The following is a 453,144-nucleotide window of genomic DNA, read 5'->3' on the forward strand; positions in this document are numbered from 1 at the left end:
CCGAATCGGTCACCGGGCGCGACGGCCACCGTCGCGCCTGCATCCGCGAAGCCGCGCCCGAATGGCGCCAATGGCTGGCCCGCACCGAACTGTAGGCCGGCTTGTCGGGCCGTCACGGGCCCATACTCTTTCTAGCCCGCATCTATGAAAATCCTGATTTCCACCGACATCGAGGGCGTGGCCGGCGTATTTCACGCCGAGCAGACGCGGCCGGGCAACGGCGAATACGAACGCGCGCGCGCCTGGATGACCGGCGAGGCCAATGCCGCCATCGAAGGCGCGTTCGACGGCGGCGCCGACGAGGTGCTGGTCAACGATTCGCACGGCGGCTTTCGCAACCTGTTGCCCGACGCGCTCGATGCGCGGGCGCGCGTCGTGCTGGGCAAGCCGCGTTACCTGGGCATGATGGGCGGCCTGGAAGAATCCTGCGACGCGGTCTGCCTGGTGGGCTACCACGCACGTTCGCAGGCGCGCGGCATACTGGCGCATACGATCAACAGTTTTGCGTACGCGCGCGTATTCATCAACGGCGTCGAGCTGGGCGAAGCCGGCCTGTACGGGGCGCTTGCCGGCGAACTGGGCGTGCCCGTGATCATGGCCAGCGGCGATGATGTCTTCATCGAAGAGACTCGGCCGCTGTTCCCGCGCGCCCGCTGGGTGCAGACCAAGGTGGCGCACGGACAGGGCAGCGGCGTGTCGCTGTCGCCCGCGGCCGCGCGCCAGGCCATTGCGGCCGCGGTCCGGGACGCCGTGCGCGAGGCCGGCCAGGCGGTTCCCCTGCGTATCGCGCCGCCTATAGAATGCCGGTTGCAGACACAGAGCACGGCGTTGGCCGATCTGTTCTGCATGTGGCCCACGCTCGAGCGCGTGGACGGCGTGACCTTGCGCTTTACCGTAGAAAGCATGCAGGCCGCCATCCGCACGCTGAATTGCCTGTCGGCCATGTCGTCCATGTTGCGCTGAGGAACCCCATGTCCCCCACCGATACCCGTATCGCCAGGCTCAGGCAGGCCATGCGCCGCCGCGGCCTGGATGCCTGCATCATTCCGTCGGCCGACCCGCATCTGTCCGAATACCTGCCGGCCCGCTGGCAGGGGCGCGAGTGGCTCAGCGGGTTCACCGGATCGGTGGGCACGGTGGTGGTCACGGCCGATTTCGCCGGCCTGTGGGTCGACAGCCGCTATTGGGTCCAGGCCGAGGCTCAACTGGCCGGAACCGGCATGCAACTGATGAAAATCGCCGCCGCGAACACGCCCGGCCACGTCGAATGGCTGGCCTCGCGCCTGCGCGCCGGCCAGCGCGTGGGGGTGGACGGCAACGTGCTGGGGCTGTCGGCATTCCGCGCCTTGTGGGCCGCCCTGCAGCCGCTGGGAGCCAGCCTGGACATCCTGGCCGACCCGCTGGCAGATGTCTGGACGGACCGTCCCGGCCTGCCCGACGCCCCGGTGTATCCCCACGAGCCGCCTTATGCCTGCGCCAGCCGCGCCGACAAACTGGCCCGGTTGCGTCAAGCCATGCGCTCGCACGGCGCGGATGTCCACCTGGTGTCCACACTGGACGACATTGCCTGGCTTCTGAATCTGCGCGGCGCAGACGTGCCCTACAACCCGGTGTTCCTTGCCCACGCGCTGGTCGGCCCGGACCACGCCACGCTGTTCGTGGGCGACGGCAAGATCAGCGCGGCCCTGCGCGCCTCGCTCGCCGCCGACGGTATCGACGTGGCTCCGTATGGGCTGGCGGCCGAGGCGCTGGGCTCACTGCAGCGCGACCAGGTCCTGCTGATCGACCCGGCGCGCGTGACGTGCGGGGTGTTCCATGCCATGGACCCCGAAGTGCCCCGCATCGAAGCCATCAACCCCACCACGCTGTTCAAATCGCGCAAGTCCGAAGCCGAGCTCGCGCATGTGCGCCAGGCGATGGAACAGGACGGCGCGGCGCTGTGCGAGTTCTTCGCATGGTTCGAAGACAGCCTGGGCAAGCAAGTCATCAGCGAGCTCACCATCGACGAGCAGATCACGGCGGCGCGCGCGCGCCGCCCCGGCTACGTGTGCCCCAGCTTCGCCACCATTGCCGGCTTCAACGCCAACGGCGCCATGCCGCACTACCGCGCGACACCGGAATCGCATGCGGTGATCGAAGGCGACGGCCTGCTGCTCATCGATTCCGGCGGGCAGTATCTGGGCGGCACCACCGACATCACGCGGGTAGTCGCGGTGGGGCGGCCCAGCGCCGACCAGAAGGTCGATTTCACGCTGGTGCTCAAGGGCATGATCGCCCTGTCGCGCGCCGCGTTCCCCCGCGGCACGCCGTCGCCCATGCTCGACGCCATTGCCCGCGCGCCCATCTGGCAGGGCGGGGCGGAATACGGCCACGGAACCGGCCATGGCGTCGGGTATTTCCTGAATGTGCACGAGGGCCCGCAGGTGATTTCGTACCGCGCCGCCCCGGGCCCCCATACGGCCATGGAGCCGGGCATGATCACCTCCAACGAGCCGGGCATCTACCGGCCGGGCCGTTGGGGCGTGCGCATCGAAAACCTGGTGGCCAACCGGAGCTGGCTCGAAAACGAGTCGGGCGAGTTCCTGTGTTTCGAGACGCTCACCCTGTGTCCCATCGACACCCGCTGCATCGACGCATCGTTGCTGCGGCCCGACGAAATCGCCTGGCTGGACGACTATCATCGCACGGTCCGCGAGCGCGTCGCCCCCCTGGTGCAGGGCAGGGCGCTCGACTGGCTGCAGGAGCGCACGCGGCCCGTGCAGGGCTGAGCCGCCGGCCCATTCGCCTTCTGTTACGCACCGGTCATCCGGGAAAACCCCTGAGCCGCCTCACGGGCGGCTATAATCCAAATTTCCCGCATGCGCCCCCTGTCCCGGGCGCCAATTACGATGACCAAATACGTATTTGTCACCGGCGGTGTGGTGTCTTCCCTGGGCAAAGGGATCGCCGCCGCGTCCCTCGCCGCGATCCTCGAATCGCGCGGTCTGCAAGTCACCCTGCTCAAGCTCGACCCCTATATCAACGTCGACCCCGGCACCATGAGCCCGTTCCAGCACGGCGAGGTGTTCGTCACGGAAGACGGCGCCGAAACCGACCTCGACCTGGGCCATTACGAGCGTTTCATCTCGGCCAAGATGCGCAAGGTGAACAATTTCACCACCGGCCAGATCTACGAATCGGTGCTGCGCAAGGAACGCCGGGGCGACTACCTGGGCAAGACCGTGCAGGTCATTCCCCACATCACCAATGAAATCCAGGACTTCGTCGCCCGCGGCGCCGATGCGGCCTGGAACGGCGCCACCGATGTGGCCATTGTCGAAATCGGCGGCACCGTCGGCGACATCGAATCGCTGCCCTTCCTGGAAGCCGCCCGCCAGATGAGCCTGCGCCTGGGCCGCAACAACGCCGCCTTCGTGCACCTGACCCTGGTGCCCTTCATCGCATCGGCGGGCGAACTCAAGACCAAGCCCACCCAGCATTCGGTGCAGAAGCTGCGCGAGATCGGCATCTATCCCAACCTGCTGCTGTGCCGGGCCGACCGTCCCATCCCCGACGACGAGCGCGCCAAGATCTCGATGTTCTCCAACGTGCCGCTGGACGCCGTCATCTCGGTGTGGGACGCCGACTCCATCTACAAGATTCCGGCCATGCTGCACAAGCAGGGCGTGGACAACATCGTCTGCGAGGCCCTGGGCCTGACCCCGCCGCCGGCCGACCTGTCCATGTGGGACAACCTGGTCGACGCGCTCGAGAACCCGCAGCACACGCTCACGATCGGCATGGTGGGCAAGTACGTCGACCTCACCGAATCGTACAAGTCGCTGTCCGAAGCGCTGGTGCACGCGGGCATCCATACGCGTTCCAAGATCAACATCGAATACATCGATTCCGAAGACATCGAAACCCGCGGTACCGACCAGCTCAAGCATCTCGATGCCATCCTGGTGCCGGGCGGCTTCGGCAAGCGCGGCACCGAAGGCAAGATAGCCGCCATCCGTCATGCGCGTGAAAACGGCGTGCCCTACCTGGGCATCTGCCTGGGCATGCAGCTGGCCGTCATCGAGTTCGCCCGCCATGTGGCCGGCCTGGGCGGCGCCAACAGCACCGAATTCGATCCGTCCACGCCGCATCCCGTGGTGGCGCTCATTACCGAATGGATGGACCGCGAAGGCAAGCTCGAAAAACGCGATGCCGGCTCCGACCTGGGCGGCACCATGCGCAAGGGCGCGCAGCGCTGCCCCATCAAGGCGGGCACCCGTGCGCAGGCCATCTATGGCGACAACGTCAACGAGCGCCATCGCCACCGCTACGAGGTCAACAACGTGTATGTGCCGCGCCTCGAAGAAGCGGGCATGGTCATCAGTGCGCGTACGCCCACCGAAAACCTGCCGGAAATGATGGAACTGCCCACGCATCCCTGGTTCGTGGGCGTACAGTTCCACCCCGAATTCACCTCGACGCCGCGCGACGGTCATCCGTTGTTTTCCAGCTTCATCCAGGCGGCCATTGCCCATCAGGGCCGCAAGGAGCCCTGAATGAAAGCCTGCGGTTTCGACATCGGCCTGGACCACCCGTTTTTTCTCATTGCCGGCCCGTGCGTCATCGAGTCGCGCGAACTGGCCTTCGATACCGCCGGCCGCCTGAAAGACATCACGGCGAAACTGGGTATCCCGTTCATCTATAAAAGCTCGTTCGACAAGGCCAACCGCAGTTCGGGCAAGTCGTTCCGGGGCCTGGGCATCGACGAAGGCCTCAAGATCCTGGCCGACGTGCGCGCCCAGCTCGGCGTGCCCGTGCTCACCGACGTGCATGAAACCGAGCAGGTGGCCATGGTGGCCTCGGTCGTCGACATGCTGCAGACGCCCGCCTTCCTGTGCCGCCAGACCGATTTCATCCGGGCCTGCGCGGCCACCCTCAAGCCGGTCAACATCAAGAAGGGCCAGTTCCTGGCGCCGCACGACATGGTGCAGGTGGCGCAAAAGGCCCGCGACGCCGCCATCGAGGCCGGTGGCGACGGCAGTAACATCCTCGTGTGCGAACGTGGCGCTTCTTTCGGATACAACAACTTAGTGTCCGACATGCGCTCGCTGGCTATCATGCGGGAAACCGGCTGCCCGGTCGTCTTCGACGCCACCCATTCGGTGCAGTTGCCGGGCGGGCAGGGAACCTCGTCGGGCGGGCAGCGCGAATTCGTGCCCGTGCTGGCGCGTGCCGCGGTCGCGGTGGGAATTTCCGGGCTGTTCATGGAAACCCATCCCGATCCGGCCTGCGCGCTGTCCGATGGTCCCAACGCCGTACCGCTGGACTTGATGCCGGGCCTGCTCGAATCACTGGTCGAACTCGATCGCGTCACCAAACGCAACGGCTTCATCGAAAACCAGTTCATCTGAACTGATGCCGCCGTCAAGACTCTGTTTATCGTTCTGGGAATCAAAAAATCATGAGTGCAATCGTCGACATCATTGGCCGCGAAATCCTCGACTCGCGCGGTAACCCCACCGTCGAGTGCGACGTGCTGCTCGAGTCCGGCGCGATGGGCCGCGCCGCGGTGCCCTCGGGCGCTTCCACCGGCCAGCGCGAAGCCATCGAACTGCGTGACGGCGACAAGTCGCGCTACCTGGGCAAAGGCGTGCTGCGCGCCGTCGAGAACCTCAACACCGAGATCTCCGAAGCCCTGATGGGCCTGGACGCCCAGGAACAGACCTTCGTCGACCGCACCCTCATCGAACTGGACGGCACCGAAACCAAAGAACGCCTGGGCGCCAATGCCATGCTGGCCGCCAGTATGGCCGTGGCCCGCGCGGCCGCCGACGAGTCGGGCCTGTCGCTGTACCGTTATTTCGGTGGCAGCGGCCCCATGAGCATGCCCGTGCCCATGATGAACGTCATCAATGGCGGCGCGCATGCCAACAACAACCTCGATCTGCAGGAACTGATGATCCTGCCGGTGGGGGCCACCAGCTTCCGCGAAGCCCTGCGGTGGGGCGCCGAGGTCTTCCACGCGCTGAAGAAGCTCATCCACGCGCAAGGCATGTCCACGGCCGTGGGCGACGAAGGCGGTTTCGCCCCCAATGTGGCCAACCATGAAGCGGCCATCCAGCTCATCCTGAAGGCCATCGCCGAAGCCGGCTACGAGCCCGGTTCGCAGATCGCGCTGGGCCTGGACTGCGCCAGCTCCGAGTTTTTCCGCGACGGCAAGTACACCCTGGCCGGCGAGGGCGGGTTGTCGCTCACGTCGCAGGAATTCGCCAACCTGCTGGCCACCTGGTGCGACAAGTACCCGATCATCAGCATCGAAGACGGCATGGCCGAAAACGACTGGGAAGGCTGGAAGCTCCTGACCGACCAGCTCGGCAAGAAGGTGCAGCTCGTGGGCGACGACCTGTTCGTCACCAACACGCGCATCCTCAAAGAAGGCATCCAGAAGGGCGTCGCCAACTCGATCCTCATCAAGATCAACCAGATCGGCACCCTGACGGAAACCTTCGCCGCCATCGAGATGGCCAAGCGGGCGGGCTACACCGCCGTGGTGTCGCACCGGTCCGGCGAAACCGAGGATTCCACCATCGCCGATATCGCCGTGGCCACCAACGCCATGCAGATCAAAACCGGCTCGCTGTCGCGCTCGGACCGCATGGCCAAGTACAACCAGTTGCTGCGCATCGAAGAAGAACTGGCCGAAGTGGCTTCGTATCCGGGGCTGGACGCCTTCTACAACCTGCGTTAATCGAACCGGGCGCCTGGCGCCCGGCCCCTGCGGTCCGCCGCAATAGTCAAGGGTGTCTGTCTATGCGCCTGCTGTTCCTGGTGCTGCTGGTTCTGGTGGTCCTGATCCAGTATCCGCTCTGGCTGGGCAAGGGTGGCTGGTTCAAGGTATGGGACCTGCAACGTCAGGTGGCGGCGCAGCATGACATCAACGAAGGCCTGCGGGCGCGCAATGCGGCGCTCGAGGCCGAAGTCCGAGACCTGGCCACGGGCGTGGGCGCCATCGAAGAACGCGCCCGCAGCGAACTGGGCATGATGCGCGAAGGCGAGGTCTTCGTGCATATCCTGCCCCCGGGCAGCCCGGTGCCTCCCCAGGCCCAGCCCGCGCCGTCATCCGGCAAGCCGGCTGCGCCGCGCCGCTGACCTTCCCGTCACGGCGGCTTTCCGTTACAGCCTTCCGCACCGTAGCCTACGGCTTCATGCCGTACGGCGGGCGCAGCGTGCCAGTCCACCGGATGCGATTGCATTTCGATGCGCAGCTCCAGCCGCAGCGCCAGCAGGCCTTTGGCCAGCCAGGGGCGGGCGCAGGGCCCGGCCGCGTCCGCCACCGTGCGCAGCAAGGTGCGGGTCAGGGGAGCCAGCGGCCTGTGCGGGTAGGTCAGGCGCAGCCACAGGGTGTTGGCGTCGTAGATGGTATGCCCGGCGATGGCCCCGCGCGAGGCATGATGTTCGGCCTGGTAATCGTTGCTTGCCGCGATGCGGCCCGCGGCGCCGGGCACGCGCAGCCCCGCCCGCGCGTGGGCCCGTACGGCCTCGGGGGCGGGCTGCAGAATAGCGATGCGCCAGCCGTGCGCGGGGCCGCCGTCCTGGGTTGGCGGCACGCCGGCCGCGTCGGCGCCCGCGTGCGATGCAAACGCCCGCGCAATGACTTCGGGGTGGCCGTGGTGCAGGGCGCCCGCGCGGGCGGCTTCGACCAGGGCCACATAGGTGCGCTGCCACGCCAGCTGCCAGTGCGTGGCTTCGATCACCAGCATGGCAAGCAGCAGCAGTGGCGGTGCGGCAATGGCAAATTCCACCAGCGCCGCCCCGCGGCTGGGGCGGCGAACGGCGCGCAACCGTCGGCAATGCGAACGACGAACAACACAGGGCATGGCCGCCAGTGTGCGCCGCCGCTGCCGCGCCGTCGATTGTGGCAATTACGCCAGGGTGTATTGCTCCTGGCCGAAGGCCGGCCGCCTGCCGCCTAGTGCACCGTGGGCGGATCCTGCTCGGGCATGGGGCGCGCCGGGGCAAACAGCCCGGAGCAATCGACGGAATCGAACTCGTACGGCTTGCCGCAGAAGTCGCAGGTGACGCGCACGGTGCCCTCTTCGGCCAGGATTGCCTTGATTTCGTCTTCGCCCAGCGTGCGCAGCATGCCCGAAACGCGTTCGCGCGTGCACGTGCAATGCCAGCGCACGTTCGCGGGTTCGAACGTCAGCAGCGTTTCTTCCCAGTACAGCCGGTGGATCAGCGTGTCTGTGTCGGTGTGCACCAGCTCGTCGGGCTTGAGCGTGTCGGCCAGCAGGGTGGCGCGCGCCATCGTTTCGGCCGCATTGCCGCCCTGCGCCGTGCCGCCATGGTCGGGCAGGCGCTGCACCAGTAGCCCGCCGGCGTGCTCGCCGTTGGCTTGCAGCCACAGGCGCGTATCCAGTTGCTCGGACGCTTTCATGTAGTGCTGCAGCACCTGCGCCACGGTGTCGCCTTCCAGCGGCACGATGCCCTGATAGGTTTGCTGGCCCGGCACTTTGCGACGCGGGTCCAGCAGCACGATGAAGCGGCCCTGCCCGTCGGCATTGAGCAGGCTTTGCAGGTCGCCATCGGCGGGCACTTCGTGGCCGTCGCGCACCTTGACCGTTGCGCGCAGGCTCAGGTCGGACTGGCATTCGACGACCAGCAGCGCGATCGGCCCGCTGCCCTGGATCTGCAGCACGAGCGAGCCTTCGAACTTGATATTGGCCGCCAGCAGCGTGGCGGCGGCCATCAGTTCGCCCAGCAGGCGTTGCACGGCGGGTGGGTATTGATGGTGTTCCTGGGCCTGGCGCCAGGTTTCGCTCAGGCGCACGGCCTGCACCCGCACCGTGCGGTCTTCGAACAGGAATTTCTTGAGTTGATCGGTCATACAGGAATGTTAGCCGATCAAAAGGCCCGCCGCGCGGGTTATCCGACGCGTTTCAGGGCCTGCTTGTAATGCCTGGCGCGGGCCTCGTAGACGCGGTTGTTCTGTTGCATGTCGGCGATTTCTTCGGGGCTGAGTTCGCGCACCACCTTACCCACGCCGATGACCAGCGAGTTATCGGGAATGATGCGGCCTTCGGGAATAATGGCCCCGGCGCCCACCAGGCAGTTGCGACCGATCACGGCGTTGTTCAGCACAATAGCCTGCATGCCGATCAGGGCGCCCTCATGGATGGTGCAGCCGTGCAGCATGGCCTGGTGCCCCACGGTGACACGCGGGCCGATGGTCATCGGGCAGCCTTCGTCCACGTGCAGCACGCTGGATTCCTGGATGTTGGTGCCTTCGTGCACCACGATAGGAGCGTTGTCGCCGCGGATCGCCACGTGCGACCAGATGCTTGCGCCGGCATGCAGCGTGACATTGCCGATGATGTCGGCGCTGTCGGCGATATAGACGCTGGGGTCGATGACGGGCGTGTGATCGTCGAGTTGATAGATGGCCATGCAACTGTCTCCGGTAGTGGTCAGGCGTGTATGCCCGCCTGCGCCTCTTCGCGCTGGCGCAGCACCCTGCGCTGGATTTTACCGGTGGTGGTCATGGGAAGCTCGGCGATGAACTCGATCTCTTTCGGATATTCATACGGGGCGAGCCGGTCTCGCACGTGCTCTTGCAGCGCCTGCTTGATCTGGTCGGGGTCGCGGTCGGCGTATTCGGCCGTCAGCACCACGTATGCCTTGACCAGCGCGCCGCGCTCGGCGTCGGGCTTGGGCACCACGGCGACATTGGCCACGGCGGGATGCCCGAGCAGGCAGTTTTCGACTTCGCCCGGGCCGATACGGTAGCCGGCCGATTTGAATACGTCGTCCGCGCGGCCGGCGTACCACAGGTAGCCGTCGGCATCCACGGTGGCAAGGTCTCCGGTGCGGCACCAGTCGCCCGTGAACTTTGCCGCGGTCGCGGCCTCGTTGCGCCAGTAGCCCAAAAACAGGATAGGGTCGGGAAAGCCGTGAATGTCGTAGCGGTTCAGGGCGATTTCGCCGATTTCACCGGGCGCTACGGGTTGGCCGGCCTCGTCGATGACGGCCACCTGGTGGCCGGGGTACGGGCGGCCCATGCTGCCCGGCTTGGCGGGCCAGCGCATCCGGCTGTTGCCCACCAGGTAGTTCATTTCCGTCTGGCCGAACATTTCATTGGGCGTGATGCCCAGCGCCGTGCGGCACCAGTCGAACACGGTTTCGCCCACGCTTTCGCCGGCGCTCATGATGGACCGCAGCGCCAGCTTATAGTGGCTGGCGGGTTCGGGCACGGCTTTCATCATCATCTTGAGCGCCGTGGGAAACAGGAAGGTGTTGGTGACCTGGTAGCGCTCCATCAGCTCGAATGCGCGTTCGGGCGTGAAGCGCGCCCGCGTGCCGACGATGGGGTGCCCAAAATACAGCGTGGGCAGCAGGGCGTCCATCATGCCGCCCGTCCAGGCCCAGTCGGCCGGCGACCAGAACACATCATTGGGCTTGGGAAACCAGTCTTGCGAGGCCACGAACCCCGGCAGATTGCCGATCAGCACGCTATGAGGCAGCAGGGCGCCCTTGGGTGCGCCGGTGGTGCCCGATGTGTAAAGCAGTATCGCCGGATCGGATGAACGGGTGGCGACCGGCTTGAATTCCCCGGGCTGGCGGGCCAGCAGGCTGCGCCAGGGCAGCACGCGCTCGTCGGCAAAGCCGATGCCGATAACCTGGTGCAGGGCAGGGCAGGTATCGCTGATGGAAAGCAGATTGGCGCTGGATGCGAAATCGACGATCGCGACTCTGGCCTCGGAATCGCGCAAGCGCGTCTGCAGCGCCTCGGGGCCGAACAAGGGCGACAGGGGCACCACAATGGCGCCGACGCTGTAGATCGCCATGTGGGCCACGGCAGTTTCGGGCCGTTGCCCTAAAACCACACCCACCCGGTCTCCACGTTCGACGCCCATCTTCACCAGGCCATTGGCCAACTGGTTGGCGGCCTCGGCCAGGCGAGCGTATGTCCAGACTTCCCGGTTGCCGGCCTCATCTTCGTAATAGATGGCGATGCGACGGGCGTCGGCACTGTTGGCGGCCCAGCGGTGGCAGCATACGTCCGCAATATTGAATTGGGATGGCACCAGCCAGTGGAATGTTTGGTAGAGCGCGTGATATTGGTCGTTCATGGCCCTATGTTGTTAGCGCGCCGGCGAACTGTCCACAGGGAAAGGCCGCCTGGGGCCGGGGTGCCCCATATGCAAGCATGACCTAGAGGGCCGCAGACTGCAACATTCCCATGCCGCTAAAGGGGACGTATAAGGGTTTTTACGGGTGCCGGTCCTGGCGGGTCAAGGCCGATGGTAGCGCTGGCAGCGCCAACGTCCGGCGACGTGGACGGGCGCGTGCCGGCCGCTGGCGGTGGCGGGCGCTCCAGTCCAGCAGCATCAGCTCGCCGTCATGGGCTTCGGCCAGGGCCGACAGGCTCTCGACCCAGTCGCCATCATTGCAGTAAAGCACCCCGCCGACGTCCCGCAGTTCGGGTTTGTGGATATGGCCGCACACGACGCCGTCCAGGCCGCGCCGGCGGGCTTCACCCGCCAGGGCCTCTTCAAAATCGGTAATGAAGGCCACGGCGTTCTTGACCTTGTGCTTCAGATATTGGGATAGCGACCAGTAGTGCAGGCCCATCCGGTGCCGCATGCGGTTGAAGTGGTGGTTCAGCCACAGGGCCGACTGGTAGAGCGTGTCGCCCAGGTGCGCCAGCCATTTGCTGTGCTGTATCACGCCGTCGAATTGGTCGCCGTGCAGCACCAGCAAGCGCATGCCCCGCGCGGTGACGTGAACGTCTTCGTCCAGGATCTCGATATCGCCGAACGCATAGCCGATGAACTCACGGGCGAATTCGTCGTGGTTGCCCGGCACGAATACCACCCGGGTTCCGTTGCGGGCCTTGCGCAGGATGCGCTGCACGACATCATTATGGGCGCGCGGCCAGTGCCAGTGCTTGCGCAGCTGCCAGCCGTCCACGATATCGCCCACCAGGTAAAGCGTATCGGACTCGTTCTGTTCCAGGAAGTCGAGCAGGAAATCCGCCTTGCAGCCGGGCGTGCCCAGGTGCAGGTCGGATATCCAGAGCGTGCGCCAGTGTGTGGCGGACAGGTCGCTCGCGGGGGTGTCGGCGTGCAATGAGCTCATGTCCGGGATGTAACCACCCCGCCATGACTGCCGCGTGACTTTCCGGTGACGGTGTTGTGACAGATGCGAAGCCGGCGTGCCACAGCCGGCCCTGCCGCGGCCCTAGCGTTTGCGGGGCGGCGCGTTGCGCAGGCGCGTTCCCAGCAGCCTGTCGTGCATGAACTGGCCGTCGGGGTCGAACCAGGACCATACAAAGGTCATGAACGGCGCCAGCACAATGAACATGTCCACCGACTTCCATTGTGTGGCCGCCGATGCGGCGGCCACGATGCCCGCGCCCACCAGCACGAGCGGCCATGCAAGCAGATAGCGCGCGACCAGTCGCGGCACCGACGGGGGGCGGCCGTCGCGGTCCACCAACTGGATGTTCCAGGTTTTCATGGGCAGCGTCTGGCCGCTGCGGCGCCAGCACACCAGGAAATAAATGCCGATGGCCACGAACAGCCAGGCTTGCCGCGCATGGCGCAGCATCAGTGCGTGCTTGCTCTGGGTCAGCGTGTCGAACAGGTATCCGGCAAGGAAAACCACGCCGAACAGCAATACGGCTTCGTACATCATGCAGGCGAATCGGCGCAGCCTGCTGGGGGTCGACGGGGTAGGGGTGTGGGTCATGGGGGCGTATTATCCCGCATCCGGGCGGCGCGCCCGGGCGAAAAAAAACCCACCCGTTGCGGGGTGGGTCTTAAAAGGGGCTGTTGCAGCCCCCAAGGGGAAATCGTTACTTTGCCGCGGGCTGCCTCAGGCGGCCGATTGCGCGGCCTTGGCGCCTTCGCGAGCCATCAGCGACTTGATGCCCAGAGCCAGTTTGCGCAGGCCGGATGCCAGGGCGCGCATGGGGCGGGGGCGGAACTGTTCTTCGATGGCTTGCAACATCAGCTGACGTTCGAGTTCGTCGGTCAGGCGAAAGGTATTCGGGTTGATCACGATGGTTCCAGGCTTGCTAAATTCGTGTGCGTTCGGTGACGCTACGGGTTAACCCGAATTTTAGGGTTAACCCTGAATTTATGCAAGCCTTTAGTGCGGTGTGCACTGAACTGGCGCTCATCATGCACCGGCTTGGCGTTTTGTGGCTTGACCGCAACGGTATCAAGCCCGTATTGCTGTTTTTTTACAACGCCGTGGGCGGGCGATCCCGATAGCTCGAGGCCACGAGTTCGAATCCGAACAACCGGCAGTCCAGCGCGCCGTTGTACAGCGGAATGCGGCGCAGTGGCTTCAGGCGCAGGTGCTGCGGCAGATCGCGGTCGCTGGAAATCACATGCAGCTGCCAGCCGGCGTATTCGCGCTTCAGGTGCGCCGACCATTCGCGCCACAGGTCCGATTCGTCGCTGGGCAGCCGCTCGCCGTATGGCGGGTTGGTGACGATCCACCCTTGCTCGGCGGGCGGGGGCGCCGAGCGCGCGTCGCCTACCTCGAACCGGATGCTGTCGGCCGTCAGCCAGGCGCGTTCTGCATTGCTGCGGGCGAAATCGATGGCGCGGGGGTCGAGGTCATAGCCCACCAGCGGGGCGTCCAGCTGCGGCAGAATGCGGCTGCGGGCATCGTCTTTCAGGTCTTGCCAGCGGCGTGCATCGTGATCGCGCAGGCGCTCGAAGCCAAATGGCCGCGAGATGCCCGCGGGCACGCCCAGCGCGATCCAGGCCGCTTCGATCAGGATCGTGCCGCTGCCGCAGAAGGGGTCGAGCAATGCCCCCGCCGGGTCCCAGCCGGCCAGCGCCAGCATGCCGGCCGCCAGGTTTTCGCGCAGGGGCGCTTCGCCCTTGTCGAGCCGCCAGCCCCGCTTGAAGAGCGATTCGCCCGACGTATCGAGATACAGCGTGGCGGTATGGCCGGTCAGGAACAGGTGTACGCGCGCATCGGGACGCACGGTGTCGATACTGGGCCGTTCGCCTTCGCGTTCACGCAGGCGGTCACAAATGCCGTCTTTGGCGCGCAGATTGCAATAGTGCAGGCTTTGCACGGGGCTTTTGATGGCCGAGGTGTCCACGCGCAGAGTCTGCTCGGCGCCGAACCAGCGTTCCCAGGGTACGTCCCGGGCCAGGTACAGGATGTCGTCTTCGTGCGAGATTTCCTCGTGGGCCACCTGAACCAGGATGCGGGTCGCCAGCCGCGAGTACAGGTTGGCGCGCTGCACGCCGGCCCAGTCGGCGCGGAAATGACAGCCGGCGCGCCCGGCCCGGGCATCGGCAAAGCCGAGCGCCTGCATTTCGGCGGTCAGGGCTTCTTCCAGGCCCTGCGGGCAGGGCGCGAAGATGTCGAAGGTTTCCGGCTCGCGCGCTGCGCGCGGCTCGCGCCGCCGTGCGCCGGACGGCCGGTCGCCGGTTTCGGGGTCGCGCGGCCCGAAGGCGCCCGAGCGCGGCGCGCGTTGGCTATCGTCGTGCGTACCGCGCTGGCCGGGCGCCTTCCCGGCGCGCGCGGAGAATGTGCCGGACTCGGCCCGTTGCTGCGGCGCCGGGTGGGCCAGGGTGCGCCCGGTTTTCTCTTTGGCGAGCTCCATCTGGGCTGCCGAGCGTGCGCGCGCGCCGCTGCGCGTGCGTTTGCCGCGATCGCCCGCGGCATGGGCGTCGCGGGCTGTTTTCTTGACCGTCAGGGTCTTGCGGCGGGAGTGATCATCAGAAGGCATGCGAATCCGGGCCGGGGGGCCGGGCAAGGGGCGTCAGAAAGGCTTGAGTACGACCAGCAGCACCACTGCCACCAGCAACAAGACCGGAATTTCGTTGAACCAGCGGTAGAACCGGTGCGAGCGCGTGTTGCGCCCTTGTTCGAACTTGCGCAGCATCCCGCCACAGGCATGGTGGTAGCCGATGATGAGCAGTACGAAGAACAGCTTGGCATGCATCCAGCCGTTGCCGGGGCCCATGCCTATGCCATAGCCCACATACAGCCACAGCCCCAGGGCGATGGCGATGACGGCCAGCATGGTCGTAAAGCGGTAAAGACGGCGTCCCATGGCCACCAGGGTGGACTGCACGGCGTGGTCCGGCTGCTGGGCGAGGTTGACGTAGATGCGCGGCAGGTAAAACAGACCCGCGAACCAGGACGTAACGAAAACGATGTGAAAGGCCTTGACCCAGAGCATGGCGGCGCGTCCGATACAACGAAAGGGAATGGGTGCATTGTAGTCAAGGATGGGGCCTTGCCTGTGCTGCCCCGCCGCCCAACCCGCCGTGCCCGGCCATTCCAGGCAGCGCAGGGCTGCGGGCCTGCATGCGGCGGCCGCCGTCGGTGTGCGGGTCAGATGACGTACAGGTCTACATATTCATGCACGGCCATGGCTTCCAGGGTGTGTTGGTCCAGGGACGCGTCCAGGATGCGGGCCTGTTGGCGCGGCGGGAAGATGCGGGCCAGGTTGGTGCGGAATTTGGCTTCCAGCAACGGGATGCCTTCCTGGCGGCGGCGCCTGTGGCCGATGGGGTATTCGCAGACCACTTCGTCCAGTCGGGTGCCGTCGTTGAATTCCACGGTGAGCGCATTCGCGATGGAGCGTTTGTCGGGATCGTGATAGTCGCGGGTGAAGGCCGGGTCTTCTACGCACACGATCTTGGCGCGCAGGGCGTCGATGCGCGGGTCGGCGGCCACGTCGTCTTCATAGTCGGCCGCGGTGAGGCGGCCGAAGAGTATCGGCACGGCCACCATGTATTGGATGCAATGGTCGCGGTCGGCCGGGTTGTCCAGCGGGCCCTGCTTGTCGATGATGCGGATGCAGGCCTCGTGTGTGCGGATCACGATGCGCTTGATTTCCGCAGGCGACCTGCCGGCGACGAGCAGGCGCGCGTGAATGTCCATGGCGCATTCCACGGCGGTTTGCGCATGGAACTCGGCCGGATACGAAATCTTGAACAGCACGTTTTCCATCACGTAGCTGCCATAGGGCCGCTGGAACCTGAAGGGCCGACCCTTGAACAAAACGTCGTAAAAGCCCCAGGTCTTGGCTGTGAGCACAGAGGGATAGCCCATTTCGCCGGTGCGTGCGATGAGCGCCAGGCGTACGGCGCGGCTGGTGGCGTCGCCCGCCGCCCAGCTCTTGCGGCTGCCGGTGTTGGGAGCGTGGCGGTAGGTGCGCAGGCTCTGGCCGTCGACCCAGGCCAGCGAGACGGCGTTGATGATTTCGTCTCGCGACAGGCCCAGCATCTGCGCCACGACAGCCGTGGATGCCACCTTTACCAGCACGACGTGGTCCAGGCCCACTTTATTGAACGAGTTCTCCAGCGCGATGCAGCCCTGTATTTCATGGGCCTTGACCATGGCGGTGAGAACGTCGCGCATGGTCAGCGGCGGCTTGCCCGCGGCCACGGCGTTGCGCGAGAGCCAGTCGGCGGTGGCCAGTATGCCGCCCAGGTTGTCCGAGGGATGGCCCCATTCGGCGGCTAGCCACGTATCGTTGAAGTCCAGCCAGCGGATCATGGCGCCGATGTTGAAAGCGGCCTGGACGGGGTCGAGCTGGAACTGGGTGCCAGGCACCTTGGCGCCCAGCGGCACGGACGTGCCGGGCACGATGGGGCCCAGGAGCTTGCGGCATGCGGGGTACTCCAGCGCTTCCAGGCCGCAGCCCAGCGTATCGATCAGGCAGTTGCGCGCGGTTTCGCAGGCCGGCTGGCTTTCGACCTGGTAGTCCAGCACGTAGTCGGCGATATCGGCCAGCACTTGGTCGGGTTCGGGACGCAGGTTCGATTCAATGACGGACATGGCGGCTCCTGGTGCAGGCTGCGCGCCGCGCGCCACGCGACGGCAGGCTGGTGGTCACGAAAGCAATTGGATGATTGTTGACAATCTAGCCCTGAAAGTACAATCTGACTATAATTTCCCGGTCTCCATCCGTGAAATTGTCGACATGGACGCCCAAGTCGCAGTATTGCGCCCTGCCGCCGAATCTGAATCCGAAACCCTTGCGGACCACGTTTTCCGCAAGATCCAGGCGGCTATCGTCAAGGGCGAGATCGCGCCGGGCACCAAGATGTCCGAGCCCGAGCTCGCGCGCACCTACGGTATCAGCCGCGGGCCCTTGCGCGAGGCCATTCATCGGCTCGAAGGGCAGCGGCTGCTGGTGCGCATACCCCATGTGGGCGCGCGGGTTGTCTCGCTCAGTCAGCAAGAACTGTGCGAGCTGTATCAGATACGCGAGTCGCTCGAAGGCATGGCTTGCCGACTGGCCGCCGCGCGCATGACACCCGCCGGCGCAGACGAGCTACGCCGGGTGCTCGAGGCCCACGAGCGTGACGAGGCCTTCCAGGCCGGCCGGGGCTACTATCTGCAAGAGGGCGACTACGATTTCCATTACCGCATCGTGCAGGCCAGCGGCAACCAGATGCTGATCCGCCTGCTGTGCGACGACCTTTACCAACTGGCGCGGATGTATCGCATCCAGTATTCGGCCACGCCCAACCGCCCCCGCCAGGCGTACGCCGAGCATCACCGTATCCTCGACGCGCTGGCCGACGGCGACGGGGAACTGGCGGAACTCCTGATGCGCAGGCATATCCGCGCGTCGCGTCTCAACATTGAACAGCAGATCGCGCAGGGCAACCTGCCGCGTACGGAAGCATGAACACCAAATACCGCAAGCCCCTGCCCGGCACCGACCTGGACTACTTCGATGCACGCGCCGCCGTCGAGGCGCTGGCGCCCGGCGCTTATGATGGCCTGCCCTATACGTCGAGGGTGCTGGCCGAGAACCTGGTGCGCCGCTGCGACCCTGCGCTGCTCGACGACGCCCTGCGGCAGCTCATCGAGCGCCGGCGCGACCTGGACTTTCCGTGGTTCCCCGCGCGGGTGGTGTGCCACGACATTCTGGGCCAGACCGCGCTGGTGGACCTGGCGGGCCTGCGCGATGCCATCGCGGAAAAGGGCGGAGACCCGGCCAAGGTCAACCCGGTGGTGCCGGTGCAGTTGATCGTCGACCATTCACTTGCGGTGGAGCACGGAGGGTTCGAGCCCGACGCATTCGCCAAGAACCGGGCCATCGAAGACCGCCGCAACGAAGACCGTTTCCATTTCATCGAATGGACGCGCAAGGCATTTCGCAACGTTGATGTCGTGCCGCCGGGCAACGGCATCATGCACCAGATCAATCTCGAGCGCATGTCGCCTGTCATACACGCACAGGGCGGCGTGGCGTTTCCCGATACGCTGGTGGGCACCGACAGCCATACACCGCATGTAGACGCCCTGGGCGTCATCGCCATCGGCGTGGGCGGGCTCGAAGCCGAGAACGTCATGCTGGGCCGCGCGTCATGGATGCGCCTGCCCGACATCGTCGGGGTCGAGCTCACGGGGCGGCGCCAGCCGGGTATCACGGCTACCGATATCGTACTGACGCTGACCGAATTCCTGCGCAAGGAACGGGTAGTGGGCGCCTATCTCGAGTTCTACGGGGATGGCGCTTCGAGCCTGACCCTGGGCGACCGCGCCACCATTTCGAATATGGCGCCCGAATATGGCGCAACCGCCGCGATGTTCTCCATCGACGGCCAGACCGTCGAATACCTGAAGCTCACCGGCCGCGACGACGCACAGGTGCGGCTGGTGGAAACCTATGCCCGCACGGCGGGGTTGTGGTCCGACACGCTGGCCAATGTACAGTACGAACGCGTGCTGCGGTTCGACCTGTCCAGCGTCGTGCGTACCCTGGCGGGGCCTTCCAACCCGCACCGGCGCCTGCCGGTGTCCGACCTGGCCGCGCGCGGCATCGCCGGCCCGGTGGCGTCGCAGCCCGGCCTGCTGCCCGATGGCGCGGTCATCATCGCCGCCATTACCAGCTGCACCAACACCAGCAACCCGCGCAACGTCATTGCCGCGGGGCTGCTTGCGCGCAATGCCAATCGTGCGGGCCTGGCGCGCAAGCCGTGGGTCAAGACTTCCCTGGCGCCGGGATCGAAGGCGGTGGCTCTCTACCTTGAAGAAGCCGGCCTGACCGCCGAGCTGGACAAACTGGGCTTCGGCATCGTGGGGTTCGCCTGTACCACGTGCAACGGCATGTCCGGCGCGCTCGATCCGGCGATCCAGCAGGAAATCATCGACCGCGACCTCTATTCCACGGCCGTCCTGTCCGGCAACCGGAATTTCGACGGACGCATCCATCCCTATGCGAAACAGGCTTTCCTGGCTTCGCCGCCGCTGGTGGTGGCCTATGCCATTGCCGGCACCATCCGCTTCGACATCGAGCAGGACGTGCTGGGCGTCGATGCCGACGGCAAGCCGATATGCCTGAAGGACATCTGGCCCAGCGACGAGGAAATCGACGCGGTGGTGCAGGCCGCCGTCAAGCCAGAGCACTTCCGCAACGTCTATGAACCCATGTTCGGTATCCGCAACGAGCGCCGCGAGGCCGTCAGCCCGCTGTACGACTGGCGCCCGCAAAGCACGTATATCCGCCGCCCCCCGTATTGGGAAGGCGCGCTCGCCGGCGAGCGCACGCTGCGCGGCATGCGTCCGCTGGCGCTCTTGGGCGACAACATCACCACCGACCACCTGTCGCCGTCCAACGCCATCCTGCCCGACAGCGCCGCGGGCGAATACCTGGCCAGAATGGGCCTGCCCGAAGAAGATTTCAATTCGTACGCGACGCACCGGGGAGACCACCTTACCGCCCAGCGCGCCACATTCGCCAATCCCAAGCTCTTTAACGAGATGGTGCGCGATGCCGATGGCAAGGTCGTGCAGGGGTCGCTGGCGCGCGTCGAGCCCGACGGCAAGGTGATGCGCATGTGGGAAGCCATCGAGACCTACATGCAGCGCAAGCAGCCGTTGATCATCGTGGCCGGCGCCGACTACGGCCAGGGCTCGTCGCGCGACTGGGCCGCCAAGGGCGTGCGCCTGGCCGGCGTCGAGGCCATCGTGGCCGAAGGTTTCGAACGCATCCATCGCACCAACCTGCTGGGCATGGGCGTATTGCCGCTGGAATTCAAGCCGGGCACCAACCGCAGCACGCTGGCGCTGGACGGCACCGAAACCTACGACGTGATCGGCGTTCGACAGCCGCGCGCCGACCTTACGCTGGTTGTGCACAGGCGCAACGGCGAAACGCTGCAGGTGCCCGTAACCTGCCGGCTCGACACCGCCGAAGAAGTCTCCATCTACGAAGCGGGCGGCGTGCTGCAGCGCTTTGCGCAAGACTTCCTCGAAGCCGAGGCGGCCGCCGTCGACCAGAAGGCGGGCTGATCAGGCGGGCACGCCTGCACACGCGGTTACTTCGAAACAGATCAAGAATGGTTCAGATTATTCAGGACGGCAACATGGCCCATGCTCCCCAGATCAGGATACCCGCCACCTACATGCGCGGGGGCACCAGCAAAGGCGTGTTTTTCAAGTTGACGGACCTGCCCCACGCGGCGCAGGCGCCCGGCCCCGATCGCGACGCCTTGCTGCTGCGAGTCATCGGCAGCCCCGACCCGTATGGCAAGCAGATCGACGGCATGGGTGGGGCGACGTCCAGCACCAGTAAAACGGTGATCCTGTCGCGCAGCAGCCGGCCCGGGCATGATGTGGACTATCTGTTCGGCCAGGTGTCGATCGACCAGCCCTTTGTGGATTGGAGCGGCAATTGCGGCAACCTGTCGGCCGCGGTGGGCCCTTATGCGATCGCCAACGGACTGGTGGACCCCGAACGGGTGCCTCGCGACGGCGTTGCGGTGGTGCGCATCTGGCAGGCCAACATCGGCAAGACGATCGTCTCCCATGTGCCGATGTCGGGCGGGCTGGTGCAGGAAACCGGCGACTTCGAGCTCGACGGCGTGACCTTTCCGGCGGCGGAAGTGCGGCTGGAATTCATGGACCCGGCCGACGAAGGCGAAGAGGGCGGGGCCATGTTTCCCACGGGCAACGTGGTTGACGAACTGGATGTTCCGGGCGTGGGCAGGTTCCAGGCCACGTTCATCAATTCCGGCATTCCCACGATTTTTCTGCAAGCCGAGGCGCTGGGCTACACGGGCGCCGAATTGCAGGACGACATCAATGGCGATCCGGCGGCGCTCGCGCGCTTCGAGGCCATAAGGGCGCACGGCGCCTTGCGCATGGGCCTGATCAAGTCGCTGGAAGAAGCCGCCGCGCGCCAGCACACGCCCAAGGTGGCGTTCGTGGCGCCGCCGCGCGACTACACCGCGTCCAGCGGCCGGCGCGTCGCGGCCGGCGACATCGATCTGCTGGTGCGGGCGCTGTCGATGGGCAAACTGCATCATGCAATGATGGGCACGGCCTCGGTGGCCATTGCCACGGCCGCAGCCGTGCCGGGCACGCTGGTCAATCTGGCCGCCGGCGGCGGCCAGCGCGATGGCGTGCGGTTCGGCCACCCGTCGGGCACGCTGCGCGTGGGCGCGCAGGCGAACCTGATCGACGGCGAATGGAAAGTCACCAAGGCCATCATGTCGCGCAGCGCGCGAGTCCTCATGGAAGGCTGGGTGCGCGCGCCGTGGTCGCCTGCCAGCGGACCGGCCACGGCCTGAGCGTCAGGTGTCGGGCTCTTTGGGCGCTTGAGCGTCAGGTGTCGGGCTCTCTGTGCGCCTGCGTGGCGGGTGGCACACGTCCTGTGTGGCTGCGTGTCTGGCACCTTGAGCGCCAGTACGCTGCGTGTCTGACACCTTACGCGCCAGTGTGGTGCGTGTCTGGTGTCAGACACCCTGCGGGAGTCAGACACCAGAGGGCATACCGGCGTCCCGCACCTGCCGGGCGCCATCACACCGGTGTCTCTGGAAGGGCGTCTGACGTCTTTAAGCGCCAAAACGCCGGTGTCTGACTCCCGAAGGGTGTCAGACACCTTTAACACTGCAAGAGTGCCAGACACCTCTAGACTCCAGACACCTTCAAGCCCCCAAAAGACCTGTCCTTCAAAACAAAAAAGGCCTGGGCATGCGCCCAAGCCTTTTCTTTTTTCGCGAGCGGCTTATTTGCGCTTGTCGAGCGGCACGTACTTTTGATCTTCCGGGCCGACGTAGTTGGCGGTGGGGCGGATGATCTTGTTGTCGATGCGCTGCTCGATGATGTGCGCCGACCAGCCGGCGGTGCGCGCGATGACGAACAGCGGCGTGAACATCGCAGTGGGCACGCCCATCATGTGATAGCTGACGGCCGAGAACCAGTCCAGATTCGGGAACATCTTCTTGGCGTCCCACATTACCGTTTCAAGACGCTCGGCGATGTCGTACATCTTGGTGCTGCCCGCCTTCCTGGACAGCTTGCGCGCGACCTCCTTGATGACCTTGTTGCGCGGGTCGGACACCGTGTATACCGGGTGGCCGAAACCGATGATGACTTCCTTGGCCTCGACGCGGCGGCGGATGTCGGCTTCTGCTTCGTCGGGCGAGTCGTAGCGCTTTTGCACTTCGAAGGCGACTTCGTTGGCGCCGCCATGCTTGGGGCCGCGCAGCGCGCCGATGGCGCCCGTGATGGCGGAATAAATATCCGACCCCGTGCCCGCGATGACGCGGCTGGTGAAGGTCGACGCGTTGAACTCATGCTCGGCGTACAGAATGAGCGAGGTGTGCATGGCGCGCACCCAGTCGTCGGACGGCTTTTCGCCGTGCAGCAAGTGCAGGAAGTGCCCGCCGATGCTGTCGTCGTCGGTCTGGACGTCAATGACGCGGCCGTTGTGGCTGTAGTGATACCAGTACAGCAGCGCCGACCCCAGATTCGCCATCAGCCGGTCGGCGATGTCGCGCGCGCCCGGGACATTGTGGTCGTCTTTTTCGGGCAGCACGCAGCCCAGCACCGATACGGCCGTGCGCATGACATCCATGGGGTGGCTGGACGCGGGCAGGGTTTCCAGGGCGTCCTGCAATTGCGCGGGCAGGCCGCGCAGCGCGCGCAACTTTGCCTTGTACGCTTTCAGTTCGGCCTTGTTGGGCAGCTTGCCATGCACGAGCAGGTGGGCGATTTCCTCGAATTCGGCCGTGCCGGCGAAATCCAGAATGTCATAGCCGCGATAGTGCAGGTCGTTGCCAGTGCGGCCAACGGTGCACAGCGCCGTATTGCCGGCCACCACCCCCGACAGTGCAACGGACTTCTTGGGCTTGAACCCGGTTTTCTCCTCGGCTTGCGCGCTTTCTTTCTTGGCGGCGGGCGCGCTTGGTTTCTTTTGCGAGGTGCTCATGTCTCTGACTCCTTGCCCATGCGGGCGTCGATGGCGTAAAGAATGCCGGTATAGCGGATTTACTTCGCTTTGCCTTGCTGGAACAGCGCATCCAGTTGCGCTTCGAACGCGTGATACTCGATACGGTCGTAGAGCTCGTCGCGAGTCTGCATGGTGTCCAGCACGTTCTTCTGGTGGCCGTCGCGCCGAATGGCCTGATAGACATTCTCGGCCGCCTTGTTCATGGCGCGGAAGGCCGACAGCGGGTACAGCACCATGCCCACCCCCACGCTGCCCAGTTCCTGCACGGAAAACAGCGGCGTCTTGCCGAATTCGGTGATGTTGGCCAGCACGGGCACCTTTACCGCCTTGACGAAGCGGTCATAGGTGGGCAGGTCGTAGGCGGCCTCGGCGAAGATCGCGTCGGCGCCGGCCTCGACGCAGGCCAGCGCGCGCTCGATCGCGGCGTCCACTCCGTGCGACGCAATGGCGTCGGTGCGAGCGATCAGGTAGAAGTCGGAGTCGGTGCGCGCGTCGGCGGCCGCCTTGACACGGTCGGCCATTTCCTCGGTGCTGACGATTTCCTTGCCCGGGCGATGCCCGCAGCGCTTGGCGCCAACCTGGTCTTCGATGTGGCAGGCCGCTGCGCCGAACTTGATCAGGCTTTTCACCGTGCGGGCAATATTGAATGCCGACGGCCCGAAGCCGGTGTCGATGTCGACCAGCAGGGGCACGTCGCACACGTCCGTAATACGGCGCACGTCGATCAGCACGTCATCCAGCGTGTTGATGCCCAGGTCGGGCAGGCCCAGCGAGCCGGCAGCCACGCCGCCGCCGGACAGATAAATGGCGCGATACCCCGCACGCTTGGCGAGCAGGGCATGGTTGGCATTGATGGCGCCGATGATCTGCAAGGGGGATTCTTCGGCCAGGGCCTGGCGGAACAGGGCGCCGGGGGATGCGGGTCGGGTCATGGGTCAGTCTCCGAGTAAGACACAGACGCTCGCTCGGGCGCCCGGCCTGATTGTTATAGCGGAAAGCGCCGCGTGCCCGGACGGGCCCGGGGCTGCGCCATAAATCTGGGCCCTTGCCGCCGGCAGGCAAATCGGCCGGGAAAGACACAGGTTTATTGCGTAGGCGGCAGGAGCCTGACACCCGGGGGTGTGAGGCTCCTTTATACAGAGGGAAGCGCGCAGCGCTTCGGGTTACTTCAGCAAGTCTTTGACGCCGTCGCGCTCTTCGAGCAGTTCTTTCAGCGTGAAGTCCAGGCGCTCGCGCGAGAAGGCATCGATTTCCAGGCCTTCGACACGCTTGTATTCGCCGTTTTCGGTAATGACGGGCACGCCGTAGATGATGCCTTCGGGGATGCCGTAAGAGCCATCCGACGGGACGCCCATGGTGACCCACTTGCCGTTGCTGCCCAGCACCCAGTCGCGCACGTGGTCGATGGCGGCGTTGGCGGCCGAAGCAGCCGACGACAGGCCGCGGGCCTCGATGATGGCCGCGCCGCGCTTGCCCACCGTGGGGATGAACTCGTCGCGGTTCCAGGCGTCGTCGTTGATCAGGTCTTTGAGGCTCTGGCCGTTGACGGTGGCGAAGCGGTAGTCGGGGTACATCGTGGGCGAGTGGTTGCCCCACACGACCAGTTTTTCGATGTCGGCCACGGCCTTGCCCGATTTGGCCGCCAGTTGCGACAGCGCGCGGTTGTGATCCAGGCGCAGCATGGCAGTGAAGTTCTTGGCCGGCAGGTCGGGCGCCGACTTCATGGCGATGTAGGCGTTGGTGTTTGCGGGGTTGCCCACCACCAGCACCTTGACGTCACGGCTGGCCACATCGTTCAGGGCCTTGCCCTGGGCGGTGAAGATCTGGGCGTTGACGCTGAGGAGGTCTTTGCGTTCCATGCCGGGACCGCGCGGGCGCGCGCCCACCAGCAGGGCGACGTCGGCGTCCTTGAATGCGGTGCGCGGATCGCTGTGCGCGGTGACTTCCTGCAGCAGCGGGAACGCGCAGTCATCCAGTTCCATGATGACGCCTTTCAGCGCTTTCTGGGCCTTTTCGTCGGGAATTTCCAGCAGTTGCAGAATGACCGGCTGGTCTTTGCCCAGCATCTCGCCCGAGGCGATGCGGAACAGCAGGGCGTAACCAATTTGGCCGGCGGCGCCGGTGACGGCGACACGCATGGCGGGCTTGGACATGAAGGTTCTCCGTAATGAGGTCGGTGAGAGAAAAAATCTCGCCAAACAGTGTAAACGCTGGGCACGGCTGCGTGCCGCCGGAGGGCCGGCAGATTGCTGTGAATCCTAGATGGATTTTATGAGCGCGTCAATTGCTCTTATATCTTATATAAGACATAAGACGTTGGACAATCAAGGCGGCGTTGTGCCACAATGATGCGTTTGCCCGGTACCCCGAAACACGGGTCTTTATCCGGCCCGCGCAGCGCGTTGCGCGCCGCCGCACCGAACAAGCACACTCGAACACATCCATGGCAGACCCCAGGCCCGATCCCGCCCCTCGCAATCGCGCCGCCCGCACCGCGGGCGAGGGGGCGGCGTTCAGCCCGCTGTATCGCCAGATCAAGGAATTGCTGGTGCAAAGCCTGGAGCGGGGCGAATGGAAACCCGGCGAACTCATCCCCAGCGAAATCGACCTGGCCGCACGGTTCCAGGTCAGCCAGGGCACCGTGCGCAAGGCCGTCGACGAACTGGCCGCCGAGCACCTGCTGCTGCGCCGCCAGGGCAAGGGCACCTTCGTGGCCACCCACCACGAAGCGCGCGTGCGCTATCGCTTTCTGCGCCTGGCGCCTGACGAAGAAGGCGAAGGCGGGCGTGCCGAAAGCCGTATTCTCGAATGCAGGCGCATGCGCGCGCCGGCCGAGATCGCCCGCGCGCTCGAACTGCGCGCCGGCGAGACCGTGGTCACCATCCGCCGCCAGCTTTCCATGAACCACCGGCCTACCGTCATCGACGACATCTGGCTGCCCGGGGCGCTGTTCCGCACGCTTACATTCGAACTGCTGGCCGCCAACAAGGCGCCGCTGTACGGCCTGTTCGAAACGGAGTTCGGCGTGAGCATGGTTCGCGCCGACGAAAAGATCCGTGCCGTGACGGCGCCGGCCGACATCGCGACGCTGCTGGGCGTCGAGTCGGGCACGCCGCTGCTGCAAGTCGACCGCGTGTCGTATACCTATGGCGACCGTCCGGTCGAGGTGCGCCGCGGCTTATACGTTACCGATCACTATCATTATCGCAATAGCCTGAATTGATGAGCTTTTTTCCTACGATTTGATACCGACCCGATCTCTGGGCGAAAATAGCGTGTTTGCCCGCAAGGGCGATGCGAATTTCGCTGTCACGAATCCCTAGCACCGTAACACCGAGGCCGTCATGTCCGACACCGCTGCCAAGCCACGTCCGCAGTTCCGCAATATCGGAATTGCGCAAATCGCCCGCTATCGCCTGCCGCTCGCGGGCAAGCTGTCCATCCTGCACCGCGTCAGCGGCGCGCTGCTCTTTCTCTGTCTTCCCTTGGTCATCCTGCCGCTGTTCGCGGCCAGCGTGACCTCGCCGGACAGCTTTGCGCAAGTGGCCCAATATGCCGGCCACCCGCTGGTCAAGCTGGTGGTGCTGGCCCTGGTGTGGAGCTACCTGCACCACTTCTGTGCCGGCATCCGCTACCTGATGCTCGACCTGCACATCGGCGTGGACAAGATCTCGGCCCAGAAAAGCGCCGGCGTGGTTTTCGGCGTCAGCCTCGCGCTGACCCTGGTGTTCGCACTCAAATTGTTCGGAGCTCTGTAAATGGCCGCTTCCAAGAACTATGGCCCCACCCGCCTCGTCGTGGGCGCCCATTACGGTGTCATCGACTTCATCGCCCAGCGCATTACCGCGGTCATCATGGCCATCTATACGCTGGTGCTCATCGTCGGCATGCTGGTGATGCCGTCCTTCTCGTACGAAAGCTGGAAGGCGCTGTTCACCTTCCGCGTGTATGCCATTCCTGTCGGCCAGATCCTGGCCACCCTGTTTTTCCTGGCGCTGGCGTGGCATGCCTGGATCGGCGTGCGCGACATCTGGATGGACTACGTCAAGCCCGCGGGCGTGCGTATGCTGTTGCAGGTGTTGACCATCCTCTGGCTGGTCGGTTCGGTCGTTTATTTCGCGCAAATCCTCTGGAGTATCTAAGCCGTGGTCTCTGTCATGAATTCATTGCCGCGCCGCCAATTCGATGTGGTGGTGGTCGGCGCCGGCGGAGCCGGCATGCGTTGCTCGCTGCAACTGGCCCAGGCAGGCCTGTCGGTGGCGGTGCTTTCCAAAGTGTTCCCCACGCGTTCGCACACCGTGGCTGCGCAGGGCGGCGTCAGCGCCTCGCTGGGCAACATGAGCGAAGACAACTGGTACTGGCACATGTACGACACCGTCAAGGGGTCCGACTGGCTGGGTGACCAGGATGCCATCGAGTTCATGTGCCGCGAAGCGCCCAACGCGGTGTACGAGCTCGAGCATTTCGGCATGCCGTTCGACCGCAACGCCGACGGCACGATCTACCAGCGCCCCTTTGGCGGACACACGGCAAACTTCGGCGAAAAGCCGGTGCAGCGCGCCTGTGCCGCCGCCGACCGTACCGGCCACGCCCTGCTGCACACGCTGTACCAGCGCAACGTGGCCGCGCGCACCCAGTTCTTCGTCGAATGGATGGCGCTGGACCTGCTGCGCAATGAAGCCGGCGACGTGGTTGGCGTCACGGCGCTCGAAATGGAAACCGGCGACATCTACATCCTGGAAGCCAAGGCCACTGTGCTGGCTACCGGCGGCGCCGGCCGCATCTGGGCCGCGTCCACCAATGCCTTCATCAATACGGGCGACGGCCTGGGCATGGCCGCGCGCGCGGGCATTCCGCTGCAGGACATGGAGTTCTGGCAGTTCCACCCCACCGGCGTGGCCGGCGCGGGCGTGCTGATCACCGAAGGCGTGCGCGGCGAAGGCGGCATCCTGCTGAACAAAGACGGCGAACGCTTCATGGAGCGCTATGCGCCCACCCTGAAAGACCTGGCGCCGCGCGACTTCGTGTCGCGCTCGATGGACCAGGAAATCAAGGAAGGCCGCGGCTGCGGTCCCGATGGCAGCTACGTGGTGCTCAAGCTCGATCACCTCGGCGCCGACGTCATCAACAAGCGGCTGCCGTCCATCCGCGAAATCGCCATCAAGTTCGGCAACGTCGACCCCATCAAAGAGCCGATCCCGGTCGTGCCCACCATTCACTACCAGATGGGCGGCATCCCGGCCAACTATCACGGCCAGGTGCTTTCGCGCGTCAACGGCGAAAACCAGATCGTCAACGGCCTGTACGCCATCGGCGAGTGCGCCGCGGTGTCGGTGCACGGCGCCAACCGCCTGGGCACCAACTCGCTGCTCGACCTCATCGTGTTCGGCCGCGCCACCGGCAACCACATCGTGTCGACGCATCTCGAGCGCCAGCATTCGCACCAGCCGGTGCCCAAAGAAGCCGTCGATTTCTCGATGCAGCGCGTGGCCAAGCTGGAAGGCCGCACCTCGGGCGAAAAGACCCAGGACGTCGCCAACGCCATCCGCGTGTCCATGCAGCGCCACTGCGGCGTGTTCCGCACGCTCGAACTGCTCAACGAGGGCGTAGGCCAGATCGACGACCTCGCCAAGCAGGCCGAGCACATCTATTTCAAGGACAAGTCCAAGGTGTTCAACACCGCCCGCATCGAGGCGCTGGAACTGGCCAACATGACCGAAGTGGCGCGCGCCACCATCAAGTCGGCCGCCAACCGCCACGAAAGCCGCGGCGCGCATGCGCTGGACGACTTCCCCAACCGCGACGACGAGAACTGGCTGAAGCACACGCTGTGGTATTCGGAAGACAGCCGCCTCGAATACAAGCCCGTTCAAATGAAGCCCCTGACGGTCGAGTCCTTCCCGCCCAAGGCGCGTACTTTCTAAGCAGGATGCTGCGATGAGCACCAAAAGAATCGTCAAATTCGAGATCTACCGCTACGACCCGGACAAGGACGAGCGCCCCTACATGCAGAAGCTGGAGGTCGAACTCCAGCCCACCGACAAGATGCTGCTCGATGCGCTCGTGCGCATCAAGAACGACGTGGACGACAGCCTGGCGCTGCGCCGCTCCTGCCGCGAAGGCGTGTGCGGCTCGGACGCCATGAACATCAACGGCAAGAACGGCCTGGCCTGCACGACCAACCTGCGCGAGCTGAAAGAGCCCATCGTGCTCAAGCCGTTGCCCGGCCTGCCCGTCATCCGCGACCTGATCGTGGACATGACGCACTTCTTCAATCAGTACCACTCGGTACGGCCGTATCTCATCAATGACACGCCGCCGCCCGAGCGCGAACGCCTGCAATCGCCCGAGGCTCGCGAAGAGCTCGACGGCCTGTACGAGTGCATTCTGTGCGCCTGCTGCTCGACGTCCTGCCCGTCGTTCTGGTGGAACCCCGACAAGTTCGTGGGGCCCGCCGGCCTGCTGCAGGCGTACCGTTTCCTGGCCGACAGCCGGGACGAGGCCACCGGCGAACGCCTGGACAACCTCGAAGATCCTTATCGCCTGTTCCGCTGCCACACGATCATGAACTGTGTGGACGTCTGTCCGAAGGGCCTGAACCCGACCAAGGCCATCGGCAAGATCAAGGAACTGATGGTTCGCCGCACGGTCTAGTAAAACAACACAGGGACACCATGAGCAGCCTTACCGAACTCGACCGGACACGCCTGCGCTGGCGGGCGCGCCGGGGCCTGCTCGAAAACGACCTGATCATTACCCGGTACCTGGACGCATACGAAACGCAGCTTACCGATGACGACGTCAAAGCGCTGACACAGTTGTTCGAGCTGGGCGACAACGACCTGCTCGACCTGCTGTTGGCGCGCAAGGAGCCCGAAGGGCAGCTTGATACGCCGCGGATACACGCCATCATCGGGCAAATGCGTGCACTCTGATTATTTTTGAGGAAACAGCGATGAACCTGTCTGACAAGAAAGCAACACTATCGTTCTCCGACGGCTCTGCGTCGATCGAGTTCCCGGTCTACAAGGGCACGATCGGCCCGGACGTCATCGACATCCGCAAGCTCTACGGTCAGACGGGTATGTTCACGTTCGACCCCGGGTTCATGTCGACGGCGGCCTGCGAGTCGGCCATCACCTATATCGACGGCGACAAGGGCGAACTGCTGTACCGCGGCTACCCCATCGAACAGTTGGCGGTGAACTGCGACTTCCTCGACATCTGCTACCTGATCCTGAACGGCGAACTGCCCAACGGCGGCCAGAAAGCCGATTTCGACTCGCAGGTCACGCACCACACGATGGTGAACGAGCAGCTGCACTTTTTCCTGCGCGGCTTTCGCCGCGACGCGCACCCCATGGCCGTCCTGACCGGCCTGGTGGGCGCGCTGTCGGCCTTCTACCACGACTCCACCGACATCACCAATCCGCAGCATCGGCACATTTCGGCCATTCGTCTCATCGCCAAGATGCCGACGCTGGTGGCCATGGCGTACAAGTATTCGCAAGGCCAGCCTTTCATCTACCCGCAGAACGACTTGTCGTACACCGGCAATTTCCTGCGCATGATGTTCGCCACGCCGTGCGAAGAGTACAAGGTCAATGAAGTGGTCGAGCGCGCGCTCGATCGCATCTTCATCCTGCACGCCGACCACGAACAGAACGCCTCGACCTCCACCGTGCGCCTGTGCGGCTCGTCGGGCACCAACCCCTTCGCCGCCATTTCGGCCGGCGTGGCCTGCCTGTGGGGCCCTGCCCACGGCGGCGCCAACGAAGCGTGCCTGCAAATGCTCGAAGAGCTGCAGGCCAACGGCGGCGTGGCCAAGGTCGGCGAGTTCATGGAAAAGGTCAAGGACAAGAACTCGGGCGTGCGCCTGATGGGCTTTGGCCATCGCGTCTACAAGAACTACGATCCGCGCGCCAAGCTGATGCAGGAAACCTGCAAAGAAGTACTGCAGTCGCTGGGCCTGGAAAACGACCCGCTCTTCAAGCTGGCCATGGAGCTCGAACGCATCGCCCTGGAAGACGACTACTTCGTGCAGCGCAAGCTGTACCCCAACGTAGACTTCTATTCGGGCATCGTGCAGCGCGCCATCGGCATTCCCACCTCGCTGTTCACCGCGATTTTCGCGTTGGCCCGCACGGTGGGCTGGATCGCCCAGTGGAACGAAATGCTGTCCGATCCGGACTACAAGATCGGTCGCCCGCGCCAGCTGTTCAGCGGCGCTGCGCCGCGCGACGTGCCGGCCATGGACAAGCGCTGATCCTCCCGGATACACGCCCCATCAATAAAAAACGCCCGCAAGGGCGTTTTTTATTTGCGGCCGATATCGGATGATTTCGGCCGCGGGCGCCAAGCCGATGGCTACATGCCGATGCCGCGGGCCATCAGCACGGCGAACAGCGGCAACAGGACGAACAGATGTGTTTCCAGCATGACCCATCGACGGGCCTTCTTGATGTCGAGGTCGGAGGGGGTGTAGCCGGGTTGCTGTCGTTCCTGCTTGCGCCAGCGCAAGAACGCCAGGGTCGGCGGGATCGAGCACAGCCCGATCACCACGAAGAGCGTGATCTTGGCGTGGAACCACGGATTGCTCATGTAGAAGGCGGCGCCCTTGGGGCCTGCCATCAGGCGCAACAGGCCGGTGACCAGCACCGCCAGCGCGGATACCAGGTACCAGCGATCGTACAGCGCGAGGCGACGTATCGTGTCGGGGGCCAACCCGGGGCGCAGCAGCACCGCCTGGGCGGACATGATGACGATAAGCACGAAAATCGCCAGGTAGTGTATCCAGGCGAGTAAAGCGTCTTGCAACATGACGGCTCCGGTGGAAAAGGCTAGTGGCTTTTTAACATTGCGCGGGCGGCATGCCTACCGCTGCCCGTCATGAAAAAACAGGGAGCCCGTCCCGGGCTCCCTGTGTATTGCGAGGCGCGCCGCGCCGGGTCAGCGCAGTTGGCCCGCGGCTTCCTGTTGCGCATCCACGACGGCAAGCGCGGTCATGTTGACGATGCGACGCACGGTGGCGCTGGTAGTAAGGATATGCACCGGACGGGCCGCGCCCAGCAGGATCGGCCCCATGGCGATGCCGTTGCTGCCGGTCATCTTCAGGATGTTGTAGGTGATATTGCCGGTATCGAGGTTGGGCATGACCAGCAGGTTCGCACGGCCCTTCAGTTTGCTGTCCGGATAGGCCAGCATGCGGATTTTCTCGGAAAGCGCCGCGTCCGCATGCATCTCGCCGTCGACCTCGAGATCGGGCGCGCGCTCTTCGATCAGGCGCCGGGCCTGGGCCATTTTCTGGGAAGAAGCCGTCATGCGGCTGCCGAAGTTGGAGTGCGACAGCAACGCCACCTTGGGCACGACGCCGAAGCGCAGCATTTCTTCGGCTGCCTGCACGGTGATGTTGGCGATTTCTTCGGCGTCGGGATTTTCGTTGACGTGCGTGTCGGTGACGAACAGCGTCTGGTCGGGCAGCATCAGCACGTTCAGCGCCGCGTAGGTCTGGCCCGGCTTGCGGCCGATGACTTCGTCGACATACTTGAGCTGGTTGTCGTACTTGCTTGCCACGCCGCACAGCAGGGCGTCGGCGTCGCCGCGCCGCAGCAGCATGGCGCCGATCAGGGTGTTGTGCTTGCGTATCATCGCCTTGGCGATGGCGGGCGTGACACCCTCGCGACCCTTGAGCTGGTAGTAGGCGTTCCAGGTTTCGCTGAACCGGCTGTCGTCTTCGGGGTCGACGATCTCGATGTTCTGGCCGGCCACCAGGCGCAGGCCCGCCTTCTTGACACGCATCTCGATGACCGCGGGGCGGCCCACCAGGATCGGGTAGGCGAGCTTTTCGTCAACGACGGTTTGCGCCGCGCGCAGCACGCGTTCGTCTTCGCCGTCGGCGTAGATGACGCGCTTGGGCGCCTGCTTGGCCTGCGCGAACAGCGGACGCATCAGTTGGCCCGAGTGGTACACGAAGCCCATCAGCTGCTGACGATAGCCTTCGATGTCCTGGATGGGGCGCAGGGCAACGCCGGAGTCGGCGGCCGCCTGCGCGACGGCGGGCGCGATCTGTACGATAAGCCGCGGGTCGAAAGGCTTGGGAATGATGTATTCGGGCCCGAAGGACAAGTCCTGGCCATCGTACGCGCGGGCCACCTCATCGTTCTGTTCGGCCTGCGCCAGTTCGGCAATGGCTTTCACGCAGGCGAGCTTCATTTCCTCGGTGATGCGGGTCGCGCCTGCGTCCAGGGCGCCACGGAAAATGAAGGGAAAGCACAGGACGTTGTTGACCTGGTTGGGGTAGTCCGACCGGCCGGTGGCGATGATGCAGTCGGGGCGCGCGGCGCGCGCGACCTCGGGACGGATCTCGGGTTCGGGGTTGGCCAGGGCCAGGATCAGGGGGCGGTCGGCCATGGTCTTGACCATGTCGGCCGTCAGTACGCCGGCGGCCGAGCAGCCCAGGAACACGTCGGCGCCTTGCACCACGTCGGCCAGCGTGCGCGCGTCGGTCTTTTGCGCGTACCGCTGCTTGTTGGGTTCCATGTTGGCGTCGCGGCCTTCCCAGATCACGCCGCGCGAGTCGACCACGTAGATGTTCTCGCGCTTGATGCCCAGGTGCACCAGCAGGTCCAGGCAGGCGATCGCCGCGGCGCCCGCGCCCGACACGGCGAGCTTGACCTGGGTGATGTCCTTGCCCACGACTTTCAGGCCGTTCAGGATGGCTGCCGACGAGATGATGGCGGTGCCGTGCTGGTCGTCATGGAACACCGGAATCTTCATGCGATCGCGCAGCTTCTTTTCAATGTAGAAGCATTCGGGCGCCTTGATGTCTTCCAGGTTGACGCCGCCCAGTGTGGGTTCCAGCGCCGCGATGATGTCGACGAGCTTGTCCGGGTCGGTTTCGGCGAGTTCGATGTCGAACACGTCGATGCCCGCGAACTTCTTGAAGAGGCAGCCTTTGCCTTCCATGACCGGCTTGGCGGCCAGCGGGCCGATGTCGCCCAGGCCGAGCACGGCAGTGCCGTTCGTGATGACGCCCACCAGGTTGGCGCGCGAGGTGTACTTGGCTGCGGCCTCGTCGCCCTGGTCGAAAATCGCCATGCAGGCGGCGGCTACGCCTGGCGAATAGGCCAGCGACAGGTCGTCCTGGTTGGCCAGCGTCTTGGTGGGCATCACCGAGATCTTGCCGGGTGTGGGGTGGGCGTGATAGTCCAGCGCCAGTTTGGTAAGCGTTTCGTCCATGCTGAGGTAGGCCTTTGCGGCAACAAGAAAACAAGGCGGGCGGAGGCGCCCGCCTTCAAAAAATGCAAGGCATCTATTTCAACAGAAAGCGGCCCCGCATTTTGCTGCAACGCAGCGTAATCCGGCGCCGTGGCGGGAGTCGCGCTACGCCAGCCAGGGCGGCGTGGCGCGCTCGGCGGCGCCCAGTTTTTCGCGCAGCGCCTGCCTTGCGCCCCGGAGCGTGGTATCGCGGTCCGCGAGCAGGTCCAGCGCCTGCAGCACGATCCAGTCGGCGCCCACTTCAAAAAAATCACGCAGGCGCGCCCGGGTGTCGCTGCGGCCGAAGCCGTCGGTGCCCACGGTGCGATAGGGCGCGGCGATCCATGCTCGGATCTGTTCGGGCACGGCGCGTACGTAGTCGCTGGCCGCGACCACCGGGGTGTCGCCCGGCAGACAGTGTTCCACCCAGCCTGGCGCATCGCCCAGCCCCAGCGTGCGGGCCCGTTCGCTGGCGCGCCCGTCGCGGGCAAGTTCCGAGAAGCTGGTCACGCTCCAGACCTCGGCGGCGATATCGTAATCTTGCGCAAGACGCTCGGCGGCCTGCAGGGCTTCGGCCAGCATGGGCCCGGCGCCCAGCAGCCGGACGCGGGCCCCGGGCGCGGCGCGCACGCGATGCATGCCGCGCAGGATGCCCGCCCGCGCGTCGTTTGACGGCAGGCTGGGTTGCGGCAGGTTTTCGTTGGTGACGGTCAGGTAGTAGAACTCGTCGCATTGCTCGTGCAGCATGCGGCGCATGCCGTGTTCCAGAATGACCGCGGCCTCGTAAGCGTGGGCGGGGTCATAGGCGCGGCAGTTCGGAACCGTGGCGGCGACCAGGTGGCTGGAGCCGTCCTGGTGCTGCAGGCCTTCGCCGCCCAGCGTGGTGCGCCCCGATGTGGCGCCTATCAGGAAGCCGCGCGCGCGCTGGTCGGCCGCTGCCCAGATCAGGTCGCCGATGCGCTGGAACCCGAACATCGAATAATAGATATAGAAAGGCAGCATCGGCAGGCCGTTTACCGAATAACTGGTGCCGGCCGCCGTCCATGATGAAATGGCGCCCGCCTCGGTAATGCCTTCTTCCAGGATCTGCCCATCCAGCGCCTCGCGGTAATACAGTACCGAGCCGATGTCTTCGGGTTCGTACAGTTGCCCTTGCGCCGAGTAAATGCCGATCTGGCGGAACAGATTGGCCATGCCGAAGGTGCGCGCCTCGTCGGCGACGATGGGCACAATGCGCGGGCCCAGGGCTTCGTCCTTGAGCAGCCCGCCCAGCATGCGCACGATGGCCATCGTCGACGACATTTCCTTGCCGTCTGCTTCCAGCGCAAAGCGCGCCCATCGGTCGGCAGGCGGCGCGGCGAGGCCGGGCGCCTTGCTCTGCCGCCGCGGCACATAGCCCCCCAGCGCGGCGCGCCGGGCCTGCAGATAGCGCAGTTCCGGGCTGTCGGAGGCAGGCCGGTAGAATTTCAGCGCCAGGCAGTCGGCATCGGTGATCGGCAGCGCGAACCTGTCGCGGAAGGCCAGCAAGGCGTCGTCGTCCAGCTTTTTCTGCTGGTGCGTGGTCATCTTGCCCTGGCCGGCCGAACCCATGCCGTAGCCTTTTTTTGTCTGCGCGAGGATGACCGTGGGCTGGCCACGATGCCGCACGGCGCGGTGATACGCCGCGTAGATCTTGACGATGTCGTGCCCGCCGCGCCGCAGCCGGTCGATGGCCTCGTCCGACCAGTCGGCGACCAGCGCGGCCAGCTCGGGGTGCTGGTTGAAGAAGTGCGAGCGGTTGTAGGCGCCGTCGTTGGCAGCGAATGTCTGGAACTGGCCATCGACGGTGCGTGCGAAGGCGCGGGCCAGCGCGCCCGTGGCATCGCGGGCGAGCAGGGCGTCCCAGTCGCCGCCCCATACCAGCTTGATGACATTCCAGCCCGCGCCCGCATAAAGGGTTTCCAGTTCGTCGATGATGCGCCCGTTGCCGCGTACCGGCCCGTCCAGGCGCTGCAGGTTGCAATTGACCACGAACACCAGGTTGTCGAGCCTTTCCCGCGCGGCGAGCGTCAGCGCCGCGATGGACTCCGGTTCGTCCATTTCGCCGTCGCCGAAGATTCCCCACACCTTGCGGTCGGAGGCGGGCGCGAGCGAACGGTTTTCCAGATAGCGCAGGAAGCGGGCCTGGTAAATGGCGTTGATCGGCCCTATGCCCATGGAGCCGGTGGGAAACTGCCAGAAATCGGGCATCAGCCAGGGGTGGGGGTAGGACGACAGGCCGCGCAGGCCCCGCGCTTGGGCGGTGATCTCCTGCCGGAAATGGGCCAGGTCTTCTTCGCCCAGGAAACCTTCCAGGTAGGCGCGGGCATACACGCCGGGCGCGGAGTGGGGCTGCAGGTACACCAGATCGCCCGGGGAATCGGCGACGGCGCCTCGGAAAAAGTGATTGAAGCCCACTTCGAAGAGGTCGGCCGCCGACGCATAGCTGGCGATGTGGCCGCCCAGTTCGCCGTGTGCCTGGTTGGCCCGCACCACCATCGCCAGCGCGTTCCATCGATTGATGGACGCGATCCGCTCTTCAAGCGCCAGGTCGCCCGGGAAGGGCGGCTGCTCGTGCGCGGGGATGGTGTTCAGGTAGGCGCTGCGCGTCTGCCCGGCCGCGCGCACCCCCGACGCCGCGGCCTGGGCCAGCAGCTCATCCAGTACGTAGGCGGCCCGGGGCGCCCCTTGCGCCCCTACCAGCGCTTGGAACGCTTCTTTCCACTCGGCGGTTTCGGTGGGGTCAATGTCTTCTGGCATGGCGTCGAGCATGGCGGTCGGAATCTCCTGTGGAGGGTCATCCTATCGCGTTCGCCGTGACATAAGTATTCGAAAATGTGAGGCCAGGCCGGGCTGTCCGGCATAATATTCGGCAAATAATTCGATTCACAGTCAAAAATGCCCAACAAACTGGATCAGACCGACCGCCGCATCCTGGCGATCCTGCAAACCGATTCCAGCCTGACCAATGTCGAGCTGGCCCGCCGGGTGCACCTGTCGCCGTCTCCGTGCCTGGCGCGCGTGAAGGCGCTGGAGGCGGCCGGCGTCATCCGCGGCTACGTGGCCCTGGCCGATCCGCTGCAACTGGGCCTGAGCCTGAACGTGTTCATCCAGGTCAGCCTGGAAAAGCAGGTCGAGACCGAGCTCGAGCGTTTCCAGAATGCCATGGCCGAATGCCCGGAAGTCATGGAGTGCTACCTGATGACCGGCGATTCCGATTACCTGTTGCGCGTGGTGGTGCCGGACATGCAGGGGCTGGAGCGTTTCGTGGTGAATCGCCTGTCGCGCATTCCGGGCGTGCGCAACATCCGATCCGGCTTCGCGCTGAAGCAGGTCAAATATCAGACCGCGCTGCCGTTGGGCTAGCGCAGGCCGGCAGGGCGCAGGGGCGTAGAATCGTCGGGTCGTCCACATAGAGGCTGCCCGACCCATGTCCGCTTTCGACCGAGTTCCCGATTCGATCACGTTGCCCGAACTGACCGTACGCGGCGTGATCATCGGCGCGCTGATTACCGTCGTATTTACTGCATCGAACGTGTTCCTGGGGCTGAAAGTGGGCCTGACCTTCTCGTCGGCCATTCCGGCGGCGGTCATCTCCATGTCGGTGCTGCGGCTGTTCAACAACGCCAACATCCTGGAAAACAACATGGTGCAGACGCAGGCCTCGGCCGCGGGCACCCTGTCGGCGATCATCTTCATCCTGCCGGCGCTGGTCATGATGGGCCACTGGCAGGGTTTTCCTTTCTGGCAGACCCTGGGCATCTGCGCGGCAGGCGGCATGCTGGGGGTGATGTTCACGATTCCGCTGCGCCACATCATGGTCGTGCAAAGCGACCTGCCTTACCCCGAGGGCGTGGCCGCCGCCGAAATCCTGCGAGTGGGCAGCAGCGGCGCGCCCGCGCAGGCGGACGCGAGCGCCGATGCCGGCCGGCCCGCTGCCGAAAAACCGGCCGCGGCCCCTACCGGCATGGCCGACATCCTCAGCGGCGCCGGGGTGGCGGCGGCCGTCAGTTTCGCCGTCAACGGCCTGCGCGTGCTGGGCGACAGCGTCAGCATGTGGCCCACGTTGGGGGCGGCGGTGTTTCGCCTGCCCATGGGCTTTTCGCTGGCGCTGATGGGCGCAGGCTATCTCATCGGCATTGTCGCCGGCCTGGCCATGCTGACCGGGCTGGTGATCGCCTGGGGCATTGCGGTGCCGGTGCTGACGGCGACGGGCACGATGGCCGCCGGGCAGTCCGTGGCCGACTACGCCACCGGAATCTGGAGTTCGCAGGTGCGCTTCATCGGCGCAGGGGTGATCGGCGTGGGCGCCATCTGGACGCTTGCCACGCTGTTTGTCCCGATGATGCGCGGCATCCGCACGTCGTTCGCGGCGTTCACGGCGGCGGGGCGGCTGGCCCAGGCCGATGCGCCCCGCACGCAGCAAGACCTGCCGGCCCGCTGGATATCGCTGGTGACGCTGGTGCTGGTGGCCATTCTGGTGGCAACGTTCATGGCATTCCTCAGGCCCACGCCGGCGGCCCAGGGCCACGTGGGCATGCTGGTGGCGTATTCCGTGGCGTTCGCCTTCATTTTCGGCTTTCTGGTGGCGGCGGCATGCGGCTACATGGCCGGGCTGGTGGGCTCGTCCACCAGCCCGATCTCGGGCGTGGGCATCGTGGCCATCGTGCTGGTGTCGCTGCTGATGCTGGCGCTCGAAAGCGCCAACGGCATCCTGGCCACGCCCGACGGCACCCGCATGGCCATCGGCCTGGCCATTTTCACGACCTCGGCCGTCGTGGCGGTGGCCTCCATCTCCAATGACAACCTGCAGGACCTGAAAACCGGCTGGCTGGTCGGCGCCACCCCCTGGCGCCAGCAGGTGGCGCTGCTGATCGGCTGCGTGGTGGGCGCGGCGGTCATTTCGCCTGTACTGGAACTGCTCTACAACGCCTATGGCTTTGCCGGCGCGCTGCCGCGCCCGGGCATGGACCCCGACGCGGCCCTGTCGGCCCCGCAGGCCACGCTGATGCTGGCGATCGCCCAGGGCATCTTCACCCACCAGCTGAACTGGCTGATGATCCTGATCGGCATGGCCACGGGGGTGGGGCTCATCCTGGTAGACCAGGTGCTGCGGCGCACCTGCAAGGTGGCGCGCATGCCCGTGCTGGCGGTGGGCATCGGCATCTACCTGCCGCCCACGGTAAGCGCCCCGCTGGTGGTGGGGGCGGTGCTGGCGTGGTGCATCCAGCGCGCCGTGCAGGCCCGGGCTCGCCGCACGGGCCTGCCCTACGAAGCCTGCGCCGAGCCGGTCAACCGGCGCGGTACCCTGCTGGCCTCGGGCCTGATCGTGGGCGAAAGCCTGGTTGGCGTGCTGATGGCGGCCATCATCGGCGCGACGGGCGAAGAAGCGCCCCTGGCCATCGCGGGTCCGGGCTTTGCCACCGCGGCCTCGTGGCTGGGGCTGGCGGTGTTTGCGCTGGCGGCTGGGCTGTTTTACCGGCGCGCGCTGGCCGCCCGGCCGGCGCGCCCCTGAGCCCGCAGCGCGCGGGGCCGGCGTCGTTTTCGCGTCACAGCCGGCCGCGCGCCGATCGCGTTCAATGCCGACCGATGCCGGCATCATCGCGGATGTTGCGACGGGCCATGCTGCACCGGAATGCCGGCATGCCGCACGGTAGGGCTCTTGCGGCTGCGCGACAAGACGCCGCAATACGTAAGGGTTATACTTTTGATCCATACGGCTTTCAAGGCTCGTACGCGCCTTCTGCCCCTGCTATCCGCCTAACGGGAAGCCCGTGTCGCGGAAGGTTTTCCTGCATCGCATCGAGTGAAGCACTCGTCAAGGTGAAGCAATACATGTCTTCCGAAATAGAATCCCTTTCCACTTCTTATCTATTCGGCGGTAACGCTCCGTACGTCGAAGAACTGTACGAGGCTTATCTCGACAACCCCGGCTCGGTGCCCGAAAACTGGCGCGAGTACTTCGACCAGCTGCAGCATGCGCCGGCTTCTGACGGTTCGGAATCCACCCGCGACCAGGCGCACGCGCCCATCGTCGAATCGTTCGCGCTGCGCGCGCGCACCAATGGTTTCGTGCAGCAGGCCGCGCAAACCGACCTGTCGATGGCCAGCAAGCAGGTGTCGGTGCAGTCGCTCATCGCCGCGTACCGTTCGCTGGGTTCGCGCTGGGCCGAACTGGACCCCCTCAAGCGCCACGAGCGCCCCGGCATCCCCGAGCTCGATCCCGCGTTCTACGGCCTGAGCGAAGCCGACCTCGACCAGACCTACTCGGCCACCAACACTTACTTCACGACCGCCAGCACCATGACGCTGCGCGATATCCTGAAGGCCTTGCGCGACACCTACTGCCGCAGCATCGGCGCCGAGTTCATGCATATTTCCGATCCGGCCGCCAAGCGCTGGATCCAGGAACGCCTTGAAACCACGCTGGGCGCGGCTACCTTCACCGCCGACGAAAAGCGCCACATCCTGCAGCAGCTGACCGAGGCCGAAGGCCTCGAGCGCTACCTGCACACCAAGTATGTCGGCCAGAAGCGTTTCTCGCTCGAAGGCGGCGAAAGCTTCATCGCCGCAATGGACGAAGTGGTGAACCATGCCGGCGAAGCCGGCGTGCAGGAAATCGTGGTGGGCATGGCGCACCGCGGCCGCCTGAACATGCTCGTGAACATCATGGGCAAGATGCCCGGCGATCTGTTCGCCGAGTTCGAGGGCAAGCATGCCGAAGGCCTGACCGACGGCGACGTGAAATACCACAACGGCTTCTCCAGCGACATCTCTACGCGCGGCGGCCCCGTTCACCTGTCGCTGGCGTTCAACCCGTCGCACCTGGAAATCGTCAACCCCGTGGTCGAAGGCAGCGTGCGCGCGCGCCAGGAACGCCGCGGCGACCACAAGGGCAAGCAGGTATTGCCCGTGCTGGTGCACGGCGACGCGGCCTTCGCCGGGCAGGGCGTGGTCATGGAAACGCTGAACCTGGCCCAGACGCGCGGCTACGGCACGGGCGGCACCGTCCATATCGTCATCAACAACCAGATCGGTTTCACGACGTCCGACCCGCGCGACTCGCGTTCGACGCTGTATTGCACCGACGTGGTCAAGATGATCGAAGCGCCGGTGTTCCACGTCAACGGCGACGACCCGGAGGCGGTGGTGTTCGCCACCAAGCTGGCGCTCGACTACCGCCTGGAGTTCGGCCGCGACATCGTCCTGGACATCGTCTGCTTCCGCAAGCTGGGCCACAACGAGCAAGACACCCCGTCGCTTACCCAGCCGTTGATGTACAAGCGCATCGGCCACCATCCCGGCACCCGCAAGCTGTACGCCGACAAGCTCACCGCCCAGGGCGTGCTGGCCGAAGGCGAGTCCGACCAGATGGTCAAGGACTACCGCCAGCTCATGGAAGACGGCCAGCGCACCATCGAGCCGGTGCTGACCGACTACAAGAGCAAGTACGCCATCGACTGGTCGCCCTTCCTGGGCGCCAAATGGACCGACCAGGCCGACACCGCGGTGCCGCTGGCCGAGCTCAAGCGCATCGGCGAGCGCATCACCACCGTGCCCGAAGGCTTTACGGTGCACCCGCTGGTCAACAAACTGCTGAACGACCGCCGCAACATGGCCAAGGGCGAGATGAATCTCGACTGGGGCATGGGCGAACACCTGGCCTTCGCCACCCTGGTGGCCTCGGGCTACGCCGTGCGCATCACCGGCCAGGATTCCGGCCGCGGCACGTTCACGCACCGCCATGCGGTGCTGCACGACCAGAATCGCGAGCGCTGGGACGACGGCACGTACATCCCGCTGCAGAACGTGACCGACGGCCAGGCCCCGTTCACCGTGATCGACTCGGTGCTTTCCGAAGAAGCCGTGCTGGGCTTCGAGTACGGCTATTCCAGCGCGGAACCCAACACGCTGACCATCTGGGAAGCGCAGTTCGGCGACTTCGTCAACGGCGCGCAGGTGGTCATCGACCAGTTCATCACGTCCGGCGAAGCCAAGTGGGGCCGTCAGTCGGGCCTGACCCTCATGCTGCCGCACGGCTATGAAGGCCAGGGCCCCGAACACTCGTCGGGCCGCATCGAGCGCTTCCTGCAGCTGTGCGCCGACAACAACATCCAGGTGGTGCAGCCGACCACTGCATCGCAGATCTTCCACCTGCTGCGCCGCCAGATGATCCGGCCGTTCCGCAAGCCGCTGGTCATCTTCACGCCCAAATCGCTGCTGCGCAACAAGGACGCGGGTTCGCCCCTGACCGAACTGGCCGGCGGCAGCTTCCGCACCGTCATCGGCGAGGTCGACGAGTCGATCGACCCGGCCAAGGTCAAGCGCGTGCTGGCCTGCTCGGGCAAGGTCTACTACGACCTGGTCCACGCACGCCGCGAGCGCGAGGCCGATCACGTGGCCATCGTGCGCGTCGAACAGCTGTACCCGTTTGCCCACAAGTCGTTCCAGGCCGAGCTGAGCAAGTACGGCAAGGCTACCGAAGTCATCTGGGTGCAAGACGAACCGCAGAACCAAGGTCCGTGGTTCTATATCCAGCATCATCTGTACGAGAACATGTCCGAAGGCCAGAAGCTCGGCTATGCCGGCCGGGCGGCGTCCGCTTCTCCCGCTGTGGGCTACCTGGCCAAGCACCAGGAGCAGCAGAAGGCCCTCATCGAGCAGGCGTTCGCGTCCAAGCACAAAGGCTTCGTACTGACCAAATAAGGTCGGCCGGCTTCGAACTCATCTTTACTGGAACCTATCACTATGGCTATCACTGACGTCGTTGTCCCCCAATTGTCCGAGTCCGTTTCGGAAGCGACCCTGCTTACCTGGAAGAAGCAGAAGGGCGCTGCCGTCGAGGCAGATGAAATCCTCATCGAAATCGAAACCGACAAGGTCGTGCTCGAAGTGCCGGCGCCCGCCTCGGGCGTGCTGGCCGAAATCGTCGAAGGCGACGGCAGCACGGTAACTTCGGGGCAACTGATCGCCAAGATCGACACGGCGGCCAAGGCCGAAGCCGCGGCTGCTCCCGCCGCCGCGGCGCCCAAGGCAGAACCGGCCGCCGAGAAGGCTGCTGCGCCTGCCGCGCCTGCCTCGTCGTCGGCCGCGGGCGTCGCCTCGCCCGCAGCATCCAAGATCTTGTCCGAGAAGGGGGTGGATCCTGCCTCGGTAGCAGGCACCGGCCGTGATGGCCGTGTCACCAAGGCCGACGCCCAGGCCGCCAGCGCGGCGCCCGCCAAGGCCGCCGCTGCGCCCGCGCCGGTTTCGATGTCGCTGGACGGCCGCCCCGAACAGCGCGTGCCCATGAGCCGCCTGCGTGCGCGCATCGCAGAGCGGCTGCTGCAGTCGCAACGCGAAAACGCCATTCTCACGACGTTCAACGAAGTGAACATGCAGGCTGTCATCGACCTGCGCAACAAGTACAAAGACAAGTTCGAGAAAGAGCACGGCATCAAGCTGGGCTTCATGTCGTTCTTCGTCAAGGCGGCCGTTGCCGCACTGAAGAAGTTCCCGCTGATCAACGCCTCGATCGACGGCAAGGACATCATCTACCACGGCTACTTCGACATCGGTATCGCGGTGGGTAGCCCGCGCGGCCTGGTCGTGCCCATCCTGCGCAATGCCGACCAACTGTCGATTGCCGAAATCGAGAAGACCATTGCCGACTTCGGCAAGCGCGCCGCCGAAGGCAAGCTGGGCATCGAAGAAATGACCGGCGGCACCTTCTCCATCTCGAACGGCGGCGTGTTCGGCTCGATGCTGTCCACGCCCATCATCAACCCGCCGCAGTCGGCGATCCTGGGCGTGCACGCCACCAAGGAACGTCCGGTGGTGGAAAACGGCCAGATCGTCATCCGCCCGATGAACTACCTGGCGCTGTCGTACGATCACCGCATCATCGACGGCCGTGAAGCCGTATTGGGTCTGGTGGCCATCAAGGACGCGCTGGAAGACCCGCAGCGCCTGTTGCTGGATCTGTAATCCGGCACGGCTCAGGGCTAGGGGCAATGATTGCTACTGTCGCGGCGGGCCGGATCGCACCGGTCCGTACGCGGCAGGCCCCGCCGGCTTTCTTCCGCCTTTTCCCCTCTGCGTCCGGCCGCGCGTGCGGGCGCGACGCGCATGGGCCGGCGCGCCCCGACCAGCCACAAGCGTCTCTTCAATCCCCCAATTTCCGAGAACATCATGTCCAAACAATTTGACGTCGTCGTCATCGGTGCCGGCCCCGGCGGTTATATCGCCGCCATTCGCGCCGCTCAACTCGGTATGTCCGTCGCTTGCATCGATGCCTGGCAAAACGGGCAGGGCGGGCCGGCTCCCGGCGGTACGTGCACCAACGTCGGTTGCATTCCGTCCAAGGCGCTGCTGCAGTCTTCCGAGCATTTCGAACAGGTCAATCATCACTTTGCCGACCACGGCATCGAGGTCAAGGGTGTGTCGCTGAAGCTCGATACGCTGATCGGCCGCAAGAACACGGTGGTCAAGCAGAACAACGACGGCATCCTGTATCTGTTCAAGAAAAACAAGGTCACCTTCTTCCATGGCAAGGGCGCCTTTGCCGGCAAGGCTGATGGCGGCTATGCCATCAAGGTGACGGGCACGGCCGAGGAAGACCTCGTCGCCAAGCACGTGGTGGTGGCCACCGGTTCCTCGCCGCGAGAGCTGCCGGGCCTGCCCTTCGACGAAAAAGTGGTGCTGTCCAACGATGGTGCGCTGAACATCGACGCCGTTCCCAAGAAGTTGGGCGTGATCGGCGCGGGCGTCATCGGCCTGGAAATGGGCAGCGTGTGGCGCCGCCTGGGCGCCGAGGTCACCATCCTGGAAGCCATGCCCGAGTTCCTGGCGGCGGCCGACCAGCAGGTGGCCAAGGAAGCGCTGAAGGCCTTCGCCAAGCAGGGCCTGGACATCCAAATGGGCGTCAAGCTCGGCGAAGTCAAGGCAACCGCCAAATCGGTCACGGTGCCCTATACCGATGCCAAGGGCGGCGAACAGAAACTGGTGGTCGACAAGCTGATCGTCTCGATCGGGCGCGTGCCGTACACCGGCGGCCTGAACCCCGACGCGGTGGGCCTGAACCTGGACGAGCGCGGCTTCATCCAGGTAGACGACCATTGCAAGACCAACCTGCCCAACGTATGGGCGGTGGGCGACGTGGTGCGCGGCCCCATGCTGGCGCACAAGGCCGAAGAAGAAGGCGTGGCGGTGGCCGAGCGCATCGCGGGCCAGCATGGCCACGTCAACTTCGATACCGTGCCCTGGGTCATCTACACGTCGCCCGAAATCGCCTGGGTGGGCAAGACCGAACAGCAGCTCAAGAAAGAAGGCCGCGAATACAAGGCCGGCAGCTTTCCGTTCATGGCCAACGGGCGCGCGCGCGCCCTGGGCGACACCACCGGCTTTGCCAAGGTGATCGCCGACGCCAAGACTGACGAAGTGCTGGGCGTGCATATCGTCGGCCCGATGGCGTCCGAGCTTATTTCCGAAGCCGTCACCATCATGGAATTCCGCGGCGCCGCCGAGGACATCGCCCGCATCTGCCACGCGCACCCGACCTTGTCCGAGGCCGTGAAAGAAGCGGCGCTGGCGGTCGACAAGCGCACGCTGAACTTCTAAGGCGTCGGGCGGCAGGCGCCAGGCGCCGTGCGACGCCGGCCCCAGGGCGGCGCCCGCGGCCCGCGCCGGCCCGCACCCGGGGCGGGCTCTACCCCGGGCGGGCCATACCCGGGGGGCCGCGCCGCCCGCAGCCGCGCTTCGGCGCATCCCGTTGCCATGCCGGGTTTCATGCAGCGTGCATGACAGAACCCTTTCTTGTGTAGCGCCTGCAATCCGCGCGCCCCGGCGCCAATTTTTCAGCTGTGTGTTGCGACATGAACGTCCGCGAATACTACGAACATGCCCTGGCCCAACGGGGCTACCAGTCCGATGCGGCGCAACGCCACGCAGTGGACCGGTTGCAGGCCTACTACGACGACTGGGTCCGCTTCAAGTCGATGCGCTCGAACGCGCTCAAGAAGCTGTTGAACCGGCCGGACGTGCCGCGGGGCGTGTATTTGTGGGGCGGTGTCGGGCGGGGCAAGAGTTTCCTGATGGACGCCTTCTACGCCACGGTGCCGGTGGTACGCAAGACGCGGCTGCATTTTCACGAATTCATGCGCGGCGTGCATCGCGAGCTGGAAAGCGTCAAGGGCATGCAGGACCCGCTGGACGAGGTGGCACGCCGCGTCGCCAAGCGTTACCGGCTGATCTGCTTCGACGAATTCCATGTGTCGGACGTGGCCGACGCGATGATCCTGTATCGGCTGCTGCTCCGCCTGTTCGAGCTGGGCACGTCATTCGTCATGACATCGAACTACGAGCCGTCCACGCTGTATCCGGACGGCCTGCATCGCGATCGCATCCTGCCCGCCATTGCGCTGATCGAAAAGCGCATGGACATCCTGAATGTCGATGCCGGCATCGATTACCGGCGCCGCACGCTGGAACACGTACAGTGCTACCACTCGCCTTTGGACGAGCAAGCCCGCCAGGCCCTGCAGCAGGCATTTGACCGGCTGGCCGACACGCCGCCGCAGGAGCCCCTGCTGCACATCGAGCATCGTGAGATCCGCGCCGTCGCCCTGGCGGGGTCGGTGGTGTGGTTCGACTTCGCCACCCTGTGCGGCGGGCCGCGATCGCAGAATGATTATCTGGAACTCGCCAACCGCTTCCACGCCGTGATTCTTTCCGATGTGCCGCGCATGGGCCCGCGGCAGGCGTCCGAGGCGCGTCGCTTTACCTGGCTGATCGACGTGTTCTACGACCACAAGATCAAGCTCATCATGTCGGCCGAATGCGAACCGGAAGAACTCTATACCGAGGGCGCGCTGGCCAATGAGTTTCATCGCACCGTGTCCCGTATCCTGGAGATGCAGTCGCGCGAATACCTGGACGAAGAGCGGCGCCTGACCGTCGGCCTGTAGGCGGCGCCCGGGCAGGGCTCGAGGCGCGCTGGCGATAGAGATTGATAATAAGATTGGTTATCAATTACTATCTCGGTTTTGTGTTTCCAGCCGCCCGCCGTGAAAAGCTCTATGTCTTGCGGGGCAGCCTCGCCCGCGCCGGTATCCGTGGATGCGCTCTATCGCGACCATCAGCCCTGGCTGTTGCGGTGGCTGCGCGGCAAGCTGGGCAGCCCCTTGCGCGCCGAAGACCTGACCCATGATGTGTTCGTGCGGATTCTTGCCGGCCGCAAGCAGGTGGACGCCGGCCAGGCCCGGCCATTGTTGCGCACCATCGCGCACGGGCTGCTGGTGGACCACTATCGCCGCGTCGGGCTGGAGCAGGCGTACCTGGAGTACCTGAGCCGGCTGCCCGCGCCGCAGCAACCGTCGCCCGAATTGCGCGCAACGCTCGTTCAGCAAGTCATTGCGCTGGACCGCGCGCTGGCGCAGCTTCCCGACAAGGTGCGGCGCGCCTTCGTGCTGGCGCAGATCGACGGATTGCCCTATGCCGACATCGCGCGCCGGCTGGGCGTATCGCTCAGTTCGGTGCAGCAATATATGACCCGCGCGTGGACGGCTTGCTATGCCTGCCTGGACGAGTGACGCCGCGTCGCCGGACCCGGTGGCGCGCGAAGCCATCGCGTGGTGGGTCCGGCTGCAGTCGGGGCAGGGCGGCGCCGCGACAGAGCAGGCATGCCGCCGCTGGCGCGCAGCCGACCCGCGCCACGAACAGGCATGGAGCCGGCTGCAGCGCCTGTCGGGCATGCTGCGCGAGGTTCCTTCGGATCTTGCCCACGCGCATTTCATCCCGCCGCCGCGCTCGCGGCGCACCGTGCTCAAGGGGCTGGCCGGGCTGCTGGTGGCGACCGGTACGGGCGCAGCCGCTTATGAATGGACGCCCTGGCAACGGTTGATATCCGACTACAGTACGCGCGTCGGCGAACGCAGGCGCGTGATGCTGCCCGGCGAGATCCGTCTTGATCTGGCCAGCGACAGCGCCGTATCGGTGCAGATGCTCGGCCAGCGCCGCCAACTGGCGTTGTTGCGCGGGCAAATGGGGGTGCGCGTGCCCGGGTCCGACGGGCTGCCGTCGCTGACGGTGCCCGCCAGCGACGGCGCCCGGGTGGTTGCCGAACACGCGCATTTCGGTATGCAGCGCGCCAGGGCAGGCGTGCGCATCGACGTGTATGCAGGCAGCCTGCAGCTGATCGACGCCGATGGCGCTATCCGCACCCTGCGTGCCGGCACTGCGCTGTACCAGCAGCGGGGGGCGTGGCGCGATGCGCCGCCCGAGGCAGGGCAGGGCGCATGGGCCGACGGCATGCTCGTGGCCAACGGCGACCGGCTGGATTCGGTGCTGGCGCACTTGGCGCGCTATCGTCACGGCAGCCTGTCGGCCAGCCCCGATGTGGCCGACCTGGCCGTATCCGGCGTGTTTCCGCTGGATGATACCGATCGGGCGTTGACCATGCTGCAACAGAGCCTGCCGATAAGCGTGGTGCGTTGGGGCGCGTGGCGTGTACGCGTCGAGCCCGCACACAGCGGCGGCAGGCGGCCGGCATGAGCAATTTGTTGCAATTTTTCCGGCGCCGCGGCTGCAGATTGTGTGCGCTCGTACGGAATGACTCCTGCAACCCTTAACCTTGCAGGAGTCATCGCCTTGTTCTTCCTAGCTTCTGTGCCCGCCGCTTCGATGCGCGGCCGCACATTGCGGTTTCCCGTAACCGGCACGCTGCCCGCGCTGGTAGTGGCGCTGGCCGCCTGCGGGCTGGGCGCCCTGCCCACGCCGGCCATTGCACAACCCGCCACGGCGTCGGTGCGCCATTACGCGTTGCCCGGCGGGCCGCTGGGTGAGGTGCTGACAGCCTACGCGCGCCAGGCAGGCGTGCTGCTTTCATTCGACACGCGCATGGTGGCGGGGTTGAACTCGGCGGGGCTGCAGGGCAGTTACACCGTGGCCGCCGGCTTTGACGCCATTCTGCAGGGCTCGGGCCTGCAGGCCCGGCCGGGAGAAGGCGGCTGGGTGTTGCGGCGCCTGCCATCAACCGGAGGTACCGTCAGCCTGGCGCCGGTGCTCGTGCAAGGGCAGGGTGAAACCGGCACAGGCCAGACGTATGGCGTCGTGGCAGAAGTGACCCGGTCCGCGACCAAGACCGATACGCCGTTGCTGGAGACGCCGCAATCGGTGTCGGTGATCACGCAGAGCCAGATAGCCCAGCAGGGCGCCAACACCTTGAACCAGGTGCTGCGCTACACCCCTGGCGTGGCAGTAGAGACCCGCGGCGCAACCGCCACGCGCCTGGACCAGTTCACCATTCGCGGGTTTTCGGCCACCACTTATCTGGACGGCTTGCGCGTGTTTGGCGGACGCGATGCGTTGCCGCAGGTCGATGCGTACCGGCTGGAGCGCGTGGACGTGCTGAAGGGCCCGTCGTCCGTCGTTTACGGCCAGGGCGGACCGGGCGGCGTGGTCAACCAGATCAGCAAGCGCCCCGTTGATGGCCAGATCAATGAAGTGGGCGTGGAGTTCGGCACGAATTCACTGCTGCGCGGCATGGCGGATGTGGGCGGCCGGCTCGATGACGAAGGCAAGTTCCTGTACCGCATCGTCGGCGCGGGCTATAAATCCGACGGGCAGCAGCATTTCACCAAAGAGCGGCGCTATTACGTGTCGCCGTCGTTCACGTACCAGCCATCGGCGGATACGCGTCTTACGGTGCTGACGCACTTCCAGCACGATCCCGACATGGGCGCGTATGGCTCGCTGCCCGCAATGGGCACGGTATACGAGCTGCCCGACGGCAGCCGCTTTTCGCGCAGCTTCTACGACGGCGACAAGGGCTTCGAACGCAGCGACCGAAAACACTATTCGTTAGGCTACGACATCGAGCACCGCTTCAACGACACGTTCAAGGCAAGCCAGAATTTCCGCTACGTGAACGCCGATGCAAAGTACCGCAGCATCTACAACAGCGCCTGGGCCGACCCGGGGGTGTACCGCTATCTGCAGCGCGGCATGATAGGCACCGACGTGGAGTTCGAGGCGCTGACGCTGGACAACAACGTGCAGGCCGATTTCAACACCGGCCCGTTCGCCCACAAGCTGCTGCTGGGCTTTGACTACCAGCACATCCGCACCGACACGAAGTCGGCATCGCGCTGGGGCGTGTCTGATTTCAACCTGGATACCTGGGATCCGGATTACGACATGGGGTACGAGTTGCCCCCCTTTACCACCGACCAGCGGCAGAAGCAGTACCAGACCGGCCTGTATCTGCAAGACCAGATCAAGCTGGGCGGCCTGTCGGTGTTGCTGGGCGGGCGCTACGATTGGGCCCGCACCACGTCCGACAGCACCAACCTGGCCACTGGCGTGCGCACGCACTCTCCGCAGCGCGCGCAGGCGTTCACCGGGCGCGCGGGCTTGCTGTATCTGTTCGACAATGGCGTGGCGCCGTACTTCAGCTATTCGGAATCGTTCGAACCGCAAAGCGGCACGGGCTGGAACAACCAGCCGTTCGATCCGGTCGAGGGCGAGCAATACGAACTTGGCGTGAAGTACGAGCCGCCCGGGTCCCGCACGCTGCTGACCGCCGCCGTGTTCGACCTGCGCCGCAAGAATCTCACCACCACCGATCCTGATCCCACGCATATCTGCGGGGGCGGGCGTTGCAGCATCCAGGCCGGCGAGGTGCGCACGCGGGGCCTGGAACTCGAGGCCAAGAGCGAGCCCATCGACGGGCTGAGCGTGATCGCATCGTACAGCTGGCTGCACAACGTGTATTCCAAAGACAACCCCAATGCGGCCGGCATCAGCCTCAAGGGCTCGCAGCCGGTGGCCGTGCCCAAGCACCAGGCGTCGGCGTGGGTGCGCTACGAGCTGCAGCGCGGGCCGCTGGCGGGCCTGGGCATGGGCGCGGGCGTGCGCTATCTGGGCGAAACCTGGGGCGATGCGGCCAACACGTTCCGCGTGCCCGGCGCGACCTTGTTCGACCTGGGCCTGGATTACGACCTGGGGCGCAATCAACCTGCCTTGAAGGGCTGGCAGGTCAGTCTCAATGTGGCAAACCTGTTCGACAAGCGCTATGTGGCCTCGTGCATTGACGAGAACTGGTGCTGGTATGGCTACGCGCGTACTGTGAAGGCCGCAGTGCGTTATCGCTGGTAGGGCATATGACGCGAGATCCGCTGTGAGACCAGAGCCCGGCGCCAATCTGGCGCGCTACCGGTGGGCCGTTGCATCCCGTACGGCCGCCGCCGTGCTGGGAGGCTACGCACTGGCCTCGGCCATGGCCGGGTGCCTGGCGGTGTGGTTGCCGATGGCGCGCGCCGATGCGGTGATCACCGGCATGCTGGTGGCATTTGTGGCGTATGCCGCGGGTGTCATCTGGGTGTACGTTGCCCGCAATGCATGGCGCGCCTGGCTGGGCATGCTGGGGCCCGCGGCCCTGCTTGCGGCGCTGTGCTGGCTTGGCCGGCTGACGGGAGCGGCATGATGGGAGCGGCATGATGGGCCGGCATGACGCAACAGCGCGACGCATCACCGAGCCGGCGGAAAGCCTGCGGCAGGCCATGGCGTGGCTGCATACCTGGGCGGGACTGATTTTCGGCTGGATATTGTTTGCCATGTTCCTGACCGGCACCTTGGCATTCTTCCGCCCGGAAATCACTCATTGGATGCAGCCCGAAACGCCGGCGCGCCCGGACACGGTGTCCGCGGCGCGCGCGGCCGATGTTGCGCAGCAGTATCTGCAGCAGCATGCCGCCGGTGCGGCGCGCTGGTTCATCACCTTGCCCACGGCACGCGAGCCGCTGTTGGGGCTGGGGTACCAAGTGCCCCGACCGGCGCCGGGCGAACGCGGCTTCAAGCGCGTCAGGCTCGATCCCGCCACGGGCCAGGTCGTGCAGGCCCGCGAGACGCGCGGCGGCGATTTCTTCTACCGCTTTCACTTCGAACTGGAAATGGCGCATCCGTGGGGGCGCTGGCTGGCCAGCGTCGCGGGCATGTTCATGCTTGTGGCCATTATCAGCGGCGTCATCACGCACAAGAAAATCTTCGCCGATTTCTTTACTTTCCGGCCGCGCAAAGGGGGGCAGCGAGCCTGGATGGATGGCCACAATGCGCTGTCGGTGCTGGGCCTGCCGTTTCACCTGATGATTACCTTCAGCGGGCTGGTGATCTTCATGGCGATGCTGTTGCCCGCTGGCATTGCGGCGGTGTACGAGAACCCCCGCGCCTTCACCGATGACATGTTCCCTGCGTTTGCCGCCGCGCGTGCGTCGGAGGCGAGCGCGCCGCTGGTGGATCTGGGGTCGCTGGTCACGCGCGCGCAGGCAGAGTGGCGGGGCGGCGAGGCAGGGCAGCTTGTGGTTGCCCAGCCCGGCAAGCAAGGCGCGGTGGTGTCGATCAGCCGGGCGTCCGGCGAACGCATCACGTATGCGCGCAGCGCGCCCAGCCTGCGTTATGACGGCAATGACGGCCGCCTGTTGGCGCGCCACGACGCCGACAGCGCTGCCCGCATCACGGCCGGCACGCTGATCGGATTGCACTTGGGCCTGTTTGCCGAGCCGTTGCTGCGCTGGCTGTATTTTCTGGTCAGCCTGGCGGGCACGGCCATGGTGGGCACCGGCCTGGCGCTGTGGGTCGCCAAGCGGCGCCAGAAAGCCGGCGGCGCCACCCCGCAGGCGTTCTCGCTGCGGCTGGTCGACGCCTTGAACGCGGGCACCATCGCCGGGCTGTGCGTTGCGGTGGCGGCTTACTTCTGGGCCAATCGGCTACTGCCCGCCGGGCTTGCCGGACGCGCCGCATGGGAAACGCGCGCCTTCTTCCTGGCATGGGCGCTGTGCTTCATCTATGCCTTCCTGAAACCTGCGCGCAGGTGGCCGGATCTGCTGGCGCTGGCCGCCGGGCTGGCTGCATTGTTGCCGGCCGTCAATGGCATGACGACCGCGCGGCACCTGGGCGTGTCGCTGCCGGCCGGCGACTGGATCATGGCGGGGTTCGATCTGGCCGCGCTTGCCGCGGCTGGCCTGCTGGCGTGGATGTGGCGCAAGGCGCGTCCGCTGCGCCAGCGCGCTGCACCGCGCGCCGCGTTACGGCCGGCGCGGCATCCCTCCACCCGAACGGGAGTCAGCCCATGATGAGCGTTGCCGCTTTCTGCCTGGCCTATGCGGGCTTTGCCGCACTGTGCCTGGGCATGGACCGTCACTATGAGACGGTGTTCGAGCGCGCCTTGCCGCGCCTGCATCGGACCACTTTGCGCGCCGCCGGCTGGGCTGCGCTGGCCCTGTCGCTGTGGGCGACGGCGGCGGTGTGGGGCTGGCGCTACGGCGTGGTCGAATGGATCGGCATTCTGACCATCGCCGGACTGCTGTTGATCTGGCTTGTGGCATACCGGCCGGCGGCGGCCCTGGCCGCCGGCGGCGCGTGCGCGCTGGCCGCGCCCATGCTGGCCTTGCTATAAGGCGGCACGGCCAGCTCCGCCGCAGGACGCGCTACACTGCGGAATTCTTCGCAACCACTGCAGTCGCTCCATGAGTACCCGCGTTCTCACAGGCATCACCACGTCCGGCACCCCGCATCTTGGCAACTACGCCGGGGCCATACGTCCGGCCATCGCTGCCAGCCAGCAGCCCGGCATCGACGCGTTTTATTTCATGGCCGACTACCACGCGCTGATCAAGTGCGACGATCCGGCCCGCGTGGCGCGTTCGCGGCTGGAAATCGCCGCCACCTGGCTGGCCGGCGGCCTGGACCCGGAAAGGGTCACGTTCTACCGTCAGTCGGACGTGCCCGAGATCCCCGAATTGTGCTGGCTGCTGACCTGCGTCACCGCCAAGGGGCTGATGAACCGCGCACACGCCTACAAGGCGGCGGTCGACCAGAACAATGCCAAGGGGGTAGAGCCCGACGACGGCATCAATATGGGGCTGTTCTCGTATCCCATCCTGATGGCCGCCGACATCCTGATGTTCAACGCGCACAAGGTGCCCGTCGGACGCGACCAGATCCAGCACCTGGAAATGGCGCGCGACATCGCCCAGCGCTTCAACCATCTGTATGGGCGCGAGTATTTCGTGCTGCCCGAAGTGGTCATTGAAGAACAGGTCGCGACCCTGCCCGGCCTGGATGGCCGCAAAATGTCCAAGAGCTACAACAACACGATTCCGTTGTTCGAAGGCGGCAGCAAGGCGTTGCGCGCCGCGGTGATGCGCATCGTGACCGATTCGCGCGAGCCGGGCGAACCGAAGGATGCGGACGCCTCGCACCTGTACACCATCTACCGCGCCTTCGCGACGCCGGAAGAGTCCGCCGCGTTCCGTACGCAGCTGGAAACCGGCCTGGGCTGGGGCGATGCCAAGCAGGCCCTGTATGACCGCCTGGAGGGCGTTCTAGCTCCCATGCGCGAGCGGTACCAGGACTTGATGGCCAACCCCGGCCGCATCGAAGATATTCTGCAGGCCGGAGCGCTGAAGGCGCGCAAGCTGGCCGTGCCGTTCATGCAAGAACTGCGCGAGGCAGTGGGCTTGCGCGCGCCCGCGCCGGCGGCGGCCAAGCCGTCTGCCAAAAAGGCGGGCAAGGCGGCGCGCTTTGTCAGCTTCCGTGATGATGACGGCGCGTTCCGGTTCCGTCTGCTGGCCGCCGACGGCCAGGAACTGCTGCGCTCGCAGGGCTACGCCAACCCCAAGGATGCGGGCGCCTCGCTGCAACGCCTGCAGGCAGGCGACGCCGCCGGCATGTTGCAGGCAGACGGCCTGACGTATGCGGCGATAGTGGATGGCGCGGCGGTGGCGCACGGCCCCGCGGCCCACAACCCCGAACAGCGCGACGCCCTTATGGCGCAGGCCCGCGAGGCGCTGGCCGCGCTGGCAGGGCGCTAACGCCCGGCGGTCGCCACGATGCGGCCGCCTTGCACCTGGAATCGCGGCACATTGCCCTGGCCCGCGATTTCCAGCGTGTCGCCCTCGACGTAGCCCACCACTTGGGGGCAGTCCAGCCATTCGGGGTTGATGAACGGAAAGTATTTCAGCGTGCCGGTGCCCTGGCTCGCGAATTCGAAGGTGGTGTTGGCCACCACTTCCGGATCCCACTGGCTGGCATCGAACACCATCGAGCAATGCGCGCCGATGCGATAGGTGATGCTTGCTCCCATGCTGGCAAAGCCCAGCGCTCCTACGTGCAGGCTTGCGCCATTGCGCAATTCGATGGTGCGCGAGCCCAGCCGCTGCAGCGTGATCAGTTTCGCGGCCACCGGTATGCCGTCCAGCACCAGGTGCGCATACTGGCCAAGCGTTATCTCCCCATACGTTGCACTGGGGCCGATGTTCTCGGCGTTGACGGTGTGCGATGCATTGGCGGCGAGCGCCAGAGTCGTGCTACGCATGGCGAGATCCGGTGTTATTGTTTTGATACAACTGGATATTTTCGCTTAATTATTTGGTTTTGGCTCTCATTTTTCGTGTATGTCCGCCTAGGGGTAACCCTGGGCGGTCAGTTCGACCGCCATCGAAGCATCGCCCGCTAATATCGGCCTACAGTGTCCGCCGACAGGAGCCTAGCCATGAGTTACCAACCCGGGTTCGCCGCCGTTGCCCATCTGCTGGCGGATCACGCGCGCGCAGCCATGCTGGCGGCGCTGCTCGACGGCCGGGCGCTGGCGGCCGGTGAACTGGCGCGCAGCGCCGGCGTCACCGCCCAGACGGCGAGCGCACACCTGGCCAAGATGCTCGAAGGCGGCTTGCTGGATGTGGAAACACAAGGGCGCCACCGGTATTACCGGCTGGCGGGCCCGCACGTCGCTCACATGCTGGAAAGTCTGTCCACCCTGCAGCCGCTTCCGCCCCAGGGGCGCCGGCCGGCGCTCAGCCCGAAGGCGCGCGAATTCCATTTCTGTCGCCGCTGCTACGACCATCTGGCCGGACAGCTTGCCGTGGCGATCACCCAGGCCCTGCAGGACCGCGGTTACCTGGTGGCGGCGCCGGACAGGCAGTTCGACCTGACCCCGGCAGGCGCGCAATGGTTCGCGGATATCGGTGTGGATGTCGACGCAGTCGTGCCCACGCGACGTGGGCTGGCGCGCCAATGCCTGGACTGCACCGAGCGGCGCCACCATCTGGGTGGGCCGCTGGGCGTGGCGTTGCTGGCCGCTCTGTGCGAGCAGCAAGTGTTGCGGCGCGCGCCCGACAGCCGGGCCGTCCGCGTCACGCCGCACGGCTGGTCATGGCTTGACCAGCGCCTGGGCATGCGGCTGCCGGCGTTGCCGCAGGCGGCCTGAGCCGCGCCTGGGCGCGGATGGCAACTTCTTCCGGGCGGACGCAAGTTTTACCGCCATGCCCCGCGGCGCGGGGCACGCGCGCGCAGGGCAGGGTGGCACTTGCCGGCGGATGCGCCGCCCTCAGGATGGGCTGCCGCCTTGCAATTCAGGGATGTTGCCGGGGCTCTCGTGCGCCTGCAGGCGGTCGTCGACGCGGTTCACGCCCGCCATGGCGCGCACGGCCGACAACAGCGTCTGGTGTTCCGCGGCAAGGATCTGCCCGCTCAGCGTCACGTCGCCCGCGTGCGCCGTTACAGTAATGGCGCCGGGATGGCTGACCAGCCGTCCCAGTTGGGCGCGCACACGCTCTTCGAGCTGACGGTCGCTGTCGGGGTCCGACAGCCCCATCCCGCGGCGCGCCGCGGCGGTGTAGCCGCGCACATGGTCCGTCGCGCGCTTGCCGTCGGCGAGCATGCAGTCCATGGCGTCGTTGCGCAGCGAAGTCAGTTGGTCGCACAGCAGGGCGCGCCGCCGGCGCCCTGACTGCGGGTCGAAGTAGTACATGGCCGTGGCGCCCAGCGCCAGCGTGGCAATGCGATTCAGGATAGTCACTTGCGTCCTCCGGTCAGGCTGAGAAAGGCCGGCGGCCAGTGGCCGGCCGGTTTCCCATGCTGCGCAAGTGATGTGCCCGGGCCCTGGAGGCCCGGGCGGGGAATCAACGCTTCAGGCGCGCAAATGCCTCGGCCATGGCGTTGTTGCGCGGCTCGGCGCGAGCCGCTTCGGCCGGGCCCCGCCGGCCCGCCGCGCGGGGCGCGCCACCCCGCGGCGCATCCGCGCCGCTGCGGCGCGCGGGCTGCGCGGCGTCATTCAGGCGCATGGTCAGGGCCACGCGTTTGCGGGCCGCATCGACTTCCAGCACTTTGACGGTGACGGTCTGGCCGACGCGCACCACGTCGCGCGGGTCTTTCACGAACTTTTCCGCCAACGCGGAAATGTGAACCAGCCCGTCCTGGTGCACGCCAATGTCGACAAAGGCGCCGAAGTTGGCCACGTTGGTGACTACGCCTTCGAGCACCATGCCGGGATGCAGATCGTTCAGGGTCTCGACGCCGTCCTTGAACTGCGCGGTCTTGAACTCGGGCCGGGGGTCGCGGCCCGGTTTTTCGAGTTCGGCAAAGATGTCGCGCACCGTGGGCAGGCCGAAACGATCGTCGGTGAAGTCGGCCGGCGATATGCCTTTGAGCGCGTCGCGCTGGCCGATGATGTGTTGCACGTCGGCCTTGATCTTCGCCACGATGCGCTCTACCACGGGGTACGCTTCGGGGTGGACGGCCGAGGCATCCAGCGGGTTCTTGCCATGGGGAATGCGCAGGAACCCGGCGGCCTGTTCAAACGCCTTTTCGCCAAAGCGCGGCACCTTGCGCAGGTCGTCGCGCGTGGGAAAGGCGCCGTTATCGTCGCGCCAGGCCACGATGTTCTTGGCCAGCAGCGAATTCAGGCCCGACACGCGCGCCAGCAGCGCCGCCGACGCCGTGTTGACGTCCACGCCCACCGCGTTGACGCAATCTTCCACCACCGCGTCCAGCGAGCGCGCCAGCTCGCGCTGGTTTACGTCATGCTGGTATTGGCCCACACCGATGGCCTTGGGGTCGATCTTGACCAGTTCCGCCAGCGGATCCTGCAGGCGGCGCGCAATGGATACGGCGCCGCGCAGCGTGACGTCAAGATCGGGGAATTCGAGCGCCGCGGTTTCCGATGCCGAATACACCGAAGCGCCCGCTTCGGACACCACCACCCGGGTGAGCGTCAGGTCGGGATAGCGGGCCATCAGGTCGGCGACCAGCTTTTCGGTTTCGCGCGATGCAGTGCCGTTGCCGATGGCCACCAGTTCAACCTGGTGGCGTGCAGCCAGCGCAGCCAGCGTGGCAATGGTGCCTTCGCGGTCGCGGCGCGGCTCGAACGGGTATACCGTGGCCGTGTCGACGACCTTGCCGGTGCGGTCGATCACGGCGACCTTGCAGCCCGTGCGTATGCCGGGGTCGATGCCCAGCACCACTTTGGGGCCGGCGGGCGCGGCCAGCAACAGGTCTTTCAGGTTGGCCGCGAATACGCGTATGGCCTCGGCTTCTGCGCTTTCGCGCAGGCGGCCGATCAGTTCGCTTTCAAAGACGGTGAGCAGTTTCACGCGCCAGGTCCAGCGGCATACTTCGCCCAGCCAGCGCTCGCGCGGCGTGGCGTCCAGCGCAAACAAGCCGTGGCCCAGCTTCAGGAAGCCGGCAATGCGCGCCACGCAAGGGTGCGGTGTCTGCGTTTCGAGCTCTGCTTCGAGGCCCAGGCGCAGTTCCAGCACGCCCTGCTGGCGGCCGCGCAGCAACGCAAGAATGCGGTGCGAGGGCAGCGTGCGCAGTGGCTCGCTGAAATCGAACCAGTCGCGGAAGTTGGCCCCTTCGGTTTCCTTGCCTTCGGCCACCTTGGAATAGAGCAGGCCGGTCGTCCACAAGTACTCGCGCATGTCGGCCAGCAGATCGGCGTTTTCGGCGTAGCGTTCGGCCAGGATATCGCGCGCGCCATCGAGCGCCGCCTTGGCGTCGTTGATGGACGCTTCGGGGTTGAGGTATTGCGCCGCCAATGTGGCCGGGTCGCATGCCGGATCGTCGAGAATGGCGTCGGCCAGCGGTTCCAGCCCTGCCTCGCGAGCAATCTGCGCGCGTGTGCGGCGCTTGGGCTTGTAGGGCGCGTACAGGTCTTCGAGACGTTGTTTGGTGTCGGCCGCCTCGATTTCCTGCTGCAGTTCGGTCGTCAGCTTGCCTTGCTGCGAGATCGACTCAAGAATGGTCGCCCGCCGTTCTTCGAGTTCGCGCAGGTAGCCCAGGCGCACTTCCAGATTGCGCAGCACGGTGTCGTCCAGGCCACCCGTGGCTTCTTTGCGATAGCGCGCAATAAAGGGCACCGTGGCGCCGTCGTCGAGCAGTTCGACAGCGGCGGCGATCTGCGACTGGCGGCAGCCGAGCTCGGTGGCCAGCTGGCCGAGGATGCGGGCATGGTCAACGCTGGAAGCGGCGCTCGTGGTGGCGGAAGTGTCAGACATGTATAGGGCTGCAAAGGGAAAACGACGGGCGGATTTTGCCACAAGGCGGCGCCGGCCCGTCCGCGGCGCGGCTATTTCGGGCACGGCGCAACCGGGCCCCAGGGTATCATTTGGGCCACTTCATCGCGCGCCGCACCCATGCTGGACCAGGATATTTCAGAATTTTTCGACGCCGACGGCCCCCTGGCCTCGGCGCTGCCCGGCTACGTGCCGCGGCGCGCGCAAGTCGAGCTGGCGCAAGCCATTCATCGCGCGATCGCCGACCGCTCGACACTGGTGGCCGAGGCGGGCACCGGCATCGGCAAGACCTGGGCGTACCTGGTGCCGGCCATCGTGGCCGGCGGCAAGGTCATTGTCTCGACCGGCACGCGCACGCTGCAAGATCAGCTGTTCACGCGGGATCTGCCGCGCGTGCGGGCTGCCCTGGCGGCGCCCGTGACGGCGGCCTTGCTCAAGGGGCGCGCCAATTATGTATGCCATTACCATCTTGAACGGCTGCAGGGCGACGAGCGCGCGTTGAAATCGCGTACCGAGATTTCCCAGCTTCGACAGATCCAGGTGTTTGCCGGCATCTCGAAAACCGGCGACCGCGCCCACCTGGGCAAGGTGCCCGAAGACGCGGACATCTGGCAGCGCGTGACTTCCACCCGCGAAAACTGCCTGGGCCAGGAATGTCCGCGCATCCGCGATTGTTTCGTGGTCAAGGCGCGCCGGCAGGCCCAAGAGGCCGACGTCGTCGTCGTCAACCATGCGCTGTTCATGGCCGACCTGGTATTGCGCGAAGAGGGCGTCACAGACCTGTTGCCCGAAGCAGACACGGTCATCTTCGACGAAGCCCATCAATTGCCGGATACCGCCACGCGATTCCTGGGCAGCAGCGTGTCGACCCACCAGTTGCTGGATTTCGGCAAGGCCCTGGAAGCGGCGGGCCTTGCCCATGCGCGCGAGGCCGCCAAATGGACCGACGTCAGCCGCCAGCTAGAAACGGCCGCGCGCGAACTGCGCCTGGTGTGTTCGCCGCTGGACAAGCTACCGGGCCGTAGGGCCACCTTCGAGGCCATGCCCGACGCCGAGCAGTTCGACGTCGCGCTGGCCGCCCTGCGCGCATCCGTCGAAGCTGCCACGCGGGCGCTGGCGGCGGTTGCCGAAAAGCACCCGGACCTTGCCGCCGCGGCGCGCGGTGGCGCAGACCTCGCGCTGCGCCTGGCGCGCTGGTCGCTGCCGGCGCGCGACAGCGCGGCCGACGCCGACGAAGGCTGGGGCCGCGACGACCAGGCGCCGGCGCCCCGGGACGACGACGGTCCGGCGCTGCCGGCGGCGCTGCTTCAGGCGGCCGAATCGCTGCGGCATTACGCGGGCCCGGCGGTACGCTGGGTCGAGCACGGCCAGCATCATGTGCGGCTGCATTCGGCGCCCTTGTCCGTGGCCCAGGCCTTCTCGCGCTTTCGCAAGCCCGGCCAGGCCTGGATACTGACCTCGGCCACCTTGTCGGTGCACGGCGATTTCCGGCATTACACCAGCCAGCTGGGCCTGGATGATGCGCGCACAGGGCACTGGGAATCGCCGTTCGACTACACCGGGCAAGGCCTGCTGTTCGTGCCGCGCGACATGCCGGAACCCCAGTCGCCGCGGTTCGCCGAGCGCTTTGTGCAAACCTTGATGCCGTTGCTGCAGGCCAGCCCCGGCGGCACGCTGGTACTGTGCACGACCTTGCGCGCGGTAGACCGCGTGTCGCTGCTGTTGTCCGAAGCCTTCGAAGAGCAGGGGTACGAATGGCCGCTGCTCAAGCAGGGCGAGGCGACGCGGCGCGATCTGCTCGAACGGTTCTGCGCGCTACAACATCCGGTACTGGTGGGCAGCGCGAGCTTCTGGGAAGGCATTGACCTGCCGGGCGATGTGCTGACACTGGTGGCCATCGACAAGCTGCCCTTTGCCCCGCCGGACGATCCGGTCATCGAAGCAAGGCTGCGCGCCTGCCGGGTGCGTGGCGGCAACCCGTTCGCCGAATACCAATTGCCGGAAGCGGCAATTTCGCTGAAGCAGGGCGCGGGCCGCCTGATACGCACGGAGCGCGATTGGGGGGTGTTGATGGTGGGCGACGCCCGCCTGGTAGAAAAACCTTATGGCAAGCGCCTGTGGCGCGGCCTGCCGCCGTTTTCACGCACCCGCGACCTGAACGAGGTGCTGGCGTTCTACGCGCGCCGCCAGGCAGCAGCGGCCTGAGCTGGGGCGTTGTCGCATGCCGGCCGGTGTCAGACACCCTGCGGGAGTCAGACACCAAAAACCACGCCGCCTGCCGCGCCAGGCAAAAACCACGCCGCATGCCGCGCCAGGTGTCAGACTCCCGCAGGGTGTCTGACACCGCAACGGAGTGTCCCCGCGCGCCGCATGCCGCGCCAGGTGTCTGGACACCGCAAAAACCACCCGCGCTGCGGCTTACTTCCAGGAGAACGGGTTCCACCAGCTTTTGTCCGCCAGCAGGCTCTGCTCGGTCATCGTGCTGTTGGGGAAGTTGGCGTTCAGGACGCGTTGCGCGTCGCTTTTCAGGTCGGTCATGCCCAGTTTGTCGTACGAGGCCACCATGATCACCAGCGCCTGCTCGGCCGCCGGGGCGCCTTCGAAATCGGTGATGACCGTCTGTGCCCGATTTGCGGCAGCCACGTAGGCGCCGCGCTCGTAGTAATAGCGCGCCACATAGACTTCGTTCATGGCGATCGCGTTGACGAGCCACGTAACGCGCTTTTCGGCGTCGGGCGTGTACTTGCTGTTCGGATAGCGCTTGATCAGCTCATTGAAAGCATCGTACGACGCGCGCAAGCCCTTGGGGTCGCGTTCGGCCGGGTCCTGGCCGGTGAGATTGCTCATGAAGGCGCTGGCGGGCGTGAAGTTGATCAGCCCCTTCAGATACAACATGTAGTCCGTGCCCGGATGGTTGGGATACATCTGCTGGAACCGGTCGATGGCGGCCAGCGCCTGTTCGTTTTCGCCGTCTTTCCAGTTGACATAGGCCAGGTCGATCAGCGCCTGCTGCGCATACACGCCGAACGGGTAGCGGCTTTCGATGGCGGTCAGCCGTTCGCGCGCTTCGCCCCAGGCCCCGGCCTCGGTCTCGGCCTTTGCATCGGCGTAGAGCTGCTCGGCGGTCCAGCCGGCGGTCTTGTCGTATTTCTGGCCCGAGCCGCTGCAGCCGGCGACAACCAGGGCAACAGTCAGCGCGATGGCAGCGCGCAGGGGCCATCCGCGGGCAGGGCGGTTCGAAAGTGCAGCGGTGCGGAAAGTCACGGGATTGGTTTCCTTGGTGTTAGGATGGCACGCTGAATTATATGATCTGTCTACATGTCCCATACAGACGCCCCGGAGGCCGCCGGCGCCAGCCTGGCGGCGGATGACGAACCGCAGTTCATCACCGTGCCGGCCGGCACGCGCGCCGACCGGCTCGACAAGGTGCTGGCCGCCTTGCTTGACGGCCATTCGCGCAGCCGGTTGCAAGGCTGGATCGAAGCCGGCTGGGTGCAGGTCAATGGCGCGCCTGCCAAAGTTCGCCAGGTTGTCGGCCCCGGCGACGTGCTGGCCGTCTGGGAACAGCCCGCACCCGAAAGCCTGGCCTTTGCGCCCGAGCCCGTCGATTTCACCGTCGTCGACGCAAGCCCCGACTGGATCGTGGTCGATAAACCGGCTGGCCTGGTGACGCATCCCGGCGCCGGCAACTGGCACGGCACGCTGCTCAACGGCCTGCTGCACCGCTACCCCGAATTGGCGCGGGTGGCCAGGGCCGGCATCGTGCACCGCCTGGACAAAGACACCTCGGGATTGCTGGTGGTGGCCCGCAACGAATTGGCCCAGACTCACCTGGTGCGCCAGTTGCAGGCGCGCACCATGGGTCGCGAATACCTGGCCCTGGTGCATGGCTGGATGGGCGCCGCCGGCCGGGTCGACCGGCCCATCGGGCGCGACGCGCGCCTTCCCGTGCGCATGAGCGTCGAGCGTCCCATCGCGCCCAAGCCCGCCGTGACCCACTACACACCGGTCAGACACGGCCGGGCGCCGGCCGGCGAGCCTATTACCGAACTGCTCTGCCGCCTGGAAACGGGCCGTACGCACCAGATCCGCGTGCACATGGCCAGCCTGGGGCATCCCTTGCTGGCCGATGCGCTTTATATGGGCAAACCCGCCGCGGGGGCGCAGCGCCAGATGCTGCATGCGCGCGCCCTGCATTTCGATGATCCCGGCGGCCGGGGCCCGCTGGGCTTCCAGGCGGCGATACCGGACGACGTGCGCCGCATACAAGATATTGTGCAATGGAACGACTGATGCAAATCCACGGCCTTCCGGTCATCACGGGCCCGCAATGGCCCGGCGTGCGCTACTTCTGCACGACGCGCGCGGGTGGCGTGGGCGCCGCGCCCTACGACACGCTCAACCTCGGCGCGCGCGCGGGTGACGACGCCGCGGCCGTGCACGAGAACCGCGCGCGCGTCCGCGCAGCAGTGCCGGGCGATCCGCTATGGCTGCGCCAGGTGCATGGCGCGGATGTCATCGATGCCGACGCCTGCTCGTCCGACGAGCCGGCGGGCGACGCCAGTGTCACGGCCATGCCCGGGCGCGTGCTGGCTATCCTGGTCGCGGATTGCCTGCCTGTGTGCATTGCCGACCTGGACGGGCAAGCGTTGGGCGTCGCGCATGCCGGCTGGCGCGGCCTGGCCGGCGGCGTGCTCGAAAACACCCTGGCCCGCCTGCGGGCCAAGACCCCCGGCGCGCGCGGCTGGCGCGCCTGGGTCGGGCCCGGCATAGGCCCCACGGCATTCGAGGTAGGCGACGACGTGCGTGCCGCGTTCGTCACCGGCGATGCGCAAGCCGCTGCGCATTTCTCCGGGCTGGCCGGCAAGCCCGGCAAATGGCTTGCAGACTTGCCCGCGCTGGCGCTGATGCGCCTGCGGCGAGCGGGCGTGGAAGATGTGCATGCAAGCGGCCTGTGCACCGTGTCCGATCCGCGGCGCTTTTTCTCATACCGGCGCGATGGCGCGACAGGCCGCATGGCCTTGCTTGCGTGGCGCGAATAAGCGCTGTTGCAGTGCGAGTGCAAGGCTTGTCATATGGGCCGGTTATCCTTGTATACCCGCATTGACAGCCCCTATGCCGCCATGCAACATCGGGTTGTCGCGCGGTCTCAACGCCGGGTGCGGCGCGCCACCCAGGCCCGTGCCCGACTATAAAATGGTGTCGAAGTGAACGCCCCTCTCTCCTCTGCTTGGCCCGTCCCGGTCAGCGTGGCGCCGGACGTCCTGGCAGACATCCAGGCCGAGTTCTCGCGCGACTGGCTGCGGGTATGCGACGAAGCCCGGCGCGGCGTGCTGGCCCCGCCCGCCGACCGCCGCTTTCGCGGCCAGGCGTGGGCCGCAAGCAGCCAGCATATCGTGCTGGCGCACGCTTATCTGCTGTCGGCGCGCGTACTGACACGCATGGTCGAAGCGGCGCAAGTCAGCGAGCCCCTGCGCAACCGGTTGCGGTTTTCGGTCATGCAATGGGTGGATGCGCTGGCGCCGTCCAATTTCCTGGCCTTCAACCCCGATGCGCAGCAGGCGGTCATCGACACGGCGGGCCGTGCGCTCAGCGACGGGCTGGCAAATCTCTGTAACGATCTGCGCAAGGGGCGTATCAGCCACACCGACGAAAGCCAGTTCGAGATCGGGCGCAACGTGGCCACGACGCCCGGCCAGGTGGTGTTCGAAAACCCGCTGTTTCAACTGATCCAGTATGCGCCGCAAACCGCCACGGTTTACCAGCGGCCGCTGGTCATCGTGCCGCCCAACATCAACAAGTACTACATACTCGACCTGCAACCCGCCAATTCCCTGGTGCGCTACGCGGTCGAGCAGGGCCACACTGTGTTCATGATTTCGTGGCGCAACCCCCTGGCCGCGGACGGCGACGGCATCGACACGGCTACGTGGTCGCAATACCTGGACGACGCGGTGCTCAAGGCGCTGCAGGTGGCGGGCGACATCGCACGCCAGCCGCAGGTCAATGCGCTGGGGTTCTGCGTGGGCGGCACCATGCTGGCATCCGCCCTGGCGCTGGCGCATGCGCGCGGCCAGCGTCCGGCAGCGTCGCTGACGCTGCTGACTACGCTGCTCGATTTCCACGATACCGGCGTGCTGCAGGTGTTCGTCGATGAAGCCCACGCACTGCTGCGGGAACGCCAGCTGGGGCAGGGCGGGCTGATGGCCGCTCGCGACCTGGCCACCACGTTTGCGTTCCTGCGGCCCAACGAGCTGGTGTGGAACTACGTGGTGGGCAATTATCTCAAGGGGCAGACTCCCCCGCCCTTCGACCTGCTGTACTGGAACGGCGACAGCACCAATTTGCCGGGGCCTTTCTTTACCTGGTATTTCCGCAATACCTACCTTGAAAATAATCTCAAGGTGCCCGGTCGGGCGCAGGCGGCTGGCGTGGGCCTGGACCTGACGCGGCTCGACATGCCGGCGTACCTGTACGGATCGCGCGAAGACCACATCGTGCCCTGGACGTCAGCCTATGCATCCACGCAATTGTTGCGCGGCCCGCAACGCTTCGTGCTGGGCGCGTCCGGCCATATTGCCGGCGTCGTCAACCCGCCCTCATCGGGCAAGCGCAGCTACTGGACCAACGACGCCCCGGCCCTGCCGGGCGATCCGGGCGCATGGCTTGCCGGCGCGCAAGAACACCCCGGCAGCTGGTGGCCCGATTGGGCCGACTGGCTGGCCGCCCACGCTGGCGCCCGGCGCAAGGCGGCCACGCGCCTGGGCAATGCGGAATATCGCCCGACGCAGCCCGCGCCGGGCAGTTATGTAAAAGTACGAGCCACGTAGCGGTCCGGCGGATCGCGGCATACGAGGCACCAGGCAGTATCGAGGCGCCCAGCGCGCAGGAGGAATGCACATGAGCGGGAAACTGGCATACGTGACGGGCGGCATGGGTGGTATCGGCACGGCGATCTGCCGCAGGCTCGCCAAAGACGGCTTTCGCGTCGTGGCCGGCTGCGGGCCCAGCCGCAACTATCAGCAATGGCTGGATGAGCAGGCCGCCCAGGGCTATACCTTCTATGCGTCGGTGGGCAATGTCGCCGACTGGGATTCCACCGTGGTCGCCTTCGAGCACATTACGCGCGAACTGGGTCCCGTGGATGTACTGGTGAACAACGCGGGCATCACGCGCGATGGCCTGTTCCGCAAGATGTCGGCCGACGACTGGCGCGCGGTGATCGACACCAACCTGAACAGCCTGTTCAATGTCACCAAGCAGGTGATCGACGGCATGGTCGAGCGCCAATGGGGCCGCATCATCAACATCAGCTCGGTCAATGGGCAGAAGGGCCAGTTCGGCCAGACCAACTATTCCACGGCCAAGGCCGGCATCCACGGCTTTACCATGGCGCTGGCCCAGGAAGTCGCCAGCAAGGGCGTAACCGTGAACACCGTTTCGCCGGGCTATATCGGTACCGACATGGTGCGCGCCATCCGCCCCGACGTGCTCGAAAAAATCGTCGCGACCATCCCGGTGCGTCGCCTGGGCACACCTGAAGAAATCGCGTCGATCACGTCATGGCTCGCTTCGGACGAATCGGGGTTTGCCACCGGAGCCGACTTCTCGCTCAACGGCGGCCTGCACATGGGCTGAACACCAGCAGCCGGAAGGGCGCCAGGCAGCCTTTCCGGCTTACACTTGTAATACTTCAAAGTTAAAAGAGATCGCCCGATCTCGGGGACCACCATGACGCAAGCACAAACCAGCGCCAGCCTACGCCTCATTAAAAAGTACCCCAACCGTCGTCTGTACGACACGCAGACCAGTACTTACATCACACTGGCCGACGTCAAGCAGTTGGTGCTGGCCAACGAAGACTTCCAGGTTGTCGACGCCAAGAGCGGCGACGATCTTACCCGCAGCATTCTTCTGCAGATCATTCTTGAAGAAGAAAGCGGCGGCATGCCCATGTTCTCGTCGAACATGCTGTCGCAGATCATCCGTTTCTATGGCCATGCCATGCAAGGCATCATGGGTTCTTACCTGGAAAAGAACATCCAGGCATTCATGGAAATCCAGCAGCGCATGGCCGAGCAGTCCAAGGGCCTGTACGGCAGCCAGTTCGGCCCCGAGGCCTGGGCGCAATTCATGAATGTGCAGACGCCCATGCTGCAGAACATGATGAATAACTACATCGACCAGAGCAAGAATCTGTTCGTGCAGATGCAAGACCAGATGCAGGACCAGACGCGCGCAATGTTCTCGAGCTTTCCCTTCACCCCGGGTAGCGGCACACAGGGCGGCGGCCGCAAGTAAACCGGCGCGGGCGCCCGCAACGGGCGCCACAGACGCGCACTGACCATCGCGCGGTTTGCGATATGTCAGGAGGCTGTCAGGGCCTTCACGATACAGTAATGAAAACGGTTCTTGTTTAAGGGCCGTTGTTCTTTCTGCATCATAAGGTTCTGTATATGTCGAAGAAATTGCTGGTGCTGGCACTGGGGCTGGTGTTGTCCGGCAGCGCCCTGGCCCTCGAATATCCCATCGGCGAACCTGTCCAGAAGGCCGGCCTGGAAATCGGCGCGGTGTACCTGCAGCCCGTCGAAATGGACCCGCCGGGCATGATGCGCGCCGCCCGGGATTCCGACGTGCACCTCGAGGCCGATATCCACGCCACGGCCGACAACCCCACCGGCTTTCCCGAAGGCGAATGGGTGCCATACCTGGTGGTCCGGTACGAAATCCAGAAGTCCGGCAGCGCCAACGTGCAAAAGGGCACGTTCATGCCCATGGTGGCCAACGACGGTCCGCACTACGGCGATAACGTCAAGCTCGAAGGCCCCGGAAAGTACAAGCTCAAGTACACCATTCTGCCGCCCACGGCCGACAAAATGAGCCATTTCGGCCGCCATACCGACAAGGAAACGGGGGTCGGCCCGTGGTTCGAGCCCTTCGAGCTCGACTACGAGTTCGTATACGCCGGCACCGGCAAGAAGGGCGGATACTGATCGTGCGCCGTCGCCACGCAATGCTGGCTGTGCTGGCGCTGTGCGCCAGCCTGGGGGGCGCGCTGCCCGGCGCGGCGCGCGCCGAGCTGCCCACCTTCAGGCTCACCTTCAAGGCCGACGGCACGTTCGAGCCGTCGCGCCTGGAAGTGCCCGCGGGCCGCTTCAAGATTGAACTGGTCAACGAAAGCAACGAGCCCGTCGAGTTCGAGAGCATTCCCCTGCGCAAAGAGAAAGTCATGGGGCCCGGGGTCAGTTCGTTTGTCGTGATCACCATCTCGCGGCCCGGCGAATACCCGTTCTTCGACGACTTCCACCAGGATGTGCGCGGCACGCTCGTCGTGTTGCCCAGGAACTGACCGGCCGCTTTCATGGAACAGGTACTTTTTATCGTCTGGCGCGAAAGCGTCGAAGCGCTGCTCATTGTCGGCATCCTGTATTCGTGGTTGCGCGCCAGCCCGTCGGGGCGCCGCGGCCTGCCTTACCTGTGGGGCGGTGTCGCGTGCGGCGTGGCGCTGGCGGTGGCGTTGGCAATGGTGCTGCTTGGCGTATCCGCGTGGCTCAGCGATGAGCAGCAGGAATGGTTCCAGGCAGGCATGTCCCTGGCCGCGTGCGGGCTGGTGTTGCAGATGGTTGTGTGGATGCGCGCGCACGGGCGCACACTGAAAGGCGAATTGCAGGCCGGCGCAAGCGCCTCTGTCGAACAGGGCAACTGGTGGGGGCTGCTGGTGCTGGTCATGATCGCGGTAGCCCGCGAAGGCAGCGAAACCGTAGTGTTTCTGTACGGCAGCGTGGCGGCGGGGCAGGGGGCCGACATGGCCCTGCTGGCGCTGGCGGGGCTGGCCGGTTTTGTCGTGGCGCTGTTCACATTCTGGGTGCTGCAATTGGGCGGCCGGCTGGTTTCCTGGCGCGCATTTTTCCGCGTCACCGAAATCCTGCTGTTGCTGCTGGCCGGTGCGCTGCTGATGGGCGGCGTCGACCGGCTGATTTCCCTGGGCGTGCTGCCCACGCTCATCGACCCGGTATGGGACAGCTCGGGCCTGCTCGACGACAGCAGCGGCATCGGCAAGGTACTGGCCGACTTCGCCGGTTATCGCGCCTACCCGGCGCTGATCTCGGTGTTGTTGTGGGCGGCGTACTGGGCCTTGGCATGGACACTGCTGCGGCGCGCCGGCCATGTGCCGGCCGCATCGCTCAGGCAGGCATGATGCCGCGGCGACAAGATGGGCCGGCGCTTGTGCCGGCCCGGGTACTTGAAGGTTGATACATGGCAGCCGCACTCGGGCGTTCTGTTGCCCGCTTCGCTGATTTCCTGCGCGACCACGCTCCGTTGCTGCGCAGGCTGCAATGGGGCATCGTCTGCATCTACGCCTTTCTGCTGGTGGTGCCGCCGCTGCTGCCGCTGCCCGGCAGCACTGCATCGGTGTTCAACCACCTGACTATCGTGGCGCAGTTTGCGTTCTGGGGCGTGTGGTGGCCCTTCGTGCTGGTGTCCATTCCTTTGCTGGGCCGCGCGTGGTGCGGCTGGCTTTGCCCCGAAGGCATGCTTACCGAATGGGCCAGCGAGCGAGGCCAGGGGCGCTCGATACCCAAGTGGATGCGCTGGGGCGGCTGGCCGTTCGTGGCGTTCGGGCTTACGACGGTCTACGGGCAATTGGTCAGCGTGTATCAGTATCCGCTGGCTGTGCTGGCGGTGCTGGGCGGCTCGACCATGGCCGCCATCGTCGTGGGATGGCGCTACGGGCGCAGCAAGCGCGTCTGGTGCAAGTACCTGTGCCCGGTAAACGGTGTATTCAACCTGCTCGCCAAGCTCGCGCCCTGGCATTTCAAAGTGGACGAACAGGCATGGCGGAATCCCGTCATCCGCATCGAGCCGGTCAATTGCGCGCCGCTGGTGGCAATGCGCCACATGAAGGGGGCGGGGGATTGCCACGTATGCGGCCGCTGCAGCGGGTATCGCGGCGCGATCACCCTGACGCCGCGCTCGCCGGAACACGAAATCCTGCATGTGGCGCAGGGCGATGCCTGGCAAACCGCGCTGATCTGTTTCGGGTTGATGGGCATCGCCATGGGGGCGTTTCTCTGGAGCGCCAGCCCGTGGTTCGTGACACTCAAACAATGGGCCGCCGTGTGGCTGGTCGAGCACGACATTCTCTGGCCCCTGCTCGACAACGCCCCGTGGTTCATCCTTACCCATTACCCGGAAATGAACGACAGCTTTTCCTGGCTGGACGGCGCCTGCATCCTGGCGTTTGTGCTGGGCAGCACGCTGGCGATCGGCGCCGCGGCATGGGTGGCGGCCTGGGCCGCCGATCGTGTCGCAGGCTCTGGCGCAGCCGGGCCGCGTCAGGCCGGGCCGCGCCAGGCCGGGCTGCACCGGCTGGCGCAGGCCTATATTCCCGTAGCCGGCGTAGGCGTGTTTCTGGGGCTGTCTGCCACCACCATCACGCTGCTCGGACATGAAGGCGTGCCCACCGCATGGGCCGATCCGGCGCGCTTCACCTTGCTGGCATTGGCCGTCGCATGGTCGTTGCGGCTGGCGTGGCGGCTGCTCGCGCAGCGGAAGGCGGCCTGGCCACGGCAGCTTGCCGCATGGCTGTTGATGGCCGCCGGTCTTGCACCCTTCTGCGCCGCGTGGGTGCTGTTCTTCGCTGTCTGGTAAATAGGCGTGCGCGGTATCATCCAATTACCGCCCGACCGTCACGCGCCATTCATGAACTACGCTTTCCGCCTGCTCAATGTCTTTGCCGAAACGACTTTCGGCGGCAACCCCCTTTGTGTATTCGAAGACGCGCGCGGCCTGACAGACCAGAACATGCTCGACCTGGCGCGGCAGTTCAATCTGTCCGAAACCACCTTTGTGTTGCCCGGCGCCCAGGCAACCGCCAGGGTGCGCATCTTTACCCCTGGGTACGAAATGCGCTTCGCCGGCCATCCCACCTTGGGCACCGCACATGTTGTGCGCGGCCTGACGCGAGCCGGCGACCAGCTCACGCTCGAATTTGCGGCCGGCGTCGTGCCCGTGCGCGCGCAAGGCGACCTGTGGACCTTCACCGCGCCTGCCGGCGGCGCGCCCCGTACTGCCGCGCCGGCATTGCCGGCGGCCGAAATCGCCAGCCAATTGGGCCTGCGCGCCGACGATCTGCTGGATGCACCCCTGTGGGTGGATACGGGCGCCGACCAGTTGCTGGTGCCGCTGAAGTCGGTGCAAGCCGTGCAGCGCGCACAGCCCGACAGCAGCCAGCTGCATCGTTGGCAACCCAGCAGCCTGGGACGCAAGACGGCTTATGTGTTTGCCTTTGATGGGGGCGCGTCAGCCGCCGACGGCATGCAGGTCGTGCATGCCCGCTACTTCTTCACTAAAGACGGCGGAGGCGTCGCCGAAGATCCCGGAACAGGATCCGCGTGCGCCAATCTGGGAGGCTGGCTGTGGGCGCACGGCAAGGCGCCCGCGCGAGTGGTGGTGCACCAGGGCGACCAGATCGGCCGCCCATGCCGCCTGCGTCTGCAAGTGAGCGCCGACGGCGAGATCCAGGTGGGGGGCAATGTGATCGAATTGGGCGGGGGAACCATCCGCCTGCCCAGGGAATAGGTCGATCGGGGCCGCGCAGTTCGGGCCACGTAGGCCGCCCCGCGCAGGCCGCCCCGCGTAGGCCGCCCCGCGTTACTGCTGCTTCCTGGCCTTGGACGGATCGACCTTGATGTCGTTGCTGACCTGCTTCACCCCTTCGATGTCGCGGGCCACGCGGGCAGCCTGTTCGACTTCGGCTTCGGTGCCCACCGTGCCGGTCAGGGTAACGACGCCGTCATTGGTTTCAACGGCAATATCGAGCGCGCTGAGGGTGTCGTCGGCCACAAACGCCGCCTTCACCTTGGTGGTCACCATCGCATCCGAGGCATATTCGCCCACCGACTGCTTGGGTGCCTCTGCGTCGGCGGCAAAGGCGCCGGCGCTGAACAACACGCTGGCGCCCAAGGCGGTGGCCGTCATCAGCTTGCGCGTTCTCATGACATTCTCCTTGTGGTTGCCGGGGGCCGAAGCGAGCGCCGTCTGGCGCTCGCGCCGCCCGGTTATTTCTTCCTGAATGCGCCGCTGAAGATGGACAAGAGCGCCAGGATCAGGAATACGAAGAACAGAATCTTCGCGATGCCGGCCGCGCCGGCGGCGATACCGCCGAAACCCAGTACCGCGGCGATGATCGCAATGACGAAGAACACAACGGCGTAATAGAGCATATCGGTTCTCCTGCTTGGTTACGGTCAGCGGTTGGCGTCGAAGAAAGCGCGCACTTCTTTTTCGGCTTCTTCCTTGGTCTTGCCATAGCGTTCCTGGATCAATCCGGCCAACTGTTCCGCGTTGCCTTCGGTGCGGGTCAGTTCGTCATCGGTCAGGTCGCCCCACGCCGCCTTCGCCTTGCCAGTCAGTTGCTTCCATTTGCCTGCAACGATGTCGTTGTTCATGGTGCTGACTCCTTGGTTGTTGAGCGTGTTTCTACCCTACGAGCGCGCACCACGAGTGTCAAACACCGCTGTAGGCAAATGTAAACGCCGCCCACTTCCGTCCCGTGCGGGCGTGCGTGCACGGTTTAAGCTGGAAGCGGAGTTACAGTTGAGTAAAGTTTTGAGCCGCTTTGACGGGCAGTCGTAACCTGCGCGAAACGGGCGGGCACGCGTGGGCATGCCGGCCCCATGTGTGCCGACGAGAGCCCTGCCATCACGTCAGGCGCGGGCGGCTGCGCCTGCTATGCGCTGCTGCAGATGCGCCAGCGCAGCCTGCACCTGGTCTACCAGCACCAGGCAAAGATCGCCCGGCGACAGGCGCGCCAGCGCCGTGTCGATAGCCAGGAACTCTCCGCGCACTTCATCGACACGGCGCGTGCGCGGCGCGTGCGCGAGGCCTTGCCGCAGCAGCGCCAGCACTTCGCCGTCGGCGCGTCCGCGTTGGCACTGGTCTTCATAGAGCACCACGTCGTCGAATGCGGCGCCCAGAATCTCGGTCTGGCGGCGCAGGTCTTCGTCGCGTCGGTCGCCTGCGCCGCTTATCACTACGCTGCGCCGTGCGGCGGGCAAGGCATCTACCGCACGTACCAATGCCTGGATGGCGTCGGGGTTGTGGCCATAGTCGGCAACGATGGTGGCGCCCTGGTAGTCGAATACATTGAAGCGGCCCGGCACGGTATGGGCATCGCTGACGAACGTGGCAAGGCCACGCCGGATGGCGTCCCATTCAATACCCAGCGACCAGGCCGCGGCGATGGCCGCCATCGCATTGTCGACCTGAAAGGCGATGGCGCCGCCGCGGGTCAGCGGGATGTCGCACAGATCGATGCGGATTTCTTCTCCTCCCTGCGCGGCCACGATGGCAGCCGCGTCGCGGTACACGACCCGATGGCCTTGCGCGCGGTGCGTGCCGATAAGGGGATGTGCGGCGTCGCTGGAAAAGAACGCTACGGAACCGGGGCAGGCGCCAGCCATGTCGGCCACCATGGGGTCCGTGGCGTTGAGTACCGCCGTGCCGCCGGCATGCACGTACTGCACGATGACCCGCTTGACGACAGCCAGGTCTTCGACGGTGCTGATATAGCCCAGCCCCAGGTGGTCGCCCATTCCAAGGTTGGTCACGATAGCGACATCGCAACGGTCGAAGGCCAGGCCCTCGCGCAGTACCCCGCCGCGCGCCGTTTCGAACACCGCCGCGTCCACGCCAGGGTGCGCCAGCACGCGGCGAGCGCTGCGCGGCCCGCTGCAGTCGCCCGTGTCGATGCATTGCGCGCCGATATATACGCCATCGGAATTTGTCATCCCGACGCGTTGGCCGGCCGCCGACAGCAAGTGGGCGGCAAGCCGCACGGTGGTGGTCTTGCCGTTGGTGCCCGCGACGGCCACGACGGGAATACGCCCATCTTCGCCTTCGGCGAACATGCTGTTGATGATGGCCTCGCCCACCGCGCGGCCCTTGCCGAACGAGGGATTCAGGTGCATCCGCAGGCCGGGCGCCGCGTTGACCTCCACCACGCCCCCATGCTGCGCTTCGAGCGGCAGGTGCACCGTGGTTGCCACGATGTCGACCCCGCAGATGTCGAGCCCCACCATGCGCGCAGCCGTCACCGCGCGGGCTGCGAGTTCGGGGTGCACTTCGTCGGTCACGTCGGTGGCCGAGCCGCCCGTGCTCAGGTTGGCGTTGTGGCGTAGCGCCACCAGCGCGCCGGCCGCAGGCACCGACTCGGCGCCGTAGCCTTGCTTTTGCAATGTCGCAAGCGCGATATCGTCAAAGCGGATTTTTGTCAGCGACGTGGCGTGGCCGTCGCCGCGCAACGGGTCGGCATTGACCTTGTCCACCAGTTCCCGGATCGTGTGCCGGCCGTCGCCCGTCACCTGGGGCGGATCGCGGCGCGCTGCCGCGACCATGGCGTTGCCCACCACCAGCAAGCGGAAGTCGTGGCCGGGGATATAGCGCTCGATGATCACTTCGCTGCTGATCCCGGCCGCCGCATGGAAAGCCGCGATGACCTGCTCGCGTGTTTCGATATTGACGGCCACGCCGCGCCCCTGGCTGCCATCGCGCGGTTTCACCACCACTGGCCCGCGCAGTTCGCATGCCGCTTTCCATGCGGCGTCGGGATCGGCCACGCTGCGGCCCATCGGCACGGGCACGCCGGCCGCATCGAGCAGCATCTTGGTCAGGTCTTTGTCCTGGGCAATAGATTCGGCGATGGCGCTGGTGGCGTCGGTTTCCGCCGCCTGGATGCGACGCTGGCGGCTTCCCCATCCAAGCTGCACCATACTGCCCTGCGTCAGGCGGCGAAAGGGAATGTTGCGCGCCAGCGCCGCATTGACAATGGCGCCCGTGCTGGGCCCCAGGCGCAGGTCTTCATCTAGCTCGCGCAGCCGTGCCAGCGCTTCGGCCAGTTCGAACGGCGTGTCGACCAGCGCGGCCTGCAGCAGTTGAGCGGCCTGTTCCATGGCCAGCTTTCCCACCGCTTCTTCACTGTATTCCACCACGACCTGGAACACGCCCGGTTCCACCGTAGCGGCCGTGCGCCCGAAAGTGACCGGGCAGCCGGCGTGCGCCTGCAGCGCAAGCGCGCAGGCCTGCAATACGTGCGCAATAGACAGCGGTTCGAGCTGGCCTTCCGGACGCAGCCGGCCGATCTGCGGAAAGCGCGCCCTGAGGCGGCCTTCGAATTCGGGCAGGTGTGCATCGACGTCGCATTCGACGTCGGAGCAATGGACGATGGCTTCAATAGCGGTATTGCGGCTCCACAGATTGGGGCCGCGCAGCGCCCGGACACGGTTGAGTTCCATGGGCGAGTCTCCTGGTGCGGTGTCGCTTGTTTATTGTTGTTGGATCCAGCGCCGCACGCGATCGATCGTGGGGCCGGAATTGGCTTCGTCGGATTGCAGCAATACGAAATCGCCGGGCCGGATATGGCCAAGCACCGTGTCGATGGCGCTGGCGTGGTCGGGTTCGTCGTGCACCTGCGGCCGCCGGCCATGTTGCCCGATCCCCTGGCGCAGCAGGGCGCGGGCTTGGCCCGGCGCACGCCTGCTGGCCACCGTGACGTCGTCGTACAGCACGATGCGGTCGAAGGCGCCGGCAAGCAGCCCGCCTTGTTCGATGAGCTCGGCATCGCGGCGATCGGCGCCGGCGGCGTATACGGCGTGGCGCCGGGCAGCCGGAAACTGCGCCACCGCATCCAGCAAGGCGCGCAGTGCCGACGCATTGTGCGCGGCGTCGACCACCACCGTGGCGCCGCCCCGCTCGAACAATGTGAACTGCCACGGCGCATCGGCCTGTTCGCTGTCGAACGCCTCGATACCCGCGCGGATGATGGCTTCGGGAACATCCAGCGCCCAGGCCGCCGCTACGGCGGCCAGTACGTTTTCCACCTGGAACGCCACGCGCGCGCCATGTGTCAGGGGCACGGACGCAATATCGGCCAGCGCCGCCTCGTGGCTGCCCGCGGCCAGCACGATGGCGCCCGCCCGCAGGAAGACGGCGCGCCTGCCCTGGGCGAGCTGCGCGGCGATGGCCGGCAATGCCGGGTCTCTGCCGAAGAAGATCACCTCGCCGTCGCACAGCGGCGCCATTTCGGCCACCGCCGGATCCTGGGCGTTGAGCACGGCCACGCCGCCGGGCAGCACCACGTCTACCTGGGTGCGGAATGCATTGGCCAGGCGTTCGGTGTCCTGGATGTCGTAATCGCCCAGGTGGTCGCCCTGGCCGATGTTCGTCACCACGCCCACCTGGCAGCGGTCGTAGGGCAGTCCCTGGCCCAGGATGACGCCGCTGTCGTTTTCGATGACTGCGGCGTCGACACTGCGGTTCACCAGCAGGCGGCGTCCGCCCGCCCAATTGGCCTGGTCGCCGCCCTGCACCAGGCGTGCGCCCAGGTACAGCCCTTCGCTGCAGGCCAGGCCGGTATGCCGGCCCGACAGCGCCAGCAGCCGCGCCAGCAGCCGCGCAACCACCGTCTTGCCATTGGTGCCCGTAATGCCCACCGCCGGGATGCGGCCGTCATCGCCCTCGGGAAACAGATGGTGCACGATGGCGCGCCCGACCGGGCGCGGCGGCCCGTCGGCCGGCCTCAGGTGCATCAACAGCCCGGGTCCAGCATTTACCTCGACAATGGCGCCGGCCTGCGCCGCCAGCGGCTGGGATATGTCTTCGGCCACCAGGTCAACGCCCGCCACGTCCAGGCCCACCACGCGTGCGGCCAGCACCACGTCCGCCACCGTATCCGGGTGCACGCGGTCTGTGACGTCGAAGGCCACATTGCCATTGCGCTGGATCAGCACGCGACGGCCGTCGGCCGGGATGCTGTCGGCCTGCAGGCCCTGCCGCGTCAGTTCCAGGCGCGCCGCCGAATCCAGGCGCACGACATTGAGAGGGTGGTTTTCGGTGCGGCCCCGGCGCGGGTCGCTGTTGATCTGCAGATCGACTAGTTGTTGTACCGTATGGCGGCCATCGCCGGTGATCCATGCCGGCTCGCCCGCGGCCGCCGCGACCATCCGGTCGCCCACCACCAGCAGGCGGTGCTCGTTGCCGGGCACGAAGCGTTCCACCAGCACGCCGCTGCCTTCCTGCACCGCAACCTCGTAGGCGGCCAGCACTTCGGCTTGCGTGGCCAGGTTGGTGAACACGCCGCGGCCGTGGTTGCCGTCGCGGGGCTTTACGACCACGGGCAGGCCGATGTCCTGTGCGGCCTGCCAGGCATCCGCCGGGCTGTCGACATCCCGCCCTTGCGGGACGGGCACGCCGCAGTCCGACAGCAGGGCCTTGGTCAGCTCCTTGTCGCGCGATATGCCTTCGGCGATGGCGCTGGTGCTGTCGGTTTCCGCTGTCCAGATACGCCGCTGGCGCGAGCCGTATCCCAGCTGCACTAGATTGCCCTCGAAGAGGCGGATGCACGGAATATCGCGGTCGTCGGCGGCGTCGACAATGCACGCGGTGCTGGGCCCCAGGCAATGCGTGTCGGCCACTTCGCGCAGGCGGGCGACGGCGCGTTCTACGTCATAGGGGCGATCCTGGATGGCGGCCAGCACCAGCTCGCGGCCATGTTCCAGCGCGGCGCGCGCCACGTGTTCTTCCCAGGCCCGCACCACCACCTTGTAGACGCCGCGCTCCGAGGTTTCGCGGGCCTTGCCGAAACCGCCTGGCAGGCCGGCCAGCGTCTGCAGTTCGAGCGTCACGTGTTCAAGGATGTGGCCGGGCCAGGTGCCCTCGCGCAGGCGCTGCAGAAAGCCGCCCCGCACGCCAGGGCTGCACCGGTGTTCGATCAGGCCCGGCAGCCAGGACGACAGCCTTTCGTACAACCCCGCAATGGTGTTGGACGGGTAGTCTTCAAGCGCGCCGATATCGACCCAGGCTTCGAGCACCGGCCGGTACGTCCAAATGTTCGGGCCGCGCAAAGCCACGACATCGCGAAATACAATGTCTTTGTCTCTCATGTTTTAGTTAGTGTTTGCGCGACGGCAGACAGGAAGCCCCGGGGAAAGAGCGGACGGGGATGTCGTGCGGGAAGCAGGGCCGAAGCGTGGGTCGGTTGGTATTCCTAGTATGGAAATGGGGTGTACCGGCTGCTACTATACGCCGCCTTTACACGCCAACAAACTTGCGCTGTTGTAAGGAAGGGACACGTTCGGCAGAGCCGACAACTCGGTCATGGCGGATCGCCATCCATGCAAAAAAAACCGCTTCAATCCGGCTGTTGCGCGCCGGGCCGGGTCGTCCCTCATGACGCGCTGCAAGCCCGCCTTGCGCCCGGAGAAACCGTGCTGGCGCGCCTGGAAACCGACCTGGACGAGCGCCTGGCGTTCCGCCCCGGGCTGGTGGCGCTTACCGGCAGCCGTATCCTCGCTTGGTCGGCCGACGACGGCGTGTGGCGCGATTGGCCGTGCGCCAGCGGCTTGCGCCTGCAGCTGCACGACCATGCGGGCGCCGCGACGCTCGAACTCTTCCAGGGCGCGGTCCGGTTGGCGGCCTGGCGGTTTACCCTGGCGCGCAACCCCGCCGCCTTGCGGTTGCTGGCCGCATTCGACGCGCTGCAGGCGGGTGGCGCGGGCGATGCACCCGCCTGTCCGGATTGCCATTTGCCGCTGCCGCCGGGGCAGGACGAATGCCCGGCCTGCACCCGGGAACCGGCGCAGCCTCCGTCGGGCTGGGCGCTGCTGCGGCTATGGCGTTTCGCCCGGCCATACCGGGGTACGTTGGCCGCCGGCTTCCTGCTGACCATCCTGGCCACCGCCGCCACATTGGTGCCGCCGTATCTGACGATGCCCTTGATGGACAGGGTGCTCATCCCGTTCCAGAACGGTGCGCCCATCGACTACGCGCTGGTGCGCCTGCTCCTGGCGGGGCTGCTGGCTTCGGCCGCCCTGGCATGGGCGCTGGGATGGGCGCGCACGTATATCCTGGCGTGGGTCAGCGAACGCATCGGCGCCGACTTGCGCACCACGACCTACGAGCACCTGCAGCAGTTGTCGCTGCAGTACTTCGGCGGAAAGCGCACCGGCGACCTGATGTCGCGCATCGGCAGCGAAACCGACCGCATATGTATTTTTCTGTCGGTGCACCTGCTCGATTTCGCCACCGATGTGCTGGTGATCGCGATGACGGCCGCGATACTCGTGTCGATCAATCCCTGGCTGGCCTTGGCCACGCTGGCGCCGCTGCCGGCCATTGTATGGATGATCCATGCCGTGCGTGACCGCCTGCGCCACGGCTTCGAAAAGGTCGACCGCATCTGGGCCGAGATCACCAACGTACTGGCCGACACGATACCCGGCATACGGGTGGTGAAGGCGTTCGCCCAGGAAAAGCGCGAGGTGCAGCGCTTTCGCGCAGCCAACCAGCGCAATCTTGAAGTCAACGACCGCGTCAACAGCCTGTGGTCGCTGTTCTCGCCCACGGTTACGCTGCTGACCGAAATCGGCTTGCTGGTGGTGTGGGTGTTCGGCATCTGGCAGGTGGCCAACCGGCAGATCACCGTGGGCGTGCTGGCTGCCTTCCTGGCCTATATCGGGCGCTTTTATACGCGCCTGGATTCCATGAGCCGCATTGTGTCTGTCACCCAGAAGGCGGCTGCCGGGGCCAAGCGCATCTTCGATATCCTGGATCATGTGTCCAGTGTGCCGGAGCCTGTCGTACCGACGAGCCTGGGCCGGGTGCAGGGCCGCATAGAACTGCGCCGCGTGGGCTTTCGCTACGGCAATCGGGCGGTCATTCATGGCCTGGATCTGTCGATAGCGCCAGGCGAAATGATAGGCCTGGCGGGGCATAGCGGGTCGGGCAAGAGCACGCTCATCAACCTGATCTGCCGTTTCTACGATGTGTCCGAAGGCGCCATCCTGGTCGACGGAACCGACATCCGCAGTCTGCGTATCGCCGACTACCGGCGCAACATCGGACTCGTGCTGCAGGAACCCTTCCTGTTCTTCGGCACGATCGCGGAAAACATCGCGTACGGGCGGCCCGACGCCACGCGCGCCGAGATCGTGGCTGCCGCGCGCGCGGCGCACGCCCACGAGTTCATCCTGCGCTTGCCGCATGGCTACGATTCGCTGGTGGGCGAGCGCGGCCAGGCGCTGTCGGGCGGAGAACGCCAGCGGATCTCCATCGCGCGAGCCCTGCTTATCGATCCGCGCATCCTGATACTGGACGAGGCCACCTCGTCGGTAGACACCGCAACCGAGAAAGAAATCCAGAAAGCGCTGGACAATCTCGTGCGCGGGCGCACCACCATTGCCATCGCGCACCGCCTCAGCACGTTGCGCAAGGCCGACCGCCTGGTCGTGCTCGACCACGGCCGGGTGGTCGAGCAGGGCCGTCACGAAACACTGATGGCCAGGCAGGGCGCATACTATCGCCTGTACCAGGCCCAGGCGCGCGGCGAGGCCGGGCTGCACGACGAGGCCGGCGAAGATGACCGCGCCACGCTCGCGCACTGAGCCGCAGCGGAATCCGTCATGACTTATCCCGCATTCGAGCTGTATCGCAACGAACAAGGCCGCCTGGTCTATGTGGCGGCGCACGGCCGGCCGCACGAGGGCGTGCAGGTGGTTCGTGCATTTCCGATCAGCGCGCCCGGCGATGGGGTATCCATCCTGGACGCCCAGGGGCATGAACTGCTGTGGCTCGACCGTCCAGGCGACTTGCCATCCGACACGCTGCGGCAAATCGAAGACGCGCTCGCCGGCCGCGAGTTCATGCCGGAAATCCGGCGCATCGATGCGGTGTCACGGGCGGCCACGCCCACCGTGTGGCAGGTCCGCACCGACCGCGGGCCCACCGAATTCACGCTGAAGGGCGAAGAAGACATACGGCGCCTGGCCGGCAACGCATTGCTGATTGCCGACAGTCATGGCATTCACTATCTGGTGCGCGACGTCGCGGCGCTCGACCGGCACAGCCGCCGGCTGCTGGATCACTTCTTGTAGGAGCGCCGGAACGGCGTATGGGCTTCCAGTTCGCCCATATAGCTGTTTATCGCAGCGCTCTCGCGCTCCAGGAAGTCCTCGACCGCCGCGGCGAACCGGGCATCGGCGATCCAGTGCGCCGACCAGGTGGGGGCGGGCAGCAGGCCGCGCGCCATCTTGTGTTCACCTTGTGCGCCGCCTTCGAAGCAGGCCAGCCGTTCTTCAATGCAGTAGGCGATGGACTGCGCGTAGCAAGTCTCGAAATGCAGGCCCGGCACGAACTCCAGCGCGCCCCAATACCGGCCGTACAGCGTGTCGCCGCCTTGCATGTTCAACGCCGCGGCAATGGGCGCGCCGTCGCGCATGGCGACAATCAGCACCAGGGCGTGCGGCAGCCGTGCCCGCAGCCGCTGGAAGAAAGCCTGGCTCAGATACGGCGGATTGCCGTGGGTGAAGTATGTGTGGCAATAGCACCGATAAAAGAATGCCAGCATGTCATCGTCGATCTGCGCGCCGCGCAGCCACCGGAAAGTCACGCCGGCATTGCGGACTTTCTTGCTGTCCTGGCGGATCTTCTTGCGCTTATCGTGGTTCAGCGCCGCGAGAAACTCGTCCAGGTGCGCATAGCCGGCGTTGCGCCAATGGAACTGCACGCCCTCGCGCACCATGTAGCCGGCCTTGCGCAATGCTTGCAGGTCGTCATCGTCGGGAAACAACACGTGCAGCGAAGATACCTGCAGGCCCTGTGCCAGTTCGATAAGGCCGCGCGCGAGTTCCAGGCGGTCCTGTGCGTTGCCGGCCAGCAGGCGCGGCCCGGCAACGGGGGTGAAGGGCACTGCGGCCAGCAGCTTGGGGTAATACCGCAGCCCGTGGCGCTCGAATGCATCGGCCCACGCATAATCAAAAACATACTCGCCGCGCGAGTGCGTTTTAAGATATAGCGGCGCAGCGCCGGCCAGCCGGCCGTCGCGTCGCAATACCAGATAGTACGGAGTCCAGCCCGTGGATGGCGCCGCGCAACCCGTGTCATGCAGGGCCGACAGGAACTCATGGCGTAAAAACGGCTGCGTGCCTGCCAAGGCATTCCATTGCTGCGCATCCACATGGGCCAACGAGGTTTCGATACCAAGACGGGCAGAAGAGCTCATGGCGCAATGATAAAGTGTAGGGCGGCGCAGCGCTCGCGCCGCCGCTGGACACCTTGCCTGCATGACCGCCCCGACTCCTTCCGATTCGCTCCGCCACCTGGCCCTGGCCGCTCTGGCCGAACGCAGTTGGCCCGCCAAGCTGGCTGCCGTGCGCGCCATCGGCGACGCCGCGCATGTCGATCCCGCCGCATGCCTCGACGCGCCGCCCGCGCTGCCCGGCCGGCCGGATATGCCGCCGTTGGTGCCGCCCTCGCAGGTCAGGCAAAGGTCGGTCCAATCCGTCGAAGGCCGGGCTGCCCTGCTGCACGCCCTGGCGCATATCGAATTCAACGCGATCAACCTCGCCCTGGATGCCGTCTGGCGCTACACCGCCATGCCAGCGGAGTTCTACCTGGACTGGCTGCGCGTGGCGCGCGAAGAAGCCTATCACTTCGAATTGCTCAACGATCACCTGGGTTCGCTGGGCTACGCCTATGGCGACTTCCCGGCCCATAACGGGCTATGGGAAATGGCAGAAAAAACGTGCGACGATCTGCTGGCGCGGCTGGCCCTGGTGCCGCGCACGCTCGAAGCGCGCGGCCTGGACGCTTCGCCGCTGATTCGCGACAAGCTGGCCGGCGCCGGCGATGCGGCCGGCGCCGCCATTCTTGAAATCATCCTGCGCGACGAGATCGGCCACGTTGCCATCGGCAACCGGTGGTATCGGCACCTGTGCGCGCAACGCCAGCTCGATCCGCTGGCGTGCTACGCCGAAATGGCCGAACGCTACGGCGCGCCCCGGTTGCGCGGCCCCTTCAACCTTGCGGCGCGGCGGCAGGCGGGATTCGACGAGGCCGAGTTGCAGGCGCTGCAGCAGGGCTAGCGCGCGTTACAGCACGATACTTACGCGCAGGCGCCGCGAATCTTTGCGGTATGCGCCTGCCTTAGAATCGTGCCCATGACACGTCGATACTGTTCCGCGCTTTGCCTTTCCGTCCTGATGGGCGGCCTGCATGCCGCTCCGGCGCCCAGCGGGGCCAGCGCCGCCGATACCGCTGCGTTTGCCGATTGTCTTGCGCAGTTGCGCGGCCAGGCGCTCCAGCAAGGCGTGTCGGCCGGCACCTATGATGCGCACACGCAGGGCCTGACGCCCGATATGAGCGTCATCGCGTCGCTCGATGCGCAGCCCGAGTTCAAGACCCCCATCTGGGATTACCTGGCGGCGCTTGTCGATGACGAACGCGTTGCCGACGGACGCCAGGCCTTGCAGCAGTGGCGGCCCGAACTGGACCGCGCGCAACAGCAGTTCGGCGTCGATCCGGCTACGGTGGCAGCGGTATGGGGCGTCGAAAGCAATTTCGGCCGGCAGCTGGGCGGTCGGCCGCTGCTGACATCGTTATCGACCTTGTCGTGCTTCGGGCGCCGCCAGGCATATTTCCGGGGCGAATTCTTTTCCACCCTGAAGATCATCCAGCAGGAACATCTCAGCCCGGATCGCCTGAACGGGTCCTGGGCCGGCGCCTTCGGCCAGACGCAATTCATGCCTTCGACCTATCTGCGCCTGGCCATCGATTTCGACGGCGACGGACGTCGCGATCTGGTCGACAGCGTCCCCGATGCGCTGGCGTCCACCGCCAACTTCCTGAAACGAGCCGGGTGGAAGCCCGACCTGCCATGGGGCTTCGAGGTGGTGTTGCCCGCGGGGCTCGATACCAGCGGCGCGGGCCGGCGCAACAAGCGGCCCATGTCGGCGTGGGCGGCCCAGGGCGTGGCGCGCGCCGACGGCCAGCCGCTGCCGGCGGGCGACATGCAGGCGGGCCTGTTGCTGCCCGCCGGCCCCCAAGGGCCGGCCTTCCTGGTCACGCGCAACTTCGACGCCGTGTATTCCTATAACGCCGCCGAAAGCTATGCGTTGGCCATCGTGCACCTGGCCGACCGGCTGCGCGGCGGCGGGCCCTTCGTACGCGCATGGCCCACCGACGACCCCGGTCTTTCGCGCGCCGAGCGGCGCGAATTGCAGTCGCTGCTGATCGCGCGCGGCCACGATATCGGCAAGCCGGACGGCATTATCGGCGCACGGACCCGGGCGGCGCTGCAGGCGGTGCAGCGCGAGGCTGGCCTGCCGGCCGACGGGCGGGCGGGCCAGAAAACCCTGGTGTGGCTGCGCAATAGTCCTGAGACCGCAGCCGCTAAGCCAGCGCCGGCGCCTTGAACACGTAGGCGTCCATAGACAGCACGCCATGAGTGACGCCGCCGTCCAGCACTTGCACTTCGGCGTGCGGCGCGGCGGCTCCGGCGGCGATGAGCAGCGGCAGATAATGCTCTGGCGTGGGATGGGCGCGGCGGGCCTGGGGCGCGGATTGCAGGTAGTTCACCAGGGCATCGCGATCGTGCGCCCGCACGGCTGCGCGCGCCCAGTTCGTGAAATCACGCACATACGCCTCATCCGCGCCACCGCTTTGCCGGAACTCGTACAGGTTATGTGTCAGGCTGCCCGATCCGATGATCAGCACGCCCTCGGCCGACAGCGGCGCCAGGTGGCGGCCCAGTTCGCACGCCGATGCGGGTTCGATCGACGCGGGAAGCGACAGCTGGAGCACGGGCACGTCATGGTCGGGAAACATGTGCAGCAGCGGCACCCAGGCCCCATGGTCCAGTCCGCGCTCCGGATCCAGCCGCACCGGGTAGCCGGACGCGCCCAGCAGGTCGGCGACGCGCGCGGCCAGCGCCGGGTTGCCGGGCGCGGGATACTGCAGCGCATACAGCGCCGCCGGAAAGCCGCCGAAATCATGAATGGTCTGCGGATGAAGCGCGGCGGTAACCGCCAGGTCCCGGGTCATCCAATGCGGCGACACCACCACGATGGCCTGCGGCCTGGGCAGCTGCCGGCCAAGCTCTGCCAGCAGGGGGCCGGCAGCGCCCGGTTCGATTGCGAAAGTTGGTGCGCCGTGCGATACAAAAAGAGTAGGCTGAGCTTGCATGATCGAAGTCCGTGATGTAGGTATGCCGGGATAGGTCCGGCGAGCAATGCCTTACTGTAATTGCGCATTGCTTCGAGATAAACAGCCCATTCGTGGACACATTGTTCCAATTTGGTGGTCAATATGGACCGGTTCGAAGAAATGCGGGTATTCACGGCCGTGGTCGAGGCGGGCAGCTTCGTCAAGGCCGCCGAAGCCTTGCGCATGTCCAAGGCGGGCGTTTCGCGCCATGTCACCGAGCTCGAGACGCGGCTGGGCGTGCGCTTGATGCAACGGACCACGCGCCGCCAGTCCCTGACCGAAGAGGGGCAGTTGTTCTACGAGCGATGCAAGGTGTTGCTGGCCGAAGTCGAAGATGCCGAAACCGAAGTCAACAGCCGCAGCGCCGAGGTAGGCGGCCTGTTGCGCATCAATGCCCCCCTGACGTTCGGCGTATGCCACCTGGCGCCGCTGTGGGCCGAGTTCAAGGCGCACCATCCCAGGCTTGTCCTCGATATCACCCTCTCGGACCGGCTCGTCGATCTGGTCGACGAGGGCTACGACGTGGCGGTGCGGATCTCCCAGTTGCCCGATTCCACGCTTGTGAGCCGCCGCCTGGCGTCCACGCGCATGGTGCTGTGCGCATCGCCCGATTACATCCGCGAGCATGGCATGCCGGAGCATCCCCGCGAGCTGGTGACGCATTCGACTATCGCCTACAGTTACTGGTCCGGCCGAGACGAATGGCGCTTCCATGGCCCCGAGGGCGAGGTCAGCGTCCGCATCCAGCCCATCATGCGCGCCAACAATGGCGACACCTGCGTGGCAGCCGCGCTGGCACGGCTGGGCATCGTTTTCCAGCCTACCTTCCTGGTAGGAGACGCCTTGCGCAAAGGCACGCTGCTGGAGCTGATGCCGCAATATCGCGGCGCCGAGCTCGGCATATACGCCGTATATCCCACCAGGCGGCATGTCCCTCCGCGAGTGCGGGCGGTGCTGGACTTCCTGGCGGCGCACTTTGCCCAGGCGCGCTGGCCCGATTAGCGGCGCGTGCTCAGTGGGGGCGGGCCGCGGCGGGCAGCGCCGCCGCGCGCAGATAGTCGAGCAGCTGCACGGCGTAGGCAGGCAGGTCGTCGGCGCGCAGCACGCACAGAAGCAAGTTGCGCCGCGCCCACGGCGCATCCAGGGGCACCGCCCTGATGCCTGCCTTGCGTGCGCAACGGCGGGCCGCCGCGTCCGGCACAATCCCCACGCCCACGCCGCGCCCCACCAGGTGGCATACGGCATCGAAGCTGCGCAGCCGTATGCGGGTGTTCAGCACAACGCCGGCGCGGCGCGCATGCTGGGCGATGTGGTCCTGCAAGGCGCTGCCTTCGGCAAGGCCGACAAAGTCCAGCCCGGCCAGGTCGGAAAGGGCCACATGGCGGCGCGCCGCCAGGGGATGGCCTCGCGGCGCTACCACCACCAGGGGGTCGGGGCGGAACGGGTAGGCCTGCAAGCCCTGTATATCGGCAGAATCCGCCACGATGCCGATATCAGCGGCTCCCTCGCGCAGCGCGTGTGCGATGTCCGTGCTGGTTTTTTCGTCTACGTCTGCCGAAACCCGGGGGTGCTGCAACAGGAAGCCGCCCAGCAGATCGGGCAGATGTTCACTCAGCGCGGCGGTATTGCACAAGAGCCTGACGTGCCCCTTCAGACCTTGGCCGAACTGGTCGAGGTCGCCGCGCATGCGATCTACATGGGCCAGTACGTTGCGCGCGTGATGCAGCAAAGCGCGGCCCGCGGCCGTGGGGTGCACGCCGTGCCGCTGACGTGTCAGCAGCGGCACGCCCAGATCCTGTTCCATGCCGCGCACCCTTTCACTGGCCGACGCCAGCGTCATGTGGCAACGCTGGGCACCGCCGGTTATGGTGCCGGCTTCGTATATGGCCAGGAACAGCCGCAGGTCGGTCAGGTCGAAGCGCATGCGGCGATGCTAGCACGCCAGTATCAGGTTTAGCCTGAGCCTGGATGCGGCACATCCGCATTGGCAGCCGCATGCCTGCAGGCAAGAATGGCCATCATCCGCCTATTTTCAAACGCGGCGCGGATGGCGCCGCCTACGCCTGTTCCATGAACTTTGCTGATTTTCTGCCGGGCTTCGCGCCCGGACTGCTGGCCGCCGTGGCCGCCGTGTTCTTGCTGGCCGGCATGATCAAGGGAGTGGTGGGCCTGGGCCTACCCACGATTTCCATGGCGTTGTTGGCGCTATTCATGCCCCCGGCCACGGCGGCGGCGCTGCTGGTGGTGCCGTCGCTCATTACCAACCTGTGGCAGGCGGGGCCCGTGCGCAGGCTGGCGCCGCTGCTGCAGCGCATCGGCACTTTGCAACTGGGCGTCTGCGCGGGCACGCTGGCGGGCGCGGCTCTCTTCGGGCCGCCGGCGGGCGCCTGGGGCGCTGCGGCGCTGGGCGCGGCGCTGCTTGCCTATGCAGGCTGGGGGCTGTTCGGCACGCCGCCCGCGCTGCCGGCCCGCGCCGAGCCCTGGCTGGGCCCTTGCGCCGGGCTGCTGACCGGTGTGATCACCGCATTGACCGGGGTGTTCGTGGTGCCCGCCGTGCCTTACCTGCAATCGCTGGGGCTGAACAAAGACGACCTGATCCAGGCCATGGGCGTGTCGTTCACGGTGTCTACAGTGGCGCTGGCCGTCGGCCTGTGGCTCAACGGCAGCTATGGCGCGGGGGCGGCGGGCGTCTCGTTTGCCATGCTGGCGCCGGCGCTGCTGGGCATGGCCGCCGGCCAGCGCCTGCGTCGCGTGCTGTCGCCGCGGATGTTCCGCCTGTGTTTCATGCTCAGCCTGGCTGCGCTGGGCGCCTACCAACTGGCCGAAGGTCTGCTGTCACGCTGAATCGCCGGCGCAGCAGTGGTATCTGCATCGCGAAACCGGCAAACTGGCGGCTTGGGTGTGGCCGGGAGAATCAGCATGAATCAAACGACAGACAGCCGCGCGCGGGTATCGGTGCTGGGCGCGGGACTGATGGGGCATGGCATTGCGCAGGCATTCATGGTGGCGGGGTTTCAGGTGGCCATCTGGGATCCGAACCCCGCCGTGCGCGCCGACGTGCCACGCCGTATTGCCGGTCACCTCGAGCTGCTGGGCCAGAGCCGGCCCGTGGACGTGCGCATCAGCGACACGCTGGAGCAGTGTGTCGAAGACTGCGACCTGGTCGTAGAGGCCGCGCCCGAAAAGCTCGACATCAAGCGCGAACTGGTGCGGGCCATCGACGCCGCCAATCCGCACTGCATCGTTGCCTCGAATACCTCGGTGCTGCGCATCACCGAAATCGCCGCGGGCTCCGCGCTGGCGTCGCGCATCGTAGGCACGCACTGGTGGAACCCGCCGTATCTGATGCCCCTGGTCGAAGTCGTGCATGGCGAACAGACCGACAAGCGCGTCGTACAGCGCGTCATCGCATGGCTGGAGCAGGCCGGCAAGATCCCGGTAGAGGTGTATCGCGACGTGCCGGGGTTTGTGGGCAATCGCATGCAGTTCGCGCTGGTGCGCGAGGCGGCGCACATTGTCGAACAAGGCATCTGCGCGCCCGAAACCGTAGACCTGGTGGCCCGCCTGACTTTCGGGCGCCGGCTGCCCGAGATCGGCCCGCTCAGAAACGCCGATTTCATCGGGCTGGACCTTACCAGCGACATCATGGACTACCTGGCGCCCTCGCTCAGCAATGTTGGGCAGGCGCCGCGCATGTTCCGCGAAAAAGTCGAAGCCGGCAATATCGGCGCCAAGTCCGGGCAGGGCACCTATGCCTGGCAGCCATCCGAGCGCGACGCCACCGAGCGCAGGCTGCTCGAACACCTTATCGCCGTCAGCCGGCAAGAAAAAACCGAGTAGCCGCCTTCCGGCACGGCGGCCGGGCGTTCAGAGATGGGCCTTCAAAGGTATGGCCGGGTCGGCCAGCACCGCCTGGTCGGGAAGCTGGTCTTTTTCCAGCAGCTTGCGCGCGGCAATATGATCGACCGGCGCATTGATCGATTCCACGCAAGCCAGCCTGCCCTGGGCGAAATGCAGTATCGAAAAGCTGCCCGGCTTGGCGCCGGGCCGCGTCACGCATTCGGCGCCCTGGGGGGCCAGGCCGGCCATCTGCAGGCGCAGGCTGCCCAGGTCGGACCAGAACCAGGGCAGGGCGGCGTAGGGCGCCGGCTGCTGTCCCGCCAGCAGCGCCGCGAGCGTGCGCGCCTGGTCGTTGGCATTCTGCACCGATTCCAGGCGCAGGCGCCGGTTCCAGCGGGCATAGGGAAAACTCACGCAATCGCCAATTGCATAGATGTGCGCGGCGGATGTCCGCATATGGCCATCGACGGCGATACCGTTATCGATGGCCAGGCCCGCAGACTGGGCCAGCGCGGTGTCGGGCTCGGCGCCGATGCCGGCCACCAGCAGGTCGGCGGCGTGCGTCTCGCCCTGGCAGATCAGCGCATCCACGCGCTGCTGCTGGCACAGGAACTCGATCGGCCCGCAATTGCGCTGCAAGGTGATGCCGGCCTGCAGCAGCGTGTTTGCGACATGCTCGGAAACATCGGGCGAGACCGCGCGGGCCAGCAGCCGGTCGGCCATCTCGAAGACCGTGACGCGCTTGCCCAGCGCCGCCGCGGTCGCGGCGATCTCCAGGCCGATGAATCCGCCGCCAAGCACGGTGACGGACTTTGCCTCGGCTAACGACACGCGCAGGCGCAGCGCATCGTCGATGGTGCGCAGATAGTGCAGGTTGTCCAACGCCGCGGGCAATCCGGGCAGGCGCCTGGGGCGGGTGCCGGTGGCAAGCACCAGGGCGTCGTAGGGCAGGACCCTGCCATCACTGAGCGTGACCTTGCGGGCCTCGGCATCGATATGTTCGGCGCGCGTGCGCAGGTGCAGGGTCATCCCCTCGTAGGCCGACTCGGGGCGCAGCAACTGGGGCTCGGCCTGGGGGTCTTTGAGGTATCCCTTGGACAGCGGGGGGCGGTGATAAGGCAGATGGGCCTCGGCGCTTACCAGGGTGACGCCGGTTCGAAGCCCGGCCTCGGCGAGGCTGGCACAAAGTTGCGAGGCGGCATGGCCGCCTCCCACGATGACGATACGCTGCATGAGGCCCGCTCACAGTGTGGAAAAAATAATACGCCGTATCTTTAGTCGATACGGACGAATTGTATATCGATGCGACATGTTGCGGTTCCGTCGGCCAAAAAATGCCCGCACAAGGCCGGGTTAACCCTTAATTTCCTTATTAATCAAGGGTTTTCCCGGTCAAGAAAATTATTGCCCGCGGCCTTTTCTCGGTTCATTATTTAAATACGGTCGTATCGTTGTGCAATACGATGATTGATTAGTCATCGAATTCGGATACCTGTTCGATATACAAACTAGGGGGCTTCCATGTCCAGGATTTCTCGTCGTCATATGCTCGGGTTGCTTGGGGCTGGCCTTGCGCTGCCGGTTCTGGTCAAAGCGCAAGACTCGTCGCCCATACGCATAGGCTGCATGTTGCCCCTGTCGGGTAACGGTTCCATCGAAGGCAATCAAGTTTTCAAGGGCGTCAAGTTCGCCGTCGCCGAAGCCAACGCCGCGGGCGGTGTGCTGGGGCGCAAGATCGAACTCGCGGTCGAGGACGACGAAAGCAATACCTCCAAGGGGGTGTTGGCGGTTCGCAAGCTCATTGAGCAGGAAAAGGTGCCTCTCATCATCGGCACTTATGCTTCCGCCGTGGTCGTTGCCAGCATGAAGGTGGCCAAAGAACTCAAGGTGCCCATGCTGACGGGCGGCTCCACCGGCGCGATCGCCACGGACGCCAACACGCCGGGAGATCCCTGGTTCTTCCGCTTCTTTGCCGACAGCACGGGCCAGGGTAACGACACCGCGAACGCGATCGTCCACAAATTCAAGGCCAAGCGCGTCGCCATCCTGCACGACACGACGGGCTACGGCACCGACCTGGCCCAGCAGACCTCCGACGTGGTGAAGGCCGCGGGCGGCGAGATCGTGGCCAAAGAGTCGTACAACATTGGCGACCAGGACTTCTCTACCATCCTGACCCGGATCCGCACCCTCAAGCCCGACGTGGTGTACATCGGCGGCTGGGCGGCGGACGGAGCCACCATCGTGCGCCAGGCCGCGTCGGTGGGCCTGCGTACCCAGTTCGTGGGTTCCGGTTCGATGCTGAGCGACGATTTCATCAAGCTGGCGGGCCCGGCGTCCGAGAACTTCGCGGTCGCCACCGCCTACGAGGCCAGCACGCCCAACAAAGTCGGCCGCGCCTTTGGCGAGCGCTTCCGCAAGGAATACGGCCACGACCCCGGCATGCTCAACGCCCTTGGTTATTACTCGGCAGCCATCGGCATCGAGGCACTGCGCCGCGTGGGCAAGCCCGACGGCGCCGCGATCCAGCAGATGCTGGCCAATGGTATGAAAGACTTCCCAATTGGCCTGGGGCCCGAAGGAACCACGGCGGACTTCAATGAAAAGGGCAGTGTCGACTATCCCTATTTCATTGCGATCATCAAGAACGGCAAACGCGTTCTCGACTATTGATCAATCGAGGCAGAAGCGATCGTGGACCTTCTACTGCAATATCTCGCCAACGGCATCGTCAACGGCAGCAACTATGTGCTGGTGGCTGTCGGGCTGACGCTGGTGTTCGGCATCCTGGGCGTCGTCAACTTTGCCCATGGCGAGTTCTACATGCTGGGCGCCTACACGGGGCTGATCCTGGTTATCAACTATGGCCTGCCGATCTGGGCAGCCCTGGGCGGCGTGCTGGTGGTGGCCATCATTCTGGGGCTGGGCGCCGAAGGGCTGCTGAACAAGATGCTCAAAGAGCGCGACGCAACCAGTTCCATTATTGCGTCGTTCGGCTTGGCGGTAGTGCTGCAGAACTCGGCCCTGATCGGCTTCGGTCCCAGCCCCATGCTGATGCAAACCCAGTACTCCACCATCGGCGTCGAAATAGGGCCCGTCTACCTGCCGCTGCAGCAATTGCTGATTCCGGTGGCCATGGTGGCGCTGATTTCGGTGCTGTACCTGGTGCTGCGCTACACGTGGACGGGGCGCAGCCTGCGCGCCATGGCCCAGCATGCCATGGTGGCCCGGATGTGCGGCGTGCGCGTGCAGCGGGTTGCCGTCATTACCTTCATCGTGTCGGCGCTGCTGGCAGGCATCGCGGGCTTCATGATGTCATCGGTGTACATGGTGTACCCCATCATCGGCAACATGATCGTGCTCAAGGCATTCACGGTCGTCATTCTGGGGGGCATGGGCAATGTGGCCGGCGCGGCCGCGGCTGGCCTGCTGCTGGGTATCGTCGAATCCCTTACCTCGGCCTACCTGGGCAACGGCTTGCGCGACATCGTCGGATTCGTGATCGTCATCGCCGTCCTGCTGCTGCGTCCGCAGGGTCTGTTCGGAAGGACGTTCCAACGCTCATGAAGAAAAATCTCTCCCTCCTCATTCTGGTGCTGCTGCTCGCGGCGGTGCCATTCCTTGTGCAGGGCAGCTATATCGTGTCGCTGCTGCTGCTGATGCTGGTGTACGTGATCCTGACGACCGGGTTGAACCTGGTCACCGGGTTCTGCGGGCAGTTTTCGTTCGCCCAGGGGGCGTTCTTCGGAATCGGCGCCTATACCGCCGGCATCATGTCGCGCGACCTGGGTACCGGCTTCTGGGTGCACCTGCCGGCCGGAATGATCATCACCGGGCTGTGCGGCCTGCTGCTGGGCGTTCCCGCGCTGCGTCTGAAAGGGCACTTCCTGGCTATCGTGACCATCGCCTTCCAGACCATCGTCTATCTGGGGCTGGTGCAGTGGACGTCTTTTACCGGGGGGCAGAATGGCCTGCCGGTGGAACCGGTGGGCGATGTCTCGTTGTTCGGCGCGCACTTGTTCACGATCGACGGCTTGAGGGCCAACTATTGGCTGATTCTGACGGCGACGGTCGTGCTGGTGGCGGTGGCCGAACGGCTGGTGAAGTCGCGGCTGGGGCGCGAATGGGTGGCGGTGCGCGATGACGAGGTTCTGGCCTCGGCCATCGGCCTGAACGCCACCCGTGCCAAGCTGACCGCTTTCGTCGCATCGGCGGCGTTTGCCGGCGCGGCGGGCGTGCTCATGGCCCACTACATGGGCAACATCGCCCCCGACGACTACACCATCTGGATATCCTGCACGATCGTGGCAATGATGATCATCGGCGGCAAAGGCTCGTTCTATGGGCCCATATTGGGCGTGGCGCTCTTGACCCTTCTGCCCGAGATGCTGGGCGACTGGGCCCGCTACCGCATGCTGTTCTTCGGCGTGCTGCTGATATTGGCCATTGCCCTGATGCCCGAAGGCATCGCGGGCCGCGTACGCAAGCTGCGCGCCACCAAGGAGGCCCAGGCATGAGCACTGCTCCCATTCTGGAAGCCCGAGGGATTCATCGCCGGTTCGGCGGCGTGGTGGCGGTCAAGGATGTCAGCCTGTCGGTCGGCGTCGGCGAAATCGTCGGCCTGATCGGGCCCAACGGTTCGGGCAAGTCCACGATGGTCAACCTGATCACGGGCGAGCTCGAAACCAATGGCGGATCGTTCCTGTTCGGCGGGCAGGACGTCACGGCCCTGCCGCCCTACAAGCGGGCACGCCTGGGCATGGCGCGCAGTTTTCAGATGATTCGATTGTTCGGCTCGCTGAGCGTCGAAGAAAACCTGCTGCTCGCGCATCACATCCGCATGCAATCCAGCACTCTGGACACCATCCTGGGACGCGCGCAGGCCGTCCGGGAAGAAGACGCGGTGCGGGCCAAGGCGCGTGAACTGCTGCAGTGGTTCGAGTTGGAACAATTCGCGAAACGGCCGGCGACCGACCTGTCTATCGGGCAGCAACGCATGGTGGAACTTGCGCGCGGGCTCATCAGCATGCCCAAGCTGTTCCTGCTCGATGAACCGGCGGCCGGCCTGTCGCCTCCGAATGTCGACAGGCTGATCAGCATCATCCGCAGGATGCGCGACGAATTCGGCATGAGCATTCTGCTGGTCGAGCACGATATGCGCGTAGTGCGCGAACTGTGCGACCAGGTGGTGGTGCTCGATAGCGGGGTCATGATCGCCCACGGGCACCCGGAGACCGTGGTCAACGACCCGGTCGTGGTCGAGGCTTATATCGGTTCAGGATGGAAGCGCCGTGCTAAAGCTTAACAATATCATCGCGGGCTACGGCCGCACGCGCATATTGCATGGCGTGACGCTGGATGTGCCCAAGGGCGGGCTGGTTGCGCTGCTGGGCGGCAATGGCACGGGTAAATCCACCACCCTGAAAAGCATCGTGGGCCTGGTGTCATTGCAGGAAGGCAACATCGTCTTCGACGGCAAGGACATCGACGACGTCCCGGTCGAGCGCCGCGCCGCCATGGGCCTGTCGCTGGTGCCGCAAGGCAAGGAAGTCTTCGCGGGCATGAGCGTCCAGGAAAACCTGCTGATGGGGGCCTATCACCGCCGCCGCGACAAGGCCGGCATCGCCGAAGACCTCGAAGGTGTTTACCAGCGCTTCAAACGCCTGCGAGAGCGCCGCAATGTGGCGGCCGGCATGCTCTCCGGCGGCGAACGCCAGATGCTGGCCATCGGCCGCTCGCTCATGTCGCGTCCTTCCATGCTGCTGCTGGACGAGCCGTCGGCCGCGCTGGCGCCCAGAGTCGTGGAAGAAATCGCCGAGGCGATTCTCGCCTTGCGCGAACTGGGCCTGACGCTGCTGCTGGTGGAGCAGAACGTCGGGATGGCGCTGGACATCGCGGACTACATCTATGTGATCCGCGGCGGGCGTATCGCTTATGAGCGCGAGGTCGGCGATGGCGTGGCCATGGACGAACTGCGCGAATTCTATCTGGGAGGTAAAGAGCATGTCTGAATCGCGCTTTCAGGGCCGCGTGGCGTTCGTCACCGGAGCGGCCTCGGGATTGGGCAAGGCCAGTGCCTTGAGGCTGGCCCGCGACGGCGCGAAGCTGATGCTGTTCGACCGCGACGCAGCCGGCCTGGAAGCGCTCCGGGCCTCATGCCCCGACGCCGTCACTTACGTGGGCGACGCATCGCTGGCGGCGGACGTGAATGCGGCCGCGGAACTGTCGCGCCAGACTTTCGGCCCCGCCGAGTTTCTCGTGGCCTCGGCGGGCATCAACGGCATTCCCAAGCCCGCCATCGACTACACCGAAGAAGAGTGGGACAGGCTCTTCGATGTCAACGTCAAGGGGGCCTGGCTGGCCGTCAAGGCGCTCGTTCCGCAGATGCGCGAGCTCGGCAAGGGGTCGATCGTGCTGTTCTCATCCACCGCCGGCCTGGGCGGTTCGGGCTTTCTGCCCGCGTACTCGGCTTCCAAGGGCGCCGTGGCGCTGCTGGCGCGCAGCCTGGCGCTGAATCACGCGCGCGAAGGCATCCGGGTCAATTGCGTATGCCCGGGCACCATAGACACTCCCATGGCGCAGGAAATGTTCGTGAAAGCAAGCGAGCTGGGAGGCGCCGCGCCGCCGACGGTCGATGTCATGCGTAACCGCATTCCGATGGGAAGGTTCGGCCAGGCCGACGAGATCGCCGACGCCGTCATGTATTTCCTGAGCGACGCAGCCAGCTACACCACGGGCGTGACAATGCCCGTCGATGGGGGGTTGAAGGCCTGACGGCCTGACGAGCAAGTTGATCCAGCACCAGTCCAGAAAAGGAACCAGGCCATGACCCAAGTCGCGGTTGCAGTCGCGGCTCCCGAGCTCGACATCGATCCTTACGACGATGCCGTGCTCGAGTCGCCGTTTGCCATGTTCGACCAGCTCCGCCAGGCGCCGGCGGTGTATCTCAAGCGCTACGGCGTCTACGCCATCGGGCGTTATCGGCAGGTGCGCGACGCGATGAAAGATTGGGAGACTTTCTCGTCTTCCGGCGGCATCGGCCTGACCGACGTGCGCGAGCCGGACACCTGGCGCGCCCGAAGTCCCATAGGCGACGTGGATCCGCCCGAACATACGCAGGTGCGCACGGTCATACAGCGCATTCTGTCGCCGCAGGTCATCCGTGGCTGGCGCGCGGGGTTCGAAGAAGAGGCCGAGCGGCTGATCGGCGAAATGGTCGAGAGAGAATACGTGGACGGCGTGCAAGACCTGGCGGAAGCCTATGTTTCCACGTCGTTTCCCAAGGCCATGGGTATTCGGCATACGCCTGAGCTGCGCGCGAACTGGTACCTGATGGGCGAGCTCAACTTCGATAGTCAGGGGCCGCGCAATGCCCGCTACCTGGCTACGCAGCAGCGCGCCGACGCGCTCATCAAGGATTGGCAGCAGGCCAGCATGCAGCGCGAAAGCCTGATGCCCGGCGGCTTCGGGATCAAGATCTTCGAGGCGGCCGATGCCGGCCAGATGGCGCCGGAGCTGGCTCCGTTGCTGATCCGTTCTTTCCTGCGCGGCGGCCTGGACACGACGACCGCCATGATTTCCTCGGTGCTGTATTACCTGGCCCGCGATCCTTCCCAGTATGCCCGGCTGCGCGAAGATCCCTCGTTGGCCCGCCCGGCGCTGGACGAAACCATGCGCCTGGAAAGTCCGTCGCAGACGGCCTACCGGCTCACCATGCGCGATGCGGTGGTGGACGGCGTGACGATTCCGGCAAACAAGAAAGTGATGCTGCAACTGGGTGCAGCCAACCGTGATCCGGCCTTCTGGGACCGGCCCGACGAATTCGACATTGCGCGCAACCCCGTGGGCCACCTGGCGCTGGGGCACGGCGTGCATATGTGCGTAGGCCAGATGATCGCCCGCCTGGAAGGCGAATGCGTACTCAATGCCCTGATCAAGCGAGTCGGCAAGTTGAGCCTGGAAGGGCCCACGACGCAGCGGCTGAATAACGCCCTGCGCAGTCTGAAAACCCTGCCGCTGCGCCTGCAGGCCTGAGGCGGGGCGCACTTACGGAGCAAGCATGGCCACGATGCGGCGGTTCGAGGGAAAGACCATTATCGTCACGGGTGCGGCGCGCGGTATCGGCGCGGCGACCGCCCGGCGGTTTGCCGACGAAGGGGCATCGGTGCTGTGGGTCGATGTGTTGCCCGAAGTCGTTGAAACCGCCCATTCTGCGGGCGGCGAGGGGCTGGCGGTAGACGTCGCCGCGCCGGAAGCGGGGCAGCTTATCGTCGCCGCCGCGCTCGAGGCGTTCGGGCGCATCGATGTGCTGGTCAATAATGCCGGCGTCGGAGGATCCCGGCGGCTGGAAGATTCTGACGACGCACTGCTCGCGCGCATCGTCGACATCAACCTGGTGTCGCTCATGCGCATCACGCGGGCCGTGCTGCCGCACCTGCCCAGGCCGGGCGGCAGCATCGTCAACCTGTCATCGATCTTCGGCCTGGTGGGGTACCCCGGCACCACCGCCTACGCTGTGGCCAAGGCCGGAGTGACCCAGTTCACGCAGCAACTGACCAGCGAGGTCGCTCACCAGGGAATCCGGGTCAACGCCATTGCCCCGGGCGTCGTGGTGACGCCGATGACCGAAGCGCATCTGCAGAATCCCAACTACGTCAAGCTGATGGTGTCTTCCACTCCGATGGCCCGCGTCTGCCAGCCCGAAGAGCAGGCCGCGGCGATTGCGTTCCTGGCCTCGGACGATGCTTCGTTTGTGTGCGGCGTGACCTTGCCCGTCGACGGCGGCTATTTGTCCGCCCGATACATTCCCAACTACTGATTCACGAGCGGCGTGTCGCATGCGCCAGGAGTACCAATGATGAAACATGACATGAGTGTCAAATGGCCCGGCGGAGCGCGTTGCGCCGTCATGCTGACCTTTGATTTCGACGCGGAAACCCTGTGGACGTCGCGCGACCCGGCCAACGCCAGGCGGCCGGGCATAGTCAGCCAGGGCGCCTACGGCGCCAAGGTGGGTGTGCCCAAGATCTGCGAGCTGCTCCATGAAGAAGAGGTCAAGGCCTCGTTCTACGTGCCGGGCTGGACTGCCGAACACCACACCGACAAGGTCGAGCTGATCCTGAAGGGCGGCCATGAGGTCGGCCACCATAGCTATTCGCATCGCTGGTCCGACGGCGACGACGATGCCGAGATCGAAGAAATGGAAAAGGGGCTGGAGGCGCTCAAGCGCACGGTGGGCGTGGTGCCCAAAGGCTATCGCTCGCCGGCGGGCGAGGTCAGCCCCTTGCTGTTCGAGCTGCTCAAGAAGCACGGCTTTCTGTATGACACGTCGCTGATGGACGATATCAATCCGTATCGCCACACAATGCCGGACGGCAGCAAGGGCGTCGTCGAGCTTCCGTGGCACTGGAGCCTGGACGACGCGCCGTATGCGCTGTTCTCGATCAAGAACCCCCGCACCATCTGCTCGAACGCCCATATGGCCGATATCTTCAAGGCCGAGTTCCGCGAAATATACCGGTGGGGCGGGCTGTACGACCTGGTGATGCATCCGCAGGTCACGGGGCGGCCGGGCCGCATTGCGCTGCTGCGCGAAATGATCCAGTACATCAAGACCTTCCCGGGCGTGTGGTTCGCCACCGGGGCGGAAGTCGCCCAGGCCTGGATCGATCTCAACGAGAATAGCCAGTAAGAGTTGATAATGACTGACGCCATCGCCGACACCCCCAGGCAGGCTCCCGAACTGACCCTCGACCCCTACGCCGAAGACGTGCTGCACTCGCCCTATGCGATGCACGCGGCCATGCGGCAGGCCGGGCCGGTGGCCTTCCTGCCCAAGTACGACATGTACGTCATGGGTCGCCATCGCGACGTGCACCCCGCCCTCAAAGACTGGAAGACCTATTCGTCCACCGGCGGCTCGGGCGTGGCCGACATCCGCAAGCCCGGCAATTGGCGGCCCGCCAGTGCCATCGTCGAGGTCGATCCGCCACGGCACACCTACGTGCGCTCGGCCATGCAGAAAGCGATGTCGCCCCAGCTGATCCGTTCTTGGCGCGAGACCTTCGCCAAAGAAGCGGAGCGCCTGGTCGACGAGCTGCTGCAGCGCGAATACGTAGATGGGGTCTACGATCTGGCCGAGCAGTATATTTCCACGACCTTTCCGCCGGCCCTGGGCCTGGAAGTCACGCCGGAAACCCGCGACAACCTGTTCCTGCTCGGGGCGCTCAATTTCGACGCGCAAGGCCCCAAGAACGACCGCTACGAAGCGACGCAGAAGCGCGCCGACGCAATCATGCCGTGGCACGACGCCATGATGCGACGCGAGAACCTGCTGCCGGGCGGTTTCGGCGACCGCCTGTACCAGGCCGTCGACGCGGGCGAACTCGAACCCGAACTCGCGCCGTTGCTGGTGCGGTCATTCTTGCGCGGCGGGCTGGACACCACCAGCAGCGCCATTTCGGCCGCGCTGTGGTACCTGGCCATGAATCCGTCGCAGTATGCGCTGTTGCGCGACGACCCCGGCCAGGCACGGCCCGCCCTGGAAGAGGCCATGCGGCTCGAAACCCCCATCCAGACGGTCGGGCGCCTGACGATGTGCGATGTCATCGTGGACGGCACACGCATTCCCGCCGACAGGAAGGTCATGATGTTCCTGGCGTCGGCAAACCGAGATCCCGATTTCTGGGACCGCCCGGATGACTACGACATGACGCGTTCCCGCCTGGGGCACGTCGCCCTTGGCAACGGTATTCACATGTGCATCGGCCAGATGATCGCGCGCCTGGAAGGCGAATGCATCCTGACGGCCATTGCCCAGCGCGTGCGCGAAATCAGTCTCGAAGGGGAGCCCGTGCGCCGCATCAACAATGTGTTGCGCAGCCTCAAGCATCTGCCCTTGCGTTTGAAGGCTGCCTGACCTCTCTACAGGAAAATTCTTCATGCCGAAAATAATCTTCATCGATGCCCAGGCGTCCAGCACCCAGGTCGAGGCGGCCAGCGGCGAGAGTGTGATGCTCGCTGCGCTGGGCGCTCATGTAAAAGGAATCCTGGGCGAATGCGGCGGCTCGTTGGCCTGTGCCACCTGCCACGTTTATGTAGACGAGGCCTGGCTGGATAAACTGCCTTCCGTATCCGACCTGGAAAACGAAATGCTCGACGCGACCGTCTGCGAGCGCCGCCCGAACAGTCGCTTGTGCTGCCAGATCGAAATGTCGAACGCGCTGGATGGCCTGACGGTCCGCTTGCCCGACGCGCAGATATGACGCTTCGACGCATCTGGCCGGCGCAGGCCCATTCAGCAGGAATGAACCATGAGCATCAAACACCGCTTCCCTCCTATCGATGACCGCCTGCTGCTGCAATCCGTATCCCGGACGCTGGACGTCCTGGAGGCCTTCGCCGAGAAGCCGGACGCTAAATCCCTGAGCGAGATCGCGGCGGCGGCGGGTATCAATAAGAGTGCCGCGCAGCGCATCAGCCAGACCTTGCTCAATCGGGGCTATCTCGAGCAGACCGAGCGCGGGGGCCTGATGCTGGGTCGTTTGTTGCTGGATAGGGCGTTCGATTACCTGCGATCCAATCCGCTGATCGAAAAGGCGGCGCCGATTCTCAGCGACTTGCGCACCACCACCGGCGAGCGCGTGGATCTGAGCCTGTTCGATGCCGAGCACGACAACCTGACCATCGTGTATGCCGCGCGCATGCAGAGCAAGCGCGAACGTTTCTACGCGACCTTGCCCGGAAGGCGCATGCCGACGTGCGTGGCAACGGGAGGGCGGGCCTGCATGGCCGCGTTGCCCGACGAGGTCGTCGAACAGATCATCGCCGACTCCGAACTGACGCTGATTACGCCCAAGACCCGGATAGATCGTGAATACATCTGGGAAAAAGTGCACGCCGCGCGCCGCGATGGCTATTCCTCTCAAGAAGAAGAAACGCTGTTGGGCGAAGTCGTGCTGGCCGCCGCTATCCGCGACCACGACGGCGTACCGGTGGGCGCCATTCATATCGCCGGGTCGCTCAGCGACTGGAACGCCGACGTGTTCTGCAAACGCTTCAGTCCACTGGCCATCGAGGCCGCTCGCGCCCTGAGCCAGTGGAATCCGCATCAATGAGCCAGCTACATTAAGGACAATCATGACGGAAAACGAGTACCAGGACCTGGATGGACTGGCCCTGGCGGACCTGCTCCAGAAAAAGGCGGTGTCGTCGCCGGAACTGATGGAGCATGCGGTCGCCTTGTCGCGTACGCGCGGCGCGGCGCTCAATGCCATTCGCTACGAGAAGTACGACGATGCGCTGCAATGGGCCCGGCAGTGGCGGCATCAAGGGCAGTTCCAGGGTATTCCTTTCTTGCTCAAGGACTCCAGCCTGGCGTCCGTGCGCTTGCCCATGAGCCTGGGGTCGAATCTGTTCACCGACACGTCGTTCACTTTCGACGCCACCCTGACGCAACGCTTCGAGGCCGCGGGGCTGATTCCCTTTGCGCGGACGTCGGTGCCCGAGTTCTGCATGGCGCCCACCACCGAGGCCGTGGCCAATGGCGCGGTAACGCTCAACCCCTGGGACGAAACACGTTCGGCCGGCGGCTCCAGCGGCGGGGCCGCCGCGGCGGTTGCCGCGCGCGTGGTGCCGCTCGCCCATGGCAGCGATGGCGGCGGGTCCATTCGCATCCCGGCATCGTGCTGCGGGTTGTACGGGTTCAAGGCAACACGAGGCCGCGTGCCGACCGGGCCGACCAAGGGCGAGATCTGGGGCGGAATGGGCACGGACGGTGTGCTGAGCCGCAGCGTGCGAGACACGGCCGCCGCCATGGACGCAATATGCGGCCGGGAAGCGGGCGCGCCCTATGACTCGGCGCCGCCGAACGCATCATTCATGTCGGCCGTCACCGAAGCCCGGCGCGCTCCGCTGCGCATCGCGGTCTGGACGTCGGCCTGGGACGGCATCCCGCTGGCGCCCGAGTGCCTGGATGCAGTCCGCTACGCGGCGAGCCTGTGCAAAGACATGGGCCACGAGATCATCGAGGCCGCGCCGCCGCCCCTGGACTACCAGCAGTTCTTCCAGTCGCACTTGCAGGTCCTGGAGGCGAACATCGTCGCCTCGGTGCATGCCCGGCTGGCGGGCCTGAAGCGCTCGCTGCGCGATGACGACCTCGAGCCGGCGATGCGCGACGGCTATGAACAGGGCTTGCGCCTGACCGCCGAAGACTATGTCAACGCGATCAACACGTTTCACCACGTGGGTCGCGTGTTGCAGACGGACATCGCCCGCTTCGACCTGATCCTTACCCCCATGCTGGCGCAACCGCCCGCGCCCCTGGGGTACCTGGCCATGCAAGGGCCGTTCCGCGAGTTCCGCTACAAGGTGGCTCAGTACGCGGTTTTCTCGGCCATCATGAACGCGTCGGGCCAGCCGGCCGCGAGCGTGCCGGTGTACTGGACCGAAGCCGGGTTGCCTATCGGCGTGCAGATCATGGGGCAGTTCGGGCGGGACGACCTGGTGCTGCGGCTGTCGGCCGAGCTCGAGCGCGCCGCGCCGTGGGCCGGCCGCATCCCGGCACGCTTCAAACAGGCGGCATGACGGCTGCGACCGGCCCGTTCTTGCGCCAGGTGTCAGGCACCCTGCGGGAGCCTGACACCGCCGTGCCCAAGTCCCAGATACCAGAGACACCAGGCGCCCAGCTCCCGCAGGGCGCCTGACACCGCCATGCGCAAGTTCGAGACACCAGGTGTCTGGCTCCCGCAGGGCGCCTGACACCGCTATGCGCAAGTTCGAGACACCAGGTGTCTGGCTCCCGCAGGGTGCCTGACACCGCAATGGTTTCCGACGCACGTCGCGTTCAACGATGGAATCCGTGCGAGCGCATGACCTGGGCGACTTTCGGCCCTTTCAGATAGAACAGAAACGACCTTGCGGCCATATTGTCTGCGCCGGAACGCAGCAGTACCGCGTCCAGCCGCAGGGGGTCGTACAGCGAGGTCGGCACGATCCACGCCGACCCGTGCTCGATACGGCTGTTTTTATACACATACGAAAGCGATACGAACCCCAGCTCCGTGTTTTCGCCGGATACGAAACGACGCGTGTCGGACACGCCGTGCCTTTCCACCAGCTTGCCCGCGATCGACTCGCGCAGCCCCAGCCTTTCGAGCACTTGCAAGGCCGAGCGACCATAAGGCTGCACATCGGGGCTCAGGATAGACAGGCGCTTGAACTGGTTGGACTTCAAGACTTCGCCCTGCGGGTCGACATAACCTTTGTGCGGCGACCATAGCGCCAGCACGCGCGTCGCATAGGTATAGCGGGTGCCGGGCACGGCCTTGCGTGTTGCCTCCAGGCGCGCGGGCAGCACGTCGTTGCCGGCCACTAGCACATCGTAGCGGGCGCCTTGTTCGATCTCGACGTACAGCTTGCTGGTGGGCGCCACGGTAAGGCGGACTTCATTGCCCGTCTTGCGCTGGAATTCTTCGGCGACCATGCGGATGGGCGCCGCGACACCGGAGGCCACGGCCACCCGGACTTCGCCAGCGTGCGCAGTCATGCCAAAGATGCTGGCAAGCATGGCGGCAATCAAATATTTGAGGCATGCGCTCATAGGGCGCGATTTGACCATATTCCGGCATCCATGCACATCCCGCCCGGCCAGGCCAATCCTGCGGGAAACGGCCATAACGGTGCGCTATTGGGCCGAATCGGGCGGGCGACAAAAGCGTCAAATCTTTTTTCGCGCTACTGACCCCTCACTCTTGGAGCATCTCATGAACGAACAGACGTCCGCGCCCGTGCCCATGCGCTGGCCCAGCGATTTTCCGGCCAAGCACTGAGCCGTTGCACGCGCGGCGCGTGCGCGTAGGATTTACACGCGCCGGGCAACAAAGGGGCATGCTGCCGCGAAATTCGGTGGATTCCGGGGCAGGCATGCGGTTTGCGCGGGGGCGCGGGTCTTCAGGCCCACCCGCGAGATGCCGTCATGCCCGATCGTACCGATCCGCCCCGCCGCCTGTTCCTGAAACGCACCATTGCCCTGGTGCCCGCCAGCGCGCTGGCCACTAGCGCCGCGCCGGCCGCCGCCGAAAGCCGCCACCCTGAACCGGCGCCCAAGGCGTCCCCCGCCAGTTCGCCAGCCTCGCACTATCAACCCCGATACTTCAGCGCCAGCGAATGGAAGTTCATCCACGCCGCATGCGACAGGTTGATCCCCGAGGACGATATCGGCCCAGGCGCGCTCAGCCTGCGCGTTCCCGAGTTCATCGACCGCGAACTCGAGGGCGGATTCGGGCATGCGGCGCGATGGTATATGCAGGGACCGTTCCGGGAAGACGCCCCGCCGGAGCTGGGCTACCAGTCGCGCCAGACGCCTCGCGAAGTCTATCGGCGCGCCATCGCCGCCATTGACGCCGAGTGCGAGCGTCGCTATGGCCGGCCCTTCGCGCAACTGGATGGGGGCGCGCAGGACCAGGTGCTCGACGCCTGTTCCACCAACCGGTTCGGGCCTGGGCAAGAGCGGCTGGACCGCTTCTTCAGTTTTCTTTGGCAGAACGTAAAAGAAGGCTATTTCGCCGATCCCATCCATGGCGGCAACCACGGGATGGGCAGCTGGCAGATGATGGGCTTTACCGGCGCGCGCGCCAGTTACCTCGAATGGGCCGAGCGGCACAACCAGCCGTATCCGCTGGGGCCGGTCAGCATCACCGGGCAGCGGCTCTGATATGGCGCAGCAACGAAAACCTGTCGATGTGGTGCTGGTGGGATTCGGCTGGACTGGCGCCATCATGGCCAAAGAGCTCACTGATGCCGGGCTGCAAGTGCTGGCGCTGGAACGCGGCGAGCCGCGCGACACCAACCCGGACTTTTCCTTTCCGCGCATTGCCGATGAACTGACGTATGCCGTGCGGCATCGGCTTTTCCAGGACTTGTCTCGTGAAACGCTGACAATACGGCACCGCATGGACCAGCAGGCGCTGCCGTACCGGCAATTGGGTTCCTTCCTGCCGGGCGACGGCGTGGGCGGCGCGGGCGTGCACTGGAACGGCGTGCATTGGCGAGCCTATGCCGAAGAGCTGCGCCTGCGCTCGCATATCACGGAACGCTACGGCGCCGGATTCATTCCCCCGGACATGACCATCCAGGACTGGGGCGTGACGTACGAAGAACTCGAGCCCTTTTACGATCATTTTGAACGGGTGTGCGGCACGTCGGGGCAGGCGGGCAACGTGCAGGGCCGCCTGATCGAGGGCGGCAACCCGTTCGAAGCGCCGCGCAGCAGCGACTATCCGCTGCCCGCGCTGGATGCCTTGTATGACAGCGCGTTATTCGCGCAGGCGGCCGCAGACCTGGGGTATCACCCGTTTCCGCGCCCGGCCTCGAATGCGTCCGCCCCCTATACCAATCCGTATGGCGTGCAACTGGGCGAATGCAGCTTCTGCGGCTATTGCGAGCGTTTCGGCTGCTACAACTATTCGAAGGCATCGCCGCAGTCCACCATACTGCCGGTGCTGGTGCGGCGCGACAACTTCGAGCTGCGCACGCAGTGCTATGTCACGCGGGTCAACCTGGACAGCGATCGCCGGCAGGCCACCGGCGTTACCTATATCGACGGCACGGGTAATGAAGTCGATCAGCCCGCGCAACTGGTGATCCTGTGCGCTTACCAACTTCACAACGTGCGGCTGATGCTGCTGTCGGGCATCGGCCAACCCTATGATCCCGTGACCGGTGCGGGCGTGGTGGGCAAGAACTATTCGTACCAGATCATGGGCAGTGTCGATCTGTTCTATGGCGAGGACAAGATATTCAATCCGTTCATCGGTGCGGGCGGCGCCGGGCACGTCATCGACGACTTCAACGCCGACAACTTCGATCACGGGCCGCTGGGATTCATAGGCGGCGCCTACATCGGCCCGGGCCGCACCGGCGGGCGTCCGATCCAGCAGCTGACGCTCCCGTCGGATGCGCCGGCCTGGGGGTCGGGCTGGAAGCGTGCCGTAAAGAATCACTACCTGCACACCATGTCCATCAGTACGCATGGCACTGTCATGTCGTACCGCGACTGTTACCTGGATCTGGATCCCACGTACCGCGACGCAATGGGCTTGCCGCTGTTGCGCATGACCTTCGACTGGAAAGACAACGACCTGCGCATGACGCGCTACGTGACAGAACAGGCTGCCCGCATCGCGCGCCACATGCGCCCGCAGAAAATGGAGGTGTCGTACATTCAGCCTGGCAGCCATTACGATACGCGGCCGTACCAGACCACGCATAACGTGGGCGGCGCCATCATGGGCAGCGACCCGCGCAGCAGCGCGTTGAACAAGTTCCTGCAGAGCTGGGACGTGCCCAACGTGTTCGTCATGGGGGCGGGCGCCTTTCCGCAGAACCTGGGGTACAACCCTACCGGCACGGTGGGGGCGCTGGCGTATTTCTCGGCGCACGCCATCCGTACGCAGTACCTGTGCAATCCCGGGCCCTTGGTGGCGGCATGAAGCGCAAAGGCATCCTTATCGCAGGGGCGCTCATTGCGGTGACGGGCGCCGGCGCCTTTGCCGCATGGCTGTTTCACCCCGAGCCCGGCCCGGCTGCCCCGCATATTGCGCCCGCGTTGCCGCCGTCTATGGGCGCAAGCGCGCCGGTCCAGTCACAGGCCATGCTGCTGCGCGGCCAGTATCTGGCGCGTGCGGCCGACTGCGCGGCCTGCCACACCGCCAGGGGAGGCACCCCCTATGCAGGCGGCCTGCGCATGAACACTCCATTTGGCGCAATCCATTCCACCAACATCACGCCCCATGTGGTGCATGGCATTGGCGCCTATACCTATGAAGAGTTCGACCGTGCCGTGCGGCACGGCATACGCCGTGACGGCAAGTATCTTTATCCCGCGATGCCGTATCCGGAATACGCCGGCATTTCCGATGAAGACATGCAGGCGCTGTATGCGTATTTCATGAACGGCGTGCAGCCCAGCGCCGAAGCCAATCTCGACAATGCGTTGCCGTGGCCTTTCAGTGTCCGGGCCGGCCTGCGCGCGTGGAACGCGTGGTTCAAGCCCCCGGCGCCGCCCGCGCCGGATCCCGGCCGCGATCCGGACTGGCGGCGCGGCGCGTACCTGGTGCGCACCCTGGGGCATTGCGGGTCGTGCCATACGCCGCGCGGCATGTTGGGCCAGCCCAAGGCCATGTCGGAGGAGGACGGCGCCGATTACCTGGGCGGCGCCGTCCTCGACGACTGGTACGCACCCGGCCTGGCACGGTCGCTGAAAACCGGCGCGCGCACCTGGACGGAGGATGACATCGTCACCTACCTGGAGACGGGCCGCACCGAACACAAGGCGGCGTTCGGTCCCATGAGCGAGGTCGTGCAGCACAGCACACAATACCTGACCGACGCCGATCGGCGCGCCATCGCGGTTTACCTGCTGTCGCTGCCCGTGCCCGAAGACGACGATAAAGACACGGAACGCCTTGCCCAGCCCACGCAGGCATCCAGTGAGCTGGCGAACGCGACGCCGCGCAGCCTGGGTGCGCGCCTGTACCTGGACAACTGCATCGGCTGCCATCGCGCCGATGGACAAGGCGATCCGCGCACCTTTCCCGCGCTTGCCGGCAATAGCGCAATCATCAGTGACGACGCCACGTCGCTGATCCACATCATTCTGGCCGGATCGGCCATGCCGGCCACCGAACGCGCGCCCACGCCGCTGTCCATGCCCGGCTTCGCCTGGCGGCTGAGCGATGCGGAAGTCGCCGAACTGGCCAGCTATGTGCGCAGCAACTGGGGCAATGGGGCCAAGCCGGTATCGGCAGACGAAGTGGCCCAGGTGCGACGCAGCACCGGGTTGCCCGGGGCCCGCTGAAACGTTCGGGCCGTTCCTAATCGCCGCCGTATCTCCAGATCCATCTACGCGTTTATCCCTATATTGTAAGTAGCGCGTGACACACTACTATGCAGTGCAGTTATGTAGCGCGTCACGCATTACAATGGATACAACTCTCTCGATACCCGGGTACTGCACCTTATGCCGGTCGCGCTGCGGCGCGGTGAACCATGTCGAGCGCGGCCGCTTGGTGGCGGTGACTCCCCTGACAACTCATCCCACGGGGGGCGCGCTATGCGCAAAGGGGCGCGCTGCGCCCGAGATGGTCGGCGGAACCGGCCGCTTGCTGCGACCGATGCGGCGCACCAACCCCCGCGGCGCCGCCGATCCCGGCTGGCGCGAAATCAGCTGGACGGATGCGCTGGACGAGATTGCCGCGCGGCTGGCCGCCGCCCGCGACCAGCACGGAGCCGAGAGCGTCGCCTTCGCCGTTACCACGCCCAGCGGGACCCCCATGGTCGACAGTTTCGAGTGGGTGGAGCGGTTCATCCGCTTGTTCGGCAGCCCGAACCTCATTTATGCGGTGGAAGTCTGTGGCTGGCACAAGGACTACGCCCACGCGCTGACGTTTGGCCGAGGCATCGGCGTGCCGGACCTCGAACATACCGAGACCGTGCTGCTGTGGGGCCACAACCCCGCTCGTACCTGGCTGGCCCAGGCGTCGCGCATCGGCGCGGCGCGGCAGCGCGGAGCCAAGGTCGTGGTGGTTGATCCCCAGCGCGAAGGTTCCGGCCAGCAGGCAGACCTGTGGTTGCGGGTGCGTCCGGGCTCGGACGCTGCCCTTGCCTTGGGCGCCATACGCCATTTGTTGCGCTCACAGTGCTTTGACCGCGATTTCGTCGCGCGCTGGACGAACGGGCCGTGCCTGGTCGACCAGCAGACCGGGGCCCTGCTTCGCGCGCGCGACCTGTGGCCTGATGCGTCGGCGTCGGCACGCGTGGTCATGAGCGATGGCCGTCCCGTCGCCCAGGAGCCGGGCGCCGACCCGAGTCAGGTTGAACTGTTCGGCGCTTGGCCTGTGCAGGGGCATGACGGCCGCCGCTACGAGTGCGTCACCGTGCTGCAGATGCTGGCCGCCGCGGTGGACCACTACACCCCGGACACGGTGGCGGCGCTGGCGTGGCTCGACGAGGCCGACATAGCGCGGTTCAACGCGGTGTTCGAGAACTCGCCCCGCCTGTCATACCACGCGTGGACGGGGGTGGGGCAGCACACCAACGCGACGCAGACCGAACGGGCAATTGCTACGTTGTACGCCCTGACGGGGGCGTGCGACCGCCAGGGAGGCAACCTGTGGACAGTGGCGCCTCCTTATCGGGCCGTCAATACCTACGGCGATCTGCTGCCGCCAGGCCAGCGGGCAAAGGCGCTGGGGCTGGACGAGTTGCCACTTGGGCCGCCGGGCATGGGCTGGATCACCTCGCGCGATTTCGCCCGCGCCGTCCTGCAGCACGATCCTTATCCGGTGCGCACGCTGATGAGCTTCGGCACGAACCTGCTTGTCTCGCAGGCCGACACCGAGCGAAATCAGCAGGCCTTGCAGGCGCTGGATTTTCACGTGCATGTCGACATGTACATGAATCCCACAGCCTCGAACGCCGATATCGTGCTTCCGGCAAGCATGCCGTGGGAGCGCGAAGCGCTGAAGCTGGGCTTCGAGATTACTCAACACGCGGTTGAACATGTGCAGTTGCGTCCGCGCGCGCTCAACGCAATGGGCGAGTCGCGCGCGGACTACGAAATCGTGCTCGAGTTGGCAAAGCGCCTGGGCCTGCAAGACGAATTCTTCGGAGGCGACATCGAGGCGTGCTGGAATCACCAGCTCGAACCCCTGGGCATCACGGTACAGACATTGCGGCAGCATCCCGAAGGGATGCGATTTCCACAGGCGTTTGCGTACCGGAAATACGAAGCGCCCGTCGCCGGGCAACCGGCCGGTTTCCCTACGCCCGATCGGCGGGTGCAGCTATATTCCGAAGCCCTGCACCAGATCGGCCAGCCGGCCCTGCCCGCGTACGTCGAACCGGCCGATACGCCGGCGGGCCGTGCTGGCGAGTATCCGCTGGTTCTCACAACCGCAAAGAGCGGTTGGTTCGTGCACACCTCGCATCGTTACGTGGCATCGTTGCGGCGTAAATCCCCAGAGCCGCAGGCCACGATCAGCGCGGAACTCGCCCGGCTGCGGGGGATTGCGGCCGGCGATTGGCTGCGGATAAGCACGCCGTACGGCTCGGCCCGTCTGCGCGCCCGGATCAGCGACGACCTTCATGCAGGCGTTGTCATCGCCGAGTTTGGCTGGTGGCAGGCCTGCGAGGCCCTGGGACGGACGGGCATGCCCATTCTGGGCCCGCAGTCCAGCAGCATCAACGGTGCGCTGTCTGATTGCCACCGCGACCCGGTCAGCGGCTCGGTGCCGTTGCGCGCCATCGCCTGCCGGATCGAGCGCGAGCACCGACACCCTGTGGATGGCTGGGCGGGTGAGCGCGCCTTTCACATAACCCGGAAGCGGATCTTGTCGCAAGACGTGGCCGAATTCCGGCTGTCGCCTTGCGACGGGCAGCCGCTTGCCGATTTTCTGCCGGGGCAGCACGTCATTGTGTCGCTGCCCGGCACGGGCTTGCGGCGCGCCTATTCGCTCACGGGGCCTGATCGTGCGCCCCCGTATTTTTCTATCGCGGTGCGCAGGGTGTGCGGCGGGCCGGGGCCGGATGGCCAGGTGTCCACCGCGTTGCACCAGTTGGAAGAGGGCGCGCGTCTCCTGCTGAGCACACCCGCGGGGGTATTCACGCCGCCCCTGGATACCCGACGCCCCGTCATCCTGATGGCCAGCGGCATCGGCATCACGCCGTTTCGCGGATACCTGAAGGCGCTTGCGCATCGCGACGTTGCGCCGCCGTCCGTATGGCTGGTGCATGCGTGCCGCGACGGCGCCGCGCACCCTTACGGCGCGGATCTCGTCCGGCTCGCCGCTCGTGTCGGCACGGTGCGCCTGCACACCGTCTACGCACATCCCGCCGAGGGCGATGTGCTCGGGCGCGACTTCCACCACAGCGGACAACTGGCCTTCGACTGGCTGGCTCCAGCGCTGGTCGCGCAGCGGCCGCTGGTCTACCTGTGCGGATCCGACGGGTTCCTGGATCACTGCAGACAAGCGCTGGCGGCGCGCGGCATTCCGGGGTTCGACATCTTCACCGAAACCTTTCATAGCGAAACGCGCGTGCCGCCCACGCTGCAACCGCAGCCTGTCCAGATCGCCGGCGACGGCCTGCACTACAGCTGGAAGCCGGCCGACGGTTCCTTGCTGGATGCCGCAGAGCGCGCCGGCGTGCCGCTGCCCAGCGGCTGCCGGGTGGGGCAGTGCGAAAGCTGCGCCATGCGCATTGTGTCCGGCCAGGTCGTTCACCTGAGCGGTTTCGATGGTCCCTCTGACATCTGCCTGACCTGCCAGGCAGTGCCGATTACTCCCCTGGTTTTGCGCAGGTAACCCTGTTTCTCCTTCTTATTGGAGCGCACCATGTCAAATGAGCAACTCATGGCCGGCACGGCCGTCGGAAGACAGCAGCCATCCGGCAGTTTCGTAGAACGTTTCTCGCAGGCCGTTGTCGCCTGGTCTGAAAAGTGGTTTCCCGACGCCTATGTCTTCGTCGTGGTGGCCTGCGCGGTTGTCGGCGTGGGCGCCATACAGCACGGCGGCGATCCCCTGGCCGTCAGCCAGGCATTTGGAGAAGGGTTCTGGAGCATTATTCCGTTCACAATGCAGATGGCGCTGGTGGCGATCACCGGCTATGTCCTGGCAATGTCGCCGCCGGTCGCATGGATGCTGCGCGCGCTTGCGCGCGTGCCGTCCACATCGCGCGGCGCGGTCGTCTTCATCGGCACGCTCAGCATACTGTTGTCGCTGGTCAACTGGGGGCTGAGCCTGATCTTCTCGGGATTGCTGGTGCGCGAGATGGCGCGCCGGACAGATCTCCGGCTGGATTACCGGGCTGCGGGCGCGGCGGGCTATCTGGGCCTGGGGTGTGGCTTCACGCTGGGGATGAGCTCCTCGGCGGCACAGCTGCAGGCCACGCCTGCAAGCATTCCGGCGTCGCTCATGCCGATTACCGGCGTAATCGAATTTTCGCAAACCATCCTGACGTGGCAGAACCTGGTGGTGGTAGTTCTGGTGACGGCCGTTTCCGCGCTGGTGTGCTACTTCACGACCCCCAGCGCCGAAAACACCAAGACAGCGCAGGACCTGGGCGTGGACCTGACCCAGGACAAGCTGGCCGCCGCGCAGCGCCAGCGCCCCGGCGACTACCTGGAATTCAGCCCCTTGTTGACCATTGCTGTGCTTCTGCTGGCCGCCGGCTGGCTGTACGGCAAGTTCAGCAGCGGCAATCCGCTTATCACCTTGTCGCAGCTGAATACCTATAACTTCGTATTCCTGCTGCTGGGCCTGCTGTTGCATTGGCGGCCCCGCAGCTTTCTGGAAAGCTTCGGCCGGGCGATGCCCAGCATCGGCGGTGTACTGCTGCAGTTCCCTTTTTATGGCGGCATCGGCTATGTGCTTACTAAAGTGGTGAACACACACGGCCACACGCTGTCGGATGCGATCGCGACGTGGTTTGTAAGCCTTGCACACGACAGCACGATATTCACCATCCTGGTGAGCATCTACTCGGCGTTCCTGGGCTTCTTCATTCCCTCGGCCGGCGGCAAATGGGTGATCGAGGCGCCGTACATCATGGACGCGGCAAACCAGATCCAGGCGCACCTGGGTTGGACGGTGATGGTCTACAACATCGCCGAAACGCTGCCGAACTTCATCAATCCGTTCTGGATGCTGCCGCTGTTGGGCATTCTGCGGCTGAAATCCAAAGATCTGGTGGGGTACACCGCCATGCAGTTCCTGGTGCATTTCCCGATCGTGATCGCCGTCGCTGCCATCCTCATGCACACCTTCACCTACATCCCGCCCGTCATCCCGGGTCAGTGACTTTTCGCTTTGCAGAGCCATGAATACACAGCATATCGTCAACGAACCCATTCTCGATTACCGGCCGGAAAGCCCGGAACGCAGGCATCTGGAGCAGGCACTCGAAACGCTGCGCGGAGGCGACGCGAAAGTCCCGCTCGTGATCGGGGGGCAACGCATGTTGGGCGCCCGATCACGCGTGCTGACATGTCCGCACGAACACGCGCGCGCGTTGTGCACGGTGGGTCAGGCCGATGCGCAACTGGCTGCCACCGCCGTGCAGGCCGCGCTACGGGCGCAGCCCGCATGGTCGGCCATGCCATTTAACGAGCGGGCCGCAATCTTCCTGAGGGCCGCCGAACTGCTTGCGGGGCCCTGGCGGCAGAAGCTCAATGCGGCCACCATGGCCGGCCAGAGCAAGACCGTGCACCAGGCAGAGATCGATTCGGCCTGCGAACTGATCGATTTTCTGCGCTTCAACGTGGTCTTCGCCGAGCGCCTTCAGCAGATTCAGCCTCTATCGGTAAACAGCGCCAGCAACTCGCTGGAATATCGGCCGCTCGAAGGGTTTGTCTATGCAGTGTCGCCGTTCAACTTCACCGCCATCGGCGGCAACCTGCCATGTGCGCCAGCGCTCATGGGCAATACCGTGGTCTGGAAACCCGCGTTTTCAGCGTCGTTGAGCAACTACCTGATAATGGAATTGCTCGAGGCGGCGGGCCTGCCGCCCGGCGTCATCAACTTCGTGCCGGGCGATTCGTCCGCGGTCTCTGCCGCAGTGTTGCGGTCCGCCGATTTCGCCGGATTGCACTTCACCGGATCGACAGCTGTGTTCGATGCCTTGTGGCAACAGGTTGCCCGGAATCTGCCGGAGTATCGAACGTATCCCCGGCTGGTGGGCGAAACGGGCGGCAAGGACTTCGTAGTGGCGCATGCCTCGGCCGATGCGCGGGAATTGGCCGTGGCGCTGTTGCGCGGCGCGTTCGAATACCAGGGCCAGAAGTGCAGCGCGGCCTCGCGCGCCTATATCCCGGCTACCCTGTGGCCGCGCGTCAAAGAGGCCCTGCTGGACGACCTGGCCACCGTGCGCATGGGTGACGTGGCCGATTTCGGGGTGTTCATGGGAGCCGTCATCGACCGCAAGGCGTACGAGCGCATCATGGGCCATATCGATCGCGCGCCCGCGCAGGGAAGCACCGTACTGGCCGGCGGCAAAGGCGACGACCGGGTGGGCTATTTCATCGAGCCGACGGTCATCCAGGTATCCGACCCCAAAGCCATCACCATGCAGGAAGAGATCTTCGGGCCGGTGTTGTCGGTGTACGTGTATCCCGACGAGCGCTGGCACGACGTCATCGAACTGGTGGATCAGACCAGCCCGTACGCGCTGACCGGCGCCGTCTTCGCCAACGATCGCCATGCCATTGCACAGGCGCGCGCCGGCTTGCGGCATGCGGCCGGCAACTTCTACATCAACGACAAACCCACCGGCGCGGTGGTCGGCCAACAGCCGTTCGGCGGCGCCCGGCGCAGTGGCACCAATGATAAAGCCGGCTCGATGCTCAACCTGCAGCGATGGGTGTCGCCGCGCACGATCAAGGAAACCTGGGTGCCGCCGATGCAATACGGCTACCCGTCCATGGGCGATGCGGGATAGCCCGGGGCAGGGTGCTGCCGGTCGGGGCCGGCCGGCAGCGCGTGACACACTACCTTGTGGGGTTTGCTAAAGTACGGGTCCAGGAAGTTCGCACCACACGGAGGTAGCTGCATGGCCCGGATGGCGCCGCCCGCTAATCTTAGGGAATCGGTAATCGCACAGTTGCGCTCGCAGATCGTCACGGGCGCCGTGGCGCCGGGCAAGATCTATTCGGTTCCCAGCCTGGCCAGCGAGCTGGGCATCTCGACCACGCCGGTGCGCGAGGCACTGCTCGAGCTCAGCCGCGCCGGCCTGGTAGAACCTATGCGCAATCGCGGCTTCCGTGTCCAGGAAATCACCGAACAGGACCTGGAAAACCATTTTGACGTGCGCGTCATGCTCGAGTCAGGCGCCCTGGTTGCCCTGGCGCGCAAAGGCCTTACAGATACCGGGCCGCTGGTGGCATTGGCCGACGATGTCGCCCGGGCGGTGCGGGACGAAAACGTGGGCGAATACATCGAAACCGACCGACGTTTCCACGAGGCGCTGGTGGCGCGTGCCGGCAATCCGCTGTTGACGCGCATGATCATGGACTTGCGCGCCGACATGCGGCTGTATGGCATCAATTCGGCAGAAGGGCGCGAGCGCCAGCGCGCATCCGTCGACGAGCACTACCAGATGATCGAGCTGGCAGCGCAGCGCCGATGCGATGACATCGCCGAACTGATCACGCGTCACATACAGTCGTGGAAACCGCTGTTCGCCACCGCCTTGCAAAGGGGGTCTGCCGACCGCTGAGCCGGCCCGGATGGCCCCGGCGCCGCTCCCGGCCCGCCGTGCCCCTGAAGCAGTTGCTAGAATGCGTGCCGGCTTTTTTTCCATACACCGGCTCGCAACCATGAATCAATCGTCTTCTCCCCGCCTGGGCATCCTGCCCGGGCTGATCTTCAGTTCCCGCTGGCTCCAGTTGCCTCTGTACCTGGGCCTCATCGTCGCGCAGGGCGTCTATGTATTCCTGTTCCTGAAAGAGCTCTGGCATCTCGTCACCCATACCCAGAGCTTTGGTGAACTGGACGTCATGCTCATCGTCCTGGGCCTGATCGATGTCGTCATGATCTCGAACCTGCTCGTCATGGTGATCGTGGGAGGCTACGAAACCTTTGTATCGCGCCTGCGCCTGCAAGGGCATCCCGACCAGCCCGAATGGCTAAGTCACGTCAATGCCAGCGTGCTCAAGGTGAAGCTCGCCATGGCCATCATCGGCATTTCTTCCATCCACCTGCTGCGCACGTTCATCGAAGCCGGCAACATCGGCGCGCCCGGCGCCCGACTGACCGAATCCGGCGTCATGTGGCAGACCATCATCCACGTGGTGTTCATCCTGTCGGCAGTCGGCATTGCCTACGTCGACAAGCTGATGGCCCGGCTGGGCGGCAACGGCCATGCTGCCCATTAACTAACGCGGGCGGGAGCAGGGCGTCTACCCGGCCACGAGTGCCGACAGGCGGCCGCCCAGGTGTCCGCCCGGGTCGGCGAGGTCCAGCACGATGTCCATATGGTTGCGTCGCGCGACAGGTACGAGTTCCGCGGGCTGGCCGGTTTCGCGCAGCTTCCGGTACAGGGCGTGCGCCTGTCTCGTGAACGGGGGCGTCTCGTCCATGCCGTAAGCGATGACGCGCAGGGGGCCTTCATGCTGGACCGCATCCATCGGCGTCCAGGTGCGCGCTTCGGCGTGCGTCATCTGCGCTTCGTCTTTGAGGAAACTGTCAGGAATGCCGGATAGGTCATAAATGCCACTGACCAGCAGCATGCCGCGCAACGAAGGAAGCCGCGTGCCCGCGGGTTCGCAGGTGCCCGTGGCGGCGAGATAAGAAACCAGATGTGCACCGGCCGAATGTCCACTGGCCGTCATCCTGTCTGGCGCGGCGCCGAATGCCTCGGCATGGTCCTGCAGCCAGCAGGCGGCGCGGCGCACCTGGTCCACGATCGCCGGCAGGCGCACGCCGGGCATGAGGTCATATTCGACGAGGGCTGCAATTCCGCCTGCCGCAATAACTGGCGCGGCCACCAGTCGGTAGTTCACTTTTTCTCCGGAGCGCCAATAGCCCCCGTGGACCAATATGTGCAAGGGGGCGCCCGCTTGCGGGCTGCCGGGAAACACCAGATCCAGCGTTTCGCGCTTTCCCGTTCCGTAAGGAACATCGGGGCGCACGGTGCAACGCGAGCCTAGCGCTTGACTGCGCTCGGCGAACTCCGAGGCGATGTTGTCGAAGTCGGGCACGAAGTCCCGGATGCGATAGGCGTCGGTGCCTGTCATTCCTGTCTCCGCAGCGTTCCGTAACCGATTGGGACGTCGAAGGCTAGAAGTCTACGGCGTAATACTTGGGTTCGGTGAATTCCAGAATACCCGTGACGCCGCCTTCGCGCCCGAGTCCGCTCTGTTTTACTCCACCAAAAGGGGCGGCGGGGTCGGACACCAGGCCGCGGTTGATGCCCAGCATGCCGGTTTCCAGTCGCTTCCCCAGCCGCATCGCGCGCGGAATATCGCGCGTGTACAGGTAGGCCGCCAGTCCGTATTCGGTGTTATTGGCCATGGTCACCATCTCGTCTTCCGTGTCGAACCGGTAAACGGGCGCCACAGGGCCAAAGATCTCTTCCTGTGAGATGGCGGCGGCGGCGGGCACGTTGACCAGCACGGTGGGTGGATAAAAGAAGCCGGGGCCCTGCAGCGGGGCCCCTCCGGTGGTGGCCTGCGCGCCATGGCGCACCGCCGACGACACCAGGCGGTCTATCTTCTGGACGGCCGCGGGCGTGATCATGGGGCCGCATTGGGTTCGCGGATCATAGCCGGCGCCGACCCGCAAGCGCGCCATGCGGGCGGTCAACCCTTCGACGAACGCATCGTGGATGCCAGCCTGCACATAGAAGCGGTTGGCCGCTGTGCAGGCTTCGCCGGCATTGCGCATTTTGGCCACCATTGCGCCGTCCAACGCCGCGTCAAGATCCGCATCGTCCATGATGATGAACGGCGCGTTGCCGCCCAGCTCCATCGAGCAGCTGATTACGTGCCTGCCGGCTTCTGCCAGCAACAGTCGCCCCACCGAGGTCGAGCCCGTAAACGACAGCTTGCGCACCCGGGCGTCCGCCAGCATGGCGTTGGTGAGCTCGCCCGGCGATTGAGTGGTCAGGACATTGACGACCCCCGGCGGCACCCCGGCCTCTTCGCCCAGCCGCGCCATTGCGCAGGCAGTCAGGGGGGTCTCCAGCGCGGGTTTTAGCACCACGGTACAGCCTGCCGCCAGGGCCGGAGCAATCTTGCGGGCGGCCATGGCTGCCGGAAAATTCCAGGGTGTGATGAGCACGGCTATGCCGATGGGCTCGTGGTCGACCAATATGGTGTGTGATCCGGAAGGTGTGCGGCGATACTCGCCCTGGATGCGCGACGCTTCTTCCGAATACCAGCGGAAGAATTCGGCCGCGTAGGCCACTTCGCCACGCGCATCGGCCAGGGTCTTGCCATTTTCCAGCGAAATCAGCGTAGCAAGGGCGTCGGCATGTTCGGTCATCAGATGGAACCAGCGGCGCAGGATCTCCGCGCGGTGGCGCGCTGGCGTGGCGCGCCAGCCCGGGGCTGCCCCCGCTGCTGCATCGATAGCCGCCGTGGCATCTGCGATGCCGGCGTCCGCGATCTCTGTCAGCGTATCCCCAGTGGACGGATTTACCACCGGAACGCCGCGGCGTGGCAACCACTGCCCGTCGATGTACAGGCCTTGGGAATGCAGCAGGGGGTCGGCGTAGCCGGTCAGTTCGGGCAAAGGCATGATGCGCGGATCTCCAGACGGTAAGTGCATGATCAAAAGGTCATCGCGTGCCGGCATAGGCGACGTTGATCAGGCTGCGCATGTCTTCCGGCGGCAGGGCACGGGGGTTGTTCTGCACCAGTCGCGCAATGCTGCAACTCTGTTGCGCTACCCAGTCGATGTCGTGTTCCGCCAGCCCAAGGTCGCGCAGCGTGGGCGGAATGCCGATGCGTTCAAAGAGCCCGGCAATGGCCGGAATGACAGCGTGCTCATCCGGCAGGCGCAGGGTCTGGGCGATCTGGCGCAACTCAGTTTGGATGGCGGGCGTGTTCCACGCCATGACGTATGGAATCAGGCAGGCCACCCCTGCGCCGTGGGCTGTATGAGTCAGCGCGCCGACGGGGTACTGTATGGCATGCGCGGCCGCAGTGCCGGCGGCGCCGAACGCCAGCCCTGCCAGGGTTGCGCCCATCATGAGCTTGGCGCGCGCCTGGCGGTCCGATCCGTCGCGGTACGCCGCTTCCAACCCTTCCCAAAGCAGCGCCATCGCACGCAATGCAAAGTGGTCGGACAAGGCGTTCTTGCCGACGAATACCCGCTCTTGCGCTATGCCTGGCGTGGCCTCGCGCGTGATCGCCGTAAATGCCTCGATGGCGTGCGTCATGGCGTCCGCGCCGGAAATCGCTGTCAACCCGGGCGGGCAGCTTAGCGTGAGCTCGGGATCGCAAAGCGCGACGGTGGGCACCAGATAGGGGCTGGAAATACCCACCTTGAGGCTGCGTTCGCTATCGGACAGCACGGCGACCGGCGTGACTTCGGAGCCCGTGCCCGCGGTGGTGGGAAGGGCGATGACGGGCCGTATAGGGCCCGGCACCAGATGTTCGCCGTAGTAATCCTGCGGCGCACCGCCATGGGCGAGCAGAGTGGCCACGCATTTCGCCATGTCCAGGCACGATCCGCCTCCCACGCCGATCACCACCTCGGGCGCAAAATCGCGTGCCGCAGCGGCGCTGGCCTGGGCCGACTCCACGGGGACATCGGGCAGGGTGCTGCTATCAACTCGTACCGCCAGACCTTCCTGTTCGAGCTGCGCGACCATACCGTGCAGATCGTTATCGGCGGCGAGCCGTGCGTCGGTGATAAGTAGTGCCTTACGCCCCAATTTGCGGGCGATGCGCCCAAGCGCGTGCCGCTGGCCGTAGCCGAATATCAGCTCGCGGGGCGCCCGGACGGTGCCGTGCAGATTCATGAATAGCTCCTCGGGTGGCAACACGTGACGCCGCGATACTTCCGGCGCAAAAAAAATCGTATATCGGATCGTATATGATATTTTATTTGACATCAAATATCATATCTGCAAAAATGCGGCCGCATAGAACGCAGTATCAGGAGATAAACGTGGGATATGCAGCAGAACGACTGAACAAGCCAGCCGGCTTGCGGCCTGCCAGCATGGTTGACAATGTGTACGAGCACATCTACCACAAGCTTATGGCGCTGGAGATCGCTCCAGGCGCGCGCATTCCCATCGATGTCCTGGCGCGTGAAATGGGGGTGTCGCAGACCCCGGTGCGCGAAGCGCTGAACCGGCTCGAACGCGAAGGCCTGGTGCGCAAGGAACATCTCATTGGCTATAGCGCCGCCCCGCAATGGACGCGCAAGCAGTTCGAGGATCTCTACGCCTTTCGCCTGTTGCTCGAACCCCAGGCTGCCAGGCTCGCGGCCAAGAACATGACACCCGAGGCACTGGAATCGCTGGAGCGGTCGGCGGCCGATATGGGTCATGGCGAGCCGCCGGTCGACCGCAACACGCGGTATTCGAGGTTTGCCCGGGCCGACGCGAACTTTCACGACGAAATCATGCAGATCGCCGGCAACGAGGTGATCCGCTCGACCTTGTTCAACCTGCATGTGCACCTGCACATTTTCCGTCTGATGTTCCATACACGCGTGACGCAGGAAGCCCTGCAGGAGCACGAGACGCTGCTTTCCGCCTTCCGGGCCAACGACCCCGACGCAGCGCATTCGGCTATGTACGAGCACATACTCCGTTCGCGCGACAGGCTTCTTTCGGCTTTCGAATGAACGCGCACGCGCCCCCGCCTTTCGCCGCGGCCGGCACCGTACCGGTCGGCCCCGCCTTGCGGGCCGACAGCCTGGGCAAGGTTTACGGCGCCATCACGGTGCTTGCGGACATCTCGCTCGAACTAAAGGCCGGCGAAGTGCACGCCGTAATCGGCGAGAACGGCGCCGGCAAGTCCACGCTGATGAAGCTGCTGTCGGGCCACGCTGCGCCAACTACGGGCCAGCTATTCATGGATGGCAAGCCCGTGGCGTTTCCCGACGCCGTCGCGGCCGAGCAGGCGGGGATCGTGCTGATACACCAGGAGATCCTCCTGGCGCCAGACCTGACGGTGGCGCAGAACCTGTTCCTCGGGCGCGAAGTCGTGCGTGGACTGTCTGTCGACGACCGCTATATGAACCAGCGCGCCGCGCAACTGCTTGCCAGGGTGGGATCCGCTGCGCGGCCTCGCGACAGGGTGGGGCAGCTGCCGCTGGCACAGCGGCAGCTGGTACAGATCGCCCGCGCTCTGCTGGACGAACGCAAGCTTGTCATTTTCGATGAGCCTACGGCGGTCCTGGCGCACGGCGAAGTTTCCGCCCTCTTGGACATCGTCCGCAGCCTGCGCCACCATGGCGTCGCGGTGCTGTATATCTCGCATCGCCTGGACGAGGTGCAGGCGGTGGCGGACACCGTTACTGTTCTGCGTGACGGCCGCCTGGTGGGCACCTGGCCCGCAGCAGGAATGGGCCAGCGCCAGATGGCCGAACTTATGGTGGGGCGTTCGCTGGATATGCTTTATCCGCCTCGCCGACAGGTGCCCGGCGCGCCGCCCATTCTCTCGGTCACCGGCTTGGAGGTCGATGGAGGACTGCGCGCCGCGTCCTTTTGTGTCAGGCCTGGCGAGGTGCTCGGGCTGGCCGGCATGGTAGGGGCCGGACGCACCGAGCTGATGGAAGGCTTGATGGGCTTGCGGCCTTCGCGCGCACAAAGGGTGGAACTCAATGGCCGCGAAGTCCCGCTGCGGTCGGTTTCCACGATGATGGACGCCGGGCTCGTCTACCTGACCGAAGACCGCAAGGGCAAAGGCCTGCTGCTGAACGAAAGGCTGGGCCCCAACCTGACCTTGCACGCGCTGGATCGCGTCAATCCGTCTTTCATTATCGACCGGCAGGCCGAGACCTCCACCCTGCGCAAGGCGGTCTCTGACTTCGATATCCGGGTCCGCGCCCTGACGCTCGAGGCGGGAAAGCTCTCGGGCGGCAACCAGCAGAAACTGCTGCTGGCAAAGGTGATGCTGGCAAATCCGTCTGTGGTCATCATCGATGAGCCCACTCGTGGCGTGGACATCGGCAACAAGAGCCAGATATACGAAATCATCGATGCGTTGGTCAGCGCGGGCAAGGCCTGCATTGTCATCTCGTCGGAAATGCAAGAACTGGTTGGCCTGTCGGACCGGGTTCTGGTGATGCGCGCGGGGCGCATCGTCGCCGAGTTCGCGGGCGATGACATCAACGAAGAGAACATTGTGTACGCCGCCACGACCGGTGGCATGGGAACACAAGGGGAGACATCACATGGCCACTGCGACCGCCACGATCGCCGCCAACGAAGGCGGCCGCCGCATCCGCTGGGCTGACCTGGCGCCATTCATCGCGCTGGCCGTCATCCTGATACTGGGCGCACTGATCAACCCAAATTTCATTTCGCCCGCGAACCTGGCCAACGTCGTCACCCGCAGCGCTTTCATCGCGATCATTGCGGTGGGCGCAACCTTCGTGATTTCTTCGGGCGGGCTCGACCTGTCGGTCGGTTCGATGATGGCGTTCGTGACCGGCATCATGATCATGACCATGAACGCCCTGGAACCGGCATTCGGCAATTGGGCCATTCCGCTGGGAGCGTGCATGGCCATCGTCGTGGGATTGCTCTGCGGCCTGTTCAACGGGCTGATCGTGACGGTGGGGCGCATCGAGCCATTTATCGTGACGCTTGGAACGATGGGAATTTTCCGCGCGCTGATCACCTTCATGACCAATGGCGGCTCGCTGCCTATCGATCGCAGCCTGCGCGAGGCCTACCGGCCCGTTTACTTCGGCAATTTTCTGGGGGTGCCATACCCGGTGCTGATCACACTGGTTGTGGTAATTGCGGGCGCGTTCCTGCTCTACCGGACCAAGTACGGGCGCCACTTGACATCGGTAGGCTCCAACGCCGAAGTCGCGCGTTTCTCCGGGGTCAACGTCAACCGCGTGCGCACAATGGCGTTTGCGCTGCAGGGCCTGTGCGTTGCGGTGGCCGCAATCTGCTATGTGCCCAGGTTGGGAGCCGCGACCCCCACTACAGGCCAGCTCTGGGAACTGCAGGTCATCACGGCCGTCGTCATCGGCGGAACACTGCTCAAGGGTGGAAAAGGCCGCGTCTTGGGCACGGTAGCCGGTGCCGTCATCCTTGAAGTCATTGCCAATGTCATGGTCCTGTCCGACCTGGTGTCCGAATATCTTATTGCCGCGGTGCAGGGGGCGATCATCATCATTGCCATGCTGGCCCATCGATTTACCAACAGCCGCTCATAAGGCGTAGTCCATAACGGAGGAAGACATGAAAGCAATCAAGGCATTGTCGGCCGCGACACTTGCGGCCGGCCTGGCGATGGGTAGCGCGCCGGCGCACGCCAAAGACGTCACGATCGCCGTTTCCATACCCGCAGCCACCCACGGCTGGACCGGTGGCGTGGTGTACCACGCCGAACAGGCCGCCAAGGAAATCGAGAAAGCGTTCCCCCACATCGACGTGGTCGTGTCCACGGCACAATCGGCGACCGCACAAGTGTCCGCACTCGAAGATCTGTCGGCCACCCGTAAGCTCGACGCGCTCGTGATTCTTCCGTTCACGTCCGAAGAGTTGACGGGGCCGGTGTCGCAGTTGAAGGCCAAGGGCACCTTCATTTCGGTAGTGGACCGTGGGCTTACCGATCCGTCAGTACAGGATCTCTACGTGGCTGGCGACAACATCGCCGTCGGGGCGAACACCGCTCGCTGGCTTGCCGAGCAGTTGGGCGGCAAGGGACAGATCGTCGTGCTGCGTGGCATCCCCACCGTGATCGACGACGAGCGTATCAAGGGTTTTTCGGACGTCATCGCCAAGACCGATATCAAGATCCTCGACATCCAGTATGCCAATTGGAACCAGGACGAGGCGTTTCGGCTGATGCAGGACTATCTGTCTAAGTATCCCAAGATCGATGCCGTCTGGGCCAACGACGACGACATGCTGCTGGGCGTCATCGAGGCGGTCGATCAGGCGCGCCGCACCGACATCAAGTACGCGCTGGGCGGTAACGGCATGAAGCAGGTCATCGAAATGGTCAAGGCCGGGGACAAGCGCACCCCCATTTCCACGCCGTATCCGCCCTCAATGATCAAGTCGGCGATGTACATGACGGCAAGCCAATTTGCGGGGCAGGCGCCCATGCGTGGTTCGTTCCTGCTGGATGCGCCGCTGATCACGAGCCAGAACGCCGACCAGTTTTATTTCCCGAAATCGCCGTTCTGATCTGAAACCTGCGTTCTGCCGCGGCGGGACGCGGCTTTCGAACCATCACCCATCAGGAGACAAGCTATGGGCAAGAAGATTCTTATGCTCACCGGTGAATTCACCGAAGAATATGAGATCTACGTGTTCCAGCAGGGCATGCAGGCGGTCGGGCACGTCGTGCATGTCGTCTGCCCGGACAAAAAAGCCGGCGATCGCATCAAGACCTCGTTGCACGACTTCGAGGGTGACCAGACCTATACGGAAAAACTGGGTCACTACGCCGACATCAACAAGACATTTTCGGAGGTCAATGTCGAGGAGTACGACGCGATCTACGCGGCGGGCGGCCGCGGCCCGGAATACATCCGCACCGATCCACGCGTGCAGGCAATGGTGCGCCACTTCCATGAAAGCGGCAAACCGATTTTCACGATCTGCCATGGGGTGCAGATCCTGATGGCGGTGCCGGGTGTCCTGAAAGGCCGCAAGGTGGCCGGCCTGGGCGCGTGCGAACCCGAGGTCACCGCCGTTGGCGGTACCTTCATCGACGTCAAACCTGATGAAGCATACGTAGATGGCAACATGGTGTCGGCCAAGGGCTGGACAGGCCTGGCCGCGTTCATGCGCGAATGCCTGAAGGTCCTGGGCACGCGGATCTTGCACGACTGAGCGCACTTCCGCTGCGCGCGCCGACCGCATCACCGCTCGGCATCACTCGCCTGCGCACGCGGATCGCAGGCCGTGGTTAAAAAAATAGCCAGCACCCCAGGGTGCTGGCTATTTACGACGGCAAACTGCGGAAATTCTGGTGGAGCCGGGGGGAATTGAACCCCCGTCCGCAAGCCCTCCGCAACCAGTTCTACATGCTTAGTCGGCCTATTTGGATTTAACCCTGGACTTAGCCAACCGACAGGCCGGACCAGGGCGATTCACGTAATTTAAGCCTGTGCCGTGTGACCCCAGCACAAACCGATTCCTTGTAAATGTCGCTGCTGCGGTTCGGGGTTGCCCCCTGGGAAGTTGCCTTCCCCCGCCTGACCCAAGGACAGATCAGTGCAGCGGCTCACCGATTAAGCGGCGAGAGCGAAACGCTCGTCGTTGGCGTTTGTAGTGTTCCAGTGGATTAACGAGCTTACTGGTGCTCGGCATGCCCTGAGTTGTTTCGCGACCCACGTCGAATCCGGATCGGCCCCAAGTAGTTCTATTGTACTCCGATCCGCGTGTCGGGGTGCGGCCCGGTCAGGCGGCGGTGCTCGCCGGGCGCTGCGTCGCACGGCGCGGCCGCACGGCGAGCAGCAGTCCCACGGCCATGGCGGCTACGACCAGGCCGGCCGCCGCCAGGCCCAACTTGGCCAGGCCGAAATGGTCGATCACATACCCGCCCGCCATCGCACCCAGGCCGATGCCGATATTGGCGCCCGAAATGTTCAGCGACGCGGCAAATGCAGGCGCGGATGGAGCCGACTTCATGACCCGCACGTGGCACACCACGAACAGCCCCGCCTGCGCGATTCCCCATATGCCCAGCGATACGGCGAGCATGCCAGGCGCCTGCATCGCCGACCCCAGCGCCGCCAGCGCGGCCGTCATCATGGCGGCAAACAGCAACGTCGCGCCCAGCGCACTGCGGTCGGCCAGCCGGCCGCCCGCCCAGTTGCCCAGCATGCCGATCGCGCCGAAGGCCATCATCGACCATCCCACCCACTGCCCATTGAAGCCCGCCAGGCGTTCGAGCATGTCGGCCAGATAGGTATAGGCCGTGAACATGCCGGTAAACACCAGCAGCGAAAGCAACACGTGTCCCGCGACCCGCGGGTCTCGCAGCACGCGCACCTGGGCTGCCAGCGCAACGGGCTGCGTTACGCGCGACGGGTCGGGAAAGAACGCCCATAGCAGTGCGGCCTTGGCAAATGCCGCCGCCGCCAGCACGCCGAATGCAATTCGCCATCCGAAGGCATCGGAGATCAGCACGCCCAGGGGGATGCCGAATATCGTGGCCGCGACGATGCCGAATGCCACCATGGAGACCGCGCGCCCACCCCGCGCCGGGCCGCCCAGTTCCATGGCGGTCGCGCTTGCCAGCGACCAGAACACGGGCAGCGCCAGGGCGGGCACGAAGCGCGCCAGGGCCATGACGCCGATATCCGGCGCCAGTGCGGCAAGGGTGTTCGCCAATCCGAACAACGCCAGCACGCCCACGAACAGGCGCTTGCGGTTCACGTTGGCCATCAGGGCCGTCAACAGGGGGCCCGTGGCGGCAACGGTGAAGGCGAACAGGGTAACCAGCAGGCCCGCCTGTGATACAGATACCTGCAGGTCGCGCGCCAGTGGCGGCAACAGGCCGACGATCAGGAACTCAGTCGTCAGTACGGTAAAGCCGGCTGTGGACAGCAAAAGAATAGGCAATAGCATTGCAACGTGACGCGGCACGCGGCCGCGCACAGAAAAGCGGGGTGGTGGGGAAGTGATGAAGACCTGGATGCCGGGATCCGGGCCACGCCGCGGAGAGAGGAGCGGCGGGCCGGCGGCAACGCATTGCGTCAAGGCGGTACTGTACTGATGCCAGTCAGTGAGATAAAGACGGCTGATTCGGCATGAGTGTTCGAACCGGATGAACAATGTGCCCGGGCGCCAGTATCGTGAACCGGCGCTTCGCGCGGTACGTGGCGAGCGTCAGCGCCCCTGGCTGGGCAGCAGCGGTTCGATCGCGCTCCAGAGTTGGTCGGGCGTATCGACGCAGGCCTCGGCGGCCCAGGTCGTGATGTTCTCGTCCTGGCCCAGGTAGCCGTACGCGGCCGCCACGGCGGGCATGCCGGCGGCATGGGCCGCCTGGATGTCGCGCAGGTCGTCGCCGACGTAGACGCAACGGTCGGTGGCGTAGCCGGCTTCGCGGGCCGCGTGCAGCAGCGGGGCAGGGTGGGGCTTGGCGTGCTCGGTGGTGTCGCCGCACACCAATACCGCGCTGTGCCGCGTCAGGCCCAGGAACTCGACGATGGGCAAGGTAAGGTGGGTGACCTTGTTGGTTACGATGCCCCAGGCCAGGCCCTGCGCGCGTATCTGCTCGAGCAATGCCGGTATGCCGGGAAACAATTGGCTGTGTACCGTGGAGCCGGCTGCATAGTCGTGCAGGAACTGCTGGCGGGCGGGCTCGTATTCGGGATGATCGGGCAGCAGGCCCAGCGCCACGCGCAACAGGCCGCGCGCGCCTTGCGACGCCACCGGGCGCAACGCTTCGTACGGCAGGGGTTCCATGCCGCGCCGCATGCGCTGGCGGTTCGCCGCGGCAGCCAGGTCGGGGGCGGTGTCGGCCAGTGTGCCGTCGAAATCAAACAGGATCAGGGCGCTCATTTGCGGGTGGCCATCAGGTAGTTTACAGAGGTGTCGTCGGTCAGGCGGTACACCTGGGTGATGGGGTTGTATTCCATGCCGCGCATGCCGACGGGCTGCAGCCCGGCCTGGCGGGCCGAGGCGGCCAGCTCGCTGGGCTTGATGAATTGCTCGTGGCTATGGGTGCCGCGCGGCAGCAGGCGCAACACGTATTCGGCGCCGACAATCGCGTACAGGAACGATTTGGCGTTGCGGTTCAGGGTGGAAAAGAACACCCAGCCGCCCGGCTTGACCAGTTCTGCGCAGGCGCGCACCACCGACCCGGGGTCGGGGACGTGTTCCAGCATTTCCATGCAGGTCACGACGTCGTAGTGGCCGGGCTGTTCGATGGCCAGGTCTTCCACGGGTACGGCACGATATTCAACCTGTACGCCGGATTCCAGGCCGTGCAGGCGCGCGACTTTCAGTGAACGCTCGGCCAGGTCGATACCGGTGACGCGGGCGCCGGCCACCGCCATGCTTTCTGACAGGATGCCGCCACCGCAGCCGACATCAAGCACGGTTTTGCCGGCGAGGCTGCCCGCGCATTCCTGGATCCAGCCCAGGCGCAGCGGGTTGATGGCGTGCAGGGGCTTGAATTCGCTTTCCGGGTCCCACCATTGGGCGGCAAGGGCGGCGAACTTGTCGAGTTCGGCCTGATCTGCGTTGACGCCGGGGCGGGCGGTGGCGGAGGCTTGGGTCGTCATGGGCATCAGGGCGCGCGGCGCCGGAATGAAAAAAGGGCCTCGCAAAGCGAGGCCCTTCATTGTAGCGGTTAGCGCGTCGATTAACGGCGGCTACCCACGACTTCAATCTCAACGCGGCGGTTCTGGGCACGGCCTTCACGCGTCTTGTTGGAAGCGATGGGCTGCAGTTCGCCCTTGCCTTCCGTGTAGATGCGGTTGGGGTCGATGCCGAGGCTGACCAGGTAGGCCTTGACCGAAGCGGCACGACGCTCGGACAGACCTTGGTTGTACTGTTCGGTACCGATCGAGTCGGTGTGGCCGACGGCGATGATGGTCTCGAGGTTGATGCCCTGGGCTTGCTGAGCGACTTGCTGCAGCAGCTGGCGGCCTTCCGGCTTCAGGGTCGACTTGTCGAAGTCGAAGAAGGTGTCGGCATTGAAGACAACCTTGGTGGCCATGGGCGTCGGCTTGGCGGCGGGCGCTTGAGCAACGGGAACGCCGTCGCAGCCGGGGATGCCGGTGGCGGGGGTCCAGAAGGCGTCGCGCCAGCACAGTTCATTCGTGCCGTTCATCCACACGTCGCCGAACGGATTGCGCCAGTTGTCCACGGTTTGCGCGGAAGCTGCACCGGAAGCCGTAATGGCGGCGAAGGCGAGCGCCAGAGCGAATTTGGAGGGTTTGTTCATGTTTCTCCTCGTTGAGCTTGAAGCTGGATAAGTGACTCGCAGCGAACCCCCGCCGCATATCAGGAAAACGGGGCCAGTATAGCAACGCCCAGAAAAGGTTCAAAGGATCGCTACTGGGTCTCCTGCGTGCTGGAAACAATGTTAAGGCATTTGATGACCTTTGGCTTCCTCGGAAAGCCGCATTGGTGCTGGATATGAGCTTTTCTTCCCTGTGTGCCGCAGGGATGTTGGTTTTTGACAACAGGCGTGTTCCGGCCGGTTTGTGCGACCCCGGCGACGGCTTCAAGGCCCCTGAACCGGGGCATCCGGTGATCGGGTGATAGAATTTCCTGTTTGCCCGGCTCGGGTTTCCCTCTTACTTGACTCAGTCGCTCTATATATATGGATTCCTTCGCCAAGGAGACGCTTCCGGTATCGCTGGAAGAAGAGATGCGTCGCAGCTACCTGGATTACGCCATGAGCGTGATCGTCGGACGGGCGCTGCCAGACGTGCGCGACGGCCTCAAGCCGGTGCATCGGCGCGTGCTGTATGCCATGCACGAGCTCAACAACGATTGGAACCGGGCCTATAAGAAGTCCGCCCGTATCGTGGGTGATGTTATCGGTAAGTATCACCCCCACGGCGACCAATCGGTATACGACACCATCGTGCGGATGGCGCAGGATTTTTCCATGCGCTACATGCTGGTCGACGGCCAGGGCAACTTCGGCTCCATCGACGGCGACAGTGCCGCGGCGATGCGGTATACCGAGGTCCGCCTGGCCAAGATCGCCCACGAACTGCTCGCCGACATCGACCAGGAAACCGTCGATTTCGGCCCGAACTACGACGGCAGCGAGCAAGAGCCGCTGCTGTTGCCGTCGCGCCTGCCCAACCTGCTGGTCAACGGCAGCTCGGGCATCGCGGTGGGCATGGCCACCAACATTCCGCCGCACAACCTGGCGGAAGTCGTCGACGGCTGCCTGTATTGCCTGCGCAACCCGGATTGCTCGATCGACGAGCTCATCGAGATCATCCCGGCGCCCGATTTCCCCACCGGGGGCATCATCTACGGCATGGCCGGCGTGCGCGAAGGCTACCGCACCGGCCGGGGCCGCGTGGTCATGCGCGCCAAGACCCACTTCGAAGACATGGAAAGGGGCAACCGGCAGGCCATCGTGGTCGACGCCATTCCCTACCAGGTCAACAAAAAAACGCTCCAGGAGCGCATCGCCGATCTGGTCAACGAGAAAAAGATCGAAGGCATTGCCGATATCCGGGACGAGTCCGACAAGGACGGCATGCGCCTGGTCATCGAGCTCAAGCGCGGCGAAGTGCCCGAGGTCGTTCTCAATAACCTGTACAAGAATACCCAGCTGCAGGACACCTTCGGGATGAACCTGGTGGCGCTGGTCGACGGCCAGCCGCGCCTGCTCAACCTGAAGCAGCTGATCTCGTACTTCCTGCAGCACCGCCGCGAAGTCGTCACGCGCCGTACCGTATTCCAGCTGCGCAAGGCGCGCGAACGCGGCCACGTGCTCGAAGGCCTGGCCGTGGCGCTGGCAAACATCGATGATTTCATCGCCATCATCAAGGCGGCGCCCACGCCGCCGGTGGCGCGCCAGGAACTGATGTCGCGTTCCTGGGATTCGTCGCTGGTGCGCGAAATGCTGTCGCGGTCGGACCTGGACGCCGTGGGCGGCCGGGCGGCGTTCCGCCCCGACGGCCTGCCCGAGAACTTCGGCCTGCAGGGCGATGGCCTGTACCGCCTGAGCGACATCCAGGCGCAGGAAATCCTGAACATGCGCCTGCAACGCCTGACCGGGCTCGAGCAGGACAAGATCGTCGGCGAATACAAAGACGTCATGGCCAATATTGCCGACCTGCTCGACATCCTGGCCAAGCCCGAGCGCATCACCGTCATCATCGGGGACGAACTGCAGGCCATCAAGGCCGAATTCTCGACCGGTACCAAGGATACCCGCCGTTCGGAAATCGAATTCAATGCCACCGAACTCGAAACCGAAGACCTGATCACGCCCACCGATATGGTGGTGACGCTGTCGCATGCCGGCTATATCAAGAGCCAGCCCTTGTCCGAATACCGTGCACAGAAGCGCGGCGGGCGCGGCAAGCAGGCTACGGCCATGAAAGAAGACGACTGGATCGACCAGCTCTTCATTGCCAATACGCACAATTACCTGCTTTGCTTCTCCGACCGGGGCCGGGTCTACTGGCTGAAGGTCTGGGAAGTTCCCCAGGGCACGCGCGGCTCGCGCGGCAGGCCCATCGTCAATATGTTCCCGCTGGCCGATGGCGAGAAGATCACGGTGGTGCTGCCGGTCAAGGAATTCAGCGAAGACAGCTTCGTCTTCATGGCGACCTCGCGCGGCACGGTCAAGAAGACGCCGCTTTCCGATTTTTCGAATCCGCGCAAGGCGGGCATTATTGCCGTTGCGCTGGACGAGGGCGATTACCTCATCGGCGCCGACGTTACCGATGGCAAGCACGACGTCATGCTGTTCTCGGACGCGGGCAAGGCCGTGCGCTTCGACGAGAACGATGTGCGTCCCATGGGCCGCAACGCGCGCGGCGTGCGCGGCATGACGCTCGAAGAGAGCCAGTCGGTAATCGCGCTGCTGGTGGCGCACGACGAATCGCAAAGCGTGCTTACCGCCACGGAAAACGGCTATGGCAAGCGCACGTCCATCGTCGAGTACACGCGTCACGGCCGCGGCACCAAGGGCATGATCGCCATCCAGACCACCTCGCGCAACGGCAAGGTGGTCGGCGCCGTGCTGGTGCGGCCGTCCGACGAAATCATGCTCATCACTACGGGTGGCGTGCTGGTGCGTACCCGCGTCAGTGAAATCCGCGAAATGGGGCGCGCGACCCAAGGCGTGACGCTGATCAGCGTCGATGACGGCAGCAGCCTGTCCGGCGTGCGTCGCGTAGTGGAAAGCGACGCCGACGTCGATGACGAAGACACCGACGCGACGGATGCCGGCGACGGCGAATCCGGCGCCTCGACCGAACCGACCGAACCTACGGAGCAATAATGGCTCGCCCCTGGAATTTCTCGGCAGGCCCGTCGGCCTTGCCCGAGACGGTGTTGCAACAGGTTGCCGCCGAAATGCTGGACTGGAACGGCAGCGGCATGTCCGTGATGGAAATGAGCCATCGGGGCAAGCATTTCGTGCAGATCTGCGACCAGGCCGAGGCCGATCTGCGCGAGCTGCTGAACGTGCCCGCCGACTACGCCATTATGTTCATGCAAGGGGGCGGCCTGGGTGAGAACGCCATCGTGCCCATGAACCTCATCGGGCGGCGGGGCGATCCGGCGGCCGATTTTGTGCTGACCGGCCATTGGTCGACGCGCTCGCACAAAGAAGCCGGCCGCTACGGCGACACACATGTGGCGGCCAGCAGCGGCGTGGCCACGACAATCGACGGTTGCGAGCAGGCGCCCTGGACGTGGGTGCCGCCCGTCGACACCTGGCAGGTGCGGCGGCACGCCGCCTATCTGCATTTCTGCAGCAATGAAACCATCCACGGCGTCGAATTCAACGACTGGCCGGACCTGGCTACGTTGGGCGCGCCCGATGTGCCCCTGGTGGTCGATGCGTCGTCGCACTTCCTTTCGCGCCCCATGGACATCACCCGGGCCGGGCTGGTGTTTGCGGGGGCCCAGAAAAATGCAGGCCCCGCCGGCGTCACCGTGGTGATCGCGCGCCGCGATCTCATCGGCAAGGCCTTGCCGATCTGCCCCTCGGCATTCGACTACGCCAACGTGGCGGCCGAGCATTCGCGCTACAACACTCCGCCTGCTTTTGCGATCTATGTCGCGGGGCTGGTGTTCAAGTGGGTCAAGGCGCAGGGCGGGGTGGCCGGCATGGAAGCGGCCAACCGCGCCAAGGCCGATCTGCTGTATGGCTACCTGGACAGCACCGGGTTCTACCGCAATCCCGTGCATGGCCCCGTGCGTTCGCGCATGAACGTGCCGTTCGTGCTGCGCGACGAATCGCTCAATGCCGCCTTCCTGCAGGGCGCCGAGGCCGCCGGGCTGATGCAGCTCAAGGGCCACAAGAGCGTAGGGGGCATGCGCGCCTCGATCTATAACGCCATGCCGCTGGACGGCGTGCACGCGCTGGTCGCCTACATGCAGGATTTCGAGCGCCGCCATGGCTGATTCCCTGCAAGACCAGCTCAAGCCGCTGCGCGAGCGCATCGATGCCATCGACGCGCAGATTCTCGAACTTTTGGGGCAGCGTGCCCGTGCGGCGCTGGAGGTCGGCGACGTCAAGCATGCGGCCGCCGCGGATGGGCCGGTGCTGCGTCCCGAGCGCGAAGCCCAGATCATCCGCCGGCTGCAGCAGATGAACCCCGGCCCTTTCCCCGACGACGCCGTCGGTGCTGTCTGGACGGAGATCATTTCGGCGTGCCGCGGGCTGGAACGCGGCATGACGGTCGCCTACCTGGGGCCGGCCGGCTCTTTTTCCGAACAGGCCGCCCATGAGCAGTTCGGCCGCGCGGTACGCTCGCTGCCCTGTCCCTCTTTCGACGAGGTGTTCCGGGCGGTAGAGGCGGGGCAGGCCGATGTGGGTATGGTGCCGGTCGAAAATTCCACCGAAGGGGCGGTGAACCGCACGCTCGACCTGTTGCTGAATTCGTCCCTGAAAATACTGGGCGAGCGTTCGCTGGACATCCGCCACTGCCTGATGACCCGCAGCGGCGCCATGGATGGCGTCAAGGCTATTGCGGCGCACCCGCAGGCGCTGGCGCAATGTCAGGCGTGGCTCAACCGCAACTATCCCGCCCTGGAGCAGGTGGCCGAGTCCAGCAATTCCGAGGCGGCGCGCGTGGCTGCGTCCGACCCGACGATTGCCGCCATTGCCGGCGAAAGCGCGGCGCCGGCCTGGAAGCTGCAGGTTGTGGCCGCGGGGATCCAGGACGACCCGCAGAATCGCACGCGATTCCTGGCCGTGGGCGAATTCCAGCCGCTGCCATCCGGCAAGGACAAGACCAGCCTGATCCTGGCCGTGCCCAACCGCGCGGGCGCCGTCTACGACATGCTTGCCCCGCTGGCGGCCAATGGCGTTTCGATGACCCGTTTCGAGTCGCGCCCCGCCCGCACCGGGCAGTGGGAATACTACTTCTACGTCGACGTGCTGGGGCATCGCGATGACCCCCACGTTGCCCGCGCCCTGGCCGACCTGCAGAGCCAGGTGGCCTTCATCAAGGTGCTGGGCTCGTACCCGGCACAGTAACTTCCTTGCGTGCGCGCATCCCATGACATCCGCTATCAAGCCGTTGATTGCTCCCGCTCACATCAGCGCGATTGCGCCGTATCAGGCGGGCAAACCCATTGAAGAGCTCGCACGCGAGTTCGGCCTGGACCCGGCCGGCATCGTCAAGCTCGCGTCGAACGAGAACCCCCTGGGCATGCCCGAGACCGCGCGCGCCGCGCTGGCAGGCGCGGCCGCCACGCTGGCGCGCTATCCGGACCCCAACGGTTACGACCTGAAGGTGGCGCTGGGGCAGCGCTACGGCGTGCCGATGAACTGGCTCACGCTGGGCAACGGTTCCAACGACATTCTCGAGATCGCCGCGCTGGCGCTGCTCGAGCCGGGCGCGTCCGCGGTATATGCGCAGCATTCGTTCGTGGTGTATCGGCTGGCCACGCAGGCTCGCGGCGCCCGCCATATCCAGGTGCCGGCCGTCGATTACGGGCACGACCTGGACGCCATGTTCGACGCCATTGCGGACGATACCCGCGTCGTGTTCATTGCCAACCCCAACAATCCCACCGGCACCTTTGTCACCGGCGATGATGTGGCGGCGTTCCTGGCCCGCGTGCGCCAGGCGCATGGCGAGCGCGTCATCGTGGTGCTGGACGAAGCCTATAACGAATACCTGGACCCCGACCTGCGCTTCGACAGCGTGGCCCTGGTGCGCCAGTATCCCAACCTGTTGGTGTCGCGCACGTTTTCCAAGGCCTATGGGTTGGCCGGATTGCGCGTGGGCTATGCCGTGGCGCAACCGGGCCTGACCGATCTGCTCAACCGAGTGCGCCAGCCGTTCAATGTGAACACGCTGGCCCAGGCTGCCGCCATTGCGGCGCTGGAAGACGCCGCGTTCCTGGCGCGTTCGTACGAATTGAACAAGGCCGGCAAGCAGCAGCTGTGCCAGGCATTCGACACGTTGTCGCTGCGCTATGTGCCCAGCTTCGGCAACTTCGTGCTGGTGCATGTGGGCGACGCAGCGCGCATCAATCTCGAACTGCTCAAGCGGGGCGTCATCGTGCGGCCGGTCGCGGGCGACGGCCTGCCCGAATGGCTGCGCGTCACGATCGGCCTGCCCGAAGAGAATCAGCGGTTCATCGCGGCGCTTACCGACGTTCTGGCAACATGACGCGCGCGTTGACCGGCACCACGGCCCATGTGGCGGAAAATCCGCTGATTCCGGTCCTGGCGGTGGTTGGCGTGGGCCTGATCGGCGGGTCGGCCGCGCTGGCGCTGCGCCGCGCGGGCCAGGTCGGGCGCGTGCTGGGCGTCGGGCGCAATGCCCAATCGCTGGAGCGCGCCCGGGACCTGGGCATCATCGACGCCGCAGCGACATTGCAGCAGGCGGCCGAACAGGCCGATGTCATTCTGCTGGCCACGCCGGTGGGCGGTCTGGGCGGCCTGCTGGCCCAGATGCGCCCGCACCTGCGTCATGACGCCGTGCTGACCGACGCGGGCAGCACCAAGGCCGAGGTCGTGGCGGCCGCGCGGGCGGCGCTGGGCGAACGGGTCGGCCAGTTCGTGCCGGGGCACCCCGTGGCCGGCGCCGAGCGCAGCGGCCCGGAGGCGGCCGACGCGGCCCTGTACCAACGCCGCACGGTCATCCTGACGCCATTGCCCCAGAACGCGCCCGCCGCCGTGGAGCATGTCCGGGCGCTGTGGCAGGCCTGCGGCGCCCACGTCATCGATATGGACGCCGGTGCGCACGACCGGGTGCTTGCCTCGGTAAGCCATATGCCGCACCTGCTGGCCGCGGCCTACATGGGCCAGGTGGCTGCCGCCGAAGACGCGGCCGGGCGCCTGGCGCTGGCCGGCTCCGGTTTCCGGGACTTCACCCGCATCGCGGCCGGATCGCCCGAGATGTGGCGCGACATTTTCCTGTCGAATCGTGACGCGTTGCGTGTCGAACTGGCGGCAGTAAGAGCGGTGCTCGATGAGTTCGAGCAGGCAATGGCGCGGGGCGATGGCCCCGCCCTCGAGGCGCTGCTGGCGCGCGCCGCCCAGGCTCGCCGCGATTGGCGCAAGGAGTAATGCAGCATGAGCGCAACCCCTTATCTTGATCTGCCCCGCGCGCGACGGGCGCGGGGGCAGGTGGCCTTGCCGGGGTCCAAGAGCATTTCCAACCGTGTATTGCTGCTGGCGGCCCTGGCCGGCGGGCGCACCGAGATTTCCGGCTTGCTGGATTCGGACGATACCCGCGTCATGCTTGCGGCACTGCGCCAGCTGGGCGTGGCGGTGGATGACGCCGGGCCGGGCAGGGTGGTGGTGACCGGCGCGGGGCGTTTTCCGGTGAAGCAGGCCGAACTGTTCCTGGGCAATGCCGGTACCGCTTTCCGGCCCCTGACCGCGGCGCTGGCGCTGATGAACGGGCAATACCGTCTTGGCGGCGTGCCGCGCATGCACGAACGGCCCATTGGCGATCTGGTCGATGCGCTGCGGCAGTGGGGCGCGCAAATCGACTACCTGGCCCACGACGGCTATCCGCCGCTGCAGATCGGCGCCGGCCAGGTTCGCGCCGGCGCGCCCGCGCGCGTACAGGGGGCCGTGTCCAGCCAGTTTCTGACCGCGCTGTTGCTGGCCGCGCCCGTGCTGGCGCAAGGTAGCGACACGCCCGTGGTCATCGAAGTCGCTGGCGAACTGATCTCCAAGCCTTACATCGAAATCACGCTGAACCTGATGGCGCGCTATGGTGTGCAGGTACAGCGGGATGGCTGGCGCAGCTTTACCGTGCCGCCCGGCGCAGCGTATCGCAGCCCGGGTGCCATCGCGGTCGAGGGCGATGCGTCGTCGGCGTCGTATTTCCTGGCGCTGGGCGCCATCGGCGGCGGCCCGGTGCGCGTCACGGGCGTGGGCGCCGACAGCATACAGGGCGACGTGGCGTTTGCCCGCACACTGGCCGACATGGGCGCGCAGGTGGAGTTTGGCCCCGACTGGATCCAGGCGCGCGGCGTGCAGGTGGGCCAGGGCCAGCGCCTGAAGGCGTTCGACGCCGATTTCAACCTGATCCCCGATGCCGCCATGACGGCGGCCGCCCTGGCGCTTTATGCCGACGGCCCCTGCCGCCTGCGCAATATCGGCAGTTGGCGCGTCAAGGAAACCGACCGCATACACGCCATGCATACCGAGCTTGCCAAGCTGGGCGCCACGGTAGAATCCGGGCCCGACTGGCTGCGGGTGACGCCGCCGGCCCCCGGCTCCTGGCGCGACGCGCACATCGGCACGTACGACGACCATCGCATGGCGATGTGCTTTTCGCTGGCGGCCTTCGGCCCGGCGGCGGTGCGCATCCTCGACCCGGGCTGCGTAAGCAAGACCTTCCCCGATTATTTCGACGTATACGCCGGCCTGGTGTCCGGCGAGCCCGATCGCCATGACGACTGAACCTTCTGCTCGCGCCAGCGCCGTGCCGGTAATCGCCATCGACGGCCCCACCGCTTCCGGCAAGGGCACCGTCGCCCATCGGGTGGCCCGGGCGCTGGGCTGGTCGGTGCTCGACAGCGGCGCCCTTTATCGCCTGACCGCGCTGGCCGCCATGAACCGCGGGCTGCCGGCCGAAGACGAGCCGGGCGTGGCGCGCGCGGCCCGCGAGCTCGACGTGCGTTTCGAAGGCGCGCAAGTCTATCTCGACGGCGTCGAGGTGGCCGACGCCATCCGGCAGGAGCAGGTCGGCAATTTCGCGTCGCGCGTGGCCGCGTATCCCGCAGTGCGGCTGGCTCTGCTCGAGCGCCAGCGCGCCTTCCGGACGCCTCCCGGGCTGGTGGCCGACGGCCGCGACATGGGCACGGTGGTGTTCCCCGATGCCGCCCTGAAGGTGTTCCTCGTCGCAGATGTCGAGGCCAGGGCCGAAAGGCGCTGTAAGCAGTTGATCGACAAGGGAATTTCTGCTAATCTAGCCGATCTTTTGCGCGACCTGCGCGAACGCGATGCGCGCGATATGCAGCGCAGCGCGGCGCCGCTGGTGCCAGCGGCCGATGCACACGTGCTTGATTCGTCAAGCCTGACCATCGACCAAACGGTGCAGGCGGTACTTGATTTCTGGAAAAATTCAGGCCCTGACGGCGGGTCGTAGTCACCGGGCGGTGTCCCGGGCCATGGCTGCCGGCAGGTTCATTCACTCCACTGTCGCGGGCAATCCGCTTCGGTGTGTTTTTAACGGCCATTCCGGCCCAATGGATTTCAACCCCATGTCTTCCGTTTCCACCCCCGCCACCGGCGGCGAAAGCTTCGCCGACCTCTTCGCAGAAAGCCTCAAGACCCAGGACATGAAGTCCGGCGAAGTCATCAGCGCCGAAGTCGTCCGCGTCGACCACAACTTCGTCGTCGTCAACGCCGGCCTGAAGTCCGAGGCTCTTATTCCCCTGGAAGAGTTCCTGAACGACCAGGGCGAACTCGAAGTGCAACCCGGCGATTTCGTCTCGGTGGCCATCGATTCCCTGGAAAACGGCTACGGCGACACCATCCTGTCGCGCGATCGCGCCAAGCGCCTGTCGGCCTGGCTGCAGCTCGAGCAAGCCCTCGAGAACGGCGAGCTGGTCACCGGCACCATCACCGGCAAGGTCAAGGGCGGCCTCACCGTCATGACCAACGGTATCCGCGCCTTCCTGCCCGGTTCGCTGGTCGACCTGCGTCCCGTCAAGGACACCACCCCCTACGAGGGCAAGACCCTCGAGTTCAAGGTCATCAAGCTCGATCGCAAGCGCAATAACGTCGTGCTGTCGCGCCGCCAGGTGCTGGAAGCCAGCATGGGCGAAGAGCGCCAGAAACTGCTCGAAACCCTGCACGAAGGCGCAGTGGTCAAGGGCGTGGTCAAGAACATCACCGACTACGGCGCGTTCGTCGACCTGGGCGGCATCGATGGCCTGCTGCACATCACCGATATGGCCTGGCGTCGTGTCCGTCATCCTTCCGAAGTGCTGCAAGTCGGCCAGGAAGTCGAAGCCAAGGTCCTCAAGTTCGACCAGGAAAAGAGCCGCGTCTCGCTGGGCGTCAAGCAGCTGGGCGAAGATCCGTGGGTCGGCCTGGCCCGCCGCTATCCGCAAGGCACCCGCCTGTTCGGCAAGGTGACCAACCTGACCGACTACGGCGCGTTCGTCGAAGTGGAAGCCGGCATCGAAGGCCTGGTGCACGTCTCCGAAATGGACTGGACCAACAAGAACGTCGACCCGCGCAAGGTGGTTACCCTGGGCGAAGAAGTCGAAGTCATGGTCCTGGAAATCGACGAAGACCGTCGTCGCATCTCGCTGGGCATGAAGCAGTGCCGCCAGAACCCGTGGGAAGAATTCGCCACCAACTTCAAGCGTGGCGACAAGGTCCGCGGCGCCATCAAGTCGATCACCGACTTCGGCGTGTTTGTCGGTCTGCCCGGCGGCATCGACGGCCTGGTGCACCTGTCCGACCTGTCCTGGACCGAATCGGGCGAAGAAGCCGTGCGCAACTTCAAGAAGGGCGACGAAATCGAGGCCGTGGTACTGGGCATCGATACCGACAAGGAACGCATCTCGCTGGGCATCAAGCAGCTTGAAGGCGATCCTTTCAACAACTTCGTTGCCACCTACGACAAGGGCGCCGTGGTGCCTGGCGTGGTCAAGTCGGTCGAGCCCAAGGGCGCGGTCGTGACCCTGTCGGTCGACGTCGAAGGCTATCTGCGTGCTTCCGAGATCTCGTCGGGCCGCGTGGAAGACGCCACCACCGTGCTGAAGGCCGGCGACAACATCGAAGCCATGATCGTCAACATCGATCGCAAGACGCGTTCGATCCAGCTGTCGATCAAGGCTCGCGATAACGCCGAAACCGCCGACACGATCCAGCGCATGTCCGAAGCCAGCGCCTCCTCGGGTACCACCAACCTGGGCGCGCTGCTCAAGGCCAAGCTGGACCAACAGCGCAACGACGGCTGATAGTGACCAAGTCGGAGCTGATCGCCGCATTGGCGGCCCGCTATCCCCAGCTGGCCGCCCGCGACACCGATTACGCGGTCAAGACCATGCTCGATGCAATGACCCAGGCCCTGGCCTCGGGCCAGCGCATCGAGATCCGTGGGTTTGGCAGCTTTTCGTTGTCGCAGCGCTCACCCCGCATCGGGCGCAACCCCAAGTCGGGCGAGCAGGTGCTGGTGCCTGGCAAACAGGTGCCGCATTTCAAGGCCGGCAAAGAACTGCGCGAGCGGGTCGACCTGGCCGGTGACGCGGCGGCATCACCGCCGCCCGCTGGCGACGCCTCGGACGAATCCCAGCCCACGCTGCTTGGCGCTCACGCCATGTAGCTGCGCAGGTTCGCCGGGCACGGCCCGCATGCAAAGCCCCTTGATTCGTCAAGGGGCTTTGTTTTGGCCGCCACACCCCGATACGCCGCAGGCAGGCCCGCGATCGCGCGGCATCGCAGGCGATATTTGCTGTTTAGCCTTGCCGGCTTACGCTTACAATTGATGTCTCGCGTTCTTGGAGCATGCGCCATGCGCTACTTTGTCTGGGCCCTGCGATTGCTCGTCTTCGTCGCCGTGCTGATGTTCGCGCTGAAGAACACCGACCCGGTCGCGGTCAAGTTCTATGCCGACTACGTCATACAAGACGTGCCGCTGATCGTGGTCATGCTGGCCACATTTGTGCTGGGCACGTTGTTCGGACTGCTGCTTACCGTTCCTGCTGCCATGCGCCGCCGCCGCGAAGCCATGCGCCTGCGCCGCGAGCTGGAACGCCTGCAGGCCGCCGCCGACGGCAAGCAGCCCGTCGTGGCGCCCGAAGCCATCGCACCCATGTCGCCGCTGTAATCGGCGGTTCTTTTTACTTTCTTACGACCGGAACAGAGCTCGCAGCGTGGATTTCGAACCTTGGTGGCTGATTTTCGTACCCGTGCTGTTCGCACTGGGCTGGCTGGCGGCACGATTTGATTTCCGGCAGATGCTGCGTGAAACGCGCACGCTGCCCGATTCATACTTCCGTGGCCTGAACTTCCTGCTCAATGAAGAGCCCGACCGCGCCATCGACGCCTTCGTCGAAGTCGCCAAGCTCGACCCCGAAACCACCGAACTGCACTTTGCCCTGGGCAGCCTGTTTCGCCGCAGGGGCGAAATGGAGCGGGCCATCCGCGTGCATCAAAGCCTGCTCAGTCGCTCCGACCTGCCCGAGGCCGAGCGCGAGCACGCACAGCACGAACTGGCCCATGACTTTCTCAAGGCCGGCATGCTCGACCGCGCCGAAGCGGCCTTCGAACAGCTGAAAGACACGCGTTACGCCCTGCCGGCGCTGCGCTCGCTGATCCGCATCTATGAGTCCGAGCACGACTGGGCGCGCGCCATCGAGGCAGTCAAGACCCTGCATGGCCTGGTCGACGAACCGGTGCCGCAGATCGTTCATTATTACTGCGAGCAGGCCCAGGCCGCGTTGTCGGCCAAGCCATTCGATGCCGATGCGGCGCACACCGCGCTGGACGCCGCCGATCATGCCGCCCGGCAGGTCGGCCAGGGCGAGGTCGGCAGCAAGCCCAGCAAGGTGCGCACCGGCCTGCTGCGGGCGCGGCTGGCGCAGCTCGAGCAAGACCCCAAGCGCGAACGCATGTACCTGGAGTCGATCCTGGCGGATGCGCCCGAGTACGCCGGGCTGGTCGCCGAGCAATTGCTCGCGAATTACCGCGCTGCCGACCAGGCCGCCGCCGGCCTGGAAGTGCTGCAGAAACAATACGCGCAACACCCTTCGCTGGACCTGTTCAATGTGGTGTTCCGCGAACTGCGCGTCCAGCAGGGCGCTGCGCCCGCGTGGGCCTTCGCTCGCGGCGCTTTGCGGCATCACCCTTCGCTGCTGGGGCTCGACCGCCTGCTCGAGGCCGAGCTGGGCAGCGCCAAATCTGGCGAGCAGGAGCATGGGCCGGTGCGCGGCGCCGACCTCAGCCTGCTGCGCAGCCTGATCCATAAACATACGCAGCGCCTGGACCGCTACGCCTGCCGCAATTGCGGCTTCCAGGCGCGGCGTTATTATTGGCAATGCCCGGGCTGCAATGCCTGGGAGACCTACGCGCCGCGCCGTCTGGAAGAACTTGAATGAAGCCATTTCCCGCCGAGGCCATTGCGGGCAGCCGTGTTCTGGTCGTGGGCGACGTCATGCTCGACCGTTATTGGTTCGGCGAAGTCGACCGTATCTCGCCCGAAGCGCCGGTGCCCGTGGTGCGCGTGGCGCGCCGTGAAGACCGCCTGGGGGGCGCGGCCAACGTCGCGCGCAACGTGGCGGCCCTGGGCGGCCAGGCCACGCTCATCGGCATTGTGGGCGCGGACGAGGCCGGCGCCAGCATAAGCCGGATGGCCACCCAGGAAGGCGTAGACGCCGACCTGGTTGCCGATGCCGAGCATCCCACCACGCTCAAGATGCGCGTGCTGGGCCGCCAGCAGCAATTGCTGCGTGTCGATTTCGAAGAGCAGCCCCGCACAGCCACGCTGGATGATCTCCAGGCCCGCTTCGAGCGGCACCTGGCCGGCCACGATGTGCTGGTGCTGTCCGACTACGCCAAGGGGGCGCTCGAACGCGTCGAATCGCTTATCGCCCAGGCACGCGCGGCGGGCATGCCCGTGCTGGTCGACCCCAAGGGCGATGATTACTCGCGTTACCGGGGCGCCACGCTAGTTACGCCCAACCGCGCCGAAATGCAGCAGGCGGTGGGGCGCTGGAGTTCCGAATCCCAACTGACCGAGCGCGCCCAGCAGCTGCGCGCCGATCTCGATATCGAAGCCCTGCTGATCACGCGGTCCGAGCAGGGCATGACGCTATTTACCGCGGAGGGGCGCGAGCACGTCGATGCGCAGGCGCACGAAGTGTTCGATGTGTCGGGCGCGGGCGATACCGTGCTGGCCACCCTGGCCGCCATGCGCGCCATCGGCCTGCCCTGGGTCGACGCCATGGCGTGGGCCAACCGTGCCGGCGGCATCGTCGTCGGCAAACTGGGCACGTCGGTCGTGACCGCCGCAGAACTTGCAGGAGAACCCACATGATCGTCGTCACGGGCGCCGCCGGCTTCATCGGCAGCAACCTGGTGCGCGGGCTGAACCGCCGCGGCATCCAGGACATCATCGCGGTTGACGACCTGACCGAGGGCGACAAGTTCCTCAATCTGGTCGACTGTCGAATCGCCGATTACCTGGACAAAGATGACTTCCGCAGCCGTGTGCAGGCAGGGTCGCTGCCGCCGGTGCGCGCCGTGCTGCACCAGGGCGCATGCTCGGACACCACCGAGCGCAACGGCCGCTACATGCTCGACAACAACTACCGGGTCACGCTGGAATTGTTCGAGTATTGCCAGGCCCAACGCATTCCGTTTCTGTATGCGTCGTCTGCAGCCGTCTACGGCGGGTCGTCCGTCTATGTCGAAGACCCGGCCAACGAGCACCCGCTGAATGTCTATGGATATTCGAAGCTGCTGTTCGACCAGGTGCTGCGCACTCGCATGCACGCGCTGACGGCCCAGGTGGTGGGGTTGCGCTACTTCAACGTATACGGGCCCCACGAACAGCACAAGGGCCGCATGGCATCGGTGGCGTTCCACAACATGAACCAGTTCCTGTCCGAAGGCCACGTGCGCCTGTTTGCCGGCTGGGACGGTTATGCCGACGGCGGGCAAAGCCGCGATTTCATTTCGGTCGACGACGTGGTCGCCGTCAATCTGCATTTCCTCGACAACCCCCAGGTGTCGGGTATTTTCAATTGCGGCACGGGCCGTGCGCAGCCGTTCAACGATGTGGCCGCCACTGTCGTCAATACCTTGCGGCAAGAGCGCGGCGAAGCGGCCCTGCCGCTGGACAAGCTGGTCGAACAAGGGCTGCTGCGCTATATCCCTTTCCCCGACGACCTGAAAGGCCGCTACCAGAGTTATACGCAGGCCGACGTGGCGCAGCTGCGGGCCGCCGGCTTCACGGCCCCGATGCGCGATGTACAGACGGGCGTGGCGGAATACGTACGCTACTGGCGCGCGCGCAAAGCCTGACGCGCGGGCGTGGCCCCGTGGCGTAGTTCCACGGTGGACTTTCCCATTCAGTGCGTCGCCGCCCCAAGAGGCGACCGGCGCATCATGGCGGGCCAGGCAGGTCTGGGGACCTGCCGTCCTTGAACGGAGCCCAGCCATGAATCCTTTTTTGCATGATCCCGTCGCCGTACCCAGGCCTGCGGCGCCGCGCCCGTCGATACGCCTGGCGCCCCGATGGCCGCTGGTGGGCCCGCGCCAGCCGGGCCGGGCGGGCCACGCGCCCGCGCCTCGCCCTCTGGCACGTGCAGTAGGACGCTGCGCAGTGGCGGGCAGCTTGTCTTTTGCCGCCATGCCGGCCCAGCCACTGGACGTGAACGCCGCGTCTGCGCATGAGCTCGAGGCCCTGCATGGAGTCGGGCCGCGCACCGCGCAAGTCATCATTCAAGAGCGCGAGCGCGCCGGCCCCTTCGAATCGCTGCAAGACTTGTCCGATCGCGTAAGAGGCATAGGCCGCAAGCGCCTGGAAAGCCTGCGCGCCGCCGGACTGACGGCCGGGGCGGGCGTGCCGGTGTTGACGCCCGGCAGCGTCGCGACGCCGGAATTCGCGCCGGCGCTGCCCGCGCGTTCAGGTCCGTGACAGCCAGCGCCCGGTATCCCTGGCGCAAGCGCGGCTTTGGCGTTGCCGCGTCGCGGCAGCGGTTATTATCGATCGCATGGCTACCTCTACTTATCCCACTATCGAACAAACCGTCGGCAATACGCCGCTGGTGCGCCTGCAACGCATTCCGGGCGCGGCGGGCGACCCGCGCGGCAATGTCATTCTGGCCAAGCTCGAAGGCAACAATCCCGCCGGCTCCGTAAAAGACCGGCCCGCGCTGTCGATGATTCTGCGCGCCGAAGAGCGTGGCGAGATCAAGCCGGGCGACACCCTGATCGAGGCAACCAGCGGCAACACCGGCATCGCACTGGCCATGACGGCCGCCATGCGCGGCTACCGCATGGTATTGATCATGCCCGACAACCTCTCGGTTGAGCGCCGGGCCGCGATGGCGGCCTATGGCGCGCAACTGATTCTTACCCCGGCCAGCAAGGGCGGCATGGAATATGCGCGCGACCTGGCAACGGCCATGCAGGCCGAAGGCAAGGGCAAGGTGCTGGATCAGTTCGCCAACCCCGACAACCCGCGCGCCCACATCGAAGGCACCGGGCCGGAAATCTGGCAGCAAACCGAAGGCCGCGTGACCCATTTTGTAAGCGCCATGGGCACGACGGGCACCATCATGGGTGTGTCTACGTACCTGAAATCGCGCAATGCGCAAGTGCAGGTGGTTGGCGCGCAGCCGGCCGAGGGTTCGCAGATTCCGGGTATCCGCAAATGGCCCGAGGCCTACCTGCCCAAGATTTTCGATCGCAGCCTGGTTGATGCGTACGAGTCCATCGGCCAGCAAGAGGCAGAGGTCATGGCAAGGCGGCTGGCCGCCGAAGAAGGCATTTTCGGCGGCATTTCGTCGGCCGGGGCGTTGGTGGCCGCGTTGCGTGTCGCCGAACGTGTGGAAAATTCCACGATTGTCTTCATCGTTTGCGACCGTGGCGACCGGTATTTGTCGACTGGCGTGTTCGACGACGCCCAGCCGGCCTGAGCAGCGGGGCGTCTACCTGGCCGCGGGCGCTATTGGTTCATGCGTGCCTGCACTGCGGCGGCCAGGTCGGCCACCGCAGTGGCGTAGAAATAGCTGCGGTTGTATTGGGTCAGGGCAAAAAAGTTGGGTGTGGCGGTGCGGTACTGCACCGTGCCCCGCGCTTCTTCTTGCAGGTCTACCACGCCCAGGGGGCGGTCGATCCACCCGGCGCCGTCCGTGCCTGGCGCAAGCCGGGCGCCGGCGGCCTGCAGGCTGGCCCAGGTGTGCGTAGGCTGCAGGCCGCCCGAGGCCAGCGCCGAAGGGTCGGGTGGCAGGACAACCGGCGCAAACACCGGCAGGCCGCGAAGCCAGCCGTGCTCGACCAGGAAATTGCCCACAGACATGACGGAGTCGGCCACGCTGTTGGTCAGGTCGATATGGCCGTCGTGGTCGCCGTCCACGGCATAGCGCATGATGCTGCCGGGCATGAACTGCGGCATGCCGATGGCCCCGGCATATGATCCTGACGCCTCCAGGGGCAGTTTGCCGTGCAACGCCAGGGTGATGAAGTCGGCGAGCTGGCCGCGGAACATTTCGACGCGCTCGGGCCGGCTGGGATCGGGGTAGTCGAAGGCCAGCGTGGCCAGCGCGTCGAGTACGCGGAAGTTGCCCATATTGCGTCCGTATAGCGTCTCGACGCCGATGATGGACACAATGATAGAGGCCGGCACGCCGTAGCGCTGCGCGGCCTGGTCCAGCAGGGCCTGGTTTTCTTGCCAGAACTGCACGCCCCAGTTGATGCGCTTGGGCTCGACAAAACGCGCGCGGTAAGTCAGCCAGCTACGCCACACTTTGCGCCCCGGCGGCGACGGGGCGATCAGCCGCGCAACGGTAGCGTTATAGCGGGCGTCGGCCAGGGTGGCGCGGACGATATCCGGCGACAGGCCGCGCTCTGCCGCAATCTGGTCAGCGTAGGCGCGCGCGGCGGGTCGCAATTCGCCCGAGGGCAGGGTGGCCGCCGGGGGCTCCGGCTGCGGTTTGGCCGGGCCAATGCGGATGGGGATGGTGTCAGAGGGGGAGGGGCTTGGAGTCGGGGCGTGCGCGGAGCCGGTCGTGGGAGAGCTGGCGCAGCCGGCCAGGATCAGGGAAAGCGTGCCGATTTGCAGGAATCGCCGACAGATGAACATAATCTTCCTTATGGAGACTATCTATCTTACCCACCCGTCGTGCAAGCTGCATGAAATGGGTAGCTGGCACCCGGAAAGCCCACAGAGGCTGGACGCCATCGCCGATCAGCTGCTGGCCAGCGGCCTGATGCCTTTCCTGGCCGAGCAAGAGGCCCCTGCCGCGCCGCGCGACGCGCTGCTGCGGGTGCATGCGGCCGACTATCTGGACAGCCTGCGCGCCCGGTCGCCGGCCGAGGGGTACTGCAGCATCGACCCTGACACCCTGATGAACGCCCATACCTATGAAGCCGCATTGCATGCCGCCGGCGCGGGCCTGGCCGCCGTCGATGCGGTAATGGGCGGCAGGGCCGAGACAGCGTTCTGCGCCGTGCGCCCGCCCGGGCACCATGCGCGCCGTGAGCAAGCCATGGGCTTTTGCTTTTTGAACAACGTGGCGATTGCGGCCCAGCATGCGATGCACGTGCACGGGGTGCGGCGCCTGGCCATCATCGATTTCGATGTTCACCACGGCAATGGCACCGAAGAAGCGTTTTCCGGCGATGACAGGGTGCTGATGTGCAGCTTTTTCCAGCATCCGTTCTTTCCGAACAGCGGCGCCGATCATCCCGGCGCCAATATGGTGAACGTGCCGGTGCCGGCTTATACCGATGGCAGCGCGGTGCGCGCCCTGGTGCGCGACCAGTGGTTGCCCCGCCTGGAAGCGCACGCGCCCGAGCTGGTACTGATTTCCGCCGGGTTCGATGCCCATCGGGAAGACGACATGGGCCAGATGGGGCTGGTCGAAGCCGATTACGCCTGGATCACGGATTGCGTGGCGGACGTCGCCGCGCGTCATGCGCAGGGTCGTATCGTCAGCATGCTGGAAGGCGGTTACAACTTGTCTGCCCTGGGACGCAGTGTGGTCGCGCATATACGCGCGTTGGCAAAGTTGTAGAATCAACGAATTGTGCAATGCGGGGTCGGTCTGGGCCGGCCTTTTTTCGATATATCAGGAGGCTGCTGGATGAAGGTGCTGGTACCAGTCAAGCGCGTCGTTGATTACAACGTCAAGGTGCGCGTCAAATCGGATCAAACGGGCGTGGATATCGCGAACGTGAAGATGTCCATGAACCCGTTCGACGAGATCGCCGTCGAAGAGGCCACGCGCCTGAAAGAAAAGGGCGGCGCCACCGAGGTGGTGGCGGTGTCGTGCGGGGTGGCGCAGTGCCAGGAAACGCTGCGCACGGCCATGGCCATTGGCGCAGACCGCGGCATTCTGGTGCAGACCGACGCCGAGCTGCAGCCGCTGGCGGTGGCCAAGCTGCTCAAGGGCCTGGTGGACAAAGAGCAGCCGCAGCTGGTGATCCTGGGCAAGCAGGCCATTGACGACGACGCCAACCAGACCGGGCAGATGCTGGCCGCGCTGCTGGACTGGCCGCAGGCCACGTTTGCCAGCAAGGTCGAAGTGGCCGACGGTTCGGTGACGGTCACGCGCGAGGTCGACGGCGGCCTGGAAACGATCAAGCTGAAGCTGCCTGCCATTGTGACGACGGACCTGCGCCTGAACGAGCCGCGCTACGTGACGCTGCCCAACATCATGAAGGCCAAGAAAAAGCCGCTGGACACGGTCACGCCCGAGGAACTGGGGGTGGACGCGGCGCCGCGGCTCAAGACGCTGAAGGTGACCGAGCCGCCGGCGCGCAAGGCCGGCATCAAGGTGGCCGACGTGGCCGCGCTGGTGGACAAACTGAAGAACGAAGCGAAGGTGCTCTGAGATGACGACGCTTGTTATTGCCGAACACGACAATGCCCACCTGAAGGGCGCGACGCTGAACGCCATTGCGGCGGCTGCCCAGCTGGGCGGCGACGTGCACGTGCTGGTGGCCGGCAGCAATGTCCAGGCGGTGGCCGAGCAGGCTGCGGCGGCCGCGGGCGTGGCCAAGGTGCTTGCGGCCGATGCGCCGCACCTGGCCGACGGGCTGGCCGAGAACCTGGCCGCGCAGGTGCTGGCGGTGGCCTCGGGCTACAGCCACATCGTGTTTCCGGCCACGGCCTCGGGCAAGAACGTGGCCCCGCGCGTGGCGGCCAAGCTGGATGTGGCGCAGATCTCCGACATCATCGGGGTGGACTCGTCCGATACGTTCCAGCGGCCGATCTACGCGGGCAACGCCATTGCCACGGTGCAGTCGGGCGATGCGGTCAAGGTGATCACGGTGCGCACCACGGCGTTTGACGCGGTGTCGGCCTCGGGCGGTTCGGCGGCGGTCGAGGCGCTGGCGGCGGTGGCCGATTCGGGGCTGTCGTCGTTCGTGGGCCGCGAAGTGGCCAAGAGCGACCGTCCCGAGCTGGCCGGTGCGCGCGTGGTGGTCTCGGGCGGCCGCGGGCTGGGCAGCGCCGAGAACTTCAAGATCCTGGATCCGCTGGCCGACAAGCTGGGCGCGGCGCTGGGCGCCTCGCGCGCGGCGGTCGACGCGGGCTACGCGCCCAACGACTGGCAGGTGGGCCAGACGGGCAAAATCGTGGCGCCGCAGCTGTACGTGGCCGTGGGCATCTCCGGGGCCATCCAGCACCTGGCGGGCATGAAAGACTCCAAGGTCATCGTGGCCATCAACAAGGATGCCGAAGCGCCCATCTTCGGCGTGGCCGACTACGGCCTGGTCGGCGACCTGTTTACGGTCGTGCCCGAACTGACCAACGCGCTGTAAGCGCAAGGTGTCTGACACCCTGCGGGAGTCAGACACCGACATCTCACTCGGCGGCGGTCGGATATTCAGGTGTCAGGCTCCGAAGGTGCCTGACACCCCCTTGCGTCTTACGTACCTCCGAAGGTGTCTGACACCCTGCGGGAGTCAGACACCGACATCTCACTCGGCGACGGTCGGATTCGGTGTCAGGCTCCGAAGGTGCCTGACACCCCCTTGCGTCTTACGTACCTCCGAAGGTGTCTGACACCCTACGGGAGTCAGACACCGACATGTCATCCGGCGGCGGTCGCACCGACGCATCGCCGCGAGTCGGCGTTACGGCCGGCGCCAGATTCCGGCATTACCCAGCGAAGTTCAACACCCAAGCCCGGCGCCTTGCCGCGATGCCGGGGCGTGGCGCCGCTTGCCGGCCCTGCGGGTTGCGCCGTTGCGTCACCTGCCGCGTTCGGCTTTCGCCCGCCACGAGACCGCCAAGGGTTTAAGATTGGCGAAGGAGAGCACCGCCACCGCGAATTCATCCAGGAGACACAATGCCCTACGTCACACCGTTGCAGGATTTCCGATTCAACCTGAAGTGGCTGGCCGGCCTGGATGAGGTTCTGGCATTGCCCGGCTTCGAAGAGGTTACGCCCGACCTGGTCGATGCCATCCTGGACGAGAACGCGCGCTTTGTCGAGCAGGCCATCGTGCCGCTGAACGTCGCCGGGGACACGCAGCCGCCGCGGTGGGACAACGGGCAGGTGTCCACGACGCCCGGTTTCCGCCAGGGGTTCGCCGATTACGCGGCCAGCGGCTGGCAAGGGTTGCAGCATCCCGCGCAATGGGGCGGGCAGGGGCTGCCCAAGCTGGTGGCCACGCCGCCCAGCGAGAACATCCAGGCGGCCAGTCTGGCGTTTTCACTGTGCCCCATGCTTACCGATGGCGTGATCGAAGCCCTGCTGACGGTGGGTTCCGACGCCCAGCGCCAGACCTATGTGCCCAATCTCATCGCCGGCAAATGGACCGGCACCATGAACCTGACCGAGCCGCAGGCTGGATCCGACCTGGCGTTGGTAACCACCCGCGCGGTGCCGCAAAGCGATGGCACGTACCGGCTCAATGGCCAGAAAATCTTCATCACGTACGGCGAACATGACCTGGCGGAGAACATCGTCCACCTGGTGCTGGCGCGCACGCCCGACGCCCCGCCCGGAGTCAAGGGCATATCGCTGTTCATCGTGCCCAAATTCCTGGTCAACAAAGACGGCAGCCTCGGCCCGCGCAACGACGTCTGGTGTGCTTCGCTGGAGCACAAGCTGGGCATACACGGCAGCCCCACGGCCGTGCTGCTGTACGGATCGGGGCACGGCGAAGCGGGCGAGGGCGCGGTGGGCTACCTGGTCGGCGAACAGAACCGCGGCCTGGAATATATGTTCATCATGATGAATGCCGCACGCTTCGGCGTGGGGCAACAGGGCATTGCGGTGTCCGAGCGGGCCTACCAGCATGCCCTGGCCTACGCACAAGAGCGCGTGCAGGGGCGGGCCATCGAGGGTTCGGCCGGACCGGTGCCCATCGCACGGCATCCGGATGTGCAACGCATGCTGCTTACCATGCGCGGCCTGACCGAGGCGGCGCGCGCCGTGTCGTTCGTGGCGGCCGCCGCGCACGATAAAGGCGTGCATCACCCCGATGCCGAAGTGCGGGCGCGCAACCGCGCGTTCTACGAATACCTCGTGCCGGTCGTCAAGGGTTTTTCAACCGAGTCCGCCGTCGAGGTGGCCTCGCTGGGCGTGCAGGTGCATGGCGGCATGGGGTATATCGAAGAAACCGGCGCCGCGCAGTATTACCGTGATTCCCGGATCCTGCCGATCTACGAAGGCACCACAGCCATCCAGGCCAATGACCTGGTGGGGCGCAAGACGCTTCGGGATGGCGGGGCCACGGCTTACGCCATCATTGCGGCCATGCGCGAGACGCTCAAGGCGCTGGATGCCGCGGTTGGCCGGGCGCCGGCCACCGGGCGCGACAGCCTGGGGCTGCTGCGTGTGAACTTCGACCAGGCCATACAGGCCTACGAAGGCGCGGTGGCCTTCATCCTGGAGCACGCGCAGTCCAACATACGCGCGGTGTACGCGGGCAGCGTGCCCTACCTGATGCTGGCCGGCGTGGTGCATGGCGGATGGCAGATGGCGCGGGCGGCACTGGTGTGCCAGCAGCAACTGGCCGACGGCAGCAGCGACCCGTTTTACCGTTCCAAGCTCGCGACCGCGCTGTTCTACGGTGCACAGATCCTTCCGCGAGCCCAGGCGCTGTCGGCCGCCGTGCAAGCGGGGCACATCGCGGACGCGTGCGCGGCGCAGGCCGATATTACTTAATGTAATTAAGCAATGTCGCTTACGTATTTCCAGTCATACTGGTTTGGTGTAAGAATCGTCTGAATCGATCCCGGGTTCCGGGGTCGCCTTTTGCAGTCCACCGGTGCAAGTGGCCGGTGACACCAACCCCGCACGGAGACTTCCATGAGCCAACTTCGCCTGGGCGATACCGCCCCTGATTTCGAGCAAAAATCCTCGATTGGTCCGATTCGTTTTTATGAATACCTGGGCGACAGCTGGGGCGTGCTGTTTTCGCACCCCGCGGATTTCACCCCCGTATGCACCACCGAGCTGGGCTATACCGCCAAGCTTGCCGACGAATTCGCCAAGCGCAACGTGAAGGTGCTTGCGCTGTCGGTGGACGGCGTCGACTCGCATACCCAATGGATTGACGACATCAACGACACGCAATCCACGACGGTGAATTTTCCCATCATTGCCGACGAAGACCGCAAGGTGTCCGAGCTGTACGACATGATTCACCCCAACGCCAGCGCCACGGCCACCGTGCGCTCGGTGTTTGTCATCGACCCCGCCAAGAAGGTGCGCCTGATCATCACGTACCCGGCCAGCACGGGGCGCAACTTCAATGAAATCCTGCGCGTCATCGATTCGCTGCAACTGACCGACAGCCACAGTGTCGCGACTCCGGTGAACTGGGAAGACGGCGATGACGTCATCATCGTGCCTTCGCTGAAGGACGAAGAAGTCATCAAGCAGAAGTTCCCGAAGGGCTACAAGGCCGTGCGCCCGTACCTGCGCATTACGCCACAGCCGAATAAGTAAATTACCCGGGCGCGGACGGCCTACTCGCCGCTCGCGCCAGGTGCCGCTTGCCGCGCCCTTCAGGCGCGGTTTTTTTTGGGGTGCCGGTTGGCGCCTTATGCCCACAAGCGATGAGCAACCAAAAAATGATTCGTTCTATTTAGGCCTTGCAGCCCGCAAACTTGCCTGCATTGCACATAAATATGGGAATGCCGCAGCATGTTTGCCAAAAAGAACGCCTGGATCGCACTGGCTACGCTGGCCGCCGCTTTTGTGCTGGGCTTGCCTGCGCAGGCGCAATCTTCTCTGACGCTGCTGAATGTCTCGTACGATCCCACGCGCGAGTTGTACCGCGAAGTGGATGCGGCATTCGCCAAGGCGTACAAAGAAAAATCCGGCGTCGATGTCCGTATCCGCCAGTCGCATGGGGGATCGGGCAAGCAGGCCAGGTCGGTCATCGACGGCCTGGATGCCGACGTGGTGACGCTGGCGCTGGCCTACGACATCGATGCCATCGCTGCCCGCGGGCTGCTGCCTTCGGATTGGCAAAGCCGCCTGCCGCGCAACAGCTCGCCCTATACGTCGACCATCGTATTTCTGGTGCGCAAAGGCAATCCCAAGCAGATTCACGATTGGGGCGACCTGGTCAAGGACGGGGTGGAAGTGATCACGCCCAACCCCAAGACCTCGGGTGGAGCCCGCTGGAACTATCTGGCCGCGTGGGCCTATGCGCTGCAGCGCGGCAATGGCAGCGAGGCGGAGGCGAAGGCGTTCGTGGCCGAGCTGTTCCGTCACGTGCCGGTGCTGGACACCGGCGCGCGCGGCGCCACCACCACGTTCGTGGAGCGTGGCGTGGGAGACGTGCTGCTCGCCTGGGAAAACGAGGCGTTCCTGGCACAGAAAGAACTGGGCCCGGACAAGTTCGACATTGTCGTGCCGTCGCTGTCCATTCTTGCCGAGCCCCCCGTGGCCATCGTGGACCAGAACGTCGATCGCAAAGGCACTCGCGAACTGGCCCAGGCCTATCTGGAATTCCTGTACACGCCGCAAGCGCAGGAAATCATCGCCCGCAACTACTACCGTCCGAGCGACGCACAGGCCGCGTCGCGGTTTGCCGGGCAGTTTCCGCAAGTGAAACTGGTGACCATCGACGATGCGATCTTCGGCGGCTGGCAGAAGGCGCAACAGACGCACTTTAACGATGGCGGGACGTTCGACCAGATCTACCAGCCCAAATAACCGCATGGCAGATATGGCGACCATGAGCAACGGCACCTTTGCGGCAGGAGCGGCGCCCCTTGCCCGTCGACATAAACGGCCAGGCGTCCTGCCGGGCTTCGGGCTTTCGATGGGATATGCGGTGCTGTACTTGAGCCTGCTCGTGTTGATTCCGCTGGCATCGTTGCCGCTCAAGAGCGCGGGCCTGGGCTGGGACGGCTTCTGGGCTACGGTTACCGCGCCGCGGGTCGTGGCTTCGTATCGTCTTACGTTCGGCGCGGCCTTGCTGGCCGCGCTGGTGAACCTGGTGTTCGGCCTGCTGGTGGCGTGGGTGCTGGTGCGCTACCGGTTTCCGGGCAAGAAGATCGTCGATGCGCTGGTGGACCTGCCATTTGCGTTGCCTACTGCGGTGGCCGGCATCGCCCTGACGGCCCTGTATGCGAAGAATGGCTGGCTGGGCGGGCCGCTGGAATCGTGGCTGGGCATCAAGGTGGCTTTCACGCCGGTGGGTATCGTCGTAGCCCTGATCTTTATCGGCATCCCGTTCGTGGTGCGCACTGTGCAGCCTGTGCTCGAAGACGTGGAGCGCGAACTCGAAGAGGCCGCCTCCAGCCTGGGGGCAAGCCGCTGGCAGGTGATACGCCGTGTGCTGCTGCCCACGCTGATGCCGGCGATGCTGACGGGTTTCGCCCTGGCGTTCGCGCGGGCCGTGGGCGAGTACGGGTCAGTGGTTTTCATTGCCGGCAACCGTCCCATGGTTTCGGAAATCACGCCGCTGCTTATCATCGCGAAACTCGAGCAGTTCGACTATGCCGGGGCTGCCGCGATCGCGACCGTGATGCTGGTGTTTTCCTTCGCGCTGCTGCTGCTGATCAACTTGCTGCAGGGATGGCAGGCGCGCCGCGGCGGGAGGCCGGCATGAACACGCTTATGTCTGCAGGCCCGGGCCTGCCCGACCACCTGACCGAGCCGCGCTGGGTGCGCGGCGTGGTGCTGGCGTTGGCGCTGGGCTTCCTGGCCCTGTTCCAGCTGGCGCCGTTGGCGGCGGTGTTTGCCGAGGCTTTCAAGAAAGGCTGGGAGCTGTACCTGGCTGCCATCACCGAACCCGATGCCTGGAGCGCGATCAAGCTGACTCTGTGGGTGGCGGCGGTGGCGCTGCCGGTGAACCTGGTGTTCGGCGTCGCAGCGGCCTGGGCGATCACCAAATTCCAGTTTCGGGGCAAGCAGTTCCTGATCACGCTGATAGACCTGCCGTTTTCCGTGTCGCCGGTCGTGGCGGGGCTGGTGTTCGTGTTGTTGTTCGGAGCACAGGGTTGGCTGGGCGACTGGCTGCAACAACACGATCTGAAGATCGTGTACGCCGTGTCCGGCGTGGTGCTGGCCACGTTGTTCGTGACGTTTCCGTTCATCGCGCGCGAACTGATTCCGCTGATGCAGGCGCAGGGCAGCGAGGAAGAACAGGCCGCGCTGACGCTGGGCGCGGGCGGCTGGCAGATTTTCTGGCGCGTCACGCTGCCGAATATCAAGTGGGGCCTGTTGTATGGGGCGATCCTGTGCAATGCGCGTGCCATGGGCGAGTTCGGCGCGGTATCGGTGGTGTCCGGCCACATACGCGGCCTGACCAACACGATGACACTGCACGTCGAGATTCTATACAACGAATACCAGTTCTCCGCGGCTTTTGCGGTGGCGTCGCTGCTGGCCCTGCTGGCGCTGGTGACGCTGCTGATCAAGAACCTGGTGGAGTGGCGCAGCGCCCGGCCGGATATGGCCGATGCGCCGCTCGAAGCGGGCGCCGTGCCCGCGCCGCTGGCCCGGCCCGCGGCCGCATGAGGGAGTTGCTTCGCATGAGTATCGAAGTCAGGAATCTGTCGCGTCGCTTCGGCGATTTCCGTGCGCTGGATGATGTGTCGCTGCATATCGAAACCGGTGAACTGGTTGCCTTGCTCGGCCCGTCGGGATGTGGCAAGACCACCTTGCTGCGCATCATCGCCGGCCTGGAAACCGCCGACAGCGGCAGCGTATTGTTTGGCGGCGAAGATGCCACCGGCGTGGATGTGCGGCATCGGCAAGTGGGTTTCGTGTTCCAGCACTATGCGCTGTTCAGGCACCTGACAGTGTTCGAGAACGTGGCCTTCGGCCTGCGCGTGAAACCGCGGGCCACCCGCCCGTCCGAGGCACAGATACGCGCCAAGGTGCATGAGTTGCTGGGCCTGGTGCAGCTCGACTGGCTGTCCGACCGGTATCCCGCGCAGCTGTCGGGCGGGCAGCGCCAGCGCATTGCCCTGGCGCGTGCGCTGGCGGTCGAGCCACGCGTGCTGCTGCTGGACGAGCCGTTCGGCGCGCTCGACGCCAAGGTGCGCAAAGAGCTGCGCCGCTGGCTGCGGCGCCTGCATGATGAATTGCACGTGGCCAGCGTGTTCGTGACGCATGATCAGGAAGAGGCGCTGGAGGTGGCCGACCGGGTAGTGTTGATGAACGCCGGCCGCATCGAGCAGGTGGGCACGCCTCGCGAGGTCTGGGAATCGCCAGCCACGCCGTTCGTGTACGGATTCCTGGGAGACGTCAATCAATTCAACGGCCACGCCAGCCACGGCGTCTGGCGCGCCCACGGCATTGAGCTGCCGGCGCCGCACCTGATGCAGCCCGAGCATTGCCCGGCCGTCGCCTATGTGCGGCCGCACGAGATCGATCTGGCGCGCGACGGCGGGCCTGGCCGGGGGATTCCGGTGCGTCTGCAGCATGCCTACCTGGCCGGCCCGAGCGCGCATCTCGAGCTGGAGCGCGAGGACATGCAGGCCGTTATCGAAGCGCAGGTGCCCGAGCACCTGTACCGTGAACTCAACCTGAAAGAAGGCGAACGCCTGCTGGCCCGGCCCCGCCGCGCACGCATATTCGCCGCACAGCCATGACGACATCCGACACGTCTATGACACCCGCCCTGGCAAAGCGATGGGACGCGCTGCGCGCGCGCCTGGCCGACATTGCCCGAGAATACCCTGATGCGGCACTGGCCTCGTCGCTGGCCGCCGAAGATATGCTGCTCACGCACGCCATCTACGACAGCGGAATCGCACTGGAGGTTTTCACCCTGGATACGGGCCGCCTGCATGCCGAGACGCTGGGCATGCTTGATGTGGTGCACGCCCGCTACGGGCGGGCGGTCACGGTGTACCGCCCTGACGAGTCGGCCGTGCAGGCCCACGTGCAGGCGCACGGCGCCTATGCGTTCTACGAAAGCGTCGAACTGCGCAAGGCATGCTGCCAGATCCGCAAGGTAGAACCCCTGACGCGCGCGCTGGCCGGCCGCGGCGCCTGGATAACGGGGCAGCGCAGGGCGCAGGCCGCCACGCGCGGCGAACTGCCCGAGCAAGAACACGACGCGGTGTTCGGGCTGCAAAAGTTCAACCCCCTGGCGGCATGGAGCGAGGACGATGTCTGGCAGGCCATCCGCGCGCTGGGCATTGCCTACAACCCCCTGCACGACCAGGGCTATCCGTCGATAGGGTGCGAGCCCTGTACGCGAGCCGTCCGCCCGGGCGAAGACGTGCGCGCGGGGCGGTGGTGGTGGGAATCATCGAGCTCTAAAGAATGCGGCCTGCACGCAGGCAATCGCGTCATCCCCGTGGCCGTCGAGCCCACGCACGCAGCTTCTGTGTAAAGGAAGGAATATGTCTGTTGTGATCAATCGCAGCCACCTGGATTGGCTCGAATCCGAAGCGATCTACATTCTGCGCGAAGTGGCAGCCGAGTGCAGCAAGCCCGTCCTGCTGTTTTCGGGCGGCAAGGATTCGGTGGTATTGCTGCGGCTTGCCGAGAAGGCGTTTCGTCCGGGCAGGTTTCCATTTCCGCTCATGCATATCGACACCGGCCACAACTACGACGAAGTGATCGCGTTTCGCGACCGACGCGCGGCAGAGCTGGGCGAAACCCTTCTGGTGCGCAGCGTCGAGGACTCGATCCGGCGCGGCAGCGTGGTGCTGCGGCGCGCGACCGATTCGCGCAACGCCGCGCAGGCCGTCACGCTGCTGGAAGCCATCGAAGAATTCGGCTTCGATGCCTGCATAGGCGGCGCGCGCCGCGACGAAGAGAAAGCGCGCGCCAAGGAGCGGATCTTTTCGTTTCGGGATGAGTTCGGGCAATGGGATCCGAAGGCCCAGCGTCCGGAACTGTGGAACCTCTTCAATACCCGGGTTCACCAGGGCGAGAACATGCGCGTGTTCCCGATCTCGAACTGGACCGAGCTCGACGTATGGCAGTACATCCAGCGCGAGCAGCTTGCGTTGCCGTCCATTTACTACAGCCATCGTCGCGAGGTGGTGCGCCGCAACGGGCTGCTGGTGCCGGTGACGCCGCTCACGCCGCCGCGCGATGGCGAGCGGGTCGAGAGCCTGGCGGTGCGGTTCCGCACCGTGGGCGACATTTCGTGCACCTGCCCCGTCGCATCCGACGCGGCCGACCCCACGGCCATCATCGCCGAGACCGCCGTCAGCGACATCACCGAGCGCGGCGCCACCCGCATGGATGACCAGACTTCCGAAGCCTCGATGGAGCGCCGCAAGAAAGAAGGCTATTTCTGAACTGACTGAGCATCGGACTTATCACCATGAATGCTGTGAATGATTCTTTTCTTTCAGGCGCCGATAACGGCGTGTTGCGCCTGATCACCGCCGGCTCGGTCGATGACGGCAAATCCACCCTGATCGGCCGCCTGCTGTATGACAGCAAGGGCGTGTTTGCCGACCAGCTCGATGCGATCTCGCGCGCGAAATACAAACGCGTGGCGGGCGACGGCATCGACTTCGCCCTGTTGACCGACGGCCTGGAAGCCGAGCGCGAGCAGGGCATCACTATCGATGTCGCATACCGCTATTTTTCGACCCCGCTGCGCAAGTTCATCGTGGCCGACGCGCCGGGCCATGAGCAATACACGCGCAACATGGTCACCGGCGCTTCGACCGCCGATGCGGCCATCATCCTGATCGACGCCACCCGGGCCGCCGACGGCAAGCTGCTGCCGCAGACCAAGCGGCACAGCACCATCGCGCGCCTGCTCGGCATCCGGCACATTATCGTGGCGGTGAACAAGATGGACCTGCTGGACTGGGACAGCGCCGTGTTTGCACGGATCAGCGACGCCTATGCAGAACTTGCGCGGCGTCTGGATATCTCGCGGTTCCATGTGCTGCCGCTGTCGGCGCTGGAAGGCGACAACGTCGTCCACGCGTCGCCGCGCACACCCTGGTATGACGGGCCGCCGCTGCTCAGCCTGCTGGAGCAACTGGGCGTGGAAGATTCCGCGGCGGCAGGGCCGTTGCGCTTTCCGGTGCAGTGGGTGGCCCGCCATGGCGGCGACGGCCCCGACGATTTCCGGGGATACGCCGGCCGCGTGGCCAGCGGGACATTGCGGCCCGGTGACGAGATCGTTGTGCAGCCCTCGGGCGTCACGGCGCGCGTACAGGAAGTCCTGGCCTTCGACCGCAGCGTCGCGGCCGCGGTGGCGGGCGATTCCGTCACCGTGGTGCTCGACCGCGACGTGGACGTGTCGCGCGGCGATGTGCTGTCGCACGCCGATGCCCCTGCGCGGGTGGCGCGGGCGTTCGAGGCGGAACTGTGCTGGCTGGATGGGCAGGCGTTGAATCCCGCGCGCAGGTACCTGCTCAAGCACGGCACCCGGCTGACGTCGGCAAAGGTCCGCGAAGTGCTGTCGCAGCGAGATATCCATGAGCTGCAGGAAGTCGCCAATGCAACCGGCATGCTGACCATGAACGACATCGGCCGCGTCACGCTGGTGACGCGCGAGGCGCTGGCATTGGACAGCTATGCGGACGCCCCGGCCACCGGCGCCTTTATCCTGATCGACGAGGCCACGCACCAGACCGCCGCGGCAGGCATGGTGCGGTAGGGCGGCGCTGTTGTTTTTCGGCTAAACCCAACAGCCATGCGGGTTTACGGGGATTTAACCGGGGCCGGATCGATTTCCCCGGACGGGCGGCGCGTCTTGCGGTAAAGTGAGACGTCGCTTTTTCAGGGCATGGGGCTTGCCGGAAGTACTGGTTTTTTGTACAGTACTTTCATGCAACGCGCCAATCACGCTTTTTTCGCCGGTTCTGGGTCCCCGGCTGCCGCCCCCGCCGCCTCGCGCGGCCGGGGAGCGGTTACTAATGTGGCGCATCGGTTTCTTCAAACAGAGCGCACGCCCGCCGATGACGGCTGGGCCGCCACCCACCTGCCGCCCGATAACCTTGAAGGCCAGGGCGACGCCACCCCCGATGTCACCGGCCAGGCCGGCTGCGCTACCGGCGCCGCCCCCGCGCGTCATATTCCCATCGCAGCGGAACCGCCCGTCCTGAAGACTTCGGTGCAGGCCGAGCAGGCGCGCAAGCTGCTGTCACGCAACGATTCACCCGACATCCCCTTCGACGTGGCCGTCAACCCGTATCGGGGCTGCGAACACGGCTGTGTCTATTGCTATGCGCGCCCCACCCATGCCTATCTGGGCTATTCGCCCGGGCTGGACTTCGAAACCCGCCTGATCGCCAAGGCCAATGCGGTGGATGTGCTGCGGGCCGAACTGTCCCGGCCGGGCTACCGCGTGTCGCCTATCAACATCGGTTCGGCCACCGACGTTTATCAGCCCATCGAACGCCAGTGGCAGTTGACGCGCGGCGTGCTCGAATTGCTGCTGCAAACGGGCCACCCGGCCACGCTGGTCACCAAGAACGCCCTGGTCGAACGCGACCTCGATTTGCTGCGGGCGCTGGCCGAACGGCGCCTGGTGACGGTCTACATCAGCATCACCACGCTCGACACCGACATGGCGCGCACGCTCGAGCCGCGTGCGTCCGCGCCGTGGCGGCGCGTACAAGCCGTGCGCACCCTGGCCAATGCCGGTGTGCCGGTGGGCGTCCTGGTGGCACCCGTCATTCCGTTCATCAACGACGAATCCCTCGAACACATTCTGCAAGAAGCCAGCCAGGCGGGCGCCTGTTATGCCAGCTATACGGTATTGCGGCTGCCCTGGGAAGTGCGGGCCGTGTTCGAAGAATGGCTGCAGGCCCATTTTCCCGATCGCGCCCAGCGCGTCCTGCATCGCATCGAAGATCTGCGCAATGGCCGGCGCAATGATCCCAATTTCGGCACCCGCATGCGCGGCACCGGCCTGTGGGCCGATCTGCTGCGCCAGCGCTTCGGCCTGGCCGTGCGCAAGCACGGGCTCAACACTACCAGGCCGCAGTTGGCCACGCATTTGTTCCAGCCGCCCGTCGCCCCGGCCCTGACGGGCGCTGCCCGCGGGCAGGGGGGCGCACGGCCTGGCCATGCGCTGTCGCAGTTATCGCTATTCTGAACGGAGCTCTCATGACCACCGCTACGCTTGTCACCGATTCTCTTGCGACGCTGCCGCCCTCACGGCTGTCGGCCTGGGCGCCGCGCAGGCTGGCGCGCCGTGCCGCCGGCGCGCTGCGCCTGGCTTCCAAATGGCCGTTCTCGGCAAGCGGGCCGCGCACCGGCCACCCGGCAGCCCTGGCGCCTTCCCCTGCGATGGCCCGGCCGGCCGGCGTGGTGGCGCCGGCGCCTGCCGCCGGGCCTGCGGCAGGCGCCTTCGGGGTGCACGGCGCCGGCGTGCGCAGTGCCGACGCGCGCGGCCAGCAAGCCGCCCATAGCCAATCGCTGGATACGGCGGCGCAGGCTGCCTCGGCGGGCGTCCCGGTTCGCCAGATGGTAACGGACGTGCTGTTGGTTGCCATGTGGGCGGCGTTGATACCCGGCCTGATGTGGCTGGGCGCTGCCGCCGGGTTCTGAGGCGCCGACGCGCTCAGCTCGATCCCAGCAGAACCACGCCCGCCAGGATGGCCGCGCAGCCGGCCAGCCGCCCCACGCTGACTTTTTCGCGCAGCAGGAACCACCCCGCCAGCGTGCCCAGCATCATCGACATTTCCCGCGCCGGGGCAACCAGGCTAAGCGGCGCGCCATTGCGCAGGGCGTACAGTACCAATATGTACCCCAACGGTGAAAGCGCGCCCACGGCGATAGCCAGGTGCCAGTGTCCGCGCATGGCCTGCCAGTTTTCGGCGCGTCGCCGCAGAATGTGCGGCGCGATGATCAGCGTGCGCGCCACACAGGTCAGCCAGTCGAACAGCACCGGCATGATGAGCAGCACCTTGACGCCATAGGCGTCCACCACCGTGTAGGCGGCAATGAACACGCCGATCAGCACGCCCCATCGCACGCCGGTCCAGGCCTGAGGTTGGCGAAACAGCGACAGGCGACCCTGCGTCGCGATCAACAGTACGCCGCCCACCACGCACAGCATGCCGGCAATACCGGTGGCGGTCGCCGTTTCGCCCAGCAACAGGAAGGCCCCGGTGGTAGACAGCAGCGGGCCGGTGCCGCGGGCGATAGGGTAGACCACCGACAGGTCCGCAACCTGGTAGCCGCGCTGCAGGCAAAGGCTGTAGGCCAGGTGCAGCGCGCCGGACGCGAGTATGCACAGCACCACGGGCCAGGTCCATGTGATGCCTTCGTCCACCAATATCCACGTCACCCAGGGGGCGTATAACAGTACGGCGCACAGGCCGTACGAAAATACGAACACGGGGCCGACCATGGCCGCCCGTTTTGCCAGCAGGTTCCAGGTGGCGTGCGCCATCGCCGCCAGGATGACTAACAACAGGGACGTGGACGACATGGCAGGCGGCGGCCGGGGAAGGTTACGGGTTTGTTACAGTGCGCGCGAGGGCTAAGGGTACCCCGATTCGCCAGGCAGCGAATGCTCGGTTTTTATTGTAGAATGCTGGGTTTACCAAACCTCATCCTCTACTTTGCGCACACCACGAATGGCCGTCGCGGCCGACAGTAGCGTCATAACGACGCAAAGCACAACGCAAAGCACGATGGTCTCGGAGTTCATATGAACCTCATCGCTATCCTGGAACAGGAAGAAATCAAGCGCCTGACCGGCGACAAGACCCTGCCCGAATTCGCCCCTGGCGATACCGTGGTGGTCAGCGTCAACGTTGTCGAAGGCACCCGCAAGCGCGTACAGGCCTATGAAGGCGTGGTCATTGCCAAGCGCAACCGCGGCCTGAATTCTTCGTTCATCGTGCGCAAGATCTCGTCGGGCGAAGCCGTCGAGCGTACGTTCCAACTGTATTCGCCCCAGATCGCCAACATCGAAGTCAAGCGTCGCGGCGACGTGCGCCGCGCCAAGCTGTACTACCTGCGCAGCCGTTCGGGCAAGTCGGCGCGCATCAAGGAAAAGCTCGTCATCAAGCAAGCCAAGTCGGCTGCCTGATGACGCTGGCGCGGCCCCGGCTTTGCCGGTACGGCCGCGCTGGTCAGCGATCCGGGTTAAAAAGGCACCTGCACAGGTGCCTTTTTCACGTTAGCAGCAGGTATGTCTGACCCTACCACTCGCCCCCGGCGGCCTCCGGCCGGCCCTTCGTTCGACCCCGCAGCGCAACCCTGGCAAACCGCCGACGCCGAGCTGGCCCCTGTGCCGCCGGCTTTGCTCGCGCCCGACCTGTTGCGCAAAGCGCTTAGCCAGCCGGGCCCATGGCCGCAAGACGCCCTGGGTTCCACCGAGCATCGTCATCCGGGCCGCGAGGGCGCGCCTGTGCTGGCGGCCGTGCTGATCCCGCTGGTAATGCGCGAGGCGGGCGTCAGCGTCATGCTTACCCAGCGTACCGCGCACTTGTACGATCACGCCGGGCAGGTCAGTTTTCCGGGCGGGCGCATCGAAACCTTCGATGCATCGCCCGTGGCGGCGGCGCTGCGCGAAGCCGAGGAAGAAACGGGCTTGCCCATCGACCACGTGGAAGTGCTGGGCAGCATGCAGAACTACCTGACCGCCACGGGTTTTTCGATTACCCCTGTGCTGTCGCTGGTGCGGCCCGGCTTTACGCTGGCGCCCGACTCATTCGAAGTGGCCGAAGTTTTTGAAGTGCCGCTGTCGTTTCTGATGAACCCGGCGAATCATCGCCTGTATCGCGCGCCGTTGCCCGACGGCCGCGAGCGGCAATACTACGCAATGCCCTGGCAGGGGCACTTTATCTGGGGCGCCACGGCGGGCATGCTGCGCAACCTGTATCACCTGGTGCGGCAGCGGCTCGCGTCAGAACGCTGACGCGGCAGCGCGCGGGTAACGGCCCGGCTGGTCAGTAGCGTTGCTGCGCGGCTTCGCTTTCTTCGAGAATGCGGCAGTACAAGGCGTAACGCCCGGCATCGACGGCGCCCGCCTTCAGCGCCGCCACCACCCCGCACCCCGGTTCGTGGCGGTGCGAACAGTTGTAGAAGCGGCAGTGCTCGATGTGTGGCGCGAACTCCGGAAAGCCACGCAGGATGTCGGCGCCGGACAGATGCTGCAGGCCGAAAGCCTGGAAGCCGGGCGAATCGATCAGATCGCCGCCGGGCGGCGGCAAGTGATACAGCCGGGTGCTGGTGGTGGTGTGCCGCCCCATGTCGAGCGCGGTGGAATGTTCGCGCGTGGCCGCGTCGGCGTGGGGCGCCAGTGCGTTGAGCAGGGTGGATTTGCCCATGCCGCTTTGGCCAAGCAGCAGGGTGGTGCGCCCGGCCAGGCGCGCGGCGAGCTGCGAGCGGACCGTGGCCGTGTCGTGCGCACTGAGTTCGATGACCGGCACGCCCAGGGCGCGCACCGGCGCAAGCCTGGCTCGCGCTTCTTCGACCCCGGCCGGCAGGTCGACTTTATTGAGCACCACCAGAGGTTCGATGCCTGCGCTCCAGGCGCCGGCCAGCGCGCGCCCGGCCAGGTCGTCGGAAAAAGTGGGTTCCACCGCCACCACGATCAACAACTGGTCGACGTTGGCGGCGAACTGCTTGGACCGGGTTTCGTCCGATCGGTACAACAGGTTGGTGCGAGGCAGGATGGCGTCGATGGCGCCTTCGTCGCGGCCCTGCGGGCTGATGCGAACCCGGTCGCCCACGGCCGCCCCGGCTTTTTTGCCGCGCGGGTAGCATTGCCGCTGCGATCCGTCGGGAAACTCGACCACATAATGGCGGCCATGCGCCGAGACGATGCGTCCTTCCAGCAGGGCTGCGGCGGAACTCATGCGGCTTGCATCAGGTGGCGGATGCGCACGGCGGCGGGCGGGTGGCTGTCGTAGAAGGCGGAATGCACGGGATCCGGCGTCAGGGTGGCGGCGTTGTCATCGTACAGTTTGACCAGCGCCGACACCAGCTTGCCGGCCGAGCTTTGCGCGGCTGCATAGCGGTCGGCTTCGAATTCGTCGCGACGCGAATACCAGCTGGCGACCGGCGTCAGCATGAACGTGAATACCGGCGTGACCAGGAAGAACAGCAACAGCGCCATGGCGTCATTGCGGCCATCCAGGCGCGGCAGAACGCCCAGGCCCTCGTAGAACCAGGGCTGTTGCGACAGCCAGCCCAGCAGCGCGAAGAACAGCAGGGCGGCGGCAAAGCTGAACACAATGCGCTTGATGATGTGGCGCTTGGCAAAGTGGCCCAGTTCGTGCGCCAGCACCGCCTCGATTTCGTCGGCGTTCAGGCGCGCCAGCAGCGTGTCGAAGAACACAATGCGGCGCGAGCGGCCGAAGCCGGTGAAATAAGCGTTGCCGTGGGCCGAGCGGCGGGATCCGTCCATGACGAACAGGCCGTTGAGCGCGAAACCGCAGCGCTGGGCCAGTTGCTTGATGCGGCCGGCCAGTTCAGGGTCGGACAGCGGCGTGAACCGGTTGAACAGCGGGGCAATGAAACTGGGGTAGATGAACAGCAGCAACAGGTTGAAGGCTGTCCAGAGGCCCCATGCCCATACCCACCAGAGGCTGCCGGCCTCGGCCATCAGCCACAGGATGGCCGCCGCGAGCGGCGTGCCGAGCACCAGCGCGACCGCCAGGCCCTTGAACAGGTCGGCCGCGAACAGGCCCGGCGTCATGCGGTTGAAGCCGAACCGGGCCTCGAGCCGGAATTGCCGCCACAAGGTGAAGGGCAGGCCCAGCAGCCCCAGCAGCAAGGCCACGCTGCCCAACAGGAGCAGTTGTCGCAGCAGGTCGTGCGTGGTGACCTGGGCCACCAGCATGTCGATCGCCTGCAGGCCCCCCAGGAGCGTCAGCCCCACCAGCAGCGCGGCATCGTATACCCGTTCGAACATGCCCAGCCGCACACGTGCCACCGTGTAGTCGGCCGCCCTTTGGTGGCTCGCCAGCCCGATGCGGGGCGCGAATTCCGGCGGGACCTGGCCGCGGTGCCGCGCCACGTGGCGGATCTGGCGCGATGCAAGCCACAGCCGCACGCCGATATCGGCAAGCAGGAAGGCGACAAAAAGGAAAGTAAGCGTAGTCAATGGCACGGCGGGGCAGGGGGTATGAGAAAATGCAGTGTTTTAAAGGCAAATTATATGGCTGCGAACGAAAACCGCCTGGTCTGGCTCGATATGGAAATGACCGGGCTCGATCCCACCAAAGAGCGCATCATCGAGGTTGCGGTAGTGGTCACCGAGCCCGATCTCAGCGTGGTGGCCGAAGGCCCCGTGCTGGTGGTGCATCAGCCCGAAATCCTGCTCGAGGCGATGGACAACTGGAACAAGTCCACCCACGGCAAGAGCGGCCTCATCGACAAGGTGCGCGCTTCCACGCTGACCGAGGCGCAGGCCGAGCAGATACTGCTCGATTTTCTGTCGCAGCACGTGCCGGCGGGCAAGTCGCCGCTGTGCGGCAACACCATCAGCCAGGACCGGCGTTTCATGTACGCCTACATGCCCAACCTGGAACGCTTCTTCCATTACCGCAACCTGGATGTCAGCACGCTGAAGGAACTGGCGCGCCGCTGGGCGCCCGCGGTATACAAGGGGTTCGAGAAAAAGAGCCGCCACGAAGCGCTGGCCGACATCTACGAATCCATTGAAGAAATGAAGTACTACCGCGAGCACCTTCTCAAGGTGTAGCGGCCGCGCCGCGCCGCTCGGGGCCTGCATCCGGCCGGCCGCCGAAGCGGCTGTATACGCTGGGCGCCAGCGGCGTGTAGCGTTCATTGTCGCGCCCCGCCACGGCGTCCAGATGACGCTCGGACGCGTCGAACAGTTTCCAATACAGCCGCCCGCACAACTGCCGGGCGGCGTGCCCGGGCCATTGCTCCGGCAGCATGGGAACCGGCAGCTGCGGATCGTGCAGCACGATGCGGCGCCACGTGTGCAGCAACAGCATGCGGGCGGCAAAGGCGTCGGCAGGCTCCAGCGCGCCGTCCAGTAGCGCTTCCAAAGGCCCGAATTGCTGCGAGAAGTGGCGGTACTGGCCGGCCAGTTCATCCAGGTTCCAGCATTGCGGCGCCAGACTGGCGATAGGCAGGCCGGCGGGGCCGGCCTGGTCGCGCCCGGACAGCACCAGCGCCTTATCGGCGATGCCGAGTTTTTCCAGAATGTCGTGCGCCGTGTGGGCGTCGGCGCGAGGGTGGGCGAACAGCCCGGGCGCGATCATGCCGAAACCTTCCCAGTCCAGCTCGCGGCGCAGTTCGGTGCGCTCGGCCAGGCCGCTGTTGCCCAGGCGCGGCAGCGCCACCAGCGTCCATTCGCCGTTCCAGTCGGCCGCCGGCCCGACGTAGATGCGCTGCGAAGCATGCTCGGTATGGCGCAACCCCTGGTCCGACAATTGATACAGGCTGCGCCGCCCATGGCGTTCGGCCTGCAGCCACCCCTGCGCCACCAGGCGGAAGACGCTGGTGCGCAGCAGGCGTTCGTTGATGCCCAAAGGCTCCAATAGTTCGATGATGCTTCCCAGCCAGATGGCGCCGCCGTGGCAGGCCAGCGCATCGCCCAGCAGACTGACGCACAGCGACTTGGCGCGGGGCGGATCGTCCGTGAGCAGGTGGGCGACGTAGCGCGCCAGGGAAGACGAGGTGGGCGGGGAGTCAGCCATCGGTTGTGCGTATGACATTGCGCAATATGATACACATATCTAATGTGATACAAAAATAGGTTTGACAATTGAATTTGTGTATTAAATAATCGTCTCATGCTTGGCCATGCCTATGGCTGGCGCGCGCCGTCGCAGCGGCGCCGACCCACAGGAGACGATCATGTACGCTCAACTGGTTGATACCGGCGTAAAGCAGGTTCGCAGCCTTGACCAGCTTTCTGCCCAGGAACAGGCATTCCAGCGCCGCATCGACGAAGGGGTGCGCATCGAGCCGCAAGACTGGATGCCCGAGGCGTACCGCAAGACGCTCATTCGCCAGATATCACAGCATGCGCATTCCGAGATCGTGGGCATGCTGCCCGAGGGCAACTGGATCACCCGCGCGCCGTCGCTCAAGCGCAAGGCCATTCTGCTGGCCAAGGTGCAGGACGAGTGCGGCCATGGGCTGTACCTGTACAGCGCGGCCGAAACCCTGGGGGCGTCCCGCGACGAATTGGTCGACGATCTGCACGCCGGGCGCGCCAAGTATTCCAGCATCTTCAATTACCCCACGCTGAGCTGGGCCGACATCGGCATGATCGGCTGGCTGGTCGACGGCTCGGCCATCATCAACCAGATTCCGCTGTGCCGCTGTTCATATGGCCCGTATGCGCGCGCCATGGTGCGCGTCTGTAAAGAAGAGTCTTTCCACCAGCGCCAGGGCTACGACCTGCTGATCCAGATGTGCCGCCATGGCACGCCCGAGCAGAAGCAGATGTGCCAGGATGCCCTGAACCGCTGGTGGTGGCCGGCGCTGATGATGTTCGGCCCCTCCGATGCCGAGTCGACAAACAGCGCGCAGTCGATGGCGTGGAAGATCAAGCTGTTTTCCAACGACGAGCTGCGCCAGAAGATGGTGGACCAGACCGTGCCGCAGGCGGAATACCTGGGCCTGAAGGTTCCCGATCCCGACTTGAAATGGAACGCGGAACGCGGCCATTACGATTTCGGCGAAATCGACTGGAACGAGTTCTACGCCGTGATCAAGGGCCATGGCCCGTGCAATCGCGAACGCCTGGCGGCGCGCAAGAAGGCCCACGAAGCAGGCGCCTGGGTGCGCGACGGCCTGGCCGCCTATGCCGAGAAGCACGAGCGCCGCAAGGTAGCCTGACCCGCGCCGCGCGACGGGCAACATTGTTTTCGGGCCGGGCCTGCCGGCCAGTCAGTGAAGGACACGCATCATGAGCAAGGAATGGCCGCTGTGGGAAGTCTTCATCCGCAGCCAGCACGGCTTGGCCCATAAGCATGTGGGCAGCCTGCATGCCCCGGACGCAGAAATGGCGATGAACCACGCGCGCGACGTATACACGCGGCGCAACGAAGGGCTGAGCATCTGGGTGGTGCGGGCCTGCGACATCGTGGCCAGCAGCCCGGGCGACAAGGAACCCCTGTTCGATCCGGCCAACAATAAGGTGTACCGGCATCCGACGTTTTTCCCCATGCCCGACGAAATCAAGCATATGTAGGGCGGCCACATGGACAAGCCTTTTTTCGAGTTCCTGCTGCGCATGGGCGATACCACGCTGGTGCTGTCGCAGCGCCTGTCCGAATGGTGCGGCCATGGCCCGGCCCTGGAAGAAGACCTGGCGCTGACAAACACCGCGCTCGACCTGCTCGGACAGGCGCGCATGTGGCTGACCCTGGCCGGCGAAGTCGAAGGCGCGGGCCGCGACGAGGACGCGCTGGCGTACTGGCGGCACGCGCACGAGTTCCGCAATGCAACGCTGGTCGAGCGCCCCAACGGGCACTACGGCGACACGATGGCGCGGCAGTTCTTCTTCGATGTGTGGCATTACTTCGCGCTCGGGCAGCTGAGCCGCTCGAGCGACGAACGGGTGGCGGCCATTGCGGGCAAGTCGCTGAAAGAGGTCACGTACCACGTGCGCCGGTCTTCCGACCTGGTGGTGCGGCTGGGCGACGGCACCGCAGAAAGCCATGCGCGCATGCAAGAAGCCGTGGACGACGCATGGCGCTACACGGGCGAACTGTTCCTGGACGACGCGGTCGATCGCGACCTGGCCGCGCGCGGCATAGGGTGTGAACTGGCCTCCTTGCGCGCACCGTGGCTGGCCCATGTGCGCGAAGTGCTGGACGAAGCCACCTTGTCCATGCCCGACCCGTCCGAATCCGGTCACGCCGCGCTGCAGGGCGGCCGCCAGGGCCGGCACACCGAAGCCTTGAGCTATCTGCTGGCCGAGATGCAGTCCGTGCCGCGCGCCCATCCGGGGGCCGTGTGGTGAGCGCTGCCGCCAGCGCCGCTGCGACCCCGCGCCAGATCATGGCGTGGTTGCAGAGCGTGCCCGACCCCGAGATCCCCGTGCTGTCGGTGGTGGACCTGGGGGTGGTGCGCGACGTCGCCTGGGACGGCGCAACTTGCGTGGTGACGATCACGCCTACGTATTCCGGCTGCCCCGCCATGCGCGAAATCGCCCATGACATCGAGCGCACGTTGGCCGGGCATGGCGTGGCGCCGGTGCGTATCGAGACCCGGCTGGCGCCCGCCTGGACGACCGACTGGATAACCGAACGCGGCCGCCAGGCGCTGCGGCAGTATGGCATCGCGGCGCCGGCGGAACGCGCCATCGACGTGTCCGGCATCAGCCGCCGCCTGCCGCAGCCCACCGTGGCCTGCCCGCACTGCGGCTCGACCCGCACGCGCCTGGTCAGTCATTTCGGATCGACTTCATGCAAGGCCCTGTATCGCTGCGCGGCGTGCCGGGAGCCGTTCGACTATTTCAAGACACACTGAGCAGGGCAGCATCACGCCATGAGCCAGACATTGTTCCATCCCTTGAAGGTCGCATCGGTTGCGCGCAACACGCGCGATGCGGTGGTGGTGACCTTCGACCTGCCCGATGACCTGCGCGCGCAGTTCGCCTTCCGTCCCGGCCAGTACCTGACGTTGCGCACCGAGCTCGACGGCCAGGAACTGCGCCGCTCGTACTCCATCTGTTCGGCGCCCGGCGACGGCATCTTGCGCGTGGCGATCAAGAAAGTCGACGAGGGGGTGTTTTCCAGCTGGGCCAATCACGAGCTGCAGGTCGGACAGACGCTCGAAGCAATGCCGCCGGCTGGCAGCTTTACCGTGGATTTCGCTGCGGAAAATCGGCGCCACTATGTGGCGTTCGCGGTCGGCAGTGGCATCACGCCGGTGTTTTCGCTTGTGAAAACCGCTCTGGCCACCGAGCCGCACAGCCGTTTCACGCTGTTTTTCGGCAATCGCGCGTCGTCGTCGGTGCTGTTTCGCGAAGAGATCGAAGACCTGAAGAACCTTTACATGGAACGGTTTTCGCTGGTGTACATCATGAGCCGCGAAAGCCAGGATATCGAGCTGTTCAACGGCCGCCTGGATGGCGACAAGGTGGACGAACTGCTGTCTTGCTGGCTGCGGGTCGACGATATCGATTACGCCTTTGTCTGCGGCCCCCAGATCATGACCGAAAGCGTGGTGCAGCGCCTTCAGGACCGGGGCATACCCAAGTCGCACATCAAGTTCGAACTGTTTGGCGCGCCGCGCGGGCCGCGCGCGCTGCGCACCGGGCGCGATCAGCCGCCCGCTCCCGGCAAGGGGCAATGCGAGGTCACGGTGGTGCAGGACGGCCACCGGCGCAGCTTCTTTATCGAAAAGAACAAGGACAGCGTGCTCGATTCGGCGCTGGCCCAGGGCATCGAACTGCCTTACTCATGCAAAGGCGGCGTCTGTTCAACCTGCCGGTGCAAGGTAATCGAAGGCGAAGTGGACATGGATGCCAACTTCGCGCTCGAAGATTATGAAGTGGCGCGCGGTTTCGTGCTCAGCTGCCAGAGCTACCCGGTCACCGACCGGCTGGTGCTGGACTTCGATCAGGAAACCTGAGCCGCCTGGCCCACACCCTACATTCAAGCCATACTCACACGGAGACTGCCTGTGTCATCAGAATTCTTTGAACGCCACAAGCCCTTGCTGGAGCGCGCGCTGGCCGCTGCCGCCGACAGGGGCTACTGGAGCCCGTTTGCCGAGTCGCCCAGCCCGCGCCACTATGGCGAGACGGCCGCCGAGCAAGGGCAGGCGGCTTTCCAGGCGCTGCGCGGCAAGGCTTTTGCAATCGAGCTGACCGGCGCGCAAGGCGCCGTGGGCGGCGAGCAGTCGCCTTACGGCTTTGCGCTGGACATCGCGTATCCGCGCGTGCCGCCGGCCACGCTGGTGCGCAACGCCAGCCGGGCCCTGGAGCAATGGCGGCGCGCCGGCGCGCAGGCGTGGGTGGGTGTATCGCTCGAGATCCTGACCCGGCTGAACCGGCGCAGCTTCGAAATCGCCCATGCCGTGCAGCACACCACCGGCCAGGCCTTCATGATGGCGTTTCAGGCGGGCGGGCCGCACGCGCAGGACCGCGGCGTCGAAGCAGTGGCCTATGCCTGGCAGGAAATGTCGCGCATCCCCGGCGTGGTGACCTGGGAAAAGCCGCAGGGCAAGCACGATCCCATCAAGATGGAAAAGCGCTTCACCATCGTGCCGCGCGGCGTCGCGCTGGTGATCGGCTGCTGCACATTCCCGACCTGGAATGGCTATCCGGGGCTGTTTGCCAGCCTGGCCACCGGCAATACCGTCATCGTCAAACCGCACCCGGGCGCAATATTGCCCCTGGCGATCACCGTGCAGGTGGCCCGCCAGGTACTGGCCGAGGCGGGCTTCGATCCGGACATCGTGCAGCTGGCCGCGCATGCCGCCGATGACGACACGGCCCGGCAGCTGGCGCAAGATCCCGCCGTAAAGATCATCGACTTCACCGGCAGCAATGCCAACGGCGACTGGCTGGAGCAAAACGCCCGGCAGGCGCAGGTGTACACCGAAAAGGCGGGCGTCAACCAGGTGATCATCGATTCCACCGACGATCTCAAAGGCATGGCGCGCAACTTGGCGATATCGCTGGCGCTGTATTCGGGCCAGATGTGCACGGCGCCGCAGAACATCTACGTGCCCCGCGGCGGCATCCGGACGGCCGACGGCCACGTCGGTTTCGACGATGTGGCCGCGGCGCTGGGCGACGCTTTGCGCAAGGTGTGCGGCGATCCGGCCAAGGCCGTCGAGCTCACCGGGGCCCTGCAGAACGAAGGAATCGCCGCGCGCATCGAGCAGGCGCGCTCGCTGGGGCTGCCGGTCGTGGCCGACAGCCAGCCGTTGGCTCACCCGCAATTCGAAGGCGCCCGGACCCGCTCGCCCCTGTTGCTGCGCGCCGACGCGGACAACGCGGCGATCTGGAAGGAATGGTTTGGCCCGATAGCCTTTGTGGTGGCCACCGACAGCACCGCGCACAGCATCGACCTGGCGCGTGACAGCGTGGTCCGGCATGGCGCACTGTCGCTGGCAGCGTATACGTCTGACGACGACGTGGCGCGTCAAGTACAGGATGCCGCCGAGTTGGCGGGCGTGGCCCTGTCGATGAACCTGACCGGCCCCGTGTTCGTGAACCAGACCGCCGCCTTCAGCGATTTCCACGGCACCGGCGCCAACCCCGCCGCCAATGCGGCGCTGTCGGATTCGGCGTTCGTGGCCAACCGTTTCCGCGTCGTACAGACGCGCCGCCATATCTGACCGGAAGCCTGCCATGACTTACGAAAGCATATTGTTCGAACTTTCGGGCGGCATTGCGCGGCTGACGCTCAATCGCCCCGACAAACTCAACAGCTTCACTGCCGCCATGCACGGCGAGGTGGCCGATGCGCTGGCGCGCGTCGAAGCCGAGGGTGCGCGGGTGCTGGTGATCACCGGCGCCGGGCGCGGCTTCTGCGCCGGCCAGGACCTGAACGAGCGGCAGGTAAGCAACGGCGTGCCGCCAGACCTGGGCGAGACCGTCGATAAGTATTACGCGCCGCTGGTGCGCCGGCTGCAGGCGTTGCCCATGCCCGTGCTGGTTGGCGTCAACGGCGTGGCGGCAGGGGCGGGCGCCAATCTGGCGCTGGCTGGCGACATCGTCATCGCCAAGGAATCCGCGAGCTTCATCCAGTCGTTCTGCAAGCTGGGCCTGATTCCCGACACTGGCGGCACTTATGCGTTGCCGCGCCTGGTGGGGCGCGCGCGCGCCATGGGGCTGGCGCTGCTGGGCGACAAGCTTTCCGCGCGCCAGGCGCAGGATTGGGGGCTGATCTGGCAGTGCGTGCCCGATGACGAGTTCAACGCCACACTGGAGCGGCTGGCCGCGCATTTCGCGGCGGCGCCCACGCGCGGCCTGGCTGGCGCCAAGCAGGCGCTCAATGCCAGCCTGCAGAACGACTTGTCTACCCAGCTGGATCTCGAACGCGACCTGATGCGCGAGCTGGGCCGCAGCGCCGACTATGCCGAAGGCGTGGCTGCCTTCCTGGGCAAGCGCGAACCGCAATTCAAGGGGCGCTGATGAGCACGTCTTTACCGGACACCGACATCCCCGCCGATCCGCGGGAACTCGCGCAGGCGGTGGGCGCCACGATGTATGCGGCCGACGCCGCGTCGCAAGGCCTGGGCATGGAAGTGGTCGAGATCGGCCCGGGCTATGCGCAATTGACCATGCGCGTGCGGCCCGACATGCTGAACGGACACAAGACGTGCCACGGCGGGTTCATCTTTGCGCTGGCCGACAGCGCGTTCGCATTTGCGTGCAATTCGCGCAATGTCAGCACGGTGGCCTCGGGTTGCAATATCGATTACCTGGCTCCGGGCCTTGCGGGCGACCTGCTCACCGCCGTGGCGCAGGAGCGTTCGCTGGCAGGCCGCACGGGCGTCTATGACGTGACCATCACCAACCAGGAAGGCCGGCAAGTGGCGCTGTTCCGGGGACGCTCGTACCGCATCAAGGGGCAGATCGTCGGCACGCCTTCCGATACGTGAGCGCAGTATTTTCTGTGTAGCCAGACTCAATACGATAAAGCGGCCAGGCGCCGCCAAGCATAACCAGGAGACGTTTCATGTCCATCACCGACAGCAGGCCCGGGCTGGATCCCATCGAACATGCCAGCCGCGACGAAATCGAAGCATTGCAGCTCGAACGCCTGAAATGGACGCTGGCGCATGCCTACCGCAATGTGCCCCATTACCAGCGGGCCTTCGATGCCGCCGGCGTGCATCCGGACGACATGAAGCAGCTCTCCGACATCAGCAAGTTTCCGTTCACCACCAAGCAGGACCTGCGCGATAACTATCCCTATGCAATGTTTGCCGTGCCGCGCGAAAAGGTGGTGCGTGTCCATGCGTCCAGCGGCACGACGGGCAAGCCCACGGTGGTGGGCTATACGGCCCGCGACATCGAGAACTGGTCGGGGCTGGTGGCGCGCTCGATCCGCGCGGCCGGCGGCAAGCCCGGCGACATCGTGCACGTGGCCTATGGCTACGGCCTGTTCACGGGCGGGCTGGGCGCGCATTACGGCGCCGAGCGCCTGGGCTGCACGGTGGTGCCGATGTCTGGCGGGCAGACCGAAAAGCAGGTGCAGCTGATCAACGATTTCCGGCCTGACATCATCATGGTCACGCCATCGTATTTCTGCAACATCATCGAAGAGCAGCGTCGCCAGGGCATCGATCCGCGCCAGAGTTCGCTGCGCATCGGCATTTTCGGCGCCGAGCCCTGGACCGGCCAGATGCGCCAGGACATCGAATCCGAGGCCGGGCTCGACGCGGTCGACATTTATGGGCTTTCCGAAGTCATGGGGCCGGGTGTGGCCAGCGAATGCGTCGAAACCAAAGATGGCCCGGTGGTGTGGGAAGACCACTTCTACGCCGAGATCGTCAACCCCGATACCGGCGAGCCGGTGGCCGATGGCGAGCCCGGCGAACTGGTGTTCACATCGCTTACCAAAGAGGCGATGCCCGTCATCCGCTATCGCACCCGCGACCTGACGCGCCTGCTGCCGCCCACGTCGCGCAGCATGCGGCGCATCGGCAAGATCACCGGCCGCAGCGACGACATGCTGATCGTGCGCGGCGTGAATCTGTTTCCGACGCAGGTAGAAGAGCAGGTGCTCAAGATCGCGCAGCTGGCGCCGCACTATCAGCTGGTGCTTACGCGCGAGGGACACCTGGACCAGCTGGAGATCCTGACCGAAGTGCGCGATGAGTTCGCGCACCTGGGCGAATCCGAGCGCGAGGCGCTGGCCGGGCAGCTTCAGCACGCCGTAAAGTCTTATATCGGCGTGACGGCCCGCGTGCGCGTGGCCGCCGGAGGTTTCGTCGAGCGCACGCTGACGGGCAAGGCCCGCCGGGTGATCGACAAGCGTCCGCGCTGAGCGCTCAGGCGGGCCGTATGGTCAATGCGGCCGCAGCCGGCGCAGCCTGTTCCAGCCCCAGCATGTCGGCCAGGCTGCGCTCCGAAGGTTCCTGCACGAGCCGGATATGCGCTTCCAGGTCGCGCAGGTGCGTGTCCATTTCGGCAATGGCCTGAGCCACGCGCCCCTGTTCCAGGTGGTCGAGCACGCGCGCGTGCTCGTCGTGCTCGCAGGCGGCGTTGCCCGGCGGCTGGAAAATGGCAACGACGAGCGAGCAACGCGATATGGTTTCTCTCAGGTAGCGCGCCAGCAGCGGGTTGCCCGAGAGTTCGCCCAGTTTCAGGTGGAATGCGCTGGCAAGGGGCGCCCAGTGAGTTTGCGGCGCATGATGCATGGCGCGATGCTCATCGCGCAATTGCCGTCGCAGCATCGCGTAGTCGGCCCGGCCGGCCGACCGCGCCACCAGAGGCAGAATCGCCGCTTCGAGAGCGCGCCGCGCCTCGAACAACTGGCCCACTTCTTCGCGCGTGGGCATGGCCACCGATGCGCCGCGGTTGGGCCGCAATTCCACGACATGGTCATGCGCGAGGCGCTGCAATGCCTTCTGCACGATGCTGCGGCCCACACCGAACAGTTCGCACAATGCCACCTCGGGAAGCTTCGTCCCGGGGCGCAGGCGTTGGCTCATGACGCCGTCTATCACCGATTGATAAATGTGCGCCTCGGCGTGGTCGGCGCGGCGCGGCTGCTTGGAGGACTTGGCAGTCATGGTCGTGAGTCCAGCGCGCGTCGTCACACCGCGGCTTGCGCCGAGGTTCCCAGGGCTGCCGTGGATCGTCCTGCAGCGCACGCCAGGCGGATCAGCGCCAGATCGCTGCCGGCTGGCCCCAGCAGCGAGATGCCCGCCGGCATGCCGTCGGATCCGATATAGGGGATATTCACCTGGGGCAGCCCCGCCAGCCCGGCGATCGCCGTAATGCGGAAGGTGCTGGCGCGTATGGCGTCGACCGAGGCCGGGTCCGCGTCGCGTGCAATCGCGATACTGGAAGCGGAGGGCAGGATGCCTATCCTGTCTGCACCAAGCAGGCCGCGCACCTCGTCGCGCAGCACCGCCTGCATGGCATAGGCCTGTGCGGCATCGCCTTGCGTGACGCGGGATGCCGCGTCCCAGCGGCCCTGTATGGCGCGGTCGAACACGGGGCGGGCGCTCGCGATCCAGTCGCGATGTGTCTGCCAGGCATCGTGGGCGGATGCCGTGATGTAGGTCTGCCGCCAGGTATCCAGGTGGTGCGACGATGCCGGGGCGCGTTCAACGCGCAGCCCGGCGTCGCGTTCCAGCGCTTGGGCGACTTTGTGCGCGAGCGGCGCAAAAACGGCGTCCGCCTGCGCCAGTGCGTCGGTCAGCAATACAGCGCCGCGCCACGTTCTGCCGGCTTCGTCGTTCAGCAGGACGCTTCCCACACGCTCGAAAACGTGGGCATCGGCGGCCATCCACGTCATCGTATCGAACCGCGGCGACAACGGCACGACGCCCGTGGCGCTGAGGCGGCCGTGCGTGGTGCGCAGGCCCCACAGGCCGCAGTAACTGGACGGAACGCGCGTCGACCCGCCGGTGTCGGTGCCCAGGGCGAAATCCACCAGGCGCGCGGCGGCCGCGGCGGCAGAGCCGCTGGACGATCCTCCCGTCACGCGGTCGGGCGCGCGCGTGTTCAGCGGCGTGCCGTAATGAATATTGGCGCCATGAATACTGTAGGCCAGTTCGTCGGTCAAGGTTTTGCCGTGCAGCGTCGCGCCGGCTGCAAGCAACCGGGCCACCAGCGCGCTGTGCCCGGCGGCCGGCGCGTGGGTGTCGAGCCAGGCCGGGTTGCCGGCGCCCGTGCAGTAGCCCGCCACGTCGAACAGGTCCTTGGCGGCGAAGTTCAGGCCGTCGAGCGCGCCGCTGCCGGTGGGCGAAACGGTGAAGTGGCCGTGCGGCACCCACGCGCCGACGGTGTCAGAAAAAGGCAGGGAGTTGGAGCTGGAAGTCATGGCAGGGTTTCCGCAATGGTGAGCGCGTCGACATGGGCGCAGATGGCGCCCGGCGTAGTGAACCAGACATGGCCGCCGTCGCGCTGGCGGGCGATATGAGTCAGCGCGCGGCGCAAGTGGCGCAGCCGGTATGGCTGGCCCACCAGGTAGGGGTGCAGGGCGATACCCATCACCAGCGGCTGCCTGTGCGACTGCTCGAGCATCTCATCGAAGTTGTCGATGATGAGCTGGGCGAAGTCCTTTCCGTCCAGCTGCCGGGCCACGATCATGGGTATATCGTTGACTTCCTGCGGGTACGGCACAGCCCATAGCGGCTGTCCGCCGCGCGTGCGCAGGCGCGTGGGCTGGTCATCGTGGCACCAGTTGAGCGTGTAGCGGTAGCCGGTTTCGGCCAGCAGGTCGCAAGTCAGCGTCGATTCTGCGATCCATGGCGACAGCCAGCCGGCAGGCCGCATTCCGGTAAACGCGGCGAGGCGGTCTGCGCAGTGGGCCAGCAGTGCGCGTTCGGTTGCTTCGTCATAGGCGGCCTGGTGTTCGGCATTGGTATGGCCGTGCGCGATCAGTTCATCGCCGCGCGCCGTGAACGCGCGGATCAGTTCCGGACAGTGATCGAGTATTGCCGTATTGGCAATGACGCCGGCCGGCAGGCCCAGGGATTCAAACAGTTCCAGGCAGCGCCAGGCGCCGACACGATTGCCGTATTCGCGCCAGGCGTAATTGAGCACGTCGGGTTCGCCGAAGCTTGCGCCCAGCCGCGCGCCCAGGCCGCCGCCAAACGCGAAATGCTCCAGGTTGAAGCCCAGGTATACCGCCAGGCGCGCACGGCCCGGCCAGTGGTAGTCGGGCCGCGCATGGATCGCGGAATAGTCGAAACGTCCGTGGGTGGGCGGCGGCCCGAAGGCATGCGAGGCTTGCCGGGTTGCCGTCATAGCGTGGCCAACCCCGCCCTGGCCAGCAGCCATTCGGCGCTGTCATTCCAGACGTCCATCTCGGTGATCAGGCCATCGCACACCACGTAGCGATCGATATAGCGATTGCCTTCAAAGGGCGTGCCGTCCAGCCATTCGCCATACAGGGTGCCTCGGTTGTACACCACCGAGCGCGCGGGCGTGGCGCCAGCCACGACATCAGTGGATTCAAAGCGCTTTTTGACCCACGCATAACGCGAGCTGTTGAACGCCGCGCATTCGGCGGGATCACGCATTTCGCGTCCGCCCGTAAAGCGGATACGCAACTGCGGGCTGACGTAGCGCCGCGCGCCGTCGGGGTCCGGCTTCATCAACGTGGTCAGGTAAGTGTCGACGATCCCGGCGGGATCGAAGCCGTCGCCCTCGACGGGCTGTTCTGGTGCGTCATGCATGGTTTTCTCCCATGTTTGCGTCATTGTGGTGCATGGCTGCTGTGGCAATGAAGGGCCGGCGTGCAGTGTGTCGTTGCGTGGCTGCCGCGGTGGCCCCGGTTCCTCGAATCGTCGTCAATAGATGCGGCCGGATTGACGACAAAACCTATTGAGCATTGAAGCAAACAACATGCCAGTTTGTCGGCAAAAAGCCTGAAGTTGGCATAGGTCTTGCTTGAAGCAGGGCAGGGCCTGCAAAGGCCTTCTACACAAACTGCCCTACAGGAGAGCGCCATGTCCAGATTCCGCCGCACCTTCTTCAGTGTTGTATTTTCAGTGGCCTGCACGAGCCTGGCCGCTGCGGCGCAGGCGGCCGAGCCTATCAAGATCGGCTTGATCACTGCGTTGTCGGGTCAGTCCGCCCTGGCAGGCGAGGCTATCAGCCGAGGCCTGCAGGTGGCCATCGACGAGATCAACGCCGCGGGAGGCTTGCTGAACGGGCGCCCCGTGGAACTGGTGCGCCGTGACGACGAGGCCAGCCCCGCCAAGGGCGTGGTGGCCGCGCGCGAACTGATCCACAAAGAAAAGGTCGCGGTGATCTTCGGCGGGCTCGACACGCCGGTATCGCTGGCGATCGTGCCGCTGGTCAACCAGGCCAAGGTGCCCTTCATGGGCCCTTGGGCAGCCGGCACACCCATCACCAAGAACGGTGCACAGCCCAACTACGTATTCCGTGTTTCGGCGGTGGACGAAATCGTCGACGCGGCGATGGTCGACTACGCCGAGAAGACCTTCGGCGCGACGAAGTATGGCCTGATCATGGTCAACAACCCCTGGGGCGAGTCGAACCAGAAAGGCTTGGTGGCCGCGCTTGCCGCCAAGGGCATGAAGCCGGTGGGCAGCGAGAAATTCGACGGCAACGAGGTTGACGTGGTGCCCCAGCTAAGCCGCCTGAAGACCGCCGGCGCGGACGTGCTGATGATGGTGGGCAACGTCGGTCCGTCGGCCCAGGTGGTGAAGTCGCTGGATCGCATGGGGTGGAAAGTGCCCGTGGTTTCGCATTGGGGGCCCGCGGGCGGCCGTTTCACCGAACTGGCCGGCCCCAATGCGAAGGACGTGCATTTCGTGCAGACGTACAGCTTCTTCGGCGAGCAATCGCCCGTGGGCCGGAAAGTGATCGATGCGCTCAAGGCCAAGTACTCCAACGTCAAGGGCCCGGAAGACATCACGCCGGCCGTGGGCGTGGCCAACGCCTATGACGCCATGCACTTGACGGCGCTGGCCATTCAGAATGCCGGCTCGACCGATGGCGACGCCATCCGCCAGGGCTTTTACAAGATCGACAACTACGATGGCCTGATCAAGCAGTACAAGAAGCCATTCGCGGCCGATAGTCACGACGCCATCACTGCCCAGGACTACGTGTGGGCCCAGTTCATCGATGACCGCATCTTGCCCGTCGGGCTGGTGAAGTAAGCGCCGGGGAGCGGATGATGCAATTGCTGGCGGCGTTGATCAGCGGACTGGGCCTGGGCAGCATGTACGGCCTGATGGCCCTGGGCTTTCATATCACCCATTCAGTATCGGGAACGGTGAACTTTGCCCAGGGCAGTTCGATGATGTTGGGGGCGGTGCTGTGCTTCACGTTTGCGCAGACGCTGGGCTGGGGCCTGGCGCCCGCCATCGTGCTGGCGCTGCTGTGCTGCGCGTTGTACGGGCTGCTGGTGGAGTTCCTGGCGGTGCGGCCGTTCGCGTCGCGCGGTTCCAATGCCTGGCTGATGTCTACCGTGGCGCTGGGCATCGTGCTCGACAACGTGGTCATGCACACCTTCGGCAAGGAGCCGCGCAGCCTGCCATCCCCCCTGGCGGTGACGCCTATCGAGGTATCGGGGCTGGGCCTGGGCGTGTATCCGCTGCAGTTGCTTATTCCACTGGTGGGCCTGGCCCTGGCCGCGGCGCTGCATCTGGTTGCGCGCCGCACGCGCTGGGGCATCGCGCTGCTGGCCGTGGTGCAGAACCGTGACGCCGCGCGCTTGATGGGCATCCCGATCAGGCGCGCCGTGGCGGCCACGTATGCCGTGTCCACGCTGCTTGCCGGCATCGCGGGCATGCTGATCGCGCCGCTGTTCAACGTGACCGCCGACATGGGCACGCTGTTCGGGCTGAAGGCCTTTGCCGTGGCCATCCTGGGCGGCATATCCAGCGCCTGGGGCGTCATGATCGCGGGCCTGATCTTCGGCGTGGCGGAAGCCCTGATCACCGTCACGCTGGGCTCGGGATACACACACATCATTACGTTCACCCTGGTGATCGCGGTACTGGCCATGCGGCCCAACGGCCTGTTCGGACGGGCAGAGGTCAAGAAAGTATGAGCTCCAAGTCTTTGATGTTCAGCGGCGCGATCGCCGTCCTGGTGCTGGCGCTGGCGTTTACGCTGAACAGCTACTACGTTTTCGTGCTGGCCAATGTGGTGCTGATCGCCATGGTCGGCATTGGCCTGAATGTACTGCTGGGGCTTACCGGCCAGGTGTCGTTCGGGCATGTGGGCTTTTATGCGGTGGGCGCCTATGCCGTCGCCGTGCTAACCACCAAGGCCGGCTGGAGCTTCTGGCCTGCCTGGGCCGCGGGCGCCTTGCTCGCGGCTGCCCTGGGCACGCTGCTGGCGCTTCCGGCGCTGCGCGTGAAGGGGCCTTACCTGGCGATGATCACCATCGCCTTCAGTTTTATCGTGCAGCACGCGATCGTCGAGATGCCCGAGTTGACTGGCGGGCAGAGCGGCATCATGGGCATCCTGCCGCCGCAGATCAGCGCCGCATGGACCGCCGAGCAGACGGTGACGGTGCTGGCGGTGGCGGCCGCCTTAGTGTTGCTGGCAGGCTATGCGCTGCTGGCGCGCGGCCCCTGGGGCGCCGCCATGCGGGCCATTAACGACAGCGGCACGGCCGCCCAGTCCATCGGTTTGAACCAGCTGGTGATCAAGACCGTCGCGTTCACGCTGTCGGCCGCCGCCGCCGGGCTGGCCGGCGGCCTGTTCGCCGCGCTGTCGGGGTTTGTCACGGCCGATACCTTCAGCTTCATGCAGTCCATCCTGTTTGTGCTGGTGGTGATCATCGGGGGCGCGGGCACGGTGGCGGGGCCGATCATCGGCGCCGTTATCGTGGGCGTGCTGCCCGAACTGCTGGCATCGCTGGAAGACTACCGCCTGCTGTTCTTCGGCGCCTTGCTGCTGCTGGTGCTGTGGGTGGCGCCCGACGGCGTGGTGGGACTGTGGCGACAGGTATTCGGCAAATCGGCATCGGCCGGCGCCGATGCCAGCGTGCGCGTCACCGCGCAGCCCAAGCTGCCTCGCCGCGACCGCGCTTCGCTGGCCGCGCGCGGCCTGGGCATCACCTTCGGCGGCGTGCATGCAGTCAGCGACCTGAGCATGGATATGCCTGCGGGCAAAGTCACCAGCCTGATCGGCCCCAACGGGGCGGGCAAGACCACCGCCCTGAACATGCTCAGCGGCTTCTACCGGCCCTCATCGGGCAAGGTCGCGCTGGCTGCGCGCAAACTTGACGGCCTTGCGGCATTCCGTATCGCGCGCGCCGGGCTGGCCCGCACTTACCAGACCTCGCAGCTGTTCGGTTCTTTGAGCGTGGAGGACAACGTGGTGCTGGCGATGGGGCGCGGCCGGCTGGGCGGGCTCTTTTCGGCTGGCCGCTTTCATGGCAAGGCGGCGCGCGAGCAGGCGCGCGCGCTGCTGGCGTTCTGCGGTTATCAAGGCTCGCCCACTGCGAACGCAGCCGGATTGGCGCACGTCGACCGGCGGTTGGTGGAGATTGCCCGCGCGCTGGCCACCGATCCGGACATGCTGTTGCTTGACGAGCCCGCCGCCGGATTGTCGCGTGAAGACAAAAGCATGCTGGGCGCGCTGCTGCGCCGGATTGCCGACGCGGGCATAGGCGTCGTGCTGGTCGAGCATGACATGACCCTGGTGATGTCGATTTCCGACCAGCTGGTCGTGCTGGACGCCGGGCGCCGGCTGGCCGTGGGCACGCCTGCGCAAGTGCAGAACGATCCGGCAGTCCGGCAGGCCTATCTGGGCGAGTCACTGGATATGCCGGCTCGCCAGCCGGGCGGGGCGCGGGCCGGCGCCGAACTGCTGGGCGTGGACAGCCTTGTGGCCGGCTATGGCGCAGAGCCGGTGCTGCACGGCATTACGCTGCAGGTGCGCAGCGGCGAAATGGTGGCCTTGCTTGGCGCCAATGGCGCCGGCAAATCGACCCTGATGCGTACGCTGGCCGGTCTGCATCGCAGCCAGTCGGGCGCCATGCATGTGGACGGGCATCCGCTCGAAGGCCTGCCCGCCGAGCAGGTGGTGGCGCTGGGCCTGGTGCTGGTGCCCGAAGGCCGGCAGGTCTTTCCCGAACTCTCGGTGCTGGACAACATCCGCCTGGGCGCCTTCCGCGCCCCCGACGATCGCGAAGCGCGCGTCCAAGCGATGCTGGACCGCTTTCCGCGGCTGCGCGAACGCCTGCATCAGCGCGCTGGACTGCTGTCGGGCGGCGAACAGCAGATGCTGGCCGTGGCGCGTGGCCTGATGAGCCGGCCTCGCGTGCTGCTGCTCGACGAGCCGTCGCTGGGCCTGGCGCCCAAGGTGATAGCCGAGTTGTTTGCGTCGCTGGACCGACTGCGTGACGAAAACATGACTATCCTGCTGGTGGACCAGATGGCCGGACTGGCTCTGGCGCTGGCCGACCGGGCCTACGTCATGGAAGGCGGCCATGTGGTGGCGCAGGGCACGGCCGCCGACATCGCCGGCAACGACGAGCTTGCCGAGGCGTACCTGGGCGGCCATGCTTGAGTTTGTGTGCGTCGCCGGCTGCGAAGCTATCCGCCCAGCAGGTCGTAAGAATCGAGCAGCGCGTAGACGATTTCGGGGTTGCGCTCCAGGCCGCGGCGTATGGCCGCGGGCACGGTCTGGCGCGTTTTCTGGCATAGCCCCGGCTGGTCGGCAATTTCGATGCGCAGGCCGCGCACGGTGCGCACTTCATTCGGCCCGGGAGCCACGGTGACCGACATGCCCAGCTGCGCATGCATCAGCTGCTGCATGCGCCGCAGGTCTTCCAGGCTCGAAAGCGTCTCCAGCCGCGCCACCAGCCGCTTTTCTTCTTCGCGGGTCAGGCGCAGCACGCGGACATCGCTGCCGGGCGTGGCCAGCAGCGTGTCGCGGTCGCACTTGCAGGCCCCCGGCGGGCATTCCTGGCGGATGGGAAATGGAACGTTCATCTCGCCAGCAACGGTATCACATGCGGCAACCTATTTGGCGTACACCAGGTCGCGCAGGCCGAGCGACAGGCCTGGCCAGTAGGTAATGACCATCAGGCAGGCCACCACCACCAGCACGAAAGGAATCAGCGGCTTGATCAGCCGTTCGAGCGGCAGCTTTGCCACCGCGCATGCCGCGAACAGGTTCACGCCGAACGGCGGGGTGATCATGCCCAGGGCGAGGTTCACCACCATGATCACGCCAAAGTGAACAGGGTCCACGCCGAACTGCATCGCCACCGGCAGCAGCAACGGCGCCAGCACCACCACCGAGGCCGAGGTTTCGATGAACATGCCGATGACGAACAGGGCGGCGTTGACGCCCAGCAGGAAAGCCGTCTTGTCGTGGAACAGTTGCGCCAGCCATTGGCCCAGGGCATCCGGTACGCCCGCCCGGTTCAACAGGAAGCTGAACACGCCGGCGTTGGCGATGATGAACATGATGACCGACGTCGATATCACCGAACGATGCAGGGTCTCGGACAACGTGCGCCAGCCGAGCCGGCGGTAAACAAATTTGCCCACCACCACTGCGTACATCACGGCCACCACCGAGGCCTCGGTGGGCGTGAAGACGCCGCCGTAGATGCCGCCCAGGATGATCACCGGCATCAAGAGCGCCAGCCACGCACGCTTGAATGACGGCCAGAGCGGCAGGCGGCCCTCGCCATCGAGCTTGCCCAGGCCATGGCGCTTGGCGTACAGCCACACATACAGCATCAATGCGCCGCCGATCAGGATGCCAGGCACCACGCCGGCAATGAACAGTTCGCCGGTCGATGTGTCGGTGGACACGGCAAACAGGATCATGGGAATCGATGGCGGGATGACAACGCCCAGTTCGGCGGCGCTGGCCTGCAGCGATGCGGCAAAGGGCGCCGGGTAGCCGTGGCGTATCATCGCGGGGATCAGGATGGCGCCCACGGCGAACGTGGTGGCCACGCTGGAGCCGGCCACCGCGGCGAAGATCATGCAGGTCAGCACGCAGGTGCATGCCAGCCCGCCCTGCACGCCGCCCACCACGCTCTTGGCGAACTCGACCATGCGGTCGGAAATGCCGCCGGCTTCCATCAGGTTGCCGGCCAGGATAAAGAAGGGCACCGCCACCAGGGGGTACTTGTCCAGCGCCGCGTACAGCTGCTGGGCGACTACCAGCCAGGGCAGCCCGGCCAGCGATACGCCCGTCAGGGCGGCCAGTCCGATGGCGATCGCCACGGGCACCGACAGCCCGAAGAAGATCAGCATCGTAAGAATCATCAATTGAGACATGGCAAGCTGCCTATAGTGTCGTCTTTGTGTAGCCGGCCCGGTGGGGGCGGCGGCCGCAGTTGAGCATCAGCCTTGCGCGTCGTTGCGCACCAGGTCGGGCTCGTCGGCGCCCAGCAGCCAGCGCGTCAGCACCGCGATGGCCGCCAGAGAGCAGCCCACAGGGATCGCAAGGTAGATCCAGGAAATCGAGATATCCAGGCTGGGCACGTTCTGGAAACGCACCCGGTAGGTCATATGGCCGCCGATCCAGGCGATGAACGCGAGGAATGCCAGGCATGTCACCGCGATCAGATGTTCCAGCGCGCGCTGCATGCGGCCCTGCAGGCGGTTGTGCAGCAATTCGACGCTGATCATGGCGCCTCGCCGGAAAGCCAGCGAAATGCCCAGCAATACCGTCCAGATCAAGAGCGCGCGCGTCAGCACCTCGCTCCAGTCGGCGGGCGATTGCAGGATGAAACGGGCAATGACCTGATAGAAAGCAGCCATGGCGGCGGCCACGAGCAGGATCTGGGCGACGATCGACACGCCCTTGAAAAGAAGGCGTTCGGCGAGACGGAGCAGGCGCATGGTGAGTTCCGGAATACGCAGACGGGGGTGGGGCGGGGCGGGGGCCGGCGGCGGGCGGCGCGGCCATCCTTGCATGGTGGCCGGGGCGGTGCACGCCGGATCGGCGTCCCGCCAGGCCGGGCCGGGCGCCGCGGCCTGGACCAGGGGGCTGCCCGGGCCAGCGGTGGCCCAGGCAGGCCCGCCCGGGGGCTTACTTGGTGTCGCGGATAGCCTCGATCAGCTTCTTATCGTATTTCTTGTAGTACTCGGCATAGGCCGGCTCGACCGCCGCGGCGAATGCATCGCGATCGACCTCAACGGTGACTTCCATGCCTTCTTTGCGCAGCTGCTCGACGCCGGTTTTCTCGATGTTGTCGACGTAATCGCGCATGGCCTGCGCCGACAGCTTGCCCGCCTGAGTGAATGCCGCCTTGTCGCTGTCGGACAAGCTTTCGTACACACTGGCCGACATCAGCACCAGCGCCGGGCCGTACACGTGGCCGGTCAGGGACAGGTGCTTCTGAATCTGCGACAGCTTGGCCGATGTGATCACCGACAGCGGGTTTTCCTGGCCGTCGATGGTGCCTTGCTGCAGCGCCGTGGCGACTTCGGGCCACGCCATGGGGGTGGGCAGAATGCCGATCTGGCGGAAGGCCGCAATATGGATGGGGTTTTCGGTCGTGCGGATCTTCAGGCCCTTGGCGTCGGCGGGGGTTTTTACCGCGCGCACGTTGTTGGTCAGGTGGCGAAAGCCTTGCTCGCCCCAGGCCAGCGCCACGATGCCGCGATCGGGAAACTTGGCCAGCATGTCCTGGCCGATCTGGCTGTCGAGCACCTTGCGGGCGTGGTCCAGGTCGCGCAGCAGGAACGGGATGTCGAAAACGCCGGTCTCGGGCACGAAGTTCAGCGTGGCGCCGGTAGAAACAATAGCCAGGTCGATCGTGCCGATCTGCAGGCCTTCGATGACTTCGCGTTCGCCGCCCAGCGCACTGTTGGGGAACTGCTGCACCTTGAACTTGCCGTTGGTCGTGCCTTCGATGGACTTGGCAAAGGCCTCGGCGCCCGCGCCGTAGTGCGACGACGTCGACAGCGCATAGGCCATCTTGAGGGTATTCTGGGCGGCTGCGGGCAGGGCGGCGGTAGCCGCGCACGCAGCCACCAGGGTGGCGGCTAGCCAGTTCTTACGCATAGTGTCTTCTCCGTGAACAAATCTGGATATTGGCGGTCGCATGTTACGCCCAGGGCGCATCATAGCGGCATTCCCCTTACAAACCGACCATTGGTTACCATTGCAAAATGATGGATTTCCCTGATTCTTCCGCCCGCACGCCCGCCGCCGGCCTGGTGGCCGCGCTGCGGCAGGGCGCCCGCATGATGATGCGCGACGCCCGGGCGGGCGAGCTGCGCCTGCTGGTGCTGGCTCTGGTGGTGGCGGTGGCCGCGGTCACCAGCGTGGGGTTCCTGGCCGACCGCGTCGGCCGTGCGCTTGACCGCGACGCCGCGCAGATGCTGGGCGCCGATCTGGTGCTTGATGCAGACGAACCCATCGCCGCAATGTTTGCCGACCAGGCCCGTGAGCGCGGGCTCCAGGTGTCGCGCACCCTGCAGTTCCCGTCGATGGCCAGCGCGGGCGACGCGGCGCAGCTCGTGTCGCTGAAGGCGGTCGAACCCGGGTATCCGCTGCGCGGCAGCCTGCGCGTATCCGGCGCATTCCACGAAGCAGGCGAGCCTACGCGCGATATCCCGGCGCCGGGCACGGTATGGGCAGATTCCCAACTGCTGGCCCTGCTCGATATCGCCGTGGGCGACACCATCGGGCTGGGCGACAGCCGCTTGCGTGTGGCGCGCGTCATCACCTACGAACCCGATCGAGGCATGCAGTTCGTCAATGTGGCGCCGCGGGTCATGATGCGCGCCGACGACCTGCCGGCCACGGGGCTGGTGGCTCCGGGCAGCCGCATCGGCCATGCCCTGCTGGTGGCGGGCGAGCCCGCGGCCGTGGCCGATTATTCCGCGTGGCTGCAGCAGAACCTGCAGCGCGGCCAGAAGCTCGCCACGCTGGAATCGGGCCGCCCGGAAGTGCAGCGCACGCTCGATCGCGCGCAGCGCTTCCTGTCGCTGGTGGCCTTGCTGGCTGTGCTGATTTCTGCGGTGGCGGTGGCCCTGGCGGCCGGCCGCTTCATGCTGCGGCACCGCGACGGCATTGCGGTCATGCGGTGTCTGGGCGCGCAGCAGGCGCAGATCACGCGCATGCTGGTGCTCGAGTTCACGCTGGTAGGCGTGTTTGCCTCTGCGGCCGGCTGCCTGTTGGGGTATGCCGTGCACCAGGGCCTGGTGGCGGTGCTGGGCGGCCTTATCGACACCAGCCTGCCTGCGCCATCGGCCGTGCCGGCCCTGCAGGGCCTGGTCACAGGGGTGCTGCTGTTGCTGGGCTTTGCGCTGCCTTCGCTGGCGCAACTGCGCCACGTGCCGCCCGCGCGGGTGCTGCGGCGCGATGCCGATACCTTGCGCGCCCGCAGCGCGGTGGGATATGCCTTCGGAGCCGCCGGCTTCGCCCTGCTGATATGGTGGTTTGCCGGCAATGCCCGCCTGGGGGCCGTGGTGGCCGGCGGATTCCTTGCGGCCTTTGCGGCATTTGCGCTGGTGGCATGGCTCTGCGTGCTGGGCCTGGCTCGCTTGCGCCGACTGGCCGCCGGCATGCCCACGCTGCGTTTTGCCCTCGCCGGGGTCGTGCGCCGCCGCGCGGCCACCATCACCCAGGTATGCGCACTGGCAATCGGCCTGATGGCCTTGCTGCTGCTTGCCATGACCCGCACCGACCTGGTGTCGGGGTGGCAGCGTACGCTGCCGCCGGACGCGCCCAACCGTTTCCTGATCAACATCCAGCCGGACCAGCGCCAGCCGGTGCTTGATTTCCTGGCCGGGCATGGTCTGCGCGACGTGGCGCTGTGGCCCATGGTGCGAGGCCGCCTGGTCGCCATCAACGGCCGTACGGTCGGGCCGGATGACTACGACGAGCCGCGCGCCAAGCGCCTGGTCAACCGCGAGTTCAACCTTTCTTATGGCGAGTCGCTGCCCGCAGGCAATCGCGTCGAACAGGGGCGTTGGCTGCGGCCCGACGTGCCCGAAGTGTCGCTCGAGAGCGGCCTGGCCCGGTCGCTGCGCCTGAATGCCGGCGACGAGCTCACGTTCGATATTGCCGGCGAGCCGGTGCGGGTGGCCGTGGCGGGCACGCGCAGCGTCGACTGGGATTCCATGCAGGTCAACTTCTTTGCCGTGCTGTCCCCGGCGGCGCTGCAGGGCATGCCGCAGAGCTGGATCACGTCGTTTCATCTGCCGGCCAGTCTGGCCGAGATGCCGCGTGAACTGCTGCGCCAGTTTCCCAACCTTACCGTGTTCGATGTGGGCGCCATTCTGAACCAGCTGCAGAACGTGCTGCAGCAGGTGACCCAGGCGGTGCAGGTGCTGTTCATATTTGCGCTGGCCGCCGGCGTGCTGGTGCTGGCTGCGGCCCTGACCGCCACGCGCGACGAGCGCGTGCGCGAGGCCGCCGTGCTGCGCGCCCTGGGGGCGACCCGCGCCCAGCTCGCGCGCGCCCAGCGCCTGGAAGTGCTGGCGGTGGGGGCGCTGGCGGGGCTGCTGGCGGCAGCCGGATCGGCGGCCGTGGCCTGGGCCCTGTCCACCTATGTATTCGATTTCCGCATTACCTTCAGCGCCTGGCCGTGGCTGGCCGGAGCGGGCGGCGGCATGGCCGCTGCGTGGGGCGGCGCCGCGCTGGCCCTGCGCGGCGTGCTGCGCGCGCCCGCGTTGCTGACTCTTCGAGAAACCTGATGACTGCTACCCGTGTCCAACCCAAGGTGGAATCCCTGCAAACCTCGACGACGCTGTTCGAATCGCTGGGCGGCGAGCCGGCCGTGCGCGCCCTGGTCGACCGTTTCTACGACCTGATGGACATCGAGTCCGATCTGGCCGAATTGCGCGCCACGCATGGCCCGAGCCTGGATTCCGCGCGCGAAAAACTGTTCCTGTTTCTGTGCGGATACTTTGGCGGGCCCAACTATTACATCGAGCGCTACGGGCATCCGCGCCTGCGGGCGCGCCACCTGCCGTTTTCCATCGGCCGGCTCGAGCGCGACCAGTGGGTGGCCTGCATGGGCCGCGCCATGCAGGACCAGGGGCTCGAGCCCGAACTGATCGACCGCCTGCTCGAGGCGTTTTACGGCGTGGCCGACTGGATGCGCAATCGTGACGACTGAGCGCGGCATCGACGCCGCCTCTGGCGCGCGGCGCATGGCGTGGGCGTCGCCGCCGCGCGGCGCCATGCTGGCCGACGCTCGCCTGGGCGACGCCGACGCCCGCTGGCTGGACCCCATCTGGTACGGCCAGCAAGCCAGCCCGGTGCAGGCGGGGGGGCGTCAATCGGCGTGGTTTGTGCACCAGGCCGACTGGCAGGGCGTATTGCGTCTGTACCGGCGCGGCGGCCTGGTGGCGCGGGTCAGCAACGACGCCTACCTTTGGCAGGGCGAATCGCGCACCCGCAGCTTCCGCGAATTCCGGCTGCTGGCCTGGATGCGTGAACAAGGCCTGAACGTGCCGGCGCCGCTGGCGGCCGGCTACTGGCGCCACGGCCTTTCCTACCGGGCGGCCATCCTGGTCGAGCGCATCGCGCAGGTCCGGCCCCTGGCGCATGTGCTCGACGAGCCCGTCTGGGATGCCGCCGCCACCGCCATCGCGGCCATGCACCGGCTGGGTGTATGGCATGCCGATCTCAACGCGTACAACATCCTGCTCGACCCCCGGGGCAGCGCCTGGCTGATCGATTTCGACCGGGGCCGGTCCGGCGGCGTTTCGGCCGGCGCCCGCCGCGCCAACCTGTTGCGGCTGCGGCGCTCGTTGCAGAAAGTCGGCGGCGAGGCCGGCCTGGCGTTCTGGGCCCGGCTGGACCAGGCCTATCGGGCCTGCCTGGACTGACGCACGGCCAGAGCCCGAGGCCGGGTTTCAATACACCCGCCAGCATGCAAGGGCGGGGCGTGGCGCCGGCCTGCCCGCGTCCGGGGCGCTGGCGCCGCAAAAAGGGCGGCTTCTGCGGCTTTTCCTGGCCAACCCCACCTAAAAAGGCTTTATCATTTTGCCCTTTGGCTAATTTTTGCACTGACTGTGGCAAGGGGCTCGCGATGATATTCAAGGCGGGAATGCGGTTGGCGCTCGGGGCGGCGCTGATGGCAGTGGCGGCGGGTGCCTGGGCGCAGGACCAGGTCGTCAACGTTTACAACTGGGCCGAGTACACGGCCCCCGACACCATACCGGGTTTCGAGCGTGAAACCGGCATCAAGGTGCGCTACGACGTCTACGACACCAACGACACTTTGCAGGCCAAGCTGCTGACCGGCAAATCGGGCTACGACGTGGTCGTGCCCTCCACGCACTATGCGTCGCGCCAGATCAAGGCCGGGCTTTTCCAGAAGCTCGACAAATCCAAGATTCCCAACTGGAAACACCTTGATCCCGACCTCATGGCGCTGGTGGCTTCGGTGGACCCGGGCAACGAGCACGTCATTCCCTGGGGGTACGGCACCAACGGCCTGGGCTACAACGTCACCAAGGTCAAGGAGATCATGGGCGAAGACGTTGACCTGGCCAACTGGGACATGCTGTTCAAGCCCGAAAACGCCGCCAAGCTGAAAGACTGCGGCATTTCGATGCTGGACGAGGCCGCTCAGGTGTTCCCGGCGGTGCTCAAGTACCTGGGCAAAGACCCCAACAGCGACAATCCCGACGACTACAAGGCCGCGCTGGCCCTGCTCAAGCAGATCCGCCCGTACATCCGGCAGTTCAGCTCGTCCGGCTATATCGACGAGCTCGCCGTCGGCGACCTTTGCATGGTGTACGGCTTTTCGGGCGACGTGATGATTTCGCGCAAGCGCGCCCAAGAGGCAAAGCGCCCCTACGAAATCAATTATTTCATTCCGAAGGGCGGCGCGCCTGCTTGGTTCGATGTCATGGCCATCCCCAAGGACGCGCCGAATCCGGACGCCGCGCACGCGTTCATCAACTACATCGAAACGCCGCAGGTGCACGCGGCCATCACCAACACCATGTTCTATCCCAACGCCAACAAGGCCGCGCGCGAGTTCGTGGTGAAAGACGTGGCCGACAACCCCATGATCTACCCCCCGGCTGATGTCGCCAAATCTCTCTACGTGATCCAGGCTCAGCCCCTGAACATCCAGCGCCTGCAGACCCGCATGTGGGCCGAACTGAAGTCCGGACGATAAGCATCATGAGCGACAGCCGTTACGCGGCGCAGCATTCCCCGGACCCCGACGAATTCGTGCGGGTGTCCGACCTGGTCAAGATCTACGGCGACGTGGTTGCCGTGCAGTCGGTCAACCTGGCCGTCAGGCGCAACGAGATCTTCGCCTTGCTGGGCAGCTCGGGCTGCGGCAAGTCGACCCTGTTGCGGATGCTGGCGGGTTTCGAGGAAGTCACCTCGGGCCAGATCCTGCTCGATGGCGAAGACATCACCACCGTGCCGCCGTACCGGCGGCCGGTGAACATGATGTTCCAGTCGTACGCGCTGTTTCCCCACATGACGGTCGAGGCCAACGTGGCCTTCGGGCTCAAACAGGAAGGCGTGCCGCGGGCCGAGATTCACGATCGCGTGTTCGAGGCGCTGGACCTGGTCCAGATGGCGGGCTATTCGCGCCGCAAGCCCCACCAGCTCTCGGGCGGCCAGCAACAGCGCGTGGCGCTGGCGCGCAGCCTGGTCAAGCGTCCCAAGCTGCTGCTGCTGGACGAACCCATGTCGGCGCTGGACAAGCAGATCCGCCAGAAAACGCAGATCGAACTCACCAAGATCCTGCAGCAGGTGGGTGTGACCTGCATCATGGTCACGCACGACCAGGAAGAAGCCATGACCATGGCGCATCGCCTGGCCGTCATGACCGAAGGCCAGATCGTGCAATGCGGCACGCCGCAAGAAGTCTACGCGTTTCCGAGTTCGCGCTTCGTGGCCGGGTTCATCGGTTCGGCGAACCTGCTCACGGGCACGATCGTCATCGACGAACCCGACCACGTCGCCATCGAATGCGCCGAACTCACGCGCCCGCTGTACGTCAGCCATGGCGTCAGCGAGCCGCTGGGCATGGAAGTGCACGTCTCCATCCGGCCGGAACGGCTGGTTGTGTCGCGCACGCAGCCGCCGGGCGACTACAACTGGGCGCACGGCATGGTCAGCCACATGGCCTGGATGGGCAGCTACGCGCTCTACCAGGTGCGCCTCGATTCCGGCAAGGTCGTCGAGGCCAGCGTGCCCAGCCTGCAACTGGCCCAGATCGACGCGCCCGGCATCGATGAAGAAATCTTCGTCAGCTGGGACGCCGACAGCGCGGTGGTGTTGCCGTCATGAAGCCGTTGGCGTTGCGTGGCTGGATGCCGTCGGGCCGCACGCTGGCGGTCGTGCCGCCGTTTGTCTGGCTGTCGCTGTTCCTGCTGGTGCCGTTCCTGCTGGTGCTCAAGATCAGCTTTGCCGAACTCGAGTTCGGCATTCCGCCCTACACGGCCCTGGCCGAATTCAAAGACGAGGCGGTGCAGTTCAGCCTGCACCTGCGCGGCTACATACTGCTGTTCACCGACAGCCTGTACGTGGCCACTTATTTGAACTCGCTGAAAATGGCGGCCATCACCACCGCCTGCTGCGCACTGATCGGCTACCCCATCGCCTACTACATCGCGCGCTCGTCGCCGTCCGTGCGCAACCTGCTGCTGCTGGCGGTGATCCTGCCTTTCTGGACGTCGCTGCTCTTGCGGGTATATGCCTGGGTGGGCATCCTGCGCAACGACGGCCTGCTCAATAAGCTGCTCATGGGCCTGGGCGTGATCTCCAGTCCGCTCGAGATCTACCGCACCGACCTTGCCGTGTATATCGGGCTGGTCTATGCCTACCTGCCGTTCTTCATCCTGCCGTTGTACGCCAACCTGGTCAAACTCGACCTGCGCCTGCTAGAGGCCGCCTACGACCTGGGCGCACGGCCCTGGCGGACCTTCTGGCACGTCACGCTGCCGCTTTCCCGCCCGGGCGTGATCGCCGGCGCCATGCTGGTGTTCATTCCGTCGGTGGGCGAATACGTCATTCCCGAAATGCTGGGCGGGGCCGACACCCTGATGATGGGCCGGGTCATGTGGAACGAGTTCTTCAATAACGCAGATTGGCCCATGGCATCGGCGGTGACCTGCATCATGGTCCTGCTGCTGCTGGTGCCGCTGGCGCTGTTCCAGTACAGCCAGGCGCGCCAGCAGGAAACCGCGCAACGGGGGCGCACATGAAAGGGCCGAACAAAACCGGGCGCGCCCTGACGCTGGGGCTGGGCTTTTTCTTCCTGTACGCGCCCATCATCAGCCTGATGGTGTTCTCGTTCAATGATTCGCCGCTGGTTACCACATGGAGCGGTTTTTCGCTGCGCTGGTACAGTTCGCTGTTGAACGACGACGCGCTGCTGCGGGCCGCCTGGCTGTCATTCAAGATCGCCACGCTGACCGCCACGGCGGCCGTCATCATCGGCACCTGGGCGGGCTACGTGCTAGTGCGCATGGGGCGGTTCCGGGGGTTCACGCTGTACCTGGGCATGCTGAGCGCGCCGCTGGTCATTCCCGAGGTGGTGTTGGGTATTTCCCTGCTGCTCATGTTCGTCGAACTGCGCGGCCTGTTCGGCTGGCCGGCCGAGAACGGCATGTTCACCATCTGGGTGGGCCATGTGACACTGTGCATGGCTTTTGTGGCGGTCATTATCCAGGCGCGTGTGCGCGACCTGGACCGCTCGCTCGAAGAGGCGGCGCTCGATCTTGGCGCGACCCCGCTTACCGTGTTTTTCCGCATTACGCTGCCGCTTATCGCGCCGGCGCTGGCGTCGGCGTGGCTGCTGTCGTTCACACTGTCGCTCGATGACGTGGTGGTAGCTTCGTTCCTGTCGGGGCCGGGCTCGACCACGCTGCCCATGGAAGTCTTTTCGCGGGTGCGCCTGGGGCTCAAGCCAGAGGTCAACGCGCTGGCCACCCTGTTCATTCTGGGCGTGGGCATCTGCGTCATCCTGGTCAACCGCCTGCAATTGCGCAAGGCATCGGAATCGAAATGAAGCACCAAGCAACCTTGTACGGCCTGGCCAAGTGCAGCACCTGCGTCAAGGCCCGCGAATGGCTGTCGACGCATGGCGTATCGCACGAATTTATCGACTACCGCGACCATCCCGTGCCTGCCGCCACGCTGCGGACGTGGGCCGAGCAGCTGGGCGGCTGGGAAAAACTGGTCAATCGCAGCTCCATGACCTGGCGCGGGCTGGCCGACGATCGCAAATCTGCGCAAACCGATGCCGACTGGACCCGCCTCATCGCCGACTACCCGGCACTGGTGCGCCGTCCCGTCACCGTCACGCCCGATGGCGTGGTGACTGTAGGCTTTTCCGAAAAGCGCTACGGCGAGCGCTTCGCCTGACCATGGGGGCGACCCGGCGCCCCAGGCTGCAGGCAAATCCGGCGCCCGGTCCGGCGCTGCCCGACAGTTTCTTCGACCGCGACCCTTGCCAGCTGGCGCGCGAGCTCCTGGGCAAGGTGATCCGGCGGCGGCTCGACGGCCTTTGGCTGTCGGCCCGCATCATCGAAACCGAAGCGTATTACCTGCACGAGAAGGGCAGCCACGCGTCGCTGGGATACACCCACAAGCGGCGCGCGCTCTTCATGGATGGCGGCACCATCTACATGTACTACGCGCGCGGCGGCGATTCGCTGAACTTCAGCGCGGGCGGGCCGGGCAATGCCGTGTTGATCAAGTCCGCGCACCCCTGGGTGGACGAAGTTTCGGGCCCGCAGGCCCTGGCCCGCATGCAGGAACTCAACCCTGACGCGCGCGGCCAGCCACGGCCGCCGGCGCGCCTGTGCGCGGGCCAGACCTTGCTGTGCCGGGCCCTGGGCCTCAAAGTGCCGGACTGGGACGCGCAACGTTTCGACCCGCAGCGCTTCTTTGTGCAGGACGTGGGGCAGTCGCCCGAGCGCATCGTGTGCACGACGCGCCTGGGCATACCGCCAGGGCGCGACGAACACCTGCGCTATCGGTTCGTGGATGCGGCCTACGCCGCGTTCTGCACGCGCAATCCGTTGCGGCGCGGGCAACAGGCCGGCCGAGACTACGACTGGATGGATCGCTACGGCGCCGTCGTGGACTGAGCCGCCACCTTGCCGTATTCGCGTTGCATGCGCGCGAGCCAATGCGCATATTTGCGGTGCATGCGGCGGCGGTTCAGCCGCTTGCTCCAGGCATAAAGCGGAACAAGGGGCAGCACCCCGAAGCCGTCGATCAGGTACATGCCAGCCTTGCCGTCGGCATTGCGGCCCAGCGCGATGTTCTTGGCCGACATGTCATTGATCACCACATGCGCCTCGATCAACGCCTCAAAAAACTCATCGAGCCGCTGCACCATGGCGCCAGTCACGCCTTCGCGTGCAAACACCTGCGCAAGTGTGGGGGCGATCCGGCCGTCTTCGGCGGTGATCTTTTCAACGAGTTGCCCCAGGCCCATCGACGTCTGCGCCACGCCCACCACGCGCGCCAGCGGCGCCGTGCCCGACCCGGGCATGCCCGCGCTGGCGCTGACATATTCCGAAAGCTCATCCAGGTAGACGCGGCAGGCGCCCGCACGCTGGAATTGCTTGTAGAAACGCTTGAGCGGCCTGCGCGCCAGGTACGCGGCGTAGTTTTCGGTGTTGATCACCTTGACCAGCAGCGACGGCACATGCGGGTGCTGGAAGACGCAGCGGTCAGCCCCCTTGGCCAGCATCTGCGCGCCGGCCAGATCCAGCGGGCCGAATACAGAAGCGTAGCTGCCGTCGGGCACGGCCTGCGCGTTGGATGGTTCGTGTTGCACAATGAGGTAGCGGCGGTTCTCGGATACCGTGCGATTGTCGAAGCTACGCCATATTTGCGCAACTGGGCCGATGCTACGGCCTTTTGCGGCGCGCGGCCGGGTTCAGGCCCACCGGCCGGGGCAGAACCGTTCCGCCATCTCTGGCCCGCCGCGGCCGGTCACCATGTCGGCCAGCACCTCGCCGACGGCGGGCGCAATCTGGAACCCGCCGCCAGAGAATCCAAACGCGTGTAGCACGCCTGGCGTATTGGGGCTGAAGCCGATGACGGGATTCTTGTCCGGGAAGTATCCTTCAATGCCCGACCAGCAGCGTATGACCTGGGCGCAGGCCAGCGCGGGCAAAATGTCGGGCGCCGTGCGTCCCAGTGCGGCAAGGGCTGCGCGGCCGGGGCGCGAGCGGTCGCCCGGCAGGCCCGTGCCGTATCCGCCACCCATGACCACATTACCGCGCACGACCTGTCTGGCATAGAAGCCGCCCCCCTCGACGCCCAGCGATACGCTTATCAACGGCGTCAGGGGCTCGGTGACCAGCATGGTGGGGTAGTTGACCTGCATCGGCAGCACGTCGCCGAACCAGCCCGCCACGACGGCGCCCCAGGCGCCCGCCGCATTGATTACCGTGGCCGCCTGTATCTGCCGCCCGTCTGCGGCGGTCAGCAGAAAGTCAGCGCCGCGCGTGTCGACGTTTTCGACGGCGCAGTTTTCCAGAAGATGCGCGCCGGCATGCGCCGCCGCGCGGGCAAAGGCGGGCGACACCAGGCGGGGGTTGGCCTGCCCGTCGTCCGGGCAAAGCGAGCCGCCCGCGATGCCGTCGCCCAGCGACGGGAAGCGGCGGCGCAATGCGGCGCCTTCGATAATTTCCAGGCCCAGGCCGAATTCGCGCACTTTCTCGCCGTAGGCCGCCAGTTTTTCCAGGTCGGCCCGAGATCGGGCCAGCTTCAGGTGCCCCGAGCGCACGTATTCGGCATCGGTGCCTATGAGCTCGGGCAGCCGGCTCCAGATGCGGTGGGCGCGTTGCGCGAGGTGCAGCTGTTCGGGGGGGCGGCCCTGGCGGCGCACGCCGCCGAAATTGACCCCGCTGGCGCGGGCGCCGCAATGGCCTCGCTCTATCAGCGCAACGGGCAGGCCGGCATGGCGCAGCGCCAGCGCGGCGCTGGCGCCTACCAGCCCGCCGCCGATGATGGCGACTTCAACATGCAAAGGCTTCATGGCGCGCTGCTGCCCACGCAGCTCAGGGTAATGGGTTTGACCGGCGCCTGGCTGCGCAGGCGGCCGATCTGCGACAGCGGCAGTTCGCGGCAGTGCGCCAGCAGCTCGGCGGCGCCGGCCTGGCACATGCGCCCCTGGCACAGGCCCATTCCCACGCGCGTCAGCGCCTTCAGCCGGTTGAGATCGTCTATCGCGTAATCGCGCGCAGCCGCGCGCAAAGCGCCGGCCCGGATTTCCTCGCATCGGCACACGATGACGTCATCCGTGCAGGCCGCCCCGGCCGACGGCGCGGCGAAGGCCTGGTCCAGGCCGCCGCGAAAGCGCGACCATCGGGCCTGCCGGCGCGCCAGCGTGCGCACGCGCGCCCTGTCTATGTCGATGCCCTGGTCAGCCAGCATGGCCAGCGCCGCGCGCTCGCCGGCGATTTCGGCCACGATCGCACCGCCGATGCCCGCGCCGTCGCCCGCCAGGTATACGCCCGGCACGGAGCTGCGGCCGTCGGCGTCGCGCCGGGGCAGCCAGGCGCGCTGCACGGCGTCGAAATCGAAAGCGCAGTCCAGCAGGTCGGCCAATTGCGTTTCAGACCGCAGGCCGTGCCCCACAGCCAGTGCGTCGCAGGCGATGTCGTGCGGCGCGCCCGCGATGATGGCTTGCACGCCTTCGACCCGTCCTCCGCCCAGCGCGGCCCGGATTACGGCGTCGCGATACACGGGCACGCCGTGCGCTCGCAGCCACGACAGGTAATACAGTCCCTTGGCCAGCGTACCGGGCTGATTCAGCATGGCCGGCAACGCGCGTGCCTGCGGCCCGAATGATGCGCTGTCCAGCACGGCCTGTACCTGTCCGCCCGCACGCGCATATTGATAGGCAACGAGGTAGAGCAGGGGGCCGGTTCCGGCAAACACGATGCGCGGGCCGATCAGGCAGCGCTGGCTCTTCAGGGCGATTTGTGCGCCGCCCAGCGAGAACACGCCCGGCAGGGTCCAGCCGTCGAAAGGCAGCACGCGGTCGGTGGCGCCGGTGGCCAGCAGCAAGTGTGTATAGCTCAGTTCATCGGGGCAGCCGTCCTGGATGAGATCGAGCCGGCCGTGCGCCGCATTCCATACCGTGGTGGCGGCGCGGTAATCGGCATGGGCCATGAGTTCGGCGCCCGCGGCATGGACGGACCGTGCCCGCTTCCATTCAAAGCCATAGCGCTCCTTGGCGCTGGCCCGCGCCACGGCGCCCTGGCGGTAAATCTGGCCGCCAGGCAGGGCCGCTTCGTCGACCACGGTGGGCCGTATGCCGTATCTCAATAACGTCTGCGCCGCGCGCACCCCTGCGGGGCCCGCGCCCACGATCACCATGCCTGGCGCACCGGCGTGCGCGAACTGTTGCGTGCCGGGCTGGTTCATCGGCATGGGAGTTCTCCTGGCATGGCGCTGACCAGCGCCATGCCGTCCGTGGCCAGCGTGGTGCAGGCGCGCAGGCGCCGCCCGTCAGCCGTTTGCACCCAGCAGTCCTGGCATGCCCCCATCAGGCAGAAGCCCGCGCGCGGGGCGCCCTCGCCGAGTGTCAGGCGCAGGTGGTCGGCGGCGTTCAGCAGCGCGGTCAGCACGGTGTCTCCCGCGTGCGCTTGCAGGGGCGCGCCATTCCATGTCAGCTGCAATAGGGGCTCGGCGCAAGGGCTTGCGCGGCGCATCAGGGGCTTCATGCTGAGGGGGGGGCAGGCTGCAGTTGCGACAAGGTCTTGTCCGGCAGAATGACGTCGGCGTCATAGCGTAGTTCAAGCAAGGCCGGCATGGCATGCTTTTGCGCGAACGCGATGGCGGCATCGTAGGCGGGCTGAAAGTCCGCGCTGTGCGCGACGGCTGCGCCGTAGCCGCCGTAGCTGCGCGCCAGCTGCGCAAAATCGGGGTTGACCAGTTCGGTGCCCAGGGCCCGGCCGGGGTAGGCGCGTTCCTGGTGCAGGCGTATGGTGCCGTACAGGCCGTTGTTGAACACCAGAATGACGATGCCGGTCCGATACTGCACCGCGGTGGCGAGTTCCTGCATGGTCATCTGGAAGCAACCGTCTCCCGCAAAGCACACCACTGTTGCGTCGCGGTCGTGCAGTTTGGCGGCAATGGCGGCCGGCAAACCGTAGCCCATGGCGCCAACGGCCGGCGCGAGCTGGCTGCCCAGGCCCTTGAAGGCAATGTGCCGATGGGCGTACAGCGCGTAATTGCCGGCGCCCACGGTGACGCATGAGCGCGCAGGCAGGCTGCGGGCCACATGGCGCGCGGCCGCGTTCAGATCCAGGGGGCCCGGTGTGGGCGGCAGTTCGAGGCCGGGGGCGGCAGCGGCCGCGATGGTGCGGCGGGGGCGCCAGCCCGGCGTGGGGACCAGCCCGCGCGCGGCTTCGGCAAAGCCTTCTATGCTGGCCACGATGCCCAGGTCAGGCACGCATAGCCGCCCGATTTCGTTGGCGTCGGGATGAATGTGTACCAGCGCCTGGCGTGGCCGGGGCGTGGCCAGCCATTCATAGTTGATGGTGGTGGGCTCGCACAGGCGCGTGCCCAGCGCCACCACCAGGTCGCTTGCCAGCACAAACTCTTTCTGGTGCGCAGGCATGCTGGCGCTGACCTGGCCCGTGAACAGCGGATGGTCATTGTCGAACAGCTCCAGGCGCCGCCAGGCGGTGGCCACGGGCAGGCCGAAGCGTTCGGCGAAGCCGCGTACGGCGTCCCGCGCGGCGTCCGACCAGCGCGACCCGCCCAGCAGCAGCAGCGGCCGCCGGGCGGCTTCGATCTGCGCTTGCAGGCGCCGCATATCCGCCTCGACGGGCCGCGCATGGGGAACGGCGGGCAGGGCCGCCAGGGCAGCCGAGGTGGTGCGCGCCAGCATGTCCTCCGGCAACGCCAGCACGACGGGGCCGGGGCGGCCGCCGGTGGCGATGGCCCAGGCCCGGGCAAGGTATTCGGGAATGCGGTCGGCGCGCTCGATCTGCGCCGTCCATTTGGCCAGCGGCGCATACATGGCGCGGTAGTCCACTTCCTGGAAGCACTGGCGATCTGATGTGTCGCCGCCTACCTGCCCGATGAACAGGATCATGGGCGAGGAGTCCTCGCGGGCGGTGTGCACGCCAATCGCCGCGTTGGTGGCGCCGGGGCCTCGCGATACAAAGCAGATCCCGGGCTGGCCGGTCAGCTTGCCGTGCGCTTCGGCCATGTAGGCCGCGCCGCCTTCCTGACGGCAGACCACGGTTTCGATGGCGTCGCGGTGCGTATGCAGCGCGTCGATGCACGGCAGGAAGCTCTCGCCCGGCACCATGAATACACGCTGTACTCCATAGGCGCGCAGCTGGGCCACGAGCACCTCTCCGCCGCTTCTCAAGGACGTATCGGTCATGGCGTTTCGGATTCAAGCGCGCGTTGCACGAGCGCGGCGCCGTAGTCGCGCAGGGCGGCGGCCTGGCTGACCTTGCCGCCCAGCAGGTCGGCGCGCAAGGCGGCCGCGTCGCGTTCGCCGGGTGTGCCGTAGCCGCCGCCCCCCGGGGTTTCCAGGCGCACCGATTGCCCGGCAGGCAGCGGATGGCCGGAAATTTTATTGGGCAGGCGCAGTTCATCGGCGCGGCCGGGGTTCTGCACGACGTACGATGTGCGTCCCGGCTGCCCGCCGTTCAAGCCCGCCGCGCCGAACAGGGCGGCATCGCAGCGCACCGAGCAGGTCAGTCGATCGTCCAGCGAACGGATCTGGCGCGCGATGCCCATGCCGCCGCGATGGCGGCCCGCGCCACCGCTGTCTTCGACCAGGGCGTACTCTTCGACCAGCAACGGGTATTCGATTTCGAGCGCTTCGGCGGGAAGGTTGGACGTGTTGGTCACGTGTACCTGGATGCCGTCCATGCCATCGCCCTGCGCGCGCCCGCCGGCGCCGCCGCCCAGCGTTTCCAGGTAAACAAACGTGCCTTTGCCATCGCGCAGCGGCCCGGAAAACAGCATTGAGGGCATCACGTCATTGCATGACGCCATGGCTTTGCCAGCGGGCAGCAACTGGCCCAGCGCGCCGATCACGGTGCCGGCCACGCGCTGCGCGGTGGTGACGCGGGCGCCTACCGCGGCGGGAAAACGGGGGTTGGTGATCGTGCCTTCGGGGGCGGTGATGACAATGGGCTGGAACATGCCGTTATTGGGCATGAGTTCGGGGTCCAGCATGGCTTTGACGGCAAAGTACACACTGGCATGAAGTGCGCTCTGCGGCAGGTTGAATGCCCCGCGCGCCTGTTTGCCGGTGCCGGTGAAATCAACATGAAGCTGGCCGTCGCGCGCCTGCACCGTGGCCTGGATGACGACCGGGTCGCCTCCCATGCCGTCGTCGTCCATGCGTTCGGTGAACGTCGCCGTCCCGTCGGGCAGTTGCGCGATGCGGTTGCGCAGGCGTCGTTCGGTGTATTGCAGGATCCCTTCGATGGCGCTCAGCACGGCTTGCAGGCCAGACTGCTGCACCAGTTCCAGAATGAGACGCGCGCCTTTTTCGTTGGTGGCGATCTGCGCGCGTATGTCGTGCATGCGGTTGTCGGGCTCGCGCGTGTTGTGCGCGATCATTTCCAGCAGGTCCATGTCGAGCTCGCCTTCGCGCACGATGCGCATGGCAGGCAGGCGCAGGCCTTCTTCCCAGACGGTCTTCAGGTGGTGCGATGTCGAACCCGGCACCGCGCCGCCCACGTCGGTATGGTGGCCGATGTTGGCGGCGAAGAAGCGTAGCTGCCCTTCATGGAACACCGGGGTCACCACCGTGATGTCCGGCGCATGCGTGCCTCCCGCCAGATAGGCGTCGTTGCACAGAAAGGCATCGCCGGGGCGGATGCCCGCGTGGCCGTAGCGCCGCAGGACGGCTTCGATGCCGCCCGACAGCGATCCCAGGTGCACCGGCACGTGGGCCGCCTGCGAGACCAGGCGGCCTGCTGCGTCGAACAGCGCGACCGAGCAGTCTTTGCGTTCTTTGATGTTGCTCGAAAAGGACGAGCGGATCAGCGTGTTGCCCATTTCTTCGGTAATGGACAGCAGGCGGTTGCTGAACACTTCCATTTCGATGGGATCGAATACATCCGCGTCGCCGCGGGATATCGGTGCGGTGGCCATGGACTACGCCTTACAGATTGAGGTTCACGATGAGGTTGCCGTATTGGTCGGCGCGTGCCTGCTGACCGGGCAGCACCACGGTGGTCGAGCTCATTTCCTCGATCACGGCCGGCCCGGCCACCGGCACGTCCACGGGCAACAGCGCACGGCGGTAAATCGGCGTATCTGCCCAGCCGCCGGTCTCGAAATAGACCGCGCGGCGTTCTTTGATGGCGCAGGCCAGGCTCGTTCCTCCGGCCACGCGCGCCATGGGGGCCCGCGGCACCAGCCCCACCGCCCGCACGCGCAGGTTGACGATCTCGACGGTGCGTCCGGCGGCGTCGTAGCCGTATTCGCGTATGTGCGCCGCGCCGAACGCAGCTACGAACTCTTCCAGCGCCATGAGCGTCATGCCATCCAGCGGCACCGGAATCTCGAAATTCTGCCCTTCGTATCGGGCCTCGAGCACGGCGGTCAGGCGCTGCGCCGGCTCGGCCACTCCTTCATCGCTCAGCCAGGCGCGCGCCTTGGCTGCCAGCCCCGACAGCGCATCCTGCACAGCCGCCCATCCACCGGGCGTGGCGTGCGCCATAAGCGTTTGCACGAAATCCATCGAAATGTCCGAAAGCAGGATGCCGCGCGCACACATCGTGCCGGGCTCTTGCGGAATGAGCAGCGTGCCGATGCCGCAATCGCGTGCCAGTTCCGCGGCATGCAAGCCACCGGCTCCGCCGAAGGCGCACAGCGCGAACTTGCGGATGTCGTATCCGCGTTCGGTAGATACCGCGCGCACGGCGCGGGCCATGTTCGAGTTGGCAATGCGCAGAATGCCGTATGCGGCTTCTTCCACGCTGAGTCCCAACGGGTCGGCGACCTGCGCCTGCATGGCCGCCCGCGCCGCGTCGGCATGAATCGCCATGCGACCTTCGAGCAGCGTCACGGGGTTGAGCCGGCCGAGCACTACGTGGGCATCGGTAATCGTGACCACCGTGCCGCCACGGTTATACGCAATGGGACCGGGCACCGCGCCCGCGCTTTGCGGACCCACCTTCAAGGCGCCGGCGTCATCGATGCGGGCGATGCTGCCGCCGCCGGCGCCGATGACGTGGATATCCACCATCTGGGTCTTGACCGGGTAGTCGGCCACCAGCCGGCTCGATGTGAACAGCGGTTGCAGGTCTGCCACCAGCGATACGTCGGTGCTGGTGCCACCGACGTCAAAGGTGATCAGATTGGGAAAACCTGCGGCGCGGCCGAGCTCCGCGGCGCCGATTACGCCGGCCGCCGGGCCCGATACGCAGGTGCGCACCGGCGCCGACAATACGGAATCCACCGACATGAGGCCGCCATTGGAATGCACGGTGGCGGGCTCGGCGCCCACCCCCATGTTCTTCACCGAGCTCACCAGGTTGCGCATATACCCGGACATGCGCGGGCCCACATACGCATTCAGCACGGTGGTGGACATGCGCTCGTACTCGCGGAATTCGGGCAGGATGCCGCTGGATACGCTCAAGTACACACCCGGCAGGTGCTCGGCCAGTATGTCGCGGGTGCGGCGCTCGTGCGCGTCATTGCGATAGCTGTGCATAAAGCAGATCGACACCGACTCGATCTGCGCGGCCGCCAGCTGGCGCGCGACGGCAAGCACTTCGTCTTCATCGAGCGGCTGCAGCACCGATCCGTCGGCCGCTACCCGTTCGGTAATTTCAAAACGCCATTCGCGCGGCACCAGCGGAGCCGGCTTGACGATGTTGTAGTCGTACAGGTGGGGCCGCGTCTGACGGCCGATTTCAAGCACGTCGCGAAAGCCGCGCGTGGTCACCAGCGCGCTGCGCGAACCCCGGCGCTCGATCACCATGTTAGTGGCGACGGTGGTGCCATGGCCGACATGTACCAGCTCGGGGCCGGCGACGGCATGTTCCTGCATCAGGTGCGCCAGTCCGGCCTGGATGGCCTCGGCGGGATCGTGGGGTGTGGAAGGCACCTTGAAATAATGCAGCTCGCCGCTGTGCTCTGCCAGCAGGGTGAAATCAGTGAAGGTGCCGCCGACGTCGAAGCCGACGCGAAAGCGGCGGGCGTCCGGGGCAGGGGGGGTCTGGGTCACGAAAGGCCTCCAGCGTGCGGGCGCGCAGCGCGCCAAAAATGGAATGCCCGCATCCTAGCGAGACCCTATCATTCGGTCTAATCAAACATTTGCATTGTTTGTTATCACTAAAGTAAATGACGCTCGCCGCAAACTAGTATGCGTGCGACTCGGGGGGCGGCGCCTGCTCGAACACCATGCCTTGCGCCTTGCACACCTTCAGGATTTCTTCGCGCAGCCAACGGTGCGCCGGCAGGTTGTCCGAGCGTTCGTGCCACACCAGATTGACGGTGCGGTGGGCAAACGGAAAAGGCGCTTGCACGGCTTCGAGCAGGTGGCTGTACGGGCTGTTGCGCACCGTGTTGGCCGGTACCACGCAGATCAGGTCGGTTTCGGCCAGCAGGCGCGGGGCCAGTGCGAACTGGTTGATGGTCAGCACGACATTGCGCCTATGGCCATGCGCGGCCAGCTCATGATCGATCAGCGCCACCGAGCCCAGCAGGCTCACCATCAGGTGACGGGCCCGCAGGAAGCTGTCCAGTGTCAGCCGGGGCTGGGCCAGCAATGGGTGGCCCTTGCGCATCGCGCATACATAGGTCAGGGTTTCCAGCGGCAGGGTACGCAAAGATGACCCGAAATTCGAATACACGCCGGCGGCCATGTCGACTTCGCCTTTTTCCAGCAGTATGCCGGCGTTGTCCAGAGAGTAAGGGTGCAGGTGGATGCGAATATTCGGCGCCACCTGCTGCTGTTCCACAAACAGCGGCCGAATGACCTGGTCCGCCACGTAATCGGACATCGCCAGCCGGAACACGGCCTCGGAACGGGCAGGATCGAATTCGTTATGTTTAAGCGTGTCGGCAATGCGGGCCAGCGCGTCGCGGATGGGTGGCCACAATAATTCGGCGCGCTGTGTGGGCAGCACGCCGCCCGGTACTTTGACGAACAGTGGGTCTTGCAGCGTGAGCCGCAACCGGTTGATGGCATTGCTGACGGCCGGCTGCGTCATGTGCAGCAGGACCGCCGCGCGGGTCACGTTCCGTTCGGTCATGACCGCATCGAAAATGCGCAGCAGGTTCAGGTCGATGGCGCCGAGCATACCAGGCCTATTATCAATATATTTGATGATTGCGTATTTTAATTGTTGATTGGAAATATAACGATAGACCGCTTAACCTTGCCCACGTCGTGAGCAGTTCTGCACCAACGAGGGGGGATCCGACTATGGTCAAGCACCTGAAATTCCTGGCCGCCGCCTGCCTGGCGGCCTTCAGCGCCGCGCCGGCAGCCGCCGCGGACAACTTTCCCAGCAAGCCCATCACCATCATCCTGCCGTACGCCACCGGCGGCTCGGCCGATATGCTGGCCCGCTTTGCCGCGCAGGCCCTGCAATCCGAGTTGGGCCAGCCCGCCATTGTGGAAGCCAAGCCGGGCGCCGGCGGCGTGTTGGGCACCGAATACGTGGCCCGCGCCGAACCTGACGGCCATACGCTGGTGGTGACCGCCAGCGGCACCATGGCCGTCAACCCGTATGTGTACAAGCTGCGCTACAAGCCGCTGGAAGATTTCCAACAGGTCACCGTGCTGGTAGACCTGCCTTTCGTGGTGGTCACGAACAACGAGTTTCCCGGCAAGAACTTGCAGGAATTTATCGAGTACGGCCGCAAGAACCCCAACGGCATCACCTTCGGCAACGCCGGTCTGGGCACCCAGCAGCACCTGACGCAGCTGATGTTCGCGCGCGCCGCGGGCATCGAAGTGAACATCGTGCCGTACAAGGGCAGCAGCCCTGCGATGAATGATTTGCTGGGCGGCCATATCAACGCCTTGCTCGACAACACTGGCGTGCAGACACCATTTATCAAGGCGGGCAAGGTGCGGCCATTGTTCGTGACCAACCCGGAACGCGTGGCCGCGCTGCCCGACGTGCCCACGGCGGCAGAGGCCGGCCTGCCGGGGTTTTCGGCCGTGGCGTGGTTTGGCCTGGCTGCGCCCAGCGGCACGCCTGACGCCGTAGTCGAAAAGATCCAGCAAGCCCTGGCGCGTGAATTCGGCAAGCCTGAAATGAAGCAGCGGCTGCTCGATCTGGCCATGATTCCGCGCGTGTCCACGCCCGCCGAAACCACGGCCCGCGTGCAGCACGACCTGAAAACCTTCGGCAAGATCGCCAAAGAGATCGATCTGCAGCCGATGTAGGCGGCCACCGGCAAGTCCCGCGCCCCGCCTACAATGGGGCTTTCCGGAGACCTGCCCTTGATCGAAGCCTTGCCCTGGATCAGCGCCGCGGCGGCGGTGCTGGCCTTCCTCGTTGCACTGAGCCTCTGGCTGCGGCCTTCCGGGCACGCGCGCCTGGCCGACCGCCTTGAACACCTGGAAAGGGCGCTGCGCGCCGATCTTGACGAAAGCCACCGGGGCCTGCGTGCAGAGTTTGCCGAATCCACGCGGGGTCTGCGCGCCGAGCTGGCGCAGGGCCAGGAAGCGCTGCGCGCCGCCTTGTCGCGCGATGCGCAGGCCGCGCGCGCCGAATACGCCGAATCGCTGGGCCGTTTTGCCGCGCAGTTCAGCGAGCGCCTGGAAGGCCTGGTGGCGTTGAACGACCGCCGCATGCAAGACGTGCGCCAGACGGTCGACCAGCGTCTGCAGGCCCTGCAGGCCGACAACGGCGCACGGCTGGATGAGATGCGGCGCACGGTAGACGAGAAGCTGCACGCCACGCTCGAGCAGCGGCTGGGCGAGTCGTTCAGGCTGGTGTCGGACAGGCTCGAGGCGGTGCACAAGGGCCTGGGCGAAATGCAGGCGCTGGCTGCCGGCGTGGGCGATCTGAAGCGCGTGCTTACCAATGTGAAATCGCGGGGCACGTGGGGCGAAGTGCAATTGGCGCGCCTGATCGAAGACACCATGACGCCCGATCAGTACGCTGCCAATGTCAAGCCGGTGCCGGGCAGCGACGCCACCGTCGAGTTCGCCATCCGCCTGCCCGGACGCACGGTAGGCGGCGCGCCCGTGTGGCTGCCTATCGATGCCAAGTTTCCCAAAGAAGAATACGAGCGCCTGATGGATGCCTGCGACGCCGCGGACGCCGATGCCGAGCGAGCGGCCGGCGCGGCGCTGGCGCGCGCCATCGAGCAGCAGGCACGCCAGATCTCGGCCAAGTACGTCGCCCCGCCGCACACCACCGATTTCGCCATCATGTTTCTGCCCACCGAGGGCCTGTATGCCGAAGTCCTGCGCCGCCCGGGCCTCATCGACAAACTGCAGGCCCTGCGCGTCAATGTGGCCGGCCCGAGCAACCTGGCGGCCATGCTCAACAGCCTGCAGATGGGATTCCGCACCCTGGCCATCGAACAGCGGTCTTCCGAGGTGTGGCAAGTTCTGCGCGCGGTAAAAACCGAGTTCGCCAAGTTCGGCGAGTCGCTGGCCAGCGTGAAAAAGTCGCTGGATTCGGCCAGCAACAAGCTCGGCCAGACCGAAGTCCGCACCCGCGCCATGCTGCGCAACCTGAAAACCGTCGAAGCGCTTTCCGACGCCGAGGCCCACAAGCTGCTGGGCGAATCGACCGACGCCGAACCCAAGCCTCCACTGCTTTAGCCGAGGCAGACGCCGTTTGCCTCGGTTGTGCCGGGCCCGCGAGCAGGCGGCCGGGCCTGCTGCCACGGGAATGCCATGGTGGCGTGTTGGGCGGCGGGGCAGCCGGCGCAGCCGGCCGAGGGCGCCTGCATGCGTCCGAGCCCGACGCACGTACGCCACCATGGCATTCCCGTGGCAGCGGGACCCCACAACGCCAAGCCCGCTGCACCACAGACCCCCCGCGTCAGGTACAGCGCCTTGCACCACCTGCCGAAAAATGCTAACGGTGACACATCGCCTCGCCATCTGCCCGGAGGCCCTATGCCGCCGTTCGCCACCCATGCCGTCGTCAACCAGGTAGCGCCCCTGGAAGACTATTCCCTGTATGAAACCGACTTGGTCTTGCGCCAGGCCGTACAGCGCGAAGGCGCCGCAGCCTACGAGTCCACGCTGCGCGAGCATGGCGCCTGGCTGGGCCGCGCATCCACCCTGGCCGCCGGCGAGCGCGCCAATCGCTGCCTGCCCCGCTGGCTGGGCTACGACCCCAACGGCCATCGTATCGATCAGGTGGAGTTCGACCCGGCCTGGCATGCGCTGATGTCAGGCATCGTGGCGCGCGGCCTGCACAGCCACGCCTGGCTGCAGCCGGCTCCGGGCGCCCAGGCCGCGCGCGCGGCCGCTTACCTGATGCAGGGCCAGGTCGAGGCGGGCACTTTGTGCCCCACCACCATGACCTACGCAGCCGTGCCCCTGTTGCAGCAAGAGCCGGCGGGTGTCATCGATTTCGCGCAACACTGGCTGCCGGCCCTGGCTTCGCACGACTACGATGCTGCCGACGCGCCCCTGCCCGGCAAGCGCAGCGCGCTGATAGGCATGGGGCTCACCGAAAAACAGGGCGGCTCGGACCTGCGCGCCATTACGACCCGCGCCGAGCCCGTCGCGCAGGGCGGTCGCGGCGCGGCATACCTGCTGACCGGCCACAAGTGGTTCTTTTCGGTGCCGCACGCCGATGCTCACCTGGTATTGGCCAATACCGATGCCGGCCCGGGGTGCTTCTTCGTGCCGCGCTGGACGCCGGACGGCCCTCGCAACGCCGTGCGCATCCGGCGTCTGAAAGACAAGCTGGGCAATCGCAGCAATGCCAGCGGGGAAGTGGAGTTTGAACAGGCCTGGGGCATGCTCATGGGCGAGCCGGGCAGGGGCCTGGCCTTGCTGCTGCAGATGGCGGCCACCACCCGACTCGATTGCGTGCTGGGCAGCGCGGCGCTGTTGCGCCAGGCGGTGGTCCAGGCCGCGCATCATGCTGTGCATCGCCACGCATTCGGCCAGGCGCTGGCTCGGCAGCCGCTCATGCTTCACCTGCTGGCGGACCTGGCGCTGGAAAGCGAGGCGGCCACGGTGCTGGCCGTGCGCCTGGCGCGCGCCGTCGACGAACGCGACCAGCCCGCCTCGCGGGCCTTGGTGCGCGTGGGCACGCCCGCCGCCAAACTGTGGGTATGCAAGCGCGCCATCGCCGCCATTGCCGAATGCATGGAAGTCTGGGGCGGCAACGGTTACGTCGAGACGGGGCCGCTGGCGCGCCTGTACCGCGAGGCGCCTGTCAACTCCATCTGGGAAGGTTCCGGCAACGTCATGGCGCTGGATGTCCTGCGCGCCTTGCAGCGCGACGGCGACTGCCTGGCCGCCTTGCAAGACGAACTGGACCCGGCCCGTGGCGCCTATGCCGACTTCGATCGCTGCTGGGCCGACTGGCAACGGCAGGCGGCGCGCCTGGCGGGCGACGCGGCCGGGCAGGCCCAGGCGCGCGCTCTGGCCGCCGGGTTGGCGCGATTGTGGCAGGCCGCGCTGCTGATACGCCACGCGCCGGCCGCGGTCGCCGACGCCTTCGTGGCCAGCCGGCTGGCCGCACCCGCAGGTATCGCCGGCGAATTGCCGCCCGGGGCGGACGCCGCCGCCATCGTGGCGCGGGCGTGGCCGGCGATCTGCTAAATTGCGTCTAGTTTTCTCACCAACGACGCGCACTCGCGCGCCCGGCACATATGCTCACGCAACAACAACTCAAGCAACAGTCCGCCGACGCGGCGCTGGCTTTTATCGAACCCCTGCTCGGCCCTGACGTCGTCATCGGCGTGGGCACCGGATCCACCGCCGACCTGTTCATCGATGGCCTGGCCCGCTTGCGCGGCCGCCTGCGCGGCGCCGTGGCCAGTTCCGAACGCAGCGCCGCGCGCCTGGCCGGGCATGGGCTGGATGTGCTGGATCTCAACGATGTGCAGGCCATGCCGGTCTACATCGACGGCGCCGACGAAATCGACGCCCGCCTGCATATGATCAAGGGCGGCGGCGGCGCGCTCACGCGCGAGAAAATCGTGGCGTCGGTGGCCGATCGCTACATCTGCATCGCCGATGAGTCCAAGCTGGTCGAGCGGCTGGGCGCCTTTCCGCTGCCCATCGAAGTCATTCCCATGGCGCGCGAAGCGGTGGCGCGCGCCGTGGTCGCGTTGGGCGGCCAGCCGCGCCTGCGCGACGGGTTCGTTACCGACAACGGCAACATCATCCTGGATGTGGCCGGCCTGCACATTGACGACGCGCCCGGCCTGGAAGCCAGGCTGAACAACCTGCCCGGCGTCGTAACTTGCGGTCTGTTCGCCCAGTCGGGCGCCCACGTGGCGCTGCTGGCCACGCAGCAGGGCATACGCGAGCTTCACCGCCCCTGAGCGCGGCGCGCGCTTCGGCGGCCGCCTTGCCCGCCGCCGGGGCGCGATTCATAATCCTGTCATATAGAAGTCATAACCTTGCGGGTCGGCAGGCCCATATGCTTGCGCTCGAACAGGGGGTCGCCATGTACACACCTACGCAGGGAGTCCGGATGACGGAGCACACCAACAAACAATTCGACGCCGATCTGCAAAGCGTCCGTTCGCAGTTCTTGCAAATGGGCGGGCTGGTCGAAGCCATGATCCAGGAGTCGGTCGAAGCCGTCCCCACCGGCGATCTCGAACTGGTCGAGAAGGTGCGCGAGCGCGAAAAACAGGTCAACCGCCACGAAGTCGAGATCGACGAGCGCATCAGCCTGATCCTGGCGCGTCACCAGCCCACCGCCATCGACCTGCGCACCTTGCTGGCGGTGTCCAAGATGCTGACCGACATGGAACGCTCCGGCGACGAAGCCGAGAAAATCGCCAACGCCGTGCGCCGCATGTACGAGTCGGAACAACGCCATATTCCGGTCATCGAACTGCGCCACATGGCGCTCAGCGTGTCGCGCATGTTGCACAACGCGCTCGATGCGTTCGCCCGCCAGGATCCGATCCTGGCCGCCCAGGTGGTGCGCAGCGACAAGGAAGTCGACCGCGAATGGAAGGGCACGCTGCGCACCCTGATTACCTACATGATGGAAGACCCGCGCACCATTTCGCGTGCCATCGACATGGTGTTCATCGCGCGCGCGCTGGAACGCATCGGCGACCATGCCAAGAATATGGCCGAACGCGTTATTTATATGGTGAAGGGCGCAGACGTGCGCCATACGGGCGTGAAAAACACCGAACGCCTGGCCCGCGGCGAAGACGATACCGCGCCGCCCCAGCCGCCTGCCGGCGAGTCCTGACACCTTGCGTGCCGGGCCCGGGTGGCCCGGGTTTGCAGGGCATGACCCGGCGCCGGCAGCGCCGGGTTTTTTGTTGCCGCTGCCGTCGTCAGGCCGAAGGCGGCACGAAGCCCTGGGCTTCGACGCTGCCGTCTTCGAACAAGTAGCGTTCCATTTGCTGTTGCAGATACTTGCGCGCGCGCGAGTCGGCCAGGTTGAGGCGGTTTTCGTTGACCAGGCGCGTCTGGATCTGCTTCCATTCTTCCCAGGCTTCTTTGGACACGCTCTGCCAGATGCGGGTGCCCAGTTCGCCGGGGTACGGGGGGAAGTCGAGCCCTTCGGCTTCGCGCTTCAGTTTTACACAGTTGACGGTACGGGACATGGTCTGCTGCCGATAATCAGTGATAGACAGGCCATTTTAGCGGCCTGGCGCATTTGGTGCGCGGGCGGCCCGGCCGGCGGCCGCCCGCCCGTTACAGCTTCTTGATGAAAACCAGGCTATTGCGCGAGCGGTTGTAGTTGTTCTGCTTCTCGCGCGGCAGGTCGGTCAGGCCGCCCCGCACGAACCCGCGCTTCATGAACCAATGCGATGTGCGGGTGGTCAGCACGAACAGCCGGCGCGCGCCCATGGCGCGGGCGCGCGATTCCATGTGACGCAGCAGCATGTCGCCTTCGCCCGACCCCTGCCATTCGGGGTGCACGATCAGGCAGGCCATTTCGGCCATATGTTCATCGGGGTACGGATGCAGCGCCGCGCATCCATAGATGACCCCGTCGTGCTCAAGCACGGTAAAGCGCTCGACTTCGCGCTCGATGACGCTGCGCGGGCGCGGCACCAGGGTGCCGTCGGCTTCGAGCGGCTCGATCAGGCTCAGGATGGCGCCTACGTCGTCCAGCGTGGCCGGGCGCAGGTCATCGAGCGTGTCTTCGACCACCATGGTGCCCACGCCATCGTGGGTGAAGATTTCGAGCAGCACGCTGCCGTCCAGCGCGTAGGGCACCAGGTGTGCGCGCGCCACGCCGCGCTTGACCGCCAGCGAGGCGTGGCGCAGGTAGAAGGCCGTGTCTTCGTCAAGGTCGCCGCGCGCCAGCAGCGCGTCGGCGTCCGCGCGCGCCAGTTCGGTGTCTACGCTGCCGTCTGCGCTCAGCACGCCGTTCGAGCTGGACAGGAATATCAGCTTCTCGGCGCGCAAGGCCACGGCCACGCTGGTGGCCAGGTCTTCCATGGCCAGGTTGAAGGCGTCGCCCGTGGGCGAGAACCCCAGCGGCGACAGCAGCACCACCGAGCCTTTCTCGATCGCGAACTTCAGGGCGTCCACGTCGATCTTGCGCACCTGGCCGGTGTGCATGTAATCGATGCCGTCGACCACGCCGGTAGGGCGCGCCGTGACGAAATTGCCCGAAATGACGCGGATGTGCGAATGCGACATCGGGGTATTGGGCAGCCCCTGGCTGAACGCCGCCTCGATGTCCAGGCGGATTTCCCCCGCGGCCTCTTTGGCGCATTCGAGCGCGGCCGCGTCAGTGGGGGCCAGCCCACGGCCGAACTGCTGGGTGAAACCTTTAAGGCGCAGTTGTTCATTGACTTGCGGGCGCGAGCCATGCACCAGCACCAGGCGCACGCCCAGGGCGGACAACAGCGACAGGTCTTGCACCAGCGCATTCAGCGCGCCCGCCTGCACGAGCTCGCCGCCAAATGCCACCACGAACGTCTTGCCGCGAAACGCGTGCACATAGGGGGCGACTTCGCGAAACCATCGGACGAACTGCGCGGCGGCGAATTCTGGGGCTTCCTGGGCAGAGACGGTATCGGCTTCCTGGTCGGGCATGATGGGCGAGGGGGCTTCCTGGATGGATAGGGCGCCTGGGGCGCGGTCGGCGCCGTCCGTGCATCACGACGGCGCTGGCGGAAATTATATGACCGCCGAAGGCCCCAGGCCGCCCTACAGCGTGCCCGGATACATGCCGCCGTCCAGCACCAGGTTCTGGCCGGTCATGTAGCCGGCCTGGGCGCTGCACAGAAAGGCGCAGGCGTCGCCGAACTCGGCCGGGTCGCCGAAGCGGCGCGCCGGGACGCGCTGCTCGCGTTCGGCCATGATGTCCTGCACGCTGCGCCCGCTGTCGCTGGCCGCCCTGGCCGCCGTCTGGACCAGGCGGTCGGTGGCGAAGGGGCCCGGCAGCAAGTTGTTGATGGTGACGTTGTGGGCGGCCACCTGGCGCGCCAGTCCCGCCACGAAGCCGGTGAGCCCGCTGCGCGCGCCATTGGACAGGCCCAGGATGTCGATGGGCATCTTCACCGCCGCCGAGGTGATGTTCACGATGCGGCCCCAGCGGCGTTCTATCATGGTGTCTATGGTGGCGCGGATCAGCTCGATGGGGGTGATCATGTTGGCGTCCAGCGCGGCGATCCAGTCGTCGCGGGACCATTCGCGGAAGTCGCCGGGCTTGGGGCCGCCGGCGTTGGTCACCAGGATGTCGGGATCGGGGCAGGCGGCCAGGGTGGCGGTGCGGCCGGCTTCGGTGGTGATGTCGGCCACCACGGCCGTGACCTGTGCGCCGGTCTGCCGCCGTATGTCGTCTGCGGCCGCTTCCAGCGCCTCGCGGCCGCGCGCCAGCATGATTACCTGCGCGCCTTCGCGCGCCAGCGACAGGGCGCAGGCGCGGCCCAGGCCCTTGCTCGATGCGCACACCAGGGCGCGCCTGCCTTCAATTCCCAGATCCATTGCGGTGCTCCAGAGTTCGCCGCCCAGCGGGCGGCATCGCAAATTTTTATAATAGGCGTTCAAAGGATAATCCGTACATGCCCGAAGTTTCCCGCCCAACCGCGCGCGGCGCCGCGCCGCGGCCCGAGCGGCCCATCCCTGCCATCACGTACCCCGAAGACCTGCCCGTCAGCGCGCGTCGCGACGAGATCGCGCGCGCCATCGCCGCGCACCAGGTGGTCATTGTCAGCGGCGAGACCGGCTCGGGCAAGACGACACAGTTGCCCAAGATCTGCCTGGAGCTCGGTCGCGGCCGCCAGCGCATGATCGGCCACACGCAGCCGCGCCGCCTGGCCGCCACCTCGGTGGCCAAGCGCATCGCCGAAGAGCTCAACAGCCCGCCTGGCGAAATCGTGGGCTACCAGGTGCGCTTCAACGATCGCACTGGCCCGAACGCGTCGGTCAAGCTGATGACCGACGGCATTCTGCTGGCCGAGTCTCAACGCGATCCGCTGCTGCGCCGCTACGACACGCTGATCATCGACGAGGCGCACGAGCGCAGCCTGAACATCGATTTCCTGCTCGGGTACCTGAAACAGTTGCTGCCGCGGCGCCCGGACCTGAAGCTCATCATTACGTCGGCCACGATCGACGCCGAACGCTTTTCCGCGCATTTCGGCGCAGGGCCGGACCGCCCCGCGCCCGTCATCGAAGTATCGGGCCGACTGTATCCCGTCGAGGTGCGGTACCGGCCGGTGCGCGTCGAGAACGCCGATGAAGAGCCTGCGTCGCGGCCCAAGCGCGAACGCCTGGACGGCGACGAAGAGCGCGACCTGATCGACGCGATTGTCGATGCGGTCGACGAGTGCGCGCGCCACGGTCCGGGCGACATTCTGGTGTTTCTGCCCGGCGAGCGCGAGATCCGCGAATCTGCCGAGGCGCTGCGCAAGCACCATCCGGCCGGCACCGAAGTGCTGCCGTTGTACGCGCGCCTGTCACAGGCCGAGCAAGAGCAGATTTTCCGCCCGCGCACCAATGCGCGCCGCATCGTGCTGGCGACCAACGTCGCCGAAACCTCGCTGACGGTGCCCGGTATCCGCTATGTCATCGACAGCGGGCTGGCGCGTGTCAAGCGCTATTCGTGGCGCAACAAGGTCGAGCAGTTGCGCATCGAGCCCATCAGCCGCGCGTCGGCCAACCAGCGGGCAGGCCGCTGCGGGCGCGTGGGTCCGGGCGTGTGCATCCGCCTGTACGACGAAGCAGATTTCAATTCGCGCGCGCCATTCACCGACCCGGAAGTGCTGCGCTCGTCGCTGGCCTCGGTCATTCTGCGCATGAAGTCGTTGAAACTCGACGAAATCGAGGAATTTCCGTTCGTGGAGCCGCCTCCCGGGCGCGCGATTGCAGACGGCTACCACTTGCTGCAGGAACTGGGCGCGATCGAGCCGGTTGCGGCCGGCGCGGCGGACGCCGAGGCGGATGCGCCGCGCACCGGCTCGGCCTACGCCCTGACGCGCGTGGGGCACGAACTGGCCCGGCTGCCGGTGGACCCTCGCATCGGCCGCATGATCCTGGCCGCGCGCGAACACCAATGCCTGGCCGAAATGCTGATTATTGCTTCGGCCCTGTCGGTGCAGGACCCGCGCGACCGTCCCATGGCCGAACGCGAGGCGGCCGAGGCGGCGCACGCCAAGTTCTCCGACGAAAAATCCGAATTCATTTCCTTCCTGAAGCTCTGGCGCTGGTACGGCGAGCAGGTGCAGCACAAGGCGTCGCAGCGCAAGCTGGTGGCCCTGCTGCGTCAGAATTTCCTGTCGCCGGTCCGGCTGCGCGAATGGCATGATGTGCATACGCAGCTTGCCGCATTGGTGGGCGAGCAAGGCTGGCGCGTCAACCAGGCCGAAGCCACTTACGAACAATTGCACCTGGCGCTGCTGGCGGGGCTATTGGGCAACATCGGCTTCAAGGGCGAAGAGGGCGGCCTGTATCGCGGCGCTCGCGATATCCGTTTCCATATTCATCCGGGCTCGCGCCTGGCCAAAAAGGGCGGGCGCTGGATCATGGCGGCCGAACTGGTGGAGACCACGCGCCTGTACGCGCGTTGCGTGGCGCGTATCGAGCCCACCTGGCTTGAACGGGCCGGTGCGCACCTGCTGCGGCGCAACTGGTCGGACCCGCGCTGGGAAAAGAAAGCCGGGCAGGTTGTCGCCAACGAGCGCGCCACGCTGTACGGGCTGGTCGTCTATTCAGGCCGCCGCGTGCATTACGGACGTGTCAATGCGGCGCATGCGCGCGAGCTCTTCATACGGCAGGCCCTGGTGCCCGGCGATATCGACACTCGGTTGGCGTTTGTCGCGCACAACCGCAAGCTCATCGCCGGCATTGAAAAGCTTGAGCACCAGACGCGTCGCCCCGACATTCTGGTCGACGACGAACTGATTTTCGCCTTCTACGACCGGCTGCTGCCCGCCGATATCTCGCAGACGGCGTCGCTCGAGAAATGGGTGCATGGGCTGGACAAGGCCGCCGCCGCCGCGCTGATGCTGACGCGCGAAGAGTTGATGCGCCACGAGGCAGCGGGCGTCACCACCGATGTATTTCCCAAGCAGGTCGAGTGGCAAGGCGTGTCCATGGCGCTGGACTACCATTTCGAGCCGGGCTCGCCGCGCGACGGCGTGACGCTGTCGGTGCCGCTGTTCGCGCTGAACCAGCTCGATCCGGCGCGCTGCGAGTGGCTGGTGCCTGGCATGCTCAAAGAAAAGGTGCACCTGCTGCTGAAGTCGCTGCCGCAGAAACTGCGTCGCCATTGCGTGCCGCTGCCTGACTACGCCGCCGGCTTCTACGAACGCTGGTACGACCGGCTCGACGATCCGCAAACCGGGCTGGTCGACGCGCTCATTGCCGACATGTGGGCGCAGGTACAGGTGCGGCCCGCGCCGGGGGATTTCAAGCTCGAAACCTTGCCTGCGCACCTGTTCATGAACTTCAAGGTGGTCGACGAGCACGGCCGCATGCTCGCCGCCGGGCGCAACCTGGCGCAACTGAAGGCCGAACTCGGGAAGCAGGCGCAGGCCACCTTCCAGCAACTGGCCGTGCGCGACGCGGGCGTGGCGCAAGCGCTGTCGCACGAAAACCTCACCTCATGGTCGTTCGGCCCGTTGCCCGAAATCATGGAGATCAAGCGCAAGGGGCAGTCGGTCATCGGCTATCCGGCGCTGGTGGATCGCGGCACCCACTGCGACCTGGATGTGTTCGACGACCCCGGCGAGGCGCGGCGCCATCATCGCGCCGGGCTGTTGCGGCTGTTCCGGCTGGGCCTGCGCGACCAGGTCCGGTTCCTGGAAAAGAACCTGCCCGATCTCACCAGAATGAGCATGCTTTACATGAACCTGGGCACGCAGGAAGAGCTGCGCGACCAGATCATCGACTGCGCGCTGGCGCAGGCATGCCTGGCCGAGCCATGGCCGGCGGATGAGCCGTCGTTCGAGGCTCGCCGCCAGGACGGCAAGGGTCGCGTGGGCCTGTTGGCCCAGGAAGCCGCGCGGCTGGCGCACGCCGTCCTGGCGGAATACGGCGCGCTGCAGCGCAAGCTGCCGCAGGCCAAGCCGCATGCGGCGGCCTATGCCGACCTGCAGCAGCAGATCGGCGCGCTGGTTCCGAAATGGTTCTTGCGCGACACCCCGCATGCGCAGCTGGCGCATTTTCCGCGTTACCTGAAGGCCGCGCAGGCCCGCATCGACAAGCTGCGCGCCGACCCGGCGCGCGATGCCCGGCTGATGTCCGAGATGGCGCCGCTGCTGACGCAATATCAACGCGCCCGCGCCGCCCTGAAGGGCGCGCCCGATCCCAAGCTGGACGAGTTCCGCTGGCTGCTCGAAGAATTGCGCGTCGCCTTGTTCGCGCAGGAACTGCGCACGCCGATGCCGGTGTCGGTAAAGCGATTGATGAAAACGTGGGAATCGCTACGGCGATAGGCCAGTCCGCAGCCGGCCACGGGCCATGGCAGCGGGCAGCGTCGGCGCCTCGGGCAGTATCGGTGTCTGACACCCTTCGGGAGTCAGACACCGTCTGCGCTGTGCTTATATCGCACGCGCAACGGCATTGATCGGTGTCTGACTCCCGAAGGGTGTCAGACACCACCAGCGATGCGCTTGCATCGCACGCGCAACGGCATTGACCGGTGTCTGACTCCCGAAGGGTGTCAGACACCACCCGCGATGTGCTTGCATCGCACGCACAACGGCATTGACCGGTGTCTGACTCCCGAAGGGTGTCAGACACCACCCGCGATGTGCTTGCATCGCACGCGCAACGGCATTGATCGGTGTCTGACTCCGGAAGGGTGTCAGACACCGCCAGCGATGTGCTTGCATCGCACGCACAACGGCATTGATCGGTGTCTGACTCCCGAAGGGTGTCAGACACCGCCAGCGATGTACTTGCATCGCACGCACAACGGCATTGACCGGTGTCTGACTCCCGAAGGGTGTCAGACACCACCCGCGATGTGCTTGCATCGCACGCGTAACGGTATTGACCGGTGTCTGACTCCCGAAGGGTGTCAGACACCACCAGCGCTGTGCTTGCATCGCACGCACAACGGCATTGACCGGTGTCTGACTCCCGAAGGGTGTCAGACACCTTGCCAGGAAGGGAAGCGTCTGGCGGCTAGTCCAGCAGCGTGGTCTTGTCGACCAGTTCGTCTTTGCCGTAGAACTTCACGCCGATATGGATGCGGTCGCGGCCCTGTGCGCGGCGGTGGCGGTTGGTGTCGCGCAGCGAGTACACGCAGCCGCAGTATTCCTGCTGATAGAAGTTTTCGCGCTTGGCGATTTCGATCATGCGTTGCGAGCCGCCGCCCTTGCGCCAGTTGTAAGTCCAGTACACCAGGTCATCGTAGCGGGACGCCGCGCGTTCGCCGCAGCCGTTGATCTGGTTCATGTCTTTCCAGCGCGAGATGCCCAGCGAGCTGGTGATCGTGTCGAACCCATGCTCGTGCGCGTACAGCGCCGTGCGCTCGAAACGCATGTCGAAACACACGGTGCAACGTTCGCCGCGCTCGGGCGTGTGTTCCAGGCCCTTTACCCGTTCGAACCAGTTATCCATGTCGTAATCGGCATCGATGAACTCGATGCCGTGCTGCTCGGCAAAGCGGATGTTTTCCTGCTTGCGGATCTCGTATTCTTTGACCGGATGGATGTTCGGGTTGTAGAAAAAAATCGAATAGTCGATGCCCGAGGCTTGCATCGCTTCCATGACTTCGCCGGAACAGGGCGCGCAGCAAGAGTGCAGCAGCACCTTTTGGCGGCCGGCGGGCAGTTCGAGTTGAGGGCGCACGAATTCGGACATGGACAACGCTATTGCTGCGGTAAAAACCCTTATTTTACGCTGACTTGCCCTGTGGTCCAGGGGGGGCATCCGGGGCATCGCCCAGCACCTGCGTCCACAGCTCGCTGACGGCGGCGCGCTCTTCGGTCAATTGGTCTTGCGGCACGCGGGCTTTTTCGATGCCCTGCAGGCGCAATTGATGCTGCATGCGGCGCAGCGTGCGGTAGGCGTCGCCGGCGCGCTGCGCGAGCCCGGCCGAAATCAGGCCCGCCTCGGCAGCCAGGCGCAACAGGGCGATATTGCCCAGGTTATTGACCAGCACACGGTGCGTGGCTGCATGGCACAGCACCAGATACTGTGTCGCGAATTCCACATCGACCATGCCGCCGCGGTCGTGCTTCAGGTCGAAGTCGCCGCTGTGGTTGGGGTGTCCCGCGCTGATCTTGTCGCGCATGGCCAGTACTTCGGTGCGCAGCGCTGCCGTATCGCGGGGCTGCACAAGCACTTCCGCGCGAATGCGCTCGAAGCGTGCTCCCACGGCGGTGTCGCCGGCCGCGTAGCGGGCCCGGGTCAGGGCCTGGTGTTCCCAGGCCCAGGCGTGCTTTAACTGGTATTGCTCGAACGCCTCGACCGACACGGCCAGCAGGCCGGCCTCGCCGTCGGGCCGCAGGCGCAGGTCGGTTTCGTACAGCCGCCCCGACGACGTCATCGTCGAGAGCCAGGACGTCATGCGGCGGCCAAGCTTGGCATAGACCTCGGCGGCGTCCTCGCGGGGGTCGTCAAACAAGTACACCAGATCCAGGTCGGACGCATAGCCCAGTTCTTTGCCGCCCAGCTTGCCGTAGGCGATGACCGCAAAGCGCGGTTCGGCCCCGGGCACGCGGTTGACCAGGGGCCACACGCGCCGCACGGTCTCGGCCAGCAGCATGTCCGCCAGTGCCGATAGCTGGTCGGCCAGCTTCTCGACAGTCAGTTGCCCTTCAAGGTCCTGCGCCAGCAGTTGAAAGCTGACCTGCCGCTGTATGTCGCGCATCAGGTTCATCTGCCGCTCGATATCCGGATCGCCGTCGGGCAGTACGCAGGCGTCCAGGTCGGCGGCCAGCTGCCGGGCCAGCTGTGCGAAATCCACCGATTCGAACAGCGTGCGCCAGTCGATCAGGCTGTCGAGCAGCAAAGGAGACTGGGTGAGGTTCTGCGCGGCCCAGGGGCTGGCAGCCACCATGCGCGCCACGCGGGCCAGTGTGTCGGGATATTCGGCCAGCAGCGCCAGATAGGCGCTTCGCTGGGCTATGGTCTCGATCAGGTCGAACAGGCGTATGGCGGCTTCGCGCGGGGCCGGCGTCTGCAGGGCCGCCTGCACGGCGGCGGGCAGCAGGGCATCGAGCCGCCGCCGGCTGCTGTCGGGCAGGGCGCGTATCCGATGGCTGTCCAGCAACGATTCCGCGCGCCTGAGCAGGTCATCGGCCTCGTCTCCGAACGCCTGGCGTATCTGCATGGCCAGGCGGCTTTCGGCGTCGTCTGCCGCCGGCGCCGGGCAGCCAGGCGTGGCGCAGGGCGAGGCGCCGGGCGCGTCGTCACCTCCCACGCCGGCCAGGCGGAAGGCATTGCGGAACATGCGGGACACAAAGCCCCGGTGTGCGGCCAGGGTGGTTTCGAACGCGTCTGCGTCCATGCCGAGGGCGGCGGCCAGGCGTGCGCGCTGCGCGGGGTCCCCGGGCAACAGATGGGTCTGCTCGTCTTCACGGTATTGCAGCACGTGTTCCACGCGGCGCAGGAACCGGTAGGCCGCCTCCAGGTTCGCGGCATCGTCGGGGCTGACCAGGCCGGCGTCGCGTTCGGCATGCAACGCGGCCAGCAGGCCGCGCCTTTGCAGGGCCGGCATGCGTCCGCCGCGCACCAGCTGGAACAGCTGCACCACGAATTCGATTTCGCGGATGCCGCCGTCGCCCAGCTTGATGTTATGGGCGGTATCGACGCCGTTGCGCGCCAGGGCGCGCCGCTGCCAGTCCTGGCGGATCCGTTCGCGCAGCGAGCGCAATGACGACAGGGCGTCGAAGTCAAAGTATTTGCGGTACACAAAAGGCACGCGCAGGCTCTCGAGCTGGCGCGCCTGCGCTGCGCAGTCGCTGTCCGGAAATGCCTGCGCCGGAATCAGGCGCGCTTTCAGCCATGCATAGCGTTCCCACTCGCGGCCTTGCGCCACCAGGTAATGCTCCAGCGCATCCAGGCTCCACGCCGGGGGGCCGGCGTCGCCGTCGGGGCGTAGCCGCAGATCGGTGCGAAACACCTGCCCATGGGCATCCACCTCGGACAGCACGGGCATCATGCGGCGCGTCAGGCGGCCATAGAACTCGTGGTGGCTGATGCGGCGGGGCCCCTCGGTTTCGCCTTCCTCGCCATACAGCATGATCAGATCGATGTCCGACGATACATTCAGTTCGCAACCGCCGAGCTTGCCCATGCCCACGATCAGCATTTCCTGAGGCGCGCCGGTGGCGGGGTCGCGCGGCAAGCCATGCACCTGGGCCAGCTCGGCGGCCACGCTGCGGTAGGCGGCCGCCACCGCCAGGTCGGCCAATGCCGACATGGCGCCCACCACTTCTTCCAGGCTTGCCTGGCCGGCCACGTCGCGCACCATCAGCGCGGTGAACACCCGTTCGCGCAATCGGCGCAGGACCTCGCGGCATTGGTCCACCGGCAGCGTTTCAGGGGCTTGCGGGCCTGCCAGTTCGGCCTGCCAGGACGCCAGCGCATTGGGCGTGACAGGATGGCGTGCGGCGCTTTCGAGCCACGCTGCCAGATCGGGATGCGCATCGACACGGCGGCGCAGGTAGCCCGACCAGGCCAGGGCAGGGGCAAGCAGGGAAGCAGACATGGGGATGGAAGGCAGACGGAAAGGCGCGTTTCAGGTATAAGGGGACGATACCCCAAGACGCCATATCCTGCCCACTCTTCTGTGTCTCTGCCCGCCAAAGCCGCCCGGTTTCTTTTATGGTTTGCCCTGGCCGCCTATCTCATCGCGGCCGTCTTGCTGCTCGGCTTGCGGTACTGGGTACTGCCGCAGATAGACCATTGGCGCCCGCGCATCGAAGCCTATGCCAGCCAGGCGCTGGGCGCGCGGGTCGAGATCGGCAGCCTGGCTGCCGACTGGCGCGCGCTGAACCCGTCGCTCACGCTACACGGACTGACCATCTATGGCGAAGACGCGACGCCCGTACTGATGCTGCCGTCGGTGTCGGCGGTGCTGGGCTGGCGCAGTGCATTGACGCTGTCGCCCACACTGCTGAGCCTGCGCATTGAAGGCCCGGAATTGCAGTTGCGGCGCGACGCGGGCAATCGCCTGTGGGTGGCGGGCCAGTCGATCGCCCTGGACGCCGGACAAGATGCGCGTGGCTCGTCGCGCCTGTTGCATTGGCTGGGCGCGCAACGCGATCTGGCGCTGCTCAACGCCACGGTGCATTGGCAAGATGATTATCGCCAGGCGCCGCCGGTCACCTTTGAACAGGTAAGCCTGCGCGTGTACAACGGCGCGCTGTCGCACCGTTTTGCGTTACGTGCCGAACCTCCCGCGGAACTGGCGCGCGATGCGTCCGTGCGCGGCCGTATCGCGCGTCATGCGCTCCTGGGCGGCGGCTGGACGGGCGAACTGTATGCCGAAATCAATGATGCCGAGCCTGCGGCATGGGCCCCCTGGCTGCCCGTGCCGCAGATTGCGGGGCGCGGCGCCGCGCGCGCCTGGGTCGATCTGGACGACGGCGCGGTCACCGGCATGACGCTGGATACGGTGGTGCGTGGCGTGCGTTGGCACGCGGCCGACCGTTCGACGTGGGTGGGCGTAGACGAAGGCGCGTTGCGCCTGCAGGGCGCGCCGGGCGATGTGGTGCGATTGGCCGACGTCGCCCTGGTGCGCGGCGAGCCCGAAGCCGGCCTGGCGGTGCGCGGTGAACTGACGGGCTTGCGCGCCCATCTGCCGCAGGTTTTCGACCCCGCCTTGCTGCAGGCCGATACCGTTCGGCTGGACGCCAGCGTGCGGCGCCCGCAAGCCGAGCCGGCGGTGGTCGATGTGCGCCAGCTCGATATCGTCAATGCCGATCTCGACGCGCGCCTGCACGGCCGCTGGACCAGCCAGGGCAAGACCGCCGCCGGCACGGCCGAGATCGGCGGCAACCTGGCCCGCGCGGCCATGCCGGCCATCTACAAGTACCTGCCGCTGGAGGTCAACGCCGACGCCCGCGAGTGGCTGGCCAGCGGGTTGCCCGCCGGCCAGGCCAGCGACGCGTCCGTCACCGTCAAGGGTGATCTTGATGATTTTCCTTTCGAAGACCCGGGCGACGTGGGCGAGTTCCGCATAGCGGGCTCCTATGCCGGAGCGGTCGTCGATTATGCGCCGGCGCACGGCAATACCAAGGGCTGGCCGCGGCTCGAGAATCTTTCGGGCCGTTTCGCCGTGGACAAAGTCAGCCTGTCGCTCGACAGCCCGGGCGGGGGCGTGGTTCATACGGGCAACGGGCAAACGGTTACGCTGGGCGCCGTCACGGCGTCTATTCCCGACATGGAGCACGCGTCTACGCTGTTCGTCGATGGGCAGACGGCCGGTCCGGTGCCGGCCTACCTGGCGCTGGCGCACCATTCGCCGCTGGGAGAATTGCTTGATGGCGCCCTGGATACGGCCGAAGGCTCCGGGCCGTGGCAGGTTGCGCTGAAGCTGGAAGTGCCACTGCTGGACGCCGAGGAAACCAAGGTGGACGGTCGCATCACCTTCAACGACAACACGTTCCGCTTTGTGCCGCAAATGCCCGAGCTGCGCAATCTGCGAGGCGACTTGCGTTTTTCGGAGCTGGGGCTGCATACGGATGGCCTGCATACCGTGTTCCTGGGCGGCCCGGCCACCATAGCCGGCAAGCTCGAACAGGACGGCGACGCCTTGCGCGTGTCCGGCACGCTGCCAGCGCAAGGGCTGGCCCAATGGGGCGGCAATGCGGTGCTGCGGCGCCTGTCGGGCCAGACGCATTACCGGGGTCTGGTGGGCTACGGATCCGACGGGGCCTTGGATATTACTGTGGAGTCCGACCTGGCCGGACTGGCGGTCGACATGCCCGCGCCGGTGGGCAAGAAAGCGAACGAAACGCGGGCCCTGAAGGTACGTTGGCAACCGGTCGCGTCTGCCGCGGGCAGGCGCGACCGACTGTCGGCCAGCCTGGGCGCGGCGTTGTCGCTCGTGCTTGAGCACGAGCGCTCGGCGCGCGCAGCGCCTTATTTTTCGCGCGGCGCGCTGGGCGTGAACCGTCCGGCGGCACTGCCGCCATCGGGGCTGGTTGCCGATATACAGTGGCCGGACATCGATCTCGACGCTTGGGAAGCCATCGCGGCCGAGGCAGACCCGCCCGGGCCGGCAGGCAAATCGGCGTCCGGCCGCAGCCAGCTTGTTCTGCCGCCGCTGAACCGCGTCTTCCTGCAAGCCGATAAACTGCATACCGGCGATTGGACGATCGACAAGCTGAGCCTGAACGCCGTGCGGCCCAAACCCCAGCACTGGCAGGTTACGCTGGACTCGCGCCAGGCCGCCGGTTCGCTGGCCTGGCAAGAGGCTTCCGGCGCCATCGCCGGCCAGGTTACGGCGCGCCTGACTCACCTGGCCCTGGGCGACCCGGACAAGGCCGACACGGCCGACCCGCCCACCCAGAGCGACGATCTATCCGATATCCCCGCCATCGATTTGCGGGCCGAGCAGTTTTCGCTGTATGGCCATCCCCTGGGCACCCTGGAAGTGCAGGGCACCAACCTGGCGCGCGGAAAGTCCTGGCGCCTGGACAAGCTGCGCATATCCAATCCGTCAGCCACGCTGGACGCCACCGGTAATTGGCGCCTGGCCGGGGCCGATCGCGGGCTCACCGTGGATGCCGTGGGCGACTTCAAGAACCTGGGGGCTTTCCTGGACGGCATGGGCATGCCGCAGGTCATGGTTGACGGCCATGGCACGGTCACAGGCAAGCTGACGTGGCACGACTTTCCATGGACCCACGACCTGGCCAAGATTGAAGGCGAAGCGCGCGTCAGCCTGGACAAGGGGCGCCTGCTGAAGGTGAATTCGCGCAGCGCGCGCCTGCTGGAGCTGCTGTCGCTGCAGTCGCTGCAGCGGCTGGCCAAGTTGGAGTTCAACCCCGCCAACCTGGTGCGCGACGGCTTTCCGTTTGACACCATCCGCGGCGACATGGCGCTGGGCCGCGGCATCATGCACACCGAGGGTTACAAGTTGATCAGCCCCGTGGCCACCATCGTGCTGGCGGGCGACACCGACATCGTGACCGAGCAGTGGAACCTGCACGCCGCGGTGATCCCCAATCTGGATGCCAGCGGCGCCGCGATGGTCACCGCGCTGGCCGTGAATCCGCTGATCGGGCTGGGTGCATTCTTGACGCAGTGGCTGCTGAAACACCCGCTGGCCCACGCCATGACCATGGAATATACCGTTACCGGCCCTTGGGATGACCCCAAACTGCAGCCGGTGGAAACCAAGCCGCCGCCCAAGCCGGGCCCGGTCGAGGGTTTCATCGAGCATTGAACCGGCCCGCCGAGCCGGCCGCCGGCGCCTGATGAACCGCGCGGGCCGGCGTGAACGGGCAACCGCTGCCCGGCAACTCGCGGATGCCGGGCAGGGCGCGCGTTATTTCTTCATCATCTCGAAGAATTCGGCGTTGGTCTTGGTGGCGCGCATCTTGTCGAGGATGAACTCCATCGACTGTACTTCGTCCATGTCGTGGATGAACTTGCGCAGCACCCAGACTTTCTGCAGCAACTCGGGCTTGATCAGCAGCTCTTCGCGGCGCGTGCCCGACTTGTTCAGGTTGATGGCCGGATAGACGCGCTTTTCGGCCAGGCGGCGTTCAAGGTGGACTTCGGAGTTGCCGGTGCCCTTGAATTCTTCATAGATGACTTCATCCATGCGGCTGCCGGTTTCGATCAGCGCCGTGCCCAGGATGGTGAGCGAGCCGCCTTCTTCGAGGTTGCGCGCCGCGCCGAAGAAGCGCTTGGGACGCTGCAGGGCATTGGCGTCCACACCGCCGGTCAGCACCTTGCCCGAGGCCGGCACCACCGTGTTGTAGGCGCGCGCCAGGCGGGTGATGGAATCCAGCAGGATCACCACGTCTTTCTTCATTTCGACCAGGCGCTTGGCCTTCTCGATGACCATCTCGGCCACCTGGACGTGGCGGGTGGCCGGCTCGTCGAAGGTGGAGGCCACGACTTCACCGCGCACGGTACGCTGCATTTCGGTGACTTCTTCGGGGCGCTCGTCTACCAGCAGGACGATCATTACCGCGTCCGGGTAGTTGGTGGTGATGGCGTGCGCAATGTGCTGCATCATCACCGTCTTGCCCGACTTGGGGCTGGCCACGATCAGGCCGCGCTGCCCTTTGCCGATGGGCGCGAAGATGTCCATGATGCGGCCGGTGAGGTTTTCTTCGCTCTTGATGTCGCGTTCGAGGCGCAGCGGCTGGTTGGGATGCAGCGGCGTCAGGTTCTCGAACATGATGCGATGCTTGATCGCCTCGGGCGCCACGCCATTGACCTTGTCGACCTTGACCAGGGCGAAATAGCGCTCGCCGTCTTTGGGGGTGCGGACTTCGCCTTCGATGGAGTCGCCCGTGTGCAGGTTGAAGCGCCGGATCTGCGACGGCGAGATGTAGATGTCGTCGGTGCTGGCCAGGTACGAGGTTTCGGGGGAACGCAAAAATCCGAAACCGTCGGGCAGTACTTCCAGCACGCCGTCGCCGAAAATCTGCTCGCCCTGCTTGGCCCGCCGTTTCATGATGGCGAACATGAGCTCTTGCTTGCGCAAGCGGTTGGCGTTTTCGATTTCCAGGCCGGCGGCCATTTCCAGCAGCTGCGAGACGTGCAGCGCCTTCAGTTCATTAAGGTGCATCGCGGTGAAAGGGGGATATCAGAGAAGGGCTTTGGCGGCGGGCCACGGACGGGCCCGCGCGGCATATGGGCGCCGGCAGTGCCGGCGCACGGGATTCACGTAGTTTACAACGCGCCGTCCAGGAAGGCGGTGAGTTGCGATTTAGACAGCGCGCCGACCTTGGTGGCGGCTGCCTGGCCATTCTTGAACAGCATCAGGGTGGGAATGCCGCGAATGCCGTACTTGGCCGCGGTATCCTGGTTTTCGTCGACGTTGAGCTTGGCGACCGTCAGGCGGCCGGCGTATTCGGCGGCGACTTCTTCCAGGATGGGGGCGATCATTTTGCACGGGCCACACCAGGCGGCCCAGTAATCGACCAGCACCGGCTGGCTGGACTTGATCACATCGGCCTCGAAGCTTGCGTCGCTGACGTTCTTGATTTGCTCGCTCATGGTGATTCTCGGTTCAGCAGCATGGGCCGCGCGGGCGACTCTGCCGTTTTCGGTTTGTTCTGGATGGATAAAAACAAGGATTCAAGCATACCACTGTTGATAACAACAGGGGTCGCCGCTTTTGTGTAGGATGTGGCGGCGCGGCCCCGGGGCATCGCCGGCCTGGTAGGCGCGGCAGCCGGGCTGCAAGCACTCCATGGTACCGAATTCGGGCGTGGTCAGGTCGTGCGCATCCCACCTCAGGCCGCGCAGAATCTGGACTTGTCCGTAAAATGTCGGTTTTTTTCCACAGATGTTGGGGATAACTTGGCTACACCACGTTACACCGAAGCGTCCATCCGGGTTCTGAAGGGGCTCGAGCCCGTTCGCCAGCGCCCGGGCATGTACACCCGCACCGAAAATCCCTTGCACGTGGTGCAAGAGGTCATCGACAACGCCGCCGACGAGGCGCTGGCCGGCTATGGCAAGCAGATCCAGGTCACCCTGCACACCGACGGCAGCGTGTCGGTCGAAGACGACGGGCGCGGCATTCCGGTAGGGTTGCATCCCGAAGAAAACGCTCCGGTGGTCGAACTGGTATTCACCCGGCTGCATGCGGGAGGCAAGTTCGACAAGCAGGGCGGCGGCGCCTACGCGTTCTCGGGCGGGCTGCACGGGGTGGGGGTGTCGGTCACCAACGCGCTGGCCAGCCGCCTTGAAGTGGTGGTGTGGCGCGATGGCGGCGCGCACCGCCTGGTGTTCCAGGGCGGCGATGTCGCCGAAAGCCTGGCCCCGCATTCCGAGCCCGGGCGCAAAAAGTCCGGCACCCGCGTACGGGTCTGGCCCGACGCCAAGTACTTCGACAGCCCGCACATTCCGCTGGGCGAACTGACGCACTTGCTGCGCAGCAAGGCCGTTCTGCTGCCGGGCGTCAAGGTCACGCTGGTCACCGAGAAAACCGGCGACACCCGAACGTGGCAGTACGCCGAAGGGCTGCGCGGCTATCTGTCCGAGGCGCTGGCCGGCGCGGCGCTCATGGTGCCGTTCTTCGAAGGGCAGCAATACGCCGACGCCGACCACGAAACCTTCGCCGACGGCGAAGGCGCCCAATGGGTGGTGGCCTGGACCGAAGACGGCAACGCCGTGCGCGAGTCTTACGTCAACCTCATCCCCACGCCGGCGGGCGGTACGCACGAATCGGGGCTGCGCGAAGGGCTGTTCGGCGCGGTCAAGGGTTTCGCCGAACTGCATGGCCTGTTGCCCAAGGGCGTCAAGCTGCTGCCCGAAGACGTGTTTGCCCGCGCCAGCTTTGTGCTGTCGGCCAAGGTGCTCGACCCGCAATTCCAGGGGCAGATCAAAGAGCGCCTGAACAGCCGCGACGCCGTGCGGCTGGTGGGAGGCTTCGTCAAGAGCGCGCTCGACCTCTGGCTGCACAGCAACGTCGAATATGGCAAGAAGCTGGCCGAACTGGCCATCCGCCAGGCCCAGGCGCGCGCGCGCTCGGCGCAGAAGGTCGAAAAGCGCAAGAGTTCGGGCGTTGCGGTGCTGCCGGGCAAGCTCACCGATTGCGAATCGTCCGACGCCAGCCGCACCGAAGTGTTCCTTGTCGAAGGCGATTCGGCGGGCGGCTCGGCCAAGATGGGCCGCGACAAGGAATTCCAGGCCATTCTGCCGCTGCGCGGCAAGGTGCTCAATTCCTGGGAAGTCGACCGCGATCGCCTGTTCGCCAACAACGAAATCCACGACATCGCGGTGGCCATCGGGGTGGATCCGCACGGGCCGGACGACACGCCCGACCTGTCGGGCCTGCGCTACGGTCGCATCTGCATCCTGTCCGATGCCGACGTAGACGGTTCCCACATCCAGGTGCTGCTGCTGACGCTGTTCTACCGCCATTTTCCCAGGCTGGTCGAGGCGGGGCATGTGTACGTGGCCAGGCCGCCGCTGTTCCGCCTGGACGTCCCCGCGCAAGGCAAGCGTCCGGCCCGCAAGATCTACTGCCTGGACACGGGCGAGCTCGAAGCGGCGCAGGACAAGCTGCGCAAGGAAGGCGTGCGCGAAGGCGCCTGGAGCATCAGCCGCTTCAAGGGGCTGGGCGAAATGAACCCCGAACAGCTCTGGGAAACCACCATGAACCCAGATACGCGGCGCCTGTTGCCGGTGGGCTACGGCGGCCTTACGCCCGAAGACACCACGCGCATGTTCGACATGCTGATGGGCAAGGGCGAATCTTCGCAGCGCCGCGCCTGGATCGAAGAAAAGGGCAACCTGGCCGAGCTCGACATCTGAGCCGCCCCGCCCGCCAGTCTTTACGCAACTCCGAAAACCAATGACAGACAGCAACCAACCCGGCCTGTTCGATGCGGCGGCCAACGAGGCCGACGAGGCCATCACGCTGGCCCGCTACGCCGAACAGGCTTACCTGGACTATGCGGTTTCCGTGGTGCGCGGCCGCGCCTTGCCCGATGTGGGCGATGGCCAGAAGCCCGTGCAGCGGCGCATCCTATATGCCATGCAGGACATGGGGCTGGGCCCTGGCGCCAAGCCGGTGAAATCCGCGCGCGTGGTCGGCGACGTGCTGGGCAAATACCATCCGCACGGCGACCAGGCTGCCTACGATGCCATGGTGCGCATGGCGCAGGACTTCACACTGCGCTATCCGCTGATCGACGGGCACGGCAACTTCGGTTCGCGCGACGGCGACAACGCGGCGGCCATGCGCTATACCGAAGCGCGCCTGACGCCTTTCTCGCGCCTGCTGCTCGACGAACTCGAAGAGGGCACCGTTGATTTCGCGCCCAACTACGACGGCAGCCAGCTCGAGCCGCAGAGCCTGCCGGCGCGGCTGCCCGTCATGCTGCTCAACGGCGCGTCCGGCATTGCAGTGGGCATGGCCACTGAAATTCCGTCGCACAACCTGCGCGAAGTCGCCCAGGCCTGCGTTGCGCTCATCAAGCAGGCCAGGCTGCCTGACGAAGAACTGCACGCGATGGTGCCGGGGCCCGATTTCGCGGGCGGCGGCCAGATCATCACCCCGCCGGCCGATATCGCCCAGATTTACGCCACCGGCCGCGGTTCGCTCAAGGCCCGGGCCCGCTGGCGCTTCGAGGAGCTGGCGCGCGGGCAGTGGCAGCTGGTGGTGTATGAACTGCCGCCCGGCACGTCGTGCCAGAAGGTGCTCGAAGAAATCGAAGAAATCACCAACCCCAAGGTCAAGGCGGGCAAGAAAACGCTGACGCCCGACCAGCAGCAGAGCAAGGCCGTCATGCTCAATCTGCTGGACGCGGTGCGCGACGAATCCGGCAAGGACGCGGCCGTGCGGCTGGTGTTCGAGCCCAAGACCTCGCGCGTCGATCGCGACGAGTTCGTCAATACGCTGCTGGCCCAGACCAGCATGGAAAGCAGCGTGCCGGTCAACCTCGTGTGCATCGGCACCGACGGCCGGCCCCGGCAGAAGGGCCTGCGCGACATCCTGACCGAATGGGTGGCGTTTCGCACCGACACCGTGGTGCGGCGCACCCGCCATCGCCTGGACAAGGTCATCGACCGCATCCATGTGCTGGAAGGGCGCATGGTCGTGTACCTGAACGTGGACGAGGTCATCCAGACCATCCGCGAATCCGACGAGCCCAAGCCCGCGCTGATGGAACGCTTCCGGCTGTCGGAACGGCAGGCCGAAGACATTCTTGAAATGCGCCTGCGGCAGCTGGCCCGCCTGGAAGGCTTCAAGATAGAACAAGAACTGGCAGGCAAGCGCGAAGAGCAGGGCCGCCTGCAAGAGCTGCTGGACAATCCCGCTGCGCTCAAGCGCCTGCTCATCAAGGAAATCGAGGCCGATGCCAAGCAATACGGCGACGACCGCCGCACGCTGATCGAAACGGCGGAGCGCGCGGTGCTGGAGACCAAGGTGCTGGACGAGCCGGTTACGGTCATCGTTTCGCAGAAGGGCTGGCTGCGGGCTCGCCAGGGGCACGGCCATGATGCGTCGCAGTTCAGCTTCAAGCAGGGCGACAGCATGTACGGCGCTTTCGAATGCCGCACCACCGACACCCTGATCGCCATCGGCGACAACGGCCGGGTGTACTCCGTGCCCGTGGCCGGGCTGCCGTCGGCGCGCGGCGATGGCCAGCCGGTCACCTCGATGATCGACCTGGGCCCCGGCACGCGCATTGTGCACAGCGTGGTGGCCAGCGCCGACACCCGCTGGCTGCTGGCCACGCAGCGCGGTTTCGGTTTCGCCGTGCGTCATGGCGACATGATGTCGCGCCAGCGCGCCGGCAAGCAGTTCATCACGCTCGAGCAGGGCGACGCGCTGCTGCGGCCGGTGCCGCTTTTCGAGGGCGCCAGGCAACTTGCGCTGCTGTCGGCCAAGGGCAAGTGCCTGGTCTTCGGGCTGGACGAGGTAAAGGTGCTTTCCGGCGGGGGGCGCGGCACTGTGCTCATGGGCCTGGACGCCGCCGACAAGCTGGCGCAAACCGTGCCTGTCGGTGCAGGCGGCCTGCGCGCAGCCGGCATCTACCGAAACAAGCCCACCGAAGACATTCTGGCCGGCGCGGCGCTGGAGCCCTACGTGGGCAAGCGCGCCCGCAAGGGCCGCATGCTGGACGTGCGGCCCAAGCAACCCGTGCTGTCACCGGTACTGTAAAGAAGCAAGAAGTCGGCCCGGAAATGGCGTCTGACGCCCTTGTGGGAGTCAGACGCCCCGGTAACCGGCAGGCACGCCAGTGTCTGGCTGCCGCGGGGGCTCAGACACTGGCGTGAGCGGCCTTCGGCGCCGTCAGGCGACGGCCAGGCCGCCGTTCTGGCGCTTTTCGCGCCGGCCTTGCATGGCCCACACCATGGCCAGCAGCAACAGCGCAGGCACATACACCCAGAACTCCGACGGGCGTTGCGGGTTGGGCGTCTTGACGCTGACCACATCCCAGCCTTGTTCCCAGCCTGCACGGCGGGCGCGGCTGCCGAACTGCACGGCGCCGATCTGCACCTGGTCGCCCAGCGCGGTCACCATCAGGCCGGCCTCGGCCAGACGCTTGCGGCCCGCGGCCGCGCCGGTGCTGGTGTCGTCTTCGGGCAGCGCGGGCAGTGCCACGGCCACCGTTTTGGTGAGCTCGTCGCCTTCGATGTTCATGCCATGCAGCACGGCCACCAGGCGGCCGCCATCGGGCATGTCTGCGGCGATGGAGACGATATCCGCGGCAGGCCGGTCTTCATACTTGTCCGATATGTGGTTCATGAACCAGTCCGGACGGAACAGCATGAAGGTCACCAGCAGCAGAATAACGACCTCGAACGCATTGCAGCGCACCCGCATCCAGCCCAGCGTGGCGGCCGCGAAAGTCAGCGATGCCAGCGTGGCGCCACCCACGACCAGCAGCAGTTCTGCCCACCCATGCACGTCGATCAGCAGCAGCAGCGGATTGAAGACGAACATGAAGGGTAGTACCGCCGTGCGCAGGGCGTACGTGGTTCCCTGTATGCCGGTCTTGATGGGGTCTTCGCCGGAGATCGCCGCCGCGGCGAACGTGGCCAGACCCACTGGCGGCGTAATGTCCGCCATGATGCCGTAATAGAACACGAACATGTGCACGGCGATCAGGGGAATCACCAGGCCGTTCTGCGCGCCCAGTTCCACCACTACCGGAGCCATCAGGGTGGCCATGAGGATATAGTTGGCGGTGGTCGGCATGCCCAGGCCCAGGATCAGGCACACCACGGCGGTGAAGACCAGCATCAGCAGCACGTTGCCCATCGAAATGAGTTCGACGAACGCGGTCATGCGCAGGCCCAGACCGGTCAGCGTGATGGCGCCCACGATCAGGCCCGCGGTGCCGCAGGCGATGGCGATGCCGATCATGTTGCGTGCGCCGTCCTCCAGCCCGCCGATGGCTTCGCGCCAGCCGCGCCCCAAGGCGGGGGCGACCTCCTGGCCGCGGAACCAGGCCATGATGGGGCGTTGGGTGACCATCTGCAGCAGCATGGCCACAGCTGCCCAGAAGGCCGACAGCCCGGCCGACAGTTCTTCGATGCTCAGGCACCAGACCAGTATCCCGATGGGGATCAGGAAGTGCAGGCCCGCCCGCACCGTGGGCCAGGGTTCGGGCCGCACCGGGTTGGTGACGCTGATTTCTTCGGGCAGGTCGGGATGCTGCGCGGCGATGCGCAACAGCCAGATGTCCAGCGCCACCAGGATGGCAAGCAGTATCCACAGCGCGGCGTCGCCTGCGACGGCCTTGACCCCCATGCCGATCCAGTAGATCAGCCCCATGACGATCAGCGTGCCGGAAATGCCCATGCCCCAGCCGGCCAGCTTCTGCAGCGCCGTGCGCGGCTTGCCGCCGGCCATCATGGGCTGGATGCCCAGCTTGAGCGCTTCCAGATGCACGATGTAGAACAGCGCGATATAGGAAATGGACGCGGGCAGGATGGCGTGGCGGATGATGTCCGTGTACGGAATGCCGACGTATTCGATCATCAGGAAAGCGGCGGCGCCCATCACCGGCGGCATGATCTGGCCGTTGACAGACGAAGCCGTTTCGATCGCGCCGGCCTTGACGCCGCCGTAACCGGCCTTTTTCATCAACGGAATGGTAAAGATGCCGCCCGTGACCACGTTGGCCACCGACGACGCCGACACCAGGCCGTTGACGGCCGACGACACCACGGCCACCTTGGCGGGCCCGCCGCGCAAATGGCCCAGCAGGGCGAACGATACCTGCATCATGTAATTGCCGGCGCCGCACTTGTCCAGCAGCGACCCCAGCAGCACGAAGATGAAGATGTATGACACTGACACGCCCAGCGCCACGCCGTACACCCCTTCGGTGGTCAGCCACATGTGCGAGGCCAGGCGTTCGATGGATGCGCCCCGGTGGGCCAGTACATCGGGCAGCCAGGGGCCTGCCAGCACATACAGCACGAACACGGCGCCCAGTACCGTCATGGGCAGGCCCAGCGAGCGGCGCGTGACTTCCAGCAGCAGCAGCAGGCCGATGGCGGCGGCGGTCACGTCCATCGTGGTGGGCTGCCCGGGGCGGCCCGCCAGCTCTTTATAGAAAAGGAACAGGTACGCACCGCAGAAAGCCGCGATGAAGGCCAGCACCCAGTCGTGCAGCGGCATCCGGTCGCGCGGGGAACTTTTGCGGGCGGGATAGGCCAGATAACCCAGGAACATCGCAATGCCCAGGTGCAGCGCGCGCGCCTCGGTGTCGTTGAAAATGCCCCAGCTCAACGCAAAGGGCAGGGGCGACGCATACCAAAGCTGGAACAGCGACCACATCAGGGCGCCGATGGCGAGCGTGGCGCCGGCGATGCCGCCGCACTGGCGCCCGCCGCGATCGACATCCGCGACCAATTGTTCCAGATCGGCTGTCGTAGTAGACGGCTCGGTCTTCATTAATTTCCCCAGAATGTTCGGGTGGCCCGCAAGCGCGCGCCGCGCTGGTGCACGGTGCGCGCCGGGGCGCTATGGTGAAAAGCAGGGCCGGCCACGCCGCCGCGGTGCGCGCGTGGCCGGCCGGCGCAGCATTACAGCAGGCCTTTTTCCTTGAAGTACTTCTCGGCGCCGGGGTGCAGCGGCGCGGACAGGCCGTTCTTGACCATGTCTTCAGCCTTCAGGTGGGCAAAAGCGGGGTGCAGCTTCTTGAAGTCGTCGAGGTTGTCGAACACCGCTTTGACAACCGTGTAGACGGCCTCATCAGGCACATCCGCCGAGGTGACGAACGTGGCCGTCACGCCATAGGTGTTGGTGTCGTTGGGGTTGCTGGGATACAGGCCGCCGGGGATGGTGGCATGGGCATAGTAGGGGTACTTGTCCACCAGCTTGTCGACCGCCGGGCCCGTCAGCGACACCAGTTGCGCGCCGCACGTGGTGGTGGGGTCCTGGATGTTGGCCGAGGGGTGGCCCACGCCATAGAAGAAGCCGTCGATCTTGCCGTCGCACAGCGCCGAACCGTGCTCATCGGGGCGCAGTTCCGAAGCCAGGGCGAAGTCTTTCATCGTCCAGCCCATGGTGGCCAGCAGCTCTTCCATCGAGGCGCGCGTGCCGGAGCCGGGGTTGCCCACGTTGAAGCGCTTGCCCTTGAAGTCTTCGAACGACTTGATGTTGGCTTCCTTGCGCGCCACTACGGTAAACGGTTCGGGGTGGATCGAGAACACCGAGCGCAGTTTGTCGAACTTGCCGGCGTCCTTGAACTGGCCCACGCCGTTGAAGGCGTTGTAGCCCACGTCGGATTGCACCACGCCCAGGTCCAGTTCGCCCGCCTTGATGGTGTTCACGTTGAACACCGAGCCGCCGGTGGACTCGACCGAGCAGCGGATGCCGTGCGACGAACGGTCTTTATTGACCAGGCGGCAGATGGCGCCGCCGGCGGCGTAATAGACGCCCGTCACGCCGCCAGTACCGATGCTGACGAACTTCTGTTGCGCCGAAGCAGGCGCGGGAGCGGCGAATGCCATCGCCACCGCCGCGCACGCCGCGGCCAGTCCCCACCCTTTTTTAGTGCCCAAGGTGTGTTTGACAGACTTGCTCATACAAACTCCTTTTGAGGATTTTCCCCGTAAGAATACCGGTGTTTCCGGCGATTGGCGCGCCCGTGTCCGGGCGCGGCGTAGCGGCGCCGGGGTTGTGCCCTGGCGCGTCAATAATCCTACGACCGGGTCTGGGCAATGGCCGCGTCGATCGCGCCCGCCAGCCGCTCGGTCAGCTGGTCCAGTTCGTCGTCAGAAATAATAAAGGGCGGCGCCAGCAGTACGTGGTCGCCGCGCTGGCCGTCAATAGTACCGCCCATGGGGTAAACCATCAGCCCGCGGGACATGGCCTCGCGCTTGATGCGGGCATGCAGGCTGAGCTGGGGGTCGAACGTCTGCTTGGTGGCGCGATCAGCCACCAGTTCCACGCCCATGAACAGGCCGCGGCCGCGGATATCCCCGACGTGGGGATGCTCGCCCAGCGTTGCCTGCAGCCGCTCGCGCAGGCCCGCGCCCTGGTCGCGCACGCGCTGCAGCAGGCCGTCACGCTGGATGACGTTCTGCACGGCCAGCGCGGCGGCGCAGGCGGTGGCATGGCCCAGGTAGGTGTGGCCGTGCTGGAAGAAGCCGGTTCCGGCGCTCATGGCAGCCACGATTTTTTCCTGCGCCATGACCGCGCCTATCGGCTGGTAGCCGCCGCCCAGCCCCTTGGCGATGGTGATCAGGTCGGGCACGACCTGCTCTTGTTCCACCGCATACAGGGTGCCGGTGCGGCCCATGCCGCACATGACTTCGTCGGCGATCAGCAGTACGCCGTAACGGTCGCACACTTCCCGGATGCGGCGGAAATAGCCCGGCACCGGTGTCAGGGCGCCTGCCGTGGCGCCCACCACCGGCTCGGCCACGAAAGCCATCACGCTGTCGGCGCCCAGCCGCGTGATGGTGTCGTCGAGTTCGCGAGCCAGGCGTTCGCCGTAGGCTTCCGGGGTCTCGTCGTCGCGGCGGTCGCGGTATTCGTAGCAGGGCGAAACGTGCGTGACGTCGATAAGCAGCGGCTTGAACTGCTCGCGGCGCCATTCGTTGCCGCCTACCGCCAGGGCGCCCAGCGTATTGCCGTGGTAGCTCTGGCGACGGGCGATGATGTGCCGGCGCTGCGGCTGGCCGATTTCGACGAAATACTGCCGCGCCATCTTCAGCGCGGCCTCGACAGCCTCGGAGCCGCCCGACACAAAGTACGCATGGCTGGTGCCGGCCGGCGCGTGCTGCACCAGGTTGTCGGCCAGGCGCTCGGCCACTTCGGTGGTGAAGAAGCTGGTATGCGCATAGGCCAACTGGTCGATCTGTGCGTGCATGGCCGCCTGCACATCGGGGTGGTTGTGGCCCAGGCACGACACGGCGGCGCCGCCGGATCCGTCCAGGTAGGCGCGCCCCGCGCTGTCATATAGCCAGGCGCCCTGGCCGCGTACCGCCACGGCAGGCGTGGCGCGCAATGATCGGTGAAAGACGTGGGTGGTGCTCATGTCGGTCGTATCAGGTAAGTAGGCAAGAAAGGGCGCCGCGCGGCGTCTGCGTGAAACATCCGGGGCGCGGCGGTCAGGGACTGTGCTGCATCGGGTGCGTAGACCAGAAAACCTTGTCGGCCTGCATGCGTTCTTCGATTTCGCTCAGGCGGTTCAGCACTTCGACGCCGCCGCGCGCCGTCAGGCGCGCGATCAGGTGTTCGGCCAGCCCGAGCAGGCCCGCCGTGGTATGGAAGAATGAGCCCGGACCCCGTTGCATTGGCTGGTGCCGCACGCCGTCGCGGTCGGGGCGCTCGAACACCAGCACGTGGCGCGCATCGACCGCCAGCGGCGACAACGCGTCGTCAGTCAGGGCGATAACCGCCACGCCCTGCTGCGCCGCCTGGCGCGCCAGCCGTACGGTGGCGGCGGGGTAGGGCGACTGTGAAATCGCGATCAATGCGTCGCAATCGCGCAGGTTATCGATAGATTCGGCTTCCAGTCCGCCCAGGCCGTCAATAAGTACGCTGTTGCGCAGCACCAGCTGGTACGCGTAATGCATCTGGAAGGCAATGCCAAAGGCAGAGCGCGTGCCCAGAAAGCCCACCTGGCGAGCCTGCAGCAAGGTCTTGACGGTGGCGTCAAAGGCTACCGAGCTGTTGAGCGAGCACACCGAGCGGATGGCGCGGGACTGCAGTTCGGTAAGGGCGTCGTGCCCCGGTGTGTCCGTGTCGCCTTGGGCGGCCTGCAGTTCGGCGGCCCGCTCGCGCAGGCTGGCGGGGCGCACGCCCGTCAGGGCAGCCTGGAAGGGCGCGCGGAAATCTTCGTAGCTGTCAAAGCCGGCAGCACGGGCCAGCCGCAGCATTGTGGCCGGCGCCACGCCCAATGCCTGGGCTTGGCGACGCATGGACCACAGGCCCACCTCGGCGGGGTGGTCGGCTACCCAGTGCGCGGCGCGCTGCAGTTCGGGCGGCAATTGCTCGAGCAAGCTTTGCAACCGCTGTATGACCGGCAAAGGGGGCGAAGACAACACGGTTAAAAGAGGCCAGGCGCACAAAAAAACACATGATAAATAAATCCTGCACTAAAAAACATGTGTTTCCTGGCGCCTCAGGGTATTCCCCGACGCCTCGGGCAAGCTAATTGCTACCAGCCAGGGTGCAGGAGGATTTTCTCCGGGTAATAGGTAAATTGCACGCATTGTTCGTCAACTTGCCGAAATCTGAACGCATTTGTTCACATTTTATGGACAGGCAAGGTTGACCTGCGGCCCGGCAGCACATATTATCTGGGTAGAATGATTTGAGTAGAAATTAATCCTACTGAACTATTTTCAGTCATGAACAACGTCACGAAGCCCGAACCGCCCCAGCAGCATTACGATCTGCGCATTCTGCGTGCCCTGCGCCGCATCACGCGCTCGATCGCGCTGCATTCGCGCCAGCTGGCGGCGGTCAGCCACATCACGGCGCCGCAGCTGATGTGCCTGCGCACAGTAATCGCCAATGGGCCGCTTACTGCCACGGCTATCAGCCGTGAAATCCACGTCAGCCCCAGTACGGTGGTGGGCATACTCGACCGCCTCGAAGACAAAGGGCTGGTGCGGCGCGAGCGCGGTCGCGAAGACCGGCGCATCGTATTCGTAACCGCCACCGATGCCGGCCGCGAACTGGCCGACAAGGCGCCTTCTCCCCTGCAAAAGCACCTGGCCGACGCGTTGAACGCGTTGCCCGAGCTCGAGCAGGCCACCATCACGCTCGCGCTCGAGCGCATCGTCGCGCTGATGGAACAAGAAGGGCATGCGGTGGAAACGCATGGCGATGTGGCCTCGCCCATTCTTGAAGTTCCCACGGGCGGCACGCCACCTGAATCGGGACTGGTCGTATGAGGGAAGTGAATCTGGAACCCAACTCACCTATTACCACGGCTGCCCAGCCGGCGGCGGCGGCAGCGCGCGCGCAGTTCCGCGCCCCCCGCCGCAGCGACGGCGCCGCGCTGCATCGCCTCATATCCGAGTGCCCGCCACTCGACGTCAATTCCCTGTACGCCTATCTGCTGCTGTGCGAGCACTTTTCCGACACCTGCGTGGTGGCCGAAAGCGCCGGCGGCCGCATCGATGGGTTTGTTTCCGCTTATTTGCCACCCAACCGGCCCGACGTGATTTTCGTCTGGCAGGTTGCGGTGCATTCCCGCGCGCGCGGCCAGCGATTGGGCCGCGCCATGCTAGGCGAGCTCCTGCAGCGCCCGGGGCTCGCGCATGTTCGTCATCTTGAAACCACGGTGGGGCCTGGCAACCAGGCTTCGCGCCGTACTTTCGCCGGCTTGGCCGGCGAGCTCGGCGCGCATATCTCCGAACAGCCCTTCTTCGACAGGCAGCTGTTCGGGGGTGCGGACCATGACGACGAGATGCTGTTGAAGATAGGCCCGTTCTCGCTGCCGTCCCGCTAGGGGCGGCCAGGCAAGTGCCTATCGAAAGGGGATGCACGGGTTTCACGGTCTTGCGGGCCGTGCGGCACCGCTGTATCCGTCAATTCACGAAATGAAGGGAGGATCCTATGGACTTGAAAATCTTTGACCGGATGGAGTCGGAGGTGCGTGGCTACATCCGGTCGTTTCCGGTGATATTCAACCAGGCGAGAGGCTCTGTCCTGATCGATGAAGACGGCGGCGAATACATCGATTTTTTCAGTGGTGCAGGCACTCTCAATTACGGCCACAACAACCCTGTCTTCAAGGAAAAGCTGCTCGAGTATCTCGAGTCCGATGGTGTGGTGCACGGCCTGGACATGGCCACCAGCGCCAAGAAGCAGTTTCTTGAAACCGTCGATCGCGTGCTGCTCAAGCCGCGTAATTGGCAGTACACGTTGCAGTTCACCGGCCCCACGGGCACCAACGCGGTCGAGGCCGCGCTGAAGATCGCGCGCCAGGTAAAAGGGCGCCCCAACATTATCTCGTTCACTCACGGTTTCCACGGCGTCAGCGGCGGTTCGCTGGCCGCCACGGCCAACATGAAGTTCCGTGATGCTGCCGGCTTTGCGCTGGGCAACACCACCTTCATGCCTTACGACGGGTACTTCGGTCCCGACGTCGACACCATTGCTTATCTGGAACGCATGCTGGACGACCCCAGCAGCGGCATGGACAAGCCCGCCGGTGTCATCGTGGAAACGGTGCAGGGCGAGGGCGGGGTCAATGTGGCGACGCTGCGCTGGCTGAAAGAGCTGGAAAAGCTGTGCCGCCGCCACGATATGCTGCTGATCGTCGACGACATCCAGGTTGGTTGCGGCCGTACGGGCAGCTTCTTCAGCTTCGAGTCGGCCGGCATCCGCCCCGACATCATTACGCTGTCGAAGTCCCTGTCGGGCTATGGCCTGCCCATGTCGCTGGTGCTGATGAAGCCGGAACTCGATATCTGGAAACCCGGCGCGCACAGCGGCACGTTCCGCGGCAACAACCTGGCTTTTGTCACGGCCACGCAGGCCCTGGACACCTACTGGTCCAGCGATGCGTTCGCCAACGAAGTGCAGCGCAAGGAGCGCCTGGTGCGCGACTGGCTCGAAAACCTGGCCCACAGCTTCCCCAACGCCGGCCTGGCTGTGCGGGGTCGCGGGCTTATCCAGGGTCTGGTGGCCACTGCGGAACCGGCTCTCGCCAACCGCATCGCGCAGCACGCATTCAAGCGTGGCGTCGTCATCGAGACGTCGGGCGCGCATGACGAGGTGCTGAAGCTGCTGCCCGCGCTCACCATCGAAGATGAACATCTGGCCCGCGGCCTGGAAGCCATCGAGGCCTCAGTGGCCGACGCGCTGGGCGAATCGGGGCAATCTGCCCAAGTATTGAAATTTGGAGGAAAACGTCGATGATCGTACGCAATGTGAAAGATGTGATTGGCACTCCGGACGAAGTCCGCACCGAAACCTGGGTCAGCCGCCGCGTGCTGCTGAAAAAGGACGGCATGGGCTTTTCGTTTCACGAGACCACCATTTTTCCCGGCGGACGCACCCACATCCATTACAAGAACCATCTTGAAGCGGTCTGGTGCATCGAAGGCGACGGGACGATCGAGACCGTTGCCGACGGCAAGACGTACGAGTTGGGGCCGGGCGTGGTGTATGCCTTGAACGAACACGACGAACACTGGCTGTGCGGCGGTAAAGAGCCGCTGCGCGTCATCTGCGTATTCAACCCGCCGCTGACCGGTCAGGAAGTGCACGATGCCGAAGGCGTCTATGCGCTGCCCGCCGAAGAAGAAGCGGCTTGAGAACAGGAGGACGAACATGATCTCACCTGCACAGGATCCGTACGCCTCGCGTACGGATCGCAGTTCCGCCATCATTGCCCGTCAGGACCCGGTGGTCTATGGCGAAGGAAAGTACGCCGATGCGTTGTCGGCCGACCTGGTCCAGCGCTATGAACAGGATGGCTTCCTGCTTCTGGAAAACCTGTTTACCGAAGAAGAAGTCCAGGCCCTCGTGAATGAGGTCGAGCGCATGACGCGCGACCCGGCCATTGTGCGCCGCGAAGAGGCCATTACCGAGCCGGGCAGCAATGCGGTGCGCTCGATCTTCATGGTGCATGTGTTGAGCCCCATGCTTGCCCGCCTGACCCGCGATCCGCGCCTGGCCAACGTGGCCCGTCAGCTGCTGGGCTCCGAGGTGTATATCCACCAGTCGCGCGCCAACCTGAAGCCGGGCTTCAAGGGCAAGGAGTTCTACTGGCATTCCGATTTCGAAACCTGGCACGTCGAGGACGGCATGCCGTCGATGCGTGCGCTGAGCTGCTCGGTGCTGCTTACCGACAACAACGAGTGCAACGGCCCGCTGATGCTGGTGCCGGGCTCGCATCGCCAGTTTATTTCGTGCGTGGGCGAGACGCCGCGTGACCACTACAAGCAGTCGCTGAAGAAGCAGGAGTATGGCGTGCCCGACCCGGTCAGCCTGCAACTGCTGGTGGAGCAGGGCGGCATCCGCACGATGACGGCAAAGGCCGGCTCCGTGGTGTTCTTCGACTGCAACACGATGCACGGCTCCAACAGCAACATTTCGCCGTGGCCGCGCTCGAATGTGTTCATGGTGTACAACAGCATGGAAAACACGCTGCAGCCGCCCAAGTACGGGCTGGAGCCGCGCCCCGAGCACATCGCCACCCGCAAGGCCTTCAAGGCCGTCACGCCGCTGGACAAGCTCAAGCTCGTCGAATAGGCGGCGCCGGTCGCTCCCTTCAACCCCGCAAGGTCCGCCCTGCGGGGTTTTTGTTTTCAGGCGCTACGCGTGGCCGGATGTGCGCTTGTTGAACGGTGTCTGACACCCTCCGGGAGTCAGACACCCAACCCCCGCAAGCAGGTGTCTGACTCCCGAAGGGTGTCAGACACCCCCAGCAGCATTAGTCCGCGCATTCCGCCCAACAGGTGTCTGACTCCCGAAGGGTGTCAGACACCCATCATCAGCACGGAGCCGCACATTTGCCGAGTGCGTGGCTGGCTCCCTGCGGGTGTCCCCGGGCGCCGGATCTGCCCGACTTGCCGGTACGATGGCTATGAGCACCCGCAGGGTAGGGATACTGTACGTACAGGCTGTACGTATCGGGTACACTAGCCGTTTTACGCGCCGGAATATCCCGGTTCACCGGGCCAGCCAGGCCTGCTACCTACTTCCTGACAAGGTACTGGAGACACTTCATGACCTCCGAGGTTTCCCGTTTTCCCATGTTCGCCGCCATGATGAAGGTGCCGGGCGGGCTGATGTTGCTCCCCTTGATCCTGGGATCCATCATCGGCACGTTCGCGCCCGACGCGCTGGCAATTGGCGGGTTCACCACGGCGCTGTTCAAGAACAGCGCCTTGCCGCTGATCGCGCTGCTGATCTTCGCCACGGGCACCCAGGTCAATATGCGTACTGGCGGGCCTATCCTGGCCACGGCGGGCACCATCCTGTTGACAAAAACCATCGTGCCGGCCACGCTGATTGTGCTGCTGGGCAGCTACGTGGGCCTGGACGGCGTGCTGGGTGTCTCCATCCTGGCGATGCTGGCCGCCTTCGACAACAGCAACGGTGGCCTGTGGCTGGCCTATACGGGGCAATACGGCGACAGCCGTGACCGCGGCGCTTATGTGGCCAGCGCCGTCAACGACGGCCCTTTCTTCAGCCTGTTGTTCCTGGGCGCGTCGGGCCTGGCCGATATTCCGGTGAGCGCGCTGATCGCCGCCCTGGTGCCGTTTCTGCTTGGCGTGGTGGTGGGCAACCTCGATGTGCAATGGCGCAACGTGCTCAAACCCGTGCCGAACATCGTGATCCCGTTCTTCGCCTTTGCGCTGGGCACGGGCATCAACCTGGGCGCCGTCGTGTCGGGCGGCATGAGCGGCCTTATCCTGGGCCTGTTGATCAGCCCCATCACCGGCTATCTCGTGTACTTGGGCTACCGCTACATTCTGCGTCGTGGCGGCAAGAGCGGTATCGGCTTTGCGGCCGGCACCACCGCCGGCAACGCGATCGCCACCCCGGCCGTCGTGGCCGCAGCCGATCCGTCGCTGCAGCAGTACGTCGGCACCGCCACGGCGCAGGTCGCTGCATGCGTGCTGATCAGCTCGATCATGGCCCCCTTGCTCGCGTCGTATTTCCTGAAGCGCGCCGGCGAGCTCAAGCCTGCTGAAGATGTGGCGCTCGCCATGGGCGAACCCGCGCAGGCAATTCCCGACGCCCGGGTGTAAGCATGGCGCCATTCATCGCCATCGTGGCCGACGACCTGACAGGGTCGGGCGATACGGCTGTGCAATTCGTGCGCGCCGGTTGGCCCACGCAGTTGTCGGTGGGCCGCGCCAGCCAGGCACTGTCCGACCCGGCAGCCCACCGCGCCGAAGTTATCGCGGTAACCACGCACAGCCGTCCGCTGCCCGGCGCGCAGGCAGCCGCCGTGGTGCGCGAAGATGTCGCCGCGCTGCGTGCGGCCGGTGTGCGGCGCCTGTACAAAAAAGTCGACTCGACACTGCGCGGGGCGTTTCGCGCCGAGATCGACGCGGCGCGCGCAGCTTGGCGCGAGGACGCGGTGGCGGTGGTGTGCCCGGCGTTTCCGGCAACCGGACGTACGGTGCGCGAGGGCGTGCTTTATGTAGACGGCCGGCCGGTCACAGAAACTTCGGCGGCCACCGACCCCGTGACGCCGGTTACCGAAAACCATATCCCCACGCTGCTGGATGGCGCGCAATTGTCCATGCGTGATGATGAATCGCCGCATGACCTGGCCGGCCGCATCGCGGCTGCCGGAGCTGTCGTGGTCGTGGATGCGCAGACCACCGGCGAACTGGATCGCCTGGCCCAGGCCATCGTGCTCATGGGCGAGCGCGCCCTGCCGGTGGGGTCGGGCGGCCTGGCCATTCCGCTGGCGCGCCTGTGGGCCGGCGCCGAATCGCAGGGAACGGTTATTGTCGTGGTGACGTCGCAGCACAGCGCTTCGCGCCGACAGGCGCAGGCTTTGCAGGCGGCGGGCGCCCGCACCTGGTCGCCTTCGCTGGCACAACTGGCCGATGCAAATGCCTGGCGCGACTGGTCCGCGCAGGTCTGCGAATCCGAAGCCGCGGCGAGCGGCCCGGGCACGTTGCTGTTGCTGGCCCCCGAGGGTCGGCGCGACGATCTCGAATCCGACGTCGTCGCCGCCCGCCTGGGCGAACTGGCGGGCCGGCTTATCCAGGGCGACGCCGCAGCAGGCGTGGTGGCGACGGGCGGCGATGGCGCCAGCGCCGTATTGGCCGCACTGCAGGCCGGCGGCATCGCACTGGTGGACGAGGTGATGGGCGGCGTGCCCCTGGGCACGCTTACCGGCGGCAGGGCCGCCGGGCTACCCATTGTGACCAAGGCCGGCGGCTTTGGCACTGACGATGTATTGATCCGGGCCGCGCGTGCGGTCCGCGAACGGAGGTTTCCCGCATGACACAAGACGCAACGCCTGTCCGCATTCCTACTCTGGCCGTTACGCTGGGCGACGTCGCCGGCATCGGGCCGGAAATCACCGCAAAGATGCTGCTGGGCCATGACGACCTGCGGCAGAAGGCCCGCCTGGTGGTGGTAGGCGATGCGGGCGCGATGCGCAAGGCTGCGCTGGCCCTGGGCGCCGACGCATCGCGCGTGCGGGTGGTCGAAGGGCCCGAGCAGGTGCAGAACACACCGGGCACGATCGAGATCATCCAGGCTGGTCCGACGCTCGAGCATGTGCCGCCAGGCGAACTCAGCGCCGACGCCGGCGACGGTTCGGTGCGCTTTGTCACCACCGCCTGCGCGCTGGCCCGCGCGGGACGCATCGACGGCATCGTCACCGCGCCCCTGAACAAGGCGGCCATGCACCTGGCGGGCCACAAGTGGCCCGGCCATACCGAGTTGCTGGCACACGAGTTCGGCGTCAAGACATTTTCATTGGTGCTTTCGGCGGGCGACCTGTACATCTTCCATGCCACGACCCACGTGTCGTTGCGGCAGGCCATCGAAGACGTCAACCCGCAGCGCATGCGCGCCGTGCTGCGGCTGGCCGGATCGTTCGCTCGCGCGCTCGGGCGCGGCGACGAGCCCGTGGCCGTGGCAGGCCTGAACCCCCACGCAGGGGAAAACGGCATTTTCGGCACCGAAGACGCCGACATCCTGGCCCCTGCCGTGGCCGAGGCCAACGCGGCGGGCATCCGCGCCGCCGGCCCCATCCCCGCAGACGCCTTGTTCCCGCAGGCCGTGCGCGGCAAATGGAAATTCGTCATCGCCTGCTATCACGACCAGGGCCATGCGCCGTTCAAGTCGGTGTATGGCGATGACGGCGTCAACATCACCGTGGGGCTGCCGGTGGTGCGCGTGTCGGTCGACCACGGCACGGCGTTCGACATCGCCGGCAAGGGCATCGCCCGCGAAGAAAGCCTGGTGCTGGCTGCCGAACGCGCCGCCCATCTGGCCCCGGGCTGGTCGCATGTATGGGAAACTGCGCGCTCCACCACCGGAGACTGATTCCATGGCGTTTGCCGCCGAACCCGAGGGGCCGGTTGACCGGTCCAGCACTCAACCCCTGCACGTCCAGGTGGCTCAGGCCTTGCGCCGCGACATCCGCGAACTGCAGTGGGCGCCGGGCACCGTCCTGCCCAGCGAGGCGGCATTGTGCAGGCAATTCGGGGTGGCGCGCAGCGTAGTCCGGCAGGCGCTCGCGGCGCTGGTGGCCGAAGGCCTGATCCACCGCGAGCCCGGCCGCGCACCCACGGTGGCCCCGGCACGCGAGCACCACCGCATGGTGCAGCGTTCCACAGGGCTGTTTGAGCAGTTCGCCCACACAGGCACCACGCTTCTCACACGCGTGCTGCGTTTCGAACCGGCCGAGCCGCCTGCCGAGGTCGCGGCATTCTTCAATACCCCCGAGACTCTGGTGCTCGAGCGGCTGCGGCGCGTCGACGATGAGCCTCTGGCGTTCGTGCGCACATGGCTGCCGCGCGCCCGCCTGCCGGGGCTGTCCGCCGGGCACCTGCAGGATGCATCGCTGCATCGTACGCTGGCGCTGCGGTACGGCCTGCATCCCGGCCGCGGCCGCAACCGCATACGCGCCGTGGCGGCCGATGCCGCCCTTGCGGCCGAATTGCAGGTGCCCGCCGGCAGCCCGCTGTTGATGCTGGAAGGGCAGGGGTACGACCAGCACGGCCAGCCCCTCGAGTGGTTTACTACCTGGCATCGCGCCGAAAAACTGGTGTTCGATGTCGACGTGGGCCCGGCCGGCGAACAGATCCATGCCGCGCTTCCCGGGGCGTCCGGCGGCAATGCGGCGGGCGATGCCGCGGCGCAGAGTCCACAGGGGCTCGAATCGCTCGAGGCCAACCTGCGCTCGGCGCTGGATACGGTACGCAGGCTGCGCGCCCAGACGGCCGGGGGCTGATGCGCCGACGCGCAGTGGTATGCTTTGCGACCACATGTCCGACTGCCATCTGCCGCCATGACCGCACGCATTGCCAGCCTGCACATCTACCCCATCAAATCGTGCGCCGCCATTGATCTGGCCGAATCTCCGATCGACCGCGCCGGCCTGGCCGGCGACCGGCGCTGGATGATTCTGACCGCGCAGGGGCAATTCATGACGCAGCGCCAATGGCCGGCCATGGCCCTGATCCGGCCTGCCATCACCGCCGACAGTCTTGAACTGCGCGCGCCCGGCATGCCGGCGCTCAGTATTGCGCTCGACGGCTCGCAACTGGGCGAGGCCGTGCGTCCCGTCACGGTCTGGAAAGACACCGTCCCGGCGCGCCAGGAAAGCCCCCAGGCGGCGGCGTGGCTCAGCGAGGTGCTGGGCCAGAACTGCATACTGGTGAAGATCGACGCGCAGGCCCAGCGGCCCGCACGCGCCGAATGGGTCGACCGCTGGCGGGCCGCGCATCCGGACCTCGCGGCCGCCTTTGACGGAGACCACGATTTCGGGTTTGCCGACGGCTTCCCGCTGCTGATCGCCAACCAGGCTTCGCTCGATGAGCTGAATCAACGGCTGGCGGCCCAGGGGCATCCCGCCGTGCCCATGAACCGCTTCCGGCCCAATATCGTGATTCAGGGCGGATGGGAAGCCTACGACGAAGACCACACCGCCCTGGTGTCGGCCAACGGCGTCGACATGGCGCTGGTCAAGCCGTGCACGCGTTGCCCCATGCCCAATATCGACCAGCAGACTGCTCAGCGCTACGACGAACCCGGGCGCACGCTGGCCACATACCGCAAGTTCGACATCGGTGTCGTGTTCGGGCAGAACGCCATCGTCAGCGCAGCGCCGGGCGCCCGCCTGCGGGTAGGCGACCCGGTCGAGATCGAACTGGATTTCTAGCGCTGACGCGCGGGCGTCCTGCTCAGGTCGAGAGCTTCAGCCCCACCAGGCCGGCTGCAATCAGCAGCACGCTGACCACCCGCATGGTCGACACGGCTTCGCCGAACAGCACGATGCCCGAGATGAATGCCCCCAGCGCGCCTATCCCCACCCATACCGCGTACGCCGTGCCCAGGGGCAGGCTCTTCATCGCGACGGACAACAGCCAGACGCTGACCACCATGCTGACGAGTGTGATGGCCGAAGGAATCAGGCGGGTGAATCCATGCGTGTATTTCAGGCCGACCGCCCACACTACTTCAAACAGCCCCGCCAAAACGAGAATGACCCAGGTCATGCTTAACCCCATTTGAAAGCTGCCGGCTGGCGCCGGCGGTGGGGTCGTCCCCGGGAAAGATGCCGCCAGCCGTGGCCGGGGGCGGCGCCGGGCCGTCCCGGCGCGCTAAAAATTATAGAATACCCAATTGACCGCCGGTTGCGGGCAGGCGCGCCCGCGCCCGAATGCAACGCCGGGCGCCGCGCATTGGATTTTTACAGATGGTCCCCATGAGTTTCCAGGTCACCGTACAACCCAGCCAGCATCAGTTTTCCGCCGAGCCCGGCCAGACCGTGCTCGATGCCGCCCTGGCCGCCGGGATCGTGCTGCCCTACAGCTGCCGCAACGGCGCTTGTTCGACCTGCAAGGGCAAGGTTATTTCGGGCCAGGCCGATGCGGGCGAGTATCCCGCGCAGATTCTGTCGCCCGAAGAACTGGCGCAGGGCTACACCTTGTTTTGCCAGGCCCGGCCGCAGTCGGACCTGGTCATCGAATCCACGGAAGTCCGGCTGGCCAGCGACATCCAGATCCGCAAACTGCCGGCGCGCGTGCAGGCCATGGAACTGGCCGCGCCCGATGTCACCGTGCTGCGCCTGCAACTGCCGGCGGCCGAACCATTCCGTTATTACGCCGGGCAGTACATCGAGGTCATTCTCAAAGACGGCAAGCGCCGCAGCTATTCCATGGCCAGCCCGCCGCACGCAGGCAGTCCGATCGAACTGCACCTGCGCCACATGCCGGGGGGCGTCTTCACCGACCACGTGTTCGGCGCCGGCGACACCCAGATGAAGGTACGGGAAATCCTGCGTCTGGAAGGCCCGTTCGGTTCTTTCTTCCTGCGCGAAGACAGCGACAAGCCCATTATCCTGCTGGCCAGCGGCACCGGCTTTGCGCCCGTGAAGGCGATTGTCGAGCACATGGCTCACCATGGCATACGTCGTCCCGTGGCGCTGTACTGGGGCGGGCGCCGCCCGCGCGACCTGTACATGCACGAGCTGGCGCAGTCCTGGGCCCGGACACTGCCCGATTTTCAATATGTGCCAGTGGTGTCCGATGGTCTTCCGGAAGACGGCTGGACGGGCCGCACCGGCTTCGTGCACCAGGCCGTGCTGCAGGATCATCCCGATCTGTCCGGATACCAGGTATATGCGTGCGGCGCGCCGGTCATGGTCGATGCCGCGCGGCGCGAATTTTCCGCCCAATGCGGCCTACCGGAAGACGAGTTCTACGCCGATGCATTTACGTCCGAGGCCGACCTGGCCCGCGCCGGCTGAAGCCGACGGCGCAGGCCGGTCGGAAACGTCCGGCTGCAACTGGATACGCCCCCTTTGTTTATGTTGTAGGCGGGGGCGTACCGACGCAGTACACTGCCGCACCGGCATTCCTACAGGATCGAGCCGTGGCCGCAGGGAGATCGTCTCTTTGCGGCGCGCGGGGCAAGGAGCAAGTCGCGCATGAAAGTAGCGGTATTGGGTAGCGGCATCATCGGCATTTCCAGCGCATGGTGGCTGCGCCAGGCGGGTCACGACGTCGTGGTCGTTGAACGCCGCAGCGGCCCCGCCCAGGAAACCAGCCTGGCCAACGGAGGCCAGATTTCCGTGTCCTATGCCGAACCCTGGGCCAATCCGCAGGCGCCACTGAAGCTCCTCAAGTGGCTGTTCCAGGACGACGCACCCCTGCTGTTCCGTCCGCAACTGGATTGGCGCCAATGGATGTGGGGCCTGGCGTTTCTGCGTGAATGCATGCCGGGCCGGCTCGCGCCCAACATCCGGGCGATGGTCCGGCTTGCCGAATACAGCCGCGCCACGCTTCAGGCCATGCGTGCCGAACTGGCCATTCCGTACGATCACCTCGAACGCGGCATTCTCAATTTCTACCGCGACCCCCACGAGTTCGAAATTTCGCAGAAAGCCGCCGGCCTGATGCGCGATTTCGGCGTCGAGCGCCGCGTCGTCACGGCCGACGAAGTGGTTGCCATCGAACCGGCGCTGGCGGCTCACCGGGCCACCATCGTCGGCGGCGACTACACCCCCGAAGACGAAAGCGGCGACGTGCATCTGTTTACGGCCGGCCTGGCGCAGCGATGCGAGGCTGCCGGCGTCGAGTTCCGCTACGGCACCAGCGTCACGCGCCTGGTGACCGGGGGCGGCCAGGTCGAGGCCATCGAAGTCATTCAGCCCGACGGCAGCTACGGCCGCATCGCGGCCGACGCCTACGTGGTGGCGCTGGGCAGTTTCAGCCCCAGGCTGGTCAGGCCCCTGGGCGTGCCATGCAATGTATACCCGGCCAAGGGTTACTCGGCCACTTTCGATATCCGCGATCCGGCGCGCGCGCCGGTGGTCAGCCTTACCGACAGCAGTCACAAGGTCGTGTTCACGCGCCTGGGCAACCGCCTGCGCATGGCCGGCACGGCAGAACTGTCGGGCTATTCGCGCGAATTGAACACCGGCCGTTGCCAGGCCATGGCGCGCCTGGCGCGCGAACTGTTTCCCGACGCGCTCGACTTCGAGAGCGTCAGCTATTGGTCGGGCCTGCGCCCGTCCACTCCTTCGAACGTGCCCCTGGTCGGCCGCACCCGCATCCCCAACCTGTACCTGAATACAGGCCACGGTACGCTGGGCTGGACCATGGGCGTCGGTTCGGGCCGGGCGCTGGCCGATCTGCTCAGCGGACGCCGGCCCGAGCCCGAATTTCCTTTTCTTGGTTCGTAACCTATGAAGACATTGCAACTGGCGGGCCTGGCCCGCGCACTGGTGGCCAGTCGGCGTACCTGGGTATTCGGCGCGGCGCTGGCCGTCGCGGGCGCAGCGCACGGCGCCGACGTCGAGATCGAGGTCTGGCACACGCTGTCCGGCCCCAACAAGGCCGAGTTCGAAAAGCTTGCCAAGAAATACAACAAAGAACAAAAAGAAGTCAGCGTCGAATTGCGCGACTTCCCCACCGAACAGGCGCTGCAGCAAGCGGCGGCCGATGCGCTGAAGAAAAAGAAGGGGCCCAACCTGATTCAGCTGTCCGATAACCGTTCACCCGAAGTGGTATCGGACCACAAGGCCATCCTGCCGCTGCATCAGTTGCTGGCGCGCTACCCCATCAAAGACCTCAACTGGTTCCTGCCGTCTACGTCGAGCTTCACGCGGGATGCCAAGGGGCGCTTGCTGGCCTTTCCCTGGATGGCCGAAGTGCCCATGATGTTCTACAACCTGTCGTACTACAAAAAGGCGGGGCTCGACCCCAACCGCCCGCCGCGCACCTGGGCCGACTTGCAGGGCGACCTTCTCAAGCTGCGCGACGTGGCCAATATCGAATGCCCGTATGCATCCAGCAACCAGGTCAAGGTGCACCTGGAAAACCTCGCGCCGGTGAACAAGCAGGCGTTCACCAGCAACGACAACGGCCTGGCCTCCTCCAAGGCTGCTCCCACGCTGCGTTTCGACACCTTGTACATGCGCCATGTGTCGCTCATGGTCAGCTGGAAGCGATCGCTGCTCTTCACGGCCCATTCCGACGATAACGAAAGCGACAAGCTGTTCGCCAAGGGCGAATGCGCCGTGCTGACGTCGGGATCGGGCGCCGCAGGCCTGTTCATGAATACGCGTTCGCTGTCCTTCGGCGTTGCACCGTTGCCGTATTACGACCAGGTCACCAAAGAAGCCGGCGCGCCGTTCATCAGCGGTTCGGCACTGTGGGCGATCGAAGGCCATTCGCAGGCCCAGGAAAAGGCCACGGCCCAATTCCTGGCATGGCTCGCCAAGCCGGTCATCGCCGCCGAATGGCATCAGCGCACAGGCTATCTGCCGCTGACCGACGCGGCCTTCCGCGCCGCCGATGTGTCGTTCTACAACAAGGTGCCGGGCGCGCAGGCCATCGTGCAATCCATGGTCGGGAAAGCGCCCCAGACCAGCCGCGGCTTCCGCATGGCCAATTACGACCGCGTCGAAGTCGTGCTCAACCAGGAACTGAACGAAGCCCTCGAAGGCAAGACCCCGCCTGTGGCGGCATTGAACCGCGCCGCCGATCAGGCGCGCAAGCTGGCGCAGCAGCGCTAGCCGGCGGCGGGCCGGGCGGCCGCGTCCGCCACGGTCCGTCGTACGCATGCAACCGGCCTGCAGGGCCGGTTTTTTTTGGGGGGGCTGCAATGGTTCCTGCGTGTCGAGTGAGCAAAAAGCTCCGTTCGTATATGTCTGTCTAGGCGCCTTCTGCAAGGCGCGCCACCATGCCGTCTACGCGCTCCAACCCGAAGCGCGATTCCGATCAGGACGAGCATGGTTCGACTCTTTCTACTGGGCGTGCTGCCGCTGGGGCTGGCGGCTTGCGCGCAATGGTCCGGCCCGCCGGCCTGGCGCAGTGACGCGCCGGCAGCGCACTATGACTTCGACTGGCAATTGTCGGGCGATCCTGCCGTCGCGCCGCTTCAGGTCTTCAGCGGCGCCGGGCATACCTGGCTGCAATACGCGCCGGGGCGCACGCCGCCGGCCGTGTTTGCGCAGACGCCAGCCGGGCTCAAACCTTTACCGCACGTGCGCCGCGACCCCTACATTGTTGTCGAGGGCATCTGGCCCGCGCTGGTGCTTCAGGGCGGACAGCATGCGGCAAGAGTCGAGCGGCGGCAATCCTCGGGCATTCCGGGGCCGCGCCCCGCGCCGCCAGGCCTGCCGGATCCCGATCCGCCTGCCAGCGCATCCGTCGATGAGGCCCCCGCGCCGACACGGCTTGCGTCCGAGGCAGCGAAAATCCGCGCCGCATCGTCCGTGCCGCCCGCCGACACGCGGCCTTCTGACCCACCGCCCGCTGACGCTGCGTCGCCTGAAGCGTCGTTGGCACAGTCCTTTCACGCCGGCCCATCCGACACCACGCTCAGGGCTGTGTTGGCCCGCTGGGCAGCCCATTCCGGCTGGACGTTCGAGCCCCAGCACTGGTCGGTCGATGTCGATATACCCCTGGCGGGCCACGCGACCTTCGCCGCCGATTTCAAGACCGCCGTGCGTCAGTTGCTGGCTTCTACCGAACTGGGCGAGCGGCCCGTTCAACCGTGTTTCTACACAAACAAGGTGTTGCGCGTCGTGCCGTTCACACAGGCATGCGACCGCTCCGCCGCGTCGGAGGCCCGCCCATGATTTTGCGCTTTTTGCCTTGCAGCCTTGCATTATTGACATTGGGCGGATGCGCCGCCCAACAGTCCTTGCAGGCTCTGCGCGACGCGATTGCCGGCGCGCATACGCAGCTCGAGTCCGGCCAACGCCAGTTCGCCGCAGCGGCATCCGACCGCGCCGCGCGCATCGCCGCGCAAGATGTCGATAAACCCTGGCTGGCGGGCCGCCCACAGCCGTTGGCGCGCGATGCCGTACTGCCGCCGGCCTTGCGGGGCGAAATCGACACGACCTTGCTGTTCGCCGGCAAACTCGACCTGCCTGCGCTGGCCGAGCGCCTGACGCGCACGACCGGCATTGCGGTACGCGTCGCGCCCGATGCGTTACTGCCGCAGTCGCTGTTCCTGCCCAGGCTCGGCAATGCCGTGCCCGCCGATCTGGCCACCACGCTGCGGGTGCCGGTGCAGGCGGGGCCCCGGCCGCTGCCCGATACGCTGGACATGCTCGCTGCGAGCTTCGGCGTGAACTGGCGCTACCATCGTCACGCCATCGAGTTCTATCGCATGCAGACGCGCGTGTTCGATGTGCGCGCACTGACACTTTCCAGCCGCGCCGACGCGCGCCTGGGACGCTCGGGCTCGGCCGAAGCAGGCGGCTTTGACAATACATCCAGTACCGCGCTGTCGTCGGGCGACCAGCATGCCCTGCAAGCCGTCCGGGCTCGCATTCTTCCTTTCCTGACACAGGCCGGCACCGTCGCAGAGCTCGACGGCGGGGGCAGCACGCTGGTCATTACCGACACGCCCGAAGTCCTCGATCGCATCGCCCAGTTCATCGACGGAGAGAATCAGGCCCTGACCCGGCGAGTGCGCCTGCTGTTCGAAGAACTCACCGTGGTGGCCAACGACGGCGCCGAAGGCGGTGTCGACTGGAAAGCCGTCTACGAAAGCGCGCGAACGGCCGTCACCGCCACGATTCCTGCCGTGGCAGGCAGTACCGCGGCGGCCCTGGGGGCTACGGTCGAGTCAGGCGGCTTTCAGCGCTCGCAGGCCATTGTTTCCGCGCTCAGCCAGTCTGGCGCTGTCCTGCGTCATAGCAGCGTACCGGTGCTGACGCTGAACCGTCGCCCGGTCACGCATGCGGTGCGCACCACATTCTCGTATATCGACCAGGTGCAGAGCATGGCCGTCGCCGGGGTCGACGCATCACTCGGGGGCGTTGCGCTGCCTTCGGTGTCCATCAGCCAGAAGCAGGAAACGGTCGGCACCTTCCTGACGCTCGTGCCCGACGCGCAGGCCGACGGACGCATTCTCCTGTCGATCGCATATGACAACACGGTGGCCCAGCCGATCAAGAGCGTCACGTTCGGTGAGCGCGGCAACCAGATCCAGATCCAGCAAGTCACCATCGATGGCAACGGCACGGTGCAGCAGGTGGCGCTCAGTCCCGGCGAGCCCGTGATCCTGTCAGGCTTCGACCGCCGCCAGGACGAGTACGACCGGCGCCGCCTGACTCCCGACGCACCCCTGTTGGCCGGCGGGCAAGACCGCGTCTCGCGCGACCGGCTCACCACCATCGTCATCGTCACGGCGATGGTAGAGGAGGGCATCTGAATGGCTGCCATACCGGCTCCCGGCCAGCTGCTGCTGATAGATACCCCGGACGGCTCGGCCAGCCTGGCGTTCGGCCTGTCTTGGTTCGCCGTGGTGGGCAGCCACGCCCGGAGCATGGCGCGTTCCCGCGCCAGGCGCATGCGCGCCACGCACTTCGTTACGGGCGGACAGGGGGCCATGGCCGGCGGGTGCGCGCGGCTGGCTGCGCATCAGCAGCGTCGTCCGGTGCACGCAGCGGCCCAGGCGTTCGCGCAGCTGTATCCGGAAGGCGCTGTCGCGTGTGTAGTTCCATTGCCGGACGGCCAATGCTGGCTGGCAGCGTCGCAGGACGGCGCCGTGGCGGCACGGGGCGACACGCTCTATGCCGATGCGCATCAGGCGTCGATGGCGCTGCAAGCGTTGGCCGACCAGTACCCCTCCTTGCGGCGGCAGGACGGCGCCCTGTCGCTGCGGGCCATGCAGGCGGCCCTTGGCCCCGCCACGTTGATGCAGCCAGTAGGCAATCGCTGGTCATGGCTGCCGCTGCCGGTGCGAGTGTTCCTGTGCACGCTGGCGTTCGCCGCGTCGATTCCGTTGATCCGCCAGCTGTGGCCGGTGCCGCCGCCGGCGCCGGCGCAGGCCATGCCGGCCAGCGCAGAAGACGCGTGGCGCCAGGCGGTCGACGGGTTTCTCAGGAAGCAGCGCGTACACCCCTTGCCCGAGCTTGCGCGCGTACTGGGTTCGCTGCATCGGCTGCCGCTGAACGTGCAAGGTTGGCTGCTGCGCGAAGCACGCTGCCAACCGGGGCAGGGGGCCTGGAGGTGCAGGGCGGCCTATGCGCGCGTGCAGGCCGATGCCACCAACCTGGCATTTTTGCAGTCTTTGCCCCCGCACTGGCAGTTCCGGCTTCACCCGCTCGATGACGCCGAGCTGGTGTGGACGGTGCCCGGCAACGATACCTCGCTCGAGCGGGTCGACGTGCCCACGTCCGCCCACGTCGACCGCGTGCTGGCCAGCGCGTTGCAGCAGGCGCGCCCGGCCTTCCAGCAGATGAAGCTGGGCCCGTCCATGGCCGTGCCTATCACCGCGCCGCGCGATTCCGCCGGGCAGGCCTTCGCAGCGCCAGTGCCACTGCCGGCGCTGCGCCAGCGTTCCGTGGCGCTGTACGGGCCGCTGCGCTCTGTCGCGGTGCTGGCGGGGCAGCAGTCGCTGGCCGTGGCGTGGTCCTCGCTGGTACTGCGGTTGGCGCAGGGGCGTGAACCCGGCACGGCGGTCAGCGCCCTTACAGCCGAGCTTCAAGGAGTTCTCTATGAAAACGATGCACAGCCATAGCCTCACAGACCTGCATGCGCTTCGTGTCCACAGGTTCGCAGCACTGCTTGCGAGCGTGATAACGGCCTGCGGCCTGGCCACGTCCGGACGCGCGAGCCCGGCCGCCACTGCGTCCGGGCCTGTGGACGACGCTGGCGGATATGCCGCTGCCGAAGATCAGGGCTGGCCAGAAGGGGATACGGTACGCGAGCTGCTGCACATCGACGCGCAGGCGGCACGCGCCGCGTCCGGGCTGCCCCGGCGGGCCTCGGATTGGCTGCGCCAGCCGGATGCGCCGCAAGCGGCCTTGCGGCCAGCCGGGCATGACGCCGCATCACACGAAGGCCCCGACCGCATTCGGGTGCTTGCCATCTACGGCGTCGGCAAAGCACTGCGTGCCCATGTGTCGGTCAACGGCACGGTGTTGCTCTACCGGGCGGGCCGTCCCGCTCCGATGGGCGGCAATGCCGGCGATTCGAATCCCTACACGCTGCAGGCCATCGATACCCCTTGCGTGCGCCTGGGCCGGGCCGGCCGGTCATATACCGCTTGCCTGGCATCGGAAGAGCCCGGCCATGAATGACACGTCCACGCTTGCGCAGCCCGCTGCAGCGGGCGCCACGGCGCCCTGGCTGCATACGCATGACGATCTGGCCCGCCTGACGCCGGCGTTCGTGCGCCCCCTGGACGAAATCGATCTCGCACTGCTGGCCGGCAGGTTGTGTCCGGTCTTGCTCGAAGGGCAGCAGGTCGCCATCTTCGCGCTGCACGACTACGTGCATGGCGACGCCATTGCCGAAGTCGAGCGGCTGGTACGCGCCCGCGGGCATCGGCTGGCCGCGGTGCCGCGTTATGCGCTGCCGCCCGCATTGCTGCTGCCGGTGGCCCGGGGGCAGCTGACGGCGGCATCGCTGCGCGAAATTCGCGGCACGCCGGCTCATGCCCGACGATCGACCCTGGCCGCCATCTTTCTCGATATTGTGCGCTGGGGGCTGCAGCATCGTGCCAGCGACGTGCATATCAACGTCTGCCATCCTCCGGCGCGATCCGAAGTCCGGTACAGCATCGACGGCGCCTATGTGCTGCCCGGCTGCTTTCTCGACATGTCCGCGGCCACGCTGCTGGAAGTGCTGGCGGTGGCCTGGATGGATGTGCGTGGGGGCAATGGCGCGGTATTCGATCCCCTGGTCGAGCAGCAGGGGCGCATCGCGCTCGACGTCGACGGTCGTCCGGTCACCGTGCGCTGGGCTTCACTGGCGACCGATGCCGGCCCTTCGGTTTGCCTGCGGCTGCTGCGCCTGGACGCCGCCGAAGGCGGCTCCAGCCTGCAAGAGCTGGGCTATCTGCCGTCCCAGGTGGCCATGCTCGAGCGCGCTCGCGAGCAGGCCGGCGGGGCCATTGTGCTGGCCGGCATCGTCGGCTCGGGCAAGTCCACATCCATTGCCACACTGATGCGCGGCATCGCCGCGACGCGCAAGGTCATCACGCTGGAAGATCCGGTCGAATACCGCATCGTCAACGCGCTGCAGAACACCGTGGGGCGCCAGCTCGACGCGTCGGCGTCCCCCGTGTTCGACGCGAAGCTCAAGACGATCAAGCGGTCGGCCATGCACGACCTGCTCATCGGCGAAGTCCGCGACCGCGATACCGGCCGCGCCTTCACGGACCTTGCGGGTTCGGGCGTCAACATCTACACCACCACACATACAGGCGCGGCGCACATGATTCCCGAGCGCCTGGCTTCCGACTTCATCGGCATATCGCGCGATTTTCTTGCGACCCCTGGGGTGCTCAAGCTGCTTGTCTACCAGGCGCTCATGCCGCAGCTGTGTTCCTCGTGTGCGTTGCCGTTCAGCGCAGCGGCGCGGGGTGATTGCGGCTACGACTGGGGCAAGTGGGCGGCGGCCTTCGCCCGCGCTCACCAGCTCGAACCCGGATCTCTGCGCGCTCGCAACCCGCAGGGTTGTGCGGCTTGCAGGCGTGCAGGCCTGCCACAGTTAAACGGCCTGACGGGGCGCACCGTAGTGGCCGAGATGATCGAGCCGGGCCAGGATGACGGCTTGCTCATCCATGTGCGGCGCAGAGACAACCTTGGCCTGCTGCGTTATGTACGTTCGCGGCCGCGCACGCCCTTGCAACACGCTGACATGACAGGAAAGTCGGCGGCCGAGTGCGCGCTTTACAAGGTTGCGCTCGGGCTACTGGATCCGCGTCCGGTCGCATCGCACTTTCGTCTGCCGGGGGCTCCCACCGGCATGCGGGCCATGCCGCAAGCGGAGGCTCTTGATGCTTGATCGCCTGGCTGTGAGCTTTTCCGTCTGGGCGCGTCGCATTGGCGCGTGCTGGGACGCCGGCCGTTTCCAGGCCCGGCGCGCCGATTACTACGAATATCTGGCCGATCTCATCGTCAGCCTGGATGGGCGCAAGACGCTGCGTGACGTATTCGCTGATGACGCAAGGCGCTATGGCAGCCGCACGGTGCGAGGCCGACTGGCGCTGCATTGGCTGCATCGCTACCAAGAATCCGGCGGAGACCTCGCGGCGACGTTCTCACGCAGTATCCCCCATGACGAAGCGCAACTGATAGGCACGGCACAGCGGGCGGGTGGAGACGCATTGCCGCATGCGCTGCGCGGGCTGGCCGATGCGGTGCGTCTCGTCCAACAGGCGCGTCAGGTGCTGGCGGGCGCAACGGCCGCTGGCGTCGTGGCACTGGCAGTGGCCGTGGGCGTGCTGACGGCCGTTCCTTTTTTCACCGTGCCGCGCCTGCAGCAGGTCTTCCAGGCTGTACCCGCCGATTATTACGGCGGACTCACGCGCGGGTTGTTCGGCTTGGCCCGCGCGCTGCAGAGTTGGCTGCCTTTCTGGGCCGTACTGCTGGCCGGTGGCGCAGGCCTGGCGGTGTGGGCCGCGCCCATGGCCGTGGGGCCATGGCGCGTACGGCTTGACCGCTGGTTTCCCTGGCGGCTGTATCGCGATGCGCATGCGATCCGGTTCCTTGCCATGCTGGCAATCATGCTGCGGCAGCGCGGCAACCTGGATACTCGGCTGCGCGAGGCGCTCGCGGCGCTGGCTCGGCGCGCCCGGCCATGGCTGGCCTGGCATGTAAACGCAATGCTGTCGCGCGTCGAGCACGGCATTGTGGGGGCCGGTACGTTCGAAACAGGCCTGTTTGATCGCGAAACCGCCTGGTTCATGGGCGACGTCATTGCCGCGCGCGGGCTCGAAGCCGGCGTGGAGCAGGCACGCTTGCGGGCCGAGTCGCGGGCGCTGCGTCGCATACGGCGCGAAGCACAGGCATTGCGCTGGGGGCTTTTGCTGCTGTCGGTCGCCGCCGTGCTCGCGTTGACGCTATGGCACTACGCCGTCATCGACGAGCTGCGGCGCGCGCTGACCAATTTCTACGCCAGCCAGTAAATGGCGCGGCCTTTCCTGTTCTATCTCAACCGGAGTCATTCATGTCTCGTACATTTTCCGTTCCTGCCCGGCGCCGCCAGTCCGGCTTCTCACTGGTCGAGGTGTCCATCGTCACGGCCATCGTGCTGCTGATTGCCATCATCGGCATACCTGCCATCGGAGCCTACGTCATCGAGAACAAGGTGCCCAAGGTAGGCGAAGAGCTGCAGCGCTACGTGGCGCGCATCAAGACCAACGCGCAAGGCTCGGGCGCCGTTCCCTATGCCGATCTCGATACCGGGTCGCTGGCCAATGCGTTGCGCGATTCCAGCGTGGTGTCAGTTTCAGGCACGGGGGCGGCCGCCGTAGTTGCCCATGGGCTTGGCGGCAGCGGCACGGGCAGCAATGGTGTCATCAGCATCGCGCCTGCCTCGATCGCCGCGGCGGGCGCAGGGTCGGGTTTTTCCATCACCCTCACCAACGTCAACAACGCCGCATGTCCGGGACTGGCGTCGGTCATGCAGCGCATGTCTGACATCATCAGCATCGAGGGCCGAGGCGGCGCCGCAATCGTGAAAGACAATATCGCCGTGCCGCGAGTCCCGTACAGCGCCTCCGCCGCCGAGGCGCAGTGCGCCGAAGGCGACAGCAATACGTTTGTATTCACTGTGCGCTGAAGGGCGGTATATGGAAGCGGCTTTACTCCCAGCCCGGCGACGGGGCGCACGGCAGGCCCGCGCCGGGCAGTCAGGCTTTGCCTTGCTGGAACTGGCCATCGCGCTCGCCCTGGCCAGCATGGTCCTTATCTGGACGGCCAACCGGCTGGTGCATCAGGCCGATGATGCGGCCGGCCGCGCCACGGGTGTCTGGCTGCTGGAACTCAAGCGCGGCCTGGACAGGATGCTGGAGCGGCATTTCGACAGCCTCGCGGAAGGCACGCCGGCGCTCGGCGAAGACGGGTTGCCGCTGTACGGCGACCTGTTCGCCCCGCGCCTGTCCGAGCTCAAGGCCCAGGGGCACCTGCCGGCCGGATTTCCGGAAACCGGCGCCTTCGGACAGGACGTCGTCATTCGCGTCCTGCGCGACGGCCGCTGCCCGGGCGAGGCCTGCCGCATCGACGTGCTGGCGTATACCAGCCAGCCGTTGCTGGCCGCCGACGGGTTGCCCGACATGATGCGCCTGGGCGCGGCTGTCGAGGCCACGCACGGGTACGGGGGCTGGGCCGTCGAGTCGCGAATCAGGGGCGCCAACTTTGACTTTCCCAATCCGCCGGCTGCCGGCGCGCCCGCCGTGGCGCCGGGCACGCTGGCGGTCTGGACGGGATATGGCGCAAGCGACTACGACCTGTATGTGCGCAGGCATGATGTCCGCGACCCGGAACTGGAAGCGTCGCTTACGGTAGGCGGCAGCATATCGGCGCAGGGCGACTTGTCCGCCGGCGGCTATCTGTCTGTCGGAACTGCGGCCACCGCCGGCAGCACCTGCTCGGCGGCCCTGGCCGGGCTGTTCGCCCGCGGGGCCGATGGCGGCTTGCTCCAGTGCCGGGGCGGGCGCTGGAAAGCTCCGCCCGGCGCCGGCTTCGGCGGCGCCTATGCCGTCGCCGGGGCGGATGGCTGCGGAGCCTATTCCAGCGTCAATCCCATTACGGGCAAGTGCTCGTGTCCCAAGGGGTATACGCCGGTTCGCGTCTCGTCCGACCTGTGGGGGCCGGATGGCTTGCGCACCAACGCATACGTATGTGTCGGCGCGGGATAGCCGTCCGGGCAGGCCGGCAGGCGGCGGCTGTAGCGCCGGACTGCCGAGCCTCTATAATCAAAGATTCGCCTAAAACCCCGGTTCGTCCAGCATGAAATCCTCAGAGATTCGCCAGAAATTCCTGCAGTTCTTCCAGTCGAAGGGGCACACCATCGTTCCTTCGGCCTCGCTTGTGCCGGGCAACGACCCCACGCTGCTCTTTACCAACTCGGGCATGGTGCAATTCAAGGACGTATTCACCGGCAAAGAAGCCCGGTCATATACGCGCGCCACGTCATCGCAGCGCAGCGTGCGGGCAGGGGGCAAGCACAACGACCTGGAAAACGTCGGTTATACCGCCCGGCACCATACGTTCTTCGAAATGCTGGGCAACTTCAGCTTCGGCGATTACTTCAAGCGCGACGCCATCCAGTACGCCTGGGAACTGCTCACCACGGTATATAAGCTGCCCGCGGAAAAGCTCTGGGTGACCGTCTACCAGGAAGACGACGAAGCCTACGACATCTGGGCCAACGAAATCGGCGTGCCGCGCGAGCGCATCGTGCGCATTGGCGACAACAAGGGCGCACGCTATGCGTCCGACAACTTCTGGCAAATGGCCGACACCGGTCCGTGCGGCCCGTGCTCCGAAATTTTCTACGACCACGGCCCCGACGTGTGGGGCGGCCCTCCGGGTTCGCCCGAAGAAGACGGCGATCGCTACATCGAAATCTGGAACCTCGTTTTCATGCAGTTCGAGCGCGATGCCGCCGGCAACATGGAGCCGCTGCCCAAGCCCTGTGTCGACACCGGCATGGGCCTCGAGCGCATTGCCGCCGTGCTGCAGGGCGTGCATTCCAACTACGAAATCGACCTGTTCCAGAACCTGATCCGCGCGGCGGCGCGCGAAACCGGGGTCAGCGATCTGGAAGACAACTCCCTGAAGGTCATCGCCGACCACATCCGTGCGTGTTCCTTCCTGATCGTGGACGGTGTCATCCCCAGCAACGAAGGTCGCGGGTACGTATTGCGCCGCATTGTGCGCCGGGCGTTGCGCCACGGCTACAAGCTGGGCCAGACCAAGCCGTTCTTCTACAAGCTGGTGCCTGACCTCGTGGCCGAAATGGGGCAGGCCTATCCCGAGCTCGCGCAAGCCGCCGAGCGCGTCGCACAGGTGCTCAAGCAAGAAGAAGAGCGCTTCGGCGAAACGCTCGAGCATGGCATGAAGATCCTCGATGGTGCGTTGGCGGGCGTCCCCGCCGGCGGTCAGCTCGACGGCACTACCTTGTTCACGCTGTACGACACCTACGGCTTTCCCGTGGATCTCACAGCCGATATCTGCCGCGAACGCCAGGTTGACGTCGACATGGCGGGTTTCGACGCCGCCATGGCTCGCCAGCGTGAGCAGGCGCGTGCCGCCGGCAAGTTCAAGATGGCCGAAGGCCTCAGCTACGAGGGCGCCGACACGCGCTTCGAAGGCTACGAGAAGCTCGAGCTCGACGCCGTGAAGGTCGCCGCCTTGTATGTCGACGGCACGTCCGTGCAGCAGGTCCAGGCTGGCCAGAACGCCATCGTGGTGCTCGATGCCACGCCGTTCTACGCCGAATCGGGCGGGCAGGTCGGCGACACCGGCCTGCTCGAAGGCGGCGGCGCCCGCTTTGCGGTGGCCGATACGCAAAAGATACAGCCCGGCGTGTCCGGCCACCATGGCACCCTGGAGTCCGGCACGCTGTCGGTGGGCGACACCCTGGTGGCGCGCGTCGATGCCGTGCGCCGTGCGCGCACCGTGCGCAACCACTCGGCCACCCATCTCATGCACAAGGCGCTGCGCCAGGTGCTGGGCGCTCACGTACAGCAGCGCGGTTCGCTGGTCGATCCCGACAAGACCCGCTTCGACTTCGCCCATGACGCCCCGCTTTCGGCCGAGCAGATCGCGCAGGTCGAGGCCATCGTCAACGCCGAGATCCTGGCCAACCATCCCACCCAGGCACGCGTCATGGCTTACGACGACGCGGTCCAGGGCGGCGCCATGGCGCTGTTCGGCGAAAAATACGGCGACACCGTGCGGGTGCTCGACATCGGTTTCTCGCGCGAACTGTGTGGCGGCACGCACGTCGTCCGCACGGGCGACATCGGTCTGTTCAAGATCGTGGCCGAAGGCGGCGTGGCCGCCGGCGTGCGCCGTGTCGAAGCCATCACCGGCGACAACGCGCTCGCATGGGTGCAGAACAACAATGCCATCCTGTTGCGCGCTGCCGGCCTGCTGCGCAGTACGCCGGCCGACGTACCGGACCGCATCGTGCAAGTGCAGGAACAGTTGCGCGCGCTCGAAAAAGATCTCGAACAGGCCCGCAGCAAGCTGGCGGCCAGCGCGGGTAACGACCTCGCGGCCAAGGCCGCCGAGATCAAGGGGGTCAAGGTACTCTCGGCCAGCCTGGGCGATGTCGATCCCAAAGCCTTGCGCGGCATGGTCGACAACCTCAAAGACCGCCTCAAGCCGGCTGTCGTCCTGCTTGCCAGCGCCGGCGGCGAAGGCAAGATCAGCCTGGTGGCGGGGGTCACGGCCGACCTCACCGGCAAGGTGAAGGCGGGCGACCTGGTCGGCTTTGTCGCCAGCCAGGTTGGCGGCAAGGGCGGTGGCCGCCCCGACATGGCCATGGGCGGCGGCACGGACGCCCAAGCATTGCCGGCAGCAGTGGCCAGCGTGCAGGAGTGGGTCCATGAGCGCCTCTGAGTCCGTGGCCGACCTGCCGGCGTTCCAGCACGAAGTCGACGCCAGCGGGCTGACCTGCCCGCTGCCCATCCTGCGTGCCAAAAAGGCGCTGGCGCAGATGGAAAGCGGCCAGGTCCTGCGGGTCACCACTACCGACCCCAAGGCAGTGCGCGACTTCCAGGCCTTTGCGAAGCAAAGCGGCAACGCCCTGCTGGCGCAGCAGGAGTCCCCAGAGGCCGTATTGCACTTCCTCAGACGCCGATAGGTGGTTGCTGCCGCAGGGGTCGCCGCGGGTGTATGCTTGCGTCTGCAGCAACGAAAGAAGGCTTTCTTGCCAGGGCCTTCTTTTCAATGCTAGAATCTTCCGTTTTTCACAACTAATTCAAGGGATTACCTATGGTGGTGATTCGCATGGCCCGCGGTGGGTCGAAGAAGCGTCCGTTTTACAATTTGGTAGCCACCGATTCGCGCAACCGCCGCGATGGTCGTTTCATCGAACGCGTGGGTTTCTACAACCCGGTTGCCAGCGAAGGCACCGAAAACCTGCGTATCGCGATGGACCGCGTGCAACACTGGACCGACAACGGCGCGCTGCTGTCGCCCGCCGTCGAGCGCCTGGTCAAAGAATATTCGGCCAAGGTTTCCGCCGCCGCCTGATGGCGCGCCAGGCGTAACCCCACGCCGTATCGGCCGGCTGCATGCCTGATACTGCAACGTCAAGCGCGGTACCCGGCGACCTGGTCGAGCTGGGCCGCATCGTTGGGGCCTATGGCATCAAGGGCTGGGTCAAGGTGCAGCCGCATTCAGCCCAGTCTGATGTGCTGCTCCGGTCGTCTACCTGGTGGCTGACTCGCCTCGCTCCTGAATCGGCGCGAGGCGTTGTTGCGTCTGCGCCTGCTGCATACAAGGTGGAGCAGGCGCGCGCACATGGCGCTACCGTTGTCGCCCAACTGCAAGGCATCGCCGACCGCGACCAGGCCGAATCCTTGCGCGGATACGCGGTCAAGGTGTCGCGCAGCCTGTTCCCCGCTGCTGGCGAAGACGAATACTACTGGGTCGATCTCATCGGCTGCGCGTTCTATACCAATGCCGAAGGCGAGCCCGCACGCGTGGGCACGGTCGAAGAAGTCTTCGATAACGGCGCTCACGCCATCCTGCGCGTCTTGCTGCAGCGCGCGCCCGCGCCGGGCGGCGAGCCCGAGCCTCGTCTCGACGCCAAGGGGCGTCCACTCGAAATGCTGGTGCCTTTCGTCGGCGCGCATATCTTGTCGGTGGACCTCGCCACGCGCCGTATCGACAGCAACTGGCCCACGGAATTCTGATGCGTTTCGACGTCGTCACGCTCTTTCCGGACATGTTCGGAACCGTGCGCGACCTCGGCGTCACCGGCCGGGCACATGTGCAGGGCCTGTGGGCCCTGCACACCTGGAATCCCCGCGACTACACCCACGACGTGCATCGCACCGTCGACGACCGCCCCTACGGCGGCGGCCCTGGCATGGTCATGATGGCCGAGCCGCTCGAAGCCGCCGTAACGGCGGCGCAAGCGGCCCGCGCAGGCCAGGGCCTGGACAGGGCGCCCGTGGTGCTGCTGTCGCCCACCGGGCGGCGTTACGACCAGCAAGCCGCCCAATCCCTGGCGTCGGGTCAGGGTGCCGTGCTGATCTGCGGCCGCTACGAAGGTATCGACCAGCGCTTCATCGATCGGTGCGTCACGGACGAGATCTCGCTTGGCGACTTCGTCCTTTCAGGCGGCGAGATCGCGGCGCTGGCCGTCATGGATGCCGCCATCCGCTTGCTGCCGGGCGTCCTCAACGACGGCGACTCGGCGCTGCAGGATTCCTTCAACGACAACTTGTCGGGCCTGCTCGACAGTCCTCACTACACCCGCCCCGAAATCTACGACGGCCACGCGGTGCCCTCCGAACTGCTCAGTGGGCACCACGCCAACATCGCGCGCTGGCGGCGCGAGCAGTCGTTGCGCCTGACAGCCGCCCGCCGGCCCGAACTCATCGAGCGCGCTCGCCGTAATGGCTGGCTGAGCAAGGCCGACGAACGGTTCCTGGCCTCTCTGAATAGCGGGTAGATTTTCCGCCGGCCTTCCCTTGCCGGCGGGGCGCCGCCCGCAATATTGTTTCATTTCCGCTGCTAGGGAAGTCCCCATGGCCGGCCGCTGCGTGCCCTGCTAGCATTTTGAAAATTATTTCCCTGTGAAATTTTCATATGCCCAAGTTGGCCGCCAGCATGCCGGACCCGTCAGCCCCTGTGCCTGACGCGCCGCAGCCTGCGTCGGTTATCGATTTCTGGCTGGGCCAGCAGTTGCGCCAGCTGCGCAAGCAGCATGGCCTGTCGCTGGTACAGGTGGCCAAGGCCTGCGGCATGTCCGTGGGATTGCTCAGCCAGGTCGAGCGCGGGCTGAGTTCGCCGTCGGTCAAGCTGCTCAGTCTGTTGGCCGACCAGTTCGGCGTACCCGTAGATTCCTTGTTGCGCGGGGCCGATCTGGCCGATGGCGAAGCGGCGGGCCACGTGGCGCGAGCCGGCTCGCATCGGCGCATCGAATTGCACGACAAGGGCATCTGGAAAGAGATGTACACGCCGCCCACGGGCCGCTCGCTGGACCTATGCCGGGCGCGCATCGCGCCAGGTGGCTCGACCGGGGACGACCTGTTTTTCACCAGCATGGGCGAACAGATCGGCCTGGTGCTGCGAGGCACGCTTGAGCTCTGGCTCGAAGACCGGGCCTTGCTGCTGCACGCGGGCGACAGCTTCCGTTATGCCAGCCGCACGCCGCGGCGGTGGCGCAATCCCGGCCCGGAGGTGACGGACGTCATCTGGGCGATCAGCCGCATCGACCTCAAGGAGGACACTTCATAATCCGCGCGCGTGCGCCAGGCCCGGCGCACGCGCGGCGCGCTTTGACTTTCACAACAGCACCGTAGGGGAACACACATGAAACTGAAAATCCTGCTGGCCGCTCTGGCCGCCACCCTGGCTCTGGGCAGCGCAGCCCAGGCGCAAACCGTGCTCAAGGTCGGCTCTACGCCTACCGGCAGCCCATTCACCTTCCTGGACACCAAAACCAACACCATTGAAGGTGTCATGGTGGACATCATCCGTGCCGTGGGCAAAGAGGCCGGGTTCGAGGTGCAGATCGAGCCCATGGCGTTCTCGGCGCTGATCGGCTCGCTGACATCCAAGCGCATCGACCTGATCTCGGCGGCCATGTTCATTACCGAGCCCCGCAAGAAGGTTGTCAGTTTCTCCGAGCCTGTATACCGCTATGGCGAAGGGTTCATGGTGCCCAAGGACGACGACAAGGAATACAAGTCGTTCGCCGACATGAAAGGCATGACCGTAGGCGTGCAGGTGGGCACTGCGTTTGTCGAGCCCATCCAGAAAAGCGGTGTCTTCAAAGAGGTCAAGCTCTACGACAATCCGCCCGACATGATGCGCGATGCCAACGCGGGCCGCATACAGGGCGGTTTCATGGACTATCCCATCGCGGCCAGCATCATCGCCAAGGGCGCGTATCCCAACCTGAAGATGGCCAAGAGCTATGAGCCCACGGTCGTGGGCAGCCTGGGCATTGCCACGCGCCAGGACGACACTGAGCTGCTGGCGAAGATCAACAAGGCGCTCGAGAAACTGAAGTCCGACGGCACCATCGACGGCATCTTGAAAAAGTGGAACCTGGCGGATTGAACCCTCTACGCCAGCGCCCGCCGGCGGCCGTAACCGGCCGCCGGCTTGATTCAGGCTACCGAATTGGATGGACCCAACGATGATGGAATTTTTTAACGATGCGCGCGAGTTCCTGCCGATCCTGCTGCAAGGGGCCAAGCTGACCATACTGGTTACCCTGGGCTCGCTTTTACTGTCTACCGTGCTGGGCTTGGTGTGGGCGCTGATGCGGGTGTCCGGAATCAAGCCGCTGGCCAAGTTCAGTGCGGGCATGATCAACGTGCTGCGCGGCATCCCCATCATCGTGCTGCTTTTCTATATTTACTTTGTGATGCCCGACATGGGCATCGCCATGACCGCCGTGCAGGCAGCCATCATCGGCCTGGGCATCGCATATTCGGCTTACCAGGCCGAGAACTTCCGGGCCGGCATCGAAGCCATCGACCGCGGCCAGATCGAGGCGGCCATGGCCATGGGCATGAGCTGGAGCATGACTATGCGCCGCGTCGTGCTCCCACAGGCGGTGAAGATCGTGCTGCCGCCGTACGGCAACATCATGATCATGATGCTGAAGGACTCGTCTCAGGCGTCCACCATCACGGTGGCCGAGCTGGCTCTGCAGGGCAAGCTGATCGCGGTGTCTACCTTCAAGAATGCCACCGTATTTTCGCTGGTGGCGCTGATGTACCTGGTGATGTGCGTGCCGCTTATTCTGTTGGTCCGGCACCTCGAAAAAAGGAGCACTGCCAAATGATTCTGCTCAAAGACGTACGCAAGAGCTTTGGCAAGCTCGAAGTGCTCAAAGGTATCGATGCCGAAGTCAGCAAGGGTGAAGTCGTCTGCATCATCGGGCCTTCGGGTTCCGGCAAGTCGACGATACTGCGTTGCATCAACGGGCTGGAGCGCTACGACGGCGGCAGCATCACCATCGACGGCGAGAAGGTCGACTGCGACGCGCCGTCCATCGTCTCCATCCGCACGCAGGTTTCCATGGTGTTCCAGCGGTTCAATCTGTTTCCCCACCGTACCGCGCTGGAAAACGTGATTGAAGGCCCCGTATATGTCAAGAAAGAGCCGCGTTCGCAGGCTGTCGAGCGTGGTCGCGAACTGTTGGCCAGCGTGGGGCTGGCGGACAAGGAGCATACGCATCCGCCGCAGCTGTCGGGTGGCCAGCAGCAGCGCGTCGCGATCGCGCGCGCCCTGGCCATGCAGCCCAAGGCGATCCTGTTCGACGAGCCTACCTCCGCCCTCGATCCCGAACTGGTGGGAGATGTGTTGGGCGTGATGCGCAAGCTTGCCGAAGAGGGCATGACCATGGTCGTGGTGACTCACGAAATGAGTTTTGCGCGTGAAGTCGCCGATCGCGTGCTGTTCATTGATGGCGGCGTGGTGGTAGAGCAGGGCGCCGCGCGCGATGTATTGAACCAACCGCAGCATCCGCGCACGCAGGATTTCCTGCATCGCGTCCTGCATCCCATGTAAGGAGCCTCGCATCATGGCGCAAGCGCCATATCCGCTGTCACATTCGCTATGGGCCGCCACCGCCGCCGAGCCGCCCGAAACCGCGCCACTGCAAGGCTCTGCGCGCGCCGACGTACTGGTCATCGGAGGCGGGTATGCCGGGCTCAGCACGGCGCTGCACCTGGCCGAACGCGGCGTCGACACCGTGCTGCTCGAAGCCCGGGAAATCGGCTTTGGCGGGTCGGGGCGCAATGGCGGGCAGGTGATTCCCGGACTCAAGCACGATCCCGATGATCTCCTCAAGATGTACGGGCCCGAACACGGCGAGCGCCTGATCCGCTTTGCCGGCGGCACTGCCGACATGGTGTTCGGGCTGATCGAGCGCCATGGCATGGACGTGCCGCGGCGGCGGGCCGGATGGATACAGGGCGCGCATACCGGCGAGGCGCTGCAGCTCGCGCAGCGGCGCGCCGAACAGTGGGCGCGCCACGGCGTCCAGGCGCAGATGCTGGACCGTCAGCAAGTGGCGCAACTGCTGGGCACCGACCGCTACCTGGGCGGGTGGCTCGACCCGCGCGCCGGCTCTATCCAGCCGCTGAGCTATGTGCGCGGCCTGGCGCGGGCCGCGCAGGCGGCCGGCGCGCGCCTGCATACCGATACGCCCGTGACGGGCCTGCAGCGCGACGGCGGCCAATGGACGGCCACCACGGCCGGCGGCGGCAGCGTGCAGGCGCAGCGGGTGGTCATGTGCACGAATGCGTATGGCGCGAGCCTGTGGCCGGGGCTGCAGCAGTCGATCATCGACGCCAACACCTTCCAGGTGGCCACGCGGCCGTTGCCCGAGGCAGCGCGGGCCGCCATACTGCCGCAAGGGCAGGTATGTTCCGACACGCGCAACCTGCTGCTCTATTTCCGGCTCGACCACCAGGGCCGCCTGCTCATGGGCGGGCGCGGCCCGTTCCGTGAGCCGAAGGGCCAGCAGGACTGGGCCCATCTCGAGCGGGTGGTTGGCAAGCTTTTCCCCCAGGCGGCCGGTGTGCCGTTTGAATATCGCTGGTGCGGGCGGGTCGCCGTCACGCGCGATTATCTGCCCCACCTGCACGAGCCCCAGCCGGGCCTGCTTATCGATATTGGGTGCCAGGGGCGCGGCGTAGGCCTGCAGACGGCCATGGGCAAGGCCCTCGCCGCCTACACGGCGGGCGAGGGCGCCGACGCCTTGCCGGTGCCGATCACGCCGATCAAGGGTTTTCCGCTGTACCCGTTGCGGCGCGTCTATGTGAACGCCGTGGTGGCTTGGTATCGCATGAACGACGGCGGGGTATAGGGCGCCAGCCGGCGCGCGCCGGGGCGCGCGGCTATTTGCGCGCCGCCGCATGCAACGGCGGCGCGGCCGGCCGTCTCAGCCGAGCTTGGCGCGCTGCTCGCGCACCCGGGCCAGGGTTTCATTGAACTGCGCGAGCCGGGCCTTTTCCTGTTCGACCACGGCCGCCGGGGCGCGCTCGACGAAACTGGCATTGCCCAGTTTGCCGCTGGCCTTTGCAACCTCGGCCTGCAGGCGCGCGATTTCCTTGTCGAGCCGGGCCTGCTCGGCAGCCACGTCGATTTCCACGTGCAGCATCAGGCGTGCGTCGCCCACTACCTGAACCGGCGCCCCGGCGTCGGGCAAGGCGGACACCACGTCGACCTGGCTCAGCTTGGCCAGCGCGGCCAGGTACGGGCCGTTGCGGCTCAGCACGGCCGCGTTGCCTTGCGCCACCAGCGGCACCCGCTGGGCCGGAGAAAGGCCCATTTCGCCGCGCAAGGCGCGCACGGCTTCGACCTGCGCCTTCAGTTCGGCCACGTCGGCCTCGGCGGCCGGGTCGATGGCGTCCGGGTTGCTCTGGGGGTACGGCTGGACGCTGACGCTGTCGGCCGCGCCGGGCTGGCGTTTGCCAGCCACCACCGACACCTTCTGCCACAGCGCTTCGGTAATGAACGGAATGATCGGATGCGCCAGCCGCAGCACGGCTTCCAGCACGCGAATCAGCGTGCGGCGGGTGCCCAGCTGCTGCGCCGGCGTTCCCTGCTGGATCTGTACCTTGGCCAGCTCGACGTACCAATCGCAGTATTCGTCCCACACATAGCGGTACAGGGCGTTGGCCACGTTGTCGAACCGGTAGTCGGCAAAGCCGCGAGCCACGTCGGCCTCCAGGCGCTGCAACTGGCTGACGATCCAGCGGTCCGCGAACGACAGCTCGACGGGTTGATCGCCGCCCAGTTCGTGGCCTTCGGTGTTCATCAGCACATAGCGGGTGGCGTTCCACAGCTTGTTGCAGAAGTTGCGGTATCCCTCGCAGCGCTTCAGGTCGAAGTTGATGTTGCGTCCCAGCGTGGCGTAGGCTGCCATCGTGAAGCGCAGCGCGTCGGTGCCGAAGGCGGGAATGCCATCGGGGTACTGGCGGCGCGTTGCCTTTTCAATGGACCCGGCCTGCTTGGGATTCATCAGGCCATAGGTGCGCTTGGCCACCAGGCCTTCCAGGTCGATGCCGTCGATCAGGTCTACCGGGTCCAGCGTGTTGCCCTTGGACTTGCTCATCTTCTGGCCGTCCGCATCGCGGATCAGGCCGTGCACATACACGTGCTTGAACGGAATCTGGCCGGTCAGGTGCGTGGTCATCATGACCATGCGCGCCACCCAGAAAAAGATGATGTCGAAACCGGTGACCAGCACGCTGGACGGCAGGTAGCGCTGCAGCTCGGCGGTCTGTTCGGGCCAGCCCAGGGTCGTGAACGGCACCAGCGCCGACGAGAACCAGGTATCCAGCACGTCGGGGTCCCGCGTCAGCGGCCCCGTCACGCCCGCGGCACGGGCCTGCTCCTGCGCTTCGGCTTCGGAATGCGCCACGAACACCTGGCCGTCTTCCGAGTACCAGGCGGGGATCTGGTGGCCCCACCACAGTTGCCGCGAAATACACCAGTCCTGGATGTTATTGAGCCACTGGTTGTAGATGGTGGTCCAGTTCTCCGGGTAGAACGTAATGCGGCCGTCGGCCACGACGTCCAGCGCCACCTGGGTAATGCTCTTGCCGGGATGCAGGGTGCCCTCGGGCGCCGGCTTGCTCATGGCCACGAACCATTGGTCGGTCAGCATGGGTTCTAGCACCACGCCGGTTCGATCGCCCTTGGGCTGCATCATCTTGTGGGGCTCGACCTTCACCAGGTAATTCTGTGCCTCGAGTTCGGCCACCACCGCCTTGCGCGCCTCGTAGCGTTCCAGCCCCCGGAACTGCGCGGGGCCGTTCTCGTTGATGTGGGCGTCCGGCGTGAAGATCACGATCATGGGCAGATCGTGGCGCAGGGCGCAGGCGTAGTCGTTGAAATCGTGGGCGCCGGTGATCTTCACGCAGCCGGTGCCGAACTCGGGGTCGACGAAATCGTCCGCGATGATGGGGATATTGCGGTCGCACAGCGGCAGTTCGACCATCTTGCCCACCAGGTGGGCGTAGCGCGGGTCGTCAGGGTGCACGCACAGCGCGCCGTCGGCCAGCATCGTCTCGGGCCGGGTGGTGGCAATGGTCATGCCGCGCAGCGTGACCGCCTGGCCGTCCTTGTCGACGATAGTCTGCGGCCCGTCCACAAACGGGTACAGGATATGCCACATATGGCCGTCGACCTCTTCGGATTGCACCTCCAGGTCGGAAACGGCGGTCAGCAGCTTCGGGTCCCAGTTGACCAGGCGCTTGCCGCGATAGATCAGGCCCTGCTGGTACAGGCGCACGAAAGTCTCGACCACGCCGCGCGACATGCGCTCGTCCATGGTGAAATATTCGCGGGGCCAGTCGGCCGAGGCGCCCAGCCGCCGCACCTGGCTGGTAATGGTGCTGCCCGATTGCTCTTTCCATTCCCAGACCTTCTCGATGAACTTCTCGCGGCCCAGGTCGTGGCGCGACAGGTTCTCGGCGTCCAGCCGGCGTTCCACGACGATCTGGGTGGCGATGCCGGCATGGTCGGTGCCCGGCACGAACACCGTGTCGTCGCCGCGCATGCGATGGTAGCGGATCAGCCCGTCCATGATGGTCTGGTTGAACGCATGGCCCATGTGCAGGGTGCCCGTGACGTTGGGCGGAGGAAACTGGATCACGTAAGGCTGGGGGTCGGTCCCTGTTTTTACGTGCTGGCCTGCGGCGAAATAGCCGCGCCGCTCCCATTCGGCATACCACTGCGCCTCGAGCGCGGCGGGCTCGAAGCTTTTCGACAGTTCGGTGGAGTCGGTATCGGGCGAGGGTTGGGCTGCTGCTTCGGTCATTACGGGTTCCGGCGAAAACGGGGGCAGGCCAATATGCGGCCAGGCAAACCAGCAATTTTAAGATGTATTGCTGACTTGACGGCGTGTTAGAATGCCGGGTTACTGTAAACCTTTCAGAAGTCCCTGTTTTTATTAAGAAAACGGCGGTCGCCGGAACCATCCGGCAAGGTCCAGTCTCGAATCCAGTCCCGGAACGCAGCGCCGGGGGCGGCCCGCGTGCAGTTCGTCACGATGCGGCGCGCCGCGGCGGCGTGCATCCACCTACTGCAATACAGTCATATCCAAAGTTTGGAGCATCCATGTCCGTCGAACGCACTCTCTCGATCATCAAGCCCGACGCCGTCGCCAAGAACGTCATCGGCCAGATCGTCGCACGCTTTGAAAACGCCGGCCTGAAGGTCATCGCCGCGCGCCTGCAGCAACTGTCGCGCACCGACGCCGAACGCTTCTATGCCGTGCACAAAGAACGCCCCTTCTTCAAGGATCTGGTCGACTTCATGGTTTCGGGCCCCGTGTTCGTGCAAGTGCTCGAAGGCGAAGGCGCCATCCAGAAAAACCGCGACCTGATGGGCGCCACCGATCCCAAGAAGGCTGCTCCCGGCACGATCCGCGCCGACTTCGCCGACAGCATCGACGCCAACGCCGTGCACGGCTCCGATGCGCCCGAAACGGCTGCCGTCGAAGTGGCGTTCTTCTTCCCCGAAATCAACATCCACAGCCGTTGATCCGGGCCGTTGCGCCGGATGCTTGTCATGGAAACCGAACGCGTGAACCTGTTGGGCCTTGATGGCGCCGCGCTGTCCGAACTGGTCGGGCAGTGGGGCGGCAAGCCGTTTCGCGCCCGCCAGTTGCAGCGCTGGATACACCAGCGCGGCGCCGATTCGTTCGATGTCATGACCGACCTTGCCCGCGAATTCCGCGGGCAACTGGCGCAACGTTGCAGTATCCAGGCGCTGCCGGTCAATACCGAGCAGCGCTCGTCCGACGGCACGCGCAAATGGCTGTTCGACGTCGGGCAGGGCAATGCCATCGAAACGGTGTTCATCCCCGAAGACGACCGCGGCACCCTGTGCGTGTCCAGCCAGGCGGGCTGCGCCGTCAATTGCCGTTTCTGCTCCACCGGCCACCAGGGGTTCAACCGCAACCTTACGTCCAGCGAAATCATCGGGCAGCTGTGGTGGGCCAAACGGGTGCTGCAGGCCGATGCCGGCACCGCGCGGCTGGGCGGCGCCGCCTCGAGCGACACGCGCGTGATCAGCAATGTCGTGATGATGGGCATGGGCGAACCGCTGCTCAACTACGACCAGTTGCTGCCCGCACTGCGCCTGATGCTCGACGACAATGCCTATGGCCTGTCGCGCCGTCGTGTCACGGTGTCCACATCGGGGGTGGTTCCCATGATGGACCGCCTGTCGCGCGACTGCCCGGTTGCGCTGGCGGTGTCGCTGCACGCGCCCACCGATGCGCTGCGCGACGAGCTGGTGCCGCTCAACAAGAAATACCCGCTTGCCGAACTGCTGGCCGCGTGCGAACGCTACCTGGCCAGCGCGCCGCGCGATTTCATCACCTTCGAATACTGCATGCTCGACGGCATCAACGATACCGACGAGCACGCCAGGGCGTTGATCCAGGTGGCGCGGCAGGTGCATTGCAAGCTCAACCTGATTCCCTTCAATCCGTTTCCGGCTTCGGGCCTGAAGCGGTCTCCGGCGGCGCGCGTGCGCGTGTTCGCGCAGCGGCTGATGGACGCGGGCATCGTCACTACGGTACGCAAGACGCGCGGCGACGACATCGACGCCGCCTGCGGCCAGTTGGCCGGCGAAGTCCGCGACCGCACGCGTGTGGCTCTGCGTAACGCCGGCCGTACCATTCCCATTGCACAGGTGCAGGCATGACGCAGCAGGCTGATTCGGCTGTTCTCGCAAGCGAGTCCCCCGTCCAGGCGCAGGCCCAGGCTCCCACGGTGGGCCAGGCCCTGCAGGCGCTTCGCCTGGCCAAGGGTTGGTCGCTCGACGAAGTGTCCAGCCGCATCAAGTTCTCCTCGCGCCAGATCCAGGCGCTGGAAAACGAGCAATGGGACAAGCTGCCCGGCGGTGTGTCGCTGCGCGGGCTCATCCGCAGCTACGCCCGGCTGCTGGGCGCCGACGCGACCGCCATCGTGGCCTCGCTCGAAGCCCAGATAGGGCCGCCGCCCGCGCCCAGTCCTCGTACGCGCCCCATGGCCGTGCCGGTCCATCCGCACGATGACGACCGCGCGGGCATGTCGTGGGGCTGGCTGCTGATCATCCTGGCGCTGCTGGCGGCGTTGCTGGCCTACGCATTCTGGCAGGGTTGGTTGCCCGCCGATTGGTTGCCCGGCTCCTGGTCCTCGCCGGCAAACACGTAACCCGTACTCGCATGCAAGAGTTGTCTCCGCCCTGCCAAGATGCCCCGCCGCCCGCAGTGGGCGCCGCGCCGCGCCGGCCTACGCGCCCGGTAACGGTCAAGTGGGGCGAGCGTCAGGTGGTCATCGGCGGCGCGGCGCCGGTCGTGGTGCAATCCATGACCAACACCGACACCGCCGATGCCATCGCCACCGCCATCCAGGTCAAAGAGCTCGCGCAGGCCGGGTCCGAGCTGGTGCGCATCACGGTCAACACGCCCGAGGCCGCGCGCGAAGTCATCGCAATCCGCGAACAGCTCGACCGCATGGGAGTGTCCGTGCCGCTGGTCGGCGACTTTCACTACAACGGGCACAAGCTGCTCACCCAGTTTCCCGATTGCGCCCGTGCGCTTTCCAAGTACCGCATCAACCCCGGCAATATGGGCGGCGGTAAACGGCGCGACGATAACTTCGCGCAAATGATCGAAGTGGCCTGCCGGTACGACAAACCGGTGCGCATCGGTGTCAACTGGGGCAGCCTGGACCACGAGCTCATGGCGCGCAAAATGGACGAGAACAGCCGGCGCGCGCAGCCCTGGGAAGCGCAGGCGGTTATGCGCGATGCCCTGGTGGTGTCGGCCATCAGCAATGCACGGCGCGCCGAAGAACTCGGGCTGCGCGGCGACGCCATCATCCTGTCGTGCAAGGTCAGCCACGTGCAAGACCTTATCGCCGTGTATCGCGACTTGTCTGCGCGCTGCGACTACCCCTTGCATCTCGGGCTCACCGAAGCCGGCATGGGCAGCAAGGGCATCGTCGCATCCACGGCCGCGCTTGCGGTGCTGTTGCAGCAGGGCATAGGCGACACCATCCGGATTTCCCTCACCCCCGAGCCCGGCGGCGACCGCGCCCGCGAGGTCATCGTGGCCCAGGAAATCCTGCAGACCATGAACCTGCGCGCGTTCACGCCCATGGTGGTCGCCTGCCCGGGGTGCGGCCGCACCAGCAGCACCTTCTTCCAGGAGCTCGCCGACAGCATCCAGTCGTACCTGCGGCGCCAGATGCCGGTGTGGCGCGCCCGCTACCCCGGCGTCGAATCCATGAACGTCGCGGTCATGGGCTGCGTGGTCAACGGTCCCGGCGAGAGCCGGCATGCCGATATCGGCATCAGCCTGCCGGGTACCGGCGAGGTTCCCGCAGCGCCGGTGTTCATCGATGGCGAGCGCACGGTTACCCTCAAGGGCGACCGCATAGCCGAAGAGTTCCAGAACATTGTCGAAGACTACGTCGCGCGCCGTTACGGTGCGCAGGCCACCCACTGAAAACAAAGGCTGAACCGCAAGGCGCGCGCCATGGCGCGAGCCATTGCGGCATGAAGAAAATGACGCAAGCTTTCCAGAAGGTCGCCGCGATACGCGGCATGAACGACATACTGCCCGGCGACGGCGCACGCTGGGAAAAATTCGAAGAACTCGTGCGCGGGTGGCTGCATGGCTACGGTTATCGCAACCTGCGCACCCCCGTGCTCGAGCATACCCGCCTGTTCGCGCGCGGCATCGGCGAAGTCACCGACATCGTCGAAAAAGAGATGTACACCTTCACCGACGCGCTCAATGGCGACTCGCTGACCATGCGGCCCGAAATGACCGCTGGCGTGGTGCGCGCCGCCATCGAACACAATTTGCTGTACGACCGGCCGCAACGCGTCTACAGCATCGGCCCGGTGTTTCGCCACGAGCGCCCCCAGCGCGGCCGCTATCGCCAGTTTCATCAGATCGACGTCGAGGCGCTGGGTTTTGCCGGGCCCGACGTCGACGCCGAACTTATCGTCATGCTGGCCCGCCTCTGGAAGCTGCTGGGCCTGACCGATATTCGTCTGGAACTGAATTCACTGGGGCAGGCCAGCGAACGCGCCGCCCATCGCGCGGCGCTGATCGAACACCTGGAGCGCCACCGCGACATTCTCGACGACGACGGGCAGCGGCGCATGTACTCCAATCCGTTGCGCGTTCTCGACACCAAGAACCCCGCCATGCAGGAAATGGCCGATAGTGCGCCGCGCCTGTTCGACTTCCTTGGAGACGAATCGCGGGCGCATTTCGATGGCCTGTGCCAGTTGCTGGCCGACGCCGGCATCGAATACCGTCTCAACCCCCGGCTGGTGCGCGGTCTCGATTACTACAACCTTACGGTTTTCGAATGGGTCACCGACCGCCTGGGCGCGCAGGGCACGGTGTGCGGCGGCGGCCGCTACGACGGACTGGTCGAACTGCTGGGCGGCAAGCCCGCGCCTGCCGTGGGCTTCGCCATCGGCATGGAACGGCTGCTCGACCTCTGGCAGCAGGTCTGCCCGTCCGCGTCGGCGTCTGCGCCCGAGTGCGATGTCTATGTGGTGCACCAGGGCGACCAGGCGCAACGGGCCGCCGCGCGCGTGGGCGAGCAACTGCGCGACGCCGGCTTGTCGGTCATCGTGCATGCCGGCTCGTCGGGCTTCAAGTCGCAATTCAAGCGCGCCGACGCCAGCGGGGCCCGGGTTGCGGTTATTCTTGGCACCGATGAATTGGCCGCCGGCGCCGCGAGCGTGAAGTTCCTGCGCGCCGATGCAGCGGGCGAGGGCTCCCAGCAACAGGTCCCGCTGGACCAACTGGCCGACGTTTTGAAATCCAAGGGTTAGCATGGCATACGATCTCGAAGAACAGGAAAAACTCGACGCAATCAAGGCCTGGTGGGCGCGCTACGGGACGCTGGTGCTTACGCTGGCAACCGTCGTCCTGGTTGCCTGGGGCGGCTGGACGGGCTGGAAGGCCTACCAGGCGCACCGGGCCAATCAGGCAATGGGCTACTTCGAAGCCCTTGAAGATGCCGCTCGCCTGGGGGGCGCAGATTCCGTGGTGCGCATCAAGGCGGCTGCCGCCACGCTGCGCAGCGATTACGCCGCCACGGGCTACGCTGCCCGCGGCGCGCTGGTGGCCGCCCGCGCGCTTGATCAACAGGGCGACGTCGCGGCCGCGCGCGAGCAACTCGAATGGCTTGCCGCGCAGTCCGGCCATGCCGCCTTGCAGCCCGTCGCGCGCGTGCGCCTGGCCGGCCTGTTGCTCGACCAGAAGCAGTACGACGCCGCCCTGGCGCAGCTCGATAATCCGCCGGCGGCGTTTGCGGCGCTGTTTGCCGATCGCCGCGGCGATGTCCTGGCCGCCCAGGGCAAGCACGAAGAGGCCCGCAAGGCATGGACGGCCGCGCTCGACGGGTTCTCCGCCGCCGATCCTCTGCGGCAAGTCGTGCAATTGAAACTGGACGCCCTCAGCGGAGCCTGAACGTATGCGTAAATTCCGCCCCGGCCGCGTGTTGCGCGGCATAGCCCTGGCAGCCAGCGTTTTCGCGCTGGCCGGTTGCTCGATGTTCTCCAGCGACGACGACCGCTACGATCCGGCGCCGCTTACCGACTACGCCCCAGGCATGTCGGTGCGCACCATCTGGTCCACGTCGGTCGGCAGCGGCTCGGGGTACGGATTTGTGCCGGCCGTGGTCGGCGACGCGGTATATGCGGCAACGCCCAACGGCTCGGTCGCCAAGCTCGATCTGGCCAGCGGCCGCGCCCTCTGGAAAGCATCAGCCGACACCCGGCTGTCGGCCGGCGTCGGCAGCGACGGCACCACCAGCGTGGTTGCCTCGCCCCTGGGCGAAGTCATCGCCTTCGACGACACGGGCAAAGTCAAATGGAAGGCGCAGGCATCCAGCGACGTATCCATTCCCCCGGTAGTGGGTTATGGCGCGGTGGTCGTACGTAGCGGCGACTATCGTATCCAGGCCTTCAATGTCGAAACCGGCGAGCGTCTCTGGAGCCTGCAGCGCCCGGGCCCGGCGCTGGCACTGCACGGCAATGCGCAGATGATCATGGCCGAGGGCCTGGTCATTACGGGCCTGCCGGGAGGCAAGCTGCTCGCCATCAACGTCGGCAGCGGCAACGTGCAATGGGAAGGCACCGTGGCCACGCCGCGCGGCGCCAGCGACCTCGAACGCCTGACCGATGTCGTGGGCGCACCTCGCGTGGCCGGCAATCTGCTGTGCGCGGTCGCGTACCAGGGCCGCATCGTCTGCTTCGATGTCACGCAGGGCGGACGCCCGCTGTGGGCCAAGGATTTCTCCAGCGCCAGCGGCATGGCGCTCGACAATCAATTCGCGTATGCCCCCGACCAGCACGGGGTCGTCAGCGCCTTTGCGCTGGACAGCGGCGTAAACGTCTGGAAGCAGGCCGCCCTAAAGAATCGTCGGTTGACGTCGCCCGCGCCGTTGGGCGAAGCCATCGCGGTCGGTGATTTCGACGGCTATGTGCATTTCCTGTCGCGCAGCGATGGCAGCCTGCTGGCTCGCCTGTCGGTGGGCGGCGACGCCATTGTCTCGCCTTTGCAAAGTACGCCGCAGGGCGTGCTGGTGCAGACCGGCAATGGCAATATCGTGCTGATCGGCACTAATTAACAACTTTTCTACTGCCCGTCCCCACCGTGTCTTTCAAGCCTGTCGTTGCTCTGGTCGGTCGCCCCAATGTGGGCAAGTCGACGCTCTTCAACCGCCTGACGCGTTCGCGCGCAGCGTTGGTTGCCGACTACTCCGGCCTGACGCGCGACCGCCACTACGGCGAGGGCCGCGTGGGCGAAACGCCGTTCATCGTCATCGATACGGGCGGTTTCGAGCCGGTGGCCAAGACGGGCATCCTGCGCGAAATGGCAAGGCAGACCCGCCAGGCCATTGCCGAGGCCGACGTTGTGGTGTTCCTGGTGGATGCCCGGGCCGGCGTCAACGCGCACGACCACGAAATTGCCCAGCTGTTGCGCAAAACCGGCCAGCAGCGCGTGGTGCTCGCGGTCAACAAGGCCGAAGGCATGGGCGTGGGCAGCGCCACCGGCGAATTCCACGAACTCGGGCTGGGCACCCCGCATCCCATTTCGGCCGCGCACGGCGACGGCATTGTCAGTCTCATCGAAACCGCGCTGCAAGGCCTGGGCGAGCCGGCCCAGGCGCCCGACCAGGACGCCGACCCCGATCAGCCGGTGGACCACCGCATCAAGCTCGCCATCGTGGGGCGCCCCAACGTGGGCAAGTCCACGCTCATCAATACCTTGATGGGCGAAGAGCGCGTCATTGCGTTCGACCTGCCCGGCACGACGCGCGACGCCATCGAAATCGATTTCGAGCGCGACGGCCGCAAGTACACGCTCATCGACACGGCCGGGCTGCGCCGCCGCGGCAAGGTCTTCGAGGCGGTCGAGAAATTTTCGGTCATCAAGACCCTGCAGGCCATCGAGGCCAGCAACGTCGTGCTGCTGATGCTTGATGCCCAGGCAGAAGTGTCCGAGCAGGATGCGCATATTGCCGGTTTCGTGCTCGAAACCGGGCGCGCGGTCGTCGTCGCCATCAACAAGTGGGACGGGCTCGACGCCGACCAGCGCGAGCGCATCGAACGCGAGTTCCAGCGCAAGCTGAGGTTCCTGTCGTTCGCCCCGGTGCACACGATCTCGGCGCTCAAGGGGCAGGGGGTCAAGCCGTTGCTCAAGTCGGTGGTCGCGGCGCATGCCGCAGCCTTCGCCAAGCTGTCCACTCCGCGCCTGACCCGCGAACTGCAGGCCGCCGTCGAGCAGCAGCCGCCTCCCCGCAAGGGTATTTTCAGGCCCAAGATGCGCTACGCGCACCAGGGCGGCCAGAACCCGCCGCTGGTGGTCATTCACGGCAATGCGCTCGACGCCATTCCCGATTCATACCGCCGCTATCTCGAAACGCGTTTCCGCGCGGCTTTCAAGCTGGCCGGCACGCCGCTGCGCATCGAATTCAAATCATCGCGCAATCCTTACGCGCAGGAAAACTGATCCATGAGCCGCTACTGGAGTCCCATCGTCGGGACACTCAGTCCCTATGTGCCGGGCGAACAGCCCAAGCTGCAAGACCTGGTCAAGCTGAACACCAACGAGCATCCGTTCGGTCCCTCGCCCAAAGTGCTGCAGGCGCTGCGGGCAGCCTGCGACGATTCGCTCAAGCTGTATCCGGATCCATCCTCCGACCGCCTGCGCCAGGCCATCGCCGCCAACTTCAAGGTCCAGCCCGAACAGGTGTTCGTTGGCAACGGCTCCGACGAAGTGCTGGCGCATGCCTTTCAGGCGCTGCTCAAGCACGACGGCCCGCTGCTCTATCCCGACATCACCTATAGTTTCTATCCGGTGTATTGCGGGCTGTACCAGATCACGGGGCAAGCCGTGCCCCTGACCGAAGATTTCGACATCAACGTGCAAGACTACCTGCCGGAATCCGGGCGCCAGGCCGGCGGCATCATCTTCCCGAATCCCAACGCGCCTACCGGACGGGCGTTGCCGCTGGCCGATGTCGAACGCGTCGTGGCCGGCAACCCCGACATCGTCGTGGTCGTGGACGAAGCCTACGTCGATTTCGGCGCCGAGTCGGCGGTGGGGCTGGTTTCTCGCTACGACAACCTGCTGGTTATCCAGACATTGTCCAAATCGCGTGCGCTGGCGGGCCTGCGCGTCGGTTTCGCGATCGGCAGCCGGGTTCTCATCGAGGCCCTCGAGCGGGTCAAGAACAGCTTCAATTCCTATCCCATCGACCGCCTCGCCGAGGCAGGCGCGGTGGCGGCCATCGAAGATACGGCCTATTTCGAGCGCACGCGCCAGGCCGTCATTGCCATACGCAAAAAGCTGGCGGGGCAACTGCAGGAACTGGGCTTCCAGGTGCTGCCGTCTGCCGCCAACTTCGTATTCGCGCGCCATCCCGGCCATGACGGGGCCGGGTTGGCCGCCGCGCTGCGCGACCGCAATATCATCGTGCGCCATTTCTCGCACCCGCGCATCGACCAGTTCCTGCGCATTACGGTCGGCACCGAAACGCAATGCTCGCGCCTGGTCGAGGCCCTGCGGGCCATCCTTGCCTGAGCATGCCGGCAATCCCGCGTGCATCCCGTCAGCGGCCGGCCATACAGCAGCCACGGCGGGCGCGGCATTGCGCCATGTCTTGCCAGACACCTTATGAAAGAATTTGCCCGGCAGGGCAAGTGGCACAGGGCGGGAAAACCCTGTAGAGTACATATCTCGGCGTCTGCCACCACTCAAAACAAACAATTGGAGCCTGGCCAATGAGCAATAAAGGGCAAACTCTGCAAGATCCGTTTTTGAACACGCTGCGTAAAGAACACGTGCCTGTGTCCATCTATCTGGTAAACGGCATCAAGCTGCAAGGGCAAATCGAATCTTTCGATCAATACGTAGTGCTGCTGCGCAACACCGTCACGCAGATGGTCTACAAGCATGCCATTTCTACCGTCGTTCCGGCGCGCGCCGTCAATTTCCAGGTGGATGTTCCCGCTGAATAACTTCCAGGCTCCGGCTGTACCATTTTCTGCCCGCCGCACGGCACGTGTCGGCGGGCATTTTCGCTGTAAAGGGGTGCTCGCATGCGTGCGCTGATCATCAGTGTCGACCTGGGCAATCCCGATTTCACGGCGCACGCCGAAGAATTCGCCATGCTGGCGCGGGGCGCCGGCGCCGAGATCGTGGGCACCGTCACCGCCCGCCGTGACCGTCCCGACGCCAAGTTCTTCATCGGTTCGGGCAAGGTCCAGGAAGCCGTGGCCATGGCCGGCGCTCTGCTGGCCGACATCATCCTGTTCGACCAGCCGTTGTCACCCGCCCAGCAGCGCAACCTCGAACGCGAGTTCAACCTGCGTGTCGTTGACCGCGTGGCGCTCATCCTCGATATTTTCGCCCTGCGGGCCAAGAGCCACGAGGGCAAGCTGCAGATCGAGCTGGCCCAGTTGCAGCATCTGGTTACGCGACTGACCCGCCTCTGGACCCACCTTGAACGTCAGCGTGGCGGCATCGGCATGCGCGGGCCGGGCGAGTCGCAGCTCGAAATGGACCGCCGCATGATCGGCGCCAAGGTCAGGGTGCTGCGCGAGCGGCTGGACCGCGTCGAACGGCAGCGGGTCACCCAGCGGCGCGCCCGTGCGCGCGGCGGTGCGCTGTCGGTGTCCCTGGTCGGGTACACCAACGCCGGCAAATCCACGTTGTTCAACGCCCTGACGCGCTCGGGCGCGTATGCGGCCGACCAGTTGTTCGCCACGCTGGACACCACCACCCGGCGCATCTGGATCGAGGGCACCGGCTCCGTGGTGTTGTCCGACACGGTGGGGTTCATCCGCGACCTGCCTCCCAACCTGATCGCCGCATTCCGGGCCACGCTCGAAGAAACCATCCATGCAGATCTGCTGCTGCACGTGGTCGACGCAGCCAGCCCGCAGCGCGACGAACAGATCGCCGAAGTCAATAAAGTGCTGGCCGAGATCGGGGCGGGCTCCATCCCCACGATTCTGGTGCACAACAAGATCGACCGGGCGGGCCTGGCCCCCCGGGTAGAACGTAACGCGCATGGTACGATTGCGCGAGTATTCGTAAGCGCTACCGAGCGCGCCGGTCTGGATGCGTTGCGCGGGGCAATTGCAGAGATCGGCCAGATTGTGGGAAACAATGCCTCGAATCACCAAACTCTTCAATCTGAATGACCCGGGCTGGGGTCGCGGCAACAATAATGGTTCCGAGCCGCCCAGACGCCCCCGGGGCAACAACGACGGCCCTCCCGATCTCGACGAGGTCTGGCGCGACTTCAACAACCGCATCGGGTCCCTTTTCGGACGCAAGGGCGGGGGCGGCAACGGCCGGCCCGGCAATCGCGGCGGAATGACTCCGCCGTCGCCACGCGGTACCCGCATCGGGATGGGCGTGGTGGCGCTGGTGCTGGTGCTGCTGTGGCTGGCCAGCGGCTTCTACATCGTCCAGGAAGGCCAGGTTGCCGTCGTCACGCAATTCGGCAAGTACCAAAGCACCAAGCCCCCAGGCTTCCAGTGGCGCCTGCCGTACCCCATCCAGAACGCCGAGACGGTCAACATTTCGCAGCTGCGTACCTTCGAAGTGGGTTTCCGTGGCGGCTCGCGCAACAAGGTGTTGCCCGAAGCGCTCATGCTGACCACCGACGAAAACATCGTCGACATGCAATTCGTCGTGCAGTATCGCCTGCGCGCCGAAGGCGCCCCGGACTACCTGTTCAATATGCGCGATCCCGACGAATCCGTGCGCCAGGCCGCCGAAACGGCCATGCGCGAAATCGTTGGCAAGAAGCCCATGGACTTCGTCCTGTACGAAGGCCGTACCGAGGTCGCCATCGAGGTCCAGAACCTGATGCAGCAGATTCTCGACCGCTATAAGTCCGGCATCCAGGTCAGCACCGTGGCCATCCAGAACGTGCAGCCGCCCGAACAGGTGCAGGCCGCGTTCGACGACGCCGTCAAGGCAGGCCAGGATCGCGAACGCCAGATCAACGAAGGGCAGGCCTATGCCAACCAGGTCATCCCCATGGCGGGCGGGCAGGCTTCCCGCATGACCGAACAAGCCGAAGGCTACAAGGCCAAGGTCCTGGGCGACGCCCGCGGTGACGCCGCGCGCTTCACCAGCATCCTGGCCGAATACCAGAAGGCTCCCGATATCATGCGCGAACGCATGTATCTCGAGACCATGCAGCAGATCTTCTCGCGAGCCAGCAAGGTCATGGTCGACACCAAGGACAGCAACAACCTGCTGTACCTGCCGCTCGACAAGATCATGCAGCAAACCGCCCGTGACGTGCAGGTCAAGCCCACCGCGCTGCCTGGCGCAAGCCAGCCCGCCGTTCCGCAACCGCCCGCACGCAATACCGGCTCCAGCTCGTCCGGCAACAATGGCAGCGGCAGCAACGTGCTGTCTCGCGACCGCCTGTCGCGCTAACCGGAGAAGCCCAGATCATGCAACGTTTCATGCCTATCCTGGTCGGCCTCCTGCTGGTGGTCGCCGCTTTGTCATCCATGGTGTTCATCGTGCGCGAGCGCGATTACGCACTGGTGTTCTCGCTGGGCGAGGTCCGCAAGGTCATCGGCGAGCCCGGCCTGTATTTCAAGGCGCCGCCGCCTTTCCAGAACGTCGTCACGCTCGACAAGCGCATCCTCACCATCGAGTCCAGCGACGCCGAGCGCATCCAGACGTCCGAAAAGAAAAACCTGCTCATCGACTCGTACGTCAAATGGCGCATCGCCGACCCGCGTCTGTACTATGTCACTTTCGGCGGCAACGAGCGCGCTGCCCAAGAGCGGCTGCAGGCCCAGATCCGCGACGCGCTCAATGCCTCGGTCAACGTGCGCACCGTCAAGGAAGTCGTGTCGGCCGAGCGCGACAAAATCATGAGCGAGATCCTCACCACGGTGGCCAAGCGAGCCGAACCGCTGGGTGTCGAGGTGGTCGACGTGCGCCTGCGCCGTATCGAGTTCGCGCCCGAGATCTCCGAATCCGTCTACCGGCGCATGGAGGCCGAGCGCACCCGCGTGGCCAACGAACTGCGTTCGATCGGTGCGGCCGAAAGCGAGAAAATCCGTGCCGAGGCCGACCGCCAGCGCGAGGTCATCCTTGCCGAGGCCTACGCAAAGGCCCAGGCCATCATGGGGCAGGGCGATGCCGAGGCCAGCGCCCTGTATGCCGAGGCCTTTGGAAAAGACCCCGACTTCTACTCGTTCTACAAGAGCCTCGAAGCCTATCGGTCCACGTTCTCGAATTCCGGCGACGTGCTGGTTGTCGACCCCAGTTCCGAATACTTCCAGTTCATGAAGAACTCCACCGGACCAAAGGCAGCGCCGGCCCAGTAAGGCCCACCGGCAGGGCGGGCGCCGGCGCGGGCGCCCCTGCAACGGTCCATAAACCATGTACAATACCGCGTAAGCTAGAAAACATTCCGCAGCGGCTGAGCGGGCTTACGCCCCTTCAGCCGCTTTTGTTTTGGGCGTTGCCCACGCATTTCAGGTGTAAGTCAGGTAAAACCCATGGGTAACTGGTTGCTGCCCGAGAGCCTCGCCGACGTGCTTCCCGCCGAGGCCCGGCGTATCGAGGAACTGCGGCGCGAGCTTCTCGATCTGTACCGCACATATGGCTTCGAGTTGGTGGCGCCGCCCCTGGTCGAACATATAGATTCGTTGCTGTCGGGCACCGGCAGCGACCTCGACCTGCTCACCTGTAAGCTCATCGACCAACTGTCCGGCCGCACCCTTGGCGTACGCGCCGACATGACCCCCCAGGTTACGCGCATCGACGCGCACCTGCTAAACCGGGCGGGCGTGACGCGGCTGTGCTACTGCGGCAACGTGCTGCATGCCCAGCCGGCCGACCTGCTGTCCAGTCGCGAGCTGCTGCAGATCGGCGCCGAAATCTACGGCCATGCCGGCTTCGAGGCCGATCTCGAAATTCTTGCGCTGGTGCTTGATACCGTGGCGACGGCAGGTGTCCGGCATCCGCGCCTGGATCTCTGCCACCCCGGCGTGGTGCGCGCCATCCTGGATGCCGATCCCGCCGCTGCGGCATGCGCAGGGCAGATCGTCCTGCGGCTGCGCGAAAAAGACGTTCCCGGGCTGGCCGAGCTCGCGCGCACTGATTGCGCCATCCGTCCGGATACGCTGCAGGCGCTGCAGAAGCTGGCAGGCCTGTACGGCGGCCCGGGCATCATCGATCAGGCTCGTCGCGAATTGCCGGGCCTGTCCGGGGTGGCACAAGCCCTGGATGCGCTGCAGGCCATCGTCGATGCCATGCCTGGCGTGGCGCTGAGCGTCGACCTCGCCGACATCGGCGGCTATGGCTACCATTCTGGCGTCACGTTTGCGCTGTACGCCGAGGGCTGGCACGACGCGCTGGTCAGTGGCGGGCGCTACGACGATGTCAGCCGTGCATTCGGCCGGGCGCGGCCGGCAACCGGTTTCAGCCTGGACCTGCGCAAGCTGGCCAGGGGACTGCCGCCGGCCGGCCCCGCCTGCGCCATCCGCGCGCCCTGGGGGCAGGATGCCGGGCTGGTGGACGCTGTGCGCAAATTGCGCAAGGCAGGCGAAATCGTGGTCCAGGTGCTTCCTGGTCACGAGCAAAGCCAGGACGAATTCGTCTGTGATCGTGAACTCGCGCTGCAAGACGGCGCCTGGACGGTCCGAAAGCTGTAAAACTGACTCCCCCTTGTATCCAGGGGGCCGCGGGCAATTTCCAGATTTCCCGAGAACTCGATATTGATTCGTACCATGAGCAAGAACGTAGTGGTTATCGGCACCCAATGGGGTGACGAAGGCAAGGGCAAGATCGTTGACTGGCTGGCCGAGTCCGTCCAGGGCGTGGTTCGCTTCCAGGGCGGCCACAACGCCGGGCATACTCTGTGGATCAACGGCAAAAAGACCATCCTGCGCCTGATTCCGTCGGGCATCATGCATCCCGGCGTAACGTGCTTCATCGGCAACGGCGTGGTGCTGTCGCCCGAGGCCCTGCTCAAAGAAATCGACGAACTCGAAGCCGCCGGGCTGGACGTGCGTTCGCGCTTGCAGATCTCCGAGGTCTGCCCGCTGATCCTGCCGTACCACATTGCCGTCGACCAGGCCCGGGAGGCTCGCAAGGGCGATGCCAAGATCGGCACCACGGGCCGCGGCATCGGTCCGGCCTACGAAGACAAGATCGCGCGCCGCGCCCTGCGCGTGCAAGACCTGTTCAATCCGCAGCTGTTTGACGAAAAGCTCGCCGAACTGCTCGACTACCATAACTTCGTGCTGACCCAATATCTGGGTGCGCCGGCCGTGTCGGCCGAACAGGTGCGCGACCAGGCCATGGCGCTTGCGCCGGCCATCGCTCCCATGGTGAGCGATGTGTCCAGCAACCTTTACGCCATGCAGCAGGCCGGGCAGCGCCTGCTGTTCGAAGGCGCGCAAGGCGCGCTGCTCGACGTCGATCACGGCACGTACCCCTTTGTCACCAGCAGCAACTGCCTCGCCGGCGCGGCCTCGGCGGGCGCGGGCGTGGGTCCCCAGTCGCTCGACTACGTCCTGGGCATCACCAAGGCCTACACCACCCGGGTGGGTTCCGGTCCTTTCCCCACCGAACTGGTAGACGAAATCGGCACGCGTCTGGCCACCATCGGCAAGGAATTCGGCTCGGTCACGGGGCGTCCCCGTCGCTGCGGCTGGTTCGACGGCGCAGCGCTCAAGCGCTCGGTGCGCCTGAACGGCATTACCGGCCTGTGCATCACCAAGCTCGACGTGCTCGACGGCCTGGAAACCATCCAGCTTGGCGTGGGTTACCGCGTCAATGGCGAATTCCGCGACGTGCTGCCGTACGGCGCCCATGCCGTCGCGCAGGCCGAGGCGGTGCTCGAAGAACTGCCGGGCTGGAGCGAGTCCACTGTCGGCATCACCGAATACGCCAAGTTGCCCGCCGCTGCCCGCCGCTACCTCGAGCGGGTCGCCGAGCTGTGCGGCGTTCCCATCGACCTGGTTTCCACGGGCCCCGACCGCAACGAAACCATTGTGCTGCGCCACCCGCTCAAGGGCTGACGCCATCGACGACGCCCGCTGCAGGCCTGGCGCCGCGCGGGTTATCATTGAAAGGCCGCCGCCGGCCACACCGGTGGGCGGCCTTTTCGTATTTTCCGGAGACCCCGCCACCATGAGCGCGCCCACCAACGACGATAGCCACCTGTGGATCACCTGGGACGGATACAACCGCCTTATCGAGCGCTTGACGCTGCAGGTGTACCAGTCAGGGTGGACGTTCGACCTGATTCTCTGCCTGGCGCGAGGCGGCATGCGTGTCGGCGATGTCATGTCGCGCATCTTCGATGTGCCGCTGGGCATCCTGGCGACCAGCAGCTACCGCGAAGCGGCCGGCACCAAGCAGGGCGAACTCGATATTGCGCAGTTCATCACCATTACCCGCGGCGCGCCGGCCGGGCGGGTGTTGCTGGTCGACGACATGGTCGACACCGGCCTGACGTTCAACCGGGTTCAGGAGCACCTGCGTCGCCAGTTCCCCGAAATCACCGAACTGCGCAGCGCAGTGTTGTGGTGGAAAGGCCATTCGCAGGCCACTCCCGATTACTACGTTGACAAACTCCCCACCAATCCCTGGATACATCAACCATTCGAGGAGTACGACAGCCTGCGTCCGCACCAGCTCGAGGCCTGGATCCGCAAGGGTTCGCAATCGCCCCGCCAGCCCTCCTGACCCACTTCTATGGCTAAATTCTTGTTCGCATGTTAGAATCTTGGGTTACCAGTAAACCCTTGACTGCGTGCGAATGCCGGCAGGGGTTTCCGGGGCGCACAGGCGTGGCTTGTTGAAGGGTTTTCGGTCTGGCGGTTGCCGTTTTCGCCGTTTAGAACAAAAATCACCCAATAAGCCATGCCGGGCTTGCAGTCGAAGCGCCCTGTGTGATCAACCATTTTGTTTACCCCAAAGCAGGCCTGCCACTTTATGCCTATTGTCCGACTGAAGGAAAACGAACCGTTCGAAGCTGCTCTGCGCCGCTTCAAGCGCACCATCGAAAAGACCGGTTTGCTCACCGAGCTGCGTTCGCGCGAGTTCTACGAGAAGCCCACGGCCGAGCGCAAGCGCAAGCACGCCGCCGCCGTCAAGCGCCACTACAAGCGGATTCGTAGCCAGCAGCTGCCTCCCCGCCTGTACTGATCCGTCTGATTCCAGAATCTATTGATTCCAGAATCATTCATCCAGGATCTTCTCGCCCGGGTCGACGTCGTCGACGTGGTCGGGCGATATGTACAGCTGAGAAAGGGCGGCGCCAACCTGCTTGGCCTTTGTCCTTTCCATAACGAAAAAAGCCCGTCGTTCACTGTCAGCCCCACCAAGCAGTTTTATCACTGCTTCGGTTGCGGGGCTCATGGCAGTGCCATCACTTTCCTGATGGAGCACACGGGCGCCAGTTTCCCCGAGGCCGTGCGCACGCTTGCCGGCTCGGTCGGAATGGCCGTCCCCGAAGAACCGCGCAGCCCGCGCCAGCAGGCCGAATCGGCTCGCCGCAAGGCCGAAGAGTCGCGGCATACCCAGGTGCTTGACGCTGCCCAGGCGCACTATCTGCGCCAGCTGCGTGCGTCGCCGGCAGCCATCCAGTATCTGAAGCAGCGCGGTCTTACCGGCGAGATCGCCGCACACTTCGGGCTGGGCTGGTCCGGCACCGACCGCCATGGCCTTGCCAAAGTCTTCGACAAATACGATGACCCCGTGCTGGTCGAGGCGGGGCTGGTCATCGAATCCGAAGACGGCCGCCGCTACGATCGCTTCCGCGAACGGGTGATGTTCCCCATTCGCAATGCGCGGGGCAGCCTGATTGGTTTCGGCGGCCGCATTATCGGCAAGGGCGAACCCAAATACCTGAACTCGCCGGAGACCCCCTTGTTCTCCAAGGGGCAGGAACTCTATGGCCTCTGGGAAGCCCGCCAGGCCATCCGCCAGGAAGGCCAGGTTGTCGTGGTGGAAGGGTACATGGACGTGGTGGGGCTGGCGCAGCAGGGCATCGGCAATGCCGTGGCCACGCTGGGCACGGCCACCACGCCCGACCACGTCAAGAAGCTGCTGCGCGCCAGCGACCGCATCGTCTTCAGCTTTGATGGCGACGCGGCAGGGCGCCGCGCCGCCTGGCGGGCCTTGCAGGCCTGCCTGCCGGTACTGCGCGACGACATTTCCATTCGCTTTCTGTTCCTGCCCGCCGAACACGATCCGGACTCGTACGTACGCGAACTCGGCGCCGAGGCTTTCCGCGCAAAGTTGGGCGAGGCCATGGCATTGTCGCGGTTCTTGCTCGACGAGCTGGGCGCGCGCCACAATCTGGCCGAAGCCGAAGGGCGCGCCAGTTGCCTGCACGAGGCCCGCCCGCTGCTGGCTGCAATGCCCGAATGTGCGCTGCGCCTTCAGATAGAGCGCGAAATGGCGCGCCAGGTGCTGCTGACGCCCGAAGAAATGGCGAAGCTGATGGCGCAGGCGCCAGCGCGGCCGTATGGGGCGGCCCCCGCTGGGGCGGCCCCGGCTGGGGCTGCCCCCGCTGTCCAGCCGGTTTCGACGCCGGCCGGCCGGGGGGCAGACGTAGGCACTGAGGGTGGCCCCGATTTCCACGATGTGCCGCCGCCGGACTTCGATTACGAGCCGGTTGGGTTCGACTATGACGGCGAGCCCGCCGGTTCGGGGCACTCGCCGCCCGGGGGGCGCCCCGGCGCCCCCCGGCGCCAGGGCGACTGGCAGGGGCGGCAGTCCGGCTGGAAGGGCGGCAAGCAAGGCAAGGGCGAATGGCGCGGGCGTCGTGACGATGAGGTGGGTGGTTATCAAGGCCGCCGATCCATGCCATCGCTGGCCAAGCGGCTGCTCGCGTTGCTGCTGGCGCATCCGGAACTCGTCGACGGGATGGGCGACCAGCAGCTTGAAGTTCTGGACAAGGGGCCCCATCTAGGTTTGGTCAGGGATCTGGTTCTGCTGGCGCAGGCTTCGGGCGCGCGTCATGTGGGCGCGCTGTTGCAGGCGGCAGATCCGGATTCGGACCTGGCGGCGGTGCTGAAAGGGTTGCGGGCCGATCTGCTCGCCCAGGAAGACCTGCCCGAGCCCCAGGCCGAATGGGACGACGCCCTGCGCCGTATCGAGTTTGAGTCGGCGCGAGCCGAAATGGCGCAGCTTGCCGCGAGCGGCCTCGATTCCGACGACGCCCGGCAGCGCTACCAGGAACTGTCTGCGCGCATGGCGGTCTTAAAAAGTGGTGGGCTACGCTAAATGCGGTAGAATCAAGGGTTTTCCGGTAGTTTTTCCCTTACACATTCGGACAAATACCGACAATACATTTTTACGGCTGGTCGGCCCGCAGGCGCGGCGTGTCAGGCATGCAACATGCCGACGCGGTATGCGGCGGCCGGCCGTTTGTTACAATTAGGTGGCAAGTTGCGCAGTTCGGCGGTTGTTCAGCCGGTGGCGTTTGTATGTGGAGCTGCGACTATCGCAGCAGCTTGGGGCAGGGGCCCTTCAAGCTGGCAGAGCCTGTCGCAGGCAAGGCAGCTTCCGCAACGCCCGGGAAACCCGTCGCAACGAACCCGCGATACCCGGTGCTTTTGGGCGACGCAGCCAGAAGAAGCACCGGTGGGGCCCGACCGGGTCCGCGCCGCGACCAACGCGGCGCACGCGGCTTCAGCCTGCTTGCCGGTTTTACCCGCATTGCCAAGTTGCGGCGCCAAGGCGTACGCAAACGCGATTGCGGTGCAAGTGCCCCATTACGGGTTGCGACGACCACGGAAGCGACTATGACCAGAAACTCAGGCAAAACCTCCCCTGCGGACGATACGGTAGACACGCCGATCAAGGCGGCCAAGCGTGTTGTCAGCAAGGCGGCGGAAAAGGCGCCTGCCAAGGCGGCAGTGAAGGTCTCGAAGACGGCGGCAAAAACGGCCACGAAAACGGCCGCCAAGAAGGCAGCGAAGTCGGCCGCGGCCGCCGACAAGCCTGAAAAGGTCAAGGCCGCACGCGCCAAGAAGGCCGAGGACAAGCTGGCCGACCTGGTCGGCGGTGGTGCGCGTCCGTCCAGCGGGCGCCGTCCGGGCCGCCCGGCCAAGAACGCCAACAACGACAACGACGCCTTCGACGATTCGATGGACGGCGAAGGCGAAGTGCTGCCCGATCTCAAGCCGCCCAAGCGCGGCGGCAAGCGGGGCAAGGCCGATCCCAAGGACCTGATCGCGCGCGGCCCCGTTACGCCCGAAGAGTACGAAGCCCGCCGCAACCGCCTCAAGCAGCTCATCAAGCTCGGCAAAGACCGCGGCTACCTGACCTACGGCGAAATCAACGACCATCTGCCCGACGACCTGGTCGATGCCGAAGCTATCGACGGCATCATCAGCACGTTCAGCGACATGGGCATCTCGGTCTACGACCAGGCGCCTGATGCCGAAACGCTCCTGATGAGCGAAAACGCGCCGGTGGCCTCCAACGACGACGACGTCGAGGACGAAGCCGAAGCCGCGCTCACTACCGTCGATTCCGACTTCGGCCGCACCACCGACCCCGTCCGCATGTACATGCGCGAGATGGGCTCGGTTGAGCTGCTTACGCGCGAAGGTGAAATCGAAATTGCCAAGCGCATCGAAGATGGCCTGAAGCACATGGTGATGGCGATTTCGGCATGCCCGACCACCATCAACGAGATCCTGGCGCACATTACCCGGGTACGCGAAGGTCAGGCCCAGATCGACGAAGTCGTCGATGGCCTGGTCGATCCGGAAGACGGCGAAGAGTACGCCGGCGCGGGCGTGGCAGCCGACGATGACGAAAACGACGACGGCCCGGCCGGCGGCATGTCCAGCAAGCAGCTGGAAGACCTGCGCGTCAAGGCGCTTGCGAAGTTCGACATCGTCACCAAGCAGTTCGAAAAAATGCGCCAGTCGTATGAGCGCGACGGATACAAGTCCGACGCTTACATCCAGGCGCAGGAAACCATCCTGAACGAACTGATGGGCATCCGCTTCACGGCCAAGATGGTCGAGAAGCTGGCCGATACACTGCGTGCGCAGGTCGAAGAGGTGCGTCAGCTCGAGCGCGCCGTGCTGCATACCTGCGTCGATCGCGCCGGCATGCCGCGCAGCCATTTCATCAAGGCGTTTCCGGGCAACGAGACGAATCTCGACTGGGTGCTGCAGGAAGTCGCCGGCGGCCACCCGTATTCCGAGACGCTCGAGCGCCACGTGCCTGCCGTACAAGAGCTGCAGCAGAAGCTCATCGACCTGCAGACGCGCGTTGTGCTTCCGTTGAAAGACCTCAAAGATGTCAACAAGCGCATGGCCACCGGCGAGGCCAAGGCCCGCAAGGCCAAGCGTGAAATGACCGAGGCCAACCTGCGTCTGGTGATCTCCATTGCCAAGAAGTACACGAACCGGGGCCTGCAGTTCCTCGATCTGATCCAGGAAGGCAACATCGGCCTGATGAAGGCCGTCGACAAGTTCGAATACCGCCGCGGCTATAAGTTCTCTACGTACGCCACGTGGTGGATTCGCCAGGCCATTACGCGTTCCATCGCCGACCAGGCGCGTACCATCCGCATCCCGGTCCACATGATCGAAACGATCAATAAGATGAACCGGATCAGCCGTCAGATCCTGCAGGAAACCGGCGCCGAGCCCGATCCCGCGACCCTGGCGCAAAAGATGGACATGCCGGAAGACAAGATCCGCAAGATCCTGAAGATCGCCAAAGAGCCGATCTCAATGGAAACGCCCATTGGTGACGACGACGATTCGCACCTGGGCGATTTCATCGAAGACACGTCCACGCTGGCGCCTTCGGATGCGGCGCTGCACGGCTCCATGCGCGACGTCGTCAAGGAAGTGCTCGACTCCCTCACGCCGCGCGAAGCCAAGGTGCTGCGCATGCGTTTCGGTATCGAAATGAGCACCGACCAGACGCTCGAAGAAGTCGGCAAGCAGTTCGATGTCACTCGCGAGCGCATTCGCCAGATAGAAGCCAAGGCACTGCGCAAGTTGCGTCACCCGAGCCGAGCAGATAAGCTTAAGAGTTTCCTGGAAGGGCAGTAGTTTTCAGGGCCTCTAGCTCATGCTTGGTTAGAGCAGCGGACTCATAATCCGTTGGTGCTCGGTTCGACTCCGAGGGGGCCTACCACCATGGTGCGGGTTGCGGAATTTTCCGCAACCCGTTTTTTATTGCCCGTATGTTCTTGGCTGGATCCGGCGCTTGGCATCCAAGCGCGTCCAGAGTGCGATCGGCGGACGTCCGACCGTATACATTGTGTATCTTCTGGTACTATTTGAAATTTTTTGCGCACACGTTTGCGAAATTGATCAAGTTGGAGGTTTGTCATGGTCATAGTCGCCAAGCTGCGTAATGCCTGGCGCGGGTGGGGTGAGCGTGGATTCGTCGGCCTGGGTGTGTACTGGCTGCTCTATCAGGTGTGCGCTGCATGGGATGCCTGTGAGCTGCTCGGCCAGTTAATGGAGCCGTTCGAACACGTGGAGCTCGACGAACTGTTGTTGTCGACGGCCCTGGTGTTTCCGGTGTTGTGTGTAGCGCTGTGGTGCCGTACCCGCAAGTTGCAACGGGAATTGTTTCGCCGGGCAGTGGCAGATACGGTAGCCAACATGGTGGCGAGCCGGTATCAGCAAGGGGGTGGGTCAGCAGAGCGACATGGCGCCTGCCCGAAGCCTCGGTGTGGTAATTCCCGGTAATATTCGGTGGCCCAGCGCATACTATGCGCGAAGATTCCCCGGTATTCTGAAACTGACTCCACTTGGAATATCGCCATGAAAAGGATCTTCGCGCTTTCGCTGGTCTCGGTATTGGCAGGGTGCAGCACCACGCCCGATAGCCTGCCCACACAATCCGGCGTCGATCTCAACAAGTACGCCGGCACTTGGTACGAGCAATCCCGCCTGCCGAATCGTTTCCAGGACGACTGTGTGTCGGACGTGCAGGCCGACTACGCCGTGCAGCCGGACGGCACGCTTAGCGTCACCAATCAGTGCAAGACGGCCAGCAACGGCACTAAGGTGGCGCATGCCGAAGGGCGGTTGAACCCGTCGATAGAGCCACGGGATCCGGCCCGGCTCGAGGTGCGTTTCGCACCGGAATGGACGTCCTGGATACCCTGGGTGTGGGGGGACTACTGGATCATCAAGCTCGACGATAACTACCAGTATTCGTTGGTAGGCACGCCGGATCGCAATTACCTGTGGGTGCTGTCACGCGACAAGCAGGCCGACCCAGCAAAAGTGCAACAGCTGCTAGACCATGCCGGGTCGCTGGGCTTTCCGGTGGAAAAAGCCATTCGGTAACTCACCGTCTATAGCGCGCCCGCCGTCCGCGTTGGCGCAAGCCTGCTCGCAGACGGCGGTTCTTTACTAGCAGTTGCCTTTTTTGGCCTGCCCGGGCGGACAGAAGCCTCCGCCGCCGCCGCCATGCGGATCCACAATCACCGCACCATCGGGCGTGTACACCGCGCACCCGGCCAGCGCGCCCAACAATACCAATAACGTACAGATTTTCTTCATCTACGACCCTTCGACAGTAAAACCGGCGCCAGTGTAGGACGGCGGAACGCGCCTGAGTCGACAAGGTTGTAACTATTCGAATGGCGCGGCGCACCCGTGCGTTCTATAGCGTTGGCGTGGCAGCTATGCAACGCCAACGCGCCGTTGCGCTCATCGCTTCATCCCCCAAGCGTAATGCGTTGCCATCTACGCCCCTCCGTTTAATAATTGTCATTGAAATGAAACATTTATATTCGCCATGATTCGAGATGTCCTGCGGATCGGCGAACGCAGAGCGGGAGGGGACGCGCGTGTTGACCTGGGAAACGATGGCAGTCGCGCCTGCCGGGTGTACTTGGTGGGACGCCGAAGGCGAATGGGTCGAGCCGCCCAACGTACGGCGCAACGGCTTCAGCGGCGTTCATCGCGTAACCGATGCGCGCACCGGCACGGCCTATTACGTCAAACGCCAGACAAATCACCTTTATCGCAGCTTGCGCTACCCGACGGGGCGGCCGACTTTGTTGCGCGAATGGTTGAATCTGAGGCGCTGTGCTGCACTGGGCATCCCCGTGGCCGCCCCGGTGTTCTTTGACATGCGCCGGGGCCAGGAAGGTTGGGAAGCGGTGCTGGTAACGCGCGCGCTCGAGAACTACGCCAGTCTCGAGCATCATCTGCGTCATGCGGGGTGGACCGCCGCACAGCGTCGCACCGTGTTGCTGGCGCTGGCCGCAATGCTTGCTCCCCTGCACATGGCGGGACGCAAGCACGGGCATCTGTATCCTAAAGAGATCTTCGTGCGCACCGCGCCATCGGTGGATGTGATCCTGCTGGACTGGGAGGTTTCCCGTTATGCAGGGTCGGTGCGATGGGCGGCGCAGTCTGACCTGGGGCGTCTGTGGCGCTCATTGATCGACATGGGCGTGCCGGAATCGGAGCGGGCAGAGTTCCTGCGGTACTACCAGGGATTGACCGGGCTGGCCAACCTGCGGTTGCGGGGTGTGCCGGCGCTGCGCGAGCCGGGGGCGGCCGGCGCGTCGGTGCCGACGCAAGCGTCAACCGAGGGCCGCGGAACACCCCGCGCGTCGTCCTAGCGCGAGCGGTCCGGCAAATCTGCTGGCGCTGCAGGTTCCGGGAGTTCGGGATTGTTCCTGCCATCGGCCACGGCGTGCCAGCCCGCTTCCCACGCCTGTACCTTGGCTTGCCACACACGTATGGATTCACCGGTATGCCCGGGCAGGTTGGCGGCCCGGTAATAGGGGCAATCCAGCAAGTCCAGGCCGGCGCGGGCCGCTTGTGCACCCAGTTGCCAGATTTCGGTATTCATGAATAACGCCTGGTTAACCAGGCTCGAGTTGAGCAGGCGTGAGCATGCCCCTGCGCCGCCGCATTGGGAAGGCGCCAGGATACTAGTGCGGATGACGACGTTTTACTAAGGCCGCAGCCGATGCCGTGCAACCGGCCCCGTCAGGCGGGCGGCTTCCAGGCTTCCAGATGGCCGTAGAGCGCATCCCGCAGTTGACGGATCTGCTGATTCAGGTCGGCCAGCTGCGCCGGCGACTGCCCCGAGGCGCCCAGCAGCGATTCGCCCAGGCAGCCGGCCGTGTTGCGCAATTGCCTGCCTTGCTCTGTCAGCGCCACGACTACCTGGCGTTCGTTGGCCGGGTTGCGCTGGCGCCTGAGCAGGCCGGCGGCTTCCAGGCGCTTGAGCAGGGGCGTGATTGTGCTGGATTCCAACGCCAGACCCTGGGCGATGTCGCCCACCGTCTGCTCGTCTTGTCGCCACAGCACATTCAGCACCAGATATTGCGGATAGGTCAGCCCCATCTGGTCGAGCAGGGGCTTATAGATGCGCTGGATGGCAATGCCGGCGGAATAGACGGCGTAGCAAAGCTGATCGTCCAGCGGTGGCGGCGCCTGTACTTTAGCGTGTGTCATTGCGTAACTCCGAGATCAAATCAGCATAGCACGACGGCAGAATATTTATCGCGGCAAAATTTATGCTTTACATGTATGGGCGCCAGCGGTAGTATTCACATATCGCGATAACAATTATCGCGAATTCACAAGGAACCTACCCCATGAAGATCAAATCTGTTATCGCCGCCAGCGCGGCAGTCGCCAGCCTCTCGGCCGTGGGCGCGACGCAAGCCGGCGAAGTTATTCCCGACACCCAGGCCGTCCGCCATGTTGTGCTGGTGCACGGAGCCTTTGCCGATGGCTCCGGCTGGCGCAGCGTGCACGCCATTCTGACGGCGCGTGGCTACCGCGTAAGCATTGTGCAAAACCCCCTGACTTCGCTGGCCGATGACGTAGCCGCCACGACGCGCATACTGGATCGCCAGTCAGGCCCTGCCATCCTGGTGGGTCATTCTTATGGCGGCACCGTGATCACCGAAGCGGGCAACAGCCCCAAGGTGGCCGGCCTGGTATACGTGTCGGCCCTGGCCCCCGATGTGGGCGAATCCACTGGCGCGCAGTTCAAGGATATTCCCGCGCCCCCCGAGTTCGTCATCGAGACGGGGAAAGACGGGTATGGCTTTGTCAATCTCGAGAAGTTCAAGCTGGGGTTCGCCAACGACACCACCGATGCCGATGCGGCATTTCTGCGCGATTCGCAGGTGCCCATCAATATGGAAATCTTTGACACGCCTGTAACCCAGGCCGCCTGGAGGCACAAGCCCAGCTGGGCCGTGGTGGCCACGCAGGACAAGGCCATCGATCCAAAACTTCTGCGACAGACCGCCCTGCGCATTGGTGCGGAAATCACCGAGGTCGACGCCAGCCATGTGCCATTCCTGACGCAACCGCTGGCGGTGGCTGACACCATCGATCGTGCGGCGCGCAGCGTGTCGTCCAAGCGCTAGACATGTGGTTGTCCTGGCGTAAAAAACGCCCCGCGCGGCAAGCCGGGCGGGGCGAAAAGCATTACCAAGATGTGTGCGTAGTACCTGGAGAGAGAAGGTGCTTCACACAGGAGCTAAGATAAACGAACCGTTGGCGCTGTGTTCGTTGGGCCGCCAGATTCGTCGGCTTTCATTGCGGCAGATCAATTAGCGTTTTTGCTGATCGCCCGCGCCGCGCGCGCCACCAGCGGTCCCAGGTCCTGACGTGCGCGTTCGACCGTCCATCGTGGCTTGGGCACCGAAATGTTGATGGCGGCCATGGGCCTGCCGTCCTGGTCCAGCACCGCGGCCGCCACATTGACGTCGCCCTGGAAAAATTCCTCGTCTGCGTATGCGTACCGGTTCTCGCGCGCTTCGTCGATAAGTTGCCGCACGGCGGTCAGGTCGGTGGTCGTGTGTGGTGTGTGTTTTTGCATGGTCGCGCCGGCCAAGGTGCGATCGAGCTCATCCGGTGGCAAGTGCGCCAGTATCGCGCGCCCCGAGGCGGATGCGTGCATGGGAATGCGGCTGCCTACCGGCATATACACCGGGATATGTTTCGAGGTGGGCACGCGCATGACGAACACCATATGGCCGTCATCGCCAGGCACCGAAAGGTTGACGATTTCGCCACATTCCTGGTTCAGTTGGTGGAGCACGGCGTGGGCATTCTGGAACAACGGTTCACGCGCCAGATAGCTGTAGCTCAGGTCCACCGCCTTCACTGTGACGCGGTAGCGCTTGCTGTGCGGGTCTTTCTTCAAATAGCCGCATTGTTCCAGGGTATATGCCACCCGCTGCGCCGACCCGCTGGTAATGCCGCACGCCTGGGCGATCTCGCGCAGGTTCAGCGTCTCGCTGCTGCGGAAAGCCTGCAAAACGTCCAGGCCCTTTTCCAGGGATTGGATGAAGAGGGAGGATTCGGCCATAAGCGTGGGTCCAGTATGCGCGGGCAAGGCGGAAGGTGCCCGAAACGTGGCGCGATGTTAGCACTACGAAAGAGGCGTTCGCCGTTCGATCACTATGCAGTTGCGATACATGATAATCGTAATTCAATGAATTTTATCGATGTTCGATCACACGGCATTGATATGGGAACGGCCGCACCCATACGCCGTCGCTCGTCCACCCGGACGCCTCAACGTAACGACAGGCAACGTGGGTGGCGCTACCAGGCGCCCGCGCATTGCCTGGTTGCAATTGGCAGATTTGTATTGCTTGTGTGCACGGTTTGTAGCGAAGGGGGCAGGTACAGTGGACTCACCGTGAATAACAATAGGAGCGTCCCATGGTTTCTACACAACGCAAACTGCGCCGCACCGCCCTGGCGGCAATGACCCTCGCCTTTGCGGGGGTGGCTTTTACTGGCTGCACGGTGACCTCGCCCCACACTGCCGCCAGTGCGGCAGAGCAGCGCGACGAAATCAACAGCGGCGCCGACGCGACGCTGACCCGTTTGTATGAAACCTCGCCGCAGGCCAAGGATCTGGTTGCGCGTGCCAAGGGTGTGCTGATTTTCCCGTCGGTGTTGAGCGCCAGCTTCGTCGTGGGGGCAGAACACGGCAAGGGTGTGTTGCGGGTGGGCGGTTCGAATGCCGGCTACTTCAGCACCACCGGTGGATCCATCGGCTTTCAGGCCGGCGCGCAATCCAAGGCGATCGTCCTGTTGTTCATGACCGACGACGCGCTGCAGAAATTCCGCAACAGCAATGGCTGGACGGTAGGGGCGGACGCCACGGTGGCCGTCGCCAACATCGGCGCCAACGGCAATATCGACAGCAATACGGTGCGCCAGCCTATTGTCGGCTTCGTCATGAACAACGCGGGCCTCATGGCCGGCGTGTCCATTGATGGCACGAAGATCGCCAAGCTGGATCTCTGACGCCCGCCGGCACGCAATCGCGTGCTGTTGTTCAGTCCGCATCCGGCCAGCCTGCCGGATGCGGGAATGCGCCGCGCCGGCGGCGGCGCAATCGCCCTAAGACCCGCTCGTATTGCCCTGGGGAGCCGCCTTGTCTATACAGGTGAAGTCTATCGTGGCTTCTTTGGGCAACAGGCCAGTAGCGTGGTTGGACGTGACACGAGGCTGCGACAGACGCCTGCCCATCGACTCGCAATGCGCTTCGGCCTGCTGCCGCGCGATATTCTTGACTTCAACCCACGTTTGCCACTTGGCGCCGGCGTTATAGGTGACGCGGTAAGTATCGTTGCCCGTGGCAACCGTCTGGCTCATGCTGGCGCAGGCGCCAAGCAGGCTCAGCGCGAATGCACCAGGTAAATAACGTAGCAGCATGCGAATTCCGGATGTGTGTTCAGCGCTATTACAAAGCAGCCAGGGTCCGTTGCGCAAGCCTGGCGCCCTTTGTGGTTTCAATCCGGCGCGATGGCGTTGCGGCGGTCGAGTTTGCGGCTGAGCACGATAGACGTCTGCGTCTGCTTGACGCCCTCGATCAGGCCGATGTGATCCAATAGATCGTCAAGCTGCTCGTGTGTCTCGCAGCGCAAGAACACCAGATAATCAAACGGCCCGCTCACCGATGAGACTTCCTCGACCTCCGGGATACGAGCCAGCTCGCGGATGACCGCCGCCGGCGTTTTGGGCAGCACGCTGATAAAGCAATACGCTCGCACGGCGGCGTCTTCGAGCCGGCGGCCCAGCCGCACGCCGTAGCCGGCAATGACGCCATCCCGTTCCAGGCGTGCCAGCCGGCCCACGACGGTGCTGCGGGCAAGTTTCAGCTTGCGCGCCAGTATGGCTGCCGGTTCGCGGGCGTTGGCCTGCAGCAGGCTGAGCAACTTTCGGTCGGTGGCGTCCAGTTTATCGATCATCAGGGCAGGGCAGTGTCGCGCTTTCGCGCATGCTAGCATGCGCCGCAATAGTGAAATTTGCGAGGTGCTATATGGACATTCAGGAACAAATTGCCGTCATCGTGCATACGATTTCCCACCAGGGCGGGCGGATCGACGCGCTCAATGGCGTGTTGGCTTCGGTGCTGCAAGTGGCCAAGGCGTCGCCCGGCCTGCGCGAAGCCATCGAGGGGCAGCTCGAGCAGCAATATTCCAGCTTGCTGGCCAGGTCCGAGAACCCGCAATATGTGGCCGGTTTCGAGAGCGTGCGCGAAGCCGTGCTGGGCGCCCTGAAGTAGCGCAGCCGCTACCAGGGCGACCCGCATACTTTACTCACAACTTCTGTGGACAAGTCTTGGGATAGCTTGGGCAAAGCCAAGAATTATCCTTTTGTGACAAGCCCTTGGTTAAACCGGTCAAATCGTGACTGGCGCGTCCATCAGCGCGCCGCCGCCACGATGGCGCCCAGGGTACGCATGGCCGCGTCCATGCGCGACGTATAGTCCGAGCCGCAGCTCAGCCGCAGGAAATGCCCATAGCGGCCGGAGTTCGAAAACATCGTCCCGGGCGCGGTGCGTATCCCCTGTGCCAACGCCAGCTCGAATATTTGGTCGCTGCTGCGCCTGCCGGGCAGTTCCACCCAGAGCAGCATGCCGCCTACCGGCAGGCTCATGCGCGTGCCGGGCGGGAAATAATCTCCGATGGCTTCGGCAACCCTGGTGCGTTGCCGCTTCAGCTGCAGGCGTAGCCGGTTCATGTGGCGGTCGTACGCCTTCGAGCCCATATATTCGGCCACGGCCGCCTGCGCCAGCGGTTCGTTGGGGCGGCTTTGGGCGAACTTCAGCATGGCGACCCGGGAGCTCCAGCGGCCGCCGCTCATCCACCCCAGGCGCATGCCGGGGGCGAGCGTCTTGTGCATGGACGCGCAGTAGATGACGTTGCCGGTTCGGTCCCACGCCTTGACGGCCGGCCGCAGTTGGCCGTCGTCGCACAGCGATCCGTACGTGTCGTCTTCTATGACGGCCACCTGCTGCCGCTCGCAAAGCGCCGCCAGGCGCGCTTTCTCATTGTCGGGCATGACGCAGCCCAACGGATTCTGGAAGTTGGGAACGACCACCACGGCGCGCAACCGGGGGTGCGTCTGCAAGGCCAGCTCAAGCGCGTCGACCGAGATGCCGTGCTGCGGGCTGGTAGGAATCTCAAGCGCCCGCAGGCCCAGGCTTTCGAGCACTTGCAGCAAGCCAAAATACACCGGGGATTCCACCGCGATGGTGTCGCCGGGCCGGGCTACTGCCCGCAGAGCAAGGTTCAGGGCTTCGATGCAGCCGTGCGTGATGACGATTTCGTCCGGGTCCAGGTTCATGCCGACTTCCAGGGCGCGACGGGCCAGTACGGCGCGCAAGTCGGGATGCCCCAGCGGCGGCACCCGCTTGACCAGCATCTCGGGGTGTTGGCGCAGCGCCCGCATCATTGCCTGCTTCAGTGCGTCAGCGGGGTAGTGCGCGGGCGATGCGGCGGCCAGCGCGAAGTCGAATGGCGTGGCGTGGCGCTCGCATTTGGCGATGAAGTCGGAAACACGATCGTGAATGCCCACAAAACTGGCGGGATCCAGCGGGCGATTGGGGTCGGGTTCTTTGGCGGGCAGGGTGGCCGCGCGATGCCGTGGCCGCACGAAATATCCCGACCGGGGACGCGCCTCGATCAGGCCGTCACTTTCAAGTTGCCGGCACGCCTGCAACGCCGTGGAAAGGCTGACCCGATGGGTGCGCACGAGACTGCGCACGGAAGGAATGCGTTCGGCGGGGGCGAGCACACCGCTCTGGATGGCGCGCCGGTAATGGTCGGCCAGGCGCTGATATAAAGGTTGGGCGTCCATGCGCGTATCTTGCGCCCGGGCTGGGGGCCGTATAAGGCACAGTTTCCACAAAAAGGCACCATAACAGATGGGGTTTCCGCTGTCTGTTGCGATACAGAAAGGCGTGGCGTGTGTCTGGTTGGGCGTGCATTCCATACGTAAGCTGAATGCATGTCATCAACTCATGTGGAGCGCCTCATGGCCCCACCGTGTTTTCAGAACGGTCGCCAGATTTACCTGCCGCGCGGCGCCACGCAGACCGTGTGGGGGCAGGATGGCGCCATTATCGTCTGTGCCGGCGGCCGGGTACGCCGCAGGGTGGAACTGCCCGGTCTCGAGCAGGTTCCACAGCGCATCGTCGACGTCACGATGCACCCCGGAGAAATCTATCTGTTTGACCGTGCCGGATTGTTGCGGCTGAGCGCTGACGCCGATGCCATGTTGCTATGCCTGTCTCCGGCATCGCGCATGCGTGCCTGGTGGGCCGGCGTAAAGCGGCGCCTGGCGAAATATGGTATGATTCCATTCATCAGACGCGGGGTGGAGCAGTCTGGCAGCTCGTCGGGCTCATAACCCGAAGGTCGTAGGTTCAAATCCTGCCCCCGCAACCAGTTTTTCATACAAAAACCCCGCCATGCAGCGGGGTTTTTGTATGGTGCGCCCGCATTGGTGCGCAACCGTTGTGTCCAGGATCCCGACGGCTCGCCGCCCATCTTCCGCAGACCGATCGCATCGGATACCATGCCTGAGCCGATCGATGGATCTCCAGGAGACGCGCCATGGGCACTGCCAAATATGATCACCCAGGCTATATCGCCGATATCGGACCGCAAGGCAGGTATTACGTGGCGGTGTGGTGCCCGCACGGTTATCCGGCGCACGTGCATATCGGTCACGCCGGCGAGCCGCAGCCAGTGCCCAATTTGCGGCTACGCATACCCGACGGCGCGTTTCAGTCATTGGCCGACGATTTCGAAACCCTGTGCCGGCGTGCGGTAGGGCAGGCGTTGCAAAGCGGCTTGCTGCGGCAAGGCCTGGACGGCTTCCAGGAAACGCGTCTGTCGCTCGAAGCCGCGCCCTGGAACGGCCCGATGCAGCCGGCGGCCCAGCATGGCGCAAACATCTGAAATGCCCTAGGCAGCTACGACGCGCTGCTGCCGGGGCGATGCAGCATTGCCAGCAGCGCCTTTTTCAGGTGTGCAGAGAAAATCGGCACAATATGCGATACGCCGTCGCGGTCGACACCTTCTTTCAGCGTGACAGTCTGGCCGTTGAAAATGTCGGGCGCTTTACCCGAGGCGATATAGTTGGCCAGCAAAGCGTCCACTTGTTCCTGTGCCGCCGCCAGCGGCGTGGTCGCCACCATTTGCTGGGCTGCGTGGGCCTGCAACACCCGGTGCAGATCATCAATAAACAAAGCCAGTGCGGCCTGGCCGCGGCAGTCAGGCTGCTGCCAGCCCCAGGTCGGGTTGGCGCCAGAGGCGGGCCCAGGCGGTGATTTCTTGTGCATGCCCCATCCTATACCATCGCGGCGTCCAGGTGTGGGGCGGCCGGCCCGCGCCCGGCGCGCCGGCTGCCAGCCCAATTGGCAGTTTGCCCGGAAACGGTGCATGATTACTGCGGCCGGCATACTGCAGTCCGGCCGCGGCGTGCCTGGTCACATCGCCCACTTTGCCAAGGAGAAAACCATGAGGAACAGAATTCTGCTTGCTGTCCTGCTCGCCATTACAGCCGTTTCGGCGGGGTGCAATACGATTGCGGGCGCCGGCAAAGACATCGAACGTGGCGGGGAGAACATCCAGAAAGCCGCCGAGTAGGGTGCCGCGCATGTCCGTCGCCCCGGCGGAGCGGCGGGCATGCCGGTTCCGGCCAGCGCTTCGTGTGTGATGCATAATGCCGACATTGCACCAATACGGCAGGAACACCCATGCGCATCTTGACCCTGGCAGGACTGACTATCGCAGTTGTGTTGAGCGGCTGCGCCAGCAAGGGGCTATTGTCAGGCGACCCGCCAGGGGCCACCGCAACGTTCCCGGTGCGCGCCGACTTTGAGGCGGCATATCGCCGTGCCGGCGAATTCGTCCGTGTGTGCCACGAACAGCGGCGTCATCCCTACGGCGTGGTCTACCAATCGCACCACAGCCTGGGCCAGAAGGGTGCGCCAAACGAAATCCGGGTCTACAAAAAGACTGAGCCCGCGAAAATTCTCGAAATCATCCGTGCGCAGGCCGACGGGCCGGCTACTTCGCAGGTGACTGTGCTGGTGTTGGGCGGCGCGCCCTGGGACGCGGCAGAGGTCGAGGCCGCCAAAGCGTCAATTCAAAGTGCCACCCCTGTATGCCGGCCGCTGGAGAACTAGCGTCGGCGTCGGTCAGGCCCTGCGGTACAGCTTATGCGCTGCTAAGCTCTGCGACGCGTTGGCTTGGCGGCCTGAACGCCATCGGCGCACTGGCCGAAGTGGGATTCAGCCTGGGGGTGTTGGGGGCCGACGTGGCGCCTCCGGACCTGAGCATGCCGCTCGCCATGTTTCTTTCGGGTGTCCTGGCTTGCGGCCTGGCTTTGCTGTGCTGGGCGGGCGCCCAGCTGGCCTGCTGTGGCGGGCGCACGCGGCGGGGCATACGCATGGCCGCAGGCGTCGGCGGCCTGTTCTATGTCATGGGGCTCTTGGCCTTCGCAGCAGGGTGCTGGTGGTCTGCGGCGCTGGGCCTGGATATGGGCGGCGACTCCATGGGCGCCGTTTTTGCTGCAAGCGCCACAGTTCTATGAAAATTGCTTGCCGGCGGTAAAACAGCAGGATTAATATGCGCATTGCGTATATTAACCAGCCCCGGGGCCAGCAATGTCCATCTCCCAGCAAGCTTTTCTGCGCGACGCCATGCGCAGGTTGAACCTTACGCGCGACGTGTTCGCGACGCGCATCGGCGTCAAGCGCCGCGCGCTCGATACCTGGTTGCTGCCTGAAGGGTCGCAGGAATACCGTGCGATGCCCGACGTGGTGGAACGCTTCGTCAGCGAAATCGTACAAAATGATGCCCTGCTGCAAAAATATACGCAAAGCGTACAAGGGGGGCCGCTGCGGGAGCGCATTGCCGTAGACGGCAAGCATCAGCTGTTGTCCGTGGACCAGTTCTCGCGGGAATCAGTCGAAGATCTGTTCCGTGTGGCCGACATGATGCAACCTATTGCCCGCCGACAGAAGGTGTCGCGGGTGCTCGAAGGGGCAGTGCTGGGCAACCTGTTCTTCGAAGCGAGTACCCGTACCCGTGTCAGCTTCGGCTCGGCCTTTTGCCGCCTGGGTGGCTCCGTGTGCGACACGACGGGTTTTACCTTCTCGTCCATGGCCAAGGGCGAATCGATCTACGACACGAGCCGCGTGATGAGCGGCTACGTAGACGTCATGGTGGTGCGCCACCCCGACCAGGGGTCGGTTGCCGAGTTCGCGCGCGCGACGAACATACCAGTGGTCAATGGCGGCGACGGCCCCGGCGAGCATCCCAGCCAGGCGCTGCTCGACCTGTACACGATCCTTACCGAATTTTCACGGCTCGGAAAGCTGCTGGATGGCGCACACATCGCGGTGGTCGGCGACCTGAAATACGGCCGCACCGTGCATTCGCTGATCAAGCTGCTGTCACTGTACAAAGGCCTGAAGATCACGCTGATTTCCCCGCCGGGCCTGGAGATGCCCGCCTATATCATCGAGAAGGCCACACGCAATGGCAATGTGATCGAGCAGAAGAGCTCCCTTGCTGAAGGCCTGCCCGGCGCCGACGTCATTTATGCCACGCGGGTGCAGAAAGAGCGCTTTGCCAACGAAGAAAGCGAAGGCTATACGCCGGACTTCCAGATCAGCCGCGCCACCATCGATACGTATTGCGGGCCCGATACGATCGTCATGCATCCGTTGCCGCGCGACAGCCGCCCCGGCGCCAACGATTTGAGTGTGGACCTGAATGTGGACTCGCGGCTGGCCATTTTCCGCCAGACAGACAATGGCATTCCCGTCCGTATGGCGATTTTTGCGGTGCTGCTGGGGGTAGAGGGGCTGGTGCAGCATTCAATGCGCGACGTCACCTGGAAGCATCCGTCGCACGTCGGCCCCGACGATTCGGCCTTTCACGGCCTGGAATGAACCCATCACACTAGCGGCAGGCTGCGGCCTGCCGCCAGTGCGTGTCAGATGCGTTTTTCGCCGCCCAGCGCTTGCGTCAGGTCGGCCAGCAGCTTGGCCAGCTCGCCTGTCATGAGCGCCATGTCGGAATCGAATTTCTCATCGTCATTTTGCATGACGGTGTCGGATCCTTCCTTGAGTACGTCAAGCGGCGCCACGCGCTTGATATCCAGCGATTCGGTCAGCACGAACGACACGCGGTCGGCCCACGTCATGGCCAGCCGGGTGCACTGCTTGCCAGCCTGGATATGGCGCCGTACGTCGTCGGTATCGATGGTGTGCTTCACGTAGCGGATGGCTGCGCGGCTTTCTCCGGACGCCCGCAGTTCGGTGTCCTGGTCGATGCTGAAGTTCACGGGCGCCTCGTCGGCGGCCAGCCAGCCGGTCATGGCCGCGGCCGGCGATTGCGCCACGTACAGGTTTTCGAGAGGCAGGGGATCGATGGTCTTGGCCAGCAAGCCGATGATCTCATCGGCCTTGGCCGACGCTGCCGCATCGATCACCAGCCAATGATTGACGGGGTCGATCCAGACGCGGGTGTCGCGGTAGATGCTGAAGGCCTTGGGCAGGAGCTCGTCTGTGACGCGTTCCTTGATTTCCTTCATTTGCTTGCGACCCGGCTTGTAGCCTTGTTGTTCTTCGATTTCCTGGGCCCGGGCGCGCGCCACCTGGTTGATGACCGTGCTGGGCAGCAGCTTCTTTTCGGCCCGCATGCTCAAAAGGATTTGCTGGTTCACCGTATGCGACAGTGCCGCATTTTCGCGTGGCGAAATCCAGCCCAGGCTTTGCATTTCGAGGTTGTTGCCGGCCTGGTATGCATGCCGGGCGAGGCTTTCTTCAAGCCGTTCGCCGGTTAGTGTCCAAGGCGAAGAGAGGCGGTAGATCTTGAGATTCTTGAACCACATGGCGTCGGGCAAAAGGGTTGATTCTATACGAGTGACGGCGTCGTCGCCTTGGTGTGGTTCCGGGTTGACACGACACGTTCTGTCACTGACAGTGGCCGGGGGTTCCGGTATCTTCCGGCCGACGTCAACCATAAGAAGGACACCACAATGAAACCGGCGACTATCGTAGGAATCGTGCTCATCGCGTTGGGCGCTGCGGCACTGGTGTACAAGGGGTTCAACTACACCAGCGAAGAAACGGTGCTGCAGATCGGCTCGGTCAAGGCAACGGCGGAAACCGAGAAGTCGGTATCCGTGCCGACCTGGGCGGGCATTGCGGCCATTGTCGTGGGCGTGCTGGTGGTCGGCCTGGGACGCCGCCGTTGACGCCCGGGGCGCGCGCCCCGGGGCATCGCTATCCGTATTCCGCCGCGCAACGCGGCGGCAAAAAAAAAGGCCCGGCTTGAGAAAGCCGGGCCCGGGAAGGTCAACCGATGCCGCGCCAAAAAAGGCTCGCGGGGTGCGCGGCATCGGCGTCAGAAAACAGGCCCTGCTATTTGCGGACAGGGATCACAGTGCGCAAATGCGGTGCAAGACCTTATTCTGAGCCCGCAGTCTAATCCCGAAGGTCTGACAGGGGCCTGAATTCCGCAGCGGCTTTTTCCCCGCTTCCCCACGCTGGCGCCTGCTTGTCGCTGCCCACCGACGCGGCGCCGTCCAGTACGCAAAAAAAAAGCTCCCGAAGGAGCTTTGAAGAGCCAGACAGTTGCAGCAGTCCTGCCTGGCGGGGGAACCGTTATTCGGCGTTGATATCGACGTCCTTGGTTTCTCGTACGAACAGGGTGCCGATTACCAGGGTCATGACGGCGATGATAATCGGGTACCACAGGCCGTCGTAGATGTTTCCGGTTGCCGCAACGATCGCGAAGGCCACCGGCGGCAGGAACCCGCCGAACCAGCCATTGCCGATGTGATAGGGCAGGCTCATCGAGGTGTAGCGGATGCGCGTGGGGAACATTTCAACCAGCATTGCGGCAATGGGGCCGTACACCATCGTGACAAAGATCACCAAGATTGTCAGCAGCACGACCACCATGACCTTGTTCATCTGCGCGGGGTCCGCCTTCGCGGGATAGCCGTGGTCGCGGATCGCCGTGGTCAGTGAGGTCTTGAGCTCTGCCGACTTGGCTTTGAACTCGTCGGCCGACATGCCCGTGCCTTCGAACGACGTGAACTCATCATTGCCGATGCGTACCTTGGCCACCGATCCGGCCGGAGCTGCTTCGTTGGAGTAGTTCACCGAGTTGGCGGCCAGGAACGACTTGACCACATCGCACGAGCTGGTGAACGAGGCCGTGCCCACCGGGTTGAACTGGAACGAGCAAGTGGCGGGATCGGCGACGACGGTAACGGGCGCCGTGGCCTGTGCCCTTTCGAGCGCCGGGTTGGCAAAGTGAGTCAGCCCCTGGAACAGCGGGAAATACGTCAGCGCGGCGATGAGGCAGCCGCCCATGATGATGGGCTTGCGGCCGATGCGGTCCGACAGCGCGCCAAATATCAGGAAGAACGGCGTGCCGATGAGCAGCGCGATGGCGATCATGATGTTCGCGGTGTTCGCGTCGACCTGCAGCGTCTTGGTCAGGAAGAACAGCGCATAGAACTGGCCCGTGTACCACACCACTGCCTGGCCGGCGGTCAGCCCCAGCAGGGCGATGATGACGACCTTGAGGTTCTTCCATTGGGCGAACGATTCGGTCAGCGGAGCCTTCGAACCGCGGCCTTCTTCCTTCATGCGCTTGAAGGTGGGCGATTCGTTGAGCTGCAGGCGGATCCAGACCGAGATGCCCAGCAACACCGCAGAGATCAGGAACGGAATGCGCCAGCCCCAGTCGCGGAAGGCTTCTTCGGACATTACGCCGCGCACACCCATGATGACCAGCAGCGACAGGAACAGCCCCAACGTGGCCGTGGTCTGGATCCAGGCCGTGTACGCGCCGCGCCGACCTTGCGGCGCGTGCTCTGCCACGTAGGTGGCTGCGCCGCCGTATTCGCCGCCGAGCGCCAGGCCCTGCAGCAGCCGCAGCCCGATCAGGATGGCGGGGGCCGCGATGCCGATACTGGCGTAACTGGGAAGCACGCCCACCAGGAAGGTGGACAGGCCCATGATCACAATGGTGACCAGGAATGTGTATTTGCGCCCGACCAGGTCACCCAGGCGGCCGAACACCAATGCGCCGAAGGGCCGGACGGCAAAGCCGGCGGCAAATGCCAGAAGCGCGAAAATGAAAGCTGCGGTGGGATTGACGCCAGAGAAAAAGTGGATGGCGATGACGCCTGCCAGCGAGCCATACAGGTAAAAGTCGTACCACTCGAAGACCGTCCCGAGTGACGACGCGAATATGACACGCCGTTCTTCTTTGGTCATGGCGCGGGGGCCTGCCGATGGGCCGCCGTCGGCCAGCGATGCTGTGCTCATAGTGTCTCCTCGTTTCTGGGGCCGGTGGTGATCCACCGTGCAGGCTCTTGCCGGCATACCCGGCAGGGCTACCAGCAAGGTAAAAAAGCTGGCTGACGAGGTTCTGACGCGATGCTTACCCCAACCTTATTTGTGAAACAATATGTATCTTCTCCGGGGAAGAATAATGCCGGGCAGGGTATGCCCTAGGTGCCATCCGAGGCGTTGACGGTGCGCGAGTACAACGGAAACTGCACTTGAATGCAGGTTCCGGGTAGCTGTGAGTGCGCGGTTCCTTCGTGGATGTGCACCCTGGCGCCGTGCTTCTGGGCGATTTCGCGCACGATGGCCAGGCCCAGCCCGCTGCCTTCGGCCTGGGTGCCCAGCACCCGATAGAAGCGGTCGAATACCCGCTCGCGTTCCTGGGGGGGGATGCCGGGGCCCGAATCTTCTACTTCCAGGACGGCCGCTTCCGCGGCGGTGCGCACCCGTACGGTGATGTGGCCGCCCGGCGGCGTGTAGCGCAGCGCGTTGTCCACCAGGTTGTTCAGCAGTTCGGCCAGCAGGATCGCATTGCCCGAGATATATGCGGGCTGGTCTGCCGCCTCGAAACCCAGGTCGGTGTTCAACGCCAGGGCCTGCGGCACCCACAGCATGGTCTGCTCATAGCCCACCGCGTTCAGGTCGATACGGGCCAGGTCGGCCGAATGGGGGTTTTCGGCGCGCGCGAGCAACAGCAACTGGTTGACCAGGCGGGTGGCCCGTTCGGAGCCCATGACCAGCTGGCGCAGGCTGTATTGCATTTCGTCCGGGCTTGCATCGCGCAGCGCCAGTTCGGCCTGCGTGCGCAGGCCTGCCAGCGGCGTCTTGAGCTGATGCGCGGCGTCGGCCACAAATCGGCGCTGTGCCTCGACGTTGGCCGACAGGCGGTCGAGAAGGTCGTTCATGGCGCCCACGAGCGGCGCGATTTCTGAGGGCGCCGCCCGCTCGTCGATAGGCGACAGATCATCCGGGCGCCGCGCCCGCAGGCGCTGCTGCAGCGCATTCAGAGGCGCCACGCCGCGCGACAGCCCGAACCAGACCAGCAGCACGGCCACAGGCAGCACGATGAACTGAGGAATGATCACGCCTTTGATGATGTCGTTGGCCAGTTCGGTGCGTCGTTCCATCGTTTCGGCCACTACCAGCAGGACGGGCTGGCCGTCCGGGATGTGCAGATCCACCCATGTGTAGGCGAGCCTGACGCCGAAACCGCGCAGGGTGTCGTCGATGTAAAGAATGGCGCCTGGCTGCGGCTGGCCGAGATCGGGCGGCAGGGGCAGGGCGCGGTCTCCGCCCAGGTATTCGCCCCGGCTGCCCAGCGCCAGCCAGAACACGCTGTCGGTTTCGTCCGGCCGCAGCACGTCGCGCACCGGCTCGCTCATCTGCAGCACGGCGCGGCCATCCTGCGCCTGCACGTGGCGGGCCAGTACATGCAGGTTGTTGGCAAGCGCCCTGTCGTAGGGAACGTTGGCGATGTTCTGCGCCACCACGTAAGTGATGGCCACGCTCATGGGCCACAGCAGGAAGAGCGGCGCCAGCATCCAATCGAGGATTTCGCCCAGCAGCGAGCGCTGCGGCGGCGCGAAGCTGGGGCCTTTGGCCCCGCCTTGCATGGCATCCAGGGCCTCCTGGTTCAGCTTTTCGTGTGCGGCCGGCTCAATGGGAGAGGAAGCCGGCACCCTGGTCCCGTTCAAGGCAGTAGCCCAGCCCGCGCACGGTAATGATCTTGACGCCGCTCGGTTCGAGTTTCTTGCGCAGGCGATGCACGTAGACCTCGATGGCGTTGGTGCTGACTTCTTCGCCCCATTCGCATAAATGGTCGACCAACTGGGTCTTGCTGACCATGCGGCCGCTGCGGGTCAGAAGGATTTCGAGCAGGCTGACTTCGCGGGCGGACAGGTCGAGCGTCTGGTCGTCGACCATGGCCACGCGCCCGGTCTGGTCGAACACCAGGCGTCCGTGGCGCAGCAGCGTGGCGCCGCCGCCTGCGCCGCGCCGGGTCAGGGCCCGGACGCGGGCTTCGAGTTCGGACAGCGCGAAAGGCTTGGCCATGTAGTCGTCGGCGCCAAGGTCCAGGCCCTGGACCCGCTGCTCTACGCTGTCGGCCGCCGTGAGAATGAGCACCGGCAACAGCGACTTGCGCGCCCGCAGGCGCCGCAGGACTTCCAGGCCGGCCAGGTGCGGCAGCCCGAGGTCCAGGATGAGCAGGTCGAACGCCTGCGCCGCCAGGGCCGAGTCGGCCGCGATGCCGTCGCTGACCGCGTCGACCGCATACCCGTTGTGACGCAACGAACGGGACAGGCCGTCGGCCAGGATGCTGTCGTCTTCGGCGATGAGAATGCGCATGCGAGGCAAGTAGCGGAGCTGGGGCCGCCGGGCGGCCGGGTGCCAGCATTCTGGCATAGCAACGGCAGCTTGCACACAGGGGGTCTCCCGGATTATTCTGGCATACTGTGCATATGTACAGTATAATCCGATGCCATAATCGCCGCTGCCGGCGCCTTGCGCCGTCGTGATGCACACATTTCACCCACGGGACACCACATGAACGACAAAACCAGCAAAGCAGCCGCATCGGAAAAGGCCAAGGCGCTGGCCGCAGCCCTGTCGCAAATCGAAAAGCAGTTCGGCAAGGGTTCGATCATGCGCTATGGCGACAACGAGGTCGAACATGACATCCAGGTCGTGTCGACCGGCTCGCTGGGGCTCGACATCGCGCTGGGGGTCGGCGGCCTGCCACGCGGCCGCGTGATCGAAATCTACGGGCCTGAGTCGTCCGGCAAGACCACGCTCACGCTGCAGGTCATTGCCGAAATGCAGAAAATCGGCGGCACCTGCGCATTTGTCGATGCCGAACACGCGCTCGACGTCCAATACGCGGCCAAGCTGGGCGTCAACCTTACCGACCTGCTCATTTCCCAGCCCGACACGGGCGAGCAGGCGCTCGAAATCACCGACGCCCTGGTGCGGTCGGGGTCGGTCGACCTCATCGTCATCGACTCGGTGGCCGCCCTGGTGCCCAAGGCCGAAATCGAAGGCGAAATGGGCGATTCCCTGCCGGGCCTGCAGGCCCGCCTGATGAGCCAGGCGCTGCGCAAGCTTACGGCCACCATCAAGCGCACCAACTGCATGGTGATCTTCATCAACCAGATCCGCATGAAGATCGGCGTCATGTTCGGCAACCCCGAAACCACCACGGGCGGCAATGCCCTGAAGTTCTATTCGTCGGTGCGCCTGGACATCCGCCGTATCGGGTCCATCAAGAAGGGCGAAGAAGTCATCGGCAACGAAACGCGCGTCAAGGTTGTCAAGAACAAGGTCTCGCCGCCCTTCAAGCAGGCCGAATTCGACATCATGTATGGCGCGGGCATTTCACGCGAAGGTGAAATCATCGACCTGGGCGTGCAGGCCGGCGTGGTAGACAAGTCAGGCGCCTGGTACAGCTACAACGGCACGCGCATCGGGCAGGGCAAAGACAATGTTCGCGAATACCTGAAAGAACACCCTCAAATGGCGTTCGAGATCGAAAACAAGGTGCGCGAAAACCAGGGCATTGTCAGTCGTGCCGCCGCGTTCCCGCCCAGCCAGGCCGAAGCTGAAGACAGCGAAGAGCCATGATGCGCAAGCCCGGTTCTACCGGCTCGCCCCAGGGCGCGCGCCGCGGGCCGGGCACGCATGAACCCGACGACGGTGGTTTCGAAACCGTCAGCACCAAACCTGATCCCTCCAAGCCGCGCGGGCCTTCCTTGAAGGCCCGCGCGGTGGGCTACTTGTCTCGCCGTGAATACGCGCGCAACGAACTGGCCCGCAAGCTGCAACCCTATGCCGACGACGGCGCCGATATCGACGCGGTGCTGGACGCGCTCGAAAAAGAAGGCTGGCTGTCCACGGAACGCTTTGCCCAAAGCCTGGTGCACCGGCGCGCTGCCCGCCAGGGCACCGCACGTATCGTGCAAGAGTTGCGCCAGCACGGGGTGGCCGAAGAGCAGGTTGCCCAGCTACGCGAAAACCTGCGCGCCAGCGAGTTCACGCGCGCCCAGGAAGTATGGCGCAAGCGATTCGGCACCCGCCCGGTCGATCGTGCCGAGTACGCCAGGCAAGCCCGCTTTCTGGCGGGGCGAGGGTTCGCACACGATGTGATACGCCGCCTGCTTGGCGGCGATGTCGATGATTGATGCGGCGTGCGCCGTATCACCCTTGATTTGACGGCGATGGCCCTGGCGGTCGTCAAGCCTTGGCCGACCGTATTCCATCCAGATTCCTGAAGCACACCTCGCGCGCAATCGCCAGAAAATCGCTGATGAAAGGTGCTTCGGTGTCTTCCGCACGCACGGCCGCATACAAGGTGCGCCAAACGCCACCGGCGCCCAGGCGCACCAGGCGCAGCCAACCGTGGGGTAGATATTCGGTCAGTGCCCAATTGGGCAGCGCGGCCACGCCCCGCCGGCTGGCCACCAGTTGCAAGATGATCGGGGTCAGCTCGGCCTTGCGAATCGCCGCCGGCTCGACGCCGGCGGGATCCAGAAAGGCCGTGAAGACGTCCAGGCGCTGCCTGTCCACAGGGTATGTGATCAGCGTCTGGTCTGCGAGCTGTTCGGGTTCGATATGACGCGACATCGACAGCGGGTGCGACTCGGCCACGGCCAGTACCAGCTCATATTTGAATAGCGGCAAGTACTCCACGGCTTCCAGCCGTTGCGGATCGGACGTAATCACCAAGTCCAGGTCGCCCCGCACCAGCGCGGGCAAGGGCGCGAACGAGAAGGCGGCCGACAGATCCAGCGCCACATCGGGCCACTGCGTTCGAAACGCATCCAGCGCCGGCATCAGCCACTGAAAACACGAATGGCATTCGATGGCCAAGTGCAGCCGGCCTGTGCGGCCGGCGGCCAGCTTTTGCAATTCACGCTCGGTACTGCGCAGCCGGGGCAACACTTCGTCAGCCAGTGCCAGCACCCGCAGCCCTGCGGTCGTCAACCTGGCCGGCCGGGTGCGGCGATTCAATAGTGGCGTGCCCAGGCGGGTTTCCAGGTCCCGCAACTGATGGGACAAGGCCGACTGCGTCAGGTGCAGACGTTCGGCGGCCTCTTGCAGGCTTCCGCCGTCGCGAATCGCAGAAAGGGTTTCCAGGTGGCGAATTTCGAGCATGACCAGAACACAGACACAGGCCAGCCGCTACATCGGTAGATGGCAGCCGCGGGTTTTATGAGAAATATTCATTAAATGTATGTCTACATTGATTTTGCTGCAAGCAGACTTACGCGGACAATACGTCTTTATTTGAATAAAACAGAATGTACTGGGCGATTATATGATTATTACTCATATCTTGGGTTTCCCGCGTATCGGCGCACAACGTGAACTGAAGCGGGCGCTGGAAGCGTATTGGGCAGGCCGGCAGACGGCGGACGAGCTGGCACAGGCCGGGCGGGACCTGCGGGCCGCGCACTGGCATCGCCAGGCGGCAGCCGGCCTGCAATTCGTGTCAGTGGGTGATTTCGCCTGGTACGACCATATTCTGGAATGGACCACCCTGTTGGGCGCGGTGCCGCCGCGCTTCGGGCAGCCCGATGACCAGCCGGTTGCGCTGGACACACTGTTTCGCATGGCCAGGGGCCGGGCGCCGTCGGGACGGCCGGCGGCTGCATGCGAAATGACAAAATGGTTCGACACCAACTACCACTACATCGTCCCCGAGCTGACGCCCGGGCAAAATTTCCGCATAGCGCGCGAAACGCTCTTCGAACAGGTGCGCGAGGCCCAAGCGCTGGGCTATCAGGTCAAGCCGGTCATCCCCGGGCCGCTGACCTGGCTGTGGCTGGGCAAGGGCGACGCCTTTGGAGACGGCCCGTCCGACCCGGCCAAGCTGCAGTTGCTGCAAAGCCTGTTGCCTGTGTACGAACAGGTGTTGTCGCGCCTGGCTCGCCTGGGGGTGCAATGGGTACAAATTGACGAGCCCATTCTGGCGCTCGATCTGCCGCCAGTGTGGCGCGAGGCGTTCCGTACGGTGTACCAACGGCTGGCCGATACCCCGCTGAAGTTGCTGGTGGCCACCTACTTCGGCGGCCTTGGAGACAATCTGCCCACCGCGCTGGCGTTGCCCGTGGCGGGGCTGCATGTGGACCTGGTGCGGGACCCCGGCCAGCTGCAGGCCGTGGCCGACGGCCTGCGGCCCGGCCAGGTGCTGTCTGCCGGCGTGATCGACGGCCGCAATATCTGGCGCAGCGACCTTGACGCCATACTGGCACGGTTGGCAACTGTCCACCCGCAGTTGGGTTCTCGTCTCTGGCTGGCGCCGTCGTGCTCGTTGCTGCACGTGCCTGTGGATCTTGCCGGCGAGACTGAACTGGACGCCGAGCTGCAGAGCTGGCTGTCCTTCGCCGTGCAAAAACTCGACGAGCTCGGCTTGCTGGGCCGCGCACTGGCGGACGCCGGGGCGCCGGCGGTGCTGGACGGCCTGCAGCGCCAGCGAGCCGCCCTGCAGGCGCGCCGCAACTCGACTCGCATCCATAATCCGGTGGTGGGGCGTCGCATGGCAGAAGCGGCCACGGTATCGCGCGAGCGGCCGCCGTTTGCCCAGCGCATCACCCTCCAGCAACAGACGCTGAAGTTGCCGGCATTTCCCACCACCACGATTGGCTCCTTCCCCCAGACCGCCGAGATCCGGGCGCTGCGCCGGGACTGGAAGGCCGGCACGCTTGGCGATGGGGCATACGAGGCCGCGATCCGCAAGGAAATCGAGGCGGTCATCCGGTTCCAGGAAAAGATCGGGCTGGACGTGTTGGTGCATGGCGAGCCCGAACGCAACGATATGGTCGAGTATTTCGGCGAACTGCTGGCGGGTTTTGCCTTTACTCGCAATGGCTGGGTGCAGAGCTATGGGTCCCGCTGCGTCAAGCCCCCCGTTATTTTCGGCGATGTCGCGAGGCCGGCGCCAATGACTGTGGGCTGGTCTTCCTACGCCCAATCGCTGACCGACAAACCGGTCAAAGGCATGCTTACGGGGCCGGTCACCATTTTGCAATGGTCGTTCGTGCGTGACGACCAGCCGCGCGAGCAAACCTGCCGCCAGCTGGCACTGGCCTTGCGCGATGAGGTTGCCGATCTGGAACAGGCAGGCATACGGGTCATCCAGATCGACGAGCCGGCCATCCGCGAGGGCTTGCCGCTGCGTCGCGACGACTGGCAAGCCTATCTGGACTGGGCGGTGGATTGTTTTCGCCTTTCTACCTCCAGCGCGTCGCCGGATACACAGATCCACACCCACATGTGCTATTCGGAATTCAATGACATCATCGAGGCGATCGCGGCCATGGACGCCGATGTCATCACCATCGAAACCTCGCGTTCCAACATGGAATTGCTCAAGGCGTTCGAGGAATTCGAGTACCCCAATGACATCGGGCCGGGCGTGTACGATATCCATACCCCCAATGTGCCCGAAGTGGACTGGATGGTGGAGCTGATGCGCAAGGCGGCGGCGCGCCTGCCCAGGGAGCGGCTGTGGGTGAATCCCGACTGCGGGCTCAAGACCCGCGCCTGGCCGGAAACCGAGGCGGCGCTGGTCTGCATGGTCGAAGCCGCCCGGGTGTTGCGCGCCGCCTGACCGGCGGGCCGCCCGGCCACCCTGCCGGCAGGCGGCGCACCCATGGCAGGGCGGGCGCCGCCCCGGGGCCAAAACTGATGCGCGACGGGGGCCGGGGGGCTGCGTTATACTCCCCGGGATTTGCTGCTTTGCGTCAAACGCCCCGAAGCGCAGGCCACTTTCATGCCTTTGCCACCATCCACCGTCTCTCGCCACCCGCTGCACACGCGCACGATACGCGTGCAGACCTACGGGCGCGAAGACGGTCTCTGGGATCTGGAGGCCGAGCTCATCGATACCAAGGCGTACGATTTCCCACGACACAATGGCGAAATCTTCCCGGCCGGCAGCCCGGTCCACCACATGCATCTGCGCATCACCATCGATGCCGCATTCAATATCGTGGCGGCCCAGGCGGCGTACGACGCGGCTCCCTACGGACAACAGTGCACGGCCGTCGAGTCCTCGTACCAGGATCTCGTCGGCATGAACCTGCTCAAGGGATTCCGGCGCCAAGTCAAAGAGCGTTTCGGCTATACCGCCGGCTGTACCCACATGACCGAACTGTCGCAGGTGCTACCTACCGCGGCAGTGCAAACCATGGCTAACCGCCGACGCCAGAACAGCAATCCGGACGAGCGTCCTTTCCAGCTTGACGGCTGTCATGCCCTGCGCACCGACGGCCCGGTGGTACTTCAGCATTATCCCAAGTGGCACACAGGGGGTAACGCTGAAGCGGCGGCGGGCGCGATCTCCGACTCCTCCTCTTACTCTCATTCGTCCTGACAGGTAACACATGAAAATCCACGAGTATCAAGGCAAGGAACTGCTGAAGCAATTTGGCGTGCCCGTGCCGCGCGGGATTCCCGCTTTTTCCGTCGACGAGGCCGTGGCAGCCGCTGAAAAGCTGGGCGGGCCGGTATGGGTCGTGAAGGCGCAGATCCACGCCGGCGGCCGTGGCAAGGGCGGCGGCGTGAAGCTGGCGCGCTCCATCGACGAAGTGCGTAAGCTGGCTTCCGAGATCCTGGGCATGCAGCTGGTCACTCATCAGACCGGCCCTGAAGGGCAGAAGGTGCGTCGCCTGTACATCGAAGAAGGCGCCGACATCAACAAGGAATACTACGTGTCGCTGGTCACCGACCGCGCCACGCAGAAGGTCGCCATCATCGCCTCCAGCGAAGGCGGCATGGATATCGAGGAAGTCGCCCATTCGACGCCCGAGAAAATCATCACCGAATACATCGACCCGCTGACCGGGCTGTCGGCCGAACAAGCCAAGCAAGTCGCACAGGCCGTGGGCCTGACGGGCGGCTCGGCCGACCAGGCCGCCGACGTGTTCCAGAAGCTCTACAAGTGCTACATGGACACCGATGCGTCGCTGGTGGAAATCAACCCCCTGAACTGCGACAGCAAGGGCAACATCATCGCGCTGGACGCGAAGTTCAACTTCGATTCCAACGCTCTGTTCCGTCATCCCGAAGTCGTCGCCTACCGCGACCTTGACGAAGAAGATCCGGCCGAAGTCGAGGCCAGCAAGTTCGACCTGGCCTATATCCAGCTCGACGGCAACATCGGCTGCCTGGTCAACGGCGCCGGCCTGGCCATGGCCACCATGGACACCATCAAGCTGTTCGGCGGCGAGCCGGCCAACTTCCTGGACGTGGGCGGCGGTGCAACGGCCGAGAAGGTCACCGAAGCCTTCAAGATCATGCTCAAGAACAAGGGCGTCAAGGCCATCCTGGTCAACATCTTCGGCGGCATCATGCGTTGCGATGTCATCGCCGAAGGCGTCATCACCGCTTGCAAGGCCGTCAACCTGAACGTGCCGCTGGTGGTCCGGATGAAGGGCACCAACGAAGAACTGGGCAAGAAAATGCTGGCCGACTCGGGGCTGCCCATCATCAGCGCCGACACCATGGCCGAAGCGGCCACCCGCGTCGTAGCCGCCGTCAAATAAATTGCCAAGGATTCACAAATGTCGATTCTGATCAACAAGGACACCAAAGTCATCACCCAAGGCATCACGGGCAAGACGGGCCAGTTCCATACCCGCATGTGCCGCGAATATGCCAACGGCAAGGCCGCGTTCGTGGCTGGCGTCAACCCCAAGCGCGCCGGCGAAGATTTCGAAGGCGTGCCCATCTACGGTAGCGTCCAGGACGCCAAGAACGAAACGGGCGCCACCGTTTCGGTCATCTATGTTCCGCCCGCGGGCGCCGCGGCCGCCATCTGGGAAGCCGTCGAAGCCGAGCTCGACCTGGTCATCTGCATTACCGAAGGCATTCCCGTGCGCGACATGCTCGACGTGAAGAACCGCATGAAGGCCAAGAACAGCAAGACGCTGCTGCTGGGCCCGAACTGCCCCGGCCTCATCACCCCCGACGAAATCAAGATCGGCATCATGCCCGGCCACATCCACCGCAAGGGCCGCATCGGCATCGTCAGTCGCTCGGGCACGCTCACGTACGAAGCCGTGGCGCAGGTCACCGAGCTCGGCCTGGGCCAGTCCAGCGCCGTGGGCATCGGCGGCGACCCCATCAACGGCCTGAAGCACGTCGACGTGCTCAAGCTGTTCAACGACGATCCCGATACCGATGCGGTCATCATGATCGGCGAAATCGGCGGCCCGGACGAGGTGAATGCCGCCCAGTGGGCCAAAGACAACATGAAGAAACCCGTGGTCGGCTTCATCGCCGGTGTTACGGCGCCTCCGGGCAAGCGCATGGGCCACGCCGGCGCGCTCATCTCGGGTGGGGCCGACACCGCCGACGCCAAGCTTGAGGTCATGGAAGCCTGCGGCATCCGCACGACTCGCAACCCGTCCGAAATGGGCAAGCTGCTGAAGTCCGTGCTGTAATTCGCGCACGCTTGCTGCGCAAGCCCGTCCCTGCGGCGGGCTTTTTCATGGGCGCCCCAATTGCCGCCGATCAGGAATTTTTCCTTGCGCGTCAAAAGGGGCGGGCGCAAAGCTGAACTACAATAATAGATTCGCAAACTGGATGGGGCCTGGGTTCCGTCCGCACCGGTGAGCCGCCGGCGCGCGTTCGTTTTCTATCAAAATACCCTGGGGGTCAAAGTGCTTGAATTTTTCCAGACGCTGAGCTGGGCGGCCGTGTTCCAGATAATCCTGATCGACATCCTGCTGGGTGGCGATAACGCAGTGGTCATCGCCCTGGCTTGCCGCAACCTGGCGCCCAAACAGCGCATGCAGGGCATTCTGTGGGGCACCGCAGGCGCCATCATCCTGCGCGTCGTGCTCATCGCCTTCGCCCTGACCCTGCTCACCATCCCCTTCCTCAAGGTGGTCGGCGCGTTGCTGCTGCTCTGGATCGGCATCAAGCTGCTCATTCCCGAAGACGACGGCCACGACAAGATATCGGGCGGTACGTCCATCGCTTCGGCGGTCAAGACCATCATCGTCGCCGACTTCGTCATGAGCCTGGACAACGTCATTGCCATCGCCGGCGCGGCCCAGAATGCGCATGCAGACCACCAGATCGGCCTGGTGGTGTTCGGCCTGATCGTCAGCGTGCCCATCATCATCTGGGGCAGCACGCTGGTGCTCAAGCTCATCGATCGCTATCCGCTGGTCGTCACCTTCGGGGCAGGCCTGCTGGGCTGGATCGCGGGCGGCATGCTGGTCACCGATGTGGTCATCGTCAATCAATTCGGCGAACAGCCCACCGCCGTTAAAATCGCCGCCGAGGTCATCGGCGCGCTGTTGGTCGTCATTGTGGGGCGCTGGCTGGCCAGCCGCAAAACTGCGTCCAAGGAATCCGCTCATGAGTCTGCGTAAATCCGGCAACCCCGAATCAGGCCTCAGCCTGCTTCAGGGGCTGACCGTGCTTGCCATCATCGGCATCATTGCCGCGGTCATTTTCTCCAGCCTGGCCTGACGTCGTTCGTGTCCACGCCGCAACGTCTCGTCATTGCCACACGCGCCAGCCGGCTTGCCCTTTGGCAAGCCGAGCATGTGCGTGACCGCCTTCGCGCCCTGTACCCCGCTTGCTCGGTCGAACTGCTTACGCTTACCACGCGTGGCGACCAGATTCTCGACCGCACCTTGTCCAAGGTGGGCGGCAAGGGCCTGTTCGTCAAAGAGCTCGAAACTGCCTTGCTCGACGGCCGTGCCGACCTGGCCGTGCACTCCCTGAAAGACGTGCCGGTCGATCTGCAGGCCCCGTTCGAGCTGTGCGCCGTACTCGAACGCGCCGACCCTCGCGATGCATTCGTGTCCGGCCAGTTCGCCAGCCTGGCAGACCTTCCTGCCGGCGCTGTCGTGGGTACATCCAGCCTGCGGCGCGAATCCCAGATACGCGAGCGTTACCCGCACCTGACGGTCAAGCCGTTGCGCGGCAATCTGGATACGCGCCTGGCAAAGCTCGACCGCGGCGAGTACGCCGCCATCGTGCTTGCCGCAGCCGGCCTGCAGCGGCTTGGAATGGCCAGCCGCATCCGGTCGCTGCTCGAGCCCGAGGACAGCCTGCCGGCGGCGGGGCAGGGCGCGCTGGGTATCGAAATCCGCGACAACCGGCCCGAGCTGCGCAACTGGCTTGCGCCGCTGGCCTGTGCGGACACCACCGCCTGTGTGGTCGCCGAACGGGCAGTGTCGCAATTGCTGGGCGGTTCCTGCCAGGTGCCGCTGGCCGCCTATGCGCAGCTCCAGGGCGACGTCCTGACCTTGCGAGCGCTGGTGGCCCAGCCCGATGGCACGCGCGTGATCCGCTGCCAGCACGCCGGCCCGGTGGAGCAGGCGCTGGCCATCGGCCAGGCGGCGGCGCAAGACCTGCTTGCCAATGGCGCCGACGCCATCCTGACCCAACTGCAAGACCCCCCGGCATCCTGAACGTCCCGCATGACGCGGCGGCGCCGGGGGCGCCGGTTGCCTCCAGCGGGGGCTTGCGTAGAGAGTGCCCATGTCGCGCATTGCCATCCTGACCCGGCCGCATGGCCGTAACGACACCCTGGCGCGTGCGCTGGCACGGCAGAGCTGGCAAGTGCTGGAATTGCCTGCACTCGAAATCCAGCCGTTGCCTGCGCCGCCGGCCGGCGTGCCGTTGCCGCAGCACTATGATCTGGTGGTGTTCGTCAGCGGAAACGCCGCGCGCCTTTATATGGCGCAGCTGCAAAGCGCGCCTGGCGCGCCGGCATCGTGGCCGTCCGGTACGGCGGCTGCCACGGTCGGTCCGGCCAGCGCGCAGGCCTTGCGCGATCTGCCCGGGTTTGGCGCGGATACAACAGTGCTGTGCCCGTCGGCCGATGCGCCCAGCCACGATTCCGAGGCCCTGTGGGCGCTGCTTTGCGAACGGGGCCACAAGCCTGGCCGCGTGCTGTTGGTGCGTGGCACTCAGGGGCGTGACTGGCTGGCCAACCGCCTGGAACAGGCGGGCGCCGAAGTGCAGCGGCACGCCGTATACCAGCGCCAGCCGGCGCCCTGGCCACCGCAGGCCGTGCACCAGCTGCGGGCATGGGCCCAACAGGGGCGGCAACCGGTCTGGCTGCTTACCAGCGGAGAAGGAATCGCCGCGGTGCAGGCCCAGCTGCAACGGCATGGTCTGCAGCACTGGTGGCAAGCCGCCCGCTACATCGTGACACATCCTTCGCTGGCCAGCCGTCTGCCACAAGCGGCAGGTGGCGACGCGGCGGCCCCGATGGTACAAATCTGCTTGCCTGTAGATGAAGCGATCCTCGCCGCTTTTGTTGCGGCTTGAATCGAAGTTTTGGCACTTCACCGAATACAATCGCGTCTATGACAGACCAGAACCCCGCTACTGAACCGGCCGCTTCTGCCGCTGCCCCGGGCGCCGCATCGCCCACTACGCCGTCGCCCGGCACGCCCAGGGCCAAGCCCAGAAAGCCGGGCAATGCCGTCGGGCCGCTGACCGTGGCGTTAGTCATCGTGGTGCTGCTGGCCGTGGGCCTGGGCTGGGCGCTGTGGATGCAGCGTCAACAGTTCCAGACGTCCGGGCGGGAAATCGCCACGCGCCTGGACGCGCTCGAACAGTCGGTAGCGCTGAGCCGCAAAGAATCCCGCGAGGCGCTGGCGCTTGCTCAAGGCCAGACCAGCCGCATAGCCGAACTGCAAAGCCAGGCACAGGAAGCCAAGACCCGCTACGACGACCTGCAGCAAGCCTGGCAGACCTTCAGTGGCGGAGCCAGCGACGAGCTGCTGGCCAACGACATTGAACGATTGCTGGTGCTTGCCAACCAGCAACTGCGCCTGGCCGGCAACGTCAACAATGCCATCGTGGCGCTCGAAACCGCCCAGGCGCGCCTGGCGCAGGCAGATCGTCCACGCTTTGCCTCGCTTCAGCAGAGTATCAATGGCGATCTCGATCGTCTGCGCGGGGTCGCCACTATCGACATCGCCAGCCAGGCGGGCCGTATCGACCGCCTGGCCGGGCTGATCTCGAAGGCGTCCATGCTGGTGCCCGACACCGTGGCGCGCGCACAGGCGCCCGCGCAGAACGCGTCGCCGGCTCCTGCCGCGCCGCCCGCCGTTCCCGATCCCAAGGCCGCTTTGCCTGCCGACGCAGCATGGTGGCAAGTGTGGCGCGCCGAAATCGCCTCGTGGCCGGGCCGCGCCGGCAGCGCGCTGGCGCACGAGTTGGGCGACCTCATCAGCATCCAGCGCGTGGATCGGCCCGACGCCCTGATGTTGTCCGCAGAACAGTCCGAGCAGGTTCGCGCGGCGTTGCGGCAGCGCCTGATGACCGCGCAGCTTGCCATGTTGATGCGGCAGCCTCAGATCTGGAACAACGAGCTCGATAACGTCGTGCAGGCGCTGCGCACCTATTTCGATGCCCGCTCGACGGATACCCAGGCGGCGCTGCGGCTGGCCGAAGACCTGGCCCAAACCGACATCGCGGTGCGCATGCCCGATCTCAGCGACAGCCTGGCCGGCGTGGCCGCCTTGCGCGCCGCCGGCTTTGACGCCACCGACAAACAGGACTGACGCATGCGTACCTGGTTCTGGACTCTGCTGCTGGCGGTCGTCGCTGTTGCGCTGGCCGTGGTATTGCGCGCGCACGCGGGCAATGTCGTGCTGCTGGTTGCGCCGTGGCGTATCGAACTTTCGCTGACGCTGGCGGTATTGCTGATATTGGCGCTATTCGTGGCGCTGTACGTCGGCCTGCGCATGTTGGCGTGGCTGCTGGCCATACCCGACCGCATGCGTGCCTGGCGCGGCCAGCGGGCCCAGGCGCGCGACCACGACCTGCTCGAACGCGGCTGGACCGAACTGCTCGAGGGCCGGTTCGCACATGCCGAAAAGAACCTGACCAAGCTGCTTGAGCAAACCCGCGTGGCCAGCCGCCGGGTATTGGCGGCGCTGTCGGCGGCCCGCGCCGCGCATGGCCTGGGCGAATTTGAACGCCGTGACCGATTGCTCGAATCCGCCCGCGAGCATGCCAAGGGCAATGCCGGTTTGCAGGAAGCCATCGCCACTGTGTCGGCCGACCAGTTGCTCGATCAGGGCAGGGCACAAGAGGCGCTGGCCGTACTGGCGCCTTTGCAAGACGGCGGGGTTCGGCATTTACATACCATGCGGCTGCTGCTGCGCGCCGAAGCCGCCCTGGGTCACCACGAGCGCGTGTTCACCCTGGCTCGCGGCCTGCGACGTCGCAACGCGCTGTCCAAAACCGAAGCCGAACAGCTTATCGATACCGCCGGCGCGGCCCGCCTGCGTGCGGCAGCGGCCTCGGGCTCCGATGCATGGCGTGCGGTCTGGAAAGACCTGAAGAACGAAGAACGCGTCCTGCCCGAAATCGCGCTGGCCGGCGCCACTGCCTTCGAGGCGGCCGGTGAACCTGTCGAGGCCGCGCGCATTCTCGAAGCCGCGATCCCCGTGCATTTCATGCCGGCACTGGTGGCGGCCTATGCCCGCTGCGACAGCGAACAGGTGCCGCGCCGCCTGGCCAAGGCAGAAGCCTGGCTGCAGAAACGCCCGACCGATGCCGATCTGCTGGCCGCCCTGGGCATGTTGTGCCTTAACGGCCAGTTGTGGGGTCAGGCCGAGCGCTATCTGCAGCGCAGCCTGGGCTTGCGCAACGATTCCCACACGCATGCCCTGCTGGGCAGCCTGTACGACCGCCTCGACCGTCCGGCCGATGCCGTGCGCCATTGGCGGCTGGCCACCGCGGCCAGTATGGCGCTGCCCGTCCTGGCTACCGACCACGCCTTGCCGGCGGCCGAGATGTCGGCCGATCCGCTGCACCTTGATGCCGAAGGCGAGTATTCCGCGTATCCGCCCGAACCGCCGCTGTCCGAAGGCGCGCTTGCCTATGCCGAGCCCCCGCCCGTGGCGGCCCCTGCAGATTACGTGCTGGATCCTGATGCCCGCATCGCCGGCGCTGAAGGCGCCAGCGCCGTCGAACCCGAGCCCCGGCCGGCCGAAACCGCCGATAGTGGCGGCATCGACCAGTACTTCGACAGCGCGCCCATTCCGGTGTCGGCATTCGATGTGCCGGTACCCACCTACGGCACCACAGCGCCTGAACCGTCCACATCCCCCGAAGCTCAGCCCGAACCGGGCGCGGGCGACAAAAATTCTTCTTCAAACAAACAAGGTTGAACCATGAGCCTCGATCGCGTGTCATCCGGCAAGAAGCTGCCGGATGACTTCAATGTCATTATCGAAATCCCCATGAACGCCGACCCGGTCAAGTACGAAGTCGACAAGGACACCGGCGCCGTGTTCGTCGACCGCTTCATGCTGACCGCCATGCACTATCCGTGCAACTACGGCTACATCCCCCAGACCTTGTCCGACGATGGCGACCCCGCCGACGTGCTGGTCGTCACGCCTTTTCCCATCCAGGTGGGCGCCGTGGTGCGCTGCCGTGCCCTGGGCGTGCTCGAAATGGACGACGAGGCCGGCGGTGACGCCAAGCTGCTGGCCGTGCCGGTCGACAAGCTCTACCCGCCTTACCGCAACATCAAGTCGTACGAAGACCTGCCCGCCGAAGACATTCAACGCATCCAGCACTTCTTCGAACACTACAAAGACCTCGAAAAAGGCAAGTGGGTCAAGGTAAAGGGCTGGCAGGGCGTCGAAGCCGCCCAGGAAGAAATCCTGCGCAGCGCCGAGCGCTACCAGAAGGCCTGAAGCTCGTTTCCCGCACCGTGGGCGTGCCGCTGGCGCGCCCCGGGCAGCGCCGGCGTGCCGGTGCGTGACCAACAGGGTTGTCATCACAACATGGACTACGTTTTTCCTCCGTCGCCTCCCGTGGCGCTGCCCGTGGCTGGAAGTCACGCGCTGCTGCCCGTGCGGCGCGTGTACTGTGTCGGGCGCAACTACGCCGAGCACGCCAAAGAAATGGGCTTCACGGGCCGCGAAGACCCGTTCTTCTTTTCCAAGCCGGCCGATGCGCTGGTGCCCGTGCCCGACGGCCAGACCGGCGCCATCTCTTACCCGCCCAAGACCGCCAACCTGCATTACGAAATGGAGCTGGTCGTGGTGCTGGGCAAGGGCGGCAAAGACCTGTCCGTTGAACAGGCCGGCGAATGCATCTGGGGTTATGCGCTTGGCCTGGACATGACGCGGCGCGACCTGCAGGGCGAAGCCAAGAAGCAGGGCCGTCCCTGGGAAGTCGGCAAGGCGTTTGACCAGTCCGCGCCCATAGGCCCCGTGCATCCGCGCAGCGCCACCGGCCTGCTCGAACGCGGCGCCATATGGCTGGACGTCAACGGCCAACGCAAGCAGGCCAGCGACATCTCGCAAATGATCTGGAACATCCCCGAAAGCATCGCGTATCTGTCGGGCCTGTTCGAACTCAAGGCTGGCGACCTCATCTTCACCGGCACGCCCGAAGGCGTGGGCGCCGTGGTGTCGGGTGACGAAATGGTTGGCGGCGTAGAGGGCCTGGGCGAACTGCGCGTACGCATCGCCTGAGTTTTCCTGTTTGTTCATCTACGGCACCAAGGAGCTAGCATCATGAGGGCAAGAGTCATGCTGACGGCGTTGATCGTGTTTGGCGTCGTGCTGCAAGGCTGCAATACCGTGGCGGGCATGGGCAAAGACGTATCCCGTGCCGGCAACGCCATTACGACCGCGGCTGAACGTTAAGCTTTAGCCGCCAGCTTCAAGACCACGGCCCTTTGCGGGCCGTTGTTGTTTCTGTGGCAACGGCGTGGGCGCGCCGGTTGCCATGCGCGCCGGTTGCGTCCACCTCGGTATCCGCGAATTTCCCGGACATCGGCCTCCATTCAGACTACAGCTTCTGTTCATTGAAAGGGGCTGGATATGGTTCGATGTGTTTCCCGGCAACGGGGCCAAGGGATGACCGAATACATTATTGTGGTGGCGCTTATTGCCGTTGCCGCCATCGCGGTGTATCAGTTGTTCGGTCAGGTGGTGCGTTCGCAAACCGCCGCCATGGCACGCGAACTCGCGGGTGAAGATGGCAGCAGCGAGTCCAAGGCCGCGCAGTCAGCCGCCGGCAAAGCCGCGGCGCAGACCAAGGCGCGCTCGCTGAAATCCTTTACGGGCAACGCCAAATGACCACTGCGCCGCGGCATCTGCGCCGCATGCCATCTGCGCAGGCGGGGCAGGCGCTGCCTATCGTATTGGCGCTGGCGGCCGTGGGCGGCATCGCACTGGTGGCGCTTTACAACGTCGGTCAGACCGCTGCGGCACGGCTGCGCCTGACACATGCCGCCGACGCGGCCGCATACAGTGGCGCGCTGGCACAAGCCCGAACACTCAATCTGCTGGCATATATCAACCGTGCGCAGGTCGCGCACCAGGTCGCGATGGCGCATCTGGTCACGCTGGCATCCTGGGCTCAGTTCGGGCAGGCCCAGGCGCGCCAGCAATCAATACGCAATCCGCCTGCTTCGCTGATCGGCGCGTTGTTCGGCCCGTCGCTGGGCGCCGCCTACGCGCGAGCGTCCCATACCGGCGATGCCCTGCCGGGCCTGGCTCAGGCTTTCCAGCAGCACGATCAGATCGTGCATCAGGTGCTGCAACAGGCAGCTGCCTCTGCGGTCGAACATCTGCCGGCGTCCAGGCAGCAAACCATGCTTCGGGTGCTGCACGCAAATTATCCCGAGTTCTATTCCAGCCCGGGTTCGCAGGCCACCGCGGGGGCGAGCCCCTTGCAATTGCTTGAATCCGGCGGCCCCGCCGATGCCGTGCAACGCGTCAGCGGCAATACGCCTACCCATTTGCGCGGCATGGCCGAATTGGCGGCCGGCCGCTACGACTTCCTGCGCCCGCGCACGCTTACGCGCCATAGTGCGTGGATCGTTCACCGCCGTTGCCCGACTCGCCGGCACGAACTGCGCCGGCGCGGGGGCACCTGGCTGGGCGCCGACGGGCGATGGGGCGCACAGGACACGCTTTCCTATCACGCGCTGCGATCAAATCGCTGGATCGGCTGTTACTACCGCGAATACGCCATGGGTTGGGGGCAGGGCGGCCGCGCCGCGCCGGGTTCGGACGAATACATAGAAAAACCGCCGCACGACTTTTCGCAACAAGACTTCTGGCGTTGGGTGCACGAGCATACATCCTGGGACATTTTCACGGGTCGCACCAATCCCATGGCAGGCTCCTATGCCGTGGCCGGCGCAGCGCGCTGGCGCTCCAGGGGGTTGCCTTCCTACTTCGAACTGGCTCGTCATGCGGCGAACGCGCCGCTGCGTTTTGCCATCCAGGTCCGCCAGTCGGCGGCGTCGCTGGCCACCACAGATGCCGCCAGCCAAGTGCGCGCCCCGACAGGGCGCTACGCGTATCGCGGGCTGCGCATGAGCGAATCGGTAACGGTGGCCAGCGCTGCAGAAACGTACTTCGCGTCGCCGCCGGGGGCGGCAGACGAGCTGGCGGGCCTGTTCCGCCCCTACTGGCAGGCGCGCCTTAGCCCAGTGGCGTCCACTGATGTGTTCGGAGCATTGCCATGAACCCCTTGCGCAGCGGATGCCGCATGCGCGGATACGCCATGGCCGAGGCGTTATTGGCATTGGCCGCAATCGCTATCCTATTGCATGGCATGGCGGTGCTGGGCGGCATGCAACGGCGCGGCCTGCAGGCTGCCCAGTTGGGCAGGCATGCCGCGTTTGCGGCGGCTCGTGGGCAGACCGATGTCCCGGGTTGGCTGCGCGCCGCCATCACCACAGGCAGGTCCGCATCCACCGACGCCCATCTGCAGGCCGGCAATGCCGCGGCGGTGGCGCTGGCCCGCGACTGGCTCCAGGCCGATCCCCGGCTGCGGTACGCGGCCGCACGTGTGCATGCACAGAGCGGGGCGGCCTTTGTGCAGGCGAGCGAGCCGGCAGCCCTGTTGCCGGTGCGGGGCCATACGGCCATCGCGCAGAACGCGGGGCACGCGTACGGGTCGAGGGCTACCGCAGCGCGGCTGTCGGTATCCGCGATCGGCTGGCGCGATGCGGCACTGGCGTCGCAGCGGGCCGCGCAGGCGCTGCATCGCAAGCTGCAACCTGTAGATGCACCTTGGGGCCGGGGGGCATGGACCACCGATTGGCTGACGCCTTGGGCCGATCTGTCGCCATCGGCAGCGGCGCGATGATGAAGGCAACTCCGTACACGATCCTACTCCGGTTCGGCCGGGCCATTGCGTGCGTCTTTGCCTTGTTGGCATGCCCGCTGGCCATGTCGGCCGCATACCCGGCAGGCCACCAGGTCGCGGGCGACCTGAATCTGCCGCCAGGCAGTACGCAGGCGGCAGTGGGGCAGGGCATGCGTCTGTTTGGCGCGCCGGCGGATATACGGCTCGTCGAGATCCCCTTGTCAGTCGAACGCGCCATCGCTGCACTGACCGAGCTTTATCCGGCCCTGGCCGATCTGGGCGTCTTCCCGGGGCTGGCGGTTCTGTCCGGCGCCATCGGCCGCGATCTGTGGCTGGTGTCCCTGCAAGCGAGTGGCGCGCAACACACGCGCGGCACGGTGGCCGTGCTGCGTCCCCATCCAAACGCTGCGGCGTCGTTGCCACGGCGGCCCGACTGGCTGCCCGGGTCCGCCCGCTTGCGATTCGACTTCAGCGATGAGGCGGACGGCGTGCATACGCGCCAGCAAGTCTGGACACTGGAGCAGCCGCTGGGCAAGCTGCGGGCAGCCAGTACGCAAGGTTTGCGCGTGCAGGGCTGGCAAGCCGTGGCGAGCGGCGGTGCTGCCGAACACTGGGTGCGCGACCGTACCTCTTTGCAGCTGGTGTATGTGGCAACAGGCGCGGTCAGCGGCGTTCTGGTTCACGAACACACAAAGGACAAACCATGAAGCCCGCCATACGTGAACACCTGGGCCGCCTGCGTGCGGTGGGCGTATACGGGTTTGCGCTGATTGCGGGGCTGTTGGCCGCTTGGGCAGCGCAAGAGCATATCCAGGCGCGCGTGCGCGAAATAGAGCGGGAAGCCGAAGTCGCCACGGCCGAGCGCCTCGTAGCGGCTGTCGACCTGCCGGCCGGCACCCGGCTGCTATCGGCGCACCTGGCCGTGCGGGGCATACCCCTGCCTTGGCTGGCCAGCGGCTCTTTCGATGCCGATGCCGCCGATTACGTTATCGGCTCGATCCTTTCCACAGACATCAAACAAGGCGAGACAATACTCGAGGCGCATCTGGGCGCAGATATTCCCGAGCCGCCCCTGTCCGACCTGGTGCCGGCCGGCCGGCGGGCCGTTACCTTGCCGGCCGAAGAAATCAACGCGGCGCCCGGCGTACTGCGGCCCGGCGACCTCATCGACCTGTACGTCTCGTTCGCGCATCGCGGACAACAACTTACGGCGTCGCTGCTGCAAGGCGTGCGGGTGCTGGCCATGAACGACGCCGCCGATGCGGCGGCGACCATCACGCTCGATGCCTCTGCGCAGGATGCGGTCAAGCTCGTGGCCGCGCGGCACGGCGGCACGCTGACCGCCATGCTGCGGCACCGTGGCGACCTCGATGCCTGGCAGCCGCCAGCGTCGGGAAACCTGGCAGGGTTGATGGGCATCGACACCAAAGTTGCCGGCGCCCGGCCTGCCGTGTCCATCCTGTATGGCGACCGGCTGGACATCGAAGCCGGGCTGCCTCACTCCGATGACGACACCGGCGTCGAACCCGCCGGGCGGGTGCTGCCATGAAACCGGTCGCCCGGATTGCCTGGGGGCTGGGCGTGACGCTGTTGCTGGCCGGCGTAGACGCAACAGGCAGCGCGGCATTGCTGACCCTGGAAGTCGGCCAGACCCATGTGCTTCGCCATGCCGAGGTTACCCGCGTTGCGGTCGGCAATGGGCAGGTAGTCAGCGCAGTTTCGGTAGACGGCCGCGAGGTTGTGCTCTTCGCGCGCCAGGAAGGCGCATCTTCCGTGCACGTCTGGGCGCCATCCGGCGTCGCGGCGGCCTACGAGGTGCAAGTGCGGCCCGCGGGCTGGGCAGTGATACAAGACGAAGTCCAGTCGTTGGTGCGGCGCATTCCCAAGGTTCGCAGCAGTGTCGTGGGCAGCAATATCGTGCTCGAGGGTGACGACCTGACCGACGACGATCGGGCTCGCGTCGCGTCGCTTGCGCAACGCTACCCGCGCATACTCGATTTCACCGGCCAGGTAGGCTGGGACAGCATGGTCCTGCTCGATGTGCAAGTGGTGGAACTGCCGCGCTCGCGCCTGCGCGAGTTTGGCGTTCAGTGGGACACGGTGTCGCAAGGCGGCCTGCACGCCGGAGGGGTCTGGCAACCCGCTTCGGCCGTGCAGCCGAATCATGCAGCACCGCCTCCGTTGGCCATGCAAGGAATGGGCGCAGGGGGCTATTTCGGGGTCAATGCGATGATGTCGGCGCGCCTGGCCGCCATGGCGCAGCGGGGCGAGGCGGTGTTGCTGGCTCAGCCGCAGTTGTTGGCGCGCAGCGGCACCACGGCGTCATTCCTGGCAGGGGGCGAAGTCCCTTACAGCACGACAGACGCCCAGGGCAATACGGTGACCGAGTTCAAGCCCTATGGGGTGTCATTGAACATTACGCCACGCATTGACCGCAACGGCGCCATCCGTTCGCGCATCGAGGTCGAGGCCAGTTCCGTCGATACCTCGTTGAGCGTGGCAGGCGGCCCGGCGTTGCGTACGCGCCGCGCCTCCACCGAATTCAATGTGCGGTCGGGGCAGACGCTGGTACTGGGAGGCTTTCTGTCGCGCGAGCGCTCCGAAGAGCGTACCGGCTTGCCAGTGTTGCAGGACATCCCCGTGCTGGGCGCCCTGTTTTCATCCCGACGCGACCAGCACAAGGAAACCGAACTGGCGATCTTCGTCACGCCGCGCGTCGTTTCGCAAGACCACGCCGAACTCGCGCAGCGCGTGCAGCAAGGGCGTCACGTGCTCCAGCAGGCTTTCCCCGACCCGGCCGCACTGGGCACGGCAGTGCCTGGCCCGGGTTCCCCCGATTGGGGGGCTTACATGGGTCCGGGATCGCAATGGCATCTTCCCCGGCAGTTTTCCTCGCAATCTGGCTTGCCATGAATACGCTACACCTGCGCATCACCTTTGAAGACGGGCAGCAAAAATCTGTCGACGCGCCAGCGCCCGTGCTGATAGGCCGCGCTGCGCAATGCGGGCTGCGCATCGCCAACTGGCGCGTCGCCAAGCACCACGCGCGGCTGGTACAGCATGAGCAGATCATCGAACTCGAAGACCTGGGCTCGTTCGGCGGAACATTCGTCAATGGCCACCGCGTGGCCGTGCATCGGCCGGTACTGCCAGGCGACGACATTCTCATCGGCCCCTGCCGCATCAGGGTGACTTTGCCTGAAGCATGTCCGGAAAGCGATACCCGTGGCCTGGACGGTGCAGGCGCAGTCGCCGACACTACCGCGGCGGCGCTGGTTCCGCAGGCGGATGGAGCCGCATCGCTGGCCCTGTTGCCGCATCGCCGCCGGCTGCATGCGGCATTGCTGCAGGCGCTGGATCTGCGTCGCCGGGACGTGGCGGGCATGAGCGATGGCTTGCTTCGCAGCGAGGCCCAACAAATGCTCGACCGTATCGCCGCCGACGATGCGGAGATCCCGGCCAGTGTCGACCGGGCGGCGCTGTGCCGCGACGTGCTCGACGAGGCGGTCGGCCTGGGGCCGCTGGAACCTTTGCTGACCGACAGCGGCATCAGCGAAATCATGGTCAACCGGCACGACGAAATCTATATCGAGCGTGGCGGCCGCCTGCTTCGTCACAATGCGGCTTTCAGCAGCGAGCAATCCGTAAGATGGGCCATCGAGCGCATTGTTGCGCCCATAGGACGGCGCATCGACGAAAGCGCACCCATGGTCGACGCGCGCCTGCCCGACGGCTCACGCGTGAACGCGGTGATACCTCCGGTCGCGCTCAAAGGCGCCACGTTGACCATACGCAAGTTCCCCGCACGTCGCCCGCTTATGGAAGATCTGGTGCGATCCGGATCCATTTCGTCTGCCATGGCCGAATTCCTGTACCTGTGCGTGCGCAGCCGCAAGAACGTGGTGGTTTCCGGCGGCACGGGATCAGGCAAAACTACCTTGCTCAACATTTTGTCCAATGGCATTCCCGAGGGCGAGCGCGTTGTCACCATCGAGGACGCCGCCGAACTGCGGCTCGACCATGCTCACCTCGTTGCCCTGGAGGCCCGGCCAGCCAACCTGGAGAACCGAGGCCGCATCGATATCCGTGACCTGGTGCGCAATGCCCTGCGCATGCGCCCGGACCGCATCGTGGTCGGGGAATGTCGCGGCGCCGAAGCGTTCGACATGCTGACCGCAATGAACACCGGCCACGAAGGGTCGTTGACGACGCTGCACGCCAATTCGCCACGCGATGCGCTCGGGCGCCTTGAGGCCATGGTGCTCATGGCGGGCATGGACCTGCCCTTGAGCGTGGTGCGCGAACACATAGGCGCGAGCATCGATATCATCGTCCAGCAGGCGCGTATGTCCGACGGTCGCCGCATTGCCACATCCATCGTCGAAATCACAGGCATGGAAAGCGGCCGTATCCAGCTGCAAGAGCTGTTTCGCTTTCATCGGGCCAGCGGGTTCCAGGCTTGTGGGCTGCTTCCCAGCTTTACCGAGGAATGGCGCGCGGCCGGCATCGCATTCGACGCCGGGCTGTTCTGCGGCGACGCCAGCGCGGCGCCAGGCCTGCCGGCATCATGATCTGGGTGGCGGCCATCATGTCCATGGTGTGCTCGGCCTTGATCGCCTGGCGCGTGCAAGCCTGGTTCGGGCCGGCGCTGCAGCGCTACCGCCAAGTTTATACCCAGGACGCGGCGATCAAGCTGAGCGAGGTGTTCCTGTTTATCGATCCCGCCCAACTATGGCTGGCTGCAATGCTGCTGGCGGCCTCGGGCGGGCTGGCAGCGTGGGCCGCATCGGACAGCCTGGCGCTTGGTGCGCTTGCCGCGCTGCTGGCCCTGCGCTTGCCTCGCTACGTGGTGGGCCGGCTACGCCATCGGCGGCTGGCTCGGTTCGAGCAGCAGCTGCCCGGCGCGCTGCTCGCGCTGGCCGCCGCCTTGCGGGCAGGGGTGGGCTTGTCGACGGCGTTGCGCCATATCGTGGATCACAGCGAGCCGCCGCTGGCCCAGGAGCTCGGCCTGATACTGCGCGAGCAGCGCCTGGGCGTGTCGTTCGACGCGGCGCTGCAGAATCTGGGGCAACGGGTGCCCGCCGAATCCACCTCGCTGGTCATCGCCGCGATGGGCGTGGCGGCGCAGACGGGTGGCAACCTTGCCGAAACGCTGGACGGCATCGCGCGTACCTTGCGCGAGCGCCTGGCGCTGCAAGGCAAGGTGCGGGCGCTGACCGCGCAGGGACGTTTGCAGGCCTGGATCGTGGGCGCCTTGCCGCTGCTGTTGATGCTGGTGCTGGATCGCATGGAGCCCGAAGCCATGGCCGTTCTCTGGCACACCCCGGCGGGCTGGGCCGTTCTGACGGCGGTAATTCTGCTCGAGGCCACCGGCATCATGCTCATCCGGCGCATCGTCGATATCGATATCTGAGCCGGGAGCTTTATGTTTTCTTGGTTAGCGATCTTGCTGACAGGCATGGCCGGCGGCGCATCGGCCTGGTTGTTCATCGGCCCCGTGCGGCATCCGGTATCGGACGCGCGCGCCCGTCCGGCCGTGGGTTGGGGATGGCGGTTGTGCTGGCCCTGGCTGGACGCGGTGGCGCAGCCATGCGCGACAGCGCTGCCGTGGCGCTGGAGGGACGCGTTGACGCGGTGGCTGGGCCAGGCAGGCACGCCGGCCGCGATCACCGCGCCGCACGCCGCAGCCCTGGTGGCCTGCGCGGCGGGACTGGGCGCGTCGGCAGGGGGCGTGTTGGGCGGCCTTGTGCTGCCCGCGCCTGGCGCATGGCTGTGCGGCATCGGCGGTGCGCTGGCGATGGCAGGCTGGCCGATTCTCTGGATCAGGGGCCGCGTGGCGGGCCGCCGCCGCAGCATGGCTCGCGATCTGCCTTTTGTCCTGGACATGATGACCCTCTGTGTCGAATCGGGCCTGAGCCTGCACGGCGCGCTGCAGCAGGCCGGGCAGCACGGGCCGCCCGGGCCATTGCGGCAAGAACTGGCGCATGCGTTGGCCGATATGCGGACCGGTGTGTCGCGCGCCCAGGCCTTGAAAGCTCTGGCTGACCGCTGCGCCATTCCCGCCGTGCGCAGTTGGGTGGCGGCGTTGAATCAGGCAGACAGCCTTGGCATGAGCCTGGGGGGTGTGCTGCGCGGGCATGCCGCACAGTGCCGCACCGATCGCTATCAGCGCGCCGAGAAACTGGCCATGGAGGCCCCGGTCAAGATGCTGCTGCCGCTGATCGGGTGCATTTTTCCCTGCACTTTTATCGTGCTGGCTTTTCCGATTGCGGTGCAATTATGGCAGGCCGCCCAGTAACGCAACACCACCGCCGCCCGTTGCGCCGTTCGCGCATCCGCCTGGCGCGGGCGTGCGGCGCCGGGGGCCGGCTGCGCGGGTTGCTGTGCCGCGCCCGGCCGCCAGGCCGCCGCACCGGCTTATGGTTTCTTCCCTGTCGCGCGGTGCATACCTGGGGCATGCGCTACGCCATCGACGTGGCGTTCATCGATGCCTGGGGACGCGTGCTGCATATCGTCCGCAACGTACGTCCCGGCCGGGTGGTGTGGTGCCGGCGGGCGCGGTCCGTCATAGAGCTGGCCGTGAATACCGTTGATTCGCCCTTGAGGTACCGGCGCAAGCTTCAGGCTGCGCTGCATCGCTCGCGCGCGGCATCGCCCCGCATCGGCGCGCCCTCTGTACGACCGCCGTAGCCAGCCAGGGCGGCCCTTCGCGTGTTCGCCGTTTATAGCGCCGGCACGAAGAACCGATCGCGCAAAGCCTGCAGCCCGATGCGTTCCAGTATCTCGTTCAAGCGCTCGGCCGCCTTGCGGCGCGGCAGGTTCTTGTATTGCGCGATGATCAGCTCGTTTTTCATCGAGTGTTCCCAGCCAACCAGTTCGGTCACGCTGACCTGATAACCATGCGCTTCCAGTTGCAGGCAGCGCAGCACATTGGTGATCTGGCTGCCGAACTCGCGCGTATGCAAAGGATGGCGCCAGATTTCGGCCAGGGGATCGGCCAGCGCGCGTGCCTTGTTCTGGCGCAGCGCCGCGGCCACTTCGGCCTGGCAGCATGGCACGACCACGATGTACCTGGCCCGCTTTTCCAGGGCGAAGCGGATGGCGTCGTCGGTGGCGGTATTGCACGCGTGCAGCGCCGTTACTACGTCGACCTGGCGGGGCAGGCTGGGCGACGTGATCGATTCGGCCACCGACAGGTTCAGGAACGTCATGCCATCGAACCCCAGCCGCCGGGCAAGCGCCTGTGACGAGGCCACCAGTTCGGGGCGGGTTTCGATACCGTAGACATGCGACCCGTCGTTCAGTTTCTTGAAATACAGGTCGTACAGAATGAAGCCCAGGTATGACTTGCCCGCGCCGTGGTCCACCAGCGTCACGGCATCCTGTGCGGCCTTGACATCCTGCAGCAGGCGCTCGATGAACTGATACAGGTGGTACACCTGCTTGAGTTTGCGCCGGCTGTCCTGGTTGAGCTTGCCGTCGCGCGTCAGGATGTGCAGTTCCTTCAGCAGTTCGATGGACTGGCCGGGGCGAATATCGGGGATGGAAGACATGAAAAAGCGTTGCCAGGCGGGCGGGGAAGGCACGTAGTTTACTGAAAACGCCGCCCGGCCCGGCGGCCCGCGCCAGGCCGGCTTCAGCGGGCGGTCAGGTGCTGCACAAAGGCGCGCGACAGGGCGGTTTGCGGCCTCAGGGAGCTCCAGAGCACGTGGCTGCGCACTTGCACTTCCGGAACCAGCGGGCGGTGCGTCAGGCTGGGGACGGGCAGCGCGGCCAGCAGGCCAGACTCCACCAGGGCGACGCCCGCTCCGTGGAATGCCAGCACAATGCCCGTCATCGAAGTCGCCACTTCGATCTGGATATTGAGCGGCCGCTTCAAGAAGGCGTTCAGATGCTGGCGCAGCAGCGCCTGCGGCAGGTAGGTGATAACGGGGTAGGGTACCAGGTCGTCAATGCCTATGGCCTGCAGCGCTGCCAAGGGATGGTCTTGCGGGAAGATGCAGCTCAGCGCCGCATGGCGCAGCGGCAGAGACTGGATCGCCGCGTGCCCGCCGGGTGAAAAAGACACCCCCAGGTCGATCTGCTCGTTGACCAGGCGTTCCGCAATCAGATTCGAATCCATCGACTGCAAGGAAATCCTTGCCTGTGGCCGCGTCCTGACGAACTCGGCCACGGCCTGCGCCAGCCATGCGTTCGCAATGGGCGAACTGGCGGCGATGGCCAGGGTGCCCTGCAGGCCTTCGGCCAGATCCTGGCTGAAACGCTCCAGGCCCGCCACGCGGCCGAAGATTTCCTGCACTTCGGGCAACAGCGCCCGGGCCTCGGGGGTAGGCGTAAGGCGGCCCCTTCGCGTCTGAACAGCGTAAAACCCAGGCGCTGTTCAAAGTGCTTGATCGTGGCGCTGATGGCCGGCTGGGTCACATGCAGCAGGTGGGCGGCTCCGGTGATCGAGCCGGACACCATCACGGCGTGAAACGCCTCCAGGTGGCGCAACTGGATGCGGGCAAGCATACGAAGGGGCTCTCTCTATAAACCGGTCTTATGGCCGGCGTCATTTATCTGATTGGCGCCAATGTTAGTCCACTACCTAGAATGCCTGCTCATTGCGCCCCGCGGCCGGGCGCAGCGCATTCCGAACTTATCCAGGAGCAGGCATGGCCCAGACGCAGGACACTGTTTACCGCCCCAACCAGCAGAACCTGTACTTTCCCCAGTACCCCAAGTTTGATTCGGTGCAGGCCGAACGCTGGCACCGGCGCCAACGGTTGGCTGCCGTTTGCCGCGTGTTCGCCAAGTTCGGCTACGAGTATGGCTTCGCGGGCCACGTAACCGTACGCGACCCGGAACATCCCGACTTGTTTTGGACCAACCCGTTTGCCATGGACTTCGGCCGCGTGCGCGCCAGCGATATCCAGCTGGTGGATCGCGCCGGCACCGTGCTGGAAGGGCGTTGGGCGGTCAACCGCGCCGGCTTTGTGCTGCATTCGGCCATTCATGAAGCCAACCCCGACATCATCGCTTCGTGCCATGCGCACACCACGCACGGCATGGCGTGGGCCGCGCTGGGACGTCCGCTGGATCCGATTACCCAGACCGCTTGCGGGTTCTATGAAGACCAGGCGCTGATCACCGAAGAAGCCGGCGCGGTGGTCGTAGAGAACGATAAAGGCCACGCCGTGGCGCGCGCCTTCGGCAACGCCAAGATCGCCATCCACCAGAACCATGGCCTGTTCTCGGCAGGGCGCGAAACCGTAGAAGAAGCCGCGTGGTGGTTCATTGCTGCCGAGCGTGCGTGCGAGATCCAGCTCAAGGCCGAGTCCACCGGCAAGCCTTTGAAGCTGATCGGCCGCGAGGCCGCGCTGCATTCCAAGAAGCACCTGGCCACGCCATTCATGGCCTGGCTGCATTTCCAACCCATCTACGACGCCATCGTGCGCGAGCAGCCGGACTGCCTGCTGTAGCGGCAACCGGCCTTCATCGATCCGCCGCGTCCTCGCATTGCCGGGGAGCGGCATTCACAAATAGAACTACACCAGGAGAGAACCCTCATGAAAACCAGACTTCGCATGCTTTGCGCCGTGGCGGCTGTGATCGGAGCGGGCGCATGTGCACCGGCCTTGGCCGCATGGCCCGACGACAGGCCGATCGAGTTGGTCGTGGGCTTTGCCGCCGGCGGCGAGACCGACGTGCTGGCGCGTACGCTGGCGCCCTACATTCAAAAGCACCTGTCGCCCAACGCCAGCATCGTGGTGGTCAACAAGCCGGGGGCGTCCGGCGCCATCGCCAATTCGCATGTGCAACGCGCCGCGAAGGACGGGTATACGGTGGCCATGGTCAACACGCCGCCGATGAATTTCTTGCCGCTGGTGCAATCGACACCGTACGACCCGGATCAGTTTGCCCTGATCGGCCGGGTCGTCAGCGACCCGACGCTGCTGGTAGCGCGCGATGACAGCCCGTATAAGTCCTTGAAAGAACTGGTCGAAGCCGCCAAGGCCAAGCCGGGCGCCGTCTCCATCGGCCAGAACGGGCTGGGCAGCAACGGCGGCGTAGCGCTCAATGTGCTGATGCTCGAAAGCGGCGCCACATTTACCGACATACCCTTTGGCGGCACCGGCCAATCCAAGATCGCGTTGATGGGCGGGCATGTGGACATGATCTTCACCAGCCATACCGCCGTGCCCGATCCCGCTGCCGAGAAAACCAGGCTGCGCATCCTGGCCCAGTTCGTGCAAGAGCGCGCGCCCATGCTGCCCAATGTGCCGACGGCCAGGGAAGAAGGGTTCGACGTGGTCGTGCCTTCCGACCGTGGGCTGGCGGTGGACAAGGACGTGCCGCCGGCTGTACGCGACCGCCTGCAGCAGGCGCTGGAAGCGGCGCTGCAAGACCCGGGCTTTCTTGAGGCGGCCAAGTCGTTCTCTGCCATCCTCGCCTATAAGCCGGGCGCCGAGTGGCAGGCAGACATCACCGCCGCCAAAGAGCCCTTGACCCGCCTGGCCAACGAACTCAAGCAAAAAGGCGCGCTGGCGGGCAAGTAAACGCCCCGGATGCGCAAGCCTGCGCCGCGAGGCCGTGGCGCAGGTTCATGCATTTGTTCCACCTCACGCCGGCCCGGCGCCGTTGCGTTCGCCAAATGCCAGCCAGGTGGCGTGAGCCCGTATATCTTCGGGCCAGCCTTGCACGTGTACGGCGAAACGCTGCGCATCCCCTGCAAACAGCGCGCGTGTCGCCTCTTCGAATCCAGGCAGCTCGCCCGCGATGGAAAGCATGAAGCGATAGGCCGCTTCAGTGCGTTGCCGCTGCCGGTCTGTGTCCGCGTTGGCGCGCCGCGCTTCTTCGACCAGTTTGCGCAGCGCCACCGATGCACCACCGGGTTGGGCGCCCAGCCATTCCCAATGGCGCGGTAGCAACGTAACCTCGCGCGACACCACGCCTAATTTGGGTCGGCCACGACCGCGCGCCGGGGCAGGGGCGTGCGGCGCCGCATGGGTGGCGGGATGTGTGCGCGCGGTGATCTCGTCGTCGCTGCCGCGCAGATCCACGTCCACCAGCCGGCCTGTGTCGTCGTCGTAGATGAACACCGGCTCCGATTCGTCTGCTTGCAGGGCGCGCTTGACGGCCACCGCTACGGCGGGCAAGGGACCGGACGCGATAAGGCGGCGCCCCGCAAAGGCGGTGCAGTTCGATGGCGTGGGGTGGGATAGATCCATAGTGTCTCCTTCCAGCGTGACACGTTATTATTTTCCGGGTAAAAAACCCCGTCAATATCACCCGGGTAATAATATGCAACGGTGATTGACGCTTCCCGACTAGGTAGAAACACCTAGTAAACATGCGCCAAGCGCGTATAATCTCGCTTTGCGCCCGGAGTTCCCCATGCGTCTCGTCCAAAAAGCGCTCACCTTCGACGATGTGTTGCTGGTGCCCGCCTACTCCGAGGTGTTGCCGCGCGACACCTCCCTGGTTACCCGTCTTACTCGCAACATCACCCTGAATATCCCCCTGGTGTCCGCCGCCATGGACACCGTGACCGAGTCACGCCTGGCCATCGCCATGGCGCAAGAGGGCGGTATCGGCATCATCCACAAGAATCTATCGGCCGACGAGCAGGCCAAGGAAGTCGCTCGCGTCAAGCGCCACGAGTTCGGCATCGTCATCGACCCGGTGACCGTCACGGCCGACATGAAGGTGCGCGACGCCATCGCCTTGCAGCGGCAGCACGGAATTTCCGGCCTGCCCGTCGTGGAAGGCAAGAAGCTCGTGGGCATCGTCACCAACCGCGACCTGCGCTTCGAAGACCGTCTCGACCAGCCCCTGCGCAACATCATGACGCCGCAGGAGCGGCTGGTCACCATGCCGGAAGGCGCCACGCTGGACCAGGCCCAGGCGCTGATGCACAAGCATCGCCTCGAGCGCGTGCTCATCGTCAATGATGCATTCGAGCTGCGCGGCCTGGCCACCGTCAAAGACATCGTCAAGAACACCGAACACCCCGTTGCCAACAAAGACGCCCAAGGCCAGCTGCGCGTGGGCGCGGCAGTCGGCGTCGGCGCCGGCACCGAAGAACGTGTCGAAAAACTGGTGGCCGCGGGCGTTGACGTCATCATCGTCGACACGGCGCATGGCCATTCCGCCGGCGTGCTCGAACGCGTGCGCTGGGTGAAGCAGAACTTTCCCAAGGTCGAAGTCATCGGCGGCAACATCGCCACGGCCGAGGCCGCGCGCGCCCTGGTCGAGCATGGCGCCGACGGCGTCAAGGTAGGCATCGGGCCCGGCTCCATTTGCACCACGCGTATCGTGGCCGGCGTGGGTGTGCCGCAGATCACCGCCATCGCCGATGTGGCCAAGGCGCTCGAAGGCACCGGCGTACCCCTTATTGCCGACGGCGGCATCCGCTATTCGGGCGACATCGCCAAGGCCCTGGCGGCCGGCGCGTTTGCCTGCATGATGGGCGGCATGTTCGCGGGCACCGAAGAATCCCCGGGCGAAGTCGTGCTGTTCCAGGGCCGGTCGTACAAGGCGTACCGCGGCATGGGCAGCCTGGGCGCCATGTCCGACGGCTCGGCCGACCGCTACTTCCAGGACCCCGCCAACAACGCCGACAAGCTGGTGCCCGAAGGCATCGAAGGCCGCGTGCCCTACAAGGGCAGCGTGCTGGCCATCATCTACCAGCTGGTGGGCGGCATCCGGGCTTCCATGGGCTATTGCGGCTGCGCCACCATCGACGACATGCGCACCAAAACCCAGTTCGTCGAGATCACGTCCGCGGGCGTTCGCGAATCGCACGTGCACGATGTGCAGATCACCAAGGAAGCGCCCAACTACCGCGCCGACTGATCCGCACGGCCACTAGGTACAATGCAATCCATCGCGCACCGGCAGAACCCAGCGGTTCTGGCCGGTGCGCTTTTATTTCCAAACCGGCAGAGTCTTCATGCACCACCAGCGCATTCTCATTCTTGACTACGGTTCGCAAGTCACCCAGCTGATCGCCCGCCGCGTGCGCGAGGCCGGCGTCTATTCCGAAATCCACCCCGGTGACGTAGACGATGCGTTCGTGCGGGCACAGGCGGCGCAGGGCTTGAAGGGCGTCATCCTGTCCGGCAGCCACGCATCCGCGTACGCCGAAGGCTCGCTGCCCGTGCCGTCCGCGGTGTTCGAGCTGGGTGTGCCGGTGCTGGGCATCTGCTACGGCATGCAGTCCATGGCGCAGCAGCTGGGCGGCAAGGTCAGCTATTCCGACCACCGCGAATTTGGCTACGCCGAAGTCCGCGCACACGGCCATACGCGCCTGCTGGATGGCCTGGCCGACTTCACCACCCCCGAAGGGCACGGCATGCTCAAGGTGTGGATGAGCCATGGCGACAAGGTCACCGAACTGCCGCCCGGCTTCAAGCTGATGGCCTCGACGCCGTCGTGCCCCATTGCCGGCATGGCCGACGAAACCCGCGGCTTCTATGCCGTGCAGTTCCACCCCGAAGTCACGCACACCGTGCAGGGCAAGGCCATGCTGGCCCGCTTCGTGCACGAAATCTGCGGCTGCAAGGGCGACTGGAACATGCCCGACTACGTCACCGAAGCCGTCGCGCGCATTCGCGAACAGGTCGGCGACGACGAAGTCATCCTGGGCCTGTCGGGCGGCGTGGATTCGTCCGTGGCTGCGGCACTGATCCACAGGGCCATCGGCGACCAGCTGACCTGCGTGTTCGTCGACCACGGCCTGCTGCGCCTGGACGAAGGCAAGCAGGTCATGCAGACCTTCGCCGAGAACATGGGCGTGAAGATCATCCATGTCGACGCCACCGAGCAGTTCATGGGCAAGCTGGCCGGGCAGGCCGACCCCGAAGCCAAGCGCAAGATCATCGGCCGGGAATTCGTCGAAGTCTTCCAGGCCGAGGCCGCCAAGCTCAAGAGCGCCAAATGGCTGGCGCAGGGCACCATCTACCCCGACGTCATCGAGTCGGCCGGCGCCAAGACGGGCAAGGCCACGTCCATCAAGTCGCACCACAATGTGGGCGGCCTGCCCGACACGCTGAACCTGCAGTTGCTGGAACCCCTGCGCGAACTCTTCAAGGACGAAGTGCGCGAACTGGGCGTGGCCCTGGGCCTGCCCCCGCAGATGGTGTACCGCCACCCGTTCCCGGGCCCCGGCCTGGGCGTGCGCATCCTGGGCGAGGTCAAGCAGGAATACGCCGACCTGCTGCGTCGCGCCGATGCCATCTTTATCGACGAACTGCGCAGCACCATCGACGACACCAGCGGCAAGAGCTGGTACGACATGACATCTCAGGCTTTTGCCGTCTTCCTGCCCGTGAAGTCCGTGGGCGTGATGGGCGATGGCCGCACCTACGAGTATGTCGTGGCCTTGCGGGCGGTGCAGACCTTCGATTTCATGACGGCCGACTGGGCGCCGCTGCCCCATGCGCTGCTCGCCAGGGTATCGTCGCGCATCATCAACGAAGTGCGCGGCATCAACCGCGTGGTGTACGACGTGTCGAGCAAGCCGCCTGCGACGATTGAGTGGGAATAGGCTACTGAGGCCGCGGCTGGCTGTCTGCGCCCCGACTACAGGTCGCGCGCAAGGCGCGGCCGTTTCCAGTTAGCCCACCTGTATGACGTGATGCCGGTTTACCCGGTGTTGCTGATCGAGCGAGGGGGGTGGTAAAGATGCGGGACGAGGTCGATACCGTGGGGCGCGTTACCCTGCTTGTGTTCTTTCTCATGGGGACGTTCGCGCTCCTGAGCTACATGGAATTGCGGCATGAGGTCGAGCGCATCACCTCGGAAACCGCGCTGGTTACAAATCACCTTACTGGCGAAGTCCGGCAGTGCAATACCCGCGGGAATGGCGACTGGAGTTGCCGCCCGGTAGATATGCAGGCTCGCCATTGGATTTTCGCGTTGATCCCATTCTGGCCGGCGCGCGACCATCTTGTGAACGACCTGCATGTGCATACGGTGCCGGCGGATGAGGCCTCATTCCTGTCGCCGCAAATTGTGGGGGACATGGGCACATACGCTGCGTTTGCCATCGTGATGCTTGTTCTGGGTTTTATCTTGCGCGAAAAGAACTGGCGCCGCGATGCGTCAGGAGGTGGCGACGGCGGCGGCAGTGATGGGGGTGGGCAGGCGACGGCGGCGCGTGAATTGCCCCAGCGCCGCCCGCGGCAACGTAAGGCGGACTAACCTTTTCGTGCGTTCTTGATTCGTATACGGCCAATCAGCAAAATACCGCGCTCTGGCGGGGCCAGCCATGGCGGTGTATCGACGTTCTTGCCGTAGCCATGGCAGCTCATTCTGATATCCGGTACGCGCGGCTGAGGGCGGCCGCGCAACCTTTGATGGCGGAGGTGTGCTGATGATCGATCTGGAATTGCAGGGCAAGCGGGTGCTGGTGACCGGCGGCACCAAGGGCCTGGGGCGGGCCGTGGTCGAGCTGTTTGTCGAACAGGGGGCACGGGTGTTGACTGCCGCGCGGCGCCGCCCCGAAGACATTCCGGGCGCGATAATCATCGAAGCCGACCTGGCGACGCGGCAGGGGTGCGGTGCGGTTGCGGACGCGGTTGCCACGGAGCTGGGCGGCGTGGACATCGTCGTGCATGTGCTGGGCGGGTCGTCCGCGCCCGGCGGCGGGTTTGCCGCCCTGGACGATGACGAATGGCAACGCGAGCTTGAACTGAACCTGTTCCCCGCCGTGCGCCTGGACCGGGCGCTGCTGCCGGGCATGCTCGAAAGCGGCGAAGGGGTTGTCATCCACGTCACGTCCATACAGCGCATGCTGCCCTTGCCCGAGGCGACCACCGCCTACGCGGCGGCCAAGGCCGCGCTGTCTACGTATAGCAAAAGCCTGTCCAAGGAAGTGTCGCCGCGGGGCGTGCGGGTGCTGCGCGTGGCCCCGGGCTGGATAGAAACCGAGGCCGCCGTTGCGCTTGCCGAGCGCCTTGCCCGCGAGGCAGGCACCGACTACCAGGGCGGCAAGCAGATCATCATGGACTCGCTCGGTGGAATACCGTTGGGGCGGCCCGCCCGGCCCATGGAAGTCGCCAGGCTGATCGCGTTTCTGGCTTCGCCTTGCGCCGGCGCCATCACCGACACGGAATACATCATAGATGGCGGGTCAGTGCCCACCGCATGATGTTCAGCGCGAGGCCTAGCCCGGCGCCGTGCGGCGGCGCGGGCGGTTCGCGCGGCCGACAATGCCGCGCTGCTGCGCCCAGATGATCGCCGCACTGCGGCGATGCACGCCCAGCTTGCTGTATAGCGAGGCCACATGGTTGCGGATCGTGTGCCGCGAAAGACCCAGTTCCTGCGCAATGTCGGCGTCGCCCAGGCCGCGGCACATCAGGCCCAGCACTTCGTGTTCACGCGCGGTAAGGTCGCCCAGTTCGGCGTGTGCAGAGGGCGCGACGCGCGGCTGGCGTATCTGGGCCAGCTTTTCGATGACGGTCTGGCTGAACCACGAGGCGTCTTTCATCACGGCCTCGATGGCTGCCATCAGCTCGGTTTCGCTGCGTTTGCGTTCGGTGATGTCCTGCAGCACGCTCAACATGCAGCGCTGGCCGCCAATGGTGACGGGCTCGACAGACAGCAGGCAATCGAGCAGGCTGCCGTCGCTGGTGCGCAATGGCATTTCGTAGGCCCGCAGGCTGCCCCCCTGCCTGAATGCCTTCACGGCAGGCCCAGGTGCGGGCCCCGAAAAGCCCAGCAGGCCCAGGGCATCGTCGTGCCGGGCCAGATCTGCGGCCGAGTAGCCGGTAGCGGTTTCGAATGCTTCATTGACTTCGAGCACTTTGCCTTCGCGCGTGCTCAGCAGCATGGGCGCCGGCGCCAGGCGAAACACCGTCGAAAAGCGCTCTTCGCTATGGCGCAGGGCATGTTCGACCTGGCGCCGGGATTCCAGGTCGTTGTAAGTAAACAGCATGCACGGATGCGGATCGTCGCCGATTTCGATGGGCTGGCCCGCCGCCAGCACAAGTTTCTGGCTGCCGTCGGGCAGCGAGATCAGCGTTTCGGTCTGCGGGATGGTGCGGCCTTCTGCAAGACGGGTGCGCAGGTCGGCGTCGCGCCCCGCGTCGCCCAATGCATCGACGTCGCCAAAATCATGGCCCAGCACGTCCTGGCGCTCGTAGCCGGTCATTTGCAGGAACCCCTGGTTGACTTTCACGTATTGCATATCCGCGAGCGAACAGATCAGCGCCGGGGCGGGGTTTGCGTTGAACGTGCGCTCGAAGCGCTGCTCAGCCGCGTGGCGCTGGGTGATGTCCAGCAGTATCAGCACCATGCCCTGTGGCTGCGCTTGCGCGTCGGTCACCAGCAGCCCGCGCACTTGCTGTATATGGCGGTGCTCCGGGTCGTGCCGGCGGCATACTTCGACGACCAGGTCCTTGAAGGCTTCTCCTGCCAGGACGCGGTCCATCGGGTATTGCCGTGCCTGCAGTTTGCGCTGATTGAGATAGCGCAGGGCATATCGCTTGCGATAGCCGGCGGCGGTTTCGCCAAGGTCGGCCAGCGTCGTTGCGCCATGCATCTTGAGCGCCGTGTCGTTGGCCCACGCAATGCGGCGGTCCGGGTCCAGCAGGATGATGCCTTCGACGAGGTCATCAACAATTTCCAGCAGCAGCCGGCGCTCTGGGGTAAAGACGGTAGATGCCCGCTTTTTCATATGCCTCCGCCGGACAGCGCGCCCAATATACAGAGCGCCGGATCCGCATCGCGAAATTACCTGAAAATCGCGATGCCGTCTGTACGGTTTGTCCCTGCTGCGGATGCGCGCCGCCTGCCCGTCCCCCGGCCGGTGCTAGGCGCCCTTGATGTCGGCCTGCTTGATGACTTCGGACCACTTGGTCATCTCGGCATCGATGAACTGCGCGAAGGCGGCCGCATTGCCGGGCCGGGGCTCCATGCCCTGCGTCAGGAAACGCTGCCGGATGGCGAGGTCCGCCAGCGCGCGATTGACCTCGTCATCTAGCCGCCGCGTAATATCGGCGGCTACCCCCGCGGGGGTCATGAACCCGTACCAGCCCGAGGCGATCACGCGCGGCAAGCCCTGGGCGGGCAGGGGTTGTGCGTTCGGATAAATGTCGCTGGCTTGCTCCGAGGCAACGCCCAGCACGCGCAGCCTGCCGCTTTCAATATGCGGCAAGGCGGCGGTGATGGCGGTCAGGGTGGCGTCCACGCGGCCGGCCAGCAGGTCGGTGTAGGCGGCCACATCGCCGCGATATTGCACTACCAGCCCATCGACGCCGGCATCGCGCAGGAAGAGTTCCGCTGCAAGATGTGGCAGGGAGCCGTTGCCCGGCGAGCCGAAAGTCAACCCGTCGGCGCGCGACTTGCCATAGGCAACCAGTTCCCCCGCCGACGTGGCGGGTGATTCCGCATTGACAACGAGAAACAGCGGGACGGTGGCCACCATGGCAACGGGTTGCAGATCCTGCTTCGGGTCGTAGCCCAGTTTGCCGTACAAGGCCTGCAGCGTGGAATAGGGCGCCGCCGCGTACAGGACGGTATAGCCGTCGGGCGGCGCGTCGGCCACGAACTCGTTGGCCACCCGAGTGCCGGCGCCCGCCTTGTTTTCCACGACGAAGCTACGGCCAAGACGCTGGGACAGGTAGTCTCCCAGCAGCCTGGCCGAGAGGTCGCTGGGGCCGCCGGCGCCATAGGGGCATACGATTTTCACCGTGCGCGATGGCCAGTTGTCCTGGGCGGACACCTGCGGCATGGTGCCGGCGCATGCGGCCGCGGCGGCCGCTTTCAGCAGGGCTCTTCGGCTGATGTTCATGTCTGTCTCCTGATTGTTGGAATAGGAGATCCGCCACCGGTACCGCCCAACTTCGCTGCTCGCGCGAACCTCGTGCAACGATGATAGAGTGCAAGTTCTATTAGAACAATTTTCAAATTATTGAAAACTTAGAAGCGCAGCTTATAAATGCTGCCGGCCGCAAGCCACCACGGGAGATGACGATGGCCGTTGAAGTCACACTGAGACAGTTGCGGGCGTTCATTGCCGTGCTGGAAAGCGGCAGCTTTTCCACGGCCGCCGACACGATGCATCTATCGCAGGCGGCGCTGAGCGGCCTGGTCAAGGAACTGGAAGCCCGGTTGGGCGTCCGGCTGCTCGACCGTAATACGCGCAGTGTGCAGGCGTCGGCCGTGGGGTCCGAGTTCGAGCCCATGGTGCGGCGGGTGTTGGCGGACCTGGACGAGGCGCTCGCCAGGGTGACCAATCTGAAAGAACTGCGGCGCGGACTGGTGCGCGTTGCCGCGCCCGAGACACTGTCGTGCACGTTGATGCCCGAGCTCATGGCCGGCTACGGCGCCCGCTATCCGGGCGTGGATGTCCGCTTCGACGACGTGCCGATCGAGCAGGTGCTGGCGGGCCTGCAGGGCGGCAGCGCGGATATAGGTTTCGGGCCTGCGGGAGTGCTGACGGACGATGCTTTCGAAGCGCACCCGCTGCGCGTGGACCCGTTGTGGGCGGCGCTGCGGGCGGACGATCCGCTGGCCGCGGGCGAGTCCGTCACCTGGAAGGCGTTGCGCGAGCGGCCGCTGATCAGCTATATGCCCAACCTTGTACGCAATGTGCTCAGCAATGTGCCGTCCCGCCATCATCCCCACAGCATTGTGCAGGTGCATCGGGTCAACACGGCGTTGGCCTTATTGAGAGTCAGGCCGGGGTGGGCGATATGCCCGTCTATGGCTCGATCACTGGTCGAAGGGTTTGGCCTGGTATTTCGGCCGTTACGCCAGCCCGTCGTGACGTGGCGTATCGCATTGTTCGCGCGTCCCCGGTTGTCGCTGTCGCCGGCAGTGGAGAGTTTCCTCGATTACACGCTGCACGCCGCGCGGGGGGATGCGCAGGGCGCGCCGCCGCAGTGAGTCCATGCCCGCAACGCGGGGCGTCGCGGCGCGATAAATAATCTGCGCTTATAAATTGCTCGGAAAACTCGTCTTGTCCGATAAAAAGCGCGCCGGTATCTTTCGAATTTGCCAGCGTTGGGTTTCGCGCGCTCCGTGCGGTCGCGCTACGGCAGGTATCGGGATACTCATGACGACAGACTTGGACGCTTTCCTGTCACCCGGCTCCATCGCGGTGGTGGGCGCCTCGGCTCACCCGGGCAAGATCGGCGGGGTGCCGGTCCGGTATCTTGCGGATTACGGGTACGCGGGCAAGGTGTATGCGATCAATGCGCGGGCCCCGCAAATCGATGGACAAACGGCATATGCTTCATTGCAGGCCGTGGGGCAGCCCATCGATCTGGCGATTTTCGCGATCCCGGCAGCCGCCGTAGACGCGGCACTGGACGATGCCATTGCAGCCGGGGTGAAGAATGTCGTCATGTTCTCGGGGGGGTTCGCCGAGACCGGTTCGCAGGGCGCGTGCGCGCAACGCGCCTTCATGCAGAAGGCGCGACGGGCCGGCATCCGGGTGCTGGGTCCCAACTGCCTGGGCTTCGTGAATATTGCCCGTTCGGTGTACGCAACTTTTTCGCCGGTCGTGTCCACTGGCCCGGCGCGGTCCGGCCCGGCAGGCCTGGTCAGCCAGAGCGGCGCATTCGGCGCCTACGCCTACGCCATGGCGCGCAAGCGCGGGCTGGGCCTTTCTATGTGGATCACCACCGGCAATGAGTCGGACATCGACGTCGCCGACTGTATCGCATGGATGGCGCAGGATCCCTCAACAAAGGTCATCATGGCGTATCTGGAAGGCTGCCGCGATGGCGCCAGGCTCAGGCAGGCGCTGGAGCTTGCGCGCGCCGCCGACAAGCCGGTGGTGGCGGTAAAAGTGGGCCGCACGGCCCTGGGCGCCATGGCGGCGGCTTCGCATACGGCTGCCCTGGCCGGCGACGATGCCGTGTATGAGGCGTTATTGCGCCAGCACGGCGCGTGGCGAGCCCGCAGCATCGACGAGTTCTTCGATATCGCCCATTGCCTTGCGGCAGGAAGGCGTCCTTCCAATACGCGTGTCGGCCTGCTGACCGTATCGGGCGGGGTGGGCGCCATGATGGCCGACGATGCGGCCGAAGCTGGCCTGGACGTGGCCGGGATGCCGGCCGAGGCGCAAACGCTGATACGCGAACGCGCGCCCCTGGCCGCGACGCAGAATCCCGTCGATCTCACCGGACAGGTGACGGCGGACCCGGCATTGCTGGAAACGGCCGCGCGCGCCATGCTCGGGCAGGGGGGATACGGCAGCCTGCTGATCTTCCTGGCGGCTTTCGGGGGTATGCCCGCCATGCAGCAAATGCAACGCCAACTGGCCCGCGCCTTGGGCGAGGAATATCCGGATCGCCTGGTCATTTTCAGCACCTTGGCTGACCAGGCGCAGCACGAGGCGCTGCTGGCGCAACGGTGCCTCTGCTATAGCGACCCGGCACGCGCCATCCGGGTATTGGCTGCGCTGCGCTTTTTTCAAGAGTACCGCGCTGCGCCCGCCACCATCGAGGCGGGCGCGCCGGTGGCATTGCGCGGCGGCGCCTACAGCGAAGCCGATGCGATGCAGGTTCTGGACGCCCACGGCATACCCGTGGTGCCCACGCGGCGGGCGTTCGGGTCCGACGAGGCCGCGCAACATGCAAGTGAGCTGGGCTTTCCCGTGGCGATGAAAGTGTTGTCGCCCGACATTACGCACAAGAGCGACGTCGGCGGCGTCCGATTGGGCATCGAGAATGCCTTGGCCGCTGCCCAGGCCTACGACGGCATCATGCAGGCTGTCCGGTCCCGGGCTGCCCACGCAACCGTGCAGGGCGTGCTGCTGGCGCCTATGGTCACAGGCGGGGTGGAATGCATTCTGGGCGTGCGCCGCGATCCTGTGCTGGGCTGCGTGCTGATGCTCGGGGCGGGTGGTCTGCATGTGGAACTGATGGGCGACATCAGCCTGCGGCTTGCGCCGATAAGCCATCGGCAGGCGCGCGAGATGATCGGCGAACTGAAAACGGCGCCACTGCTCTACGGGTTCCGCGGCGCGCCCGAGGCAGATGTGGAGGCCTTGGCCGATGCCATGGTGCAGTTGTCGAAGTTTGCCGTCGCGGCCGGCGATGCGCTTGAATTGGTGGAGCTCAATCCCTTCGTCGTATTGCCCAAGGGGCAGGGCGCCTGCGCCCTGGATGCGGTGCTGCTGGCGCGAGAGCCCGCCGGTGCGGACGCCCTGCAAGCCGTAATGACCACACTTCCGCTATTCGAAATGGCGCGCATGCGGGCGTCCAATACCGCGCGCAAGCATGCGGCGGCGGGCTACGCGGGCGACAGCCCCGGTTCGCGGCAGCGCTGGGTAAATCAGTTCACGCACACGCGGCGGCTGCGGGGGCCGCAAGATAAAGAAGTGGTGACGCCTAACAACGACACCCTTTTTACCAATGCGTGGCTGGACTTGTCGCAAGGGCCGCTGGTGATCCATGTGCCGGCCATGGGGCAGCGATACTGGGTGCTGGGCTTTCTTGACGCCTGGACGAATCCCTGGGCGTACGCCGGACGGCGCACGACGGGAGGCGACGCGCAACGCCTGTTCGTGCATGGCCCGGGCTGGCGTGGCCAGGCGCCGGCCGGCACGCACGTCATCAGCGCGCCGGGTGATGACATATGGGTGATAGGCCGCATATTGGCCGATCCCGATCCGCAAGATCTGGCGCGCGTGCATGCCCTGCAGGACCTCTATGCCATCACGCGCCCCGACGGGTCGCCGGCCTTGGCGCGGCTGGACGTGCTGCTGGACAACCGTGAAACCGGCGTGCCCGACGCCGACGAATATCTGCGCGTGCTGGACGTGATGCTGGCGCGCAATCCATCGCCAACCGCGTTGCCGCATTGGCCGCCCGGGGCGTCGTCCGACTTGCAACAGGCGCTGGCCAGGGTCTACACCGACCTGCGCGAGGTGGCCCAGCCATCGGAACTGGGAGGCGGTTGGACCACAGCCGTGACCGTACGGACGAATTTTGGCCAAGACATCGAGACTCGCGCGCGTGTGGCGCGCAACTGGATCGGTACGCTCGGTATCGACGAAGCTATGTACATCATGGCAGAGGTCGATGCTAATGGCGCGCCGCTGAATGGCGCATCGCGCTATGTCTTGCGGTTTCCGCCGCAGGGCGGCCCGCAAGTGGGCGCATTCTGGTCGATCACGCTGTACCGCCGCAGCGATTGCCTGCTGGTCGCCAATCCTATCGCGCGCCATTCGATCGGAGACCGCACGCCTGGCCTGGTCTACGACGCAGATGGCGGCCTGAGCATCGATATCCGGGCCGATCACCCCGGGGAAGGCCGCAACTGGCTGCCCGCGCCGCGCGACGAGGGCTTCTACCTGACGCTGCGCCTATACCAGCCGCAGCGTGCTCATCTGGAAGGGACATTCGATTACCCGCCGGTGCGGCGCGTGGGGTAAGCGCCGACGCGGTACGATTGCTTCCTGATACGTCCGGCGCGATGCCGCCGGCACTGATGGACAGGGAACGTCGTCGTGCGCATGGCCGGCAAGCAACACAAAACCGAAAAACAAGGGCGCTGGAGACGCAGGGCGTACTGGGCGCTGGGCATGCTGATGCTGGCGCTGGCCGTGGTGGGCGCGTTGTTGCCCGTCATGCCTACGACCATTTTCGTCATCCTGGCGGCGGGCTGCTTTGGCCGGGCGTCGCCGCGTTGGGAGGCCTATCTGTTGCAGCACCCGCGTTTCGGCCCGCCGTTGGTGGCGTGGCGGGAACAAGGCGCTATTTCGTCACGCAGCAAGATGCTTGCGGTGGCGGGCATGACGCTGGGCCTGGTGGTCTTCTGGGTCACCACGGACCCTGCCTGGTGGCTGGGGCTGCTGGTGGCCGCGTTCATGGCGGCCTGCGCGGCGTGGGTGGTGACCCGTCCCGCGCCGCGCCGATGAGGGTGATGCGCCGGTCAGCCTTGGGGCGACGGAATCTCCAGGCCTCGCTGGACGGCCGGGCGGTCGACGAAGGCCTCTAGTACGCGCAGCACGTTGGGGAAATCGGCGATGCCGACCAGGTCGCCCGCGCCATAGAAGCCGATCAGGTTGCGTATCCAGGGAAAGGTGGCTATGTCGGCGATGGTGTAGTCATCGCCCATGATCCATGCGCGCCCGGCCAGGTGCCCGTCGAGTACTTTCAACAGGCGCGCGGATTCGGCCACGTAGCGGTCACGCGGCCGCTTGTCTTCGTAATCTTTGCCGGCGAACTTATGAAAGAAGCCGAGCTGGCCGAACATGGGTCCGATGCCGCCCATCTGGAACATCAGCCACTGCAGCGTCTGGTAGCGAGCTGCCGGATCTTGCGGCATGAAGCGCCCGCTCTTGTCGGCCAGGTACACCAGGATGGCGCCCGACTCGAACAGGCCCAGGGGTTTGCCGCCGGGGCCGTCGGGGTCAAGAATGGCGGGGATCTTGTTGTTGGGGTTCAGAGACAGAAACTCCGGCGACATCTGGTCTTGTGTGTCGAACGAAACGCGGTGGGCCTCGTAGGGCAGTCCGGTTTCTTCAAGCATGATCGAGACTTTGACGCCGTTGGGGGTGGGCAATGAATACAGCTGGATGCGGTCCGGGTGCCGGGCGGGCCATTTGCGGGTAATGGGGAAGTTGCTCAGGTCTGCCATTGCGGTCCTTTTTGCTGGTTGGTGGACCTGTCTATCGTAGCGGTTCTGGCGCCGCTGCGTCGGGCGCCGCTGCGTCGGGCGTCCTGTCGCGGGATGCAGCCGCCGCGCGTTGCGCCAGACCGGGCGTGGGGGCCCTTGCGGTGGGCGAACAGCCGCCAGGGCGGCCGTTCGCGTTGGACGTTCAGCGGCTGCCGCCCGTGGCGGGATACTGGGGAGCCGGCGTGTTGCTGTTGTTGTCCGGAACGCCCGCCGGCGGTGGGGGCGGGGGGCTCTGCGTGTGAGAGCGGTCATAGGATGTGTCGTGGCCGTGGCGATGGTGGCCGCTACAACCGCCCAGCACGAGGCTGACGGCAACGACAGGTAACGCGAGCAAGCTGACTTTCATAACAACCTCCTTTCAGTTAAGGCCTAGCACTGCAGCACGTGGCGTGCCAGCGCCGGGCTGCCCGGGGCGGCGTAGCGGAAATTGCCTGTGCTGAAGCCCGACAGAGGCGGGTGCTACACTTAATTGATGCATCATCTAATTTCCGGGGAAGGTCGTGACCGCGGGCGCAACGCCCCGGCCGATAGCGCCCCGCCGGCGCATGTGCCGCTCTGGATGCTGGCCCTGTTTACGTTCAGCGGGACGCTGGCGATGCACATTTTTGTGCCCGCCCTGGCGATGGCCGGGAGCGACCTGCGTGCGGGCAGCGGCGCCATGCAGCTCACCGTCAGTCTTTACATCATCGGCCTGGCCGTAGGGCAGTTGATCTATGGTCCGCTGTCGGACCGCTATGGAAGGCGGCGGGTGTTGATGGCGGGGCTGGCGCTCTACACGGTGGCGGGGCTGGCGGCCACGCTCGCCCCGCAGGTGTATGCGCTGATCGCGGCGCGGCTGTTCCAGGCCCTGGGCGGTTGCGCTGGCGTGGTGCTGGGCCGCGCGATGGTGCGCGACACGGCAGCGCCCGCCGAAGCCGCAAAGCGGCTCGCGCTGCTCAACCTGATGGTAACTGTGGCACCGGGCGTCGCGCCTATTGTGGGCGGCGCCTTGGCCGCGACGCTGGGGTGGCGGGCGGTGCTGTTCGTCATGTGCCTGCTGGGCGTGGCGAACTTGCTGTTTGCATGGCGCTTGTTGCCCGAGACGGGGGCTGCGCTGGCGCGCGTCAGCGCAGCCGCACTGGCCCGTCATTACCGGCAATTGCTGGGCTCGCGCCGCTTCCTGGGCTACGCCATAGGCGGCGGATGCGCCACGACTTCGATGTTTGCTTTCGTGGCGTCGGCGCCATTCATCTTTGTGAACGAACTGCATCGTCCGCCGGATGAGCTGGGCTTTTACCTGGCCGTGCTCGTTTCCGGCGTGTGGCTGGGCAGCGCCATCACTACCCGGCTGATCGGCCGGCTGCCACTGGCGCGGCTGCTGGTTATGGGGAGCATGCTGAGCGCGGGGGCCGCGCTGGTGTTCCTGGCGCTGGTGCTGGCAGGCCACGCCACGGCATTGCCCATTATCGTGCTGATGTTCCTGTACACGCTCGGAACGGGCGTGGCCGGGCCCACCGCGCTCACATTGGCCATTAACGTCAATCCCGCCGTAATCGGCTCGGCATCGGGCCTGTATGGCGGCGTGCAGATGGGGGTGGGCGCCCTGTGCACGGCGTTGGCCGGGCTGGGCATGTCGCCGGCATTTTCCACGGCGCTGGTTCTTGCGTGCGCGGGCGTGCTGGGCCAGATGTGCTTCTGGATGGCGGGACGCGCACCGGATATCCGGTAGCGCCGACGTGGGCGGCCGCGAGGCGGCGGCGCCCGCGTCGGCCGCGCGCTACTTGGCCAGCAGCCCCAGTTGCTCGATCAGCTGCTTGTCTTTGGCGTAGGTGGCAATAGCCCATTCGCGATAGTCGTCGCTGCTGCGATAGGCAGGTTCCTGGTTCAACTGCTTCATGACTTCCACGCTGCGCGGCGACAGCAATGCCTGCTTGAACGCATCGTGCAGGATGCGTACCACCTTGGGATCCATGCCCGCAGGCCCCGCCAGCCCGTAGGGCGAGCTGGATACGACACCGTAGCCCAGCTCTTTGGCTGTCGGCACATCGGGCCAGCGCTTGGTGCGCTCTTCGCCGAATGTCACCAGCAGGCGCATCTTGCCGGAATCGACGAACTGGTCCCAGCCGGTGGCATCGCTTTGGGCCATGATGTGGCCGCCCAGCAGCGCCTGCTGCATGTCGGCGTTGCCCTTGAAGGGCACGTGGTTGAGCTTTACGTTGGCGTTGATGGCGATTTCTTCCATCAGCAGGTGGGGCGACGAGCCGACGCCGGTGGAGCCGTAATCGATGGTGCCCGGCTTGGTTCGCGCCGCCTCGATGTACTCATTGAATGTCTTGAACGGAGAGTCGGCGCGCACGGTGAAGCCGAATGTGTAGCCAGACAGGCCGACGATATAGGTGAAGTCCTTGATCGGATCCCAATCGGTTTTCATCATGTATGGCATGCGCAGCATGCCCAGGGGAAACAGGCTGATCGTGTAGCCGTCCGGTTTGGCCGACTTCGCCATGTTGGCGGGGCCGAGCGTGCCGCCGGCTCCGGGCCGGTTTTCGACGATGACGTTCTGCCCAAGATGCTTGCTGGCGTCCTCGGCTATGGCCCGAAGGTGCCGGTCGGTCGAGCCGCCCGCCGGAAAGGGCACGATCAATGTGATGGGCTGGGTGGGAAATTTGGCTTGCGCCACGGCGGTCAGCGGCAGTGCGACGGCGCCCGCTGCGGCCAGGGCCAGTGCCAGGCAAGTGCGGCGTGTCAAAGTGGGTTGCATGGGTTTGTCTCCTTTAGTGGTGCCGGCGGCCGTGCCGGCTTGGTATGCCGCGCGAAGGCGGATGCAACGGGCGGGCAGGCGGTTATTCGGCCGTCATGCCTTTCTCGCGCGCGAGCGCGCCCCATTTCTGATAATCGCTGGCGATGCGTCCGGCCATGGCCGGCGCGGGCTCGAAGTGCGCGATCGTGCCGGCATTGAGCAGCTTCTGCTGCACGTCCGGGTCGGCAAGAATGGCCTGCAGCTCGCGGTCCAGGCGGTCGATGACGGCGGGCGGCGTGCCGGCAGGCGCCAGCAGGCCGCCCCAGGACACGGCGTCGAACCCGTCGAAACCTTGTTCGCTGATGGTGGGCACATCGGGCAACACCGATACCCGGCGCGGCGAGCCGACGGCAAGGGCGCGCAGCTTGCCTGCCTGGATGTGGGGCAGTGCGGCCACCAGATCGGCGTACATCATGGAAACCTGGCCGCCGATTGTGTCGGTAATGGCCGGTACGCCCCCCTTGTAGGCCACGTGTTGCATCTTGAAGCCGCCCACGTCCTGCAGCAGTTCCATGGTCATGTGGCCGAAGCTGCCCGCACCGGAGCTGGCGTAATTCAGTTCGCCCGGGCGCGCCTTTGCATAATCGACGAGCTCGGCAAGGGTGTGTACTTGCGGCAGGCTTTGCGGATTGACCACTACCACGATCGGCAGGTCATAGACGGTGGCGACGGGCTGGAAGTCCTTGGGCGTCTCGTAGCCCACGTTCTTATAGAAAAATGGCGCGAACAGCGTGGGCGTGGCCAGCATCATCAAGGTGTAGCCATCGGGCGCCGCGCGCTTGAGCTGGTTGGCCGCGATGGAGCCTGATGCCCCCGGACGATTCTCGACAATGACCGGCTGTTGCAGCCGTGCCTCGAGCTGCTGTCCCACCAACCGCGAGGCCACGTCGGTGGGCCCGCCCGGGGGGAAAGGCACGATGAGCCTGACTGGCTTGCCGGGGTAAGGTTGCGCCACGGCAAGACCGGCGGTAAGCAGGCCGGTCGCAATCGCCAGGGCGGCGCGGCGGGCAAACGCGAAAACACAAGTACGCATACGGAATCTCAACGGTTGGGTATGGGGGGCGCAAAGGCGCTGTTCCGGTTCTGGCCGGGGTTTCAATCCCGGGCTCATTCGTCGGGCAGGGTCAACACGCCCTGCGCCCGCAGTGCTTCGAGATGCTCGTCGGTAAGCCCCAACAGGCCTCGCAGCAGGTCGCGCGTGCCTTCGCCCAGCGTGGGCGGGGCATGACGGATCGGTAGGCGCTGGCCGTCGAGCCGGTAGGGCGGGGCAAACACCGACGTGGCGCCCGCTGCGGGGTGGGGCATGTCTTGCAGCAGCCCCCCTTGGCGGGTGCGCTGGCTGGTCAGTGCCTCGTGCAGACCCAGCACTTTTCCGCACGGGATGCCGCAAGCGGCCAGGCGCTGCAGCAGCAGGTCGCGCGGAAATTCGCGTATCAGCGCCGTCACCATCGGCAGCAGCGTCAGGCGGTTCTTGGCGCGTTCGACATTGGTGGCATAGCGGGGGTCTTCGACAATGTCCGGCCGCATGACCACCTGACGGCAGAATTTGTCGAACTGGGCGTTGGTGCCCACCGCAATGATCAAAGGGCCGTCGGCCGCCTCGAACATGCCGTAAGGCACGATGGACGGATGGGCGTTGCCGTAGCGTTGCGGATCGTGGCCCAGCAGCATGGCGTCCAGCCCGTAGTAGCTGGTGATCATGATGCCGCAGTCGTACAGCGCCATCTCGATCAACCTGCCCCGGCCGGTGCGTTCGCGCCGGAACAGCGCGGCCAGCACGGCCTGCGCGGCATACATGCCGGTCATCATGTCCACCGCGGCAACACCGAATTTCAGCGGAGGCTGGTCCGCCTCGCCGTTGATCGCCATCAGGCCGGTCTCGCCCTGGATGACCAGGTCGTATCCCGGCCGGGCCGCCTCGGGGCCCGAGCTGTTGTAGCCGCTGATGGCGCAATAGATCAGGTCGGGCTTGATGGCCTTGAGCTGCGCGTAGCCCAGGCCCAGCTTCTCGGCCCCGCCGCTCTTGAAGTTGTGCAGCACGACGTCGAACTGCGGCAGCATGCGATGGATGATGTCCAGGCCTTCGGGCGATTGCAGATCCAGCGTCAGCGACCGCTTGTTGCGGTTCATGCTGTTGTAGTAGGTGGTTTCGGTCTTGCCGATGCGCATGCCCCAGTCGCGCGTATCGTCGCCGCGCACCGGGTGTTCGACCTTGACGACGTCGGCGCCGAAGTCGGCTAGCACCTGGCCGCAGAGCGGCCCGGCAAAGACGCGCGACAGGTCCAGGACGCGTACGCCCTCCAGGGGAAAGTCCAGTTCATCGACGGGTGCGTGGTGTGGGTCCATGGCGTCAATCCTGGGGGGACAGGGCGATGAAGCGCGCAAGGTGGTGGTCTTCGTCGCCGAGTTGATGGTCGATCATGACGAGGCGCTTGGCGTAGTGGGCCAGGGGCAGTTCCCATGTCATGCCGATGCCTCCGTGCAGCTGGATGCACTCTTCGGCCACCATGGCGCCGACGCGCCCGATGGTGTGCTTGGCGGCGGACAATGCGCGTTCGCGGGTGGCGCGGTCGGGGTGGTCGAGCTGGGCGGCCGCGTTGATGACCGACGAGCGGGCCTGCTCGATGTCGAGCAGGAGGTCGGCCATGCGGTGTTGCAAGGCCTGGAAGCGGCCGATGGGAACGCCGAACTGCTGGCGCGTCTGCAAGTAGGCCAGGGTGGCGTCGCGCGCGGCATCCATGGCGCCCACGGCTTCGGCGCACAGAGCCAGGATGCCCTTGCCGGTACTGCGTTCCAGCACGGCATAGGCTTTGCCGGGCTGCCCCAGCACCGCATCCGCTGCGACGCGCACGTTGGCAAGCGTAAGGTCGCCCGCCCGGCCGCCGTCGATCAGCGGATAGCCCTGCACCTGCAGCCCGGCCGCGTCCGCGGGCACCAGGAAAAGCGTGATGCCGTCGGTGTCGTCCACATTGCCGCCGGTGCGGGCCGACACGACGAAGTGGCGGGCATGCTCGGCGTGGGTGACGACGGCCTTGGCGCCGTCCAGGCGCCATCCGCCATCCGGCTCGGATTGCGCGCGCGTGTCGACACGAGACAGTGTGTAGCCCGCGTCGGGCTCGGCGTGCGCCAGGGCCACGACGGCCGAGCCGGCCTGCAGATCGGCCAATATGCCTTTCTGGCCCGGGGAACCGACGGCGGCAATGGCGTCGCCCGCGATCAAGGCATCGAGAAAAGGCTCGACGACCAGGCCGCGGCCCAAGGCCTCGAATACCACAGCGATATCGAACCCGGCGCCGCCCAGGCCGCCATCGGATTCGGAAAACAGCGCAGAGATGGCGCCCAGTTCTGCGTAGCGTTGCCAGAAGTCGGCGCTATAGCCTTCGGACGACCGGGCGATGCGATCGCGGACCGGGAACGTGTATTGCTCGGCCACGAAGCGTTTCAACATGTCCGACAGCATGCGCCGGTCATCGGTGTGCTCGAAATTCATGGGGTTAATTCCTTGCTCAAAGGCCGAGAATCATCTTGGAGATGATGTTCTTCTGGATTTCGTTCGAGCCACCGAAAATGGACAGCTTGCGGAAATTGAAATATTGGGCCGCGGCGCTGTCAGCGCCATCGGGCCCGATCTGCGGGCCGTCGTAATCGCCTTCGAGGGCCTGCGCGATATAGGGGCGCGCGTAGACGCCCATGGCCCTGCGGTTCAAGGCGGCAAGTTCCTGGCGGATCTGGGTGCCGCGTATCTTTAGCATCGAGCTTTCCGCGCCGGGCGCCGCGCCGTGGGCCGCAGCAGCCAGCACGCGCAAATTGGTGATGCGCATGTTGTCGAGCTCGATCTCGACGCGCGCCAGGCGTGCGGCGAAGGCAGGATCTTGGGAAAGCGGCTTGCCGTTGCTGCGCTGGCGCGCCGCAACCGCCTTGAGCTGCTGCAGGGCAGCGGTAGACAAACCCACGCCCGCGATGTTGGTGCGCTCGTAGGTAAGCAGGTACTTGGCGCAGGACCACCCGCGATTCTCCTCGCCCACCAGGTTATCTACCGGCACGCGCACGTCCGAGAAGAACACTTCGTTGACTTCGTGGCTGCCGTCCAGGGTGATGATGGGGCGCACTTCGATGCCGGGGGAATTCATGTCGATGAGCAGGAAGCTGATGCCTTCCTGGGGCTTGCCATCGGTGCGCGTGCGCACCAGGCAGAAGATCATGTTGGCGTGCTGGCCCAGGGTCGTCCAGGTTTTCTGCCCGTTGACGATATAGTGGTCGCCGTCGCGCACCGCGCTGGTTTTCAACGACGCCAGGTCCGACCCGGCGCCGGGTTCGGAATAGCCCTGGCACCACCAGTCGGATCCATCCAGGATGCGCGGCAGCCAATAGCGCTTTTGTGCTTCGTTGCCATACTTGATAAGCACGGGGCCTAGCATGCTCAGCCCGAAGGGCACGATGCGCGGTGCGTGCGCCAGCGCGCATTCATTTTCGAAGATGAATTTCTCTACGGCCGTCCAGCCGGTGCCGCCGTATTCCACGGGCCAGTGGCTGGCCAGCCAGCCGCGGGCATTCAGGATGGCGTGCCACGATTCCATGTCGGCCTTGGACAGGTGGCGGTTCTCGCGCACTTTTCGCGCCAGGCGCTCGGGAAGCTCGGCCGCCAGGAAGGCGCGCACCTCGTCGCGGAAGGCTTCTTCTTCGGGGGTGAAATTCAGGTCCATGGAGTCGTCTTTTCAATAGATTTCAAACAGGCCCGCCGCGCCCATGCCGCCGCCCACGCACATGGTGACCATTGCGTGCCGGACGCCGCGGCGGCGTCCTTCGATGAGTACGTGGCCGGCCAGCCGGGCACCGGTCACGCCAAACGGATGCCCCAGCGATATGGCTCCGCCGTCGACGTTGAGCCGCTCGGCAGGAATGCCCAGCATTTGCTGGCAGTAAATGGCTTGCGAGGCGAACGCTTCGTTCAGTTCCCACAGCCCGATATCGTCGGCCTTGAGCCCGTGGCGTTCGAGCAGGCGCGGCACCGCATAGACGGGGCCGATTCCCATTTCGTCGGGCTCGCATCCGGCAATCGCCAGGCCCCGGAAGGCGCCCAGCGGCTGCAGTCCGGCGCGTTCTGCATCGCGCGCTTCCATCAGGACGCAGGCTGCCGCGCCGTCGGAAAGCTGTGATGCGTTGCCCGCGGTGACGAACTGGCCGTCTCCGCGTACGGGGGCGAGCCCGGCCAGGCTTTCGTAAGTGGTGCCGGGACGGTTGCAGGTGTCGGCGTCCACGGTGACTTCGCGTTGCGTGACGGCGCCGGTCGCCTTGTCTGTGACGGCCATCGTAGTGCTCACGGCGATGATTTCGTCGCGATACCGGCCGGCTTGCTGGGCCTCGGCGGTGCGGCGCTGGCTTTCGACGCTGAAGCGGTCTTGCGCTTCGCGGCTGATGCCATAGCGCGCGGCGACGATGTCGGCCGTTTCGATCATGGGCAGGTAAAGCTCGGGCTTGTGCTGCAGAATCCAGGGGTCCGTGCCCGCGTTGGGATCATCGCGCGTGCGGATGTGTGAAATGGATTCAACCCCGCCGGCGATCATTGCGGACGCGCCGTCCATGACGATGCGCGCGGCCGCGCTGGCGATGGCCTGCAGGCCCGACGCGCAGAAACGGTTGACGGTGGCGCCTCCGACGCTGACCGGCAGCCCGGCGCGTATCACGGCCTGCCGGCCTATGTTGCGGCCAGTCGTGCCTTCAGGGTAGCCGCAGCCGAGGATGGCGTCCTCGATCATGGCGGGATCGATACCGGCGCGGTCCACTGCCGCGCGCACGGCGTACGCGGCCAGGGTGGGGCCGGGTGTCAGGTTGAACTCGCCGCGATGGGCTTTGGTGATAGGGGTACGTGCGGTAGAAACAATGACGGCTTCGCGCATGATGGTATTCCGGTTAGGCGGCATGGCGGCTGGCCCGACCCACGAGGTCGGCCGGCCCGCTCAGGCGCGGTTCAGGCTGGCAAAGTCGCGACCGCTCTCGACCAGTTCGATGAGCAGCGCAGAGGGTTGCCAGAAGTGCGGGTCCTGCGGGGCAAACTCGCGGATATCGGCCAGGATGCGAGCCAGGCCGACCTGGTCGGCGTAGTGCATGGGCCCGCCGCGGTAGCGCGGAAAGCCATACCCGGACAAAAACACCACATCGATGTCCAGCGGGCGCAGGGCTATGCCTTCGCGCAGTACATTGGCGGCTTCGTTGACCATGGCCGCGAGATAGCGGCGCATGATCTCTTCATGCGAAAACGGGCGTGGCGCGATGCCCGCGCGCTGGCGTTCGGCGTCTATGATCGCGAGCACTTCCGGGTCGGGGGTGCCGGTGCGCGCGCCATCGGGGTACAGGTAATAGCCGCGCCCGGTTTTCTGGCCGAACCAGCCGCGTTCGCAAAGGCGGTCGGCGATCTGCACATAGCGCAGCCGCGGGTCTCGCGTGGCTGCTCGGCGCTTGCGTGTGGCCCAGCCGATGTCTCCCCCAGCAAGGTCGGCCACCTGATACGGCCCCATGGGATAGCCAAAGCCGCGCACCGCGGCGTCGATGTCGTACGGCGATGCGCCGTCTTCCATCATCAGGTCGGCCGCCTGGCGATAGACGGCCAGGATGCGGTTGCCGATGAAGCCGTCGCACACGCCGGCCCGCACCGGCGTCTTGCGCAGGCGCCTGGCCAGCTCGAAGCCGGTGGCCACCGCGTCGGGGGAGGTCCGCCCGGCCACAACAATTTCGAGCAGCTTCATGATGTTGGCCGGCGAGAAAAAATGCAGGCCCAGGACGTCGGCGGGGCGGCTCGTGGCCGCCGCGATACGGTCCACATCCAGGTACGAAGTATTGGTGGCGAGCACCGCCCCAGGCTTGGCGATACGATCGAGTTCGGCGAAGACTGCAGCCTTGACGTCAAGGTCTTCGAACACGGCTTCGACGATCAGGTCGGCATCGGACAGGGCATCGTATTGCGTGGCGCCGGTGTAGCGGGCCATGCGCTCGGCCTTGCCGGCGGCATCGAGACGGCCTTTTGCGACCAGAAGATCGTAGACCTGTTCGACTCGGGCGCGGCCGCGGGCGAGCGCCTCTTCGTGTTGTTCGACCATGACCACGGACAGGCCGGCGTCGAGCATGGCCACCGCGATACCGGCGCCCATGGTGCCCCCTCCGACCACCCCCAGACGCAGCAAGGGGCGCGGCTGCGCGTGCCGGGTTTCGGGCGCCTTGGCGGTTTCGCGTTCGGCAAAGAACGCGTGCACGAGCGCCGCGCGTTGGGGGCTGTCGAGGCACTGCAGGAATAGTGCGCGTTCGGTTTGCAGGCCCGAGTCAAAAGGCTGGTCGAGGGCGGCTTGTGCCGCATCGACGATTCTGGACGGCGAGAACAGGCCGCGCTGGCGGGACTGTAGCTGCGCGCGCGCCGCATCGATGGCGGCCTGGGCCGCGGCGCGGTCCTGCAGGGCGGTGGCGTCGCGGGTAGGCCGCGGCCCGGCGCCCTGCCGAAGCAGTTCCTGGGCATAGGCAATGCCTGCCGCCCGCGCTTCGGGCTCGGCGGCAATGCGGTCTACCAGGCCCCATTCCAGGGCTTCTTTGGCAGAGGCGTGTCTGCCGCTGAGCATGATGTCCAGCGCGGCTGCCGCGCCGATCAGGCGGGGCGTGCGTTGTGTGCCGCCCGCGCCCGGCAGCAGGCCCAGATTGACTTCCGGAAGCCCCAGGCGCGCGCCGGCAAGCGCAATGCGGTAGTGCGCCGACAGCGCGATTTCAAGGCCGCCGCCCAGAACGGCGCCGTGCAAGGCCGCGATGACCGGCTTGGCGCTGGCCTCGATGGCGTTGCAGACATCGGGCAAGGCCGGCGGCTGCGGCGACTTGCCGAACTCGCGGATATCGGCGCCGGCAATGAAGTTGCGTCCAGCGCCGGTCAGCACGATGGCCCGCACGCCGGAGTCGGACTGCGCGGCGCATATGGCGTCGGCCAGACCGCGCCGCACGTCAGCGCTGAGCGCATTGACCGGCGGATGGTCGATGGTAAGAACCAGGATGTCGTCGTGCCGCTGCGATGCAACGGTGCCATGCGGCGCATGCTCAGCCATGAAGAAGCGTCTCCGGAGTGCAGGCTGTCGGCCTGTCGAGTGTGGTGTTGATGAACGCCATTTATTCTTGATCAGCAAGTTAATCTTGACAATGGCATCAAGAGTTGACAGTGCGTACAAGAAAATTTGACAATACCCGCGCTATGGACACGAAATCGCTGACGTTGTTGGTCGAAATCCTGGATGCAGGCAACCTGAGCGAAGCGGCGCGTCGGTTGAAGATGACGCGCGCGAATGTCAGCTATCACCTCGGTCAGCTGGAACGAGCCGTGGGCATGCAGCTGGTGCGGCGCACGACGCGCAGGGTCGAGCCCACTGAAATCGGCCTGAAGCTGTATCAACATGGCTGCAGCATCCGCGACGAACTGGCGGCCGCGCGCGAATCTGTCGAGACGCTGGGCAAGACTCCCCAGGGCAGGGTGCGCCTGAGCGTGCCCAGCGGCTATGGGCAGTTTGTGATGACGCCGTGGCTGCTCGAGTTCAAGCGCAACTATCCCGGCATCGTGCTGGATGTGCTCTTCGAGAACAGCGTTGAAGACCTGCTGCGCGACGAAGTGGATATCGCCGTGCGCATTACGTCGGGGCCGCCGGGGCACCTGGTGGCGCGCGAACTCGGCCAGGTGCGCTATGTGGTGTGCGGTTCGCCCGCCTACGCGGCGCGGCGCGGCCTGCCGCAGCGTCCGGAAGCGTTGTGCGGCGTGCCCATTATCAGCGCCGCCGTTATCGGCAGGCCGTTGCGGCTGTCGGCGTACCAGGGCGGCCAGCGGCAACAGGTAACGCTCGACCCCACCATCGTGTCACGCAACTATCCCTTCCTGCGCGATGCCACGCTGGAAGGGCTGGGCGTGGCGGTATTGCCAGACTATGTGGTTCACGAAGACGTGGCCCGGGGCCGGCTGGTTACCGCGCTGGACGAATGGCGGCTGAGCATTTTCGGGCGATCGATGTACTTGCTTTATATGCCCAGCCGACACCATCCGCGCGCGATTTCGATGATGATCGAGTTCATCCTGGACAAAGCCCATGCCGCGCACGAAGGCCGGCCGGGCCTGTTGCCCCCGCATTAGCCCGCGGCCAGATGCCGGCGTGCCGCGTCAGGCGCGCGGCAGTGTGTCTTCGAAGCGCTGCAGAAAATCCAGGACGGCCTGGCCGGCGAGCTGTGCGTCGGCGGCGGTCATGGTTTCTTGCGGGTTGTGGCTGACCCCGCCATTGCCACACCGCACAAACAGCATGCTGATGGGCACCAGGCGCCCCAGCAGCATCGCGTCGTGGCCGGCGCCCGATGGCAGGTCCAGCACCGGCACGCCTTGCGCGGCGATCGCCTGCCGCCATAGCGCCTGGTGCGTGTCCGAACAGGGCGATGCCGGCACGCGCATTAATTCTTCGACGGCATACTCGATGCCGCGGCGTGCGCAAATCTGGTGAATACGGGCATCGATGTCGGCCAGCGCCGTGTCACGGGCGGCATCCTGGGGCGCGCGGATGTCCAGCGTCAGGTCACAGGCGCCCGGAATTACGTTGATCGAGCCTTCGGGAACCTGCAGTGTGCCAACCGTGCCGACCAGTCCAGGCTCGGCACGACAGCGTTCTTCTATGGCCAGGATGATCTCGGCCGCCGCGCAGGCGGCGTCACGCCGCATGTCCATGGGTGTGGTGCCAGCGTGGCCCGGCGCGCCAGCCAGCGTGATGCGGCGCCGCACGCAGCCTGCGATGGATGTGACCACCCCCAGCGGCAAACCGCGCTGGTGCAGCACAGGCCCCTGTTCGATGTGCACTTCGAAATAATGGCAAAGGCGCGGGTCTGCCTTCTGGCGAGGGGCTGCATCGGGATCCAGGCCGGCGTCGAGCATGGCCTGGCGCAAGGTGATGCCATCGGCATCGCAACGTTCGAGCTGGGACGCATCGAACTGCCCGATGTAGGCGGACGACCCGAGGAAAGAGCCGCCATAGCGCACGCCTTCTTCTTCGGCAAATGCCACCACTTCGAAGTCAAAGGCCAGGCGTCGTCCGTGCCTGTGCAGGTGCGCGACGACCGCAATGGGCAGCAATATGCCCAGCCGGCCGTCGTACTTGCCCCCGTTGCGCACGGTGTCGTAATGGCTGCCTGTTGCAACCAGTGGCGGCGCCGCTATTGCGCTGTCGGCCCGATAGCGGCCTATGACGTTGCCCACGGCATCGCATCGCACCGTGTCGAATCCCGCTTCCTGCATCCACGTTTCCAGCTGGCGGGCCGTCGCGCGATGGGCAGGGGTCAGGTACGTGCAGGTGAGATTGTCGGGATGATCCGACCATTGCGCCAGCGTTTCGGCACAGGCCATGACGGGATCGCCGTATTCGGCGTTGGCGAGCGGCTGGAGGCGGACGTCGGACATGGGCATATGGCGATGGACGAGGTTACCTGCTTATACCATCGTGCGACGCCCTACAGGAACCTCTGACGTGGCGGCAATAGCCGTACCGTACGGTGCGCCGGTATGTCATCATGGCAGGCAGTCGCTCAGGCGTGCCCGTACGAGCCGACACGGATTTCATCATTGCCAGGAGGACGACATGTCATTCCAAGGAAGTTGTCATTGCGGGGCCGTCCGCTTCACGGTGAACGCGGACCTGCCGGCTTCGGCTATCAGCTGCAATTGCTCGCATTGCCGGCGCAAGGGATTCCTGCTCAGTTTTTTTCCCGCGGATCTTTTCACGCTGGAGGCCGGGGCCGATGACTTGGTGTCGTACCGGTTCGCCACGCACAAGATCGATCACCGCTTCTGCCGGCATTGCGGTACGCAGCCTTTCGCATATGGCGCCAATCCCGATGGATCCCCGGTGCGGGCGGTGAACCTGCGCTGCGTGCCCGATGCGGACCTGGATGCCCTGACACTGCAGAAATACGATGGCGCTTCACATTAGAGGCGATATTTCGATACGGGCCGCAGCGTAGCGGGCCGGCTTGCGGGCACACTGCCGAGGTTACGCCTTGCCAGGATGCCGCCATGCATGAAACACCCGAGCGCCGCACTCGATCGCCCGCGGATCCGATCTTTTTCGGCTGGCGCGTCGTGGCGGCGGCTTTTGTCATCGCGGTGTTTGCCTGGGGCATAGGGTTCTATGGTCCGCCCATTTTCCTCGGGGTGCTGCAGGTTTCGCGGGGCTGGCCGCTTGCGTTGATATCGGCAGCCATCTCGGTGCACTTTCTTTGCGGGGCCGCGGTGGTTGCCGCCCTGGATGCGCTGCATCGCCGATACGGCGTTGCCGCCACCACCGGCGCGGGTGCGTTGGTGGCTGCCATCGGCTTGTTGGGGTGGGGATACGCGCGCGAGCCGTGGCAGCTTTTCGTCGCCGTCCTGTTCAGCGGGTCCGGGTGGGCCATGACCAGTGGCGCGGCGCTCAATGCGATGGTCGCGCCCTGGTTCGACAGGCGCCGGCCCGCGGCGCTGGGCATGGCATTCAATGGCGCCAGCCTGGGCGGCGTGATCTTTTCGCCGTTGTGGGTGGCGCTGATCGCGGCGCTCGGCTTTGGCGCTGCCGTCGTGGCCGTGGCCCTGGTGATGGCGCTGACCGTCCTGGGGCTGGCTGCGCGCTATCTGCGCCATACGCCCGCCCAGCTGGGCCTGGCGCCGGATGGCGACATCCGCGCGGCGCCCGACGGATCCGGCGCGCGGGTCGCCGCGCACCAGCCAGCCCTGTACGCGCCGCGCCGCGACCGGCGCCTGTTGACACTGGCCATCGGCGCAACGCTGGCGCTGTTTGCCCAGGTGGGCCTGGTGGCGCATCTGTTTTCGATGCTGGCGCCCGTCATGGGCAACGGGCCTGCCGGCACCGTCATGGGATTGGCCACGGGGTGCGCCATCGCCGGCCGCATGGTGCTGGGCCGATTGCTGGCGCCGGGCGTGGACCGGCGCAAGGCCGCCGCATGGAACCTGGCGGTACAGGCGCTGGGCTCCGGGGTGCTGCTGGCCAGCGGCCCGTCGGCAATGGGCATGGTGCTGGGTTGCTGCCTGTTCGGCATTGCATTGGGAAACGTCACCTCGCTTCCGCCGCTGATCGCCCAGGCGGATTTCCGGCCTGTCGACGTGGCGCGCGTGGTGGCGTGGGTAACGGCGATCGGGCAGGCCGGATACGCATTCGCGCCCGCCGTGTTCGGGTTGTTGCGCGAATGGGCAGGGGCGGGCGGGCTGGCCGGCCTGGTTTTCGTGGTGGCCGGCGCCATGCAATTACTGGCCGCCGCCGTCCTGCTGGCCGGCCGCACCCGCACCTGACGCATGGCAAACATCGCGCTCGGCCGGGTGCATGACCGGACTGGCATCGAGACGGGCCGCCGCATCAGGGTGCTAACCTGAACCGCATGAAGAAAACAACCTGGATATCCGTCGGACTAGCGATCGGGGCAGGCATAGGCGCAGCGCTGGACAATATCGCACTGGGCATAGGCATAGGCTTGGCGCTGGGCATCGCCATGAGCTTCGAAAGCCGCGATTAGCGGCGCCGGAGACGGACCGCTGCCGTTGCGGCTGGCGTCGGCTGCGCGCCGCCGCTTGCGACGAGGTTCGGCCGCAGACCGGCCGGAAACCCGAACTGCGATAATGGTGCGTCGGTGGCGCGGTGCCGCCGGTGTGTTTACGGAATGCGCATGACTGACGCTGTCCAGCCGCTGTTTATCAAAGTCCATGAGGCCGATAACGTCGCCATCATCGTGAATGATGGCGGCCTGGCCGCGGGCGCCACGCTGCCAGGCGGCGTGGTGCTGCGCGAATCGATACCGCAAGGCCACAAAGTGGCGCTTGCCGACCTGGCGCATGGCGACCCGGTAATCCGCTACAACGTCACCATCGGCTACGCTGCGCGTGCGCTGCCGCGTGGCAGTTGGGTGCACGAGCGGGTCACCACCTTGCCCACGGCGCGTTCGCTGGACGACCTGCCCATGGCGACGCGCGCGGCGCCGCCCATGCCGCCGCTGCAAGGCTATACCTTCATGGGGTATCGCAATGCCGATGGATCGGTGGGCACGCGCAACATTCTGGCCATTACCACCACGGTGCAGTGCGTGCAGGGCGTTGTCGAACATGCCGTGCGGCGCATCAAGGACGAGCTGCTGCCGCGCTTTCCCAATGTGGACGATGTGGTCGGCCTGGAGCACACGTATGGTTGCGGCGTTGCCATCGATGCGCCCGGCGCCGCGGTTCCCATCCGTACGCTGCGCAATATCAGCCGCAACCCCAATTTCGGCGGCACAGCAATGATGGTGAGCCTGGGGTGCGAAAAACTGCAGCCGCAGCGCCTGATGCCGCCCGGAACCCTGCCTATCGCGCCGGACGCGGATGCCGGCGCGGCTATCGATACGATCTGCCTGCAAGATGAAGAGCACATCGGTTTCGACGCAATGATCCGGTCCATCATGCAGACGGCCGAGAAGCACCTGGCGATCCTGGATCGCAGGCGCCGCGAGCCGTGTCCGGTGTCGGACCTGGTGGTGGGCGTGCAATGCGGAGGCAGCGACGCGTTTTCCGGACTGACCGCCAACCCGGCGGTAGGCTATGCGGCCGACCTGATCGTGCGCGCCGGCGGCACGGTGATGTTCTCGGAAAACACCGAGGTGCGCGACGGCATCGACCAATTGACCGCGCGCGCGGCGACACCCGAAGTGGCGCAGGCCCTCGTGCGCGAGATGGCCTGGTATGACCGGTACTTGAGCCTGGGCATGGCAGATCGCAGCGCCAACACGTCCCCCGGCAACAAGAAGGGCGGCCTGTCGAACATCGTGGAAAAGGCCATGGGTTCGATCGTGAAGTCGGGGTCGGCGCCGATTTCGGCCGTGCTTTCGCCCGGTGAGAAGCTCTCCGGCAAGGGGCTGGTGTTCTGTGCGACGCCGGCCAGCGATTTCATCTGCGGAACGTTGCAGCTTGCGGCCGGCATGAATCTGCATGTGTTCACCACCGGTCGCGGAACGCCCTACGGCCTGGCGCAGGTGCCGGTGATAAAGGTGGCCACGCGCAGCGACCTGGCGCGCCGCTGGCACGACCTGATGGACATCGATGCGGGCCGCATTGCCACCGGCGCGGCTTCCATCGAGGAGGTCGGCTGGGAATTGTTCCGCCTGATGCTCGACGTGGCCAGCGGCAAGAAGCAGTCCTGCGCTGAAAAGCTGAAACTGCACAATGCGCTTGCGCTGTTCAACCCCGGCCCGGTGACCTGACCGCGTCCCCACGCGCGACTTTTTCGGAGTAATTGCATGACAGTACCGGTAGATCCCGAACAACGGCTCATTGATCTGGAGATCAAGCTGGGCCTGGCCGATGACATGCTGGACCAGCTGAACCAGGCCCTGTTTCGCCAGCAGCAACAAATCGACAGGCTGCAGCGCGAAGTGGCCGAACTGCGCCAGCAGATGCCCGAAGGCGCTGGTGCCGGTCCGCGCAACCCGAGCGACGAGCTGCCCCCGCATTACTGAGCAATGCGTATCCTGTGGGCTTACCTGCGTCCGCACGCCAAGTTGGCGGCACTGGCGTTGCTGCTGGCAGGCGCAAGCCAGGTGCTGGCGCTGATCGACCCGATTATTTTTGGCAAGATCATCGACGAATATGCCATCAATCGTGCCGGCCTTTCCGACGACGAGCGGGTGGCCGGGGTGTTGCGGTTGCTTGCGCTGGCGGTGGCCATTGCGGTGTTGTCGCGGCTGGCCAAGGCGGTACAGGAATACGTAACGCGGCTGGTCGTACAGAAATTCGGCACGCAGATGTTCAACGACGGCCTGCGCCAGGCGCTGCGCCTGACATTCCAGGAATTCGAAGACTTGCGCAGCGGCGAGACCCTTTCGTTGCTGCAGAAAGTGCGCACCGACAGCGAGCGCTTCATCAACGCCTTTATCAACACAGTGTTCGCGGCATTGGTCGGCATGGGTTTCCTGGTCTGGTACGCCGTGACCCGGCATTGGCTGCTGGTGCCGGTGTTCCTGGTGGGCGTACTGGTGCTGGGCGGCCTGACGGGGCTGCTCAGCAGGGAAATCAAGACCCAGCAGCGGTCCATCGTGCGCGAGACGAATCGCAGTTCGGGCTTTATTGCCGAATCCTTGCGCAATATCGAGCTGATCAAGAGCCTGGGGCTGACCTTTCCCGAAATCCGCCGCCTTCAGGCACAGACATTGCGCATCTTCGAGCTGGAAATGCAGAAGGTCAAGCGCATCCGCCTGTTGTCGTTCTTGCAAGGCGTGACGCTCAGCATGTTGAGGCTGGCGATCCTGTTTGCGTTGCTTTGGCTGATCTTCCGTGATGTGCTCAGCCCGGGCGAGTTGATAGCCATGCAGTTCATTTCGGTGGCGATTTTTGCGCCGCTGCAGGAGCTCGGCAATATCATCCTGGCGTATCGCGAAGCCGAAGCGTCGTTGTCGAACTTCGACGCGCTGATGCACAAGCCCATCGACCGGCGCCCCGAATCCCCGCAGGACTGCGGCCCGATCACGCATGTGCGCTTTGCCGACGTGGTGTTCCGCCACAAGGGCGCATCCGACAACGCGCTGGACGGCGTGTCTTTCTCGGCCGCGCTGGGCGACACGATTGCTTTCGTGGGGCCGTCGGGGTCCGGCAAGTCCACGCTGGTGAAACTGTTGCTGGGGCTGTACAGGCCCGCGCAGGGCGAGGTGTTCTATAACGATATTTCGACCAAGGTCTTGCGCTATAACCGAGCGCGTCGCCAGGTTGGCCTGGTGACCCAGGAACCATACTTGTTCGCGGGCACGCTGCGCGACAACCTGCGGCTGGTAAAGGCGGACGCTACCGACGAAGAAATCGTGGACGCAATGCAGCAGGCGGCCTGCGCCTACCTGTTGCAGAAATCGCCCGCCGGCCTGGGCACGCATATAGGCGAAATGGGGCTGAAGCTGTCGGGTGGCGAGAAGCAACGCCTGTCTATCGCACGGGCCTTGATACGAAGGCCACGCCTGCTGATTTTCGACGAGGCCACTTCGGCGCTGGACTCCCTCACCGAAGAGCAGATATCCGCCACGGTGCGGCGTATTTCGGCCAGCCGCAGCCAGATCACCATATTGATCGCGCATCGGCTGTCCACCATCATGCACGCCGACACCATCTTCGTGCTGGAAAAGGGGCGCGTCGTGGAAAGCGGCACGCACACCGAACTGCTGGCGCGCACTGGCCTTTACTACGCCATGTGGCGCCAGCAGATCGGCGAACGGCCAGGCGCGCCGTCGCGGATTTCTTCTTCGTAGAATGCGCACCGTTGAATCAGAGGGCTGGATTGATGCGTTTACAACGGCTTGTCACACTATTGGTGATAGCGATCCCGGGCCTTTTCGGCGTCGCGGCGGCCAACACCGTGGCCGAAACCGCGGCGCGGGTCGAGGCAAGGCTGGGCGGACGGGTGGGCGTGGCGCTACAGCGGCTCGGCGAGCCTGCTGTGGCGCTCTACCGCGCCGATGAACGGTTTCCTATGGCCAGCACCTTCAAGGCCCTGGCGTGCGGCGCGCTGTTGGCCAAGGTGGATGCCGCGGAGCAAAGCCTGGATACCGTGGTGCTGTACGGCCCCGAAACACTGGTGCCGTATTCTCCGGTCACGGCCCAACATGTCGGCAAAGGCATGACACTGGCGCAGCTTTGCCACGCCACCATTACCTTGAGCGACAACACCGCCGGCAACCTCGTGCTGCGACGCATCGGGGGCCCGGCGGGGCTGACGGCGTTCCTGCGCAGTACGGGCGACGAGATGTCGCGACTGGATCGGTGGGAACCCGAGCTGAACGAGGCCTTGCCCGCAGACCCCAGAGACACAACGACGCCACGTGCGGCAGCCGGCACATTGGGCCGCCTGTTGTTCCAAGGGGTGCTGTCGCCGGGTTCCAGCCATCAGCTCGAGGCCTGGATGATTGCGGACCAGGTCGCCGACGAACTGATACGGGCAAGTCTGCCGCAGGGGTGGGGGATCGGTGACAAGACGGGTTCGGGGGAACGGGGTTCGCGCTCGATCATCGCGGTGATCAGACCGCCGCACGGCAAGCCATGGCTGGCGAGCATATATCTGACGGGCAGTTCGTCCCGCCCGCAAGAGCGGAACGCCGCCGTCGCCGAGATAGGCCGGTCCATGATCCACGCCATAGCGGCCGCCATCGAACCGTCGTCGCGCTGACAGGCGCCGGGAGGCCGGCGCTTGGATCGGGCGCCACGTTATCGGGCGATCGTCGCGAGCGCCTTGCGCCCGTTCATCCATGGGCAGCGTAACGCAAAGGGCACGGCGGGCGCGATACGCGCGCAATTCGCCGTACGATGCGCCCCAGCCTCACGGCCACCCTTGTTCCAGGACGCGCCGCAGGGTGGACTCGAGCTGCCCCACAAGCGACGCCGCACGCCGCTGTTGAGGGCCACCGTATGGACGGCAGTGGCTACCGGGGCGTTCGAGGCCGTGTACATCACCTGGCAGGGCGCGGTGGGGCAGCCGTCGCATTTCAATACCAGCACTCCCTTTCACACGGCCATGTTCATCCTGATGGGAATGGCGGCGTTGCTATTCACGGCGACCTCGCTGCCGGTGGCGCACCAGCTGTGGCGGCACGCCGATGGCATGGCCCCGGCATACCGCCTTGGGGCGGTGCTGGGGCTGCTTCTGACGTTCGCGGCCGGGGCGGGGGGGGGTGTGGCCATCAGCGCCCATGGCGGGCCGCTGGTGGGCGCCGCGGCCGGGCCAGGCCTGCCGCTGACAGGCTGGTCGGTTACGGGGGGAGATCTGCGCGTGGCGCATTTCCTTGGCGTGCATGCCCAGCAGGTATTGCCTTTGGTCGGGTATCTGCTGGGCGTGGCGGGCGGGCGCCACGCGTCGGCAGCGGTCGCCCTGGCCACTGCTGCCTACCTGGGCCTGGTGGGGCTGGCGCTGGCGCGCGCGTACGCGGGCCTGCCTTTATTTGAGTTCTAGCCCTGCGGCGGCTTGTTCGCCTCGCGGGCCTTTGTGGCGTCCGTGCGCGGGGTGATTTCCATAATCAGCTCAACGCGCCGGTTCGCTGCACGCCCTGCGGCGGTGTCGTTCGGGGCAATCGGGCGGGTGTCGGCGTATCCGACGGCGCGCAGCCTTGCCGGGTCGACCCCGCCCCGAACGAGTTCCCGCAGCACGCTTGTGGCCCTGCCGGCAGAGAGCTCCCAGTTCGATGGAAACTGCCGGGTCTGGATCGGCACGGGGTCGCTGTGGCCTTCGACCGAAACGGGGTGCCCCTGGCTGCGATTGATTACGCCGGCCATGCGCGCGATGACGCGCAGCCCGTTGGGGCTGAGCATGGCCTGGCCGGATGGAAACAGTAGTTCGTTGCTGATGCGAAAGCTGATCGATTTTTCGTTGACAATGACATCCACGTCGTCGCCCAGGCCATCCAGGCCCAGTTCCGCTATCGAGGGTGGCTGGGGTTCGGGGGGCGCAGGCTCTGCGGGGCTAGCAGGCGCGTCTGGCGTCGCGGCCGGTTCGGCGGCCGGGGCGGGCTGCGCAATGCCGGCCAGGCCGGAAAGCGGCGCAAACGTTTCCCGAGCAGCGGACAGGCCGGGCAGATCGGGCATGGGCAGCAAAGCCGTCATGTCGCCAGGCGGCGTTTGCGCAGCGTTTGCCGCGCCGGCGGGGCTGGCGAGCAAGCCCAGCAGTTGCACGGGCAGTGAAGCTGCGGGCGCACGGCTCGGCAACTGCGACACCCCCAGCAGCACCACCAGCATTGCCAGAAGCAAGGTGAGCAGATCCAGATAGGTCAGAAGCCAGCTTTCGGACTCCGGCTCGACCTGGGTGTCGACGTGCCAGCGTGCGTAGCGGCCGCCTTCGTGCAAGGGCGCCCGGATCGGTGCAGACGGGGCCCGCGCAGCGGCCTGGCGCTGTTGACGCTGCCGGCGCAGGGCATCGATGCGGTCGGCCAGGCTCATGGACGCGCGCTGGCCGCACGGGGCAGGGCGTTGGTCGCAAGGCCCGGGGCTGCAGGCGCCGCCTTGGCAGCCTTTGCCGCCGCGGCAGGCTTGGCGCTCGCCATGGCCTCGGCGCCGGAACGAGCCGGCTGGCCGGCGCCGTCGTCGATCTCGTCATCGAAATGCATCATGAACGAGTTCAGCGTTTCCCGCAGCACAGCGGGGCCGCGCCGGGCGCACATCAGGGAAATGCCTTGAAGCACCATGTTCATCAGGATCAGCCGCTGTTCGGTGCGACGTTCCAGCTTGACGGCGATAGGCTTGCACACCAGGTTGGCCAGCAATATTCCATAGAAGGTCGTCATCAGGGCCACCGCCAGATGTTGCCCGATGACCGCCATGTCGCCGCCGCCCAGCACCGACATCAGGTTGATGAGCCCGACCAGCGTCCCCAGCATGCCGAACGCCGGCGCGAAGCCGGCCATGATTCGGAACATCTGCGCCTCGGCACGTTCGCGGGCGCGCAGACGGGCGATGCGCCATTGCAGCAACTCGATGATCTGGTCTTCGGGCGTGTGATCGATGATCAGTTGAACGCCGGTCCGCAGGAATGGGTTGGCGACCTTTTGCAGCGCCTGTTCCACCTTGTGCACATCTGCGTTCATCCACAGTTGCGCCAGCGTCGCGAGTTCGTCGATGTCGCGTCGGGCATCAATCTTCTCGCCACGGAATACTGTGCGCACCAAGGCGAACACGCGCGCCACTTCACGCAGCGGGTAGCTGATGAAAAGCGCGGCGCAGGTGCCGCCCACGACCACGAGCAGGCCCGGCAGGTTTATGTAAAGGCCGGGGTCGCTGGCCGAAAGCGCCAGCGCCACGGCCAGCGTAACGACGGCCACCGCGATGCCGATAAGGGTCGAAACGTTCATGACAATGAGCCTCGCGCAAAAGAGCGCGGAAAGGGCTCATTCTAGAAACGGCAGGCGCAGCTCAATCGGTGGATAACGGCAGGAAATCGGGGGATTTAAGGGAATTACAGCAAAACTGGGGGGCGACGGGGCGCAGAAAAGTGTCAGACTCCGGCGTGGGTGGGGGGAGCATCTTGGGATGTCGGTGTCTGAAACCTGTGAGCGACTTGAGATGTAGGTGTCTGACACCTGACGGAGTCAGACACCGGTGACGGCGAGTTCGCGATATAGCGCGATATAGGTGTCTGACTCCGCCAGGTGTCAGACACCGACACGACCGGCATGGGTGTCAGACACCGAGACGCCCTGGGCTCTTCCACACTGGCGCTCGCTCTAGAGCGATACGGGCCGAAAACCCCGGTCGAAGCCCGCCGTGGCGTTCGCAGCAGGCTTACTGGCGCGGCGCGCCGCCGGCCGGGGCTTGTTCGCGCACCATCGAAATCACGCGCTGGCGCAATTGGGGGTCCTGCTCTACGGCCTGGCCGATTCCGTTGAACTCGTCGACGGTCAGGCCGTCGGCGTTGACCATCCGGACCATTTTCTCGTCGGCCTCGCGATAGACTTCTTCACGTGCGGCGTCATCCTTGGCGGCCTGCAGTTTCGGACGGTATTCATCGGCCACCATGGCGACTTTCTGCGAAGCGCTGGCGAATTTCTGCAATTGCGCTTCGGACGGCTGGATAGCGGGTTGGGACTGGGCGGGCGGTTGCGCGGCCGGCGCGGCCTGGGCCTGCGCTGCCATTGGCGACACGCTCACGGCCAGTACGGCAGCTGCAAAAAAGGCGGAAGTGATACGCGGCATGAGGCCTCCTTGGTCGAGTCAATGCGTAAGGCCCATGATGACAAGCCCACGGCCCCGCCTCAAGTTCTGCGATGTTTGCGCATGTGACCAGGGCCTGGGACGCCAGGTTACGGTGCGTTTCAAGGAGGATCAGGAGTTCAGCGCGCGCGCTCGCGACAGCAGCAAATTGTGCTCTGGTTCATTGCGCGCCATCTCGGCGGCGCGCAAGAATTCGGCCCGTGCCTCTTGGATGCGCCCCAGGCGCGCCAGCAAATCGGCCCGCACGCTGGGCAACAAGTGGTATGCGGCCAGCACTGGCTCGGCCGACAGGGCATCAACCAGGGCCAGAGCCGCCTGCGGACCCTGCGCCATGCCTACCGCCACGGCGCGGTTCAGTTCGACCACGGGCGACGGCGCCACCTGAACCAGCGCGTCATACAGCGACACGATCTGCCGCCAGTCGGTGTCTTCGGGACGCGCGGCGCGCGCATGGCAGGCGGCCAGCGCCGCTTGCAGCGTGTATGGGCCGGGCGAATCGGCAAGTTCCTGTGCGCGCTGCAACGCCGCCAGGCCGCGCCGGATGAGCAACGCGTCCCATAATGACCTGTCCTGGTCCATCAGCAGGATAGGCCGGCCCTCCGCATCCACGCGGGCGGCCAGGCGCGCAGCCTGCAGCTCCATCAACGCGGCCAGGCCGTGCACTTCGCTTTCCTGCGGGGCCAGTTCGGCCAGCACGCGGCCCAGCCGCATCGCTTCCTCGCACATCGCCGGACGCGTCCAGTCAGCGCCTGCCGTGGCCGCGTAACCCTCGTTGAAGATCAGGTAGACCACTTCCAGCACTGAAGCCAGGCGCGTGGCCAAGTCGGCGCCTCGGGGCACCTCGAATGGCACGCCCGCGTCGCGCAAGGTGCGTTTGGCGCGCACGATACGCTGCGCGACAGTGGATTCCGACACGAGAAACGCGCGCGCGATTTCGTCGGTGGTAAGCCCCCCCAGCAGGCGCAGCGTGAGCGCCACGCGGGCTTCGGTCGACAGCACCGGGTGGCACGCGGTAAATACCAGGCGCAGCAGGTCGTCTCCGATGTCATCCTGCCGCGCGGCGTCGAGCGCATCGACAAAATCGGGCTCGACGTGGGCCTGCAAGGCGTCCATTTCGTGGCTCAATTGTTCGTGCTTGCGCGCATGCAGGGTGTCCTGCCGCAGCCGGTCCAGCGCCCGGCGCTTGGCGGCAGTCATGAGCCAGGCTCCGGGGTTGTCGGGGATGCCGTCGACCGGCCAGCGTTCCAGCGCAGTGACCAGCGCATCCTGCGCCAGTTCTTCGGCCAGGCCCACATCGCGCACCAGGCGCGCAGCATGCGCCACGACCTTGGCGGATTCGATGCGCCAGACGGCTTCGATGGCCTGGTGGACGGCATCTCGCGAACTCATTGCTTCAGGATCTCCGCATTCGGATCCATGTACATCAATTCCCAGATGTGCCCATCGGGGTCTTCGAACGCATGGCCATACATGAAGCCGTAGTCCTGAGGGTCGCGGGGCACCGAGCCGCCCGCCGCCACTGCGCGCGAAACCAGGTCGTCGACTTCGGCGCGGCTTTCGCACGACAGGCAAACCAGCACTTCGGTGCTTTGCTTGGGGTCGCACAATGGCTTGTTGACGAAAGTCTTGAAGTAGTCGCGGGTCAGCAGCATGGCGTACAGGTTCTCGCCCAGCACCAGGCAGGCGGCATTCTGGTCGGTGAAGCGGGGGTCGAAGTCCAGCTCCAGTTGCTTGAAAAACGCCATGGAGCGGGGCAGGTCGGAAACAGCCAGGTTGACGAAGATCTGTTTGTGCATGATGGTTCTCTTGGCAAGTCGATGCAAGGAAGGTGCCGGATGCGGCGCTATGGCTTGGGCAGCGCGCGCAGCGGCATGTCGTACAACGGTCGTACTTCAATCTCGGCGGCCACGCCGGGGCCCGCCGGCGCCGGAAAGCGCCGGGCCCATTCCAGCGCTTCGGCGCGGGTTCGCACCTGGATCACGGTATAGGCCGCGGCATGGTCGCAGCCCTGCTGGTGTGGGCCTTCCAGCGTTTCGCAATGCCCGTCGGCATAGCGCAGGCGCCAGCCCGTGGCGCTGGGCTGCAGCCCGGCGGCATCGAGCAATACGCCGGCCCGTGCCAGGGTGTCGTGGTAGGCGGCCATTTCCGAGGGCCAGCTATCTCCGGGCCGGCTGCCGGCGATGGGGTCGGCATTGGCTCTGGCGATAATGATGAAACGCATGGCGCAGTCTCCGGTGTGGCGGCGCGCCGGATTCGGCGGCCATTGCAGACACGACGGGCAGCGCGCCATCAGATCGACAAAGCGCGGTTGGGTTAAGGGAAAACCCCTATAAACGATTGCGTCAGCTGAAGCAGGGGCCCACTTCGCGAATTTCCACCGTGCACCATTGCGCCGCCGGACATTGCGCCGCGATTTCCACGGCTTCGTCGCGGGTGGCGCAGTCGAGCAGGAAGAAGCCGCCTATCATTTCCTTGGCTTCGGCGTACGGGCCGTCGATAAGGCGAGGCCGGCCGTCGCGCACCTGCAGTTTCACGCCCTCGGCCTCGGACTTGAGCGATTGGGCATCGCGCAGCAGGCCGCGCGCTTTCAGGTCGGCCGCGTAGCGCAGCATGCTGTCATAGGCGGCGTGGCCTGCCTGCTCGGAACGCTGCGCGCGTTGGCCGATGGGTTCGACGATGAGCAGCATATAGGGCATGGCGACTCCGTGTGCATGGGGGCAGGAAGCCGAGTTTATTGCCCGCATGCCCGGGATGGAAGTGCAGAATCGCCCATCCGGTGTATCGTCGCCGTGTTGTGACACGGAGAAGCACATGACCGCGACCCAGGAAAGCATCAGCATGGCGGTGTTCTGCGATTTCGAGAACGTCGCGTTGGGCGTGCGAGACGCCAATTACCAAAGGTTCGATATCAAGCCGGTGCTGGAGCGCCTGCTGCTCAAGGGCAGCATCGTGGTAAAGAAGGCCTATTGCGATTGGGAACGTTATCGCGAGTTCAAGGCCATCATGCACGAGGCGAATTTCGAACTGATCGAGATTCCGCACGTGCGGCAGTCAGGCAAGAATTCGGCGGACATCCGGCTGGTGGTGGACGCGCTGGACCTTTGCTATACAAAGCTGCACGTCGACACCTTCGTGATCATCAGCGGCGATTCGGACTTCTCGCCCCTGGTATCCAAACTGCGCGAAAACGCCAGGCAGGTGATAGGGGTAGGGGTAAAGCGCTCGACCTCGGATCTGTTGATCGCCAATTGCGATGAGTTCATTTTCTATGATGATCTGGTGCGCGAACGACAGCGTCCCGAACAGAAGGGCGGCGCGGCGCGTGAAGCCGCCTCTGCGGGCCGGCGCAACCAGGAAGAAGACCCCGGCCGCAAGGCAGAGATCGAGGCGCGCCGCACCCAAGGGATCGAGATCGCCGTCGAGACGTTCGAAGACTTGGTGTCCGAACGCGGCGACAGCGGCAAGATCTGGGCTTCGGTACTGAAAGAAGCCATCAAGCGTCGCAAGCCGGATTTCAGCGAGTCGTATCACGGCTTCAAGACGTTCGGCAATCTGCTTGAAGAGGCGCAGGCCCGCGGGTTGCTGTCATTTGGCCGTGACGAAAAGTCTGGCGCGTATGTGTACAGGGCCGTGCCAGCCGAGCCCGAGCCGGCGCGCGCCGGGGGCAGCCGCGGGGCCCGCAAGACTGCCGCCCGCAAGAAAGCGGCTTCAAAAGCCGACGCGGCAATAGAGCGTACCGCCGACATGCTGACCGATGCTGTGGTGTCGCCGGCGGATGCAGACATCGCCACGCAGGCGGCCGCCCAATCCGGCACCGACGCACCCGCCCAGACCACGCCGCCGGCTCGCAAGGCGACGCCGCGCACTCGCCGGCCACGAAAAACGGAGCAGAACTGAGTGCCCTCATATTGTGACTATTTGCAACGAACGCTCCGGCGTGCGCTAGACTAAGAGCCTTGACCGCCCAGGCCCGAGCCCCGGGCGGCGGTATATCTGGCTACCCGTTAAGCATTGCTATGGACACAACCCAAACTGTGGCGCGCGAATGGCGCGCCGCCTGGCGCGCACAAGCGCAGTCCCGTCCCTTTGTGGCGCTGGGGCTTGCTGCCGCATCGGCGGCCGCGCTGTTGCTGTTGGCCGCCGGCCTGTACCGGGGGCTTACCGGAGTCGAACCTGGCTACATACGCTACGCCGCGCTGGGCGGCCTGGCCGGGTTTGGCGCCACCGCAGTGGGGGCGCTGCTCGCGGTGGGGTTGCGCAGCATCCAAGACCGCACGCAGGACATCATGCTGGGGTTCGCGGCGGGCATGATGCTGGCGGCCAGCGCGTTTTCACTGGTTCTACCGGGACTGGCGGCCGCCGAAGGTCTGGTGGGCGATGGCCCGGCCGCAGCCGCCGTGGTAGTGCTGGGCCTGGCGCTGGGAGTGCTGCTGATGCTGGGCCTGGATGTGTTCACGCCGCACGCGCACGATAGCACCGGGCCTTGCGGGCCCGATGCCGAACGCCTGAACCGCGTCTGGTTGTTCGTGCTGGCCATTACGCTGCATAACCTGCCCGAGGGCATGGCGATAGGCGTGGGCTTTGCCAACGGCGATATGCAGGTTGGCCTTCCGCTGACATCCGCGATTTCCATCCAGAATATTCCGGAAGGGCTGGCGGTGGCCATGGCTTTGCGCGCCACGGGCCTGTCGCCATGGCGCGCCGCGCTGGTGGCGGCCGCCTCCGGCCTGATGGAGCCCCTGGGCGCGATGGTGGGGCTGGGAATGTCCAGCGGCCTGGCGCTGGCGTATCCCGTCAGCATGGGCCTGGCAGCTGGCGCCATGATTTTTGTCGTGTCCCATGAAGTCATTCCCGAAACGCACCGCAATGGCCACCAGACGCCCGCCACGGTAGGCTTGTTGGCAGGCTTTGCCGCGATGATGTTCCTGGATACGGCGCTGGGTTAGGTGCTTTTGTGCTTCGGGGTGAATCGTGATCGCGCTGCTTGAGGCTCATCGGGCCGGGTTGTTGCAACGCCGGCATTGGTTGCCGAATATCGTTTCGGGCGTCATTGTCGGGGTGGTGGCCCTGCCGCTGGCCATGGCGTTTGCCATCGCATCGGGCGTCAAGCCCGAACAGGGCCTGTACACGTCGATCGTCGCCGGCCTGCTGGTTTCCATATTCGGCGGCAGCCGGCTGCAGATTGCCGGGCCTACTGGCGCGTTCATTGTCATCCTGGCCGGAGTGGTCGCCGAATACGGCGTGGCGGGGCTGCAGCTGGCCACGCTGATGGCGGGCGTGATCCTGCTGCTGCTCGGCGTGGCGCGCATGGGCGCAGTGATCAAGTTCATCCCCGCTCCGGTCATCGTGGGTTTCACGGCCGGCATCGGGGTGATCATCTGGGTGGGGCAATGGAAAGACTTCTTCGGTCTGCCCCCGACTGAAGGCGTTCATTTCCACCAGAAGCTGTGGCAACTGCTGCAGGCGTTGCCGCAACTGCACCCGGCCACGACGGGCCTGGCGCTTTTCAGTCTGGCGTTGCTGATCCTGTCTGCGCGCGTGCCATACCTCAAGCGCGTGCCTGGCCCGCTGGTGGCGCTGGTCGCCGCCACGGTGCTGCAGGCGGTCTTCGCCTTCGATGGTGTAGCCACTATCGGATCGGCGTTTGGCGGAGTGCCTCAAGGGCTGCCGTCCTGGCAGTGGCCCGAGGTCACCCTGCCGCGCCTGATCGAATTGATCGGGCCGGCGTTCGCCATTGCTATGCTGGGCGCTATCGAATCCCTGCTGTCCGCCGTTGTGGCCGACGGCATGGCGGGCACGCGGCACCAGTCGAACCAGGAACTGATAGGCCAGGGCATCGCCAATATCGCCGCGCCGCTGTTCGGCGGCATCGCCGCCACAGGCGCCATCGCCCGCACCGCAACCAATATCCGCAATGGCGGCACCAGCCCCCTGGCCGGCATCGTGCATTCGCTTACGCTGATTGCCATCGTCGTGCTGGTTGCGCCGTTGGCCGAAGACGTGCCGCTCGCCGTACTGGCTGCCATCCTCTTCATGGTGGCATGGAACATGAGCGACGTGCGGCATGTGGTGAAGATGCTGCGTCGCGCGCCACGCGCCGATGTGGTCATTCTGCTGGTGACCTTTCTGTTGACCGTGTTCGCCGACCTGGTCGTGGCGGTGAACATCGGGGTGATACTCGCCACCCTGCATTTCCTGCGCCGCATGGCCTCCAGCGTGGGTGTGTTGCCCATACAGGGCGAAGAACTGCGTTTCGAACTGGCGGCCAATGGCATTGCCGACCTGCCGGAAGGCGTGCTCGTCTACACGATAGAAGGCCCATTGTTCTTTGCCGCTGTCGAGAATTTCGAGCACGCGCTGGCCAGCACGCACACCGATCCGCGCCTGCTGGTAATAAGCCTGCGGCGCGTACCGTTCATCGATGCGACGGGCCTGCAGATGCTCGAAGAAGTCATTGCGCGCCTGCAGCAGCGCAAGGTAAGGGTGCTGCTGGCCGAAGCCAATCCGCGGGTGCGGGGCAAGCTTGCCAAGGCCGGGGTGGTGGACCTGGTTGGCCCCGACGCGATGTTCGACACCTTGAAACAGGCGCTGGCCGCCTGCGGGGCCGTGGCGGCGCGCCCCGGTCATCCCGATGGCGGCGCGGGCGGGCAGGGGGTCGGAGAAGGGCGCCTCTAGCGGACGTGCCGACGCGGCCCCTGCCGCCATCCGTGATCAAGGGGGGCCGCGCCGGCGGGCTTCAACGGCGGCCGTTCAACAGGCTGCCGCCGATTTTCAGCAGATCGCCCAGGCCCACCTGTCCGTCGCCGTCCTGGTCCAGCAAAGAACCCAGAAGATCGCCGCCAACTCCGCCCTGCTGGCGTGCCGCGTCGCGCTCGTGCGTCAGTGTGGCGCCCAGGCTGTCGGCGTCCATGCCGCTGCCTTGCATGCGCTTGGCCAGAAAGGCCATCACGATAGGCGCAAGCAGTTTCAGTAATTGGGCGGCATTACTGCCGCCCAGTCCGGTGGCCTGCCCCAGATTCTGTTCGGCCCGGTCGCGGTTCTGTCCGAAGACGTGGCCCAGTATGGCGCCGCCATCGAGCTGGCCGCCTTCGGCAGGGGCGCCCCCGCCCAACAACGACCCCAGCAGGCTGCCGAGATCGGCGCCGCCATTGTGGTCGCGCTGCAGCGCGCCGAACAGGTCCTGCGCGCCCTGGGGCTGCGCAGCGTTCTGGCCCAGAGCGCCCAGCAGCAATGGCAGCGCGGCGCCCACCGCGCTTTGCGTCTGGGCCGTGTCGGACCCCAGTTGTTGGGCCAGTTGCTGCATGGGTGCGCCCTGCAGTTGTGCGTACAGTTCGTCAGAGAGAGTGGCGGGCGAATTCATGGTGTTTCTTCCTGGATGACGGGTTTCTGAAGCGTACCACCGGAGGCGGGTGAAGACGATACGGCGGGTGCGTTGCGCAGCAGCAGGCCGCCCAGCAAGGCCGCGATGGCCGCGCAGATGGCGCCCAGCATGAAGGCCAGACGATAGCCGCCGTTCAGTGCCTCGGGCAGTATCGTGCCGGCTTGAGTCAGGGCCGCCGTGTGCGCGGCGGCCACGCTGGCCAGGATCGCCAGCCCCAGCGCGCCGCCCATCATGAAGGCAGTATTGACGATTCCCGAGGCCAGGCCGGATTCGTGCGGCGCCACATCGTTCATTGCCGCCAGCAACAAAGGATTGAAGGCGATGCCGGCGCCCAGGCCCAGCAGCAGCATGCCGGGCAGAATGTGCACGCCGAAGCTGCCATCGATGGGGGCCTGGGAGAACAGGGCCAGCCCGGCCGCGGCGGCGGTCAAGCCCGCCGCCAGCGGGCCGCGCACGCCAAAACGCATGACCAGGCGCGCCGATACGCCCAGCGAACAAACGGCCATGACCAGGTTGCCGGGCAGGAAAGCCAGGCCCACCTGCATGGCGCTATAGCCCAGCACCAGCTGCATGTACAGCGCCGAAATAAAGAACCAGGCAAACATTGCCGCGGCCCACAGCACGCCTACCGCGTTTGCCGTGGCAAGGTTGCGCAACCGGAACAGGCCCAGCGGCATCAACGGCGAGCGCGCCCGCGATTCGATAAACAGGAATGCCGCCAGCAGTGCCGCCGACAGCGTCAGCAGCCCCATCGATTGGATCGAAGTCCAGCCTGCCTGGTTGCCATTGACCACCGCATACACCGCCAGCATCAGCGATAGCGTGACGGTGAAGGCGCCGGCCACGTCCAGGCGCACGCCGCTGGCGGCGCGCGTGCCCGGCAACAGCACCAGGCACAGGCCGAACACGGCGGCGCCGATGGGCAGGTTCACCAGGAAGATCCAGTGCCAACTGAGCTGGCTGGTAAGAAGCCCGCCCAGCAGCACGCCCACGCTGCCGCCTCCGGCGCACACAAACCCGTACACCCCCATGGCCCTGGCCCGTTCGGCAGGTTCGGGAAAGAGCGACATGATGAGCGACAGCGACACGGCCGACACCACTGCGCCGCCCACGCCCTGTATCGCGCGCGCCGCCACCAGCATTTCCTGGCTGGTTGCCAGCCCGCAGGCCAGCGATGCCACGGTAAACAAGGTCAGGCCGGCCAGAAACACCCGCCGCGAACCGAAGAGGTCACCCAGTTTTCCGCCCAGCAGCAAGAAACCGCCGAACGTCAGCATATAGGCGTTCACCACCCATACCAGCGCGGTTTCCGTAAAGCGCAGATCGGTGCGTATCGATGGCAGGGCCACATTGACGATCGTGGTGTCCAGCACGATCATCAGTACACCCAGGCACAGCACGATCAGCGCCAGCCAGCGCTGTTTATCTTGTGAAGCATGCGGCATGCGTATTCCCTGGAATGATTTCAGCTGGCGATCTGGCCGCCATTGATAAGCCACGACGTTCCGTAGCGGTCGGTCAGCGCGCCGAATGTCTCGGCCCAGAAGGTTTTTTGCAGCGGCATGGTGACCGTGCCGCCTTCGGCCAGATTATTGAAGATGCGCGTGGCGTCGGATACGGTGGGAAACATCAGCGCGAGCGACACGCCGTGCTGGCCCTGGTAAGGCTGGCCGTCGATGACATCGGCTGCCATCAGTGTCTGGCCGTCCAGGTTCAGCCTGGCGTGCATGATGCGCTCGTGCATGTTGGCGGGGATGCCCGCGCTTTCCGGCGCCTGCGCGTAAGTCAGCATGGCTTCTACGCGGCCGCCCAGCGTATGCTCGTAAAAGCGCAGCGCTTCGGCGCACTGGCCGTCGAACGACAGATAAGCACAAAGTTGGGGCATGATGCGTCTCCGGTTGTTATGCGGGGCGATGGCCTGTGTGGCCACGAGTGCGCCACCAGTGGTGTAATGGCGACCGCGCCCATGATTGATGAATACAGCGTCACCATGACCATCCAGATAAACGAAGAACTGCGCACCTATATAGATCCGCTCAGCCCCGACGAATATGCTGCCCTCGAGCGCAGCTTGCTGGCAGAAGGTTGCCGCGATGCTTTGGTGCTGTGGGGCGACATTCTGGTAGATGGCCACAATCGCTACGAACTGTGCCGCAAGCACGGCATCGAGTTCAAGACCACGCAGAATACCCGGTTTACGTCACTTGATGATGTCAAGTTGTGGATGATTGAAAATCACCTGGGGCGCCGCAGCGTATCGGACTTCCAGCGCGGCGTGCTGGCGCTGCGCAAGAAAGAGATTCTGCAGGCGCGCGCGGCGCAGGCCGGGCAAGAAACGACCGCTGCGGCGGAGTCGTCCACGGGCCCGGCGCCAGTGCTCAGCCGCCAGGCGCTGGCGCGCGCCGCCCGGGTCAGCAGCACAACCCTGGGGCAGATCGAAAAAATCCAGAAGGCGGCTGCTCCCGAGCTCGTGCGGGCCGTAAAGGTAGGCGATATTTCGATCAACGCCGCCGCGGCGGTGGCCGCGTTGCCCGTCGATAAACAGGCGGCCGCGGCTGCCGAGGGCCGCAAGGCATTGCGCGAACTGGCCCGCCAGGCGCGGCAGGCCCGCAAGACACCCGGCGAGTCGCAAACCGACGCGCCGGCGGACGGGGCGGCCGAGCCCGCGATCGATGATTATCCCGCCGAGGTGGGGCGATTGCGTCGCCTGGTGGCCGCTCTGACCGAAGAGCGCGATGCGCTAAAAAAGAAGGTCATGCATCTGACCGTTGCGCTGGCCGAAGCGCGCAAGCAAGACTGAAAGCTCTGGCGCGCCGCCGCAGCAAGGGGGGCTGCGGCCTACGCCCGCCGCAGCTTCATGTTGAACCGGAACTTCTCTGCCGGGTATAGGTTGATCGATATTTCGGCGATCTTGTCGGACGTATTCTTGTAGGTGCGCCGTACTTCGACCACGCTGGAACCAGGCTCGATTTGCAGGCCTTCGGCCAGTTCGTCGGGTACCGGCAAAACCCTGAGCATCTGCTCGATCTCGACCATGCGTTCGCCGTATATGTCTTCGATGATGCGCCAGATCGGCCCTCGCTGGCGCTCCAGCATGCGCTCCACGCCGGCATACTCGGCCGCCACCAGGACTTCCGTCCAGCAGATAGGCGGGGCGGCGTTGTCCTCGCCCAGGCGATAGCCCTGCAGGCGCAGCCAACGCTGCCCGGGCGGCAATGTGGCTTCGTCCAGCCGCAGGCCGTCGCTTTCGACAAAATCGCTGCGGTCTATCGCATACCGGCTCTCGGCGGCGTAGGCAATGAGTTCGTCGATGGACGCGACGCGGTGAACATTGAACGGCGTGCTGGCGGGCGGGGGCATGACGGTGGTGCCCGAACCCTGCCGTGACGATACCAGGCCGTCTGCGCGCAATTGGCGCAGAGCTTCACGCACCGTATGACGGCTGACAGTGAAGCGTTCGGCGAGCTCTTCTTCAGTAGGCAACTGCGAGCCCACCGGGAACACGCCTCGGACGATGTCGGCACGCAAATGCTGGACCAGCTGGCGGTACAAAGGCTCGCCCGCCGCCGCCGGGCGCTGCAGCAGCGAGCGCCGCCGCCCGGTTTTCGCAGGTGTACGTGCAACTTGCGTGGTTTTCTTTGCTACAGGCATGGCGGGGATTCTACCTCGTGCCGGGGGCGTAAAACCTTTCGTCGCGGGATGGATCCTGCTGCCAGGCGCCTCGCGATATATACATCCGCGCTGTGGCCGGATAATATGTTCGTACAACTTATTAGTAATAACACCAATGCTCTTACAAGGGCAGGGTGATAGCATTACAGTTGTACGGACAACTACAAATCTAAAGATTGCGGGGTTCGCGATCAAGGAGACAACGGTGAAACCTGATGCTGAAGTGACATCAACCGCGCAGCGATTGCGGTTCTCGATGCGAAATCTGCCCTTGCTGGAGGACGGCGCGACCATGGACCTGTTGGGGCTGTCTCCCATGCTGTGGGCGCATTCCAAGGTGTATTCGTCGGGCGGGGAAAACGCGCTGCACAGCCATGACATCGAGGATCATGTGTTCCTGGTGCTGCAGGGCGAGGCGGAGTTTCATTTCGAGGACGGAAGCAGCGCCAGGGTTCGGGCCTATGAAGGCGTGACCGTGCCGCGGGGCACACGCTACCGGTTCAAGGCCGACGAAGCGCATGGCAATCTGGTGATGTTCCGGGTGGGGGCGGCGCTGGTGAAGGATTCGTCCGATCTTCATCCCAAGTTCGGCATTCCCAATGAGGCGATGCAAAGCCGATCGGATACCCAAGGGCGCCATGCTGCAGGCGACGCGAAGCGCAACGGCGTGGCGGCCCGTCCCACCATCTTCAAGGCGGGCGCGTACTTCGCCGCCGACAACGATTAACCAGGAGTCTGGCATGCTTCGTCGACAATTCCTGCGGGGCTCCGCTGCCGTGCTGGGCGCTTGCGCCGCGCGCCTGTCTTTCGCGCAGTCATATCCAACCCGCCCGATCACGCTTTGGGTCCCGTACGCGGTGGGCGGCAATGCCGACCTGACGGCGCGCCTGTTCGCCGATTCGCTCGCTAAGACGCTGGGGCAGTCCGTTGTGGTCGGCAATAAGCCTGGCGGAGGCGGCGCCATAGGGGCATTGCACGTGACGGGTTCGCCTCCCGATGGCTACAACCTGTTGTTCTGCGCTCCCAGCGTGTTTTCAGTGACGCCCCATCTGGTCAAGGTCAGCTACGGTATCGACAGCATCCAGCCGGTATGCCTGGTCAGCAAGACGCCGCTGGTGCTGGTGGTAAAAGCAGGCAGCCGCTACAAGTCGCTCGCCGATGTCGTGGCGGCGGCCAAGGCGCGGCCGCAGACGGTGGCCATGGGCTATAGCGGCCTGGGCACGCCCAATCACCTGGCCATGCTGGATCTCGAAGCGGTGGGAAAGATTCGGTTCAACGGCATCGCGTACAAGGGCTCCAATCCCATGCTGAAGGACTTGCTGGGTGGCCAGATTGAAATTGCAGCCGACCAGGTATCCACGTCCAAGGCCTATATCGAGTCGGGCACACTGGTGCCGCTGGCGGTATTCGGGCCGTTGCAGGATGCCTTGCCCGGCATCCCGTCGGTGTCCTCGCTGGGCCCGGAGCCCTTTGACGTCACCACTTACCTGGGCATCTCCGCTCCCGCCGGCACGCCTGCCTCGATCATGCTGGCGTTGCAGAAGGCGGCGAATGCCGCGCTGCAGGAAAGTCGGTTCGTGCAAGGCGTTACCAAGATGGGTTCGTTCGTGCAGTGGGGGTCGGCCGAGGATTATGCCCGCATCATGCACAAAGAAGACGAGTTCATGCGCGCAATGGCGGCGGCCGGTCGCCTGAAGATGGAGTCGTGATATGCATGGTGACAACCAGCACGGTCACCAGGCACCGGATCCCGCGCCGGACGACTCTCCACGCCCGCCGGCCAGTTTCAGCTTGCCGGCGGGTGCCGTGGATGCGCATGCGCACGTGATCGGAACACACTGGATAACAGAGCGCAGCTATACGCCGCACCCCGCGCCGCCCGAAGCGTACCTACGGATGCTGGACCGCACCGGGATGACGTATGGCGTACTGGTGCAGGTAAGCGTGCACGGCACCGACAACACGCTGATGCGCGATACTGTGGCGGCCAACCGGCACCGCTTGCGCGGCATCGCGGTTATCCCGCACGACTTGGGCGAGACGGGGCTGCGCAGCCTGGACGAGGCTGGCGTGGTCGGTCTGCGCCTGAATACGACGACGGGCGGCGGCGTGGGCCTGGGGGCGCTGGCCGAATACGAGGCCATCTGCATGGAAATGGGCTGGCACCTGCAATTCCTGGTCAATGCCCCGCAGTTGCCTTCTCTTGCGCCGCAGATATCGAAACTGCGGGTTCCGGCCGTGTTCGACCACATGGGTTATGTGTCGCCGGACCTGGCCGGCACGGATGCGGGACAAACCTTGCTGCACATGGTCCGCGATGGCGCCTGGGTGAAGCTGTCCGGAGGATTTCGGATTTCGCTTTCCGATCCGCCCTACCAGGACGTGATTCCCTACGCGCGTGCGTTGGCCGAGGCGGCGCCCACCCGGTGTGTATGGGGATCGGACTGGCCGCACGTGAGCTTTCGCAAGACCATGCCCAATACCGGCGATCTGCTGGACCTGCTGGGGCAGTGCGTACCCGATGCCGCGGTGCGCGACGCTATTCTGGCCGGCAATGCGCAGCGGCTGTATGGGTTTTCCGGGGCAGGGTCAGACGCCGGCATATCGCCGAACTGAAAACACCCGCCCGGGGCTGTGCCGGTCAGGGCAGCAGGTCGCGGTGTTGGTCCAGCTGCGGTGATTCCAGATTGATGGTCGCGGGTTCGTGCAGGAAGCGGATGGGGCTGCCGATATGCGGCCTGCCGTCCGCGTCGCGCATCACAATGGCTCGCGCCTGGGTGTGAGGGTCCTGCAGGGCCTGGGGCAGGGTGTTGACGCCACCAAAGCACATGTCGAGCGCCTCGAGCCGGGCTTCCCATTCAGCCCTGGTGGCCTGCCCGAAGGCTTGTTCCAGGAACTCCATGACAGGCGCCTGGTGCGGGCCGGGGCCTCGCAGGCACGCCTCGGCCAGGTCGGGCCGGCCGAGTTCGTTCAATAGCGCGTGCACAAACTTCGGTTCCTGGCCAGCCAGCGCTACATGCTGGTTATCCCGCGTCCGGTAGATGCGGTAGAAGGCGCTGCCGCCGGTCGTGCGGTCCTGGCCGGGCTCGGGCGCGCGGTTGTGGGCGAACGTCGAGCCCAGCACGTTGCGCAATGCGGCGATCATGCAATCGGACATGGAGATATCCAGATAATCGCCTTTGCCTGTCTCGTGCCGGCGCAACAGCGCCATCAGTACACCGGACAGGCCTTGCAAGGCACTCAGCAGATCGGCAAACGGCAGGTTGGGAATGGCGGGGTTCGTATCGGCCCCGGCGGTCAAAGACAAAGTGCCGCACAGCGCCTGGACCGCCAGGTCGTGCGCGGGGCGGTCGCGATAGGGGCCATCCTGGCCGAAGGCGCTGATCGAGCAGTACACAAGCCGCGGGTTGATCCGGGCCAGCGTCGCATAGTCGACGCCCAGACGGGCCGCTACGCCGGGGCGGAACGATTCGATGAATACGTCCGCGGTTTCGACGAGCTTGTGCAGGGCGGCCCGGTCATGCTCGGATTTCAGATCCAGGGCGATACTTTTCTTGCCCCGGTTCAGGTTGCGGAAGAACACCGTGTGGGGCCCGTCAGACAGGCCGATGTGGCGGCCGGGGTCGCCGGCCGGCTGCTCTATCTTGATGACTTCCGCGCCATGGTCGGCCATTTCCAGCGAAAGGTAAGGGCCAGGCAGGAAGTTGGACATATCCAGTACGCGGATACCCGATAGTTTCATGACAGATCTCGCGAAGCAATGACGTCGGGAGGGCAAAGAATCGCTTCGGTATCGGCGCCCAAGGCCGAGCAGGGGCGCAGGGGCGGGCGATTCCCATTGAACTTCAGCGGGTTGGACAGCATGCGCAGGTCGGGCCTGGCGGCATGGTCGATGCGGGTCAGCATGCCGCTGTCGCGAACGAAATCACTTTGCAGGGCCTGGTCCAGCGACAGCACCGGAGCGACCGGCAGCGCCCCTTCCAGCCGCGATAGCCAATGTTGGGTGCAATGACGCGAGAACTCGTCATCCAGCAGCCCGCTCAGGCGCGCCCGGTGTTGGAAGCGCAATTCGGCGGTGCGAAATTGCGGGTCGGCCGCCAGGTCGTCGCGCTCCAGCGCCTGGGTGAGGGCTTCCCAGAACTTCTGGGTCATGCACATGATGAAAATCCAGCCGTCGGCGGTGGGAAATGTCTGTACAGGCGTCAAGGAATAATGCGCGCTGCGCTTTTGCCGCTGGGCGGCATGCTGTTCGTTGAGCAGCCACGTGGCGGTGTAGCCAAGCTGGTGGAGCGTGACGTCGAACAGATTGGTATCTACATCGCAGCCCTGGCCGGTTTCGCGCGCGCGCAGCAGTGCCGATAGCAGGCCGACCATGGATGTAAGGCCCGTCATGTGGTCGACGATGGAAGGCGCGCCGAAGCGTGCGGGCGGTGTGCCGAGCTCGCCGGTCAGGTGCATCAGCCCGCATTCGGCCTGCATCAGATAGTCGTAGCCCGGCCATGAAGCACGGGGGTTGTCGCGGCCGTACGCGGAAATGTGCACGCATACCAATGCCTTATTGAGCCGTGACAATGACGCGTAGTCCAGCCCCAGCTTGGCCGGCTGGTCGCCGCGCAGGTTGTTCAGCACAACGTCCGCTTCACACGCCAGTGTTTCAAAGGCCTGGCGGCCTTCGTCGGACTTGATGTCCAGAACGACGCTTTGCTTATTGGTGTTCCAGCTCTGGAAATACTGGCTGTCGTCCGGGCCGAGCATGAACGGCCCCGTCTGGCGGGACGGGTCGCCGCGGGTTGCGGCGTTTTCTATCTTGATGACCTGCGCACCCAGGTGCGCGAGAAACATGGTGCCGTAGGGGCCCGCGCCGAACTGTTCTACCGAGATGATGCGTACGCCCTGCAGCGGAAGATGGGCAGGGCGCGGTACGTGACGGCCCTGTGGCTTGCCGGCACCCGGGGTCATTGCGCGGGATTCCTTTTGATCCACTGCTTGGAAATGATGATGCGCTGCATTTCGTTGGTTCCCTCGCCGATGCAGGTCAGCGGGGCATCGCGGTACAGGCGCTCTATGTCGTATTCCTTGGAGTATCCGTAGGCGCCATGGATGCGCATGGATTCGGTGCTGTTTTCCAGCGCCGCCTCGGATGCAAAGTACTTGGCCATGCCGGCTTCCATGTCGCAGCGTTCTCCGCGGTCGAAGCAGGCAGCGGCGTCCAGCGTCAGCAGACGCGCTGCGCGGGCTCTGGTGGCCATCTCGCCCAGTTTCAGGGCGATTGCCTGGTGTTCGCAGATAGGTTTGCCGAACGTCTTGCGTATCTGGGCATACTCGGTGGCCAGGCGCAGCGCGCCTTCGGCGATGCCCACCCCGCGCGAGGCGACGTTGATGCGGCCCAGTTCCAGGCCGCCCGTGGCTTGGTAAAAGCCCTGGCCTTCGACGCCGCCGATCAGGTGGTCGGCCGGTAGACGATAGTCTTCAGCGATGAGCTCTCCGCTATCGATGGACTTGTACCCCAGCTTGGCGAGCTTGCGGCTGCTGTCGAACCCGGGCCCCTTGGGCGCGATGAACAGGCTCATGCCCTTGTGGGGGGGCTGTGCGTCGGGATCGGTTTTGACCAGCAGGGCAAAGCACGAGCCTTCGACAGCGTTGGTGATCCATGTTTTTGTTCCGTTGATGACGTAGTGGTCACCATCGCGCCGGGCCGTCATGCGTATGCCTTGCAGGTCGGTGCCCGCGTCGGGTTCGGTAAGCGCAAGGCCGCCGCGGACTTCTCCGGACGCCAAGCGGGGCAGCCATTGCTGCTTCTGCTGTGCGGTGCCGAACTTCTCGATGGCCAGCGCAAGCATCAGGTGCGAGTTGAATATGCCAGTGACAGACATCCATACCGATGACACGCGCATGACGATCTTGGCATACGTGGTGGCGGGCAGGCCCAGGCCGCCGTATTCGGTGCTTACCGTCGCGCCGAACAGGCCCAGTTCCTTCATTTCTTCGACGATATGGCTGGGGTAGCGGTCGGCATGGTCGTGTTCGCGCACGACTTCGGGTTTTAGCGATCGCTCGATCCAGCGATCAACGGCAGCGAGCAGTTCGGCTTCATCGCCGGCCGAGATCGACCGAACGGAGTCTGGAGTGGTCATGGTGGCCTCTTGGTAAATACGTACGTACAAGTATTGCAGCGTAACTTGTGCCGGTCAAGTCGTATTTATCAGGTAATTCGCGCGGCTGCTTATGGCGCGGAGGCGTTTTTCTTTAAGATATACGTACAACTTATGTGGTGGTCGCCGCGCGCCGGAATGTCAGATTCACGCGTGCCGCGCCCAGGCGCGGATGATGGTTCTGGGCCACCGGCAGTACGCCGTGATAGCGCAGGCGCGCCGGGCCGCCCCAGACCACCACATCGCCGTGCTGCAATGGCACGCGCCGCGCCGGGTCGCTGCGTTGCCCGCCGCCCCAGAGGAACATGGCGTCTATGCCCAGCGACACCGATACGATGGGCGCACTCATGTCTTGCTCGTTCTTGTCCTGGTGCAGGCTCATACGCGCCTTGGGCGCATAACGGTTGACCAGGCACGCATCCGGCAAGAAGCCGGGATAACCGGCCGCGCCGGCCGCGTCTTGCGCCAGACGCAGGAATGATGGCGGCATGGCGGGCCAGGGCAGGCCGGTTTGCGGGTCATGCCGCGTGTATCGATACCCGTGGCGGTCGCTGGTCCATCCCCATGTGCCGCAATTGGTCAGGGCAGCTGACATGCGAAAGCCGCCCGGGGTTTCCATGTGGCGCAGCGGCGCTGCCTGCATGACGCTTTCCAGCGCGGGCAGCAGCGCGTCGACATAGGGCAGCGCATGGCCGCGCAGGAAGACCGCGCCCGGTTCGAGTTCAACGGGCGGTTCGCTGCCCGTGGAGAACAGGTCCAGGTTCATACAGTGGGCGCTATTGGGCGTCGTGGAAGATGATGCCCAGTGTATGCCGCTGCCCCGAACGCACCACGCTCACGCCGTGGCGCTGCACGACGCGGTACGGGCCGCGCGTGCCTTGCACCGGCCGGTAATTGACGGCAAACGCGACGGCGTCGCCGCGGCGCAGCGGCACCACGTCTGCACGGGACTGCATGCGGGGGCGCTGCGTGGTCAATACAAATTCACCGCCGGTGAAGTCTTGCCGGGGTTCTGAAAGCAACACGGCGACTTGCAACGGAAAGACGTGCTGACCGTAAAGATCCTGGTGCAGACAGTTGTAGTCGCCGGGTCCATAGGCCAGCAACAGAGGCGTGGGGCGGCCCTGGCCGGCGGCATGGCAGCGTCGCAAGAACCCGCGCAAGGTGGCCGGATAGCTGACATCGATGCCCAGCGCCGCGTTCCAGCGGTTGGCCAGGGGAGCCAGGCGCGGGTAAAGCGACTCGCGCAGTCGCCCGACGATGTCGGGTAACGGGTAGTCGAAGTATTTGTACTCGCCGCGTCCGAACCCGTGCCGCGCCATCACGATGCGGCTGCGAAAGCGTGCGTTGTCTTCGTATGCGCGCACGAGCGCGGCGCACTCGGCCGCATCCAGCAAAGCCGGCAGGACCGCGTATCCGTCCTGGTCGAGGGCGCTTAGGATGGCCGGCCAGTCCAGCCTTGCCAGGCCATCCGGGCGGGCAGATTCGGTGGCGTTCATGGCCCCAGTGTAGGGCGGCCCCTGCCGCCCCGCATCCGGGCGGTTGCGGTCAAACTCCGCCGCCGGGCTCAGCCACAGCGCAGGGCCGTGATCACGTCGCCCGCATCCAGGATGACGTTCAGGCGGGTGGGGTTGTATTCCATCGTCATGACTTGGCCGGGACGCATGACCCGCAGGTGGGCCGACTGCGAACGCTCGCGGGCATCGTTGCCCACGGAATCCGAGTACTTCTGGCCGACCAGATCTTGCACGCGCTGGGCGTCGCATTCGGACATGGGCGCGCCAGCGGGGGAAGAGGCGTCCGCAGCGCCATCCGGCGTGGCGCGCTGGGTGCCGCTGGAGGCGCAGGCGGCCAGCCCGGCCACCAGGAAAACGGGTATCAGCTTGCGTATCATGAAGGCTCCTTCAGGCAGCAATGAACGTTCATGATAGACCAGCTTGCCGGCTGTTTTGTTCATCCGTGCGCGGACGGCCGGGACGCTGGGCGGTCAGTCGTTGCCGCCTGCCACCGCGAGCTGTGCCTGACCCGCTACCGCGGCCGGCAGGCCGCGCAGCCGCGCCACGTCGCGCAGGGGCGGCGCGCCATACTGCCGGCTGTATTCGCGGCTGAATTGCGAGGCGCTTTCATAGCCCACCTGGCGTGCCGCAGCCCCCGCATCGGCGAGACCGGCAAGCAAGAGCCGCCGGGCCTCCTGCAATCTGAGCTGCTTCTGGTATTGGAGCGGGCTCAGGGCGGTGACCGCCTTGAAATGGTGGTGTAGCGACGACGTGCTCATGTTGACTGCCTGGGCAAGCTGCTCCACGCGCAGCGGCTGGTCGTAGTGGGTGCGAAGCCAGGCAATGGCCTGCCGGACCTGGTGCGCCGGACCCTCGTTGCGGCAGATATGGCGCAGGCGGCCGCCCAGCTCTCCGGTGAGCAGCCTGTATGAGATCTCGCGGCGCAGCAGGGGGGCGAGCACGGGAATGTCTTGCGCAGTGTCCAGCAGCCGCGCCATGCGCAGTGCGGCGTCGAGCAAGGGGGGCGACAGGCGGGCCACTGCCAGGCCGCGCCCCGCCGTGGTGTCTGCCGGGGCCGCCAGTTCGGTTTCGGCGATCAGGCTGGCGGTATCGCGCGGGTCCAGGTCCAGCACGAAGCACAGGTAGGGGGTATCCGGGCTGGCAAGGGTGATCCGTGTCGCCACGGGCAGGTCGACCGAGGTAAGCAGGTAGTCCGACGCGCTGTACTCGTACACGTCTTCGCCGATTTCGACCCGCTTGGCGCCCTGCACCAGCAGCGCCAGGGATGGCCGGTACACGGCGAAGCTGAGTTCGCTGGGGCGTGAAGAACGGAAAAACGACAGGCCCTCGATGCCGCTGGGGTGCAGCCCGTCGGCGGGGGCATGACGGTTGATCAGGGCCGCGAGCTCGCCCAGGCCGCTGGCCAGGGCGGGCGGGACGCTTGCCGAAATCTGGGTTGCCGGAACCATGTTGATCGCGAATGCTGCAACAGCGAAATATTACGCCGATCGCGCCAGGCGTTGTGTGTGCTGTTCGAAGGGCAGTGTACGGATGCGTTGGCCCGTGGCGGCAAACAGGGCGTTGGCGACCGCCGGCGCCACCGGCGGAACGCCGGGTTCGCCCACCCCGGTGGGTTTTTCTTGCGACGCCACCGTATGCACTTCGACGGCCGGCATCTCGTTGATGCGCAGAACGGGGTAGTCGTGAAAATTGCTTTGCTCCACCTGTCCGTCTTTCAGAGTCAGGGCGCCGTACAGCGCCGTGGACAGGCCAAAGCCGATGCCGCCTTCCATCTGGGCCCTGACGACATCGGGGTTGATCACCAGACCGCAGTCCACGGCACAGACGATGCGGTCGACCTTGAAGCTGCCGTCGTCCTTTACCGTGACTTCGGCGACTTGCGCAACGATGCTGCTGAACGACTCGTGCAGCGCCACCCCGCGGCCGCGCCGTTCGCCTTGCCCGCCTGCGGCCAGCGGCTGCGACCAGCCGGCTTTTTCCGCCGCGAGCTCCAGCACCCTGCGGTGCCTGGGATGTTGGTCGAGCAGGGCGAGCCGATAGGCGACGGGGTCTTTTCCGGCCGCACCGGAGGCCTCGTCCATCAGGCTTTCGGCCGAAAACGCAGTGTGCGTGTGGCCGACCGACCGATACCACAGCACAGGCACGCCCACGTCATCGGGTGTGTACGACTCAACGAGCAGGTTGGGCACGGCATAGCGCAGATCGGCCTGCCCTTCTACCGAGGAGGGGTCGATGCCGTTCTGCATGGCCGCTTCAAGCGGGCTGCCCCTGAATATCGACTGCCCGGCCAGCCGCACGTGCCAGGCAACCAGCTCGCCCTGCGCATCCAGGCCGATGCGCGCGCGGTGGATGTTCAACGGCCGGTAATAGCCGCCGCGCATGTCGTCTTCGCGAGTCCATACCAGCTTGATAGGGGCGTCAACTCCCTGTTCACGCGCCGACTTGGCGATGTGGGCGGCTTCGGCAATGTAGTCGGCGTGCGCACAGGCGCGCCGTCCGAAGCTGCCGCCCGCGTACAACTGCGTGATGAAGACTTTTTCCGCAGGCAGGCCCAACACTTTGGCCACGACGCCCTGATCCACGGTCTGGAATTGTTCGCCGTTCCAGATGTCGCAGCGGTCGTCACTCAAGTGCACCAGGCAGTTCATGGGTTCCATGGCGGCGTGCGCCAGGTAGGGAAATTCGTATTCCGCCTCGATGACGTGCGCCGCCTTTGCCAGGGCCGCCTCTGCATCGCCATGGCTGCCGGCGACGGCGCCGGGGCGGTCAAGCGCGGCCCGAAATTGCGCGCGGATGTCTTCGGAGCCTTGCCTGTAGGCGCGGCTGTCGTCCCATTGGACCTGCAGCGCATCACGGCCGGTGCGCGCGGCCCAGGTGTTGTCGGCCAGTACCGCGACCCCTTCGAAATTGTGGCCGGTGCCCGCGAATTGCACGACGTGGCGCACGCCCGGCACGGCCAGCGCCTTGCTGGCATCGAAGCCGGCAACCTTGCCGCCGAAGCGCGGCGGGTGCGCCGCCATGGCGACCAGCATGCCGGGCAGCTTGATGTCTTGCGTGAAAACGGCGGCACCGTTGGTCTTGGCATGAGCGTCGACCCGGCGCGGCGCTTCCTGGCCGATGAGCTTGAAGTCGGCAGGCGTCTTCAGTTGTACCGATTCGGGAACGGGCTGACGGGCTGCGGCATCGGCCAGTTCGCCGAAGGTGGCCTGCCGCTGCGTAGCGGCGTGGCGCACCACGCCTTCGGACACCGTGATCTCGGCCGGACTGACTTGCCAGCGCTGTGCGGCAGCGGCCACCAGCATGGCGCGCGCGGTTGCGCCGGCGCGCCGCATCTGCTCGAAGGAATTCGAAATGGCCGTGCTGCCGCCCGTGCCCTGCAGGCCGAACGCCAGGTTCTTGTACAGCTCGGTGTTGGCGGGCGCGCCTTCGACGCGCACGCGCGACCAGTCGGCATCGAGTTCTTCGGCTACCAGGGTGGCCAGGCCCGTGTACGCGCCTTGCCCCATTTCCAGGTGCTTGGACAATACCGTAACGGTGCCGTCGCTGCCGATTCGCACAAAGGCGTTCGGCGCGAAGGCCGCCGAATGGTCGGCCGCGGCCGCGGGCCCGGCGGCGGACCGGACTGCGGCGGGGCCCAGCGTGAAGCCGAGCACCAGCCCGCCCGCACCCTGCATGAAACGGCGGCGGCTGACATTGCGCACCGGCATGACCGCCGCGACGTGGGATCGCACGATGGGATGCATGAGTGTCTCCTGTGTCAGGCCAGCGCGCGCGCGGCTTCGTGGATGGCGGCGCGGATGCGCACATACGTGGCGCAGCGGCATACGTTGCCGCTCATCGCGTTGTCGATGTCGGCGTCGGTGGGCTGGGGGTTTTGCGCGAGCAGGGCCGCGGCGGACATGATCTGTCCCGACTGGCAGTAGCCGCACTGGGCCACGTCGAGCTTGCGCCAGGCCGCCTGCACGGCTTGCCCGACTCTGTCGGCGTCCACGCCTTCGATCGTGGTGATCTTCTTGCCGGCCACGGCAGCCAGGGGCGTGACGCACGAGCGGATCGCAACCCCGTCGGCTTGCACGGTACAGGCTCCGCACAGCGCCATGCCGCAGCCGTATTTGGTGCCGGTCAGGTTCGCGACATCGCGCAGCGCCCACAGCAGCGGCATTTCATCGGGCGCATCCAGGGCAGTATCGTTGCCGTTGATGTTCAAGGCGGGCATGGCGAGTTCCTTCTGAACGGCGGGGCCCGCGCCCCGCAGACGAGCAGAATAAGAAATTCGCCCCGCCTACAGCAATGCCGATTTCTCTGTCATTCTTGCCTGATCCTGCGAACCTGCGCAGGCCGGCCGCTAGCCGCGCAGGCGCGCGCGGCGCTGTTGCACTGCCTGGGCCAGGTGGTCCAGGACGGGGGCGGTTTGCTGCCAGCCCAGGCAGGCATCGGTAATGGACACGCCATGGCGCAGGGGTACACCGGGTTTCAGGTCCTGGCGTCCGGCCTCGAGATGGCTTTCGATCATGACGCCGATGATGCGCGATTCGCCCTGGGCAAGCTGGCGGGCCACATCGTGCGCCACGTCGACCTGGCGCTCGTGGGCTTTGTTCGAGTTGGCGTGCGAACAGTCGATCATGACTTGTTCGCGCTGGCCGGCCGCTTTCAGGGCCGCGCAGCAGGCTTGCACGCTGTCGGCGTCGAAATTGGGCCCTTGCTTGCCGCCGCGCAGGATGACGTGCGTATCATCGTTGCCGCGCGTTTCGAAAATGGCGGCCATGCCCATTTTGGTCATGCCCATGAACGCGTGGCGGGCCCGAGCCGCGACGATCGCGTCGGCCGCGACCTGGACGCCGCCGTCGGTGCCGTTCTTGAAGCCCAGCGGGCAGCTCAGCCCCGAGGCCAGCTGGCGATGGCTCGGGCTTTCGGTCGTACGGGCGCCGATTGCGCCCCATGCCACCAGATCGGCGATGTACTGCGGGCTGAGCAGATCCAGGAACTCGGTGCCCACGGGCAGGCCCAGCCCGCCGATTTCAAGCAGCAGTTCGCGGGCGCGGCGCAGCCCTTCGTTGATGCGAAAGCTGCCGTCCAGGCGCGGGTCGTTGATATAGCCTTTCCAGCCCACCGTGGTGCGCGGCTTTTCAAAGTACACCCGCATGACCACCAGCAGGTCGTCTTTAAGGGCGTCGGCCGCGGATTTCAGGCGGTTTGCGTATTCGATAGCCTGGGCATGATCGTGGATAGAACAGGGGCCTACTACCACCACCAGCCGGTCGTCGCGGCCGTGCAGCACGTCGGCAATGCCGGCGCGGGCGTGCTCGACCAGCGCCTGCGTGGCTTGCGGAATCGGCAGTTCGTCTTGCAGCAGGGCGGGCGAAATCAACGGGCGTACCGCGCCGATGCGCACGTCGTCGATGCGCGTAGTGTCCTGGGTGGAGTCGGCGGTGCCGACTTCGCGGTCGTGGCGGGGGTCATCGATGCGGGTCATGGCAATCTCGGTATGGCGGAATTCAAAGCTGCCGCATTATCGCACCCTGGCGCGCCGACGCTCCGGGGCTACGGTCAACGACGCGCATCCAGGGCCATGTGCACGGCCAGCCCGGCCAGTACGGTGCCCATCAGCCAGCGCTGGATGGCCAGCCACAACGGCCGCGCGCCCAGAAAGCCGGCGATGGTTCCGGCGGCCAGGACGATCATGGCATTGACGGCCAGGCTGATCAGCACCTGCGTCATGCCGAGCGTCAACGATTGCAGCAGGATGCTGCCGTGGCCCGGCTGGATGAACTGCGGCAGCAAAGACAAGTACAGGATGGCGATCTTGGGGTTGAGCAAGTTGGTGACCAGCCCCATGGCGAACAGCTGCCGGGAGCTGCTTTGCGGCAGCTGCCGCACCTGGAAGGGCGATCGCCCGCCCGGGCGCAACGTTTGCCATGCGAGATAGGCCAGATACAGGGCGCCGGCCAGGCGCAGGGCATCGTGCGCATAGGGCACTGCCATCAGCAGCGCGGTAATGCCCAGCACCGCGCATAACAGGTAGAAAACAAAACCCGCCGCCACGCCGCCCAGGGATACCAGTCCCGCGCGCGATCCTTGCGAGATCGAGCGCGAGATCAGGTAAACCATGTTGGGCCCGGGCGTGAGCACCATGCCGAGCGAGATAAGAGCGAATGCGGCCAGGTTGGAAAGCTCGGGCATGAAACACCTTGGGGCGAAAGTGAAGGGCGTGCCGCAAAGCGTACCGCGAATCTGTACCGTAACAGCCAGCTATTCGGCCACGGGCGTGCGCATCGTGACGAACTCTTCGGCGGCTGTCGGATGGATGCCGATGGTTTCGTCGAATACCTGCTTGGTGGCGCCGGCCTTCAACGCCACGGCCAGCCCTTGCACAATTTCGCCTGCGTCCGGGCCCACCATATGGCAACCCAGCACCCGGTCGGTGTCGGCATCCACCACCAGCTTCATCAGGGTTTTTTCCTGGTCGCCCGTCAAGGTCAGCTTCATGGGGCGGAACCGGCTTTCGTAGCGCTTGACGCGATGCCCCGCCGCCAGCGCCTGCTCGGTGGTCATTCCCACCGTGCCGATATTGGGCAGGCTGAACACGGCGGTGGGAATCAGGTTGTAGTCGACCTTGCGGTACTCGCTGGGGCGGAACAGGCGTCGAGCGACGGCCATTCCCTCGGCCAGCGCTACCGGCGTAAGCGGCACGCGTCCGATGACATCGCCCACTGCGAGGATGGACGGCTCGCTGCTGCAATATTCATCGTCGACAGCGATGAATCCTTCGTCGTTGAGCTTGACGCCGGTGTTTTCCAGCCCCAGGTTGTCCAGCATGGGTCGACGCCCCGTTGCGTAGAACACGCAGTCGGTTTCGATGACCGCGCCGCCTTTCAGGGTGGCTGCCAGGCTGCCGTCGTCGCGCCGGTCGATGCGCGCCACGTCGGCGTTAAAGCGCAGGTCCAGCCCCTTTTTGACGAGCTCGTCGCGCAGATGGGTGCGGACACTGTCGTCGAATCCGCGCAGGAACAGGTCGCGCCGGTAGACCTGTACCGTCTGGGCGCCCATGCCATTGAAGATCGAGGCGAATTCAACCGCGATATAGCCGCCGCCCACCACCAGGACCCGGCGCGGCAGGCTTTTCAGATAGAAGGCTTCGTTCGAGGTGATGGCGTGCTCTTTGCCGGGGATGTCGGGCACCTGGGGCCAGCCGCCGGTGGCCACCAGGATATGCCGCGCCGTGTAGCGCTGCCCGTTGACCTCTACGGTATGCGGGTCGGCCAGGCGGGCGTGGCCTTCGTACAGCGTCACGCCGCTGCCTACCAGCAGGTTGCGGTAGATGCCGTTCAGGCGTTCGATTTCGCGGTTTTTGTTGGCGATCAGGGCGGGCCAGTCGAATCCGGGCGTGCCCACCGTCCAGCCGTAGCCGCCGGCATGTTCGAAGTCTTCGCGGTAATGCGCGCCGTACACCAGCAGCTTTTTGGGCACGCAGCCCACATTGACGCATGTGCCGCCCAGATAGCGGCTTTCGGCCACGGCCACGCGCGCGCCGAATCCCGCGGCGAAGCGGGCCGCGCGCACGCCGCCCGAGCCGGCGCCAATTACAAAGAGATCAAAATCGAAAGCCATTGTGTTCCTTCAGGGTACGGGGCCGGCTTGCGCGGCCCACACTATCTGACCAGACCCGTATTAAACCGCTAATCGGCCCTGCCCTGCAGGAGAGCGCGGCGGCTGGGCGCGCGCGGGGCGTATCGGATACATTCTGGGCATGGCCGGCTCGGACGCCGGCATTACACGGGGTATTCCCCGGTTTGGAAACGCATGCAGACTGAAGACAGTTTTTTTGGCTCGGCCGGCGCGATGCTGGGCGAGGTCATCCGCGCCATCGTGTCCGGACTGCGTTATGTGTTCGGCGGCCTGGGCTCTGCGCTGGGCGACTTTTTCGGGGGGCTGGCCAGCACGCTGGGGATGAGCCCGTCGATATTCAACTTTGCCTTGCTGGTATTGGGGCTGGTGCTGCTATGGGCCGCCGTCAAGGCGTTCATGCGCCGCGCCATCGTGGCCGGGATATTCTGGCTCGTGCTGGCGATGCTGCTGCTGGGCGGGCTGATCAGCTAGCGGGGCGGCGGCGCCCATCCGCCATCGCCTGCTGCCGGCGCCGCAACGGTTGCCCTTGCAATGTATTGCGGCCTTCGGGCATGTCCAGCAGAATGTCGGGCAGCATCGCGGCGCCATGGCATTGCACCGTTGCGGAACTGTTCAGCATGCCACCGATCCGCTAGCGTACGTATTGCCCGCAACCGGGCGTCACCCGAAAAGGACGCGCATGACCACTGCTACGCCGCAACAGCCCGTAGGCCGGGCTCTGCCGGGCTGGGCCACCCGCCCGACACCGCCACGAGCGCCTATGTCGGGCGCCTATTGCCGGCTGGAGCCGCTCGACGCCGACCGGCATGGCAAGGACCTTTATGCCGCGTTCAGCCAGGCGCCGGACGGCAGCGACTGGACGTATACCTATGCCGGGCCGTTCGACGACGAGGCCGGCTACCTGGCATACGCGCGCGGCATACAGGGCCTGGACGATCCCCAGCACTATGCGGTCATCGACCTGGCGACAGGCCAGGCTACAGGCACGCTGGCGGCGATGCGCATCGATCCGGCCAACGGCGTGATCGAAGTGGGCAGCGTTTCGTATTCGCCGCTGCTCAAGCGCACACCCGCCGCCACCGAGGCGCAATACCTGCTGATGCGGCGCGCCTTTGATCAATTGGGCTACCGCCGCTATGAATGGAAGTGCGACAGCCTGAATGCGCCGTCGCGCGCGGCCGCATTGCGGCTGGGATTCCAGTTCGAAGGAATTTTCCGGCAGGCGGTGGTCTACAAGGGCCGCAACCGGGACACGGCGTGGTTCTCCATCATCGACAGCGAATGGCCGGCCGTGCGCGCCGGGCTCGAACAGTGGCTGGACCCGGGCAATTTCGATGCGCAGGGCAGGCAGCGGCGCCGGCTGGCCGACCTCATCGCCGCCGCGCGCTGACGGCCCGGGTCACACACCCGTTGGTGTCTGACACCCTACGGGAGTCAGACACCGATCTGCCGTGTGATGCCCCACGCGCCGCCCGGCACCGCCTGGCACCGACCGGTGTCTGACTCCCGTAGGGTGTCAGACACCTATCCCGCCCCTCCGATCCGCCGTACGCACTGCCCACGCACCGCCCGGTGTCTGACTCCCGAAGGGTGTCAGACACCAACCCCGCCCCCACGATCTGCCGTACGTACTGCCCACGCATCGCGGGTGTCTGACTCCCGTAGGGTGTCAGACACCTATCTGTCTATCCCGCGAGGCTAGACAGACGATGTTCCTCTCATGGCAGTTCGGCCGGATAGCTGTCGAGCGCCAGCCCGATCTGCTGGCGCAGGTCCCATTGCGCCAGCGACGCGTTCACTGGCCCATAGAAAGCGCCGTCACGCACCAGGAACAACGCGGGCAGATGAAAGACTTCGTAGCGCGCCACCAGCCCGCCGTTGTCGCCCGCGTCGATCCAGCACAACCGTTCGACGGGCAGATCCAGCTGCGGCAACTGTTCGCGGGCCATCTTGCAGGCCCCGCACGTGCGGCTGTAGAAGGCCAGCAGCGAAAGGCCCGGCGCGTCGAGCAGATAGCGGTCGGCAGTGCTGTCGGTCAGTTCGATCTGCTGCATGTGGCGGGCCCGGTAGGTGTTGGATTGAGGACGATAGCGCACGGCGCGCGCGGACTGCGCGCCGGCCGGGATGCTTCAGCGCCTGAGCGCGCGGTCCAGTTCCCGCACGGTTTCGTAGAGCACGCGCGTGCCGTCGAGCAACTGCGAGGGATCTATCCATTCTTCGGGGCAATGGCTGCGACCGCCCAGGCATGGGATGAACACCATGCCGATGGGCCCTGTGGGCGCCATATAGACCGCGTCGTGCCCCGCGCCGCTGGGCAGCCGCATCGAGGAGTAGCCCAGCCGGCCAGCGGCCGTCTCGATAGCCTGCATGACGTCGGAAGAGCAGGCGGTGGGATGGGCGCGGCTTACCGGCGCCATGGCGACATCGAGCTTCAGCGCGGCCATGTCATCGTTCAGGCCGGCCAGCAAGGTTTCGGGAAAACTGTCGAGTACATCGTCGCTGTCGCTGCGCACTTCCAGCATCAGTTCGGCGCGGCCGGGCACGGCATTGGCGGCGTTGGGCGTGATCTCGATGCGTCCGACCGTGGCAACGACGTAATGGGGATTGCCGCTGAGGCGGCTGGCCTGCCGGTGCGCCGCGTCGATCAGGCGCGCCGCGCCTACCAATGCGTCGCGACGGATATCCATGGGCGTGGTGCCGGCGTGGTCCGGCTGGCCCTGGACGGTGATGAGCACGCGGCGTATGCCCACGATGTGGGTCACCACGCCGATGGGCAACTGCCGGCTTTCCAGCACAGGGCCCTGCTCGATGTGCAGTTCAACGAACGCCGCGGTGTCGCCGGCCTGGCGCAACGGCGCCGTCAATGCGGAAGGGTCGCCGCCAATGCGGCGCAGGCCGTCGGCCAGCGTCTCGCCTTGCGGGTTGCGGGCCTGCAGCATGGCGGCATCGAGTTGGCCGCACAAGGCCCGGCTGCCCACGCACGAAATGCCGTAGTCGCTGGGTTCCTCGGACAGAAAGTCGATGACCTCGAAGGGGTGGTCCAGTTCAATCTCGTTCTCGTGCAGCGTGCGCGCCACTTCAATGCCGGCAAGCACGCCAATGATGCCGTCGAAGCGGCCGCCGCTCATGACCGTATCGCAATGCGAACCGGTGACGATGGGTTTGCGCGTCGGGTCGCGCCCCGCGCGGCGCCCCACCAGGTTTCCGCCTGCGTCCAAGTGCACGTCCAGGCCGGCGTCGGCGAACTCTTGCGCCAGCCAGGTGCGTGCCTGTTCAAACAATGGTGTAAAGGCGCGCCGTGTCCAGGGCAGGTCGGGCAGGGTATAGCGGGAAAGTGTTTCGACGCGCGACCACAGGCGGTCGGCATTCAGCGGGGGAAAAGCGGGGGGCATAGACATCCTGGCAAACGAATTGGCGCGCCTTGTCTTCAGGTACGTGGCGCCGATCGATTATGGCATGACGGCGCGCGCAGCCCTGGCCGCACACCCTTGCGCGGGGGCCAGCCCCAAGCGCTCGCGCCGCAGCCAGCGCCGCGTGACCAGTACCGCCACCACGCCCAGGCCGATGGCCAGGCCGCTCCAGATACCTTCGCCGCGCCATCCGGCCCAGAACGCCAGGGCGGCGCCGGCGGGCAGGCCCAGGCCCCAATAGCCGATCGCGGCATAGATCATGGGCACGCGCGTGTCGTGCAGGCCGCGCAGCATGCCGGCCCCCATGACCTGGGCGCCGTCGACAATCTGGAAGATTGCGGCAACCGCCAGATATGAAGACGCCAGCGCCAGCAGGCCCGCGTTGGCGGGATCCTGCACATCGAAGAATGCGGCCAGCAGCCAGTGCGGCACGACAACCATCAATATTGCAGCAATTACCATGCTGCCCACGCCCAGCGCGTAGGCGGTCCAGCCTGCCCGGCGGATGGCGGCCGGGTCGCGCGCGCCGTAGGCCAGGCCCACGCGCACCGTGGCGGCCTGCGCAATTCCGTAGGGCACCATGAAGCTGATGCCGGCGATCTGGATGGCCACCGCATGAGCGGCCAGTTCGGCTTCGCCGAGCCAGCCCATGAGGAACGCAGCGGCGTTGAAGATCGTGACTTCGAACGCCGTGGCAGCCGCGATGGGCAGGCCCAGTTTCCACAAAGCGGCCAGGCGGTGCCAGTCTGGACGCCACAGACGCCCGAACAAGTGATAACGCCGGAAACGGCGGTCACACTGCACCACCACTGCCATGCCCGCGAACAAGAACAGGCTCGCCGTGGCGCTGGCGATGCCCGCGCCGATCAGGCCCATCTCCGGAAAGCCGAGTTTGCCGAACACCAGTGCCCAATCCGCTACCGCGTTGAAGACGATGCCCGCCAGCGCCACCCACAGGGCAGCGCGGGGCCGCTGCAGTGCGGCGACAAATGAACGCAGCACCAGGAACCCCAGGAATGGCGGCAGCCCCCATAGCAGCGCGCGCAAATACACCCCGGCCTCGGCCGCCAGCGCGGGCGGCTGCCGGATGGCCAGCAGTATGGCTTCGCCGTGCCATAGCGCAAGGCAGCCGGGCACCGAGATGATGACGGCGGACCACAGGCCTTGCGCCACCGTGCGGCGCACGTCGCGCACGGAATGGCGCCGCGCGCCCACTTCGCGCGCCACCATGGGCGCCGTGGCGGTGACCAGTCCCAGCGAGAAAAATGCAATGGCGGCGTAAAGATTTGCACCCAAAGCGCTGGCGGCCAGGGCCTCTGATCCGAGCCGTCCGATGAAAATCACATCGGTGGTGGTCATGGCCATCTGGGCCAGGCTGGTCAGTACAAGGGGCAGGCTGAGTGCGAGCGTGGCGCGGATTTCGCGCGTCCACGACGATGCGGCGATGTGCGGGAACGGCATGTGTCAGTCAAAGCTTCAACGCCGAATGATACGCCGCGCGCGCATGGGGGTGCAGGCACAAACTGGAAAATTTTAGGGACGCAGTTGACATACGATGTTGCATTCATTGCGCCGCAATGTGGCAAGGGGCGCGTGCATGCAAGTAATATTGCGGCACTGCTTTACCTATCGATGCGGGTCCTTGCGGGCCCGCATGGTCTTTTACAGGAGATGGGCCCGATGAATAAACCGTTCGACGGCGGGATCGCTTCGCTCAATGTTCCCGCGTACGTCAAGCACCAAGGGCTGATCGAGTGGGTCGCGAAGATCGCCGCGCTGACCAAACCCGATCACGTAGTCTGGTGCGACGGATCCCAGGAAGAATACGACCGTCTGTGCGAACAGATGGTCCAGTCGGGCACGCTGCGTCGCCTGAACCCGGCCAAGCGCCCCAACTCCTATCTGGCTTGCTCCGACCCATCCGATGTGGCGCGCGTCGAAGACCGCACCTTCATCTGCTCCGCGCGCGCCGAAGATGCGGGCCCCACCAACAATTGGGCCGACCCCGCCGAAATGCGCGCCACGCTCGACGGGCTGTTCGATGGCTCGATGCGGGGACGCACCATGTATGTGGTGCCTTTCTCGATGGGGCCGCTGGGCTCCGATATTGCGCATATCGGCGTCGAGCTGTCCGACAGCCCATATGTGGCGGTGAACATGCGCATCATGACCCGCATGGGCCGCGCGGTGTTCGACGTGCTGGGCGCCGAAGGCGAGTTCGTGCCGTGCGTGCACAGCGTGGGCAAGCCGCTGGCGCAGGGCGAGGCCGATGTGCCGTGGCCGTGCAACCCCACCAAGTACATTGTTCATTACCCCGAAACCCGCGAAATCTGGAGCTTTGGCTCCGGTTATGGCGGCAACGCGCTGCTGGGCAAGAAGTGCTTTGCGCTGCGCATTGCGTCCACCATGGGACGCGACCAGGGCTGGCTGGCCGAGCACATGCTGATCCTGGGCGTGACCTCGCCCAAGGGTCGCAAGTACCACGTTGCCGCGGCGTTCCCGTCCGCCTGCGGCAAGACCAATTTCGCCATGCTGATTCCGCCCCAAGGCATGGACGGCTGGAAGGTGACCACCATCGGCGATGACATCGCCTGGATCAAGCCCGACGCCGATGGCCGCCTGCGCGCCATCAACCCCGAGGCGGGTTACTTTGGCGTGGCGCCGGGCACCAGCGAAAAAACCAACTTCAACGCCATGGCCACTCTCAAGGCCAATGTCATTTTCACCAACGTGGCGCTCACCGATGACGGCGACGTATGGTGGGAAGGCATGACCGACACGCCGCCCGATCACCTGATCGATTGGCAAGGCCAGGACTGGACGCCGCAGATCGCAAAGGAAACCGGCCGCAAGGCGGCGCATCCGAATGCGCGCTTCACCGCACCCGCGTCGCAATGCCCGTCCATCGATCCCGAATGGGAAAACCCCCAGGGCGTGGTCATCGACGCGTTCATCTTCGGCGGACGCCGTTCCACCACGGTGCCCCTGGTGACCGAGGCCCGCAACTGGGTGGAAGGCGTGTACATGGCCGCCACCATGGGTTCCGAAACCACGGCGGCGGCGGCTGGACAGCAGGGCGTGGTGCGCCGCGATCCGTTCGCCATGCTGCCGTTCTGCGGCTACAACATGAGCGACTATTTCGGTCATTGGCTGCAGCTTGGCAAGCGCCTGCAGGATGCGGGCGCCGTATTGCCGCGCATTTATTGCGTGAACTGGTTCCGCAAGGGGCCCGACGGCAAGTTCGTGTGGCCCGGGTTTGGCGAGAACATGCGCGTGCTGAAGTGGATGCTGGGCCGCATCGATGGAACCGCCGGAGGTGTCGAGCAGGTATTCGGGGTGTCTCCGACCTACCAGGATATCGACTGGACTGGCCTGGAGTTCAGCCCGGACAACTTCGAGCAAGTGATCTCGGTGGACCCGGCTGCATGGCGCGAAGAACTGACGCTGCACGAAGGCCTGTTCAAGCAGCTGGCCAGCCGGCTGCCCGAGGAACTGCCCGAGGTAAAAGCCTCGATCCAAGACCGCCTGGCGGCCTGAACTCGCACGCAGGTGTCAGGCACGCTGCGCGAGCCTGACACCAAAGAGGCTGCATCTGTGGCGGTGTGGTGTGCAGGCATGGCAATGATGTGCTGGTGTCAGGCACGCTGCGCGAGCCTGACACCAAAGAAACTGCATCTGCGGCGGTGTGGTGTGCAGGCATGGCAATGATGTGCAGGTGTCAGGCACGCTGCGCGAGCCTGACACTAAAGAAACTGCATCTGCGGCGGTGGTGTACGGGCGTGGCAGTGGTATATATGGGTGTCAGGCTCGCGCAGCGTGCCTGACACCTTTCATCCCGGCGCGCGGCGCCCGTGTTGCGCGCCCGCCATTGCGTACGATGCCATGCCCATGACCCCGGACGACCTGCGGCACATCGCCGAACAGACCCTTGATTACTACAACGCGCATGCCGAGAGTTTCGAGGCTGGCACGCGCGATCACGATGTGCGCCAGAACATCGATGCCTTGCTGCGCCACCTGGCGGGTACGCCGCCATTCGACATCCTGGATCTGGGATGCGGCCCCGGACGCGACCTGCAGGCCTTTCGCGCGTTGGGCCACCGGCCCGTGGGGCTTGATGGCGCGGAACGCTTTGTCGCCATGGCCCGCCAGGCGTCGGACTGCGAAGTCTGGCACCAGGACCTGTTGGCGCTGGACCTGTCTGCGCAGCGTTTTGACGGAATATTCGCCAATGCCGTGCTCTTCCATGTGCCCACTGCGCAGCTGCCGCGCGTACTGCAACAATTGCGTGCAACGCTGCGGCCCGGCGGAGCGCTGTTCAGTTCCAACCCGCGCGGCGCCAACGAAGAGGGCTGGAATCGCGGCCGCTATGGCGCCTATCACGACCTGGACCGCTGGCGCGCCCTGATGAACGCGGCGGGATTCGACGAACTGGAACACTACTACCGGCCCGCGGGACTGCCACGCGAGCAGCAACCCTGGTTGGCCAGCGTATGGCGGCCCCGCGCATAGCGCGGCGCGGGCCGACCGCCCCCCGCGTCCATGGCTTGCCACCTGTGGCGGGGCCGGACGCGCGCGTGCTGGTGCTGGGTTCTATGCCGGGCGTGGCATCCCTGCGGCTGCAACAGTACTACGCCCACCCCCGCAACGCGTTTTGGCCGATAGCGGCCGCGGCTTTCGGTTTCGATGCGACGGCCGCATACGAACGGCGCGTCGCGGCGCTCAAGGCGGCCGGCGTGGCGTTGTGGGACGTCTTGCAGGCGTGTGATCGCGATGGCAGCCTGGACGCCGACATCGACCCGGCCACCGCCGAGATCAACGACTTCGGCGCGTTTTTCAGCGCCCATCCCGGCATTATGAAGGTGTGCCTCAACGGCGCGGCGGCCGCTGCCCTGTACCGACGCCGCGTCATGCCGCGGGTGACCGGCGCGCAGGGGCTGCAAACCCTCGCCTTGCCATCCACCAGCCCCGCCCACGCCGCCATGAGCCAGGCGGACAAGCTGTTGATATGGCGTAGCGCGCTGGCGCTGCCCGGCTTGCCCGGTCAGGGCTGAACGGGCGGCAGTTCGTCGGCGATCAGGTCAAGGCCGGCGCGCAGCAGGCGGTCATAGCGGGCGCGTTCTGCGGCGATGGCCTCGGGCGTCCAGGCGTAGAACCCCTGGCCGGTCTTCATGCCGTGGCGGCCATCCGCGGCACGCTCGGTCAGGCACCGCGCGGGTGTGCCGCTGTTGCAGAACGTCGGGTACATGGTGGCGCCAGCTGCCGCATGGACGTCGATGCCGGCATGGTCCCGTTGCAGCACGGGGCCGGCAGCCAGGAACCGGAACCCGAACCCAAACCGCACGGCCGCATCCACATCTTCGGGCGAAGCGATGCCGCGATCGATAAGGTCGAAGGCTTCGCGCGACAGCGCATGCTGCAGGCGGTTGGCCAGGAAGCCCGGCAGATCCTTGAGCACCTTGACGGGCACCATGCCGCAACGGCGCATGAAGGCGACCAGCGCGTCCGCATGCTGCACGTCGCTGGCATCGCACAGCACGACTTCGACCAGCGGCACCAAATGGGCGGGCATGAAGAAATGCAGCCCCAGCATGCGCGCGCGCGTGTCCAGGCCCTTGCCGATTTCGCCTATCGGAAAGCTGGAACTGTTGCTGGCCAGAATGGCGTCGGCCGGCGCATGCCGCTCGAGTTCGGCAAATAGCGCCTGCTTCAGGTCCAGGCGTTCCGGAATGCATTCGATGACCAGCGCCACATCGCGCCAGTCACATGCTTGCAGGCTGGCGACGACCTGCACTTTGTCCGCGGCGTCCGCATGGCCGGCCGCAGCCAGGTTGTCCGCAACGCGCGCGGGCAGGGCGGCGGCACGGCCTGCGTCGGGCTCTATGACCGTGGTGCGGCATTGGGCGCGTGCAAGTACCACCGCCACATCGGCGCCCATGGTGCCGCCACCCACGATCACCGCGTGTGTGGCGGCGGGGTTGGCCAGGCGAGCCGGAAGGCTGGCATTCATTGCATCGTCCTTTTCAGATGGAGTGCATGCCAGTTTAGGGAATGTGCTTTGATTGATGAATCAGATTTTCTGGATAGAATGATCAATAAACGAGATCAATAAGATGAAAATCAATTTGTCGATGCGCGATGTCGATACCGTGCTGGTGCTGGGCCGTGCGCTCAACTTCCGGCAGGCCGCCGCGCAACTGCACTTGTCGCAATCCGCGCTGTCCACGCAGATCCTCCGTATTGAAGAGGCGCTGGGCGTGCGCTTGTTCGACCGCACCACCCGCACCGTGCGCCTGACGGCGGCGGGGCAGGTGTTCATGCAACAGGCGGTCAATCTGCAAGTGGCGTTTCGCGAGGCACTGGACGCCGTGGGCGGCATCGCCAACGCCCAGCAGGGCTGCGTGGCCGTGGCGGCGCTGCCGTCCGTGGCCGCGCGCATGTTGCCGCGCGTGCTCATGGCGTATCGCCAGGCGCATCCGCATGTGGCGCTGAAGGTGCATGACACCCTGTCGGGGCCCGCGTTTGACCTGGTGCGTGCCGGCGACGTGGATTTCGCCATTACGGCTGCCGATCCGCAGCAGGTGGATCTGCACTATGAACCCATGCTGTCCGACAGTTTTCTGTTGCTGATTCCCCCGGGCCACGCGTTGGCGCGCAGCAAGGGGCCATTGCGCTGGGCCGATACGGTCAAGGCCGCGCATGTGACCATGGTGCAGCCCAGCAGCGTTCGGCAATACGCCGAATGGGCCTTTCTACAGAATCGCATCCGGTTTCAGCCCGCTTTCGAGGCCGAGCACCTGACCACGATCGTGGCCATGGTCGAGTGCGGGTTCGGCGTAGCGGCGCTGCCCGCCATCGCCGCCGGCGCCGTAGCGCATGACGGGATCATGAGCCGCGCGCTGGTCGGTCCGGTAGCCGAGCGGTCCATAGGCGTCGTTACAGCGCGCCACCGCAGCCTGTCGCCGGCCGCCCTGGCGTTATTGCAGATGTTGCGCGCGGATCTGGCCAAACAGCAGTAGATAGTCGCAGTGTGCGTCTTGCGGTTCGGTGTCAGACACCCTTTTGGGTGTCAGACACCTGAAGCATCCGGACTGATGTGGCTGTGGGGCGTGGCACGGCTGGTGTCAGACACCCTTTGGGTGTCAGACACCTGAAGCATCCGGTCTGATGTGGCTGTGGGGCGTGGCACGGTTGGTGTCAGACACCCTTTGGGTGTCAGACACCTGAAGCATCCGGACTGGTGTGGCTGTGGGGCGTGGCGCGGCTGGTGTCAGACACTCTTTGGGTGTCAGACACCTGAAGCATCCGGACTGGTGTGGCTGTGGGGCGGGGCACGGTTGGTGTCAGACACCCTTTGGGTGTCAGACACCTGAAGCATCTGGACTGGTGTGGCTATGGGGCGTGGCACGGTTGGTGTCAGACACCCTTTGGGTGTCAGACACCTGAAGCATCCGGACTGATGTGGCTGTGGCGCGTGGCACGGTTGGTGTCAGACACCCTTTGGGTGTCTGACACCTGGCGTATCTGGGCTGATGCGGCTATGGGGCGTGGCCCGTGGTGTCAGGCAACTTTGCCTGCCTGTTTGCCGGCTCGCGGGAGGCTCGGTCGGCGTTACCGGTCGTCTGCAGCCTTGTCGGGCACGCTTTCGCGCACCTGCGGCGCGCGCAGGAAGTCGAAGTCCACGCCCTGGTCTGCCTGGGTGACGGATTGCAGATAAAGCTTCTGGTAGCCGCGTTGCGCTTGGGGGCGTTCTATCGGCTGTGCCGCGGCGCGGCGCGCCAGCTCTTCGTCGCTGACCAGCAGGGAAACTTCGCGGCGCTGCACCGACAGCCGGATACGGTCGCCGTTGTGCACATATGCCAGGGGCCCGCCCACAGCGGCTTCCGGGGTGACGTGCAGCACGATGGTGCCCGCCGCGGTGCCGCTCATGCGGCCGTCGGAAATGCGCACCATGTCCTTGATGCCGGCCCGCGCCAACTTGCGGGGAATGGGCATGTAGCCCGCTTCGGGCATGCCGGGGCCGCCCGTGGGGCCGATGCGCTTGAGCACCAGGATGTCGTCCGCCCTGACATCCAGGGCTTCGTCGTCGATGCGCAGCGCCATGTCCTGTGCGTCTTCAAACACGACGGCGCGGCCTTCATGCTCCATTAATTGCGGGTCGGCGGCCGACTGCTTGATGATGGCGCCCCCGGGCGCCAGGTTCCCGCGCAACACCGCCAGTCCGCCCGCCGGATAAATGGGCGAGTCGAACGGCCGGATGACGGCCTGCGCAAAACGCGGCGGCGCCGCATCGAGCTCTTCGCCCAGGCTGCGCCCCGACACGGTCAGCGCGTCCAGGTGCAACAGTGGCCGCAGTTCGCGCAACAGGGCCGGCATGCCGCCCGCCTTGTGGAAGTCTTCCATGTAATGCTGGCCCGACGGCTTCAGGTCCACCAGCACAGGCGTCTCGCGGCTCAGGCGATCCAGCCCGGCCAGGTCGATGTCGATGCCCAGCCGGCCCGCCATGGCCGTCAGGTGCACGATGCCGTTGGTCGATCCGCCGATGGCCAGCAATACGCGCAGCGCGTTCTCGAACGCCTTGCCCGTCAGGATAAGATCGGGCGTGATGCGGCTGGCGGCCATGGCAACCGCCGTGGCGCCCGTGCGCTCGGCCACGCGTATGCGGTCGGCCGTGACCGCGGGCGCAGAAGCGCCGCCGAACACCATGATGCCCAGCGCTTCTGCCAGGCACGCCATGGTGCTGGCCGTGCCCATGACGGAACACGTGCCCACACTGGCCACCAACTGGTTGTTGACGTCCGCGATCTCGTCGGCGTCGATCTCGTCGGCACGGTAGCGACCCCAATAGCGGCGGCAGTCGGTACAGGCGCCCACGCGCTCGCCTCGGTGCGCGCCGGTCAGCATGGCGCCCGTCACCAACTGTATGGCCGGCACGCCGGCCGAGGCCGCGCCCATCAGCTGCGCCGGCACGGTCTTGTCGCAGCCGCCGATCAGCACCACCGCATCCATGGGCTGTGCGCGGATCATCTCTTCGGTGTCCATCGACATCAGATTGCGCAGGTACATGCTGGTAGGCTGCGAAAAGCTCTCGTGCACCGAGATGGTCGGGAAGTCGACCGGCAGGCCGCCGGCCAGCATCACGCCACGCTTGACCGCCTCGACCAGTTGCGGGGCGTTGCCGTGGCAGGGGTTATAGCTGCTGCCCGTATTGACGATGCCGATCACGGGCCGCGATAACGCGTCGTCGGTGTAGCCGGCGCCCTTGATGAAGGCTTTGCGCAAGAACAGCGAAAAGCCGGAGTCGCCATAGTTGGTCAGGCCCCTGGCCAGGCCCGGAAGAGAAGAGGGCGGGGTTTTCGTGCTCATGGCATTCCAATAATATTATTGATAATCTGATCGCAGCATCATAGGGCGCACAGCAGATCCCGCGCAAGCGCCGGATAGCCAGGCGCCGCGGCGACCTGCCAGAGGCTGTCTATTAATCGACTATGGCGATCACTCAATAGAAAAGTTCTGATTCATCAATCAGGACGGCCACCCTAAACTGGCACCGCAAGCCGGGCGCACGCTCACCTCGAATAACCATCCCGGCCAGGAGACCTGCATGTTCCGTTTCAGCAAGCCCGCCCCCGCGCGTCGCGCCTTTTTGTTGTCGGCCTTGGCCGTGTGCGCGGGCCTGGCCTGCCAGGCCGCGCCTGCGGCAGCCGCATACCCCGACCGCGCCGTGCGGCTGGTTGTTCCTTACCCTCCCGGCGGCGCCACCGACGTTATCGGTCGAGTGCTGGCGCAAGAGCTTTCGACCGCGCTGGGCCAGCAGTTCGTCGTTGAAAACCGCGCCGGCGCGGCGGGCAACATCGGCGCCGATCAGGTGGCCAAGGCAGACCCGGACGGCTACACGCTGCTGATGGGTGCCCTGACGAGCCACTCCATCAACGCCGAGCTCTACAAAAGCAAGGTGCCCTACGACATCGAGAAGAGTTTCGCGCCGGTATCGATCGTGGGCACCGTACCGCTGGTGTTTGTGGTGCATCCTTCGGTCCAGGCGCAGTCGCTGCAGGATTTCGTTGCCCTGGCCAAGGCGCGCCCCGGGTACTTGACGATGGCCTCGGCCGGCAACGGCTCGCCGCAGCACCTGGCCGCCGAGATGTTCAAGAGCATCGCCGACGTCGACGTGCTGCATGTCCCCTACAAGGGCAGCGGCCCGGCCATGACCGACCTGATGGGCGGGCAGGTGCTGAGCATGATCGAGACCGCGCCCGCATCGCAAGGTCACGTCAAGGCGGGCAAGCTGCGCGCTTTGGCCGTGGCTTCGCAACAGCGCGCCGAAGCGTTGCCCGAAGTGCCCACCACCGCAGAGGCGGGCCTGGCGAACTTCCAGGTCAGCTCGATGTTCGGAATTGTTGCGCCTGCCGGCACGCCCGCCCCGGTAATCGAGCGCTTGAACGGCGCCCTGAAGACCATCGTGGCCAAGCCGGAGGTCAGGGCCGCATTGTTGAATCAGGGCGCGGTGGCGACCTGGACATCGCCTGCAGATGCCGCGGCGCGCATCGCCGCCGAACGCGCCAAGTGGTCCAAGGTGATCGCCGACGCGCAGGTGCAGGCCGAGTGAAGCGGCCTTGCGGCGGCCCGCAGGCCGCCGCGCCGCGCGCGTTGTCGCAAGGCGAGACCCACCGGCTCGCCGCTGCGGGCGTCAGGCCTTGACGATGTCCAGATAGGGCTTGGGGTCGAAATAGGTGCTGGCGGGCACGGGGTTGGCGATTTTCGCGGTCTGCACGAAGAAATCCGTTACCTGCTGCAGCCATTTGGTGACCGTGCCATCAGCGTACTTGGCGCGCCATTCTGCCGATGTAAAGTACTTTGAAGCCTTGAACTGGTTCTGCAGTTCGGGCAGCGGCACTTCGGGATAGTGTTTCTTCTGCAGCGTTGCAACCGCCGTGTCGGTATTGGACAGCAGATAATCGTTGGCGCTTACCCAGCCCTTGATGAGCGCCTGGATCAGCTTGGGATTCTTGTCGTAGTAGTCATTGCGCGCCGCCCATCCGCCCACGATGGCCGCCTGCGGATAGAACGCCGACGCATCGACCAGCATGCGCGCGCCCTCGACCTTCTGGCGCACCGTGACATCAAACGGCACCCACAGTGCCACCGCGGGCACCGCGCCCGATATAAACGACGTCACGGCCTCTGTCATGCGCTGGTTGACGATCTGCACGTCCTTGCCTTCCTGCAGCCCGGCTCCGTGCAGGACGCGGTCCAGGAACACATGGGCGGTGGTGCCGGCAGTCGTGGATATCTTGTGGCCCTTGAGGTCGGCGGCGCTGCTGAAGCCGGCATCGCCACGCACCCACAGTTGCGCGGTGGCATACTCGACGTTGTTGACCAGAAACACCTTGCCCTGGCCGCGCGCAGGAAAGTTCGATACCACGGCGCCGGTCGACAGCACATCCAGGCTGCCGCCTATCATGGCCTGGAACAATTCCAGGCCAGTCGTGAACTTGATCATCTGCAGGTCCAGCCCCTGTTCGGCGAATGCGCCGGTTTCCAGGCCGGTCCAGATCTGGCCGTCCACGGCGGGCGTGTGCAGATAGCCGACCTTGACCTTCTCTGCGGCCCGCGCCAGCAAAGGCATGCCTATGCCCGTCATGGCCGCCGCCAGGGCGCTGGTCTTCAATAGGGTTCTGCGCTGCGGATTCATGGTGGGGCTCCTTTCCTCGATATGAGGCGATGACGATCTAATCAGCCAGGCGCACGACCTGGCTGGCCTGCCTGGCATATTCCTCCATGACCAGGCTGCGTATCTGCGAACGCAGTTCGCTGAAACGCGGGTCTTCATGCACGTTCTCGGCGCGTGGATAGCCAAAGGGCACGTCTATCACGGCGCGGATACGCGCCGGCCGCGCCGTCACCACGACGATGCGCGATGACAGATAAATGGCTTCCTCGACCGAATGGGTGATCAGCAGGACCGTCTTGTCTTCGGCCAGCAACACCTGCAAGAGCAGGTCCTGCATGGCCGAGCGTGTCTGCGCATCCAGTGCGCCAAACGGCTCGTCCATCAGCAGGAACTGGGGCTTCACTGCGTAGGCGCGCGCCAATGCCAGGCGTTGCCGCATGCCGCCGGACAGGTGCTTCGGGTAATGCTGGGCGAAGTCGGCGAGCCCCATGAGCGCCATGTAGCGCTGGCAGATTTCTTCGCGTTCGTCGCGACCGACCCGGTTGGCGCGCAACGTCAGTCCGAAGGCGATGTTCTCTTTGACGGTCAGCCACGGGAATACGCCGTATTCCTGGAAAATCACGCCGCGGTCGGGCCCCGGCCCCGTAATGGGCTTGCCGTCGAGCAGCACTTCGCCGTGCGTGGGCTGTACAAAGCCCGCCACGATATTCATCAGCGTGGTCTTGCCGCAGCCCGAGGGGCCTATGACGGACACGAACTCGCCTTGCCGGATTTCATAGTCGATGCCATCGATGACACGCATCGGGCCATCGGCCGTGGAGAAATCCACCGAGACGTTGCGGAAACTGATACGGGCGTTCGATGATCGTGTCATTACGCAATACGCTCCTGCCAGGCCAGCAGGCGGCGCGTCAGCGCGCGCAGTGTCAGGTCCATGATCAGCGCAATGAGGCCGATGCAGATGATGCCCACGTAGATGATTTCAAGCTGGAAGAATGACGACGCATCCTGGATCAATGCGCCGAGCCCCTGTTGCGCGGCGATCAGTTCCGAGGCCACCAGCGTGGCCCATGCAACGCCGAGCGCAACGCGAAGAGCCGTCAGCATGTGCGGCACCGTAAGCGGCACGATGACCCTGCGGAATATCTCGGCGTCGCTTGCGCCCAGCGTGCGCGACACGCGCACGAATATCGGATTGATCTGCGCGATGCCTTCATACATGACGATGACGCCGGCGAAAAACGATGCATAGAACAGGATGGCAATCTTTGCCGATTCGCCGATGCCGAAGTACACGATCACCAGAGGAATCAGCGCGATCGGGGGCAGGGCGCGGAAGAAGTTGATGACCGGGTCGACAAAGCTGCGCACACTTTTGTACCACCCCAGCAGAAACCCTACCGGCACGGCCAGCACAATGCCGAGAAAGACGCCCAGCACCACGCGCTGGGTCGACATCAGAATGTCGTGCGGCAGGCGCGTTTGCATCAGGTTGGCGAAATTGTCCAGCACGTCCAGCGGGCTGGGCACCAGCGCGGGGCTGACCAGGCCGCTCAGGCGTACGCCGTACCAGGCAAGCACAATCAACACCCATGGGGCAGCGATAAGCGCCGCGCGTCTGGGTAGCGAACGGGTTCGGGGCATCTCTCCTCCATCTGGCGATGGCGCTTGACCTTTTAATGGTCAAATCGTACTGTAGACCATACGTTCAGCAAACAATATATGGCTATTTGTTTATGGCTATCAACTTCCACGAAAGCCCCATTCCACGCTATCTGCAGTTGGCCGATCTGATGCGTCAGCGCATCGCCCGGGGCGTGTGGGAACAAGGCAAGAAGGTGCCGTCGCTGGAAGAGCTGGTGGCCGAGTTTGGCGTGGCGCGGGTCACTGTGCGCCAGGCCATCGACGTGCTGACCCGCGAACGGCTGGTGTCGCCCCAGCAGGGGCGGGGCACGTTCGTCACGGGCCTGCCGCCCAATGACCGCTGGCTGCGCGTGCAGACCACGCTGGCCGAGCTGGCCAAGGTGTACCGCGACACCAAACCGCTCATCATCAATATCGATGAAGCCATTCATTCCGCGCCGCTGACGCCGCAAGACGGCACGGCGGCCGAGCAGTACGTATACATGCGTCGCCTGCACGAGCGGGGTGGGCAGCCGTATTGCGTGATCAATATCTACCTGGCGGAACACATCTTCCGGCGCGACGCGGCGCGGTTTCGCAACGAAACCGTAATTCCGCTGCTGGTATCCATGCCCGGCGTGCACATTGCCCAGGCGCGCCAGTCGCTGACCATAGGCACGGCCGATGCCGAACTTGCCCATCACTTGCAAGTGGCGGTCAACACACCCATTGCCGAAGTGCGCCGCGTATTTGTCGACATACATGGCGAAGTCGTCTACCTGAGCGAAGTGTCTTATCGGGGCGACTTCATCCATCTTGAAATGAACCTGATTCCCTGAAGGATGCGCCATGGGCGACGCCACCGCCAGCTTGTTTCCGGTCGATCTCAGCGTGCATGTGCTGCGCTATCCAGTGGAACACCCCGTGCGCACTTCGTTTGGCGTGATGCACGACCGCCCCGCGGTGTTCGTGCGCGTGCGCGACCGCGATGGAGCGCACGGCTGGGGCGAGATCTGGTGCAATTTCCCGGCGTGCGGCGCCGAACATCGCGCCCGCCTGGCCGAAACGGTGATGCGGCCACTGCTGCTGGGCCGCGAATACGCCGGGCCGGCAGATGCCTATGCCCACCTGACGGCGGCCACCGAGGTGCTGGCGCTGCAATCCGGCGAGCCCGGTCCCATGGCGCAGGTAATCGCCGGCGTGGACCTTGCCCTATGGGATTTGTGCGCGCGCCGGGCCGGCCAGCCGCTCTGGGCATACCTGGGCGGCACGGGCGACCGCGTCAGTGTCTACGCCAGCGGCATCAACCCGGACGAGCCGGAGCGCGTGGTGCAGCAGAAGTTCGACGAAGGGTTTCGCGCATTCAAGTTGAAGCTGGGCTTCGGCAAGGATCGCGACCTGCGCAATGTGCGGCAGGCCAGGCGGGTGCTGGGGCCTGATGTGCCCCTGATGGTGGATGCCAATCAGGGATGGGATGCGCAACAGGCCGTGGACATGGCGGCGGCGCTGGCCGAGTTCGATATCGGCTGGCTGGAAGAGCCCTTGCGGGCGGATGCTCCCATGCAGCAGTGGAGCGAGCTGGCGCGGGTGTCGCCGGTGCCCCTGGCGGCTGGCGAAAATTATCAGGGTCTGCGAACGTTCCAGGCCGCCATCGATGCCGGGTTCCTGGGTGTGGTGCAGCCCGACCTGGCGAAATGGGGCGGCATTTCGGGTTGCCTGCCGGTGATACGTGCGGTGCGCGCCGCCGGGTTGCGCTATTGCCCGCATTACCTGGGCGCGGGAATCGGGCTGATGGCGTCGGCGCACGTGCTGGCGGCGGTCGATGGCATGGGGCATGGCGGGCTGCTGGAAATCGATTCCAATGACAATCCGCTGCGCAGTTTGCTCAGTGCGCCGTTATTGCAATTAGAAGATGGCGTGGCGCGGCTGGGGCTGGCCGCGGGGATCGGGGTGGAGCCAAATCTGCGGGAGTTGCGGGCGATTTGCGGCGCACGGTGATGGCGCGCTTCGTTGCGCAGGGCAATCGGCGGGCCGCCTCGTGGCGGCCCGGGAATCAGGCCTGGTCGCGGATGGTTTGCGTGGCGCCGTTCTGTTTCACGGACTCGATGCCGCCGCTGCGGGCGGCTTCGGAGCTGTACATCTGGCTGCTGCCGATGACCTGGTTATTGGCCGCGCGCAGCGTGAAGTAGAACTTGCCGTTTGATGCGGTGGACAGGGAATAGCGAGACGCGTCGCCGCTATTTTTCTGTACGGAAGCGATGCCGTTTTCGGCCGAAGCCTTTGCGTTGTACATCTCGCTGGACAGTACGGGTTCACCGTTGCCGGCCTTGAGTACGAAGTGGAATTGTCCGTTGCTTGCTTTTTTTAATTCAAACCAACCTGCCATGATCGGTCTCCTTGGATTTGAACCTGTCGACGGAACTGCCGCGCCGGCACGGACGTGCCGAGCTTTCCGATCATAGGTAAAGCGGCAGGTTTTGCCTAGCTGGCGGACGTGCGGCGGGGCGGCAGGTCATTCTTTTCGGGCGATGACACGCAGGCGATGGCCGTCCGGGTCCAGGCCCACGAAGGTGTGGCCGATGTCCAGTTCCGTAGGTGGCAGGGCGATGGGAATGCCGCGTCGGGTCCAGTCCGCATGCAATGCGAATACGGCTTCGCGATCGGCCACCGGTATGGCCAGTTCGCCCGCGCGACCGGCGGAAATCGAGCGCGGCGTGACGGTCTGGCGGGCCCATAGCCCCAGCATCAAGCCGGAGTCGAGTTTGAATTTCGCAAAGCTGGGGGTGGCCAGCACTGGCTGCTTGTGCAGCAGTTCGGTGTAGAACCGCGCGCTGCGGTCAGGGCTATCGACATACAAGATAATCAGGTTGGGATCGATCATGCGTTTCTCCGCAATAGTGGGCCGCCGCATCGGCGTGCAGCCCCGGGAATTCGTCGACTCGGATATCCATTTATTCAGCCGGTGGCCGGCATGGCCGCATTGCGCGGGGCGTCCCAGCCGGCGGCCGCTGGCGGCGGCGTGGCGTCATCAGTGATTTCGCTGGCGCGGTAGTCCAGCGCCTGCAGTTCCAGCAGGCGGCGGTAGAGCCCGCCATCGCGCTGCAGCAACTCTGCGTGACTGCCGGTTTCGGCGATGCGGCCTTTATCGAATACCAGCAGGCGGTCCATTGCCCGTACGGTAGACAGGCGGTGCGCGACCACCAGCGTGGTGCGTCCGGCCATCAGGCGCTCCATGGCTTGCTGGATCAGGCGCTCGCTTTCGCTGTCCAGGCTGGAGGTTGCTTCATCCAGGATCAGTATGGGCGCATCCGCCAGGAAGGCGCGCGCCAGCGCCACGCGCTGGCGTTCGCCGCCCGACAATTTCACGCCACGTTCGCCCACCAGCGTTTCGTAGCCCTTGGGCAGCGCCATGATGAAGTCGTGCGCGCTGGCCAGGCGCGCCGCGCGTTCGATTTCCGCACGAGTGGCGCCGGGCCGCGCGTAGGCGATGTTTTCGGCCAGCGTGCGGTGAAACAGCACCGGCTCCTGCTGCACGATGGCGATCTGGCTGCGCAACGAGGCCTGCTGGACCTGCGCGATGTTCTGGCCGTCAATCATGATCCGTCCGCCATTGATGTCGTACAGCCGCTGAAGAAGCTTGATGAAAGTGGTCTTGCCCGAGCCCGAATGCCCCACCAGCCCTACGCGCTCGCCCGCCGCGATATGCGCCGTCAGGCCTTCGTATAGCGGGGTCAGGTGCGAGCCGTAGCGAAAGTCCACGTGTTCGAAGCGGATGTCGCCGCGTTCAATGACGATGGGCCGCGCGCCGGGCGCGTCGGCCACCCCCAGGGGCTGGGCATGAAGCCATACCAGTTCTTCCATGTCGTTTACCGACCGCTGCAAGTTGCGGATGTGCATGCCGATGTCGCGCAGGTATCCCTGCAGGATGAAGAACATGGTCAGCGCGAACGTAATGTCGCCCACGCTGGCCCGGCCCTGGCGCCACAACAGCAGCGACGAGCCCAGGATGGCCACCAGCAGGGCCGCCAGCATCAGGCCCTGCACGCCGCCGTTGACGGATCCGCGCACCCAGCCGCGGCGCGTACGGTTGCGCCATTTGCCAAGCACCGTGCCCAGCCGCGCTTCTTCGCGATGCTCGGCGCCAAAGGCCTTGACCACTGCATTGCACGTAATGGCGTCGGCCAACGCTCCGCCCAGTCGCGTGTCCCATGCATTGCCCAGCCGCGCGGCCGGGGCGACGAAACCCAGAGAAAGGGCCGCAGTGACCAGTACATATGTCAGCGAGCCCAGGCCGACCACCGCCCCCATCACCGGCCAGTGCCAGCCCAGCACCAACGTGGCGCCCGCCAGCATGGCCACGGATGGCAGCAAGGCGATCAGTATCGTGTCGTTGAGCAGATCCAGCGCCCACATGCCGCGCGTGACCTTGCGCACCGTCGATCCTGCGAAGCTGTTGGCATGCCAGTCGGTAGACAGGCGTTGCACGCGATGAAATGCCCGCGCTGCCACGACGCTCATCATCTTCAGCGTCAGGCCGATGACGTTGAAGTAAACCAGCTGCAACAACACCGTAGTGCCCAGCCCCAGCCCGGCCAATATCCAGAACGCCGTGGCGGCGCGATCCCAGGCCGCGCCCGCGCCGCCGCCCGAGGCGACCGCATCGATCAACCGTCCGGCATACATGGGGGTCAGGACGTCGGCGACCGCCGAAAGCAACACCAGCAGGATAGTCAGCGTGATGCGCCACGGCTGCTCGCGCCAGTGACGGAACGTAAAGCCCAGGACATCCTTGAAGGCTTGTCCTCGAAAGTCGATTTTTCTTCGAACCATTTGTCATGCGCCCGGCGCGCAGGCGCCAGGACTCCGGTGGAAAGCGTAGGAAACAGGCCGTTCGGCGCCGGCATTGCCGGCGCGCACGAACGAAGTGACTGAGGGATAGGCGAGGGCCAGCCGTAAGCGCGGCTTACGTGCCAGGTAGGACTAGCAGGCGGCCCAGCGCCAGCAACGACTTAATGGTGTCGTTGCGCGGCCACGCTGGGGGATGCGGTACGAACTGCGGACATCGAACGCCTCCCGGTGGAAGAAAGGAAAGACAACGGAAAAAAGGTGAGCCGGATGCGGCCCGAGCGCGAATCTTATCAGGGCAGAATTGCCATTGGCAATATCCCGTAGATGCGTCCGCGCGCGTGCAGCCTGTATGCCGTTGTGTATGACGTCCGGCCGACGATGTTGCAATTTTCTGTGCGCCGGCGGCGCGCCACCGTTGTACGCTGAATGCCGGCAGCATGGGTACACAACTTGCGAAGCCGCGGCTTCGTTGCCCACATAAGGAGTGCGCCATGACCGACATTAACGATGTGCAAGCCGCCATGCGTCTGTGGCACGAGGCTCATACCGCGGTAATGGACTTCTACGAAGCGCACAACGTGCTGGAGCCCGCGCGGTATGAAGAATGGATGGTGCTGCGTCGCGTGGAAGACGACGTGCGGCGCCAGGCCGATATCCTGATCGAGCGTGCTCGCAGCGAATTGCCTGCGTAGCAAGAGCCGTGTTGCGCGGCCGACAGACGGGTGCGGTCAGGCCCGCCCGAGCGGCAATGCCAGTTCTTGCCAGCCGCGGGCTGCCGTGTCGCGCAGTACTGCAACGACATGCCGGCATGCGTGGTCGACGGCTGTTTCGACGGGCATGCCCGTCAGCAGGTGTCCGGCCAGGCGCGCAGCGAACAGGTCGCCCACACCCTTCGCGGCGCAGGGAATCTGTGCGTGGCTGTACACGCGCCGCTGGGCGCGTGTAACCAGCGCCACGTGCATCTGGCCCGACGGCCATTGGCGCGGCGCCGCGCTGGTTACCACTACCCACTGCGTGGTCGGGCCCAGCAATCCGGACGCGGCATTGTGCACGTCGTCCATCGTGTGCAGGGGGCCTCCAGCCAATTGCTCGAGTTCGAAGTGGTTGGGCGTCAGGCCGTGGGCATGCGGCAGCAGCGAGCGCCAGGCCCGCGCAAGCGCGGGGTCGGTGTATGCGCCGTGGTCGAAGTCGCCCATGACGGGGTCGATATGCACGCGCAGGGTGGGGCGGGTACGCAGCGCCTGCCCCAGCCATTCGGCGAGCACGGCGGTCTGCTCGGCGGCGCCCAGGAAGCCCACCAGCACTGCCCGAACGTGGGCCAGGACGTCGCGCGCGAACAGGTCTTGCAGGTACCCCGCGAACCAGTCGGCAGGTACGGTGCCGCCGTGCAGGGTGGGATAGTGCGGCGTGTTGCTCAGGATGACCGTGGGCACGGCCGCCACGCGCATGCCCATGGCCTGCAGGGTGGGTACCGCCGCGTTGTTGCCGACGTGACCGTAGACGACCTGCGACTGTATCGATACCACATCGACGGGCAGCGGACGCAGCGGCGCAGCGAAGTTCATGGCTGTGCGCCGGACGTTGCGAAACCGGGCCAATAGTGGCTGTCGGGCAGGGCGCGCGCGCCGAAGATGGCCTGGCCGACGCGCACCGTGGTGGCGCCTTCTTCGATGGCCAGCTCGTAGTCGCCCGACATGCCCATGGACAGCTGGCCAAGGTAGATGCCGGCGGGCGCCTCCTGGCGCAGCCGGTCGCGCAGTTCGCGCAGGCGCACGAAGCAGGGTCGAACCAGGGCGGGGTCGGGCGAGAACAGGGCCAGGGTCATCAAGCCGCGCACCCGCAAGCTGGCGTAGGCGGGCAATTGCCGCACGAACGCGGCGGCGTCCTGGGGGGCCAGGCCGAACTTGCTGGCTTCACCCGATGTATTGATCTGCACGTAGACATCGAGCGCGCGCCCTTCGGCCTGGAGCCGGCGATCCAGCGCTTCGGCCACGCGCAGGCTGTCCAGTGCCTGGAACTCGCTGGCAAAACGCGCCACGAGCTTTGCCTTGTTGGTCTGCAGGTGGCCGATGACGGCCCAGCGCAGGTCTGGCAGGTCGGCCATGGCTTCCCATTTGGCGTGCGCTTCCTGGACCTTGTTTTCGCCGAGTTCGCGGCAGCCCGCGGCGTAGGCCAGGCGGATACGCGCCTCGTCCACGGTTTTACTGACGGGCAGCAGGCGCACGTCGGCCGGATCGCGCCCGGCGCGCTGGCAGGCGGCCGCGATGTTGTCGCGTACCCGCGCAAGGTTGCGACGGAAATCGGCCAGCGAGACGGCGCTCGGATAAGCGGAAGTGTGATGCAGGTTCATGGCGTGGGTCGATTGTTGCGCGGCTGGCGCAAAGAGATATCAGCATGCCCCAGTTGCGGCAGCCCGTCGAGCCGGCTCCATCAAGGAAGGCCGGCATTGCGCCACCGCCCCGCCGCTGAAAGGTGGGCACCTTCCAGGGCGCCGGGGTACGTACTTTTATATATATAAAAATGATTAAATATTATTTTCTTATATATATGAATAATGAAAGAATCCAGTCCAGGCTAGTTTCTTTCGTGGTGCGACCCCTATGAAGCCCTTTTTCCGACTGTTCGCCGCCGCTGCGCTGGCTACCGGCGCCGCCTTTGGCGCCCAGGCCGCGGCACCCTTGCTCACACCAGCAGAGCTGAACGATCTGCGCACGTCGCCGACCGTGCGTATTGTCGACATCCGCTCGGCGGCTGACTATTCGGCCAACCACATCCCGGGCGCAGTCTCCGCCCCGTACGCGCAGTGGCGCGGGCCGGCCGATAGTCCCGGCCAATTGCCCCCCACCGACAAGCTGGCCGATCTGGTCCGCAATCTGGGCATCGACAAGAACGTGCATACGGTGGTCGTGTCCACCGGGGCCGACCAGACCGATTTCGGCGCTGCCGCGCGGGTGTACTGGACCCTGAAATATCTGGGGCTGTCCGAGCTGTCGATCCTGAACGGCGGCGCCAAGGCCTGGGCCGATGCCGGGCTGCCGCAGGACCAGGCGGTTCCCTCGGTTGCCGCCACCAGCTTCCAGCCGGCGCTCAACACATCGCTGATCGCTACGCAAGAACATGTGCTGGCCCAGATCGACAACCCGCGGGTACAACTGGTGGACGCTCGGCCGTCCAATTTCTTCCGCGGCGAAGTGAAGGCGCCTACAGCCAAGGTGCCTGGCACGATTCGTTCGGCGCTCAACCTTGAACACAGCAAATGGTTCAAGCCCGGCACCGCTATCTTCGTTTCCGCGGAAGAAGCCAAGGCCATCGCCGCGCAATCGCTGCCCGATCCGGCCGACGAGACCATTTCGTTCTGCAACACCGGGCATTGGGCCGCGACCGACTGGTTTGCCCTGTCGGAAGTGGTGGGGCAGAAGAACGTGACGCTTTATCCTGCGTCGCTGGCCGAATGGACGCAGGCGCCGGAGGCGCTGCCCATGGACAACGTGCCCAGCCGTGGGCAGCAGATCCTGAAAAGCCTGAAAGACCTGGTCAGCTGATCCGCTGACGATGGCGGGCGCGCATTGCGCCCCGCCCCGCGCCGTGCGCCTCGCGCCCGCGGCCCGGGGCGTCTTGAATCCTATCCATTATTCCAATACGCGACGACGCAGCACTCTTTCATGACCCGATTCCCGCTAGCGGCCCTGTTGGCCGCCTTTTTTCTGGCCCTGGCCTGGTTCGTATCGCTGCGCCAGGCGGTGCTTTTTCTGGTTGGCATAGGCATGGGCGCCGTGCTTGCCGGCGCGCGCTTCGGCTTCACCACCGGCTGGCGCCGCCTGATCGAGCAGCGCGACCCCAGCGGCGTCATGGCGCAGCTGCTGTTGCTGGCGCTTGCCGCGGCAATGTCCATGCCCCTGCTGGCCATGTTTCCCACCGACCTGGGCGCTGCGCTAGGGCCGCCCAGCGTCAGCCTGTTGATCGGCGCCTTTGTATTCGGCGCAGCCATGCAAGTGGCCGACGGCTGCGGCTCGGGCACTCTGTACAAGGCCGGCATGGGTGTGCCGTTGAACATGGTGATATTGCCCGTCTTCGCGATCGGCAGTTTCCTGGGTTCGGCCCAACTTGACCTGTGGCTGCAGCTGGGCGCGACGCGCCCGGTGGGCCTGGTGGCCAGTTTCGGTCCGTGGCAGGCCTTTGGCCTGACGCTGGCCGGACTGTTGTTGCTGGGGCTCGCCGCCCGCGCCTGGGCAGGCAAGGGCGCCAACTGGTTCAGCCGCCGCCTGCTCATCGGCGCCATCCTGCTGGCCGTGCTGGCGATGCTGAATCTGCTGATCGCCGGCCAGCCGTGGGGCGTGGTTTACGGCTTCGGTTTATGGGCAGCGAAGGTCGCGACCGCGGCGGGTCTGTTCGACGCGGGCGCCAATCCCTTCTGGAGCCAGCCGGTCAACATGTCGAACCTGTCGCAGTCCGTGTTCCTGGACGTGACTTCCATCACCAATATCGGGATTCTCGCGGGCGCGCTGTTCATTACCGCCAGGAAGTCAGCCTCGTCGGACGAGCGCACACCGCTGACAACCCGGCAATGGGTAGTCGGCATCATCGCGGGCTTTCTGCTGGGATACAGCTCGCGCCTTGCATTCGGCTGCAATATCGGCGCGATGGTCAGTGGCATTTCCACCGGCAGCCTGCACGGCTGGATCTGGGTGCCGGTGGCGTTCTGCGGGTCCCTGATCGGTGTGCGCATCCGCCGCCATTACGCATTTTGACCGGAGCCTGCATCATGACGAAAAAAGTATCGTGGCTGGCCGTGGGGTTCTGGCTGGCGCTGGCCGCCTTCTTCAGTTGGGACTGGGCCGTGTCCGACCCCGTGAATGTGCGCCACGAGCCGCCGCTGATCGCGGCGGGATCGGGCCAGGCGCCCGTAGGCGGACACTGCGCCTCGACGTTCTAGCGCCGTGCGCGGCCCGGGGTACCTGCAACGGGCCCCGCGCGGCCGTTATCCGCACTGCGCCGCTATGGCGCCCGGGTCGCTCACGTAGCGGTTGCTGTTGCCCTGTATCGCTTGGATCTTGCGGTCGCGCACGCGCTCTTGCTCGGTAACGGGGTAGGTGCGCGCCCACACGCAATACAGGCGCCGTTCCTGTGCGCTGAGATTCAGGCGGTAGGTTTCCACCATGTAGAAGGTCGCGCGCGCGATTGCGCCGCGTGCGCGCTGCGGCGGCTGCGCCCGGCGCCCCTTGAAGTCCACCACCATCTGGCATTGCCCGTACATGCGCGGCTGGTTGTCCCACACGGTGTAGCGGAAGTTGCTGCGGTCGTTGTTGAGTTCGCCGATGGCCGGCACCAGGTTGTGCAGGTCGCCTTCGGCCTTGCGAAAGGCCGCATCGGTGGCGCTGCAGTGCTTGCGTCCCCCGCGCTGCCAGCATTGCCGCTGGTGGCCGATGGCCCAGGCCGGAACGATGTGCTCCCATTCCACGCGCCGCGCGCGGCTGGCATCTTTGCGTATGGTGTAGCCGCACGCGCGCAGGTCGATCGATTTGCCGCGATAGGGGCAGCCGCAATAGAACGTCGAGCCGGATGAACCATGGACGCGCGGCAGGACTTGCTTGGCATGCTGATAGTCGCGATGACCCGTTGCCGAAGCGCGGGTTACCAGTTCGGCGGCGGCTTGGGTGGGCGGCGGGAATGCGGCAAACGTTGCGGAAAACAATAGTACGGCCAACTTCATAGGCCGGCAGTGTACCGGACGCGCCCGCGCGCGCCGCCTTGCCGCGTCAGCCGCGCCGAGCGGCCTCGATGGCGGCGATGTCGATCTTGGTCATGTCCATCATGGCCAGGAACGCGCGCCGGGCGGCCGCGCGGTCGGGGTCTTTGATGGCGTCCAGCAGCACGCGGGGCGCAATCTGCCACGATATGCCCCATTTGTCCTGACACCACCCGCAGGCGTTCTCGCGTCCGCCATTGCCCACTATGGCGTTCCACAGACGATCGGTCTCGGCCTGGTCTTCGGTAGACACCAGGAACGAGAACGCTTCGTTATGGCTGACGCCCGGCCCACCGTTCAACCCCAGGCATGGCGTACCCATGACCGTGAACTCGACGGTCAGCACGTCGCCTTCGCGTCCGGCCGGATAGTCGGCCGGCGCATGCAGGACCGCGTCTACGCTGCTGTGGGGAAAGGTCGCGGCGTAGAAGGTCGCGGCGTCCAGCGCCGCGCCGTCGTACCACAGGCAGATCGTGTTTTTGCTGGGCATGGTGATCTCCAGTACGTGTGGATGAACGCGCCGCTTCCCCCAGGTGCGCGTTTACTTTGCTTTCACATATTTGTGAATTTCGCCGGCGGCCCCGGTGGTCCATTCGTCGATCAGGGGCTGCAGGCTGGATGGCTGCACGCCCGCTTGCCCCTGCGCCGCGTTGGCCACCTGTTCGCCGGTGCCCCCGCGCACCGCGGCATACAGCAGTTCGTTGGTCACGCTGTCGACCACGCGTGTCTCTATAGCAATGGACGCTTCGCGCGGGCGGCCGCCTTCAAGCGCGGCCTTGGCGCCCGTAAGCACCAGTGCGACGGGAATGTACTGATAGGCCTTGAGCGATTCGGTCTCGGCGCCTACGGCGGTGATCGCGACGCTGACGCGCGCCACGCCCGCCCCGGCATGGTCGGCCAGCCGCACCTGCTCGCCGATTTTCTGGCGCAACGCTTGCTCCACGTTCGCGCGGATCTGTTCCAGCGTCTGGGCGGATACGTCCTGCGTGGGCTGCGGCTGCGGGTAGAACACCACCCGGTCCAGCCACACCGCCTGGTAGCGGTCTGCCGTGAAGTTGGGGTTCAGGTAAGCCAGGCGGGTGCCACCACCGGGAGCCGGAGCCTTGCGCAGCTGGGAGTAATCCGACAAGAAGCCCGATTGCTTGGGCGCCGGCGTGCTGCAGGCCGCCAGCAGGGCCGAGGCGCATACGGCAAGGCCGAGCGTGCGCAGTGTCTTGTTGATTTTCTTCATCGATTGCTCCTAGGGTGGGCGGAAATGAATTGCGGCATCGCTACCCGCGCCTGTGGCGCGGGCAGCGCAGGCAAAGAGCGTACTGCGTCCGCCGCCGGTCAGCAATGGCCGCCGCGGTTGCCGGCGGCTACGCCGGGCAAGCCGGCCACGCAAGCGGCAGTGCGTGCGTACCGACAGTTCTATTACAGCGGCGCCGCAAGGGCTTTTTCTACTTCAACGGCGATTTCCAGCAGTCGCCGGTCATTGTTCGGCGCGCCCATCAACTGATAGCCGATGGGCAATCCGTCCACCGGCAGGGGTAGCGACGCCGCGCACAGGCCAAGGTAGTTGGCGGGCTGGGTGTTCTGCGTCATGCCCAAGGCCAGGCGCAGGCCTTTGTCGGGGTCGGCCAGGTCGGACAAGAGTGGCGGAAAATCGGCGGTGGTGGGGCTGACCCAGGCGTCGTAGCCTGCGAATCGCCGCGCGGCTGACGCGCGGCTCTTGGTGCGCTTGTCTTCCAGCGCCAGGAACTCGTACGCCTTGGCTTCCAGCCCGGATTCGACGCGCCGGGCGATCACCGGATCCATCAGGTCTTTCTGCGCCAGGTAGCGGTCTTTGCCCAGTATGGACAACAATGACGCCGGCATGGATACCGGAAAGTAGCCGGCGCGTTCGGGCGCCTCGGGAACCACGATGTCTTGCAGCAGGCAGCCGTTTTTGCGCAGACGCTCATTGGCGCGATGGAATGCGTCGCCTATCTGCACATCAAGGTTGTCGCCGAAATGGTTGGTGGGCACGCCCAGGCAAAGCCGATCCAGGCGGGGCATGGAAGGCCGGGTGTCGTATTGGTATCCGAACAGTATTGACGAAATCGTGTCGAAGGCCAGCAGGGCGTCTTTGGCTGTGCGCGTGATCAATCCGATGGAATCGACACGCGGGTCCAGCGGAAATGCGCCGTCCGTGGGCCACAGGCCCACCGTAGTCTTGATGCCGAACATACCGTTGAAGGCGGCCGGCACGCGCACCGAACCGCCCGAATCCGTGCCGATGGCCAACGCACACAGGCCGGCGCCCATCGCCACGCCCGAGCCCGAGCTCGATCCGCCCGGGGCGCGCTGTTGCTGCATGTCCGCAGGGTTCCAGGGCGTGCCGCGCGGGCTGGAATGGCCGGTGATGCCCAGGCATAGTTCGACTGCCTTGGTCTGCCCCAGGAACACGCAGCCGGCGCGGCGCAGCGCCTGGATGAATATCGCTTCCGAAGCGCCCAGGATATCGGGCAGCTCCATGTTGGAGCCCACGCGCGGCGCGGGCATGCCGGAAATCACGAACACATCCTTGATGGCGATGGGCACGCCCATCAGCGGCCCCAGGTCGGCGCCCGTCTTGATCAAGGCGTCCATGGCTCGCGCGGTGGCGATGGCGCTGTCGGCGGCCACCGATTCGAACGCGCCCAGCCGGGCATCCAGTTTTTCGATGCGTTCGAGATACGCCCGCGTAACCGCTTCCGAAGTCACCCGCCCCGCACGGAATTCCGCCGCAAACGCCTCCAGGCCCCCCGCCGCGAAAGGATCCACCGGTAAATCGCTCATGATGTCATTCTCCGAAAATAACCTTCCATACTTGCCGGCCGCAGGGCCTAGAGGCCCAGATAGGCCTTTCTGATCATGGGGTGGCCTTCCAGCATCTTCGACGGGCCGTCCAGCACCAGGCGCCCGTTCTCCAGCACATAGGCGCGGTCGCTGCATTGCAGCACCTGCTTGATATTCTGTTCGACCAGCAATACCGGAAACCCCAGGTCCGCGACGCGTCTAATGGTCTGCATGACTTGTTTCACATACAGCGGCGACAGGCCCAGGCTGGGTTCATCCATGATCAGCAGGCGGGGCTCCAGCATCAGCGCGCGGCCGATGGCCACCATTTGCTGCTGGCCGCCCGATAGCGATCCGGCCGGCGAACTGGCGAATTTTTCGACGTCCGGAAACAGCGAGAACACGCGGTCCAGGCTGGCCTTTCTGTTGGCGCGCAGGCGCGGCAGGTATGCCCCCAGCAGGATGTTGTCTTTGACGCTGAGGTTGGGAAACAACTGCCGGCCCATGGGCACGTGCGCCAGGCCGCGCTCGGCCATCTGGTGCGGCGCCAGGCCGGCGATGTCTTCGCCCTTGAACATGATCCGCCCCTTCCAGGGCCGGATCATGCCGGACACGGCGCGCAGGATGGTCGACTTGCCGCTGCCGTTGCCGCCCACCAGGCCAACCAGCTCGTTTTTCCTGATGACGAGCGATACGCCAAAGACCACCTGTAACGCGCCATAACCCAGGTCGATATCTTCGACCGTCAATATGATGTCTTCATCGATCATGTGCTTTCAGTCCGTGCCCAGGTAAGCTTCGATGACATTCTCGTCATGGATGACATCGGTGGCCGCGCCTTCCGCAATCTTGTTTCCGCTGGCCAGCACAATGACGTGATCGGCCAGCTGAATGATGGCTTCCATGATGTGCTCGACCATCACGATGGAAACCCCCGTGGCCGTCAGGGTGCGCAGCAGCGCAATCATTTCTTTCAGGGCCGGAGGGTTCAACCCCGCCATGATCTCGTCCAGGAAGAGAATGCGCGGCTCCAGTGCCAACGCCTTGGCCAGTTCCAGGCGACGCAGGCGGGCCAGGTTCAGGTCGGTGGTGAGCTGGTCGGCCCGATCCGCCAACCCCACGCGTTGCAGCGCAGCCCGCGCCACGCCTTCGGCGTCTTTGCGCCGCGGGTGCTTCAGGAACGCCGCGACAAGTACATTTTCCAGCACGGTCATTTCTTCATAGGGCCGGTCGGTCTGGAACGTGCGGCCCATACCCAGGCGCGTGCGCACGTAGGGCGGCAGGCGCGTCACATCGTGTTCCATGAAAGTGACCGTGCCCGCAGCTACCGGGGCAAACCCGGTAATGGCGTTGAACAGCGTAGATTTGCCGGCGCCATTCGGGCCGATCAGGCCCAGTATCTGCCCCTGGTTCAAGGCCAACGAAACATCGTTGACTGCCACCAGCCCGCCGAACTGCACCTTGATGTTGTCAGCCCTGAGCACGGTTTGCATATTTCTTCCTGGTCAGCTTGTACACATATTCGCCCATGATGCCGCGCGGCAGCAGCAGGATCACCACCAGTATCAGCACCCCATAGACCAGCATATTGGCTTGCGCAAAGGCCGTGCGAAAGACTTCTCCCGATATCACCAACAGCGCGGCGCCCACGGCCGGCCCCCAGATCGTGCCGCGTCCGCCGATGATGACCGTCAGCGCAATCTGCACGGATAACAACAGGTTGAATATGATGTGCGGCTCGATAAACGACAGGAATATCCCGTAGACGCCGCCGCCCAGCGCGGTCAGCATGCCCGACAGCACGAAGGCTTTCAGCTTGACTGCGGTGGGATTGATGCCGGCGGCCATCGCGGCCTCTTCGTTGTCGCGCACGGCCTTGAGCTGGAAGCCGAACCTGCGCCGGGAAATGAACACCACCACGGCCAGCGTGATCGCGGCGTAGGCCAGGGCCAGGTAATACTGCGTGGTCTTGTCGAACAGGTCCACGCCGAAAGGTTCGGGCAAGGTGTCGATGAACACGCCCGAGGCTCCACCGGTAAGCCAGCCTTCGTTGATGGCGACCAGCCGCAGAATTTCGGCAATGGCGATAGTGGACAGCGCGAAGTAGGGGCCGCGCAGCCCGAACGTCAGTCCACCCCATACAAGCGCCATGATTGCTGCCACGCCCATGGCCAGCAGAACGGACCACCAGGGCGCCCAGCCGAACTGCGATGCCCCGATCGCCACGAAATAGGCGCCCAGGCCCACAAAGCTGGCATGTCCCAGGCTGAGCTGGCCCGCCCAGCCGCCAAGAATATTCCACGACGTTGCCCACCCGGTGAACAGCAACACAGAGATCCCGACCGTGATGTAGGCCGAGCCCGTCGCGGGGTAGCAGGCTGCCGCGACGATCAGCGCGGCCAGAATCAATACTTGCTTGCTCATACCCGTTTCACCGTTTTGCCAAAGAGACCTTCGGGCTTGACCAGCAGCACCACCAGGAACGCCACCAGCCCGTAGGCGTCGCGATATGCCGAATCCAGGTAAGAGGCCCCCAGCACCTCGACCACGCCCAGCAGCAGGCCGCCGATGATGGCGGCGCCAATGTTGCCGAGCCCGCCCAGCACGGTGACCACGAAAGCCTTGAGGGTGAACAGCGCGCCCGTGGTGACCGGCGAGGCGAACAGCAGAGGGATCAGCGCCACACCCGCGGTGACGGCGAGCGCCATGCCCAGGCCGAACACGATGGCCTGCATGCGCTTGGTATTGATGCCGACCAGCTCCGCGCCGAGCCGGTTTTCGGCGGTGGCCTTGATGGCGCGTCCGATCTCGGTACGGTTCAGCAGCAGATACAGGCTGGCGATAACCGCGACGGTGGCCAGGCCAGCCAACAACAGCACGATGGAAATGCGGATATTGCCCAGTGCCAGCGTACTTGCGGCGTACGCAACGTTGACCGATTTCGGCTCGCCGCCGAACGTCAGCAGCAGCAGGTTGGCAATCACCAGGGAAATGCCCAGGGTGGCCAGCATCATGGTTTCGGGCTTGGCGTCGATCACGCGGGTCAGCACCAGTTTCTGCATCAGCGCGCCCACGATGAACCCCAAGGGAATGGCCGGGACCAGCGTCAGGTAGGGGTCCCACCCGAACAGGCCGTTGAGCAGCACCGCGAAATACATGCCCAGCACCACAAAATCGCCGTGGGCAAAGTTGATCGTGCGCATGACGCCGAACACCAGGGTCAGGCCCACGCCTATCAGGGCGTACACGGCCCCGATCAGCACCCCGTTAGAGAGGTTCTGAACAAACGAAACATAATCCATCTAGCGGCCCTTGCGCCGGCCGGCTGCCGCCGGCCGCCGTGTTGAATGCGATAGAGCATCGGCAGCCATGGTCACATGCGGCCGCAACGCGGCAGGTGACCATGGCTGCGGAATAGCCCGCCTTCAGTTCGACAGTTTGGCTTTCTGCGAAGCCAGGTTGTCGGGGTACACCGTGACGTGCTTGCCGTCCTGGATCTGGATGATGACGCTCTTGATCGGATTCTGGCCTTTGAAGCCGTCGTAATCCTTGAACGTCACGTCGGTGACGGGCGTCTTGAGGTCGGTGCCGGCAAGAGCATCGCGCACTTTTTCGCGGTCGGTCGATTTGGCGCGGCGCAGGGCGTCGGCCGCGACCGTCAGCGCCAGGTAACCCTCGGCCTCGTAGAAAGAAGGTTCTTCCTTGGCCTTGGCCTTCAGGCGCTCATAGAGTTCGGGCGTGCCTTCGTACTTGACGTCCGGGCTCCAGCTTACGGCCGACACGATGTTCTCCGATTGCGGGCCCACCTGCTGGATGAAGCTGATCATGGACGAGGCCGTATCGATGGCCACCACCTGGGCATTCAGGCCCACTTCCTTGATTTGCCGGGCAATGGCGATGCCGTCATCGGCATACGAGCTCGTCAGCAGAATGTCGGGCTCGTCGGCGCGAAACTTGTTCAGTATCGGCCGGAAGTCCGTCGTGCCCTGGTCATAGGCCTGCTTGCCCACGATTTTATAGCCCCGCTTTTCCGCCTGGCGCGCGCCTTCTTCGCTGACCGAAGTGGGCCACGCCCCATTGCCGTGCATGATGGCGATCTTCTTCAGGTCGCCGTTACTCTTGCGCAAATAGTCGAAGTAATCGAAATACACATTCGCCACGATGGTGGAATTGTGCTTGGCCCGAAACACCCAGGGCGACCCGGGCTTGGTGATCGAATCGTCGGCGCTGCCCAGCACGATCAGCGGGATCTTCTGGCGTGAGGCCAGCTTGGACATGGGGCCGGTGATCCCCGAGGCATACGACCCTATGATCAGCGGCACGCCTTGCTTGTTCAGCGATTCCACCGCCGCCAGGGCGCTCTGTGCGTCGGAGCGGTCGTCCTGGACGATCAGTTCGAGCTTTTGGCCGTTGATGCCGCCGTTGGCATTGATTTCTTCCAGGGCCACCTGCATGCCCGTGTTGTACCGCTGCCCGAAAGCCGCGAAGTTGCCTGACAAACTATTAATGACGCCAACCTTGACCTGCGCAAGCGCGGGCATCGAAAGCGCGGACGCGCACACGACGGCCGCCAGACTGCCTTTTATGAATCTGTTGTGAGCTTTCATGGTTTTCCCCTAAAGAAAATTTCAACTGCACAAACACTGCGTGGAGCGGCAATTCACTTTCTTCGGCTTCCGATGGCGCGCAAGCGGTGGCGGTACGGAAAGCACCCTGGCGATTGTCAGGGTCGTAGCTAGGGCAACCAGTATATAGACAGTTGTATGCGGAAGCGTATACAGAATTCGGCATCGTGTTCACAATGCGGACAGCTCGAACCATACGCATGTGGCGGCTCGGCCAGATGCCAACCGCACGAAACAGAAAAGCCCGCTGGATGACAAATCCAGCGGGCTTTTTCTTGGGAATTTTGGTGGAGCGGAGGAGGATCGAACTCCCGACCTTCGCATTGCGAACGCGACGCTCTCCCAGCTGAGCTACCGCCCCAATCGAGCGCGGAACTATAGCATATTCTGCAAAAGCCCCGCAAACGGATATGGCGCAAACCGGCCGCGCGCCGGATGTGCCTGGTTCAGCCCGCCAGGTCCAGGGTAGCCACCACCGGAGTATGGTCCGATGGCTGCTCGTTGGATCGCGGAGCCTTGTCGATGACGCAGGATACGCAGCGCTGGGCAAGGGGGGCGGACAACAGGATGTGGTCGATGCGCAAGCCCGCGTTGCGGCGGAAGGCGAACTGGCGGTAGTCCCACCAGCTGAACGATTTTTCGGGCTGCTCGAACATCCGGAACGAATCGGTGAGCCCCAGGTCGAGCAGGGCGCGAAACGCCGCGCGCTCGGGTTCGGACACGAGTACCTGGCCTTCCCACTTGGCCGGGTTGTGCACATCTTCGTCGGCCGGCGCCACGTTGTAGTCGCCCAGTATGGCCAGGCGCGGATACGCCTGCAGCTCTTCGCCCAGCCAGCGATGCAAATGCTGGAACCAGTCGAGCTTGTAGGCGTATTTGTCGCTGCCGACCGCCTGGCCGTTGGGGCAGTACACGCAGACGATGCGCACGTCGCCGGCCGGCGAGGGCAGGGTAATGGCCAGCAGGCGTTGTTGCGGGTCGTCCATTCCCGGGATGTTGCGCACCATGGCCGAGCCCGGTTCGCGCGTCAGGATGGCGACGCCGTTATAGGTTTTTTGGCCGGCCCAGGCGGCGTGGTAACCCATCTGCGTGAAAGCGTCGAGCGGGAAGTTCTCGTCGGTGAGTTTCAGCTCTTGCAGGCACAGCGCATCCACGGGATTGGCGGCGAGCCAGTCCAGTACTTGGGGCAGGCGTACTTTGAGCGAATTGATGTTCCAGGTGGCAAGTTTCATGCGTTTGTCGGGGTATGGCCGGCGTCTTCAGCGTGGCCCCGATGATACCGCGTAGCGCCGACCACGCCGGCCCCGATGGCCTGTTTGCGCAGCAGGCCGGCAAATGCGCGGCCCGCCCGGTTTTGCGGCACGGCGGGGTTCAGGAGCAGGCCCGGCGTGCGCATGGGCGCGGGGTTTTCCATGGGGATGACTCGCAACGCGGCATTGGGCGTGATGGCGCTGGGCGCGACGATGGCGGCAACGGGTACGCGGGCCACCATGCCCAGCATGGCCGCGATGGTGTTGGTTTCGGCCACGACGCTGGGTTCGGCGCCCGAGGCCGCAAAGCACTCGTTGAGCAGCCTGCGCGTCGAGAAACTGGCCGGCAGCAGCACCATGGGTTCGCGATGCAGTTCGATCATGCGGATGCGCTTGCGGTTGGCCAGGGGATGCGCATCGGACACCACCAGCACCAGTTCTTCATTGAACAGCGGCTCGAACCGCAGCGTGCTGTTGGATTCGGGCCGGTAGGCCACGCCCAGGTCGAGTTCGCGCGCCTCGAGCCGCGCGGCAATGGTGTCGGCGGCCAGCTCTTCGATGACGAGCTGCACGGTGGGATGGTGCCGCAGAAACGTCGCCATGCACTCGGGAATGAAGCTCTGGTTGAAGGTGTGGGTGGTGCCGACGCGCAATTCGCCGGTGATCGAAGCGGCGCTTTGCTTGAGCTGGCCCAGGCCCTGGTCGATTTCGCGCAGGGCGCGCGTGGCGTAGTCCAGGAAGATCTCGCCGGCGGCCGTGATCACTACCCGTTTGCCTACGCGGTCGAACAGGCGCTGGCCGATTTCTTCTTCGAGCTGGCGGATCTGGTGCGACAGGGTGGACTGCGTGACGTGCACGCGTTCGGCGGCGCGCGTGAAGTTCAGCGACCCCGCCAGGGCGATGAAGTACCGCAGGTGCCGGAGTTCCATTGCCCGCCCCAAATGATCGATGGTATCAATGATATGTGAAGAAATTAATCATTTCCATCATTTGTCAGTGCTGGCTAGTCTTGCAGCTATATCGAATCTGCGGGGAGCGGGCATGGGCAAGGTACTGGAAGGCATCGTGGTCGTGGAGCAGGGCACTTTCATTACGGGGCCCGCCGCCGGCATGTTGCTGGCGGACCTGGGCGCTGACGTGATCAAGGTGGAACAGCCCGGCACCGGCGATCCTTTCCGTGCCTTCAAGGGCGGCCTGTACAGCCCGCATTTTCAGACCTACAACCGCAACAAGCGCAGCATAGAACTGGATGCGCGCGATCCCGACGATGCCGGGGTGTTCGATGCGCTGATCCGGCGCGCCGACGTGTATATCCAGAACTTCCGGCCCGGCACGGCCGAGCGCCTGGGCGCCGGTGAAGCGCGGCTGCGGGAATTGAACCCCCGTCTGGTGTACTGCGCCATCAGCGGCTTCGGGCAAAGCGGCCCAGCCGCCGGACGGCCAGCCTACGACACGGTGGCGCAGGCGGCCAGCGGGTTTCTCAACCTGCTGGTCAATCCGGCCAACCCGCGCGTGGTCGGGCCTGCCATTGCCGATGCGCTTACCGGCTTCTATGCCGCATACGGCGTGCTGGGCGCGCTGGTGGAGCGCGCCCGCACGGGCCTGGGCAAGCGGGTGGATGTGTCCATGCTTGAAGCCATGTGCCATTTCAACCTGGACGCTTTCACGCACTTATTCTCGGAGGGCGAGGTGATGGGTCCCTATAGCCGTCCCAGCGTGTCGCAGTCGTACACGTTGCGGTGCGCCGATGGAAAATGGATCGCGCTGCACATGTCTTCGCCCGAAAAGTTCTGGCGGGCGCTGGCCGAAGCGATAGAGCAGCCGGATATTTTCAAGGATCCGCGCTTTGCCACCCGCGAGGGCCGTATTGCACACCAGGAAGCGCTGATCGAATTGCTGGGCGGAATTTTCGCGAAGCGCACGCGCCAGGCCTGGTGCCAGCGCCTGGCGGCACTGGACGTGCCGCATGCGCCGATGTACGACACCCGCGAAGCGCTGCAGGACCCGCAGGCGCGGCACCTGCAGATCGAGATAGAGGGCGTGCATCCGAAGCGCGGGCCATGGAAGACAGTGCGCTCTCCCGTGTCGTTCGACGGCCTGCTGCCCACACAGGTGATGCCGCCACCCGAACTCGGCGAGCATAACGATGAAATCCGGGCGACATTGCAGGCTGGCCGAAGGCGGCAGCCGGGCGCCTCACTCTGACAAGGACGCATCATGAAAATCGGCAAGGAAACCGTACCCCGCACATCGATCTGCACGTCCGACGAACACACGATCGTGGTGCGCGGCGCGGATCTGTGCCAGGACCTGATCGGCAAGATGGCGTTCGGGGATTACTTCTATCTGCTGGTGACGGGGCGGCGTGCCGACGCGCCGGCCAGCGCGGTGTTGAATGCCACCTTGGTGGCCATTGCCGAGCATGGTCTGGTGCCCAGCGTGCAAGCCAGCCGCATGACGCTGGCGGCTGCGCCCGATGCCCTGCAAGGGGCAGTCGCAGCCGGCATTCTGGGCTGCGGCTCGGTGATCCTGGGCGCGGCGGAAACCGCCGGCCAGCTGTTCCGCGCGATCGAGACGCGCGCCGGGCAGGGCGGGGACATGGTCGCGGCCGCGCGCGCGGTGGTTACCGAATACCGCCGCGCAGGGCGCGCGATTCCCGGTTATGGCCACCCCTTGCACAAGACGCGCGATCCGCGTGTGGCTCGTCTGTTCGAAGTCGCCCGCGAAAGCGGGGCCGGCATGCAGTACGTGGCCATTGCCGAGGCGGTGGAACACGTGATTCCCGGCATCGTGGGCAAAGACCTGAGGCTGAATGTGTCTGCAGCGATTCCGGCCGTGCTGCTGGGGGTGGGCTTTCCATTGCAGGCTTTGAAGGGCGTGCCGATTCTGGCGCGCGCTGCCGGGCTGATCGCCCACCTGACCGAAGAACAGGAAGCTCCCATCGGGTTTGCCCTGTCATACCAGGCTACGCGGCAAGTGCAGTACCAAGGCGAAGTACCCCCGGGTTTCGGGCAGGCGCAGCCATAGCGACGCCAGCCGGCGCGCTTATACATACCAACAACAGGAGGAGAGACCATGACAACAGTTACCCCGCAGTACCCGCAGGCGCGGTTGCGCCGTGGCCTGCTCGGCGCCATGCTGGCCGCGGCGCTGGGCGTGGCAGGCCTGCCGGCGCAGGCGGCCGCTTACCCGGACCGCCCGGTGCGCATGGTGGTGCCGTTCGGCCCCGGCACGACCACCGACACCATCAGCCGCATCATCGCCGAGGCTCTGGCCAAGCCCCTGGGCCAGCAAGTGGTGGTCGAGAACAAGGCCGGGGGCGGCGGCACCATCGGCACGGCGCAGGTGGCGCGGGCCGCTCCGGATGGCTATACGCTGGTAATGGGCACGGTAGGCACGCATGCCATCAACCAGGCGCTGTACAAGAACCCCGGATACGACCCTGTGAAGGATTTTGCGCCGGTGGCCTTCGTGGGCCAGACGCCCACTTTCCTGGTGACGGGCACGGGGTCGGGAATCCAGACGCTGAAAGAGCTGGCTGCCGCCTCGGCCAAGTCGCCCGGCGTCGCGTTCGCATCGGCCGGCAGCGGCACGTCGGGCCATCTGGCCGGTGAACTGCTCAAGGCCCGGCTGGGCGGCGAAATGCTGCACGTGCCCTACAAAGAAGGCGGCATGGCCGTGTCGGATGTGATGTCGGGCCAGGTGCAGTTCATGTTTTACCACCCGGCGGCGGTCATGCCGCACATCCAGGCCGGCAAGTTGCGCGCCCTGGGCGTGTCCAGCGTGAGGCGCAGCGCCGCGGCGCCGGACGTGCCCAGCATCGCCGAGCAAACCGGCAGCGATTTTGACCTGGTGGCCTGGTTCATGCTCTATGCCCCTTCCGCCACGCCCGAGCCGGTGCTGGCGACCCTGCGCAAGGCGGCGCAGGATGCGCTGGGCGATCCCGCCGTGCTCAAGCGACTGGCCAGCCAGGGCGTGGAGCAGGGCGGCGAATCCACCCGCAATCTCGCCAGCTTCCAGCAGGCAGAAATGGGCAAGTGGTCAGACCTGGTGCGCCGCTCGGGGGCGATGGTTAACTGATGCGGTGAATCAGGCGCGTGCTCGCGCCTTGCCGTGACGAAGGTGTCTGACACCCTGCGGGAGTCAGACACCTGGTTGGGCTGTAGGGGGGGCGTTTTGTGAAGGTGTTTATGACCCTGCGGGAGTCGGGCATCTGGTTCGGCTGTATGGGCGCTTTTCGTGAAGGTGTCTGACACCCTACGGGAGTCAGACACCTGGTTGGGCTGTAGGGGGCGTTTTGTGAAGGTGTCTGACACCCTGCGGGAGTCAGACACCTGGTTCGGCTGTACGGGGGCGGTTGTGAAGGTGTCTGACTCCCGTAGGGTGTCAGACACCATGCCGCGTGCGCACAGCGCCGCCTATTTCAGCGTGGAGATGAACGCTTCCGTGCGCGGGTCGCGCGGGTGGCTGAAGAGGTCGGCCGACGGACCGGACTCGACGACGCGCCCGTCCTGCAGGAACACCGCTTCGCGCGATATCGCGGCGGCCAGGCGCAGGTCGTGCGTGGCCATCAGCATCGTCATGCCTTCGCTGGCCAGCTGCTTGAGCACATCAACGACCTCGGCTGCCAGGCCGGGGTCGAGCGCCGAAGTCGGCTCGTCGCACAGCAGTACGCGCGGCGACGGCGCCAGTGCGCGTGCGATGGCCACGCGCTGCTGCTGCCCGCCAGACAGATTCAGCGGCCATGCGTCGGCCTTGGCCTGCATGCCCACCTTGGCCAGCAGCTCGAGCGCACGCTCGCGTGCACGTGCTCTGGGCCACTTCTGCACAGTGACCAGGCCTTCCATTACGTTATCGACAACCGTCTGGTGCGGAAACAGCTGGAAGTTCTGGAACACCATGCCCGTCTGCATGCGTACGCGCTGCACCGCGTCGCGCGACAGCTTATGGCGTGCATCGAAGCGCACCGTTTCATCACCCAGCCGCAAGGTGCCCGCATCGGGCGTTTCAAGCAGGTTCACGCAGCGCAGCAGCGTGCTCTTGCCGCTGCCCGAAGGCCCTATCAATGCCGTCACCGTGCCTTCGGCAATGGTGACGTCGACTTTGTCCAGAACCTGGTGGCTGCCGAAGAATTTGTCGATCTGCGTCAGCGCGATCATCGGTTTCTCTCGGAAAATACCGCGTGCTGGCCGAAGCGGCGCTCGAGCCGCGTTTGCGCAGCCGACAGCACCGAGCAGAACACCAGGTAGATCAGCGCGGCTTCGGTGTACAGGATCAGCGGCTCGTACGTCACCGCGGCGATGCGCTGCGCCGCCTGGAATATCTCGGGCACGGTCAGTACGGCGGCCAGCGATGTGTCTTTGACCAGCGAGATGAACGAATTCGACAGCGGCGGCACCGCCACCCGGGCCGCCTGCGGCAGCACGGTGCGCCGCAGCGCCTGCCCGCGAGTCATGCTCAGCGAGTAGGCGGCTTCCCATTGGCCTTTGGAAATCGACTCGATGGCGCCGCGTATCACCTCGGAGTTATACGCGCCCACATTCAGCGTAAAGCCGATCAGCGCCGCCGGCAGCGGATCCAGCACGATGCCGACACTGGGCAGGCCGTAGAAAATCACGAACAGCTGCACCAGCAGCGGCGTGCCCCGTATCAGCCACACATAAAAGCGCACCAGCGCCACCAACGGCGCCGGCCCGAACAGCCGGATCAGGGCGACCACGAAAGCCAGCACCAGGCCGCCGGCAAACGACAACAAGGTCAGCGGAACCGTGAACTTCAGCCCCGCCTGCAGCAAGGGCCAGAATGAATCGAGCATCAACTGCAGCCAGGCGGGCACGGTGGCGATGTTTCCTTGTTATCGAGTCGAAGGACTGGTGCGGGCGGCGATTACTGCGCCGACAGGTCGGTGCCGAAATACTTGACCGATATATTCTTGTACGTGCCGTCGGCCTTGATGTCGGCCAGCGCCTTGTTGATGGCGGCCCGCAGCTCCGGGTTGCCCTGGCGGATCAGTACGCCCGATTCGCTGAATTCGGCGCTCTTGTCGCTATCAACTACTTTGACCTTGGCGCCCGGCTTGTGCTTCTTGAAGTCCAGGAATGACAGATTGTCGTTGATGGTGGCGTCAACGCGTCCGGAAGTCAGCAGGTCGATGCTTTCATTGAAACCCTGCACCGCAACCACCTGGGCGCCGTATTTCTGGGCCAGCTTGCCGAAGTTGCTCGTCAGCGTATTGGCCGAACGCTTGCCCTTCAGGTCGTTGAAGCTCTTGATGTCGTTGTTGTCTTCGCGCACGATCAGCACCGCTTGCGAAGCAATGTACGGATCCGAAAAATCGTACTTGGCTTTGCGCGCTTCGGTAATGCCGACCTGGTTGATGACGGCGTCGTAGCGCTTGACGTCCAGGCCTGCGATCAGGCCGTCCCACTTGCCCTCTACGAATTCGGCTTTCACGCCCAGGCGCTCGGCGATGGCGCGGCCGATCTCGACGTCGAAACCGGTCAGCGCGCCGGAAGCATCGTGGTAGGTGAAAGGGGCGTAGGTGCCTTCGGTGCCGATCTTGATGACGCCGGCGGACTTGATGGCGGCCAGATCGTCCGCGGCCTGGGCGCCGACGGCGACGCTGAGTTGCAGCAGGCCGGCCAGCAGGATGGAACGTAGCGGTTTCATGTGGGTGCTCCAGTGAGTGTCGTCATTCGAGCGGGGGCGGCCTTGTGAGCTGCCCACGCTATTGAGAAAGCACTGTAACAAGCCGCCTATTTTTCCACAAAGCATGAAGAATCTTAAGAATATTGCTTTTGGAAATATGGCAGACAGAGGCAAGCCGCGCGCCGCAGGCGCCTGCCTTCAACGCGCGCGCAGCAGCCGCAAGCCGTTGGCCACCACGAGCAGGCTGGCGCCCACGTCGGCAAACACGGCCATCCACAGGGTGGCGTGGCCGGTTACGGCCAGCGCCAGGAACACTGCCTTGATGCCCAGCGCGAGCGCGATGTTCTGGGTCAGGATGCGGTGCGTGGCCCGCGACAGCCGTACAAAGTGCGCGATCTTGCGCAGGTCGTCGTCCATGAGCGCTACGTCGGCGGTTTCGATCGCGGCGCCGGTGCCCGCGGCGCCCATGGCAAAGCCGATGTCGGCGCGCGCCAGCGCGGGGGCGTCGTTGATGCCATCGCCCACCATGCCGACTTTGCCGCTCTTGCCCAGCTTTGCCTGCACCGCTTGCAGTTTGTCCTCGGGCAGCAGCTCGCCATGCGCTTCGTCGATGCCGGCCTGCGCGGCGATGGCCTCGGCCGTGCGCGCGTTGTCGCCGGTCAGCATCATGGTGCGCACACCCAGCTGGTGCAGAGCGGCCACGGCCTCGGCGCTGCCGGGCTTGAGCGTGTCGGCCACTGCCGCCACGGCAAGCGCCCGCGTGCCGTCGGTCAGGGCAATGGCGGTCTGGCCCTGTTCTTCGTACGCCTGCATGCGGGCCTGAAGGTCACTGGTTGCCACGCCCAGCTCGCGCATCAGCCGCAGGTTGCCCAAGTGCAGTGTGGTGGGGCCGATGCGGCCGCGCACGCCGCGCCCGGGCAAGGCAGCGAAGTCCTGCACGTCGAGCAGCGGTTGAGGCGTGGCCGCCGCCGCATGGGCCTGCGCCACGGCCCTGGATACCGGGTGGTCCGACCGGGAAGCCAGGCTCGCCGCCATCAGGGCGGCCGGGTGTTGCGCGTGTTCGCCAAGAACCTGTACCTCGGTGCATACCGGTTTGCCATGCGTCAGCGTGCCGGTCTTGTCCAGCGCCAGCCAGTCGAGCTTGCGGCCGTCTTCCAGGTACACGCCGCCCTTGATCAAGATGCCGCGGCGCGCCGCGGCGGTCAGGCCGCTGACGATGCTGACGGGCGTAGAAATGACCAATGCGCAGGGGCAGGCGATGATCAACAGCGCCAGGGCGCGATACACCGCGTCCAGCCAGGGCTGGCCCCACAGCAGGGGCGGCGCCACGGCCACCAGCAATGCCAGCACGACCACAATGGGCGTGTAGATGCGCGAGAAGCGGTCGATGAAGCGCTGTGTGGGCGCACGGGCG

413 protein-coding genes, 3 tRNA genes, 1 other RNA gene and 2 pseudogenes (2 of these 419 running past the window's edge) are annotated in these 453,144 nt (G+C 65.5%); 267 read left to right on the top strand and 152 right to left on the bottom strand.

The window, feature by feature from the left end; all coding sequences use genetic code 11:
• The 7 genes from CAL19_RS05045 to ftsB all read left to right on the top strand — a co-directional run.
• Nucleotides 1-95, top strand: partial view of a P1 family peptidase gene (locus CAL19_RS05045; RefSeq protein WP_026640406.1) — the final stretch only. Its footprint begins 985 nt before the window's first position; the window shows 95 of its 1,080 coding nt (coding positions 986-1,080); its start codon lies off the left edge, out of view; its stop codon occupies nt 93-95.
• A 49-nt stretch (nt 96-144) separates the two neighbouring features.
• Nucleotides 145-963: a M55 family metallopeptidase gene (locus CAL19_RS05050; protein ID WP_094796171.1), complete on the top strand. Its 819-nt coding sequence runs from the start codon at nt 145-147 to the stop codon at nt 961-963.
• A gap of 8 nt (nt 964-971) precedes the next feature.
• Nucleotides 972-2,768 carry an aminopeptidase P family protein gene (locus tag CAL19_RS05055; protein WP_094796172.1) on the top strand — a complete coding sequence of 599 codons (1,797 nt, stop codon included), beginning with the start codon at nt 972-974 and terminating at the stop codon, nt 2,766-2,768.
• A gap of 120 nt (nt 2,769-2,888) precedes the next feature.
• Nucleotides 2,889-4,535 (top strand): CTP synthase, encoded by a 1,647-nt coding sequence (locus CAL19_RS05060; RefSeq protein ID WP_026640409.1) that lies wholly within the window; start codon nt 2,889-2,891, stop codon nt 4,533-4,535.
• Nucleotides 4,536-5,390, top strand: coding sequence for a 3-deoxy-8-phosphooctulonate synthase (gene kdsA / locus CAL19_RS05065; protein WP_094796173.1), 855 nt, complete (start codon nt 4,536-4,538; stop codon nt 5,388-5,390). It abuts the gene before it with no gap.
• Nucleotides 5,391-5,440: 50 nt separating this feature from the next.
• The gene (gene eno, locus CAL19_RS05070; RefSeq protein ID WP_026640411.1) at nt 5,441-6,727 is read left to right on the top strand and encodes a phosphopyruvate hydratase; all 1,287 of its coding nucleotides are present in this window, start codon (nt 5,441-5,443) and stop codon (nt 6,725-6,727) included.
• A gap of 62 nt (nt 6,728-6,789) precedes the next feature.
• Nucleotides 6,790-7,128 (top strand): cell division protein FtsB, encoded by a 339-nt coding sequence (ftsB, locus tag CAL19_RS05075; protein ID WP_026640412.1) that lies wholly within the window; start codon nt 6,790-6,792, stop codon nt 7,126-7,128.
• 8 nt (nt 7,129-7,136) lie between these two features.
• Here ftsB and CAL19_RS05080 read toward each other — a convergent pair whose 3' ends face one another.
• The 10 genes from CAL19_RS05080 to CAL19_RS05125 all read right to left on the bottom strand — a co-directional run bounded on the left by CAL19_RS05080 (nt 7,137) and on the right by CAL19_RS05125 (nt 16,803).
• Nucleotides 7,137-7,781, bottom strand: coding sequence for a pilus assembly protein (locus CAL19_RS05080; RefSeq protein WP_170941499.1), 645 nt, complete (start codon nt 7,779-7,781; stop codon nt 7,137-7,139).
• A gap of 167 nt (nt 7,782-7,948) precedes the next feature.
• Complete coding sequence (hslO, locus tag CAL19_RS05085; protein ID WP_026640414.1) at nt 7,949-8,866, bottom strand: Hsp33 family molecular chaperone HslO; 918 nt, start codon at nt 8,864-8,866, stop codon at nt 7,949-7,951.
• A 38-nt stretch (nt 8,867-8,904) separates the two neighbouring features.
• Nucleotides 8,905-9,426, bottom strand: a complete 522-nt coding sequence (locus CAL19_RS05090; RefSeq protein WP_026640415.1) for a gamma carbonic anhydrase family protein — start codon at nt 9,424-9,426, stop codon at nt 8,905-8,907.
• Between the two features lie 20 nt (nt 9,427-9,446).
• Complete coding sequence (locus CAL19_RS05095; RefSeq protein WP_094796175.1) at nt 9,447-11,108, bottom strand: acyl-CoA synthetase; 1,662 nt, start codon at nt 11,106-11,108, stop codon at nt 9,447-9,449.
• Nucleotides 11,109-11,247: 139 nt separating this feature from the next.
• On the bottom strand, nt 11,248-12,117 hold the full coding sequence (locus CAL19_RS05100) for a UDP-2,3-diacylglucosamine diphosphatase (RefSeq protein ID WP_026640417.1): 870 nt from the start codon (nt 12,115-12,117) through the stop codon (nt 11,248-11,250).
• Between the two features lie 102 nt (nt 12,118-12,219).
• Nucleotides 12,220-12,729: an RDD family protein gene (locus CAL19_RS05105; protein ID WP_094796176.1), complete on the bottom strand. Its 510-nt coding sequence runs from the start codon at nt 12,727-12,729 to the stop codon at nt 12,220-12,222.
• A 126-nt stretch (nt 12,730-12,855) separates the two neighbouring features.
• Nucleotides 12,856-13,041, bottom strand: coding sequence for a hypothetical protein (locus tag CAL19_RS05110; RefSeq protein ID WP_038852468.1), 186 nt, complete (start codon nt 13,039-13,041; stop codon nt 12,856-12,858).
• A gap of 184 nt (nt 13,042-13,225) precedes the next feature.
• A complete protein-coding gene (locus tag CAL19_RS05115; protein ID WP_094796177.1) occupies nt 13,226-14,740 on the bottom strand; it encodes a THUMP domain-containing class I SAM-dependent RNA methyltransferase in 1,515 nt (504 codons plus the stop codon).
• Between the two features lie 33 nt (nt 14,741-14,773).
• Nucleotides 14,774-15,196 (bottom strand): CopD family protein, encoded by a 423-nt coding sequence (locus CAL19_RS05120; protein ID WP_094796178.1) that lies wholly within the window; start codon nt 15,194-15,196, stop codon nt 14,774-14,776.
• Between the two features lie 155 nt (nt 15,197-15,351).
• On the bottom strand, nt 15,352-16,803 hold the full coding sequence (locus CAL19_RS05125) for a bifunctional 2-methylcitrate dehydratase/aconitate hydratase (RefSeq protein ID WP_094796179.1): 1,452 nt from the start codon (nt 16,801-16,803) through the stop codon (nt 15,352-15,354).
• A 145-nt stretch (nt 16,804-16,948) separates the two neighbouring features.
• On the opposite strand from CAL19_RS05125, the gene CAL19_RS05130 reads away from it, so the two are divergent.
• The 3 genes from CAL19_RS05130 to prpF all read left to right on the top strand — a co-directional run bounded on the left by CAL19_RS05130 (nt 16,949) and on the right by prpF (nt 21,554).
• Nucleotides 16,949-17,662 carry a GntR family transcriptional regulator gene (locus CAL19_RS05130; protein ID WP_026640423.1) on the top strand — a complete coding sequence of 238 codons (714 nt, stop codon included), beginning with the start codon at nt 16,949-16,951 and terminating at the stop codon, nt 17,660-17,662.
• Entirely contained in the window at nt 17,659-20,274 is a 2,616-nt protein-coding gene (gene acnD, locus CAL19_RS05135) for a Fe/S-dependent 2-methylisocitrate dehydratase AcnD (RefSeq protein WP_094796180.1), read from the top strand. The genes CAL19_RS05130 and acnD overlap by 4 nt, the downstream gene beginning before the upstream one ends.
• Nucleotides 20,275-20,348: 74 nt before the next feature.
• Complete coding sequence (gene prpF, locus CAL19_RS05140; protein ID WP_094796402.1) at nt 20,349-21,554, top strand: 2-methylaconitate cis-trans isomerase PrpF; 1,206 nt, start codon at nt 20,349-20,351, stop codon at nt 21,552-21,554.
• A 437-nt stretch (nt 21,555-21,991) separates the two neighbouring features.
• Here prpF and prpC read toward each other — a convergent pair whose 3' ends face one another.
• The 3 genes from prpC to CAL19_RS05155 all read right to left on the bottom strand — a co-directional run bounded on the left by prpC (nt 21,992) and on the right by CAL19_RS05155 (nt 25,371).
• The gene (gene prpC / locus CAL19_RS05145; RefSeq protein WP_026640426.1) at nt 21,992-23,197 is read right to left on the bottom strand and encodes a bifunctional 2-methylcitrate synthase/citrate synthase; all 1,206 of its coding nucleotides are present in this window, start codon (nt 23,195-23,197) and stop codon (nt 21,992-21,994) included.
• Nucleotides 23,198-23,256: 59 nt separating this feature from the next.
• Nucleotides 23,257-24,150, bottom strand: coding sequence for a methylisocitrate lyase (gene prpB, locus CAL19_RS05150; protein ID WP_026640427.1), 894 nt, complete (start codon nt 24,148-24,150; stop codon nt 23,257-23,259).
• A gap of 231 nt (nt 24,151-24,381) precedes the next feature.
• Nucleotides 24,382-25,371 (bottom strand): malate dehydrogenase, encoded by a 990-nt coding sequence (locus tag CAL19_RS05155; RefSeq protein ID WP_026640428.1) that lies wholly within the window; start codon nt 25,369-25,371, stop codon nt 24,382-24,384.
• Nucleotides 25,372-25,661: 290 nt separating this feature from the next.
• Here CAL19_RS05155 and CAL19_RS05160 point away from each other — a divergent pair, with 290 nt between their 5' ends.
• From CAL19_RS05160 to CAL19_RS05190, 7 genes are all read left to right on the top strand, one after another.
• Nucleotides 25,662-26,441 carry a GntR family transcriptional regulator gene (locus CAL19_RS05160; RefSeq protein WP_026640429.1) on the top strand — a complete coding sequence of 260 codons (780 nt, stop codon included), beginning with the start codon at nt 25,662-25,664 and terminating at the stop codon, nt 26,439-26,441.
• A 121-nt stretch (nt 26,442-26,562) separates the two neighbouring features.
• A complete protein-coding gene (sdhC, locus tag CAL19_RS05165; RefSeq protein WP_026640430.1) occupies nt 26,563-26,976 on the top strand; it encodes a succinate dehydrogenase, cytochrome b556 subunit in 414 nt (137 codons plus the stop codon).
• Nucleotides 26,977-27,360, top strand: coding sequence for a succinate dehydrogenase, hydrophobic membrane anchor protein (gene sdhD / locus CAL19_RS05170; protein WP_026640431.1), 384 nt, complete (start codon nt 26,977-26,979; stop codon nt 27,358-27,360).
• Nucleotides 27,361-27,363: 3 nt separating this feature from the next.
• Nucleotides 27,364-29,142 carry a succinate dehydrogenase flavoprotein subunit gene (gene sdhA / locus CAL19_RS05175; protein ID WP_026640432.1) on the top strand — a complete coding sequence of 593 codons (1,779 nt, stop codon included), beginning with the start codon at nt 27,364-27,366 and terminating at the stop codon, nt 29,140-29,142.
• 13 nt (nt 29,143-29,155) lie between these two features.
• Nucleotides 29,156-29,872 carry a succinate dehydrogenase iron-sulfur subunit gene (locus CAL19_RS05180; RefSeq protein WP_026640433.1) on the top strand — a complete coding sequence of 239 codons (717 nt, stop codon included), beginning with the start codon at nt 29,156-29,158 and terminating at the stop codon, nt 29,870-29,872.
• Between the two features lie 20 nt (nt 29,873-29,892).
• Nucleotides 29,893-30,153 carry a succinate dehydrogenase assembly factor 2 gene (locus tag CAL19_RS05185; RefSeq protein WP_026640434.1) on the top strand — a complete coding sequence of 87 codons (261 nt, stop codon included), beginning with the start codon at nt 29,893-29,895 and terminating at the stop codon, nt 30,151-30,153.
• Nucleotides 30,154-30,173: 20 nt separating this feature from the next.
• A complete protein-coding gene (locus tag CAL19_RS05190; protein WP_026640435.1) occupies nt 30,174-31,484 on the top strand; it encodes a citrate synthase in 1,311 nt (436 codons plus the stop codon).
• A gap of 101 nt (nt 31,485-31,585) precedes the next feature.
• On the opposite strand, the gene CAL19_RS05195 is transcribed toward CAL19_RS05190, so the two are convergent.
• The 3 genes from CAL19_RS05195 to mdeB all read right to left on the bottom strand — a co-directional run bounded on the left by CAL19_RS05195 (nt 31,586) and on the right by mdeB (nt 37,264).
• Nucleotides 31,586-32,038: a DUF2214 family protein gene (locus tag CAL19_RS05195; RefSeq protein ID WP_094796181.1), complete on the bottom strand. Its 453-nt coding sequence runs from the start codon at nt 32,036-32,038 to the stop codon at nt 31,586-31,588.
• 129 nt (nt 32,039-32,167) lie between these two features.
• Nucleotides 32,168-34,456: an NADP-dependent malic enzyme gene (locus tag CAL19_RS05200; protein WP_094796182.1), complete on the bottom strand. Its 2,289-nt coding sequence runs from the start codon at nt 34,454-34,456 to the stop codon at nt 32,168-32,170.
• 144 nt (nt 34,457-34,600) lie between these two features.
• Nucleotides 34,601-37,264: an alpha-ketoglutarate dehydrogenase gene (gene mdeB / locus CAL19_RS05205; RefSeq protein ID WP_094796183.1), complete on the bottom strand. Its 2,664-nt coding sequence runs from the start codon at nt 37,262-37,264 to the stop codon at nt 34,601-34,603.
• A gap of 126 nt (nt 37,265-37,390) precedes the next feature.
• On the opposite strand from mdeB, the gene CAL19_RS05210 reads away from it, so the two are divergent.
• The 13 genes from CAL19_RS05210 to CAL19_RS05270 all read left to right on the top strand — a co-directional run bounded on the left by CAL19_RS05210 (nt 37,391) and on the right by CAL19_RS05270 (nt 55,338).
• Nucleotides 37,391-37,858 carry an Lrp/AsnC family transcriptional regulator gene (locus CAL19_RS05210; protein WP_026640439.1) on the top strand — a complete coding sequence of 156 codons (468 nt, stop codon included), beginning with the start codon at nt 37,391-37,393 and terminating at the stop codon, nt 37,856-37,858.
• A 64-nt stretch (nt 37,859-37,922) separates the two neighbouring features.
• Nucleotides 37,923-40,007, top strand: coding sequence for an OPT family oligopeptide transporter (locus CAL19_RS05215; protein WP_094796184.1), 2,085 nt, complete (start codon nt 37,923-37,925; stop codon nt 40,005-40,007).
• A gap of 320 nt (nt 40,008-40,327) precedes the next feature.
• Entirely contained in the window at nt 40,328-43,198 is a 2,871-nt protein-coding gene (locus tag CAL19_RS05220) for a 2-oxoglutarate dehydrogenase E1 component (protein WP_026640441.1), read from the top strand.
• Nucleotides 43,199-43,240: 42 nt separating this feature from the next.
• A complete protein-coding gene (gene odhB, locus CAL19_RS05225) occupies nt 43,241-44,458 on the top strand; it encodes a 2-oxoglutarate dehydrogenase complex dihydrolipoyllysine-residue succinyltransferase (protein WP_026640442.1) in 1,218 nt (405 codons plus the stop codon).
• Between the two features lie 204 nt (nt 44,459-44,662).
• Nucleotides 44,663-46,090 (top strand): dihydrolipoyl dehydrogenase, encoded by a 1,428-nt coding sequence (gene lpdA, locus CAL19_RS05230; protein WP_094796403.1) that lies wholly within the window; start codon nt 44,663-44,665, stop codon nt 46,088-46,090.
• A 254-nt stretch (nt 46,091-46,344) separates the two neighbouring features.
• Entirely contained in the window at nt 46,345-47,436 is a 1,092-nt protein-coding gene (zapE, locus tag CAL19_RS05235; protein WP_026640444.1) for a cell division protein ZapE, read from the top strand.
• A 111-nt stretch (nt 47,437-47,547) separates the two neighbouring features.
• On the top strand, nt 47,548-48,060 hold the full coding sequence (locus CAL19_RS05240) for a sigma-70 family RNA polymerase sigma factor (protein ID WP_026640445.1): 513 nt from the start codon (nt 47,548-47,550) through the stop codon (nt 48,058-48,060).
• Nucleotides 48,041-49,021 carry a DUF4880 domain-containing protein gene (locus tag CAL19_RS05245; RefSeq protein WP_094796185.1) on the top strand — a complete coding sequence of 327 codons (981 nt, stop codon included), beginning with the start codon at nt 48,041-48,043 and terminating at the stop codon, nt 49,019-49,021. The genes CAL19_RS05240 and CAL19_RS05245 overlap by 20 nt, the downstream gene beginning before the upstream one ends.
• 129 nt (nt 49,022-49,150) lie before the next feature.
• Nucleotides 49,151-51,625 carry a TonB-dependent siderophore receptor gene (locus CAL19_RS05250; RefSeq protein WP_094796186.1) on the top strand — a complete coding sequence of 825 codons (2,475 nt, stop codon included), beginning with the start codon at nt 49,151-49,153 and terminating at the stop codon, nt 51,623-51,625.
• Nucleotides 51,626-51,671: 46 nt separating this feature from the next.
• A complete protein-coding gene (locus CAL19_RS05255; protein ID WP_026640447.1) occupies nt 51,672-51,953 on the top strand; it encodes a DUF3649 domain-containing protein in 282 nt (93 codons plus the stop codon).
• Between the two features lie 10 nt (nt 51,954-51,963).
• Entirely contained in the window at nt 51,964-53,598 is a 1,635-nt protein-coding gene (locus CAL19_RS05260; protein ID WP_249276254.1) for a PepSY-associated TM helix domain-containing protein, read from the top strand.
• The gene (locus CAL19_RS05265; protein ID WP_026640448.1) at nt 53,595-53,921 is read left to right on the top strand and encodes a DUF3325 domain-containing protein; all 327 of its coding nucleotides are present in this window, start codon (nt 53,595-53,597) and stop codon (nt 53,919-53,921) included. Before CAL19_RS05260 ends, CAL19_RS05265 begins: the two co-directional genes overlap by 4 nt.
• 70 nt (nt 53,922-53,991) lie before the next feature.
• Nucleotides 53,992-55,338, top strand: coding sequence for a tryptophan--tRNA ligase (locus CAL19_RS05270; protein ID WP_026640449.1), 1,347 nt, complete (start codon nt 53,992-53,994; stop codon nt 55,336-55,338).
• Here the strand turns inward: CAL19_RS05270 and CAL19_RS05275 are convergent.
• Nucleotides 55,335-55,841 carry a hypothetical protein gene (locus CAL19_RS05275; protein WP_026640450.1) on the bottom strand — a complete coding sequence of 169 codons (507 nt, stop codon included), beginning with the start codon at nt 55,839-55,841 and terminating at the stop codon, nt 55,335-55,337. The genes CAL19_RS05270 and CAL19_RS05275 overlap by 4 nt on opposite strands.
• Nucleotides 55,842-56,018: 177 nt before the next feature.
• Between CAL19_RS05275 and CAL19_RS05280 the strand changes: the two genes are divergently transcribed.
• Entirely contained in the window at nt 56,019-56,732 is a 714-nt protein-coding gene (locus CAL19_RS05280) for a helix-turn-helix domain-containing protein (protein ID WP_094796187.1), read from the top strand.
• Between the two features lie 120 nt (nt 56,733-56,852).
• Here the strand turns inward: CAL19_RS05280 and CAL19_RS05285 are convergent, their stop codons facing one another.
• Both CAL19_RS05285 and tex read right to left on the bottom strand, forming a co-directional pair.
• Nucleotides 56,853-57,323: a BON domain-containing protein gene (locus CAL19_RS05285; protein WP_094796188.1), complete on the bottom strand. Its 471-nt coding sequence runs from the start codon at nt 57,321-57,323 to the stop codon at nt 56,853-56,855.
• 103 nt (nt 57,324-57,426) lie between these two features.
• Nucleotides 57,427-59,799, bottom strand: a complete 2,373-nt coding sequence (tex, locus tag CAL19_RS05290) for an RNA-binding transcriptional accessory protein Tex (protein WP_094796189.1) — start codon at nt 59,797-59,799, stop codon at nt 57,427-57,429.
• A gap of 138 nt (nt 59,800-59,937) precedes the next feature.
• Between tex and CAL19_RS05295 the strand changes: the two genes are divergently transcribed.
• A complete protein-coding gene (locus tag CAL19_RS05295) occupies nt 59,938-62,022 on the top strand; it encodes an ATP-dependent DNA helicase (RefSeq protein WP_094796190.1) in 2,085 nt (694 codons plus the stop codon).
• 213 nt (nt 62,023-62,235) lie between these two features.
• Here the strand turns inward: CAL19_RS05295 and CAL19_RS05300 are convergent, their stop codons facing one another.
• Nucleotides 62,236-63,030, bottom strand: a complete 795-nt coding sequence (locus tag CAL19_RS05300; protein ID WP_026640455.1) for an outer membrane protein assembly factor BamD — start codon at nt 63,028-63,030, stop codon at nt 62,236-62,238.
• Between the two features lie 105 nt (nt 63,031-63,135).
• On the opposite strand from CAL19_RS05300, the gene CAL19_RS05305 reads away from it, so the two are divergent.
• The 10 genes from CAL19_RS05305 to CAL19_RS05350 all read left to right on the top strand — a co-directional run bounded on the left by CAL19_RS05305 (nt 63,136) and on the right by CAL19_RS05350 (nt 72,399).
• Complete coding sequence (locus tag CAL19_RS05305) at nt 63,136-64,110, top strand: RluA family pseudouridine synthase (RefSeq protein ID WP_094796192.1); 975 nt, start codon at nt 63,136-63,138, stop codon at nt 64,108-64,110.
• Entirely contained in the window at nt 64,098-64,859 is a 762-nt protein-coding gene (pgeF, locus tag CAL19_RS05310; protein WP_026640457.1) for a peptidoglycan editing factor PgeF, read from the top strand. Before CAL19_RS05305 ends, pgeF begins: the two co-directional genes overlap by 13 nt.
• Before the next feature lie 165 nt (nt 64,860-65,024).
• Entirely contained in the window at nt 65,025-66,647 is a 1,623-nt protein-coding gene (gene phaC / locus CAL19_RS05315; protein WP_026640458.1) for a class I poly(R)-hydroxyalkanoic acid synthase, read from the top strand.
• Nucleotides 66,648-66,717: 70 nt separating this feature from the next.
• Nucleotides 66,718-67,455 (top strand): acetoacetyl-CoA reductase, encoded by a 738-nt coding sequence (gene phbB / locus CAL19_RS05320; protein WP_026640459.1) that lies wholly within the window; start codon nt 66,718-66,720, stop codon nt 67,453-67,455.
• A 93-nt stretch (nt 67,456-67,548) separates the two neighbouring features.
• Nucleotides 67,549-68,118: a polyhydroxyalkanoate synthesis repressor PhaR gene (gene phaR / locus CAL19_RS05325; RefSeq protein WP_026640460.1), complete on the top strand. Its 570-nt coding sequence runs from the start codon at nt 67,549-67,551 to the stop codon at nt 68,116-68,118.
• Between the two features lie 155 nt (nt 68,119-68,273).
• Entirely contained in the window at nt 68,274-68,810 is a 537-nt protein-coding gene (locus CAL19_RS05330; RefSeq protein WP_026640461.1) for an iron transporter, read from the top strand.
• 20 nt (nt 68,811-68,830) lie between these two features.
• Nucleotides 68,831-69,166: a cupredoxin domain-containing protein gene (locus CAL19_RS05335; RefSeq protein WP_094796193.1), complete on the top strand. Its 336-nt coding sequence runs from the start codon at nt 68,831-68,833 to the stop codon at nt 69,164-69,166.
• 12 nt (nt 69,167-69,178) lie between these two features.
• Complete coding sequence (locus CAL19_RS05340; RefSeq protein WP_094796194.1) at nt 69,179-70,015, top strand: FTR1 family iron permease; 837 nt, start codon at nt 69,179-69,181, stop codon at nt 70,013-70,015.
• Nucleotides 70,016-70,074: 59 nt separating this feature from the next.
• Nucleotides 70,075-71,469 (top strand): 4Fe-4S binding protein, encoded by a 1,395-nt coding sequence (locus CAL19_RS05345; protein ID WP_094796195.1) that lies wholly within the window; start codon nt 70,075-70,077, stop codon nt 71,467-71,469.
• 51 nt (nt 71,470-71,520) lie between these two features.
• Nucleotides 71,521-72,399 carry a PhzF family phenazine biosynthesis protein gene (locus tag CAL19_RS05350; RefSeq protein ID WP_094796196.1) on the top strand — a complete coding sequence of 293 codons (879 nt, stop codon included), beginning with the start codon at nt 71,521-71,523 and terminating at the stop codon, nt 72,397-72,399.
• Between the two features lie 72 nt (nt 72,400-72,471).
• Here the strand turns inward: CAL19_RS05350 and CAL19_RS05355 are convergent, their stop codons facing one another.
• The 5 genes from CAL19_RS05355 to cphA (CAL19_RS05375) all read right to left on the bottom strand — a co-directional run bounded on the left by CAL19_RS05355 (nt 72,472) and on the right by cphA (CAL19_RS05375) (nt 78,758).
• Nucleotides 72,472-72,816, bottom strand: coding sequence for a BON domain-containing protein (locus CAL19_RS05355; protein ID WP_026640466.1), 345 nt, complete (start codon nt 72,814-72,816; stop codon nt 72,472-72,474).
• 62 nt (nt 72,817-72,878) lie between these two features.
• The gene (locus CAL19_RS05360; protein ID WP_026640467.1) at nt 72,879-73,043 is read right to left on the bottom strand and encodes a DUF1328 domain-containing protein; all 165 of its coding nucleotides are present in this window, start codon (nt 73,041-73,043) and stop codon (nt 72,879-72,881) included.
• 24 nt (nt 73,044-73,067) lie between these two features.
• A complete protein-coding gene (locus CAL19_RS05365; RefSeq protein ID WP_012248781.1) occupies nt 73,068-73,268 on the bottom strand; it encodes a CsbD family protein in 201 nt (66 codons plus the stop codon).
• Nucleotides 73,269-73,526: 258 nt separating this feature from the next.
• Nucleotides 73,527-76,112, bottom strand: a complete 2,586-nt coding sequence (cphA, locus tag CAL19_RS05370; protein WP_094796197.1) for a cyanophycin synthetase — start codon at nt 76,110-76,112, stop codon at nt 73,527-73,529.
• A 30-nt stretch (nt 76,113-76,142) separates the two neighbouring features.
• Nucleotides 76,143-78,758: a cyanophycin synthetase gene (cphA, locus tag CAL19_RS05375; protein ID WP_094796198.1), complete on the bottom strand. Its 2,616-nt coding sequence runs from the start codon at nt 78,756-78,758 to the stop codon at nt 76,143-76,145.
• Nucleotides 78,759-78,989: 231 nt separating this feature from the next.
• On the opposite strand from cphA (CAL19_RS05375), the gene CAL19_RS05380 reads away from it, so the two are divergent.
• Together CAL19_RS05380 and CAL19_RS05385 are read left to right on the top strand one after the other, a co-directional pair.
• Nucleotides 78,990-81,257, top strand: coding sequence for an ABC transporter ATP-binding protein (locus CAL19_RS05380; RefSeq protein ID WP_094796199.1), 2,268 nt, complete (start codon nt 78,990-78,992; stop codon nt 81,255-81,257).
• Nucleotides 81,258-81,275: 18 nt separating this feature from the next.
• Nucleotides 81,276-81,746 (top strand): DUF1854 domain-containing protein, encoded by a 471-nt coding sequence (locus CAL19_RS05385; RefSeq protein ID WP_094796200.1) that lies wholly within the window; start codon nt 81,276-81,278, stop codon nt 81,744-81,746.
• Here CAL19_RS05385 and CAL19_RS05390 read toward each other — a convergent pair.
• Nucleotides 81,734-82,873: a GNAT family N-acetyltransferase gene (locus CAL19_RS05390; protein ID WP_094796201.1), complete on the bottom strand. Its 1,140-nt coding sequence runs from the start codon at nt 82,871-82,873 to the stop codon at nt 81,734-81,736. The two genes, CAL19_RS05385 and CAL19_RS05390, sit on opposite strands and share 13 nt — an antisense overlap.
• 61 nt (nt 82,874-82,934) lie before the next feature.
• On the opposite strand from CAL19_RS05390, the gene CAL19_RS05395 reads away from it, so the two are divergent.
• Nucleotides 82,935-83,735, top strand: a complete 801-nt coding sequence (locus tag CAL19_RS05395) for a ferritin-like domain-containing protein (RefSeq protein ID WP_026640473.1) — start codon at nt 82,935-82,937, stop codon at nt 83,733-83,735.
• A gap of 117 nt (nt 83,736-83,852) precedes the next feature.
• Nucleotides 83,853-85,064, top strand: coding sequence for a lytic murein transglycosylase (locus tag CAL19_RS05400; protein WP_249276267.1), 1,212 nt, complete (start codon nt 83,853-83,855; stop codon nt 85,062-85,064).
• Here CAL19_RS05400 and CAL19_RS05405 read toward each other — a convergent pair.
• Nucleotides 85,042-85,833: a dioxygenase family protein gene (locus CAL19_RS05405; protein WP_094796203.1), complete on the bottom strand. Its 792-nt coding sequence runs from the start codon at nt 85,831-85,833 to the stop codon at nt 85,042-85,044. The genes CAL19_RS05400 and CAL19_RS05405 overlap by 23 nt on opposite strands.
• Nucleotides 85,834-85,956: 123 nt before the next feature.
• On the opposite strand from CAL19_RS05405, the gene CAL19_RS05410 reads away from it, so the two are divergent.
• Nucleotides 85,957-86,856 (top strand): LysR family transcriptional regulator, encoded by a 900-nt coding sequence (locus tag CAL19_RS05410; protein WP_094796204.1) that lies wholly within the window; start codon nt 85,957-85,959, stop codon nt 86,854-86,856.
• A gap of 10 nt (nt 86,857-86,866) precedes the next feature.
• On the opposite strand, the gene CAL19_RS05415 is transcribed toward CAL19_RS05410, so the two are convergent.
• Nucleotides 86,867-87,778: a LysR family transcriptional regulator gene (locus CAL19_RS05415; RefSeq protein ID WP_094796205.1), complete on the bottom strand. Its 912-nt coding sequence runs from the start codon at nt 87,776-87,778 to the stop codon at nt 86,867-86,869.
• A 146-nt stretch (nt 87,779-87,924) separates the two neighbouring features.
• Here CAL19_RS05415 and CAL19_RS05420 point away from each other — a divergent pair, with 146 nt between their 5' ends.
• Nucleotides 87,925-88,698 (top strand): sulfite exporter TauE/SafE family protein, encoded by a 774-nt coding sequence (locus tag CAL19_RS05420; protein ID WP_026640478.1) that lies wholly within the window; start codon nt 87,925-87,927, stop codon nt 88,696-88,698.
• A gap of 75 nt (nt 88,699-88,773) precedes the next feature.
• A complete protein-coding gene (locus tag CAL19_RS05425) occupies nt 88,774-89,694 on the top strand; it encodes a 3-hydroxyacyl-CoA dehydrogenase family protein (RefSeq protein WP_094796206.1) in 921 nt (306 codons plus the stop codon).
• Between the two features lie 27 nt (nt 89,695-89,721).
• On the opposite strand, the gene CAL19_RS05430 is transcribed toward CAL19_RS05425, so the two are convergent.
• On the bottom strand, nt 89,722-90,927 hold the full coding sequence (locus CAL19_RS05430; protein WP_094796207.1) for an NAD(P)/FAD-dependent oxidoreductase: 1,206 nt from the start codon (nt 90,925-90,927) through the stop codon (nt 89,722-89,724).
• A 288-nt stretch (nt 90,928-91,215) separates the two neighbouring features.
• On the opposite strand from CAL19_RS05430, the gene CAL19_RS05435 reads away from it, so the two are divergent.
• Genes CAL19_RS05435 through CAL19_RS05495 form a run of 13 tightly spaced genes read left to right on the top strand, consistent with a single transcriptional unit; the run spans nt 91,216 to nt 103,278 of the window.
• Nucleotides 91,216-92,367 carry an ABC transporter substrate-binding protein gene (locus CAL19_RS05435; RefSeq protein ID WP_026640481.1) on the top strand — a complete coding sequence of 384 codons (1,152 nt, stop codon included), beginning with the start codon at nt 91,216-91,218 and terminating at the stop codon, nt 92,365-92,367.
• A 21-nt stretch (nt 92,368-92,388) separates the two neighbouring features.
• The gene (locus CAL19_RS05440; protein ID WP_026640482.1) at nt 92,389-93,261 is read left to right on the top strand and encodes a branched-chain amino acid ABC transporter permease; all 873 of its coding nucleotides are present in this window, start codon (nt 92,389-92,391) and stop codon (nt 93,259-93,261) included.
• The gene (locus CAL19_RS05445) at nt 93,258-94,211 is read left to right on the top strand and encodes a branched-chain amino acid ABC transporter permease (RefSeq protein WP_094796208.1); all 954 of its coding nucleotides are present in this window, start codon (nt 93,258-93,260) and stop codon (nt 94,209-94,211) included. The genes CAL19_RS05440 and CAL19_RS05445 overlap by 4 nt, the downstream gene beginning before the upstream one ends.
• Entirely contained in the window at nt 94,208-94,999 is a 792-nt protein-coding gene (locus CAL19_RS05450; protein WP_026640484.1) for an ABC transporter ATP-binding protein, read from the top strand. The genes CAL19_RS05445 and CAL19_RS05450 overlap by 4 nt, the downstream gene beginning before the upstream one ends.
• On the top strand, nt 94,986-95,705 hold the full coding sequence (locus tag CAL19_RS05455) for an ABC transporter ATP-binding protein (protein WP_026640485.1): 720 nt from the start codon (nt 94,986-94,988) through the stop codon (nt 95,703-95,705). The genes CAL19_RS05450 and CAL19_RS05455 overlap by 14 nt, the downstream gene beginning before the upstream one ends.
• A complete protein-coding gene (locus tag CAL19_RS05460) occupies nt 95,698-96,468 on the top strand; it encodes an SDR family NAD(P)-dependent oxidoreductase (protein ID WP_026640486.1) in 771 nt (256 codons plus the stop codon). Before CAL19_RS05455 ends, CAL19_RS05460 begins: the two co-directional genes overlap by 8 nt.
• Before the next feature lie 51 nt (nt 96,469-96,519).
• Nucleotides 96,520-97,728 carry a cytochrome P450 gene (locus CAL19_RS05465; RefSeq protein ID WP_094796209.1) on the top strand — a complete coding sequence of 403 codons (1,209 nt, stop codon included), beginning with the start codon at nt 96,520-96,522 and terminating at the stop codon, nt 97,726-97,728.
• A gap of 25 nt (nt 97,729-97,753) precedes the next feature.
• The gene (locus tag CAL19_RS05470; protein WP_051423833.1) at nt 97,754-98,512 is read left to right on the top strand and encodes an SDR family NAD(P)-dependent oxidoreductase; all 759 of its coding nucleotides are present in this window, start codon (nt 97,754-97,756) and stop codon (nt 98,510-98,512) included.
• 51 nt (nt 98,513-98,563) lie between these two features.
• A complete protein-coding gene (locus tag CAL19_RS05475; protein WP_231494592.1) occupies nt 98,564-99,385 on the top strand; it encodes a polysaccharide deacetylase family protein in 822 nt (273 codons plus the stop codon).
• A 9-nt stretch (nt 99,386-99,394) separates the two neighbouring features.
• Nucleotides 99,395-100,612: a cytochrome P450 gene (locus tag CAL19_RS05480; RefSeq protein WP_094796210.1), complete on the top strand. Its 1,218-nt coding sequence runs from the start codon at nt 99,395-99,397 to the stop codon at nt 100,610-100,612.
• A gap of 22 nt (nt 100,613-100,634) precedes the next feature.
• A complete protein-coding gene (locus CAL19_RS05485) occupies nt 100,635-100,958 on the top strand; it encodes a 2Fe-2S iron-sulfur cluster-binding protein (protein ID WP_026640491.1) in 324 nt (107 codons plus the stop codon).
• A gap of 48 nt (nt 100,959-101,006) precedes the next feature.
• On the top strand, nt 101,007-101,810 hold the full coding sequence (locus CAL19_RS05490) for an IclR family transcriptional regulator (protein ID WP_026640492.1): 804 nt from the start codon (nt 101,007-101,009) through the stop codon (nt 101,808-101,810).
• Nucleotides 101,811-101,832: 22 nt separating this feature from the next.
• A complete protein-coding gene (locus CAL19_RS05495) occupies nt 101,833-103,278 on the top strand; it encodes an amidase (RefSeq protein WP_094796211.1) in 1,446 nt (481 codons plus the stop codon).
• A 259-nt stretch (nt 103,279-103,537) separates the two neighbouring features.
• Here the strand turns inward: CAL19_RS05495 and modA are convergent, their stop codons facing one another.
• Nucleotides 103,538-104,239 (bottom strand): molybdate ABC transporter substrate-binding protein, encoded by a 702-nt coding sequence (modA, locus tag CAL19_RS05500; protein WP_231494593.1) that lies wholly within the window; start codon nt 104,237-104,239, stop codon nt 103,538-103,540.
• A gap of 429 nt (nt 104,240-104,668) precedes the next feature.
• Between modA and CAL19_RS05505 the strand changes: the two genes are divergently transcribed.
• The 8 genes from CAL19_RS05505 to CAL19_RS05540 all read left to right on the top strand — a co-directional run bounded on the left by CAL19_RS05505 (nt 104,669) and on the right by CAL19_RS05540 (nt 116,620).
• Nucleotides 104,669-105,406, top strand: a complete 738-nt coding sequence (locus CAL19_RS05505) for a gluconate 2-dehydrogenase subunit 3 family protein (RefSeq protein ID WP_026640495.1) — start codon at nt 104,669-104,671, stop codon at nt 105,404-105,406.
• A gap of 1 nt (nt 105,407) precedes the next feature.
• Nucleotides 105,408-107,183: a GMC family oxidoreductase gene (locus CAL19_RS05510; protein ID WP_094796213.1), complete on the top strand. Its 1,776-nt coding sequence runs from the start codon at nt 105,408-105,410 to the stop codon at nt 107,181-107,183.
• A complete protein-coding gene (locus CAL19_RS05515; protein WP_212589888.1) occupies nt 107,180-108,550 on the top strand; it encodes a c-type cytochrome in 1,371 nt (456 codons plus the stop codon). The genes CAL19_RS05510 and CAL19_RS05515 overlap by 4 nt, the downstream gene beginning before the upstream one ends.
• 124 nt (nt 108,551-108,674) lie before the next feature.
• Entirely contained in the window at nt 108,675-112,055 is a 3,381-nt protein-coding gene (locus tag CAL19_RS05520; RefSeq protein WP_094796214.1) for a molybdopterin-dependent oxidoreductase, read from the top strand.
• A 30-nt stretch (nt 112,056-112,085) separates the two neighbouring features.
• Complete coding sequence (locus CAL19_RS05525; protein WP_094796215.1) at nt 112,086-113,549, top strand: short-chain fatty acid transporter; 1,464 nt, start codon at nt 112,086-112,088, stop codon at nt 113,547-113,549.
• A gap of 19 nt (nt 113,550-113,568) precedes the next feature.
• On the top strand, nt 113,569-115,185 hold the full coding sequence (gene pruA / locus CAL19_RS05530) for an L-glutamate gamma-semialdehyde dehydrogenase (RefSeq protein WP_094796216.1): 1,617 nt from the start codon (nt 113,569-113,571) through the stop codon (nt 115,183-115,185).
• A 120-nt stretch (nt 115,186-115,305) separates the two neighbouring features.
• Entirely contained in the window at nt 115,306-115,962 is a 657-nt protein-coding gene (locus CAL19_RS05535; RefSeq protein WP_094796217.1) for a GntR family transcriptional regulator, read from the top strand.
• 100 nt (nt 115,963-116,062) lie between these two features.
• Nucleotides 116,063-116,620 carry a TIGR00645 family protein gene (locus CAL19_RS05540; protein WP_026640502.1) on the top strand — a complete coding sequence of 186 codons (558 nt, stop codon included), beginning with the start codon at nt 116,063-116,065 and terminating at the stop codon, nt 116,618-116,620.
• A gap of 24 nt (nt 116,621-116,644) precedes the next feature.
• On the opposite strand, the gene CAL19_RS05545 is transcribed toward CAL19_RS05540, so the two are convergent.
• The 3 genes from CAL19_RS05545 to CAL19_RS05555 are packed head-to-tail and all read right to left on the bottom strand — an operon-like array spanning nt 116,645 to nt 120,213.
• Nucleotides 116,645-117,481 carry an alpha/beta hydrolase gene (locus CAL19_RS05545; RefSeq protein ID WP_094796218.1) on the bottom strand — a complete coding sequence of 279 codons (837 nt, stop codon included), beginning with the start codon at nt 117,479-117,481 and terminating at the stop codon, nt 116,645-116,647.
• A gap of 43 nt (nt 117,482-117,524) precedes the next feature.
• A complete protein-coding gene (locus CAL19_RS05550; RefSeq protein WP_094796406.1) occupies nt 117,525-118,985 on the bottom strand; it encodes an NAD-dependent succinate-semialdehyde dehydrogenase in 1,461 nt (486 codons plus the stop codon).
• A gap of 40 nt (nt 118,986-119,025) precedes the next feature.
• Nucleotides 119,026-120,213 carry an iron-containing alcohol dehydrogenase gene (locus CAL19_RS05555; RefSeq protein WP_094796219.1) on the bottom strand — a complete coding sequence of 396 codons (1,188 nt, stop codon included), beginning with the start codon at nt 120,211-120,213 and terminating at the stop codon, nt 119,026-119,028.
• Nucleotides 120,214-120,362: 149 nt separating this feature from the next.
• Between CAL19_RS05555 and CAL19_RS05560 the strand changes: the two genes are divergently transcribed.
• The 5 genes from CAL19_RS05560 to CAL19_RS05580 all read left to right on the top strand — a co-directional run bounded on the left by CAL19_RS05560 (nt 120,363) and on the right by CAL19_RS05580 (nt 125,232).
• Nucleotides 120,363-121,049 carry a GntR family transcriptional regulator gene (locus CAL19_RS05560; RefSeq protein WP_249276255.1) on the top strand — a complete coding sequence of 229 codons (687 nt, stop codon included), beginning with the start codon at nt 120,363-120,365 and terminating at the stop codon, nt 121,047-121,049.
• The gene (locus tag CAL19_RS05565; RefSeq protein WP_094796220.1) at nt 121,046-122,665 is read left to right on the top strand and encodes a sugar ABC transporter ATP-binding protein; all 1,620 of its coding nucleotides are present in this window, start codon (nt 121,046-121,048) and stop codon (nt 122,663-122,665) included. The genes CAL19_RS05560 and CAL19_RS05565 overlap by 4 nt, the downstream gene beginning before the upstream one ends.
• Nucleotides 122,604-123,602 (top strand): ABC transporter permease, encoded by a 999-nt coding sequence (locus CAL19_RS05570; RefSeq protein ID WP_094796221.1) that lies wholly within the window; start codon nt 122,604-122,606, stop codon nt 123,600-123,602. Before CAL19_RS05565 ends, CAL19_RS05570 begins: the two co-directional genes overlap by 62 nt.
• A gap of 25 nt (nt 123,603-123,627) precedes the next feature.
• On the top strand, nt 123,628-124,581 hold the full coding sequence (locus tag CAL19_RS05575) for a substrate-binding domain-containing protein (protein WP_026640508.1): 954 nt from the start codon (nt 123,628-123,630) through the stop codon (nt 124,579-124,581).
• 66 nt (nt 124,582-124,647) lie between these two features.
• The gene (locus CAL19_RS05580) at nt 124,648-125,232 is read left to right on the top strand and encodes a DJ-1/PfpI family protein (RefSeq protein WP_038852472.1); all 585 of its coding nucleotides are present in this window, start codon (nt 124,648-124,650) and stop codon (nt 125,230-125,232) included.
• 137 nt (nt 125,233-125,369) lie between these two features.
• On the opposite strand, the gene ssrA is transcribed toward CAL19_RS05580, so the two are convergent.
• The 5 genes from ssrA to ompA all read right to left on the bottom strand — a co-directional run bounded on the left by ssrA (nt 125,370) and on the right by ompA (nt 129,301).
• Nucleotides 125,370-125,756: a transfer-messenger RNA gene (gene ssrA, locus CAL19_RS05585) on the bottom strand.
• A gap of 46 nt (nt 125,757-125,802) precedes the next feature.
• Nucleotides 125,803-126,975, bottom strand: coding sequence for an MFS transporter (locus CAL19_RS05590; RefSeq protein ID WP_094796222.1), 1,173 nt, complete (start codon nt 126,973-126,975; stop codon nt 125,803-125,805).
• A gap of 261 nt (nt 126,976-127,236) precedes the next feature.
• Nucleotides 127,237-127,911, bottom strand: coding sequence for a phosphoglycolate phosphatase (gene gph, locus CAL19_RS05595; protein ID WP_094796223.1), 675 nt, complete (start codon nt 127,909-127,911; stop codon nt 127,237-127,239).
• On the bottom strand, nt 127,908-128,636 hold the full coding sequence (gene ubiG, locus CAL19_RS05600; protein WP_026640512.1) for a bifunctional 2-polyprenyl-6-hydroxyphenol methylase/3-demethylubiquinol 3-O-methyltransferase UbiG: 729 nt from the start codon (nt 128,634-128,636) through the stop codon (nt 127,908-127,910). The genes gph and ubiG overlap by 4 nt, the downstream gene beginning before the upstream one ends.
• Before the next feature lie 80 nt (nt 128,637-128,716).
• Entirely contained in the window at nt 128,717-129,301 is a 585-nt protein-coding gene (gene ompA, locus CAL19_RS05605) for an outer membrane protein OmpA (protein ID WP_026640513.1), read from the bottom strand.
• A 381-nt stretch (nt 129,302-129,682) separates the two neighbouring features.
• Here ompA and gyrA point away from each other — a divergent pair, with 381 nt between their 5' ends.
• The 15 genes from gyrA (at nt 129,683) to cysM (ending at nt 146,145) form a co-directional block, all read left to right on the top strand.
• On the top strand, nt 129,683-132,340 hold the full coding sequence (gene gyrA / locus CAL19_RS05610; protein WP_026640514.1) for a DNA gyrase subunit A: 2,658 nt from the start codon (nt 129,683-129,685) through the stop codon (nt 132,338-132,340).
• A complete protein-coding gene (gene serC, locus CAL19_RS05615; RefSeq protein WP_038852473.1) occupies nt 132,340-133,470 on the top strand; it encodes a 3-phosphoserine/phosphohydroxythreonine transaminase in 1,131 nt (376 codons plus the stop codon). Before gyrA ends, serC begins: the two co-directional genes overlap by 1 nt.
• Nucleotides 133,463-134,548 (top strand): prephenate dehydratase, encoded by a 1,086-nt coding sequence (pheA, locus tag CAL19_RS05620; RefSeq protein WP_094796224.1) that lies wholly within the window; start codon nt 133,463-133,465, stop codon nt 134,546-134,548. The genes serC and pheA overlap by 8 nt, the downstream gene beginning before the upstream one ends.
• Nucleotides 134,549-134,570: 22 nt before the next feature.
• On the top strand, nt 134,571-135,692 hold the full coding sequence (hisC, locus tag CAL19_RS05625) for a histidinol-phosphate transaminase (protein WP_026640517.1): 1,122 nt from the start codon (nt 134,571-134,573) through the stop codon (nt 135,690-135,692).
• Nucleotides 135,689-136,594, top strand: coding sequence for a prephenate dehydrogenase (locus CAL19_RS05630; protein ID WP_094796225.1), 906 nt, complete (start codon nt 135,689-135,691; stop codon nt 136,592-136,594). Before hisC (CAL19_RS05625) ends, CAL19_RS05630 begins: the two co-directional genes overlap by 4 nt.
• 6 nt (nt 136,595-136,600) lie before the next feature.
• Nucleotides 136,601-137,944 carry a 3-phosphoshikimate 1-carboxyvinyltransferase gene (gene aroA / locus CAL19_RS05635; RefSeq protein WP_094796226.1) on the top strand — a complete coding sequence of 448 codons (1,344 nt, stop codon included), beginning with the start codon at nt 136,601-136,603 and terminating at the stop codon, nt 137,942-137,944.
• Nucleotides 137,934-138,632 carry a (d)CMP kinase gene (gene cmk, locus CAL19_RS05640; protein ID WP_094796227.1) on the top strand — a complete coding sequence of 233 codons (699 nt, stop codon included), beginning with the start codon at nt 137,934-137,936 and terminating at the stop codon, nt 138,630-138,632. Before aroA ends, cmk begins: the two co-directional genes overlap by 11 nt.
• 115 nt (nt 138,633-138,747) lie before the next feature.
• Entirely contained in the window at nt 138,748-140,460 is a 1,713-nt protein-coding gene (rpsA, locus tag CAL19_RS05645; RefSeq protein WP_026640521.1) for a 30S ribosomal protein S1, read from the top strand.
• 2 nt (nt 140,461-140,462) lie between these two features.
• Nucleotides 140,463-140,825 carry an integration host factor subunit beta gene (locus CAL19_RS05650; RefSeq protein ID WP_026640522.1) on the top strand — a complete coding sequence of 121 codons (363 nt, stop codon included), beginning with the start codon at nt 140,463-140,465 and terminating at the stop codon, nt 140,823-140,825.
• 189 nt (nt 140,826-141,014) lie between these two features.
• Complete coding sequence (locus CAL19_RS05655) at nt 141,015-141,329, top strand: lipopolysaccharide assembly protein LapA domain-containing protein (RefSeq protein ID WP_026640523.1); 315 nt, start codon at nt 141,015-141,017, stop codon at nt 141,327-141,329.
• A 46-nt stretch (nt 141,330-141,375) separates the two neighbouring features.
• On the top strand, nt 141,376-142,599 hold the full coding sequence (gene lapB / locus CAL19_RS05660; protein ID WP_026640524.1) for a lipopolysaccharide assembly protein LapB: 1,224 nt from the start codon (nt 141,376-141,378) through the stop codon (nt 142,597-142,599).
• Complete coding sequence (gene rfaE1, locus CAL19_RS05665; RefSeq protein ID WP_051423837.1) at nt 142,596-143,537, top strand: D-glycero-beta-D-manno-heptose-7-phosphate kinase; 942 nt, start codon at nt 142,596-142,598, stop codon at nt 143,535-143,537. Before lapB ends, rfaE1 begins: the two co-directional genes overlap by 4 nt.
• Entirely contained in the window at nt 143,534-144,526 is a 993-nt protein-coding gene (gene rfaD, locus CAL19_RS05670) for an ADP-glyceromanno-heptose 6-epimerase (RefSeq protein ID WP_026640525.1), read from the top strand. The genes rfaE1 and rfaD overlap by 4 nt, the downstream gene beginning before the upstream one ends.
• 136 nt (nt 144,527-144,662) lie before the next feature.
• Nucleotides 144,663-145,142, top strand: coding sequence for a ComEA family DNA-binding protein (locus CAL19_RS05675; RefSeq protein WP_051423838.1), 480 nt, complete (start codon nt 144,663-144,665; stop codon nt 145,140-145,142).
• 76 nt (nt 145,143-145,218) lie between these two features.
• Nucleotides 145,219-146,145 carry a cysteine synthase CysM gene (gene cysM / locus CAL19_RS05680; protein ID WP_026640526.1) on the top strand — a complete coding sequence of 309 codons (927 nt, stop codon included), beginning with the start codon at nt 145,219-145,221 and terminating at the stop codon, nt 146,143-146,145.
• Nucleotides 146,146-146,174: 29 nt separating this feature from the next.
• Here cysM and mltB read toward each other — a convergent pair whose 3' ends face one another.
• On the bottom strand, nt 146,175-147,311 hold the full coding sequence (mltB, locus tag CAL19_RS05685; protein ID WP_094796229.1) for a lytic murein transglycosylase B: 1,137 nt from the start codon (nt 147,309-147,311) through the stop codon (nt 146,175-146,177).
• A 10-nt stretch (nt 147,312-147,321) separates the two neighbouring features.
• On the opposite strand from mltB, the gene CAL19_RS05690 reads away from it, so the two are divergent.
• The 14 genes from CAL19_RS05690 (at nt 147,322) to CAL19_RS05755 (ending at nt 162,138) form a co-directional block, all read left to right on the top strand.
• On the top strand, nt 147,322-148,245 hold the full coding sequence (locus tag CAL19_RS05690) for a histone deacetylase family protein (RefSeq protein WP_094796230.1): 924 nt from the start codon (nt 147,322-147,324) through the stop codon (nt 148,243-148,245).
• A 69-nt stretch (nt 148,246-148,314) separates the two neighbouring features.
• Entirely contained in the window at nt 148,315-149,064 is a 750-nt protein-coding gene (locus tag CAL19_RS05695) for an electron transfer flavoprotein subunit beta/FixA family protein (protein ID WP_094796231.1), read from the top strand.
• 1 nt (nt 149,065) lies between these two features.
• Nucleotides 149,066-149,995, top strand: a complete 930-nt coding sequence (locus CAL19_RS05700) for an electron transfer flavoprotein subunit alpha/FixB family protein (RefSeq protein WP_094796232.1) — start codon at nt 149,066-149,068, stop codon at nt 149,993-149,995.
• A 530-nt stretch (nt 149,996-150,525) separates the two neighbouring features.
• The gene (locus CAL19_RS05705; RefSeq protein ID WP_094796233.1) at nt 150,526-152,352 is read left to right on the top strand and encodes an acyl-CoA dehydrogenase; all 1,827 of its coding nucleotides are present in this window, start codon (nt 150,526-150,528) and stop codon (nt 152,350-152,352) included.
• 144 nt (nt 152,353-152,496) lie between these two features.
• On the top strand, nt 152,497-153,138 hold the full coding sequence (locus tag CAL19_RS05710; protein ID WP_026639351.1) for a peroxiredoxin: 642 nt from the start codon (nt 152,497-152,499) through the stop codon (nt 153,136-153,138).
• A gap of 198 nt (nt 153,139-153,336) precedes the next feature.
• Complete coding sequence (locus CAL19_RS05715) at nt 153,337-154,356, top strand: sulfate ABC transporter substrate-binding protein (protein ID WP_026639352.1); 1,020 nt, start codon at nt 153,337-153,339, stop codon at nt 154,354-154,356.
• A gap of 22 nt (nt 154,357-154,378) precedes the next feature.
• Nucleotides 154,379-155,257, top strand: coding sequence for a sulfate ABC transporter permease subunit CysT (gene cysT / locus CAL19_RS05720; protein WP_094796408.1), 879 nt, complete (start codon nt 154,379-154,381; stop codon nt 155,255-155,257).
• A gap of 8 nt (nt 155,258-155,265) precedes the next feature.
• Nucleotides 155,266-156,168, top strand: a complete 903-nt coding sequence (cysW, locus tag CAL19_RS05725; RefSeq protein WP_094796409.1) for a sulfate ABC transporter permease subunit CysW — start codon at nt 155,266-155,268, stop codon at nt 156,166-156,168.
• Between the two features lie 14 nt (nt 156,169-156,182).
• Nucleotides 156,183-157,247: a sulfate/molybdate ABC transporter ATP-binding protein gene (locus tag CAL19_RS05730; protein ID WP_026639355.1), complete on the top strand. Its 1,065-nt coding sequence runs from the start codon at nt 156,183-156,185 to the stop codon at nt 157,245-157,247.
• Nucleotides 157,244-157,996, top strand: coding sequence for a phosphoadenylyl-sulfate reductase (locus CAL19_RS05735; RefSeq protein WP_026639356.1), 753 nt, complete (start codon nt 157,244-157,246; stop codon nt 157,994-157,996). The genes CAL19_RS05730 and CAL19_RS05735 overlap by 4 nt, the downstream gene beginning before the upstream one ends.
• A gap of 10 nt (nt 157,997-158,006) precedes the next feature.
• A complete protein-coding gene (gene cysD, locus CAL19_RS05740) occupies nt 158,007-158,915 on the top strand; it encodes a sulfate adenylyltransferase subunit CysD (RefSeq protein ID WP_026639357.1) in 909 nt (302 codons plus the stop codon).
• Nucleotides 158,916-158,941: 26 nt separating this feature from the next.
• Entirely contained in the window at nt 158,942-160,240 is a 1,299-nt protein-coding gene (locus tag CAL19_RS05745; RefSeq protein WP_026639358.1) for a sulfate adenylyltransferase subunit 1, read from the top strand.
• A 171-nt stretch (nt 160,241-160,411) separates the two neighbouring features.
• Nucleotides 160,412-161,683 carry a PA0069 family radical SAM protein gene (locus tag CAL19_RS05750; RefSeq protein ID WP_094796234.1) on the top strand — a complete coding sequence of 424 codons (1,272 nt, stop codon included), beginning with the start codon at nt 160,412-160,414 and terminating at the stop codon, nt 161,681-161,683.
• An 11-nt stretch (nt 161,684-161,694) separates the two neighbouring features.
• Entirely contained in the window at nt 161,695-162,138 is a 444-nt protein-coding gene (locus CAL19_RS05755) for a hypothetical protein (RefSeq protein ID WP_094796235.1), read from the top strand.
• Between the two features lie 13 nt (nt 162,139-162,151).
• Here the strand turns inward: CAL19_RS05755 and CAL19_RS05760 are convergent, their stop codons facing one another.
• Nucleotides 162,152-163,024, bottom strand: coding sequence for a DMT family transporter (locus tag CAL19_RS05760; protein WP_094796236.1), 873 nt, complete (start codon nt 163,022-163,024; stop codon nt 162,152-162,154).
• A 222-nt stretch (nt 163,025-163,246) separates the two neighbouring features.
• Between CAL19_RS05760 and rplS the strand changes: the two genes are divergently transcribed.
• Nucleotides 163,247-163,630 carry a 50S ribosomal protein L19 gene (gene rplS, locus CAL19_RS05765; RefSeq protein WP_026639361.1) on the top strand — a complete coding sequence of 128 codons (384 nt, stop codon included), beginning with the start codon at nt 163,247-163,249 and terminating at the stop codon, nt 163,628-163,630.
• A 102-nt stretch (nt 163,631-163,732) separates the two neighbouring features.
• On the top strand, nt 163,733-164,461 hold the full coding sequence (locus CAL19_RS05770; RefSeq protein ID WP_026639362.1) for a CoA pyrophosphatase: 729 nt from the start codon (nt 163,733-163,735) through the stop codon (nt 164,459-164,461).
• Between the two features lie 31 nt (nt 164,462-164,492).
• Here CAL19_RS05770 and rsgA read toward each other — a convergent pair whose 3' ends face one another.
• Both rsgA and CAL19_RS05780 read right to left on the bottom strand, forming a co-directional pair.
• The gene (gene rsgA / locus CAL19_RS05775) at nt 164,493-165,404 is read right to left on the bottom strand and encodes a ribosome small subunit-dependent GTPase A (RefSeq protein WP_026639363.1); all 912 of its coding nucleotides are present in this window, start codon (nt 165,402-165,404) and stop codon (nt 164,493-164,495) included.
• A complete protein-coding gene (locus tag CAL19_RS05780) occupies nt 165,401-166,660 on the bottom strand; it encodes a M48 family metallopeptidase (RefSeq protein ID WP_026639364.1) in 1,260 nt (419 codons plus the stop codon). The genes rsgA and CAL19_RS05780 overlap by 4 nt, the downstream gene beginning before the upstream one ends.
• Before the next feature lie 48 nt (nt 166,661-166,708).
• Between CAL19_RS05780 and orn the strand changes: the two genes are divergently transcribed.
• Nucleotides 166,709-167,254: an oligoribonuclease gene (gene orn, locus CAL19_RS05785; RefSeq protein WP_026639365.1), complete on the top strand. Its 546-nt coding sequence runs from the start codon at nt 166,709-166,711 to the stop codon at nt 167,252-167,254.
• Here orn and paaX read toward each other — a convergent pair.
• Entirely contained in the window at nt 167,244-168,221 is a 978-nt protein-coding gene (gene paaX, locus CAL19_RS05790; protein ID WP_094796237.1) for a phenylacetic acid degradation operon negative regulatory protein PaaX, read from the bottom strand. The two genes, orn and paaX, sit on opposite strands and share 11 nt — an antisense overlap.
• Before the next feature lie 160 nt (nt 168,222-168,381).
• Here paaX and paaA point away from each other — a divergent pair, with 160 nt between their 5' ends.
• The 9 genes from paaA to paaK all read left to right on the top strand — a co-directional run bounded on the left by paaA (nt 168,382) and on the right by paaK (nt 176,492).
• Nucleotides 168,382-169,371 (top strand): 1,2-phenylacetyl-CoA epoxidase subunit PaaA, encoded by a 990-nt coding sequence (gene paaA / locus CAL19_RS05795; protein WP_026639366.1) that lies wholly within the window; start codon nt 168,382-168,384, stop codon nt 169,369-169,371.
• A 70-nt stretch (nt 169,372-169,441) separates the two neighbouring features.
• Nucleotides 169,442-169,726: a 1,2-phenylacetyl-CoA epoxidase subunit PaaB gene (gene paaB, locus CAL19_RS05800; RefSeq protein ID WP_026639367.1), complete on the top strand. Its 285-nt coding sequence runs from the start codon at nt 169,442-169,444 to the stop codon at nt 169,724-169,726.
• Between the two features lie 9 nt (nt 169,727-169,735).
• Complete coding sequence (gene paaC / locus CAL19_RS05805) at nt 169,736-170,500, top strand: 1,2-phenylacetyl-CoA epoxidase subunit PaaC (protein ID WP_094796238.1); 765 nt, start codon at nt 169,736-169,738, stop codon at nt 170,498-170,500.
• Between the two features lie 38 nt (nt 170,501-170,538).
• Nucleotides 170,539-171,009, top strand: coding sequence for a 1,2-phenylacetyl-CoA epoxidase subunit PaaD (gene paaD / locus CAL19_RS05810; RefSeq protein ID WP_094796410.1), 471 nt, complete (start codon nt 170,539-170,541; stop codon nt 171,007-171,009).
• A gap of 18 nt (nt 171,010-171,027) precedes the next feature.
• The gene (paaE, locus tag CAL19_RS05815; protein ID WP_094796239.1) at nt 171,028-172,116 is read left to right on the top strand and encodes a 1,2-phenylacetyl-CoA epoxidase subunit PaaE; all 1,089 of its coding nucleotides are present in this window, start codon (nt 171,028-171,030) and stop codon (nt 172,114-172,116) included.
• 51 nt (nt 172,117-172,167) lie between these two features.
• Nucleotides 172,168-173,832, top strand: coding sequence for a phenylacetic acid degradation protein PaaN (gene paaN, locus CAL19_RS05820; protein ID WP_026639371.1), 1,665 nt, complete (start codon nt 172,168-172,170; stop codon nt 173,830-173,832).
• 13 nt (nt 173,833-173,845) lie between these two features.
• On the top strand, nt 173,846-174,631 hold the full coding sequence (gene paaG, locus CAL19_RS05825; protein ID WP_094796240.1) for a 2-(1,2-epoxy-1,2-dihydrophenyl)acetyl-CoA isomerase PaaG: 786 nt from the start codon (nt 173,846-173,848) through the stop codon (nt 174,629-174,631).
• Nucleotides 174,631-175,101, top strand: a complete 471-nt coding sequence (gene paaI, locus CAL19_RS05830) for a hydroxyphenylacetyl-CoA thioesterase PaaI (RefSeq protein ID WP_026639373.1) — start codon at nt 174,631-174,633, stop codon at nt 175,099-175,101. The genes paaG and paaI overlap by 1 nt, the downstream gene beginning before the upstream one ends.
• A gap of 77 nt (nt 175,102-175,178) precedes the next feature.
• Nucleotides 175,179-176,492 carry a phenylacetate--CoA ligase PaaK gene (gene paaK, locus CAL19_RS05835; protein ID WP_026639374.1) on the top strand — a complete coding sequence of 438 codons (1,314 nt, stop codon included), beginning with the start codon at nt 175,179-175,181 and terminating at the stop codon, nt 176,490-176,492.
• Between the two features lie 4 nt (nt 176,493-176,496).
• On the opposite strand, the gene CAL19_RS05840 is transcribed toward paaK, so the two are convergent.
• The 4 genes from CAL19_RS05840 to CAL19_RS05855 are packed head-to-tail and all read right to left on the bottom strand — an operon-like array spanning nt 176,497 to nt 179,859.
• Nucleotides 176,497-177,240 (bottom strand): GntR family transcriptional regulator, encoded by a 744-nt coding sequence (locus tag CAL19_RS05840; protein WP_094796241.1) that lies wholly within the window; start codon nt 177,238-177,240, stop codon nt 176,497-176,499.
• 23 nt (nt 177,241-177,263) lie between these two features.
• Nucleotides 177,264-178,499 carry an amidase gene (locus CAL19_RS05845; protein WP_094796242.1) on the bottom strand — a complete coding sequence of 412 codons (1,236 nt, stop codon included), beginning with the start codon at nt 178,497-178,499 and terminating at the stop codon, nt 177,264-177,266.
• On the bottom strand, nt 178,496-179,428 hold the full coding sequence (locus CAL19_RS05850) for a polysaccharide deacetylase family protein (protein ID WP_026639375.1): 933 nt from the start codon (nt 179,426-179,428) through the stop codon (nt 178,496-178,498). Before CAL19_RS05850 ends, CAL19_RS05845 begins: the two co-directional genes overlap by 4 nt.
• Nucleotides 179,425-179,859, bottom strand: coding sequence for a hypothetical protein (locus CAL19_RS05855; RefSeq protein ID WP_094796243.1), 435 nt, complete (start codon nt 179,857-179,859; stop codon nt 179,425-179,427). The genes CAL19_RS05850 and CAL19_RS05855 overlap by 4 nt, the downstream gene beginning before the upstream one ends.
• 273 nt (nt 179,860-180,132) lie before the next feature.
• On the opposite strand from CAL19_RS05855, the gene CAL19_RS05860 reads away from it, so the two are divergent.
• The 3 genes from CAL19_RS05860 to CAL19_RS05870 are packed head-to-tail and all read left to right on the top strand — an operon-like array spanning nt 180,133 to nt 184,684.
• A complete protein-coding gene (locus tag CAL19_RS05860) occupies nt 180,133-181,314 on the top strand; it encodes an ABC transporter substrate-binding protein (RefSeq protein WP_094796244.1) in 1,182 nt (393 codons plus the stop codon).
• Between the two features lie 17 nt (nt 181,315-181,331).
• Complete coding sequence (locus CAL19_RS05865) at nt 181,332-182,210, top strand: branched-chain amino acid ABC transporter permease (protein ID WP_026639378.1); 879 nt, start codon at nt 181,332-181,334, stop codon at nt 182,208-182,210.
• Nucleotides 182,207-184,684: a branched-chain amino acid ABC transporter ATP-binding protein/permease gene (locus CAL19_RS05870; RefSeq protein WP_094796245.1), complete on the top strand. Its 2,478-nt coding sequence runs from the start codon at nt 182,207-182,209 to the stop codon at nt 184,682-184,684. The genes CAL19_RS05865 and CAL19_RS05870 overlap by 4 nt, the downstream gene beginning before the upstream one ends.
• A 26-nt stretch (nt 184,685-184,710) precedes the next feature.
• On the opposite strand, the gene CAL19_RS05875 is transcribed toward CAL19_RS05870, so the two are convergent.
• From CAL19_RS05875 to CAL19_RS05890, 4 genes are all read right to left on the bottom strand, one after another.
• On the bottom strand, nt 184,711-185,109 hold the full coding sequence (locus tag CAL19_RS05875) for a hypothetical protein (RefSeq protein WP_094796246.1): 399 nt from the start codon (nt 185,107-185,109) through the stop codon (nt 184,711-184,713).
• 30 nt (nt 185,110-185,139) lie between these two features.
• Nucleotides 185,140-186,417, bottom strand: a complete 1,278-nt coding sequence (locus CAL19_RS05880) for a TRAP transporter large permease (RefSeq protein WP_026639381.1) — start codon at nt 186,415-186,417, stop codon at nt 185,140-185,142.
• 66 nt (nt 186,418-186,483) lie between these two features.
• Nucleotides 186,484-186,984 carry a TRAP transporter small permease gene (locus CAL19_RS05885; RefSeq protein WP_026639382.1) on the bottom strand — a complete coding sequence of 167 codons (501 nt, stop codon included), beginning with the start codon at nt 186,982-186,984 and terminating at the stop codon, nt 186,484-186,486.
• Nucleotides 186,985-187,174: 190 nt separating this feature from the next.
• Nucleotides 187,175-188,152, bottom strand: a complete 978-nt coding sequence (locus CAL19_RS05890) for a TRAP transporter substrate-binding protein (RefSeq protein WP_094796247.1) — start codon at nt 188,150-188,152, stop codon at nt 187,175-187,177.
• A gap of 107 nt (nt 188,153-188,259) precedes the next feature.
• On the opposite strand from CAL19_RS05890, the gene CAL19_RS05895 reads away from it, so the two are divergent.
• The 9 genes from CAL19_RS05895 (at nt 188,260) to CAL19_RS05935 (ending at nt 197,178) form a co-directional block, all read left to right on the top strand.
• On the top strand, nt 188,260-190,794 hold the full coding sequence (locus CAL19_RS05895; protein ID WP_026639384.1) for an ABC transporter permease: 2,535 nt from the start codon (nt 188,260-188,262) through the stop codon (nt 190,792-190,794).
• Nucleotides 190,794-191,219 (top strand): group II truncated hemoglobin, encoded by a 426-nt coding sequence (locus CAL19_RS05900; RefSeq protein WP_094796248.1) that lies wholly within the window; start codon nt 190,794-190,796, stop codon nt 191,217-191,219. Before CAL19_RS05895 ends, CAL19_RS05900 begins: the two co-directional genes overlap by 1 nt.
• A gap of 34 nt (nt 191,220-191,253) precedes the next feature.
• Nucleotides 191,254-191,934, top strand: coding sequence for a 3-deoxy-D-manno-octulosonic acid kinase (locus CAL19_RS05905; RefSeq protein ID WP_094796411.1), 681 nt, complete (start codon nt 191,254-191,256; stop codon nt 191,932-191,934).
• A gap of 203 nt (nt 191,935-192,137) precedes the next feature.
• Nucleotides 192,138-193,238: a polyamine ABC transporter substrate-binding protein gene (locus CAL19_RS05910; RefSeq protein WP_094796249.1), complete on the top strand. Its 1,101-nt coding sequence runs from the start codon at nt 192,138-192,140 to the stop codon at nt 193,236-193,238.
• A gap of 5 nt (nt 193,239-193,243) precedes the next feature.
• Entirely contained in the window at nt 193,244-194,371 is a 1,128-nt protein-coding gene (locus tag CAL19_RS05915; RefSeq protein ID WP_026639388.1) for an ABC transporter ATP-binding protein, read from the top strand.
• Nucleotides 194,368-195,288, top strand: coding sequence for an ABC transporter permease subunit (locus CAL19_RS05920; protein WP_170940291.1), 921 nt, complete (start codon nt 194,368-194,370; stop codon nt 195,286-195,288). The genes CAL19_RS05915 and CAL19_RS05920 overlap by 4 nt, the downstream gene beginning before the upstream one ends.
• Nucleotides 195,285-196,094 (top strand): ABC transporter permease subunit, encoded by an 810-nt coding sequence (locus CAL19_RS05925; protein WP_026639390.1) that lies wholly within the window; start codon nt 195,285-195,287, stop codon nt 196,092-196,094. Before CAL19_RS05920 ends, CAL19_RS05925 begins: the two co-directional genes overlap by 4 nt.
• Entirely contained in the window at nt 196,091-196,450 is a 360-nt protein-coding gene (locus CAL19_RS05930) for a Spx/MgsR family RNA polymerase-binding regulatory protein (RefSeq protein WP_026639391.1), read from the top strand. The genes CAL19_RS05925 and CAL19_RS05930 overlap by 4 nt, the downstream gene beginning before the upstream one ends.
• Nucleotides 196,451-196,452: 2 nt before the next feature.
• Nucleotides 196,453-197,178 carry a DNA-3-methyladenine glycosylase gene (locus CAL19_RS05935; protein ID WP_094796250.1) on the top strand — a complete coding sequence of 242 codons (726 nt, stop codon included), beginning with the start codon at nt 196,453-196,455 and terminating at the stop codon, nt 197,176-197,178.
• Here the strand turns inward: CAL19_RS05935 and CAL19_RS05940 are convergent.
• From CAL19_RS05940 to CAL19_RS05975, 8 genes are all read right to left on the bottom strand, one after another.
• Complete coding sequence (locus CAL19_RS05940; protein WP_051423732.1) at nt 197,157-197,846, bottom strand: YrbL family protein; 690 nt, start codon at nt 197,844-197,846, stop codon at nt 197,157-197,159. The two genes, CAL19_RS05935 and CAL19_RS05940, sit on opposite strands and share 22 nt — an antisense overlap.
• 132 nt (nt 197,847-197,978) lie before the next feature.
• Nucleotides 197,979-199,085, bottom strand: coding sequence for an NAD(P)/FAD-dependent oxidoreductase (locus tag CAL19_RS05945; protein WP_026639394.1), 1,107 nt, complete (start codon nt 199,083-199,085; stop codon nt 197,979-197,981).
• Nucleotides 199,082-200,485: an NAD(P)/FAD-dependent oxidoreductase gene (locus tag CAL19_RS05950; RefSeq protein ID WP_249276256.1), complete on the bottom strand. Its 1,404-nt coding sequence runs from the start codon at nt 200,483-200,485 to the stop codon at nt 199,082-199,084. The genes CAL19_RS05945 and CAL19_RS05950 overlap by 4 nt, the downstream gene beginning before the upstream one ends.
• Nucleotides 200,476-200,766 carry a (2Fe-2S)-binding protein gene (locus tag CAL19_RS05955; protein WP_094796414.1) on the bottom strand — a complete coding sequence of 97 codons (291 nt, stop codon included), beginning with the start codon at nt 200,764-200,766 and terminating at the stop codon, nt 200,476-200,478. Before CAL19_RS05955 ends, CAL19_RS05950 begins: the two co-directional genes overlap by 10 nt.
• 8 nt (nt 200,767-200,774) lie before the next feature.
• Nucleotides 200,775-202,454 carry a thiamine pyrophosphate-dependent enzyme gene (locus CAL19_RS05960; protein WP_026639397.1) on the bottom strand — a complete coding sequence of 560 codons (1,680 nt, stop codon included), beginning with the start codon at nt 202,452-202,454 and terminating at the stop codon, nt 200,775-200,777.
• The gene (locus CAL19_RS05965; protein ID WP_038852255.1) at nt 202,451-204,187 is read right to left on the bottom strand and encodes a hydantoinase B/oxoprolinase family protein; all 1,737 of its coding nucleotides are present in this window, start codon (nt 204,185-204,187) and stop codon (nt 202,451-202,453) included. Before CAL19_RS05965 ends, CAL19_RS05960 begins: the two co-directional genes overlap by 4 nt.
• A gap of 10 nt (nt 204,188-204,197) precedes the next feature.
• Nucleotides 204,198-206,273, bottom strand: coding sequence for a hydantoinase/oxoprolinase family protein (locus CAL19_RS05970; protein WP_094796251.1), 2,076 nt, complete (start codon nt 206,271-206,273; stop codon nt 204,198-204,200).
• A gap of 133 nt (nt 206,274-206,406) precedes the next feature.
• Entirely contained in the window at nt 206,407-207,351 is a 945-nt protein-coding gene (locus CAL19_RS05975) for a LysR family transcriptional regulator (protein ID WP_026639399.1), read from the bottom strand.
• A 125-nt stretch (nt 207,352-207,476) separates the two neighbouring features.
• Here CAL19_RS05975 and CAL19_RS05980 point away from each other — a divergent pair, with 125 nt between their 5' ends.
• From CAL19_RS05980 to phoU, 5 genes are all read left to right on the top strand, one after another.
• Complete coding sequence (locus CAL19_RS05980; protein WP_094796252.1) at nt 207,477-208,448, top strand: Bug family tripartite tricarboxylate transporter substrate binding protein; 972 nt, start codon at nt 207,477-207,479, stop codon at nt 208,446-208,448.
• Between the two features lie 57 nt (nt 208,449-208,505).
• Nucleotides 208,506-209,840, top strand: coding sequence for a DNA recombination protein RmuC (rmuC, locus tag CAL19_RS05985; protein WP_419670189.1), 1,335 nt, complete (start codon nt 208,506-208,508; stop codon nt 209,838-209,840).
• A gap of 300 nt (nt 209,841-210,140) precedes the next feature.
• On the top strand, nt 210,141-211,808 hold the full coding sequence (locus CAL19_RS05990; RefSeq protein ID WP_094796253.1) for an isovaleryl-CoA dehydrogenase: 1,668 nt from the start codon (nt 210,141-210,143) through the stop codon (nt 211,806-211,808).
• 50 nt (nt 211,809-211,858) lie between these two features.
• Nucleotides 211,859-212,536, top strand: a complete 678-nt coding sequence (gene rpiA / locus CAL19_RS05995; protein WP_094796254.1) for a ribose-5-phosphate isomerase RpiA — start codon at nt 211,859-211,861, stop codon at nt 212,534-212,536.
• A 152-nt stretch (nt 212,537-212,688) separates the two neighbouring features.
• Complete coding sequence (phoU, locus tag CAL19_RS06000; protein ID WP_094796255.1) at nt 212,689-213,429, top strand: phosphate signaling complex protein PhoU; 741 nt, start codon at nt 212,689-212,691, stop codon at nt 213,427-213,429.
• A gap of 88 nt (nt 213,430-213,517) precedes the next feature.
• Here phoU and CAL19_RS06005 read toward each other — a convergent pair whose 3' ends face one another.
• The 3 genes from CAL19_RS06005 to CAL19_RS06015 all read right to left on the bottom strand — a co-directional run bounded on the left by CAL19_RS06005 (nt 213,518) and on the right by CAL19_RS06015 (nt 216,131).
• Nucleotides 213,518-213,790 carry an oxidative damage protection protein gene (locus tag CAL19_RS06005; protein WP_026639404.1) on the bottom strand — a complete coding sequence of 91 codons (273 nt, stop codon included), beginning with the start codon at nt 213,788-213,790 and terminating at the stop codon, nt 213,518-213,520.
• A gap of 91 nt (nt 213,791-213,881) precedes the next feature.
• Nucleotides 213,882-215,237, bottom strand: a complete 1,356-nt coding sequence (gene argA / locus CAL19_RS06010) for an amino-acid N-acetyltransferase (protein ID WP_038852256.1) — start codon at nt 215,235-215,237, stop codon at nt 213,882-213,884.
• A gap of 114 nt (nt 215,238-215,351) precedes the next feature.
• Nucleotides 215,352-216,131, bottom strand: a complete 780-nt coding sequence (locus CAL19_RS06015) for an SDR family oxidoreductase (protein ID WP_094796256.1) — start codon at nt 216,129-216,131, stop codon at nt 215,352-215,354.
• A gap of 77 nt (nt 216,132-216,208) precedes the next feature.
• Here CAL19_RS06015 and hrpA point away from each other — a divergent pair, with 77 nt between their 5' ends.
• The gene (gene hrpA, locus CAL19_RS06020) at nt 216,209-220,084 is read left to right on the top strand and encodes an ATP-dependent RNA helicase HrpA (protein ID WP_094796257.1); all 3,876 of its coding nucleotides are present in this window, start codon (nt 216,209-216,211) and stop codon (nt 220,082-220,084) included.
• A gap of 694 nt (nt 220,085-220,778) precedes the next feature.
• Here hrpA and CAL19_RS06025 read toward each other — a convergent pair.
• Nucleotides 220,779-221,459 (bottom strand): epoxyqueuosine reductase QueH, encoded by a 681-nt coding sequence (locus tag CAL19_RS06025; RefSeq protein WP_026638364.1) that lies wholly within the window; start codon nt 221,457-221,459, stop codon nt 220,779-220,781.
• Nucleotides 221,460-221,493: 34 nt separating this feature from the next.
• Complete coding sequence (glnE, locus tag CAL19_RS06030; RefSeq protein ID WP_094796415.1) at nt 221,494-224,313, bottom strand: bifunctional [glutamate--ammonia ligase]-adenylyl-L-tyrosine phosphorylase/[glutamate--ammonia-ligase] adenylyltransferase; 2,820 nt, start codon at nt 224,311-224,313, stop codon at nt 221,494-221,496.
• Nucleotides 224,314-224,394: 81 nt separating this feature from the next.
• Between glnE and CAL19_RS06035 the strand changes: the two genes are divergently transcribed.
• Nucleotides 224,395-228,000: a YhdP family protein gene (locus CAL19_RS06035; protein WP_249276257.1), complete on the top strand. Its 3,606-nt coding sequence runs from the start codon at nt 224,395-224,397 to the stop codon at nt 227,998-228,000.
• 102 nt (nt 228,001-228,102) lie between these two features.
• On the opposite strand, the gene rho is transcribed toward CAL19_RS06035, so the two are convergent.
• A complete protein-coding gene (rho, locus tag CAL19_RS06040; RefSeq protein ID WP_026638361.1) occupies nt 228,103-229,359 on the bottom strand; it encodes a transcription termination factor Rho in 1,257 nt (418 codons plus the stop codon).
• Nucleotides 229,360-229,463: 104 nt separating this feature from the next.
• Nucleotides 229,464-229,790 (bottom strand): thioredoxin TrxA, encoded by a 327-nt coding sequence (gene trxA / locus CAL19_RS06045; protein ID WP_026638360.1) that lies wholly within the window; start codon nt 229,788-229,790, stop codon nt 229,464-229,466.
• A gap of 306 nt (nt 229,791-230,096) precedes the next feature.
• Between trxA and CAL19_RS06050 the strand changes: the two genes are divergently transcribed.
• Nucleotides 230,097-232,058: a DNA topoisomerase IV subunit B gene (locus CAL19_RS06050; protein ID WP_026638359.1), complete on the top strand. Its 1,962-nt coding sequence runs from the start codon at nt 230,097-230,099 to the stop codon at nt 232,056-232,058.
• Between the two features lie 40 nt (nt 232,059-232,098).
• Nucleotides 232,099-234,414 (top strand): DNA topoisomerase IV subunit A, encoded by a 2,316-nt coding sequence (gene parC, locus CAL19_RS06055; protein WP_026638358.1) that lies wholly within the window; start codon nt 232,099-232,101, stop codon nt 234,412-234,414.
• Between the two features lie 132 nt (nt 234,415-234,546).
• Here parC and CAL19_RS06060 read toward each other — a convergent pair whose 3' ends face one another.
• From CAL19_RS06060 to CAL19_RS06075, 4 genes are all read right to left on the bottom strand, one after another.
• Entirely contained in the window at nt 234,547-237,162 is a 2,616-nt protein-coding gene (locus CAL19_RS06060; RefSeq protein ID WP_026638357.1) for a TRAP transporter permease, read from the bottom strand.
• Between the two features lie 131 nt (nt 237,163-237,293).
• Nucleotides 237,294-238,298, bottom strand: a complete 1,005-nt coding sequence (locus CAL19_RS06065) for a TAXI family TRAP transporter solute-binding subunit (protein ID WP_026638356.1) — start codon at nt 238,296-238,298, stop codon at nt 237,294-237,296.
• Nucleotides 238,299-238,414: 116 nt separating this feature from the next.
• Nucleotides 238,415-239,755: an aspartate aminotransferase family protein gene (locus CAL19_RS06070; RefSeq protein ID WP_026638355.1), complete on the bottom strand. Its 1,341-nt coding sequence runs from the start codon at nt 239,753-239,755 to the stop codon at nt 238,415-238,417.
• 73 nt (nt 239,756-239,828) lie between these two features.
• On the bottom strand, nt 239,829-240,731 hold the full coding sequence (locus CAL19_RS06075; protein ID WP_231494521.1) for a MurR/RpiR family transcriptional regulator: 903 nt from the start codon (nt 240,729-240,731) through the stop codon (nt 239,829-239,831).
• 342 nt (nt 240,732-241,073) lie between these two features.
• Here CAL19_RS06075 and CAL19_RS06080 point away from each other — a divergent pair, with 342 nt between their 5' ends.
• The 10 genes from CAL19_RS06080 to CAL19_RS06125 all read left to right on the top strand — a co-directional run bounded on the left by CAL19_RS06080 (nt 241,074) and on the right by CAL19_RS06125 (nt 250,549).
• A complete protein-coding gene (locus CAL19_RS06080) occupies nt 241,074-241,622 on the top strand; it encodes a MarR family winged helix-turn-helix transcriptional regulator (RefSeq protein WP_094796259.1) in 549 nt (182 codons plus the stop codon).
• Nucleotides 241,619-242,182 carry a diaminobutyrate acetyltransferase gene (gene ectA / locus CAL19_RS06085; RefSeq protein ID WP_094796260.1) on the top strand — a complete coding sequence of 188 codons (564 nt, stop codon included), beginning with the start codon at nt 241,619-241,621 and terminating at the stop codon, nt 242,180-242,182. The genes CAL19_RS06080 and ectA overlap by 4 nt, the downstream gene beginning before the upstream one ends.
• Nucleotides 242,183-242,289: 107 nt before the next feature.
• Nucleotides 242,290-243,597, top strand: coding sequence for a diaminobutyrate--2-oxoglutarate transaminase (gene ectB, locus CAL19_RS06090; RefSeq protein ID WP_026638351.1), 1,308 nt, complete (start codon nt 242,290-242,292; stop codon nt 243,595-243,597).
• Nucleotides 243,594-243,995, top strand: coding sequence for an ectoine synthase (locus CAL19_RS06095; RefSeq protein ID WP_026638350.1), 402 nt, complete (start codon nt 243,594-243,596; stop codon nt 243,993-243,995). The genes ectB and CAL19_RS06095 overlap by 4 nt, the downstream gene beginning before the upstream one ends.
• A gap of 16 nt (nt 243,996-244,011) precedes the next feature.
• Nucleotides 244,012-244,935: an ectoine hydroxylase gene (gene thpD / locus CAL19_RS06100; RefSeq protein ID WP_026638349.1), complete on the top strand. Its 924-nt coding sequence runs from the start codon at nt 244,012-244,014 to the stop codon at nt 244,933-244,935.
• Nucleotides 244,936-245,411: 476 nt separating this feature from the next.
• A complete protein-coding gene (locus CAL19_RS06105; protein ID WP_094796261.1) occupies nt 245,412-246,440 on the top strand; it encodes a 2-keto-3-deoxygluconate permease in 1,029 nt (342 codons plus the stop codon).
• Nucleotides 246,441-246,442: 2 nt separating this feature from the next.
• Nucleotides 246,443-247,657, top strand: coding sequence for a D-threonate kinase (gene dtnK / locus CAL19_RS06110; RefSeq protein ID WP_094796262.1), 1,215 nt, complete (start codon nt 246,443-246,445; stop codon nt 247,655-247,657).
• On the top strand, nt 247,654-248,709 hold the full coding sequence (gene pdxA / locus CAL19_RS06115; RefSeq protein ID WP_094796263.1) for a 4-hydroxythreonine-4-phosphate dehydrogenase PdxA: 1,056 nt from the start codon (nt 247,654-247,656) through the stop codon (nt 248,707-248,709). The genes dtnK and pdxA overlap by 4 nt, the downstream gene beginning before the upstream one ends.
• A 4-nt stretch (nt 248,710-248,713) precedes the next feature.
• Complete coding sequence (locus tag CAL19_RS06120) at nt 248,714-249,619, top strand: GntR family transcriptional regulator (protein ID WP_094796264.1); 906 nt, start codon at nt 248,714-248,716, stop codon at nt 249,617-249,619.
• Between the two features lie 57 nt (nt 249,620-249,676).
• Nucleotides 249,677-250,549 carry an MOSC domain-containing protein gene (locus CAL19_RS06125; RefSeq protein WP_094796265.1) on the top strand — a complete coding sequence of 291 codons (873 nt, stop codon included), beginning with the start codon at nt 249,677-249,679 and terminating at the stop codon, nt 250,547-250,549.
• Between the two features lie 22 nt (nt 250,550-250,571).
• Here CAL19_RS06125 and sugE read toward each other — a convergent pair whose 3' ends face one another.
• Nucleotides 250,572-250,886 carry a quaternary ammonium compound efflux SMR transporter SugE gene (gene sugE / locus CAL19_RS06130; RefSeq protein ID WP_026638343.1) on the bottom strand — a complete coding sequence of 105 codons (315 nt, stop codon included), beginning with the start codon at nt 250,884-250,886 and terminating at the stop codon, nt 250,572-250,574.
• Between the two features lie 209 nt (nt 250,887-251,095).
• Between sugE and CAL19_RS06135 the strand changes: the two genes are divergently transcribed.
• The 21 genes from CAL19_RS06135 to CAL19_RS06235 all read left to right on the top strand — a co-directional run bounded on the left by CAL19_RS06135 (nt 251,096) and on the right by CAL19_RS06235 (nt 273,164).
• Entirely contained in the window at nt 251,096-252,139 is a 1,044-nt protein-coding gene (locus CAL19_RS06135) for a CDP-6-deoxy-delta-3,4-glucoseen reductase (RefSeq protein ID WP_026638342.1), read from the top strand.
• A 180-nt stretch (nt 252,140-252,319) separates the two neighbouring features.
• Nucleotides 252,320-253,576 (top strand): D-amino acid dehydrogenase, encoded by a 1,257-nt coding sequence (locus CAL19_RS06140; protein WP_094796266.1) that lies wholly within the window; start codon nt 252,320-252,322, stop codon nt 253,574-253,576.
• A gap of 3 nt (nt 253,577-253,579) precedes the next feature.
• A complete protein-coding gene (locus CAL19_RS06145) occupies nt 253,580-254,911 on the top strand; it encodes an extracellular solute-binding protein (RefSeq protein ID WP_026638340.1) in 1,332 nt (443 codons plus the stop codon).
• Between the two features lie 216 nt (nt 254,912-255,127).
• The gene (locus tag CAL19_RS06150; RefSeq protein WP_094796267.1) at nt 255,128-255,979 is read left to right on the top strand and encodes a TcpQ domain-containing protein; all 852 of its coding nucleotides are present in this window, start codon (nt 255,128-255,130) and stop codon (nt 255,977-255,979) included.
• Entirely contained in the window at nt 255,976-257,565 is a 1,590-nt protein-coding gene (locus tag CAL19_RS06155) for a hypothetical protein (protein WP_094796268.1), read from the top strand. Before CAL19_RS06150 ends, CAL19_RS06155 begins: the two co-directional genes overlap by 4 nt.
• Nucleotides 257,566-258,876 carry a hypothetical protein gene (locus CAL19_RS06160; protein ID WP_094796269.1) on the top strand — a complete coding sequence of 437 codons (1,311 nt, stop codon included), beginning with the start codon at nt 257,566-257,568 and terminating at the stop codon, nt 258,874-258,876.
• A complete protein-coding gene (locus CAL19_RS06165; RefSeq protein ID WP_141214359.1) occupies nt 258,854-259,438 on the top strand; it encodes a hypothetical protein in 585 nt (194 codons plus the stop codon). Before CAL19_RS06160 ends, CAL19_RS06165 begins: the two co-directional genes overlap by 23 nt.
• On the top strand, nt 259,431-261,149 hold the full coding sequence (locus CAL19_RS06170; protein ID WP_094796271.1) for an ATPase, T2SS/T4P/T4SS family: 1,719 nt from the start codon (nt 259,431-259,433) through the stop codon (nt 261,147-261,149). The genes CAL19_RS06165 and CAL19_RS06170 overlap by 8 nt, the downstream gene beginning before the upstream one ends.
• Nucleotides 261,142-262,272 carry a general secretion pathway protein gene (locus tag CAL19_RS06175; protein WP_094796272.1) on the top strand — a complete coding sequence of 377 codons (1,131 nt, stop codon included), beginning with the start codon at nt 261,142-261,144 and terminating at the stop codon, nt 262,270-262,272. Before CAL19_RS06170 ends, CAL19_RS06175 begins: the two co-directional genes overlap by 8 nt.
• Before the next feature lie 41 nt (nt 262,273-262,313).
• Nucleotides 262,314-262,928 carry a type 4 pilus major pilin gene (locus CAL19_RS06180; protein WP_026638335.1) on the top strand — a complete coding sequence of 205 codons (615 nt, stop codon included), beginning with the start codon at nt 262,314-262,316 and terminating at the stop codon, nt 262,926-262,928.
• Between the two features lie 10 nt (nt 262,929-262,938).
• The gene (locus tag CAL19_RS06185; protein WP_170941501.1) at nt 262,939-264,006 is read left to right on the top strand and encodes a prepilin; all 1,068 of its coding nucleotides are present in this window, start codon (nt 262,939-262,941) and stop codon (nt 264,004-264,006) included.
• Between the two features lie 91 nt (nt 264,007-264,097).
• Nucleotides 264,098-266,719, top strand: coding sequence for an alanine--tRNA ligase (gene alaS, locus CAL19_RS06190; RefSeq protein WP_094796274.1), 2,622 nt, complete (start codon nt 264,098-264,100; stop codon nt 266,717-266,719).
• Complete coding sequence (locus CAL19_RS06195; RefSeq protein WP_026638333.1) at nt 266,706-266,963, top strand: sulfurtransferase TusA family protein; 258 nt, start codon at nt 266,706-266,708, stop codon at nt 266,961-266,963. The genes alaS and CAL19_RS06195 overlap by 14 nt, the downstream gene beginning before the upstream one ends.
• 131 nt (nt 266,964-267,094) lie before the next feature.
• Nucleotides 267,095-267,355, top strand: coding sequence for a 30S ribosomal protein S16 (rpsP, locus tag CAL19_RS06200; RefSeq protein ID WP_026638332.1), 261 nt, complete (start codon nt 267,095-267,097; stop codon nt 267,353-267,355).
• Between the two features lie 41 nt (nt 267,356-267,396).
• On the top strand, nt 267,397-268,020 hold the full coding sequence (gene rimM / locus CAL19_RS06205) for a ribosome maturation factor RimM (RefSeq protein WP_094796275.1): 624 nt from the start codon (nt 267,397-267,399) through the stop codon (nt 268,018-268,020).
• Entirely contained in the window at nt 268,020-268,784 is a 765-nt protein-coding gene (gene trmD / locus CAL19_RS06210) for a tRNA (guanosine(37)-N1)-methyltransferase TrmD (protein ID WP_094796276.1), read from the top strand. Before rimM ends, trmD begins: the two co-directional genes overlap by 1 nt.
• A 137-nt stretch (nt 268,785-268,921) precedes the next feature.
• Entirely contained in the window at nt 268,922-269,572 is a 651-nt protein-coding gene (locus CAL19_RS06215) for a helix-turn-helix domain-containing protein (RefSeq protein WP_094796277.1), read from the top strand.
• A gap of 75 nt (nt 269,573-269,647) precedes the next feature.
• Nucleotides 269,648-270,400 (top strand): ABC transporter substrate-binding protein, encoded by a 753-nt coding sequence (locus tag CAL19_RS06220; protein ID WP_026638328.1) that lies wholly within the window; start codon nt 269,648-269,650, stop codon nt 270,398-270,400.
• Nucleotides 270,401-270,479: 79 nt separating this feature from the next.
• Nucleotides 270,480-271,133 carry an amino acid ABC transporter permease gene (locus CAL19_RS06225; RefSeq protein ID WP_026638327.1) on the top strand — a complete coding sequence of 218 codons (654 nt, stop codon included), beginning with the start codon at nt 270,480-270,482 and terminating at the stop codon, nt 271,131-271,133.
• Nucleotides 271,130-271,861: an amino acid ABC transporter ATP-binding protein gene (locus tag CAL19_RS06230; RefSeq protein ID WP_026638326.1), complete on the top strand. Its 732-nt coding sequence runs from the start codon at nt 271,130-271,132 to the stop codon at nt 271,859-271,861. The genes CAL19_RS06225 and CAL19_RS06230 overlap by 4 nt, the downstream gene beginning before the upstream one ends.
• A 13-nt stretch (nt 271,862-271,874) precedes the next feature.
• Nucleotides 271,875-273,164: an NAD(P)/FAD-dependent oxidoreductase gene (locus CAL19_RS06235; protein WP_026638325.1), complete on the top strand. Its 1,290-nt coding sequence runs from the start codon at nt 271,875-271,877 to the stop codon at nt 273,162-273,164.
• A 75-nt stretch (nt 273,165-273,239) separates the two neighbouring features.
• Here the strand turns inward: CAL19_RS06235 and CAL19_RS06240 are convergent, their stop codons facing one another.
• Complete coding sequence (locus CAL19_RS06240; protein ID WP_026638324.1) at nt 273,240-276,125, bottom strand: valine--tRNA ligase; 2,886 nt, start codon at nt 276,123-276,125, stop codon at nt 273,240-273,242.
• A 299-nt stretch (nt 276,126-276,424) separates the two neighbouring features.
• On the opposite strand from CAL19_RS06240, the gene ndk reads away from it, so the two are divergent.
• The 23 genes from ndk (at nt 276,425) to CAL19_RS06360 (ending at nt 300,474) form a co-directional block, all read left to right on the top strand.
• Nucleotides 276,425-276,850, top strand: coding sequence for a nucleoside-diphosphate kinase (gene ndk / locus CAL19_RS06245; protein ID WP_026638323.1), 426 nt, complete (start codon nt 276,425-276,427; stop codon nt 276,848-276,850).
• A 27-nt stretch (nt 276,851-276,877) separates the two neighbouring features.
• Nucleotides 276,878-278,020 carry a 23S rRNA (adenine(2503)-C(2))-methyltransferase RlmN gene (gene rlmN / locus CAL19_RS06250; protein WP_094796418.1) on the top strand — a complete coding sequence of 381 codons (1,143 nt, stop codon included), beginning with the start codon at nt 276,878-276,880 and terminating at the stop codon, nt 278,018-278,020.
• Nucleotides 278,017-278,511, top strand: a complete 495-nt coding sequence (locus tag CAL19_RS06255) for a helix-turn-helix domain-containing protein (protein ID WP_026638321.1) — start codon at nt 278,017-278,019, stop codon at nt 278,509-278,511. The genes rlmN and CAL19_RS06255 overlap by 4 nt, the downstream gene beginning before the upstream one ends.
• A gap of 11 nt (nt 278,512-278,522) precedes the next feature.
• The gene (gene ispG / locus CAL19_RS06260) at nt 278,523-279,809 is read left to right on the top strand and encodes a flavodoxin-dependent (E)-4-hydroxy-3-methylbut-2-enyl-diphosphate synthase (RefSeq protein WP_094796278.1); all 1,287 of its coding nucleotides are present in this window, start codon (nt 278,523-278,525) and stop codon (nt 279,807-279,809) included.
• A 59-nt stretch (nt 279,810-279,868) separates the two neighbouring features.
• Nucleotides 279,869-281,161, top strand: a complete 1,293-nt coding sequence (hisS, locus tag CAL19_RS06265; protein ID WP_094796419.1) for a histidine--tRNA ligase — start codon at nt 279,869-279,871, stop codon at nt 281,159-281,161.
• A 1-nt stretch (nt 281,162) separates the two neighbouring features.
• Complete coding sequence (locus CAL19_RS06270; RefSeq protein WP_094796279.1) at nt 281,163-281,801, top strand: YfgM family protein; 639 nt, start codon at nt 281,163-281,165, stop codon at nt 281,799-281,801.
• Nucleotides 281,802-281,805: 4 nt separating this feature from the next.
• A complete protein-coding gene (bamB, locus tag CAL19_RS06275) occupies nt 281,806-282,963 on the top strand; it encodes an outer membrane protein assembly factor BamB (protein WP_026638317.1) in 1,158 nt (385 codons plus the stop codon).
• A gap of 26 nt (nt 282,964-282,989) precedes the next feature.
• Nucleotides 282,990-284,348 carry a ribosome biogenesis GTPase Der gene (der, locus tag CAL19_RS06280; protein ID WP_026638316.1) on the top strand — a complete coding sequence of 453 codons (1,359 nt, stop codon included), beginning with the start codon at nt 282,990-282,992 and terminating at the stop codon, nt 284,346-284,348.
• 3 nt (nt 284,349-284,351) lie between these two features.
• Nucleotides 284,352-285,422 (top strand): histidinol-phosphate transaminase, encoded by a 1,071-nt coding sequence (gene hisC, locus CAL19_RS06285; RefSeq protein WP_094796280.1) that lies wholly within the window; start codon nt 284,352-284,354, stop codon nt 285,420-285,422.
• A gap of 200 nt (nt 285,423-285,622) precedes the next feature.
• Nucleotides 285,623-285,859: an RNA chaperone Hfq gene (hfq, locus tag CAL19_RS06290; RefSeq protein ID WP_012248943.1), complete on the top strand. Its 237-nt coding sequence runs from the start codon at nt 285,623-285,625 to the stop codon at nt 285,857-285,859.
• A gap of 81 nt (nt 285,860-285,940) precedes the next feature.
• The gene (gene hflX, locus CAL19_RS06295) at nt 285,941-287,047 is read left to right on the top strand and encodes a GTPase HflX (protein WP_094796281.1); all 1,107 of its coding nucleotides are present in this window, start codon (nt 285,941-285,943) and stop codon (nt 287,045-287,047) included.
• A complete protein-coding gene (gene hflK / locus CAL19_RS06300) occupies nt 287,013-288,302 on the top strand; it encodes an FtsH protease activity modulator HflK (protein ID WP_026638313.1) in 1,290 nt (429 codons plus the stop codon). The genes hflX and hflK overlap by 35 nt, the downstream gene beginning before the upstream one ends.
• A gap of 17 nt (nt 288,303-288,319) precedes the next feature.
• Entirely contained in the window at nt 288,320-289,210 is an 891-nt protein-coding gene (gene hflC, locus CAL19_RS06305) for a protease modulator HflC (RefSeq protein ID WP_026638312.1), read from the top strand.
• 174 nt (nt 289,211-289,384) lie between these two features.
• Nucleotides 289,385-290,542, top strand: coding sequence for an ATP phosphoribosyltransferase regulatory subunit (locus tag CAL19_RS06310; RefSeq protein WP_094796282.1), 1,158 nt, complete (start codon nt 289,385-289,387; stop codon nt 290,540-290,542).
• Between the two features lie 75 nt (nt 290,543-290,617).
• Nucleotides 290,618-291,913: an adenylosuccinate synthase gene (locus CAL19_RS06315; RefSeq protein ID WP_038851909.1), complete on the top strand. Its 1,296-nt coding sequence runs from the start codon at nt 290,618-290,620 to the stop codon at nt 291,911-291,913.
• A 112-nt stretch (nt 291,914-292,025) separates the two neighbouring features.
• Nucleotides 292,026-292,583 (top strand): phosphoribosyltransferase, encoded by a 558-nt coding sequence (locus CAL19_RS06320; protein ID WP_026638309.1) that lies wholly within the window; start codon nt 292,026-292,028, stop codon nt 292,581-292,583.
• Between the two features lie 249 nt (nt 292,584-292,832).
• Entirely contained in the window at nt 292,833-293,045 is a 213-nt protein-coding gene (gene rpsU / locus CAL19_RS06325) for a 30S ribosomal protein S21 (protein WP_006218592.1), read from the top strand.
• A gap of 21 nt (nt 293,046-293,066) precedes the next feature.
• Nucleotides 293,067-295,130, top strand: a complete 2,064-nt coding sequence (gene dnaG / locus CAL19_RS06330; RefSeq protein WP_094796283.1) for a DNA primase — start codon at nt 293,067-293,069, stop codon at nt 295,128-295,130.
• A 521-nt stretch (nt 295,131-295,651) separates the two neighbouring features.
• A complete protein-coding gene (rpoD, locus tag CAL19_RS06335) occupies nt 295,652-297,931 on the top strand; it encodes an RNA polymerase sigma factor RpoD (RefSeq protein WP_026638307.1) in 2,280 nt (759 codons plus the stop codon).
• A 6-nt stretch (nt 297,932-297,937) separates the two neighbouring features.
• Nucleotides 297,938-298,016, top strand: a tRNA-Ile gene (locus CAL19_RS06340).
• A 197-nt stretch (nt 298,017-298,213) separates the two neighbouring features.
• Nucleotides 298,214-298,579 carry a hypothetical protein gene (locus tag CAL19_RS06345; RefSeq protein WP_094796284.1) on the top strand — a complete coding sequence of 122 codons (366 nt, stop codon included), beginning with the start codon at nt 298,214-298,216 and terminating at the stop codon, nt 298,577-298,579.
• Between the two features lie 75 nt (nt 298,580-298,654).
• A complete protein-coding gene (locus CAL19_RS06350) occupies nt 298,655-299,185 on the top strand; it encodes a lipocalin family protein (RefSeq protein WP_094796285.1) in 531 nt (176 codons plus the stop codon).
• A 506-nt stretch (nt 299,186-299,691) separates the two neighbouring features.
• The gene (locus CAL19_RS06360; protein ID WP_170941502.1) at nt 299,692-300,474 is read left to right on the top strand and encodes a lipopolysaccharide kinase InaA family protein; all 783 of its coding nucleotides are present in this window, start codon (nt 299,692-299,694) and stop codon (nt 300,472-300,474) included.
• Here CAL19_RS06360 and CAL19_RS06365 read toward each other — a convergent pair.
• Together CAL19_RS06365 and CAL19_RS06370 are read right to left on the bottom strand one after the other, a co-directional pair.
• A complete protein-coding gene (locus CAL19_RS06365; protein ID WP_094796288.1) occupies nt 300,471-300,707 on the bottom strand; it encodes a CrpP-related protein in 237 nt (78 codons plus the stop codon). The genes CAL19_RS06360 and CAL19_RS06365 overlap by 4 nt on opposite strands.
• A 140-nt stretch (nt 300,708-300,847) precedes the next feature.
• Nucleotides 300,848-301,318 carry a MarR family winged helix-turn-helix transcriptional regulator gene (locus CAL19_RS06370; RefSeq protein WP_026638304.1) on the bottom strand — a complete coding sequence of 157 codons (471 nt, stop codon included), beginning with the start codon at nt 301,316-301,318 and terminating at the stop codon, nt 300,848-300,850.
• Nucleotides 301,319-301,461: 143 nt separating this feature from the next.
• On the opposite strand from CAL19_RS06370, the gene CAL19_RS06375 reads away from it, so the two are divergent.
• Nucleotides 301,462-302,247: an alpha/beta fold hydrolase gene (locus CAL19_RS06375; RefSeq protein ID WP_094796289.1), complete on the top strand. Its 786-nt coding sequence runs from the start codon at nt 301,462-301,464 to the stop codon at nt 302,245-302,247.
• A 182-nt stretch (nt 302,248-302,429) separates the two neighbouring features.
• On the opposite strand, the gene CAL19_RS06380 is transcribed toward CAL19_RS06375, so the two are convergent.
• Nucleotides 302,430-303,194 carry an IclR family transcriptional regulator gene (locus CAL19_RS06380; RefSeq protein ID WP_094796290.1) on the bottom strand — a complete coding sequence of 255 codons (765 nt, stop codon included), beginning with the start codon at nt 303,192-303,194 and terminating at the stop codon, nt 302,430-302,432.
• A 359-nt stretch (nt 303,195-303,553) separates the two neighbouring features.
• On the opposite strand from CAL19_RS06380, the gene CAL19_RS06385 reads away from it, so the two are divergent.
• On the top strand, nt 303,554-304,147 hold the full coding sequence (locus tag CAL19_RS06385) for a BPSL1445 family SYLF domain-containing lipoprotein (protein ID WP_026638301.1): 594 nt from the start codon (nt 303,554-303,556) through the stop codon (nt 304,145-304,147).
• A 96-nt stretch (nt 304,148-304,243) separates the two neighbouring features.
• Here CAL19_RS06385 and CAL19_RS06390 read toward each other — a convergent pair whose 3' ends face one another.
• The gene (locus CAL19_RS06390) at nt 304,244-304,558 is read right to left on the bottom strand and encodes a hypothetical protein (RefSeq protein ID WP_094796291.1); all 315 of its coding nucleotides are present in this window, start codon (nt 304,556-304,558) and stop codon (nt 304,244-304,246) included.
• Between the two features lie 77 nt (nt 304,559-304,635).
• Nucleotides 304,636-305,094 carry an Lrp/AsnC family transcriptional regulator gene (locus tag CAL19_RS06395; RefSeq protein ID WP_170940318.1) on the bottom strand — a complete coding sequence of 153 codons (459 nt, stop codon included), beginning with the start codon at nt 305,092-305,094 and terminating at the stop codon, nt 304,636-304,638.
• 71 nt (nt 305,095-305,165) lie between these two features.
• On the opposite strand from CAL19_RS06395, the gene CAL19_RS06400 reads away from it, so the two are divergent.
• A complete protein-coding gene (locus CAL19_RS06400) occupies nt 305,166-305,411 on the top strand; it encodes a hypothetical protein (protein WP_038851907.1) in 246 nt (81 codons plus the stop codon).
• 140 nt (nt 305,412-305,551) lie between these two features.
• Here CAL19_RS06400 and CAL19_RS06405 read toward each other — a convergent pair whose 3' ends face one another.
• Nucleotides 305,552-306,988, bottom strand: coding sequence for a PLP-dependent aminotransferase family protein (locus CAL19_RS06405; RefSeq protein ID WP_094796293.1), 1,437 nt, complete (start codon nt 306,986-306,988; stop codon nt 305,552-305,554).
• 513 nt (nt 306,989-307,501) lie between these two features.
• On the opposite strand from CAL19_RS06405, the gene CAL19_RS06410 reads away from it, so the two are divergent.
• Nucleotides 307,502-307,578, top strand: a tRNA-Met gene (locus CAL19_RS06410).
• Nucleotides 307,579-307,746: 168 nt separating this feature from the next.
• Entirely contained in the window at nt 307,747-308,094 is a 348-nt protein-coding gene (locus CAL19_RS06415; RefSeq protein WP_094796294.1) for a hypothetical protein, read from the top strand.
• Between the two features lie 14 nt (nt 308,095-308,108).
• On the opposite strand, the gene CAL19_RS06420 is transcribed toward CAL19_RS06415, so the two are convergent.
• Nucleotides 308,109-308,477, bottom strand: coding sequence for a hypothetical protein (locus CAL19_RS06420; RefSeq protein WP_026638295.1), 369 nt, complete (start codon nt 308,475-308,477; stop codon nt 308,109-308,111).
• Between the two features lie 178 nt (nt 308,478-308,655).
• Here CAL19_RS06420 and CAL19_RS06425 point away from each other — a divergent pair, with 178 nt between their 5' ends.
• From CAL19_RS06425 to CAL19_RS06440, 4 genes are all read left to right on the top strand, one after another.
• On the top strand, nt 308,656-308,784 hold the full coding sequence (locus tag CAL19_RS06425; RefSeq protein WP_094796420.1) for an entericidin A/B family lipoprotein: 129 nt from the start codon (nt 308,656-308,658) through the stop codon (nt 308,782-308,784).
• A 110-nt stretch (nt 308,785-308,894) separates the two neighbouring features.
• Nucleotides 308,895-309,326, top strand: a complete 432-nt coding sequence (locus CAL19_RS06430; RefSeq protein ID WP_026638293.1) for a BPTD_2524 family lipoprotein — start codon at nt 308,895-308,897, stop codon at nt 309,324-309,326.
• Nucleotides 309,305-309,733, top strand: a complete 429-nt coding sequence (locus tag CAL19_RS06435; RefSeq protein ID WP_094796295.1) for a hypothetical protein — start codon at nt 309,305-309,307, stop codon at nt 309,731-309,733. Before CAL19_RS06430 ends, CAL19_RS06435 begins: the two co-directional genes overlap by 22 nt.
• A 73-nt stretch (nt 309,734-309,806) precedes the next feature.
• A complete protein-coding gene (locus tag CAL19_RS06440; RefSeq protein WP_026638292.1) occupies nt 309,807-311,099 on the top strand; it encodes an aspartate carbamoyltransferase in 1,293 nt (430 codons plus the stop codon).
• Between the two features lie 44 nt (nt 311,100-311,143).
• Here the strand turns inward: CAL19_RS06440 and CAL19_RS06445 are convergent, their stop codons facing one another.
• Nucleotides 311,144-312,043, bottom strand: a complete 900-nt coding sequence (locus CAL19_RS06445; protein ID WP_026638291.1) for a recombination-associated protein RdgC — start codon at nt 312,041-312,043, stop codon at nt 311,144-311,146.
• A gap of 147 nt (nt 312,044-312,190) precedes the next feature.
• Between CAL19_RS06445 and CAL19_RS06450 the strand changes: the two genes are divergently transcribed.
• A complete protein-coding gene (locus CAL19_RS06450; protein WP_026638290.1) occupies nt 312,191-312,409 on the top strand; it encodes a hypothetical protein in 219 nt (72 codons plus the stop codon).
• A 409-nt stretch (nt 312,410-312,818) separates the two neighbouring features.
• Here CAL19_RS06450 and CAL19_RS06455 read toward each other — a convergent pair whose 3' ends face one another.
• The 3 genes from CAL19_RS06455 to CAL19_RS06465 all read right to left on the bottom strand — a co-directional run bounded on the left by CAL19_RS06455 (nt 312,819) and on the right by CAL19_RS06465 (nt 316,865).
• A complete protein-coding gene (locus tag CAL19_RS06455) occupies nt 312,819-314,498 on the bottom strand; it encodes an MFS transporter (protein WP_094796296.1) in 1,680 nt (559 codons plus the stop codon).
• Between the two features lie 185 nt (nt 314,499-314,683).
• Complete coding sequence (locus CAL19_RS06460; RefSeq protein ID WP_170940323.1) at nt 314,684-316,198, bottom strand: sensor histidine kinase; 1,515 nt, start codon at nt 316,196-316,198, stop codon at nt 314,684-314,686.
• Nucleotides 316,176-316,865 carry a response regulator transcription factor gene (locus CAL19_RS06465; RefSeq protein WP_026638287.1) on the bottom strand — a complete coding sequence of 230 codons (690 nt, stop codon included), beginning with the start codon at nt 316,863-316,865 and terminating at the stop codon, nt 316,176-316,178. The genes CAL19_RS06460 and CAL19_RS06465 overlap by 23 nt, the downstream gene beginning before the upstream one ends.
• Nucleotides 316,866-317,063: 198 nt before the next feature.
• Here CAL19_RS06465 and recA point away from each other — a divergent pair, with 198 nt between their 5' ends.
• On the top strand, nt 317,064-318,137 hold the full coding sequence (gene recA, locus CAL19_RS06470; protein ID WP_026638286.1) for a recombinase RecA: 1,074 nt from the start codon (nt 317,064-317,066) through the stop codon (nt 318,135-318,137).
• Nucleotides 318,134-318,694 carry a recombination regulator RecX gene (recX, locus tag CAL19_RS06475; RefSeq protein WP_094796297.1) on the top strand — a complete coding sequence of 187 codons (561 nt, stop codon included), beginning with the start codon at nt 318,134-318,136 and terminating at the stop codon, nt 318,692-318,694. The genes recA and recX overlap by 4 nt, the downstream gene beginning before the upstream one ends.
• 52 nt (nt 318,695-318,746) lie before the next feature.
• Here the strand turns inward: recX and CAL19_RS06480 are convergent, their stop codons facing one another.
• Nucleotides 318,747-319,667 carry a LysR family transcriptional regulator gene (locus CAL19_RS06480; protein ID WP_026638284.1) on the bottom strand — a complete coding sequence of 307 codons (921 nt, stop codon included), beginning with the start codon at nt 319,665-319,667 and terminating at the stop codon, nt 318,747-318,749.
• Between the two features lie 163 nt (nt 319,668-319,830).
• Here CAL19_RS06480 and metE point away from each other — a divergent pair, with 163 nt between their 5' ends.
• The 22 genes from metE to CAL19_RS06590 all read left to right on the top strand — a co-directional run bounded on the left by metE (nt 319,831) and on the right by CAL19_RS06590 (nt 341,321).
• Nucleotides 319,831-322,125 (top strand): 5-methyltetrahydropteroyltriglutamate--homocysteine S-methyltransferase, encoded by a 2,295-nt coding sequence (gene metE / locus CAL19_RS06485; protein WP_094796298.1) that lies wholly within the window; start codon nt 319,831-319,833, stop codon nt 322,123-322,125.
• 162 nt (nt 322,126-322,287) lie between these two features.
• Nucleotides 322,288-322,890, top strand: coding sequence for a DUF2889 domain-containing protein (locus CAL19_RS06490; protein ID WP_026638282.1), 603 nt, complete (start codon nt 322,288-322,290; stop codon nt 322,888-322,890).
• Between the two features lie 10 nt (nt 322,891-322,900).
• Nucleotides 322,901-324,061, top strand: a complete 1,161-nt coding sequence (gene sucC, locus CAL19_RS06495; protein ID WP_026638281.1) for an ADP-forming succinate--CoA ligase subunit beta — start codon at nt 322,901-322,903, stop codon at nt 324,059-324,061.
• A gap of 18 nt (nt 324,062-324,079) precedes the next feature.
• Nucleotides 324,080-324,961, top strand: a complete 882-nt coding sequence (gene sucD, locus CAL19_RS06500; protein ID WP_026638280.1) for a succinate--CoA ligase subunit alpha — start codon at nt 324,080-324,082, stop codon at nt 324,959-324,961.
• A 219-nt stretch (nt 324,962-325,180) separates the two neighbouring features.
• Nucleotides 325,181-325,900: a TerC family protein gene (locus CAL19_RS06505; protein ID WP_026638279.1), complete on the top strand. Its 720-nt coding sequence runs from the start codon at nt 325,181-325,183 to the stop codon at nt 325,898-325,900.
• Between the two features lie 108 nt (nt 325,901-326,008).
• Nucleotides 326,009-326,950 carry a hydroxymethylbilane synthase gene (gene hemC, locus CAL19_RS06510; protein WP_094796299.1) on the top strand — a complete coding sequence of 314 codons (942 nt, stop codon included), beginning with the start codon at nt 326,009-326,011 and terminating at the stop codon, nt 326,948-326,950.
• Between the two features lie 70 nt (nt 326,951-327,020).
• Nucleotides 327,021-327,815: a uroporphyrinogen-III synthase gene (locus CAL19_RS06515; protein WP_094796300.1), complete on the top strand. Its 795-nt coding sequence runs from the start codon at nt 327,021-327,023 to the stop codon at nt 327,813-327,815.
• A gap of 38 nt (nt 327,816-327,853) precedes the next feature.
• Nucleotides 327,854-329,059 (top strand): uroporphyrinogen-III C-methyltransferase, encoded by a 1,206-nt coding sequence (locus CAL19_RS06520; protein ID WP_094796301.1) that lies wholly within the window; start codon nt 327,854-327,856, stop codon nt 329,057-329,059.
• A 3-nt stretch (nt 329,060-329,062) separates the two neighbouring features.
• Complete coding sequence (locus tag CAL19_RS06525; RefSeq protein ID WP_094796302.1) at nt 329,063-330,676, top strand: heme biosynthesis HemY N-terminal domain-containing protein; 1,614 nt, start codon at nt 329,063-329,065, stop codon at nt 330,674-330,676.
• A gap of 3 nt (nt 330,677-330,679) precedes the next feature.
• Nucleotides 330,680-331,210, top strand: a complete 531-nt coding sequence (ppa, locus tag CAL19_RS06530; RefSeq protein WP_026638273.1) for an inorganic diphosphatase — start codon at nt 330,680-330,682, stop codon at nt 331,208-331,210.
• A 90-nt stretch (nt 331,211-331,300) separates the two neighbouring features.
• A complete protein-coding gene (locus CAL19_RS06535) occupies nt 331,301-331,996 on the top strand; it encodes a fumarylacetoacetate hydrolase family protein (protein WP_026638272.1) in 696 nt (231 codons plus the stop codon).
• 42 nt (nt 331,997-332,038) lie between these two features.
• A complete protein-coding gene (locus tag CAL19_RS06540) occupies nt 332,039-332,170 on the top strand; it encodes an entericidin A/B family lipoprotein (protein ID WP_026638271.1) in 132 nt (43 codons plus the stop codon).
• 177 nt (nt 332,171-332,347) lie between these two features.
• On the top strand, nt 332,348-332,605 hold the full coding sequence (locus CAL19_RS06545) for a hypothetical protein (RefSeq protein WP_038851904.1): 258 nt from the start codon (nt 332,348-332,350) through the stop codon (nt 332,603-332,605).
• A complete protein-coding gene (locus CAL19_RS06550) occupies nt 332,602-334,005 on the top strand; it encodes a hypothetical protein (protein ID WP_249276259.1) in 1,404 nt (467 codons plus the stop codon). Before CAL19_RS06545 ends, CAL19_RS06550 begins: the two co-directional genes overlap by 4 nt.
• Nucleotides 334,002-334,631 (top strand): hypothetical protein, encoded by a 630-nt coding sequence (locus CAL19_RS06555; RefSeq protein ID WP_094796303.1) that lies wholly within the window; start codon nt 334,002-334,004, stop codon nt 334,629-334,631. Before CAL19_RS06550 ends, CAL19_RS06555 begins: the two co-directional genes overlap by 4 nt.
• Nucleotides 334,628-335,338 (top strand): hypothetical protein, encoded by a 711-nt coding sequence (locus CAL19_RS06560; RefSeq protein ID WP_141214360.1) that lies wholly within the window; start codon nt 334,628-334,630, stop codon nt 335,336-335,338. The genes CAL19_RS06555 and CAL19_RS06560 overlap by 4 nt, the downstream gene beginning before the upstream one ends.
• Nucleotides 335,335-336,180 carry a Flp pilus assembly protein CpaB gene (gene cpaB / locus CAL19_RS06565; RefSeq protein ID WP_081745610.1) on the top strand — a complete coding sequence of 282 codons (846 nt, stop codon included), beginning with the start codon at nt 335,335-335,337 and terminating at the stop codon, nt 336,178-336,180. The genes CAL19_RS06560 and cpaB overlap by 4 nt, the downstream gene beginning before the upstream one ends.
• Nucleotides 336,177-337,544, top strand: a complete 1,368-nt coding sequence (locus CAL19_RS06570) for a type II and III secretion system protein family protein (protein WP_094796305.1) — start codon at nt 336,177-336,179, stop codon at nt 337,542-337,544. Before cpaB ends, CAL19_RS06570 begins: the two co-directional genes overlap by 4 nt.
• Nucleotides 337,541-339,202 carry an ATPase, T2SS/T4P/T4SS family gene (locus CAL19_RS06575; RefSeq protein ID WP_094796306.1) on the top strand — a complete coding sequence of 554 codons (1,662 nt, stop codon included), beginning with the start codon at nt 337,541-337,543 and terminating at the stop codon, nt 339,200-339,202. Before CAL19_RS06570 ends, CAL19_RS06575 begins: the two co-directional genes overlap by 4 nt.
• A complete protein-coding gene (locus CAL19_RS06580; protein WP_094796307.1) occupies nt 339,199-340,044 on the top strand; it encodes a type II secretion system F family protein in 846 nt (281 codons plus the stop codon). Before CAL19_RS06575 ends, CAL19_RS06580 begins: the two co-directional genes overlap by 4 nt.
• Nucleotides 340,045-340,056: 12 nt before the next feature.
• Nucleotides 340,057-340,929, top strand: coding sequence for a type II secretion system F family protein (locus tag CAL19_RS06585; protein ID WP_094796308.1), 873 nt, complete (start codon nt 340,057-340,059; stop codon nt 340,927-340,929).
• On the top strand, nt 340,911-341,321 hold the full coding sequence (locus CAL19_RS06590; protein WP_094796309.1) for a DUF192 domain-containing protein: 411 nt from the start codon (nt 340,911-340,913) through the stop codon (nt 341,319-341,321). Before CAL19_RS06585 ends, CAL19_RS06590 begins: the two co-directional genes overlap by 19 nt.
• 32 nt (nt 341,322-341,353) lie before the next feature.
• On the opposite strand, the gene CAL19_RS06595 is transcribed toward CAL19_RS06590, so the two are convergent.
• The 3 genes and pseudogenes from CAL19_RS06595 to CAL19_RS19945 form a co-directional block, all read right to left on the bottom strand.
• Entirely contained in the window at nt 341,354-342,184 is an 831-nt protein-coding gene (locus tag CAL19_RS06595; RefSeq protein WP_094796310.1) for a class I SAM-dependent methyltransferase, read from the bottom strand.
• A gap of 83 nt (nt 342,185-342,267) precedes the next feature.
• On the bottom strand, nt 342,268-342,930 hold the full coding sequence (locus tag CAL19_RS06600; protein WP_249276269.1) for a LysR substrate-binding domain-containing protein: 663 nt from the start codon (nt 342,928-342,930) through the stop codon (nt 342,268-342,270).
• A gap of 41 nt (nt 342,931-342,971) precedes the next feature.
• A pseudogene (locus tag CAL19_RS19945) lies at nt 342,972-343,142 on the bottom strand (LysR family transcriptional regulator); the annotation flags it as partial.
• Between the two features lie 143 nt (nt 343,143-343,285).
• On the opposite strand from CAL19_RS19945, the gene CAL19_RS06610 reads away from it, so the two are divergent.
• Both CAL19_RS06610 and CAL19_RS06615 read left to right on the top strand, forming a co-directional pair.
• Nucleotides 343,286-344,092 (top strand): class II aldolase/adducin family protein, encoded by an 807-nt coding sequence (locus CAL19_RS06610; protein WP_026638261.1) that lies wholly within the window; start codon nt 343,286-343,288, stop codon nt 344,090-344,092.
• Nucleotides 344,093-344,179: 87 nt separating this feature from the next.
• Entirely contained in the window at nt 344,180-345,169 is a 990-nt protein-coding gene (locus tag CAL19_RS06615) for a tripartite tricarboxylate transporter substrate binding protein (RefSeq protein WP_094796313.1), read from the top strand.
• Nucleotides 345,170-345,232: 63 nt separating this feature from the next.
• On the opposite strand, the gene CAL19_RS06620 is transcribed toward CAL19_RS06615, so the two are convergent.
• Entirely contained in the window at nt 345,233-345,841 is a 609-nt protein-coding gene (locus CAL19_RS06620; protein ID WP_094796314.1) for a DUF2239 family protein, read from the bottom strand.
• A 166-nt stretch (nt 345,842-346,007) separates the two neighbouring features.
• On the opposite strand from CAL19_RS06620, the gene guaB reads away from it, so the two are divergent.
• From guaB to CAL19_RS06640, 4 genes are all read left to right on the top strand, one after another.
• Nucleotides 346,008-347,468, top strand: coding sequence for an IMP dehydrogenase (gene guaB, locus CAL19_RS06625; RefSeq protein WP_094796315.1), 1,461 nt, complete (start codon nt 346,008-346,010; stop codon nt 347,466-347,468).
• Between the two features lie 97 nt (nt 347,469-347,565).
• Complete coding sequence (guaA, locus tag CAL19_RS06630) at nt 347,566-349,161, top strand: glutamine-hydrolyzing GMP synthase (RefSeq protein ID WP_094796316.1); 1,596 nt, start codon at nt 347,566-347,568, stop codon at nt 349,159-349,161.
• A gap of 137 nt (nt 349,162-349,298) precedes the next feature.
• Entirely contained in the window at nt 349,299-349,817 is a 519-nt protein-coding gene (locus tag CAL19_RS06635; protein ID WP_094796317.1) for a hypothetical protein, read from the top strand.
• Nucleotides 349,818-349,986: 169 nt separating this feature from the next.
• Nucleotides 349,987-350,766, top strand: a complete 780-nt coding sequence (locus CAL19_RS06640; RefSeq protein ID WP_094796423.1) for an SDR family oxidoreductase — start codon at nt 349,987-349,989, stop codon at nt 350,764-350,766.
• Nucleotides 350,767-350,781: 15 nt separating this feature from the next.
• On the opposite strand, the gene CAL19_RS06645 is transcribed toward CAL19_RS06640, so the two are convergent.
• Both CAL19_RS06645 and CAL19_RS06650 read right to left on the bottom strand, forming a co-directional pair.
• A complete protein-coding gene (locus tag CAL19_RS06645; protein ID WP_094796318.1) occupies nt 350,782-352,293 on the bottom strand; it encodes a PAS domain S-box protein in 1,512 nt (503 codons plus the stop codon).
• A 135-nt stretch (nt 352,294-352,428) separates the two neighbouring features.
• Complete coding sequence (locus CAL19_RS06650) at nt 352,429-353,409, bottom strand: Bug family tripartite tricarboxylate transporter substrate binding protein (RefSeq protein WP_094796319.1); 981 nt, start codon at nt 353,407-353,409, stop codon at nt 352,429-352,431.
• Between the two features lie 182 nt (nt 353,410-353,591).
• Here CAL19_RS06650 and CAL19_RS06655 point away from each other — a divergent pair, with 182 nt between their 5' ends.
• From CAL19_RS06655 to CAL19_RS06665, 3 genes are all read left to right on the top strand, one after another.
• Entirely contained in the window at nt 353,592-354,506 is a 915-nt protein-coding gene (locus CAL19_RS06655) for a LysR family transcriptional regulator (RefSeq protein WP_026638218.1), read from the top strand.
• A gap of 169 nt (nt 354,507-354,675) precedes the next feature.
• Complete coding sequence (locus CAL19_RS19900; RefSeq protein WP_094796320.1) at nt 354,676-358,005, top strand: acetate--CoA ligase family protein; 3,330 nt, start codon at nt 354,676-354,678, stop codon at nt 358,003-358,005.
• Nucleotides 358,006-358,086: 81 nt separating this feature from the next.
• Entirely contained in the window at nt 358,087-358,491 is a 405-nt protein-coding gene (locus CAL19_RS06665) for a YbaN family protein (RefSeq protein ID WP_094796321.1), read from the top strand.
• A 14-nt stretch (nt 358,492-358,505) separates the two neighbouring features.
• Here the strand turns inward: CAL19_RS06665 and CAL19_RS06670 are convergent, their stop codons facing one another.
• A complete protein-coding gene (locus CAL19_RS06670; protein WP_026638215.1) occupies nt 358,506-359,213 on the bottom strand; it encodes a glutathione S-transferase N-terminal domain-containing protein in 708 nt (235 codons plus the stop codon).
• 511 nt (nt 359,214-359,724) lie between these two features.
• Between CAL19_RS06670 and CAL19_RS06675 the strand changes: the two genes are divergently transcribed.
• Nucleotides 359,725-360,960, top strand: coding sequence for a multidrug effflux MFS transporter (locus CAL19_RS06675; RefSeq protein ID WP_051423615.1), 1,236 nt, complete (start codon nt 359,725-359,727; stop codon nt 360,958-360,960).
• Between the two features lie 48 nt (nt 360,961-361,008).
• Here CAL19_RS06675 and CAL19_RS06680 read toward each other — a convergent pair whose 3' ends face one another.
• From CAL19_RS06680 to CAL19_RS06710, 7 genes are all read right to left on the bottom strand, one after another.
• Entirely contained in the window at nt 361,009-361,992 is a 984-nt protein-coding gene (locus CAL19_RS06680) for a tripartite tricarboxylate transporter substrate binding protein (RefSeq protein ID WP_094796322.1), read from the bottom strand.
• 82 nt (nt 361,993-362,074) lie between these two features.
• Nucleotides 362,075-363,064 (bottom strand): Bug family tripartite tricarboxylate transporter substrate binding protein, encoded by a 990-nt coding sequence (locus tag CAL19_RS06685; protein ID WP_094796323.1) that lies wholly within the window; start codon nt 363,062-363,064, stop codon nt 362,075-362,077.
• 74 nt (nt 363,065-363,138) lie between these two features.
• Nucleotides 363,139-364,377 (bottom strand): CaiB/BaiF CoA transferase family protein, encoded by a 1,239-nt coding sequence (locus CAL19_RS06690; protein ID WP_026638212.1) that lies wholly within the window; start codon nt 364,375-364,377, stop codon nt 363,139-363,141.
• Nucleotides 364,378-364,381: 4 nt separating this feature from the next.
• Nucleotides 364,382-365,521 (bottom strand): acyl-CoA dehydrogenase family protein, encoded by a 1,140-nt coding sequence (locus CAL19_RS06695; RefSeq protein WP_094796324.1) that lies wholly within the window; start codon nt 365,519-365,521, stop codon nt 364,382-364,384.
• Between the two features lie 16 nt (nt 365,522-365,537).
• A complete protein-coding gene (locus CAL19_RS06700; RefSeq protein WP_026638210.1) occupies nt 365,538-366,734 on the bottom strand; it encodes an acyl-CoA dehydrogenase family protein in 1,197 nt (398 codons plus the stop codon).
• A 12-nt stretch (nt 366,735-366,746) separates the two neighbouring features.
• Nucleotides 366,747-367,928, bottom strand: a complete 1,182-nt coding sequence (locus CAL19_RS06705; protein WP_026638209.1) for an acetyl-CoA C-acyltransferase — start codon at nt 367,926-367,928, stop codon at nt 366,747-366,749.
• Between the two features lie 60 nt (nt 367,929-367,988).
• Nucleotides 367,989-370,106: a 3-hydroxyacyl-CoA dehydrogenase NAD-binding domain-containing protein gene (locus CAL19_RS06710; RefSeq protein ID WP_094796325.1), complete on the bottom strand. Its 2,118-nt coding sequence runs from the start codon at nt 370,104-370,106 to the stop codon at nt 367,989-367,991.
• 143 nt (nt 370,107-370,249) lie between these two features.
• On the opposite strand from CAL19_RS06710, the gene CAL19_RS06715 reads away from it, so the two are divergent.
• Nucleotides 370,250-371,173, top strand: coding sequence for a LysR family transcriptional regulator (locus CAL19_RS06715; protein ID WP_094796326.1), 924 nt, complete (start codon nt 370,250-370,252; stop codon nt 371,171-371,173).
• 27 nt (nt 371,174-371,200) lie between these two features.
• Here the strand turns inward: CAL19_RS06715 and CAL19_RS06720 are convergent, their stop codons facing one another.
• A complete protein-coding gene (locus tag CAL19_RS06720; protein WP_094796424.1) occupies nt 371,201-372,478 on the bottom strand; it encodes an allantoate amidohydrolase in 1,278 nt (425 codons plus the stop codon).
• A gap of 178 nt (nt 372,479-372,656) precedes the next feature.
• Here CAL19_RS06720 and CAL19_RS06725 point away from each other — a divergent pair, with 178 nt between their 5' ends.
• The 8 genes from CAL19_RS06725 to CAL19_RS06755 all read left to right on the top strand — a co-directional run bounded on the left by CAL19_RS06725 (nt 372,657) and on the right by CAL19_RS06755 (nt 380,012).
• The gene (locus CAL19_RS06725) at nt 372,657-373,007 is read left to right on the top strand and encodes a GFA family protein (protein ID WP_026638205.1); all 351 of its coding nucleotides are present in this window, start codon (nt 372,657-372,659) and stop codon (nt 373,005-373,007) included.
• Between the two features lie 83 nt (nt 373,008-373,090).
• Nucleotides 373,091-374,356, top strand: a complete 1,266-nt coding sequence (locus tag CAL19_RS06730; RefSeq protein ID WP_051423614.1) for an MFS transporter — start codon at nt 373,091-373,093, stop codon at nt 374,354-374,356.
• An 86-nt stretch (nt 374,357-374,442) separates the two neighbouring features.
• Nucleotides 374,443-374,577, top strand: coding sequence for a hypothetical protein (locus tag CAL19_RS19890; RefSeq protein WP_269320883.1), 135 nt, complete (start codon nt 374,443-374,445; stop codon nt 374,575-374,577).
• A gap of 150 nt (nt 374,578-374,727) precedes the next feature.
• Nucleotides 374,728-376,290: a galactarate dehydratase gene (gene garD / locus CAL19_RS06735; protein ID WP_094796425.1), complete on the top strand. Its 1,563-nt coding sequence runs from the start codon at nt 374,728-374,730 to the stop codon at nt 376,288-376,290.
• A 36-nt stretch (nt 376,291-376,326) separates the two neighbouring features.
• Nucleotides 376,327-376,545, top strand: coding sequence for a SlyX family protein (locus tag CAL19_RS06740; protein WP_026638203.1), 219 nt, complete (start codon nt 376,327-376,329; stop codon nt 376,543-376,545).
• Between the two features lie 3 nt (nt 376,546-376,548).
• Nucleotides 376,549-378,318, top strand: coding sequence for an ABC transporter ATP-binding protein (locus CAL19_RS06745; RefSeq protein WP_094796327.1), 1,770 nt, complete (start codon nt 376,549-376,551; stop codon nt 378,316-378,318).
• A 32-nt stretch (nt 378,319-378,350) separates the two neighbouring features.
• A complete protein-coding gene (gene bla / locus CAL19_RS06750; protein ID WP_038851893.1) occupies nt 378,351-379,232 on the top strand; it encodes a class A beta-lactamase in 882 nt (293 codons plus the stop codon).
• Nucleotides 379,233-379,394: 162 nt separating this feature from the next.
• Nucleotides 379,395-380,012: a hypothetical protein gene (locus CAL19_RS06755; RefSeq protein ID WP_094796328.1), complete on the top strand. Its 618-nt coding sequence runs from the start codon at nt 379,395-379,397 to the stop codon at nt 380,010-380,012.
• Here CAL19_RS06755 and CAL19_RS06760 read toward each other — a convergent pair.
• From CAL19_RS06760 to CAL19_RS06790, 7 genes are all read right to left on the bottom strand, one after another.
• The gene (locus tag CAL19_RS06760; protein WP_094796329.1) at nt 380,009-380,992 is read right to left on the bottom strand and encodes an OmpA/MotB family protein; all 984 of its coding nucleotides are present in this window, start codon (nt 380,990-380,992) and stop codon (nt 380,009-380,011) included. The genes CAL19_RS06755 and CAL19_RS06760 overlap by 4 nt on opposite strands.
• A complete protein-coding gene (locus tag CAL19_RS06765) occupies nt 380,989-381,900 on the bottom strand; it encodes a motility protein A (RefSeq protein ID WP_094796330.1) in 912 nt (303 codons plus the stop codon). The genes CAL19_RS06760 and CAL19_RS06765 overlap by 4 nt, the downstream gene beginning before the upstream one ends.
• A 430-nt stretch (nt 381,901-382,330) precedes the next feature.
• Complete coding sequence (locus CAL19_RS06770; protein WP_026638200.1) at nt 382,331-382,741, bottom strand: DUF4168 domain-containing protein; 411 nt, start codon at nt 382,739-382,741, stop codon at nt 382,331-382,333.
• 129 nt (nt 382,742-382,870) lie between these two features.
• Nucleotides 382,871-384,148, bottom strand: a complete 1,278-nt coding sequence (locus tag CAL19_RS06775) for an RNA polymerase sigma factor (RefSeq protein WP_094796331.1) — start codon at nt 384,146-384,148, stop codon at nt 382,871-382,873.
• Nucleotides 384,145-384,555: a VOC family protein gene (locus tag CAL19_RS06780; RefSeq protein WP_094796332.1), complete on the bottom strand. Its 411-nt coding sequence runs from the start codon at nt 384,553-384,555 to the stop codon at nt 384,145-384,147. Before CAL19_RS06780 ends, CAL19_RS06775 begins: the two co-directional genes overlap by 4 nt.
• 47 nt (nt 384,556-384,602) lie before the next feature.
• Nucleotides 384,603-384,980, bottom strand: coding sequence for a YciI family protein (locus CAL19_RS06785; RefSeq protein WP_038851924.1), 378 nt, complete (start codon nt 384,978-384,980; stop codon nt 384,603-384,605).
• Nucleotides 384,981-385,101: 121 nt separating this feature from the next.
• A complete protein-coding gene (locus CAL19_RS06790; protein ID WP_026638197.1) occupies nt 385,102-385,455 on the bottom strand; it encodes a YciI family protein in 354 nt (117 codons plus the stop codon).
• A gap of 115 nt (nt 385,456-385,570) precedes the next feature.
• On the opposite strand from CAL19_RS06790, the pseudogene CAL19_RS06795 reads away from it, so the two are divergent.
• From CAL19_RS06795 to CAL19_RS06805, 3 genes and pseudogenes are all read left to right on the top strand, one after another.
• A pseudogene (locus CAL19_RS06795) lies at nt 385,571-386,419 on the top strand (NYN domain-containing protein); the annotation flags it as partial.
• A gap of 356 nt (nt 386,420-386,775) precedes the next feature.
• The gene (locus CAL19_RS06800; protein ID WP_038851892.1) at nt 386,776-387,705 is read left to right on the top strand and encodes a ZIP family metal transporter; all 930 of its coding nucleotides are present in this window, start codon (nt 386,776-386,778) and stop codon (nt 387,703-387,705) included.
• 25 nt (nt 387,706-387,730) lie between these two features.
• Nucleotides 387,731-389,434 carry a SulP family inorganic anion transporter gene (locus CAL19_RS06805; protein WP_094796334.1) on the top strand — a complete coding sequence of 568 codons (1,704 nt, stop codon included), beginning with the start codon at nt 387,731-387,733 and terminating at the stop codon, nt 389,432-389,434.
• Between the two features lie 61 nt (nt 389,435-389,495).
• Here the strand turns inward: CAL19_RS06805 and CAL19_RS06810 are convergent, their stop codons facing one another.
• The 3 genes from CAL19_RS06810 to CAL19_RS06820 are packed head-to-tail and all read right to left on the bottom strand — an operon-like array spanning nt 389,496 to nt 392,025.
• A complete protein-coding gene (locus CAL19_RS06810) occupies nt 389,496-390,119 on the bottom strand; it encodes a DUF937 domain-containing protein (protein ID WP_026638195.1) in 624 nt (207 codons plus the stop codon).
• On the bottom strand, nt 390,116-391,585 hold the full coding sequence (locus CAL19_RS06815) for a DHA2 family efflux MFS transporter permease subunit (RefSeq protein ID WP_094796335.1): 1,470 nt from the start codon (nt 391,583-391,585) through the stop codon (nt 390,116-390,118). Before CAL19_RS06815 ends, CAL19_RS06810 begins: the two co-directional genes overlap by 4 nt.
• Nucleotides 391,586-391,605: 20 nt before the next feature.
• Nucleotides 391,606-392,025, bottom strand: a complete 420-nt coding sequence (locus tag CAL19_RS06820) for a VOC family protein (RefSeq protein WP_026638193.1) — start codon at nt 392,023-392,025, stop codon at nt 391,606-391,608.
• 105 nt (nt 392,026-392,130) lie between these two features.
• Here CAL19_RS06820 and CAL19_RS06825 point away from each other — a divergent pair, with 105 nt between their 5' ends.
• Nucleotides 392,131-392,940, top strand: coding sequence for a hypothetical protein (locus CAL19_RS06825; RefSeq protein ID WP_026638192.1), 810 nt, complete (start codon nt 392,131-392,133; stop codon nt 392,938-392,940).
• Nucleotides 392,941-392,978: 38 nt separating this feature from the next.
• On the opposite strand, the gene CAL19_RS06830 is transcribed toward CAL19_RS06825, so the two are convergent.
• Nucleotides 392,979-393,791, bottom strand: coding sequence for a GntR family transcriptional regulator (locus CAL19_RS06830; RefSeq protein WP_094817759.1), 813 nt, complete (start codon nt 393,789-393,791; stop codon nt 392,979-392,981).
• A 226-nt stretch (nt 393,792-394,017) separates the two neighbouring features.
• On the opposite strand from CAL19_RS06830, the gene CAL19_RS19675 reads away from it, so the two are divergent.
• The 3 genes from CAL19_RS19675 (at nt 394,018) to CAL19_RS06840 (ending at nt 396,428) form a co-directional block, all read left to right on the top strand.
• Complete coding sequence (locus CAL19_RS19675; RefSeq protein WP_170940314.1) at nt 394,018-394,539, top strand: cupin domain-containing protein; 522 nt, start codon at nt 394,018-394,020, stop codon at nt 394,537-394,539.
• A 13-nt stretch (nt 394,540-394,552) separates the two neighbouring features.
• Nucleotides 394,553-395,521, top strand: coding sequence for a Bug family tripartite tricarboxylate transporter substrate binding protein (locus tag CAL19_RS06835; protein ID WP_170941505.1), 969 nt, complete (start codon nt 394,553-394,555; stop codon nt 395,519-395,521).
• Between the two features lie 97 nt (nt 395,522-395,618).
• Entirely contained in the window at nt 395,619-396,428 is an 810-nt protein-coding gene (locus CAL19_RS06840; RefSeq protein WP_249276260.1) for an amidohydrolase family protein, read from the top strand.
• 25 nt (nt 396,429-396,453) lie between these two features.
• Here the strand turns inward: CAL19_RS06840 and CAL19_RS06845 are convergent, their stop codons facing one another.
• From CAL19_RS06845 to gorA, 12 genes are all read right to left on the bottom strand, one after another.
• Nucleotides 396,454-397,554 (bottom strand): CaiB/BaiF CoA transferase family protein, encoded by a 1,101-nt coding sequence (locus tag CAL19_RS06845; protein ID WP_094796339.1) that lies wholly within the window; start codon nt 397,552-397,554, stop codon nt 396,454-396,456.
• Nucleotides 397,551-398,771, bottom strand: a complete 1,221-nt coding sequence (locus CAL19_RS06850; RefSeq protein WP_094796340.1) for a CaiB/BaiF CoA transferase family protein — start codon at nt 398,769-398,771, stop codon at nt 397,551-397,553. The genes CAL19_RS06845 and CAL19_RS06850 overlap by 4 nt, the downstream gene beginning before the upstream one ends.
• A complete protein-coding gene (locus CAL19_RS06855; RefSeq protein WP_094796341.1) occupies nt 398,768-399,946 on the bottom strand; it encodes an acyl-CoA dehydrogenase family protein in 1,179 nt (392 codons plus the stop codon). The genes CAL19_RS06850 and CAL19_RS06855 overlap by 4 nt, the downstream gene beginning before the upstream one ends.
• A 130-nt stretch (nt 399,947-400,076) precedes the next feature.
• Nucleotides 400,077-400,730, bottom strand: a complete 654-nt coding sequence (gene alkB, locus CAL19_RS06860; RefSeq protein WP_094796342.1) for a DNA oxidative demethylase AlkB — start codon at nt 400,728-400,730, stop codon at nt 400,077-400,079.
• 10 nt (nt 400,731-400,740) lie between these two features.
• Nucleotides 400,741-401,463 (bottom strand): 2OG-Fe(II) oxygenase, encoded by a 723-nt coding sequence (locus CAL19_RS06865; RefSeq protein ID WP_026638185.1) that lies wholly within the window; start codon nt 401,461-401,463, stop codon nt 400,741-400,743.
• 68 nt (nt 401,464-401,531) lie between these two features.
• Complete coding sequence (locus CAL19_RS06870; RefSeq protein ID WP_026638184.1) at nt 401,532-401,858, bottom strand: I78 family peptidase inhibitor; 327 nt, start codon at nt 401,856-401,858, stop codon at nt 401,532-401,534.
• A gap of 93 nt (nt 401,859-401,951) precedes the next feature.
• The gene (locus tag CAL19_RS06875) at nt 401,952-402,929 is read right to left on the bottom strand and encodes an AraC family transcriptional regulator (protein WP_249276261.1); all 978 of its coding nucleotides are present in this window, start codon (nt 402,927-402,929) and stop codon (nt 401,952-401,954) included.
• 30 nt (nt 402,930-402,959) lie between these two features.
• A complete protein-coding gene (locus CAL19_RS06880) occupies nt 402,960-405,224 on the bottom strand; it encodes a xanthine dehydrogenase family protein molybdopterin-binding subunit (RefSeq protein WP_094796344.1) in 2,265 nt (754 codons plus the stop codon).
• A gap of 14 nt (nt 405,225-405,238) precedes the next feature.
• On the bottom strand, nt 405,239-405,697 hold the full coding sequence (locus tag CAL19_RS06885) for a (2Fe-2S)-binding protein (RefSeq protein ID WP_094796345.1): 459 nt from the start codon (nt 405,695-405,697) through the stop codon (nt 405,239-405,241).
• Between the two features lie 129 nt (nt 405,698-405,826).
• The gene (locus CAL19_RS06890) at nt 405,827-406,954 is read right to left on the bottom strand and encodes a 3-deoxy-7-phosphoheptulonate synthase (protein ID WP_094796346.1); all 1,128 of its coding nucleotides are present in this window, start codon (nt 406,952-406,954) and stop codon (nt 405,827-405,829) included.
• A 74-nt stretch (nt 406,955-407,028) separates the two neighbouring features.
• A complete protein-coding gene (locus CAL19_RS06895) occupies nt 407,029-407,661 on the bottom strand; it encodes a LysE family translocator (RefSeq protein WP_026638180.1) in 633 nt (210 codons plus the stop codon).
• A gap of 69 nt (nt 407,662-407,730) precedes the next feature.
• Nucleotides 407,731-409,089: a glutathione-disulfide reductase gene (gorA, locus tag CAL19_RS06900; protein WP_094796347.1), complete on the bottom strand. Its 1,359-nt coding sequence runs from the start codon at nt 409,087-409,089 to the stop codon at nt 407,731-407,733.
• 192 nt (nt 409,090-409,281) lie between these two features.
• Between gorA and CAL19_RS06905 the strand changes: the two genes are divergently transcribed.
• A complete protein-coding gene (locus tag CAL19_RS06905) occupies nt 409,282-409,578 on the top strand; it encodes a hypothetical protein (protein ID WP_094796348.1) in 297 nt (98 codons plus the stop codon).
• On the opposite strand, the gene CAL19_RS19680 is transcribed toward CAL19_RS06905, so the two are convergent.
• A complete protein-coding gene (locus tag CAL19_RS19680; protein WP_170940312.1) occupies nt 409,571-409,726 on the bottom strand; it encodes a hypothetical protein in 156 nt (51 codons plus the stop codon). The genes CAL19_RS06905 and CAL19_RS19680 overlap by 8 nt on opposite strands.
• A 60-nt stretch (nt 409,727-409,786) precedes the next feature.
• Between CAL19_RS19680 and CAL19_RS06910 the strand changes: the two genes are divergently transcribed.
• On the top strand, nt 409,787-410,497 hold the full coding sequence (locus CAL19_RS06910) for a GNAT family N-acetyltransferase (protein ID WP_026638177.1): 711 nt from the start codon (nt 409,787-409,789) through the stop codon (nt 410,495-410,497).
• A gap of 328 nt (nt 410,498-410,825) precedes the next feature.
• Here the strand turns inward: CAL19_RS06910 and CAL19_RS06915 are convergent, their stop codons facing one another.
• The 3 genes from CAL19_RS06915 to CAL19_RS06925 form a co-directional block, all read right to left on the bottom strand.
• Nucleotides 410,826-411,161, bottom strand: coding sequence for a thioredoxin family protein (locus CAL19_RS06915; protein ID WP_094796349.1), 336 nt, complete (start codon nt 411,159-411,161; stop codon nt 410,826-410,828).
• Between the two features lie 75 nt (nt 411,162-411,236).
• Nucleotides 411,237-412,499, bottom strand: coding sequence for a Zn-dependent hydrolase (locus CAL19_RS06920; RefSeq protein WP_094796350.1), 1,263 nt, complete (start codon nt 412,497-412,499; stop codon nt 411,237-411,239).
• A gap of 57 nt (nt 412,500-412,556) precedes the next feature.
• Nucleotides 412,557-413,978, bottom strand: coding sequence for an MATE family efflux transporter (locus CAL19_RS06925; protein WP_094796351.1), 1,422 nt, complete (start codon nt 413,976-413,978; stop codon nt 412,557-412,559).
• 219 nt (nt 413,979-414,197) lie between these two features.
• Between CAL19_RS06925 and CAL19_RS06930 the strand changes: the two genes are divergently transcribed.
• The 3 genes from CAL19_RS06930 (at nt 414,198) to CAL19_RS06940 (ending at nt 417,571) form a co-directional block, all read left to right on the top strand.
• A complete protein-coding gene (locus CAL19_RS06930) occupies nt 414,198-416,054 on the top strand; it encodes a phosphoenolpyruvate carboxykinase (GTP) (RefSeq protein ID WP_026638174.1) in 1,857 nt (618 codons plus the stop codon).
• A 345-nt stretch (nt 416,055-416,399) separates the two neighbouring features.
• Nucleotides 416,400-417,029, top strand: coding sequence for a class I SAM-dependent DNA methyltransferase (locus tag CAL19_RS06935; protein WP_094796352.1), 630 nt, complete (start codon nt 416,400-416,402; stop codon nt 417,027-417,029).
• Nucleotides 417,011-417,571, top strand: a complete 561-nt coding sequence (locus tag CAL19_RS06940) for a DNA-deoxyinosine glycosylase (RefSeq protein WP_081745597.1) — start codon at nt 417,011-417,013, stop codon at nt 417,569-417,571. Before CAL19_RS06935 ends, CAL19_RS06940 begins: the two co-directional genes overlap by 19 nt.
• On the opposite strand, the gene CAL19_RS06945 is transcribed toward CAL19_RS06940, so the two are convergent.
• On the bottom strand, nt 417,562-418,527 hold the full coding sequence (locus tag CAL19_RS06945) for a 3-hydroxyacyl-CoA dehydrogenase family protein (RefSeq protein ID WP_094796353.1): 966 nt from the start codon (nt 418,525-418,527) through the stop codon (nt 417,562-417,564). The genes CAL19_RS06940 and CAL19_RS06945 overlap by 10 nt on opposite strands.
• Nucleotides 418,528-418,630: 103 nt before the next feature.
• Here CAL19_RS06945 and CAL19_RS06950 point away from each other — a divergent pair, with 103 nt between their 5' ends.
• Nucleotides 418,631-419,536 (top strand): LysR family transcriptional regulator, encoded by a 906-nt coding sequence (locus CAL19_RS06950; protein ID WP_094796354.1) that lies wholly within the window; start codon nt 418,631-418,633, stop codon nt 419,534-419,536.
• 592 nt (nt 419,537-420,128) lie between these two features.
• Here CAL19_RS06950 and CAL19_RS06955 read toward each other — a convergent pair.
• Nucleotides 420,129-421,883 carry an IlvD/Edd family dehydratase gene (locus CAL19_RS06955; protein WP_026638169.1) on the bottom strand — a complete coding sequence of 585 codons (1,755 nt, stop codon included), beginning with the start codon at nt 421,881-421,883 and terminating at the stop codon, nt 420,129-420,131.
• 238 nt (nt 421,884-422,121) lie between these two features.
• Between CAL19_RS06955 and CAL19_RS06960 the strand changes: the two genes are divergently transcribed.
• Nucleotides 422,122-423,126, top strand: a complete 1,005-nt coding sequence (locus tag CAL19_RS06960; protein WP_026638168.1) for a Bug family tripartite tricarboxylate transporter substrate binding protein — start codon at nt 422,122-422,124, stop codon at nt 423,124-423,126.
• Nucleotides 423,127-423,207: 81 nt separating this feature from the next.
• On the opposite strand, the gene CAL19_RS06965 is transcribed toward CAL19_RS06960, so the two are convergent.
• The 3 genes from CAL19_RS06965 to CAL19_RS06975 are packed head-to-tail and all read right to left on the bottom strand — an operon-like array spanning nt 423,208 to nt 425,835.
• Nucleotides 423,208-424,212: an ABC transporter substrate-binding protein gene (locus tag CAL19_RS06965; RefSeq protein WP_094796355.1), complete on the bottom strand. Its 1,005-nt coding sequence runs from the start codon at nt 424,210-424,212 to the stop codon at nt 423,208-423,210.
• A 37-nt stretch (nt 424,213-424,249) separates the two neighbouring features.
• Entirely contained in the window at nt 424,250-425,065 is an 816-nt protein-coding gene (locus CAL19_RS06970; RefSeq protein ID WP_026638166.1) for an ABC transporter ATP-binding protein, read from the bottom strand.
• A complete protein-coding gene (locus tag CAL19_RS06975; protein ID WP_026638165.1) occupies nt 425,065-425,835 on the bottom strand; it encodes an ABC transporter permease in 771 nt (256 codons plus the stop codon). The genes CAL19_RS06970 and CAL19_RS06975 overlap by 1 nt, the downstream gene beginning before the upstream one ends.
• Before the next feature lie 92 nt (nt 425,836-425,927).
• On the opposite strand from CAL19_RS06975, the gene CAL19_RS06980 reads away from it, so the two are divergent.
• Nucleotides 425,928-426,653, top strand: coding sequence for a GntR family transcriptional regulator (locus CAL19_RS06980; protein WP_026638164.1), 726 nt, complete (start codon nt 425,928-425,930; stop codon nt 426,651-426,653).
• 10 nt (nt 426,654-426,663) lie between these two features.
• Nucleotides 426,664-427,812: a mandelate racemase/muconate lactonizing enzyme family protein gene (locus tag CAL19_RS06985; protein ID WP_094796356.1), complete on the top strand. Its 1,149-nt coding sequence runs from the start codon at nt 426,664-426,666 to the stop codon at nt 427,810-427,812.
• Nucleotides 427,813-427,867: 55 nt separating this feature from the next.
• Here CAL19_RS06985 and CAL19_RS06990 read toward each other — a convergent pair whose 3' ends face one another.
• The 3 genes from CAL19_RS06990 to CAL19_RS07000 form a co-directional block, all read right to left on the bottom strand.
• Nucleotides 427,868-428,200 (bottom strand): YegP family protein, encoded by a 333-nt coding sequence (locus CAL19_RS06990; RefSeq protein ID WP_026638162.1) that lies wholly within the window; start codon nt 428,198-428,200, stop codon nt 427,868-427,870.
• A gap of 126 nt (nt 428,201-428,326) precedes the next feature.
• Nucleotides 428,327-428,695 carry a VOC family protein gene (locus tag CAL19_RS06995; protein ID WP_026638161.1) on the bottom strand — a complete coding sequence of 123 codons (369 nt, stop codon included), beginning with the start codon at nt 428,693-428,695 and terminating at the stop codon, nt 428,327-428,329.
• Nucleotides 428,696-428,769: 74 nt separating this feature from the next.
• Nucleotides 428,770-430,644, bottom strand: coding sequence for an ABC transporter ATP-binding protein (locus CAL19_RS07000; RefSeq protein WP_094796357.1), 1,875 nt, complete (start codon nt 430,642-430,644; stop codon nt 428,770-428,772).
• Between the two features lie 509 nt (nt 430,645-431,153).
• Here CAL19_RS07000 and CAL19_RS07005 point away from each other — a divergent pair.
• Nucleotides 431,154-431,354: a hypothetical protein gene (locus CAL19_RS07005; protein WP_026638160.1), complete on the top strand. Its 201-nt coding sequence runs from the start codon at nt 431,154-431,156 to the stop codon at nt 431,352-431,354.
• 36 nt (nt 431,355-431,390) lie between these two features.
• Here CAL19_RS07005 and pdxK read toward each other — a convergent pair whose 3' ends face one another.
• Together pdxK and CAL19_RS07015 are read right to left on the bottom strand one after the other, a co-directional pair.
• Entirely contained in the window at nt 431,391-432,227 is an 837-nt protein-coding gene (pdxK, locus tag CAL19_RS07010; protein WP_094796358.1) for a pyridoxine/pyridoxal/pyridoxamine kinase, read from the bottom strand.
• Nucleotides 432,224-433,012, bottom strand: a complete 789-nt coding sequence (locus tag CAL19_RS07015) for a YggS family pyridoxal phosphate-dependent enzyme (RefSeq protein ID WP_094796359.1) — start codon at nt 433,010-433,012, stop codon at nt 432,224-432,226. The genes pdxK and CAL19_RS07015 overlap by 4 nt, the downstream gene beginning before the upstream one ends.
• A 250-nt stretch (nt 433,013-433,262) precedes the next feature.
• Here CAL19_RS07015 and CAL19_RS07020 point away from each other — a divergent pair, with 250 nt between their 5' ends.
• The 3 genes from CAL19_RS07020 to CAL19_RS19685 all read left to right on the top strand — a co-directional run bounded on the left by CAL19_RS07020 (nt 433,263) and on the right by CAL19_RS19685 (nt 435,595).
• Nucleotides 433,263-434,204, top strand: a complete 942-nt coding sequence (locus CAL19_RS07020; RefSeq protein WP_094796360.1) for a sulfurtransferase — start codon at nt 433,263-433,265, stop codon at nt 434,202-434,204.
• Nucleotides 434,205-434,324: 120 nt separating this feature from the next.
• Entirely contained in the window at nt 434,325-435,410 is a 1,086-nt protein-coding gene (locus tag CAL19_RS07025; RefSeq protein ID WP_094796361.1) for a YeeE/YedE thiosulfate transporter family protein, read from the top strand.
• Between the two features lie 14 nt (nt 435,411-435,424).
• Nucleotides 435,425-435,595 carry a hypothetical protein gene (locus tag CAL19_RS19685; RefSeq protein WP_170940311.1) on the top strand — a complete coding sequence of 57 codons (171 nt, stop codon included), beginning with the start codon at nt 435,425-435,427 and terminating at the stop codon, nt 435,593-435,595.
• 45 nt (nt 435,596-435,640) lie between these two features.
• On the opposite strand, the gene CAL19_RS07030 is transcribed toward CAL19_RS19685, so the two are convergent.
• The 12 genes from CAL19_RS07030 to CAL19_RS07085 all read right to left on the bottom strand — a co-directional run bounded on the left by CAL19_RS07030 (nt 435,641) and on the right by CAL19_RS07085 (nt 446,011).
• On the bottom strand, nt 435,641-436,372 hold the full coding sequence (locus tag CAL19_RS07030) for an endonuclease (RefSeq protein WP_094796362.1): 732 nt from the start codon (nt 436,370-436,372) through the stop codon (nt 435,641-435,643).
• A 46-nt stretch (nt 436,373-436,418) separates the two neighbouring features.
• Nucleotides 436,419-436,898: a VOC family protein gene (locus tag CAL19_RS07035; RefSeq protein WP_026638155.1), complete on the bottom strand. Its 480-nt coding sequence runs from the start codon at nt 436,896-436,898 to the stop codon at nt 436,419-436,421.
• A 51-nt stretch (nt 436,899-436,949) separates the two neighbouring features.
• The gene (locus CAL19_RS07040; RefSeq protein ID WP_051423602.1) at nt 436,950-437,639 is read right to left on the bottom strand and encodes a DUF3313 domain-containing protein; all 690 of its coding nucleotides are present in this window, start codon (nt 437,637-437,639) and stop codon (nt 436,950-436,952) included.
• A gap of 182 nt (nt 437,640-437,821) precedes the next feature.
• A complete protein-coding gene (locus CAL19_RS07045; protein ID WP_094796363.1) occupies nt 437,822-439,207 on the bottom strand; it encodes an amidase in 1,386 nt (461 codons plus the stop codon).
• A 47-nt stretch (nt 439,208-439,254) separates the two neighbouring features.
• Nucleotides 439,255-439,977: an ABC transporter ATP-binding protein gene (locus CAL19_RS07050; protein WP_026638153.1), complete on the bottom strand. Its 723-nt coding sequence runs from the start codon at nt 439,975-439,977 to the stop codon at nt 439,255-439,257.
• A 6-nt stretch (nt 439,978-439,983) separates the two neighbouring features.
• A complete protein-coding gene (locus tag CAL19_RS07055; RefSeq protein WP_094796364.1) occupies nt 439,984-440,700 on the bottom strand; it encodes an ABC transporter ATP-binding protein in 717 nt (238 codons plus the stop codon).
• Entirely contained in the window at nt 440,678-441,631 is a 954-nt protein-coding gene (locus CAL19_RS07060; RefSeq protein WP_026638151.1) for a branched-chain amino acid ABC transporter permease, read from the bottom strand. The genes CAL19_RS07055 and CAL19_RS07060 overlap by 23 nt, the downstream gene beginning before the upstream one ends.
• Nucleotides 441,628-442,509, bottom strand: coding sequence for a branched-chain amino acid ABC transporter permease (locus CAL19_RS07065; protein ID WP_026638150.1), 882 nt, complete (start codon nt 442,507-442,509; stop codon nt 441,628-441,630). Before CAL19_RS07065 ends, CAL19_RS07060 begins: the two co-directional genes overlap by 4 nt.
• 123 nt (nt 442,510-442,632) lie before the next feature.
• Nucleotides 442,633-443,814 carry an ABC transporter substrate-binding protein gene (locus tag CAL19_RS07070; protein ID WP_094796365.1) on the bottom strand — a complete coding sequence of 394 codons (1,182 nt, stop codon included), beginning with the start codon at nt 443,812-443,814 and terminating at the stop codon, nt 442,633-442,635.
• A gap of 303 nt (nt 443,815-444,117) precedes the next feature.
• A tRNA-Ala gene (locus tag CAL19_RS07075) sits at nt 444,118-444,193 on the bottom strand.
• Nucleotides 444,194-444,278: 85 nt separating this feature from the next.
• The gene (gene xth / locus CAL19_RS07080) at nt 444,279-445,064 is read right to left on the bottom strand and encodes an exodeoxyribonuclease III (protein ID WP_026638148.1); all 786 of its coding nucleotides are present in this window, start codon (nt 445,062-445,064) and stop codon (nt 444,279-444,281) included.
• On the bottom strand, nt 445,061-446,011 hold the full coding sequence (locus CAL19_RS07085; RefSeq protein ID WP_094796366.1) for a LysR substrate-binding domain-containing protein: 951 nt from the start codon (nt 446,009-446,011) through the stop codon (nt 445,061-445,063). The genes xth and CAL19_RS07085 overlap by 4 nt, the downstream gene beginning before the upstream one ends.
• A 112-nt stretch (nt 446,012-446,123) precedes the next feature.
• Here CAL19_RS07085 and CAL19_RS07090 point away from each other — a divergent pair, with 112 nt between their 5' ends.
• From CAL19_RS07090 to CAL19_RS07100, 3 genes are read left to right on the top strand one after another with little or no spacing between them, the layout of a single operon-like run.
• Nucleotides 446,124-447,287 (top strand): CaiB/BaiF CoA transferase family protein, encoded by a 1,164-nt coding sequence (locus CAL19_RS07090; protein ID WP_094796367.1) that lies wholly within the window; start codon nt 446,124-446,126, stop codon nt 447,285-447,287.
• A 12-nt stretch (nt 447,288-447,299) separates the two neighbouring features.
• A complete protein-coding gene (locus tag CAL19_RS07095) occupies nt 447,300-448,109 on the top strand; it encodes a citryl-CoA lyase (RefSeq protein WP_094796368.1) in 810 nt (269 codons plus the stop codon).
• A gap of 48 nt (nt 448,110-448,157) precedes the next feature.
• Complete coding sequence (locus CAL19_RS07100; protein WP_038851886.1) at nt 448,158-449,162, top strand: Bug family tripartite tricarboxylate transporter substrate binding protein; 1,005 nt, start codon at nt 448,158-448,160, stop codon at nt 449,160-449,162.
• Nucleotides 449,163-449,500: 338 nt separating this feature from the next.
• Here the strand turns inward: CAL19_RS07100 and CAL19_RS07105 are convergent, their stop codons facing one another.
• The 4 genes from CAL19_RS07105 to CAL19_RS07120 all read right to left on the bottom strand — a co-directional run.
• Nucleotides 449,501-450,241 carry an amino acid ABC transporter ATP-binding protein gene (locus CAL19_RS07105; protein ID WP_026638144.1) on the bottom strand — a complete coding sequence of 247 codons (741 nt, stop codon included), beginning with the start codon at nt 450,239-450,241 and terminating at the stop codon, nt 449,501-449,503.
• Nucleotides 450,238-450,918, bottom strand: coding sequence for an amino acid ABC transporter permease (locus tag CAL19_RS07110; RefSeq protein WP_026638143.1), 681 nt, complete (start codon nt 450,916-450,918; stop codon nt 450,238-450,240). Before CAL19_RS07110 ends, CAL19_RS07105 begins: the two co-directional genes overlap by 4 nt.
• Nucleotides 450,919-450,968: 50 nt before the next feature.
• Nucleotides 450,969-451,751: an amino acid ABC transporter substrate-binding protein gene (locus tag CAL19_RS07115; RefSeq protein WP_094796369.1), complete on the bottom strand. Its 783-nt coding sequence runs from the start codon at nt 451,749-451,751 to the stop codon at nt 450,969-450,971.
• 177 nt (nt 451,752-451,928) lie between these two features.
• Nucleotides 451,929-453,144 carry the 3' portion of a heavy metal translocating P-type ATPase gene (locus CAL19_RS07120; RefSeq protein WP_094796370.1) on the bottom strand. 1,040 nt of this gene lie beyond the right edge of the window, so only the last 1,216 of its 2,256 coding nucleotides appear in the window; its start codon lies beyond the right edge, outside the window; the stop codon is at nt 451,929-451,931.

The organism is Bordetella genomosp. 7, assembly GCF_002261265.1.
Classification (GTDB): Bacteria; Pseudomonadota; Gammaproteobacteria; order Burkholderiales; family Burkholderiaceae_B; genus Bordetella_A.

Excerpts from the sequence above, each read along its gene's own strand:
- CAL19_RS05885 (WP_026639382.1), bottom strand. The coding sequence starts at position 186,984 with ATGCGCCTGCTCCGTCTCGCCGAACGCCTTCTTTTCAAGGGCGTGTCG.
- CAL19_RS06270 (WP_094796279.1), top strand. The coding sequence starts at position 281,163 with ATGGCATACGATCTCGAAGAACAGGAAAAACTCGACGCAATCAAGGCC.
- CAL19_RS05750 (WP_094796234.1), top strand. The coding sequence starts at position 160,412 with ATGCAACGCGCCAATCACGCTTTTTTCGCCGGTTCTGGGTCCCCGGCT.
- CAL19_RS05475 (WP_231494592.1), top strand. The coding sequence starts at position 98,564 with ATGAGTGTCAAATGGCCCGGCGGAGCGCGTTGCGCCGTCATGCTGACC.
- CAL19_RS06365 (WP_094796288.1), bottom strand. The coding sequence starts at position 300,707 with ATGAATACCGAAATCTGGCAACTGGGTGCACAAGCGGCCCGCGCCGGC.
- CAL19_RS06255 (WP_026638321.1), top strand. The coding sequence starts at position 278,017 with ATGACGCAGCAGGCTGATTCGGCTGTTCTCGCAAGCGAGTCCCCCGTC.
- CAL19_RS06405 (WP_094796293.1), bottom strand. The coding sequence starts at position 306,988 with ATGGACGCCCAACCTTTATATCAGCGCCTGGCCGACCATTACCGGCGC.
- CAL19_RS06910 (WP_026638177.1), top strand. The coding sequence starts at position 409,787 with ATGACCACTGCTACGCCGCAACAGCCCGTAGGCCGGGCTCTGCCGGGC.
- pdxK (WP_094796358.1), bottom strand. The coding sequence starts at position 432,227 with ATGAACTTCGCTGCGCCGCTGCGTCCGCTGCCCGTCGATGTGGTATCG.
- CAL19_RS05520 (WP_094796214.1), top strand. The coding sequence starts at position 108,675 with ATGGATACAACTCTCTCGATACCCGGGTACTGCACCTTATGCCGGTCG.
- paaG (WP_094796240.1), top strand. The coding sequence starts at position 173,846 with ATGACTTACGAAAGCATATTGTTCGAACTTTCGGGCGGCATTGCGCGG.
- CAL19_RS06240 (WP_026638324.1), bottom strand. The coding sequence starts at position 276,125 with ATGACCGAAGCAGCAGCCCAACCCTCGCCCGATACCGACTCCACCGAA.
- recA (WP_026638286.1), top strand. The coding sequence starts at position 317,064 with ATGAACGACAAAACCAGCAAAGCAGCCGCATCGGAAAAGGCCAAGGCG.
- CAL19_RS05385 (WP_094796200.1), top strand. The coding sequence starts at position 81,276 with ATGACTTATCCCGCATTCGAGCTGTATCGCAACGAACAAGGCCGCCTG.
- sdhD (WP_026640431.1), top strand. The coding sequence starts at position 26,977 with ATGGCCGCTTCCAAGAACTATGGCCCCACCCGCCTCGTCGTGGGCGCC.
- CAL19_RS06545 (WP_038851904.1), top strand. The coding sequence starts at position 332,348 with ATGGTTCGATGTGTTTCCCGGCAACGGGGCCAAGGGATGACCGAATAC.
- aroA (WP_094796226.1), top strand. The coding sequence starts at position 136,601 with ATGAGCGCAACCCCTTATCTTGATCTGCCCCGCGCGCGACGGGCGCGG.
- CAL19_RS06490 (WP_026638282.1), top strand. The coding sequence starts at position 322,288 with ATGCCTTTGCCACCATCCACCGTCTCTCGCCACCCGCTGCACACGCGC.
- ectA (WP_094796260.1), top strand. The coding sequence starts at position 241,619 with ATGAGGGAAGTGAATCTGGAACCCAACTCACCTATTACCACGGCTGCC.
- CAL19_RS05735 (WP_026639356.1), top strand. The coding sequence starts at position 157,244 with ATGACGACATCCGACACGTCTATGACACCCGCCCTGGCAAAGCGATGG.
- CAL19_RS05330 (WP_026640461.1), top strand. The coding sequence starts at position 68,274 with ATGTCGAAGAAATTGCTGGTGCTGGCACTGGGGCTGGTGTTGTCCGGC.
- CAL19_RS07095 (WP_094796368.1), top strand. The coding sequence starts at position 447,300 with ATGAAAATCGGCAAGGAAACCGTACCCCGCACATCGATCTGCACGTCC.
- CAL19_RS06930 (WP_026638174.1), top strand. The coding sequence starts at position 414,198 with ATGAATAAACCGTTCGACGGCGGGATCGCTTCGCTCAATGTTCCCGCG.
- CAL19_RS07040 (WP_051423602.1), bottom strand. The coding sequence starts at position 437,639 with ATGAAGAAAATCAACAAGACACTGCGCACGCTCGGCCTTGCCGTATGC.
- CAL19_RS05115 (WP_094796177.1), bottom strand. The coding sequence starts at position 14,740 with ATGCCTTCTGATGATCACTCCCGCCGCAAGACCCTGACGGTCAAGAAA.
- CAL19_RS05180 (WP_026640433.1), top strand. The coding sequence starts at position 29,156 with ATGAGCACCAAAAGAATCGTCAAATTCGAGATCTACCGCTACGACCCG.
- paaX (WP_094796237.1), bottom strand. The coding sequence starts at position 168,221 with ATGGCTGACTCCCCGCCCACCTCGTCTTCCCTGGCGCGCTACGTCGCC.
- trmD (WP_094796276.1), top strand. The coding sequence starts at position 268,020 with ATGCGTTTCGACGTCGTCACGCTCTTTCCGGACATGTTCGGAACCGTG.
- CAL19_RS06925 (WP_094796351.1), bottom strand. The coding sequence starts at position 413,978 with ATGCCGTTCCCGCACATCGCCGCATCGTCGTGGACGCGCGAAATCCGC.
- CAL19_RS06695 (WP_094796324.1), bottom strand. The coding sequence starts at position 365,521 with ATGAATTTCGAGCACACCGATGACCGGCGCATGCTGTCGGACATGTTG.
- CAL19_RS06905 (WP_094796348.1), top strand. The coding sequence starts at position 409,282 with ATGCAGACTGAAGACAGTTTTTTTGGCTCGGCCGGCGCGATGCTGGGC.
- CAL19_RS05120 (WP_094796178.1), bottom strand. The coding sequence starts at position 15,196 with ATGCTCTGGGTCAAGGCCTTTCACATCGTTTTCGTTACGTCCTGGTTC.
- CAL19_RS05410 (WP_094796204.1), top strand. The coding sequence starts at position 85,957 with ATGGACCGGTTCGAAGAAATGCGGGTATTCACGGCCGTGGTCGAGGCG.
- CAL19_RS06390 (WP_094796291.1), bottom strand. The coding sequence starts at position 304,558 with ATGCTGCTACGTTATTTACCTGGTGCATTCGCGCTGAGCCTGCTTGGC.
- hflX (WP_094796281.1), top strand. The coding sequence starts at position 285,941 with ATGCGTGCGCTGATCATCAGTGTCGACCTGGGCAATCCCGATTTCACG.
- CAL19_RS06145 (WP_026638340.1), top strand. The coding sequence starts at position 253,580 with ATGAAGACATTGCAACTGGCGGGCCTGGCCCGCGCACTGGTGGCCAGT.
- CAL19_RS05275 (WP_026640450.1), bottom strand. The coding sequence starts at position 55,841 with ATGCGTAGCACGACTCTGGCGCTCGCCGCCAATGCATCGCACACCGTC.
- CAL19_RS06745 (WP_094796327.1), top strand. The coding sequence starts at position 376,549 with ATGCGTATCCTGTGGGCTTACCTGCGTCCGCACGCCAAGTTGGCGGCA.
- CAL19_RS05745 (WP_026639358.1), top strand. The coding sequence starts at position 158,942 with ATGAATGCTGTGAATGATTCTTTTCTTTCAGGCGCCGATAACGGCGTG.
- CAL19_RS06775 (WP_094796331.1), bottom strand. The coding sequence starts at position 384,148 with ATGAGTTCGCGAGATGCCGTCCACCAGGCCATCGAAGCCGTCTGGCGC.
- CAL19_RS06235 (WP_026638325.1), top strand. The coding sequence starts at position 271,875 with ATGGCGCAAGCGCCATATCCGCTGTCACATTCGCTATGGGCCGCCACC.
- dtnK (WP_094796262.1), top strand. The coding sequence starts at position 246,443 with ATGGCGCCATTCATCGCCATCGTGGCCGACGACCTGACAGGGTCGGGC.
- CAL19_RS05700 (WP_094796232.1), top strand. The coding sequence starts at position 149,066 with ATGACGACGCTTGTTATTGCCGAACACGACAATGCCCACCTGAAGGGC.
- CAL19_RS05250 (WP_094796186.1), top strand. The coding sequence starts at position 49,151 with ATGCGCGGCCGCACATTGCGGTTTCCCGTAACCGGCACGCTGCCCGCG.
- CAL19_RS05420 (WP_026640478.1), top strand. The coding sequence starts at position 87,925 with ATGAACTTTGCTGATTTTCTGCCGGGCTTCGCGCCCGGACTGCTGGCC.
- CAL19_RS06080 (WP_094796259.1), top strand. The coding sequence starts at position 241,074 with ATGAACAACGTCACGAAGCCCGAACCGCCCCAGCAGCATTACGATCTG.
- CAL19_RS06620 (WP_094796314.1), bottom strand. The coding sequence starts at position 345,841 with ATGGATCTATCCCACCCCACGCCATCGAACTGCACCGCCTTTGCGGGG.
- CAL19_RS06540 (WP_026638271.1), top strand. The coding sequence starts at position 332,039 with ATGAGGGCAAGAGTCATGCTGACGGCGTTGATCGTGTTTGGCGTCGTG.
- CAL19_RS06400 (WP_038851907.1), top strand. The coding sequence starts at position 305,166 with ATGGACATTCAGGAACAAATTGCCGTCATCGTGCATACGATTTCCCAC.
- CAL19_RS06125 (WP_094796265.1), top strand. The coding sequence starts at position 249,677 with ATGACCGCACGCATTGCCAGCCTGCACATCTACCCCATCAAATCGTGC.
- hisS (WP_094796419.1), top strand. The coding sequence starts at position 279,869 with ATGACGCAAGCTTTCCAGAAGGTCGCCGCGATACGCGGCATGAACGAC.
- alkB (WP_094796342.1), bottom strand. The coding sequence starts at position 400,730 with ATGAACCTGGACCTGTTCTCCACGGGCAGCGAACCGCCCGTTGAACTC.
- CAL19_RS06160 (WP_094796269.1), top strand. The coding sequence starts at position 257,566 with ATGGCTGCCATACCGGCTCCCGGCCAGCTGCTGCTGATAGATACCCCG.
- CAL19_RS05380 (WP_094796199.1), top strand. The coding sequence starts at position 78,990 with ATGCAAAAAAAACCGCTTCAATCCGGCTGTTGCGCGCCGGGCCGGGTC.
- CAL19_RS07055 (WP_094796364.1), bottom strand. The coding sequence starts at position 440,700 with ATGCAAACCGTGCTCAGGGCTGACAACATCAAGGTGCAGTTCGGCGGG.
- CAL19_RS06070 (WP_026638355.1), bottom strand. The coding sequence starts at position 239,755 with ATGAGCACCACCCACGTCTTTCACCGATCATTGCGCGCCACGCCTGCC.
- CAL19_RS05690 (WP_094796230.1), top strand. The coding sequence starts at position 147,322 with ATGGAGACTATCTATCTTACCCACCCGTCGTGCAAGCTGCATGAAATG.
- trxA (WP_026638360.1), bottom strand. The coding sequence starts at position 229,790 with ATGAGCGAGCAAATCAAGAACGTCAGCGACGCAAGCTTCGAGGCCGAT.
- CAL19_RS05580 (WP_038852472.1), top strand. The coding sequence starts at position 124,648 with ATGGGCAAGAAGATTCTTATGCTCACCGGTGAATTCACCGAAGAATAT.
- CAL19_RS06780 (WP_094796332.1), bottom strand. The coding sequence starts at position 384,555 with ATGCACAAACAGATCTTCGTCAACCTGGCTGTTTCCGACCTGCCCCGC.
- CAL19_RS05360 (WP_026640467.1), bottom strand. The coding sequence starts at position 73,043 with ATGCTCTATTACGCCGTTGTGTTCTTCGTCATTGCGATCATCGCCGCG.
- CAL19_RS06820 (WP_026638193.1), bottom strand. The coding sequence starts at position 392,025 with ATGCCCCAACTTTGTGCTTATCTGTCGTTCGACGGCCAGTGCGCCGAA.
- CAL19_RS05105 (WP_094796176.1), bottom strand. The coding sequence starts at position 12,729 with ATGACCCACACCCCTACCCCGTCGACCCCCAGCAGGCTGCGCCGATTC.
- CAL19_RS06150 (WP_094796267.1), top strand. The coding sequence starts at position 255,128 with ATGGTTCGACTCTTTCTACTGGGCGTGCTGCCGCTGGGGCTGGCGGCT.
- paaK (WP_026639374.1), top strand. The coding sequence starts at position 175,179 with ATGTCCATCACCGACAGCAGGCCCGGGCTGGATCCCATCGAACATGCC.
- CAL19_RS06965 (WP_094796355.1), bottom strand. The coding sequence starts at position 424,212 with ATGAATCCGCAGCGCAGAACCCTATTGAAGACCAGCGCCCTGGCGGCG.
- CAL19_RS06865 (WP_026638185.1), bottom strand. The coding sequence starts at position 401,463 with ATGAACGCCACCGAATCTGCCCGCCCGGATGGCCTGGCAAGGCTGGAC.
- CAL19_RS06315 (WP_038851909.1), top strand. The coding sequence starts at position 290,618 with ATGAGCAAGAACGTAGTGGTTATCGGCACCCAATGGGGTGACGAAGGC.
- CAL19_RS05900 (WP_094796248.1), top strand. The coding sequence starts at position 190,794 with ATGACTGCTACCCGTGTCCAACCCAAGGTGGAATCCCTGCAAACCTCG.
- modA (WP_231494593.1), bottom strand. The coding sequence starts at position 104,239 with ATGACTGCGCACGCTGGCGAAGTCCGGGTGGCCGTGGCCTCCGGTGTC.
- cysM (WP_026640526.1), top strand. The coding sequence starts at position 145,219 with ATGGCTACCTCTACTTATCCCACTATCGAACAAACCGTCGGCAATACG.
- alaS (WP_094796274.1), top strand. The coding sequence starts at position 264,098 with ATGAAATCCTCAGAGATTCGCCAGAAATTCCTGCAGTTCTTCCAGTCG.
- CAL19_RS05990 (WP_094796253.1), top strand. The coding sequence starts at position 210,141 with ATGCCGCCGTTCGCCACCCATGCCGTCGTCAACCAGGTAGCGCCCCTG.
- CAL19_RS07100 (WP_038851886.1), top strand. The coding sequence starts at position 448,158 with ATGACAACAGTTACCCCGCAGTACCCGCAGGCGCGGTTGCGCCGTGGC.
- CAL19_RS06945 (WP_094796353.1), bottom strand. The coding sequence starts at position 418,527 with ATGAATGCCAGCCTTCCGGCTCGCCTGGCCAACCCCGCCGCCACACAC.
- CAL19_RS06855 (WP_094796341.1), bottom strand. The coding sequence starts at position 399,946 with ATGACCACTCCAGACTCCGTTCGGTCGATCTCGGCCGGCGATGAAGCC.
- CAL19_RS05270 (WP_026640449.1), top strand. The coding sequence starts at position 53,992 with ATGAGTACCCGCGTTCTCACAGGCATCACCACGTCCGGCACCCCGCAT.
- CAL19_RS06765 (WP_094796330.1), bottom strand. The coding sequence starts at position 381,900 with ATGAACGTTTCGACCCTTATCGGCATCGCGGTGGCCGTCGTTACGCTG.
- CAL19_RS06955 (WP_026638169.1), bottom strand. The coding sequence starts at position 421,883 with ATGAGCACGAAAACCCCGCCCTCTTCTCTTCCGGGCCTGGCCAGGGGC.
- CAL19_RS06370 (WP_026638304.1), bottom strand. The coding sequence starts at position 301,318 with ATGACACACGCTAAAGTACAGGCGCCGCCACCGCTGGACGATCAGCTT.
- serC (WP_038852473.1), top strand. The coding sequence starts at position 132,340 with ATGGCTCGCCCCTGGAATTTCTCGGCAGGCCCGTCGGCCTTGCCCGAG.
- cphA (WP_094796198.1), bottom strand. The coding sequence starts at position 78,758 with ATGAGAGACAAAGACATTGTATTTCGCGATGTCGTGGCTTTGCGCGGC.
- prpC (WP_026640426.1), bottom strand. The coding sequence starts at position 23,197 with ATGAGCACCTCGCAAAAGAAACCAAGCGCGCCCGCCGCCAAGAAAGAA.
- CAL19_RS06450 (WP_026638290.1), top strand. The coding sequence starts at position 312,191 with ATGAAACCGGCGACTATCGTAGGAATCGTGCTCATCGCGTTGGGCGCT.
- CAL19_RS06730 (WP_051423614.1), top strand. The coding sequence starts at position 373,091 with ATGCATGAAACACCCGAGCGCCGCACTCGATCGCCCGCGGATCCGATC.
- CAL19_RS05850 (WP_026639375.1), bottom strand. The coding sequence starts at position 179,428 with ATGACGGCAACCCGGCAAGCCTCGCATGCCTTCGGGCCGCCGCCCACC.
- CAL19_RS05980 (WP_094796252.1), top strand. The coding sequence starts at position 207,477 with ATGGTCAAGCACCTGAAATTCCTGGCCGCCGCCTGCCTGGCGGCCTTC.
- CAL19_RS06990 (WP_026638162.1), bottom strand. The coding sequence starts at position 428,200 with ATGGCAGGTTGGTTTGAATTAAAAAAAGCAAGCAACGGACAATTCCAC.
- mdeB (WP_094796183.1), bottom strand. The coding sequence starts at position 37,264 with ATGCTCGACGCCATGCCAGAAGACATTGACCCCACCGAAACCGCCGAG.
- garD (WP_094796425.1), top strand. The coding sequence starts at position 374,728 with ATGACTGACGCTGTCCAGCCGCTGTTTATCAAAGTCCATGAGGCCGAT.
- CAL19_RS05845 (WP_094796242.1), bottom strand. The coding sequence starts at position 178,499 with ATGACTTCCAGCTCCAACTCCCTGCCTTTTTCTGACACCGTCGGCGCG.
- CAL19_RS05705 (WP_094796233.1), top strand. The coding sequence starts at position 150,526 with ATGCCCTACGTCACACCGTTGCAGGATTTCCGATTCAACCTGAAGTGG.
- CAL19_RS06375 (WP_094796289.1), top strand. The coding sequence starts at position 301,462 with ATGAAGATCAAATCTGTTATCGCCGCCAGCGCGGCAGTCGCCAGCCTC.
- CAL19_RS05345 (WP_094796195.1), top strand. The coding sequence starts at position 70,075 with ATGGCAGCCGCACTCGGGCGTTCTGTTGCCCGCTTCGCTGATTTCCTG.
- CAL19_RS06830 (WP_094817759.1), bottom strand. The coding sequence starts at position 393,791 with ATGCCTGTAGCAAAGAAAACCACGCAAGTTGCACGTACACCTGCGAAA.
- CAL19_RS05340 (WP_094796194.1), top strand. The coding sequence starts at position 69,179 with ATGGAACAGGTACTTTTTATCGTCTGGCGCGAAAGCGTCGAAGCGCTG.
- cphA (WP_094796197.1), bottom strand. The coding sequence starts at position 76,112 with ATGGAACTCAACCGTGTCCGGGCGCTGCGCGGCCCCAATCTGTGGAGC.
- CAL19_RS05715 (WP_026639352.1), top strand. The coding sequence starts at position 153,337 with ATGTTTGCCAAAAAGAACGCCTGGATCGCACTGGCTACGCTGGCCGCC.
- CAL19_RS05525 (WP_094796215.1), top strand. The coding sequence starts at position 112,086 with ATGTCAAATGAGCAACTCATGGCCGGCACGGCCGTCGGAAGACAGCAG.
- CAL19_RS05960 (WP_026639397.1), bottom strand. The coding sequence starts at position 202,454 with ATGACCGATACGTCCTTGAGAAGCGGCGGAGAGGTGCTCGTGGCCCAG.
- CAL19_RS05295 (WP_094796190.1), top strand. The coding sequence starts at position 59,938 with ATGCTGGACCAGGATATTTCAGAATTTTTCGACGCCGACGGCCCCCTG.
- CAL19_RS05395 (WP_026640473.1), top strand. The coding sequence starts at position 82,935 with ATGACCGCCCCGACTCCTTCCGATTCGCTCCGCCACCTGGCCCTGGCC.
- CAL19_RS06175 (WP_094796272.1), top strand. The coding sequence starts at position 261,142 with ATGCTTGATCGCCTGGCTGTGAGCTTTTCCGTCTGGGCGCGTCGCATT.
- CAL19_RS05965 (WP_038852255.1), bottom strand. The coding sequence starts at position 204,187 with ATGGCCACCGCACCGATATCCCGCGGCGACGCGGATGTATTCGATCCC.
- CAL19_RS06915 (WP_094796349.1), bottom strand. The coding sequence starts at position 411,161 with ATGCAGCAGATCGAACTGACCGACAGCACTGCCGACCGCTATCTGCTC.
- CAL19_RS07035 (WP_026638155.1), bottom strand. The coding sequence starts at position 436,898 with ATGCCCAGCAAAAACACGATCTGCCTGTGGTACGACGGCGCGGCGCTG.
- CAL19_RS05915 (WP_026639388.1), top strand. The coding sequence starts at position 193,244 with ATGAGCGACAGCCGTTACGCGGCGCAGCATTCCCCGGACCCCGACGAA.
- recX (WP_094796297.1), top strand. The coding sequence starts at position 318,134 with ATGATGCGCAAGCCCGGTTCTACCGGCTCGCCCCAGGGCGCGCGCCGC.
- CAL19_RS06975 (WP_026638165.1), bottom strand. The coding sequence starts at position 425,835 with ATGCCCCGAACCCGTTCGCTACCCAGACGCGCGGCGCTTATCGCTGCC.
- glnE (WP_094796415.1), bottom strand. The coding sequence starts at position 224,313 with ATGTCTGCTTCCCTGCTTGCCCCTGCCCTGGCCTGGTCGGGCTACCTG.
- hslO (WP_026640414.1), bottom strand. The coding sequence starts at position 8,866 with ATGACCGATCAACTCAAGAAATTCCTGTTCGAAGACCGCACGGTGCGG.
- ppa (WP_026638273.1), top strand. The coding sequence starts at position 330,680 with ATGAGCCTCGATCGCGTGTCATCCGGCAAGAAGCTGCCGGATGACTTC.
- CAL19_RS05095 (WP_094796175.1), bottom strand. The coding sequence starts at position 11,108 with ATGAACGACCAATATCACGCGCTCTACCAAACATTCCACTGGCTGGTG.
- CAL19_RS06655 (WP_026638218.1), top strand. The coding sequence starts at position 353,592 with ATGGCCGTTGAAGTCACACTGAGACAGTTGCGGGCGTTCATTGCCGTG.
- CAL19_RS06770 (WP_026638200.1), bottom strand. The coding sequence starts at position 382,741 with ATGCCGCGTATCACTTCCGCCTTTTTTGCAGCTGCCGTACTGGCCGTG.
- CAL19_RS06895 (WP_026638180.1), bottom strand. The coding sequence starts at position 407,661 with ATGCCCGAGCTTTCCAACCTGGCCGCATTCGCTCTTATCTCGCTCGGC.
- CAL19_RS05305 (WP_094796192.1), top strand. The coding sequence starts at position 63,136 with ATGTCCCATACAGACGCCCCGGAGGCCGCCGGCGCCAGCCTGGCGGCG.
- CAL19_RS06675 (WP_051423615.1), top strand. The coding sequence starts at position 359,725 with ATGCATCATCTAATTTCCGGGGAAGGTCGTGACCGCGGGCGCAACGCC.
- CAL19_RS05890 (WP_094796247.1), bottom strand. The coding sequence starts at position 188,152 with ATGCGTAAGAACTGGCTAGCCGCCACCCTGGTGGCTGCGTGCGCGGCT.
- gph (WP_094796223.1), bottom strand. The coding sequence starts at position 127,911 with ATGAGCGCCCTGATCCTGTTTGATTTCGACGGCACACTGGCCGACACC.
- CAL19_RS07115 (WP_094796369.1), bottom strand. The coding sequence starts at position 451,751 with ATGAAACCGCTACGTTCCATCCTGCTGGCCGGCCTGCTGCAACTCAGC.
- CAL19_RS05925 (WP_026639390.1), top strand. The coding sequence starts at position 195,285 with ATGAAAGGGCCGAACAAAACCGGGCGCGCCCTGACGCTGGGGCTGGGC.
- CAL19_RS05055 (WP_094796172.1), top strand. The coding sequence starts at position 972 with ATGTCCCCCACCGATACCCGTATCGCCAGGCTCAGGCAGGCCATGCGC.
- CAL19_RS06710 (WP_094796325.1), bottom strand. The coding sequence starts at position 370,106 with ATGGCTGAGCATGCGCCGCATGGCACCGTTGCATCGCAGCGGCACGAC.
- guaB (WP_094796315.1), top strand. The coding sequence starts at position 346,008 with ATGCGTCTCGTCCAAAAAGCGCTCACCTTCGACGATGTGTTGCTGGTG.
- CAL19_RS06960 (WP_026638168.1), top strand. The coding sequence starts at position 422,122 with ATGTTCCGTTTCAGCAAGCCCGCCCCCGCGCGTCGCGCCTTTTTGTTG.
- CAL19_RS05470 (WP_051423833.1), top strand. The coding sequence starts at position 97,754 with ATGGCCACGATGCGGCGGTTCGAGGGAAAGACCATTATCGTCACGGGT.
- orn (WP_026639365.1), top strand. The coding sequence starts at position 166,709 with ATGGCTGCGAACGAAAACCGCCTGGTCTGGCTCGATATGGAAATGACC.
- CAL19_RS06715 (WP_094796326.1), top strand. The coding sequence starts at position 370,250 with ATGGACACGAAATCGCTGACGTTGTTGGTCGAAATCCTGGATGCAGGC.
- phbB (WP_026640459.1), top strand. The coding sequence starts at position 66,718 with ATGAGCGGGAAACTGGCATACGTGACGGGCGGCATGGGTGGTATCGGC.
- CAL19_RS05260 (WP_249276254.1), top strand. The coding sequence starts at position 51,964 with ATGATGGGCCGGCATGACGCAACAGCGCGACGCATCACCGAGCCGGCG.
- sucD (WP_026638280.1), top strand. The coding sequence starts at position 324,080 with ATGTCGATTCTGATCAACAAGGACACCAAAGTCATCACCCAAGGCATC.
- CAL19_RS06455 (WP_094796296.1), bottom strand. The coding sequence starts at position 314,498 with ATGAGCACAGCATCGCTGGCCGACGGCGGCCCATCGGCAGGCCCCCGC.
- CAL19_RS05930 (WP_026639391.1), top strand. The coding sequence starts at position 196,091 with ATGAAGCACCAAGCAACCTTGTACGGCCTGGCCAAGTGCAGCACCTGC.
- CAL19_RS19900 (WP_094796320.1), top strand. The coding sequence starts at position 354,676 with ATGACGACAGACTTGGACGCTTTCCTGTCACCCGGCTCCATCGCGGTG.
- CAL19_RS06425 (WP_094796420.1), top strand. The coding sequence starts at position 308,656 with ATGAGGAACAGAATTCTGCTTGCTGTCCTGCTCGCCATTACAGCCGTT.
- odhB (WP_026640442.1), top strand. The coding sequence starts at position 43,241 with ATGGCTATCACTGACGTCGTTGTCCCCCAATTGTCCGAGTCCGTTTCG.
- paaC (WP_094796238.1), top strand. The coding sequence starts at position 169,736 with ATGGACAAGCCTTTTTTCGAGTTCCTGCTGCGCATGGGCGATACCACG.
- CAL19_RS05540 (WP_026640502.1), top strand. The coding sequence starts at position 116,063 with ATGAATCAATCGTCTTCTCCCCGCCTGGGCATCCTGCCCGGGCTGATC.
- CAL19_RS06585 (WP_094796308.1), top strand. The coding sequence starts at position 340,057 with ATGTTTTCTTGGTTAGCGATCTTGCTGACAGGCATGGCCGGCGGCGCA.
- CAL19_RS07060 (WP_026638151.1), bottom strand. The coding sequence starts at position 441,631 with ATGAGCAAGCAAGTATTGATTCTGGCCGCGCTGATCGTCGCGGCAGCC.
- CAL19_RS19680 (WP_170940312.1), bottom strand. The coding sequence starts at position 409,726 with ATGCTGAACAGTTCCGCAACGGTGCAATGCCATGGCGCCGCGATGCTG.
- CAL19_RS07020 (WP_094796360.1), top strand. The coding sequence starts at position 433,263 with ATGAAGCCCTTTTTCCGACTGTTCGCCGCCGCTGCGCTGGCTACCGGC.
- eno (WP_026640411.1), top strand. The coding sequence starts at position 5,441 with ATGAGTGCAATCGTCGACATCATTGGCCGCGAAATCCTCGACTCGCGC.
- ectB (WP_026638351.1), top strand. The coding sequence starts at position 242,290 with ATGGACTTGAAAATCTTTGACCGGATGGAGTCGGAGGTGCGTGGCTAC.
- CAL19_RS06560 (WP_141214360.1), top strand. The coding sequence starts at position 334,628 with ATGATGAAGGCAACTCCGTACACGATCCTACTCCGGTTCGGCCGGGCC.
- CAL19_RS06395 (WP_170940318.1), bottom strand. The coding sequence starts at position 305,094 with ATGATCGATAAACTGGACGCCACCGACCGAAAGTTGCTCAGCCTGCTG.
- rpsU (WP_006218592.1), top strand. The coding sequence starts at position 292,833 with ATGCCTATTGTCCGACTGAAGGAAAACGAACCGTTCGAAGCTGCTCTG.
- CAL19_RS06920 (WP_094796350.1), bottom strand. The coding sequence starts at position 412,499 with ATGCCCCCCGCTTTTCCCCCGCTGAATGCCGACCGCCTGTGGTCGCGC.
- CAL19_RS05865 (WP_026639378.1), top strand. The coding sequence starts at position 181,332 with ATGCAATTGCTGGCGGCGTTGATCAGCGGACTGGGCCTGGGCAGCATG.
- CAL19_RS06785 (WP_038851924.1), bottom strand. The coding sequence starts at position 384,980 with ATGCGTTTCATCATTATCGCCAGAGCCAATGCCGACCCCATCGCCGGC.
- paaD (WP_094796410.1), top strand. The coding sequence starts at position 170,539 with ATGGCGTGGTTGCAGAGCGTGCCCGACCCCGAGATCCCCGTGCTGTCG.
- CAL19_RS06595 (WP_094796310.1), bottom strand. The coding sequence starts at position 342,184 with ATGTCTTCCATCCCCGATATTCGCCCCGGCCAGTCCATCGAACTGCTG.
- rfaE1 (WP_051423837.1), top strand. The coding sequence starts at position 142,596 with ATGAAGCCATTTCCCGCCGAGGCCATTGCGGGCAGCCGTGTTCTGGTC.
- CAL19_RS06230 (WP_026638326.1), top strand. The coding sequence starts at position 271,130 with ATGATTCTGCTCAAAGACGTACGCAAGAGCTTTGGCAAGCTCGAAGTG.
- CAL19_RS06435 (WP_094796295.1), top strand. The coding sequence starts at position 309,305 with ATGCCGGCCGCTGGAGAACTAGCGTCGGCGTCGGTCAGGCCCTGCGGT.
- rho (WP_026638361.1), bottom strand. The coding sequence starts at position 229,359 with ATGCACCTTAATGAACTGAAGGCGCTGCACGTCTCGCAGCTGCTGGAA.
- CAL19_RS05155 (WP_026640428.1), bottom strand. The coding sequence starts at position 25,371 with ATGTCCAAGCCCGCCATGCGTGTCGCCGTCACCGGCGCCGCCGGCCAA.
- CAL19_RS05400 (WP_249276267.1), top strand. The coding sequence starts at position 83,853 with ATGGGCGGCCTGCATGCCGCTCCGGCGCCCAGCGGGGCCAGCGCCGCC.
- CAL19_RS06690 (WP_026638212.1), bottom strand. The coding sequence starts at position 364,377 with ATGGACCCACACCACGCACCCGTCGATGAACTGGACTTTCCCCTGGAG.
- CAL19_RS05730 (WP_026639355.1), top strand. The coding sequence starts at position 156,183 with ATGAGTATCGAAGTCAGGAATCTGTCGCGTCGCTTCGGCGATTTCCGT.
- CAL19_RS06535 (WP_026638272.1), top strand. The coding sequence starts at position 331,301 with ATGGACTACGTTTTTCCTCCGTCGCCTCCCGTGGCGCTGCCCGTGGCT.
- CAL19_RS07015 (WP_094796359.1), bottom strand. The coding sequence starts at position 433,012 with ATGAACCTGCATCACACTTCCGCTTATCCGAGCGCCGTCTCGCTGGCC.
- CAL19_RS05710 (WP_026639351.1), top strand. The coding sequence starts at position 152,497 with ATGAGCCAACTTCGCCTGGGCGATACCGCCCCTGATTTCGAGCAAAAA.
- CAL19_RS07000 (WP_094796357.1), bottom strand. The coding sequence starts at position 430,644 with ATGGTTCGAAGAAAAATCGACTTTCGAGGACAAGCCTTCAAGGATGTC.
- CAL19_RS05125 (WP_094796179.1), bottom strand. The coding sequence starts at position 16,803 with ATGTCCGTCATTGAATCGAACCTGCGTCCCGAACCCGACCAAGTGCTG.
- CAL19_RS05975 (WP_026639399.1), bottom strand. The coding sequence starts at position 207,351 with ATGCTCGGCGCCATCGACCTGAACCTGCTGCGCATTTTCGATGCGGTC.
- ftsB (WP_026640412.1), top strand. The coding sequence starts at position 6,790 with ATGCGCCTGCTGTTCCTGGTGCTGCTGGTTCTGGTGGTCCTGATCCAG.
- CAL19_RS05770 (WP_026639362.1), top strand. The coding sequence starts at position 163,733 with ATGTCTGACCCTACCACTCGCCCCCGGCGGCCTCCGGCCGGCCCTTCG.
- CAL19_RS07005 (WP_026638160.1), top strand. The coding sequence starts at position 431,154 with ATGACCGACATTAACGATGTGCAAGCCGCCATGCGTCTGTGGCACGAG.
- CAL19_RS05355 (WP_026640466.1), bottom strand. The coding sequence starts at position 72,816 with ATGAGAACGCGCAAGCTGATGACGGCCACCGCCTTGGGCGCCAGCGTG.
- CAL19_RS05335 (WP_094796193.1), top strand. The coding sequence starts at position 68,831 with ATGCTGGCTGTGCTGGCGCTGTGCGCCAGCCTGGGGGGCGCGCTGCCC.
- CAL19_RS06825 (WP_026638192.1), top strand. The coding sequence starts at position 392,131 with ATGACCATCCAGATAAACGAAGAACTGCGCACCTATATAGATCCGCTC.
- CAL19_RS07030 (WP_094796362.1), bottom strand. The coding sequence starts at position 436,372 with ATGAAGTTGGCCGTACTATTGTTTTCCGCAACGTTTGCCGCATTCCCG.
- CAL19_RS06185 (WP_170941501.1), top strand. The coding sequence starts at position 262,939 with ATGGAAGCGGCTTTACTCCCAGCCCGGCGACGGGGCGCACGGCAGGCC.
- CAL19_RS06995 (WP_026638161.1), bottom strand. The coding sequence starts at position 428,695 with ATGATCGATCCCAACCTGATTATCTTGTATGTCGATAGCCCTGACCGC.
- CAL19_RS05185 (WP_026640434.1), top strand. The coding sequence starts at position 29,893 with ATGAGCAGCCTTACCGAACTCGACCGGACACGCCTGCGCTGGCGGGCG.
- ubiG (WP_026640512.1), bottom strand. The coding sequence starts at position 128,636 with ATGACGACCCAAGCCTCCGCCACCGCCCGCCCCGGCGTCAACGCAGAT.
- CAL19_RS06570 (WP_094796305.1), top strand. The coding sequence starts at position 336,177 with ATGAAACCGGTCGCCCGGATTGCCTGGGGGCTGGGCGTGACGCTGTTG.
- CAL19_RS05950 (WP_249276256.1), bottom strand. The coding sequence starts at position 200,485 with ATGCCGATGAACCAGCCCGGCACGCAACAGTTCGCGCACGCCGGTGCG.
- CAL19_RS07065 (WP_026638150.1), bottom strand. The coding sequence starts at position 442,509 with ATGGATTATGTTTCGTTTGTTCAGAACCTCTCTAACGGGGTGCTGATC.
- CAL19_RS06875 (WP_249276261.1), bottom strand. The coding sequence starts at position 402,929 with ATGGTTCCGGCAACCCAGATTTCGGCAAGCGTCCCGCCCGCCCTGGCC.
- CAL19_RS05505 (WP_026640495.1), top strand. The coding sequence starts at position 104,669 with ATGCCCGATCGTACCGATCCGCCCCGCCGCCTGTTCCTGAAACGCACC.
- CAL19_RS05485 (WP_026640491.1), top strand. The coding sequence starts at position 100,635 with ATGCCGAAAATAATCTTCATCGATGCCCAGGCGTCCAGCACCCAGGTC.
- CAL19_RS06815 (WP_094796335.1), bottom strand. The coding sequence starts at position 391,585 with ATGCCGCATGCTTCACAAGATAAACAGCGCTGGCTGGCGCTGATCGTG.
- kdsA (WP_094796173.1), top strand. The coding sequence starts at position 4,536 with ATGAAAGCCTGCGGTTTCGACATCGGCCTGGACCACCCGTTTTTTCTC.
- CAL19_RS06880 (WP_094796344.1), bottom strand. The coding sequence starts at position 405,224 with ATGCATCCCATCGTGCGATCCCACGTCGCGGCGGTCATGCCGGTGCGC.
- CAL19_RS06155 (WP_094796268.1), top strand. The coding sequence starts at position 255,976 with ATGATTTTGCGCTTTTTGCCTTGCAGCCTTGCATTATTGACATTGGGC.
- CAL19_RS05855 (WP_094796243.1), bottom strand. The coding sequence starts at position 179,859 with ATGCATGACGCACCAGAACAGCCCGTCGAGGGCGACGGCTTCGATCCC.
- lpdA (WP_094796403.1), top strand. The coding sequence starts at position 44,663 with ATGTCCAAACAATTTGACGTCGTCGTCATCGGTGCCGGCCCCGGCGGT.
- hisC (WP_094796280.1), top strand. The coding sequence starts at position 284,352 with ATGAGCCGCTACTGGAGTCCCATCGTCGGGACACTCAGTCCCTATGTG.
- CAL19_RS06165 (WP_141214359.1), top strand. The coding sequence starts at position 258,854 with ATGAAAACGATGCACAGCCATAGCCTCACAGACCTGCATGCGCTTCGT.
- sdhC (WP_026640430.1), top strand. The coding sequence starts at position 26,563 with ATGTCCGACACCGCTGCCAAGCCACGTCCGCAGTTCCGCAATATCGGA.
- CAL19_RS05590 (WP_094796222.1), bottom strand. The coding sequence starts at position 126,975 with ATGCTATTGCCTATTCTTTTGCTGTCCACAGCCGGCTTTACCGTACTG.
- CAL19_RS06885 (WP_094796345.1), bottom strand. The coding sequence starts at position 405,697 with ATGCCCGCCTTGAACATCAACGGCAACGATACTGCCCTGGATGCGCCC.
- zapE (WP_026640444.1), top strand. The coding sequence starts at position 46,345 with ATGAACGTCCGCGAATACTACGAACATGCCCTGGCCCAACGGGGCTAC.
- CAL19_RS06440 (WP_026638292.1), top strand. The coding sequence starts at position 309,807 with ATGTCCATCTCCCAGCAAGCTTTTCTGCGCGACGCCATGCGCAGGTTG.
- phaR (WP_026640460.1), top strand. The coding sequence starts at position 67,549 with ATGACGCAAGCACAAACCAGCGCCAGCCTACGCCTCATTAAAAAGTAC.
- CAL19_RS06935 (WP_094796352.1), top strand. The coding sequence starts at position 416,400 with ATGCCCATGACCCCGGACGACCTGCGGCACATCGCCGAACAGACCCTT.
- CAL19_RS05880 (WP_026639381.1), bottom strand. The coding sequence starts at position 186,417 with ATGTCTCAATTGATGATTCTTACGATGCTGATCTTCTTCGGGCTGTCG.
- CAL19_RS06170 (WP_094796271.1), top strand. The coding sequence starts at position 259,431 with ATGAATGACACGTCCACGCTTGCGCAGCCCGCTGCAGCGGGCGCCACG.
- CAL19_RS05895 (WP_026639384.1), top strand. The coding sequence starts at position 188,260 with ATGATGGATTTCCCTGATTCTTCCGCCCGCACGCCCGCCGCCGGCCTG.
- CAL19_RS06015 (WP_094796256.1), bottom strand. The coding sequence starts at position 216,131 with ATGGATCTGGGAATTGAAGGCAGGCGCGCCCTGGTGTGCGCATCGAGC.
- paaB (WP_026639367.1), top strand. The coding sequence starts at position 169,442 with ATGAGCAAGGAATGGCCGCTGTGGGAAGTCTTCATCCGCAGCCAGCAC.
- CAL19_RS19890 (WP_269320883.1), top strand. The coding sequence starts at position 374,443 with ATGAAGAAAACAACCTGGATATCCGTCGGACTAGCGATCGGGGCAGGC.
- CAL19_RS05875 (WP_094796246.1), bottom strand. The coding sequence starts at position 185,109 with ATGAACGTTCCATTTCCCATCCGCCAGGAATGCCCGCCGGGGGCCTGC.
- CAL19_RS06225 (WP_026638327.1), top strand. The coding sequence starts at position 270,480 with ATGATGGAATTTTTTAACGATGCGCGCGAGTTCCTGCCGATCCTGCTG.
- CAL19_RS06635 (WP_094796317.1), top strand. The coding sequence starts at position 349,299 with ATGCGGGACGAGGTCGATACCGTGGGGCGCGTTACCCTGCTTGTGTTC.
- CAL19_RS06380 (WP_094796290.1), bottom strand. The coding sequence starts at position 303,194 with ATGGCCGAATCCTCCCTCTTCATCCAATCCCTGGAAAAGGGCCTGGAC.
- CAL19_RS05160 (WP_026640429.1), top strand. The coding sequence starts at position 25,662 with ATGGCAGACCCCAGGCCCGATCCCGCCCCTCGCAATCGCGCCGCCCGC.
- guaA (WP_094796316.1), top strand. The coding sequence starts at position 347,566 with ATGCACCACCAGCGCATTCTCATTCTTGACTACGGTTCGCAAGTCACC.
- CAL19_RS05840 (WP_094796241.1), bottom strand. The coding sequence starts at position 177,240 with ATGACTGCCAAGTCCTCCAAGCAGCCGCGCCGCGCCGACCACGCCGAG.
- CAL19_RS05200 (WP_094796182.1), bottom strand. The coding sequence starts at position 34,456 with ATGGACGAAACGCTTACCAAACTGGCGCTGGACTATCACGCCCACCCC.
- CAL19_RS07045 (WP_094796363.1), bottom strand. The coding sequence starts at position 439,207 with ATGAGCGATTTACCGGTGGATCCTTTCGCGGCGGGGGGCCTGGAGGCG.
- argA (WP_038852256.1), bottom strand. The coding sequence starts at position 215,237 with ATGCCCGACCAGGAAGCCGATACCGTCTCTGCCCAGGAAGCCCCAGAA.
- CAL19_RS06135 (WP_026638342.1), top strand. The coding sequence starts at position 251,096 with ATGAGTTTCCAGGTCACCGTACAACCCAGCCAGCATCAGTTTTCCGCC.
- CAL19_RS05695 (WP_094796231.1), top strand. The coding sequence starts at position 148,315 with ATGAAGGTGCTGGTACCAGTCAAGCGCGTCGTTGATTACAACGTCAAG.
- metE (WP_094796298.1), top strand. The coding sequence starts at position 319,831 with ATGATTATTACTCATATCTTGGGTTTCCCGCGTATCGGCGCACAACGT.
- CAL19_RS05240 (WP_026640445.1), top strand. The coding sequence starts at position 47,548 with ATGTCTTGCGGGGCAGCCTCGCCCGCGCCGGTATCCGTGGATGCGCTC.
- CAL19_RS06445 (WP_026638291.1), bottom strand. The coding sequence starts at position 312,043 with ATGTGGTTCAAGAATCTCAAGATCTACCGCCTCTCTTCGCCTTGGACA.
- CAL19_RS06700 (WP_026638210.1), bottom strand. The coding sequence starts at position 366,734 with ATGGACCTGAATTTCACCCCCGAAGAAGAAGCCTTCCGCGACGAGGTG.
- CAL19_RS05390 (WP_094796201.1), bottom strand. The coding sequence starts at position 82,873 with ATGAGCTCTTCTGCCCGTCTTGGTATCGAAACCTCGTTGGCCCATGTG.
- CAL19_RS05755 (WP_094796235.1), top strand. The coding sequence starts at position 161,695 with ATGACCACCGCTACGCTTGTCACCGATTCTCTTGCGACGCTGCCGCCC.
- CAL19_RS06095 (WP_026638350.1), top strand. The coding sequence starts at position 243,594 with ATGATCGTACGCAATGTGAAAGATGTGATTGGCACTCCGGACGAAGTC.
- CAL19_RS05215 (WP_094796184.1), top strand. The coding sequence starts at position 37,923 with ATGTCCGCTTTCGACCGAGTTCCCGATTCGATCACGTTGCCCGAACTG.
- CAL19_RS06195 (WP_026638333.1), top strand. The coding sequence starts at position 266,706 with ATGAGCGCCTCTGAGTCCGTGGCCGACCTGCCGGCGTTCCAGCACGAA.
- prpF (WP_094796402.1), top strand. The coding sequence starts at position 20,349 with ATGGCCCATGCTCCCCAGATCAGGATACCCGCCACCTACATGCGCGGG.
- gorA (WP_094796347.1), bottom strand. The coding sequence starts at position 409,089 with ATGGCTTTCGATTTTGATCTCTTTGTAATTGGCGCCGGCTCGGGCGGC.
- pruA (WP_094796216.1), top strand. The coding sequence starts at position 113,569 with ATGAATACACAGCATATCGTCAACGAACCCATTCTCGATTACCGGCCG.
- CAL19_RS05280 (WP_094796187.1), top strand. The coding sequence starts at position 56,019 with ATGAGTTACCAACCCGGGTTCGCCGCCGTTGCCCATCTGCTGGCGGAT.
- CAL19_RS06970 (WP_026638166.1), bottom strand. The coding sequence starts at position 425,065 with ATGACACGATCATCGAACGCCCGTATCAGTTTCCGCAACGTCTCGGTG.
- CAL19_RS06385 (WP_026638301.1), top strand. The coding sequence starts at position 303,554 with ATGGTTTCTACACAACGCAAACTGCGCCGCACCGCCCTGGCGGCAATG.
- CAL19_RS06480 (WP_026638284.1), bottom strand. The coding sequence starts at position 319,667 with ATGCTCGAAATTCGCCACCTGGAAACCCTTTCTGCGATTCGCGACGGC.
- CAL19_RS07050 (WP_026638153.1), bottom strand. The coding sequence starts at position 439,977 with ATGATCGATGAAGACATCATATTGACGGTCGAAGATATCGACCTGGGT.
- CAL19_RS05050 (WP_094796171.1), top strand. The coding sequence starts at position 145 with ATGAAAATCCTGATTTCCACCGACATCGAGGGCGTGGCCGGCGTATTT.
- CAL19_RS05060 (WP_026640409.1), top strand. The coding sequence starts at position 2,889 with ATGACCAAATACGTATTTGTCACCGGCGGTGTGGTGTCTTCCCTGGGC.
- CAL19_RS06220 (WP_026638328.1), top strand. The coding sequence starts at position 269,648 with ATGAAACTGAAAATCCTGCTGGCCGCTCTGGCCGCCACCCTGGCTCTG.
- paaE (WP_094796239.1), top strand. The coding sequence starts at position 171,028 with ATGAGCCAGACATTGTTCCATCCCTTGAAGGTCGCATCGGTTGCGCGC.
- phoU (WP_094796255.1), top strand. The coding sequence starts at position 212,689 with ATGACGGAGCACACCAACAAACAATTCGACGCCGATCTGCAAAGCGTC.
- CAL19_RS06760 (WP_094796329.1), bottom strand. The coding sequence starts at position 380,992 with ATGAGCCTGGCCGACCGCATCGATGCCCTGCGCCGGCAGCGTCAACAG.
- rpsA (WP_026640521.1), top strand. The coding sequence starts at position 138,748 with ATGTCTTCCGTTTCCACCCCCGCCACCGGCGGCGAAAGCTTCGCCGAC.
- CAL19_RS06420 (WP_026638295.1), bottom strand. The coding sequence starts at position 308,477 with ATGCACAAGAAATCACCGCCTGGGCCCGCCTCTGGCGCCAACCCGACC.
- CAL19_RS05465 (WP_094796209.1), top strand. The coding sequence starts at position 96,520 with ATGACCCAAGTCGCGGTTGCAGTCGCGGCTCCCGAGCTCGACATCGAT.
- CAL19_RS05495 (WP_094796211.1), top strand. The coding sequence starts at position 101,833 with ATGACGGAAAACGAGTACCAGGACCTGGATGGACTGGCCCTGGCGGAC.
- CAL19_RS05100 (WP_026640417.1), bottom strand. The coding sequence starts at position 12,117 with ATGAGCTCATTGCACGCCGACACCCCCGCGAGCGACCTGTCCGCCACA.
- CAL19_RS06650 (WP_094796319.1), bottom strand. The coding sequence starts at position 353,409 with ATGAACATCAGCCGAAGAGCCCTGCTGAAAGCGGCCGCCGCGGCCGCA.
- cysW (WP_094796409.1), top strand. The coding sequence starts at position 155,266 with ATGTCTGCAGGCCCGGGCCTGCCCGACCACCTGACCGAGCCGCGCTGG.
- CAL19_RS05445 (WP_094796208.1), top strand. The coding sequence starts at position 93,258 with ATGAAGAAAAATCTCTCCCTCCTCATTCTGGTGCTGCTGCTCGCGGCG.
- thpD (WP_026638349.1), top strand. The coding sequence starts at position 244,012 with ATGATCTCACCTGCACAGGATCCGTACGCCTCGCGTACGGATCGCAGT.
- CAL19_RS06645 (WP_094796318.1), bottom strand. The coding sequence starts at position 352,293 with ATGAAAAAGCGGGCATCTACCGTCTTTACCCCAGAGCGCCGGCTGCTG.
- CAL19_RS06140 (WP_094796266.1), top strand. The coding sequence starts at position 252,320 with ATGAAAGTAGCGGTATTGGGTAGCGGCATCATCGGCATTTCCAGCGCA.
- rpoD (WP_026638307.1), top strand. The coding sequence starts at position 295,652 with ATGACCAGAAACTCAGGCAAAACCTCCCCTGCGGACGATACGGTAGAC.
- sucC (WP_026638281.1), top strand. The coding sequence starts at position 322,901 with ATGAAAATCCACGAGTATCAAGGCAAGGAACTGCTGAAGCAATTTGGC.
- CAL19_RS06430 (WP_026638293.1), top strand. The coding sequence starts at position 308,895 with ATGCGCATCTTGACCCTGGCAGGACTGACTATCGCAGTTGTGTTGAGC.
- CAL19_RS06670 (WP_026638215.1), bottom strand. The coding sequence starts at position 359,213 with ATGGCAGACCTGAGCAACTTCCCCATTACCCGCAAATGGCCCGCCCGG.
- CAL19_RS06465 (WP_026638287.1), bottom strand. The coding sequence starts at position 316,865 with ATGCGCATTCTCATCGCCGAAGACGACAGCATCCTGGCCGACGGCCTG.
- CAL19_RS06845 (WP_094796339.1), bottom strand. The coding sequence starts at position 397,554 with ATGAAACTATCGGGTATCCGCGTACTGGATATGTCCAACTTCCTGCCT.
- CAL19_RS05945 (WP_026639394.1), bottom strand. The coding sequence starts at position 199,085 with ATGAAGCCTTTGCATGTTGAAGTCGCCATCATCGGCGGCGGGCTGGTA.
- prpB (WP_026640427.1), bottom strand. The coding sequence starts at position 24,150 with ATGACCCGACCCGCATCCCCCGGCGCCCTGTTCCGCCAGGCCCTGGCC.
- paaA (WP_026639366.1), top strand. The coding sequence starts at position 168,382 with ATGTACGCTCAACTGGTTGATACCGGCGTAAAGCAGGTTCGCAGCCTT.
- CAL19_RS06720 (WP_094796424.1), bottom strand. The coding sequence starts at position 372,478 with ATGTCCGACGTCCGCCTCCAGCCGCTCGCCAACGCCGAATACGGCGAT.
- CAL19_RS06835 (WP_170941505.1), top strand. The coding sequence starts at position 394,553 with ATGCTTCGTCGACAATTCCTGCGGGGCTCCGCTGCCGTGCTGGGCGCT.
- CAL19_RS06590 (WP_094796309.1), top strand. The coding sequence starts at position 340,911 with ATGGCAGGCCGCCCAGTAACGCAACACCACCGCCGCCCGTTGCGCCGT.
- rimM (WP_094796275.1), top strand. The coding sequence starts at position 267,397 with ATGCCTGATACTGCAACGTCAAGCGCGGTACCCGGCGACCTGGTCGAG.
- hflC (WP_026638312.1), top strand. The coding sequence starts at position 288,320 with ATGCAACGTTTCATGCCTATCCTGGTCGGCCTCCTGCTGGTGGTCGCC.
- CAL19_RS06345 (WP_094796284.1), top strand. The coding sequence starts at position 298,214 with ATGGTCATAGTCGCCAAGCTGCGTAATGCCTGGCGCGGGTGGGGTGAG.
- CAL19_RS06680 (WP_094796322.1), bottom strand. The coding sequence starts at position 361,992 with ATGCAACCCACTTTGACACGCCGCACTTGCCTGGCACTGGCCCTGGCC.
- parC (WP_026638358.1), top strand. The coding sequence starts at position 232,099 with ATGACAGACAGCAACCAACCCGGCCTGTTCGATGCGGCGGCCAACGAG.
- CAL19_RS06550 (WP_249276259.1), top strand. The coding sequence starts at position 332,602 with ATGACCACTGCGCCGCGGCATCTGCGCCGCATGCCATCTGCGCAGGCG.
- rsgA (WP_026639363.1), bottom strand. The coding sequence starts at position 165,404 with ATGAGTTCCGCCGCAGCCCTGCTGGAAGGACGCATCGTCTCGGCGCAT.
- CAL19_RS06065 (WP_026638356.1), bottom strand. The coding sequence starts at position 238,298 with ATGAGCAAGTCTGTCAAACACACCTTGGGCACTAAAAAAGGGTGGGGA.
- hisC (WP_026640517.1), top strand. The coding sequence starts at position 134,571 with ATGACATCCGCTATCAAGCCGTTGATTGCTCCCGCTCACATCAGCGCG.
- mltB (WP_094796229.1), bottom strand. The coding sequence starts at position 147,311 with ATGTTCATCTGTCGGCGATTCCTGCAAATCGGCACGCTTTCCCTGATC.
- CAL19_RS07090 (WP_094796367.1), top strand. The coding sequence starts at position 446,124 with ATGGGCAAGGTACTGGAAGGCATCGTGGTCGTGGAGCAGGGCACTTTC.
- CAL19_RS05870 (WP_094796245.1), top strand. The coding sequence starts at position 182,207 with ATGAGCTCCAAGTCTTTGATGTTCAGCGGCGCGATCGCCGTCCTGGTG.
- CAL19_RS05860 (WP_094796244.1), top strand. The coding sequence starts at position 180,133 with ATGTCCAGATTCCGCCGCACCTTCTTCAGTGTTGTATTTTCAGTGGCC.
- CAL19_RS05905 (WP_094796411.1), top strand. The coding sequence starts at position 191,254 with ATGGCGTGGGCGTCGCCGCCGCGCGGCGCCATGCTGGCCGACGCTCGC.
- rfaD (WP_026640525.1), top strand. The coding sequence starts at position 143,534 with ATGATCGTCGTCACGGGCGCCGCCGGCTTCATCGGCAGCAACCTGGTG.
- CAL19_RS06980 (WP_026638164.1), top strand. The coding sequence starts at position 425,928 with ATGGCTATCAACTTCCACGAAAGCCCCATTCCACGCTATCTGCAGTTG.
- bla (WP_038851893.1), top strand. The coding sequence starts at position 378,351 with ATGCGTTTACAACGGCTTGTCACACTATTGGTGATAGCGATCCCGGGC.
- cysT (WP_094796408.1), top strand. The coding sequence starts at position 154,379 with ATGAGCAACGGCACCTTTGCGGCAGGAGCGGCGCCCCTTGCCCGTCGA.
- CAL19_RS06580 (WP_094796307.1), top strand. The coding sequence starts at position 339,199 with ATGATCTGGGTGGCGGCCATCATGTCCATGGTGTGCTCGGCCTTGATC.
- CAL19_RS07085 (WP_094796366.1), bottom strand. The coding sequence starts at position 446,011 with ATGGAACTCCGGCACCTGCGGTACTTCATCGCCCTGGCGGGGTCGCTG.
- sugE (WP_026638343.1), bottom strand. The coding sequence starts at position 250,886 with ATGACCTGGGTCATTCTCGTTTTGGCGGGGCTGTTTGAAGTAGTGTGG.
- CAL19_RS05550 (WP_094796406.1), bottom strand. The coding sequence starts at position 118,985 with ATGCCTTTGCCCGAACTGACCGGCTACGCCGACCCCCTGCTGCATTCC.
- hflK (WP_026638313.1), top strand. The coding sequence starts at position 287,013 with ATGCCTCGAATCACCAAACTCTTCAATCTGAATGACCCGGGCTGGGGT.
- CAL19_RS06790 (WP_026638197.1), bottom strand. The coding sequence starts at position 385,455 with ATGCCCTATATGCTGCTCATCGTCGAACCCATCGGCCAACGCGCGCAG.
- rpsP (WP_026638332.1), top strand. The coding sequence starts at position 267,095 with ATGGTGGTGATTCGCATGGCCCGCGGTGGGTCGAAGAAGCGTCCGTTT.
- CAL19_RS05490 (WP_026640492.1), top strand. The coding sequence starts at position 101,007 with ATGAGCATCAAACACCGCTTCCCTCCTATCGATGACCGCCTGCTGCTG.
- CAL19_RS06555 (WP_094796303.1), top strand. The coding sequence starts at position 334,002 with ATGAACCCCTTGCGCAGCGGATGCCGCATGCGCGGATACGCCATGGCC.
- CAL19_RS06615 (WP_094796313.1), top strand. The coding sequence starts at position 344,180 with ATGAAAACCAGACTTCGCATGCTTTGCGCCGTGGCGGCTGTGATCGGA.
- CAL19_RS05210 (WP_026640439.1), top strand. The coding sequence starts at position 37,391 with ATGCCCAACAAACTGGATCAGACCGACCGCCGCATCCTGGCGATCCTG.
- CAL19_RS06575 (WP_094796306.1), top strand. The coding sequence starts at position 337,541 with ATGAATACGCTACACCTGCGCATCACCTTTGAAGACGGGCAGCAAAAA.
- CAL19_RS05425 (WP_094796206.1), top strand. The coding sequence starts at position 88,774 with ATGAATCAAACGACAGACAGCCGCGCGCGGGTATCGGTGCTGGGCGCG.
- CAL19_RS06180 (WP_026638335.1), top strand. The coding sequence starts at position 262,314 with ATGTCTCGTACATTTTCCGTTCCTGCCCGGCGCCGCCAGTCCGGCTTC.
- cmk (WP_094796227.1), top strand. The coding sequence starts at position 137,934 with ATGACGACTGAACCTTCTGCTCGCGCCAGCGCCGTGCCGGTAATCGCC.
- rlmN (WP_094796418.1), top strand. The coding sequence starts at position 276,878 with ATGGAAACCGAACGCGTGAACCTGTTGGGCCTTGATGGCGCCGCGCTG.
- CAL19_RS06525 (WP_094796302.1), top strand. The coding sequence starts at position 329,063 with ATGCGTACCTGGTTCTGGACTCTGCTGCTGGCGGTCGTCGCTGTTGCG.
- CAL19_RS05350 (WP_094796196.1), top strand. The coding sequence starts at position 71,521 with ATGAACTACGCTTTCCGCCTGCTCAATGTCTTTGCCGAAACGACTTTC.
- tex (WP_094796189.1), bottom strand. The coding sequence starts at position 59,799 with ATGTCTGACACTTCCGCCACCACGAGCGCCGCTTCCAGCGTTGACCAT.
- CAL19_RS06685 (WP_094796323.1), bottom strand. The coding sequence starts at position 363,064 with ATGCGTACTTGTGTTTTCGCGTTTGCCCGCCGCGCCGCCCTGGCGATT.
- CAL19_RS06060 (WP_026638357.1), bottom strand. The coding sequence starts at position 237,162 with ATGAAGACCGAGCCGTCTACTACGACAGCCGATCTGGAACAATTGGTC.
- CAL19_RS06985 (WP_094796356.1), top strand. The coding sequence starts at position 426,664 with ATGGGCGACGCCACCGCCAGCTTGTTTCCGGTCGATCTCAGCGTGCAT.
- CAL19_RS05480 (WP_094796210.1), top strand. The coding sequence starts at position 99,395 with ATGACTGACGCCATCGCCGACACCCCCAGGCAGGCTCCCGAACTGACC.
- CAL19_RS05910 (WP_094796249.1), top strand. The coding sequence starts at position 192,138 with ATGATATTCAAGGCGGGAATGCGGTTGGCGCTCGGGGCGGCGCTGATG.
- CAL19_RS05220 (WP_026640441.1), top strand. The coding sequence starts at position 40,328 with ATGTCTTCCGAAATAGAATCCCTTTCCACTTCTTATCTATTCGGCGGT.
- CAL19_RS06215 (WP_094796277.1), top strand. The coding sequence starts at position 268,922 with ATGCCCAAGTTGGCCGCCAGCATGCCGGACCCGTCAGCCCCTGTGCCT.
- acnD (WP_094796180.1), top strand. The coding sequence starts at position 17,659 with ATGAACACCAAATACCGCAAGCCCCTGCCCGGCACCGACCTGGACTAC.
- CAL19_RS06610 (WP_026638261.1), top strand. The coding sequence starts at position 343,286 with ATGGCCCAGACGCAGGACACTGTTTACCGCCCCAACCAGCAGAACCTG.
- xth (WP_026638148.1), bottom strand. The coding sequence starts at position 445,064 with ATGAAACTTGCCACCTGGAACATCAATTCGCTCAAAGTACGCCTGCCC.
- CAL19_RS06740 (WP_026638203.1), top strand. The coding sequence starts at position 376,327 with ATGACAGTACCGGTAGATCCCGAACAACGGCTCATTGATCTGGAGATC.
- ndk (WP_026638323.1), top strand. The coding sequence starts at position 276,425 with ATGTCCGTCGAACGCACTCTCTCGATCATCAAGCCCGACGCCGTCGCC.
- CAL19_RS06310 (WP_094796282.1), top strand. The coding sequence starts at position 289,385 with ATGGGTAACTGGTTGCTGCCCGAGAGCCTCGCCGACGTGCTTCCCGCC.
- CAL19_RS05515 (WP_212589888.1), top strand. The coding sequence starts at position 107,180 with ATGAAGCGCAAAGGCATCCTTATCGCAGGGGCGCTCATTGCGGTGACG.
- CAL19_RS05450 (WP_026640484.1), top strand. The coding sequence starts at position 94,208 with ATGAGCACTGCTCCCATTCTGGAAGCCCGAGGGATTCATCGCCGGTTC.
- CAL19_RS19685 (WP_170940311.1), top strand. The coding sequence starts at position 435,425 with ATGACGAAAAAAGTATCGTGGCTGGCCGTGGGGTTCTGGCTGGCGCTG.
- CAL19_RS06515 (WP_094796300.1), top strand. The coding sequence starts at position 327,021 with ATGTCGCGCATTGCCATCCTGACCCGGCCGCATGGCCGTAACGACACC.
- CAL19_RS06725 (WP_026638205.1), top strand. The coding sequence starts at position 372,657 with ATGTCATTCCAAGGAAGTTGTCATTGCGGGGCCGTCCGCTTCACGGTG.
- ispG (WP_094796278.1), top strand. The coding sequence starts at position 278,523 with ATGCAAGAGTTGTCTCCGCCCTGCCAAGATGCCCCGCCGCCCGCAGTG.
- CAL19_RS05365 (WP_012248781.1), bottom strand. The coding sequence starts at position 73,268 with ATGAACAACGACATCGTTGCAGGCAAATGGAAGCAACTGACTGGCAAG.
- CAL19_RS07070 (WP_094796365.1), bottom strand. The coding sequence starts at position 443,814 with ATGAAAGCTCACAACAGATTCATAAAAGGCAGTCTGGCGGCCGTCGTG.
- CAL19_RS05920 (WP_170940291.1), top strand. The coding sequence starts at position 194,368 with ATGAAGCCGTTGGCGTTGCGTGGCTGGATGCCGTCGGGCCGCACGCTG.
- CAL19_RS07025 (WP_094796361.1), top strand. The coding sequence starts at position 434,325 with ATGACCCGATTCCCGCTAGCGGCCCTGTTGGCCGCCTTTTTTCTGGCC.
- rplS (WP_026639361.1), top strand. The coding sequence starts at position 163,247 with ATGAACCTCATCGCTATCCTGGAACAGGAAGAAATCAAGCGCCTGACC.
- CAL19_RS05430 (WP_094796207.1), bottom strand. The coding sequence starts at position 90,927 with ATGCAGCGTATCGTCATCGTGGGAGGCGGCCATGCCGCCTCGCAACTT.
- CAL19_RS05265 (WP_026640448.1), top strand. The coding sequence starts at position 53,595 with ATGATGAGCGTTGCCGCTTTCTGCCTGGCCTATGCGGGCTTTGCCGCA.
- CAL19_RS05555 (WP_094796219.1), bottom strand. The coding sequence starts at position 120,213 with ATGAATCTGCACGGCACCGTCCGGGCGCCCCGCGAGCTGATATTCGGC.
- hrpA (WP_094796257.1), top strand. The coding sequence starts at position 216,209 with ATGCCCGAAGTTTCCCGCCCAACCGCGCGCGGCGCCGCGCCGCGGCCC.
- CAL19_RS06415 (WP_094796294.1), top strand. The coding sequence starts at position 307,747 with ATGGGCACTGCCAAATATGATCACCCAGGCTATATCGCCGATATCGGA.
- CAL19_RS05535 (WP_094796217.1), top strand. The coding sequence starts at position 115,306 with ATGGCGCCGCCCGCTAATCTTAGGGAATCGGTAATCGCACAGTTGCGC.
- CAL19_RS05195 (WP_094796181.1), bottom strand. The coding sequence starts at position 32,038 with ATGTTGCAAGACGCTTTACTCGCCTGGATACACTACCTGGCGATTTTC.
- CAL19_RS05460 (WP_026640486.1), top strand. The coding sequence starts at position 95,698 with ATGTCTGAATCGCGCTTTCAGGGCCGCGTGGCGTTCGTCACCGGAGCG.
- CAL19_RS06705 (WP_026638209.1), bottom strand. The coding sequence starts at position 367,928 with ATGCGCGAAGCCGTCATTGTTTCTACCGCACGTACCCCTATCACCAAA.
- CAL19_RS05955 (WP_094796414.1), bottom strand. The coding sequence starts at position 200,766 with ATGCGCCGCGCAAGCCCTTGCGCCGAGCCCCTATTGCAGCTGACATGG.
- cpaB (WP_081745610.1), top strand. The coding sequence starts at position 335,335 with ATGAAGCCCGCCATACGTGAACACCTGGGCCGCCTGCGTGCGGTGGGC.
- CAL19_RS05510 (WP_094796213.1), top strand. The coding sequence starts at position 105,408 with ATGGCGCAGCAACGAAAACCTGTCGATGTGGTGCTGGTGGGATTCGGC.
- CAL19_RS06120 (WP_094796264.1), top strand. The coding sequence starts at position 248,714 with ATGGCGTTTGCCGCCGAACCCGAGGGGCCGGTTGACCGGTCCAGCACT.
- hfq (WP_012248943.1), top strand. The coding sequence starts at position 285,623 with ATGAGCAATAAAGGGCAAACTCTGCAAGATCCGTTTTTGAACACGCTG.
- ompA (WP_026640513.1), bottom strand. The coding sequence starts at position 129,301 with ATGAACAAACCCTCCAAATTCGCTCTGGCGCTCGCCTTCGCCGCCATT.
- CAL19_RS05575 (WP_026640508.1), top strand. The coding sequence starts at position 123,628 with ATGAAAGCAATCAAGGCATTGTCGGCCGCGACACTTGCGGCCGGCCTG.
- CAL19_RS06800 (WP_038851892.1), top strand. The coding sequence starts at position 386,776 with ATGGACACAACCCAAACTGTGGCGCGCGAATGGCGCGCCGCCTGGCGC.
- bamB (WP_026638317.1), top strand. The coding sequence starts at position 281,806 with ATGCGTAAATTCCGCCCCGGCCGCGTGTTGCGCGGCATAGCCCTGGCA.
- CAL19_RS05415 (WP_094796205.1), bottom strand. The coding sequence starts at position 87,778 with ATGCGCTTCGACCTGACCGACCTGCGGCTGTTCCTGGCCATATACGAA.
- CAL19_RS05190 (WP_026640435.1), top strand. The coding sequence starts at position 30,174 with ATGAACCTGTCTGACAAGAAAGCAACACTATCGTTCTCCGACGGCTCT.
- CAL19_RS05675 (WP_051423838.1), top strand. The coding sequence starts at position 144,663 with ATGAATCCTTTTTTGCATGATCCCGTCGCCGTACCCAGGCCTGCGGCG.
- CAL19_RS07105 (WP_026638144.1), bottom strand. The coding sequence starts at position 450,241 with ATGATCGCGCTGACGCAGATCGACAAATTCTTCGGCAGCCACCAGGTT.
- pgeF (WP_026640457.1), top strand. The coding sequence starts at position 64,098 with ATGGAACGACTGATGCAAATCCACGGCCTTCCGGTCATCACGGGCCCG.
- CAL19_RS06950 (WP_094796354.1), top strand. The coding sequence starts at position 418,631 with ATGAAAATCAATTTGTCGATGCGCGATGTCGATACCGTGCTGGTGCTG.
- CAL19_RS06005 (WP_026639404.1), bottom strand. The coding sequence starts at position 213,790 with ATGTCCCGTACCGTCAACTGTGTAAAACTGAAGCGCGAAGCCGAAGGG.
- CAL19_RS05935 (WP_094796250.1), top strand. The coding sequence starts at position 196,453 with ATGGGGGCGACCCGGCGCCCCAGGCTGCAGGCAAATCCGGCGCCCGGT.
- CAL19_RS05545 (WP_094796218.1), bottom strand. The coding sequence starts at position 117,481 with ATGACAGGCACCGACGCCTATCGCATCCGGGACTTCGTGCCCGACTTC.
- CAL19_RS06850 (WP_094796340.1), bottom strand. The coding sequence starts at position 398,771 with ATGACCCCGGGTGCCGGCAAGCCACAGGGCCGTCACGTACCGCGCCCT.
- gyrA (WP_026640514.1), top strand. The coding sequence starts at position 129,683 with ATGGATTCCTTCGCCAAGGAGACGCTTCCGGTATCGCTGGAAGAAGAG.
- CAL19_RS05245 (WP_094796185.1), top strand. The coding sequence starts at position 48,041 with ATGCCTGCCTGGACGAGTGACGCCGCGTCGCCGGACCCGGTGGCGCGC.
- CAL19_RS05570 (WP_094796221.1), top strand. The coding sequence starts at position 122,604 with ATGGCCACTGCGACCGCCACGATCGCCGCCAACGAAGGCGGCCGCCGC.
- pdxA (WP_094796263.1), top strand. The coding sequence starts at position 247,654 with ATGACACAAGACGCAACGCCTGTCCGCATTCCTACTCTGGCCGTTACG.
- CAL19_RS05655 (WP_026640523.1), top strand. The coding sequence starts at position 141,015 with ATGCGCTACTTTGTCTGGGCCCTGCGATTGCTCGTCTTCGTCGCCGTG.
- CAL19_RS06320 (WP_026638309.1), top strand. The coding sequence starts at position 292,026 with ATGAGCGCGCCCACCAACGACGATAGCCACCTGTGGATCACCTGGGAC.
- CAL19_RS05565 (WP_094796220.1), top strand. The coding sequence starts at position 121,046 with ATGAACGCGCACGCGCCCCCGCCTTTCGCCGCGGCCGGCACCGTACCG.
- CAL19_RS06810 (WP_026638195.1), bottom strand. The coding sequence starts at position 390,119 with ATGAATTCGCCCGCCACTCTCTCTGACGAACTGTACGCACAACTGCAG.
- CAL19_RS06105 (WP_094796261.1), top strand. The coding sequence starts at position 245,412 with ATGACCTCCGAGGTTTCCCGTTTTCCCATGTTCGCCGCCATGATGAAG.
- pheA (WP_094796224.1), top strand. The coding sequence starts at position 133,463 with ATGGCTGATTCCCTGCAAGACCAGCTCAAGCCGCTGCGCGAGCGCATC.
- CAL19_RS06890 (WP_094796346.1), bottom strand. The coding sequence starts at position 406,954 with ATGACCCGCATCGATGACCCCCGCCACGACCGCGAAGTCGGCACCGCC.
- CAL19_RS05090 (WP_026640415.1), bottom strand. The coding sequence starts at position 9,426 with ATGGCCATCTATCAACTCGACGATCACACGCCCGTCATCGACCCCAGC.
- CAL19_RS06350 (WP_094796285.1), top strand. The coding sequence starts at position 298,655 with ATGAAAAGGATCTTCGCGCTTTCGCTGGTCTCGGTATTGGCAGGGTGC.
- CAL19_RS06870 (WP_026638184.1), bottom strand. The coding sequence starts at position 401,858 with ATGATACGCAAGCTGATACCCGTTTTCCTGGTGGCCGGGCTGGCCGCC.
- paaI (WP_026639373.1), top strand. The coding sequence starts at position 174,631 with ATGAGCACGTCTTTACCGGACACCGACATCCCCGCCGATCCGCGGGAA.
- CAL19_RS06025 (WP_026638364.1), bottom strand. The coding sequence starts at position 221,459 with ATGTCCGAATTCGTGCGCCCTCAACTCGAACTGCCCGCCGGCCGCCAA.
- CAL19_RS06665 (WP_094796321.1), top strand. The coding sequence starts at position 358,087 with ATGGCCGGCAAGCAACACAAAACCGAAAAACAAGGGCGCTGGAGACGC.
- CAL19_RS05405 (WP_094796203.1), bottom strand. The coding sequence starts at position 85,833 with ATGCAAGCTCAGCCTACTCTTTTTGTATCGCACGGCGCACCAACTTTC.
- rpiA (WP_094796254.1), top strand. The coding sequence starts at position 211,859 with ATGCTCACGCAACAACAACTCAAGCAACAGTCCGCCGACGCGGCGCTG.
- CAL19_RS05130 (WP_026640423.1), top strand. The coding sequence starts at position 16,949 with ATGGACGCCCAAGTCGCAGTATTGCGCCCTGCCGCCGAATCTGAATCC.
- CAL19_RS06520 (WP_094796301.1), top strand. The coding sequence starts at position 327,854 with ATGACAGACCAGAACCCCGCTACTGAACCGGCCGCTTCTGCCGCTGCC.
- CAL19_RS05630 (WP_094796225.1), top strand. The coding sequence starts at position 135,689 with ATGACGCGCGCGTTGACCGGCACCACGGCCCATGTGGCGGAAAATCCG.
- CAL19_RS05435 (WP_026640481.1), top strand. The coding sequence starts at position 91,216 with ATGTCCAGGATTTCTCGTCGTCATATGCTCGGGTTGCTTGGGGCTGGC.
- CAL19_RS06940 (WP_081745597.1), top strand. The coding sequence starts at position 417,011 with ATGGCGGCCCCGCGCATAGCGCGGCGCGGGCCGACCGCCCCCCGCGTC.
- CAL19_RS05760 (WP_094796236.1), bottom strand. The coding sequence starts at position 163,024 with ATGTCGTCCACGTCCCTGTTGTTAGTCATCCTGGCGGCGATGGCGCAC.
- cysD (WP_026639357.1), top strand. The coding sequence starts at position 158,007 with ATGTCTGTTGTGATCAATCGCAGCCACCTGGATTGGCTCGAATCCGAA.